The sequence below is a fragment of the Paenibacillus naphthalenovorans genome, assembly GCF_001465255.1.
Classification (GTDB): domain Bacteria; phylum Bacillota; class Bacilli; order Paenibacillales; family NBRC-103111; genus Paenibacillus_G; species Paenibacillus_G naphthalenovorans.
In genome coordinates, this window is sequence record NZ_CP013652.1 from 3,937,040 (window position 1) to 4,267,500 (window position 330,461).

A 330,461-nucleotide genomic window follows, 5' to 3' on the forward strand; every position below is an offset into this window, starting at 1 on the left:
CGGCTGCTCCTGCCGCCGCTTGAAAAATTCGATAAAATAAGCTCCGTATTTGAAAAATTTCGCTTCCCCGACACCCTTGATCTTCAGCATCGCCGCCGGGTTGGTAGGCTTCACCCCGCACATTTCGCGCAGCGTGCTGTCCGGGAACACAATATAAGGCGGAATCCCTTCCCGCTTTGCAATCTCCATACGCAGCTGCCGCAATTCGTCGAACAGCTCCGTCTCCACGTCCTTGACCGCCGGCGCCGCAGATTTTTTCCTCACCCGCTGCACAACCCGGTCCGCCCCCGCAAGTACGCCAGACGCTTTCGCCGTCAGCTTCAGCACCGGATACTTGCCCTCGGTCAGCTGCAGGTAGCCTTCTGCGATCAGCAGCTGGATCAGATCAATGATATCCTTCTCCGTCCGGCTTTTCATCAAGCCATACGTGCTCAGGCTATCGAATCCAAGCTCCAGCACCTTCTTGTTCCTCGATCCCTTCAGCACCGACGCGACCAGCGTCATGCCGAACCGTTCACGCATGCGCCGCACACAGGAAAAAATTTGCTGCGCCTCCAGCGTAATATCGGTCAGCTCCAGATCCGGGCTGACGCAGTTGCTGCATTGCCCGCAATCCTCCGCCGTGTCGCCGCCGAAATAGCGAACGATGTACCGCTGCAAACATTGCGGGGTATGGCAGTAGTCCGCCATCTGCTGAAGTTTGCGATATTCCTGGGACTGCCGCTCGGGATCGCCGACAGATTGCTCGATCAAAAACTTCTGGATATGAATATCCTGAGGGCTGAACAGCAGCAGACAATCGCTCGGCTCGCCGTCACGGCCCGCCCGACCGGCTTCCTGATAATAAGCCTCCATGTTTTTCGGCATGTTGAAGTGGATGACGTAGCGCACATTCGATTTGTCTATACCCATACCGAATGCGTTGCTGGCCACCATCACACGCACCTCGTCGTAAAGGAACTGCTCCTGGGCTTCCGCCCGCTCCTTGTCCGTCATACCGGCATGATATCTGCCTGCCGCCACGCCCTGACGGCGCAAAAATTCACACAGCTGGTCAACCTCCTTGCGCGTAGCTGCGTAGACAATGCCCGCTTCCTCGGCGTGTTCGCGGATATATCTCATCAGCACATCCCGCTTGTTCTCGCCCTTTACGACAGAAAACGACAAGTTTTCCCGCGCAAACCCGGTGACGAACACTTGCGGCTCCCGCAGCTTCAAGTGCCGGACGATATCCTCGCGAACCTGGTCGGTCGCCGTCGCCGTGAAAGCCCCAAGCAGCGGCCTCTCGGGCAAGTGCGCCACAAGCTGGTTAATCCGCATGTAGCTCGGCCGGAAATCGTGTCCCCACTGCGATACGCAGTGCGCTTCATCGACAGCCACCATCGGCACCACCAAGTTCGACAGCAGCTCAAGAAACCGTTCCGACTCCAGACGCTCCGGCGCTACGTAGAGCAGCTTGTATTCCCCCCGCTCGGCTTTACGTATGCGAAGCTCCACCTGCGCATAAGAAAGCGAGCTGTTGATGTACGCCGCCGGTACGCCAATGCTATCCAGACCGTCCACCTGATCCTTCATCAAAGAGATCAGCGGCGATATAACGATCGTCGTTCCGCTCATGAGCATCGCCGGTATCTGATAGCAGATCGATTTTCCTCCACCTGTCGGCATGATGCCCAGCGTATCGTTTCCATTCAGGATGCTGGCAATCACTTTTTTCTGACCCTCGCGAAAATCGGGATACCCATAGTACTTGCGCAGCAGTTCCCGCGCTTCCTCCATAGTGGCGGAAAACACAGGCTCCTTTCTGTCATTCATCCCCAGCATAAGTAGTTATGCCTCCTTTTGCCAGCCGACCCGCCTGGACACGATCGGCTTCCCGTCCCACAGTATTTCCGTAGCTGCCTTTCGCGCCTTCATCTCCGGCTCCTCCAACAGCAGAAAAAAGTTTTTGGTCGGCAGTTCTCCCAGTCCGTGCTTGGCCGACAGCTTGTCCAAAAACGGGCGCATATCCTCCAAATCCCCTGACATATTGCTGCCGCCGCTTTGTGCAAAAGCATACAACGCGCTGGCCACCGGCACCCTTTTGACCCGATAATGCTCCGCCGTCCGCAAATAAAAATCCCAATCCCAATAATGATACATCTCCGGATCGAATAAACCCAAACGGTCCTGCAGCGTTTTCCGATAGAGACAGCCGGACGAAAAGAAGGTCGAAAACCGGCGCATCCCGGCGGCATCATACTCATAGGCGAATACTAACCGGTTCGTCGGCCAGCGCACACCCGCTTCGTCCACCACGTAATCGAAAATTTCAACATCGGAATAAACCAAGTCGCTGTCTTCAAGCTCCTGGAGCATCCGTTCCACATGGCCCGGCAGCAGCAGGTCGTCGTCGTCGCACAGCATAATATACTCGCCGCGTACGAATTCGAGCCCTTTGTTGCGCGCATGCACATGCTTTTGATTGCTTTCCAAATGGACAACCGTAATATCCAGCTCCGGATACAGGTCTTTTACAAAATCAACGGATTCTCCGCAGTCATTGACAATAATAATCTGCAGCTGCCGGTATGTCTGCCGCCACAGCGACTCCATCAGCTCGCACAAAAAGTCCGGCCGGTTATAGGTCGGTATAATCACGGATATCAGCGGCTGCCGATCCATTTCCTGCTCGCCTCGCTCTCTCATTTCTTCCTACAGACACTATACCGAAAATTGAAGTCAAGGGAAACTCCAATATCAAAACATTGTTAAATATGCTTGTCGAAATGTTAAGTATACATTACAATATGTGATGTGAAATTAACAATGATATGAGGGATGACTCGAAAGGAAGAATGCTATGCTGCGAACCAGAGTCAAAGAGCTGCGGGCACGTTTCGATTGGTCCCAGGAGGATCTGGGGCGCAAGGTCGGGGCAACCCGTCAAACGATCGGTATGATCGAAAAGGGAGATTACGCCCCGTCTGTCGTGCTGGCGCTGAAAATTGCCGCCGCCTTTGGAATGCCCGTGGAAGAAGTGTTTTATTTGGAGGATAACGTGGTTAACGAACAGAAAGGGAGGGATCATCAATGAATGACACCGATGCTTTATTGGCGGGAGCTGCGCAAATGGCACAGAAAGTAATGAGTAAACCGCATTAGAAAGGATGATTAACTAAGGATGGATATGATGCAAAACGATTGGGGAGCGGCGTGGCAATATGTCGTCGTGTTTCTGATGGCCGCCGCACCATGGCTTGATGTATTTGTAGTCGTGCCGCTTGGGGTCGCCTGGGGCTTGAATCCGTTCGGAGTATCGATTGTCGCATTTGTCGGCAACTGGATCCCGCTTTTGCTGCTGGCCTTGTTTTTCCGTGAGTTTACGGCATGGAGAGCGCGCGTCAAAGCCCGTAAAGCATTAAAGCGGCAAATGGCCGCAGAAGCTTCGGGCGGCGGAAGCACTGCAATTGAAGAAGGCTCGGGCGAAGCCGCCTCGTCAGATCTGGCCGGCAGTCCGAAAAAGTACCGCCGCGCCAGACAAATATGGGAAAAATACGGGGTTCCCGGCCTCGCCTTGCTGGCCCCGGCTCTTGTCGGCACCGACATCGCCACCTTACTGGCGCTTTCTTTTGGCTCCTCGCGCCGCTGGGTGATGTCATGGATGACGGTCAGTCTGCTGGTGTGGACGGTACTCATGGCTGTCGGTTCCGTTTATGGTCTCGGCTTTATCGGTTGGTTTGATCAGTCTCGCGTATCTTAGGCTATATAATAGATTACTCCTGCCCTATGTTTATACGTCATACCTGTGTTACAATATAGAAATGCACCGCCTATTCTGAGTTGATCAAGGAGGTATTTGAAATGCCGCCACAAGAAAAGCAGCTCGAAGGCATGGTTACGACGGAAACGGCAGTGATGATGCAGGAAATACCCGCTTCAGACCGGAAGGGACTCTCCCCGACAAAGCGATCCCGCCGCAAAACGGCTGCTCCAGAAACGGAAGCGCCCAAGGCGGGCGAGACCAAGCCCGCCTTGGAGGTGAAAGAATCCGTCGCTAAGCTGCGCAAGCGCGCCAAATCGGCTGTTGCTAACGACGGCGAAGCGGAGCAAGAGCCAGGAATCGCCTCACCAGTCGTTATTACGGAGGACATTCCCGCTGCAAAACCGGCGGAATCGCCAATGGGGACCCGCAGCGCATTGCTTCAGGTGCTGGAAGGCACACTGAAGAAAAAGGAACGTAATGAAACCCACGAACAGTACCGCGTCTATATCCGCAAGGATCTGAAAAAACGATTGGACGCGCTCGCGGAGCATCAGAACAAGGGCTTCAAAACACTGCTTCTTAACTACGGTCTGGAAAAAACATTGGATGAACTGGAACTGGCCTTAAAGAACGATGAAGAATAATCTGCCTCATATGAAATAGCGGACTCGCCTCTGAGTCCGCTATTTCACGTTTAATCTTATTTAAATCGGCAGCAGCCGAACCGTCTCACGCTGCTTCAGCCGCTGCACCATCTCGTACCAGGCATCCGGCTTTTGAGGCAGGACGGCATAATATTTCTCCAGAAAACTGGATACCAGAGATGCCGGTACAGCCTCTATCTTTTCATCCGCGATCGGCATAAAACAAAGGTCGAGTCCGTGAACGGCTTCACCGTCATTGTGCCAGGAAGGGTGTATGTAGTCAAAATCCAGCTTCCGGTAACCGAGATGGGCAAGCACTTCGCGGCGCACGAACGGATTCATGGCTTTGACTCCTCCGAATTCCAGCCGGTCGGACAAATAAGGATTGTAAATTTCGGCGAACATCCCCAGAAGGGTTCCTCCGGATTCCGAAACCACTGCACGCAAATCCTCCATACGGCGGTTGGCCAAGAAAGGCCCGACGCCAAGCCCTTCCTTGCCGATGATGGTGAAATCCGTCATGGCCACTTGAAGATCCTTGTAATAGCGGTACTCCGTAGCGCCCACAACCTCTCCATCCTGAATGGCGACAAATACCCGGATACCGGGGTCGCGGAGCGGTTCTGCCCAAAGCTCATATTCGAGAACCTCTTCCGGCGGAAACACATTTTGCATCAGTTGATGCATTTGGCGGAAATAAGGATCTTCAATATCGGTTATTCGATAATATTGCATAGTGTCTACCTCCTGTTAGGAACGATCGCTTGCATAAGCGAGTTTTTTTTAATTATAGCAAACCGGGCCGCTTCTCACCAATGGACATGAACGCTTTACGGCTTTTCCTTCATGAGCTTATTATCCATGCGCTTCGGAAAACGGCCAATGCCTCTTATCCCCAATCTCTCTTGACCCTGATCTTTGTTTCCGCTACGCTGATACCTGATGGATTCTGCAGAAGGGGTGTTGGCAGTTGTACAAAAAACAGCCTGAAAACCATAACGTTTCTAACAGGAACAGGGAGGATCATGAACGGCCGATCATTCCCTTGCCTAAAGAAACTTTGGAGGACCGGGATGTGATTGCCGTCGCGCAAGCGGAAATACAGCGGAGAGTGGATGATGCTTACGAGGAATTCGTCCGCAGCGGAGGTCTTGAGCGTTTGCCGGGAATAGGCAAGCCGCTTGAGGTCCCTACGGGAGATATTCTGTCGTCGATCTTGCGGCAAGCTAACGTTCAGCCTCCTTGGCTTGTGCTGCTCAAGGAAATTCGCGCTAATATGGAAGCCGCAATGGAGCTGATGAAGAAAAGCCCCGGCGATCCTGAGATTGATGCTCTGCTTGCTGACACGAACAAACAGATTGCAGAACTGAACCATCAAGCTCCCAGCTTGACCCTGCACCGTAAGAAGGTCACTCGCGCCAACCTTAGGGAACAGTATGAATGCTGGTACAGTCCATAAAAAGAATAAGCCCCGCCTCCGCGGCAGCTTGCCTGGAAAGCGGGAGCCTTAAGTAGATGGAACGGATTGCTTAGAAGCTTTCCCGGATAACCAAACTATCGAGCGGCAGTCGCTCTGTAGGACGCGCCGGGCTGGCGGCTTTACCGATCGGAATCATCATCACGGGCACATAACGCTCCGGAATGTTAAACTCCTGAATCAGAGCCGCCTGGTTGTACCCACCCATGGGTACACTGTCATAACCTTTGGCTTTGGCGGCCAGCATCAGCTGCATGGCAGCCAGTGAAGCGTTGCGGATCGCTTCATCCCGTGCGACAACCGGATTATTGGCATAAGCCCCTTCAATTTGCTTCACCATCATCTCACGAATGTCCTGAGAAGCCTTCTCATATACGACAGGAGCAGCCAGATTAGCCTGGAGATCCCCAAGCACTATGACGACAACAGAAGCGTCCGAAACTTGCTGCTGCCCGAAGGCGATCGGAAGCAATCGGTCTTTATTCGCTTGCTCGCTAATCACAAGAAAACGCCAATGCTGCAAGTTCCAAGAGGACGGAGCGCTCGCTGCCGCCTGAAAAATTTCATTCAGCTCAGCCTCCGGAATGACGAAGCCTCTTTCATATTTACGAACGGAATGACGGGAAAACATCACTTGCAGCGCATCCTGTTTTTGTTCCAGTTGACTCATGATTCTCCACTCCTGCTATTTTTTTATATTGTATATATTACAGCGGCTTACTTACTTTTGTAAAGCATATGCATTGAAGCCCTGCCCGTCCGAGTTTATTTTTTCCGCTCAAGATGCGGAGCATTCGGTTCTGAAATAAATGTTAAAAAAATGCCTCGAAACGGCCGCCTCGGAATTTCAAATTCGATGCCCTTTTGCCCGGTTATTCAATGAAGTTGATAATGAAGAATTTGTGAACGCTAAAAAAGCGCTTACAATTCAAGTTCTTTTGCAGTATAGTAGAGGTATCATGAACGAAGGGAATGATTCGCATGCTGATGCGTTCAACCGAGTTTTATGAAAGTTTGCCTTTGAAATGCTGCGATACTTGCGGAGAGACGCTGGAAGAAATGGCCGACTGTTACAGCTGTATATGCCCTTCATGCAAGGGTGTTACATTCTACCCGCTTAGCCCCGTCACAGGAACGACAAATGAATAATCCACACGCATTAAACATAATTTAACGCCCCTGAAACAGGGGCGTTGTTTGTGTTATGTGCCGGCTTGCGCCTCCCTGACAGCAAGCGTCTGCCGAGTTTCTCTGTTCAGCTGATCTGCGGGCTGGAGCTTCATGATCGCATCCCATGCCTGTTCCGCCGGCCGGTTGCTTCGAAACTGCCTGGCCTTGGCTCTCATGGCCGATAAAGCTGCGCGGTTTTCCACCAGCTCCAGAAGCTGATCCCGGAGCTTCCGTTCCTTTGAAGCGATAACGGCGATCCCCGCCTTCTCCAGAACGGACGCATTGTCCTCCTCTTGTCCGGGAATGGGCTTGTACAACAGCATCGGCAATCCCGCGGTAGCCGCTTCCGATGTCGTTAAGCCCCCGGGCTTGGTTACCAGCAAGTCGGCCGCTGCCATCCACTCATGAATATTATCGACAAAACCGGTAATCCGGATGTTCGGCGTCGGATTCTTGTCCAGCTCCTTTTCCAGCCGAAAACGGGCCGCATCATTACTGCCGCAGATAAGGGTAAGCTGTACGTGCCGCCGCAAAACGGACGAACGAATCAATGCTCTGGTCTCCTCACTAAGCAAGCCGCAGCCGCCGCCCATAACCATGACCAGCGGAAGCTCCGGGTTTAACCCTAATCTCCGCTTCAAAGCCTCCCGGTCTGATTCTGAAGCCTCGGAAAAACACGAACGCACCGGAATGCCGGTCACACACAAGCTGGTTGCCGGGATGCCCCGCTGCCGCAAGGCTGCGGATACCGACTCTGAACCGACCAAATACAGGTCCGTGTGCGGATTCAGCCACAGGCTGTGATCGGTATGGTCCGTGATCACCGTAACCAGCGGCGTCCGTAGTCCGGTTCTCGACTTCAACAGCGATACGGCCGCTGCAGCCAAGGGAAAAGTACATATAATGACATCCGGCTGCTTTTCGTTCACCAATGCGGCCAGCCGCTGCAGCCCCATCCCCAGAAGGCATCGAAAAGGCAGCGACAGGCTTTGGCTCGCTCTCGTTTTCTTATATAAATATCCGTATACGCCCGGCGCCTTCTCCACTCCTTTGAGAAAGCCGTATCTTACAAACGGATGAAGGTTGGGATGAATCCGCCGCAAAAAATCGACCGTTTCCGCCTCCACCCAAGGTACAGTTCCCGCACTGCATGCTTCCGCCAAAGCGCGTGCGGCTTGACGATGGCCGTCCCCCAGATCTCCCGAAAGCACCAAAGCCCGGGCTCCCGTATTCCATTTGTTATTTACCGCCATGGTAAAGCCCCCCATATGAGGATTGGTTTTTTTCTCTGTCTATTTAGATCTAATAATAAACAAAAGTGATTGGAAATCCCTTATGTTGAGCTTAAAACTTTCTTAAAAATGGCAAGCGGCGGCCGCCCTCTATGGGGCTATAGCTTTAACCGCGTTTTGCATATCGTCATTTATTCGAGTCAGGTCAGGAAACGGGGCCTGTTCATCGCTTAGCCGGTACTTTTCCTTCAAGCGGAGAATACGGGCGACGCTTTGGTCAATCTGTTCCATTGTCAGTATACCATCACGAACCGCCTGCTGTACGGCATCATATACATGCTTGGCCTCGTCAAAACCGTGGCCTACGAGCAGCACGTCGCTTCCTGCGTCAACAGACCGTACGGCCGCCTGGCCGATATTGTATTGTTTAATAATCGCGCCCATCGTAAGATCATCGGTGATCACTACTCCTGTGAATCCGAGCTCCTTGCGCAGCAAATCCGTAACCACTGGCCTGGACAAGGAAGCCGGTGCCTCTTTGTCCAGCTTTGGCAGTAACATATGCCCTACCATGACTGCCTCGGCACCGCTGTGAACCGCCTCGGCAAAAGGCTTCAGCTCGAGCGCTCTCAGCCGGTCCATGTCATGATTCACCACCGGCAAGCCGATATGTGAATCTACCGTTGTATCCCCGTGGCCCGGAAAATGCTTTACAACCGGGATCACCTGACTTTTCTGCAAGCCCTTCATCACCTGAATCCCTATCGCAGCGACACGTTCGGGCCTGGAGTCATAAGACCTGTCCCCGATCACCGGGTTGTTCGGGTTGCTGTTTACGTCGAGCACCGGTGCGAAATTCATATTCATTCCGAGCGCGGTTAACCCCTTACCGAGCGTTTGTCCAATGTTTTGTGCCAGCTCCGGGTTGTCTGCTTTCCCGATCTTTTCCGCCGCGGGCACTTTCACAAGCTCCGGCGGCATCCTGGTTACACGACCGCCCTCCTCATCTACACTGAGCCAGAGCGGCGGTGCACCCGTTGCCGCATTGGCTGCTTTTAACGAATTGGTCAGCTCTATCAGTTGCCTGCTGTCCTTTATATTGTCCTTATAAAAAATAAATCCGCCCACATGGTACGTACCGATCATCGCTTTGGCTGTCTCGCTTATCTCGGAGCCGTCCAGTCCGACAATCATCATCTGTCCGATCTTCTCATCCTGCGTCATCCGTTCAATTCGTTCTTGAACCGGATCCTTGGTCGGCCGCTCTGTCTCACGCTCCTTCTCGGCAGACGGCTCGCTCTGCTGGTTGGAGGATATACAGCCTGTTATCGTCAAGAGCAGCATGACGCACCATACCGCAAGGACGAACACCCTGAAGCGGTTAGTTCCTGAATAGCGCACAGTCCTTCATCGCCTCTCTTTGCCCAGATGAACCCCATAACGTTATCATTACCCGAAAATAGAGGGAGGTAAACCATGTTCGGGATGTTCCATGGGTTTGCTATTTATTGACAGTCTGCGAAACCGCGGCGCGAGAACCGACGTCCCAGGCAACAAAAAAGGCCGCATCCTTCTGGGTGCGCTCCTTTTTTCATTGCCCGCACAACCTCTTCGCAACCGGAAAGAATCAGACGGCATAAATCCCTGTTCGGCAACCGATACGTGCGATAATGCATTCCGTATCGTCTATTGACGACACCATCGATATCTCCTCCGTGAAATCCCGGAAGGACGCCGCTTGCTGCAAATAGAAAAAATTCGGGTATGTCGCCTCATCCAGCAAGTAGGCCGACACTGTGCTTCCCGGCTTCCGATACCGATTCAATCTGGAGATGATTCCCTCCGCATTCATAATACCGATTCCGTGGCCAAAATAGAGGTCGCCGTTTAGCTTAACGGCGTTCTCCCCCTGCCAATGGATCATTTCCGGATCCACATCAGGGTTTTTGAAATACACGATATCCCCCGGAAATGCCAGCCGTTTTCCATACACCGTAATCAGCCGGAGATCACTGTCATGATGCCAAGAGTACAAATATAAATTGGCAAACAGCCGATCGAAAGCAGCGGTACCGATCGTTTCAAGCACTGCTTTATATAAAACGATGATTACCGCCGTTGCGCACTCAAAACCGTACAAATGACCGTTTACATAAATATCCCTTATCGCATCAGCAGGCCTCACAAACGGTCTTTGCTGAAATGCTCCGTTCTCGGTACGAATCCAATACGCTTCATTGCAAAATGATTTTTTGAACGATCTGAAAACGGCACCGCTCCTCTGCATAGCGACGGAAGAATCAACGATGGCCTCTCTCAGCTTAAGCTCGAAGCGCAGCGATTTCATGGATTCGTAATGGAACGGCGTCCCGCTCCTAATCTTTTGCTCCGCGATCTCCCGCTCCAGTGGAGTCATTCCATACAAGTCGACGGGGACGCTCCCCCCTGCTATGATAATCACGCCCGTTCCCCCTTTGGCCCTGTCTCGCGATTAGATCGCTCGATCCATTATATGCCTTGGAGGCCCTATGGCAGACCGACGAATCAGTCCATCTCGTATATCGAACCGGATTTGCTGGCGAACAGCTCGGCATACACCTTCTCGGCGTAAGCATCCGTCATCCCGGAGATGTAGTCGGCCACAAAACGCGGCCAAGACCATTGAGCCTTATGCTGCTCGTAACTGGCCACCCAATCGGCCGGGATGATGAGCCGACCGTGATCGGGTACCTTAAAGCTGTCCCACAGGCGCCGGATCATGATCTCGCTGCGCTTCTGCAGCCGCTGTACGCGAAAATCCTTAATCAATGTAACCCAGGCCAGCTTCTTCAAGATCTCCATCGTCCGCAGCAGCTCCAGATCCTGCTGTCCGTCCCGTACGAACGTGACCCGCTTCCAGCCCTTCTTAGGATCATCAATAATGCCGACGCGGCCCGCAAACGTGCTGACCCAGCGGGCTTTTATCTCTCTGCGGGTTCTGGAAGCTTCCTTACCGCATTCCGCATAAATCGTTTCCCACTGCTCCAGATAAGTATCCAGCACACGTCTGACCATCGCACCGATATCCACCTGCTCCCAACCGACCTCCAGATTGCCTTGGTCGTTGACGATCTCCTGAATGAGATGCTCCACAAGTCTGTCATCCTCAAAGAAGGTCCGATTCATCTGGATCTTCCCTGCACGAATGCCATCCTCAATGTCATGGGTGGAATACGCAATATCGTCGGACAAGTCCATAAGCTGGGCCTCTAAAGTCGAGCAGCCCTCGGGCATTTTCCACCGGTCCCGAAGTTCGGCGATTCTCCCGTCCCATTCCATCGAATATACGCCCTTATGCCGACCGGGGTCTTCCAAACGAAAAGGATATTTATTAATGGCCAGCAGTACGGCGGCGGTTAAATCGAGTCCGCTGTCGCTGCCCGCCCGCTTTTCAAGAAACATGAGGATACGGAAATTTTGCGCATTTCCTTCATATTCCAGACCGTATTCTTCATTGAGCAGCTGATTCAGCACTTCTTCGCCCTTGTGGCCGAACGGCGGATGCCCCAGATCATGCGCAAGCGAGGCGCATTCCACTACCGCCGGGTCCAGCATCAGCCCCGGATGTTCTTTACGGGCCAGAAAAGGGTACTGCTTGCCCATTCGGCGAGCTGTCTCACGGGCAATTTGCGATACTTCCAGAGAATGCGTGAGCCGCGTCCGATAGTAATCGCCCGAGCCCGCTCCGAACACCTGCGATTTGCCCTGCAATCGGCGAAAGGCCGGAGATTGTATTAACCTGGCATAATCCCGTTCATACTCGTCCCGTTCCTCGCTGAAAGTGCCGTGCGCCGGTTCGTCCAATCGAAGCTTTCGCAGATCCATATCCCTTCCTCCTCCTGATGTAATTTACTATGATCCGTTTCAACATCAGAAATGTGTCATCTTCAGGAAATTGTAGCATATTTGTTTTTCCAAAGAAAAGGTACAGGTGATCGCATAAAACACTCATCTCCGAGGTTCCCGGCCTCATAAGCGGCCGCAAAGAAACGCCGCTCATTGAGCGGCGTCGACTTCCTCTTCACTTGCAATATTCACATGGTCAAAGCCGTCAGGCTGTTCATCGCTGCGGGTAAACCCATTGGAATCCAAGTACTTGGCAAGATACTGCCCGCCGAACATTTCGTCATACTGCAGCTCGCGGTACTTCTCTACATCGCTTGCTACGGAAGACGGAGGCGAATTGTACAAAACTTGACCGGAATCGACCACCAAGCCGCGCAGCAGCCCCGGCACCTTCCGGGAAAGCTCGAAATTGTAAGCCCAGGCCGCCGGCTTCTCCATCTGCAGCCGGTCAAGGACATAAGCGTTCAAGAACGAATTGCTCAGAATCGGCACATGCTCCTTAGGCAGGTCCATATTGGACCACATCACAAACGGCACACTGTGAATCCGTTTCTGTTCTTCAAGCGACCACTGGTCGGACCTTCCCGTAGACACAAATCCGCTTTGAACATACACATCATAATCATAACCCAGCATCGGCAGATGGTCCCCGTAGAAGACGATGACCGTCGGCTCATCCGACTTCTCGAAATGATCGATCAGCATCTTCAGGCTGTGGTCCGCATTGTACACTCCCTGCGCGTACGTTTGAAGCGTGTTTCGCGCTTCTTCGGTCAGATTCCCTTCAACTTTAATGTCGGTCTCTCCGTAACGGTTATCATTGTAGGGCCCGTGATTCTCCATCGTTACGGCGTATATAAACGTCGGATTGTCGTTTGCTTCCACCTCGTCGATTATACTGCGCGACACTTCATCGTCGGAGATGAAGGCACCCCGATATTCCGGATTGTCAAAATCTTCTTTGCTTTTGAAATCATCGAAGCCCATATACTGATACACTTCTTCCCTATTCCAAAACCAGCCATCATAGGAATGAATCGCCACGCTCCGGTAGCCCTGGTTTTTAAAATAGCTGGCCAGGCTCGGAATCGGTTTTCTGATATACTGCTGGTATGGTATGGACCCCGCAGGCAGGTTGCTCATCGATTGCCCGGTCAACACCTCAAACTCCACGTTGCTGGTGCCTCCTCCGAATTGGGGAGACAAGAGGTACCCCGACGTCGTTTTCTTCTGCAGACGGTGAACCGTCGGGAGGGGGTCTTTATTGAATTTAACTCCCGGAAGCAGCGTCGGATCCCAAAACGCTTCATTCATAATGAAGATCACGTTCGGCTTTTTGTCATTCGATACGGAGGCCTTCGACGCGCCGACCAACTCATTTAAGCCTTCCGCCATATTGGCAATGGAGAGCTCGCTGTAGCCGGACGGTTTGGGAACGATCGAATTTTTCACATTCATGGTAAAAGCCAACGAAATCCCGTTTTCCCCGTAATTCTGCTGCTGGTTCCAAACGATTTCATTAACGCCCGCCTGAGCCATGACCTTCTCCGCCCAAGGCGCCCTCACACCGAAGGAATACAGCGCGAGAACAGCCATCAGGCCCAGTGTCATGCGAACCCACAGCTTCATCGGCCATCGCGGCAGCCAGATCCTGAGCAGGAAAATACCGGCCGAAATCCCGAAGACGAGGACCAAGCGAACCAATGCCTCTTTACTGGTGACCAGGGGAATAATATTCATGCTCTCTTTTTTCAGGAAAATGTCCCACGGAAAAAATGGTTCCCCGATCAGCTTCTGCTTAAAAAAACTGATGAGTGACATCAGCATCAGCAGCAGGGTGCTGAATCCCATGGCAAAAAAGAGCGATCCGATCAAACAATAGATTAGTAAAAACACGAAAAAGGCAAGCAAAGCATTCACAGCAAAAAGCTTCGGATTGGCGGTGAGCCAATCCCAGGTTTCCTGCACATTACCCCTCTGTATCAGTTCCATCCCAAACACAAGCAGAAATGGAACAATAAGCAATGACACTAGGATCACTTTGTTTTGGATCGCGCGGGCTTGCGCTAATCGTGATGACTTTGGCTGTCCTCTGGATGCCAAGGGACGCATCGTTTCTCACTCTCCTATCAGCCCGCTTCTTTATACAGCGGAAATCAATATTAAGATATTGTAAAGAACAAACATTAAATTAACATGAAAAAAACATGAAAGTCTTAAAATAGCGCTTTAGTCGCAGAAAAAACCTTAAAAACGACAAAAAAAGACTTAGGAGATCGCCAACATTTCTCCTTACTCCGAGTTACGGGCGAAACCTTCCGGATTCTTCTTCGTAGTACCCACCAAACCAAGGGAGGGATCCGGTATGTTCAAAAATTTGCTGAGAAAAATGGTTTATTCGTTTCGCAAGCCTAAACACGGCGGCTACCGCTATGGGAACAGCTCGGACAAATACCGTCATTCGCGCAAGTATTCCTCTTCGCCGTCCCGATCCGGCTACGGTCATTCCCCATACGGGCATAAATACTACAAAAATAAAAACCGCTCCAGTTCATAACGTCCGGAGCGCTTGCTTCAAGTCCCGTATAAGCGATGACGCATCTTCATACGGCGGTTCGATTTGCAGCAGCCGCCGTACTATTTTTCTGGTATGTGACGTAAGGGAGAGCTCCTCCTGCCAGTCTTTCTCTAACTGGCCGGGCCGCTCTTCATAAGACGAATACAGCATAAAAAGCAGGAAATGGCCGACGGCGTACAAGTCGCTCTTTACCTCCGGCGTTCTCCGTATTCCCGATTGTTCATTCATGTCCGTGTCCGATCCGTCCACATCCCCAATGCGTCTCGCCAAACCAAAATCGATCAAAACGGGCTCGCCGTTTCTGATCATCACATTCGGTATCCGGATATCCAGATGAACATAGCCTTGAGCATGGACAAACCGGACAATACTCATCAAACGAACGATACACTCCAGACTTTCCCTTTCGGAAAATCCGCGATTTTGTTCAAAGAGAAGGTCCTCCACCGTATGACCCTCCACCCAATCGACAGCCATACATAAGTGCTTGTTGTGCCAAAACGACCCGCGGCACCCCGGAATGTTCGGATGACGGAGCCGTTCCAGTATGGCCATCTCCCGTTCGAGCAGATGCCTGCTCCGCTTTCCTTTACTAGGCTTGGCCTGCTTTACGACAACCTTGTCGCCCCTGACCGTATCCTGACACAAATAAGTCAAGCCATAGCTTCCTTCTCCGAGAAATTCAATGATTTCGTACCTGTCCGCCAACAGCAGGCCTTCCTTCCACGGATAATCGATCCAAGCCTGGTATACCTGCTTGATGTAGCCCAGTCCCAGCATGGTGCGCTCCTTTCACGATTCCGGATGGGAATGTTCGGAATTCACGTCTTCTTCAGCCGCGGCTTTGCAGACGTAACAGTTGGAGCTAATTATAGCAGAATCTTCGAAGATTGGCTTGGAGGGGGTCTTTCACCGCTCTATACATCCGGCTGGCCGTCCATGTACAATGGATGGGAGATATCATGGAAACAAGGAGGAGCCATGGCCTCTAGAGAGATGCTGTACATAGGTTTGTTTCTTATAGGTTGGGCGTTTCTCGCGGCGGTCTTCGCTTTTGCCGATCTTGAGATTTCCCGGTCGCTTGCCGATCCGCGATCAGGCTGGGCTTATTTTTTCGAGGCGTTCGGCGAACACCCGGCACTGCTCATTCTATTTGCAGGGACGAATTTTTTATGCCGTACAGCGCGAACGTATTCTCCCGCGGTCCGGTTCGCAGTAACCGCCATCAGCGGGGCGGCCGCCATCCTGACAGGCTGTGTAATCGCTTATTTAACGGCTCATCGGTGGATGAACATAGAGCTTACCTTTCTCTCATCCTTGATGATCCTGCTCATTGCCGGCCTGGCGATGGCCGCCGTTCAACTGCTGCTCCATCGCATCCCGCAGCAAAAGCTGCTGGAGCATCGGAAAGCCGTCTGGATCACCCTTGCGCTCATCATCGGCGAGCTGCTGCTTGTCCATACGCTTAAGCTGTCTTGGGGAAGAATCCGGTTCCGGGATTTACTGCCCGATTATTCGAACTTCATGGCATGGTATGCTCCGCAAGGCGCCGAGGGACACCGGTCGTTTCCATCGGGGCATGCGGCTAATGGATGGGTGCCGTTATCCCTCATGTTCTTCGTCCCGCTGCACCGGAAGTTTTGGCGAACCGCGGCTCTGACCGTCGCTCTTGGATGGGGTTTCCTAACCGCCTACAGCCGGATCGTGATCGGGGCTCATTACGCTTCCGACGTTCTCTTTGGAAGCTGCTTAACCCTCAGCTTGTTTTATATTTTGTACCGGCGATCGTTCTCCCCGCTAAAGCACGACAAGCCGGCATGAGGCTCCCTGTGCCCGGACATGCTATGCATCGCATACGGCGATGACAAGTGAACGGCTCCGCTAACCGTTTGCAGCTTTACGCCGCGGCTTGCCGATGACGCCCACCAGGGACGGCAATCTTGTCTTGATATGTCGATGGGATTATAATCGTAACGAGCATGGCCTCCTCGTCAGTAGGATTCGGTGGCCCGTGCTTCAGTGATGGACAACATCTGGAAGAAGATTGCTTGGAGGGGTTTCTGTGTCCTTTGGCGCTCGAGTATTAAAAACGGGTATCGCCGTTACCCTGTCTTTATTTCTTAGCGGTTTATTTGACATTACGCCACCGGTGATTGCTGCGGTAGCGGCTATTTTTGCCATGCAGCCCTCCATCTACCGGTCATGGCGTCATTTATTGGAGCAGCTTCAAACCAATACGCTCGGGGCGGCGCTCGCCCTGCTGGCAGGCATGTTCTTCTCCAGCGAACCGATTGCCATCGGACTTGTCTGCATTGCGGTCATCATGATTTGCTTAAAAATGAAAATGGAAGAAAGCATCGGGCTGACCCTGGTTACCGTCGTTGCGGTCATGGAGGCTTCGGGACATTGGGACTTCGCGCTCAACCGGTTCCTGCTCATTTTAATTGGGATCGGCTCGGCGTCTCTGATCAATATCATCTTTTTCCCTCCCAAGCCCAGAGAGCAGTTCCTGAATCAAATGCAATCCGTATTTTCGAAAATGTCGCTTCTTTTAAGAACCGCGATCTCCGATGAAATCAAGGAGAATGTGTTCCGCGATGAGAAACAAGAGCTGGAAAAAGCCATGAAATCGCTGTCGGACAAGTACCAGCTTTTTGAGGAAGAACTGAAGAAGCTGCGGCGCGCAAAATACAGCCAAACACGCAATCTGGTCATTTACAAGCAGATGCTGTATACTCTGCATAAAGGGATGGAAGTTTTGGATGCGGTGGAAGAGCACTATTTCCCCGCTGCCCGGACGCCGGAGACCGATCAAGCCTTCGACCAGCACCTGGAACGTTTGATTAAATATCATGAGCACGTACTGCTGAAATTCGACGATAAATTGAAGCCCGAGAGTCTTGACGGCTCCCGGTTCGAAGAGGAAAACGACCGGTTCATGAACACGCTGTTGGAACGCGGCTCGGAGTATCGGGAAGGCAAGCTCCGATTGTCCGTTGTAGCGGGAGCCATGTACGATTACGGTTATCAGACGGGCAGGCTGGATAAGCTGCTGGAACAGTATAACCGGAGCAGCGACGATAAAGAACCGCTGGAGACGCTGACCTCCTGGATCAAGAAGTAGCTCTTTAGGCTTTTTGCTTCAGCGTTTACAATAAGACACGCCGGTCCGGCTTTCTTTCCATTTTTCGCATATAAAATGACTTTATATCTCATATTATAAATAAAGGCAACGGGGGACCGGGGACTATCCAGTAACTTCACATATGAAATCTCTGCACCGAACTCCCTCATTAAGAACTGTCCTGCAGGGCAGTTCTTTTCTGTTCAACTCTATGACGCTAAGGAGGAACCATCATGTATTTTTCCAAACGGGACATTGAGCCTCTGCAACAGGAGGAAACTGCGGTTTGGGCGTGCAGCAAAGAAGAGTGCAGTTGTTGGATGAGAGACGATTTCTCCTTTGAGGAGGAGCCTTCCTGCCCGATTTGCTCTTCCTTTATGATTCGCGGCACCAGGATGCTTCCGGTCCTCGTCAACATCTATAAAAGGTAAGAAAAAAGAACAGCTTTCCGGGACAATCGGAAGCTGTTCTTTTTGGTCCCGCGCCATTTTCCTACCCTTTTTCCAGCCGTTTCATGAAATCTTCTGCGGCGCTGTAGCCCTGCTGGCGAAGATACCAGTTATTGGCCGCCGCCTCCACCAGTCCCGCGACATCTCTTCCCGGCTGAAGCTGAATTTCGATATGCGGAATTCGAATGTCCATATACTCGGTGTACTTCGGCTCCAGCTCCAGTTCATTATTCAACGCATGCTCTTGCCACTTCGTCAATTCGATATCAAGTACAATGCGTGTCTCATCCTGGAACGCTTTTCTTCCGTAAAGACGGGAAACATTGATCAACCCGATACTGCGAAGGGCCAGAAGCTCCCGCGTTTTGCCGTCATGGGTGCCAAGGATCGTCTCCGGGCCAATTTTTTTCAAAACGACGATATCATCGGCTACCAGCCGGTGCCCGCGCCGAATCAGCGTATGAGCGGTTTCGCTTTTACCGACGCCGGATTTGCCGCGAAGCAATATACCGATTCCGGACACATTGACACAAACGCCATGGACGGCAATTTGCGGCGCCAGCGCTTTCGCCAGGTACGCATCCACCAGTTCAAGAAACCGGAATGTAGGCTCGTGCGTGCGAAGCAGCGGAATCCCCTCTTCTTCGCAATATTTCAGCAAATACTTCAGCCCTTCCTGATTTCGGGTCACTACAAAACAAGGCGGGTGATACTTCACGATGTTCCCGATGCGATGATTTCGTTCCTCTTCACTCAGCGTATGTAAATAATTGATTTCTTTTCTGCCCAACACTTGTACATGAGCATGAGAAAAGAAATCAAAATATCCGACAAATTCAAGCCCCGGGCGATATGCCCTCGGTTTGGGTATCGTTCGATGCATATGCGATTCCCCGACCAGCACTTCTAATGAGAAGCGGTCCACTAAATCTTTTACTGTGACAGACTTCATTTTTTAAATCTTCCTCTCGCACCTTCTTCAATCTTCTACAGGTCAACAGATGAACTCTTTTTTGTGTATGACCATGCCATATTAATTCTACACAACGCCCTGTTTCCCTTTTGCAGATACCGATATAGAAGTGACGAATCGGGTAAAAATGACTTGGATTAAATGACAGGAAATGGGTTACGGAACGCACTTTACAAGGTTTTGAAATGAATCTCTTATTGTATTCATTATTATCCAATTAAACATTTATGATCCTAAAAGATCTAACCGCAAAAAAAGCAGTCATCACAAAGGCGTCCTCCGTCTTCTGCGATTACCGCTTTCCATGGTTGAATGTATAATTAAGTACCCTTACAAGAGGATATCTTAACCAGTGTTCTGCCTTGGGCCTGGCCTTTGAGAATACTTTGAACGACGCCGGGAATTTGCTCCAAAGCGATTTCCGTGTACATGCTGTTCAACATAGCGGGCTTTAATTCCGAAGTCAACCGGTTCCAGATGCGGACCCGTTTTTCCATAGAAGCCATGACGGAATCGATTCCTATCAGCCGTATTCCGCGGAGAATAAAGGGAAATACGGTCGTTGCCAGCTCTGCGCCTCCCGTTAAACCGCTAATGGCTACCGTCCCGCCATATCGCGTGCTGCTTAAAATATACGACAGCGATTTCCCGCCGACACAATCGACGGCGCCGGCCCAGAGCTGTTTGTCCAACGCCCGGACTTTTTCAGGAACCAGTTCGTCCCGCGAGATGACCCGCGCGGCTCCCAATTTCATCAAATGCTCCTTCTGTTCTGCTTTCCCTGTGCTCGCCACGACTTCGTACCCCAGTTTGGCAAGCATAGCTACAGCCATACTCCCTACACCGCCTGTGGCTCCTGTCACCAGAATCGGACCTTGGTCAGCGTTCACGCCGCCATCTTGTAATTCCTGCACCGATAAAGCGGCCGTGAAGCCCGCGGTGCCGAATATCATCGCTTCTTTCATGGAAAGTCCCTCCGGCAATTTTACCGCCCATTGGGACGATACCCTGGCATATTCGCTAAAACCGCCATAATGGCTCACACCCAGCTCATATCCCGTAATCAGCACTTCGTCTCCCTCATGAAACCGACCATCTGTGCTTGACTTCACGATCCCTGCAAGATCGATACCGGGAATAAATGGATATGTTTTGACAACGTTTCCATTTGCGATGCAGGCCAATGCGTCCTTATAGTTGACACTGGAGTAGACGACTTGGATCAGCAGCTCGCCTGACGGCAAATCTTCTATCGTCATCTCCCGGATGCCGCTTGTTACATCGTTTCCCGATTGCTCCACAACCAATGCTTTGAACGCTTTGATAAGAATCACTCCTTAGACGACGGATGTTCCTTTATTATAAATCCTACGGCCCGCAAAGAAAAACTAAACTTTCAACCCGGCGAGGACGGCTAATGGCGTTTAAGACAGAACCCATCCGGAAAAGAGCTCATGTCCCTTTCTTCGCCGTGGCTTTCATTAGACGGATATGCAAAAAGCCGGCCTGACGGGGCCGGCTAATCCATTTATTTGGCTTGAGCCAAATCCTGTATTCCCGTGTTCGCTTTGACTAATATCTCGTCATACTTCACATCATCCTGCTTCGAGGACAGGAAGGTTCCGAGGAAAGCCCCCAGGAAGCCGAGCGGAATGGAAATGATCCCCGGGTTCGTAAGGGAGATGAGCGGGGTACCGACGAAGATCGCTTTCCCTGCTACCGGATCCCAAACGTTAGGACTGACCGCTACAAGAATGAGCGCGCTGAGAACGCCGACAATCATACCTGTAATTGCTCCTGCCGTATTAAACCTTTTCCAGAATACGGTGAACAAAAGAACAGGCAGGTTCGCGCTGGCGGCTACGGCAAAAGCCAGGGCTACAAGAAACGCAACATTCAGCTTCTGCGCAAACAGAGCAAGGATGATCGAGATGATCGCTACACCGACGGAAGCCAGTTTCGCCGCTTTAATCTGCTCTTTTTCATGAGCCTTCCCTCGCCGAATAATATGGGTATAGAAATCGTGGGCGAAGGCGGAAGCGGCGGAAAGCACAAGACCCGCAACAACAGCCAGAATGGTGGCAAAGGCTACAGCCGATACAAAGGCGAACAGGAATTCTCCGCCAAGGACTCTGGCAAGGAGAGGCGCAGCCATATTGCCAGCGGCGTTAGCGCTTACAATGGCATCATGGCCTACGAATGCCGCTGCACCGAAGCCGAGGAACACCGTCATGACGTAGAACAAGCCGATGATCCAAGTGGCTACAACGACCGATTTACGTGCCGTGGGGGCGTCTTTTACCGTGAAGAATCGGATCAGAATGTGCGGTAATCCGGCTGTGCCAAGAACAAGAGCAAGGTTAAGGGAAATCGTATCGAGTCCGTTCGAAAATTTGTTGCCAGGATTCAAGAACGCTTCCTTCAGCGGAGTTACAGACCGCATCTGCTCAAACATATGCCCGACGCTGAAATCGAATTTGGCAAAAACAATGAGCGAAATAATAAACGTACCGGCGATCAGCAGCACACATTTAATAATTTGCACCCAACTTGTCGCCGTCATGCCGCCGAAAACAACATACACGGTCATGAGAACGCCGACGATGAGCACGGAGGTCGTGTAATCAAGACTTGGGATAAGAAGGGCAATGAGTCCCCCGGCGCCAACCAGTTGGGCGATCATGTAGAAGATCGAAATCACGATCGAATTGATTGCCGCCACGCCGCGAATCTTCTTATGATCAAAACGGGCGGCGATCATATCCGCCATAGTATATTTGCCTAAATTTCGAAGCGGTTCCGCTACGAGATACAATACGACAAGATAGGCGACAAGGAACCCGATGCTGTAGAAAAATCCGTCAAAGCCGAACAATGCGACCATTCCTGCGATACCCAAAAACGATGCCGCCGACATATAGTCGCCCGCAATGGCCAGCCCGTTCTGCCAACCGGTCAATCCTCCGCCGGCGGTATAAAATTCGCTGGTCGTTTTTGTTTTTTTGGAAGCGTAATAGGTAATGACGAGGGTACCGAGCACGATCACAAGAAAAAGAAGGAAGGCCGTATTCATGGATTATCCCGCCTTTCTTTGTTCAGCATGCATTTGATCTTTGATTTCTTCGCAAATCGCGTCGAATGTTACGGATTTCTTGGAATACAGGGAACACAGAACCCATGTCATAATAAATTGAGCGAAAGCAAAGACCCACGCCCAAGTAATCGAGCCGACGGCAGGTGTATTCAACACATTGGAGAAAGCAGTAAGAAACGGAAGGGTAAAATAAAATGCACAAAAGAAGAGCGTCATCGGAATAATAAATCGTTTTTTCTTATCCATCAGCTTGCGGAAAAGCTCAGAATGGGCAATATCGCTGTAAGTCAACTGGTTCTTTTTCATACGCGAATCCCTCCATAATATGGGCTTCACCTGATGCATACAGGCACAGCCGGCTTAAAATGTAAGCGCTTTTATAATTATTATAGCGTCTCTTTTTTAATGCAGTTCGGTTTCGGTATGAAACGTCGAAATTCGTTCCTTAATTGCAGAAAAACAGTCCTCAACGGACTGTTCATTAGGATGATGCTTATTGCCCCTGCAAAAGCCGAATCAAATCTTTTGCCGCAATCCGGGAAACCGGCAGCTTCGTCCGTTTGGCATCCTTGAGAATGGCATTGTACGCACCGTTAAACCAAGGCTCGATCTCTTGAATATAATCCAGATTCACCAGATAGCTCCGGTGAGGCCGGAAGAACGTGGCGCCAAGCCTTTCCTCAAGCTCCTGCAGCGTCTGCTTCGTTGCATAGGAACGACCGTCGGCCATATGGATATGAGTTACCTTCTCCTCCTTGACCGCGTAGAGAAAAAGCTCCGCCTCGAGCACAACCATCCGGTCACCGTCATCGATCAAAAGCTTGTTTCTTTTGAAAGCGGGGGCTGTCGGCGCTTCCGTCTGCTTATGGGCTTCCGAACCGCCTCCGGCTTCCGTCTTTCTCGCGCGGATGCGATCCAACGTCCGCCTAAACCGCTCTTCATCATAGGGCTTGAGCAGATAATCCACCGCCTCGAGTTGAAACGCTTCCAACGCATACTGATCATAAGCCGTCGTGAAGACAATAAACGGCCGGGGATCCAGCTCATGCAGACGATAAGCCGCCTGAATGCCATTCATCTCAGGCATCTCGATGTCCAGAAAAACGGCGTCCGGTTTATGCTTTTGCGCAATCTCCAGGGCCTCAGCACCGCTTGCGGCCGATGGGAGCACTACGATGTCCGGCTCCTTCGACAGCAAATAGACGAGCTCTTCTCTTGCCAGCCGTTCATCTTCGGCGACCATGACACGAAGTTTCATTTGGGTGTCCCCCTTCATTCCCCATTCGTATAAGGTATGGCTAACGTTACTCGCGCCCCGCCCTCCGCCCGGTTCTCGAACGAAAGCGCAGAGTCGGGACCGAGCAAGCTGATTAAACGCTGATTTACATTGTGCACGCCAAGACCGGTGCTCCCGCTCCCGCTCATCGGAGTCGTGCCCAGCTTATCCAGAAAATCCTCCCGAATCCCCGATCCGTTGTCCTCGACAACAATCCGTACGATCTTGTCTTTGCGTTCCATGGCGATTCGCACCCAGCCGCCGTTCGTTCTCTTCTTCAGCCCGTGCTGGATGCTGTTTTCCACGAGCGGCTGCAGCGTCGACGGCGGAATCGGCACCATTTCCAGCCCCCGTTCCACTTTCCACTCCACTTTGAGCTGATCGGCGAACCGAACCCGAATGATCTCCAAATAAGCATTCACATGCTCCACTTCCTGATAAAGGGGAATGAGCAGCGATTGGGTGATCTTCAGGCTCATGCGCATGAATTGGCCCAACTGCACCGTCACATGGCGCGCCTGATCCGGATCGATCCGGATCAACGTCACGATGGAATTCAACGTGTTGAACAGAAAATGCGGATTGATCTGCGCCTGCAAAGCTTTGAGCTCGGCATCCTTCATCAGCGCTTCCAGCTTCTCCGCCAACGCGATCGTCAGTTGACTGGAGATCAGCTTGCTGAAGCCGTACGCAAACTCCACCTCCACTTTCCGAATCTGTTTCGGGCTGCGGAAATAAATCTTGGTCAATCCCGCCGTCCGGCCCGATTGGTTGAACGGTACGATCAGAGCCGCGCCCAAAGCTTCATGATGAGGCTGAATTTGATCGCGGTGCATGGCGATTTGAATTTTGCCGGTTCGGATCGCCTGTTTGGACAATTCCGTTAACAAGGGTTCCCCGGGAACGTGCCGGGAGGTGCCGACACCCACATGAGCAAGGATCCGCTGCGTATCCGTCACGGCAACCGCATCGGCTTGCAATTCACGCATCAGTATAGATGCGGTAGCCTCTGCTGTCGTGTAGGTCAATCCTTCCTTCAGATGGGGAAGCACCATTTCCGCAATCGTTAATGCCCGCTGCGTCTCATGCGCGGCCGCACGTTCTTCCTCTTTGAACGCAACCTGAATCATCGCGACGAAAATGGCGATCCCGATACTATTGGCGATCACCATCGGAACGCCGACACGATTGACCAGCTCAATGGCCGTTTCCGAGGAGGTCGTATACACCAACAGAATGCCCATTTGCAAAATAGGGGCGAATACTCCGATAAACATGGCCTTGATGGGAGCGATGATCCTCTCTTCATAAAAAAAACGGGCAATAAGCCCCGCCAGAAGCCCGATCAAAGGAGTGGAAACCGCATGCGAAGGACCTGCAAGACCCCCGAGCAGCAAGGAGTGCAGACCGGTCAAAAATCCCGCTCCCGCGCCCACGTAAGCGCCGCCAAGCAATCCTGCCAGCACTACCCCGATGAGCGCGGAATGGGCCATGATCTCATCCGGGCCGAGAGCGGACACCCAGAACGTCGAATCGATTCCCTCCGGGCTCACTATGGCACCCGAATACGTCCCTGCAATCCCGATCAAACCAAACAGCAGGGCAAATACCGTTCCCGTCCGGGCATCAACCTCCCGATCCAATATATTTCGAAACAGGGGGATACGTGTCAATGTAAACATCAGGATCAGAAGCATTCCCATTCGTTCGAACAATACCAGTAAGAGCTCTTTCAAAAGCATTCCTCCCGCCGTTCAGGCAGAAAGCCCCATAATTATAAATTGTTAACTATCGGTCTCTCACCTATTCAGAATAATCAATTGTTTTCATTCACGCAATCGGTTTTCCAATTTCAAGACATGCAGAACGGCCCGCAGAATATATCGGCTAAGCGTGAAATATGCCCTCTCATGGTCTTGAGCATATTTCCTATTCTCCAAATATAGTATATTATACAATGAATATCATCTACATATAGTGTGGGGTGGACCATATGAAATCAATCTGTGTTTTTGCCGGATCCAATGCGGGAGAGCATCGCGACTATCCAATGAAAGCGGCCGAGCTTGGACAGGTTATGGCTCAAAAAAAGATTCGATTAATTTACGGCGGATCCAGGATCGGCTTAATGGGTGAAATCGCCAACGCCGTTCTGAAGGGCGGAGGCGAAGTGATCGGGATCATGCCCAGAGGATTGTTTAACGGGGAAATGGTACACCGGGAGCTTACCCGGTTCATAGAAGTTGAAAATATGCATGAGCGCAAAGCTCAAATGGCGGAGCTTGCGGATGGATTTATTGCTCTGCCCGGCGGGTTCGGAACATATGAAGAGCTTTTCGAGGCCTTGTGCTGGTCACAAATCGGCATTCATCGAAAACCCGTCGGCATTCTCAATATCAGAAACTATTTTGATCCCTTCATGAATCTGATTCATCACAGCATCAGCGAAGGTTTCTCCAATACATCGCATCTCCGGCTGATTCTGAACTCCAGTGAACCTGCGGAGCTGATCCATCTCATGGAAAGCTATGTTCCTCCTATGCTTGAGCGAAAGTGGAAGCAGTTGGATTAGTTCCGAAAGGCTCTTTGATATAAATAAAAAGCATACGGCTGATCCCGGTTTCAGACCGGCCGCATGCTTTTTCCCAAACCCAATCTATTTCGTCAAACGCTTGATTTCCTGATGGTAACGCACGAATCCCCAAACATACATTCCTATAGACCAAGCCTGCAGGAAGCAGCCGTTGAGAGGCTCCGGCTTATTGGCGCGGTACAGCTCCGCCGCCATTCCCATCTCATCCAAAATCCGGGAAGCGATCATGCGCAAGAAGGCGACGCCTTGTTCCGCACGCCCGGCTTTGAATTCGGCCATGGCTGTCCAGCCCGTGGTCAAATTCCAGACCGCCCCTTCCTGATAGCTGGACGGATCGTACCCCTTCCCTTCATCCTTGCTGCTGCGGGTGCGAAGGCCAAAAGGCGTGGTCATCTCCTCGGATTCCAATCGTTCCAGGGAAGACTTCACCCTCTCAGCATCGGCCAGCGTAGAGAACATGAGATTGACGGCATAATTGGGACGCAGCGTCGGGTCCGGCGTTCCGTCTTCCAGCAGCCGGTCGTAATAATAACCACCGTCCTCAAACCAAAACTCCTCCTCATATTTACGCTCTACGATGTCCGCCTTCCTGCTCCATTCGCGGGCAAACTCCGGCTCCCCGACCAGCCCGGCTACATCGGCCGCCGCACGCAGCGCGTGCCAATACAATCCCTGCACATCGTTGCTGCTCTTTCTGCGGTCGATATGATCCATCCACTGCGTATCCGGAATGGTGAAGGCCTGCGACGTGGAGACATCACCGACAATACCGTGCTCCAGGAAGCCGTCTCCGTCACGGTCACACCGCTGCGCCCAAGCCATCGATTTTTGAATACTGGAAAAATGGGCTTTGGCGAATTCCGTATCCTGAGCGGCATAAACATACTCGCGGAATAATATCGTCTGGAGCAGCACCCCTTCTGCGGACCCTCCCCAGGAAGTCTGATGCATAAAGCCCGGTCCGCTGATGACCGTCGGCATATCCCCGGCGAATGCTCCCGGACGATCCTCTTCCAACTGTAGAGAAATGAAGTTCAGAAGCACTTCCTTGACGAATTCCATATCCCCGATCGCAAGATAGGCGAATGCCGTCCAAGCCGAATCCCTGCTCCAATAATTGGGAAACCGGGGGAAGCCGGCGCAAATGCCTGCACCGATCTCGGGGTGATTGAATTTAAGATTTTTCAGCGCCAGCTTGGCAAAGTCAAACGCCTGGTCCAGCTCCGCATCCCCTGTTCTAACGGCGATAGTGTTCTCCAGGTATTCACGATGAGAGGAAACCGCTAGAGCGAATTGTTCTTCGGCGTTTTGCAGCGACCGGGAAGCGATATGCACAGCCCGTTCTTTGCTTTCCGGATCCCCGGACAGCACAACCGTAACGGTCACGGAAGCATGAGGCTCGACTTTTACCGGAATCCGGAAATGAAAGCCGGGATCCGCGCCTTCATAGGAGGTGCCGAAAGAAGCTGTCATATCCGCGTCACAGGCGATGACACCGACATAAGGCAGCTGCGGGTTCTCCATCACAATGCTTCTTGGCGTTGCCCTGAACTTGAATTGCTTGGCTTTCACTCCAAGCAGGCCATACGGTACCAGCATCGCTTCCGTATTTCCGATCAGTTCAACCTCTCCCGCTTCGTCCCCGTCGTTAGATAAGATAAACCGGGTGAACACCGCAGCGTCATCCACCGACATAAATACTTTCCGCTGAACCGTCAATGAGCCGAAACGGCTGTATGCTTCCAGCCTTCCCGGCAGATGGTCCGCTCTATCCGTATAACGGACGAGAGGATACGACCCGGCTGCTCCCCTCTCCGCAAGTTCCCATTTCAGTTGCCGGATGTATCTTGCCGGCGGACTGTACAAGCCTCCGTTATCGGTGACCAGGCCCCACCAGTTCCAATCGGCGGACAAATCTCCGGCCCAGTTGATCACGGCGAACGATGCATCATTGGATAAGGCGAGCGGACGATGGAAAGGGCCGGTCGACATCAAGCACGGCTCCTGGATATCCGATACCTCGTCTTGAATCGTGAATCGGGAATAAATTTTGCCGAAGGCATACTGCTCCGTCACAATGACGATCGAATGCTCGCCCGGGGCCAAGCCTCCCGGCAGCAGAACGGTCCACTCCGTCGGAGCGCCGACTTCAAACGTATACGGTCTTGTCTCGGAGATGGTTCCCGCGTTCCGTCCCTGATATCCCTGCCGGATCCAAACCAGAGAAGGATCGACCTCGCTGCCGTCCAGCAGCAGTTTGAAGTCGATCGCCACACCGCCGAGCGCCAACGGCGGGTTGTCCAGATTAAAGCGGAAGCCGATCCGCTCGCCGCCTGAATAGGCATTGCGCAGGCTGCCCTTCACATAAGTCATTAAGTAGAAAATATCGCCCAATTGTTTGGCTTGAATTGTATTCAATGGTTTCTCCCCGCTTTTCATTGAACTTACCCCTTCACGGCCCCCGCCATAAGCCCTTTCACAAACTGCTTCTGCACGCTCAGGAACAAGATCAGCACCGGAATCAGCGAAAGCACATTCGCCGCCAGAATCCTTGACCACGGAATGGCGATATTCTCCTGAGCCAAGAGCGCGAGCCGGAGCGGAATCGTGAACTTGTCTTCGCTTTGCAGCAGGACAAGCGGCATCGTAAAGGAATTCCAGTTATGCACAAACTCGATAATGGTTAACGTCGTGATCGCCGGTTTAATGAGCGGAAGGACGATCTGGAAAAACAGGCGGAATTCCCCGCTGCCGTCGATCCTTGCCGCTTCGAGCATTTCCGTCGGAACATCGTCGATATACTGCTTGGTGAAGAAAATACCGAACACGGTGACCCCAAACGGCAGGATCAAGCTGGCCAGACTATCGTATAACCCTATTTTGGTGATGATAAAGTAAATCGGCAGCAGCAGCACGGTCGGCGGCACGGTCATCGTGGCGATCAGAAGAATAAACAGAGCGTTTTTGCCCATGAATTGCTTCTTGGAGAAGGCATAGCCCGCCATGCTGGAAAAAACCACTACCAAGGCGGTGCAGCTCACCGATACAATGATTGAATTTGTAAATGTAGTACTAAACTTTAGCGCTTCCCAAATTTTCGGGTAGTTGCTCCATTCCAGCGTATGCGGCCAAAAGGTTGGAGGAAACTGGGTGATTTCCAAATCGCTTTTCAAGCTGGAAGCAAAAAGCCAGTACAGCGGCAGGAAAAAGACCAAGCCTATGGCCCAAAGGATAATCGTTGGAATCCATTTTTTGTTCATCGTTTCCTCCCCCTATCCTAACCGTTTATCCACTAGTTTTTTCTGAATGATGGTAATAATGACGACTAAGAAGAATAAAATGTACGACATCGCAGCCGATGTTCCGATACGGTAATATTTGAACGCCTCATTAAAGATAAGGAACGGTACCGTCGTAGTGGAATCGGCAGGACCTCCGCCGGTCATAATATAAATTTCCTGGAATACGTTCAATGAATCAATGAGCAAGAGTATAAATACGACAAGCGAAATCCGGCCGAGCAGCGGCCATGTGATCAGCCTCAGCTTCTGAAAGGGAGTAACCCCATCCACATCGGCGGCTTCATACAAATCCTTGGGAATGTTCTGCAAACCCGCAAGATAAATGAGCATGAAATAGCCGACTTTCTTCCAAACAGTCATGATGGCAATGACCGGCATGGCCCACACGGAGCTCGCAAGCCAGTTGGGACCGGTAACACCAAACAAATTCAGGAGCGCATTGATCAAACCGCGATCGCCGTTGAACAAAAACATAAAGATCAAGCTTGCGCTTACAACGGATAAAATATAAGGAACAAAAAAGATCGTACGAACCAGGTTCACCCCTTTAAGCTTTTGATTCAGCAGAAGCGCAAGGCCTGCGGAAGCAAACATCGTAATGGGGATGAAAATGACGCCGAAATAAATCGTATTGAAGATGGCTTTCAGAAATAGTTCGTTTTGCAGCACTCTGGCGTATTGCTCCAGTCCGACGAATGCGCCCGGGATTTCGAATAAACCCGAATTTCTTAGCGCTATGGGCTTGATATCCTTAAAGCTGGCGACAAACGACCAGACGACCGGATAAACCAAGAAAAGTCCGAGTATGATGACCGAGGGCAAAATGAACACATAGCTGGTCCAATCACCGATCACGCTGCGGATTTTTTTCTTCATAATTTGCCTCCCAACAAGCAGAGCACCTGGGTTAGGTGCTCTGTTTTTTACCCGGATATTAGTTTTGCTTCAAAATGGCATTCCCTTTTTCTTCAAGTATTTTCAAGCCTTGCTCCGCAGACATGGAACCGGAAACCACTTGGTTCAGAACGCTTTGATAGACTTCGGCTTCCACTTGAGACCACTGCGGTACAGGAGTGGAGATACTTGGATACTCTAACCCTTTGATAAAGACGAGGAATTCCGGATGCTCCTTGAAGTATGGCATGTCTGCAAGGTCTTTACGAATAGGCACGCGGTACGGATAGAAGTTGCCGTCATCGGATTTTTCACCCTTCATGACCAATTCTTGTCCTTCCTTGGAGCCCAGGAATTTGATCAGCCTGATCGCAGCATTCAATTTGTCGCCTTCAACGCCGGATGGAATGCACAGCATGTTCGGTCCGATATCCGCCGCTTTGCCTGCAGGTCCGGCCGGCACTTCAGCCGCTGCCACTTCGAACTTGTTGGTCGCCTTCCAGGCATCCGACACTCCCCATGGCCCCTGGAACTGCATGGCTACCACTTGGTTGCGGAAATCCGCCATCACCGCGCCGCCGTCTTTGTTTACCGTATCCGGAGGCGTCACCTCTTTAACAAGCTTGGTGTAGAACTCCAGCGCCTGCTTGCCTTCCGGAGAGTTCAATCCAACCTGATAACCGCCTTTGCCGTCTTCTTTTACAATCTTGGCTCCAGCCTGGTTCATAAACATGTTGACCATCCAGGTGATATCGTACACTTGCTTGCCCACGAGACCAAGGCCGAATTGATCCGGCTTGCCGTCTCCATTGGTATCGATCGTCAATTTCTTGGCCGTTTCATACAGCTCTTCCCATGTGGTCGGCGGATGCTGGATGCCGGCCTTATCAAAGAGCGTTTTGTTATATACCAGCTGTACGGAATGTCCAAGCCATGGGTAGCCGTATAGCTTGCCATCCCATGTACCTAAGTCCCAGAGCTGCTCATAGTAATTGTCTTTTTCACTATTGAATTCTTCGGACAGGTCGACATAAGCTCCCTGCGGCGCCAGTCCGCGCACATCACGGTAAGGAATTTGCATCACTTCCGGCGCGTCCCCGCTGAGGATTTGCGTCAGCAGCTTCTGGCCGTTCTGGGCGCTTCCCAGCAATTCTACTTTGACATCCGGATTTTTCTTTTCGAATTCGTCCACAATCTCACGGATCGCTTTCCCCCGCGGGGAATCGCTCGCCCATGTGATTTGCATCCGGATGGAAGTCGTCTTGCCCGGCTCCGATGCCTTTTCCCCGGCGGACCCGTTATTTTCCTGCGCAGCTCCACAAGCGGTAAGAGATACCGCCATCATACCCGCGAACAATGCTCTTGGCCACTTTTTCATGTTAGGTAAGAACCTCCCTCAATCATTTCTTGATATAAAAATCCTACGTATGCATTATTGCTAACGTTGGCATTTTTAGCGAAAAAAATTAGATCGACTGCCTTTCACAAATCGTCGGCGAAATGAGTACCCGAGTTCCGGCTCTGGCACCCGTGTCCAATTGCTTGGTCAGCACCTGCAGCGCGGATTGGGCCATAGATGGAATCGACTGGTCAATCGTCGTAATCGGCGGGTGGTAATACTCGCCCATGTCGAGCTTATCAATACCCAATACCGCTACATCCTCCGGTATCCGAAGTCCACGCTCGTAAATCGCACGGTATACCCCGATCGCTCTTTCATCCCCTGAAATAAAAATAGCATCTGGCCACTGAGGCGACCCAAGAGCCTCCTTGGTACGGAGATAAGCCGATCCAATGTCGGATACGTCGTATAGAATGCTCCACCGGTCTGCGGACACATGACGGTCTGCGAAAAAGCGGCGGATCCCCTCCGATCGATCCTTGTTGACAATGTAGTTTGGATTGCCAAGCAGAAACAGCATGCGGCTGCGCTGCTTGGAATACAAGTACTGCGCCGCCAGGTACCCTGCGGCCACATTATCAAGATCCACATACGAGGTATCAAAATGATCAAGGTCTTTACCCAGAATAACAAACGGAATCTGCTTTTCCCGTAAATATTCAACGCGCCGGTCATTTTCGATCATATCGAACATCACCGCGCCGTCGGCCATTCCGTGCTTCAGCAAATAAAATCCGTCGTTCTCATTGTCCTCGTAGCTGTCGGCAGAAGAAGAGGAAATCACCATCCGATATCCCAGTCGGTGCGCTTCCTTCATCATTTCATGCAAAATTTTGTTATGAAATGCACCCCAAAAGCGGCCCCGGTGCTGATCTACAAAAGCAATCAAGGTGTTCGTTTTTTTCTCTCTAAGGCTTTTGGCCAGCAGATTTGCTTTAAACCCCGTCTCAGCCACCACTTTGAGAATCCTCTCTCGGGTCTCGGCTTTTACATTCGGATCATCGTTGATCACCCGGGAAACGGTTCGGATCGAAACTCCGGCCAACCTAGCTACATCTTTGATTGTTTGCGTTTTCATGTGCATTCCCTATTCCTTCAGACCGTTTCATTATTGCCATCGTTGGCATAATTATTGTATCCGTTTTCCGACAGGGTGTCAATACCAGGAGGTTGGATCGCGTTTAAAATAATGATGCCAGCATTTTTTTCAGAGCCTCGTAGGACAAATGTTCCTTTCCCAGTTCGAAGTTGTGCTCCATACAAGCGCTGCGGAACTCCCCATCCAGCAAATATCTAATGACTTCCTGACCAGCCTTTGCCATGAGTTCTCCGTCAATATGAACCAATCCCTCCGCGTCGACCCGATGCTCATTTCCAAGAGAAACGATATGGAAGCCGTAAGGTTTAATATCCGTGCCAAATACCGGGTATTCATATACGGCCATCGGTTTTTTGGCGTACAATCCTTCCAAAAACTGATTTCCCCAGCCTTCCAGCACACTCGGATAAGTGACGAAATCCGCATGGACATAGGCATCCCATAAGGAATATATTTTTTTGCCGTCTTTGGTGACACGAGTCGCTTCGATCCATTCATTGACGTAAAGCAGCTTGACGTTCTGCGCCGCAGCCCGCTGGTTCAACCCCTCGATGTATTTGGGGGAAGCCTCTTGAAGCCCCGCCAGCACCAGCACAATTTCACCGTCCTCACCCATGATTCGGCCGTCATATAACGGCCGCTCCTTGAGCCGCTTCAGGTTCTCAGGCTTACCGATTTCCGCCGCCAGATCAATGGCCAGCTCGATCGCCTTTCGTTCGGCAATACGCGTAGCCTGCAGCAAAAGAATGTCGTTCTCCTTCACGCCGATCACTTGGCGGAAATCGCCGTTATAATCGTCAATCGTCCAAGCCGGAGCCGAGAAGTCGAACACGTTCGGAACGACGGTTGATTGCTGCCCCGTCCGCCGAAGCAGCTCCTGCTGGGCAATTTTATTAATCACCACCTGCTTGACATTCGCGAGCTTCGGCGGGAAGTACTCCGTCAACCAGCCACTGACATAGCGGTTTGTAGGACGGCTGTATTTGATGCGTTCCCAATGAAAATCATGATTGTGCGCTACACAAGCGATGTTTTTTTTGCGCGCAACTTCCGCGAACGCGAGTCCCGCGGGCAACCCCCATCCCAACGACCAAATGTTATTGGGAACGATCACATCGAGCTCGTATTCATCGATGATCCTGCAAAGCGCTTCTTCAATCCTGGCAGCGAAGGCCAGTACATCATCCCGGAAAGCTTCGGCATCGGGATAATCCGTAAGCTGTTCGTAAGCGTTAGCCACGAATCGGTTATTCACCGGATGCTGATAGTGCAGTTCTTCGATCACGATCCCTTCTTCTTCCCCTAAACTACCTGCCAATAAATAGACACGATGTCCCAATTCCTCAAGGACCTTCTTCCATTTCTCCATTTCTAAGGAGACGCCATCGGTTTCTCCTGCGCGAAAATGGCATAATGCGATATTCATGGTGCTTCCTCCTAAACCCATTGAGTGGATACGCTACAAAATATTTTTGCCAACGTTGGCAAAAGCAAAGACATTATGATTCTAAAATAATTTCTTTTAAATTACAACTGATTTTTCAGGAGCTTCCGCTGCATCAGTTAAACGCCTTCACGTTCTTGAAAAAATCTTAATCTCTGGGCCAACTCCCGCATATAATGTTAAAGAATACGGTCGGGCAGGGGAGGGGGGCATTGTCTACGGTTATTAATATTTTCTCCATGAAAATCAACAGCATCTCCAACAATGGTTCCGTCAACATTGGAGAGTCGTTTCACAACAGCCATACCGCCAATTCCAAAACAACAGGCGAAAATTCCTCATACGGCGATCATGCACCGCCCACTGCAACCATGAAAAATATTTACGTGGATCCCGACGTCAATGATCAGAATGAAGTCGGGAACGTAGATAAGGTGAATGCCAAACAAATCTAGGAGGACTTGTGCATGCCTTTTCTCATAAATATCGCTAATATGAAAACAAACGGTGTAACGCAGAACGGCAATATTGATATTGGTGCAACTGTGCATAACAGCCATACTGCAAACACCAAAATGATCGGAGCCAACTTTGCTCTGGGCGATATCTCCCTGACGGTCTCGAACATGTTTAACGCTGTTATAGATCCGGATATCAGCGATCAGGATCAAATCGCTAACCCTTCGGCTCCGGTGACCAATCAGTTTTAAGTCCTTCCTTCGGGAGTGAGCGGAATGAATATGAAGAAAGTAAAAGAATGGATGGAATTGGCGAATCAATGCGCCACCGGTGACTTTTGGGGGACCATCATGGATTCCAATGATCAAGACGACCCCCTGTCCACAACCCCCGAGAGCTGGAGCCCGCCGGTGGACATCTTCAGTACGAGCGACGAAACCTTCATTCTTGTGGAGCTGCCCGGAATCCGTAAGGAAGAATTGGATCTAACGATGATTGGCGATTCGCTAATTATCAAAGGAATGAAAAATAACAGAATACCCATCGAGGATTCCATCCTGTCGGAGCGATATACGGGTACCTTCGAGCGCAGCATCCGCCTTCCTTACCCGGTACAATGGAATACGGTATCCGCCAAATTGGCAGAGGGGATGCTCGTCCTCAGATTCCCTCTCCCCTTGTACAGGGAAGCCAAAATATCGGTTGAATAAGCTCTCCGCCAAAACCATATCGCTCATCTCCAAAAAGAAGCTTTCCTTAGAGGGCTTTTGGCATAGTATAGTGCGATAACACGATCAAATGGTAAAGGAAGGAAACTCATGCTGAATTATGTTGTTCAACGAGGCGATACCCTTTATCTGATTGCCGGACGGTTTGGAGTCGCTATAGAGGCGCTCATGAAAGCAAACCACCTGACTGCACCCGGTTTGTACGTCGGACAAACGTTAACCATTCCGGTATCCGTGCCGTTTGAATATGTCGTGCAGCCCGGCGATTCGCTTTACTCGATTGCACTGAGATTTAATACGACGATAGAAGCGATCATGATGCTTAACAGGCTGACATCGGCCGCGCTCCGGCCGGGTCAGCGGCTGCGTATTCCCATCTACACGGAGGCCGTCGTCGATGCGGATACCGCCAATGTACGCGGCAGCGCGGGGACGGCTTTTCCGGTCATCGCCCGAATGGATCGCGGTGCCCGCCTTCCGCTGACCGGCATCGCCGGGGATTGGGTTCAGGTTCGCCTGTACAATGGACGGACGGGCTGGATTTTCCGCGATATCGTCAATCTGGTCCCTCACGACGGAGAACGGCCGATCCAGGAAATATTCGGTTATTATACGGAGGAAGAAGGTCCGACATTACCCAGCTCTTACAAGGTCTTCTCGGAAAATACAGACAGGCTGTCCAATATCGGCATGTTCCATTTCCGTATAGACAGGGAAAACCCGGAGCAAATCGAGAAGTTTCCTTTATTTGAGGATGCTTATATGCGGGAGGTCGTGGGGCTAGGCCACCTCCACAATATTAAAATGCTCGCTACCATCCATAATCTGCTGTATGAACGGGGAAAACAGGAGGTCAATAAAGAAGTGATCCGGCGGATGCTGACCAATCCCGACACCCGCAAAGCGTTTATTCAAAATATCATCGCGCTCCTGCAAAACTATAACTTTGACGGTGTAAATATCGATTTCGAAGATGTCCACTATGAAGACCGCGAGCTGCTTAACTCTTTCTACAGAGAATTAGGACGGGAATTAAAAAGCAGGGGGTATTATTATTCCGTCGCCACCCCGTCACGAACCTCGGACGCTCCTACAAATCCTTTTTCCGCTCCCTTCAATTATGCGGTCATCGGGGCGGCCGTCGACGAATTTGTCGTCATGCTGTACAACGAGCACGGTTGGCCCGGCAGCGGCCCCGGACCGGTGGTTTCCATCGGATGGATGGAGAACGTCGTCAAATATGCGTTAACCAAAATGCCGGGCAGAAAAATTACGGCGGCCGTTTCCGTATTCGGTTTTGATTTCAATTTAACGACCAACCGGAACACGTATGTGACTTACGACATGGCGATGGAACGTGCCAAAAAATATAATAAAACGGTCGTTTTCGATCAGAAAACGCAGACGCCCATGTTTGCATATACAGACGAAGCCGGAAATCAGCATGAGGTATGGTTTGAGAATGCTGCAAGCATTCGCGCCAAGCTGCAGCTGGCCCACCGTTTGGGTATCCGCGGGATTGCCCTTTGGCGTTTAGGGATGGAGGATCCCGAAATATGGACAATGCTCGCCGATGAATTTGTCATTGCCAAAAGTGTTACTTAACATCCGCTATTCCATGCTCAAGACTCCGCTATATGGACACCTTGCCCTATATACCGGAGTCTTTTGACGACTAGCGGATCTTTATGCGGAGTCCGTCATGGCTTGGCGGGAGACGAATCCCCATCCTCGACGATCTGCGCATCCACATCGATGATATCCGGATGTTGATCGGCATCTTCGCTAAAGAAATCCTTTAATTTATTTTTCGCCTTCAGCTTCACAGCTTCATCAATATTCATAGCGACGGTTCCAACAGCCAACATCAGCGCCCCTAAATCATCTACGTACCCAAGTACAGGGAGCAGATCAGGCACAATATCCAAAGGGAGTATGAAATAGCCCAACGCTCCATAGATTTGCACCTTGGTCTTTAAAGGGATGTTGGGACTCTCCAGCGCATAAAAAAGCAGCAAGCCGCAGTACACCACTTTCATTCCCGCATCCTTGGCATACCTGCCCAGCTTTGACCACAGTCCCGTCTCCGAGTAATGCTTTTCGTACTTGGAATTGCCCATATCTGAATCCCTCCTCTCCGTAACATATACAAATTTCGATAGATGATGTATATTTCCTTTAACCCCCACACAAAAAAGCCGGCCAAGCGGCCAGCTCGTCATACGCCTGTGAAGGCACTTTCTTTTCTTATCCTGTTTGCAGCATTTTGTGGAGCATGGTCCCGGTCTGCGCGAAATTCGTATGCCAGGAAAATGCCTTTTCCAGGACATGAGGGGTTTGCCCTCCCCTTGTCAGGGCTTCATTATAATATTCCTTCAGCTGCTCGCGGTACATCGGATGCGCACACCGTTCAATAATAAGCTCCGCACGCTCTCTCGGCGCCAATCCGCGCAAATCGGCATAGCCTTGCTCGGTGACCACCACATCCACATCGTGCTCCGTATGATCCACATGAGAAACAAACGGCACGATACTCGATATATTTCCGTCTTTGGCGGTGGATTTCGTTACAAAAATCGCCAGACGGGCGTTTCGGGCAAAATCCCCCGAGCCTCCAATACCATTCATCATGTTCGTTCCCATCACATGTGTCGAGTTCACGTTGCCGTAAATATCGAACTCTAACGCCGTGTTGATCGCGATGATTCCCATACGGCGAATCACTTCAGGGTGATTGGAGAGCTCCTGCGGCCTTAAAATGAGCCGATCGCGGTATTTATCCAAGTTAGGGAACACACGTTCCATGGCGGGGGCGGACAGCGTTATCGAGCAACAGGAAGCAAAGCTGACTTTACCCGCATCCATTAAATCGAAGACGGCATCCTGTAATACTTCGGAGTAAACTTCCAGATCCGTAAATTCTGATTTCAGAAAACCATGAAGGACCGCATTGGAGACCGATCCGATCCCGGACTGTAAAGGGGCAAGCCGCTTCGTTAAGCGACCCGCCTCAACTTCCTTACGCAGAAAGGAAATCAGGTGCTGAGCGATCGTATCCGTCTCCTTGTCCGGCACAGAGATGGTGGATGGAGAATCGGACTGGTTCGTGAAGACGATCCCCCGGATTTTACCCATGTCCACCGGTATTCCCACGGACCCGATCCGGTCATCCGGCTTCGTGATAGGGATAGGCAAACGTTCCCCTTGCCTGCCCGGCTCATATAAATCATGGAGCCCTTCCAGCGCCTGCGGCTGCGCCATGTTGATTTCAACGATAATGGACTTCGCATGCTGTGCGAAGACCATCGAATTGCCTACGGAAGTCGACGGAATAATCATCCCGTCCTCCGTGATTGCAATCGCTTCCACAATAGCGAAATCAATCGGCTCCAGTACTTGGCCGCGAACCATTTCAGACGTTTTCGATAAATGCTGATCTATAAAGTAAAATTCTCCCTGATTAATCTTTTTTCGCATCGTAGGGTCCGCTTGGAAAGGAAGACGTTTATGCAGCAAGCCGACTTCAGCGAATAATTTATCAATATCCGATCCCAGCGATGCGCCGGTGTACACATTCACTTTCAATCTTTCGGTTTTGGCGCGTTCCGCTAACGCCATGGGAACCGCTTTCGCATCTCCTGCACGTGTAAAGCCGCTCAGCCCCAGTGTCATACCGTCTTTAATCCAGGAAGCAGCTTCTTCCGCAGAAACAACTTTGTATTGCAGGTGTTGGTTTCTGATTCGATGATAAACGCTTTCCAAAAGGCTCTCCCCCAATCGACTAGTCTTTGCATTTATTTTAAACGATGGCCGTCAAGGGAGAGGATTTTTCGGATGAAATGGATTAAAATCGGGATAGAGCACAAAGATCGGCTGATGAAACAGAGATTTTTTTCAGAACGCGAGCAATTTCCTGAAATAACTGGTGTACGATTGACTGACCGTGATTTTGGTTTGGTTTTTCATGATGAGCACAAGCGTCGAATGAGTATCAGGATAAATTTCCTTGATGTGGTTTACATTTACGATATAGGAGCGATGGCAGCGCACAAAGTAATCCTTCGGCAAAAAGAAATCAAATTCGTTCAGCGTATATTTATGCGTACCGGACAGCTTCTCGGTCACCACATAGGTTTTGCGGTCGCTGGCCTCCAAATACATTACTTCCGGAAAAGGGATCGGAACCCATCCGTCGTGATATTTTACGGTCACTACCGATTTTCCGGTCGTCAAGGTCGGGAATATCGCAGAAACACACCCCGTTAAAACGCCTTCTTGAATGATAGGCACCGCCATGCCGTAATAAGGTACGCCAAATATATCCCGGTCAATAAACTCGGAGATTTTTTGCCGGGCGGTTAACGCTTTATGCGTAATGGTCCCCTCTTTAATCGGGTCGCCGGGCTTGATTTTAAGATTGATCCTTTTGCTTGGCCGGTAATACACATATTCCTCAGTGTTTGAAACGACAATAGAGGTTTCGTCCGAGAACAGCTCCCCTATCGCCTCAAAGATTGAATCCATTGTAAAATGTTCCATGTCACGCACCTTCTTCAACACGATCATACGATATCGAGAGGAACTTTTCTGGAAGGGCCGGGAAATGCTTCGTCCAGTTTCTTTATATCTTCTTCCGTTAATTCGATGCGTCCTGCCGCGGCATTGGCTGTAACATGTTCTTCTGTCGATGCCTTAGGTATGGCGATGACGTCACCGCTTCTTATGCACCATGCCAAAAGAAGCTGAAAAGGTGTAATCCCATGCCGTTCGGCAATCTCCCTGACGACCGGGTTTTCTACCAGCCCTCTTCTTAAAGAGCCTGCCTGCGCTATAGGACAGTAGGCCATAATCGGCATGCGGCGTTCTCTTTGCCAGGGAAGCAGGTCATACTCTATACCGCGGGACCCCAAATGATAAAGCACCTGATTGGTCACACAATGCGTTCCTTTATCCAGACGGACCAGTTCTTTCATATCGTCCGTATCCAGATTCGAAACGCCCCATCGCAAAATTTTCCCCGCTTTAACCAAGCGCTCCATGCCTTCGATCATTTCGCTTAAAGGAACGCTCCCTCTCCAATGCAGCAGATAAAGGTCAAGCCTGTCCGTCTTCAACCTCCTCAGGCTGTCCTCACAGCTTCGGGCTATACGGTTCAGTCCCGAGTTATGCGGGTACACCTTGGATACCAGAAAAACTTCATCTCTTATCCCTTCCAGCGCTTCCCCGACCAGAGACTCCGATCTTCCCTCGCCGTACATTTCGGCCGTGTCGATCAGAGACATTCCGAGCTCCACGCCGAGTCTCAAGGTTCGGATCTCCTCTTTTCTCTTCGCCGGGTCATCCCCGATATGCCAGGTTCCCTGACCCAGTCTAGGTACGAAAGTTCCGTCTGAAAGCCGGACTTTACGTTGATCATTAACCGCTTTGATCTGTTGAATTTGATCCTGGTTGAGTGCAGCCATATTCTCCCCCTCCTTCGATTTTTATCGGATGGTATTATTCCCTGATGAACCGGATTATAACATGATATGATCTTCATCGACAGCAGCGAAAAAGCTCTGCGAATCCTTTGGTTCAATAGACATCCCGTCCGGTAAACGCTGCAAAAGAAATCACCAGCGCCGCGGCGCCCCAGACCGAAAGCACCAGCAGCGAGGAGCCCAGCGACATGCCGGCGATCGGCGGAGCCGCATCTTCCAGGTAATCGATAAGCTGCAGATTGACCATAAACAGATATTTGGCCGATTCCCAGGAAGCGACCATCGCATTCAGAATCGTCCCGGCAATAAGACAAGCCAGCATGATCCCCATGACGGCGGCGGTGCTCCGAACCAGGACAGAGAGCATAAACGTAATCGTAGCGACCACCACCGAGACAAACCACGCCAGACCGAGCGCCATCAGGATAAACTGCCACTGGGGTACCATTCGCACACCCGAGGAATCCAGCTGCCCCCCGCTGACTGAGAATCCGGTAAGAACCGGCGCTGTCCAGCCCTGAAAGCCGAACACCAGCCCGGATATGACGGTCGACAGCAAGCCGAACAGCGTAATAATGAACGACACCGATAAAAGCAGCGCCAAATATTTGCTGAGCAAAATTCGCCATCTTCTTACAGGTCGCGTCAACAGCACCTTCATCGTTCCGGAGCTATGCTCCGAGGATACCAGATCCGCAGCAACCACCATCACCATTAAGGGCAGAAGGAGGTTGATGCTGTTCTCCACAAAGCCCCTTGCGAACGTCGGAGCTCCCGGCTCGGACGGATTAATGTCATGATCCAAATAATACCGCTGCTGCGCGATACGAATCTCCAAACTTTGGCGCGATTCCTCCGTCGTCCGGGGGTTGGTTAACCGGTTCTCCCAATTGGCGATGCGCTGTTCCAAAGCCGTACGCCAATCGATATCGCCGAATCGTTTGCGGTTTTCTTCCGCCTGCCGATACTGTGCATATGTAAACAGGGAGATCAGAATCCCGATAATCAGCGTAACGACCAGAAGTCTTCTTTTTCCGGTCAGCTTCACCATTTCATTGTAAATCAGGTTAATCAATGCTTTGCCCTCCCGTCAGTTCTATGAATAGATCCTCAAGAGAGGGAAGCTTGCGGCTCATCTCCGTCACGGTTACTCCCGCTTCCACCAGCGCTTGATTCCACCTGCCGACTTCCTGTTCGATATAGGGGGTAATCACAGCATCCCCCTCCATCTGTATCGAACCGGCCAGCCCCTGCAAAACCCGGATCCCCTTCGATATAGGAGCTAGCCGCCAGATGACCCGTTCCTGCCGAGCCAGAAGGCTGTGTACCGTGCCTACTTGAACGACCCGTCCTTTAGAAATAATCGCAACGCGGTCGCACATCATTTGAATTTCACTTAACAAATGACTGGACACCAGCACGCTTAAGCCTTCTTTTTCCGCCAGATAGCGTATGAACTCCCTCATCTCCCGAATGCCGGAGGGGTCGAGCCCATTGGTCGGTTCATCCAAAATCAGTACTTTCGGTCTCCCCAGCAAAGCCTGAGCGATGCCAAGCCTTTGGCGCATACCCAGCGAATAAGTCTTCACCTTATCGTGGATTCTTGCGCCGAGCCCGACCAACTGAACCACTTCCGAAATCCTTGTTTCGTCAATCCCATCCATCATTCGGGCAAAATACTGCAGATTACTCCATCCGCTCAAGTAGGAGTACAGCTCCGGATTTTCAACAATACAGCCCAGATTCTTCATCGCCTCGGGGAACTGCTTATCGATATCATAGCCGCATATGCGAATGAAACCCGCCGTAGGCTTAATCAGCCCTACCAGCATTCGAATGGTTGTCGTTTTCCCGGCGCCGTTCGGCCCCAAAAAACCAAACACCTCGCCGCGCTTTAACTCCAAGTCGAGGCCTTGAATGATTTCCCGCTTCCCAATGACCTTTCTCAGGCCCTGCACCGACAATGTAATATCGCTCATGCGCCCACCTCCTACCAAGTAATTAACGAAGCGACCCTTTCCCCGATTAAGCGGTACCCGTCTGCATTAGGGTGGAACAAGTCCCTCGCCAAATAATCCTGCACCTTCAATTGAAACAAGTCGAAGGTCGGAACCAGGACAGTTTGCGGATACCGGGACGCGACCTCGGCGGCTTTATAGTTCCAGTCTCTTACGATCCTGCTTGTGATTTCCGTTTCCTGCAGTTCAATGAACGGATTGTACAACCCGATCAGAAAAATGCGTGCGGCGGCGTTTTCCTCGCGAAGCTGCTTCAGAATTCCATCCAGTTCGCGCAAATAGGCAGACTCGATTTCCTGAATCTTCACCGGATCCAGGTGCCCCAGTGTTTCCCCGCCCCGGAACAAGTCATTCCCGCCTATACTGATGACAATGACGTCAGCGGCTTTCACTTGAGCCTGCAGTTCTCTTTCCCGAAGGAGCGAAGCCAATTGGCCGGAGGTTTGTCCGTTTACCCCGTAATTCTCAACCACAATCTCTTGCTCCGACTTCTCCTTGAGGCGATCCAGCATATAGCCGATATAGCCTTTTCCTTCCGGGTCTCCCGTCCCTCTGGTCAAAGAATCGCCAAGCGCAAGCACCCGGAAGCTCCCGTCCTCCACCACGGGTGTATACGGCTCGTCCTGGGCTGCAGGAGCCCTCTCTATAGGAGCGGGCGCTGCATCGCTGAAATAATGCTGCAGTGTCCACGCCAATCCTCCCATCCAGACCAGAAAAGATACGGCCGACACGGCCATAAGCCATTGAATCGATCTCTCTTTCATCTCGCTCCCTTCCCCCATCTCACTTTCCCTTTTTTTCCGAGCATAGCACACAAAGCTGAAAAGAAGCTGAAATAAGCTATGCGGTCTGCAACCGCTACGGCATCGTATACGGTTCGAACAAGTTCGCGTCTCCCTTTGCCAAAACCAAACCCCGAACCTATGCGTTCGGGGTAACCTATACGTTGGGGTTTATCATATATCCATCCCTGTGCGTTTCATCATGCTCCTCAGCCGATCGATATCCACTTCAATTCCCTGTGCCGCTCGGCTTACTTCTCTAACCTTGTTATATTCAAACAAGCTTTTCGACGGCTGCATTTTATTCCCGATGAAATAATAATAATCAAGTCCGGCATGGTTGCTCATGATCCAATAGATCGTATTGATGTAATATGGCGAAAAGATCTCAATGACTTTTGTCCCCCGTTTACAGAATACAAGATTGGTCAGGTTCGCGCCATGCGGGGCAATAATGATTTCTGCGGATGAGAAGATTCGGATCTGCTGCTCTACTGACAATTTGCTGAGGACGACCTTTTGAAAACGGTATTTGCCGAGCAGGTCCATCACTTGGTCTTCATTCGTGATTTTTCGGTAGTTCGCGTCCTCCCGGCTGATATAAAGCCTCTTGTATTCGTTGGCATCGCCCGCCCCGGAATACTTCGAGAACGCATCTCGAAGAAAATCGACGGCCCATCGGGGATAATTGGAATGATACCCGACCAACGACGACACTAGAAGCTTGGCCTGCAGATGGACATTAACCGTTCCGATCGTTAGTCTTGCGCCGGGGGGAATGCCGAGCATGTCTAAAGTTTCCGTGTGGAAGGAAGGGGGAGGATTGTAGTTGGTATTGAAGACAAATTTATCTATGGCTATACCGGTTTTTCTCAGCAATGCTATACGGGGCAGTACGTCCAGCATCCAGTGAAAATAGGAATCGCTCGCCGTATAAGTGAGAACGCCTAACGTTTCGGAGCAGTGTTCAACAGGCGGTAAGCCAGCTTGTTGAAAAACGGAGTGCTGCTCGGGAGAAGATCCCCAAAATTCCAGGGAGACATCCCACAGCAGTTTATTGTCCGGCGTGATGACCGCGCCTCTCGGTCCCCATAGCCTGCCGCCGGGGATAACGGCCACAAATGCGCTGTGATGAAGACGCTGGTGATATTCCCGGGGAGTGAACGCTTCATCCAGCCCTTTAGGTGTACTAAATTGACTGTCATGTTCAGAAAACAAATCCAGCTTGTTTCCTTCCGTCGGGTTGCCATTCGATTGACACGCCGAGAACCATTCCTCTACGGTCCGATAATAGCCTGCCGGAGGAAGAAGCCTCCCATCTGGTCTGGTCAATGGATTTCCCTCCGTTTCTTATTCTTTCCATAACGACTTTTGTTCATTTGCCGGGCCGTCTCATATGCCTCTGCCGTCCGATCAATCATGATTTGCGGATGCCAATATTTGCGTGCCCATTGTTTACCCATTTCTGCCAATCGAACCCGCAGAGACGGATCGTTCATCAGTTTTACTATCGCTTCATACAGCTCTTCCGGATTGCGCGGTTCAACCAGCAGCCCCGTATGGTCCGGAATAATTAATTCCGCATTTCCTCCCACACGCGTTGTGATCACGGGAAGACCTACAATCTGAGCCTCCATCACGGCCAATGAATGGTTCTCGATCAGGGTTGGCAGGACAAAGATATCCGCCTGTTTATACAAGTGAATCATATCCTGCTGGTTGCCTAAAAATTGCACGTGTTTTGTTAAACGGAATTGATCCGCCATAGGAACCAGCTCTTCCATTGCAGGACCGTCACCGGCAAATTGACAGATGAAATCATCCCTTTCGTGCAAAAGCTTGCCAAGCGCTTCGATTAAATATGACTGTCCCTTATAAGAAACTAATCTCGCCGGGCAAATGATTACCATTTTACCGTTCATCCGGTTTTCACGCGGATTCCCGTTCGCTTGGGCGACAATGGAAGCGGTATCCAGCCCATAAGGAATGACGGCAAGATGATTGCTTGAAACAAAAAACCGGTTCGTATATTCTCTCCGGAGCCATTCGCTGGAAAATATCGTGATATCTGCGGAGGATGCTCCCATATGTTCCTCAATAAAGCTGTATTGCCAGCTCGAAGACCCGGTATCCGCGATTTCCTTGGTCAAAAAAAACTCTTCATTCAGCAGCCCGTGAATGGTGGCGACATGGGCAGCTTGTACAGGTTTAACCCGGGAAATCGCTCTGGTGGAAATGACGTCATGCGTATGAATCAAATCATATTGATCCAGGCCGATCAAGGCCGATGCCATTTCAAACACATATCGCTCAATCTCCCGAAAGCGGGCCCAAGGCTCCAATTCCGGAAGCTCCTGGTCAAAATAGTCCATCATGATGTCGTGCACAGGAAACAAAATGGGATTTTTTTCTATCGTGGGCTGATCACTCAATCGATAAATTTTATTCATATCCGGATGATGGGCCAGTATGTCCACCTGATGTCCGAGTTTTTCCAAGCCTTGTTTCAGCACGTTTAAGTACGTATTGACTCCACCTATATGAGGAACAAACCAGTAGGTGACAAGCAAGATTTTCATAAATGAAACCTCCTTATCGGTACCCCAGCTGTCAAGAGCCTGTTTGTTATGAATGCGGCAGCATGGGAATATGGATTACCTTAGAAAAGCCATCCATATGAACCCTAATGATCTGATCACCATATCGACTGGATTGGCCTACCACTTGGTATGCTCCGGCCGGCAGCCCCTTACACTGATAGTACCCCTTCTTATTAATCCCTATTTTCCTGACCAGGATTTGGTCTTTGTTGAATATCTGAACCGTCCCCTCCGTTAAAAACCGTCCCGTAAATTTGTCATACACCATACCGCTTATAGAGGATAGGCTGTCAGACCTCTTGTCCCACCACAAACTGTTCTTAAATGGATGCAGCATTTCTTTATCGGGAATTTTATACGTATCGGCAAGAATGAAGGATAACCGGTCCCATAGGGGTTCGTCTGTGCAGTTAAAAATGTTTCTTGGCTTGAAATCGAGCAGATCATGATACGGTTCCATCGCATCAGGCAGTTCGGGAATGACGATATCATCAAGCAAAAAGGAGAGTTTCCTTGTATCTTCGCTGATCCCTTTATCCTTCGGTACAAAAACAGAGCTGGAGATAATCAGCAGCTTTCCCTGCATTACGGGTTTCATTTTCGTTTGCATGGTGAAATGGCCTTCTTGGATCTCTGCCTGATCCATCAGTTCACCATTGATATAAACGGAGATCGTGAGTTGTTCAGGCCATGGGTGTCTGCGTCCGGAAATGATTAAAGCTGTTGTTCTCCTGATAGGAGGCAATGGAATGACAAAATACTTGGAAAGCCATCCATCAGGATAACGGTCCGTAAATATAGCGCTCATCAACATCCCTCCGTTTTTTTGATTTTGTTGTTGCCACCCTTTGATGGACGAACAGATCGTGGTCAAACCCGGAAGGTGCGTAAGCTCCCCGGACTTTATATCAAAATATGTGATAGAAAAATATATTGAAACGGCAATAGACTACGTCTTTCATTTTTAAGATCGCCGGGGTCCGGGCGGCTCTATCTACTCGAATCTGTATGCATAGAAAAAAGACAGCCCGAATGAAAATATCATTCGGACTGCCCTTGTTAACCATCGGGTGGATCGGTCATCTCTCAAGCATGCTTCTTTCCACCCAGATACGCGTCTTTCACCCTATCATTGTGAAGTAAATCCTGCGCCTCGCCGCTCAGAACGATTTGTCCGGATTCGAGAACATAACCGTAATCGGCTATCTTGAGCACCTGCCGAACGTTCTGCTCCACGATCAGCACCGTCGTTCCTTCTTGATTGATCTGCCGGATGACCTTAAAGATATCGGAAACAATGATCGGAGCCAATCCCATAGAAGGCTCATCGAGCAGCAGCAGCTTCGGACGGGACATCAGCGCACGCGCGATGGCAAGCATTTGCTGCTGTCCGCCGGACATCGTTCCGGCAAGCTGGTCCACCCGCTCTTTCAGAATCGGAAACCAGGCGAACATCTTCTCGATATCCTGTTGAATACATTGGCGATCGTTGCGCTGGTAAGCGCCAAGCTCCAGGTTCTCGAGTACGGTCATCGGAGCCAGCACCTGACGGCCTTCCGGAACCAAAGCCAGCCCTTCCTTGACCAATTGGTGAGGCTTCATTCCCTGCACCTGCTTACCGTTAAGGGTGATGGAACCGCTCCGCGGCGTAAGCACACCAGCTACCGTCTTCATCAGCGTCGTCTTCCCGGCCCCGTTAGCACCGATCAGAGAAACGATTTTCCCTTCGGGCACTTCAAGCGAAATGCCCTTTAATGCGCGAATATTGCCATAGTACGTTTCGAGATTTTGGATCGCAAGCATCACTCATCCTCCTTCCCGAGGTAAGCCTCGATGACATCAGGATGGTTTTGGATTTCCTCAGGTGAGCCTTCGGCAATTTTCACGCCGAAATTGATGCACACCACTCTATCGCACAGGGTCATGACCAGCGGCATATCATGCTCGACGAGCAGGACCGTCGTACCGTTGTCCCGGATTTTACGGATCAGGTTCATGAGCTCATGCGTCTCGCTTTCGATCATTCCCGCCGCCGGTTCATCAAGCAAAAGCAGCTTCGGATTCGTCGCCAGCGCCCGGGCGATTTCGAGTCTGCGCTGCTGTCCATACGCCAGCGTATCGGATCGGATGTCTGCGACGTCCTTCAGGCCGACGAATTCAAGCAGCTTCATCGAACGCTCCTGTACATGGGCTTCTTCTTTCTTTTGGCCGGGCAGATGCAGCAGAGAAGCCCAATAACCGGATTTGGTTACCGTATGCATCCCGACCTTAATGTTTTCCAAAGCGCTCATATGGCCGAACAAACGGATGTTTTGAAAGGTACGGGCGATGCCAAGCTCCGTAATTTTGTGCGGAGGCAGCTGCAGCAGATTCGTTCCGTCAAAGACGATGCTTCCTATCGTCGGCGGAAAAATGCCCGTGATCATGTTGAAAATCGTCGTTTTTCCAGCCCCGTTCGGTCCGATCAAACCAAGGATCTGGCCTCTGTCCAGACTGAAATTCACATCCGACAGCGCCTTAATCCCGCCGAATGTTTTACCAATTTGCTTCAATTCGAGCAGCATGCTACAGCCCCCCTTTGCCGGAAGTTTTGCTTTTGCGTTGTTTCCATTTGGCAAATGTGCTGGCCGTGATCAAGCCATGCGGACGGAACGCCATAACGAGGATCAGCAAGGTGCCGTAGAAGATCATTTTGTATTCGGCCAGAACGCGCAAATACTCCGGCAATCCTGTTAACAACGCCGCCCCGAAGAGCGGACCGATAATGACTTCCGAACCGCCGACAACGGCAAACGATAATATTTCCACAGCCCGGTGATAATTGAAATCGTCCGGCGTGATGCTCGTCGTAATGTGGGCATAGAGGCCGCCGCCCAGCCCCGCGAGCATGGAACCGATCAAATAAGCCAGCATCTTGTAATACGTAATATTGATGCCCATGGCGCGGGCCGCTGTTTCATCCGCACGGATGGCGCTGAACGCCCGGCCGACCCGGGAACGGTCCAGACGAATTTGGCATAATAAAATAACGATAAATAAAAGCATCATCGCAATTAAGGTCGATAAGGCTTTCATTTGAGATACGGAAATCCCCAAAACGGATGCATCCAGTCCAATTAACTTCTCCAGCTCGTATAACCGCGTTCCGATCGATTGCAATCCGGTCAGACCCAGCGCACCGTTGGTGATTTCCAGGTTCAGCATAATGACCCGGACAACCTCGCCGAAACCAAGGGTAGCAATAGCCAGATACAGTCCATGAAGTCTTAATGTGGGATAACCGATAATTAAAGCCACAATCCCGGTAATGATCACTGCGAGAATTAACGCCACAATTAACGGCAAATCCGCCGATTTGGTAGCAATGGATGCGGTATACGCTCCAATACTCATAAACCCTGCATGTCCAAGCGAAAGCTGTCCCGTAGACAACGTAATATAAATACTGATAGCCAAAATCAAATTCAGGAACAAAAAGGTGAAAACCTGCAGCGTATAAGGATTTAAAAAGTCCATTTTCTTCTCATGATCCCCCTTTACGCCTTTTTCCCAAACAGACCTTGCGGCCGGATGAGGAGGATGACAATAATCATACCGAAGGCTACGGCATCCCTGTAAGAGGAATCACCATAAGCAACGGCCAATACTTCCGACATGCCGATCAGCACGCCGCACACCATGGCCCCGGGAATGCTGCCGACTCCGCCAAGGATAAGGGCAGCCAAGCCTTTGAAGCCCAGTGTCAGACCCATCGACGGGATTAATGCCGAATAAGCAATACCGATCAGCATGCCGGCGATGCCGCCCAGAGCCGAAGCAATCACCACGGTCATAATAATGACGGCGTTCGTATTGATGCCCAGAATCCCTGCGGTTTCCGTATTTTCCGCAGTTGCTCTGAGCGCCTTACCCATTTTGGTCTTTTGAATCCAATAATTCAGAATGACCATTAAACACAGTGAGATGCCGATGATGATCAGATCCGCCGCGCGCATCTGCACGGGTCCTATATGGAAAACGGCCGCTCCGACACTCGGCACCGACCGGGAATCCGCTCCAAAGAATATATGAGTCAATTCTTCGATCAGGATGGCGAAACCAATCGTGCTGATTAGAGGCGCCAGATGCGGTACGTTCTTTTTTCTTAGCGGCCGCAGCGCGGTGAATTCAAGCACAAGCCCCAAGATTCCCGATACGATGACCGCAACGGGAAATGCGACCATAAACGGCAATCCGGTATTAACCGTAAGACTCAATCCCACAAGCGAACCGAAAATAAAGATCTGACCATGTGCCATATTGATAATGCGCAGCACACCGAAAATAAGCGTATAGCCGATAGCGATCAATGAATAGGTACTTCCTACGGTCAATCCGTTGAAGAGCTGCTGCCAAATCACGCTGTCTCCTCCTTTTTTTCAAAATGGGCTTACGAAACAAGCAACCCGGGCAGCACCCGGGTAACTTGTTTGTTTCCCTAACTATTCAAACCTTCATTAACTTAAACAAAGGGGGCCTAAAGATGGAGTGGATTATTCGAACGTTACAAACTTGCCGGCTTTCACCGTAACGACGACAGGCACACCGATCGGATTACGTTTTTCATCAAAGGAGAGCTTGCCCGATACGCCATTGAAGTCCTTCAGCTGGGCCAATTCGTCACGCAATGCGTTACGGTCACCGCCTTTATTCGTTTTCAAAAGGGACTGGGCCATGATATACATCCCGTCATACGCCTGAGCCGCGAATTGATCCGGTTTCTTGCCGTATTTCTCTTCATATTTTTTCACGAAATTTTGTACATTTTCGTCTTTTTTGTCCGGGCTGAACGGCGTGGCTACGATAAGACCTTCCGCCGCGTGGCCGGCAATTTCCAACACTTGCGGATTGTTAAAGCCGTTGCCGCCGATAATCGGTACATTCAGACCGATTTCGCGTGCTTTTTTCACAACAAGAGAACCTTCCTTATATAATGCCGAAACGAACAATGCATCCGGATTGGCTGCTTTGATTTTGGTCAGCTGTGCGGCGAAGTCTACATCCCCATTCGAGAACGTTTCTTCACCCAGGTTGGTTAGTCCCATCTTTTCCGCCGTAGCCTTCATGGTTTTAAACCCGGATACGGAGAAATCGTCGTTCTTCGCATAAATGAAAGCCGCTGTCTTGATCCCGTGCTTCTTCACAGCCACATCCATAGCGGCAGGAATCGCTACGGACTCAGGCAGGGAATTGCGGAATACATATTCGCCGATGTCGTTAATGCCCTCGGCAGTATTGGAGATTCCGAGAATCGGAGTTTCCGCTTCACTGGCTACCGGTCCAATCGCAAACATTTCGCCGGACAAGGTCGGACCGATGATCCCGACGACTTTATCCTGGTTAATCAATTTATTGGCCGCATTGATAGCGCTTTCTTTCTTTCCTCCCGAATCTTCGGTGATGAGCTCGATTTTTAATTTTCCTTTGTTCGCTTCATTTAACTCGGTTAAAGCAAGCTCTAAACCTTGTTTTTGGGCTTCGCCATAGGCCGCCCCGCTTCCGGAAAGGAATCCGATGTAACCGATTTTAGCCACCTGTTCGCCATTTCCGGCTTCCGCCCCGGATCCGCCGTTGGTTGCCGCAGGCTGCGCACCGCAGCCAGCCAATAAGGCCAAGCTCAATACAGCGGAAAGAACTGTACCCATGCCTTTTCTCTGTCTCATGTCGCATCTCCCTTTGAATAAGTATTAATAACAAAAAATGTAACAAATTTATTAACAAAGTGTCAATAACAAATCTCTTACTATTTCGACACTTTTCCTGCACGTTTCCAATTAATAAATAAGCAAAAAGCACCGACCCGAAGGTCCGTGCTTTTTAGATCACATTGACTTGTCAATGATTACCTTTAGTATCCGTTTTTCATCCGTTTCCCCGCCTTAAAGACCACGCCGTTCCATTCCAGGACCGGTTTTTCGCCCAATTCGGGTATTCAGCCCAATTGGCCTATCAAAAACCCGCTTAACGTATCGTAGTCATCGGTCGGCAGTTCCATATCCAGCAATTTTTCCACATCGTCCAAACTGGTGTAGCCTTGTACCATAAATGTATTTTCACCGATGGCGATGACTTCCTTCTCTTCCTCATCATGCTCGTCGAAAATATTGCTGACGATTTCCTCAAGCAAATCCTCGATCGTCACAATACCCGCTGTTCCCCCATATTCATCAATGGCAACCGCCATATGGACCTTGTTCTTCTGCAGGTCCTTGAACAGTTCGTCGATCCGCTTGGCCGCCGGAACAAGATACGGTGCTCGTATGACATCCTTGATATCAAGAACATGCTCATGACGGCTTTCCAGACACAATATGATGTCCTTTACATGTAGAATTCCTACAATATTATCAATTCCCTTCTCAAAAACCGGGAATCTCGTATATTTCTCCATATGAATCAATTGCACGACTTCTTCGAGCGTCGCCGTGATCGGAATAGCCACGATATTCGTCCGGTGAGTCACAATATCGGAGACGACTTTATTGTCAAACTCAAAAATATTGTCGATCATCATTTTCTCGGTTTCCTGAATGGTTCCCCGCTCCTTGCCGACATCCACCATCATCCGGATTTCCTCTTCCGTCACCTGCTCGTCATTGGCATGGGGATCCACGCCGAATAGACGAACATCACATTGGTGGAGGCTGTCAGCAGTTTAACAAACGGAGACGCGATCACCGACAGCGCGGTCAAAGGCCGCACCACGATCATGGATATGGCTTCCGCTTTTTTCATGGCCAACCGCTTGGGCACCAATTCACCGAATACTAACGTGAAGTAGGACAGCACCAGCGTAATAAAGATCACGGATATCTTTTCCAATAAATTCTGCGAGATCGGCACTCCCATTTCATAAATGAAACGGGCCAAGCTCCCGGCAAAGCTATCTGCCGCAAAGGCACTCGCCAGAAATCCGGCCAGCGTGATTCCGATTTGTATCATAGCCAGAAACCGGCTCGGCTCCTTCAGCAGCTGATAAAGCAGGTTTGCTTTTTTGTTCCCTTCCTCAGCCATCAGCTTCACTTTGTTATCGTTCAGCGAGATCAAAGCGATTTCAGACGCGGCGAAAAAGGCGTTTAATGCTACGAGTATAATAAGAATGATAATCTCCACGCTTGTTCATCCTCCGTTAATGGTACTTGTCCATCATATAAAAGCAAAGGCATCCTTCAAATTCACAACGGAGGGATCAATTGCCTTGATTCGCGTCTATTTCAATGGCCTGCTGCCCGAAACGATGAACATGATCTCCGGAAAAGTCGGCCATGGACTTCCCATCCCCAATTTACATTTACTAATAAATAACTTACATATCAAGTTTCTCGGACCATCCCTTAACAGAATTTCCCAAACACCAAACGTTCATCCCGTTTTTTTTGAGAATATGATTGCCGCTGCGAGCCCAATCGATTTCTTTACCGCCGCAAGTCAAAAAAGACCCGACTGCAATCGAGCATTGCCATCAGGTCATTGATGATTCGTTTACTTCAGCCATTCATGAGCCGGATCAAAATACGGCACTAACGTCCTGCCATGGTCTCCGGCCATCACCCACAAATAATAGATGGGATACCCTCCCGCCGCGCTAAGCGGATGATATCCTCTATCCACTGCGAAGCTGTCTCCATGTCTTACTACGTAGGCTTGATCGATGCTTTGATCCTCCGTGTAATGCATTTGGATGCCATACCCCTGCTCAGGATTGAATTGATAATAAAAAAACGCTTCCAGATGCCGCTCATTTGAAGAAAATTTATGAGGGGGATAGCTTGACCAATGCCCGGGCTGGAGATAGGTCTCCCCCAGGATCATACGGTGGACGCGGCCTTCGCCATTGTCGCCGATAATATCATTGACTTCCCGCCGCCACGTTTCCTTGCCCCGGGGGTGGGCAACGACTTCGTTCGGCCTGACAACGAAAGGCGCATACTTGCTTTCCGCTTTAACCTTGCATACGGCGATTTGGACATCATTCGACTGCGCGGTCACTTGATAACCGGATTGGCATGGGATGTACACCGCAGTTGCTTTCCCTTTAAATACATTGTTCCTTTCTCCCAGGTCCGTCCACTTCTCATTCTCGCAAGCAACCGTCACCTTACCCGTCAAAAGGACTAAAGCCGTTTCATAACCGCCCGTCTGGCTGGAATAGTCTTCACCTTCAGTTAAGGATATTTTTCCGAACGCAACATATTTTAAATCGTGGTCTTCGGTGATGATATCCTGATACCCTGCCGCTTCCTTTGCTTTGAATAAATAAGCCAATGCTGCCACTCCTTTTTTATTTGGAAATCATTGTATACATTGTGTATTTTATAATGTTATGTGATAAGCGCTTACATAGCAATAGTTTTTTGCTTAGGAAAATAAAGAAGAAGCCCCTCCAAGTAAACGGTTGTGCTCTTCTTGCACACTTGTCTGCTTAAAGGGGATTCTTCGGATTGGAGAATCGCCAGGGCTTTTTATACGGATTCTCTTTTCATTAATCCTGAACCAGAGCGTATTTCTTGTCAATTTTGGCTACCAAAGAATAATAAGTGTCTACCATGTTGCCGACATGGAGCTTGCCGATTTGGGTTAGCGCCTGATAGGCCTCCCATTGATCCCAGCCGAGCTCTACCATCCAGTCAATTAATTCCGCGTAAGCGATGCGTGCCGCATCCTCCATCGGACGCGCGCTCCCTACGACCATAAGCTCCGTGGAACTTTCAATTCTGGGCCATTTAATGGCTTTCCCTTTGATTAATTCAAATTTCAGCGTGACCTTCGCCGTAATCTCCAAAGCCACACCGCATAATTCACCGTCGCCTTGACCTGCATGACAATCTCCTGTAAAGAAGTACGCTCCCGGCACCCGTACAGGCAAATAAACGGTGTTGCCCGGCTTCGTATCGGGTACGTCCATATTTCCCCCATGGTCTGCCGGGGTCAATGCGGATATCGCTTCAAGCTCCGGAGCCGTACCGATCGTACCTAAAAACGGACGCCAGGGAAATTTCAATCGCTTGTTGTAAGTTAACTCGTTATCCTCCAGTTTATAAATAAACACCTTCTCCGGAAGCGGTTCGTTCAAGGTGCGTGTGGTGTTCGTGGCCGTTAACCCGCCGAAGTTAGGCAGATGCGCGCTAACCGCCCAATCCCTGGTCGGCTCTATGTCCATAATGTGTACTGCCAGCGTATCGCCGGGCTCCGCCCCTTCGACAAAGATCGGCCCTGTTTGGGGATTTAAATAGTTGCCCAATATTTTTGACGGAATATCGGTATCCTTCGTAACCCGATCTTCAAAGGCGTCCCTCGTATAGATGGCTACGGTTTCCCCCGGATTCACTGTGGCTATAGGCTCCAGATAACGGCTGAATACGTAACTATGTGCTCCGGGTTGTCTGATTTCTTTCATTAGGTTCGACTCTCCTCATCCCATAAGATTTGATTTCATAACCGACGTTTTTCGGCTACACGGCCAAATAGCGTTTGATCTGATCGTAATCGGCCATCACTTCGGCCGTGAGTTCGCCTACAATACTCCCTTTATCCATCGCGTAGCAGCGGTCGGACATCTGTTGAATCAGTCCGATATGCTGCTCCACAAACAGGACGGTCAAGCCCCAGTCCCGATTAATCCGTTTGATGATATCGCTGATTTGCAAAATAATACTGGGCTGAATGCCTTCCGAAGGCTCATCCAATAAAAGCAGCTCCGGTTTGCCGACCAAAGCTCTGCTGATGGAGAGCATCGCCTGCTCGCCGCCGCTCAGCGTGCCCGCCTTCTGGGTTCGCCGCTCCCTTAATCTCGGAAAATAGTCATATAATATGCCGAAGTCGATATTGGCCTCCTTTTTATTAATTTGGCTACCCATTTTCAAATTTTCTTCCACCGTCAATTTCGGAAAAATCCCGTGTCCCTGGGGAACATAACCGATGCCAATCCGAGCTCTTTCATGCGATGCGCTGGATGAAATGTCCTGTCCTTTGAAATAAATCTTTCCTTCTTTGGCATGATTCAGGCCAATCAGCGTTTTCATAAAGGTGCTTTTACCTACACCGTTACGTCCGATGATCGACACGATTTCCCCTTGCCTTACGTGAATATTCACATCGCGAATGATCATGATCTTGCCGTATCCCGACACCAGCTTCTCTACCTTAATCATCCGGTTTCCCCCTTAAGCTCACAGTCTGCCCGAGCCGTCTGATGTCTTTAGCCGCAATGTTAAACCTTGCCCAAATAGATTCTGACGACTTCCTCATTCGCTTCAATTTCGCTCAACGTCCCTTCCGCAAAAGGCTTTCCGTAATGCAGTACCGTCACATTCTCGGCTATCCGCCGGACAAATTCCATATCGTGGTCAATAAACAAAATCGTGATGCCGGATTCATTCATCTTTTTCACCAATTGTGCGGTAAATTCCGTTTCCTCAGGCCCCATTCCGGCGGCCGGTTCGTCCAGCAGCAGGATGTCCGGTTTTGAAGCAAGCGCCATAGCGATTTCCAGCCATTGCTGCTGCCCATGAGACAAATTGCTGACCTGAGGGTTGCCTAATTGTTCAATGCCTACGAAAGAAAGCAGACGGTCAATCTCAGCTTCGACATCGCCCGGCTCGACGAAATTTTGAGTGGCGATCCGCATGTTATCCCGCAATGAAAGTTCTCCATATACACCGGGAACCTGCATTTTAATGCTGATTCCCATACGCGCCCTCTTCCAAGTATCGTATTTCGTAATGTCGTTTCCTTTGAACAGTATATGTCCCTGGGTTGGAGGATAGATCCCCATAATCAACTTAAACACGGTACTCTTGCCTGCACCGTTAGGACCAATCAGGCAGCGCAGCTCACCGCGCCTGACCGACATGTTGACGCCATCCACCGCCTTTAACCCGCCAAACTGCTTGACAACGTTCCGGAGTTCCAGCAGCGTTTCCTTCCGGGGGGGCTCCAAAACCGGCGAAATTTCAGATCGTAGATTTCCCATGGATACCCTCCTTCATCACTTGCATAGGATTCACGTCCTTTTTCCGGTTAAAAAATAGGCGGTCCAGTCCTTTGAAAAGCTCGACAATAATTCCTTCCGGAACGAACCTGACGACAAGCAGGAGCGAAACGCCGAGAATGACTAAGGCAAACTGATTTCCGCTTGAGGAAAGATATTGGGAAAACCAGGAATAAATCAGGGTGAAAACCATAGCCGCCGTTAAGTTCTTCCGTCCTCCGGCTGCCACAAGGACGACGGGCAGCGTCGCTGCAGCCAGACCCATGGTGGAGGGTGTCATATAGTTGCCCCATGCCGCATATAAAATGCCGCCTAATGAAGCTATCATGCCGCTTAACGTGAATACCATCGTCTGAATTTTGGGAACATTATACCCGAACATATGACTGCGTTCTCTGTTTTCCCGAATCGCGAGAAGCGCGTATCCCCACCTCGAAACGACCAGATAACGAAGCAGAAGGTATATGGCTATGAGCAAAAAGAGAACTAAATAGTAAAAGCTATTGCCGTTGAAAGTGAACAAGGCTTCCCCGAACCCGATGGAAACGGTAGGAATGCCGTTGATCCCGTTATAGCCTCCCAACAGCACGTCGCCGATTTTCCATTCAGAGCCCGCCGTCTGCGCCATGAAGGTTTCCAGAACGAGCGTAACGCACAACGTAATCAGCCCGACGAAAACGTCGTTCACTCCTCCGTAGAACATAAAATAACCGAGAATCCAGGCCACGACGCCTGCCGCCAATACGCCTGCGACAAGAGCAACGGGAGTAAAGGAAGGTTCGCCCACATTTAAATAAAGAATGCCGTAAACATAACCGCCGATACCGAAAAAGATCGTTTGACCGAAGCTGAAAATCCCGGTATAGCCCCAAATCAAAGCCAGACTTAATGACAGAAACACCGAAATCATGAAGTTAGCCACATTCAACACTTTATATGCGGATGCAAACAACGGAATCAAGATAAAGGCGGCAAAAAGCAAGACCGCAATGACATTCTCCGCATTCAACCGAAATTTCATTGCCCGTTACCTCCCCCGCATTAATTTTTTCTCGATCAGTCCTGAAAAACCAAGCGGGAATATTCGAATGAAAAGAATCGCTACGACCAAAAGACCCAATTTGCCGATCAGCGTGCCATAAAGCATGGACAGCACACTGTTCACTGCCGACAAGGCGCCTCCGGATAATAAAGTGCCCACCAGCGGATTCGCGCCGCCGACAATCACCGTAACAAAGCTCGGCATAATGAAGCTGGACCCGAACGTCGGCGAAATCGACATCGTCGGAGCATACAGGCCGCCTGTCAGCCCGGCGAATGCCGACCCCAGCATAAAGGTAATGGTATACATCCTGGAAGTATTGGTTCCCAAACTTTGCGCAACCGCGCGATTTTGCATCGTCGCTCTGGACCTTAGTCCAAACTCTGTATGCATAAACAACCAGTACATGAAAAACAGCAGAGCCAAAGCACAAACAAATAAAACCACCCTGTAGTAGGAATAGGATCCATCGCCTAAAGTAAAGGAACCGAGCGGAGTCGAGATGCCCTGTAAAGAAGGACCCATAAGAATAAGCATGCCCTGGCCCAAAATAAGACTGATCCCCCAGGTCGCTACTACCGAATCCAACGGACGGCCATACAGGTAACGAATAATTAAACGGTCAACAATGTAACCGAAGATCGCTACGAAAACTGTCGCCGCGACAACCGCCAACGGCAATGGAACACGGGAGTGCGCCAGCAATGTCGTAATATACGCTCCGAGCATGATAAACTCTCCATGAGCGAGATTGACGATGCCCATCATACCGAATATAATCGCCAAGCCTATCGCCGATATGATCAGGAAAGCAAAGCTGTCCATGAGCTGATAAGATACGTTGAAGATACTAAAGAGAAAATTCACCGGGCCGCCTCCTTTCCGAACTTCTACCCGATGCTTGCGAGGGCTGCCCTAAGCGATATCCGCACACCGGTATCCGCCAGGCCAAACCCAAAGCCGCATGTTGTATTTCTATTTATCCAAAGGTGTATATTGTTTGTTGTCCGCTTTCGTTGTCAAATCGACGCCCTTCTCTTTGGACAACCAGTCCGGCACCACATTCTCGAAGGTTTCGGGGAAGGTGATCTTATGATTCTCGTCCGCGTGCGCCAAATACACATTCTTAATCGCATGGTGCGTTTTTGGATCAATGGTTGTTTTTCCCGACGGGGAATCCACGCTAATCCCGCTTTCAAGCGCCTTGATTACCGCTTCCTTCTCTACGGTTCCCGCTTTTTTGACGGCCTCCGCCCATAAATAAACGCCTGTGTACTGGGCTTCCGCTTCCATCCCGATATACGGCTCATCCGGGAATTTCTCGCGCCATTTTTTCACAAAAGCCTTCGCCTCCGGCGTCTCCAACTCTTCCATAAAGGTTGCCGTGACATACATATTCGCCAAGGCCGGCGGTTTGAACCGCTTGTGCTCGTAGGCTTGAGCCATATTGACCGTCGTGGCCATCGGCAGACCCTTGATACCGGATTTGGACCACTGCTCATAGAAAGATGACTGGGGAACGCCTACCAGCAATGTCACCAGGACATCCGGTTTGGCCTGCTGAATCTTGCTGATGGTGCTGCTGAACTGAGATACGCTTAACGGGATGAATTCCTCGCCAATGATTTTGCCGCCGTTTTCTTCCGCCGTTTTCTTCACCCATTGAGCCGTAATTTGGCCGAAGTTGTAATCAGCCGCAATCGTGTAAATATTCGGTCCGTACTTCTTGATCATGGATTTGATCAGTGTCACGACTTGATGCTCCGGCACGGCGCCGGTAGCAAACGTATATTTGCTGGCAACGCCGCCTTCGTATTGATTGTTATAGAAGTAAAGCATTTTGTTTTGTTCCATAATCGGACGGATCGCCTCGCGGGATGCACTGGTATATCCGCCCATCACCACATCGACTTTGTCCTCGAGAATCAATTTGCGGGCCATTTCCTGATAACGCTGGTTGTCTGACTGCGTATCGGGAGCCACGATTTCAATTTGCCTGCCCAATAGCCCTCCGCTTTTATTGATTTCATCGACAGCCAGCTCGGCCGCATGATATTTTTGCATACCTACCAGAGCAAAATCGCCTGAGCGATCCTCTAATACTCCGAGCTTAATGGGAGAATTGCTTGCATCCGATCCGGAATCGGATGAGGACGGAGAAGAAGAACCGCAAGCGGCCAACATGGACATACACAAGACTAGAGCAGCGCTAATGAAGGTCTTAGGTTTTAACAATTTGCGATATGAATGGGTCATAAGATGTATGTACCTCCTGATCATTTTTTTAATTTCCGGCCTTACTTCATTCCTGATTGACCATCCCATTCTCTATGCCGAAATACGTGTCCCCCCCGTGTGATCATCTGAAGAAACTTGGTCAGACCAGAAGTGTGTAAAAAATTTTGTTATATTATATAACATTAAACTTGGTCTAACCAACTTCTTATGGGCTATTATAGCACTATACATTGTTTTTGAATAGTATTTATGTAATATTTATTTACACTAAATAAAAAAATAAAGGCCTTTAAATTTTATAGTTAACATAATAAGTAATATATTTGCTCTCGTTACCTTAAAAAATGGATACAAAAAAAGGCCTGCAGCAGGCCTTGGGTAGCTGAGCATGATATGTTCTTCATCCATCGTTGGGCGTAGGATCGAGGGACTTGATCAACTGAATGGTGTAATCGATATGCCTTTCCATTTCTTCAGCGGCACGACGACCGTCCTTGTCGATAATGGCCTGCAGTATGGCCTGGTGCTGACGGGTAAATTCAGCGTTGGCTCCGCTGATCATCTGCGTTTGAACACGAACGGTATACAAGTTCGGCGTGACCAGATCCGAAACCAAAATCAATATATCCGATAGCGTATTATTATAAGCGGCTTTCGCAAGAAACAAATGAAAATCGATGTCCGCCTGGATCATGTTTTCCAGATCAGCAGCTGCAACCATCCGCTCCATGACGCCTTGCATTAAACGGATGTCGGCGTCTTTTCTGCGTTTTGCCGCCAGTTTAGCAATACCGCCCTCAAGCACCTTCCGGGATTCCAATAATTCAACGGATGTTTCCGTAGGAATCGTGAAAAACGGGAGCATATTGGTCAATATTTTGGGAATATGAGGAGTTTTAAGAACGGTGCCTTCACCCGGTTTAGAGTGAATCACGTCGAACATCTCCAATATTCGCAGCGCTTCTCTTACCGAAGACCTGCTCACCTGTAAAAATGAGGCCAACTCGCGTTCGGTCATTAATTTATCACCGGCAACCAAATTGCAGGAAGTAATATACTCACGAATTTGATGCAATACTTGTTCAAACATCCGATGATTTTTTTGGACTGTCGTCATTCCAATCACTTCCCGTCCTTGCGGTTATTATTGGCTTTTTGCAGGGGTTCTCCAAATCCGCACTCATCGTCTTCCATTCTCAAAAAGCGGTCACGGCATAATGCCGAACAAAATGTATGATCTCTTTCAGGAAATCCCGCAACATGAATGACCGGCTCCCCGACGATGAGTTTGGAACAAATCTCACATTGATCTTTAGTCATCTTATCACCACCTGTCCACTTAATCCAGACCTTCCTCTACCCGTCAGGCGCTTTTCCTCTATAGTAGGAAGGAGGTATCCAATGGGTCTCCCGGTCATACGGAAACTCGGTAAAATAATAAAAGCCTCTCGTGGCTGCAGTCAAAATAATATGCAGTACAGCGCCGACGATCATGGATAAAAAGGATGCATAATATATCGGATATAGCCCCAGCATGCCGAAAACCCCGACAGATACGCCAAATCCCAGAGAAATCAATCCCGTCGGATTCCACCGGTATAAGAAAGGCCTGCGGTATTCGATAAAATCGGTTGGCCCCAGTCTAAGCAGCTTACGGCATACATAATGATCGGCGAGCATGATAAAGATCCATGTATTCGTCAAAATCCCGGTAATCGCCAGCCAGTTTTCGAGGTACTGCACAATATTAAAAGAATAAAACACGCATCCCAATACATAAACTATGATCATCCAAAACTGGCGCCCGGGCTTAAATCGGAAGGCCAGCGAAAACGTATTGGAAAGAGCCAATGAACCGGAATACAAATTCATGACATTCACCCGAAACTGGGTAACCAGAACAAACAGCACTCCCCAGATTCCTATCACCTTCGGGAAAACATAGCCGGAATCCGCAGCCAGCATCTTAGCATCGCCACCTGTAATCGTGGGCATTAACGTGTAAGCAAACAACGGCCCGATGAGGATTGTAACAAACATCGGGACAAGCATGCCGATCATGGCCAGGAATCCTCCCCGATATCCCGAATTTTCTTTTGCAAAACGCCCGTAATCGGCAGCCATAAGACCTTGAAACACCATTTGCCCATTCGCCATCATGAATGCAATCCACATCGAGTGTTCCGGAAGCCACGGCAGCACCCACCGATCCGGTCCCGCAACCTGATAATGATGGGTCAATTGATATAAACAAAGTCCGAGCAATAAGGCGTATATCACGACTCCCCAGGTTTGGAAAATTTGCAGTGCCTTCATTCCATACCATACAAACAACAGCTTGACCAAACCTAATGCCCCAAATATCAAGGTCCCTTCTACCGCATCAAACTCCACATGAAAATATAAGGAAATGGCATGCGTTACAATCGTACCTTCAAATAAAAAATAAAATACATAGTTCATTCCGTAAATGAAAGAGGTAACGGCAGAACCCATATAACCGAAGCCCATGCCGCGCGTCATCAAATCTATGGTCAGCCCTTCTTTGCTGGCTAAACGGATCATCATCATACCGATGATCGTCGAGCCGATAAAAAAATAGCTAAGCGGCCACAGCATATCAGGCCACCCTACGACATAACTCAACTGCGCCCCGAAGGTGAAAAAAAACATGGCCGTTGAGTTGCCGAGCAGAACGGCAATGATGGCCGGAATCGGCCAACGATAATACGAAGGAATCTTACGGATCGCATAATCTTCAATGTGTTCGGATCGAGTGGTTTGTGTCGGACCTTGGAACCATTTCATAGAAATACTCCCTCATAAACTTTCCAGCTTTCCAGCATATATTGAATTCCGGGTTTGTCGTGTGGTTTGGAGCAAAATAGGGAGCACCCTACGAAATAACTTCATGTAATATAATATAACATAAAATAAATGAATTGTGGCTTCCTTTATGAATATGATCTAAACGGTGTTAGAGGGTATCGCTTCTTTCATAACTAATATTTTCCTGAGTTTTTGGTAAAAAATTGGAGATCGAGGTGGTAAAAATTTTTTAATAAAAAAATGACACAAAATCATGCAAAATGTACAAAATAGGTGTACAATAAGAAAAGTGGCTCGGATGCGTGCAATTCTGTGATCCATTCAATGTGAAGATTTTCACAACGGAAAATATAGTAAATTATGTTTATTATATATAACATCCATATTTGCAGCGACGAGCAAGATACTATTTACACGAAATAAGGAGGAACGTAGCAAATGTTAGAAACAACCATTCAGAAATCGGAACAAGAAACTCCCGCGGTACAAGGGAAGCCGGATGTGCTGGATCAATTGTTAAAGCCTGAAGTGCAAGAATCCTTGACTGTGTTGGTGGATCAGCTTCCGAAGCTCACCGAAATGATGACGCTTCTAACGAAAACATATGATCTGGTGCAAAAAGTAGCTACAGACCGCGTGCTTATTCAAGATATGGTAGGCGGTATCCAGGAAGTGGTCAAACCGCTCGAGGAAAAGGCAAAAGCCATAGCGTCGGCCGCAATCGAAGCCAATGATCGTGCCGAGCAAAGCGATGCCACCATCGGCCTGTTCGGCATGCTGAAATTGCTTAAAGATCCGGAGCTGCAAAGAATGCTGCGTTTTGCGCAAGCGTATCTGGATATTATGAACGAAAGAAAACAAAAAGCCTAATTGATGGAACTGAACGGGGGACTGAACGTGAAAAAGCAAATTTTAATTTTGGGTGGCGGCTACGGCGGCTTGTTAAGCGCCCTTTCCGCTCGTGCAAATTTATCGATAGAAGAAGCTTCGATTACTGTAATCAATCGCTTTGGGACGCATCAAATCATTACGGAGCTGCACCGTCTTGCTGCAGGTAACGTGGCGGAAAAAGCTGTTGCGCTGCCATTGGAAAAATTGTTTAAAGGCAAAGACATCCAATTAAAGGTCGGAACAATTGAACATATCGATTTGGAAGCGCGTAAAGTCTTAGTGGCCGACGGCACAACCTACAACTACGACGCATTGGTTCTAGCTCTTGGCAGCGAAACCAACTTCTTCGGCATTCCAGGTCTTCAAGAAAACAGCTTTACACTGAAATCCGTAAACGATGCTAACCGCATTTACAAGCATGTGGAAGAACGGATTCGCGAATACAGCAAAACGAAAAATAAAGCGGACGCTACTTTCGTTATCGGCGGCGGCGGCCTCACAGGCGTCGAGCTGGTTGGAGAACTTGCGGACGAGCTGCCGGGCATTTGCCGCAAAAACGGCGTGAATTTTGAAGATGTATCGCTCTACCTGGTCGAAGCTATGCCAACCATTCTGCCGATTTTCTCTGCGGATTTGATCGAACGTGCGACAGCGAGCCTGGAAAAACGCGGTGTGCAGTTCTTGACAGGTTTGGCAATTACCGAAGTGAACGGCAACACCGTCAGCTTGAAAGACGGCAGAACCATCGAAACCAACACACTGGTTTGGACCGGCGGCGTACAAGGCAACTCGCTGGTAGCCAACTGCGGTATTGAAGTGAATCGCGGCCGCGCAACGGTGAATGAATTCCTGCAATCGGTATCCCACCCTGAAGTATTCCTCGCCGGCGACTGCGCGGTCGTCTTCGGTCCTGAAGGACGCCCGTACCCGCCAACAGCACAATTGGCATGGCAGATGGGTGAGCTTGTGGGCGCAAACATCGCGGCTTCCTTCAAGGGCGGCAAAATGGACGCGTTTGCTCCGGTCTTCTCCGGAACACTCGCCAGCCTGGGACGTAAAGACGCTATCGGTTCCATCGGCCAAAACGGCATCGAATTGAAAGGCGCACCGGCTTCCATCATGAAAAAAGCGAGCAACGCCCGCTACCTTTCCCACATCAACGGCTTGTTCGCACTTGCTTATTAAAAAAATAGTTTTCCTAAATAACAAGCCTTCGGGATTTCCCGAAGGCTTGTTTGTACAGATCTATGTCTGAACCTCCAAACCGATAGGAATGGCCGCTGAAGTCCCCTTCCCTAAGCCCTTTTTACTTGGCAGTACCCTGGCAAAGGTTAGACTACGCCCTGTTTTGATTTCGTGCATCTCAGTTTGTAGGTTCGCCCGTACCCTTTGGCATAGCGAATGATCCGGCGAATCATGCTCCTGTTTTTCAGTTTGGTAAACGGACAAGGATCGGGGTTCGTATTCACTTCGATAATCCACGGCTTAAGACGCCGGTCAAGGGCGATGTCCGCACCGATTTCCCGCATGCCCGGATAGGCGGCGCTTAGCTGCCTGGCGGCCTTAACCCCGATCTTCTTCATTTTTGACATCAAGGCCTTACGCTTCTCTTTACCGGTGTAAACTTTCAATAATACCTCAACCGGATAAATGGTTCCCCCCTGGCTCCCGTTTGTCACCACCTTGCGCGGATGCGCCACGCGGCCCACAATCCCTGTAGCCTTCCAGCGGCCCTTGGGATTTCGCTGCACCATGACACGGACATCGAACGGCCGGCCGGCGTGAACCAAAAGCCGGACCCCCTTTTGCACCAAATAGGGCCTTCCCCGGGTCTCTTTTAAGATGGCACGGTAAGCCTTTCTATAATTGGTAAATTGATGCACACGAACACCCGTCTGATAGCGGTATTTTATCCTCTTCTTCCGGTCTATGACGTCTATGCTGTCTTGGCTGTCATTGCCGCTGCTTTCGGGTATTCGTTCCACACGAATCACACCCTTCCCCTGAGAACCATTGCAAGGCTTGATGTACACCATGGTATACTTTTGCAGCATCGCATACAGCGCATCCCGGTCCATCCTTCTTGTTGCAAGAATGCGTCTTCGCAGCGACTTGTTTCCCCTCAGCACCCTCGTTTTCGTCAGCTTGTTGGAGACACGCCTTATTGCCCGTTTCATTCCGCTCTCCCCCCCCATAATGCCACTAAATTACATTACGGGAAAGGTGGGACATTTGTTCGGGCATCCGCCCAATGGCAGAACCAAAGGGGAATTTTTACATATGATTTACTATAGGGGTTTGTTTCAGAGCTACAGATTGCAGCGAACGGGGAGACAACCATGATACCGTTGGAGAAATTGCAGGATAAAGTGCGAAAAACAACCAGGATATTTCCCTGGTACAAAGAGCTGATTGGCGGCGATGGCGATATAGCGAGCGGAATCAACCGTATACAGGAATTGCCTCTCATGACGGCGGACATTTTCGAAACTTATTATTATCACCGCCCGTACGATCCTTCCCTGGCCGTATACCGGACGTCGGGAACCGGCTCGGGCCGTCGAAAAGCCATCCTCTACTCTGAGGAAGACGATACGAACTACATTCAGATCAAGACGAAGCTGTTCGGCGAACTTACCGCAGGAAGCGGCTGCATCAAGGCTTTGGCGGATATGGGTACCGGCCATGCGGCGAATACGGCCCTGGACATATTTGAAAGGCTGGGAATGGAAGGGCGCTCCATTGCCTTCGAACTGCCGATCGAGCGGCACATTGAAGAGCTGCAGACGTTTCAACCCGACCTGCTGTACACGATGCCTTCCATTCTGGACCATATCGTATATGCTACCGAGAACCCGCGTGCGTTCGGGATCCGCAAAATCATGCTGGTCGGGGAAATCGCTCCGCCGGAGTGGCAGCGGAATATGGCCCGCCTGTTCGGTCTTGATCCAAGCGACATCATCGACACCTACGGCTCGATTGAAATCGGCACGATCGCTTATTATTCCCACGATTTGGGCAGATATATTCTTGTCGACGGCCTATTTGCGGAAGGAATCGGGGCGCAGGAATTGGATGAGGGACTCGAGCCGCTTGGAGATAACGAGAAGATCCTCGTGCTCACTTCATTCGTCCGAACCATGCTGCCGGCCATCCGCTTTGTAACCTACGACGTCGTCAGGGACTTCAGGCCCGTGATGGTCGACGGCGTAATGAAGCAGAGCTTTCAGTCCATTGTCAAACGGGTGGGGCGAGAACTAAAGCATGGGGAAAAAATCAGCCTGTACGATATCGAGCAGGCCGTATACCGGCATGTCGAAGATGCGATCATCCGGGTCAAGGTGCGAAACAATGTGTTGGCCGTGCAAATTAAAAGCAAATCGGAAATGGACTCCGTCCTTCCGGCCATCCGGGAGGAAATCAGGGCGTGCATTCCGGAAATCGGCATGATGATTCGGAACCGTTTGCTTGATGACATCGAAGTCATTGCGGTGGGGGAAGACCAACCGCTGGAGAACGGGAGGGTCAAAAACAAAAAGATCTATTACTAGATCAGCAAAGGTTGGGTTGTCATGGACATCAATGGCGGTATTTTGTCGGTCATCGGAAATACGTCTCTGGTTAAGCTGAGCAGCCTGTTCCGGGACCACGATCTTGAAGTCTATGCGAAATTGGAGCTGATGAACCCCGGCGGAAGCGCGAAAGACCGCCCCGCCCTGCGGATGATCCGGGAAGCCTGGAAGGAAGGGAAGATTGGCCCGGGGACGGTTGTCGTCGAATCCAGTTCAGGTAATATGGCGATCAGCCTGGCAATGATTTGCAAATACCTGGGGATGCGCTTCATCAGCGTGATCGACCCGAAGACGACGGAGTATAACATCCGAATCCTGAAGGCTTCGGGCGCGGAAATCGACTATGTCGCCGATCCCGATCCGGAATCCGGAGAGTTTCTTCCTGCAAGGCTGAAACGCGTGCAGCGGCTTCTGGCGGAAATCCCGGGCAGCTTCTGGCCGAACCAATATGCGAATACGAACAATTACTTGGCTCACTACCATACGACCATGAAAGAAATCGTGGATCAACTCGGCCGGGTGGATTATTTGTTTTGCGGCGTCAGCACGTGTGGAACGCTTCGGGGCTGCGCGGAATATGTAAAGGATCACGGGTTGGCAACCCATATCGTGGCCGTAGACGTAGAGGGCAGCGCCATTTTTAGTGCGAATAAGAGCAGACGGCGGTTCCCCGGGCTGGGCGCCGGCATCGTGCCGCCCTTCTGCAAAACGGATATCATCGACCGGATCGTGCATGTCTCGGACTGGGATATCGTCACCGGCTGCCGGGCATTGGCGCAAAAGGAATCGATCATGGCCGGGGCGTCCTCCGGAGGTGTCATCGCCGCCGTCAGGCATATGGAGCAAGAGCTTGTCCCGGGAGCGAAATGTGCGGTCATCCTGCATGACCGGGGCGAACGCTATCTCGATACCGTATATTCGGACGCATGGATCGAGAACGAGTTCGGCCGGGGGCTTCCGGCAGGAGATGATTGATTGACGCTACCGATTACGAAGGGAGGAAGCGGCATGCTATATATCAACAACCGGGAAATCCGCGCGATCGGCATGGACTGGCAGGCTCTGGCCGAAATGGCGGATTCCACGGTACACATTGTCGATTCCGGGGATTTCGCGCAGCCGGTCAAGCCGTATTTGCGGTACAACAATCTCAAAAACCGGATCATTGCGATGCCCGCTTATGTCGGGGGAGACGTGAATGCCGCGGGAATCAAGTGGATTTCCAGCTTTCCGGATAATATCCGGATTGGCCTTCCCCGAGCGCATAGCGTCATCGTATTGAATGACCCCGACACGGGCCGCCCTTCCGCCATCCTGAACTCGCCGCTTCCCAGCATCGTGAGGACTGCGTCCGTCAGCGGGCTGATGATCCGGCATTTTCTGCAGGCGCGTTCACTCGAGCGGTTTCATCTCGGCATTATCGGTTGGGGGCCGGTTGGACAGTATCATGCCCAAATGGCCGAATCCTTATATGGGGACAAGATCGAACGCATCCGGGTGTATGATATCAGGGGAGTGGATTTGTCCGGAATCGCTTCTCCTTACCGGGACCGGATCACGGTCGAAAAGACGTGGGAGGACGTTTACCGGCCGTCCGATATTCTCATTACGTGTACCGTATCGGAGAACCGGTATATTGATAGTCCCCCTGGAAAAGGCAGCCTTTTGCTGAATGTTTCCCTGCGCGATTACAAGCCGGAAGCGTTAGCCTCGGTGAAAACCGTCATCGTCGACGATTGGGATGAAGTGTGCCGCGAGAACACCGATATCGAACGGCTCCATCTGGAACGGGGGCTGGCCCGCAGAGATGTCCAAACGCTTGCCGATGTCGTCTGCCGCGACAGCCTGGCGGAAATTGCCGACGACGAAACCGTCTTCTTCTGCCCGATGGGCATGTCCGTCTTCGATATCGCGACGGCAGTGTATTATATGAAGCTGGCGGAAGAAAGAGGGCTTGGGGTAGAATTGGACTGAGGCGGTGGGCATCCGGGGGCGGGTATAACCGATCCCGGACGCCGCTGAACGCCGAAGACTTTTGAACGGGTAAGCTCAGACAAACATCCGCTGTAAAAACGAGCGTAGCTCATCCTTTTCCACCCTGCTCCCGGCCGTTCCTTTTCCCCAGTGGCAACCGATTTTCCCGAATGCTTCAAGCCGGTAAAAGATCATTTTCTAAGGAACCATTTCTTTGACGTTCAAAGTCCCGGCCCGTTCTTTTTTGGAAGCCAAATAATCGTAAAGCTTCTGTTGTCCCGATACGATGCTGTCAAGGAAGGGAGCGGTGCCGTACGCTTTGCGCTCAAACGAGGAGAGCCACATCAAATGTTCAATGTCGGTATGCTCCGTTAAGATGTCGGCGGCATCGTGAATATTAGTCATCGTCCATTCCCCGTGACGCTGAATCATCTGCAATGCCGACTTGTAAATTTCCTCTCTTTGGGCATAACGGTCCGAGGCTGCGATGTAAATATCCCGAGTGCCTATTTTTCCGGTCGCATCGACAACAATACGTATCCCCTGAGGCTCCAATTGACTAATCAGGGGCTCCGAAATTACCCAAGCGTCAGCCTTGTGGCTGGAATAGGCATCCAGCAGCTCCTGGCCAAGCTCCGAGTTCGGTTTTATATCCTTCATGGACAACCCGGCCTCTTCCAACACCTGCAGCAATAATAAATGTTCATTCGTTTTAGGAGCGAACGCTACCTTCTTCCCTTTTAAGTCGCCGGCTTGGAAAATCGTTGAATCCAGCGGAACAATGACCGCATAAGCCGCCGGATTGCTTGGCTCCGCAGCCAGATAAACGATGGGTGTATCCGGGTCGTGAAGAAAAGCAGGAACCGCTTCTCCTACGGACCCAAGGTCCACTTGTCCTGCCTCAATGGCCTGAAACAAAGAAACATCGTCCTCATACAAAACCCATTCTAATCCGACATGATGTTTCTCCGTCAGTCTCGACTCCAAATCCCCTTTCTTCATGACAGCCAACAACATGCTGTTGGGGGTATAACCGATCCGAAACACATTTGGATCAACGGGAGGACGGGAAGAACCGCGAGGCGAGGAATTCTGAAAACAACCGGCCAGGAGCATGGCCATCATCAATAAAAGAAAAAAGGCCGGCCCATGTTTGCCGGCCTTGCGTACTGCATTACGCATTGACAGAGAGTCCTTTCTTCCATCTGGTGAAACGGGCCTCAATCACAGCGAGGATATAATTCAGTAATAATCCCAGAAATGCCAAAACAATAATGCCGGCATACATATCGGGAATTTGGAAAATTTCCTGCGAATTTAAAATGTAAAATCCAAGGCCTGCGGATGATCCGATCATCTCGGCAGCCACCAGCGCTGTAATACAATAGGCTCCGCCCAGGCGAATGCCGGTAAAGATGCTCGGCGCCGCAGCGGGAAGAATGACCCGGAAAAAGAGGAAGCTTTGCGAGCCACCCATGGATTTCGCAGAGTCAATCAATAGTTTGTCGACATATTTCACACCGCTTACGGTATTTAACAGGATCGGCCAGAAAGAAGCCCATAGAATAATCGCAGTTTTGGAAGTTTCCCCGATCCCGAGAAATAAAATAAATACGGGGAACAAGGCAAATGCCGATATTTGACGAAACAATTGAAGCAATGGATCGACAATCGCTTCGAATCGCTTAAACCAACCCAAAAATAATCCAAGCAGTGTGCCTGCTACGATGGCCAACAGCAGCCCCGACAACGAGCGTTGAAGACTGGCGAACACGTGAACCCATAAATTACCGGTCGAAAACAGCTTCGTAATGGAAACGACAACGCTGGACGGCGGGCTTAAGAAGGCTTTATTCACAATGCCGAGTGTCGGCAGCAATTCCCAAACCAGTAAGAAAAGAATGATGCCTAAACTTCGGTCGGCAGATGACCTGATGATCCTGATGAAACGTCCCATTTCATTCCCCCCTCAACTTTACTTTACGGTCACGGCGCTGGCGCTGGACGCTGCTTTCTCGGCAAACGGATTAAATTCGTTCGTGTAGACGTCTTTTACGCTTATCTTTCCTTTCGGAATCATGCCCTCGTTCTCAAGAATGTCGATATAATATTGAATCGGGGGCTCAGTAATGACGAGATCTTCCACATAAGCGAACCGATCAATGAATTCGACATCCATATCCAAACGCTTGGCGATAATTTTCCTGGCTTCTTCCGGATTTTCGTTAACCCAGTTCGCTGTTTTCGCAATGGTTGTTACGAAATCCTTCACCGCTTCGGGATGCTCTCTCATAAACTTCCCGTTGACGCTGTACGGAGCCATACCGCCGAGCCCCTTGTCAAGATCATAGTCGCTCCAAAGCTTCACAAGATCCTCGTTTTTCTCCGCTTTCCCCGACAGCGGAGCGTGCAGGATGGCCAAATCGATTCCGCCTTGAAGCAGCGTTTGTTCCATCTTTGTTTCCGGTACGACGAGGAAGTTGATCTTGCTTACATCCACGCCTTGTTCTCTAAACCATTTCTTCGACACGAATTCGGCGCAAGCTCCAAAGCTGTTAAATCCGATGGTCTTCCCTTCCAAATCCTTCGCTGTCGTAATCCCGCTGTCCTTCCGAACGAAATACTTCATATGAGGCGCTTCTTCCAGCGTTTTTCCTCCCGCGGAGATGACTTTAATATCCGCACCGCTGGAAATCGCGGAGATGACAAGAGGCACCATTCTTGTTCCAAAATCGATATCTCCTGTGCCCACCAGCGGGATAATTTGCGGAGAGGCAACGGCGCCGACATACTTCGGTCTCGTGCTGGTTCCTTCAAAATAACCGAGTTCATCCGCAAGATAGACCAAATCGAATCCCGGATTATCCGGATATTTAAACTCAACGATGGACTTTCCCGAAGAATCGACCGCCTGATTCGAACTGCCGCAGCCGGCCAGTACCCCCATCATGCCTATGATGACAGTAATAAACAACAGCTTTGCTTTCTTCATTTCACCTCTACCTCTTTTCGTCTGTTTTAGTAAGTGCTTTAAATGCATTCTCCAAGCGGGCCAGGTCCGTCTGACCGACAATCGTCTCCACCCGCCGGCCTTCCTGATTAAAAATCAGCGAAGACGGATAAGCGGTAATTCCATACTTTCTGGCCACCGTACCGGAATCGTCAAGAAGCACGGGCAGTAACAGCTGCTGCTCTTTAACAAACTCCGCAACGCGATCCAGGCTGAGCTCCGTAAACGTTAAGTTGGCCGTCAATACCTCGATATCGGGATGTGAAGACGCGAATTCAATAATCGCCGGCATCTCCTCCTTGCACGGCGGGCACCAACTGGCCCAGAAATTCAGCAGCACCGGCTTTCCCCGATAGTCCGATAGCCGAACCCACTCCCCCTCCAAAGACTCCAGAAAAAAATCTTCCGCAGCCGGTCGGTCCGGGGTTTCTTTCGTGTCTGCCCGAACATGATTAACTATCGCAACGATCACAAGGATGATGATCACAAGAAGGGCGAACCGGTTTCGAGTCCGGTCCCCCCGCTCCGCTTCATAATGCTTGTCTCTCAATGGCCATCGCGCTCCTTACGATCGAGTTTACAGCTTGGATGCTCTGCGGCGGGAAACGACTGCGATCGAAACGATGGCTAACACAAGCGCTAACCATGAGATTAACGCGGCAGAAGATTGCACCCAGTTGGATTGGGCTTGATGAGAAACGGCATGGTGGTCGCCTGCGTTATGCCCGCCGCCCGGGGCTACTTTGGTCACCGAAGCCGGTTGATCCGAACCCGCATCGCCGGTCCATTCCACAACGGAACCGTCGGAATAGGTCTGATAAGCCTTCCACACGATTTCTTTCGCATCGTCCGCCACTCGTCCCTGAATCCGAAACTCACCGAATTCTCCGTCTCGGAAGCCGTCCCCTTCAGCCGACCAGACAATTCCGGTGTTATCGCCCTCGGCATTTTTCGTGAATTCGTAAGACCAGCCTGCGAGCGGCTGCACCCTGCTGATCGATATTTGTTCCGGAAAATGCACCTCCACTCGAACCGTGCTGGCCTCCTTCTCATTAGGAACTCTCACCGTAAACACCTCGTGGGCACCTTGAAACGTTTCATTCGGATTCACGGTTACGTGCGCCTCCGCGATTTGTACAGCTAATAAAAGTACTGCAAACCAGATGATTGCAAAACGCCATGGCTTCATGGTCGCTGTTCTCCCCCTTTACGTTCATTGAAGAAATTTTTCGTTGTCACATACTCAACCTCGTTCATGTTCTGAAAGCGAACCTCCAAATTCCATTTCCCATCGAACGGCAAATAGGCTCCTTCTTTCGAAAAATGGTAATTGTACAGGCTTTGCGGACTTCCGTTCGTCGGAACTCTTTCCAGCGGAACCTCGATCGGGGCCATTTCCGGGTCGTCCAAATAGGTTAATCGAAGAGTCACTTTCTTGAAGCCTTCATCGTGACGTCCTGTACCGACGGAAACGTTGAACTGATTCGTTGCCCCCGGTTCATTCGGCGTAATAATCGCCGCAATATGTACCCCTTTTACGTTTTCGTGCCAAAAAACCGGACCCATCCCGGATGTTGGATTCATGTAGGTTAGCACGCCGGTGATTCCGGCGATCATCAAATAGAGAGCGATATCGGCGATCAGCCACGTACGAGAACGGAACGTTTGGCGTTTTCTAATTTTCGATCTAAGCAGCGCCCCGACTCCGACGACGAACAGAACCGATACGGTTTTGGCAATCAATAACTTCCCCCACAACGTGTCAATCCAATTTGTAAACCCGTTCGTATATAAAAGCGCCATGCAAAAACCGGTTCCGACAAGTGCAACTATCGCCGCCAACGCCCAATTTGAAAGGACATGGAAGTGTGGCGCCACTTTGTCATCGTTTCGGTACCGCCAATAAAGCGTTACGGCTAACACCGCTCCTACCCATGCACCGGCTGCAGCGGCATGCAGGACATCCAGCACAAACGTAATCCATGGAATGCGGTATCCCATCGCATGTCCGTTGAGACCCTTGGCGCCAATCACCGCCAGCAGCCATACGCCATCCGACCATGTCCGGCGCAGCAGTACAAAAAATCCGGATAAGATGGCAAGGGCCGAAATCAAGTAGGATATGCCTACGAAAGTGCCGAAGATCATTTCCACCCGTTCCTTTGCCTGATACCCCTCGCTAAGCTTGGACAGATCGTTCCATGCCAGCAATAAAAATCCGATCAGATGCAGGATCAGCAGGGTGAACGTGATACGTCGGAATCGATTCCGGTCGAAAACAGCAAGCGGATGAGCGATTAACCGTACACTGACCCATCCGGCCAATGCGAGGAGGCTTGAAAAATACACAAACCGGATCGCCCAATAAGCGGCGTTTTTACGGATATCGTGTTCCTCATGGAGCTTGGTGGCCGAAGAATATCCTATCTTTGCTTCGGTTTCGGTCCCTACAGTAAATACATAAGAGCCTCGAATCGGATGGCCATCCGCCGAAATGACACGGTACGTGACGGTATACCATCCGTTATTCAGCTGGGGGACGTCGAGTCGAATGGTTCTCCGATCCGCCTCCATCGTCGGCGGCTCGGTCGTGACAGGCAATCCTTTATCGTTATACACCCGGATACTGAACAGCTTTCTCTCGACTCGTTCATTAAACTCGAGTACGATTGCCTCCGGACTTTCGTGTAAACGGCTGTCTGGTGCCGGAAATACGCGTAGAATGGTAGCGTGGCCGGAAGCAACGCCGGCCGTAAAGAAACAGCCGACCACTCCCAGCAGGAACCAGACACATACACGGGCAAAGCAAAGCCTTCTCATCCGACCTGAACCGACAGCGATTTCTTATCATACTCCAAATATTGCGCTGCGTAGGTACGCACTGGATCGCCGGCGTAAAACCGCTCATATAATTCATGCCGCCCGGCCAACGGGCTTCCTACCAGGTCCCATGCCAGCTTAAGCAGCCTCACACGCTCCTGGGCGTTTCGGTCGGCTCCCCGATAATACGTTTGCAGCTTATCCCCTAAAGGTCCTTGGAGCTCCGCAATGGAAGAAGGAACCTGGAGCATACCGGCGCCGGACAATTGCTGCAATATTTCTATCGCTCTCGGATAATACCGATTTCCAAGATTTTTGGCCGTAATCAATGGCTGCAGCTGCGGAGCCCACACTCCGTCGGGGTACAGCTCGGCATGATGCTCTGCGGACAGCAGCAGCGCTTTAATCGACTCCAATTGGAAAAACAACTCCGCCAGCTTCTCCTGCACATGTGTAAATTTCTTAATGCCGATGGATTGAGCCAGTTCATTGCCTACGGCCGCTACGAATTCCAGCTTGCTGATCAGCCTTGCAATGTTTTCGTGAGCACTAATGGCGGAAACGTATCGGTCCGATCGTATGCTCCAGATCGCCTCCGGATCATCCTTGATAAAGACGCGCTCCCACGGAATAAGCGCATCGTCAAACACCAGGATCGCATCCATTTCGTCATAATGAGCGCTTAACGGATCATCCTCCTCCCGTTCGGAGGCAAACGAATCCCGGCAGATCAAATGCACTCCAGGGTGGCTGGCCGGAATGGCAAACATAACAGCGTAACGCTGTTCATCTTGCGTTTTCGGGCTGTGCGGCGATACCATAATTTCATCCATATAAGGACCGCCGGTGGCAATCATCTTTGCGCCCCGGACGATAATCCCATCTTCCGTTTCCTTCAGGATGCGTACCGCCGTATAGAGATCCCCCAATTCGGAGGCCAGCTTCGTCCGATCGATTTGCGGATCGTGGCCCGCAGCGGTCAAGAGCAAATCATTGTCCCGTAAATGCGTGTAATAATTTTTGATTTTGTCAGGATAATACGGTTGTTTCGAGCGTATCAATTCCCGCCTGATAAACCAGCCGGTAAGCTGAGCGCGATAAAATCCGGCCACTCTGCTCATCACCCCAAACGTGGCATCGGACCATAGCCGGAAGGAATCGCTCCGCTGAAAAATATGTTCTTTCGCGGTTGGAACCTGAAAGGCCCGGTTCGCTCTTCCGCCGCTCTCCGTTACAAAGGTCAGGCGCTCCTTGGTCTCCGGATGATCTTGCAGATCCAATATCCTGGCAACGGATGCAACCGTGCCCGCGAATGAAGGATGTGTTGCGATATCTTGTACGATCGAACCGCGAAACCATACGTTTCTGCCGTCATTTAACCGTTGAAGATAGCTCTGTCCCGAACTCATATATCGGTTTCTCCTCTCTTGTACTGCGCGTTACCTGTTGGAAACTTTCGCCTGTAACCCTTCACTCTCAGGCTGCTTCGCTGGAACCTGGATCGACTCCGTATTCAACTTGGAAGATGCGGCCGCCGGGATTTGTAAGCTTTGCGACTGTTCAACCTCGTCCTTCAAGATCAACCAGGCCCGTTGGCGAAGCTTCACAAAGGCCTCGGAATTACGAATGTCGGCAGATCTTGGGCGTTCTAAGGGGATGTCGATGATTTCTTTGATTTTTCCCGGCCTTGCAGTCATCACGGCGACCCGATCGGCCAAAAAAATAGCTTCATCCAAGCTATGCGTGATAAATATGATGGTCTTCTTTTGCGTATCCCAAATTCGCAGCAGCTCGGATTGGAGAATTTCCCGCGTTTGTGCATCCAATGCGGCAAATGGCTCATCCATCAGCAGCAGGTCGGGCTGATAGGCAAGTGAACGGGCGATCGCTACGCGCTGACGCATGCCGCCGGAAAGCTCGTGGGGATACCGATTTTCGAAGCCTTGAAGACCGACAAGCTGAATGTAGTAACGTGCGATTTCTTTTCGCTCCTTCTTATTCACGCCCCGAATCTGCAAACCGACTTCTACGTTTTCGATTACGGTTCTCCAGGGAAAGAGCGCATACCCTTGGAAAACTACGCCTTGCTTTAGATTAATGCCGTTTACGGGCTCACCGTCTACCTTGATGTCTCCCGCGGTTTGATGGGACAATCCGGCCAAAATGTTTAAAAATGTCGATTTGCCGCATCCACTCGGTCCGAGGATGGCCAGAAATTCGCCTTCTCTTACATCGATTGCAAAATCCTTGAGTACGGTAATCGTGTCCTTTTTCCCCGCTTCATTTCTAACCGTAAATTGCATCTCTACATTTTTGGCCTCTATTTTGGTCTTCATGATTAGACACCTCTTTCTCTCCAGAACGCTTCATAACGATTCCGGAGCTGTTCTTGTGGAAATAAACGAAATAGTTCCGTCGATAGCCGAATGGGGTCGCCGAACGCGAATTGTTCGTGCTGACTGCGGTTGACTGCCTCCTCGCTGCTTGCAAAGCTTCGCACCAGCTGCCGTAAGGGGTCATCTTCACTTGCTCCGATATCGATATGGTTTGTTCCGATGCGCAGCACCCCGTCAACAGCCTGCTTATAGAACGCCCCTCCTGCTTTTTTGGCCGCTTCCAGCGGGAGGGCGGCCGGCAGCAAGATACCCGCTGGACTGGGATACGCCTGGATTTCCGCCGCATGGATGAACGCCTTCAACGTATCCAGATTTTGAAGCAGTTCACCCAGCAGACCTTGAATATGCAGCTCCTTATGACGTCCGCCTCTCTCCGCAACGTCAATCGCAACCGCCGTAACAAGCTCCACCAAATTCGCCTGACGCGTTACCCATTGATAATCCGCAACGGACTTCAATGCCGGATGTCCCAACAGCGGGGCTGCTTCCGACGGGTTTTGGAGAACCAGCACCCGTTCTTTGGGAACGAACAGATCATCAAACGTCACCGTCGCTCCGGCATAAGCTTGCGTTTTAAGGGGTAAGCCCAAATTCGGATGGTCTGCAGGAACCAGCACTACGGTGGAAGGAGTAAGCTCATCCTGTTCACGAACGAATACAAGCAGCTCGTCTGCATCCACTACGTCGGAAGCAAAACGCTGTCTCCCGCTAAGCGTAATGCCCTCGGGTGTCAGTTGAACGGCCGTATTGTTTTTCGGATCCATCGGGGAAAAATCATAGAAGGTAGTCGTGATCAACTTGTTGTCCCGGCTGAGCGAGTTGTATAAATGACCAATTCTATAAGAAAATACCATATGGGCAAACGGTTCGATATGCCGGTGCGCATACCATGCGGAAATGAGCGCGCTGGCATACTCCGGGTACCCGGAGGAATGAACGGATTTTATCCGTTTAAGCCGCAATTCATTTACCTCCGTCGGCAGCGTGTATGCCTGCCGCCGTTCATTATGCTTATCGTCCCGCTCCTTCGTTTGAGCATCGTTAATTTTCATCTTCAACCTCCCGCAGGCAAATAACTAACGGCCCGTCAGCCCCTTCAACCTTCGTTAATAGAATTGAATAACCTTTGACACATGGATTGCACGGCTATCCGGCGTTAAGCCCCCATGATAACTTCACGTAAACCAGTCGGTAATAAAAAAGGAGACAATCCACCAATCCATGGCGGCTTGTCTCCGGTTGTCCGGTCGGGTATAAAGTTAAATCCATATAAATCCCATTTGTTTACTATGATTCAAATCATAATGTTTCATCAGGATGCTGTCAACCTATTTTTTAAATTTTTGTTGCAATTTTACTCATTTATCCTGCTTACCATATCAGTTTTTCACGGATTTTATTGTGCCGGATTAAGCTGTTTTGATCTGACCAAATTTACAATCACTTTTTAATATTTTTGTTTATTATTTATGTATTTATTTGTATTTATCATCACAAATAGGTTAGGATGATAAATTCGAAACTATCCATCCATTCCTCGATGGTAATGGGAGAATTGGAAGGCTCCTCATCCCTTTATATTTATTTAACAAGAAAACGATTGATTATCCTAACTTTTTTTTAAGTGAAGCATTGGAAAAGGATAAGCATAAATATTATCGATTTCTGAATGATACAAGATACAAGGGAGATTGGAATCAGTGGATCAAATTTTTTCTAGAGGCGGTCATACTTCAAGCTAACAAGAATATTCATTTAATTAATGATGTAAACCAACTGTATGAGCATGATCTGAATATAGCCCAATCGTTAATAAACAGTAGCAGTGTAAAAAAGTTGATTGATGCCATGTTCCAAAAACCAATATTCACCGTAAGCTCCATTTCTTCAACCGCCGAGCTATCAGAGGCAACATGCAGAAGGTACTTATCGATTCTGGAAGAACAGAGAATCATTTTTTCAGATGGTAAACAACGGTCTAAAACATACTACTATTACAACCTTCTCGATAAGTTACGTTAGCATACCCAATAGGAATCTATCATCCCGGATAGCAGTCAAGGTTGAGCTTTATTTGTGAGCTTGGCATAGCGTTTTTAACTGTACATGACCCTGCTGTGCCGTCGCCTTTCTCCTAGCGTCTCAGCACACGAAAAAAAATCACTGGCCGTCTGGACAGTGATTTTCGCATTTTATGGAGGGTACAGGTTCGAAAGTTTCTTCAATTCTCATTTTACCTTCAAGCGCAGGATGAAAAGACAGCCTCAAACTTGAGGCCCCTTCCCATTTATACCGATAAATACCGAATCAAACCGAGTACAGCAAAGCAAAATAAGACCGTGCCCGCTCCGATGCCCGCAATCGCGCTGTTCGCTACCTGCAGCTTTGGAGCAATAATTAATGAAAGAATCGAGACCGCAACGAGAAGCGCCGCCAGAAGAAATAAGCCGGGATCGTCAAAAACGCTTTTCAGACCGATAAAATGGATTCCGACGATAAAGGCAATCCAAGGGGCAACAACATTTTGACGGTTCAATTTATGCAGCACAAAAGCGCCGGCGCCAGCCAAAAAAATTTCGATATAGACCGTAAGCAAATAATTGCGGAAAGCCGTGCCGTCCGACAAAACGGAAGGCGCATCCCAATGCTTCACGCTCAGATAGATGCCAGTCAGGCAAACAAGAAGCGCCGCGGCGGACGCCAAACCAATATATACTCGCCAGCTTGCTCTCGGTTTTTCTTGTGCCCAGCCGAACCAGACAAAACTGAACATGCCGAAAATGGCAGCATACATCGTGTAATCCCGGACATACTCCATCAAATCCCTCCTTTTATGCTGGACGGCACCACCTTCATTTCCTTTACATTTTACCATGATTCTGGATAACAGATGAAATCAGCCTGATTGTCTTCTTCAGCACACCCCGGGCATATATATAGCAAACAAAAAGGGATTACTTTAAAATTGATATGGAATAATGAGAAAAAGTGTGGTGAATCCATTGTTTAAAATCATGTTAATTGAAGACGATGCTACCTTATTTGATGAAATCAGAGAAAGGTTATCCCAATGGTCTTATGATGTATATGGAATCAAGGATTTTGGCAATGTCATTCATGAATTTACAGCGGTTAAACCTGATTTAGTCATTATTGATATCCAATTGCCGAAATTTGATGGCTTCCATTGGTGTCTTATGATCCGCTCCCATTCGAACGTTCCGATTATCTTTTTATCATCGCGCGATCACCCAACGGATATGGTGATGTCGATGCAGCTTGGTGCAGATGACTTTATTCAAAAGCCATTTCATTTCGATGTACTCATTGCGAAAATACAAGCGATTCTCCGTCGCGTTTATAACTATAGTACCGATCGAATGGAGCTGAAAACATGGTGCGGGGCAACCGTAGATTATGAGAATAATACGGTTACAAATGATAAAGCAACGATTGAACTAACCAAGAATGAAATCTTTATATTAAAACATTTGCTTGAGAAGAAAAACAAAATCGTCAGCCGAACAGAATTAATTAAAAGCTTATGGGATGATGAGCGTTTTGTGAGTGATAATACATTAACGGTCAATGTCAATCGTTTGCGGAAAAAATTGGATGCACTTGGTTTAGGCGGCTTTATTGAAACGAAAATTGGGCAGGGTTACATGGCTAAGGAAGAGGCAATCAAATATGATTAAAAAATATTTAATCGAAAGAAAAAGCTGGATCCTTCTATTTTTATTCATGCAAATATTTATCATTTTTGTCGCTTATCTTGATTCTGCCATTTCATTAAAGCCAATCCTCTATATTGTCTTTCTATTGATGATTATTTTTATCATTTTTGTCATCATCCGTTACAATAAAGAAACGAAATTTTATAAAAGTTTGGAAGGATGGGAAAACGACCTCGATTTAACAAGGATCATGGATGCTGAAAGTCCTTTTGAAAAAATGATTGAACAAAAGATCATCAACCAAACCAACCAGCTGAAACAAGTGGCTTCGCAAGATCGGCTAGCTTTAGAGCAGGAAAAAGATGAAATATTATCTTGGATTCATGAAGTCAAAACACCGCTAACAGCGATGCATTTAATGATTGACCGGTTAAACGATGAAAGAATGAAAGCACAATTGACATATGAATGGTTACGCATCCATCTGTTACTTGACCAGCAGCTTCATCAGAAGCGAATACCATTCATGGAAAATGATTTATATATTGAACATATTGCTTTAGAACCATTAATTTTCAAGGAGATCAAAGCTTTACAATCATGGTGTATGAAAAAAGGGATCGGGTTCGAGGTTCAGTTAGAAGCTTCCGAAGTGCTAAGTGATGCGAAATGGCTCGCCTTTATCATCAGACAGCTATTAACAAATGCAGTAAAATACAGCGATTCATCCGATATCATCATAAAAAGTTATTTGCAAAATGATCAATCCATCATGGAAGTAAAAGATTTTGGCCGCGGCATTGACCCGAAGGATTTGCCGCGTATTTTTGAAAAAGGCTTCACATCAACGACAGTGCATCAGGACAATGCTGCAACAGGCATGGGATTATACTTAGCGAAAAAAGTGGCTGAATCATTGCTAATCGATATTTCGGTAGAGTCGAAACTCGGAGAAGGTACGACGTTTACCTTAACCTTTCCAAAGAATAATGAATTTGTCCGTATCACAAGCATGTGACAAAATTGTCACATGCTTTTCCTATTTGTTCGATGAATCGAAGGAAAAATACAGAAAAGACCCTTATGATAAAAATATCAAGGAGGAACGCGATATGTATATTTTAGAAGCAACTAAAATTCACAAAAGCTATGGCAATAAATTCAATAAACAAGAAGTGTTAAAGGGATTGGACATTCGTGTGCAAAAAGGAGAATTCGTCAGCATTATGGGAGCATCCGGCTCAGGAAAAACGACATTGCTCAATGTTCTTTCCTCCATTGATCAAGTTAGTCAAGGAACAATAAAAATTGAAGGAAAAGACATTGTAGGCATGAAAGGAAAACAACTGGCTGAATTCCGGAAAAAGCATTTAGGTTTTATTTTTCAAGAATACCATTTACTCGATACACTGACAGTGAAAGAAAACATCCTGCTGCCTTTATCGATTACAAAAACAGCAAAAAAAGATGCCGAGCACAAATTTAAAGTGCTGGCAACCGAACTGGGCATTTATGAGATCAAAGACAAATATCCGAATGAAATTTCCGGCGGCCAAAAACAGCGGACTTCAGCAGCCCGAGCATTTATTCATGAGCCGAGCATTATTTTCGCCGACGAACCAACAGGTGCACTTGATTCCAAATCCGCATCTGATCTGTTAAACAAACTGCAAGAATTAAATCAAAAACGAAAAGCTACCATTCTTATGGTCACCCACGATCCGGTCGCAGCAAGCTTCTCAAGCAGAGTCATTTTTATTAAAGACGGGCAGATGTATACACTATTAAATAAAGGTGAAGAATCAAGACAAACGTTCTTTCAAGATATTATGAAAACCCAAGGTGTATTGGGCGGGGTGCAGCATGAGCATTAAACAATTTATATTTCGTAATCTGAAAAAAAATCTAAAAAATTACTATCTTTATGTCTTTGCCTTAATTTTTACCGTTGCCCTTTATTTTGCCTTTGTCACATTGCAATATGACCCGTCAATGGAGGCAACAAAAGGCTCGATTAAAGGTGCCGCTGCCATTCGAACAGCATCCGTATTACTTGTTGCCATTGTGACCATCTTTCTCTTATATGCCAATAACATCTTCATTAAACGGCGCAGCAAAGAAATTGGCTTATTTCAATTATTCGGCATGACAAAAGGCAAAATATTCTCCATTCTTACTGCCGAAAACTTTATCCTTTATTTCTGTTCCTTATTCATTGGAATCTTTATCGGATTTGCCAGCTCCAAATTATTGATCATGGTTTTGTTTAAAATTACAGCTGTGGATGCCATTGCAGCACTTACCTTTTCATCACAAGCCTTTATACAAACAGTGATTGTTTTTATTGTGATCTATATCTGTATCATGCTCATGAATTATGTATTTATTAAAAAGCAGAACATTTTATCTTTATTTAGAGTTACTTCAACAACAGAAGTGAAAAAAATATCCCTGCTTGAAATGATGATCGGGATTTTCGGTATTCTATTCATCATTTCAGGCTATTATCTTTCGTCTAAATTATTTGATGGCGACTTTACATCTACGAAAGAGCTTTTCCTTGCCATGATCTTTATCCTAGGGTCTGTCATTATCGGCACATACTTATTTTATAAAGGGACGGTTAGTTTTATTTTTTATCTCATTAGAAAAAAGAAGGATGGTTATTTAAATATTCATGAGGTATTATCTTTGTCATCCATTATGTTTCGTATGAAGTCCAATGCCTTGTTATTAACCATCATTACAACCATATCTGCCCTGGCCATTGGTTTGTTATCTTTAAGTTATATTTCATACTATTCGGCTGAAAAATCTGCTGAACATAATGTCGCTGCCGATTTTTCGTTGACGAATACCGAAGATGCAGAGCAATTTAAAGAAGAATTAGATGCAAATCACATTCAATACAGCGAAAAAGTGATAGATGTCATCCAAATAAATGCCAATGTAGGGCAAATATTGGATGTAAATGTAGATGGATTAAACGTTGATCCAAATGTAATGACACTTCCGGTAATCAGTGATCAAGACGTTGAAACCATCGATCTGTCTCCAGATGAAACTCTTTTTACCGGTTATTATGATTTGCTGCAAAAATTTATGCCACTGAAAAGTTCCGGTCAAATCGAATTCAAAGGACAGCATGAAGTCATACCGCAGAAATATTTAGGTTTAAAGAAGGAATACCTCATTTCATATTATTTCACAAGTGGCGGCCTGCCTGTTGCCATTGTGGACGAATCCATATTTCAGCGATTATTGAAGGATCTCGACCCGGCGATTCAAAAAAAATCATCCATTTATATTGGCATTAATATTCAAGATGAAACAAAGATTGAAGAAGCGAATGAAATTTATCAAAAAATGACTTTTAATGGTAATCATGATTCACAGCTTGCCATGAGCAATCATCAGAAACAAACAATGGGGATTATCATGTTTACCGTTGGCTTTTTAGGCTTAACTTTCCTCATTACATCCGGTTGTATCCTTTATTTTAAACAAATGGATGAGAGCGAAAACGAAAAATCCAATTATACCATACTAAGAAAGCTTGGCTTCACACAGGGGGACTTGATCAAAGGAATTCAAGTAAAGCAAATCTTTAATTTCGGAATTCCTTTAGTCATGGGGCTGCTTCATAGCTATTTTGCAGTCCAATCGGGATGGTTTTTATTTGGCACAGAGGTTTGGACACCGATGATTATGGTTATGGTACTATATACCGCATTATATTCAATTTTTGGAGTACTGTCCGTCCTCTATTACAAAAAGGTCATTAAACAAGCACTTTAGTATAGTAGATAATAAGCTCCGGGCCAAAAGGCACTGGAGCTTTTTCTTCACCAAATCAGAATTAGTAATGGCTTTCTTCAGCAGCCATGGCCACTGCTTTGGTTTCATGAACTGTTCCAAAAGGATGGTGAGGCGGCGCGTAGATCGAGTAAAGCTTAAGCGGCCTGTTACCTATGTTCGTTACATTGTGCCATGTTCCAGCGGGAATCATGATCGCATAGCCATCGTAGACTCTTTCTTGAAAGTTCAATTCTTCTTTGCTTTTGCCCATCTGGACAAGACCCTGGCCTTCTTCAATTCGCAGAAATTGATCGACTGTCGGATGAATTTCTAAACCGATATCTTCCCCGACATTGAGACTCATCAAGGTAACTTGCAAATGCTTTCCTGTCCATAAAGCCGTACGGAAGGTGGTGTTTTGCTTAGCAGCCTCTTCAATATTAACGACAAACGGCTTAGTTCCATAATCTTTTAATTTAACGTTTCTATAGTACGGATTCCTGTGATTATTCCAATGATTATTACTCGAATTGTAGTAAGGATATCCGTTATAACTCCAGTAATACACTGGATTATACCATTGACCGTATGAATTGTGATACACGCTCATTCTCCTCTCATAATCCATTACTCTTTTTATCCTATGCTGTTGCCCATTTATAGGTAACTCATGTGCAAAAAGTGAGCTCAAGATCCTGTATCCGCACGAAGATTAGACCGAAAGCCATTTTGGGGCTAAATTTCGCCGTTAATTGGCCCAATAAAAAATCGGCGAACAATGACGATTAAGATTCGTCACCATCGCCGAAATGAGGGCTCTGCTCATGAAATAGCTATATATAGGGTCTTGCCCTTAATTATTTTTTCAATACCGGTATCCATATTTCGCTTTTAAAAGTAGGTGAAGTGATATCCTTACTCTCATTCCACAAAATTTCCGGTCCCTTTGCCAGCTCATAGCTTGCAGAAGGAAACCATTCGGAATAGATGCGTCCCCAGACATTCTGTAATGTATCGGGAAACGGTCCGACAGCTTCGAATACAGCCCAAGTTGAGGCGGGAACCTCCAGCTGAGCCAGGTGATCCGGACACTCCTTGGTTGTAGCCACGCCAATATAATGGTCAAGCTCCCCTTTTTCCTCCATCCGGCCCTCGGAAAAATTCGTGGATGCTTGTAACAGCCCCAAAGGCTCAACATTCGAAAGCTTCTTAAGCTGATCGATGGCTTCCTCATTTAAACTTTTAAACATCGATGTAATCTCCGGATTCACTCCGTTAAATATGATGGGAACCCTTTTCATGATGCCTACTATACGAAATGGTTCTTTCTCTACGATACGATAGTTCATGGCACTTCCTCCTTGAATGGATAATTGAAAGGTCATGCGCGGATAGGCTTTTAATAATGAGCCCTGATGTTTGGCCGCGGAAGGCGGAATACCATGCAAGCCCTGAAAGGCCCGGGTAAAAGCATCTGCCGAGTTGTACCCGTATTTTACCGCCGCATCAATCACTTTGATGTCACTGGTTTGAAGCTCGAATGCTGCAAGCGTAAGGCGTCTTCGGCGGATGTATTCCGACAGCGTTATGCCCGCAAGAAATGAAAACATTCTTGAAAAGTGGTATTCCGAGCAATAAGCCAGCCCTGCCGCTTCCTTTAGGTCTATTTCGCCAGTAAGGTTTTCTTCGATGTAGTTTAAGGCTCTATTCAAGTTTGCAAGCAAATCCATTCATATGACCTCCCTTTATGAACAGCATAACAGAAGCCGGATGAACCTATCCGATAATTCATGCACGGTTATGCAGGGTTTTCTCTTCAAAATGCTGTCAATAAACGATATATTTATCTAGCCGATGGGCTAAAAGAAACCCTCGTGCTCGGGTATTATCTGTAATTATCTTAGACCCAATTCTTCTTGTGCAAGCTAACGAAGGTAAAATGGGAGTACCCTGGCTTCCTCAGTCGGTTTCTCCGTTGTTTTAATGACTCCAGATGACGCAGGACCGAAGGAGGGTTAATATAAAAAAATCCGTATCAATTATGATACGGATCCGTAACGATTATAATAAGTTTTTTTCTTAACTGTCCTAATAGGAAGGAATCATCCATGGGAACACGTAGGCTTGCAGCATGACCAAAATCCCCATTAATGCGGCCAAAGCGATACTATGGAAAAAGACCGCCCGGAAAATAGGTCCTACAGCATTTGCCCCTTCCGTTCGATTTTCATAGCAAGCTGCAGTTGCCACGACAATGCTTTGGGCATCAATCATTTTCCCCATAACTCCGCCCGTTGAGTTAGATGCAGCAATAAGAACAGGATCAAGCCCTAGTTGTTTCGCGGTTATGGTCTGCATACTTCCGAATAATGCATTGGAAGAAGTATCGCTCCCCGTCAGAAATACTCCGAGCCATCCGATCATGGCTGCAAAGAATGGGTAAAAAACACCTGTTTTGGTAAAGGCTAACCCAAGAATCGCATCTAAACCTGAATATCGCGTCGTATAACCTAAACCTAATACCAATGCGATTGTAATTAAAGGCGTTTTCATCCGTTGCGCCGTCCTTACGACCGATTGTTTCCATTGGTCTTTGCTCAAGCGGAGGAAGAGGCCGCTGAGTACTGCCGCAAAGAACACCCCTGTTCCTGCTGCAGAAAGCCAGTTAAAGTTATAAATGGCGGCTTCAGGAACGGTTTCCGTTACAAGCGGCGGGCCGCGGAATACCAGTTTATCCAAAAAGGGCACCGGGATGGCATATAAGGATTTAATTCCAAAAAGATGGATTGAGTTTAATAAATTTTTCCATTGCGGAAGTCCCCACAAGAACACGAAAAGCGTAAGAATCGCCCAAGGAGCCCAAGCCTTTGCTACTTGTCCGGATGTATACAAAGATGTTTGCTTTTCTAACGATTGGATTTCTTCCTCTTCTCCAGGAAGATAAAATTTGTTTTTCGGCTGCCATACTTTAAGAAGCAGCACTAAGGCGATCAATGAGATAATCCCAGCAATGATATCGACCAGCATGGGACCGACATAGTTTGAAACGGCAAATTGGGTGATGGCGAAGCTGGCACCCGTTACCACAATGGCCGGCCAAATCTCCCAAACCTGTTTCCACTTCCCCTTATGCATGAAAACCATGGTAGCAATCAGCCAAAACGGGACAAGAATCGAGAAAAATGGAAGCTGTCGCCCAGCCATCGCAGATAAGGCCATTTCAGGCAGCCCGGTGACATTGGCCAGAGTAATGATGGGGGTACCCAAAGCTCCATAAGCGACGGGTGCCGTGTTAGCGATTAGACACAGGACAGCTGCCACCAAAGGGCGAAATCCAAGCCCGGCCATCAGGGCCCCTGCAATGGCTACGGGAGTGCCGAACCCTGCCGCTCCTTCAATAAATGCCCCGAAGGAGAATGCAATGAGGAGTGTTTGAATACGTCTGTCCGAAGAAAGTTGAACTACAGAAGATTTGACAATGTCGAATTGGCCGCCCACTAATGTAATCGTATACAAAAACATTGCCGCGACAACAATCCAGCCAATTGGCATCAATCCAAAGAACGATCCATAGCCAAAAGCGGCTATAGCGGATGACACCGGCATATCTACCAGCCAAATCGCCATGAAAACGGTTACAATTGCTGCTATCAAAGCTGCCTTGGGTGCTGAAATTCCATAATGCTTTTTGCCTAATTTATCTTTATGGGGATGCAGGGCCAACAGATACAATAAAGTTAAAATGGGTACGGCTGCTAGCAGAGTAGATAAAAAGGCATTACCTATCGGATCATAGTGCTGATGAAATTCCAAGAAATATCCCCTCCTAATTATTATAGTTTACATATATGAGACATCTTTTTTGTTTAGCACATGCAAAACCGTCAGAATATTAATTCTATTCATAGGGTCTCAAGTTACCCTTTGCTTTTAAATGAACATTAAAATAAGCCGTCCAATGACGGCTTAAGATTGGCTATGTTCCTTTGTTGTCTTCTTGCACGTTTTTTTGCAGGAGGATTATATCTAGTCATTCTAATGGTTTTACCGCAAAACATCTGATCCATTTACTTTGGGTCACTGCTCTGACTCTTGTGGGTGATCCAGTTGTTTCATTGCCGGAATGAACAGACAAAGCACCGCAAGCCCGATCATCATGATACCTGTTAGCATAAACCACCGATTCACACCGATCTGATCTGCAAAAACACCCGAAATGACCAAGCCAAGGGGCATGGCCAGAGCCATCACGCTCCCAAACAATCCAAACACTCTCCCCAAATATTCCGGCTTAATCTTTTCCTGGAATAATGCGATCTGCACACCATTATAAAATGGCCCGGAAAAACCCATCATGGCGCAGCATGCCATAAAAGCGATGAACCCGCTGGTGGGCAATAATCCTGCAATGGATAAGGCAGCCCCCATAACAAATATGGAGGTGATGATCGTAAGAACCCGCTTTTTGAAGCCTCCCCATGCGCCAAGCAGCAAACCGCCTACCAGCATGCCTACAGCAAAAATAATTTCCGCGGCGGATGCATGTTTGATCGTTCCCCCGAAATAATCCATTGTCATTAGAGGAAATAACGCATTGATAGGCATAAAAGCAAAAATGTATATCCCGCCAACCCAAAGAAGAGCCACCAAGCCTTTATGATGTTTCAACGCATCATATCCTGCTTTCAGTTCTTCTGCAAATCCGCTTTGTGCAGCGGACTCCTTGGCTTCCGGCTTCGGAATTGTAATCATCGCGACCGCAATGCAAGCGATCATCGCACCTAAAACATCGAGCAAAATAACAGCATTCAGATCCCACATCGAGTATAAAAACGCTGCTGCCGCCGGACTTATAATATAGCTGGCCGATTGCAAGGACTGACTGTATCCAGCGCATTTGGCCAATTGTTCCTCCGGTACGATCAAAGGCGTTGTCGCATTGAGTGCAGTGGAATGAAAAGCCGTACCTATACTGCGAATAAACAGTACCATCATGATCACCCAGACAGGCAGTTCCATATAGAAAGCAACGACGGCCAAAGCCGCAGCTGCCGCCGCAATGATCATATCAGCCACAATCATAACTTTTTTGCGACTCCAACGGTCGACCAAAACACCAATCATGGGTCCCCCAAGCGCTTGAGGTAAAAATCCAACCAGCGTTGCCATGGAGAGCACCATGGCCGAGCCCGTTTTTTCGGTCAGATACCAAATCATCGCCATTTGAAGAATAGCACTGGTAATCAGTGATACAGCTTGCCCCGTCCATATGGTGAAAAAACGACGTTTCCAGTTTGCTTTTTGATGATTCATATTTTATTTCTCCTCGCATTTTTATTGGTTGTTTATTGATTTTTAGGCAATAAAAATGCAGGCCTTAAGTCCACATGTACGGGCTTCGGTCTGCATACCAATGAAAAGGCATAGAGAAATAAAAGGCATAAGCTGATTAAAGCCGATCCTTCACCTATCCATGTTTGATCCCATTCATTAAAATAAGCACGACAAAAAAGCCCATAAAATATGGAAAAATCTGCTTTTTTATTGCCGTCTTATCTTAAGCGAACGGAATGCATGGATAAGCTAACCTCCCTTATAAAAATCGCTATTATCCTAACATGAGATATGGTTATTTGTCAATTCGCTATCCGTGGTCAGCTTGGGAGCGGGTTGTCTTCGCCGCAGCCGCAAACAAGTTAGAGCTTCATAATACTTTTAAATTCTTTTATTTTTCCTCTGCTTACTGGAACCTTTGTGCTGTTGGCGTCATTCATCTTTACTAAATACGTACTGTTAAACCAGGGAATGATTTCCGTTATGAATTTTAGGTTGATCATATAATTTCGGTGAGATCGAAAAAAATAACCCGTTTCATATAAAACCAATTCCAATTCATTGAGAGACATTTCGCACTTTTCTATGGAATCTTTAGTGGAAATGTATAATTCTTTGTCTTTGACAAACGCAAAAGTGATTTCACTTACTTGAATCGGTTTTATGATGTTGTTTTTCCGTATACAGATATGACCTTCGAGCACTGGCGGCGCTTTTTCCAATTTAATTTTTGTCTTGGCTTGAAGAGATTTCACTTTTTTGATGGCATCGTCCAATCTGGATTCCGATATAGGTTTTGTCAGATAAGCAATAGCGGGCGTATTAAAAGCTTCTAACGCATGTTCATAAAAAGCGGTTGAAAAAATAATGAACGGAGGATGAGTCATTTGATTTAACCTCTTGGCGAAATCCAAGCCATTCAACTCCGGCATTTGGATATCCAGAAAAAGCAGATCAGGCTCGTCGCTAATCACTTTGGAAAGGGCTTCAACGGGATTGTGATGGATCGAGACAATTTGAATATCGATATATTTTTGAAGCAGGAATGCCAACTCGGAACAAATAGCGGGTTCATCATCCACAATGATGGTTTTGATAAACAAGTTAGATCACATCCTCTTTTAGTCCGGTCATTGGAATTTCAAATGTTACGATCGTACCGGCTCCCGGTTCACTTTTAATATGAAGACCATACTCTTTCCCGTATATCGACTGTAATCTGCGGTGAATATTAGAAAAACCTATTCCCTTTGTTTGGTGATTTAAAATTTCCGCCAACCTGTTCTCGTGAATTCCGATTCCATTATCTTCGACACGGATTTGTACATGATTTCCTTTTTTACAAACGTTAATCGATAACAAGCAGTTATTCATTTTTGGAAATAAACCATGATGAATCGAGTTTTCAATAATAGGCTGCAATGTAAGAACCGGCAATTGGATATTCAATAAGGATTCGTCGATTTCCATAATCACCTGTAACCGGTTTGCGAATCTGACCTTTTCAATCTCTAAATACGATTTTATACCATCCAACTCTTCTTTCAAACTGTTAAAATTGTTCTTATTATTCAGATTTCTCCTGAAAATGTCGCTCAAGTTGCCCAGCAGATTTCTTGCAAGCTCGGGATTGGTTCTGCAGTAAGACATGATGGTGCTTAACGTGTTGAAAAGAAAATGCGGTTTAATTTGTGCCTGCAGCGCATTTAATTCCGCTTGCTGCCGCATTTTCGTTTGTTCTTCTATCTCCGCAAGTTCAATTTGTACCGAAAGCAGCTTGGCTAGTCCGTCAACAAGATTGAGGTAGGTTTGGGTTCCTTTAAATGAATTTTTATAGTAAATCTGCAAGGTTCCAACCGGTTTGCTGTTACGAACCAATTTTGCGCCTACGGCTGATTTGAAGGGGAAGCTACGATGGAAATGTGCCAGTTCTTTATCCAGAGAAAGGAGCCTTATATCATTTTGTTTGAGGACAGCTTCTGTGACCTGTGAATAAATTGCCTTTCCATCAAGACCACTGTCGTTTCTAACCCCTGCTATGCTTAATGTTTTATCACAATCCGTGATGACGACAGCATCCACATTGGCAATTTCATGAATGATCTCCGCTGTTTGCTTCGCGGACGTTTCATTGAGACCTGTTCTAAGATGGGGGAGGGTACGACTAGCGATACTAAGCGCAAGATTGGCCGCCATAGCCCCGGATTGATCCTGTAAAAGTTTAATGCTCCTAAAAATCCGGGTGAAAATCATCACTCCCAAGATCGTTATAATGGTCGTAGGTACAGCTATTTTCAATTCCAATGCCAGCGCTGCTGTAAATGGTTTGGCTATGAGCAGCACTAGGATCTTTTGAATCATTTCTGCTGTAAGCCCTAACATAACGATGTTCTGCCATTTCATTTTTAACATATCGTATTTGATGCCTGTTACCCCTCCCAATAAACCGCAAAATACGGTAGAAATGGCACAGGCCTCGGCGGTAAATCCACCGATCGTATATCTATGGATGCCTCCTATGATGCCGGAAATGACCCCAACCACAGGCCCTCCTACAAGCCCTCCTACGACAGCACCGACAATCCTCGTGTTGGCCAATGCATCATCGATCAGAACTCCATGTTCTGTTCCAAGAATGGATAAAAAACCGAATATGGCTGAAAGGATGACCGTTCGCTTCCAATCATCTCTCGCATAAATCAAGAGTCTAAAATAATTCAATTGACCAATGAATAGAGAGATGAGAGCCACTATGACTACATTCTCAAAGAGCCTTAGCAGGATGTTTAATTCCATTGGTCCTCCCCCTTCTTGCATTTCAGAATAAATAGACGGCAAATCAGCTGCTATTTTTGAATACTTGGAAACAATTAATGGATTAAATTATTAACGAAAGATACTATTTTGTAGTATAAAGAACACTTCTAATAACTTCAACTGGTAGGTGTAAGCGTTACACATATCGATTATTGATGCAAGCGAAGGCTCAAATAATAATCAACATTTGCACCTGTCGAAGAAACCGGTTACTTTTTGAAGGAGGAATGAATCATGTCTCAACCCGCTGGGGCGGCAAGGAAGGGAAGTATTGCAGGCAACATTTTTAAAGGTTCGGTTGGAAATCTGATCGAATGGTACGACTGGTACGTTTATGCTGCATTCTCAGTTTATTTTTCATCACAGTTCTTTCCTACGGGAGACCCGACAAGCCAGCTCCTCAACACAGCGGCGATCTTTGCCGTAGGCTTCTTAATGCGCCCGATCGGAAGCCTGTTGCTGGGCCGATACGCCGACCGTCATGGCCGCCGTGCTGCGCTGACGCTTTCCATCTCTGTCATGGCCGCCGGTTCCCTGATTATTGCCTGTACCCCTAGCTACAGCTCCATTGGCATCATGGCTCCCATTATTTTGGTTCTCGCCCGTTTACTTCAAGGGTTGTCGTTAGGCGGAGAGTATGGAACCTCGGCAACGTACTTGTCCGAGATGGCCAGCAGAGGCCGGCGCGGCTTCTACTCCAGCTTCCAATACGTCACACTGATTGGAGGCCAGTTGGTGGCGCTGGGCGTCCAAATCGTCCTCCAGCAACTACTCAACGAAGCCGAAATGCATGCCTGGGGCTGGCGTATTCCTTTCATCATTGGAGCGCTGGGAGCGCTGGCTGTCTTGTGGCTGCGCCGTTCGATGGACGAGTCAGAGCAGTTTTCCAAAATGGGTTCCGAAAGCAAAGCAAAAGCCGGGACCATACGAGCCTTGATGAAGCATCCTAAAGCGGTACTGACCGTGGTCGGATTAACACTCGGCGGAACCGTCGCCTTCTATACTTATACAACGTATTTACAAAAGTTCATGGTGAATTCGGTAGGCCTCCCCAAGGAGGTTGTCAGCTGGATCAACTTTATTGCCCTGCTGGTATTCGTCGTACTTCAGCCGCTCGCCGGCATGCTGTCCGACCGGATCGGACGGCGTCCGCTGTTGCTTTGTTTCGGTATCCTCGGTACTTTGCTGACAGCGCCACTGTTCTTTATCATGGAGAACATGAAGAATCCTATCGGTGCTTTCTTGCTCATGTTGGCGGGTCTCATCATTGTTACCGGGTACACTTCGATCAATGCCATCGTAAAAGCCGAGCTTTTCCCGACAGAAGTTCGCGCTCTTGGTGTAGGTTTCCCGTACGGACTTACCGTCGCGATATTCGGCGGGACCGCGGAATTCATCGCTTTGTGGTTCAAGAGCATTGGCATGGAGCCGCTCTTCTACTTTTATGTGGCTGCCTGCATTGCAGTGAGTTTCTTCGTCTACTGGCGTATGGACGAGTCTTCCAAATCGTCCCACATCGAAGCCGAGCTTGACCGCAAATATAGCGTATCTTAAGTAACTGATTTGGAAGAATTGACTTTCAATGGCAGCTAAAAAAGGCCTGCCACCTACTATAAACTGTGACCCACAAGAAGGAACTTTGCAAAAAGTGACCCTTTGTGGGTCATTTGTGTTTTAAGTAAGGATGGGGGCCAAGTCAAAAATGGGGAAGTAGAACCGGGTGCTTTTTAAGTCCAATCATTACTTAACGTTGAATTTCGAAACAACAAATATATAATTGTTATAACAGTTGAATATGATGATAAGGAGGGATTTCATTGAATAGGATGATTGGGATGGAACGAAAAGTGACAAAGTTCGGCAACAGCTTAGGCATAACCATGACTGATGCTCTAAAACAAATTGGACTGGATCAAGGAGATACGGTCAGTATCGATGTAAACCAGGCCACTGGAGAAATCATAATTAAGAAGTCAACCAAAGTATCGTTACCCGAGGGAATCAGTGAAGATTTTATGAGATCCCTGGCAGATGTTATAGAGGAATACGATCAAACCTTACGAGGTCTAAAAGATAGATGACGCATTATCGTTTCTTATCCGTCCAAGAAGTTATAGCTATTAATCTCGCTATGATTCAACGCTATAGTCCAGGTGAGCAAGTAGGAGTAAAAGAACCTGGGTTACTCGAATCCGCAGTTCTTCGGCCACAATCTTCTGCTTTTGGAAACGATGCTTACCCTAGCATTTTTGAAAAGGCGGCCGCTTTGTTTGAATCGCTCGGACAAAACCATCCATTTCACAATACAAATAAACGCACTGCTTTTACTACACTCGCCATTTTTTTACGCTACAACGGGCTGTACTTTAAGATGGATCCCAAAAAAGCCGAAGATCTCACGGTAGATATGGAAAACCATAAGTATGAATTTCAAGATTTGGCTTCTATTATTCAGGCACATTGCGTCACCATAACCGAATCGTAAGAAGATGGTGCTAGACTCAATATTGGACACGGAGAACCGAGAGTGCGAAAATAAAAGCATTCATAATCAAGGTGTCCGACATGACGAAAAAGTACGACAAAGAATTCAAACTACAAACCGTACGACTGATTCAAGAAGAAGGGAAGTCGGCGGCGCAGGTAGCCCGCGAAATGGGCTTGCATGAGAATACGCTTTACAGATGGATCGCCGAGTTTAAACAAGACGGCAGTCAAGCATTTCCCGGTAGTGGGCAACTGAAGCCGGAAGACAAGGCCATGCGTGATCTTCAGAAGCGGATTCGTGATCTGGAAGAGGAAAACGAAATCTTAAAAAAGGCGATGCACTACTTCGCAAAAGACCGGCGCTGATCTACAAATTCATCCTCGATCACCGCTTCAAGCTCCGTATCGCGAAGATGTGCGCCGTATTTGGAATCTCCCGAAGCTGCAGGCACAATCTAATGTTTATGAATCTTGGATCAATCGCTTACAATAACGGCTGGACAGCAACACGAACCTCCGGCTGAAAGTACCAGCCTGCATCTTCTAAATCTCGTACCACCTTGTGGTAGTCGATAAACCGCCAGAGAGCAACCGGAACTCGGCCATAATATCCCGACCGCATCAAGACATCCGCAACATCATAAAGGCTTTCTACGTCATAACACACATTGTATTGCCCACTATTCAGTATGCGAATCACTTGATCCGCGTTGTTCGTGCAACCGCAAAGAGCGAAAACAAGCCGGTGATCGTATTCAGCCATGATTGCGGCGATCTCATTGACCGCAAATACATCGTCCTTCTTCTCGATAATGAATGGAGCTTCAAAATCCCGAATCTCCCAAACTCCATCCCCGTCCGCAATTTTCTCCAAAGCCTGCTTTAGATCATCCTCGCTCATCGGCAGAGACAGCCAACGGCCAACCGTTTATGCTTCGCCAGTCACATAAATCTGAATCTTCATGACCAATCGCCTCCATATCATTTTTCAGACCACACGTTACAATACCGCTTGCACGTTACGGCCAATGCCTTTGGACGCTATCAATTTGCATTCGCCTACCGCACCTACAACCACACTCACAATATACAATTCGCCATATGCATCCCCCTCGCCATCGGGGAATCCTCTCACCTTCCATGTACTCGCTGTCATGCACCATGCCTGCAAAACAAAAAAGGACTGCCGTCCGCTGAATAACAGCAGAAAGCAGTCCATATGCAACCGGGTGCGGCATGAAACGGCAGGCCACCTCCTTGTTAAAAAAGCAGGGTGGTGCCTCCGGAAAATGTATGTAGTTTTTGCCTATATTGGGCCGCTATTATTTCTTGTTTTCAGTCTGATCTACCGTTTTCACGAAATCATTTGCAACGCGATGAATGAACTTCACTTCTTCAATGTTCCTGCCAACAAGCAAAGCCCGGATCGATTCAATTACCATCCGTTTTTCGATAACCTCGTTGTCCGTTGTTGCGTGGGTGAAGTTAAATATCTCTGCCGGAACAACATCTAATGCACCGATTATCTTCTCAAGTGTTTCGACAGAGATATTCCGCTCTCCACGCTCAATGTCGCTGATGTAGCTGTATTGAAAACTCCATTCGTTGGTCAAAGCCTCTTGCGTCATTCCTTTTTCTTTCCTGATATTGCGAATTTGTTCGCCAAAGAGCTTTATTAACTCAGACAACCGTATCACCTCTATTTACTAGAGTAGAGATGCAACTCATTAACGATTATCGTATTAAAACATAAAAAATGAATTAGAATTTACCGATAAAGTTAATGTGTTTGTTTTATATGTAAATGTTGGCATTTGTGTTTTTGGAAAAGAGGGTTTTATGAGGATTGCACATAACATTGCCGCACTCAACTCCATTAACAAGTTACAACGAACTAATAAGAATGCCTCATCTGCAATAGAAAAGTTGTCCTCTGGACTTCGAATCAATAAAGCCGCTGACGATGCCGCCGGAATGGCTATTACGGAAAAGATGAGGGCACAAATCAGAGGGCTGTCACAGGCACAAAGAAACATACAAGATGGCATATCTTTGGTTCAGGTGGCTGATGCAGGATTAGGTCAGATTCAAAATCCCTCATTGCAAAGAATGAGGGAACTTGTCATACAAGCGGCAAATGGTACGTTAACGGCGGAAGATCGTCAAGCCATTCAAAAAGAAATCGATCAAATTAAGCAGGGGATAAACGATATTGCCAATAACACAACGTTTAATGGCATTCACCTTTTGAATGTGCCGGATACTGAAACAAAAGTAACCCCGGTTTATGATTCATCCCCAACCTTTATTGAAGATTAACCCAAACGGCAGAAAGCATTACAATCTTCGAGGTTACGAATGGTCAACTAAATGAAGTTACCTTTTCAATAGCTGATCTGGCTAGAACGAGTCCAACGATGGGTGTTACGTGGAGCCCGCCAAATGATGCAACGAAGGTATATTACTTTAATGTTCACGGGCCTTCCGGTATATCATCAATCAGGGAGTTTAATTCTAATTCTCCAAGCAATGGTTCGTCAATAACGAACACAATAGCCGCCGTAAGATTAAACGGCGTAAAAGGATATGACCAGACCCAAGTTTGGGCCAATTATTTAACAAATAGTAATCCTAATGGTCTGGTGTATCCCGAAGAAAATGTTTTAGGTGATGATTTATCGGATTATACAGGATACGATCCTGACATTGCTTTAACATCATTCGGAGTAATGTTTAAGGCGAGAAAGCAAATCGGGGAAATCGTCGAAAGTTCTCCTACAAATAATGTAATTCTTCAGGTAGGCCCAAACAGTGGCGATACTTTCCCGATTAAACTTTCTGATGCACGTACATCAGCACTTGGCATTGAGGATATTGCTGTCGATCCGCCAGAAAAAGCGGTTGAAGCCATTGGAAAGCTTGATGCCGCCATAAACAAGGTATCGTCAGAACGCTCCAAATTTGGTTCCTATCAAAACGCCTTGGAGCACATCTACAATAATGTTTCAAACTATGAAGTGAATCTGACAGAGGCAGAATCTCGAATTGCTGATGCAGACATCGCAAAAGAAATCATGCAGATGACAAAAGAGCAGATACTATCTCAATCAACGCAGGCTATGCTTACACACGCAGTTCAAGCTCCAGAGGCGGTATTGTCGTTGCTAAAATAATTCCAAAAGAAGGTGTACTTTATGGCAACCTTAGCTTTACTCTTAAAAATTATCGGTGCTGTTTCGGAAGTTTCCGGCATTGTACATATCATTGCTTCGATTAGAAAGAAGAAGAGAACACAAGTTGGAATGGGCTTCATCATTTTGGTTGTCGGCGTAATTTTGCTTGTGATCGCGACTAACATCGAAGACAAGTTACGCGCTGGATACTAATAAACATTGAAAGGAAAGCGACCAGTGAGGCTGTTTATAAAGATCATGTTGTCCTTGCTCGCGTGTTGTATTGCCGCCGTAATGATCGTCAAGATCATACCGAAGGAACGGTTATTGTTATCCGCAGTCAACGACCAAGACATGAACATGGTGGACTGGATGTTGAAACTTGGGGTCGATCCGAATGTACATACCGATTCTGCGTACACACCCCTGAATCTTGCTGTTAGAAACGGCGACATAAACATGATGAGAAAACTTCTGGCCCATGGTGCCAGTCCGAATGAGCAGGCGAACTACGGAAGCGGGGAGAAGATACTCGTTGGCAATCTATCCCTCGCCGTTAATTACGTTGATGATCCGGTGCCAGTCATTCAATTATTGATTGAAGCGGGTATAAATGTTGCTGATGACCCTTATGCACTGAAAGATGCAATCGAGAGAGGAAAAAGAAAAGCAGTTGAGTTATTGATTCGGCACGGAGCCGATGTTAACGGCGGTCTTCAGTTCGCGATCATGTATGACAAACTCGACATTGTCAGATTGATGCTGGAGAGCGGTGCAGACCCAAACCAAGGAGTTATGCTGGCTAAAATGACGTATAACCAAGAGGCATTGCTCATGCTTGAAGAAGCTGGAGCAACAGTAACATCTCCGCCGCGAGAACAAACACATCCAGAGGACTATACAACCGTTAACGGTGCCAAGATTCGGCTTCATTAATGAGAAAAGTTACCTCAAAGATTACGGCCAAGGAGTTAGACATGAACTGCAGAAATTGCGGACATACACTGCAAGATAATCAAAATTTTTGCGGTCAATGCGGAAAGCCGATAGATTCGGAGAATGGATATCATCAACCGCAGATCGTTACCGCTACCGATATAAGCATATCCGAAGAGGAATTGTCTTTGTTTGTCGGAAAGAAAGCCGATTTATACTTGCAAAAATGGAGACACAATAGCCGTTGGAACTGGCCTGCCTTTCTATTTGATGCTTACTGGCTGATGTACCGAAAGATGTACCTTTACTGCGTCTTATATCTCATCATTTGGTTTGTTTGGAGCAACGTAATTGTTGCCTCGGTGTTCAGTGAATGGAACCCAGTAGAGAGCCCCGGCCTTCTCCCATTGGTGCTGTTTCTCTGTTGCATCCCCAAACCGGTGCTAGGCATCTTTGCAAACAAGCTGTATCTGCATCAAGCAAAAAGAAAAATAACCGCCATTGTCCAAGACCAGAATAAGCAAGAGTCACGGGAAACAGAGATTACAGCGGTAGGCGGAACGAATTTGGTATTACCTCTCACCGTGTTGACAATACCTTATTTACTGGCATTGCTTGCAGGGTTGCTTTTCTTTTCAAAAACCGTTCTTATGTTCAATGATGCACTTGAGAAGGCAAATGTAACGACCAATAAGACGGTGACAAATGAAAACGAAGCACCAGCAATTCAGCCAATTGCTCCGGAAAAGCGGGAGAACTCCGACCGGATTAACATTTTGTTATTGGGCGGCGATTCACGGAATAGCGAGATTCAATCTTCGGACAGCATCATGATCGTTTCTATCGACCCTGCAACGAAAAAAGTGAAATTGCTCTCCATTCTCCGTGATACTTATGTAAAGATTCCGGGTTATGGTGAAGATCGTATCAGCAAGGCAATTACAATGGGCGGTTCCAGTTTGGCAATGCGAACAGTCGAAGAATGGGCGGGTATCCCAATCCAATATTATGTGTACATGAATTTACCGGGCTTCATCAATTTGACTGATGTAATCGGTGGCGTTGACATAGAAGTAGAGAAAGATATGAACTATGTTGATTCCAATGACGATCCAACGTCAATGTATCAAATCCATTTGAAAAAGGGCTACCAGCACTTGGACGGAATAAAAGCATTGCAGTACGTTCGATTCCGCCATGATGCCTTGAGCGATTTCGCCCGTACGGAACGGCAACGAAAGTTTGTGAAGGCAGTCGCCAAAGAGTTGCTGACTACAACGACGGTTATGGAGCTTCCGAAACTAATAGAAGCTATCGAACCATTCATCGAAACGAACCTCAATGTCGATGATATGATAAAGCTGGGCAAACTTGGCTTTGATATAGACACGGAAAGCATTGACAGCATTCAATTGCCCCCGATGGAACTCATACGGGAAAAATCAGTAAACGGAAAAGCCGTACTTTATGTTGAAGAACCTGAGCAGATAAAGTCATACGTAGAAAGTATACTGAGCGATGATTCCAGGACTCAGAGCGATTGATAACAGTAGAGCAATATTGTTGCAATGCGTTGGGTATCGGCATCAAAACTATCTATGTCAACAGAATCGGTATGCGGCGGAGGGGGCGAACCTCTCCGCTTTATTAATGATGACCGAAAGGCTGGATTTGGTCTCGGATTATCTTACATATTACCTTCTTTGCTTCGTGCTTTATTGTTTAAGGGCTGTTTGCTATTGGCGAGTTTCATAAGGAACGTGTGGAATGCCAAAACAAAAGGACGGATAAAAATACTTTCCATCTTGCTATCAATGGTCTAACTCACAAACCGATTTAAATCGAATTAGGCTTCTTATGTGGAGGTTCGTTACAATTCATCAATGTTGGCGGATGGAGGCTTAGTCACCGCCGTAGGATGCTGTTGCCGTGTGCTAGCGAAATTGTTTTCGCATGGATATGTACCAGCGATAAATGCAACGCATGGCAACGTATCAAAACCTTTGAGGAATCGGAATTGCCATCGAAAGAATGCCCGTTGTGCAAAGCACCGATGAAAAAAGGAAGCAAAGAAGTAATCGTGACTGCTTGATCCACCGTTTCTATGAGGAATAGGGCAATTCACAACCGAAGCACTTCAATAATCGTGCTAATTATTATGAACATCAGCTAGCATGAGATCAAATCCGATTTTCCCGGAACTATAGCCAAAATCATTGATTTCATTAACAAATCTAAGCCACGATAAGAGTTGAACGAAACGAGATCTATCACGCGGATTAGGGGCTCGGCTTTAACGAGATACGCTGTGAAAGTACCACATGGGGATGACTGAAGAAGACAAAAGGATTACCAAGGAAACCGTTACGGAGAGTCTTTCGGGGGCATCAAAACTAATATGTAGTGCGGTACCGCCCCGTACAGTATCAGAAATATTTCGTATTCAGAGTCAGATAAGCCAGGAACCCAATAACCACGCGGTTTTTCCATCCGCATCGAATACTAAAATGCAAAAAAGAGACCTAACACGGTCTCTTTTCTGATGGTATTGGTGGAGACGAACCGTGGCTTGGCAAATCCACAATCCGCCGCCGCGTGATGTATCAAAAAATTCTTTAACGAATTATCAATTCCTTTTTATTATTGCCTACACAAGTATAATACTCTTCCTTCGAGGAAGTCGTCTTAGCTTTAAGATCAACGTCAATCCCCATCTTTTTGAAGTTCTCAATAATAAGTTGTCGCTTCTTTTCCTGTAAAGATTGCCTAAGGGTTTTCATTCGAACTTCCTCCTCCCCTTCGATTATTATTATACTCCAAATTTTTAAGTAATACCATTATTTCATTGTCAATTGAATCAATATTGGTCTCGTCAATATTGTCCTTTTGGACATCTTTATGAAAAGTAATTAGATAAACTTTATTCGATCCCCATAGTTCGAGATGCCTAGCAGTGTACACCCTACCTTGTTTTAATCCAATTGCGGTATGAAAAAACAAAAAATAATTATTCTGTAGCAGTATTGCTCGTAGGATACCCGTCCTTTTATGTTCTTCAAACATTTTGATTTGATCAGCAGTAAGAAAATTGTAAATACTGACTGGTACAACAAATGAATTTCTTAATAAATCTAATGCCAGGCTTACAAATGCATACTGTACAGATGTAATGTCATTTGGCTCACGTACCCTTGATAACCTTATAGCAAAACGCCTTATAAATTTCAACATTGGTGCTACTTGGTTTTTATCCAGAGATTTTTTGGCTTTAACAAATGCGATATACATTGATTTGTTGCAGTAGTAATAAGCCTGATCCATTGCATTTATTTCAAGACCATCTATAGTGTAACCCATATCATAATTAATTTTAATACGCATGTTGCCGTCAATAATCTTTAAATCATATGAGTAGATTTGAACGGACTGAACATATGAATGCTTTTGAACAAAGGTTTTGAAAATAGAATGTAGTTGATCTTGTCGATCATACGTTTCATATTTCTTATTAAGCAAAACCAGCTTATGAATCTCCTCTTTAATAATTGCTTCCTTTTCATCAACAATCTTTTTATGATAGGAATACCAACCTATACAAGTGTAATATATGGATAACACAGTTATAATTATCGGCATCCGATAATCTAGGTATTTGAAATATGTATCGAAGTAGTGTTTGGCTTGATCGGAATAGTTCTTCCAAAGGTCGATTGAAATGATAAGTATCGCTGCCAGAATAATTGGCACCACATATACAAGAATGATTTTAACAAATCTACCCAAAAAACATCACCCAGATTAAATTATAAAATATTTCATAATAAGTCAACATATCGAAATATATGCAAATAATTTACAGCTTCTTCTCTCGCAACTTATCTTTTAACAACTCAATAAGTTTTGGTCCTTTTGCCACTTTATCATTTCCACCAGCTACCTTATACAAGTCATAGACTAAAGCACTTGTAGTCTCTAACAATGTTACAGTTAATGAATCTTTACTCAAATTAGAAAGGGATTTGTTACTGGGATAAACATTTGAACATAATTGAGCGCATGAAGCATATAGAACATAAAATTTAATATCATTTATTTCGGAAGACGTATATCTTCCTGTTTCCTTTAAAAACAACTCAACGGTCCTACCTATATAAGCTAAGATAAAATAGGTATGTAAGTCGTTATTTTTATGGTACAAGTCATTATATGCCGAATCTTCTTCAAGAAGAGTTGATGGTCGAGCACGAGCAAAATCTGGCTTTTGCAGAATTACAGACATTAGACATTGAGCTAAAAATGAAACACTTATTATATCTTTAGGCTTTTTCCCTTCATTTTTATAAAAGTTTTTTCTTCGGTCATAATATAATCCTCTTGGTTTAAGGTAATCCTCTATTTGCCTATGGATTGAGTCAGTAGCTCTTAATGAAGACTTAGGAATAGGAGTTTGACTATTGGTTGCCCGAATAATTTTATCTCTTGCTTCCTCAGTCTCTGGAACAATCACACGAATCAGTATATTCCTTTTCTCTTCTACTCCCTTTCCAATTGTGCTAGTGAAATACTTATAAATTTCACTAGAGGTTTGCAATCCATTAACGACTTCAGGATTATGAATTATTAATTCTTTTCCACCTGGGGCTGAAGCTGCCGAGGCGACTATTGTAACACCATTATTTAACCACCAAAATTCTTCATTTCCCGGATTTTCAAGAGTCTCTTGAATTTCATTATTAACATTCGTTTTCCCCTGATAATCCCTAACATTTGATTCAAAAATATGTTTTATTAAATTACCATTTTCATCAGTTATAAAATTGTAGTAATCCATCAAATTTGCTAATGCGATAAAAACCTGACCCGATGAAGACATGGGATTTTCGGATAGTTTCAATCGATACACGTCATTTGTCCTGGCTTGAACAAGTTTTAGGAGAAGTTCTGCTCCAATAAAGTCGACCTCAACAGTAGCGTCTGAAAGCAGGGATTTAACATCATTCTTTAAGTCTTCAGCTTGCCGCAAAACATTTGGATGGACCTCAATTCCTTTAGATGCGTATATAAAACTAACCTTGAGTTTGGGCTTTTTAGTTATCAGAGAAATATAAGTATCTCTAAACCTTTCGAAAGATTCCAGTACTTTACTGTTATATCTTCCTTCAAACTCGTTTCTATCAAAATCTAATGGAAATAAGCCCCTGCTTAATCTTGATAACTTTAGTAACGGATCCTCGGAAAAAGAATTCGAATTCTTCGATTGGATAATAACAAATTCTATATCGACATTCTTCTTATACTTGCCCTTAATATCTGTTTCGTCCTCTTTAACTAGGTCCCCGTTGACAAACAAATAAATCCCATCTGCCCCGCCATCATGACTTTCTCCGGTAATTCCGGCTTCAATTTCATCATAACTAAGTTCGTAACTCTTCAAAACTTGCGCAATCGAAAAGAACTCGAAGAACTTGTCTAAATTTTGAGTTTCATCAAGGTCATCACGCTCTTGTCTAATTATTTCTTCTAATAAGATCTGGTTGTTTTTTGACATGGCTCTTATATATTCTCCCTTATAACCTAAAAAGCAGTCACCACATATGTGATAACTGCCTCTTAGGTGTTGGTTTTTGTTTTGTGGATTTACAATATGGAGACGAGGGGAGTCGAACCCCTGTCCGAAGATAACGCCACACAAGCTTCTACGGGTGTAGTCACAGTTTTGATGTCACCCTAGAGGCGCCCCGTAACCGGCTCCTCTTCAGGTCAGCCTGATTGTCTTCTTCAGCTAGCCGCAGGCGGAGACTAGACAGCGTATCCCACTAAGGTTGAGCCCCTATCCCGGCACATGGGCGATGCAGAGTAGGAGCACGCTAGCAGGTTATTAAGCTGCTAAAGCGTAAGATTGTTGTTGTTTGCCATTTAATTGGCTTTAGCGTTGATGAAGCGGACGCGTCCCCGCTACCCGCAACCCATGCTCGAACTATCCCCGTCGAATCCAAGAACGTCCCCGCATAGGCAGGCCCTGTAGACGGGCCCGGTAAGGTTATGAAATAAAACTTATCTACCATGACGACATTTCTGCTGGTCTTGCTGATGATGCTGTGCACTTCCCTGGTGCGCTTTTATTATACCACATTCATGAAGCAAAAAGAACCTTCGAACTCATGGAAGCATCGCCATATCCTTGACAGAATGGCGGTGTTTGCCGTATTATCTGGCAATTTTTTGCTTCTCGCGCAGCGCACGCTGGATGTCTCGCTGAGCATCGCGTTTGGCTGCAGTGTCACGTTTATCGTACTGCTTTTTCCCTTTACCGAGTCCGAGCAGCAGTTTGGCAAAACCGTTTCGAACGTAAACCTTCAACGGCACCAGCGTATACCCTTCCTGCTTGGCCAGACCGAACAGCTTGTTGATCTCGGCTTTCTTGAGGAGGAGCTTGCGGGCGCGTGTCGGGTCGCCAGGATTATGACGGTTACCTTGCTCGAACGGACTGATGTGCATGTTATGCACGAATGCTTCGCCGTTGCGGATCGTTGCAAACGCATCGCCGATATTGGCCCGGCCCTGGCGCAGCGATTTGATCTCCGTTCCCGTCAGGACCAAACCGCACTCATAGGTATCTTCAATAAAATAATCATGAGAAGCCTTCTTGTTTTGCGCCAGAACCTTGTTTTCGCTTTTCTTGCTCATATTCTCCGCTGCCGCTCCTTCCTGCATAATTTCCAAACAGAGGGATGGAGTCCATTGTACCAACTCCATCCCGGGAAATCAAGAGGTTACCGCTTAACGGTTTTTTTGCGCTTCTTTTTGGCTGTGCCCGTACCCGAGCCGCTTTTAACCGACTCCAGCGCACGGGTCTTCGCCGCACCCGGGCCTTTGCCCCGCGCGCTGCGGCTGCTGCCGCCAGAGCCTTGTTTACTGCGTCCGGTACGACTGCCGCTGGCGGCCGGCTTTCCGGCTTCCCGGCCCCCGCGGCCCTTCCGCTTGCCGTTCTTGCGGACGTTGTTCAGCACGTCCACCAGACTCACCTTCTGCGGCCGGGGCTTCATATCCACCATTTCAAAGTCGATGGTGTGCTCATCCTTGTTCACCCGCGCCACGCGTACCTTCACTTCATCGCCCAAGCGATAGATTCTCGAGGTCCGCTCTCCGATCAATGCGTGCTGCGCCTCATAATAATGGTAATAATCGTCCGTGAGATCAGACAGACGGATGAGTCCTTCCACCGTATTGTCCAGCTCCACGAACATGCCGAAGCTCGTCACGCTGCTGATGATGCCGTCGAATTCTTCACCGACCTTGTCGAGCATAAATTCGGCTTTCTTCAGCGCTTCGGTCTCCCGCTCCGCATCCACCGCCATTCTCTCCCGCTCCGACGATTGCTTCGCGATATCGTCCATTCGAGAGGCAAGATATTCGTGCCTGGCCGCGCTTAATGTGCCGTTCTCGAGCACTTCGCGAATCACGCGGTGAATGACCAAATCCGGATACCGGCGAATCGGCGAAGTGAAGTGCGTATAGAACTCCGCAGCCAATCCGTAGTGCCCCAAGCTCTGGGAATCATATTTTGCCTGCTTCATGGAACGCAGCATAACGGTACTAATGACCGTTTCTTCCTTAGTCCCTTTAATCTCTTCAAGCAGCGTCTGCAGCGCCCGGGGATGAACCGTATTACCCTTCCCCCGCACCACATATCCGAAGTTCGTAATAAACTCCATAAAATGCTGCAGCTTCTCCCCATCCGGGTCCTCGTGAATCCGGTACAAGAACGGCACCTTCAGCCAGTGAAAATGCTCTGCAACCGTTTCATTTGCCGCCAGCATAAACTCTTCTATGATCATTTCGGCGATGGTCCGGTCCCTTTTGACGATATCCGTCGGCTTTCCGTTCTCATCCACCAAAATTTTAGATTCCTGGAAGTCAAAATCGATGGCGCCCCGCTGCATCCGTTTGGAGCGCAGCTTCATGGCCAGCTCTTCCATTAAGCGGAAATCATCCATCAGATAACCGTATTTCTCCACAAGCTCGGCATCCGGCTCTTCCTCGGTCAACAGCTTGCGTACGTTTGTGTAGGTCATCCGCTCGCTGGTTCTAATCACACTTGTAAAAATATCGTGGCGCACCACATTGGCATTCGCATCAAATTCCATCTCACAGGACATCGTCAGACGATCCACCTGCGGGTTTAGCGAGCATATCCCGTTAGATAAACGGTGCGGCAGCATCGGAATCACCCGATCGACCAAATACACACTGCAGCCGCGGTTGTACGCTTCATGATCCAGTGCGGAGCCTTCTTTTACATAATAGCTGACATCGGCAATGTGAACACCCAATAAATAGTTACCGTTCGGCAGCCGTTCCACATTCACTGCATCGTCCAAATCCTTGGCATCCTCACCGTCGATCGTGACGATCCGTTTGCCTCGCAAATCCCGCCTGCCTTGCCCCTTCAGCTCTTCTTCAGAAATAACAGCCGGAGCTGCTGCAGCCTCCTCCATCACTTCATCGGGAAATGCCTCAGGCAAACCGTGCTTGCGGATAATGGATAAAATATCGACGCCAGGATCATTCTTATGACCCAAAATTTCAATGACTTCGCCTTGTGCAGCCGCGCGGCCTTCAGGGTAAGAGACGATCTTGACGACGACCTTATGGCCGTCCATCGCTCCGCCGAACGCTTCCTTCGGTATAAAGATATCGCGCACGACCCGCTTATCATCGGGAATGACAAAAGCATACTCTTCATGCGCTTGAAAAAGTCCCACGATTTGCGTATTGCCGCGGGTAACGACACGTACGACTTCTCCTTCCATCCTTCCGCCGTGAGAACTTTTGGAGTTGATACGCACGAGTACGATGTCTCCATTCATGGCCGTACCCATATCGTTTGCATGGATATATACATCCGGGTGATCGCGGTCATCCGGAATGAGAAAGCCAAACCCTTTGGCATGCGCTTGAAGTCTGCCCCGCAGCAAGTTCATCCGTTCCGGTACACCATAGCGGTCGTTGCGGGTACGAAGAATCAAGCCCTCATTCTCAAGCTGATTGAGCAGCTTCAGAAATTCTCTGAAATCCTGCGCGCTCTCGAGCGGAAAATGCTGCTCCAACTCGTTATACGTCATCGGTTTATAAGCCGTTTCCTTCATAAAATCAAGTAAATCTTCTTTGGTTATCATGATTCTCACCTGCCTTTTGTGTTCTTAACTTAATCTCTTTGTACAATAAACTATGTCAATTGACAGGTCTCCGTCTGTTTTCTTGTCCCCTCTCCCTCCGGCTTCATTAAAAACAACATCGTAGCCCGTCCGCGCGGCTGAATAGGCCCACTGAGCCGCCTAATCATACCGCCGCTTGACCAATTCAATTTTGTATATGTACAAGCTGTTTCTATAAATAAGCTTCATAGATTATACTCCTAGTATAGCCAAGTGCACTCCAATTCATAGCCCGCCCAAGGAAATGGCAGAAACACCCGGCAACCCGACGCATACTCCCTGCTTAAGAAACAAAAAACAGCAGGAGTAACTTTCCCCTGCTGCCATATATTTATTAGATTAGGCTCTTACGAAATAAGCCACAATCACAGACAAAACAAAGAACACTACTGCGAGCACCATCGTAAGACGGGATAAAAAAAGCTCCAAGCCGCGTGCCTTTTGCTTACCGAACAGGTGTTCCGCCCCCCCGGAGATGGCACCGGATAAACCCGCACTTTTGCCCGGCTGCAGCAGAACCGCCGCAATTAAGCCAAGCGAAGCAATTACCAGTATAATTTTCAATGCAACTTCCATGAAATTCCACCTCCTGCGGGATCACACCGATCTTGTCCGAAAAATAGACAGCAACCATATTATATCACATAAAAAAACCGCTGACAAATCGAAATGATTCATCAGCGGATTCTTAAGCCGCCGGTCATTCTTCATAACGCGGTTGAAATGCGCGGGTATGATCCCGGCTCTTCCTCGGTTTACGGCCGCCAAAGAATAAGCGGAGCGACCGGGACGCGCACCATAGAGAAAACACGGTAAAGAAAATAGCCCAACCGAGGGCCGGTATGAGGGTAGCCTGAGCCAAGTTCGTTGCATCCCCAGCAGCAGCCGGATCCTGCATGGCATACAGAACCAAAGAGAACGACCCGAATACGGCTTCCTCCAGCATCAGGAATGACAGGAGAAGATAATATCCGTCCCGCAGCAACCGGGGCACAAAAGCAAGCATGACGATATTCAGCAGCACGAAGCCGATCAGCCACATGATTCCATATTCATTGCGGACAAACAGGACCAGCGAAAGAATAGCCACCAATGTAATCGTCTGCAAGCCCAAACGCTCTTTGCCCTTCGCCCTGGCATAAAACATGAACCAGGCGAAAAGCGATGCAAAAGTGTACCCGGCCAATGAAATCGGAATCAGGCTCCAGCCGCTGGATATTTGCGAATAGGTGACTCCGCTATGATTAGCATACAGCTCAATGAACATCACATGGCCCGAAAGCGCAAGCGTCATGATCGCATGGGCGAATTCGTGAATCATCGTATTTAAGCTGCGGAAAAAATGATTGAAGGGAATCAAATGCGTAAGAAAAGCCGATGCCATCAAGAACAATACGGTCTTTATCAGATTACTCATTGGATCCCCTCCGGGTCTGCGTCAGGCTGAAGCTTTTTCGTTCCCGATGATCCATCGCGGGATAAGCCGGGAACGAAAAAGTTCAAAGCCGGTCTGGCAGCTATAATATGATTTAGAACAGATTACTTAAAGCTTTTCAGGTTGTAAAAGGCCGATTTGCCTGCGTATTGAGCTACATCGGACAGTTGATCCTCGATGCGGAGCAATTGATTATACTTCGCTACGCGGTCCGTACGGGAAGGCGCTCCCGTTTTGATTTGGCCGGCGTTGGTAGCTACCGCGATGTCCGCAATCGTGCTGTCTTCGCTCTCGCCGGAACGGTGAGAGATGACAGCTGTGTAGCCTGCACGCTTCGCCATTTCAATCGCATCGAACGTCTCGGTCAAGGAACCGATTTGGTTGACCTTGATCAGGATCGAGTTGCCGATGTTCTGCTCAATGCCTTGGGAAAGACGGTTCGTGTTTGTCACGAACAGGTCGTCGCCCACCAGCTGTACTTTGCTGCCCAGCTTATCGGTCAGCAGTTTCCAGCCTTCCCAGTCATCTTCGGAGCAGCCGTCTTCGATCGTAATGATCGGGTATTTCTCAACCCAAGAAGCAAGGAAATCTACGAATTCCGCAGAAGTGAACGATTTGCCTTCACCCTCGAGGTGGTATTTGCCGTCTTTGAAGAACTCCGTAGAAGCAACGTCCATGCCCAGGAACACATCCACGCCCGGCTTATAGCCCGCACGCTCAATCGCGGCAATGATCGTTTGAATCGCTTCTTCATTGGAGCCAAGGTTAGGAGCGAAGCCGCCTTCGTCGCCTACGGCAGTGTTCAGGCCCTTGTCCTTCAGGACCGCTTTGAGGCTGTGGAAAATTTCCGCACCCGTACGCAGCGCTTCTTTGAAGGACGGAGCGCCCACCGGCAAGATCATGAACTCCTGTACGTCCACGTTGTTATCCGCATGCGCACCGCCGTTGATGATGTTCATCATCGGAACCGGCAAGGTTTTGGCATTAAAGCCGCCAAGGTATACATACAGCGGAACGTCGAGCGCTTCCGCCGCTGCGCGGGCAACCGCCATGGAAACGGCGAGGATCGCATTCGCGCCGAGCTTGCTTTTATTCGGCGTACCGTCAAGCTCGATCATGCGCTTGTCGATACCCACTTGATCGAGTGCATTCATGCCGATGATTTCCGGTGCGATGATGTCGTTCACATTCTCCACGGCTTTGAGCACGCCTTTACCAAGGTAGCGGGATTTGTCCCCGTCACGAAGCTCTACCGCTTCATAAGCGCCTGTCGATGCACCGGATGGAACGATAGCGCGGCCGCGCGCTCCGGATTCCAGGAATACTTCCACCTCAACGGTCGGATTGCCGCGGGAATCAAGCACCTCACGGGCGTACACATTGGAGATTACAGTCATTGCTAGATACACTCCTTGTCTTTTTTAATCAAATGTCAGTTATGTTTAACACTTGCTGCCAAAAGCGACTTTCCGGTCATTTCCTCCGGCTGGGCTACACCGAGCAGGTCCAGCACCGTCGGGGCGATATCCGCCAAAATGCCATCGTTTCTTAGTGTAACACGACTGTCGGTAATAATGAAAGGTACAGGATTGGTCGTATGCGCGGTATTGCGCGATCCGTCCGGATTGGTCACGATATCCGCATTGCCGTGGTCAGCCGTTATCAAGGCAACGCCGCCTTTAGCCAGAACGGCTTCGACCACTTGACCCAGGCAATCATCGGTGGCTTCGACCGCCTTGATCGTAGGCTCAAGCAGACCGGAGTGGCCGACCATATCCGGATTTGCAAAGTTTAAGATAATGACATCTTGTCTTTCGGCTTCGATTTCCGCAACGGCCGCCGCCGCAACCTCATAAGCGCTCATCTCGGGCTTCAAGTCATACGTGGCTACTTTAGGCGAGTTGATCAAAATCCGTGTCTCGCCCGGCAGTTCGACATCCCGGCCGCCGCTGAAGAAGAACGTAACATGCGGATACTTCTCCGTCTCGGCGATGCGAAGCTGCTTCAGACCGTTTTGCACCAGCACTTCACCAAGCGTGTTATCCAAGTTCTTCGGCTTATAAGCCACATAACCGCCAACGGTTTCGCTGAATAAGGTCAAGCAGACATAATATAAATCCTTGGGAGCCTTCTCCCCCCGGTCAAAGCCGCGAAAATCGCTGTTGGTAAAGACCTGGGACAGCTGAATGGCACGGTCAGGCCGGAAATTGAAAAAGATGACCGAATCTTCCGATTCAACCAAACCGACAGGCGTACCGTCGGGCTTTACGATGACCGTCGGCATAACGAACTCATCGAACACCGAACGGTTATAAGAATCCTTGATCGCGGCCATCGGGTCCTCAAAAGTCGGCCCCTCGCCGTACACCATCGCACGGTAAGACTTCTCCGTACGCTCCCATCGCTTGTCGCGGTCCATCGCGTAGTACCGGCCCTGTACCGTAGCGATTCGTCCTACGCCGAGCTCGGCAATTTTGTTTTGCAGCTGTTCCATATACTTCACAGCGCTGTCCGGAGCTACGTCGCGGCCGTCCAGGAACGCATGAATGTATACGTCCTCGAATTTTTCCTTTTTGCATACTTCCAGCAGGGCAAACAGATGCTCGATATGGCTATGTACCCCGCCGTCGGACAACAGGCCGTACAGATGAAGCTTTTTCCCTTTGTTCCGTGCATGGTTGATCGCGCCAAGGATGGTTTCATTCTCGAAAAATTCGCCTTCCCGAATCGATTTGGAAATCCGGGTTAAATCCTGATACACAATCCGGCCGGCGCCGATGTTCAAATGGCCTACCTCGGAGTTGCCCATCTGGCCCTCCGGAAGACCTACGGCTTCCCCGCAAGCGGTAAGCGTCGTATGCGGAAACTGGTTCCAGTACCGGTCATAATTCGGTTTTTTGGCTTGAGCAACGGCATTTCCCTGGACTTCGCCGCGCAGTCCAAAGCCGTCCAGGATAATAAGGGCTACCGGTTTGGGTCTGGCCATCTTACTTAGCCCCCTCAACCAGCGCGATGTAAGATGCCGGCTCCAGGCTCGCACCGCCCACCAAGGCACCGTCGATGTTAGGCTGCTGCATGTATTCGGCAATGTTGTTCGGTTTCACGCTGCCGCCGTACTGAATCCGTACGGCTGCCGCCGTCTCTTGTCCGTATAAGCCGGAGATCAGCTCGCGGATATAGCCGATCACATCTTCCGCGTCGGCAGCGGTGGAAGACTTGCCCGTTCCAATCGCCCAGATCGGCTCATAAGCGACAACCACTTGCGCCGCTTGCTCAGCGCTAAGACCGGCGAAAGCCGCCTCTGTCTGCACTTTGCACACGGATTTGGTTTGACCCGCTTCCCTTTCCTCCAGCTTCTCGCCCACGCAGACGATCGGCGTCAAGCCGTGCTTGAACGCGGCATGCACTTTTTTGTTCACTGTTTCATCCGTCTCCGCAAAATAAGCACGGCGTTCGGAGTGACCGATGATGACGTAATCCACACCGAGATCCTTCAGCATGACGCCGCTGATTTCGCCTGTGTAAGCACCGCTGTCTTCAAAATGCAGGTTCTGGGCGCCCACCTTCAGCGAGGTTCCTTTTACCGCTTCCACCAATGCAGGCAGATTCGTAAAAGGCGCGCAAATGACGCTTTCAACCCCGTCGGCCTCAGCCTTGCCTTTGACATCATTTACAAAAGCTACAGCCTCCCGCACCGTTTTGAACATTTTCCAGTTGCCCGCAATAATCGGTTTACGCATGTTTGACTGCCTCCTTACTTATCATTCAAGGCGACCACGCCCGGAAGCGCCTTGCCTTCCATAAATTCCAAAGAAGCGCCGCCGCCCGTGGAGATGTGGTCCATCTTATCTCCGAGCTGGAACTTCTCTACCGCAGCCGCAGAGTCGCCGCCGCCAATAACCGTATAACCGGATGTCGCGGCGCAAGCCTCCGCCACGGCTTTGGTTCCGTTCTTGTAAGGCTCCAGTTCGAATACGCCCATCGGTCCGTTCCATACGATCAGCTTGGATTCGGCGATGGTCCGGGCATATAATTCGCGTGTTTTCGGTCCGATGTCGAAGGCTTCCCAATCTGCCGGGATCGCGTCAACCGGAACGACCTTGGTATTCGCATCCGCGCTGAATGCGTCTCCTACCACGACGTCCACAGGCAAAAGGAAGTTGACACCTTTCTCCTTTGCTTTACGCTCAAACTCCAGAACCAGCTCCAGACGGTCGTTATCCACAAGCGATTTGCCGATCTCATAGCCTTTGGCCTTGAAGAACGTATAGGACAAGCCTCCGCCGATGATAATGTTATCCGCGATTTCGATAAGCTTTTCAATAACGGCGATTTTGTCCTTCACCTTCGCTCCGCCCACAATCGCCGTGAAAGGACGATCCGGATGGTTGAGCGCTTTGCCGAGTACTTCCAGCTCTTTTTCCATCAGGAGGCCGGATACCGCCGGCAAATGGTGTGCAATCCCTTCCGTAGACGCATGCGCGCGGTGCGCGGCGCCAAAGGCATCGTTTACGTACAGATCGGCGAGCTCGGCAAAAGCTTTAGCCAGCTCCGGATCGTTCTTCTCTTCCCCGGGATAGAACCGCACGTTCTCCAGCAGGAGCACGTCACCGTCCTTCAGCTTTGCAACCTGCGCCTTCACCGCATCTCCGATCGCTTCATTCGCTTTGGCGACCGGCTTGCCGAGAAGCTCGGACAGACGCTCCGCCGCAGGGGTTAAACGCAGCTCTTCCACGACTTGGCCTTTCGGACGGCCCATGTGGCTGGCGAGGATTACCTTCGCTCCGCGTTCCGTCAAATACCGGATCGTCGGCAGCGTCTCACGGATCCGCGTGTCATCTGTAATTTTACCGTTTTCGAGCGGCACATTGAAATCAACCCGGACAAACACTCTTTTACCGCTTACTTCTACGTCTCGAATGCTTTTTTTACTCATCCTATTCATGCCCTCCAACCGGTTTTATCCTGCCCGCACATAAAAAATGTGGGAATGTCTCCTCATCTGTAAAGAACAGCCCGTCCCGTCATAGTCGGGAGTGCCGCAGAGCGTCAGCCTGCATCTTCGTTTCACGGATTCCTGCTGCCTTGCGGAAACGAATGTTTGGCTAACGCTGCGGGCACACCCTACAGCCCACGATGGCGAGTTTCTTTTAAAAAGATGATCAGAGCATTACCACAATTTTAACATTACAGACCTTTTTTCGCGATAAAGTTTGCCAAATCTACAACACGATTGGAGTAACCCCACTCGTTGTCATACCAGGATACGACTTTAACCATGTTGTCGCCGACCACCATCGTGGACAGAGCGTCGATCGTGGAGGAAGCAGGATCGCCGTTATAGTCGCTGGATACAAGCGGCTCTTCGGAGTAGTTCAGGATCCCTTTCAGCGGACCTTCGGCAGCCTCTCTCAACGCAGCGTTCACTTCGTCGACCGTTACGTTTTTGCTCAATTCAACCACCAGGTCCGTTACGGAAACGTTAGGTGTAGGCACGCGCATAGCCATACCGTTCAGCTTGCCTTTCAACTCCGGCAGAACCAGGGAAACGGCTTTCGCTGCACCCGTCGTGGACGGAATGATGTTCTCGGCAGCGGCACGTGCGCGGCGGAGGTCCTTATGCGGCAGGTCAAGCACTTGCTGGTCGTTTGTGTAGGAGTGAACGGTCGTCATCATCCCTTTTACGATACCGAACTTGTCATTGAGAACTTTCGCAAACGGAGCCAAACAGTTCGTTGTGCAGGATGCGTTGGAGATGATCGTATGGGCGGATGGATCATACTTGTCTTCGTTAACGCCCATAACGATGGTGATGTCTTCGTTGGTAGCCGGCGCAGAGATGATGACTTTCTTGGCGCCGCCTTTCAAGTGAAGCTCCGCTTTTTCTTTCGCGGTGAAGATCCCTGTGGATTCTACGACGATTTCCACGCCGTTAGCTCCCCAAGGCAGGTTCTCAGGATTACGCTCGGCAAACACTTTGATCGATTTGCCGTTGACGATCAATGCGCCTTCCGTAGATTCAACCGTAGCATCCAGTTTACCGTGCGTTGTATCATATTTAAGCAGGTGCGCCAATGTGTGTACGTCTGTCAGATCGTTGATCGCTACGATTTCAACCTCCGGATTGTTAAGAGCCGCACGAAATACGTTACGGCCGATACGTCCAAAACCGTTAATTCCTACTTTTACCATAGTAATTGCCTCCTAAAAATGGTTATGATGTGTCGTCTAACGGCCGCGGGCCGCTGCAACATATGTCAAGACAGGCCGGAGCCTATCAAGATGTCAGTCGTTGTACAATGTATTGCGCCGCCGCTTCATCGGTGATAAGCACATCTTCGTGCCCGTGCTTCAGCACCGAGACAATCGCTTCACCTTTGCTTTTGCCGCCGGCGATCCCGATCACCGTATCCATACGCTGAATATCTTCCATACGGAGCCCGATGGTCGGCATTTTGTGAAGGATGCGTCCTTCCCTGTCAAAATAATACCCGAACGCTTCGGCAAGCGCTCCGTCACGCTGCAGGCTCTCTGTCGTTTCACTATCCACCTTGCGGCGTCTGGCCATGACCATAGCGTCTCCTATGCCGTGCATGACCATCCGCGCCTTGCGGATAAATTGAACAATTTCGGAGATGTGATCATCCTGCATCAGCGATTGATAAGCTTCCTCGCCCAGATGATCAGGCACGTGCAGCAGCCGATAACGGGCTCCGGCCTTCTTGGCCATCGTGGAAGCAATCGTATTCGCCTGAAGCTCCACGCTTTCCCCTAATCCGCCCCGGGCAGGAACGAACCAGCATCCCTTCATTGGATTTGCAGCCGTCAAATGGTACGCGACTTCAGCCAGCGTGGACCCTCCGGTCACGGCAATGACTTCGTCCTCCCTGACCAGCTTGCGGAGTACAGAAGCGCCGGCGCGCCCCAGTTCCTTCTTCGTGTGAGGAGATACGTCCGAATCCCCCGGTACAATAACGACCTGCCTCAAGCCATAATGCGAGCGTATGCGTTCCTCCAAATCGGTAAGTCCGAACAAATCCTTCACCAGCGGTTCGATTTTCTCAAGCAGTTCTCTTCCGGCTGCACTGATGCGCATCCCGGAGGCCTCCACATCGATCAGCCCCTGCTCTTTGAGGAAATCCACTTCCCCGCGAAGCACCCGCTCCGTCATGTTCAATGACAGTGCCAGCGTCCTGCGGCCCACCATTCCGGAAACCAGGATATAGTGAAGTATGGTATACCGCTTCTTCAAGGTATCCACCAAATCAGGGAGAAGCTGCTGTTGAATAGAAAGGATCTCTCTCATGGATTCACTCCGCTCATATATGGACGTTTTTTGTCCCGGTACTGCATTTTTAGTCCCACATCTTCCAAAAAAAGAACTAAGCACTCTCACTTAGCTGAACTTATTATACTTCAATATGTTCCTTGCTTCAAGAGGCTCCCATTCGAATTTTTTCCCATTGGCCTGCAGCCTATTCATTCAAAACTTTTTGATTTATGGAGTTGCATTTATCAGCACGATAGATTATAATAACTTTTGCTGTCACCTTGAGACAACATCCTAATTGTATATGCGCCCGTGGTCCAATGGATATGACGTAGGCCTCCGGAGCCTGAGATCAAGGTTCGATTCCTTGCGGGCGCGTTGCTGTTTTTTGGTTTACAGAATAACGGCTGCCATAATGCTTTGGCATCTTTCGAAATACTCCATCAGGAGTTTTTTTATTTTCTTTGTTTGACCTTTCTTGACCTTTGTTTGATTTTCCGTTATGATGGTTATAGTTTAAATATAAGGAGGCTGCAGCTCATGAGTTTTATTCCTATGGTTGTCGAACCTGACGCAAGAGGGGAACGCGCCTACGATATTTACTCCCGTCTGCTTAAGGACCGCATTATTTTTCTCGGTAGTCCGATTAACGATGTTGTAGCCAATTCGATTATCGCCCAGCTGTTGTTCTTGACAGCAAGCGATCCGGACAAAGATATCCATCTGTATATTAACAGCCCGGGAGGCTCCATCACATCGGGAATGGCGATTTACGACACGATGCAGTTCATCAAGCCGGACGTATCTACGATTTGCGTAGGTTTGGCTGCATCGATGGGAGCATTCCTGCTCGCGGCAGGCGCCAAAGGCAAACGGTTCGCCCTGCCAAACAGCGAAGTCATGATTCACCAGCCGCTTGGCGGCGCCGAAGGGCAAGCCAGCGATATCGAGATCCGTGCAAGACGTATTCTGAAAATGCGCGACAAGCTGAATACCATTTTGGCAGAGCGTACCGGTCAATCCGTCGAGCGTATCGAAAAAGATACGGACCGCGATAACTTCATGTCGGCGGCGGAAGCGGTATCGTATGGCTTGATCGATAAAGTGATCGAGCGCGTGTAACACCGTCGCAATGAAAAAAGTCCTGAACGGCGAATAAGCCGAATCAGGGCTTTTTTATTGGCTTTCAGTCCTTTAAACCAGCTTTTGATTCTCAGCAAAAAAAGACCTTTCCCCACCGCTTTCTGAAAGCGGGAGAAAAAGGTCTTGTTGCGAACGATTATTGCGCCCGATCATCGAGCGGGTAGAAGATCAGGTCGAATGGAAGCGCAGACCCGGCCGGAGGGCTGAATTCAATATCCAACGACTCTTCCTTGCCCGTAGTTTTCGCCAAAATCTGCATACCGTCGAATGCGGTCATCACACCGGAGTAAGGAACCATACGGATTTCACCGTTGATTTTGATCGGCCCCTTAAACACCCCTCCTCTAGGAAGAATCATGACCGCCATCTTCCGCGGTTTATCCGCGTGAATTTTGTACACTACCCCATAGTTGCCGTCGTTGCGCACTTCTTGTCCACGCTGCGGATCATATCCGGGCTGGAACGGATCCGTCTTCCCATCCCCGATAACCAATCGTGACGGCGTAGTAAATGAGCTGGCATCAATGTTCCAGATCAGTTCGGAAACCGGGAATGTGCCGCGGACATGACCGTTATACGCAAGCTTCGGAAGCTGCAGTGCATTTTGTGTAATTTCCGGAGCGGTCACGAATGTAAACTGCACCTTTCCGCTTGTTTCCACATCGTAGAACAAATTCACCCCTTGATCGGGATAAAAATCCGGAAATTGCTTATATACAAATGTTTTTTGAGGCGGAATCGTCATCGTCTCGTTAATCGGATCGCCGATCAGGAAATCGACGGTTGCCTCGCTGCCGATCAAATTCGCATAAACGGAAGGCCATACCTCGCCTTTATTCGTCGTTTTGACCGTTACCGGTTTATCAGTCAGGTTGGTTGCCAGAATCGCCAGCGTCATTTTTTCTTTCGTTCCGTTAATATGATCCGCGTACAGACGTCCTTTGCCTTCAACATCATCCTGATACAAAATTCCTTGTTCGGTGAAGGTCTCCGGGCTGTCGCTGACAAGCAGCTTGCGGGAGCGGTCCTCCGTCACCTGCTTCGGCAGTTGGGGAAGTTCCCAGAAATTATTCCACAGTGTGCCCCAATCGGTCTTAATGTAACTGCCCACCGGCTTCGTATAGATCGGATATTCCACTTTGTTCAGATAGGTTTCATTCGTAATCACAAGGTTGCGGGTATAGGGCTCGCTCTTGTTGCCGTTACGATCCCATACCGTCAGCGTAATCGGATAAGTGCCGGGAGCGAAATAGGCCTCTTCCCTGCCCTGCCACTCGTACTTTGGAAGACCTTCCGCATCCGGGTCGTAACTCAGGTCCACAAATTTGACCGGTTCACCGATCTTGTAGGTCGGCTTGGCAAACGTAAACTTGGCAACGGGGTTTGAATTGCTTGTATCCGGATTGTAAATTCCCCGCGGAGGCTTCGTGTAAAGTACATCGACCCGTTTCAGCTCATCATTGTATGTATATCTCGCCCCCATGTAGTCGGCTAGCCAAGTCAGCTTGATCATCAGCTTACCGTTCACAATCGCAGCCACATCGTCAAAATGCTGCCAGTATCCGTTAATCCACACGGATTTGTTATCAATGTCGAGCATGATATTGTAACCCGGCGTATCCATTTCAATTTGCCGTTTGGATGCAATCCATTCCACTCTCATCCCGAAAGCATCGCCCAAAAACTTGGCGGGAACGAATGTCTTGTCCTTGATGATGGTCGCCGGAGCCTCCAGCGTAACCTGCTCCCCGTTCAGGAAAGCTTCCTTCTTGTTCAGGTAGAGTAATACATAAGTCGTCCCGGAAGATATCGGCGCTTCTTGTTCCGCAGCAGAAGCCATAGGGACCGCTACAAACGACAGCAGCATCGACATGATTAGCAACAAGGCCAATTCTTTCCTTATTCGTTTCATCCTTCTACTCCTCTTTGTGCAGCTCTTTTGGTGCCGTAAGAAAACCACTAACGAACTAGGTCGTCCCTTAATGAGCGACCGTGATTCAAGGGCAGGGTTTCTTGCAATAAAGAAAGTGTTTAACTACGCTGCAAATTTATACTTTCTTTATTATTCTTAAGAATTACTTCTCATCGAAGTCTTTTCTTAAAGCCGGAACGGCAGGGTGGCACAGCTCCCCGCTTCACAGGCGAGATGCTGTTTCCGAAACCGCCGGAAAGCCGAGCCCTCATAAGGCTTGTTTATGCGGATGTTTCCAGAAACAACAAAAAACCTTTTCCGGTTATAGCACGTCTATATAGACGCACGGCCCGAAAAAAGGTTGCGCTTTTTTCTGATGAATTTCTGCTTGTCCCTCCAGGTAAAATAAGGAAGCCCGCAAAAGAAAAAGCTTCCTTATCGGAAGCTTGCAGATCTTATTGGTTCTCCAATTCCTCTTTGCTCACTAATGCGACTAAAGCGTTTACAGCCTGTTCTGCGTCCGAACCTTCCGCACTTATGTGGACTTCGGTCCCCGTACTAATGGCAAGGCTCATAATGCCCATAATGCTCTTGGCATTGACTTTCTTCTCGTCTTTCTCCACAAAAATTTCCGAGGAAAACTTATTCGCTTCCTGCACGAAAAGTGCTGCCGGTCTGGCATGAAGGCCTGTTTTTAATTTGACGACTACTGGGCGTCTCGACATGCAACCAATACCCCCTACAATCTTAATTCCCAAAGGATGAAGGGCTGAACGCCCTAAGAGTAATTAAATTTCACCGTCCTATAAAGAAGGATGGTATCCCAAAACGATTCAGAGCGGAAACCTTGCCAAATCGGTAACCGTTCTGCATTCGTTAAAAAGCGATTTTTCAGTTATTATACCATTTTTCATTAGTTTACACTAGAATTATTGATAATTTACACAAAAAATCTACATTTAGACGAATTTCTCACGATTTCCTGAGCTTTTCCGCCAGTTCATCGATTTTTCTCAAACGGTGATTGACTCCGGATTTGCTGACTTGACCCTTCAGCAGATCCCCGACTTCCTTCAAATTCATATCCGGATGCTTCAAACGGATTTCCGCAACTTCCCGGAGCTTCTCCGGCAGATTATTAAGACCGACTTCTTTTTGCAGAAGGCGAATATTATCGATTTGGCGCACCGCCGCACCGATCGTTTTGTTCAAATTCGCCGTTTCGCAATTGACCAAACGGTTTACCGAGTTGCGCATGTCCTTCATGATCCGGACGTCTTCAAAACGGAGCAAAGCCTGGTGCGCACCGATTAAACTGAGAAACTCGATGATTTTCTCGCCTTCCTTGATGTAGAGGACAAATCCTTTTTTGCGTTCGATACAGCGGGCATTCAGGTCAAAATCATTGGCCAATTGGCACAAAGCCTGACAGTGCTCTTCGTACATCGAATAAATTTCCAAATGATAAGAAGAGCCCTCCGGGTTGTTGACCGAGCCTCCCGCCAGGAAAGCCCCTCGCAGATATGCCCTTTTGCAGCAGCTTTTCTTAATAATATCCGGCTCTATGCCCGGGGTGAACAGAAATCCCTCGGAAACAATCCGCAGCTCCTTTAAAATCTCCTGCACCTGATTGGGAACACGCACAATATATACGTTGTTCTTCTTCAGCCGCATTTTTTTGCGGACCAGAAGCTCCGTATGCACCTGAAACGTCTTTTTGAGAAGCGTATAAATCCGCCTTGCGATGGCGGCATTCTCCGTCGAGACATCCAATACAATCTTCTGACTGGAAACCTGGACGGCCCCATTCATACGAAGGAGGGCAGATAGCTCCGCTTTCTCGCAGCATTGCTCCGACTCCATCAAGGTAAGTTCTTTTTTCGTTTGGGCGGCGAAGGACATGGTAATCACCTCTTCTTGAACATCCAGCTCTCCACCAGTTGATAAATGTGCTGACTTAGCTTTTCCGCATCGTGACGTAAATAAGTTCGGAACAAGACGAGGCGGTCGGCAATGACCTTGTAGCCTTGCTTCGTCACTTCATCCAAATCCAGTTGAACGACCTTTGCGCCTTTTTCGGCATACCGGTTTTGAACCTTCTCGGGAATCTCTTCATTATTCACAATGACATAATCGAACAAATCCTGCCCGACATGATCTCGAATCGCTTTCAAATGGTCGCTCACTTTATAATCGTCGGTCTCTCCAGGCTGGGTCATTACGTTGCAAATAAACATTTTCAACGCTTGGGACGACACAATCGTCTCCGCGATCTCGGGTACCAGCAAGTTCGGCAAAATGCTGGTGTAAAGACTCCCCGGACCAACCAGTATAGCATCCGCCTGCCGCAAAGCCTCCAACGCTTCCGGCAGAGCACAAGCATCAGCCGGTTCGATCGATACGCGGCGGATGACACCGCCTGCCTGGGGAATCTTGGATTCCCCCTTCACAACGGTGCCGTCCTCCATCTCTGCGATAAGTACAATCGACTGATCCGAAGCCGGAAGCACGCGGCCGCGAACAGCCAGAACACGGCTCAGCTCCCGCACCCCGGTAACGAAATCACCGGTAATATCTCGCATCGCCGCTAACATTAGGTTACCCAAACTGTGTCCAGCCAAACCATTCCCTTTATCAAAACGATATTCGAGCAGTTGGCCCAGCAGCGGTTCCACATCCGACAACGCGGTTAATACGTTGCGGATATCGCCCGGCGGAATAATTTCAAGCTCGGAGCGTAAAATGCCTGAGCTCCCTCCGTCGTCGGCCACCGTGACGATAGCTGTAATATCCATGGGCTTCTGTTTAAGTCCGCGAAGCATGACCGACAGACCCGTTCCCCCTCCGATGACAACAATCCGCGGCCTGATTTTTCCCCTCTCATGGACAAGCGTCATTTCTTCACCTCAACCCGATCGCGTTCCGAATCCCGGTGAGTGACTCTGATCACTTCCGTTTCGCTATTGCCCATCATTTTACCGAGATATTCCGCAATCGCAACCGAGCGGTGCTTACCTCCGGTACAGCCGATACCGATGACGACTTGGCTCTTGCCTTCCTTCTTGTACTGGGGAATGAGGAAATGCAGCATATCGAGGAGCTTCGCCAAAAACTCCTGCGTCTCCGTCCATTTCATGACATAATCGTACACTTCCGTATCCTGCCCGGTGTTCGGACGTAAATGCTCCACATAATGCGGGTTGGGCAAAAAGCGAACGTCAAAAATCAAATCGGCATCAATCGGAATTCCGTATTTAAAGCCAAATGAGATTACATTTATAGATATGCCGCCTACCTCTAGGTTGGTGAAACGGGAAATGATCTTTTCTTTGAGCTGGGTTGGCTTCAAATTGCTGGTATCGATCACCTGAGTAGCCAGACCCTTTAGCTCCTCAAGCAGCTTCCTTTCCTGCTGAATGCCTTCCAGCGGCGCTCCTGTCGGAGCCAGAGGATGCTTGCGCCGGCTTTCCTTATAACGCTGCACCAGAACCGAATCCGTTGCATCGAGGAACAATATTTCATGAGTTAAAGTATAATTCTCGTTAATGAACCGAAGCGACTCCGACAGCGAAGTGAAAAACTCACGGCCGCGGAGATCGATCACAAGTGCTACTTTACCGATTCGACCTTTGGATTGCTCAATAAGCTCGGCAAATTTAGGAATCAAGACCGGAGGGAGGTTATCCACGCAGAAAAAACCCAGGTCCTCCAAGCTTTGCACCGCTATGGTTTTGCCGGCTCCGGACATCCCCGTAATGATCACCAGCTTGCCGAGAGTTTGCATTTCTTCCATGGGGTTCTTCTCCTTCCACTGCCCGGAGAAGCCGCAGGACGGCTCGATCCGGGTTTATCCCCGCAGATTAAGGCCGGCAGCGCCAACGACTCCGGCATCGTTGCCTAGAACAGCCGGGACGATGTCCACGCCTTCCTGCGCGGTTTCCTGAGTATGCTCTCTGTAGTGTTTACGGATCGCGTCAAACAGGATATCGCCCGCCTTGGATACGCCTCCGCCGACGATAAATCGCTGAGGATTTAAGATAACGGAAACGGTAGCCATCGATTTGCCGAGGTACAAGGCAGCGCGGTTGATAATACGAAGCGCCGTTTCGTCGCCGGTTTTGGCTGCGTCGAACACATCTTTAGCCATGATGTTTTCTACAAGTGCCAAAGAGGTACTCTCGCCGCGTTCCACCGCTTCCTTCGCCATTCGAATAATGCCCGTTGCGGATGAGACGGTTTCCAGACAGCCCTTTTTGCCGCAGCCGCAATCGATAGCCTCAAGGTCGGGAACAATCGCCATATGCCCCAGTTCGCCGGCCATACCGGAAAAGCCTTGGTAAATTCGGCCGCGGATAATGATCCCGCCACCGACACCGGTGCCAAGCGTATAGCAAACGATGTTCGGGATACCCGCGCCTGCACCCGCCCACGCTTCGCCAAGGGCCGCCACATTGGCGTCATTGTCGATTTTCACCGATTTTCCAAGCTTTTCTTCAAGAATTTTCTTCACCGGCACATTGCGCCAGCCCAGGTTGGGAGACAGCTTAACGAAGCCTTCGGAAATATCCATGAATCCGGCGATTCCCGCTCCGATCCCTGCAACCTGATCCCATGTATAATCGGACTCCGCCACCAGTTTGCGTACGTACTGCGCGATATTTTCCAACACCACGTCGGCGCCGTGCTCGGTACCGGTCGGCCCTTCGTCTGTGAGCAGCAGCTTGCCCTGCTCATTACATAAGCCCACCTTAATGGAGGTACCTCCCAAATCGACTCCGACGTATACTTGTTGTTCCATGCTTCTTAATCACCTCATAAAAATTGCCAATCTATGTTGTCCAAGACCTTTGAAGACCCGGCTCATATGCACTCTCTCTTGTTCCAACTATAAGCCAACGTCTACAAGAGGTCAAGCGAAGGCTAAAGAAAAAACGCGGAACGAAAGTTCCACGTTCAATCGATTAAAGAGACTGGCTCCAATCGTGTACCATATGCCCTTCAAGAAATTTTTCGCAATCCAGCGCAGCCATACAACCGCTGCCGGCAGCCGTAATCGCTTGGCGATACTTGCTATCCTGTACGTCGCCGCAGGCGAATACGCCTTCCACATTGGTCAAGGATGAACCCGGCTTCGTGATAATGTAGCCCAGCTCGTCGGTTTCGATTTGTCCGCCGAGGAAATCCGTATTCGGCTTATGGCCGATCGCTACGAAGATGCCGTCCGCTTCGATCAATTCTTCTTCGCCGGTTTCGTTGTTTTTCACTTTTAGACCGGTAACGCCTTTATCCCCGGATATAATCTCCAGCGGCGTACGGTTTAAGCTCCAAACAATCTTTTCATTCTCGCGCGCGCGATCCTGCATGATTTTGGAAGCCCTCAGCTCGTTTCTGCGGTGGACGATGCGTACTTCCGTTGCAAAACGTGTCAGGAAATTTGCTTCCTCCATCGCCGAGTCGCCGCCGCCGACCACGATAATCTTTTTGCCGCGGAAGAAAAAGCCGTCGCAGGTTGCACAGGTGCTGACGCCGCGGCCGATGCTTTCCTTCTCGTTCTTAATGCCGAGCAGCTTGGCCGATGCGCCTGTAGAGATGATCAGCGATTCCGCGACAATGTCTCCAAGACCTTCTACGTTGAGCTTGAACGGACGCTCGGAGAGATCCACCTTATTGACCCAGCCGGTTTTAAATTCAGCGCCGAAGCGTTCGGCTTGTTTACGCATATTCGACATCAATTCCGGCCCCATGATGCCTTCAGGAAACCCCGGAAAGTTTTCCACATCCGTTGTGGTGGTCAACTGGCCGCCCGGCTCCGGACCTTCGATAACAAGCGGGTTCAAGTTGGCGCGTGCCAAGTAGATAGCTGCCGTTAACCCGGCAGGTCCGGTTCCGATAACGATTGACTTGTACATATGGTTTCCTCCCAATCCACTGCAACTCTTAAAGCCGCTTCTTTACGGCCGGTTGTCAGCGTATTTTTTTCTATACCTTCATATTAAGGTTAAGACTCCAAGCTTGCAAATTTATCAAAGATGGCGTCCATCTTTTCTTTCAATCCGCAGGCTTCATCAATCAGCTTGGCATTCCTGCTGACGGTAGCTACCGATACGCCGTAGCGATCCGCGGTTTCCTGATAGCTGACAGGGCGTCGGTGCATCTTTGCCGTCAGGTATTCCAGGGCCGCTGCCCAGCCCTCCACTTTCGTGATTTTGGGCACGTTCGGAAATACTCTTGATAAGTATTCTACCCAAAGCGTTTGTAAATCGTACTGCTGCACCATATCGTAGCGGCGGAACATATACCGCATCGCCGTCTCCATCACCAGCTGCCATTTGGGATCCCATATCGGAAGCCCTGGAGCAAAAGGCGACGGGGCCACCGTTGTCTGATTCCCCTCCAGCACGGCCGTCAGCGGTTCTTTCACGCCGATACTGCGAAGAACGAAAATAGCCACCTTCTTCAGATAGTCATCCTCGCCCGGTTGTCCGATAAATTCAAGCAGCGCATCCTTCACCTCGTCATCGGCGATCAAGCCGAACGCTTGAATGACCTGCAGCTTCGTATGCGCGTCTCCATGCCGCAACGCCCAGAAAAAGGACGAACGCACCAACGGATCGCGCTTCAGGTGATCCGGCAAGCCGTTCTCCGTACGCTCGATTCCCCGAAACTGCTCCTCAAACGGCATATGATAATGATAGCTGACAGGCGGCTTCACCGCTTCGTCCCAATTCTTATTGAGCAAATTAAGATAGAACCTGGGAATTTCCGAACCGGGGTCGAACTTCGCCGCCTGCCGCCACCAGCGCTCAGCTTCCTCATAGCGGCCCGTATTGTATGCGGCTACGGCGGTATAGTGACACAAGCAAGGATCCGGACCCGTTTCGCCGGTTTTCAACAGACGCTTGAACAGCAAATAAGCCTTCTCATGCTCGTTCAAAATCCCCATAGTGGTCGCCAGCTTAAACGCATGATCCTGATGGAAAGGATACGTTTTGCGCAGCACTTCAAGCAGCCCGGCCAGACCCGCCTTATCACCGAAATGCTGGTAAAAAATCGCCAGATTGCACAACGCATGCAAATTGCCCGGCTCCAGCTCCAGCACTTGACGAATCATATCAACCGATTTTTCAAAGTGTCCCATGTAATAATAGGCCAACGCAAGGTTATTGCGCGCAGCTATGAAGTCGGGATGCTTGCGGATAATTTTCTCCAGCACCCGCACCGCTTCCGAAAAACGGCCCTCCTCCAGCATCGAACGCGCCCGGTCGTGCTCGAACAGCCCTTCCCGGCTCTTGATCGTCGTCAGCTTGGTGGGACGGTCGAGCTCGTAGCTGAGCAGCTCCATCATTTCTTCGGATTCTTCCAGAAACTGTCCGTTGGGGTCATTCTCCAGGTAATGGATAATCGCTTCTTCGGCCAGCTCGTAATTCTCCATATTGGCAAAATTGTTCGCCATATAAAAATAGCATTCCGTCATCGTAGGGTCGATCCGATCAAGCACATGCTGCAAAATGCGGTTGGATTCCTCATAATTTCCCATCTCGGACAGAAGCCCGGCCAGATTGCAATGATTCACCGGGTTTTCCGGTTCATATTCGGCCGCGCGACGAAAATACTTCAATGCCTTATCATAATGATAACGGTCCAAGGACTGAACGGCTTTTTCGAAAAAGAACGTGGCATCCATTTTCATCGGTACGATATTGCTGTGCTTGGGCGTCGCACGTTTTTTCTTCCCCATAGTAATAAGGCACCTCCGTAACCCGACCGGAATTCATGAGAAACCCTTCCTGAATATCCATTCGCAAAGTGCTCTCTAAATCGCCGGAGTAATATTGATTCTTAAGTATACCACAAGATGACCCCAAACTGTTAGTTCCTGTTTGTCGGGGTCATCCAATAAATGTATTATAAGTTATACACCGCCATATTTAAACAAAGAGCTAAGCGATCCGCCGGACATGATGATGTTGATGGCATCCGACAGCAAAGTGGCCACGGACAATACTTGGAACCGGGCCGAATGATCTTCCGGAATGGCGATGGAGTCCGTAATCACGCATTCCTTGATGTTCGGATGATCCAGACGCTGCAGCGCCGGTCCGGAGAACACCGGGTGTGTCGCACACACGTAGGCATCGTTCGCCCCGCGCTCCTTGAGGCCTTCGACAACGTTGACGATCGTCGTTCCCGTATCGATCAAATCCTCAATGATGATCGGGGTTCTTCCTTCAACTTCTCCGATGACATGCGTGATAACCGCTTCGTTGTGAGCGGGTCTTTTTTTGATCATCATAGCGAACGGCGCGTCAAGAATGTTGGCCATTTTCTCTGCAGTCGTCGCCCGTCCCGCATCCGGTGAAACGATGATCGGATTGGGAATGTTTTTCTTCTTAATGTAATCACTGATCAAATCCAGTGCCGTCAAATGGTCCACCGGAATGTTGAAAAAGCCTTGAATGGCCGGAGCATGCAGATCGATGGTGATGACGCGGTCCGCACCGGCTGTAGTCAGCAGGTCCGCCACCAGCTTCGCCGAGATCGGTTCCCGGGGCGCCGCTTTTCGCTCTTGGCGGGAATAACCATAGTAGGGAACGACAAGATTGATCGTTCTCGCCGATGCCCGTTTGGCGGCATCCATCATAACGAGAAGCTCCATGAAATTCTCATTGATCGGATGGGAAAAGGTCTGCACTAGGAACACGTCGCAATTCCGGATGCTTTCCTCATAGAGACAGTAGATTTCCCCGCTTTTGAAACGGGACAGCTTGATCTGGCCGAGCGGTACATCAAGCTCCTTGCAAATGCGCTCCGCCAATCTCGGGTTGGACGAACCCGAAAAAATCTTCATTTTGTCGCTGTACATGGTTACCTCCGCTTGTGCTTATGTTACGTGGGTCATCAAACGACGCCGCAAGTATTGCAAAAAATGGTATTTTACATCATTTTAATAAAGCTACTACCCTATTATACATCATATTAGGGGAATCCAATAGGCATCATTAGCCGTTTCCGGCCTTTAAATGTGGCTAATTCTTTAAAACCGACATCACGAAGCAGATCTACCGCCTGATCCAGATATTGTCCCAGCCGCTCCGGCTGGTGAGCGTCCGAGCCGATCGTGAGCGGAATACCCAGCTCCAGCGCATATTCCAGCATCCGGCGGCTTGGAAACATTTCGTTGACCGGCATACGCAGACCGCTGGCATTCAGCTCGATGGCCATGTCTTGTGCTTTTACCGCTTCCAAAACTTGGCGTTCGAGGTGCTCCACGCTTTGCTCCGGCTTGAAGCCGAACCTCTTGATCACGTCAATATGCCCGATATAATCATAAAAGCCTGTCCTGACGGCTTTACCTACTGCATCATAGTACTGTTCGTACACCTCGTAGGCGTCCCTCTGCTTCCAGCCGTCGGTTTGCCGGTAGTCGGTAATGTCCCATTCACCCAAAAAATGCACAGACCCGATAACGTAATCCCAGGGATATGCTTGAATGATCCGCTCGATGTCAGCCTCGTAGCCTTCGATATAGTCTCCTTCGAGCCCTACACGAATATCAATGCGGTCTTTATATTTCTCCCGCAGCATGAACGCTTCCTCAATATATTTCGGCAGTTCTTCCATCGGCATGGCCATGCCGGGATAATAGGCGGCCGGATCTACGTGCAGCAAGGGCATGTGATCGGACAGCCCGAGCTGGGTGAGTCCGATCTCAATGCCCTTCAGCACATAGTCCTCCAGTTCACCCGACGCATGGCCGCATCTTACATGGTGCGTATGATAATCAATGCGCATAGAGCGATTCTCCTTGCCCGGCCAGCGGTTCCATGTTCTTCCGCTGAATTGCCGTTAGGTTGTTCTTCCAATGAGCTTTGATCCCAAGCTTATTTACTTGTTGTGGCGGCGGTCCAGCTCTTTCATCAGCTCATCCAGCGGCAGCTTTCTCTCGCGGAGCAGCACCAGGAGATGGAAAATCAGATCGCTGGCTTCATAACGCAGCTCGTCGTTGTCCCGGTTTTTAGCTGCGATGATGACCTCCGCCGTTTCCTCGCCGACCTTTTTCAAAATCTTGTCGACGCCTTTCTCGAACAGATAGGTCGTATAGGCCCCTTCCGGACGCTCGGCATCGCGCTGTGCAATGACGGATTCCAATATGCCCAGCATCGCGAAGCGGTCCTTCACGACTTCTTCATCAGACCCTATCTTCTCCGCCTGCCCGGCCAAAACGCCGACGCGTACATCGTGCTGAAAACAGCTGTAGCGTCCCGTATGGCAAGCCGGACCGGTTTGGTCCACCTGCACCAGCAGCGTATCTCCGTCGCAGTCGTACTTCAGCGATTTTACCTTCTGGATATGCCCGCTTGTAGCGCCTTTATGCCACAGCTCCCCGCGCGAACGGCTCCAAAACCAGGTTTCACCCGACTCCAGCGTAGCTTTCAGCGAATCCTTGTTCATATAGGCCATCATCAGCACCTCTTTGCTGGCCGCATCCTGAACGATGGCCGGCACCAGGCCGCTTCCGTCCCATTTAATCGCCGCTAACAAGCTTTCCAAGTTATCCACCGACGTTTGTTGTCCACTCATCGGATCTCCACTCCTTTATTTCTAAGGTCGTCCTTAACCTCTTCAATCGTTATTTCTTTATAATGGAAAATCGTCGCAGCCAGCCCCGCATCCGCTTTGCCTTCTGTGAACACCTCATAAAAATGCTCCTTCCTGCCCGCTCCGCCCGAGGCGATGACAGGAATCGTCACCAGCTCCGACACCGCCTTCGTCAGCGGGAGGTCAAAGCCGTCCTTCGTACCGTCCGCATCCATGCTTGTGAGCAAAATTTCTCCAGCCCCGAGCTGTTCGATCCGCTTTACCCACTCCAGCGCCTTGATGCCCGTACCGTTCCGTCCGCCGTGTGTAAATACCTCCCACTCGCCCCATTCGGCATTGTATCGGGCGTCAACGGCCACCACGATGCACTGCGAGCCGAACCGGCGCGCACCGTCGGACACGAGCTGCGGATTTTTGACTGCAGCCGTATTGATGCCGATTTTGTCCGCGCCCGCTCTTAGCAGCCGCTTCATATCGTCCACACTGGAAATCCCGCCTCCTACCGTAAACGGAATCGTGATTTCACCGGCCGTTTTTTGCACCACTTCAACCATGGTGGCACGGCCTTCATGCGAAGCCGAAATATCGAGGAACACAAGCTCGTCAGCCCCCTCGCGGTCATAGATCGAAGCCAGCTCTACCGGATCACCAGCATCGCGCAAATTCACAAAGTTAACTCCCTTGACGACCCGGCCATCCTTGACGTCAAGGCAGGGAATAATCCGTTTGGCCAGCATACCCCGCACCCCTTTCTCTGCCGTAAAGCCGCCTCGCTCTCCGGCGGGCGGCAATCGTTGAATCAGCTTATACCAGGCTTTGCGCTTCCTCCAGCTTAATGCTGCCAGTATACAGCGCCTTCCCGACGATCGCGCCGCCGACTCCCTCAGACGCGTACTGTACAAGACGCTTCAAGTCGTCGTATTGGCTGACGCCTCCAGACGCAATCACCGTTTGTCCGGACACCTTGGCCAAGTGGACGATCGCTTCCACGTTCGGTCCGCTCATCATGCCGTCACGGGAAATATCCGTAAAAATAAACGTGCGGGCGCCTTCCCGCGCCAGCTCCACGGCAAGCTCATCCGCTTTCACCGCAGACGTTTCCAGCCAGCCGCGCGTCGCGACATAGCCGTCGCGCGCATCCAGACCAATGGCCACCTTATCACCGTGCTTGGCGAGTACGCGGTTCACAAAATCACGGTTTTCAATCGCCGCCGTACCGAGAATAACACGCGATACGCCTAGCGAAAGCACGTGATCCACGTCCTTCTCCGTGCGCAAGCCGCCGCCGAGCTGCACCGGCACCTGAACGGACTTTGCGATTTCACCGATCAGCTTGTCATTCACGGGATAGCCCGCCTTGGCTCCGTCAAGGTCGACCAAATGAATCCATTTCGCCCCTTGCGATTCCCAGGCTTTGGCCACTTCTAGCGGATTTTCATTGTATACCGTTTCCTGGTTATAGTCCCCTTGAATCAGACGAACACACTTGCCGCCGCGAATATCGATCGCGGGATAAATAACAACTGAAGACATGGACGTTCCTCCATCTCAGAGTCTTATAGGGTACAAGCCGCCATCAGACATTCGTGCTTCGCTGTATGGCAGCCTGATTGGCTACGTTGCAGCCTGTTTCTTGACGCACATATTCAGAAAGTTGCCGAGCAGCCGCATGCCGACAGCCCCGCTTTTCTCGGGGTGAAACTGCATGCCGTACACGTTGCCGCGGCCGACAATAGCCGTGACCTCCTGATGATAATCGGTCGTCGCAAGCAGGTCTTCCTTCCGCTCGGGAAGCACATGGTAGGAATGGACGAAATACACATGGCCTTCTTCCAAACCCTGAAGCAGCGGATTCGACTGTTTGAACGACAGCTTGTTCCAGCCCATGTGCGGAACCTTGCAGCTGCCCTGGAAGCGGACGACTTCGCCCGGCAGCAGGTTCAATCCTTCATGCACGCCGTATTCCTCGCTCCTGCTGAACAGCAGCTGCATGCCAAGGCAGATCCCCAGCAGAGGCTTTCCGCTTTGCGCGTAACGTTTCACCGCTTCATCCAGCCCGGCATTGCGCAGATGCTCCATCGCATCGCCGAACGCGCCTACACCGGGGAGGATGGCTCCTTCCGAATCCAGCAGCTCGCGCTCGTCCGTCGTCACCAAGGCGCTGTAGCCAAGACGCTCCACCGCCGAACGGACGCTGTGCAGATTGCCCATTCCGTAATCGATGATCGCGATCATGGCTTACAGTACCCCTTTCGTGGACGGAACGCCCTGCACGCGCGGGTCGATGCTGGTCGCTTCGTCCAGAGCACGGCCAAGTGCCTTAAAGACCGCTTCGATCATATGATGCGTATTGTGCCCGTAATGCACGATAACGTGCAGCGTAATCCGGGCCTCCAGCGCAAATTTCCACAGAAACTCATGTACCAGCTCCGTCGTGAAGCTGCCCACCGTTGCCGATGGATACTCGGCGCGATATTCCAGATGGGGACGGTTGCTGATATCGATCGCCACCTGAGCCAGCGCTTCATCCATCGGAACAAACACGCTTGCGTAGCGTTTAATTCCTTTTTTGTCGCCCAGCGCTTCACGCAGCGTCTGTCCGAGGCAGATGCCGATATCCTCTACCGTATGGTGATCGTCGATTTCCACATCGCCCCGGGCGTCCACCCTGAGGTCGAATTGGCCGTGCTTCGTAAACAAATCGAGCATATGGTTCAAAAACGGTACATCGGTCTCGATCTCGGATACGCCCGAACCGTCGACAGAGAAAGCCAGTTTAATGTCCGTCTCATTCGTTTTGCGCGCGATTTCAGCCCGGCGCCCCGCTGCCTGAAAGTCTTGTTCAGCCACGAGTATTCCCTTCTTTCTCCAAACGAATTTGAATTGCCCGCGCATGTGCATCCAGCCCCTCATGACGGGCGAGCGAAATAATTTGACCGCCGTCCCGCAGCAGCGCTTCCTTGCTGTAATAAATGACGCTCGACTTCTTTATGAAATCGTCCACGTTAAGCGGTGACGAGAACCGTGCCGTGCCATTGGTCGGCAGCACATGGTTCGGTCCGGCAAAATAATCGCCTACCGGCTCGGAGCTGTAAGGCCCAAGGAAGATCGCTCCCGCATTCTCGATCCGGCTTAAATATTGAAACGGTTCCCGCACGATAATCTCCAGATGCTCCGGCGCCAAGCGATTGACTGCATCAATCCCCTCTTCAAGGTCAGATACCGTAAGAATCGCGCCATAATCGCGAATCGATCTCGCGGCGATCTCACGCCGCGGCAGCTCGTTCAACTGGCGTTCCACCTCTGCGCGGACCGCTTCGGCCAACGGCTCCGAAGTCGTGATCAGAATGGCCGAGGCCATCTCGTCGTGTTCCGCCTGAGAGAGCAGATCCGCAGCTACGTAGGCCGGATCCGCACTATCATCGGCCAGCACGACAATTTCGCTCGGCCCGGCAATGCTGTCGATATCTACGGCGCCGAACACATACCGCTTGGCCAGAGCTACATAAATGTTGCCCGGCCCGACGATCTTGTCCGCGGCTCGGATCGACTCCGTCCCATAAGCGAGCGCAGCTACGGCCTGAGCTCCGCCCACGCGGTAGATTTCGCCGACGCCAGCTTCCGCCGCCGCTACCAGAATATGCGGGTTGATGCCCACAGCCCCTGCGGTGGCCGGCGGCGTCACCATCACGATCTCCGGCACTCCCGCGACCTGTGCAGGAATGGCATTCATCAGCACCGAAGAAGGATAAGCCGCCTTACCGCCCGGAACATACAAGCCGACCCGCCTCAGCGGACGGATCACTTGGCCAAGGATGGTGCCGTCGGCCTGCAAATCCATCCACGAGGAACGCATCTGCTTCTCATGGAATTTTCGAATATTCACTGCGGCCGCACGAATGGCCGACAAAAACTCCTCGTCCACCTCGTTGTAAGCGGCCTCGATCTCCTCTTTCGTCACGCGCAGCTCGTCCACGCGGACACCGTCAAACTGCTGCGCGAATCTCCGCAGCGCCGCATCCCCGTCGCGGCGCACCTCTTCGATGATCCGCCGGACGCTCTCGTTCTGCTCGGGGGAGCCGTACTCGACCTCCCGCTTCAGTGAAAATTTCGATGCAGGCATAATTCTCATGTTCCCTGCCTCCTTCTGACAATTCGTTGCGGATGATGGGATGGTTATCCCTTTGCCGTCACCGCGGCGATCACCGGCTGCAGCCGATCGCACAGCCCTTGAATAGCGGCATTTTTCATCCGGTAGCTTACCCGGTTCGCAATCAAGCGGCTTGTGATCTCAAAAATCTGCTCGTGCTCTGCCAGACCGTTTTCCCTTATCGTTCCGCCGGTTTCCACCATATCTACAATCCGGTCCGCCAATCCGATCAATGGAGCCAACTCAATGGAGCCGTTCAGCTTGATCACCTCGACCTGCTGTCCCCTTTCGCGGAAATACTGCGAAGCCACGTTCGGGTATTTCGTCGCTACCCGGGGATTCAGCACAGGCTTCCAGTCCGGCAGCCCGATCACGGACATGCGGCATCGCGCAATGCCGAGATCCAGCAGCTCATAGACATCCCGGTTTTCCTCCATCAGCACATCCTTGCCGACAACTCCGATATCTGCAACGCCGTACTCGACATAAGTAGGTACATCGACCGGCTTCGCCATAATGAATTCCATCCGCGCTTCCGGGACGGCGATAATCAGCTTGCGCGAGTCATCCGCATCCTCGGGAATCGCTAAGCCCGCTTCGCGGAACAGCTTGGAGGCCTGTTTATAGATACGCCCTTTGGGCATCGCTACTTTCAATAAATCCTGCATGCGTATCGCCCCTCCTTTACTTCACAAACTCAAAGACATCCTGATAGACCGTCCCCTGTACGCGGAAGGCTCCGTCATCCAGCGGCTGTTTGTCTTTTAGTCCGTCCTTATGATCCAGCAGTTTGGTCTCCACCATCAACCCTTCGCGTGAACGCAGCGCCAAGGCTTCCTTAAGCGCCGCTTCGCGATGCTCGGCGGTGTAAGCGACAAGCACTCTCCTGGCCGTTGCGCTTGATGCGCTTTTCCCGACTACCTCTAAAATGCGGTTCGTCTTCAGCGCGAATCCGGTGGCCGGCGCCGGACGTCCAAACTGCGACAGTAGATTGTCATAGCGGCCGCCGCTGCATACGGGAAAACCAAGATCTGCGGCATATCCTTCAAACGTCATGCCTGTATAATAGGAGAAATCTCCGATCATCGTCAGATCGATTAACACATGCTCACTTACATGATAAGCCTTCAGCACATCCCATATCTCACACAAATGAGCGATCGCACGTTCGGCTACAGGATCATGCGTCACTTGCTGCGCCAGACGGCAAATCTCCTGCCCGCCGCGCAGACGAAGAACGCCTTCCAGCTTCTTTTGCACCTCTGCCGGCAGCCCGAGCGCTTTAATCGTCTCCCGATAACCTACGTAATCGCGGCTCATGAGGCAGTCCTTCAACGCCCGCTGAGCATCCGGACGCCCTTCCAGCATCTCCTGGAACAATCCGTTCAAGAATCCCACATGGCCAAGGGCGATCTTGAACTCCTTCACGCTGGCAGCCTGCAGGCACGCCACCGCCAGCGCGATCACTTCCGCATCCGATTCGCTCGAATCGTCGCCTACCAGCTCTACACCGGTCTGGAAAAACTCCGCATCCCGTCCCGCTTCCGCTTCAATGGCCCGGAAAACATTGGCATGATACGACAGGCGCAGAGGAAACGGATGTTCCCTCAGCAGCGAGGATACCACACGGGCAATCGGCGCTGTCATGTCCGATCGCATGACCAGCGTTGTTCCGTTGCGGTCGAGCAGTTTAAACAGCTTTTTATCTTCCGTGGAGCTCGCGACTCCAACCGTATCGTAATATTCCAAAGTAGGCGTTATAATTTCTCTGTATCCCCAGCGCTCCATACACTGCAGCACTTTGAACTCAATGCCGCGCAGCGCCGCCGCCGCTTCGGGGAGATAGTCCTTTACGCCTGTCGGCTTTTCAAACACCTTCGGTTTGGACATCGGTCTTCACCCTTACTATTCATTAAATGATATTGGATTCGGTTCATCTTTGAGTCATCCATCTATTGCTTTAGTCCGCTAATGTGCTACCATACTACCAAGATAAAGAAGACACTCGCTAGTTTACCACGGAAGCCCCGATTCGTCAATGATCGGGAAACAGGTTCGGATGCCATCTGCTTATAATGAATGAAGGGAGCCAACGGCTTCCGGCTCCCAACTTCCCCTGACTGTTATCGATTGCCGGTTGAAGGAGCCGCATTGGGGAAACCGGCCCTTCTCCCGCAGAATGAAATTTATTCCATATTTAAGTAAACCGGCTCTTTCCGCACATCCTCACGGATCACCCGCAGCGGATTACCCGCTACGAAGCTGTACGGAGCCACATCTTTATGGACCACCGAACCCGCCCCAATAACGGCATGATCCCCTATCGTGACACCCGGTAAAATCGTCGTGTTGGCGCCGATCATTACATGGGAACCGATGCGCACACGCCCAAGCCGATACTCTTTGATTAAATATTCGTGTGTCAGGATGGTGGAGTTATAGCCGATAATGGTATTGTCGCCTACCTCAATCTTTTCGGGAAAAAAGACATCCACCATCACCATCAGCGCGAAAGAAGCCTGCTCCCCCACCTTCATCCCCAGCACCCGGCGGTAAATCCAGCGCTTCAGCGGCAGGGAAGGAGTATATCTGGATATTTGGATGAATATAAAATTGCGAACGGCCTTCCATCGGCTGATCGTGCTGTACATTTGCCACAGCGAGTTCGGCCCTTCTACCGGATACCTGTCCGTTTGTCTCACTGGCTACTTCCCCTCGACGCCGGCAAGCGGCAAAATTTCACGAATATCGTCAATGATATAGGTCGGCTCATACCGCTTTAAATAATCTATCCCCTTCAACGACCAGGAAACACCCACAGAACGAATGCCTGCCTGATGCGCCGCTTCGATATCATAGTGGCTGTCGCCGACCATTATCGCAACCGAGGCGTCCGCTTCAAGGTCACGCAGCGCCTTGCGGATGCCTTCCGGATCTGGCTTGGGCTTTGTCACATCATCTACGGTCACAATCGTACCGAACAAGTCGAACATGCCGGTCAGCCTAAGCCCCATTTCCGTCGTTCGGCGGATTTTGCTCGTGACCACGCCCAGCTTCACTCCCGCGGCATGCAGCCGCGCCAATGTCTCCCGCACATACGGGAATTCTTTAACCAGCTCGTCATGGCGGCTGATATTAAATTCCCGGTACTTGGCCACCAAATCTTCCACCTGTTCCCTTCCGGAGAAATACACCATCTGTTCGATCAACGGCCGTCCCATGTTCGGAACAATGCGTTCACGCGTCAGCGGTTCAGGCCCCACCCCTTCAAACGTATGTAGAAAGGATTGAATAATCAGTTCATTCGTATCGATAATGGTTCCATCCAAATCAAACAGTATGGTTCGAATCATTCTTCTGCTCCTTCGTCTTGCCGTCTTGACTATGACCACCGGCCGTCGTCTCGGCACCGCCTGCTTTCGTATCGTCAGAGACCGGCGCCCCGGATCGATCCGGTTCTTCCCCGATCCGATAAATCGGATCTGAGTAACGTGCCGCAGCGGCCCCGCTCCGGCGGCGGACCACGATCAGTGTAATGGCGGCGAGAACGATCAACAAGGCCAACAGCTGAGATATGCGCACGTTGCCGCCATAGGTCAAGTAGCCCTGCTCGAAGCCAAGCAGCTGCATCGGGGACCAAAGCCCGTTCATCAGCTCGGCCAACCATGCCGGTCCCGTGAAATCAAGGCTGTCGGTCCGCAGCGCCTCAATGAAAAAACGCCCAGTCGAATACCAGATGAAATAGCTTAAAAAGAGCTCTCCCGCCCGCATAAACGATTGTCTCCGCAGCACGAGCAGCAGAAGAAGCCCCACGATGTTCCATACCGATTCGTACAGAAAGGTAGGATGGTAATACCGTCCGTCGATCAGCATTTGATTCACGATCCAGTCCGGCAGATGCAGGTTTTCCCGCAGGAAGGCTTCCGTCACCGGCCCGCCGTGCGCTTCCTGATTCATGAAGTTTCCCCATCGGCCGATGGCTTGACCGACAATCAACCCCGGGGCGCAAATATCGGCGATTCGCCAGAATGAATACCCTTTACGCCGAACATAAAAAAACGCAGCAGCGATCGCCCCGATGAGTGCGCCGTAAATGGCAATGCCGCCCTCCCATATTTTGAACACATCCCACAAATTGTCCTTATAATCGTCCCATTGGAAGGCTACATAATAAATCCTTGCGCCAATGATAGCCGACGGCACTCCGATCAGGACCAAGTCCATAAAAAAATCGGGGGACATCTTGAACCTTTTCCCCTCTTGTATGGCAAGCACCAGCCCTATCAGAGCAGCCGTACCCAGAATAATACCGTACCAGCGAACGCTCAACGGACCGATGGAGAACGCAATCGGATTTATCGCAAGAAACATGCTTAAACTCCCTTCCACTTACCTTCCTAATGATGAGCAGTACAATTCTATTCCAAATCGTCCATATCTTCGTTCAGCGACTCTGTAAGCTTATTTGTAAACTGCAGCGCGGCATTATATCCCATTCGCTTCAGCCTGTAGTTCATAGCCGCCACTTCGATGATGACCGCCAGGTTACGTCCGGGTCGTACAGGGATCGTAACCAGCGGAATGTCGGTATCGATAATGCGCGTCGTCTCCTCGTCCAGACCCAGCCTGTCATACTGTTTATCCTGCTGCCAAATCTCCAGCTTGCAGACCACCGAAATTTTCTTTGCCGTCCTTACGGCGCCTGCCCCGAACAGCGTCATCACATTAATAATTCCGATCCCGCGGATCTCGAGCAGATGCCGAATCAGCTCAGGAGCGTTCCCGATCAGTTGATTGTCTGCCGTTTGCCGGATTTCCACCGCATCGTCGGCGATGAGCCTGTGACCGCGCTTGACCAATTCCAAAGCCGTCTCGCTTTTGCCAATGCCGCTGGAGCCGGAAATCAGCATACCAATCCCGTACACATCAACCAGTACCCCGTGGATTGTCGTCGAGGGCGCAAGCCGGTTCTCCAGAAATCCCGTCAGTCTGCTGGCCAGGATGGTCGTCGCCAGATTCGTCCGCATCACGGTAATATGATGTTCGTTTGCCGCCGCGAGCAGCTCAATCGGCGCCTCCATCCCGCGGCTGATAATGATACATGGCGTTTCTTCCGGCGAACAAAGCCTCTGCATCCGATCCATCCGTTCCTCGGAAGACAAGCGGTCAAAGAAGGTAAGCTCCGTCTTTCCCAGAATCTGGACCCGATCGTGCGGGTGAAATTCATAATAGCCGGCCATCTCCAAGCTCGGCCGGTATAAATCGGCTGTTGTAATCGGACGCTTTAGCCCTTCTTCGCCGCAAATGATTTCCAAATGGAACTCCTTCACCAAATCGGATACTTTCACTTTTTTCGGCATCGTGCTCTTTCTCCTTTTTATCCCAATATTCTCATCCTAACGAAATCCCGCGCATAAATCAACCGGAAGAAGCTGCCCTTTCGTTCACGAAGATTCAAAAAAAGGCCAGCCCATCAGGGCTGACCTTTTGAATCATTGCTGCGATTAGGAATGAAGCAGGATGGAAGCAGTCGTATCTTTATCGAAGAAATGAACCTTGTTCATATCGATAGCGAGTTTCACGTTCGAACCTTCTTTAAGGCCTGAACGTCCGTCTACACGGGCTACGACGCTTTGTGTACCGATACCGTTCAGGTACAGGAACATTTCATGACCCAGGTTCTCGGCCACCTCGATATAGGAGTTCACGATGCTGTTCGGTGAAGCTTCCATAAAGATGGCTTCTTCGTGAAAATCTTCCGGACGAACGCCCATTACGACTTCCTTGCCTACATAACCTTTTTCACGCAGGATTTTTGCTTTTCCTTCCGGCACCTCTACATCGATACCCGTAGTTTTGAAATGCAAGCTTCCGCCCTGATCTACAAATCCGCCGTTGATGAAGTTCATGGACGGGGAACCGATGAAGCCTGCTACGAACATATTCACCGGATGGTTATAGATTTCTTCCGGCGTAGCCGCTTGTTGAATAACGCCTTTATCCATAACGACGATCCGGTCGCCCATGGTCATGGCTTCCGTTTGGTCATGCGTTACGTAAATCACGGTCGTCTCAAGACGTTTGTGCAGTTTGCTGATCTCAGCACGCATCTGTACGCGCAGCTTGGCGTCCAGGTTGGAGAGCGGTTCGTCCATCAGGAACACTTGCGGCTCGCGGACAATCGCACGACCCAAGGCAACACGCTGACGCTGACCGCCGGAAAGAGCCTTCGGCTTGCGGTCCAGCAAATGCTCGATGTCGAGAATTTTGGCTGCCTCGCGTACACGGGCGTCGATGTCGGCTTTCTTGAATTTACGGAGCTTCAAACCGAATGCCATGTTTTGATACACGTTCATGTGAGGATACAACGCGTAGGATTGGAAAACCATCGCGATGTCACGGTCTTTCGGTGCTACGTCATTCACCAAACGGTCGCCGATATACAGTTCGCCTTCCGTAATTTCTTCCAGACCGGCGATCATGCGAAGCGTAGTTGACTTACCGCAGCCGGAAGCGCCTACGAGAACAAGAAATTCTTTGTCTTTAATATCAAGATGAAAGTCCTTCACCGTTGCTTCTTCAGCACCAGGATATCTTTTAACGACGTGGTTTAAACGTACACCTGCCATGATTAATTCCTCCTGCGAGTTAGTATCGTGATATGGTTAAATCATACCGTACCTGACCGCAGGCTGACTATGCACAATCTTCACAAAAAAATCACTTTCTTTTCGTGACTTTGTACAATAGCATAGCGATTTTGACCAGCACCGCATGATTGAAGGTCCGAACGTCCAATCCCGTTTCCTGCTTGAATCTGTCCAGCCGGTACAGCAGTGTGTTCCGGTGAATATACAGCTTTTTGGCCGTTTCGCTGACGTTGCAGTCGAGCTGAAAGAAATGCTCGAGCGTCGTTAGGGTCTCCGGATCGAATGCCAGGTCCAGACGTTGGGCGGCGCGTTCCAAAAAACCGGCCTTCTCCGCTTCGGGGATCAGATGCACCAACTTTTCAAGCTGAAGCTCCCATGGCAAATGCGTAGTGCTGCCAACATGATACGTCCGTCCCAGCATCATCGTCTCCCGCAGCTGCAATATAGCTGCATAAAGCTCTTTGGAAGGAAGAATCGGGTAATGGACAGCCAGGTGACACTCCCCCACCCATTCATTCTCCAGCATTTCATGCAATCCATAGCCCACCGCCGCAAGCAGATCCTCCTGCGTTTCTTCATCAGGGTCGCGATCCTCCTTGTCATCTATAGAAAGGATGTTTTCCGGCGCCAGCATGAGCCATTCTTTATCTGTCAAAGGAATCAATGTGATTTCGGCATCAAAAAACGACTCCAGCAGCTTCTTCAGCTCAAGATACTGCACGCGGCGGGCCGTCGTGTAATCGCCGTACAGCAGCAGCGGAATTTTGGTGGAATACAGCCCCAGCTGGGACACCAGCATATCCGGCATCTCCGCCTGGACCAATCCGAGCTCCTGCTGCTCCCGGAACCATTCGCGTACCAGTCCCGCCTTGCGCTCCAATTCACTCACGGTTACCGGGCTTTTTTTGTCCCGGACATTCCACGCTTCCAGCATTAGCTCGACAAGCCGGCGTTCCACCGGAGTGACCGCATCCTCCCGCACCGTAAAGAGCCGGGCGTCCTGCCCTTCCTTTTGCACGAAAAAGTACACTTCCCCACCCTTGGCCAAGCTCCCCGCTCCGCTTTCCTGCGCATCGCGCCGCCAGTCGTCCCATGACCATTTGACCGATTTTACCGGAACGTTCAACGTCTTCTCGAGCCGCTCCCTTAACAGTTCCCAATCCATGTCCTGGCTCCCAACCTTCTATAAATAATGATGAAGATTACTTCGTTCGCTGTTCTATATTGTAGCATAACTGCACTGCCGTAAAAATAAAAAGGGCGCAATGTCCGTACTTTGGCGCTCCATCATTCAGGATAATTTATTGCAATATGGAAATAATTTTTAAGAGTCTGCATTCGGACGCTATCCCGCCAATATCGAAGGAGGGCAAGGTCATTCCAAGCTTGCGTTACGGTACGAGAACTGTTTCTTTTGAAATCCCCCCGGCCTGTTCTTACGAGACGATTACTTACATGCAGGAGCAGCCATGCGCAGGGCGTGACCGCTCTTTACATCTGATCCGGGAAGCGCTTAAGGCACCGATCGACTCGCCCGGACTTCGGGAACTGGCGGCCGGATACAGCCGGGCGGTCATTCTGGTCAGCGACGGCACAAGGCTCTGTCCGACTCCGCTGCTGTTGGAACCTTTGCTTGAAGAGCTACGATCCGCGGGCATTCAAGACGACGGAATCGATATCATCGTGGCGCTCGGCGTTCATCGGAAGCATACCGAAGAGGAACTGCGGGAATTGGTGGGGGAGGCCGTATACCAAAGAATTAGGGTGTACAATCATTCCGCTCTGCCTGAGGATTGCGTGCATGTTGGAACGACCTCGCACGGCACGCCGGTGGAAATCAACCGGCGGGTGGTTGAAGCGCCGCTTCGCATCGCGACGGGCAACATCGAGCCTCATGCCCTGGTCGGCGTCTCCGGCGGGGTGAAAGCACTGATTCCCGGCGTCGCCTCGCAGTCCTGTATCGAGCACAATCACGGACTGTCTCTGCAGTACCGCGCGGCGATTGGGGATCCGGATAATCCGATTCACCGCGATCTCGAGGAAGCTCATGCCTTCGTTCCCATTCATTTTCTTCTCAACGTGATCGTCGATATGGACAGGCATGTTCTGGACGCGGTAGCCGGAAATGTACACTCGGCTCATCGAACCGGCGCAGCTCTTGCCTCCGCCCGCTTCTTGCATCCCGTTCGCAAACGGTACGATCTCGTCATTGTATCTCCCGGAGGGGATCCTAAAGACCGGCAGCTCTATCAAGCGGTAAAAGCTCTGCGCAATGCCGCTGCGTTTACCAAGCCGGGAGGGCCGATCCTGATGGCGGCGGAGCTTTCCGAGGGACTCGGCAACGGCATGTTTCAGTACTGGGTCGAAACGATATCGGACCGGCCGCGGATGACGGCCAAGCTGAAACAGCACTTTGTGCTCGGCGCCCATAAAATATTGCACGTAGACGAAGTGCTTAACAGCCATCCGGTGTATTTGCATTCTTCCCTCCCCCGTCACATGACGGAGCTTCTGGGCTTCCATCCGGCGGATCATCTGGAAACGGTTCTGAAAGATCTGTCGAAGACATCCCCGCTGGAACTGGCCGTCATGCCGTTCGGTTCCTTAACCTTTCCCGGGCAACCCCGGCCCCAAGCTTAATCTCACATGGAGGCGATTCCTATGAATTGGACCGGTTGGCCCTTGGAGCGCGTTGTATTTTTATTTGTCGGCTTGGCTTTTTTGGCCGTGTGGGTACAGGTCACGCTATCGCATTACCGCCAGAACTTCCATCACAAAGCGATGTGGTCTCCTGTCATTTCATCGCCAATTTACAGTCTGGCAGCGATATGGATTGCCATATCCCGCCCGGATTGGCTGCTTTCTGTCTTTGTTTTCCTGATGTGGTTCGGCGTTCTGACCGGCACCGCCGGCTTCTACTATCATTTTCACGGCGTAGGCTTGCGTGTAGGCGGCTACAGCATGCGCAATTTTCTGGTCGGCCCGCCTGTCCTCATGCCTATGATGTACATCGCGATCAGCGTGCTGGGCCTGATCGCTTACTATTGGAGGTAAGTCAGCCTATGAAACGTCTTACCCGCTACCCCTCTTACAATGTGATGAACGAACAGCATGAATGGGATGAACATACGCGAAAAATCGTTAACTCCCGGCTGCAAACCTTCGGGGGCCATACCTTCCTCACAACGGTGGAAGCGGAAATGCTGAGAGCATGGTGCAGTCTGTTAATGGATGACGCCCGTCCGGAGATCATACAATTCGTGCTCGGCCACATCGACCGGTCACTGGCCTCCGGAGAGGAGAGCCAGCGCAAGCCCGGGATTCCTCCAGTCCAAGAGCTGGTTCGCCAGGGTCTGCAGGCGCTGGAAGCGGCATGCCAGTCCATCCATACGAAGCTTTTCTTTCATCTGGAGGAGAAGCAGAAAAAACAGCTTATGGAAGAGGTCAGCCAGGGCGAGGCGGTTCCTCACGAAGTGTGGCGGGACGTACCCCAGCAGGTATTTTTCCAGAAGCTGCTTTCCTTGAGCATAGAAGCCTATTATTCCCATCCGGAGATATGGTCGGAAATCGGATTTGGCGGACCGGCTTACCCTCGCGGCTACGCTCGTATGGAACATCTCGATCCCTGGGAGGCGAAGGAGGAGAAGAAAAAAGAATGAAGCGGAAATACGAAAACGAAACGGTGGACGTCGTCATTGTGGGTGCCGGCGCGGCGGGAGGGGTTCTGGCCAAGGAGCTCAGTGAAGCCGGAATGCGAATCGTAGTGCTGGATGCAGGGCCGTTTCGCGACCCGCAGCACGACTTTGCCAGCGATGAGTTGGCCATGAAGCAGCTGGGCTGGCAGGATACGCGCATTGTAGATGGTGCAGACCCGCTCCAGATGGGGCACAACAATTCCGGCAAAGGGGTAGGCGGAGGCACGGTGCATTTTACCGGCGTCTTCTTGCGGTTTCACGAGACAGACTTCAAGTCTAGGACGCTTGACGGCGTAGGAGAAGACTGGCCGATCGGATACGCGGATCTGGCGCCCTACTACGATAAAGTGGAAAAAGAAATCGCCGTATCGGGTCCGAAGTATTTCCCTTGGGGATCATTCCACGGCCCCTATCCGTACCCGGAGCGTGATCCGATCAGCCCGAACGCCCAATTGTTCGCTAAAGGCTGCGAGAAGCTAGGCATTCGCTGGGTGGTCAGCCCGCTCGCCATCCTGTCAGCGCCCTTTGAGGGCCGACCGCCCTGCATTAACCGCGGCTTCTGCACGCAGGGCTGCATGCCGAACGCCAAATTCAGCACACTGATCGTGCACATTCCAAAAGCCATACGGGCCGGAGCGGAGGTTCTTCCCGACTGTATGGTCACACAGGTTAACGTCGGTAAAGACGGCAGGGCGACCGGCGTCACCTTCGTTCATAACGGCAAGACCTATGAACAGCGGGCTAAATTGGTCATTATCTCCGCGTATGTCGTGGAAACCCCGAGGCTTTTGTTAAACTCGGCCAATGCGCAGTTCCCCAACGGGCTTGCGAACAGCAGCGGATGGGTGGGCAAAGCGTTCATGACGCACAGCAGCAATGACGTCTACGCGCGGTTCGATCACGATGTGCGGCTGTACAAAGGAACGCCGGTACTTGCGACGACGCAGGATTTCTATCATCTAACCGGGGGTGTCACGCGCGGCTACACGCTGCACGCCCGCGGAGTCAGGCCGCTGAGCTTTGCCCAGGGCATCTCCAAGTCGGGCGGCAGCCGCCCGGTCTGGGGCACACGTCTGCGTGAAGCGGTGCTCGACTATAACGCCTATGCGCGCATTACCATGGTCGGCGAAGTGCTGCCCGACCCCGGCAACACCGTCACCCTGAGCGAATGCAAGGACTCGAACGGCATGCCGCTGGCCAAAGTCACCTTCAGCTACGGCGATAACGACAAGCGGCTTATTGATCATGCCGTAAGTACAATGAAAGACATTCTTAAAGCCGCCGGCGGAAGGCCGGAATTCGTCGTGCCCGATACCGCCCATCTGATGGGCGGCTGCCGCATGGGGTCGGACCCGGAGAGCTCCGTGGTCAACTCCTACGGTCAGACGCATGACATTCCAAATTTGTTCATCTGTGATGCCAGTATCTTTGTTACCTCGGGTGCCGGCAATCCGACGAATACGGTCATGGCGTTGGCTTCCCGTACAGCCGACTACATTAAAGAAAAAGCCAACCTCAGGGAATTATAGCCCGTTCTCATGCCTATTGCTTGAAAATGTAAGGGGGAAGCGAATCGTTTGAATCGTCAGCGAAGAGGGTCGTGAGTCGTTGCAGTAACTTTTACAAAATGCAAAAAAGAGACCTTCTAAAGGTCTCTCTACGGTTTCACCAAATGGTGAGCCATGTAGGACTCGAACCTACGACACCCTGATTAAAAGTCAGGTGCTCTACCAACTGAGCTAATGGCTCTTATGAACTGGTGGAGGCTGATGGATTCGAACCACCGAACTCGTCAGAGAACAGATTTACAGTCTGCTGCGTTTGGCCACTTCGCTAAGCCTCCGGATTAAAAGCCTATGGTGGCTCGGGACGGAATCGAACCGCCGACACGAGGATTTTCAGTCCTCTGCTCTACCGACTGAGCTACCGAGCCTTATGTACTATAGCTTGTCATCTATAGATCAGGTCTAATCTTTGTAAATCATGGCGGAGCCGACGGGATACTCTCGTTTCACTCGAGACTGCGATGCAGTGCTAACGAGGTTAAAGCTCCGACGAACCCTAATGGGTTCTCATCCCTTACAGGATGTATATCATGGCGGAGCCGACGGGATTCGAACCCGCGGTCTCCTGCGTGACAGGCAGGCATGTTAGGCCTCTACACCACGGCTCCGCATCAGGATACTGGTGCCGCCGAGAGGACTTGAACCCCCAACCTACTGATTACAAGTCAGTTGCTCTACCAATTGAGCTACAGCGGCATATGATGGTGGAGGCTGACGGGATCGAACCGCCGACCCTCTGCTTGTAAGGCAGATGCTCTCCCAGCTGAGCTAAGCCTCCATCATTCGATAAACGCATATCGAACCTTTATAAATCAATTAAAAAAATGGTAGCGGCAGAGGGGATCGAACCCCCGACCTTACGGGTATGAACCGTACGCTCTAGCCAGCTGAGCTACGCCGCCACAGTTAGCCAACGGAGAGAGAGGGATTCGAACCCTCGCACCACTTACGCAGTCTAACCCCTTAGCAGAGGGTCCCCTTGAGCCACTTGGGTATCTCTCCAAGCTTGAACAAAACTCAAGACTTGCGCCCTGAAAACTGGATCGAAACCAAGCCGCTGATCATCTTCATGTGTTTTTTGGATAAGCCCTCGACCGATTAGTATTCGTCAGCTCCACACGTTGCCGTGCTTCCACCCCGAACCTATCTACCTCGTCGTCTACAAGGGGTCTTACATACTGGGAAATCTCATCTTGAGGGGGGCTTCACGCTTAGATGCTTTCAGCGCTTATCCCTTCCGTACTTGGCTATCCAGCCGTGCCTCTGGCGAGACAACTGGTACACCAGCGGTACGTCCATCCCGGTCCTCTCGTACTAAGGACAGCTCCTCTCAAATTTCCTGCGCCCGCGACAGATAGGGACCGAACTGTCTCACGACGTTCTGAACCCAGCTCGCGTACCGCTTTAATGGGCGAACAGCCCAACCCTTGGGACCTACTTCAGCCCCAGGATGCGATGAGCCGACATCGAGGTGCCAAACCTCCCCGTCGATGTGGACTCTTGGGGGAGATAAGCCTGTTATCCCCAGGGTAGCTTTTATCCGTTGAGCGATGGCCCTTCCATTCGGTACCACCGGATCACTAAGCCCGACTTTCGTCCCTGCTCGACCTGTTTGTCTCGCAGTCAAGCTCCCTTTTGCCTTTGCACTCTGCGAATGATTTCCAACCATTCTGAGGGAACCTTGGGGCGCCTCCGTTACGCTTTAGGAGGCGACCGCCCCAGTCAAACTGCCCACCTGACACTGTCCCCATACCCGCTTAGGGCACCAGGTTAGAACTCCGATACGATCAGGGTGGTATCCCAACGTCGCCTCTACACAAGCTGGCGCTCATGCTTCCCAGGCTCCCACCTATCCTGTACAGATCGTACCAAAGTCCAATATCAAGCTGCAGTAAAGCTCCATGGGGTCTTTCCGTCTTGTCGCGGGTAACCTGCATCTTCACAGGTATTAAAATTTCACCGGATCTCTCGTCGAGACAGCGCCCAAGTCGTTACGCCATTCGTGCGGGTCAGAATTTACCTGACAAGGAATTTCGCTACCTTAGGACCGTTATAGTTACGGCCGCCGTTTACTGGGGCTTCGGTTCACAGCTTCGGGTTGCCCCTAACCGCTCCCCTTAACCTTCCAGCACCGGGCAGGCGTCAGCCCGTATACTTCGCCTTGCGGCTTCGCACAGACCTGTGTTTTTGCTAAACAGTCGCTTGGGCCTTTTCACTGCGGCCCCCTCGGGCTATTCACCCTACCGGGGCACCCCTTCTCCCGAAGTTACGGGGTCATTTTGCCGAGTTCCTTAACGAGAGTTCTTCCGCGCGCCTTAGCATCCTCTGCTCGCCTACCTGTGTCGGTTTGCGGTACGGGCACCTTCTCCCTGGCTAGAGGCTTTTCTTGGCAGCCTGAACTCATGACCTTCGGTACTCCAATTTTCCCTCCCCATCACAGCCCAGCCTTTCGATGTGCGGATTTGCCTACACACCAGCCTCACTGCTTGGACGAGCATCCATCAGCTCGCGTCACTATCCTTCTGCGTCACCCCATTGCTCATAACGGTTCACGGTGGTACAGGAATTTCAACCTGTTGTCCTTCGACTACGCCTTTCGGCCTCGCCTTAGGTCCCGACTTACCCTGAGCGGACGAACCTTCCTCAGGAACCCTTAGGCTTTCGGCGGATCAGATTCTCACTGATCTTTTCGTTACTCATACCGGCATTCTCACTTGTAACCGCTCCAGCTGTCCTCACGATCAACCTTCTACGCTGTTACAACGCTCCCCTACCCCAGATATATTCATATCTAGCCATAGCTTCGGTGGTGTGTTTAGCCCCGTTACATTTTCGGCGCAGAGTCACTCGACCAGTGAGCTATTACGCACTCTTTGAATGGTGGCTGCTTCTAAGCCAACATCCTGGTTGTCTGCGCAACTCCACATCCTTTCCCACTTAACACACACTTGGGGACCTTAGCTGATGATCTGGGCTGTTTCCCTCTTGACAATGGATCTTAGCACTCACTGTCTGACTCCCGGGATAACGTCTGTGGCATTCAGAGTTTGACTGGACTTGGTAACCCTTGGCGGGCCCCGCACCCAATCAGTGCTTTACCTCCACGACGCATCTCCCGAGGCTAGCCCTAAAGCTATTTCGGGGAGAACCAGCTATCTCCGAGTTCGATTGGAATTTCTCCGCTACCCCCACCTCATCCCCGAATTTTTCAACATTCGTGGGTTCGGGCCTCCAGTGCGTGTTACCGCACCTTCACCCTGGACAGGGGTAGATCACACGGTTTCGGGTCTACGCCTGCAAACTCATTCGCCCTGTTCAGACTCGCTTTCGCTGCGGCTACGGCTTCTCACCTTAACCTTGCTTGCAAACGTAACTCGCCGGTTCATTCTACAAAAGGCACGCCATCACCCTTTAACGGGCTCTGACTTCTTGTAAGCACACGGTTTCAGGTTCTCTTTCACTCCGCTCCCGCGGTTCTTTTCACCTTTCCCTCACGGTACTGCTTCACTATCGGTCGCCAGGGAGTATTTAGCCTTGGCAGATGGTCCTGCCGGATTCCCACGAGGTTTCACGTGTCTCGCGGTACTCGGGATCCGTCTAGGGCTTTCGCAGAATTTCGGCTACAGGGCTGTTACCTTCTCTGGCCGGCCTTTCCAGACCGCTTCACCTACTCTGCTCAACCCACGTTGACGTCCCACAACCCCAGGGGGCAAGCCCCCTGGTTTGGGCTAATCCGCTTTCGCTCGCCGCTACTGACGGAATCACTTTTGTTTTCTTTTCCTGAGGGTACTTAGATGTTTCAGTTCCCCTCGTCTGCCTCCAATGCAGCTATGTATTCACTGCATGGTACGTATCTATTACGATACGCAGGTTTCCCCATTCGGACATCCCCGGATCAAAGCCTGCTTACGGCTCCCCGAGGCATTTCGTCGTTCGCCACGTCCTTCATCGGCTCCTGGCGCCTAGGCATCCTCCGTGTGCTCTTATTAGCTTAACCAATTTGGTTATTCGGTACCGACACTTACGTATCGGCTGCTGACGATTTCCTCACGAAAATCGCAGCGGGATGATTCAGCATTTTGCTTTGTTTCGATATCCAGTTTTCAAGGAACAAATCTGCTGCCGTTTTTGGCGGCAACGAATGACATTCTACCATAATGATGGGCTTCTTTCAAGTGTCATTCTGGGAAGAATGGTGGAGCCAAGCGGGATCGAACCGCTGACCTCCTGCTTGCAAGGCAGGCGCTCTCCCAGCTGAGCTATGGCCCCTTACTTATGAAGGAAAACTCCATCAAAACTGAACAAATAAGGAACGAATGCTTCTTGCTTATTGTCCGTTACCCTGCAGGTAACATGGACTCCATAGAAAGGAGGTGATCCAGCCGCACCTTCCGATACGGCTACCTTGTTACGACTTCACCCCAATCATCTACCCCACCTTCGGCGGCTGGCTCCTTGCGGTTACCCCACCGACTTCGGGTGTTGTAAACTCTCGTGGTGTGACGGGCGGTGTGTACAAGACCCGGGAACGTATTCACCGCGGCATGCTGATCCGCGATTACTAGCAATTCCGACTTCATGCAGGCGAGTTGCAGCCTGCAATCCGAACTGAGACCGGCTTATAAGGATTTGCTCCGGATCGCTCCTTCGCTTCCCGTTGTACCGGCCATTGTAGTACGTGTGTAGCCCAGGTCATAAGGGGCATGATGATTTGACGTCATCCCCACCTTCCTCCGGTTTGTCACCGGCAGTCAACTTAGAGTGCCCAACTTAATGCTGGCAACTAAGCTCAAGGGTTGCGCTCGTTGCGGGACTTAACCCAACATCTCACGACACGAGCTGACGACAACCATGCACCACCTGTCTCCTCTGTCCCGAAGGAAAGGTACATCTCTGTACCGGTCAGAGGGATGTCAAGACCTGGTAAGGTTCTTCGCGTTGCTTCGAATTAAACCACATACTCCACTGCTTGTGCGGGTCCCCGTCAATTCCTTTGAGTTTCACTCTTGCGAGCGTACTCCCCAGGCGGAGTGCTTATTGTGTTGACTTCGGCACCAAGGGTATCGAAACCCCTAACACCTAGCACTCATCGTTTACGGCGTGGACTACCAGGGTATCTAATCCTGTTTGCTCCCCACGCTTTCGCGCCTCAGCGTCAGTTACAGTCCAGAAAGCCGCCTTCGCCACTGGTGTTCCTCCACATCTCTACGCATTTCACCGCTACACGTGGAATTCCGCTTTCCTCTCCTGCACTCAAGCCACCCAGTTTTCGGTGCGATCCGGGGTTGAGCCCCGGGCTTATACACCAAACTTAAGCGGCCGCCTGCGCGCGCTTTACGCCCAATAATTCCGGACAACGCTTGCCCCCTACGTATTACCGCGGCTGCTGGCACGTAGTTAGCCGGGGCTTTCTTCTCAAGTACCGTCACCCTCAGGGCAGTGACTCCCCAAGGCGTTCTTCCTTGGCAACAGAGCTTTACGATCCGAAAACCTTCTTCACTCACGCGGCGTTGCTCCGTCAGACTTGCGTCCATTGCGGAAGATTCCCTACTGCTGCCTCCCGTAGGAGTCTGGGCCGTGTCTCAGTCCCAGTGTGGCCGATCACCCTCTCAGGTCGGCTACGCATCGTCGCCTTGGTGAGCCGTTACCCCACCAACTAGCTAATGCGCCGCAGGCCCATCTGTAAGCCACAGCTTGCACCGTGTTTCTTGATCCCTCCATGCGGAAAAATCACCTATCCGGTCTTAGCTACCGTTTCCGGTAGTTATCCCGGTCTTACAGGCAGGTTGCCTACGTGTTACTCACCCGTCCGCCGCTCCAGAGGGGCTCCCCTAAGGGAGCACCCCTGGCGCTCGACTTGCATGTATTAGGCACGCCGCCAGCGTTCGTCCTGAGCCAGGATCAAACTCTCCAATAAAGGGCGACTTTCACCAGCCGGAGCCGGTCAAAGCGCTTGTTTATCGTACAGAGCTGATTTAGCTCAAATGTGTTATTGCACTAAGCATTCGTTCTTATTTGTTCAGTTTTCAAAGAGCTTTCGTCAATGTTGCAAATTTTGTCAGACAAGAATTAATCTTATCATTTTTCGTCAGGATTTGCAACAGATTTTTATTTCCATCGCCGTTAGGACTCACCGTTTGTTTCGGACAAGCTTTTCGGCGACAAGGGATAATGTATCATAAATCCAGGGGTAAATGCAATACCTTTTTTCTACAAATACATTAACTGTTCCACCGATCCATTCCAGCGCCATACCGGGCCTTTGCCATGAGCCTGATATCCTCCAAGCCACCGCTTTATCCCGTTGACATGCACACAATCCGCCCTGCCTTGAAGAAGCTCGCAACCTAATGAAGTGGGCCGGATACGGACATAGCGTAAAAAGTCGGAATCCAGATTGCCGCTATAATCGGGAAGACGCCCTCCTTCCAGCTCAATAACCGGATGCTCAGCGTGAACAAGCTCGTCAAGCTCCGCCCAAAATTGTACGACGCCCATCCCTAAATCATTGAACTGATTGCTGATTTGGGCAAATAAAAAAACAGGCTGAACTATACCGTTGGCAACCCCTTCAAGAATGGCCTCCTGTACGGCGTTCCTCACCGACGGGAACCTGCGCAAATGGCACAGGATAGCCCGATACAAATAAGGAAGAGCGGATATATCCCGCTTCAGCAAGAAAACCAAAGCTTCAGGGTTACTTCCCGCATAAGCCTCCCACGCTGCCGTGCAAGCTGAAATTGTTCAACCGTTACCTCTTTCCAGGAACCATACAAAGAAGCCGTCTCTTTGTGCTCGACTGACCCAAGCCTTTAAAAGGGTGCACACCCGGAAACGAATCTATGCAGACAAGATTTATGGATACCGCCCCCCGTTCTCGTGCGGCCAACCATTGGAGCAAGTAAATAAGCAGGGTCTGATCAAACAGATCGTGCTCGAACCAAAGAACAACCTCGTCATGCTCACGATACCGTTCCAGCACTGTCTCCTGCTCCTCCATGTACCTTCTAAATAATCCCTCCGGAACCCCTTTTTCAGTAAAATAGCGCTGGCCGCGCTTCACGTGTCGCGGGATCCGTAAAAGCAGCGGAAATGGGCCCCTCATACAGCGCCTCCCGCCAAACGAGAATATTCTCTCCCGACACAACCTCTCTCAACCGGTCGGCAAAGCAATCCCCATTCACAAGATGCAGCATAACCAATCCAACCTCCTCCAAAAAATAATACCGCCGGACAAATCTCATCCCGGCGGTCGATTAGATAATAGGCGCGGGCTATGCTTCTCCCAGCAGCCGCTTCAGCTCTTCTTCATCGTCGATAATACGGATACCCAGTTCCTGCGCCTTGGTCAGCTTACTTCCCGCGCTTTCACCGGCAATGACAATATCCGTTTTCTTGGAGACGCTCCCCATTACCTTCGCGCCCAGCTTCTCCAGCTTTTTGGCCGCCTCGTCACGGCTCATGGAAGACAGCGTTCCCGTGAGCACGACGGTTTTGCCGAAGAACGGGTTATCCTCGTCTACGACAGCGGGAGCTTCCTCACTGACCGGCTTTACGCCGGCTGCAAGCAGCCGTTCGATGCTGCGCCGCATGGTAGGATCCTGGAAAAAACCTACGATGCTATCGGCCACAATCCCTCCGATATCGGGCAAGGTGACAAGCTCTTCGGGAGTAGCCTGCATGAGCTTCTCAAGACTGCGGTAATGATCCGCCAATTCCTTGGTCGTCGTTTTCCCCGTGTTTGGAATGCCGAGGCCGTATAAAAAGGATGCCAGATCCGGCTGTTTGCTTTTCTCGATGGCAGCAATCAAATTCTCCGCCTTCTTCTGACCGAACCGTTCCAGCCCGATCAAATCCTCGAACGTCAAATAGTAAAGATCGGAAGGGTCCCGAACCCCTAATGTGTCATAGAGCTGCTCCGCCGTTTTCTCGCTGAAGGTTTCAATATCCATCGCGTCGCGGGACGCAAAATGGGTAATGCGGCCCACGAGCTGCGGGCGGCAGTCCAGACGATTCGTACAGAACAAATGCGGCCCCTTCTTCTCAAGCGCATGTCCGCAGGAAGGACAGGTATCGGGAGCAACAATCTCCTCCCCATCGGCCTCATCCGTTACTTTGCCGAGTATTTCGGGAATCACGTCATTGGAACGCCTAATATAAACGAGGCTTCCCAGCCCATATTTTAAATTTTTGCGTTCGATATCCTCTATATTATTGAGCGTACAGTTCTGGACCGTCACGCCTCCGATATCCACCGGCTCGACACGGGCCAGAGGGGTCACTTTGCCGGTTCGGCCTACGTTCCATGTAACGCCAAGCAGGGTGGTAACCGCTTCTTCCGCCTCGAATTTATAGGCAACCGCCCACCGGGGGAATTTATCCGTATAGCCCAGCACATCGCGAGTACGCATATCGTTAATTTTGACCACAAGCCCGTCAATCAGAAAATCAAACGTATCGCGCATCTCTGCAAGCTTCTCGAGCTCGTCTGCCACCGCATCGATGCTGTTCAGGAATTTCACCATCGGACTGACCTTAAATCGATTATCGCGCAAAAAGGCAACCATCTCTTGATGATCCCGGAACTTCAACGCATCGGAATAGCCTACATTGTAAAAATAAGCATTCAGCTTGCGCTCAGCCGTCACCTTCGGATTCAGGTTGCGAAGCGCTCCAGCCGCGGCATTGCGTGCGTTCTTGAGCGGCTCTGCAGCCGTCCGGTTATAGGCGTCAAGTACGGACAGGTTCATGATCCCCTCCCCCTGTACCTCTATCACGCCCTCTTTATACGGAATTTGCAGCGGAATGGACTTGATCGTCTTTACCTGAGGCAAAATGCCTTCACCCACCACTCCGTTGCCGCGGGTAGCCGCTTGAACAAGCTCGCCGCGGTCATATGTCAGGTTCAGGGTCAGGCCGTCAAATTTCAGCTCCACGACGAAAGATAAAGGCGGAAGCAGGTTCTCCGGATTCTGTGCATTGTATTGATCCACCAGTTTTTGAGCCCGTTGGTACCATGCCATCAAATCGTCGCGATTCTGTGCTTTGTCGAGGCTCCAAAGTCTGGAGAGGTGGCGGTGAGGCTCAAAGCCTTTGAGCAGCTCTCCCCCCACCCGCTGTGTCGGCGAATGCGGCAGTACCGTCCCGGTTTCCGCCTCCAGCTCGACCAGCTTCGCATAAAGCGCATCATACTCGGCATCGCTGATGGAAGGCTGGTCCAATGTATAGTACAGATAGTTATGCTTATTGATTTCTTCTATGAGGGTTTGCATGGTTTCCATAGCATCCGGCATGGTCAGTTCGTCCTCTCCTGGCTCTATTCATTTGCTTTGGTAATCGGGGCGAATTTGGCCAGCAGCCGCTTGACCCCGATGGGAGCCGGGAAAGCGATCTGCAGCTCGGTGTCTTCGCCCGAGCCTTTGATCGCAACGACAACGCCCGTGCCCCATTTGCCATGCGAAACTTTGTCGCCCATGGCATAGTCCACCGCCTTCGGCGTGGCTCCCCCCGGGGCAGGCGCACCGGCGCCGCGGAAGCTCACGGGCGCCCGGCCCGCAGCCGGCGTGCTGCCGAAGCGGCGTTCGCCGCCGCCCCACGCCGTTCCGGTGCCGCCGCGGCTGAACCCGCCTCCGGCGCGTACAGCCTCCACGAGCTCCTGCGGGATCTCGTTTATGAAACGCGACGGAGCGTTCGCCGACGTCCGCCCGAACAGCGTGCGCATCCGTGCACACGTCAGGTACAGCTCCTCTTCGGCACGCGTGATGCCGACATAAGCAAGCCGCCGCTCCTCCTCAAGCTCCTCATTATCCATCAGCGCACGGCTGTGCGGGAATACGCCCTCCTCCAGGCCGATAATGAACACGACCGGAAACTCCAATCCCTTAGCGCTGTGCATCGTCATCAGCACGACGCCCTGCTTGCCCGCTTCGGGGTCGTTATTCATCGAATCGATATCGGCGATCAGCGCGAGGTCCGTGAGAAACGAAACGAGCGATTTATCTTCGTTGCGTTTCTCAAATTCCATCGTGACCGACAGAAACTCGTCGATGTTCTCCAACCGGGCTTGCGATTCAAGCGTGTTTTCCCGCTTCAGCTCGTCACGGTAATGCGTCATCTCAAGCATCTTCTCGGTCAGCTCCGTCACGGACAAATAATCGACCATCCGATACAGGTTTTCGATCATTTCGCGAAAATCCGAGAGCGCATGGCGCGCTTTGGCGCCAATTTCCATACTGTCAACGTTTTCCAGCATGGCAAACATCGATACGCCGAATTGACCGGCTGCCGCAGCCAGCTTGTCTACCGTCGCATCTCCGATCCCCCGCTTAGGCACGTTAACCACGCGGGCAAAGCTGATATCGTCATCCGGATTGGAAATCAGCCGCAAATAGGCCAAAATATCTTTAATCTCTTTGCGGTCATAGAACTTGATTCCGCCTACAATCTGATAAGGAATATCCGACTTGATCAAAATTTCTTCGATGACCCGGGACTGCGCGTTGGTACGGTACAGAATGGCATGATCGCTGTATTTACGGCCCTGCTCAACCTGTTTGCGAATTTCGCTTGTAATATAGTAGCCTTCCTCATGCTCGGAATCGGCCTGGTACAGCCGGATTTTATTTCCTCCGCTTTTGTCGGTCCACAGATTCTTCCGCTTCCGTCCGAGGTTATTGGCAATGACTTTATTCGCCGCATTCAGAATCGTAGAGGTCGAACGGTAATTTTGCTCAAGCAGAATGGTCGTCGCATTCGGATAATCCTTCTCGAAATCGAGAATATTGCTGATGTCCGCTCCGCGCCAGCGATAAATCGACTGGTCGCTGTCGCCCACGACGCAGATGCGTTGATGCTTGCTCGCGAGCAAACGGCACAGCATATACTGCGCACGGTTCGTATCCTGGTATTCGTCGACGTGAATATACTGGAACTTGTTCTGATAAAAATCAAGCACCTCCGGCATTTGCTGGAACAGCTCGATCGTCTTTATGATCAAGTCGTCGAAATCAAGCGAATTGTTGCTTTTGAGCTTTTTCTGGTAGAGCGCATAGACCTTGGCAACGATTCCGTCAAAATAATCGCCGATCCTCTGCTCGAATTTCTCCGGCGTAATCAGCTCGTTCTTGGCGTTGCCGATAACCGCTTGCACGGCCTTCGGCTCGAATTTTTTGGAATCGATGTTCAGCTCCTTCATGCAGTTCTTGATCACGGAAAGCTGATCTCCCGAGTCGAGAATGGTGAAATTCGAAGTGAACCCGATTCTTGAAATATCCTTGCGCAAAATACGGACGCACATCGAGTGGAAGGTCGATACCCAAATATCCTGCCCCTGCGGCCCCACCAGCGCGCTGACGCGCTCCTGCATTTCCCTTGCGGCCTTATTCGTAAACGTGATGGCCAGGATGCTCCAAGGCGCCGCCTTGCGGGTTGCGATCAAATAAGCGATCCGGTGCGTCAATACGCGGGTTTTACCGCTTCCCGCGCCGGCCATGATCAGCAGAGGCCCCTCTACCGTCTCGACGGCTTGGCGCTGCTGCGGATTCAGTTTTTCAATCGCTTTAAAAATATCTGTCGTTTCATTTATCATTTGTTTTTATTCCCTTTCTGCAGCTTTTCCATAACGCACGGCGTCGACCGTGGCCAAAGCAAGCTCCAAATTCTCATACACGGCATTGCCTACTACAATCGTGTGTGCCGCTTCAGCCGCTTGCCGCGCTTTCTCGGGCCCATCAATGCCGCCGCCGTAAAACAGCCGTGCCTGGCTCAGGAGACTGCGTACTCTTCTGACCAACGCCATGTCGCCGAACGTGCCGCTGTACTCCAAATATACGATCGGACAGCGGAACAGCCGATCAGCCATACGCCCGTACGCTTCAACGTCTTTGACGCTTAGACGGGTGTCGGCTTCCGTCAGTTTGGCCGCGGTGGCGTCTCCGTTCAATATGATATAGCCTTCGGTCACGATCTGATCCCAATCGATAATAGCACCGTATTCCTTCAGCGCCTGATGGTGCCGGCCGACGATCCACTGGGTATCACCCGCGTTGAGCACAACAGGAATCATAAACAGGTCAAATCCGGGGACAATCGCCTCCTGATCGGATATCTCCAGCACGCAGGGCACCTCGTAGCGCCGGATACGCGCCAGCAGATCGACCGTGTTGTCGAACGTAACGCCCGTCGAACCGCCAACCATCACGGCGTCCGTTCCGGACAGGCATACGCGCTCCAGGGCATCGTCCGATATGTCCCGGTCCGGGTCCAGTTTAAAAATATGCTTCCATTGTTCCATTCGCAAATGCAAGGGGATGCCTCCTGTTCGTGTGAAAAGGGCCGAAACGCACCCCGGTCAAAGGGGTACGATATTCACTATCAGCTTGTCTAGAATAAAGTCTATGCTACCCCGGAGGAAGTGTCAAATGCCGGACTTATAAAGGAAATATCCTCTATTATATCATATTCGCCGAACGAAAAGAGAATGTATGTTCTCATAAAAACAAAAAAACAGAACACCTCCAAGGATGCTCTGTGTCTCAGTGTATGAAGCGTTACGGGTCTATGAGCGCGTCTGAAAATCCGTCACGATCAAACGGTCGCCCTGCACGCGGTAAGCCGACTCATGCTGCATAACCGACTCGCCGTAATCAAATCTCGTTCTTCCCGTCAAGGAAATCTTATACTGGCCCGGGGCCGGCTGCGATTTGTTCAGTTCATACTTGCTCCATTCGCTTCGCAAGCCCAGCATCGCTTTGGTGCTGTTCGCCTGATAGGTGCCTATCGTGTAGTCATGCCGGTAAAAATAATCGATCATCCGCTGCGCCATCTCGGGAGTATACACCTGCTCCAAATGCGTCCGCATCTCCTGCATCGCATACCTATCCATTTCACCCGTCGGCGGGGAAGAAAGTACTTTATGCGTCCAATCGTCCACCTGACGGATCCACGCGATGACCTGTTCGTCGGATTGGTTCATGATTTCCTTGTTCATCGGCGGCGGCATGATCCGGCTGAATGTCTGGAGCAGCTGTTCCCGGCCTACGGTTTTTTGCAGCGTCTTTATATTGGTAGAGTTGCGATCCCCTTGTGTCTGGCATCCGGCAAGCAGCCCGGTAATCAGAACCAATGTCAACCATAGTCTCATCGGACGAAGCCCCTCCTGCTGTGGCGTTTTTCTCGTATTATGGTTCAAAAACGAAAAAATATACCGCATTGGACGCCCAAGGAACTTCTTGAGACGTCGGACTGAGTCCATTGCGACGATCCATACCGGACTTCTTTAAATAAAAAACTCTGCTTCCCTTCATTTATAAATAAAGGTTCGCAAAGTCTTGTTCGGGTTACATCATACTTGCTGTTAAGAGAACTGTCGCCCCGATGGAGACGATGGCGTCTTGGTATGGTTTGTGGTCAATACCGACGTCTGAATGCCTGTGGAAGCATCCGAAGCGGAAGAGTGAACCCCAAAACTGTAACCTCCGCCGGAACGCGCCGCCGGAGAAGTTATTCCGGATACAGAATGGCTTTGATCCTGCCGTTCTCTGGAGTCGTTTGCTTCCTGTAATCCGCTGCTGAATTTATTGCTCGTATAGTCCTGTACCGATTTGGCTGTAAAGTTATCCTGGCTGTCCGTACCGGACACCGAGGACTTTGAGCCATAATGACTTTCCTGCGACTCGGCGGCAGAGGAGCCGAAGCTGTGGCCCGGGTGAACGCCTTGGCCGAAACCGGACGCTGGCGCCGAACCGAAACTTTGGTGCGGATAGGCTCCAAAGCTGCCGCCCGTGGTATAAGAGGAAGCTCCCGAAGAAGCGACGCCTTGGTTCCCGTAACCTGCCGCACCTGCTGTATGCCCTGATTGGAACGGCTGCTGGATTGCGGCCTGCTGGATCGGCTGCTGATAGGCGCTTCCGCTTTGAATCGCCTGCTGGACAACCGAATGCAGCTGCTCCGCTTTGCGGATGTGCTGCTGCAGCTCCTGCTGCACTTCCTGCTGGGTAGCCATGGAAATTGAGCCGTAGCCGTTGATTTGACTCAGTACATCAAACAATTCTGCTTGGTCCTGCAGCATTTTTTGCGTTAGGCCCGCGAATGTTTGACGGATCACCGGATGCGTCGCTTCAAGCGCAGCTGTGGTGTATTCACGAGCGGCGCGCTTCAGCTCCGATAGTACGAGATTGGCCGTATCCTGCTCATTCAAATGAAAATGATGGGCTTGTGCTTCGGCTTGCCGGGGGCTAATCGGGTTTTGTTGGTACATTATTGTACGCGCCTCCTATGTAGTTTTTAGTGGCTCATCTGCGTATGCTGCTGCAGCGTCCGGAGCAAATGATCCGTATTTTGAAGACGATCCTGAGCAATTTGCGCCAGCTTTTGTTTGAGTTGGGGGGTTTGGCTTTCCGCCACCCCCTGCGCGGCAATTTTGGCAAGCAGTTCTTCATTTTTCAAACAATCCGAAATGTAAGCCAGCTCTTTGGAACTGACCGTATTCATGTTCTGCTGCTGTTGCTGTTGCTGTCCTGTATACATGGCAGAATCCTCCTTTCATTATCGACAAAAGGTAGGTTGTCCGCATCGGTGGGAAAATATGTATGGCCAGATCTCAAGTTTGATTTGCATTTCAACGCAGAAAGACGAACGGCTCATTTGCCGCTCGGTTCTGCTATCAGCGGATCATCCGCATTGGCCTACCGAATTATTTCTTTTCCATACGGAAAAACTATTGAAAATTGCCTAATGTTAATGTATATTAATCCAATGGTATAACTAGGTTATTATAGTAGCTTTTTGGAAAGGAGGGATTGACGCTGATCGAGCTGCACCAAGTGAGCAAGACATACCGGACTCACGGGGCTGTGACCGAGGCGCTGTTTAATGTCGGACTGAAGGTTGACAAAGGCGATATTTTCGGCGTAATCGGCCACTCCGGCGCCGGGAAGAGCACGCTGCTGCGCTGCGTCAATCTGCTCGAACGTCCGACGTCGGGTCGAGTCATTGTGAACGGAAAAGAACTGACAGCGCTGCGGGAGAAAGAGCTGCAGCAGGAGCGGCGGCGGATCGGCATGATTTTCCAGCATTTTAATTTGTTGACGACTGCTACGGTCACGGAGAACATCGCATTCCCGCTGAAGCTAGCCAAGTGGTCTTCCTCCCGTATACGGGCGCGGGTAGACGAACTGCTGGAGCTGGTAGGACTAAGAGACCATGCGGGCAAATATCCGGCCCAACTGTCGGGTGGGCAGAAGCAGCGGATCGGCATCGCCCGGGCGCTCGCGACGAACCCCGACGTGCTGCTGTGCGACGAGGCGACGTCCGCGCTCGATCCGCAGACGACCCAATCGATTCTGCAGTTGCTGCTGGATATTAACGCCAAGCTGGGCATCACGATACTACTCATTACACACGAGATGCACGTCATTCGTTCGATCTGCAACCGCGTAGCGGTGATGGACGGCGGCCGCATTGTCGAGGAGGGCGACGTGCTTGACGTATTTCTCAAGCCGAAGCATGCCATTACCCGCGAATTCGTCGGGCAGGTGTCGGAGTGGCCGGACGATCAATTCGCTTACGCGCATCGGGGAGGACGGCTCTTGCGCATTCATTTTGTCGGTGAATCGACCTACGAACCGGTGCTGTATGAGGTGGTCCGCGAAACGGCCGCAACATTCGCCATTTTGCAGGGAACGGTGTCGCGGATGAAAAACACTCCCTACGGGCAGCTGCTCATCGAGCTTCGCGGAGAAACGGCCGATATGGACCGTATCGTTGATCGGCTGCGGGATCGCGGCGTCGATGTGGAGGTGGTGTCGTAATGTTCAACAATATTCGTTGGAACGAAGTATGGAAAGCGTCCCAAGATACGCTGATCATGCTCGGCTTTTCGCTAGTATTCACCGTGCTGCTCGGGATGGTTCTGGGCGTACTGCTGTTCGTGACGGGACGGGGCCAGATCCTGGAGAACGGCGTCGTTCACCGGACGCTGTCTGTCATCGTCAACATTACCCGTTCGGTGCCGTTCGTTATTTTGATGATATCCATTTTTCCGTTGACCAAATGGATTGTCGGCACTTCCATCGGCGTCAAAGGGTCGATACCGCCGCTAGTCATCGCCGCTGCGCCGTTCTTCGCTCGGCTTGTGGAGGCCGCGCTGCGCGAAGTGGATCGCGGCGTCATTGAAGCGGCGCAGGCAATGGGTGCTTCGAAGTGGACGATCGTATGGCGGGTGCTGCTTCGGGAAGCACGTACAGGCATTATCGCGGCGGTTACGGTGACGGCCGTCACGCTCGTCTCCTATACGGCGATGTCCGGCGTCGTAGGCGGAGGCGGGCTGGGCGATCTGGCGATCCGCTACGGGTACCAGCGTTTTCAGCCCGATGTCATGATTGTGACCGTTGTGCTGCTTGTTGTGCTCGTCCAACTGCTGCAATCGGTCGGCGACCTGCTCGTACGGAAGTATATCCGCCGTTAAGAGGATGTTGTACCCGCACGAGTCTCGCATAAAAACTGGTTTAGGAAGGAAAGGGGAGTTATCGAAAATGAAAAAAGTTTGGTTATCGTTGGTCGCGCTTGTGCTGATGGCGGCATTGGTCGCTTGCGGCACTAAGCAGAACACGCCTGGTCAGGCAAGCGGCGGAGAGAGCAGCCCTCCCTCCGAAACGCAGCAGGAAGTAACGCTGAAGGTCGGAGCTACGCCCGTGCCGCACGCGGAAATATTGAATGCGGTAAAGGACGCGCTGGCCAAAGAGGGCGTCAAGCTGGAAATCCTCGAGTTTAACGACTATGTTCAGCCGAACGTCCAGGTATACGAGAAGCAGCTGGATGCGAACTTTTTCCAGCACACGGCCTATCTTGAGCAGTTCAACAAGGAACGTTCCTATGATCTGGTGAAAGTGACGGGGGTTCACATCGAACCGATCGGCGTCTACTCCAAGAAGGTGAAAGGCTTGGATGAGCTGAAGGAAGGGGCCAAGATCGCAATTCCGAACGACCCGACCAATGGAGGCCGCACGCTCAGCCTGCTTGCCAAACACGGGTTGATCAAGCTGAAGGAAGGCGTGGACGTCGACGCGACAGTCGGAGATATCGAGCAGAACAACAAAAAACTGGAGTTCGTCGAGCTGGAGGCGGCCACGCTGCCGCGCGCGCTTGACGAGGTGGATGCCGCGGCCATTAATACGAACTATGCACTGACGGTCGGACTGGTACCGAACGAAGATGCGCTGATCATTGAAGATAAAGATTCGCCTTATGCGGATAGGCTGGTCAACATTCTGGCCGCACGTCCGGACAACAAGGACAGCGATGCGATCCAGAAGCTGGCCAAAGCGCTTAATTCGCCGGAAGTCAAGAAGTTTGTGGAAGAGAAGTACAAAGGCGCAGTCGTACCTACGTTCTAATTAAAACGAAGCAAAAAGGCCGTTTCGGCGTCGCGATGACACCAAAGCGGCCTTCTTGCATATCTTTAACCCCGAAAGCTTAAAAAAGATTTCATCCATTCCTGATATAATGCGAACACCATTCCTGAAATACCAAACATTACAAGTAATTTGACGGTACAGGAACGGCTCCTTTCTCACCTTTTAAAAGCCGGTATTCTCGGGGAGAAATGCCCTCGGTTTTCTTGAACATTTTCGAAAAAGTGAACACATCCGGACACCCGATCGTTTGCGCGATAATAGATAAATTATGATCGGTCTGCTCCAACAGCCGCTTGGCTTCTTTAATCTTCAACAGCTGCAAGTATTTTGCCGGGGGAACACCGAATTCCTGATGAAACCTCCGGGAGAAGTGAGCCCGGGTGACGTGAACATAATCGGCAACCTGCTCCACGCTCAAGTGGTCCGAATAATGCCTTTCCATGTATTCCTTGCCCTGCTGCAGCCAATAATCCGGACAGACAAGTTGACGAGAAGTATCCGACGTACGGTGGGAGATCACTTCGAAAATTCGGTAAAATGTGATCAACCGGGATAAGTCACTATCGCTCTGGTCTGCATCATTGGCAAGTTCAAACAAGCTTCGGATGTGATTCAGCACACCGTCATGCAAGACATTCGCCGCATAGGGCGAGCAGGACTTAATTCCTATTCGTTCCAGCAGCCGCAGCGACTGGGGGCCTTCGAAGGCGATCCACACCTTCCGCAGAGGCTCGTCCTTGCCGGTACGGTATTCGTAAACGACTTGCGGAAACAGGCAGAACATGTCGGACTTATGAAGCACATACTTTTTCTGCTTGTAAATCAATTCCCCCTGTCCCTCCAGGACAAATATCATATAGAAATAAGGAACCATTTTCGGCCCGATTCGGTGATTTATCTCCAATTCATCCACTCCGATGCTCACCGGCCATACGGCGCTGGATTTTTCCAATTCCGTTACATTGAAATAGTGATTCTTACAAACATCAAATGGTTCCGTCTTGTTCAACAACGCTCCTCCCTTCCCTTATAAGACCCTCCCCCGTTCATGCTGCAAATAAGAACGTCCGGCCTCATGGTATTATCACATTTTGACATGTAAAGATCGGTAATGAGTACTTGCTTATGCAGTGATTTTATTTTGTTGTATTCTACAGTAAGCAGGTCGGAATTTCAATATTGAATTAAACTCTTCCATCCTAAGGTCGCTGCTCCTATGAAGAACTGTTCAAATACAATGATCACATCATGACATGGACTATCTAAAATCAAACTTGATAGAATTAAAGCCAAGTATTTTGATTGATTTAATATAATTGATGAAGACAGAGACTGGATTACAAAAAGGAGGGAGCATCGGTTTGCCAACACTGGAACAGTGGTTTGCCACAACAAAAGCACAAGCGGATAAACTTGAAACCATAGGTGCCATTGCCGATCGTCACATCGGTGGAGCGCAAAAAGCGGATGAAACCAACGAACTAAATCTTGAATTGATTCAGGAGCTGAAGAAAGCGGGTTATCATACGTATGCGGTTCCGAAGGAGTTTGGGGGAGAAGGCGCCTCGCTTTACGACATCCTGCTTTGCCAGGAACGGCTTGCCCAGGCGGATGCGTCCACCGCTTTGGCCATAGGCTGGCACCATATCACTTTATTTCATTTGACTCACAATCGGCTGTGGGAAAGCGAGACTTTCGAAAGATTATGCCGGGCCGTAGTCGAGCAGGGAGCGCTTATTAATCGCGCAGATTCCGAAGCTGCAACAGGCAGCCCCTCTCGGGGCGGCAAGCCGCAAACCACTGCGGAATGGACCGGCAGCGGGTTTGTGCTGAACGGAAGAAAGGCGTTTACTTCTCTCTCGACGGCACTCGGCTATGTGATTGTTTCGGCCCGGGATGATCTGGCCGGGGGAATATCCGATTTTCTGATCCCGATCGATACGGAAGGTTTGCGTATTGACCCCACCTGGAATATGGTCGGCATGCGGGGAACCGCCAGCCATGACCTGGTGCTTGACCGGGTCAAACTTCCCGAAAGCGCGCGAGTATATACCAAAACACCCGGTGAATCCAATGGAAGACTCAACTTCGCGATGCTCAATATTCCCGCCTGTTATTTGGGCATTGCTATAGCAGCGAGCAAGGAAGCCATTACCTTCGCCTCCCGCTATCAGCCGAACAGTCTGGACAACCCGATTATCCAACTCCCGCATATCCGGCAAAAAATCGGTCAAATGGAGCTGGAGTTAACAGCGGCCAGACATTTTCTATACGGCGTAGCGGGGCGATGGAGTCAGGAAGCGGAGCTTCGTGCCGAGGAGCACCGTTTTGTATCTCCCGATATCGCTGCGGTTAAACAGTTCGCCATCCAGAGCGCACTATCTATTGTAGATAAAGCGATGCGTGTTGTCGGTATACACGGCCTGTCGCAGACCCATCTTTTGCAGCGCTTGTACCGGGATGTCCGGTTCGGTCTGCATAATCCGCCAATGGAGGATTATACGCTGGAGATGCTTGCCCATCGAGCCATTGATGAAGCGGCAGGAAAATCCAACCAAATATAAGACAAAAGGAGATTTCCACGATGAAAAACAAGAAGAAAAAGAGCCTGCTCACTGCCGTACTGTTTGCCCCCTTAATTGCATCTATTGCGTTAGGAGGCTGCGCAAGCCAAGCTGTGGAAACCCAAACTGGAACCAATGCAGAAGTGAATGCGAAGATCGGTACGGCGGAAGCAAAAAAAATCAAGGTCGCTTTTGCGCAAACCGGAAAACCGATCACCTATGTGGATGAGAACGGCAAGGCCACAGGCTATGATGTAGAGGTGTTGAAGCTTGTCGATGAATTGCTGCCGCAATACGAATTTGAGTTCGTCCCTACGACAGACGACGATTTGTTAATCGGGGTGGAAAGCGGTAAGTATGATGTAGGTCTGAAGAATGCCTTCTATACCGAGGCAAGAGCTGCAAAGTATATTTATCCGAAAGAGTATCTGGGAGCCAGTGCTTCGGGCCTGCTGATCCGCAAAGAGGATGAGGGCACCATTCACGATTTGTCGGATATCGCAAAACTCGACAAAAAACTTCTTCCTATCGCGCCCCAGGATGCCCAATACTCTCTTGTCCAAACCTATAACAATGAACATCCGGAGGATCCGATCCCGATTGAAGCATCCGAGTCCTTTACCGTGCAGGATGGCATATTGCTGATAGCCGAAGGAAAATACGACGCGTGGCTGGTGATCAAATCCAATTATGATATCAATGTGGTTGCCAAAGACGGCGCCTACCACAACTTGGCGGATGAGCTCGCATGGAGCACTTTTGCCGCTACCAAAACATGGCCTTTGTTCAATAAAAAGCAGCAGGCTTTGGCCGATGCCTATGATGGAGCCATCAAGCAATTGAAAGAACAAGGTAAAACAAAAGAATTGCTGGTTCAATTTTTGGGAGAGGATACAGCAAGCTACCTGAAATGATGAACCGGGCGGGAAGGTGTACATGTGAAGGAGTTTGACGCAAGTTTTATTTTTCGGTACTGGCCTCAAATATTACCGTATTTGGGGGCTACATTTTCGGTCGTTATCGCTTCGGTAATATTCGGTCTCATATTCGGATTTTTGCTTGCCGCCGCCAAATTGGGGAAAAACAAGCCCGCAAGAGCGTTGGCCTACGGCTATACGACAATTCTGAGGTGTACACCTTCTGTTGTATTGTTATTTGTTGTCTACTATGGGTTACCTGAACTGCTGATGGAATGGTTTGGTGTCGATATCAACGATATTCATAAAGGCATCTTTGTCATTGTAACTCTTTCTCTCCTGTTTGCGGCAACCATGTCGGAGGTCATGCGATCGGCCTACGAGTCGATTGATAAAGGCCAATACGAGGCGGCGGTTTGTGTAGGATTGACGCCTGTGCAAGCCTTCAGAAGGATTGTTCTTCCCCAATGTTTCTATGTGGCGCTTCCCAATTTCGGCAACTCAGTCATTGCCCTCACCAAAGAAGGAGCGCTGGCTTTTACCATCGGCTTCATCGATATTACCGGGAAAGCGAATCTGATCGTATCGTTGAATATGGGTGCGCATTCACGTGAAATTTATCTTGGCCTTGCCATTATGTATTGGTTGATTTCATTTACTCTGGAAAGTATTCTCAAAAAAATGGAAAAATGGGTTGGAAAAGGCCGGAGAGCGGTCAATTCTTACTAATCTCCGGGTGGAGGAAATGTCATCATGACATTCGATGTGGATTTTTTTATCAAAACCTTCTTTGTCTGCCTGAAAGCCGTTCCAGTCGCTTTGGAAATAACAGCCGTTACCCTGATGATCTCTTTGCCTGTTGGCTTCTGCTTTGCCTTCTTACGAATAAAAAGCGGCTTCGCCATTAACGGACTCATTACAGCCTACATCTCGCTTGTTCGCGGAACGCCGATCGTTGTCCAAATATTGGTGCTTTACAGCATGCTGCCCAGCATTTTGGCTTCATTGTTAAAAGGCATCAACAGCCCGATCAATGTGTATGATGTGGATCCAATTTATTATGCGTACGTGATATTTTCATTGAACACTACCGCCATTTTGTCGGAGGTCTTCCGATCGGCGCTGTCAACCGTACCCAAAGGACAGTTGGAAGCGGCCGAATCCGCCGGGCTTACGACCTTTCAGGCGTACCGGAGAATTATTATCCCGCAGGCGATGGTTACGGCAGTCCCCAATATATGTACGGCAACCATTAATCTGATCAAAGCCACTTCCCTGGCATTTCTGATGACGGTAAAGGAAATTACCGCAGTAGCCAAGATCGAGGCGGCCTACGGCTACAACTATATTGAAGCTTATCTGGATATATGGATTATTTATTTTTTGGTTTGCATTATCGTGGAACGGATGTTCAAAATGCTGGAAACGCGCCTCAAAATATATAAATCCGCAGCATAAGGAGACTCACCATGATCGAAATAAAGGATGTATATAAATCTTTTGGATCAAATGAAATATTAAAAGGAGTCAGCTTGAGTGTGGCAAAGGGGGATGTCGTCGTCATTGTGGGACCGAGCGGTTCGGGCAAAACCACCCTGCTGAGATGCATCAATTTCTTGGAACGGGCGGACAAGGGACAGCTGATATTCGATGGCATAACCTATCCGCTGAATAAAGCGACAAAGAAAGAAGTGCTGGGGATTCGCAGAAAAACCGCTTTTGTTTTTCAAAATTACAATCTGTTCAACAACAAGACGGCTTTGGAAAATGTAACGGAAGGCTTGATCATCGGCAGAAAAATTCCGAAACAAGAGGCGTTGGAAATAGGCAAAAAAGCGCTGGATAAGGTCGGCCTGTCAGAGAAATATAACGCTTATCCAGCTCAATTGTCGGGCGGACAACAGCAGCGTGTCGGCATAGCACGGGCCATTGCCGTTAATCCCGAGGTCATTTTATTTGATGAGCCCACCTCTGCCCTGGACCCGGAATTGGTCGGTGAAGTATTGCAGGTCATGAAAAAGCTGGCCCAAGAAGGAACCACTATGGTGGTTGTCACACATGAAATGGCTTTTGCGGAAGACGTGGCGACCAAGGTCATCTTTATGGACAACGGCGTTGTGGTTGAAGAAGGAACCGCCAAGGATATTTTCGGCAACCCGAAAGAACAAAGAACGAAACAGTTTTTAAGCAGAGTTTTAAAAAATATGGATTATTCGATCTGATTCGACTTTAGGCCGTTCGCCAATCCCGAAGGGAACGGATGTTCAAGGAAATGCAGCGGGTTAAGCCGTCGCCTTGCACCCGGGTGACTGTGGGGGGGTAAGGCGATAAAACGGCCTTAACGGATTTGTTCAATTCCGATAATGAATCTGTTGGCCCTAAAAATCTTCACTTTATAGCGGCGTCCTTCTTGCAGATCGACATACCCTTCCGCCATCTCATAAGTGTGTCCGTCGCTGGTTCGCACTTGATCGCCGCCCCTCCTGGGATCCCATCTTTCCGTGATGACGACCTCCTTTGTTACGGGGCCCTTCACAATATCCGTTACGAAGCACCCGAACATGAAGATCAAGTACAACAATCCCAAATATAAAATAGCAACAAACAGGTAGCCAAACTTATATCTCACACGATTTTTCAGCCGGGTTTTGAAAAAATAGGACAGGAAATACGTGTAAAAGATCACGCCCGCAGTGCTGCTGAAAATACCGATTAACAAAATCCGTCGTTCCAACGACGTGTAGTTCATGAAGACGAACAAGACGCAAACGAGACATAACAGCACTACACCGACACGGAAGACGTTTCTCTTTTTTCTATGCCACTTTCGTGTGTCTACGGCAGGAGTCAACAAGGGATGCTTTCACTCGCTTTCCTCTCAGCTTACTTTGTCTCAATCAGCACGGTTTGGGTCAGTTGATCCCACTCCACCTTCGCCCCGAGCGCTTCGCTGATAAACCGGATCGGTACCATCGTTGAAGAACCGACAAGCTTGGCCGGCGCGTCCAACGTTTTCGGGCTTCCGTTGATCAAGGCATCTTTACTGCCGAGCTTAAGGTCGATCGTTGTACCGCCCTTCTTGGCCTGGACCGCCCTCTGTTCCTGGTTCCACAATACCGTGGCGCCCAGCGCCTCGAATATCGCTCTCATGGGGACAAGTACATTCCCGGAATCATTCACCGGCGGCTGTTCAAAGGTTTGCAGTTCGCCGTCAATCATCACCTTGATTTCTGCGAAACTTACCGTTAGCGGCTTAACGGCGATTGGCGCTTCATCGAATATCCGCTGCCGGTAATTCATAACGTCGGTAATCAGCTTTTGCCGGTCTTCCAATATTTCCTGTACGGCTCTGTTTCTTTCCTCCAAAATTTGTTTGTATGTGTTCTCCCGTGTTTGCCGAATGCTCTCGAGCTCCTTCTCGCGCACATCGTCGTCCGCTTTGTTAGCGGCATATCGTTTCATCGCTCCGCCGGTCCGGGAGTCGGGCTTGAGCTCATCCTTGTAATCGTCTATCAAACTTTTAGGGTATGCACCGCTCTTGACGTCATTCGAGTATCGGTCGCGTATCCGTTTATAGGATTCGTAATAGCGTCCGAAGCTGCCTAAAGTGTTGCCCGGGTCAATCGAGCGTTGGTATTGGTTATGGATCAGTCCGTTTGCAGGGCCGGGAGGGTATTTCTTCTTCAATTCTTGATAGTCGTTATTCAGCAGCTCAGCCAACGATTCCATATCGGCTGTGACTTGTGCCACCAAAGCGTCCTTATCGGCATTGGCCACCTTGTAAACCACATCGTAATATTTTTCCGCTTCGGCTTTGTCGGCTTCGTAACGCTGCTCATAGTCCGACGCTTGCGCCGCGGCTCCGCTAGTACCGAGGCTCCCCGCAACCAGCGCCGCAGTTAAACCCAAAATAGCTAGTAAACGTTGTCGTTTCATTGATATCCCTTCCTTTTCCATATATTTTAGGCAAACATTTCCACATTTACGTTGAGATTATACGTCTTTTTTTCCAATTTGTTTCATGACAAGGCTTCTTTAAGGAAAAATAAGAGGTTGGAACCACCGGCTTGGTTCTATCCGCTTCTTAAGACTCGGTACATAAGGCCTATAAGCAAAAAAGCATAATTGTTAACACTGTTCAGTCGTGGATCTCAAACGCTTATGCTGTATTTGGGATCGATTGAAAAGGAGTGTGGTGCTGAAAATGACACAAAGCATATGGAGTGACTTTAAGATGTAGCCGAGTTGTAAAACATTTCTTCTCCCCCCAAGCTAACAGCATAGCAATCCCTTTTCATCAAGCAGTTTCCTCAGAGCATCATTTACGATTCAAGACTTTGCACTCCGGCCACCCTTTTTACCGAGATTGTCCAATATATGATCCAAGTCAGGCTGCAGATAAATACCGGTTAAAACAAGTTCGTCGCTTTTCTTCTTTTTCCCTTCCTCCGGAAGCTTATCGAGGAAATCCTGATCACCACCGGAAGCGGAAGTCTGCTCATGCTTTATTAACATTAAAGTTATCCTTATTTGTTTGCAGGTTGATCCACAGATTCTTCCTGATTACCTGAAGCAAAAGGTTTTAGAAACTCAGATGCCGCGCTTCTATATTTAATTTTTCGGTAAGCGATAGCGTTACCCGAAAACGGTATCGACGCGACCCTCAAGCTCACCTGCAAAAACTTGAGAACTTATGGGACGAGAGTATTGTTTGTTAAACATGCCGTCGCAGAAAAAAACACCGCGCAGCCATGGCCGAATCATACGGTCCTTCTGCACGGTGTTCGGTTTATTTCTGCTCCGCCGGCGCTTCCTTATCTTTGTCCGCCAGCTCCTGAATCGCCGAGGCGGGAACGGCGAATGCCCATTCTCCGCCCTGCTTGGCGATCCACACGTTGTCGTTCTCCACTTTGCCCACATATACTGTTGAGGTTTCTTTTCCGTCCTCACCCGCCGTCTGAATCTCGATCCGCAGCTCCGGCTGGGCAAGACCCTTCACCTCGGACGCGGGCTTGGCCAGCTGCTCGGTGGAGAGGAAGGCCGTTTTATCGAGGTATCCGCTGGCATCCACGCCTTTGACTTCTTTATCTCCGAGCTTCCAGTTCGCCTCATACGACTTTTTGTCCGGCTCCGATTTGGTTAGCGTCCACTTATGGCCCTTCCAATCGACACTTAAAGCACGGACCTGCTCATAGTTCAGCTGAATCGGTCTTTTTTCCATAAAATCGATTTGCTGCTTTGCCAAAGACGTTAGGGTCGATTCGCTGATCTGGAATACTTCTGGCGAGCCGCCGAACTTGGCATAGTAATAGCCCTGCACCGCTACCGGGCTGCCGACGGACAGGGTGTGTGTCGTTCCGTTCGTCAGCTTTATGCTGAATTCCTGGGCCGGAGGATTCAGACCGAATTGGGTCAGGTCGGACGGATTCTCGTCGACGATCTTATCCTTCTTCACGGCGTTGAATGAATCGATCCATCCTGCCGGCTGAACCGCATTCAGCGGAATCGCAGAAGGGCGGATCATCGTCCACCCTCCGTCTTTTTGCTGCAGCTCAATAACCGTATCGCCTTTTTTGATCGTGTACCCTGCCACTTCTTCTTTCTTCACGTTCACCAGAGCCGGGGCTTCCGGCGGTTTTTCCTTAAAGAAGTCTTTGCTAGACGCAAACCAGAAGCCCCCGATGCACAAGATAACCAGGATCATCGTAGGGATCAGCCGCTTCATCCTTTTCTCCTCCTCCACCAGATCGTCCCGCCAAAGATCAGGAAGAGCAGCGGGAAGACCAGCACCGTTCCATAGAAAATCATGTTCGCCTGGCCAGCAGTCACCAGCGCGGTTTGAATAGCATCGCCCTGCCGCGGGCGTATCGTTACCTGATTCGTCTGCTCCTGCAGCCAAGCCACGCTGTTGAGAGCGAAGTCACGATTGCCCTGCTGCGAAATGACCCGGTCCACGAACAACGTCGAACCGCCTAGAACGACCGCTTTCGGCTTCTGGTCCTTGTTTTCCACGACGTAGCCCAAATTCAGCGGCCCCTGGATATCGGTCTGATCCTTGCTGCTTTGGCTGCTCTGCGCAAGCCGCTTCAGATCGGTTTCGCCATAGGCCGCACTGGTCGTTTTAAGGATGGGAGTCACCGTATAATTCTCATTTGGCTGATCCGCATTCAGCGATACGGCCAGCGTCATCATGGTCAGCAGGTTGTACTGCTGAAGCTTCTCGGTAATTTTATGCGGCCCGTATTCCGGAATAATCGTCAACGGATCATAGAGCACGCTTTGCTTCGGCTCGATCGCCACGGCATGCTGGTCTTTAATGCCGTAAGCCGACATAAGGCCGTCGATATTTTTCCATCCGGTTGTCATATCCTGATTAAACCCTAGCGCCAGGTACAGCTTGCCCTTACCGTCCAAATACGATTTGATCAGTTGGGCTTCCTGATCGCTGATATCTTGCTCGGGCCCGATAATGAACAGCATTTCAGCATCCTCCGGGATTTTGCCCTCGCGCAGCAGGTTCAGGTCCGCCACTTCGTAGTTCTCTCCTTCGAGTCCGCTGCGCCATGTATTCATTTGATTCAGGGGAATCTCGTTATGTCCGGAAAGAAAATACACTTTGCGTTTTTCCTTGCTGTTCAGGTTCACGAGCGCCTGGGTCAGCTTTTCCTCGCCGCTGAACTGATACTCCCCTTGCTGCTGGCCAGGAAGGAACATATCGTAGTAGTTGATCGTGTTTTTCTGCGTACCGCTCTCCACCACCAGCGTTCCTGAAGGATTTACGTCATATTGCTTGGCGATGGCCGGTTGTTTCACGATATCGTACTCGTCGAAAGTGATTTTCCCGCTGCGTTTCTTATATTCCTGCACCAGCTCGACCACCTGGCGTTTAATATACGGATCGGTCTGGTCGCTCGTCAGCGAGACGATACGCACGTCCTGTTCCAGCGCAGCGAGCGTTTGCGTCGTTTGTTCCGACAGCGAAAATTTCTTATTTAATGTAAGATCAAGCTGCAGCCCTTTCATCGAGTTCAAAAATATCGTCAGCACGATGAAAATGCCGATCACGGCGAGCGACAGCACGACCGCATTCGTTCCGCGTATCCACTTGTTCACTTTGGCTTTCTCCCTTCTGCTTGGCGCGTAGTCCGCACTTCAAGCGATTATCGATTATCTCCAGCGTTTGCGTTCCAGCACTTGAATACTGAGCAGCACGAACACCGCAATCAGCGTAATATAGAAAAGCACGTCGGCAAAATCGAGCACGCCCTTCTGCAGGTCGAGCGTACGGCCTACAATGGAGAACATACCGAGAAAATCTTTGATTTTCCCGCCTACTGTATCCCCGAGCCATTCGATCGTCCAAAAAACGAGCAGAATCGCAAACGCGGCGATACCCGACACCATTTGGTGCGCCGTTAGTGAAGAAGCGAACAAACCGATCGCCATCATCGCCGCGCCCAGCAAAAACATGGAAAGATAGGACAGCCACAGCACCGGCAGTTCGAACGTCCCGTAAGCGCTCAAAATCAGCGGATAAATCAAGCTGCCGATGACAAGCAGCAGCTGAACGATAGCGGCCGCGGTATATTTGCCGAGTACGATTTCCGTAATACTGGCGGGAGATGTCAGCAGCAGCTCGTCCGTCCCTTGCCGCAGCTCCTCGGAAATGAGCCGCATCGTCAGCAAAGGAACGATAAACAGAAACACGAACGTGATATTTCCCACCACCGGCCGAATATCGACTACATATGGCGGATACAGGAAATTCGCGCTGAAAAAATAGCCCGTTATGAGGAAAAAGAACGCGAAAGCCGCATACGCCGTCGGCGAGTAAAAATACATCTGCAGCTCTTTTTTAGCAATCGCCCAGGTTCTACGCATCCGGGGTCACCTCCTCCGAAGCGGTTTCGCCGCCAGCCGCTCCTTCCAGCGCTTCGCTTGTTGTCAGCTTCAAGAAAATGTCCTCCAAGCTGAGGCTCTCCTTTTTCATAGATAGAATCGGATACCTGCGCTCGGCCATTCTGTAGAACAGCGCCTCGCGGATGTCCTCTTCAGCCGCTGCGGTTACGAGCACCTTCACCGTCGCATCCGGACTGTCCGCCACGGAAGACTCCGCGGCCGAATCCGCAGCATTCGATTCCGGTTTCGGCGCTTCGCCGTCCAGCTCCCTTACGCCGGCTACGCCGGGCACGCCGCGCAGTTCCTCAAGCACGGCCTCGCGCGGGCCCTTCACTTCAAGCGATACCTCGAAGGCTTCGCCCATCGTATGCGCCAGCCGTTCGGGCTGTCCATCCAGGACGATGCGGCCTTGATTGATGATTAATACACGATTGCACAGCGTATTGATTTCGGGCAATATATGCGTGCTGAGCAGCACGGTATGATTCTCGCCCAGCTCCCGGATGAGCTGGCGGATTTCGATGATTTGTTTGGGATCCAGCCCTGAAGTCGGTTCGTCCAGCACCAACAGGTCCGGTTGATGTAGGATGGCCTGCGCCAGACCGACACGCTGCTTGTACCCTTTGGACAAGCTCCGGATGACCTGCCGTTCGCGTCCCTGCAAACCGAGCCGCTCTACTACCTCGCCGATGCGGCTTTTCTGCTCCTTTGCCGGAATGCCACGCAAATCGGCGATAAACTGCAAATAAGCCCCGACCGTAAGCTCCGGATACAGCGGCGGCGTCTCAGGCAAATATCCGATCTTCTGCCGCGCTTTCTTCGGATGATCCGCCATCGACAAGCCGTCAATCGTAATCGTGCCCTGCGTCGGATTCAAATAGCCAGTGATCATCCGCATGGTTGTCGTTTTACCGGCGCCGTTGGGCCCGAGGAACCCGACGATCTCTCCGCGGCTCATAGAGAAATCGATGCTTTGGACCCCTCTTTGATTTTCGTATACTTTGCTGACCTGTTTCACCTCGAGCATACCACAACCTCCCGTTATACCCACTTTTTCCACATTACAGCCATTCCCATCTTTTATACGGCTTAACCACAAACAATATACAAGCCCATGTATAATAAAACCTTAATCGAACCTGAAATCTGGATTAAAATTTTGCGTCCATGACCAGACAAAAAAACTTCAGACCCAAAAGTCCGAAGGCTTTCCTCTACAGCACCGCTCTCGTTTGCCCATTTACAATGGTTTCCCCCGAATCGTACAGCTTGGCCCCTTTGAGCCGTCCTTGAAGCCCGGTTTTGGCTTTAATGGAGGGTTCCCCTTGCTCTCCGGCTGCTTCTTGGAGTTCGGAAACAAATCCTTGATCCCCTCGCCGTCAATCGGGCCCGAATAATTCACGCCGATATTCAGCTTCCCTTCCAGCTCTTTAATCCCCAGGGCACCGAAATTGTTACTGTGATCCCATTTTTCCACGATAAGCTTCTCGATCGCAATATGCTCGATAACGACCGTCGGCTTCGCTTCTGCCGGCTTCGGATCTTCCGGCTTGGCTTGAGCCTGCTCCTGCAGCTTGCGTTCCAATTCGGCGATTCTCCTTTCCAAATGGGCATAAGGTTTGTCCTTGGGTAAAAACCCGCGATTTGATCGGGAGAATGGCCACATGAAATCACCCCGTTTCACATAGAATGGACTATAGCATGGACTAAGGTACGGTCCTATTCGCCGGTACATGTCGTTAACGGAGGATGTCCCCCGTGTTTTATCTATCAGAAACCAATTTCAGATTCGTCAAAGTGAATAAGATAGGACTAGTCAAATATGTCCGTTCAAAAGCGTTTCCGGTAAAATTTTTGGCGATTTCCAGCCATTCGAGAGATGGGACATTCCACAGTAATTATATAGTATTTTCATTTTAAAAATTAATTCCATCGAAAATGCCTCGGCGGTGAATGTAGGACAAAATTTTTTAGCGGAATGGACGAATTCGGACAAACGTTTGCAGGGCTATGGACAAAATTACGGCGATGAGGCGAGCTTCGCGGGCAACCGGCATTTCGTCGACGGCAGGGATCAGGTGGATTCACCTGCTTTGCAGCGCTCCGCACTCCTTGCGCCCGGGGAGGGATACCGATGATTTTCAAACCGATGATGGTGAATTTATTAGGTTTTAAAGCCAACGTGCTGGATCGGGGGAGCAATCTCAGCTTCGGGCCCGTTCAACAAGTCGATCTGTTCTTATCCACCAAACAGAATATGGGCTTTGGCGAGGAAAACGGCGATTGGTCGCCGGCCTATGTACCGTTTAACTTAGTCTTCGATCAGGATGTGGTTGATAGCCCTTCGATTAAAAACAGCTTGGTATAAAAGGAAAAACCGCGGCACCGGCTTTATGCAAAGCCGAGGCGGCGGTTTCTATAAACAGTAAGGCTATTTCACCAGCTGCCCGCGCGTGACGCCGAGCTGGTTGGTCGATTTCAATGTTTTCCACACCTGTGTGCCGCTGATCTGGCCGCGCAGAGCGCGCTCGTACAATCCGAGCACCTCCTGCACCTTTTCGGGCGATTCCTCCAAAAACTCCACACGGTATGAAGGCACCCCCAGCTCCATGAAGTTCGCAAGGTATTCCGCACCGGATTGGTCGATCGCATTGTACACGGTGTTCCGGCAGCCTTCGTCGACGCGGACCGGATGCGAGAAGCCGACGCGGTCCTTCAGGGACGCGCGGTGCTCCTCGCACGGCCGGCCGCAGTTCGTGTAGTCCGTACCCGGACTCAAGAACGTGCAGTAGACGCAGTGCTCCGTATGGAACATCGGCAAATGCTGATGGATGACGATCTCCAGGCGCGAAGTATCCGTACGGCGCAGCAGATCGACCATCTGCTGAATGTTCAGGTCGTAGGACGGGGTCACGCGGCTGAGCCCGGCATCCAGAAACAACGCGGCCGTCTTATGGTTGGCGACATTCAGCGAGAAGTCGCCGATCAGTTCCGGACGGGCTTCCGATGGATGCTCGGCGAAATAGCGCATAAACCAGTAGACCGCTCCCGTATTGCGAACCAATACCGCATCGGGTTTCAGGTTCAGGATGTTCTTGAAATAGCCCGTTTCACCAGGCATATGAATGCGCGGCGTCGCAAGCGCGATGCGCTTGCCCGCGGCGCGGGCGGCCTCCACGGCGGCAGGAAACTGCTTGATAAACTCGAAATCGGCATAGATTAGCTCGACGTTCATCGCGCAGGCCGCCTGCACCTGGTCGAGGCTGCGGCAGAGCGCCGTCAGCCGCGCCCGGGCCTGTCCGCCGACAGGCGTGGCGGGAGCAGCCGGCTGCACAGGCGTATCGCCGTATACATCCACGCTGCGCTTGATGTAAGCCCGAGGGCGCTCACGCCACTCCTGCAGCAGCTCCACTGCCCGGCGGCGCATCTGGTTCAGCTCGCGCATCGGTACGATCAAATCCCCGCCAAGATGAACCTCAAGCCCGTCGAGCTTGTAAATCGTTCCGCCCAGCCGTCCGAACTGCTCGCGGAACAGTTCGACCGTCATCGGCCTCTTCTCGGCGGGAGCCAGCGGCAGCTCCGACTCTACGACTACGGTATGATTGGCCGTCACGTCCGTCCATACGCTCTTCAGCGGCTGACCTGCGGCTCCGATCACCTTCACGTTAACCGGGAACACACGGTAAGGCTTGTCCGTCTCGAACGACTGGCGCATTCTTTTGTCCAGATGCGGGTCGTTGGTCTTCCAAATCCGGTCGCCGACATGCACGCGGCTCAGATCGACGTCGCTGCGGCCCGGCACGATTTCAACAAGACCGCCCTGCGCTTCGCCCTCCAGCTTTACGCCCTTTCGGCGCAGGTCGTATACGCGGCCGCCCTCTTCCTTCTTGGTCGGATCCCCCGCGTCAAAGCAAATGCCGTCGCCCCGCTTCAGCGGCGCCTCCAGCTCGCACAGCACACCGTCCCGCAGCACCTGCTTCACGCGTCCCAGGTAAACGCCGCGGCTTTTGGGGTATGTGCCCTCCACCAGCTGCTTGTTGTTCGTTCCTTTCAGGAAGCCGTGCGTAAACCCGCGCGAGAAGCTTTGCTCAAGCTCCCTAAGCTCTTCTTTGGTCGGCTTCGGGTTCTCTCCGTCGAAGTAACGGTCAATCGCCTTGCGGTATTTCGAAACCACATTGGCCACGTACTCCGGGCTTTTCAACCGCCCTTCGATTTTAAAAGAGGTTACGCCCGCTTCAATCAGCTCCGGCACCAGCTCGATCGCCGCCAAATCCTTCGGGGATAACAGATAGGCCACATCCCCCATCGGCTTATGCTCCCCGTCCACCATCAGATCGTACGGAAGCCGGCAGGCTTGGGCACATTCGCCGCGGTTGGCCGAACGGCCGCCCCACATCTCCGAGGTCAGGCATTGTCCCGAATAAGACACGCAGAGAGCCCCGTGCACAAATACTTCCATCGGAAGCTTGGCCTGCTCGCCGATCTGCCTGATCTGCTTCAGGTTGTTTTCACGCCCCAGCACTACCCGTTCGATATCAAACGGCTTCGTGAATTCCACCGCCTCCGGCGAGGTAATCGTCATCTGCGTCGAGCCGTGAATCGGGAAGTCCGGCGACAGCTCGCGAATCATCCGCACAAGACCCAAGTCCTGTACGATCACCGCATCTACGCCGGCATCGATACAGGCTTCGATCAGCGACTTGGCATCCTCCAGTTCCTCTTCAAATACCAGGATATTGAACGTCAAAAAGCCCTTAACCCCGTAACGGTGCAAAAAGGACATAATGTCCGGCAGCTCGTCCGTATGAAAATTATTCGCCCGGGCCCGGGCATTGAATTTTTCTACGCCGAAAAAGACGGCGTCGGCCCCGTTCGCCACCGCCGCTCGCATACAGTCCCAATCCCCCGCGGGAGCAAGCAGCTCTATATCTGATTTGCGTATTTCGCTCATGGAAATAGTAACCTCCGAATAAAAAATACCTTAACTGTTCTAGTGTAACAGAAACCGACCCAAGGATAAACGGTACCTCCATCCAGTCCAGGCCAAAGCCCCTTTGCGTTCAACCCACCTTGAAAGGCTTTTCGGGCGACGCTTCATCTTATAAGGGCGGCCGACCCCGGTTCCGGCCCGGTTGCCGTTATGATCGCGGGAGCCCCGCAGACTCGGCCGGAAGCCGGACCGGACCGGAGGTCAAAAGTTAACAAAGCCCGCCATCCATGCTATAATGTCAGGGTAATGCAACCCAAAGGTAATTGAGGGATGACTTTGAATCGAATCCACCGGCGCAGCGCCGTTGTCGCCTTGCTCGGATTACTGGCGGTGATATTGGCGCTCGTTCTGTTCATGCCCGACAAGGAGCTCAAGGTACGCATGCTGTACGCCACGCAAGGCGACGCTTACGATACCGCCGCTTACGGGCATTTGCGGCAAACGCTAGTCGTTGGCCTGGAGCTGGACCGCTTGTCTTTGGACAAGCTGAGCACACGACAGCTCCAATCGTACGATACGATAATGTTAGACCCGGCCCTGCACGGAACGTTAACCGATCCGCAGCGCAAGCTGCTGGTCGATTATGTCGAGGCGGGCGGACATTTGTTCCTTGAAAATCCATTTGCCGACGATTTTGAGCCCGCTTTCCTGGGGGCCAAGGAAATTGTGGATGTGAAGGTGCCTGAGCGCAGTGCGCTTCCTGTCAGCGCCGGCGCATCACTTTGGTCATACCCGGACACGGACACTAACCTGCAGGGCGTTCAGCAGCTGCTGCGGTCGTTTGCGGATACCTTCTTCCGGCATGATACGGAAGGCAGTTTGAGCCGGTTCTCATGGGGCAAAGGCATTATTCCTTCCACCGCGGAAACGCTGGTCTCGATGAACGGGGCTTCCTTATACACGGTGAACCGGTACGGACGGGGCACCGTCTTTTTTTGCGGTACTTTGCTGCCGAACCGCTATTATATCACGGGCTATGATCTGACCGGCGGCATGGATCCCAAGCTGGGCTTTGAGCAGCTCGCCGCGGAGACGAACGCGGCTAAGAAAGAACGTCCCGGCGCGTTGTATTTTGACCGGAGCCAGCTGCCGCTCGAGCCGTATTTTCACTTCACGTTCGCGGCCGGAAGCCATCTGCTGCGCAGCGAATATGCCGCCTTCATCTCTAAAGTGAAGCTCGGCTACAGCGTAAAGAAGACGCTGGGCCCTTACGGAAGACCGGCCATGGCGTATCAAAATCATTTTGAGGCGATGGAAGCGATTCGTGACGGCGAGGGCATCCAGTGGGCTGAACTGCTGCGCAAGTACAACCAGATTCCTTCCTTCTCGCTCGTCCGCTCCGCGTTCACTTGGGGGCGGTGGCAGGAATCCGTGGTCGTCCACCTGAACACGGGCACGAATGAGAAGCCTGCGTTCGCCGGGGAGACGCCGAATTCGTTTTACTCCAGCGGCAACCGGCTTATGGGCGAGGAAGGCCCGATCCGATTGGCCGCTTATCCGGAGTACCGTTCGCTGGGGGACCCGATTACGCTGCCTTACCGCGCGGTTCCGGCGCTGGCCGATGTGGACGGCGACGGTAACGTCGATCTCGTTGTCGGCTCGGCCGACGGCAGCGTATACGTGTACCCGGGAACAGGGGCTGCAGGCGACGCCTATGCCGGCCAGCAGCTGCCGGAGGGCATGAAAGCGCCCGCGGCCTTCGGGAAGCGGGCGCCCGTGCGGCTCGAGAACGGAGAGCCGCTGAAGGTCGGGTCGTACGCCAGTGTCGCGGCGGCCGACCTGAATGCCGACGGCCGGCCGGATCTGCTGATCGGCCGGCCGGACGGCACGCTCGCCGCCGCCTACGGCAGAGCCGGCGGCGTGTTCACGGCGCCTGCCGCGCTGCTGGCAGGCGGGCAGCCTGTGCGTGCCGCCGCGCCGCTGGCGGCGGCTGTGGGCGACGTCACCGGAGACGGCGCCCCCGACCTTGTGGTCGGGGACGGCGACGGCCGGGTGACGCTGTACCGCGGCGAGCGGGGCGCCGGCGGCGCGCTCGCCTTTGCTGCGGGCGCGGTGCAGTTCAAGCTGCCCGCGCCGTTTGCGGCGCCGTCCATCCGCGACATGGACGGGGACGGCAGGGCCGACCTCGTCGTCGGCGGTCTGGAAGGCGACCTGCGCGTATACTTGCAGCGGGGATCGGAGCCGGGCGCTATCACCTGGCTCGATCACGGCGTTATAGAGGCCGCCTCGACGAACCAGCTCGGCAGCCGCGCCCTGGTCGGAGGACACAGCTCCGTTCCATTCTGGTATGACTTGAACGCCGACGGACGGGACGATCTCATTGTCGGACAATTGGAATTCGGCATGCCGTCGACGATTGACGACCCGAAATTTCCTTACGCCGACCAGCTAAACGAATTTATTCAATACAGCAAGAAGCATCATTTGGAATTGTATCCTCACATTTTCGTGCACAACTTTACAAGCGACGCTCAGGAGAAGCAGGAGATCGCCCTGCACCGGCAGGCGTTCGACAAGCTGGGCATTCCTTGGGGGCTGACGGGCACAAATCAGCATACCTGGCGCATAAATCATCCCGACCGCACACAGACGCTGCGCAACGAACGGGAAGCGGGGATTTGGTTTAACTTTGGCTTCAAGCCCTCCTACGCGAAGAATGACCCGAGGCTGGGCGTCGAGTATAACTGGGGATTGCCGTTTTTGATGACGAACGCGGCGGGCGAACCGGAGCTGAAGCAGCCGATGATGCTGTACACCCCGGCGCCGGTGCTGCGCACCGACCCGCAGTACTCGACGAAGGATTTGTTCGAAGCCTATGCGGCCATGGATTTGCCGATCGATTATTTCGAGCATATCGAGTACCATTTTCCGGTGCGTGTTCCGGAGCTCTTGGAATTTGTCCGCTACCTGGACAGGCTGCGCAATGATTACAGCTATAACTTTATGACTGAAACGCAGATGGCCCGGTCCTTCCTTAACGCCATGACGACCCGCGTTAAGCTTGAGCGGCCATGGCGCGAGGTCATCGCGGACCGGCTGAAGAAGATGCTCGGCATGCAGGTCGAGCCCGGCTTCCGTGTGAAGCCGGACACCGGCGAAGTACCGGAGCATGCGGCCGAATATACCGGCACGCTCGGCCTTGCGGTCGAGCTTGGGCAGCCTTACGCAGACAAGCAAGCGGTCACCGATGCCGATGTGCACGACACACGGGAAGGCAAGCTCTATTTCGGAGCGCCCCAAACGACCAATGTCCGCTTTGTGACGAAGGAGCGCGCAAGCGCCCTTGAAGCCGAGCTTCACCTGCTTCGTTCGAACGTCCCGTATGAGCTGGAAACATCCGGCGAACGCCGGATGTTGAAGCTGAACGCGCCGGGTATGCAGCAGATTCGCCTGCGCAGCACTCAGCCGTTGACCATCTCGGGTCCAGAGCTGAAAGTAGACCGGGATGAAACAGGCATGATCTATACCGTCACCCATTTTGGCGACCCGGTTGCCATTGAAATCTCTTACGGGCGCTAGGCGCCCGTTCCACGTTATTCCATATCAATCAAGGAGGCTTTATCCATGCAGGATGTGTTAGAGCAGTTAGAAGCGCACATAAGGAGCCGCTATGAAATTGAAGACGACGACGAGGACTTCACGGTGGACGTCCACCTGTTCGATTATGGTTATATCGACTCCTTCGGAGCTACCGCTTTGATCGCGCATATCGAGCAAACGTATGGGATTCAGGTAACCAACCAGGATTTGATGATGTACCCGCTGAATACCGTTCGCGAAATCGCTGCATTTATCCAGAACAAGAAGGGGAATTAAGAACAATGGAGTGTATAGTATCTCTGGAGCATCTTGCCCCCAGCCAGCATGGACAATTAAAATACGCAGCCGCCTTCATCGACGAAACGATCAGCGACATCCGGATTGAATCGGGCCGGATTCATATCGTTCACGAATCGCCCAAAGGTAATTCAGCCATCGAAGAACGGGTGCATAAGCTCATCGACCGGTTCTCCCAAGGCGACTTCGGCTTTAAGGAGAATATCCTGTTCGAGCACAAAGCCGACACCCCTTACGAGGGAGATATTATCGCCGAGCTTGTCGATCGAAAAATCATCAAGGTGCTGGAGCCGGGGCTGTTCATTTTCCGCGAGCCGTTCTCCAGCCTGATGCGTTTTTTCGATTACAGCTTTATGACCAAAGTGGCCGGCCGCTTCGACGGTGTAAAGGAAGAGCATTACCCAGCCGTCATTCACAGTGAGACGCTGAACAAAACGAACCATTTCACCTCGTTTCCGGAACACATTCATTTTCTCACGCATCTGCGCGAGGATTTGGATATCATCGAATCGTTCTCGCAGTCGATCCGCGACGCAGGCGGCTGGAAGCAGGACCAAAAGCTCGATTTGAACGCCACGATGCCGACGCCAAAGTTTACAATGAATCCGTCCACCTGCTATCACTGCTATGAAGGATTGCAGAACGAAACGCTGGAAGGCGACGGTTTGATCGTGGCGGCCATCTCGAAATGCCACCGCTTCGAATCGCGCAACCACAGCGATTTCGGACGGCTGCTCGACTTCAGCATGCGCGAGATCATCTTTGTAGGAAAGCCTGATTTCGTGAAGGAAAACCGCCTTCGCGCGATCGAATACCTCAAGGAGCTGGCCGTGGAGTGGAACGTGGACAGCGTGCTGGAGATCGCCAATGATCCGTTCTTCACGAACGATTTCCAGGTAAAGGCTTCCTTCCAACGCAATCAGGAGATGAAATACGAGCTTCGCCTGACGATACCGAATCTTAAAAAATCGATTGCCTGCAGCTCGGTGAATTTCCACAGCAATACATTCGGCAACGCCTTTAACATCAAGTTCGGCAAGCGCAACGCCGTAACCGGCTGCGTCGGATTCGGCATCGAGCGCTGGACCTTTGCGTTTCTGGCACAGTACGGACTGGACGAAGCCAAGTGGCCTGCCTCGTTCCGCGAGCAGTATCACGCCTGGCAGCAGAAATCGCTATAATCCAGCGCCGGTCGATTCCATACCGGAACAACGGCTATGGCCTTACCGGCCTGCCTCATTCTTTTACAAAGTGTGGTTTAAGCCATATGATCGCTTTTATCCGTAAAAACAGCTTTGTGCTGCTTCTCTTGGCCGCTTTCGTGCTGTCGGACGCTCTCATCAGCTGGTGGGACCCGATGGCATCGTCGCGGCGTTTTTATAAAAACGATTTTACAAAGACGCTTTATCATCATGACTGGGTAAACCACGGTCCTGTATTCTACGGCAATTCGGCGGTGACGGGGGCTTATATCGAATCCGAATCGAAATCCGGGCTGGTCGAGATGGGGCTCTCCTACGGAAAACTGACGGATCTGAAGGCGATTCTGGAGCGGCAGCTTTACCATGTGGAAGATCAGCTCGTCATCGGTATTGATGTCCATACGATGATCGACAGCCTCGAAACCGATCCTACTTACCAGTGGTTTAAGCCGTGGTACCAGCCTTACGTCTACGCGTACCGCGATTATTTTCGCGATTCCGGCACGGAGTTCGTCCGCCAGCTGTACAAAGGCACGGTCGAGCTGAACCGCTCCGAGCTGTTCGCCTACCAGCCGCGCTGGATTGACAAACAGCTTTACTTCGGTCGACTGTCCGATGAAGAACTCCGTACAAAGTGGAACGACTATGAACGCCGATTCGGCTGGATGTCCCGGCATGATTATAAAGACAACCTGCAGGCGCTGGATTGGATCATCGATTACTGTAAAGAAAATCGGCTGCCGCTTCGGGTCGTTTGGATGCCGTGGAATCCGGATTATCCGCTTCCCGCCTATATGCACGGACTGCAGGAAGAGGTGAATGCCCGTCTGAATGCTGCGGGCGTACCTGTCCTTGATGCGCTGCTGACATACGATCCAAAATATTTTCATGATCTCGTTCATTTGAGCCGCCAGGAGGGGGCTCCCGTGTTTACGAAGGAGGTGGACGCATGGCTCGATTCGCTCGCAAACTCCTCGAAGTGATCGTGTATCTCGCCATGCTCATCACGGTGCTCATTTATTTTACCGGCAAAGGGCTGTTCATTTACGAAGGGTTCTGATTTTGGAGGCGTCAGGTTATGTGGTATTTGAATATGAACGCGGTCATGGCCTTGACCGGCATGGTACTTGTGCTCGTTCTTACCCGCCGCTGGCCGAGCAATAAGCGCTATCTGCTGCTCGCGTTCAATTTGTGCTTTTTGCTGCTGTTCAGTGAAAAGCTGTTCTTCTTCTATTTGGCCTATACATCGCTGAATTACATGGCCTTCCTGTTTCTGTGCCAAACCCGACACTTCCGCAAGGGCTGGTTTATTACGCTGATCGGTGCCAATGTGGCGGCGGTGTCCACACTGCGGCTGTTCGGCATGGAGGTGTTCACGAACCCGCTTTTTGACGCGGTCATGCTGCTCGGCTTGATTTACAATGTCCTGAAGGTCATCGACGCGCTCTATTTCGCCTATTTCTTCGGAAAAGACGCCCGTACGCCGGTTTTGGACTATTTTAACTATATTTTATTTATTCCTACCTTTACGTCCGGCCCGATTCTAAAATTCCGCGACTTTATGGCCGACACGAAACAGCCATACCAATTGAACGCTGCGCAGACCGAACAGGCCATCAAACGGATCATTCTGGGCATGTTCAAAAAGATCGTGCTCGTCACCTGGATGACGGACGTGTTCAATCAGGTTTCCCAGCAGCCGGATCTGCATACCCACCAGTCGCTCTTTCTGATGGTCTGGTTTTACGTGCTGATCTTCTTTGATTTCTCCGGCTATTCGGATATTGCGGTCGGTTTCGGGCGGCTCATGGGCTACAACATCCCGGAAAACTTCAAGAAGCCGTTCTCTTCTCCTACTTTGACGCAGTATTGGCGCAACTGGCACGCCACGCTCGGCGATTGGTTCCGCGACCATATCTTTATCTTCTTCTCCCGGCAGGTACCCACCAAATGGACCGCAGCGGGCTTATCCGTCCTGATCATGGTGCTGATCGGCTTATGGCACGGATTCAGCTGGCTGTATCTGCTTTGGGGCATGTATCACGGTGTGCTGCTTGCACTGGAGAATCTGCTTGGAAAATCTACGGTCAACAAGAAAAAGGTATCCCGCACTTACTTCTACGCCCGCTGCGCTTTGACGCAATTGTTCGTTACAGCGGCCGTTATCGTATACAGCGGTCACGAAGAAACCGTGCTACACATTTATCGCGGCCTCATGAATTGGCCCTTCTGAATGTGATAAAGCAGCGTCCCGATCCTACGGGCGCTGCTTCTTTGTTTAAGCTCATTCGTTTTCAGCTGGCATCCGATTGCTGCAAAGATCTGTCCTCTTCCGGATTCTGCGCCGAAACGGCCGAGCATTGCAACTGATTCCCCGTCGAAGAGATAAAGACATCGCCTATGTACTGGTACACATGGTTTCCGTCTTTTTTGTACACATTCACGCTACCGTTTTTCACATTAATGTTCAATGAAATCTGATCGGGCAGTTCTACCAGACAGTGAGACTTTTTGAAGCTGTTTGGAAAGCGAAGCCATGTCCCGGCGACCGTTTCAACGATTTGGGTGTCTTTGTTCATCTCTCAGATCAGCCCTTTCATTCCAGTTATCCAAACCACTGTTTTTCATGAAACAATATTTATATTAAACTACGCCGGGTGCAAAAAAACAGGAACGCTGTAAATTTTTTTGTCGAATTGCATTTTATTCCACATATGATGTCCATTGTGAATCTTTTTACGCTAACCGATAAACTTTTACTTCCTAAACTAAAAAAGTTTGCGTTGCCTGGATTCAATGATATAATTTGGATGGAACGTTATGTTGTACACGCGTTCATTTCCAATATTTTTCGGAGGTGTCCCATGAAATTAGGCGTTTTTACGGTATTGTTCCAACAAAAGCCTCTGGAAGAGGCTCTGGATTACATCGCAGCCCAAGGCCTTGAGGCTGTAGAGCTCGGTACGGGAGGCTATCCCGGTAACGCTCACTGCAATCCTGACGTGCTGCTGAATGACGAAAGCAAGTTAAAGGAATTCAAAAAAGCGGTGGAATCCCGCGGACTCATCATTAGCGCTTTAAGCTGCCATGCGAATCCTTTACATCCGCAAAAAGCGATTTCCAAGGCCGACCATGAAGCGATCCTCAAGACCGTCGATCTCGCGCAAAAACTGGAGGTTCCCGTTGTCAATACATTTTCCGGGTGCCCTGGAGATTCCGAGGACGCCAAGTATCCGAATTGGCCTGTTGCTCCATGGCCGCCGGATTATCAAGAAATTTTGGACTGGCAGTGGACCAATAAGGTCATTCCGTACTGGACCGAAACCGGTAAGTACGCAGCCGACCGCGGCGTCAAGTTCGGTCTGGAGCTTCACGGCGGATTCTCCGTTCATACCCCGGCAACCCTGCTTCGTCTCCGCGAAGCGGCAGGGGAGGTCATCGGCGCGAACCTTGACCCGAGCCATATGTGGTGGCAAGGCATCGATCCCGTGCAAGCGGTTCAAATTCTCGGACGTGCCGGTGCCATTCACCATTTCCATGCCAAGGACACAACCATTGACCCGATCAACGTCAACCGCTACGGTGTAACCGATATGCAGCCATACACAAATATGCTGGACCGTGCTTGGCAGTTCCGTACCGTTGGTTACGGACACGACATCAAGACTTGGGCGGATATCATCAGCGCGCTGCGTCTCACGGGCTACGATTACGTGGTCAGCATTGAGCACGAAGACGGACTCATGTCGATCGAAGAAGGCTTCACCAAAGCCGTTCAAAATCTGCAGCAAGTGCTGATTAAAGAGCCGCTCGGCGAGATGTGGTGGGTATAACATAGGCTAAAATCACTAAGAGGTGCGGCTTGGCCTGCAGCAGGCGGAGACCGCATCTTATTTTTTGATGTACGGAAAGTTTCGAACAACAAAAAAAACAGTGCCTGAGCACTGCCTTTGATACGTCTCTATTTATGTTTGTGAAACGTATACTTACAATTTACCCAACCAACCCATCACCATGACAACGTCCAAAGTTAAAAAAACCAACAAGCTTACGATCGTAAAACCAATGGCAAAAGGATTCTTCTTAGGTGCAGCCAGCAGACGTACCAAGCCAATGGCGATAATAATCGTAAACAAAATTACGAATGGATCGAATCCGGTAAATTTGCTTGCTGTAGCTGCTGCCTCTTCAGCCAAAAACATGGAGAGACCTCCTTCAATATACAAAAATGCTTAGTTTCTATCTTATCTTGACTCGTCCGGATGTGCAAGCGATTTTATCCGCAGAGCGTTTTGCAAAAGGCATAAAACCTCAAATGTAACAAGATTGTCAACTTTTCACCGGTAAATTCCAACTCCAATTTCGTTAAAACCATCTGTTCACCGGTTGTATGCCGGAGACATTGACGTGCCGCCCCAAAAGGGTCAAATGCGGCCGTGATTTCTTGAACCTTCCACGTAAATATAAAATGTCCATTTCTTCTAATATTTATAACGTTCGGATATGCCGAAATTCAATGTTAGGCATTTAGTCCCGCAGCGAAAGGGGATCGACGGGGAAAAAGTTATCAACGTCCAGTCGAACATCACGAAAAAGGGGTAACCCGATAAGTGAGCATTTCACTTAAGGGGTCAGCCCTTCCTGTCATCTGCCTTCAATAAATGGCTTCCGAAGGCATCGTTACACCACTGCGTCTTCCATCTCTTTCAACCGCTGACGGTAATCCTCCGAACGGGCGGTGTCCCGTTCAAGAATCGGTTTTAAATACTTGCCCGTATAGGAGGCTTCGACGTTTACGATATCTTCCGGTTTACCGGTAGCTACAATCGTTCCTCCGCGATTTCCGCCCTCCGGTCCGAGGTCGATGATATAATCGGCCGTCTTGATCACATCAAGATTATGTTCGATGACAAGTACGGAATCGCCGTTCTCCACTAAACGGTGCAGCACTTTAAGCAGACGGTCGATATCGTGGATATGCAGGCCTGTAGTCGGTTCATCGAGAATATAGATCGTCTTGCCGGTACTGCGCCGGTAGAGCTCTGCAGCCAGCTTCACACGCTGCGCTTCGCCGCCCGAAAGTGTCGTAGCAGGCTGTCCAAGGTTCATATATCCGAGCCCGACATCCAGCAATGTCTGAAGCTTCCTGTGGATACGAGGAATGTTTTTAAAGAACTCGCAGGCGTCCTCGATGGTCATCTCCAGTACATCCGAAATACTTTTCCCCTTGTATTTGACCTCCAGTGTTTCCCGGTTGTACCGCTTGCCCTTGCACACCTCGCACGGAACATAGACATCCGGCAGAAAATGCATTTCTATTTTGATAATCCCGTCGCCGCGGCAAGCCTCGCAGCGTCCGCCCTTCACATTGAAGCTGAACCGGCCTTTCTTGTAGCCCCGTACCTTCGCTTCGTTCGTCGCCGAGAAAAGATCACGAATATCGTCGAACACGCCCGTATAGGTAGCCGGGTTGGAACGGGGCGTCCGCCCGATCGGAGACTGGTCGATGTCAATGACTTTATCGATATGCTCCAGCCCTTTAAACTCCTTATATTCACCTGGACGCACCTTGGCCCCGTTTAGCTCTTTGGCCAGTGTTTTGTACAAAATCTCATTGATCAGCGTACTCTTGCCCGAGCCCGAAACGCCAGTCACGCAGGTGAACACGCCCAGTGGAATCTTGACATTCACACCCCGCAGATTATTTTCTTTGGCGCCCCGGATTTCCAGCCACTTGCCGTTAGGCTTACGGCGCTCCGCCGCAATCGGGATAAACTTGCGGCCGCTCAGATATTGCCCCGTCAGGGAGTTGGGATCCTCCATGACCTCTTTCGGCGTGCCTTGAGAGATCACCCTGCCACCGTGAATGCCCGCCCCCGGTCCGATGTCAATGATATAATCCGCAGCCAGCATCGTATCCTCGTCATGCTCTACCACAATCAGCGTATTGCCGAGGTCACGCATGTGCTCCAATGTCTTGATCAACCGGTCATTGTCCCTCTGATGCAGACCGATGCTCGGTTCGTCCAGAATATACAGCACGCCCATTAAGCTGGAGCCAATTTGCGTAGCCAACCTGATCCGCTGCGCTTCCCCGCCGGATAAGGTGCCTGCTGCGCGATGCAGCGTTAAATAATCCAGCCCTACATTCACCAGGAAACCGAGTCTTGCTTTGATTTCTTTAAGGATCAGGTGTGCGATCTGCAGCTCCCGGTCGGTCAGGGTGAGCGATTCAAACCACTCCTGTGCCTCGCCGATGGACAGCGACGTTACATCGGAAATGTTTTTCGAATTAATGAAGACTGCGAGCGACTCAGGCTTTAGACGGTGTCCTTTACATTTGCCGCAAGCCTTCGCGCTCATATACGTTTCGATGTGCTCACGAATGCCGTCGGAGAACGTCTCCCGGTAACGGCGCTCCAGGTTGTGCACAATTCCCTCAAAGGCGACCATAGCTTCTTTTTTATGGCCAAAATCATTCTCGTAACGGAAGCGCACCTTTTCCCCGCCCGTTCCGTAAAGCAGCTTCTGCATATGGTCCTTGCTGAGCTCGGCAACCGGCTTATCCTGCGGGATTCCGTAATGTTCGCACACGGCCGCCAAAAACTGCGGGTAATAGTTGGAGGTGCTGCCGGCCCATGCTTCAAAAGCCCCTTCGCGGATCGTCAGCTTCGGGTTTGGCACGAGCATCTCGGGGTCAACCACCATCTTCTGTCCGAGACCGTCACACTCGGGGCAAGCACCAAACGGACTATTAAACGAAAACATCCTCGGCGCCAGCTCCTCGATGCTAAAGCCGCATTCCGGACAGGCCAAATTTTGGCTGAACAAGAGCTCCTCCTGTTCCATCACATCGACGATAACGCGGCCTTCCGCCAGCTTCAGCGCGGTCTCCAATGAGTCTGCCAAGCGGGTCTCGATATCTGCTTTCACCACAATACGGTCGACAACGACTTCAATATTGTGTTTTTTGTTTTTCTCCAGCGTAATCGATTCCGATAACTCCCGGATTTCACCGTTGACCCGCACCCGTACAAAGCCCTGCTTTTGAATCTCCGCTAGCAGCTTCGTATGCTCGCCTTTGCGTCCGGAGACGATCGGCGCCAAAATTTGCAGCTTTGTCCGCTCCGGATACTCCATGATCCGGTCGACCATTTGTTCAACCGTTTGCGAAGTAATTTCGATGTGGTGCACCGGACAATGCGGGCGTCCAATACGTGCAAACAGCAGGCGCAGATAATCATAGATTTCGGTTACCGTTCCGACCGTGGAACGCGGATTTCGGCTTGTCGTTTTCTGGTCGATCGAAATGGCGGGTGACAATCCGTCGATCGAGTCGACATCCGGCTTATCCATCTGACCCAGGAACTGCCGTGCATAGGCGGACAGAGACTCTACGTACCGTCTCTGTCCTTCGGCATAAATCGTATCGAATGCTAGCGAAGATTTGCCAGAGCCGCTAAGCCCCGTAAGTACGACGAACTTATCCCGCGGTATGGTGACGTCGATATTTTTTAGATTGTGCGCTCTCGCGCCTTTAATTACGATATTGTCTCTGGCCACGCGCCTGTCCACCCTTCCCTTCGTTACAGCTCCGCCTTCAGCTCAAGCACAGCATCGCGCAGCTCTGCCGCGCGTTCGAACTGCAGGTTTTTGGCTGCTTCCTTCATTTCCTTCTCCAACCGTTCGATCAACGACATCCGGTCCTTCTTGGACATCTTGGTCTGCTTGATATCCGCCAAATATTCCGTCTTCTGCTCGGCGACTTTCGTCGCTTCAATCACATCGCGCACTTTCTTTTGTATCGTTTGCGGCGTTATGCCGTGCTTTTCGTTATATGCCATCTGAATGCGGCGGCGGCGTTCGGTTTCTTGAATCGCTTTGGCCATGGAGTCTGTGATCTTATCGCCGTACATGATGACACGACCGTTCGCGTTCCGTGCAGCGCGGCCAATCGTCTGAATAAGCGATCGTTCGGCGCGAAGAAAGCCTTCCTTATCCGCATCGAGTATGGCCACCAGCGACACCTCCGGAAGGTCAAGTCCTTCCCGTAATAGGTTGATCCCTACCAGCACGTGGAATACGCCAAGCCGCAGTTCCCGTAAAATTTGCATGCGCTCCAGCGTCTTGATATCCGAATGCAGGTAGCGCACCTTGATGCCGATTTCTTTGAGATAATCGGTTAAATCTTCCGCCATTTTCTTAGTCAGCGTCGTCACCAGCACGCGTTCATCCTTCTTGATGCGGTCCTGAATTTCCCCGACCAGATCGTCGATTTGGCCCTTCGTGGGTCTGACGTCGATCTCCGGATCCACCAGTCCGGTGGGCCGGATGATTTGCTCGACCATTTCTGGACAGTGCTCGATTTCATACGGTCCCGGCGTAGCCGATATATATAAGATCTGATTGATCTTTTGTTCGAATTCTTCGAATCGGAGAGGCCGGTTATCCAGCGCCGACGGAAGCCGGAAGCCGTGCTCCACCAATACTTCCTTGCGCGCCCGGTCGCCGTTGTACATGCCCCGAATCTGCGGAAGCGTGACATGGGATTCATCAACGATGATCAGCATATCGTCCGGAAAATAATCCAGCAGCGTGTATGGTGTGGCTCCGCGTTCGCGGAATGTCAGCGGACCGGAATAGTTCTCAATGCCCGAGCAAAAGCCCATTTCCTGCATCATCTCAATGTCATAGCGTGTACGCTGCTCCAGCCGCTGGGCTTCCAGCAGCTTACCCTGTCCTCTCAGCTCGGCCAGCCGTTCCTCCAGCTCCCGTTCAATATTGACGAGCGCCCGCTTCATATTATCCTCGTGGGTTACGAAGTGCGATGCCGGAAAAATGGCGATGTGATCCCGTTGGCCGATAATTTCTCCCGTTAGCACGTCGATCTCCGTAATCCGTTCGATCTCGTCTCCGAATAACTCGATGCGAACCGCCTGTTCCCCCCGTGAAGCCGGGAATATTTCAATGACATCACCGCGGACACGGAATGTGCCGCGGACAAAGTTAAAATCATTTCTCTGATATTGAATATCGATCAACCGATGCAAAATTTCATTGCGGGAGCGTTCCATCCCCACCCGCAGCGACAAAACCAAATTGCGATACTCCATTGGCGAACCGAGACCGAAAATACAGGACACGCTGGCCACGATGATCACATCTCTGCGTTCAAACAAGGAACTCGTAGCGGAGTGCCTCAGCTTATCAATTTCTTCGTTGATGCTGGAATCCTTCTCGATGTAAGTGTCTGTCGACGGGATATACGCCTCGGGCTGATAATAGTCATAGTAGCTTACAAAATACGATACTGCATTATTCGGGAAAAACTCCTGCAGCTCGCTGCATAACTGCGCAGCGAGCGTCTTATTGTGAGCAATCAGCAGCGTAGGCCGGTTCAACTGGGCAATGACATGAGCCGCCGTAAACGTTTTGCCTGTGCCCGTCGCTCCTAGCAGTGTTTGGTGTTTCTGTCCCGAACGAATGCTTTCCACCAGACGCCTGATCGCTTCCGGCTGGTCTCCCTGAGGCTCGAATTCCGATACCAGCTGAAACTTCTTATCGCTTACCACTACCTCGTTCATCTCATCACCCGCTTCATGGAAAAGAGTTCTCTATATAAACTTTTATTTGACTGTTTCCGATTAAATATATAGGCACCAAACGCACAGATTCGATGCTGTCCGACAATTTTTGCTATAGGAATATTTGTTCCCATATATTATACCTTTTTTCCCTCTTTGTTGCAAATGGCTTCCATTTCCTCTTTTTCCAATGAGGAACGTTTACACCGCTAAACCAATCAACCGCGATATGGCTATTATACAAGAAAATCTAGGGGTGGAACCAATCATGGATATCACTGCAGTTCTTGGAATTCTTATCGGTTTAGGAGCTTTGATCGGAGGGTACATCTGGGACGGAGGGCATGTAGAGGCGCTATTCGTCCCCAGCGCGGCATTAATTGTCATCGGGGGCACGATCGGTGCGGTCATTGTCAGCTTTCCGATGTCCCAGTTAAAACAAATCGGCAAGGCCCTGAATATGGCCTTCAAAGAATCCAAAACCGATTCTTCGTTGATCATAGAAGAGCTTGTCGACATGGCTACCTCCGCGAGAAGAGAAGGCGTTCTCTCTCTGGAGCAGCGGGCGTTGGAGCACCCGAACGAATTTCTGCGGGAGGGTCTGGTCATGGTCGTTGACGGAACCGATCCCGAATTAACACGGCAGATTCTCGAGCTGGAAATGGACGCGCTGGAACACCGGCACGAAGGCTGGGCCAAAATGTTCGAAGCGGCGGGAGGCTTCGCGCCGACCATGGGAATTATCGGAACCGTGATGGGTCTTATCCATGTTCTCGGGAACCTGTCCGATCCCGGTTCTCTGGGTCCTGCGATCGCCATTGCCTTCTCCGCTACGTTATATGGCGTTGCTACAGCCAATGTGATTTACCTGCCGATTGCCAACAAAATCAAAACCCGCAGCAAAGAAACCATCGCTGTAATGGAATTAATGCTTGAGGGTATTTTGGCGCTCCAAGCCGGAGAAAATCCCCAGCTGATCAAGAAAAAACTGAATTCCTTCCTTCATCGGGAGAACAAAACCGTTGAAGGCGCAAGTGCAGGTGACAGCGATGGCGAGGAGAAATAGGCGCAAACACCAGCAGCAGGAGAATCATGAACGCTGGCTGATCACATATGCCGATTTGATTACACTGCTGCTGATTTTCTTTGTCGTAATGTACGCCATGAGTAAAATAGATGCCAAGAAATATGATGTATTGTCGCAGGCGCTGAAATCGGAATTTCTCAAAGCCGATTCGATCATGCAGCAGGGGGAAGGTGTCATGGGTGCAGCCAACCCGGCCAAAGGCGGATCGGACGAAACGAAGCGCGAGCAGCAGGAAAAAGAGCATGAAGAAAAGCAGCTTGAGAATTTGCTGGAGCAAATTCAAGCCTATATCGATGAACACCAGCTTCAGACCCAAATTTCAGCGGCTGACACTCCTCGGGGGGTCGCCATTACGTTAAACGACCTGTTCCTGTTCGATCTGGGCAACGCCGAGCTGAAGCCCGCCGCTTTCCCGATCCTGAATCAGCTGGCAAGTCTGTTCCCTTCGCTGGATGCGACCATTAGTATCGAAGGACATACGGACAATCTGCCGCTGGCGACCGGTTCGGTCTTTCGGGATAATTGGGGATTATCCCAAGCCCGTTCATTATCGGTTCTGCGCTATTTCGTCAATCATGCAAAACTTGACGAAAAAAAGTTTATTTCGACCTCGTATGCGGATACCCGGCCGGTGGCGGATAACAACACGCCGGAGAACCGCGCCAAAAACCGTCGCGTAGAAATCGTCGTGCTGAGGGAAAAATCGACCCCTTGAAGGCATGAACACCGAAAGGCGTTTCCAGCCCCTGCTGCAGCAGGAGATTAGGAACGCCTTTCTTACGTTTCTTTTTCTTACATCGACTCTGAATTTCGCTTATTGTTATTCAAGCCTGCAGGTTTACGCCTAAAGTAGGCCCAAATCGAGGTCTGCTTCTCCTCCGCGTAGTATAACGCGTCCTGATCCGGAGCCAGAATGATTCCCAGTTGATGATGATCCCCGGAGAACACCGCCCGTTTCAAAAATTTGCTCTCTCCCACCAAATTCAATACCTCCAGCTTACAGAAGGCCGAATTTTGCTGCATGGCCAGATGAAGCTCTTGTTTGGTTCGTACAGGCACACCGTTCACTTTATGAACGATTTCCCCCACGACAAGCCCCATTTCCTCAGCCGGACTACCAGGCAAAATCCCCAATATTTTAAGGCCCTTGCTGCTGTGTACGAACAATGGTGCTCTCTTTGCTTCATCCCAGCGGCTGTAGGCGATCAACGCTTCGTGCATGGCAATGCACAGCAAGCAGGCGGCAGCCGTGAGCGCAGGCCACAGCGCTGTCATTCCCGCAAGCAGCAGCAGCGCTGCGGAATACAACACAAGCCAATTCGAGCTGACCTTGACCTTTTCCTTCGGAAGCCTTGACATGGTCATCTCCGTAAAACCGATCATAACGGGAAAGCCGATGACGGTCCAGCCGCTATTCCATAAATCTCCCCCAAGCAGCGGTGTCCACGGAAGCGGGCCAACTCCGCCGTTCTGCACGGGTACCAGCAAAAACAGCGCCACCGGCCAAAATCCTTGAAGCTGGTATCCGCCGACGATTTTACCCCGCTTGCTCTCGAAAAACATCGGCGTACCGAATCGCGCTCCCTGACGGCGTATAAGCATCGCCTCGACCAAATGGAGTATGGCAATAAGCGCCAGCATGGACGGCATATTCACTGCAAGCAATGGTGCCGTGAACCAAGCCCAGGACGCACTGCTGTCCTGCAAGGCCGGAACCGCCAATACAATCGCCTGAAGCACGCCGATGACGCCGATAGCGTAAGCCCAGCACAAAAACCGCACGCGTATCAAAATCAGCAGCAAAGAGATCAACCAGATCAGAATTACCGCGTCAGGGTCGATCGTTGCTCCCACTCCCGCCATGACAACAGAAGCGGCGATGCCGCCGATCCATCCCCACAGTACGGTTCGCCAGGTCTCCGAAAGAAGCGAGTGAAGCTTAGTGGAGAAAAGCTTGCGTTCAAACGCAATTTGCCTGCGGTATTGTAAGAGGATAAACAATATTCCTGCATAATAAAATGGGTGCATGAACAATTGCAACAGAGCATGAAGCCCTTGAACGCCCAATTCCATAACCCAATTCATGGCCTGCTCCTTCGCCAAATAAGGATAAACGGCTCCGGTGTTCTTTGAAGAACTCGAGCGTTTGTCATCTTGATGTCTTGTACCATGCCGACATCTTTTCTGAAACATAAAGACAAGAAGGCCGGGCTTCATTCCTCAAGCCCGCCTTCTTATACCATTTCGACGCCGATTTCGCTTTTCCTGCCATCGACCGGAATTTGCCGACATCGAAAACCGCCGAATGCCTATTTGATGACCGAATGCATATGCTCCACGGCTGCCTTCAGCTGCAGATCGTTCTTGGTATCGCGGATCGCTTCCAAAATTGCTTTCTCCAGCTTTCCGGCCGTGGCCGTATCTACTTCCCCGGTCACCGGAAGGTTGTTCATCCGCTGGAACGCTTTGACTGCGAGAGCCGTTTTGTCGCTAAAGTACCCGTCCGTACGGTCGGGATTCAGGCCCAACCCCTGCAGCATGATCTGCAGATTTTTGATGTCCTCGTTGTTCATATCCGGCTTCAGCGTCTCTTTTTTACTGAGCGGTGCAACCTTGAAATAGGCTGGCTGTTCTACGGCAATATTGGGTTCGATTCCTTTCTTATGAATCCATGTCCCGTTTGGCGTCAGCCATTTATAGACGGTCATCTTGATATTGCTGCCGTCACCCATTTCCTTCTCGAAGTTCACTTGTACCGTACCTTTGCCGAAGGTGTTTTCGCCGATCAGCTTGCTTCCTGCCGAATCGTGAAGTGCTCCGGCCAATATTTCCGATGCGCTGGCGCTGCCTTTATTAATCAGCACCGAAACCGGATAAGGTTTTCCTGTCCCCTTGGACTTCGTTTCTTCACGTTCTCCCTTTCGGTTTTCGATTTGAACGATCGTCTTGCCTTTAGGGATGAAAGGCTCTACGATTTCCACCACCGCCGAGAGCAAGCCCCCCGGATCGTTTCTTACATCAATAATCAGGCCTTTCATGCCTTGATCTTCCAATTTTTTCAATTCATCTTTAAAATGTTCGGCCGTATTGGTTGCAAATTGACGAATTTCGATTTTCCCGATCTGTCCCGGAAGCATCTCCGCATAGACCGTCTCCACATCAATGTCGTCACGTACGACGATGACAGGTATCGGTTCGGGCGACCCGCTTCTCAAAATCTCGAGCTTGGCCTGCGTCCCCTTCGGACCGCGAATTTTCATAATCGCCTGGTTCAGGGACAGTCCCTCGAGCTTCTCACCGTTCACCGAAACGATGACGTCATTGGCATGCAATCCCGCCCTTTCCGCGGGAGACCCTTTAATCGGGGCGACAATGACCACTTTTCCGTCCTCAGAGGTCACTTCCGCGCCAATTCCCTGGAACGATGAGGTGATATTCTCATCAAACTGCTCCGCTTCCTTTTGATCCATGTACACCGTAAACGGATCCTCCAGTGTGGACAGCATGCCGTTAATGGCCCCGTTCACGACCTTCTCGCGATCAACCTCCGTTAAAAACTTGCTCTCAATCAACTGGTACGTTTTTGCGATCTTGGAGATATCCTTGCCCGTCAGCCCCGATTGAACATCCGTCTGCAGTCCCGCTTCCTTCCCGACCGAAGCAAAAATGGACGGATGCACTATCGTAAGCGTCATAATGCTGCCGGCAAACATCGACAACAAAACGAATACCAGTACCGTTCGCCCTTTGAAATTCATTTCCGTTTCCACACCGCCTTTGCTGTTCCCTGCTTCTTACAAAACTTGTCTTTTTAGTGTATGACAAGCTCTGCCTATTTATGAACAGCTGGATTAGCGCAAATACGGCTTTGGATCGACAGTCGATTCATTAACCCGCACTTCAAAATGCAGATGGTTTCCCGTAGACCGGCCCGTAGAGCCGACCTCGGCAATCTTCTGCCCGCGTTTGACGGAATCGCCTTTCTTGACAACAATACCATCGTTACGGATGTGTCCATACAATGTCCAGACACCTTTGCCATGATCGATAATGACCGTATTTCCGTAGCCGCTCCACCAACCAGCCAAAATGACTACACCATCTTCTGCAGCCAGAATACTCGTGCCGGCCGGGGCAGGAAGATCAATTCCGCTGTGCGTTGTTTTGCGTCCCGTGAACGGGTCGGTACGCGTTCCGAAATCGGATGACATCCGGACGACATTCGGCAGCGGATAGGCAAACTTACCTCCGCTGTAGGTGTATGCCGGAGCGTATTTTTGACCCTGCTTGGACGCTGATGCCGCTCTTTGCTGCTCCAGCTCCCTTGCCCTTGCCTGCTGGTACGACCGCTGCTTCGCCGCTTCCTCCCTGGCTAACTTCAGCATTTGCTGCTCTTCTTCCTGGCTGATATCTTCAAGTATTCGCTCCTGATCGGACAAGCTCGCGATTTTGACTTGCTTCTCCTTTTCTTTGACTTCAAGCTCCGCTTTGATCGCCGTCGATTGGGCGATTAAATTGGCAATCTCAGCAAACTGCTTTTCAATGACTTTGCGCTTTTCCGCAACGAGATCGCGATCGCGCTTGTTCGCTTCCAATATTTCCTTATCCTGATTTACGATGGACTTCAGCGCATACAGCCTGTCGAGAAAATCGGTAAAATTGGTCGAGCTGAGCAATACATCGACATAAGAGACAACGCCGTTCATATACATAAGCCGCAATCGCGATTTGAGCATTTGGTCTCGGGAAGTAATGCGCGCTTCGGCTTCATCCAGCTGGGCGGCATTTTCCTCAAGCGAAGCGGTGACCTTGTCCTCCTGGTCCTGCAGCTCATTCAGCTTTTTGTTCGTTGAATCGATTTGCTGCAAAATGGTATTGAGATCATTTGCGGTCTGCTGCTTCTCCTGCTGTACTTGTGCAATTTGCTTTTCCGTTTGCGCAGCTTTTTGCTGGATAGCCGATTTTGTTTTTTTCAACTGATTGAGTTCCTGCTGAATCCGCTGCGATTCCGATAGAGCAAAACCGGACTGCGGTACAAGCAAGGTGCCCAATAAACCGGCAGCTGCGACAAGTGGCAGTAGAGACTTCTTCAATACAGCTCCTCCTCCGACTCTTCATCATCTCAGTCAAGTCTTGGTGGTTTTAACCGTTATACCTTCAAAAATTTCCGAACGGAAATCGTACTGCCCCATATGCCAATCAAAACACCTATGCTGATCAAGAGACCCGCGGTTTCCCAACGGATGCTTTCAAAAGGAAGCAATTCGATGAGCATCAGGTTCAAATCGAGTTGAATCGACTGCATCATCTGCCAATAACCGTAGAGCAGAATGACTACAGGGATTACCGAACCGATCATACCGAGCAGCGCCCCTTCAATAAAGAACGGCCACCGGATAAAAGCATTGGTAGCCCCAACCAGCTTCATAATCGATATCTCGCGCCGGCGGGCCACAATCGTCAGTTTGATGGTATTGGCGATAAGGAACATGGCGGTCAGAGCCAGCCCGACGACAATAACAAGCCCTATGTTGCGGACAATGGACGTGATTTTGAACATCGTTTCCACTGTTCCTTGGCCATAGCTGACGCGCTGAATCGGTTTTTCCGGCTTGCCGTTATTGAGACTGCTGATTTGCTGTGCCACAGCGGCCACTTGTCTGGGCTCCGATACCTCGACGGTAAACGAGTCGTTCAGCGGGTTGTTATCCCCGTCAAAGCCTTCAAGCAGTTGGCGGCCGCTCTCGCCAAGCTTTTCCCGAAGAAAGACAAGTCCTTCTTCTTTGGATACGAAAGTGACTTTATTGACTTGCGGAATAGCCGCAATTTGGCTCTGAAGCAGATTGATTTCATGGTCGGGCGTGTTCACTTCCATGTAAACGCGAATTTCCACCTGCTGTTCGATTTGCTGGGCCAGGAAATTAACATTCAGCGTTAACAGCAAAAAAACTCCTAAAATAAACAAAGAAATGGCAATCGAACTGATCGAAGCGAACGACATCCAACCGTTGCGGATGACATTCTTTCCGCCCTCCCGCAGATGCCTTACGGCCGTGCTAATCTTCATAGCCGTATTCACCCCTCGCTTGATCACGCACGATCCTGCCGGACTCGATAGCCAGTACCCGCTTGCGTATCGTATTGACGATTTCTCTGTTGTGTGTTGCCATCACAATCGTGGTTCCACGAAAGTTAATCTCCTCCATCAGTTTCATGATTTCCCACGATGTGTCAGGGTCGAGGTTTCCTGTCGGTTCATCGGCAATAATGACTGATGGCTTGTTGACTATTGCCCGGGCAATAGCCACGCGCTGCTGTTCCCCTCCAGACAGTTGTGTCGGAAGCGAGTTTGCTTTATCTTTCAGGCGGACCAGCTCGAGCACCTCGAGCGTACGCTTCTTGATGACTTTCTTGGGCGCCTCAATAACCTCCATCGCAAAAGCCACGTTCTCAAATACCGTAAGTTTGGGCAGCAGACGAAAATCCTGGAAAATGACGCCAATATTTCGTCTGACATACGGGATTTTGCGCTGTTTCAGCTTTTCCAAATTGAAGCCATTCACGAAAATTGTTCCTTTGGTAGGCCTTTCTTCCCTATAAATCATTTTCATGAAAGTCGATTTGCCGGCACCGGACGGGCCAACGACATAAACAAATTCGCTTTGGTCTACCTTGACGCTGATGCCTTGTAAGGCGTGACTTCCGTCTGGATATGTCTTCCAAACGTCTTGCATTTCGATCACGGTATCACATCCTGAATTTTGCGAGTTTTACCCCATTCAACGGGCAAGCTTGAGCTAGGAAGAAGGACAGATTTCTACCAGACTTAATAAGTTCGACATAGAAACGCAAAATCCTTTATACAGTTTTGATTTTCTACAGATTGTCACATTCATCAAAAAAATTGTTGTATCGTCCGTTATTTATGAGCAGGCCGATCGCCAATTCGACGATTCCGGGCATAACCCGTCATCTTCCGACGCCGCGGCTCTAAGCCAGGCCCGTGATGTTTGAGGCAAGTTTTTGGGCTTGGCCGCATAATTTATGAAGGGAAACGGTTGAGCTTTCAAAAAAGGAGATTTGGGGATGGCCTTTACAAATTCACGTCTGGTCTGGCTGTGGATTAGTGTCCTGACACTATCCTTATCCGCCTTCCTGACCGTTGCCGTTTATGGCTCACTGCAGCGCATTCCAAGCGATGTGAGGGTCGGAGATTGGGTCATCGGCGGTCTGACCCTGCCCGAATTCGAAAAGCAGTTGGAGGAAAAAAAGAAAAGCCTTTCGGCATTCAAAATTCGGTTGCATGTCGAAGGTGGACGCCTGTCCGCTGAACGTACGCTGCAGCAGCTCGGACTGGAAATGAACACGCAGGAGGTGCTTGCCCGGCTCGAGCCGCTAACCTACGGATCGCCTTTTCAGCGGGCGGTTTATCGCTGGCGCCTTCGTCATGAGGTGTTGACGCTGATTCCCCGCTTCCCGGAAGAGAAAGTGCAAGGAGCCTTGAAGGAGGCCTTCCGCGAGGTATATGCCCGTCAGCCGATCAATGCCCGGCGGGTGATTGGACCGGATGACACGATTCGTCACATCCCGGAAATCCGGGTACAGCACATCGACGAAGAGAAATTGAAGGAGCAACTGGAAAAGTTACTCTCTTCCTGGGAGACGCTGTGCGGATCGGAGAATCAGCCGCTTTCCTTAGACGTTCCCATGCGGACCGTAGATCCCCAAATTACGCTGCGTACGCTGCAGGAGCAGGGAATCATTCGAAAAATCAGTGAATTTACAACGAATTTCCCCAATACCCAGTCACCCGCCGTCAGCAGTGAAGGCCGGGTTCACAACGTCCGGTCTACGGCAGCTTCGCTTCAGGATGTCCTGCTAAAGCCAGGTGAAGTGTTCGACTATGCTCCTTATATCGAGCAAACGGAAAAACGGTTCGGCTTCAAGGAAGCGCCGGTCATTGTCAATGGCAAGCTCGTCCCCGGCATCGGCGGCGGCATATGCCAAGTATCGTCCACGCTGTACAACGCCGTACTGAGAGCCGGGCTTACCGTCGTGGAACGGCGAAACCACTCCCTGCCGGTCAGCTATGTACCGCTGGGTCAGGATGCTACCTTTGCAAGCGGACATATCAATTTCAAGTTCCGCAACAGCACAGAGCATGCAGTGCTTATCCGAACAGCAACGGACCGTCACAGCCTGACAGTGAAGTTATTCGGCCAAACACCGCCGGACATCACGTATGAGGTCAAATCGGAAACGGTGGCGACGCTTGCTCCTCCAGTCAAATACGTGCTGAATCCTTCCCTGAAAATCGGTGTACAGGAGACAATATCCAAAGGTAAGCCCGGTTATATCGTCGAAACCTATCGCTACAAGAAACAAAACGGCAGATTGGTTTCCAAAGAGAAGCTTTCGCGCGACACCTATACCGCTCAGCCCACGATCATCGCCTCCAATAGCGGAACGGGCGCAAGCGGCCGTTCTTCGCTAGGGGCCGACAAGCCCAAGCTTTTGATCGAGGATGGCGTCCAGGGTCCCCATTTCCGGTAAAAGATCGGGCTCTAATGACTTGATAGCATTACACCGGCCGAGGCGCTTGGCTGACCTTTATGCCCCCCTGCTCCGTGATCCGGCAAGCAGCCGCGGTACACGCCTGGAACGACCTTTGCCGGCACATTGATGGGGCGCCCATCGGCCAATGATCTGGCCGGAGCGCCCCTGTTAAACGATTTCCGCTATTATCTGCTTTTCTCGTAATACTCTTCAAACCATGCGTTCGATCCGGCCAGAGCGGCTTCCGCACGCTCGATCGCCCCGGCCACCTGAGCCTCCGCCGTTCCGCCGTATACGTTCCGCGCGTTCACGACGCTCTCCGGCTGCAGTACGGTGTAAATATCCTGATCGAACAGCTTGGAGAATTGATGAAACTCCTCCAGCTTCAGGTCAAGCAGGTACTTTTGATTTTGAATGCAATAGAGCACCGTTTTGCCGATCACTTCATGCGCTTGACGGAACGGCATGCCCTTGTTCACCAAATAATCGGCGATATCGGTCGCATTGGAGAAGTCCTGGTTCACCGCTTGCCGCATCCGATCCTTGTTCACCTTCATCGTGGCAATCATCGGAGCGTACAGCTGCAAAGCGCCCTGCAGGGTGCGAACCGTGTCGAACATGCCCTCCTTGTCTTCCTGCATGTCCTTGTTGTAGGCCAGCGGGAGCGACTTGAGTACCGTCAGGAGACCAAACAGATTGCCGTACACACGGCCCGTTTTGCCGCGCACAAGCTCGGCCACGTCCGGATTTTTCTTCTGCGGCATAATGCTGCTTCCGGTACAGAAAGCGTCGTCCAGCTCGATGAAACGGAACTCGGTACTGGACCACAGCACGAATTCCTCGCTCAGCCGCGACAAATGCATCATAATCATCGAAGCGTTCGACAAAAACTCAAGAATAAAGTCACGATCGCTAACCGCATCAAGCGAATTTTCGTATACCCCGTCGAAACCGAGCTTTTGCGCAACAAAATGGCGGTCGATCGGGAATGTCGTCCCGGCCAGAGCCCCGGCCCCAAGCGGCAGCATGTTGACGCGCTTGTAACTTTCCTGCAGACGCTCGATATCCCGCTGGAACATCGAAACATACGCCATCAGATGATGAGCGAACAAGATCGGCTGCGCCCGCTGCAAATGTGTGTAGCCCGGCACAATCGTATCCAGGTTTTGTTTGGCCTGCTCGATAAGCGCCTCCTGCACTTTGTTCAAAAGCCCGACAAATTCGACGACGCGCTTGCGCAGCCACAGGTGCATATCCGTCGCTACCTGGTCATTCCGGCTGCGCCCGGTATGAAGCTTACCGCCGACGGAACCGACCTCATCGATCAATGCCTTCTCAATGTTCATATGGATATCCTCATCGCTGATCGAGAACTCCAGTTCACCGCGGCGAATCATGCCCTGTACCTTCAGCAGACCGTCTTTGATTTTGTCTACGTCCTCCTCCGGAAGAATCCCGCATTTACCCAGCATCGTCACGTGCGCAAGGCTGCCTTGAATGTCCTCCTCAGCGAGTTCCTTATCGAACAGGATTGAAGCCGTATATTCTTCCACCAGTTGATCTGTTTTTTTCGTAAAACGTCCACCCCAAAGCTTAGACACAACATTGCCCCTCCTCATATATATAGGCTTAGGGCTTTCCAAAGGCGGAAAACCCTAAGCTCTTAACCGCATTGCAATTTATTTTCCTGCTTTCTGCTGCTCTACGCCGGAAGCGACGCGCAAGCGCAGCGCATTCAGGCGGATAAAGCCGGTAGCGTCGCCTTGATTGTAAGCCTGCGTCGGATCGGCTTCCATCGTCGCAATGTTCGGATTGTACAAGCTCACCGGACTCTTCACGCCGGCAGCAATGACATTGCCCTTGTACAGCTTGAGACGAACCGTACCGCTTACGTTCTTCTGGCTTTCGGTCACGAGCGCCTGCAAAGCCAGACGCTCCGGCGCGAACCAGAAGCCGTTGTACACGAGCGATGCGTAACGCGAAATCAGCGAGTCACGCAAATGCATGACTTCGCGGTCCATCGTGAGCGACTCCATTTTGCGGTGCGCGGTAAACAAGATTGCACCGCCCGGTGTTTCATACACGCCGCGGCTCTTCATGCCGACAAAGCGGTTTTCCACCATATCCACGCGGCCTATGCCATGCTTGCCCCCAAGCTCGTTAAGCTTTTCCATCACATGAAGAGGAATCATCCGTTCGCCGTTTACGGCTACACAGTTGCCCTGTTCGAATTCCAGCTCGACATACTCGGCTTGGTCCGGAGCATCCTCCGGATCCACGCTGAGCAGGTACATGTCTTTATTCGAAGGTGCGCTGGCATCAAACCACGGATCCTCCAATACGCCGCTCTCATAGCTGATATGAAGCAGATTGCGGTCCATCGAATAGGGTTTGGAAGCCGATGCCGTAACCGGAATGCCGTGCTTTTCCGCATAAGCAATCATTTCTGCGCGTCCCGGGAACTGCTCGCGGAACTGCTCCAAGCGCCAAGGCGCAATGACTTCGATGTCCGGAGTCAATGCAGCAGCCGCCAGCTCGAAACGAACCTGGTCGTTCCCTTTGCCTGTAGCGCCGTGCGCAATCGCTGTAGCGCCTTCCGCACGGGCGATCTCAACCATCCGCTTCGCGATCAATGGACGCGCAATGCTTGTGCCGAGCAGGTATTGACCTTCATACAGCGCACCCGCCTGAAACATGGGATAAATAAAGTCGCGGGCAAATTCTTCGCGCAGGTCATCGATGTACACCTTGGAGGCGCCTGTGTTCAGCGCTTTTTCCTCCAGCCCGTCAAGCTCTTCCTTCTGCCCGATATCGGCTGTAAAAGCGATAATTTCCGCATCGTACGTTTCCTTCAACCATTTCAAAATGATCGACGTATCCAAACCGCCTGAATACGCCAAAACAATTTTTTGCTTTGCCATTCGTTTCCGCTCCCTTAAGCTAATTCTACATAATTGCAGCCATGACCGCTTTTTGCGCGTGCAGACGGTTTTCTGCCTGATCGAAAATGACCGAATTCGGCCCGTCAATGACACTCTCGGAAACTTCTTCCCCGCGATGCGCCGGCAGGCAGTGCATGAACAGATAATCCTTTTTCGCGTATTTCACGAGCTCATCGTTCACTTGATAATGCTTGAACGCGATCTCCCGCTCCTTCTGCTCCGCCTCGAAGCCCATGCTCGCCCAAACATCCGTATATACGACATCGGCATCCGCAATCGCTTCCTTGGGATCTGTGCCTACGTAGATGCTGGCGCCCATCTTTGAGGCCATATCACGGGACATCTCAAGCACTTCCTTGTCCGGCTCATAACCTTCCGGCGTCGCCACCGCAAAATTCACGCCGAGCTTAGCCGCACCCATTAACAGAGAGTGTACCATATTATTACCGTCGCCGATATAAGCTACTTTGAGCCCTTGCAAACGGCCTTTTTTCTCAAAGATCGTCTGGTAATCCGCCAGGGCCTGGCAAGGATGCGACAGATCCGTCAAGCCGTTAATCACAGGGACGGTAGCCCCCCGGGCCAGCTCGATCACCGTGCGGTGGGCGTACGTACGTATCATAATGCCGTCGAGATACCGAGACATCGTCTGCGCCGTATCGTGAATCGTCTCCCCGCGGCCGATCTGCAGATCGTTCTTGCTGAGGAACAGGGCGTGACCGCCCAGCTGATACATCCCGACTTCAAAAGAAACCCGGGTCCGAGTGGAAGACTTCTCGAAAATCATCCCGAGCGTCTTTCCTTTGAGCGGCTGGTACACCTCTCCTGCTTTTTGCTTCTTTTTCAATTCAATCGCCAAATGGATTAAATATTCAATCTCCTCTGGCGCATAATCCACCAACCCGATGAAATCGCGTCCTTTAAGCTGAACCGCCATATCCTGTTCAGTTGCTCCCGGCATGGATACATCCCCTTTCTGTTTATCCGTGATACCAGCTGATATTAAACCGCAGCCCCGGCCTTTTTCGCTAAAATGCCGCAGATCGCCTGGATGCCGCGATCCAGATCTTCTTTTGAGATCAAGAGGCTTGGAGCCAACCTGATCACGTTCGGTCCTGCCGATACGACGAGTATGCCCTCCGCATGCAGCTCGCTAATCAGCTCCGCCGCCGGCCGGTTAAGCCCGATACCGATCAGCAGTCCCAATCCGCGAATCTGCTGTACAAGCGGATTGCCCGCCAGCTTTTGCTCCAGCTCGCCGATAACGTATTGGCCAAGCTCCGCCGCCCGCTCCGGCAGCTTCTCCTCGAGTATCGTCTCCACCGTAGCAACCCCTGCCGCAGTGGACAAATAATTGCCACCGAACGTGGAGCCGTGGCTCCCCGCGGAAAACGCTTCGCGCAGCTTCTCTTTACCGAGCATCGCGCCGATCGGCATGCCGCTGCCAAGGCCTTTGGCCAGTGTGAACACATCGGGCTCGATGCCGTAATGCTCATAGGCGAACAGCTTGCCTGTACGGCCCATACCGGTCTGAATTTCGTCAACGATCAGCAGCAATCCGTGCTGCTCGCACAGCTCCGCGACCCGTTTGACGAATGCCGGATCCGCCGGATTCACGCCGCCTTCCCCCTGCACCATTTCCAGCATAATCGCACATGTCCTGTCGCCGATCAGCTTTTCCAAAGCTTCCGCATCGTTAAAAGGCGCATACACGAAGCCTTCCGGAAGCGGAGCGAAGCCTTCCTTCACTTTGTCTTGACCAGTCGCCGTCAGCGTAGCCAGCGTCCGTCCATGGAACGACATGTGGAAGGTGATGATCTCGAAACGTTCCGGCTTACCGATGACCTTCTGGAAGTAACGCCGCGCCAGCTTGATCGCCGCCTCGTTCGCCTCCGCTCCGCTGTTGCAGAAAAACGCCGCATCCGCACAGCTGTTAGCGACCAGCAGCTCCGCCAGCTTCTGCTGATCCGGGATGTGAAACAGGTTGCTCGTATGCCAGAGCGTATCGACTTGATTTTTCAGGCGTTCCTTCACCTGCTTCGGAGCATGGCCCAGGTTGGTCACCGCCAGCCCGCACATCAGGTCCAAATATTCTTTGCCGTTCTCATCCCACAGCCTGCTGCCTTCCCCCTTCACAAATGTGAGCGGGTAACGTCCGTAGTTCGGAAACAATGCGCTTTGAGACTCTCCCATGTCGTTCACTCCTTCATCCTTCAAAAAGGTTCTTTATTGCCTGACGATGCGCGTTCCGATGCCGCCGCCCTTGAGCGCTTTGCTCAGCACTTGCGGCTCAGCTCCGTTGACGATCACAACCTCGCGCACCTTTCCTTGAATACATTGCACCGCCGCGCGCACTTTCGGGATCATTCCGCCGTAAATTTCGCCGCTTGCGATCATTTCATCGATTTCCTGCACCGTCACGGAGGGCAGCACCCTTTTCTCTCCGTCTACGGTCTTCATAATGCCCGGAACGTCCGTTACCACAATCATCCGCTCCACGCCGATATGAGACGCTACCGCCCCTGCCGCCGTGTCCGCATTGATATTGTAGCGCTGGCCGCCGTCGGTTCCAATACCTACAGGCGCGATGACAGGTATATAACCCATGTCCACGATACCCTGTACGAGCTCAGCGTTCACATGCGTTACATCGCCGACAAGCCCGACCTCATCAGCGTTGGCCACTGGCGCCGCTTGAATCAGGTGGCCGTCGACTCCGGAGAGGCCGAGCGCTTTGGCTCCGGAGCGCTGGATTTTGCGGACAATCTCTTTGTTAATTTGTCCCGCAAGCACCATTTCGACTACATCCAGCACGGCTTCGTTCGTCCGGCGCAGGCCGTTCACGAACTCGGTCTCAATGCCGAGCTTTCCCAGCGTGTCCGATATGGCCGGACCTCCGCCATGGACGATGACCGGAATCAGGCCTTCCTCCTGCAGCCTTTTCAAATCCTCAAAAAAAACATCCGGCAGCGCCGCCAGCGTACTGCCGCCGCATTTCATTACAAAACAATTGCTCATCCGAACCGTTTCCCCTTTTTGATCGGCCGTGCCCTTTCCCGTTCCAGTCCAGGCCGCAAAAATACTCTTTTATTTGTATATGTACGCACTATGTCCTATAAGCTGCGTTGATCCTTACATAATCATACGTCAAATCGCAGCCCCAGCCGGTGGCGGTATGGTTACCCATGTTCAGATTCACATGGATTTGCACGAACTCGCCCTTCAGATATTCGGCCGCCCGTTCCTCATCGAATTTCACCGGACGCGACTGCGTCAGCACGACAATGTCGCCAAGGCGGATGTCTACCGTCTCCGTTTGCACCGGATGCCCCGCACGGCCGACGGCCGCAATAATGCGTCCCCAGTTCGCATCGGCGCCGAAGCAGGCGGATTTCACCAAACTCGAGCCGATCACGGTTTTGACGATGGCGCGCGCCGCTTCCCGGGATGCCGCGCCGCTCACCGTTACCTCGATCAGCTTGGTCGCGCCTTCGCCGTCGCGAGCGATCGCTTTGGCCAAATATTCACCGACATAGTGGAAGGCTGCCGCAAACGCCGGCCAGTCTTTATGCTCCGGTGTCAGGCTCTCTCCGCCCGCAAGGCCGCTTGCCATGACAACGACCATATCGTTCGTGCTCGTATCGCCGTCCACTGTAATCATATTGAAAGTGGAATCCGTAACCTCGTTCAGCAGCTTTTGCAGGTGTGCGCTATCGATGTTCGCATCCGTCGTCATGAACCCGAGCATCGTTGCCATATTCGGATGAATCATGCCCGAGCCCTTCGCCGCGCCGGCGATATGGACCGTACGGCCGTCCACGGTCAGGCTGACACAAATCTCCTTTTTCACCAGATCCGTCGTAAGAATCGCCTGGCAGAAATCGTCCCCGCCGTCAGCCTTCACCTCGCCCGGCAGCCTCTCGATCCCACTTAGCACCTTGGGCATCGGCAGCAGCTCGCCGATCACGCCTGTAGACGTGACGCCGACCAGATGCTCGGCGACGCCGAACGCCTTGGCGCCCGCCGTTCGCATGGCACGGGCATCGTCTTCTCCCTGCTGACCGGTGCATGCGTTCGCGTTCCCGCTGTTCACGAGCATCACCTGCAGGGTACCTCCTTGCGCAATGCTCTCTTGAGTCACGCGCAGCGGCGCCGCCTGAAATTGGTTCAGCGTATACACGCCTGCAGCCTGCGCCGGCACCTCGCACACGATGGCGCCAAGATCGTGGCGCTCCGTCTTTTTCAGACCGCAGTGCAGTCCGCCTGCCCGAAATCCTTTCGGTGTCGTTACGGACCCTTCCGATAAGATCACGAACGAATCCTTGCCTAACATAGCCATCCTTCTCCTCACCGTTCCTTAGCGCGTTATGGATACACCGGGGTGAATGCAAGACCCGTCGCTTCATCCCAGCCCATCATCAAATTCAAGTTTTGGACCGCCTGCCCGGCCGCGCCCTTTACAACATTATCTATAACGGATATAATCGTCAAACGACCCGTCCGCGGATCAAGGGACAAGCCGATATCGCAATAATTGGAGCCCCATACTTCTTTCGTGGCCGGATACTTGCCTTTGTCACGAATACGGACGAATCTGCGTCCCTCGTAGTATTTGCGGTAAAGATCGAATATCTCGTCCTCGCTGCGGCGTTCTTTCAGGTTTACATAAATGGTCGACAGGATTCCCCTTGTCATCGGAACAAGGTGAGTCGTAAATGTCATGACGATCTCTTCACCGGCCAGACGGCTCAGCGTCTGCTCAATCTCCGGCGTATGCTGATGCTTATTTACTTTGTAGGCAAGAAAATTCTCATTAATTTCCGAATAATGAACCGTCAGACTGAGCCCGCGGCCCGCTCCCGACACGCCCGATTTCGCGTCCGCAATGACGGATTTCGGATCCATCCAACCGCTCGCTGCAATCGGAGCCAGCCCCAGCAGCGTGGCGGTCGGGTAACAGCCGGGGTTCGAAATAAACTCAGCCCCCCGTATCTCATCGGCGAAGACCTCGGCCAATCCGTAAACCGCCCTTGCGATATAAGCGGGATCCGCAGCCTTGTGTTTGTACCAGGCTTCGTAATCCCTGCCGGATTTCAGACGAAAATCACCGGAGATATCGATCACTTTCAACCCCGCATCGACAAGCTTCGGCGACAGCTCCGTACTTACGCCATGCGGCGTCGCCAGAAAGACAACATCCGCCTTCTCACGGATCAAATCGACATCCACGGCATCCAGCTTATCGGTCAGGATTTGATTCAAATGCGGATATCCGTCCGCGATCGACGCCCCGGCGTTGGAAGACGAGATCACTGAAGTGATGGCCACATGCGGATGCGCCAGCAAAAGCCGGATGAGCTCTACCCCCCCGTAGCCCGTCGAACCGACGATGGCCGCTCTTAATTTCGTAGACATGGTTCCGTTCCCTCCACATAAAAACTATGTATTATTATACATTCGAAAGTATAATAATTCAATGCGTTTCCTCTTATATATATGGCCTGTTCATGATGATTTCCGCACCAAATCCAGCCATTCGGGCAACTGACGTTATTCCCCCTTCTCATCGTAACCCACCCAGGCGGCTCAATCAAGAGCAACGTCTCCGTTTGAGTCGAAATGGCCTTTTTTATCTTGAAACAGCTATCCGTGCATGCTAAAATAGATTTGGAGAAAACGTTGCCACAAAACGGAGCTGTTCGGAATGAATAAAACAGAAGCCGAATTCAGTAATTTGGTGAGGGCGTTTCGTAAACGCCATATAGGAAAGGGACCTCGTGAGATTCGCACCACTTTCTGCAAAAACTGGGCGATCTGCGAAATGGAAGGGCATCTGTCCCCCGTAGAGAAATTTATTGCTTCCGCAAGCGACGGCAAGCATGCGCTTCGTACAGCCCGGACCGAAATGATCAAGGAAATGTACCGGACCAACCGTCCTGTCGAAATGGAAGAGCTTCTTGGGGCACAGTTCCTCGATTTGTTTCTGGATATTGATTTGGATAAAGATGTAGGCATGAGCATTTTTGTATTCGATCAGGATATTCAAAAGAAATTTAGCTCCTCATAAGAATATGCACACTAAAATACATGTGCCGTTGGCACTTGGCAGCGAACCTGCTCAAGACTAACCGCCGCAACAGATTCAATCCTTTATTCCGACTAACGGACTTGAGGAAACCGAATCTTTGCGGCTTTTTTCATTCCATCAAATTTCCCAAAAATAAAATTATACAAGGTGGTCATTATTCATGGGTAAAACAAAACATTCAGGGCGCATCAGCCTCCCCAGTCGTCCGGACCCGAAGCTGTGGGTCAGCAAAATGCCGTTCGGTCTCAATCGGATCAAACCCCGGCATATTCGTGACACATTAAAAGTCGTTTGGGATAATCGCGACCAGCTTCCATACGCTTACCGTATTCTGACTCAGGGCGTTTGCGACGGCTGCGCGCTGGGAGTGTCCGGTTTGAGAGATCAGACGCTGGAAGGACCTCATTTGTGTACGACGCGTTTGAACGTGCTCCGGCTCAACACCATGCCGGCCATTCCCGAAAAAATTCTGCATTCGGATATCGAAGAGCTCCGTAAGCTGAACAGCACGGAACTTCGTAAATTGGGCCGTATTCCCTATCCTTTAATCCGCCGCTCCGGGGAGAGCCGTTTCAGCCGTTTGTCATGGGATGAAGCACTCGACACGATTGCCGGCAAAATCCGCAGCATCGATCCCAAGCAGCTGGCTTTTTACTTGACGGCCCGCGGAATTACCAATGAATCCTATTATGTCGCTGCGAAAGTGGCCCGGTTCTTAGGGACGAATCATATCGACAACGCCTCCCGGATCTGCCACTCGCCGTCCAAAACCGCTCTGAAGCGTTCGGTCGGTATCGGGGCGTCCAGCTGCAACTACAAAGATTGGATCGGTACGGATGTGCTGGTGTTCTGGGGCAGCGTAGCCGCAAACAACCAGCCGGTATCCACCAAGTATATGTATGCCGCCAAACGGAAAGGGACCAAGATCATTGCGATCAACCCTTACCATGAGCCTTCTATGGATCAATATTGGATTCCGTCTGTTGCCGAATCCGCGCTATTCGGTACGAAAATTACGGACGATTTCTATCAGGTGAACATCGGCGGGGACATTGCCTTCATGAACGGCGTAATGAAGCATTGGTTCGAAATGGAAGAAGCTGCTCCCGGATCGGCCGTAAACCTGGATTTCGTCCGTGAGCACACGAACGGCTATGAAGAGCTGCGTGCCCATGTCATGAAACAGGATTGGGCGCTGCTCGAACAATCGTCCGGACTCTCGCGCGAAAGAATGCGTGAATTCGCCGTATTGCTCGCTCAAGCGAAGTCGGCTGTCTTCGTCTGGAGCATGGGGCTGACTCAGCACCGCTTCGGTACGGACAACATCTCGCAAGTGGCTAATCTCGCGCTGCTTAGGGGGTTCCTCGGCCGCGAACACTGCGGACTCATGCCCATCCGCGGACACAGCGGCGTACAGGGCTCCGGCGAGATGGGAGCAGACCCGTTCAGCTTGCCCGGCGGAGAGTTTAAAGGCGCCGACATTGCAAGAATCGAAAAGGTATGGGGCTTTAAGCTGCCCGAGTGGCAGGGGGACATCGTTGGAGTCACGCTCGAGAACGCGCTGCTCCCCGATGATCACGAACGGAAGCTGAAAACATTCTACACTTCCGGCGGCAACTTCCTGGAGACGATGCCTGACCCTGACTTCGTGGAACGCTGTTTGCAAAACGTAGAGCTGCGGGTACACCAAGATATTATGCTGAACACGTCTACACTGGTGGATGCCAAAGAAACGGTCATCGTCCTGCCTGCTATGACCCGCTATGAGCAGCCGGGCGGCGGAACGTCCACGTCAACTGAACGCATGGTGTACTTTTCGCCTGAAATTGACGGGCCCCGTATGCCGGAAGCCCGTTCGGAATGGGAGATTTATGTCGACTTGGCTTCGCGTGTAAAGCCTGAGCAGGCGCATTTGATCCAGTTTAAAGACGCTGCTGCCGTCCGTGCGGAAATTGCAAAGGCTGCGCCAAATTACGACGGCATTCAGCACCTGAGCAAACGTGGTGACGTGTTCCAATGGGGTGGAGCATGGCTTTGTGAAGACGGAATCTGCCCTACGCCGGACGGACGGGGGAATCTGATCCCTATTGAGCTTCCTGAGCTGCGCAAGCCGGAAGGCCACTATTTTGCTACGACCAGACGAGGCAAGCAGTTCAACTCTATGGTGTACAGTGAAACCGACCCGTTCAACGGGGCGGACCGTTACGACGTCCTGATGAATGCGGAGGACGGCAAAGCACAGCAGCTGCAAGAGGGCGACGCCATTGTCGTTTATAATAAATATGGCGTATTCCATGGCCGGGCCAAATGGGCTGAGGTCAAATCCGGCAATATCGAGGTTCATTGGCCGGAAGGAAATGTCATCATTCCCAAAGGAGTCTATGAACCGCACGCGGGGATTCCGGAATACAACACCACTGTTATCGTGGAAAAGGCTGAAACGTACCATGCCCATAAAGATACAAAATATGTGGAACGCAGAATCGACGAATTGGAGCTGGTAAGCGAATGACCGCCGTGGATGTCTCGGTTTCGACCCGAACGGTATGGCGTTATGACGGGCAGCTGCTTAGCGAGCAAGAAGATCCTATTGCCAAGGAAACGCCGTTAACCATCCGGTTGGATGGCGAAGAATTCGCCACCATCGTATGCACCCCTTCGGATATAGAGGACATGGTTTTCGGATTTTTAGCCTCCGAAGGAGTGATCCGGGAAGCGAACGAGGTTACCCGCCTGCAGCTCAATACGAGCCGGGGATTCGCCGATGTTACACTGCTCTATCCCGAGCGCGGGAAAGTGATGGATCATTCCAAGCGCGTGATCGGATCATGCTGCGGCAAAAGCCGCCAGTTCTACCTGCGCAGTGATGTGCGGACGGCCAAAACGGTGATGACCCGTTCGCGCATTACACCCGACGAATGCCTCAAGCTGATTCGCCAATTGCAAGAAGGCTCCGATGTTTTCCGTCAAACGGGCGGGGTGCACAATGCGGCGCTCTGCTCCAGAGAGAAGCTGCTCGTTACCCGGACCGATATCGGCCGCCACAATGCGCTTGACAAGGTGTACGGGCACTGCCTGAGGGAGCGTGTGTCCATGAAGGATACCGCCGTCGCCTTCAGCGGCCGGGTAAGCTCGGAAGTGCTGCTCAAGACAGCCAAGATGGGCGTTGGCATTCTGCTTTCCAAATCGGCGCCCACCGATCTGGCGCTGGAGCTTGCCGACGACCTGGGCATTACCGTTATAGGGTTTATAAGAGGAAATACATTTAATGTATATTCGCATCCGGAGCGTTTGGAATAAGAAAACCGCTATCGGCCTATTCGTTGATGAGCGAGGTATTCAGTTTTGAACATTTAAACTTCTTTATCAAAAAACAGGAGGAACCGGTCCTTTTATGGGCTGGTTCCTCCTGTTCCGTTTAGCTTAAACCCTTCCCCGAACACTTCGTTCGTATCGCTCAGAATAACGAAAGCGCCGGGGTCAATCCTGCGCACCAACTCTTTGAGCCGGCTCACTTCCGTCTGCCCTACGACAACCATCAATACCGTCTTTTCCTCTCCTGTATAGCCGCCGGTAGCTTGCAGCTTCGTAAGTCCCCTGTCGAGCTCATAGAGAATAGCCTTCTGCAGCGCTTGCTCCGACTTCGAGATAATAAAAGCCACTTTAGAGTAGCTTAAACCTACCTGCACCACATTGATGGTCTTGCTCGTCACAAAAAGTCCGATCAGCGCATACATGGCCTTCTCCGGTGAAATCAGCAGACCCGCTGTTCCAATCACCAGCCCATCCAGCAGCGCAATGCATAAGCCCAGACCAATACCTGTATATTTATGCAAAATTTGTGCCGCCAGATCCAAACCGCCGGTCGATCCCCTGCCCCGGAAAACCAGCCCGAGTCCAATCCCGATGAGTATCCCGCCATAAATACTGGCGAGCAGCATATTGTCGGTCAGCGGCGGCAGATTACGTGTAAGGAAAACGAGCAGCGGCAGCAAAACCGAACCGAGGGCCGTTTTCACGCCGAATTGCTTCCCCAGCAGCACTGTACCGGCCAGAAACAAAGGAATATTCAGCGCCCATTGTGTAATCGCCGGCTCGATCCCGAACATGCTGTTGACAATAATGCTGATGCCCGATACCCCGCCAGACGCCACCTGATTCGGATTCAAAAATACATTAAAGCTGACCGCTATGATCACCGATCCGAGCAAAAGCAGCGCATATTCCATTAAACGGTGGCTCCATGTGCTTTGTGAACGTCTGCTGCCCCCCCGCCGGCGGCGGGAGCCGTATTTACTCATTCTAGTCAATGCAGTCTCACTCTGATTTGTCATGGCATCCTGCACCCGTCATACCCCCTGCCCTATGCAAAAAAATCCTACACTTCACCCGCGGCCTCCCCTGATAGCTCACCGGCTCCATATAGAGGCCGAGGGCAACCGGGAGGATTTGTGCGTTTCTAGTGTAGGATGAGCTTGGACACTCCGCTTTATGTTTCTCAGCTTTCTTTTTCCGGCTTCGTAATCTGCTGGCGCAGGTAAGCGTCTATAAACATATCGAGCTCACCATCCATCACGGCATTCACGTTCCCGGTTTCCGCCTGCGTCCTGTGGTCCTTCACCATGCTGTACGGATGGAATACGTACGAACGGATCTGGCTCCCCCAGGCGATATCGGATACCTCTCCGCGGATTTCCGCCAGTTGCTTCTGCTGCTCTTCAATTTTCTTCTCGTACAGCTTCGACCGGAGCATCTTCATCGCGCGCTCCCGGTTCTTGATTTGCGAGCGCTCCGTTTGACAGCTAACCACGACGCCAGTCGGAATGTGCGTAATCCGCACAGCCGAGTCGGTCGTATTGATGTGCTGTCCGCCTGCGCCGCTGGAACGGTACGTGTCCACCTTAAGATCCTCGGTTCGGATCTCGACCTCCACGTCATCATCGATTTCGGGCATAACATCGCAAGAAACGAACGACGTGTGCCTGCGTCCGGATGCATCGAACGGCGAGATGCGTACCAGCCGGTGAACGCCTTTTTCCGCCTTCAAATAACCGTAGGCGTTATAACCCTTAATCAGCAGCGTTACACTCTTCACACCGGCCTCGTCGCCCGGCAAATAGTCGAGCACCTCGACTTTGAAGTCTCTCTTCTCCGCCCAGCGGCGGTACATGCGAAGCAGCATCTCGGCCCAATCCTGCGACTCCGTGCCGCCCGCACCCGGATGCAGCTCCAGAATGGCATTCAGCCGGTCATACGGCTGGCTTAGGAGCAGCTGCAGCTCAAAGTCCTCGAGCTTCTTAACGAGAGCGGCAATCCCCTTTTCAATGTCCCCGGCCATGCTCTCATCTTTCTCTTCCTGCATCAGCTCCACCAGCACTTCGAGATCCTCGTACTCCGAAGCCAACGCTTGAAACTGATCCACCACGCTTTTAACTCCGTTCGCTTCGGCAATCAACTTCTGCGCACGCTCGTTGTCGTCCCAGAAATCGGGCGCCGACATTTTTTCCTCGTAATCCGCCACTTGCTCCAGCTTGAGATCTAAGTCAAAGAGACCCCCTAAGCTCAGCCAATCGCTTGGCCGTTTCTTGTAAATCACGCTTCACATCTGCTTCTAACATGTCAAAACACCTCTGTCCGTAGTTTTAGCAGAAAAAGAGACCGGAGCGATTCCCCCGACCTCCTTTTCCGACGTCTTGTTCTCTTTATTTTTAAACTCCGTGGCACTGCTTGTATTTTTTGCCGCTGCCGCATGGGCACAAATCATTACGGCCAATCTTGTCTTCGTTCACGACAGGCTTCTTCGGCGCGGGCGCTCCATCGCTGCTATTGGTGGCGATCTCATGTTCCTCGGCCACGGCTTCACGCACGAGATTGGTCTCTACATGGGCCTTCATAATGTAAGTAGCCACTTCTTCCTGGATGCTCTGGATCATCTCCTGGAACATCTCATAGCCCTCGAATTGATATTCACGTAAAGGATCCGTACCGCCGTACGCACGAAGATGAATCCCTTGGCGAAGCTGGTCCATCGCATCAATATGATCCATCCACTTGCTGTCGACCGCACGAAGCACTACAACCTTCTCAAATTCACGAATGAATTCTTCGCCGATCTGCTTCTCGCGCTCTTCATACAGTCTTCTCAAGAGATCCTTCATGTACTCGATGATCTCTTCTTTTTCTTTACCCCACAGCTCTTCGGCCGTCAGCTGACCTTCATGCAGGAACGTTCCGTTGGCGTAATCGACAATCGCCTGCAGGTCCCAATCCTCCGGTACCTGATCATCGGAGCAGTGGGCTTCAACGATGCGGTCGATGACTGGCATCATCATCCCGAGCACGATATCACGGATATTTTCGGATTCGATCACTTCGCGGCGCTGCTTGTAAATGATTTCCCGCTGCTGGTTCATCACGTCGTCGTACTGAAGAACGATCTTCCGTACATCGAAGTTGTTGCCTTCCACACGCTTCTGTGCGGATTCGATGGCTTTGGTAATCAGCTTGCTTTCAATCGGTTGGTCTTCCTCAAAGCCCAGGCGATCCATCATGCCCATAATGTTCTCCGCACCGAAACGGCGCATCAGGTCATCTTCCAGCGACAAGTAAAACTGGGAAGACCCCGGATCCCCCTGGCGTCCGGCACGTCCGCGCAGCTGGTTATCGATCCGTCGGCTTTCGTGGCGCTCCGTACCTATAATATGCAGGCCTCCGATTTCGGCTACACCTTCTCCCAGCATAATGTCGGTTCCGCGGCCCGCCATGTTGGTGGCGATCGTTACCGCGCCAGGCTGGCCCGCACGGGAGACAATTTCCGCCTCCTCGGCATGGTATTTTGCATTCAGAACCTGATGCTTCACGCCTTTTTTCTTCAGCATTTCGGACAGCCGCTCGGAGTTCTCAATCGATACCGTACCGACCAGCACCGGCTGGTTCTTCTTATGGCGCTCTACGATCTCATTCACTACGGCACGAAACTTGCTGCCTATCGACTTATATACAACGTCCGGCAAATCTTGACGGATCATCGGTTTGTTGGTCGGAACGACAATAACGTCCAGCCCGTATATTTTCTTCAGCTCTTCTTCCTCTGTCTTGGCCGTACCCGTCATCCCCGACAGCTTGCGGTACATCCGGAAGTAGTTCTGCAGCGTAATGGTCGCCAGCGTCATCGACTCGTTCTGTACTTGCAGTTTCTCCTTCGCTTCAATCGCCTGGTGAAGCCCTTCGCTGTAGCGGCGGCCCGTCATCAACCGTCCGGTAAATTCATCGACAATGACGATCTCGCCGTCATTCACGACGTAATCTACGTCGCGGCGCATAATTGCGTGTGCTTTCAATGCCTGTTGGATATGATGGTTGAGCGTCACATGCTCATGATCGAATAAGTTCTCAATGCCGAACGCTTTTTCCGCTTTCTCCACCCCGGCCTCCGTCAACGTAACCGAGCGCAGCTTCACATCAATCACATAGTCTTCTTCTTCCTTCAGACCCCTTACAAAATTATCCGCTGTCAAATACATGGCGGTCGATTTGGCAGCTTGTCCGGAAATAATCAGCGGTGTACGGGCCTCATCGACCAAAATAGAATCGACCTCGTCGATGACCGCATAATAAAGCGGTCTTTGCACCATCTGTTCTTTATATACGACCATGTTGTCGCGCAAATAGTCGAATCCGAACTCGTTGTTCGTACCGTACGTAATATCGCAAGCATAGGCTTGCTGTTTCTCCGCATGCCCCAGATTCGCCAGGTTTACGCCGACGGTCATGCCCAAAAATTCATATATTTTGCCCATCTCGGCGCTGTCGCGCTGAGCCAAATAATCATTGACCGTGACCACATGAACGCCTTTGCCCAAGAGCGCATTCAAATATACCGGAAGCGTACCGACCAGTGTCTTTCCTTCACCTGTCCGCATTTCTGCGATCCGGCCTTCATGCAGTACCATACCGCCGATAAGCTGTACGTCATAATGACGCTTGCCAAGCACACGTTTGGAGGCTTCCCTTACAACCGCAAAAGCTTCCGGCAGCAGATCGTCCAGATCCTCGCCATTCTCCAAACGGTTGCGGAATTCGTTCGTTCTATTACGCAAATCTTGATCGGTTAGCGTCTGAATGGATTCTTCCAACGAGTTGATATATTCAACCGTCTTCCACATCCTCTTCAGTTCGCGATCATTCGAATCGCCAAATATTTTTTTCACGAGTCCTAGCATGCAGCTAATCCCCTTTCTCCTCTTCGAACAATATCATATAATCTAAATTGTAGCAGTTTGCTCTTCTCGCCGCAACAAACCGCTGTATTTCCTTATATTACTGAAAAGAGCCTGCCATCATGCGCCGCAGGCATCTTACGATGTTCCATCGGCGTTTCAGGCAAGCTCAGATCTTTCAAATGATCAGATTACCGGGCCGGCTCAATTAAACCGTATCTCCCGTCGTCGCGTTTATACACCACGTTGACCTGTTCCGTATCGGAGTTAGCAAAAACAAAGAAATTGTGGCCTACCATATTCATTTGCAGAATGGCTTCTTCCACATCCATCGGCTTCAGCGTAAACCGCTTCGTCCGTACCAATTCGTATTCGTCGTCTTCTTCAAGAGCAGAGGAAGCGCCTGGTTCCGATTCTACCCGGAATAAATCTTTAAGACCGCCTTCTTGGCGGATTTTGCGGTTAGCCTTCGTCTTGGCCTTCCGAATCTGCCGCTCCAGCTTGTCTACCACCAGATCGACCGAGGCATACATATCGGCATGCTTTTCTTCCGCCCTCAACAACAAGCCTGTAAGCGGGATCGTCACCTCAATGGCATGCATGCCCTTCACGACACTCAATGTTACGTTAACTTCAGATGTAGGGGGAGCTTCAAAGTACCTTTCCAGCTTACTCAGCTTTTTTTCAACATGATCTCTCAACGCTTCTGTCACTTCGATGTTTTCACCACGTATGTTGAATTTCATGTAGTACTCCTCCTTTCATACCTACATTATACCATATTCTCCTGCCGCATTAAAAATCCTTTAACATTCCTTTCACAAGAAATACACATACCATTTTCCAGCCGATTGGAAGGTATGCGCATACAAAAAAACACCCTGGAATTGCTCCCAGGGTGTCAGCCATCTTCAAACATAACCATCTATAAATGCGGCCGAATCCCGACCGGATGATTACAACTTGATGACGTTAGCCGCTTGAGGACCGCGTGCGCCCTCTACGATATCAAACTCAACGGATTGACCTTCTTCCAGCGTCTTGAAGCCATCGGCTTGAATAGCGGAGAAATGCACGAATACGTCGCCCCCGTCTTCGCGTTCGATGAAACCGTAGCCTTTTTCTGCATTAAACCATTTAACTTTACCTTGCATGCAAAAACATTCCCTTCGTTATCAAATAACTGCAAGCTGTAGCCTACATTTCGAATATATCACTCCAAACTTACCCATGTCAATGCGACATCAGCGTGTTATAAAAATATTTTGAAAATTCTCGTATTAACATTCTCTTGATAATCTATTCACAGCCAAAAAGCCCGTTATGTCGCGGTTTTTCGACATTTCCCGCAAAGTTATCAACAGAGTTATGCACATTGTCCACAGGCAAAATAATACTCACAGCATGTCTGTGAGTATTATTACTTACTTATTCATTGAAGTATAGTCCGCAGCGTTGGGTTAGCATGAGCCAACATCAACCTGGACGTTTGACTTACCTTATTCTTTTAACAAACTTCATCTCCCGGTTCCTTTCCATACGCCGAAAACCCGGGTAATCAAAAAAGACCGCAGCCACCTCGCTTTTGAAGCCAGGAGCAAAACGATCTTTCACTGAACCTCTGCGGGAATAATCATCCAGAGTCATCTCATCTATTTCTTCCGATCAAAGAACACACTATCCAGAACAAATTCTGTTTCATACGCCGTTTTTTGCAATCGACCCCGGTTGATTTTACTTGTCCCTTGCAAGCCCTCATCTCTAAGCTCATTCATTTTGGCAAGGATTAGCGCATCATGCTGAAGCAAGCGCTGTACCCGGGCCGTATACTTGTTTCGTTCCATTGGGGATAAAGAGTGGCTCTTCATCCTTTCAATGATTTGTTCTCTACTGTCAACATATGCTGATATCTCCTCATAGGTCATGTTCGACAGAGACTGCATCCAATCTCCCATGAGTTGTTCCAATTCTTGAATGAGCTCATCCATGGGTTACTCCGGCAGCACTACCCTGATGAACTAGCTTTGAGGCTTGAAACCATGTTTCCTTCAGCTCAATTAAATATCCCAGTACTTCTTCAGCGGGTTCAATATTTTTCTTTGTATTTGCTTGAATCAACCTGTAATTAAAATATTCATAAAGCTTCATCAGATTATCCGAAATAGGCGATTGGGGGTCTAAGGTAATCATAAATTCGCTGATAATATCTTGAGCCCTGCAAAGATTGGAATTCGCTTCATCATATTTATTTTGCTTAATGGCTTCAATCGCCGCTCTGCAAAAACGTATAGCCCCGTCACATAACAAGATCAACAACTGCGCTGGGGTTGCCGTATGAACGGAGGCCTCCAAATATTTGTTTCTTTGTACTGATTGTATCATTTTCCATCCTCCTGCTATTAAGCTCCGCCGAATGCGTTAGCTAAGTATAAGGATTGAGAATTGTATCTGCTAATAGCACTCTCCATGGCAGTAAATTGTCTGTAATATCGATTTTCAATTTCGTTTAACCGTACATTCCATTTATCAATCTCTTTATCCATTTCATATAATCTTTTCCCAAGAACGCTATTATCTGAAAGAGATACGGCTGTTCCCGCTCTGCTCGTCAGACCGTCTAATGTTATTTTCAATTGATCATAAATCCGTTCTGCAATTCCCACATCAGATTGGTCCGCATCGCCATTTCCATTAGCCGTAAACATCGCGATGACAGCATCAGGATTTTCCTCGATGGCTTTTCTCAGCTTGTTTTCGTCAGTAAGATAAAGCTTCCCGTTTTCAACATATTGACCGGTCTCTATACCGATGGAGCTTAACGTTTTATAATCCTTGCTCCCTGTTTCCACTTGAGCCATGATCGCCATTCTCATGCCGCTGACCGCTTGGCTAAGATAGGAGTCGTTCCTCAAAAGACCGCTTCGTGCCCTTTTGGTCCAAAGCTCAATGTCGCTATCCTTCATTTCTTTTTTCTGCTCGTCACTCAGCGGTGGATAGCCTTGAAATCGGCTTTCGTTGATTTTGTCCTGCATCGTTTTTAAGATTTCGTTGTAATCATTAATGAAGCCCTTTATGCTCTCAACCATCTTGTCCGTATCTGTTTTTACTGTGACTGTAGTTGAAGAACCTGCCGGGGTCAGTGGATTTAACGTAAGCTCCACCCCATTAATGGTAAAGGTATTGCTCTTCTTCGTTATCCCGGTTACCCCGTTGATGTCTACAGATGCATCCGTTGCTGCTGTACCTGCACCCGTTATCTTTAATATGTCCGTAGTAAAGTTCCCTTTTACGTTTTCGAAGGTGATGTTGGCTGAATCCTTATTGGCGCCATTCACTTTTCCCGTCTGCTTCGAAGTAAACGAGACCAATCCTCCCGTACTCCCCACTTCATAAAAAGACGTAACATTCGTATTTGCATTGATACGGGCAATCACATCATTAAGCGAATCTACATTTGGATCGATCGTAATCACATTACTGCCATTGATCTTAATTTCATAAGTCTCATATGTAGGAGGGTTCGTCGCCGGAGTAACCTGTGTTAGCGTGCCTGCCAAATTAGCCGCTTGACTCGCTAATGTTTTTGTCGGGTCAAATGACGAATTCGCTCGTATATCGCTTGCACTTCTATTTGTGGCGGCTGTAGCTACATTGTTTACTTTAATATTCAATTGGCCGATCTGCGCATCGCCTGTCGCTTTCGCTGTAATAATATCCGCGTTAGCGGAAGTGGCCGTTCTGGAACTTAAATTACCTTCCAACTTAAAGTTAAACAATTTGTTGTTGCGATAATCCCACAGCTTCGTATTCATATCGCGATAATCTTCACGCTGCCATTCTATTAACTGCTTTTTTTGTTTAAGGACGTCCAATGGTTTTCTATGGGCCATCATTAGGCCTTTAACAATGGAATCGATATCCATGCCGCTAGCCAATCCACTAAAGCGATTAATGGGCGTAACCATCATTTATCAACTCCTGCTTCAATAAATTATCTTTTTTCATCTATGATGATTCCAGCCATCTCCCATATCTTAGCAATTAAATCGAGGTTCTTCTCTGGCGGTATTTCTCTAATCAGCTCTCCGGTTTCCTTGTTCAGTACCTTGACAAGGATTTGCTTCGTTTCTTTATGTACAGAAAATTCCAAGAAGGTTGACGCCCCTTCAATGGACTTAATAGCCCGTTCGATTGCTTTGATGAACTGTTCCTCACTAACAGGAATGTTCTCTCCCCTAAGTTCCGCTTCTTTTAAGTCCTTTACTGAATGCAGGTTAGCCGCAGATGTAACACGCCATTCGCTACCCCCAGACTCGCTTCTTGTCGATGGGTATCTATTCTTCTCAGAAGCTCCGGTCGGTACATTTATATCCACCTCAAACACCTCCATGACTGGGTTCATATGATAGTAATATCGGACAATCATATGCATTGTGTTAGAGGAATTGCGGAAATCAACTATATTTTTAATAATGATTCCAGCGCTTTTACTACAGTCTTCTGGGTCTCGGTCTCCATCTGCGGCCAGATCGGCAAACTAATGACCTCCGACGAGGCCTGCTCGGCAATAGGCAATGAAATGGAGTCGTCTTGAAAAACCGGCAATCGATGGACCGGGATAGGATAGTAAATCATTGTATCTATACCTTGGTCTGCAAGGTTTTTTTGCAAACGATCTCTCTTCCCATCTAATATACGAATAGTGTATTGATGGAAAACGTGAGATGATCTGTGGAAGTCAGCTGACTCTGGAAGAACAATCCCAGGTATACCCGCAAGCCATTCATTGTAATTATTAGCAATCTGAATGCGTTGGTTATTCCATTGGTCAATATAAGGCAGCTTTACACGAAGAATGGCGGCCTGTAATTCATCCAGTCTTGAATTATAACCAAATGTTTCGTTATGGTATTTCTTTTTGGATCCATGAATTCTAAGCATCCTTGAATACTCAGCAATCTCTTCATCATCTGTCGCTATTAGTCCCCCGTCTCCGTATGCTCCTAAGTTTTTCGTAGGGAAAAATGAGAAGCATCCTGCAGCTCCCAGCGTCCCTGCCTTTTTACCTTTGTATTCAGCACCGAATGCTTGGGCTACATCTTCAATCACCTTGAGTCGATAGCTTCTGGCCATCGCCAAAATTTCATCCATCTCTGCCGTTCTCCCGAATATATGAACAGGTAAAATGGCTTTAGTTCGCGGTGTGATAGCTTGCTCAATCAAAGACGGATTCATATTAAACGTCCGAGGATCAATATCGACAAATACGGCCTTCGCTCCAACCTGATGAATAGCTTCCGCTGTCGCAAAGAAAGTAAACGGTGTCGTGATAACTTCATCACCCTCGCCAATTCCGACTGCCTTTAAAGCAATAATCAACGCATCCGTACCGGAATTTAGAGCAACAGCATACTTTACACCTAAATAGGCGGAAACTTCCTCTTCGAATGCTCTTACGTTCTCTCCCATAATAAAATGGCCGGATAAAAGGACATTTTCAATGGAATCCATTAATTTGCTTTTCAGGCTTTCAATTTCACTTTGTAAACTGAATACCGGAATTTTGCCCATGGCATCATCCAACCTTCCTATAACTTCTTTAAACGCCGGTGACCTCCATCATCCTGAAGGAGATACTGTTGTCCACACGAGGTGCATGTTAGGGGTTGGCGTTCTTCGTTTAAAGTTGTTCCGCATTCGCAAACCCACCCGATTGGCCGCGCCGGAACCCCTGCAACTAAAGCATATTCCGGTACATCTTTTGTGACGACCGCCCCAGCCGCAACAAAGCCCCATTGACCGATAGTAACGCCGCATACAACTGTTGCATTCGCTCCGATCGAAGCCCCGCGGCATACCCTGGTCACCGCATAATCATCGCTTGTATTTCTCGGAAAAGCCGATCTGGGTGTCTTTACGTTGGTGAAAACCATGCTCGGCCCACAAAAAACATCATCTTCCAAAATAACGCCTTCATATATGGATACATTATTTTGTATTTTTACATTATTTCCAATTTCCACTTTGTTTGCTATAAACACATTTTGTCCAATATTACATCTTTCACCGATCTTTGCACCGCCCATAACATGAGAGAAATGCCATAGCTTTGTCCCTTTACCGATCACCGCACCTTCATCTACATAGGAGGACTCATGTACAAAAAATTCACTCATGTGCTCTTAGCTCCTTTTGCAGCAGATTTGAGCATTGTTCCAATATTTTGATGACTTCCAGCCCATTCTTTCCATCCGATAACGGCTGCGCACGCTCTTCCAGACATGCTAAAAAATGCCTGCATTCCAGGGTTAACGGTTGTACCTCGCCATGATAAACAATCTCGCTGCCTTCATCGCGGTTGGACAAATCCCCTTGAATACCTTTCTTATGAAGTGTTACGATTTGCTGTTCTTCATCGTAAACAAGCATGCCCTCGGAACCTATCGCAACCAGTCTGCGCCGAATTTCCGGCCACGCCCAGGAAGTATGCAAATGGGCATGGACCCCGCTGGCAAAAGATAAATGCACATATACATCGTCTTCTATGGCAGGCTGAATCATCCTTTGTCCGTTCACAGAGATCCTGGCAGGCGACTCCTCAATAAGATACATAAAAACGGCTAAGTCATGAACCCCAAAGCTCCACAATACATTTTCAATGGATCGAACCCGCCCCAGCTTTAATCTTTCCTGATGAACAGCCTGCAGGTTACCTATCATGCCCGCCTTTAGGCACGCTTTTATTTTTTGAATGGCCGGTTGATAAAGCAGCAAATGCCCAACCATGAGAATTAAATTGTTATTGTTCGCTATCTCAACAAGCTCTTCCGCATCCCGAACGGATAAAGTCATCGGTTTTTCTATAAAGACGTCTTTGCCCTTTTCAAGAGCTTGTTTAGCAAGAGCGAAATGGGTAGACGCAGGTGTCGCAATAACGATAGCCGTATTGATAGTCTCTAAAGCCTGCTCATAATTGGATAAAACAGGAATGTCAGGATATTGATCCAATAATGCTGCTCGCAAGCGGGGATCCGTCTCCACAATTGCAGATAGAGCATGCAGTTCATAAAAGGTGCGGACCAGATTTTTTCCCCACTGCCCCGCGCCTATTACAATTACTTTCGTCATAAAAACTACCTACTTTCGGAGAAAAAGCATATCATCCAATTTATAGGCGATACAGCTTTCCAACGGTTTTCACAGATTTTATTGCATTTCTTGTATCAAAAATAATCTTTGCCGTATTTCCAAGAAACTCATAGTCAAAATCAGAATGATCCGTAGTGACAACCGTGATATCTGCTTTTTGGATATTTTCTTTACTTAATTCAACACCCTCGTAGTTCTTTCCTTTGTAGGTGAAGGCAGGAATTCTCGTATCACTATATACAACGTTAGCTCCACGTATTTCGAGTAATTCCATAATTTTAATTACAGGCGATTCTCTAAAATCATCAATATCCTTTTTATATGCAATACCAAGTAAATGGATTGTTGACCCATTAATAGGTTTTCTCTCTTCATTTAATATATGTCCTATTCTCTCTACAACAAATTCCGGCATACTGTTATTGATCTCGCCGGCTACCTCAATCAATCGTGTATGGTAGTTGTACTCACGAGCCTTCCAAGTCAAGTACCACGGATCAATCGGAATACAATGACCTCCAAGTCCGGGTCCTGGATAAAACGCCATAAATCCATAGGGCTTCGTCTTAGCTGCATCGATAACTTCCCATATATCTATCCCCATCCGGTTACAAAGGATAGCCATCTCGTTAGCTAAAGCAATGTTTATATTTCGAAATGTATTCTCATATATTTTCTCCATCTCGGCAACTGCAGGGCTGGATACGCGGTGAACCGTACTTTCAAGTACTTGCTCGTAAAGTGTAGCAGCGACCTCCGTACACCCTGCCGTGACACCGCCGACTACTTTCGGGGTATTCTTTGTATTATACAATTTATTTCCCGGATCAACTCTTTCCGGCGAGTAAGCCAAGAAGAAATCTTTTCCGCATATTAGACCTGTGCTTTCCAAAATAGGCTTAACTACTTCTTCTGTCGTTCCGGGATAGGTTGTACTTTCAAGCACAACCAATATCCCCGGACGCAAATATCGGGCTACCTCTCCCGCGGAAGCTCTGACATAGCTTAAATCAGGTTGTTGGTAACTATCCAATGGCGTCGGCACGCAAATGGCTACGACGTCCAATTTATTAATCTCAGAGTAATCCGTCGTTGCTTTGATCGAGCCTTGTTTGATTAATTCCTTCAATTCATCCTCGATAACATCGCCGATGTAGTTAATACCCTGATTAACCATATCGACCCGCTTTTGTTGAATATCAAAGCCGATTACCTTATACCCGGCCTTTGCTTTCTCAACTGCGAGCGGAAGCCCGACATAGCCAAGTCCTATGACGCCAAGTACAGCGGTTTTGTCCCGAATTCTATCCATTAATTGAGATACGTTATTAGTAAATGAAGTCAAGGCAGGCACTGTATCACCTTCTTGTATTATTTCGATAACAGCCTATCCCAAGCCTTCTTATAGTTCTGGGTGGTTATCACATACTCATTGTATTCGTTATCGATAAATATTTTATAAGCGTTAAAAAACTTGATGGATAAGTGGTTATCTCTGCAAAGATCATTCATCTCTTGATACATAATACTGTTGTCAATAATCTGCAGTTTATCAGGCATGATTTTTCTAATAAAATCCAAGTATTCAGGATCCGGAATCGTAATAAATACAATGCCGTCTTCCTTCAAATGGTTACGGATAACCCTGAACAAATTAGGGTACCTATCTCTTGGCACATGCTCCATGACATCGCAAAGTGAGATCACGTCATACTGTTCGTTCAGATCCAGCGTTGTAATGTCATGCGCGATAAATTCAACATGAGCCACCGTGCTTTTGGCATACTCAATCAATTTGGGTGAGAGGTCAACCCCAATGACCTTTTCGACGCCCAACGAATGGATAAATTCCGTAGTTATCCCTATACCGCAGCCTAAATCCAGTACTTTATGCCCAGGTCGGACAATTTGTTGTAAACGCTGTTTGATATATAGATGCCTTGGATTATCCCTTTGTCGATCCTGCTGCAAATAGCCCAGGAAATTATCATAAAACTGAGTAACCTCTTGTACTGAGACTTCTCCGGAAATGCCGGGATTTACGGTTGCAGCAATTTCCTGTGAGGCTTCAACATGCCTAAACGGTTGCAGTACACCATGGATTTGATTTATTTGTTTATCTAAGGAATAGCGTTCTTCAATATATTTCCGATATTCCCTAGGGGCATACTCTTCCGACATCAGCATATCGATAAGCTCATCCATCGTACTCCATACAAATTTGCCGAACTGATATTTGGCACCGACAAAATTATGAATCAACGGCTTAATTCCCCGAGCCATAGCTTCCATAACTCCGACCGGATTGCCTTCGAGTACACTGGTGGAAATGATAAAGTGCTTATCCTCCAGCCATTGGTTGATATCATCCTGCCAGCCTTCATAAATGACATGTTTCTGCAATCCAAACTCCGCGATCATCTGTCTAAAATAAAGCATATCCCTCGGATCTTGGAATTGGCCGGCAATATGCAATGTATATCTGGGATCCCGATCAAATATAGCTTTAAAGGATTGCAGAAGAAGCATAGGTCCTTTTTTATAATTAATGTAGCCTACATAAGCAATACGGAATCCTTTTTCTCTTTCTTTAAACGCAAATTTATTGATATCGATCCCATTGGGTATAACAACCGCTTGATCTTCGCTAAGGCCTTTAATTTGTTCCAAAACGAATTTTTTAATATGCTCAGCTACAAAGATCACGTGATCTACACTTGTCCAATTCACTTGCTTCGGGTAGTTCGTGAAAGCTTCATAACTGTGCAGCCTGCATATGATTTTCTTATCCTGGGCCATCTGAAGCTTGCTTCCGTAAATGATAAGCTCATCACACCATTCAAACCAGCATATATCGGCCCACTTCATGCCATCGTCAATTTGCGGATAATGCGTCACAACAATCTTCTTCGTCCGATACTCGGCGGATAATTGATGTATAATATCATTAATAAAATTATCCATCTTTTCCTTGACAAAAAAAACAAGCTTTTTCTTATCTCGTATGTTCGGGTCAAGCTCCTTCAATTGAGTCATTTTACTTCTAATCTCTTGTTCTTGACCGGCAGGAAGCAGCTGATTTAAATCGCAATAGATATCATATGCGGATTGATAATCCTGCTGCTGTTCATACCAATAGGCTTGATTATAAAGTAAATCCGTATGATAAGGATCTATATCCAGTCCTTTCATTAATACCGTTTTTGCGTCAGTCCATTTACCCTCCACCATCAGCACAATCGCTTTCATTGAAAGCAATTCGGCATCCTCCGGCACTAATTCCTCACATTTATCGATGGCTTGGCTGGCCGTTTCAAGCTCCCCAAGATGAATAAGCTCTTCTATTTTTGATTTCATCAACTTAACTTTTTCGAGTAACTCTTTGCTATTATCGCTCATTTATGTCCCCTCTTTACTCTATAACAGTCAAAATCCTTTGTTCCATAAATGGCTTTAGCATTTCTGCAACGTAAGGGTATGCCTCAGCAGCTTCTTTATAGTAATGTGACGCGTATTTTATACTGCCTTTTGCTTTAGCCTCTTCGGCAAGGTGCATCAAAATAAAAAACTTATCTTCAGCGCTGTCTATCGTTTTATATACTAAACGGATTGGCGTCAGTTGATATAAATAAGTAATATATTGAATCCCGCGTTCGGTATATAAGTTAAATATGTCGTGATATTCTCTGTCTATTACGGATTTTTCTTTCTTAGAGCGCTCGATTGCCGTTAATAAGATGACGTTGGCAACGGCGCAATACACCCGATTGCTTTGATAATCATTAGGCCTGATTTTTTCACCTTTTAAATACTGCATAAAATAATCTTGGGCTTCGTCAAACTTATCCAGCAGCATCTTAACATACAACTTTATATATCCGTTCTCCAATGACTTAAAATAAGAAATCACAGGCAAGCCGCGCTTTATGGCATACCGATAAATTTCAAAGTACGGAAAAACAGGCAGTTTACTCATCATATTGCTGACAAGAAAATCTTTAATTAAACGGGGATCATCCGTTAGCCTAATTTGGTTTAGTTGGCCATAGGGCCCTTCCTCTTTAGAAAATACGCTTGCTATTAATAATTTCTCTTCGGCATCCTTTAAAGCCGCTGCAGCAATCTCCAACTGGTGTATAAAATACGCTGCCACTGAGTTATTCTCAATGGATTTATAGAACTGGTATAACTCCTCATATCTTTGAAGCTTTAACATGACGTTAATAACAAGATCAACTTTATGGGTACTTTCTTCTATTAAATCTATATATTCAACTGCTTCCGCATCATTTTCGTTTTCCATTAAAGCTCTGGCTAATTTATAGGCAGCAACGGATTTCGACGTTTCATCTACCGTATACAGCTCGAGAATAGACAGTTTGGATAATCCTTTTTGGTTATATTCTTGATGAAGCTTCAAAAATGTTTTGAATGTCTCAATCGCTTGGTCTATTTCCTGCTGCGCGAGCAGCGCATCGGCCAAGTAGAAATATAAATCTATGTATTGAGGCGTTAGCGAAATACCTTCTTTCGCTATTCTTACCGTTTCATCAAATATTTTGCAAACATAACTCATTCGGGCATGTTCGCCGATAACATAATAATTGCGGGCTACGATCTCTTTACCGTGTTTCTTTAGCAGAGCATAGCTTTTCCTTATTTGCAATAATGCTTCCCTATAATCTTTATGCATAAAATAAGTTCTGGCTAATTGAAACCGGTAATAAATATGATCCGGATCTTTCTCCAATTCTTTCAGCAGTAAGGAACTTGTTCTCTTGAATTTCTTTTCCATCAATTCCGGATCATCATTATTATAGCCGTAATGCCTAATATAAATATCGGCGTGCATGGCTGGATTCTCATACTTCGGTTGATTATGAATGGAGCCCTCGTACCGAAATTTCCCTGTATTTCTAAACAACCGTTCCGATATGTGCACAACGTATTTATCACGAGCTTCAGTCAGAAAGTTTTTTCCCAATACCCGTATCGTGTTATACTCGTTAACGGTCTCGGACTGCAGTAATGCCACAAGCTTCTCCGGGTCCTCTAATTCCTCATCAGCGTCCAGAATAAAAATCCATTCACCTGTAGCGTAGGCGATCGATTTATTTCTCATGTCGGAGAAATGATGATTCCATTCATGATAATATACTTTGCTGGTATATGCTTGGGCAATTTCAACCGTCTTATCGGTAGATCCCGTATCTACGATAATCAATTCAGCAGACAAGGCTTCGAGCAAAGGAACAACGCTGTCAAGACATCGTTTTAGATTGTTCTCTTCGTTTTTGACGATCATGCAGATGCTTAGAGTTGGCTTTTTAGTCATTAGTTAAGTTTTCACTCCAGTATTCGAATAATGGGTGCAATTCAAATGTTAACAAATCGGCTGTCAACAGATAATCTTTTGCCTGGTACGCCTGAAACAGCATATTCAATTTTTCGTTGCACTCCTCTATATTCACTGCACTCACGTTTGTTTTGAGCAGATCCGCAGCTTCAACCAATACCGCGATATCCTCCATTAAATATACCATCTTTTCATTGGCCCGCTCGTCGTTCCCGCTTTGGTAACATTCCGCAACGGTTTGCATGCGGGCACAAATATTTTTTATCAGCTCGTTTGCTGTAGCCTTCAATTCGTTGATTTGCGCTATCACTCATTATCCCCTCTTAATTTAGGAAAAGCCGACTATACAGTCGGCTTTTCTCACATTTTTTATACCATTTGATTTACCGGTTATTATCTCAAAAGCTGCAATACGCCTTGAGGAGTTTGGTTAGCTTGCGCAAGCATTGCTTGAGCAGCTTGAGTCAAGATGTTGTTCTTCGTGAAGTCCATCATTTCCTTCGCCATATCTACGTCGCGGATACGGGATTCTGCAGCAGTAAGGTTCTCGGAAGATGCACCCAGGTTGTTGATGGAATGTTCCAGGCGGTTTTGGAACGCACCCAGCTTGGAACGTTGAGAAGATACATCGTCCAGCGCTTTTTGAATCGCAGAGATTGAAGCTTCGGCCGCACCCTTGGTATCGATTTTAATACCGTTAACGTTCAGTGCAGCTGCGCCCATGTCCTCGATAGAAACGTTCATCGTTTGCGAGGAGTTCGCACCGATTTGGAAGGTCAACGAGGTATCCGTGTTGTCAACAATAGCCGCTCTTTGTGTAAAGGTAGCTTCGTCTCCAATGTTGGCTGTTGACAATCCGCCGATGGTTACGCTAGCTTGTCCGATCGTTACCGTACCGCCAGCAGCACCGATTTGCAAGCTGCTTGCATTACCTTGATGATCTGTAAAGGTAACAGTAAAGGTAGTAGCGGAAGTGTTTGCGGATCCGATTCTAATGTTGTAAGACAGGTCGTTTGTGATCGTACCAGCGTTCGTGATTCCTGTAAATACTGCAGAGTTCGAGACCTCATCGAATTTAGCAACTTGTGCTGCATTATTCGTACCGCTCAGGTTACCGTTCAACAGCTTCTGCGTATTGAACTCCGTCGTGTTAGCGATACGATCAAGCTCTTTAACCAGCTGATCCACTTCTTTTTGCAGTTCCTTACGGTCTGCATCCGTGTTCGTATCGTTGGACGATTGAACGGCAAGCTCACGCATACGCTGCAGGATGCTGTGAGTTTCATTCAAAGCACCTTCAGCCGTTTGAATCAAAGAAATACCATCTTGAGCGTTACGCTGTGCTTGGTCCAAACCGCGGATTTGTCCGCGCATTTTTTCGGAGATGGCCAAACCAGCCGCGTCGTCGCCGGCACGGTTGATGCGAAGACCGGAGGACAATTTTTCTAAAGATTTACCAACTGCACTGTTGTTTCCAGACAATTGACGGTGTGTATTTAATGCTGCAATGTTGTGATTAATTCTCATTTTTTTCTTCCTCCCTGAAGGTTCGTTTTCCCACATCCATGTGGTTTTCAACTATTCGTAGGTCGGCCGCCCTATGAATCGTTCTTATTATTATTATCGTAATTCATCGATACGTACTGTAGGTGTAATTTCGATCAATTAGATGCGTATTGGCCATTTTCAGGGATAAAACCGGCCTTTTTTCTCAAAATATCGCTATATTTCTTTAATTTACGACGAATTTCTATTTTTATTTCGCTTCTCCTTAATCAAAGCGTTTAAATCCTTGAGATTCACAGCTATATTGGACGCTTCACGGTTGGATTCCTGTATCGACAAATAAACCTCTTTTCTGTATACCTCGACATTTTGGGGAGCTTTAATGCCTATTTTAACCGTTTCCCCTTCTACTCCCAGTACAACCAACTCCACCTGATCCCCGATCATAATCGATTCGCCCTTCTTGCGGGTAAGTACTAGCATGACGGCTCACCATCCATTTGTGACGGAACGGTATTCGCCGCCGAGTCTACAAGCCTGTGCTTTGTTTTATAGGGGGTATTGTGAAGGATCACTTGTTTGCCGATTTTTGTCGCCATGTTAATAATGACAGGGGCAAGAAGATTTATCGTTATATTTTCAATATCGCTGGAGACGGTAATAATGGACCAAATCATCAGATCTTTGGCATCCTTGATTCCCAGCTCTTCTTCCACGCTTTCCGGCAGCTGAAATTCGTAGCTTGGATAGAACAAGAATGGATTCGTAATGACAAACGATAAATTATGATTGTCTACGGACTGCATAAATGAAAAAGGCTCATCCGCCTCGGATTGCAAAATCACATATTGCCGATATTCTTCAAAACCGGGCAAGCCTTGAGGAAAGGTGATGATATGATCTTCCTCCACGACAATTTGCCCGAATTGCAAAGTACTTACCATCATCTATTGATCACCCCTTTATGGAAATAAGAAAAGCTCCTGCCGGAGCTTTGCGAAAAATATATCAAAAACTACAGACTTTTTAACCTGTAGTTTCTTGCCTATATTTTCAGATCAATTTGCGGAGGTGTAATTTCTACCTTTGGATATTGCAGCATGTAGATGTCCAGCTTTCCTCGAGAAACGTTCAGCTCCGGCCGGTTCACCTGTACATTAACTTCTACAAGGCCATCAGTCACTTCGATCCTCGGTTTGTTTGCAGTATAGTGAATATCCACATTATCATACGCCGCCGGCCCCACAAAATTAAACTCAAAACGTTCGAAAAAAAGCTGCTGCGCATTATCGGCTATAGGATTCCCACCTGCTGCGATGTTGCCGAGACGGTTGCCTTGCTCTACGATTCTCGCGATCCCTTGCAGCGCTACATTCTTGGCCTCCGAATAAATCCGGTTCATCGTCTCAAGATGGCCTCCTCTGTTCAGCGCATCCCATGCCTTGCTCTGGTCGATTTGCAGATCTCCGCGCGGAGATTCGATTTGCAGCTTCGGCGGTACCCGCTTCATCTCGTAGGTCGCCTTCGGCTGCTTTTGTTCGAGCGTTGCGTGGTCAGCATCAATACCCAGCTGCGCAAACTGTTGATGAATGGAGATGGAGGGGAAAGAGACCATCTTCTATACCGACCTCCTAGCGTAAAAAGTCGACTAAGCTAGGTTGAATAATTTTGGCTCCCGCCGAAAGAGCAGCCTGATATACATTCTCACCCATTTTTAAGTTTGTAATCACCTCAGCCATATCCGCATCCTCTGTTTTGGACTGCAGGCTTTGTAAATTGGTGCTCATATCGACCAATCTTCCTTGAATGAGTTCAATCCGGTTCATTCTGGCTCCGACCTCTGAACGCATCTCAAGAATCTTGTTCATTCTTGTATCAATTTTGTCAATAGCATTACTAACCCCGGCGTGATTATTATTGGCAAGATCGGTGATCATATCGTTCAAAATGAGGAACACATTATCGGGATCCGTAGGTAGACCAAAAGCATCAGCCCCGGTAATATTAACAGGCAGCTTAATGCCAGGTCCCATTTCAAATTGCAAAAGCCCGTAATCCGTCGTTTCTGTCGCTGCCCCTGCTTCGGTATAGGGCTTAATATCAGTGAGTTGACCATTAAACACATATTTCCCCTTAAACTTGCTGTTCCCGATATCGACCATCTGCTTATACATTTCTTCGATTTCGGTTTTCATGGCTTCCATAGCTGTATCCGGATTGGTAGCATTGGCGCCTTTAACAGCCAATTCCCTTACACGCTGCAGCACATCTCCGGCTTGTCCCAGCATCGTGTCCGTAAAATCCAGGGTCGAAGCGCCTGCGTCCACATTTCTTTGAAATTGATCGGTTGCCGAAAGCTCACTCCGATATCTTAATGAAAATGTGATTCCCACGGGGTCATCGGATGGAGCATTGATCTTGCGAGCGGTGGACAACTGATTCTCCAAATGACTCAATCGGCCCAGATTCGTAGAAACGTTCCTCAGCAATTGCGAACTGATCATGCCTTGCGTTACTCTTAACGGCATTATTCCCCCTCCTTTTCATCTATTATCTGCCAACGACACCCATGCCGTTAATTACTTTGTCTAACGTTTCATCAAAAGTGGTCATCGCTCTGGCCGCGGCGTTGTATGCATGCTGAAACTTAATCATGTTGGACATTTCTTCATCCAACGATACGCCGCTCACCGATTGTCTTCTGGATTCCACTTGATCTACAAGAATTTTCTGGTTGGTCGCTTGACGTTGGGCCTCTTTGGTTTGTACGCCAACCTGACCGACAACCGAACGAAAATAATCGTCTACTGTTGCCATAGATGCATTGGCTCCTGTTCCAAAACTAAACTTGGCATCCCTCACCTGAGACAACAAAAGAGCCGCCGTATTGTTTCCGATCACGACTTTTTCATTCGCTCCCGTGCCTATTGTACGCATAGAAGTGGCAATAAGATTGGGGTTATCGACGATCGCCGAATTCACCTTAAATGTCGCAGCCGTTACCGGTTGTCCGGAGTTTTCATCAAAGAAAGGCACCCCGAAAGATGGATTTCCCAGATTATATCCGAGCTTGTGCAAACCGTTAAAGCCGTTCACTTCGACGGTCAGATCGCTGGTCAATGTCCTGTTACTGCCTGAATAGGTGACCCCGTTCAACACGGTCCCCTCGGGCAAAACCGAGTCCTTAGGAATCGTTACGGTGATTTTCCCATTCACCAAAGTATTCGCAATCGTATCCAGCTCCGATATATAGCTTGCCACATATTGATCTCTCGAAACAATCATGCCATATACTTCACCGCCGTTAAGGTCACCGGAGGCAAACGCCTGATTTAAGATATCGCTTGTCATCACAGACGGGGTACCGCCTGCAACAATGGCTGTATTTCCCATCGTGATGGTGTAACCTTGATCCGTATCCACTACTTGGATATTCACAATTTTAGACAACTCATCGGTCAACAAATCCCTTTGGTCTCTAAGATCGTTAGCGTTATCACCTATTCCCTCTACGCGCTGAATTTCTTTATTCAGGTTAGATATAGTAGAAGCAATCGTGTTAATTTGGCTTACTTTTACATTAATGTTCTCTGTCAGATCAGCGCTCAAGTCGTTTAATTGCTTGCTTGTGGCATTAAAGGCATCCGCAAGAGCCAATGCATTCTCGCGGACAATCTTTCGTCCATCCGTGTTTTCCGGATCTTTGCTGAGATCGGACCACGCTTTCCAAAAGTTATCAATCACTGTTCGAATACCGGTATCCGAAGGTTCGTTAATGATTTTTTCAAGCTTCTCTAATGTATCTTGTCGGACGGACCAACTGCCAAAGGATTTATTTTCATTTCTGAATTGATTGTCCAAAAAATTTTCACGAATTCTCGTAATGGACCCGAATTCAACCCCTGTGCCTAATTGACCGGGAACATTCGATCGGGTCATGCCTACGGCTTCAATTGGTCTTGATGCATTCATATTCACAACCTGCCTAGAGTAACCTGCAGTGTTGGCATTGGCTATGTTGTGTCCTGTCGTCTGTAAAGCAGCCTGCTGCGTAAACAATGAGCGTTTCGCAGTCTCCAGTCCATGGAAAGTTGATCTCATAGGAATACACTCCCGTTCTATGCCTTCGTATCAAACAACCGATTCGGCTTCATACTTGAACTCAATTGCTGGTGCGGGTTATGATAAATCACTTCATCATCAGATGAACCGGCAAGCAGGTCAAGAGAGTAATTAATATATTTTAAAGAATGCTCGGTAAGCTGTTGATTGAATTGATTCAGCTCCCGCAGCTTGCGGATGGTTGCCAAGAGCTGCTTTTGCTCATCCATCAGCTGCTTTTTTTCGTCCATATTAAAAATAATCTTCGTCAAGTCGCTGACGGTCACCCGGGGATTAGGCTTATACCCTTTCTCCATGAGAAAGGCTCCGGTTGCTTCCAGACGCTGCTGGTCCAATTCCCCGATCCGCTTCAACAGCTTGTTTTCTTTGTTCACAATTTGCATCAATTGTTCCACTTCGTTATGGATAATTACATGCTTCTTCCGCTCTGCAAGATCCAACAAGGTGTTATGAACATCATTCAGCTCCGCCATCGTTTGCAACAGGGCTTCCAAAGACATGGCTCTCCACTCCAACTAGAATTTCAAAAAAGGAAATATTTTTTCAGCCAGCGTACGGGCATCGACATGATACGAACCCGCTTTCACCGACTTTTTCAATTCGTCAAGTCTTTCCCGATCTGCCGGTTTCGCCCCGGAACTTTCAAGCAGCTCCTTGGCTTCGGTAGAAATTTCCACATGATCTTTCATCTTGCTCTTTTTCCCGGATGCCGCCGCTTGTATATGTTCCTGGTTCTTCTTGTATTGGTTCACCGGACTAACCTGATTCGTTCCATTAATTTTCATCTTGTTCACCTCGACTGACAGCAATAGTAAGCCCACCGATTCCTGTATTACTACTTTTATCGGTGGGCTGTTTTTAAAAGTTTAGATGGAATTCATTTATTTTGTCGATCTTCAAGCCTGTCCCTAATTTTAAATGCAGCATTCCTTTGCTGCTGCTCCTCCCGAATTTTCTTTCGTTCCTCATCTTCGTGAAGGTGATCAAAGTCCTTCACCAAGCGTGTTCGGCAGTTATCACATATATTGTTGCTGCGAATCGGCGCTCCGCAAATATCGCAGTCATAGGTCATATTGGGATTGTTTTTGATGGAAATACGGCCTTCACGGATAAACTTGACGATCTGTTTGATGTCTACGCCCGTTGCGTCACTAAGCTCTTGAATCGTGCATGTCCGGTTCTCCCGAAGGAACTGTAAACATTTTTCATATTCCGCTTCCAGACTCTTAATGCAGTTTGGACACATGCCGTAGTTATTCTTGACATAAACTTTACCACACCTACTGCAGTTTGCCACATTGAGACTCATGTTACCCCCCCGCTCCTTTCGGCCCATATCTACGTTTAGTTTATCTCAAAGAATACGACAATGCACTCCTTTTTTTGACAAATGTGAGAATTTTCATGCCATTTTTACCTTGCCCAACTGACCCCATACACGTGAACCGGTAAAATAGTCCTGATCGTTCGGGCGCATTCGTTGAAGGTACTTCCGGTCGTATACACATCGTCCACAAGGTAAAGACGTACTCGCCCCTTCCGGCATGCCGAGGCAATAGGAGCGATTTGAGAAAGATCAGGTACAAACACCCCCGCCATATCGTCAAGCCGATCGGCTCTGGCTTTGAAGCTTTGCTTGTCGGTGTGGCGGGCTCTGGTCAGCAGAGAAATGACCGGTATACCGGTCAATCTCCCAAGCTCCCTGGCCATTTGCTCTGCTTGATTAAATCCCCGTTCGGCGTATCTTTGTGCGCTCAAAGGAACGTAAGTGATCCATTCGGCCGCATCGGACCGGGCTTTGCCCTTGTGATGCAAATGATAAGCGTGCAGCAGCATGGGGCCGAGTACCCTCGCAAGCGATTCTTTCCCCCGATACTTATAAAGGGCCAGCCATTCCTTCATATGTTCGTCATAACGAACAACACTGCGGTTTTGGGTAAAGTATGTAGATTTGCGCCGCGGACAATCCGGGCATTCCACGTGCCGGCCGCACCGGTCACATCGTACGGCATGTATCCAGGGTATAAGTTCATAGCAGCGCCGGCAGACAGGCAGGCGTATTGTCCCGCTCGCTCTTCTTCCTCCACACACCAGGCAGGACGATGATCTGGGCGCAAGCAGCGTCTCCGTCCGGCTGATAATGCGGATGAGCCACTCGGTCACCTCACCGATCTTTAACAACCGCAGTCCCTCCTTAAGCATCAATATACCCTTTTTTGAGGGCAAGAACGTTCATATCCACGATTTGCTTCACAGCCTGGGATTGTGAGCGTGTCTTTTCTTTTGCGGCGAATACGACCAGCCCCTTGGGGTCTTGAGCGGACCTGCCTGCCCTTCCGGCCATTTGGACGAGCGCAGCAGCATCAAAAACAGGCGAGTCCGCATCCAAAATAAACACATCCGACTTTGGTATCGTAACCCCCCGTTCCAAAATCGTCGTCGTTACCAGCATGCGAATCTTCGCGGCTCGAAAATCCGTTACTTTGCCTGTGCGGTCAGCATCCTTGGAGGACGTGCCCTGTATGTTCACATCAAGGAAAGCCCGGCGCAGCAGCTCCGTAAACGGCTCGACCATCGCAATGTTCGGCACGAATACGAAAATTTGAGCGCCACGATCGAGCGAAGCCTGCAGTTTTTGCTTTAGTTTTCCAGGCAGTATGCCCTGCCGAAGCGTTTGCCTCAAGCCCGGGCATCCCATTAGGAAAGGAACCGGAAGAGGATGCCGATGATACCTTGCGGCTACGCGGGCATGCGGCAGCGTGCCCTTCTTAACCGCCCGCTGCAGCTCTGCCGGCGGTGTCGCCGACAGCAGGATATACGCACCGCCCGGTGCGCAGACCTGCTCCGCGGCATACTGCAGCTGCGGGTTATTGTGGTAGGGGAATGCATCCAGTTCATCCACGATCACCAGCTCGAAGGCACGGTGAAACCGCATCAATTGGTGCGTCGTCGCCAACGTCAGCTCCCCCTGCTCCCACCGCTGCTCGCTCCCCCCGTAAAGCGTAACCACCTTGACCGACGGAAAAGCTTTCTCCAGCCGCGGCTTCAGCTCCAGTACCACGTCACGTCTTGGAGTTGCGACCACTACTTTTCCGCCGCATGCCAGCGTATATTGGATCATCGGAAAAATCATTTCCGTCTTCCCCGCTCCCGTAACCGCCCAAATTAAAAATTTTTTTGTCGGTCCTTCATTCTTATTTTTCCTTGAAAGGGGTTTATTTGCTTTCAAAAAATCCAACGCCAAGCCCGATGCTTCCTTCTGAACCTCGCTTAATCCCCAACGACTCAATATAGCCTGCCTATCCGGTTCCTGTGCCCACTCTTCCTTCTCTTGCGATTCATTCAAAGTCTCTGTGCGAATCAAAGGCGTACAGTATCGTACTCGCCCCATCGTCAAGCACGTTTCACAGTATGGGCAAGGGCCTTGGCAATACGGGCAATCCGTCCATACGATCGAAACCGGCACTTCTCCGTCGGCCCTTGGTCCGGGTCCCTTTCTCTTCGGATACCGCCGAGCCCCCTCGCTTCCGCATCGCCTGCACCGCCATTTTGATGAACTATCCAGCAAGAACTTCAGCACCCCGCCGGATTTTCGCTTCTCCACACCGGATTCGAGCACAATTCGTCCCTGAAGCCAAGCGCTCTGCAGCAAGTAACCGACTGCTTCTGCCCATTGCGGTTCGCCCTGGTTCTGCATCAATGCCTTGAACTCCTCCAAAAGCAAAAAACGTCCCTTCAGCAAAAACGACATCGTTGCGAGCACCCGCTCCATCTCGGTATTACCGTCAATAGAAGAACGCTCAAACATGGAAGGCTTCCATTCCCGCAGCCGCCACTCCCGCAGCTTTTCCCTTGCCATTCCGATCTCTCTGCCGCCGCTGCGCAATGTCTCCATCAGCTTTCCCTCTGCCGAACTCAGCGAAATATGATGTACCAGCTCCATAGCTTGTCCAAACGATAAGGCCGGCTCCAGCACACGAAGCTTGAATCGGCTGCCGTACAATCGGAACCAATGGTCTCGGTCGGCCCGAATATCCAAAGAAACGTGCCAAGAACAGCCTTTGGGAGAAAGCAAAACGTAGACCAAAGCTATCATGAATCGTTCAATCCCCATTTCCATCCCTTATAAATACCTGTAAGCGTTTCCTAAACGATCATTGTGGTTAAGCCGGACAACAATCATCTGCTCATCCCGATGCTTCAGAACCCATTCATCCCAGTCCATTTCCGCTATCGTCCAGATGTTCAAATGATGCTCCAATCTTAACCGCTCGGCGATAGCCAATGTATCATCAGTCGATCCTTCATCAACAATGGTGACGGCGATGGTTCTGCCTTTGATCCAAGAGAAAAAGTGCAGCGAACGAAGATACCATTCCATCTGAAGCTGATTATTATATGTTCTCAGAACATAATGCGCAACCGGTTCAGTCCCGCGCCGTTTCCAGTGCCAATGCAGCAAGTGGACGAGTAAGATCCCCCCAGCATAACAACCCATAATCCAAACCAAGCCTAACATCATAACGGCTTCCCTCCCTTAAGAGCATTATATGCTGCCCAAGAGAAGTTGGTTCCTTGCCCGAACCAAAGGCTGTGATGAGCCCGGTGCGACGATTATAACGTAACCCAGCCGTTCTTTATGGCGACGATGACAGCCTGAGTACGGTCGTCAACCTCCATTTTTTGCAAAATGCTGCTGACATGGTTTTTTACGGTCTTTTCACTGATGTAGAGGAACTCCCCAATCATCTTGTTGCTCTTGCCTTCAGCCATCAATCGCAGCACTTCGGCTTCCCTGCGCGTCAATGGGCTGTTATCCATATGTACATACTTCACATCGGCTTCTTTGGTTGAACCGGAAGCGGCAACCCCCTGCTCGTCCAGATATGTCATGCGGCGCAGTTGATTAATCAGCTTGCCGGTTACCTTCGGATGAATGTAAGCATGTCCCGCAACGACCGAACGAATGGCATTAATTAACGATTCAGCCTCCATGTCCTTCAGCAAATAGCCGGATGCTCCTTTGCGCAGTGTTTCAAATACATAGCTCTCATCGTCATGAATGGATAAAATTATCACCTTGATGTCTGGAAAAATATCTTTAAGCTTCTCCGTGGCCATCACGCCGTTCTCGACCGGCATATTGATATCCATCAACACGATATCCGGATGGAGTGTGTTGCACAGTTCAAGCACCTGAATACCGTCACCGCATTCGCCGACGACCTCCAGATCGTTCTCCATGTTCAAAATGCGTTTTACGCCTTCGCGAAATAATTGATGGTCGTCCGCGAGAACGAGCTTTATGGGGCGTTTGCCGCTGGCCATAATGTCCATTTGGTTAATCCTCCTTGGAATCAGACTTGATCGGTATGACCATGGATATTTTCGTTCCCACTCCAACGGTAGAATGGATGTCCAATCTTCCTTCGAGCAGTTCCACGCGTTCCCGCATACCCATCAATCCGTAATGACTTCCGTCTGTGATTTTCTTTTCGATATTATCTGTAATAAACCCGACCCCGTTATCGGTGATCGTGAGCTTGATCATTTGCTGCTGGAACGTCAGCTCCAGCGAGACGAATGAAGCTGCAGCGTGCTTATGCACATTGGAGAACGCTTCTTGAACCAAACGGTATACCGCAACCTCCATCCCTGAAGGCAGGCGGACTTCTTTGCCGATCAGTTCAAATTTCGTTCGGATTTTCGATTTTTCTTCATAATCTTGGACAAATTTCCTTAATGTCGGCACTAAACCAAGATCGTCGAGCGCCATGGGACGGAGATTGAAGATGATCTTACGGACCTCTTCGATCCCGCTCCTGACACTAACTTTCAAATCGTCTAATTCATTCTTAACGGCATTATAGGCCTGTTTGGCCAGCATTCGTTGGGTAATCTCCGTCCGAAGTACCATATTCGCCAAATTCTGTGCCAGACCGTCATGGATTTCCCGCGCAATACGCTTACGTTCCTCTTCCTGGGCCAAAATGATTTTAAGGCCCAGGAGCTGCCGATTTTTGGCAGACTCCAAGAGCCGCGTAACTTGATTCAAATCCCCGGTCAAATATTCCAGCACGACACCGAATTGGGAAACAAGCGCTTCCGCGCGTTCAAGCTGCTTATCCAAGTTCTTCAGACGTTTCTGCAGATCGTCCCTCCGCAGTTTCAAATGCAGCTCTTTTTCCCTATGGATGGCCAATTGCGCTTGAAGCTGTGTAGCCGCTTCATAGGCCATACGGATGTCTTCTTCATTGAAACGCTTGAAATCCCGGCTCACTTCAGTCAAACGCACACGAGAACGACGGTATTCCACTTCGAAGCGGTCTACCGTATCGATCGTTCTCGCGGTTTCTTCGAATACGATTTGCAGCTCTTTATTCAGCGCTTCGCGTTCTGCCCGGACGCTTTCACAGATCTCGTAAATTTGGTATTTGCTGTTCTCCATGACATCAATGGCATTCTTGATGACACGGTCAAAAACATCGACAGACATCCGGACAAAGCTCCTTCGCCATTTTTCTCAATAGCATTAGCAATATAGTACCATAATTTTGAAATATTGTGAGAGCTATTAGTACTAATTATTGCAGGGTCACTTGTCGGGTCTGCGGATCCCATGTCACTTTCCAGCCCAAATTCTCCGATAAGATGCGCAGCGGCACCATCGTCAAATTGTTCATGATGACCGGCGGCACTTCTGCCGTAACTCTTTGGCCATTCACGATCAGGTCTGGATTATCGATCCACAGATCAATCATTTTGCCGCCGCGAATGACGGTGACCTTGCGCTCCGTATCGTCCCACCGTACGGTTCCGCCAAGAGCGTCCGTCACAAAACGAATTGGGATCAAGGTATTGCCTTTTTCAATGACTGGGGCTTGCTCCAGCATCATTCTTTTCCCGTTAACGGTCACATCTTTTTTATTGATCGTCAGGCTAATCGAATTGAACGATGGTTTCGCCAAACCGCCTCTGTACGTAAACGTGATATCATCAATCCCGATGGCGCTTTTGGCAAGGCGCTCATCCTGACCGATCTCCTCATTGACGACATAAATGCTCTTCACCCGGATAGGGTAGCTTATTGGGTATTCCGACAGATCGGCAGTCACCTGCTTCCATCCCTTCCAGTTGATGCTGCGTGCCAAATCGACCAAATGAACCTTACCTGCATTATCCAGTATCTCCGCACGCAACCAGTTCAGGCTTTCGTCACCATTGACTTTTACCTTCATATATTGAGGCTGCCCCTCGATCACAATACCGGTATTCATGGCTGCATAAGCCCATTTATTGCCTGTGCCTTGCGTAAAATCGTAATTCAACTCCAGATACTTGTTTCCCGTTTCACTCAGCTTGATGGATACTCCAGCCTTAACCTCCTGAGGCTTCACTTCAGACGTCGTCATGACTGCAAAATTATCCAGATCATACCAAACTTTATCAACCCCTGCAGGGATGACAGTCATAGTGCTGTAGCCATCATACTTCGCTATGAGCTGGGCACCGGTGCTTCCGGCCAGGCTGTTCACTTTTAATGTTCCGTTGGCCAGCTCCCCTTGTATACCGAGCACTTCCCATTGGATCAGCTGCGGCGGGATTTCTCTGCTTTTTCCAGTTAAGGTTGTCGCAATAACCGGAGGCAGTTTAACGGACTCTCCCTCGGTTAGTGTCATGTTATCGGCCTTAATGCTCATGCTCTTCAATTGGTTTCTTCCTACGACTTCAATATTAGCCGTCGATTGCCCTTTACCGCTTACGGCCGTCACTTTGGCCACTCCCGGTTTTGTTGCGGTGAATACATTTTCTTTGAATGTACCGCTATTGTCCGCGACACTCCATTGAGCCGGCAGTTTGGAGGTTTCTACAGGATTATAATAGATATCATAGGCCTTATAGCCTAACGCTGCCTGCTCGCCCACGAACATGAAGCTCGGGGCTTGAATGAAGATCTCTTTCACCTCACCTTGCGGAGCGGTAGAGTACACCCCTACGCCGTTGACAACGCGCCGCTGGGCGCCGGTTTCCGTTTTATTCACGAGGACAGGTTCAAATTCCCCTAGCGGGCGTGCAGCCATCTGTGTCGACCCGCCGCCGTCCAGATTTAGTCCTTTCCATACCCCCACCTTAATCATAAACTGCTGCAGCTCCTGCATGCTTAGCCCTTTGCTGTCGCCGTAATTATCGACGGTAATCAGATAGGCCGTTTTCATATCCTGCGAATATCCGATCGCCGTACGCGAACGATTGCAGCAAAGACTTGCGACTTCACGCGAGAAGGCCGCCGGCTTCCCCTCGTCCACCATAATCGTGTGGCCGCCAATCATCATTTTAAACGTACTCACATCATAATTTTTGTTCGGATCCTGTGCCAGCACTTGATAATCGGCTTTCAACGGATCTCCTTCTTTGAGGTGCGTAACGACAAAATCGGCCGCTTTGCCCGAGGCACGCAGAATATAACCATCCTCAGGAGCAATCATCCGGATAATGCCGTTAACGGCGATTTGTTTAATGATGCCATTCTGGACCAAGACCTCCGTCGGTACGGTTACTCCATCATTAGAGCGGTCTATCTGCCCCCATGCATTGGTATACATAAACATGCCGTCGATATGACTGTGTTCCTTGCTCGGCTCGAACCAATAGTATGTTTTATTGATGCCCCCGAGCGGATAGGAAGCTCCGTCTTTGGCAATAATCGATCCTTTAAAAGTAAATAGGTCCACAATCGGTTTGTTGTTCTTGTCCAAGGCAAAAGAATAAAATCCCGGCAGGTAAGGCGGAGTAGCCATCAGCTGCCCATTGGAAATCTGAGGGCCCATGGGCACGCCTTCAGCCTGTGTATTATAAAAGTCACCATTGATCCCGGCGACCGCCTTCGTTTCCTTTGTCATTCCCAGTACCGTTTGTTTCTTCGTAAACTGATTTCCCGTACCCGTCATCACATCTAATTTCACGTTCGGATTCGTCAAATCAACTTCTATCACATTTCCATTGACTTGAACTTCTTTATTGTTCCGCATAGATTTCCATACATATTTCTTCAACACAGCACCGGACGTCAAAATTTCCTGGCTCAGCATCGTCACGGTCGGTTCATTCGCCGCATAAGCCGCATTCCCGCCTGTTCCCGGCCAAGACGACAGCAGCAGCGACGCTGCAAGGACAACACACGACAACTTTCGCCATTTCTTTTGCAAACTCACTCTTTTGTTCTCCTCTCTCGTTTCCACTCTCCTTTATCTTAGACTCTATTACTATCTAAAAAGTTACGATATTCTTCTTGAAAAATAGTGATAAAAAATCAAAAAGACGACCCGGGATACGGATCGTCTTGCTTAGACAGATCATGGGTTAAAACATTTAGTTCAGAGCATCCGCCTTAAGCAGCTCCGCTTTGTCCGTACGCTCCCACGGCAAATCCACATCCGTACGTCCAAAATGACCGTAAGCTGCCGTTTGCTTGTAAATCGGGCGGCGCAGGTCAAGCATTTTAATGATGCCTGCCGGACGCAAGTCAAAGTTTTTGCGAACAATCTCTACCAGCTTCTGCTCGCTTACTTTGCCTGTACCGAATGTATCGACGGAAATCGATACCGGCTTGGCAACGCCAATAGCATAGGCCAGTTGAACTTCACACTTGTCTGCGAGGCCTGCGGCAACAATATTTTTCGCTACATAACGAGCGGCATATGCACCGGAACGGTCAACCTTAGTAGGATCCTTGCCGGAGAATGCACCGCCGCCGTGGCGTGCATAGCCGCCGTAGGTGTCAACGATGATTTTACGTCCTGTCAAACCGGCATCCCCTTGGGGCCCACCGATAACAAAACGGCCTGTCGGATTGATGAAATATTTGGTGTTTGCATCGATCAGATGATCTGGCACGATCGGTTTAATTACATGCTCTTTAATATCGGCCTGGATTTGCTCCAATGTCACATCTTCCCCGTGCTGCGTAGAAACAACAATGGTGTCTACACGAACTGGGGTAGGACCGTCATACTCAACAGTAACTTGTGTCTTTCCGTCAGGACGAAGGTAGGGAAGCTTGCCGTTCTTACGAACTTCTGTCAAACGGCGGGCAAGCTGATGCGAAAGCGAGATCGGCAGCGGCATCAATTCCGGCGTCTCGTTAACCGCAAACCCGAACATCATTCCTTGGTCACCTGCGCCAATGGCTTCAATCTCATCATCGGACATTAGTCCCTCACGTGCTTCAAGCGCTTTATTCACGCCCTGTGCGATGTCTGGAGACTGCTCGTTCAAGGAAACCAATACCGCGCAAGTTTGGGAGTCAAATCCGAATTTGGCGCGCGTATAACCGATATCTTTGATGGTTTGACGCGCAATCGCCTGGATATCGACATACTCCGAGCGGCTGCTGATTTCGCCAATGACAAGCACAAGACCTGTAGCAACCGAAACCTCGCATGCTACGCGGGCATTCGGATCATTAGCCAAAAATGCATCCAATACGGAGTCTGAAATTTGATCACAAATTTTATCCGGATGACCTTCTGTAACAGACTCGGATGTAAATAAGCGGCGACCCACTGGATTAGACATAAGAATAACCTCCTAAGGCTAGTATTCATAAATACACGCATAAGTACACATACAAAAAATCAACCTTTTCCGCTTGGAAAAGGTTTCTTTGGCTGTTACCTTCTTTATAGTATGTTACTGGATTTGTCTAAGTGTGTCAATAAATTATGATAATTTCCAACAATAATTAACACAGGTGTCACGATTACAGGTTGAGCATCATTTCCTCGGCTTTTTTAATCAAACGTGCTGTAATCGTGCCTCCAACCGCACCGGCATCCCTCGATGCAATATGTCCCCAGTAATCTTCCTTTATGGAATGCGATGGAAGCAATCCTAATTCCGTAGCAAATTCCACGTTCATATTGGCCGCCTGCTTACCAACCGGGAGTCCAAGCTCCGCAGCGATCTCATATTTTAATACATCCAATGCCTTTCCGCTTTCCGGTACCACTTTCTTGTTGTTATTCTTAGCCACTACGAGTACCTCCTTTTTCGGAATGTAGTCATAGTGTTTCCTCTATGTAGACAAGCAAACGTATGAATGACTGGAGAAATGGGTAAAATTATGGAGTAACCTTGGAACCGTCGGCATTGGTTAACAAATAATTCCCGCGAACCATGACATAGATGTCTTGATTGGATTTCGGATCAGGCTTAATCCCGCGTCCCTCACGAGGAACAATGAGCAAATGGTTAAGTTCAACGCTTGTTCCTGCAGTAATATCTTTACCGGCCGTTACATCGGCAATTCCGTCTGCTGTAGAGCTAAAGGCAACTGCCTTTCCTGTTCGAACGATAATCTCGGCGCCTGCGCCGCCAAAAAGTAATTGGCCTTGCTCCAGCTTAATAACGGTAAGTCCAGAATTGGATACGGCAGGTTGGGTAGAATCACCTGTTCCGGAAGATGGAGCCGATCCGGTTTTGGCTAACTCCGAAGCGATGATCTGTCTGATTTTTTCTTCATTGAAGGTTTGTTTAGCGAGTTCATCAGCAATTTTATTTGCAATATTTTGGTCGAAATAGCTCTTCGTGATGACCGGGTCATCTACCGAGCCGGGAACAGTACCGCCTTGGGGTGCATCGGCGTGGGCAAGGAGGATACCATTGATTCCAAAAATCAATACTGAGGCCGCAATCAGCTTTTTAATATTCAACACAAACCAACCCTCTCTCTTTTAAAGTAAAAAAGAAGACCCGAAGGTCTTCTTTCTTAAAGCTGGGGTTCAATAATATTAATTATGAACCAGAACGATCGATTTGTACTTCAGTAGAAGCAGACTTACCGCTAGGTGCAGTCAATACCAAGTCAAATTGAGCAACGTTGCTACCAAATGTAACTGTACCATCTTCACTAATTTCTACCTTGTTGGCATTAGCATCAGTTATATTTGAATTTACAAGCGAAATGTTTTGAGCTGTAAAGATCACACCATAGATGTTTTTGTAATTGATCAAATTGAGACCATCAACTTTAACACCATAGTTATCGACGATTTCAAAGTCGCCCAAACCGCCTTTAGGGTTAGCAGTGAACTCATCAACCACTTTTACATTACCGCTGGCGCTAGCTGCAACTTTAACCTTTTTGTTGTTAGCCACTACACTTTCAATGCTAACAGGATCATTCTTAGTAGTTACAGTAGCAGATACAGTCTTAGACTCACCTTTTAAGTTGGTATAGTTTACAGTAATTGTAGATGTACCTGTTTTGTAACCAAGCACATACCATTTACCTGCAGCGTTTTTACCAACTACAGCAGAGTTCGGATTGGAGGAAGTTACATTCTTAATGAAGTCATCAGGAATAGCAACTTTATCTCCAGCCGCATTCGTTACTGTAAGGTTAATGCGTTTTTTCAGCGGGCTCTTGGATGGGTCACCGACATTTGCTTTGTAAACATCATTAGTAACAGATTCAGCAAGCTTACTATCTTTGGTGTTGTAAATATCACCAAGAGAATTCAAGCTATAAGTCAGATCTTCATTGACTTTAGTACCTTGAATTTGTTTCGTTGTAGTTGTTAATACAACGTCTTTTCCATCTTCATTCTTAACAATTTGAATTTTCAGTGTTGCTTGTTTTCCTTCGGCACCTGGCTTAGCCCAAATTCTCAGACCTTCGTTAAGTTGTTTGAAGGAATTATTAGCCCACTCGTCTTTGTTGCTGAAAACAAAGGATTTAGTAGCATCAACCAATACATTTTCAGGTTTAGTTCCATCTTGATTGGATTGGCTGTCGTCATCCTTAGTTATATAGAAGAAGTTCTCACCTGCTGGTGCTTCAAGAGCTACATATACACTGTAGTTTACAGTAGTCCCAACATTTTTGTTTTTATCTGTACCCAAGTTGTAATCCATTTGTTTTCCATACTGATCTTGGATCACGTATTTGAAGCTGCTATATGCATTTGGAATGATAGCTTTCGCAACTGGCGTAACTTCTCTGATTCTGTCAGGTGTACGAACATCAGAAATCGTGTAAGTTTTTGTAGCCGTGCTTTGTGCATTGGCTGTAGCAATATACGCCGTAACGGTAACCGAACCCTTCGAAGTACCATTGATGTTTTTCAGACGAATAGAGCCTTTGTGAGCACCAGTTTCCTCGATTTTTACATTGCCACTGTTTTCAACACCGGAAATATTGAATTTAATTCTCTCACGGTTGGTGTCATCAGTCAGGTCGTCTACGCTCAGTTGATTTCCTTGCTCATCATAAGCGATGATCGGGATATAAACATCATAGTCGCCAGCAGCAATTACATCATTGGAGTCGCCGATTTCTACTTTGGTTGCAACTTTAGCAGATTTAATGGAAACCTTGCCTGTTGCTGTAGCTGCCTGGCTAGTAACTGTGAACGTGTAATCGCCAGACTTATCGATGTTATCGTTCAAGGAAATCTTCAATCTCGGGACATTGCTGCCGTTATCTTCGATATCCTTGTCAACGATAGTGCCACCGCTCTTGTTTTGTCCAACATAATCATTCCAGATTACGTTAACTTCATTTTCCTTGAAGTCAGGGGAATCGTAAGCGATGTTGCTGCCATATTGATCATACAGGTTCAGATCAAATGTTGCATAATCACCTTTGCCAGTGATTGCTTTCGCTTCCTTATTGGAATATGTTGCTTCACCCAACTCTAATTTTTGAAGAATCGGTTGCGTACCCAGCTTAAAGTTTTTGGAAACTGTAATATGCTGATCGTTATTCACAACCGTTACAGGGATAACGGAAACCCCTTGTTGAGCATCACCATTAGACTTAGTATCCAAAGTCAAAGCAAGGATACCATCATCTTGACGGCTGATTTTCTTGTAAGTAGCAAGGGAAGTATATACAGTATAAGAGCCGCCGGAGAAGGAAGCATTCTCGCCGTATTGGTTTTTCGCAGCAAGCTTGATAACTACGCTGGAAGAATAAGCGATCGTATCGCTAGTTGTCAGGAAGTCGATGCTCTTCAGCTGCTCGTCTTCAGCAGTGAATTTGGCAACCGTTTTGTCAACTGCAGCTGCATCCAAGCCGCCCAATGTTACAGTGTACTCGCCAGCACGAACCTTGGAATCAGTCAAAGTCAGAACAGCAGATTGTTTGTCTTCAGCCCACTCAACAGTAACTGGAACGTCAGCAGACCCTCTAGAAAGCTTAAGTGTAGCCTTCTCAGTATCAACGTCTCTGTCCAATTTTACTTCAACTTTCTGAACGCCGATTGCTTTTGCGGAAGCAATAGATGCTTTTTCAGGTTTGTTGAGGTTTTTGAATTGTTCTTGAGCTGCATAAGATGCAAGCACCAACAGATCGCGAGTTGCAGCGGAAGTACCACCGAAAGTACCGTCAGGACCGCTAGTCAGGATTTGTCTCTCGATTGCGAGCGCAACATATCCTTTAGCCCAGTCGGATACAGTATGGTCGCTTACGCCTGGAGTTGCTTTAGCTTGAGCGTCAAGGCCAAGACCGCGCAGCAAGAAAGCAGCAAGCTCTTGTTTTGTTACTTCGCCAGCAGGGTTATATTGACCAGGCGCATAGCCGTCAGTCAAACCTGCAGCTTTCAAAGCTTCGATGTAAGGAAGAGCGTAGCCGTTAGCCGGATCGTCAGCTTTCACATCGGAGAAACTGGAAGTTGTCAGGGAAGTGTCAACATCCAATTTGAAGATCAAAGCGGCGACTTTCGCAAATTGAGCGCGGTTCATTTTGTCGTTAAGACCAAATACGCCCTCGCTTACGCCATCAAAGATACCAGCAGAAATCAATGCATCAAATTTAGCTCTAGTAGCTTCATCCAGATCTTTCAGATCGCTGAAGCTGGAAGAATCTTTTGCAGCTTCTGCACCCAGCGCTACGGAAGAAAACATCGAGAATGCCATAGCCAGGGATAAAATAGCAGATAAACTTTTCTTCATAACCTTTTTTTCTCCTCCTCGAATATCTTTCGGTTGTTGAGAGTTCTGTGTAGATAAACTATAGCTCGATTCCCTCATTAGCCGATTCACCCCCTTCCCAGAGTTGAGCGAAATGATTTTTATTAGTTATGTCTGCAATGTATAAAATTGCAGAAACTAGTAAACAATAATAGAGAGTCGCATGCCATTTAACATTATACACCGACACGCTACCAAGGTAAAGAGTTAATTTTGAGAAAATTATCCAAAGGGTTAACTCTTGGCTTGTGATTGTTTTGTTTCATTGTATTAAACGCACTGTTTTCGAAAAAGTTGCGCTTTCTGAAAAAACTTTTATAAGATTTTTCGCAGCTACACAGTATGTATTCTGAGTATATCAACTTATCTATCAACATGTTGTATCGTACGTTTAACAAGGATAGTATACAACTATATCATACACTTAGTCATTACGAATAATTTTCCATAATTGTCACTCAAAAGCCGCCAACTCATGTTTCTAGATCCATGCTGTTGGCGGCTTCATCACTTATTTAGGAAGCTTCTTCTGCTGTTTCAGCACGCGCTCCAATACAGCTGCCGCCTGCACCCGCGTAAAGTTTTGCCGCGGATCGAAACGGTAGGTTGCTTTCTTTTGTCCTGTAAGAAGCACGTTCTCAATTCCTTGGATCAGGCCGGCCTTAGTGACGGCTTCCACCGATGGCGAGGCATAAAAATCAATTTCAGAGCCATCGGTAAATTGTTTTTGCAATGCTGCGATCGACTTTGCCGTATCGGAAGATAGCTTAAGTTCCGCTGCCCTTGCAATCATCACAGCCGCATCCTGACGCGTGATCGCACTTCCGGGGTTAAACAAGCCTCCGGCGTTTCCTCTAACGATTCCGGCTCTGGCTGCGGTCTCGATGTATTTATAATCATATAAAGGATTAGTACTGCCGGTAGCCGGAACATCTCTAAACGTTTGAGTACCGCTATAGTTCAAAGGCAGATCAAAAGCTTTGACCAGCACCGTTGCAAATTCCCCGCGAGTAATGGGCTCGTTAGGGACAAACAAAGCGGGTGATTTGTTATACATGTATCCTTTGGAGTACAGCGTATCTAAAGTATCTCTTCCCCACTCATGGCTGGTAATATCATTGAAGCTGTCGTACATGTACATGACCTGGAAATAGCCGAAGTGATCGATAGGCACCGTAATCGTGTTTTTCTTCGGATCGACGACACCGCCGATATTTTTCCACGCCAACGTGGTCATGCCCCGGTAATCTTCAAAGATATCTAATTGATACACCGTTACATACTTCCAGGAATCTTCGCGAATGCTGTTATCGTATTTCAGTGTCAACTCTCCGCGCTTGGTAGGCACAACCATATCCTTTAAATCGTTTACGGTTCTTTTTTGATAGAAGCGCACATTGCTGGAGCTGCCATCCACATTGTACGGATCTTGTCCGGTACCTGTCAACGCTTCCTTCAGCTTATCCGTATCCATATAATCGTTCTCTTTAATATAACCGGCATTGATCCAGTACAGCTGGCTGATCGGTCTAAACTTCCGAGTCGGCTCCTCTAAGAAAAAGCTGGCGCTTGCATCGCTGAGATAGTCTTTGCTAACTCTTCCATCCTTCGTATTGGCTATCCCAAAGAAAATCTTGCGATCGCCCGTCAAATATTGCTGCTGCGCTGTAGGGTCATTGCGCATCAGCTTCGTATCTTTGGGGAACGTAAGCTCCAGATCGCCTTCAAACAGCTTATATTTGTTTTGAAGCGGCATCAGCATTTGGGCGCCCTCGATCGAGGTGTTAACGTTATTCACGACGAAGCTGCCTTTTGTCTGCTCCGTACCGCGAATTACGGTAAAATTGATTGTGTTGTTTCCGGACTTCAAATTTTGATAACGGTAATAAAAATAAGGCTTGTTATCGGCCGGATCAATCTTGCTCCGGACAACATCATTTTTACCGAATATAACGCTGTCCGCATTCTCGGCCTCTAATTTAATATCCACAAAATTCCCATTGACCTTTGCCTGCTGCTGGTTGCCGACTTGGATCAATTGAGGCAGAATGACCCGATACGGAACCGGTTCGCGGGATATCGTAATCGTTCGGATTTCGGTGATACCTGTATTATTCGAGATAAGGAATTCAAAAACCACATCCCCGTTAAACGGCAGCGAAACGGGATTGGTTGTGAACCCGCCAGTAGAGGTATTGATATTTAAATATTGGACCTGTCCGCTGGCGGGAGAAGCGGGATAGCCCCAGCCTGGACCGGAACGAGCATCAAAAGTCAGAACAGGGTTCCCCTGAGTATCCGTCTTGCGCACATTTAATCGGATCGTGTCCGCATTCGTGAACATTCCGGTAAAAGATACTTCGGATGCATTAGTAACATATTTGTCCGGAGTCTGCGCTTTAGTAAACTTCTCCAACGGAGTAGGCAATATATCCCCTGCAAAAGCAGGAGTAGGCAGTGTGAATTTGAAAATTTCATACTGTGCCGTTGTTACGACCGTTCCGTTCAGGCGCAAACTGAATTTGATCGTATTTCTTCCTTCAACAATTAAAGATTCACCTGCCGGCAAAGCCGGAGACCAGGTGCGAGCCGCCCCTAAATCAAGCATCATCGTAGAATCATTGTTAGGGAAATCACCGGCAGTCAAATTGGTCGTTCTGCCATTCACAGCTACCTCTATATTCGGGTATTCAGTAGATGGCAGATTCATAATGCGTGCTTGCAAACAAACGGCACCCGGCGTTCCCCCCACGGTACATGCCGGTGTGTCCAGCGCCACGTTCTTAATCATCATATTGTTATGGAAGTTGATTGGAATGACATAAGGCGTGCTGGTGATCGTGACAGGGAAATCCAACCGTCCGTTGCTATCTCCGTTTGGCACAACGGATAATGTTGTATTGCCATCCCGAATTCCGCTCAATTGAAATTTCCATTTTTCCTCAGTGCCGACCGTACCGACATGCGTTGCAGTGAAATTGGTAGGCGTACCAGCAACATTCGCTACCACCGTGCCTGTTGCGGGATTAACATTCGTCGTATAAACGAAGAATTCCGAAGGAAGCTCATTGATTTCATTTCCGCCGTTCTCATTCAGCGCTACTTCAATAGGCACTCCCAAAGCGTCATTACCTAGATTTTTAGTAACCTTGGTGACATAAGGGGCTGTCGGATCGTAATAATTGAAATGAAAAACTTGCTGCGGCACCTGACCGATCAAACCCGTACCGGTAAAGAATGTGATAATAATCGTTTGCTTCCGGTTTGTCGGCAGAGCAAGCGGAACGGATCCCAAATCAAATATTTTATAGTGTGATGTAGTCTGGAGAACAGGCAGCGCCGATGGTCCTGTAAAATCAACGCGAGTCGTGGGCCCGTTCACTACTTGAATATCAGCGTACACATATTTGGTCACCGTGGTTGATCCCGTTTCAAAATCAACCTTAAGCTTCCCTGTAAGAATGGCCGATGTTTGATCCAGTTGAGGCAATGGGTCGTTCACCAGCTTTTGAGGGGTCGACCCTGGAGCCGCGGATTGGATGGCTCCATCGTACAAAAACGGACCGCCGTCATTAAAAACAAATTTGCGTGTCAGCGTATACGAATTCGTACTGTTGCTCGCAACAATTTTAAAAATATTGTCCCCCGCCTGCATATTGAATTCACCATTGCGGCTTGGGATAAAGGTGAAGTCTCCATTGCTGCTGCGGTATGCGGTGATCGGATTGGATTGCCCTAACAAATACCCTTGTATAGTCGTCGCATTAGGCGATTTCCCCGTAATGGTATAGGCTGTTTGGGTAGGATCCTGCGGATACATAAGATTGTCGTCCAAAGGAACCTGGTTAAATCTTAAATCCGTAATGTTCGTCGTAGGCGTAAATGTAATATAAGCAGGTTGTGAAGCCAGCCGGGTCACATCTCCCGTGAAGAACGTAATTTTATTAGTACCTTCCGTTAATTGGACATTATTAAAAGTAATCTCATAAGCAGAGCTGCGATTCCCTTTGTTTGTTCTGTTTTCTACCGGTGCCCCGGGATTTGTGCTCAAATTCTCAATCTCATAATAAATGCCTGCAATCTCCGAATCGTCAATGTTGTCAACTTCGACGGTTATATCCACATATTCGCTGGTTACCGGCGTTGGGCTGCTTTCATTGATGCTGAAACCCTTAACCTTTAAGGTGGTTGCAGCAAAAGCTGTTGTCAGCGGAACCATCATCGAAACCAGCATAGCCATGATGACAAAGATACTGACGAATCGCTTCTTCATTTGTTTCAATGGTCTTTTCCTCCTTATGTATAAAAAATGCATTATCAACGGGAAAGAATGCTATGTTCTCTTGGATTACCTCCTTTTTTTGCAAGATCATGCATGAGTATTAACCATTTCCCAAAAAGCTGCGTGTACATTTGTTATCGGCTGGGAAGAACAAAAATGTTATAGATTGGGTACAAAAAAACGGAAGTCACAAAAAATCCCAGACCTTAAAGGTCTGGGATTCGGTATTGGTATTATTGTTATTTTGACACTCTTGAACGGTCGCTCAACTGCATCGTTTTCATACGGATTTTGTTTAAAAATTTGAGTACAGGCTTCCTCGTCTTGCTGATAATGCCGATCGCCTCTGCCCCGAGAACCAGAATGCACAACAGCACGACCACGAGAATGACCGCTCCCCAAAGCGTTTGCTGCTCCGACATATAGGACAGCAGGACGGCTGAGGAGCCGAACAGCAGTGCAATGCCATAAATAATCAATACCGTTGTACGATGGCTGAAACCAAGCTGCAGCAGGCAATGATGCAGATGGCTTTTGTCCGCGACCGAGATCGGCAGATTGTTAACCCAACGTCGCAAGATGGCGAAGAAGGTATCGGACAGCGGCACCCCGAGAATCATAACCGGCACAAGCAGAGATACCACCGTCGCTTGCTTAAAACCAAGCACGGATAAAGTAGCCAAGCAAAAACCAAGGAACAATGCACCGGAATCGCCCATGAAAATTTTTGCCGGATGGAAGTTGTAGAACAGAAAGCCTGCAATGCTGCCCAGCAAAACCACACATAGCAAAACAACCGTTGTATTGCCCATCATTAAAGCGAGCACAAGTATGGTGGTGGTCGCAATGCCCGAAACCCCGGCAGATAGACCGTCAAGACCATCGATCAGATTGATGGCATTGGTAACGCCCACGATCCAGAAGATCGTCAACGGTACGGAGAGCCATGATAACGAAATTGTTCCGTCTCCGAACGGCACATTGACAAGTTCAATGGCCACTCCTGAATAAACAACGACGCAGGCGGCCAATATTTGACCCAGCAGCTTGATTTTGGGCGATAAATCATAGCGGTCATCGAACGCGCCGATCAGAACAACGATCGCCCCCCCGACCAGAAGCCCGAATACTACATCGTTCTTTAGCGAATCGATAGCCGGGGAAATAACAAAATAAGCTCCAATAAATGCAATAAATATGGCAAGTCCGCCCAACCTCGGCATAATGCGGTTATGTACCTTGCGGTGATTCGGCGCGTCAACGGCCCCGACCCAAAAAGCAAAGCGTTTCACTAGCGGCGTCATAAGCAAAGCGATAAGTAATGCAGTGACAAAGCCGATTCCGTATAACAAATTCATGTGTATGTTCACAGCCCCTTTTTCTATGAAAACCCCAAACACTCCAAATTATACTCTGATGGTTTTGGAAATACCAATACCAATTTTGTGCGGTTTTAGCGGTTTTCAGGTTGTTTTCACAGTTTCAGTCAAGGTTTCTGCACATTTTCTTTTTCACGGATGACTTTCAAAGCGAATTTCGGCAGCACGAGCATTCTTTTATACCGCCAAGGCTCCTGCAACAACCGATAGAACCATTCGAGCCTCAACTTTTGGAACAACACTGGCGCGCGCTTTAACTTCCCCGACAATACGTCAAAGCTGCCCCCGACTCCCATCATTACAGGTACACCCAGCTGATTCTTGTACTTTGCAATCCACGGCTCTTGTTTGTCCGCCGACCGACCGACCAGCAGAATATCAGGTGCTGCGGCACGAATAGCTTCAATAACACCAGCTTCCTCTTTTTCACCAAAAAAACCATCCCTGAAACCGACAAGCTTGATTCCCGGATACAGCTCCTGCAGCCGGGTCGCCGCTGCCTCAATGACATCGGGGGCTGCGCCGACAAGGTATACTTTCCAGCCCTGCCGTTCGCCTGCCTTCATTAATTCTTGAATCAGATCAAACCCCGTTACACGTTCCGCGACAGGATTGCCGACATAGCCGGAAGCCCACACGACACCTGCCCCATCGGGAACAACAAGCTCGGCTTCTTTCATCATTTGCATATAATCCGGATGTTCAAGCGCGGTCATGACCATAATCGGATTGGCCGTAATGACCTGATGCGGCTCACGCCGAGCAATCACTTGGCTCAAATAAGCAACCGTATCTTTCATGCTCATTTTCGAAATCGGTACACCAAAAATGGATACTTTGGGAAAACTCACTGCATCCCCCGTCCTTTAGCAAAAAATGATGCGATACGCTCAGCCGGACGCCCTGCTTCAATCTTCAACTGTTCGATCGCCTGCCTCTTGTCCCGCTTCCATGAAGCACCGTCTGCCAGCATTCCCAATGTCTCTTGAGCCAGATCTTCCGATCGGGGCTGTTTGGTAGTGCCGGCCGATTTCATGCCTAGCCGGTTCAAAAACTGATCAATTTTCGGATCATAAGAGAGCCCGACCATGGGGACGTATTGGCTTGCCGCATAGATTAAGGAGTGTAGGCGCATGCCTAGAAGCACCTGACAGGCTGCCACCTCCGCCAGCATATCCTGAGGATGAGTTACCTCCCGCGCTAATGAAAGCCGCTCTTTGTAGATTTCCCCCATCTGTTCCATCACATACAAAGATGCCTTCTCGTCCGACGGCAGATGGAACGGGAGAAATCGAATAACCGCATCCGATTTTTCCAGAACGACCTGAAGAGATTCAGCCACCGCCCTGAGTTCAGAACGGTCCTCGTTCCAAAAACGGACGGAAACCCCAATTACAGGTTTCGTTTCACCGCTCGGAGTTTGTGTCGGTTGTCCGCGCATAGGCAATCCCATTACCGGGTCCGGCACCACTTCCACCTCCGATGGTGATATCCCCATCTTCCCTAGCAAGGCTTTGGATTCCTCATCCCTTACCGTTATAAATGAACTGCGTTGAAAAGCAGACCGAATCCATCCGAAAAATAACCTGCGATGTACCGGACCGATGCCCTGGGAGTAAATAAATACAGGCTTTCCCATCCACTGCGCCAAACGGATGACAGCAATATAATAAGGGATCGTCTTTGGACTCGTTTCATCCTGCAGCAAGCTTCCGCCGCCGCTGATCAGTCCGTCGGCATTCCGTAAAGCCTGCCATACCTCCATGGGCTTCATTCTGTGGACGGCTTCCACTCCATAAGTCCGTGCCGTTTCCGCCGGGTTCACGGACAGAACGACAGGGACGAATGTTACGCCCTGTCGTTCTCCTTGTTCCTGTAGAGCCAGCAGAATGGATTGAAGAACTGCCTCGTCACCGCTATTGTTGAAACCGTAATAACCTGATATCGCTATGCGTTTAACCGAGGTGCCCATCGCCGCCAACTCCTTACTACAATTTCCCATACTGCAATGAAACCAATTCCGATCAAGGTTCCGAAAGCAAGCCCGTAGACGACGCGAATGGATGAAATCATCAGCGGCGTATGCAGGTGAGCGAACGTATCGACCACGGAAGCTTGACCGATTACCCCGGCAAGAATCAACAGCAGCGCACTCCGGTATTTATAGCTGAGGTAAGCCCCGAGTATGAAAATCGGGTGTGAAATCAGGAATTCCTTTGTCCGCGGGCGAACCCCGAGTGTATTTTCCAAGAAGGATCGGAAATATCTCTCCAGCGAGGAGGCCTGTCCTTCATTCCCCGTCCGGGACAAATAATAGAAGCCTGCTGCCGCGATAATCACGGCAGCAATAACCCACAGCACGCTGATATTGGAAGTAAGGATCTGACGCCCGCGAAGGACACGCTCTTTGTATGTCATTCTCTCGCTAAACAGCAGCCAATATAGGCCTGCCAAAGCGATCGGAGCCAAATGCAGCACGCTGACACCACGGAATTGCTGCAGCACCAGCATATAGGTGATTTGATTCAGCAAGCTTACAATAAAGAGAATGCCGATGGCCGACACCAATGTGGTTCGGAGCAGCAGCAGCAGGGCGAATCCGATTCTGGACCCTTCCGGTCGGTCCCATTTTTCCCGGCAGGTACGAATGGCCATCATAATCGCCAGTGTCGGAGCGCAGGTACCCGCGCCCAGCGCCAAAGCTTGCGCGAACAGGCTGGTGTTGAGCACGAGCAATCCCGCAGAGCCCAACATACCGAGCAGAAACAACGCCAAGGCCAGCTCAGGCACGAAATAAGCGATCGTGAGCGCAATCAACGCAACAGCACCGGCCCATACCAGAACCTTTGCGATATTTTGCCAGCTGGAGTATACATACTGGAAGGCTTCCGCCTGTCCCATCGAGTAGCCTGAGGCTTGGATGCGCGGAATTGCGCCATCCGGACCATCCAAAGCGGCATAAATCGCATCAAGCGGATGCAGAATTTGCCCTTTATCGAGGTTTTTGACTGCTCGGGCATTCAGGAACACCATCCGAATGTTGCGGTCTTTCACCGCCAGAACAAAACGGTCCGATACGCCCTGTATACGTCCCTTCAGCTCCTCTTCAGACAAATTCTCCGTCAGCTTCTGGGCATCGGTCTCCGTAAAGGAATGGAGCCTTACCACATTATGATGGATTCGTTTGGCCAAGCCGGCAAAGCCCTTTTGCTCCGTCTTTTGCAGCTCGATAACCGCAAGGCCTATACGATGCTTGCGCATCAGCTCGCCCATTTTGTCCAGATTGGTCGTATCCTTCTCGCTAACGAATCCAGGCACGGTTTCCCCATCCACGATGAATCTCTTGACGCCGAGCTTTCTCAGCTGTGCAAGCAATGCGTCCATCTGGTTCGTATTAAACGGGCGGCGGTTCGACATGCGGACGACAATCGAGAAACCCTCATCCTTCAACATTTGAAGCGTGATAGGATCGGGATCCATCGTTTTGAGCATCGCCTCGTCCATCGCCATTTCAATGATCATGCCAGGCTGATGATTAAAGCTCCAAGATCTGGTTCTAACACCCAAATCATGGAATGTCCGCTCGATGAGCGGCTGAAGTTGAGGCTGCGAATCGGTCTCCGTGAACAAAACATACGTGAAGTTCTCGCCCGGGGAGAACGGAACTTGCATAAGCACAGACGCGTCGCGGGACGAAAACACCTCGATACGGCGACTGAGCTTCAGCTCATTTAATGTCGCCTCGTATACAGCCATACTGCCCACGCCATGCTGCTTCAGCTTGACAAGCTGGTCACTCACGAATTTACGCGGATTCGTCTGCATATCCGAAATTTCGAGCAAATCGCGATAATCCATGACAAACTCGACCTTACGCCCGGACTGCTGCTCAGTTTGGTAACGTTCATACGCTATGGGAATGGAGGCCAGCACTCCGAGAATGACCAGCCACCACAATCCTTTGCGCGCTAATTGATTCCACTTCATGTACCTTGCCTTCAATGCTGTCAGCTCCCAATGTTAGTGATGGTCAACGCGGGACATGACAGTCTGAACAAGCTTGTCGATCGCATCCGATGCGGCCTGTGCAGAGCTGCCGCGAACAGCGAAGTAAACCTTGATCTTAGGCTCCGTGCCCGAAGGGCGCAAGCAGAACCACGAGTCGTCCTCCAAGGTGAATTTGAGTACATTCTCTACCGGAAGTCCATATAAACCCTGAAAGAAATCCTCCACCTTAGTCACTTGAAGCCCATTTAATTCAACAGGCGGCTGTCTCCGCCAATCTTCCATGATCCCCTGAATCTTCTCGACGCCGTCCTTGCCCTTGAGCGTACGCGATTCCAGCCTTTCCAAAAAATAACCATGCCGCTCGTACAATTCCTGAAGCACATCGTAGAGCGTCTTGCCTTTGCTCTTGTAATATGCCGCAGCTTCACAGATTAGCATAGATGCGACAACGGCGTCCTTATCGCGAGCGTAGGTGCCTGCCAAATAGCCGTAGCTCTCCTCATAGCCAAACAAAAACTCGGCCTCTCCGCTTTGTTCGAACTGCGTTATTTTTTCCCCGATATATTTAAAGCCGGTCAGCGTATTAAGTACCTTCGCTCCGTAATGCTCCGCAATGACTGCGCCCATCTCGCTTGTAACAATGGTTTTGACAACCACGCCATTGGCCGGCAGCTCACCCCGCTCCTGCAAACGGCCCAACAAGTAATCAATCATAATCGCACCCGATTGGTTACCGCTAAGAACGAAATATTCTCCATTCGCATCCTTCACCACTGCACCCATCCGATCGCAGTCCGGGTCTGTCCCGATCAGAATGTCAGCGTCAATCTTCTTTCCTTCGGCGATCGCCAGTGCGAAGGCCTCCCGTTCCTCCGGGTTCGGCGACTTCACAGTAGAAAAATTCGCGTCCGGCTTTTCTTGCTCCGCCACCACATGGACTTGTTCGAATCCTATCGCACCAAGTGCGGCGCGTACAGCCAAATTCCCGGCACCATGCAGCGGTGTATAGACGATACGGAAATCATCGCTCATCTCACGCACCAGCTCGGAATTAAGACTCACAGCGGTAACGGCACGAATGTATTCTTCATCCACCGCTTCCCCAATCCATTCCAGCAGCCCGGCTTTCTCCGCATCCGCCCGCGAGCTTCTCTTGACATCGGCAAACGACTCTACACTGCGAATTTCGGCTATGACCTGTTTCGCCTGATCCGGAACAAGCTGCCCTCCATCGCTTCCATACACTTTATATCCGTTATATTCAGGCGGATTATGACTGGCCGTAATGACTACCCCCGCATCGGCATTCAAATAACGTACGGCAAACGAGAGCTCCGGCGTAGTACGAAGTGACTCGAACAGGTAGGCCTTGATTCCGTTCCCGGCAAGCACCTTAGCCGTTTCAAGCGCGAATTCGGGAGATTGATTCCGTGAATCGTAGGCAATGACGACGGATGGCGTTTTTTTACCGGATTTCAGCAGAAACCGGGCCAGCCCTTGTGTGGCCCTTGCCACCGTATAAACGTTCATACGGTTGGTTCCGGCTCCGATTACCCCCCGCAGTCCGCCGGTACCGAATTCCAGGTCACGGTAAAACCGGTCTTCCACTTCTTTAGGGTCTCCCGAAATCGAACGAAGTTCTTCTTTCGTCGCTGCGTCGATAGCTTCATCCTTTAACCAAAGTTCATATTGCTCTTGCACTCGCGTTTGAGAATTCATTATTCCGTCTCCTCCACCCTAATTTTTATGTATGAATGTGAAATATGATCGGTCTTATTCTCTATCCTTCAGAGCAAACATCAATTCTCCTTCGGCCACCACCTTATCCCCGACTTTGGCTGTTGCCTGTCCCTTGCCGATGCTTCCTTTCAAGCGGGTAATTTCCACTTCCAAGGTTAACGTATCGCCGGGAACCACCTGACCGCGGAACCGGAAATTATCAATTCCCGCAAAAAAGCCAAGCTTTCCGCGATTGGACTCCACCATCAGCATGGCGACGCAGCCAACCTGAGCCAAGGCCTCCACAATCAACACTCCCGGCATAACGGGATACCCTGGAAAATGTCCCTGAAAAAAGGGTTCGTTCATCGTTACGTTTTTGATGCCCGTGGCTTTTACGCCGGCTTCCACTTCCAAAATTCGGTCCACCAGGAAGAACGGATACCGGTGAGGAATGATTTCTTGAATTTGTACAGCATCTAACAAGGTTGTTGCTCCTTTCACATGGTATAAGTTCGATCTTATTAACTGATACTAACAATGTCCCTTCATGATCTGCAGTAATGAAGGTTGATATAAGGGAGCTTATGTGCAGGATTGCCGCAGACGGCAGGCCTTGACATAAGCTCTTTTTTTAAAAGTTAATCGGCATTCAGACTTCGTTGATTCAGCACATAAAACTGTAGAATATAAATAACCGTTGTCACGAAAGAAACGATAATCACAAACCATAGGTAAGCATGGGCGTAGGGGAGCTGGAAAACGATAAATAAAATGGCTACGTAATATAACACAGTGGTCAGCTTGCCTAAAACATTGGCAGGGACCGTCTTTTTTCCCCGAAAATGGAAGAATGCCGAACCAATAATCATCCCCGCATCTCTTAAAAACATGGCCATCGCGGCCTGCCATGAAATCATTTGGGAAAACACCAATGACAAAAAGACGGTGATCATCATCAATTTATCCGCAAGCGGGTCCAACATGCTGCCCAACGGCGTAACAAGCTTGCGCTTACGCGCAATATAACCATCCAGCACGTCGGTCAGTCCGGCAAGCAAAAGTACAAAAAAGGCTAACTTTATGTAACCAGCCCCAAACACAATCAAGTAAACCGGAATCAGTACAAACCGGCATAGCGTTAGGATATTGGGCAAGTTCCACAACAACTGGTTTTCCCCCTCCAGATCGTCAGGCCAGGCCGGCACTGTTCGTTATCCATTCTTTCTACATCCGTTCCCATCCTTACATTATACCGTTATGAGAATAAAAATAAAACTCCCTCTTAGGGGAGTTCAGGAATCGGAATATATAAGATCGAATATGTGACGCCAAGTATGGACGTCGAACATTTCATAGAAGCTCTGCTTGCCGACATATACATATCCAATCGTAAGGCCTATAAAAAGCGCTGCCGCGCATGCAAGAGGGAACCACGTCCACCTGATCATCCGACGGAACGCTTTATTCCGCTGTTTCGATCCTTCAGACGCCTCTTTCCGGGGTTTGCTCAAGTTACCAACCTCACTTTACACATTGCCGCTAGCCACGCAAACTGTTAGCCAAATTCATCATTTGATCGGATGAGCTGATTGCCCGGGAATTCAATTGAAACGCTCTCTGTATCGAGATCAGTTCCGTCATCTCATCGGATAAATTGACGTTGGATTGTTCCAGGAAGCCTTGGCGAACCGTAATCGGATCAACCTCATTATTCGCAGCGGTAACGGTTTGAAGAATCTCCTCTTGCTGAGCCGGCGTTATATTCCCCGGCAGACTGTAAAGATTATCTCCCAGCTGCTGCAATAGTTGGGGACGAACGGCACGCACCAATTTGATCTGTCCAACCTCGATCGGAGCTGCTCCTGGTTCCGTCTCGTTATAAGCCATGATCACTCCGTCAGGACTGATTTGGATTCGATGGTTGATCGGTATGCGTATCGGATTATCATCGGTTCCCATCACATAATGGCCGTCTTTCGTAGTCAAGAGCATGTTATCCGGGTCCAGCGGATCCGCCGAAGGAGACAACTGAAAGGATCCATTGCGGGTCCACCTTGTGGCTTGCACCGGATTATTATCGGCATCCAAAACAACGGTGGATATCTCGAACAATCCGCTGCCTTCAATAGCCATATCCAATGGACTATCCGTAGCCTGGAGTGAGCCCTGAGCAAGGTTCAGTTGTGCCGCAAACAGCTTGGCGCCCCAGCCTTGATTGTATCCAAGCGGTGTAAGCCGCCCTTCCCTTTGGAAGCCTTGCGGCTGCTGCTTTACGCTGGTAAGCACGTCTTGAAAGGAGGCTTCACGCCGTTTGTATCCGGTCGTATTCACGTTAGCGATATTGTTGGCTGCCAAATCAAGCTTCTGCTGCAGCGCGTGCATCGATACCGACGATGTAATCATGGAGTTGTTCATGTCCTACCTCCTAAACTCGTCCAACTTCGTTGACGGCCTTTTCCATGCTTTTATCGTAAAACTGAATCATCTTCTGATTCGCTTCATAGGCCCGCAGAGCAGCCATCATATCGACCATGGATTGGCCTGCATCGACATTGGAGCGCTCGATGTAGCCTTGACGCACTTCCACCTGATCATCTGCATTAATCGGACGAAAAGCCCCCTGATCCAATGCATTCAAACGGTATAAACCGTTCCCTTCGCGAATCAGCTGATTCGGGTCCTCCACCCGGGTAATCATCAGAGCCATCGGCTCGCCGTTTGCGCCAAGCAATGGCTGACCCTCCGCATTGATAAACTGTCCGGTCCGCGTAATGCGGAAATTCGTAATCGGAGCTCCCGTTCCCGGTTCTACCAGAACGATAGGTTGTCCATCACGCCCCAGCACTTGATGGCCGTCGCCATCGATCAATTGGCCATTCGCATCCAAAGAAAACTTGCCGTTCAAAGTATAGCGTTCCTCGCCTGCAGCATTCAAAATAGTAAAAAACGCCTGCGGCTGAATGACACGCTGGCCGTTCGCGTCCACATATTTGCCTGAGCTGTCAAAAACGGCGCCGGGCACCTGAATGTTCGAAACTAAAGCAAAGTCAAAAGGATTGTTCGTTTCTTGAAGGTCGCCTTGTGCGTGAAGAGACACATTCTCCTCCGCGAGAACGCCGGTATTTAGCCGCCCCAAGGAAACCGAACCGGGCTCGTCCTTGCCATTTCGCACCCGTGAGATCAAAATTTCAGGAAATGAACGGTTAATCCCGTTGCCTCCCTTGAAGCCCGGCGTATTGATATTGGCGATGTTATTAGTAACAATATCGTGTTTACGCTGCTGGGCAATCATGCCGGATGCGGCGGTGTACAAGCCTCTTAACATGGATCCTTTGCCTCCTGTATGATCTGAATTACTTAAATTTTCTTTTAGATACCTTATCCAGGTTGTCCAACATAATGCCGGTACCCTTGACCACGCAATGCATCGGATCTTCAGCAATCAAGACAGGCACTTTAAGCTCCTCGGCCAGCAGTTGATCGATTCCGTGCAGCATCGCGCCGCCGCCCGTCAGAATGACGCCGCGATCGATAATATCCGCCGAAAGTTCCGGAGGCGTTCGTTCCAGCACGCTCTTGGCCGCCGCTACAATGGAAGATACCGGCTCCCAAAGCGCTTCTTGAATTTCTTGCGAGTTGATCGTAATCGTCTGCGGCAATCCGCTCACCATATCTCTGCCGCGGATATCCATCGTTTCTTTCTGTCCGTCGGGATGTACCGTTCCAATACGGATCTTGATGTCCTCGCTTGTCCGTTCACCGATTAAAAGCTTATATTTGCTCTTGATATACTTCATAATGGAGGAGTCAAACTTGTCCCCGGCAATTTTAATGGAAGAGGAGGTGACGACGTCACCCATCGACAAAACAGCTACGTCTGTCGTCCCTCCGCCGATATCCACCACCATGTTTCCGCTCGGCTGAAATATATCCATACCGGCACCGATCGCTGCTGCCTTGGGTTCCTCTTCCAAGAACACTTCCCGCGCTCCGCTTCTTTCGGCTGCTTCCCGAATCGCCTTTTGCTCCACGGAGGTAATGTTGGTCGGAGCACAAATCAGGATGCGGGGATGACTGTACCATTTCCTGCCTCCAACTTTATTTATGAAATATTTGAGCATCATTTCAGTAATTTCAAAGTCGGCGATAACGCCTTCTCTAAGCGGGCGAATGGCAATGATATTGCCGGGTGTCCTTCCTACCATGCGGCGTGCTTCCTCACCCACGGCCAGCACCCGCTTCGTTTCGCTTTCGATGGCAACGACGGACGGCTCATCCAGGACTACGCCCCGCCCTTTCACATGAATCAGGACGTTCGCAGTCCCTAGATCTATGCCGATATCCTTGCTTAACATCCAATAATCCTCCCTAGCCAACCGTCCATCTCATTGAAGAAGCGGCACTCCTATAATATACGTTACTTAGGTAATTTCGCCATGAATTTGAAAATTCCTCTTTTTGTCCGTGATTTTTCGACAATAATCGCTTCATTTTACGGTGACCAGCTTCTCTTGCGCCTTCGGGCTGCGGGTTTTGCGGTACTTGATCTTGGTCGCTTCCCCACCGCGCAGGTGACGAATCGATTTGTGGTACTCCAATATGTGCTTCACCTGGTTGGCCAGCTCTGGATTGATCTCCGGCAAGCGCTCCGTTAAGTCCTTGTGCACCGTACTCTTGGAAACGCCGAATTCTTTAGCAATGGTGCGAACCGTATGCTTGGTTTCTACAAGGCAGCGGCCAATCTTTATGGTTCGCTCTTTGATGTAATCGTGCACTCCCCTCGCCTCCCTACTCGAGTTAGTTTGGTACATTATATGAGGGGTGTGCACTTATATTCTTTGTTTCACAGGCCTGACAAGCCCGGAGAACACATTTATTTTCAAGGACAAGTCCTTGTTTTAAAATGGACAAGCGGCAGTTGAGCCGCAAAAAAGGCAGGAGAGATCATTTCCCCCTGCCTTAGAGCGACTTAAGCGAACTCTTATTGCTCTGTAATATAGTTTTCCGGATTAACGGCCGGGCCTCCCTGGCCTTGGCGCAATTCAAAATGAAGGTGTACGCCTTGTTCTTTCTCCAGCTCATTGCGGCCCGCTTTAGCGATCACATCGCCCTTTTTCACTTCCGCGTCCTTGGCCACATTCACTTCGGACAAGCTTTGGTAGACGGAAACGAGACCGTTGCTGTGCGAGATTTCAATGAGATGGCCTACAATTGGATCCTTCTGTACGGTGGTAACCTTGCCGCTCATAACAGCCATAACGTCAAACGTTTGATTGTCCGGTCTGGCAAAATCCATTCCGATGTGCGGCGTGAACGTATCGCCATACTCTACCATGGCCGCTTGCCTTACATCGTTCGCAGCCTTGTTGTCAAAGAAATGGAGGACGACGTCCAACTCGTTCTTGTCTTTAAACGGCCATTGCATCGTTTCCTGATTGGCATTGGTGGCTACGGCGTCCTGGCCTGTAACGCTGTCTGTGACGGTACCGGACTGGGTAGTGTCGGGGCCGGTTTTGTCAGACGTCAACGTCCCCGCTCCTTGGTACACCCACATGACGGTTAGAATGATTGCCGCTGCTGCCATGTACATTGCCGGAAATACCCACTTTTTGGCGAGCAATCTTTTCCAGGATGAAGATGTGCTTTTTTGCGCTCCTTCGATAGATTTAGGAGCATCTTCTTGTTTTGGCAAATCTCTTTTATGTTCACTCATATGTATATCACCTCGCTAACCATTCTTGCCAGATTCGCGAGATTTATACGCAGGAAAACCTATTTTATTAGAAACTTTTTCCTTTCAGTAGATTCGAAGCTTTCCCAAGCTCTATGCCCGTATAATAATACTTAACGATTTCCTCCGCTTTCCGTGATTCCTTGGCCATGCCGTTGGCCCCCCACTGACTCATCCCGACTCCGTGCCCATAACCGAAAGTGGTAATCTCCCACTTGCCGTTCGTATATTTCCATTGGAATTGGCTGGAATTCAACCCGAGCTTCTCCCGGACCTCCCGGCCCGTAAACAGCTTTCCATTGATAGAAAGCTTCTTGATCCGGTTCCCGGCGCTTCGCTCGATCACCTTTATCGAGGATGTATTGCCCGACGTAACCGGTATAGCCGAAGAAAGTCCCAGCATGCGCTGAAATTCTTTTCCCGTTAGGGTAATCGTCTCTTTATACCTGGGGGACAGCTTGGCATCCCACGGACTGGCTACGCTTCGCAAATAAGGAAGCGCTACGTTCCAATAGTCTTCCGAATTTTCCGTATATCCGTTGCTGGTAGAGAAAAAACTGGCTTCAATCGGTTGTCCCTGATAAGTTAAAATGATATCTTTCGTTTCCGTTACGGCACGATTCAGCTTTTCCATATAAGAGACATAGTTTTCCTCGCCCCATCGCTGCTTTAGTTCCTGATCCGTCACATAAACCTGGTGTGCGGTCGTATCCGTGACCATAGCTTCGGGAACCGGTACGCTGCTCTGATCGCCGTCCAAGAGTCGACGCAGGATATAGGTACGCGCCGCCATGGCCTGAGCCTTGAGCGCCTCGAGCTCAAACTCCATCGGCATTTCGGCGGCGACCACGCCCCGTACATATTGCTCCAGGCTCACCAGCTCTGTTCTTTTTTCCTTGGCTAAGTAAACGGGGATCCAGGGCGGTTCTCCCTGACGGGAGACCTCCATACTGTCTTTTATATTCACTGCATCCGGCACCGGCGCGCTTCCGGGAACGGTTCTAACGAGCAGCGCAGGCATCAGCACAACGACTGCCGTGAAGCTCGCCAACCATACGGCGAACCAGCGAATCCACGATTTCTGTGGCCGATTAGGCTGCTTGTACTTCATGCTGCTCCTCCATCTTTCTGTCCTCCGCATCCGAATCTCGCTAATTGCGGCTGCAGGTAACATCATCTTATGAAAACAAAAGATAGAATAGAACAAAAAGAAAGAGAACCGATTTTCCTTCACGATTCCGGAAGAGTCGGTTCTCTTGCATTCCTTATGCCATGCTTGGTTGTACAGCGAAGAGTGGAATTGATTCCCCCACAGCTTCGGTTTCTACGACCTCGATGGGCACCCGCTTGATATCGGCCCCAAGACGGCTGAGCTTCTCGGCAATGTCCACATAGCCTCGATCGATATGGTGAAGACCGGTTATTTCGGTCTCTCCCTCTGCGACTAATGCAGTCAAGATCAGCGCGGCACCCGCACGGAGATCCGTTGCGCATACCTTCGCCCCTTTAAGGCGGGCGCCTCCGCTGATCACAGCGGTTCGTCCTTCTACCTTGATTTGCGCATTCATGCGCACCATTTCTTCTACATGCATGAACCGGTTCTCAAATATGGTTTCGGTCACCAAACTGGTTCCGTCCGCCGTCAGCAGCAGCGCCATCATTTGAGACTGCATGTCGGTAGGGAAGCCCGGGTACGGCAAGGTTTTGACGTCAACCGCACGGAGCGGACGGTCGGTATACACCCGGATGCCGTTCTCGTCCTCCATGATTTGTACACCCATCTCCTGCATTTTGGAAATGACCGGACGCAAATGGTCGCCGATCGCTCCCTCAATATACAGGTCACTATTGGTGATCGCTGCGGCAATCATATATGTACCTGCTTCAATGCGGTCCGGAATCACGGTATGAACGGCTCCCTTCAGCCGATCCACACCGTCGACGCGAATGATTCCAGTCCCTGCGCCGCGAATTTTCGCGCCCATCGCGTTCAAATAGTTGGCTAAATCCACAATCTCCGGTTCCTTGGCGGCATTCTCTATCAGCGTCGTGCCATCGGCAAGCGTAGCAGCCATCATAATATTCTCCGTAGCGCCTACGCTAGCTACGTCCAAATACACCTTCGCGCCCTTCAGCCTGCCGCTCACCCGAGCTTCAATGTAGCCTTGGCCCAGCTCGATTTCGGCTCCCATAGCTTCAAAGCCTTTTAAATGCTGATCGATCGGCCTTGTACCGATCGCGCAGCCGCCCGGTAGCGATATACGGGCCTGCCCCATCCGGGTCAGCAAAGGTCCCATGACGAGAAAAGATGCCCGCATTTTGCGGACCAGTTCGTAGGAGGCTTCACATGTATTAATGCGGCTGGCATTGACGCGAATCGTTTCATTTGTATACTCAACTTCAATTCCCAGACTTTCAAGAACTTTGTTGATGACATGGACGTCGTCCAAGGGAGGCGCGTCGTGAATAACGCTCTCTCCTTCCGAACCCAGTATAGAGGCTGCGATAATCGGCAGTACGGCATTTTTGGCGCCGTGTAGTTTAACTCTGCCAGATAGCCTCTTGCCGCCGCGGACGATAATTTTGTTCATCATGATCCCCCTCCGCGTGTTTCTCTTTGTTCATTGTCGTTGATTCCGCCAATCAAAATAGTATTCGTGGCGTTGTTCGAATTTACAGCGGTTGTACTATCCATTGTTGACAAGATTCTCCTTGGTTATTCGGAAAAAAAGTGATTTCAGAACATCCCCGAAAACCAAGTCGACCATTCCAAGTAGTCGATAATGAACCGGGCAATTTGATATCCAAGAGCGACAGAGAGCAGGATTTGCAGCAGTTTGGCCTGCGCGGTTTTCGGCCGTTTAAAGATGCTCTCCAGCTTCAATTCCTGCAACGCCCACCAGGAAACCGCGATGAATACCAGGACTACCACGATATTCAGCAAGCCCTTCAACCCCATAGTAGCGTTCATTTGATTTAAATAGTCCATAACTGAAGCTGCTCCTTATTTCCGACGAAGCTTTCATGTGCTTGAACCGTTAAAGATTCGGCACAGGAGGCCCGTCATGCATTTTTACCCACGTTTTTGCATCGTTAATCGATCTTTTTATCCAAAACTGACTTAGCTTGGTGTTATCTATTCAATACATCGTATAAAAGCTGAATAAACTCGGCTCGCGTCGCCTGCTGATCCGGCCTGAAAGTCCCGTCAGCATACCCGCTGATCAATCCTTCCGCTTTCATCTGTTTAAGAATCCCGTTGCCCCAATAGCGCTCATCCACATCAACAAACGGCGACAACCCCCTAAACTTCCCGATCATATTCATACTGCGGGCCAGCATAGCCGTCATTTCCATCCGGGTCACGGGCTGGTCAGGTGCAAAAGTTCGGTCCGGATACCCGTCGATCATCCCTGCCTCATACGCTTTTGCAATATACGAGTAGGCCCAGTGCGTCGCCGGCAAATCAGAGAACACACTCGTTCCCTCCCTGGCTAATTGGAAAGCGCGCGCCAGTACGGCCGTTACTTCCGCCCTGGTAATCGCACGATTGGGCTGGAACGTATAATCGCCATAACCGTCAACGACCTGCTTTGCAGTTAAGCCTGTGATCGCGTTTTGCGCCCAATGGCCCCGAATATCCACATAACCGCCGGTAAGCGGTTTGGCATTCACCTGAAGCTGGTACATCTGATTCGTAAACGTCTTGTTGGATTTGAGCTTCAGGTAATACGATCCGGGTACAAAGCGTCCTGAGAGCTCCTGTATTGACGTTGAAGCGTTATTCATGGAGCCCGCCATCATTTTCATCGATCCGTCATACAATTCCATATATATGGTCACAGATGCAGGAATGTCACTAAGCCTGATCTGCACCAAGCTTTCTTCCGCAATGCGGAATTGGAACCAATCGATGTCATCGGGCTTGTCGAGCAGGCCGGTATATGGCGTTTCCAGCGATACCGTCGTCGCTTGGTAAGAACGATTGTTCGGCTCGTTAGGATCGTTCAGTTTCGCATCGTATTCGATGGAAAGAGTGTACTCCCCTACTACAGGGTTGACGTATTCTTTTACATTGGATATCCGGATGTAATAGCTGCCGGGAAACACTTCGGGCAGATAGTAAACTTCCGTCCCGCCGTCATCCGCCTTATCGATCGTGATCGATTTCTCTCCCTGCTTCTGAACTAACAGCACGGGGTCCATTCGGGCCGTATCTGTTGACAATTGGATGCGCAGCGAGCCGGAATGCGGAACAGGAAATTCAAACCAATCGACATCTTCGTTTTGATGAAGCGTTCCTTTGATCGTTAAACTGCGCGAAGGCAGTACGTAAGCTTTATACTGAAGATCGTTGTCCTCATAAGGATCACGGTAAATATCAAACGAAGTCGTCAATTGATAAGGGATCTCCTCTGTAAGGTTACGATCGCTCAACTGCAGTCGGTAAAATCCCCGTCCTTTTGAAACCGGGAAGGAAACCGTCTGGCCTCCTCGCACCGATTTGCTGGCGAGCACTCCGGTAACGTCCGTATGCTGCACACTCACCCCGTACCTGCTGTCCATGTCAAAGGTCAGATTCACGGTTCCGTCATAAGGGGCCTCGATATAGAACCAGTCGGAATCCGTCCCGCCGGTGAAGGAAGCCGACACTTTCTTGCTGATCGATAATGCCGCCGCTTGGTCCTTCCGGTCATTGGGCTCGTACATATCGCTCCTATAAGGTTCGGTCAGTAGCCGGTCCACTCGAAGCAGTCCGTATCCCGCAGCCGGATCCCACCCCTTCGGCCCCAAATCCTGGGCGGTTTGCCGAATCCACTGGCGGATCTGATAAGGCTTCATCTCCGGATGCTGCGACCAGACCAGTGCCGCCGCCGCGGCCACCTGCGGCGCAGCCATGGAGGTGCCGTCCTTCGGTTCATATGTACCCCCAAGTCCCGTCGTAAACACGTCCCAAGGCGCTACTACATCGACCTCGGGGCCGGTGTTGGATTTCCGGTCAACTTCTCCATTAGGCGAAACGCCGCCTACAGCAAGAACCGTCGGGTAGGCAGCCGGATATTTAACCCGGTTTCCTTCGTTGCCTGTAGCTGCAACCAGCAGCACATTCCGCTCTTCGGCATAACGAACGATATCGCTCATGTAAGCCGAATATTTATTCAATCCAAGCGAAAGCACCACGATTTTGGCTCCGTGATCAACGGCATAACGTATCCCTTCGCCGAGCTTTGTCTCGCCGCCGGACCCGTCCGCTTCCAGCGCCTTGATGGGCATAATGCGGGCATTCCAAAGCATCCCTGCAATCCCGCGGTCATTGTTGCCGACAGCAGCAATAATTCCGGCAACATTCGTACCGTGTCCGTTGTCATCCATCGGAGGCTCCTTTGGGTTGATCAGATTGATCCCGGGAACCAGATTCGGTTTTAAATCGGGATGCTCCAAGTCAACTCCCGTATCCACAATCGCTATGGTCAGGCCGCTGTTCCCCTTCGCCGCTTCCCACGCTTGATTCATTCCGATTTGCTGCAAGTACGTCTGCCGTACATAAAACGGATCATCCACTTGCGCAGCATATGTAGTCCCCGAGCATGCCAGAACAAAAGCAAGGCCGAGGCATGTTACAAAAAATATATGTTTATAAGTCATATGATTCATCCGCATTTAAAATCCTTCTTTTGATTTCGTATGCCGTACTCCATTATTTCATTCTAAGCTTTAAGCGCATTCCCTGCAACTGAAATTCAAATCCTGTTTGGAACATTCACGAATCAGACAAACCACAAAAAGCTCGGTCCTCCCATAAAGGAAGAACCGAGCTTTGACGAAGAACAAAACTTCAATTAATAAAACATAAACAGATCCTGTGTTAGCGAGAAAATGCGTTCAATATAGCCTATAACCCATTGAGGGAACAGACCGATCAGAACGCTTACCCCGGCACACAGCCACATCGTGATGCCCAGCGGCAGCGACACATGAACTTCCCGGGCTTCATAATCGCTGCGCATGAACATCTGCCGGATGAATCCGAAATAGAAGTAATACGCTACGATGCTCGTTCCGATCATCACCGCAGCCAGCCAATAATGCTGCGTCCAAATGGTTGCAAGCAGAATATACAGCTTCCCGAAGAAACCCCCGGTCACGGGTAAGCCCGCCAAGGACAGTACCAGAAGCACCGCGGCAACCGCCGTACCCGGAGCCCTGTAGTATAATCCCGCGAGACCTTTCAGGGCTTCATCGCCCGTAGAGCGCTCGATGATCATCAGCACCGCGAAAATACCGATGTTCATGAACAAGTACGCAATCAAGTAATACGTAAACTGGGCAAAGTTCGAATACTGCATCATCGAGAACTGAATCGCAATGGGAACCAGCAAATAACCCGCATTGGCAATTCCGGAGTAAGCCATGAGCCGTTTCATATGCGTCTGCCTCAAAGCGACGAAGTTACCGACAACCATCGCCGTCGCAGCAACCGCCATTAAAGTTGTCATGATATCCTGATGAATCGGCAAGCTCATCAAGTCCCCGACCATATAGATGTTGTACATCAAACGAAACAGGATGGCAAATGCCGCCGCTTTGGACACGACCGCAAGAAACGCGGTAACTGGTGTAGATGCGCCTTGATATACATCCGGCGACCACATATGAAACGGAGCCGCCGCTACCTTGAAGCCAAAGCCCGCCACAAGAAGGAAGAAGCTCAAGTAAATCAGGGGGAGCATTCCCTGTGTGCTCTGTCCCAGGGCAGCGTTGATTTCACTTACTGTCGTGGATCCCGACATCCCGTAAAGAAACGACATCCCGTACAGGATGACGGCCGAAGAGATGCTTCCGAGCACAAGGTACTTAAAAGCTCCTTCGTTGGACTGCACATTCTTTTTGTTCATGGCCACCAAAATGTAGGAGGTAATGCTAAGCAGCTCCAGACCGACGAATAGCGTAATCAGATCGCCGGAAGAGGCCATAATCATCCCGCCGAGCGTGGCAGGCAGCAGCAGGTAATAAAACTCCCCGATGTGAGGAATGTTTTCTTCCTTCACCGAGCCGATGCTCATGAAGGTGATGAGCCCCGCGCCCGTTAGCAGCACCAGCTTGATGATATTTGCAAAATCGTCGATCCGGTAGCTGAACTGCAGCAGCTGCTTTGGCTCTGCCGGGTTCAGGTAAGAAACGACAAAGACAGCGGATATCACGATGCTGGCAAGCGACAGCCAACCGAGCCACGTGCGGCTCGCTTTGTTCGGAAGAAACAAATCGATAAGCGACAGTACGACAGCAGCGATGACTAGCGTGAGCTCCGGGGCCAGCAGGATCAAATCGCTGGCTTGAAGACGTATCTGTTCCACCGGTCTAACCCCCCATCTTCGCTACGCTGTGAATGAATTGATTGAAACTGCTGACGGTTTGATGCAGCGGATCGCTTAATATGCTTGGATAGATCCCGAGCACTACGATGAAGGCAACCAGCGTAATCATCGGTATCGCCTCAATCAGCCGCGCATCCCGCATCTGAGGCAGTTCGCTTCCAAACGGTCCGTAAGTGATGGCAAGCACCCCTCGCAGTACATAGACTGCCGTCAGAATAATGCCAAGAGCTCCAATCGCCGTCATGATTTTTTGCGTTTCGAACAGCCCCAAGAACGCCAGAAACTCGCTGATAAATCCGGACAAGCCTGGCAATCCCAAAGACGCCATCCCGGCTACAAGCAGTATGCCCGAAATGAATGGCACGGATTTGGCCAAGCCCCCAAGCTCATCAAGCCGGGTGGTGTGTGTCCGCTCGTAAATGCTGCCCACGATCAGGAACATCAGTGCGGAAATCAAACCGTGGGAGATGAGTTGGAAAACCGCGCCCTGCAGGCCGATCGTATTGAACGCCGCAATCCCCAAAAGTACAATTCCCATGTGGCTTATACTGGAATAGGCGAGAACCAATCTGAACTCCCGCTGTACAAAAGCAAGAACCGCCCCGTACAAAATGTTGATGACACCCAACATGGCAAGCACGGTGGCCCACTGCATCGCTTGCTGGGGAAACAGCAGAACGCCAAAGCGGATCAAGCCGTATGCGCCCATTTTCAACAGGATGCCGGAGTGGATCATAACCACGGCGGGCGGCGCTTCGGTGTGCACCTTAAGCATCCAAGTATGGAACGGGAATACAGGCAGCTTAATGCCGAAGGCAACAAGCAGCATGAGGAACAGCGACCATTTCATCGTTTCGCTCAAGAAGAACGGATTGCCTTCCAGATCCCCTTGGTTCACGTACGCATCCGCGTTCTGGAACAAGTTCTCCATAATGACGTTCAAACTGCCGGAGTAATGGATCGATACACCGTTATCGTGAACGGTCTGACTGAAGCCTGCCGTGCTGACCAGGATCAAGAAAGCAATCAGCATAATCGCCGAGCCGATTCCGTTATAAATCAGGAATTTGTTCGCCGCGCGCTCCCGATCCTTGAACCCCCAGATGCCCACCAGAAAGAACATCGGAATCAGCGTCAGCTCAAAGAATACAAAGAACAAAAACAGATCTTGGGACATAAACACGCCCAGCATACCGGTTTCCAGCAATAAGAACAAGATGAAATACGATTTCCACCGTTTCTTAATGTTGACCGAAGCGAGTGCAGCCATGGTGGCTACCAGCGCCGTTAGGAACACCAGTGGGAGCGAAATGCCATCCACCGCCATCGCATAGTTGAACTCGAAGAAGAACGAGGTCAATTGGCTGAGCCCCTGCGTTTCCTTATTCAAGGGCACATGAATCCAGGGGAGCTCTTCTTTAAACTGCATGCCCTCCAGACCCGGATTAAATAGAGAGTACAGCCAACCGGACAGCAGCAGCGGAATGAGTGTAACCACAATCGCTGTCGTCTTGATCCATCCGCCCTGCGTTTTGGGCAGGAACATCAGAATCAGCACACCGATAAGCGGTGAAAAAGCTATGAATGATAGGATCGGAAAGTTATCCGGCATCGAGGAACCTCCTTCCGGCTATGGCCAGCATGATGATGATCAACCCGATCAGCGTAACCAAACCGTAGGACTGTACCTGTCCGTTCTGCATACGGGAACCGAGACGTCCGAGCCCGTTCACTGCATAGCTGGACAAACGAACCGCACCGTCAACCACATAAATGTCGAACAAATGCAACAGTTGACCGAGGCCTTGCAAAGGACGAACGACAACGGCTTGATACAGCTCGTCGATGTAGAACTTCCGGTTCAAAAGAGCGTACAGCCAAGGAGCCCTGGATGAAACCGCATCTGCCGGGATGGTGCGTTTCATGTAAACCAGATATCCAAGACCGATGCCGAGCAGCCCAACCACATTCGACATGAGGATGACGAACACGGAAACATGCTCTTCCGGCCCATGTCCCGTCAACCAGCCGCCGAGCCATGGATTGAACGGTGTAAACACAAACCCGGCCGCCACAGCAAGCACTGCCAACACCCATAAGGGGAACGTCATGGATGCAGGTGATTCATGCACGCCGTGCTGGTCCTGACGAGGCTTGCCCATGAACACCAGGAAGAATAAACGCGACATATAAAATGCGGTGAAAAACGCCGCGATCAGCCCCACCGTAAGCAGACCGTAATGCCCGGTAAGATAGGCTTCCGTGAGAATGGCATCCTTCGACCAGAAGCCGGAGAGCGGGGCGATTCCGCTTAAGGCCAAGGCGCCGATAGCAAATGTCCACGCGGTGACTTTCATTTTGCGGCCGACGCCGCCCATTTCATGAATATTTTGCGTATGGACCGCATGGATGACGCTGCCGGCTCCAAGGAACAGCAAAGCCTTGAAGAACGCATGGGTAAACAAATGAAAAATCCCTGCCGTATAAGCCGCGGCCGTACCGATGCCGAGCGCCATCATCATATAACCGAGCTGGCTTACCGTCGAGTAGGCCAGAATACGCTTGATATCGTTTTGTGCCGTACCGATCGTGGCGGCAAAGATTGCCGTAAAGGCTCCAACGGCTGCAACCACGGTTAACGCCGTTGCCGAAGCCGTAAAAATATCAAATGTCCGCGCCACAAGATAAACACCGGCGGCTACCATCGTAGCGGCATGAATCAAAGCACTGATCGGCGTCGGGCCTTCCATGGCATCCGGAAGCCATGTGTGCAGCGGAAATTGACCGGATTTCCCAATCGCCCCGATGAAGATCAAAATCGCTACCCATGTTGCGATATGATCCGGAATTTGGCCGCTCTCAAAAGCGTTGCTAATGGAAGTGAAATCGAGCGCGTTGTTCGGCATGAACCAAAACAGCAGAAGGATCCCGATAAACAGTCCCACATCGCCGATCCGGGTAACGATAAACGCCTTCTTCGCGGCAGCTCTCGCTTCCGGTTTGAAGTACCAGAAACCGACGAGCAGGAATGAACAGACGCCGACCAGCTCCCAAAAGATGTAGAGCTGCACCAAATTCTCAGAAATGACCAGTCCGAGCATGGAGAAAGTAAACAGCGCTATGTATGCAAAAAACACATTGATCCGTTCGTCGTCATGCATATAGCCTTTGGAGTAAATGTTGACGAGCAGGCTCACCAATGTGACGATCACCAGCATCAGGGCATTCAGGTTGGTCACCTCAAAGCCCATCTTCAGCGACACGTCGCCGAGTTTGACCCACTCCCAATTGTTCCACGTGAAATTTTCTACCTGTCCGCCGATGCGCTCCCAAAAAACGAGAACCGCTAAAACAAACGATGCGAACCCGGCTACAATACTGATATAAGCGCCTGCATCCCGCAAGGAGCGTCCTGCCGCCGTTAAAATCAGAAACGACAGCAAGGGAAACAACGGGATCAGCCAGGCGTATTGCGAGTATGCCGATACCATGAGCTTAAGTCCTCCTCTAAGCGTTCGCTTCGGCCGCGAGGCTGCCGCAAGTACGGCAAACAACTGCGGCTCAAGCCATCTTATCGCTTCATCGAATCCATCTCGCCGACATCCGTTGTCCCTTTGTTACGATACCACGCAATAAGAATCGCAATACCGACAGCCACTTCCGCTGCAGCAACCGTGATGTTGAACAGAGAGAATATTTGCCCCGTCAAGCCGGGCTTCACACCGAGCTTTGAAAAAGCAACAAGATTCAAATTGACCGCATTAAGCATCAGTTCTACGGAAAGCAGCACAATGACCGCATTCTTTTTCGACAGCGCGCCATATAGCCCGATACAGAACAAAATCGCCGCTAACGTCAAATAAGGCGTTGCCAAACCGCTTGCTCCCATGCCATCAATCCTCCTCTCTCTTAGCAATAATGATGGCGCCGATGAAAGCGACGGTGAGCAGCACCGACATCAGCTCGAACGGGATCACATGCGATGTAAACAATAGCTTCCCGATCTCCATCGTATTGTCTTGTACGGAAGAAAACTCGCCGATGGGAATCTGCGACTGCTGTATCGCATAAAATATGATGCCGAACAGCCCGGCCGCACCCACCAGAAGCAGCCCATTGTGCCACGGCCGCTTCGGTTCTTCCTCGTCTTCCCTATGCTTGGTCATCATGATGCCAAAGATCATCAGTATCGAAATGGCACCGGCATAAATCAAGATTTGCACCACACCGACAAACTCCGCTTCGAGTACGAAGTAAAGTCCCGCGAGGCTGAGGAAGGTCAGCGCCATCGACAACACCATATGCACCACTTTAGTGAAGCTGAGCATGAAGATGGCGCCGCCGATGGCAAACAGTGCGCATATAAAGAACGCAATGTTCTCTCCGCTGGATAAAAAATTCGCTATGTTTCCGAACATTTTACTTCGCCCCGCCTTTCGGAAGCGCCGAATTGTTCTCTTTACGCACGTTGGTGTTATTTTCGTTCAGCCACTCCAAATTTTTGAACAAATCGTCCCGGCTGTAGGTACTCAGCTCGAAGTTGTTCGTCATCACGATAGCTTCTGTCGGGCATACCTCGGTACACAAATCGCACAAGATACAAATTTCAAAATTGATGTCGTACGTATCAATGACCTTTCCCTTTTTCTCAGGGTCCGGGTTCGGCTTGCCTACCAAATTAATGCATTCGGTGGGACAAATGCGTGCGCATTGATTGCATACGATACACTTCTCCGGGTCAAAATGCTGGATTCCTCTAAACCGGTCCGGCATTTCCAGCGGAACGTCGGGGTAAGCATAAGTTACTTTTTTGGAGGTCATGCCTTTTAACGTCACGCCGAGCCCTTTTATGATGCCCTTCATCTCGATTCACCCTTTCGTATTCAGCATCCGGCAGCAGGCAGCAATTACATGGCGACGGCCATATAAATGGCCGTTACAAAAATGTTCACTAACGCGAGCGGCAGCAGCACCTTCCAGCCAAGGCCCATCAATTGATCTACACGAACCCGCGGCAGCGTAGCCCGGAGCCAAAACAGCACGAAAACGATGAACGAAAACTTAAGCAGGAACCAAACGATACCCGGGATAAAATCCAAAAACGGGAGCGGAGCTTGCCATCCTCCCAGAAAAAGCGCTGTCGTCAGCCCGGCAATGGCAAATACATATACATATTCGGCAAGCATGAAGAACGCAAACCGAAAGCCGCTGTATTCCACGTGATACCCTGCAACCAGCTCGGATTCCGCCTCAGGCAAGTCGAAAGGCGTCCGGTTGAGCTCGGAGATCGCCGCGACGACAAATACGGCAAACCCTATGATTTGGGGCAGGAAGTTCCACTGCCAGAACCCGCCTGCTTGGCCCTCGACGATCCGGTTCAGATTCATGCTGCCGGTCATCATGACGACGCCTACAATAGAGATGACCAGCGGAATTTCGTAGCTGATCATTTGCGCCGCAGAGCGCATGCCACCAAGCAGCGCATATTTATTGTTCGATGCCCAGCCTCCCAGCACGATGCCGATGGTGGAAATTCCCGATAAAGCGACATAAAAAAGCACGCCTACATTTATATCCGTACTGATCCATCGTTCGGTAAACGGTATAACCGCAACAACCATAAACGCAGGAATAAACGTGATGACCGGAGCGAGAATAAAGAGTTCGCGCTCGGCTTTTTTAGGAATGGTATCCTCTTTCAGGAGCAGCTTCAGCACGTCGGCTACACTCTGCAGCAAGCCAAGAGGGCCTGTGCGGTTCGGGCCGATCCGCAGCTGCATCCAGCCGATAACCTTCCGTTCAAAATATATCGCATAAGTGACAAACCCCAGGACGACCATTAGGATGACGACGGCCCAAGCGAACATGATCGCTGCATTCGCCCAAGTCAACTGCTGCTGTAATAATTCGGGCATCAGCAGTCCACCTCCCCGACAACAATATCGATGCCTCCAAGAATCGTAATCAAGTTCGTCATGGTTTCGCCAACCAACAGCTTAGGCAAAATTTGCAGATTGACAAATGATGGCCTGCGGAATTTCAACCGGTAAGGCTTATCCTTGCCTTTGGATATAATATGGCACCCGATTTCGCCGCGCGGCGATTCGATAGCGGCATAAATCTCACCTTCTGGAGGACGTATGACCCGCGGCACCTTACCCATAATTTCTCCTTCGGCCGGAAACTGTTCTACGGCCTGCTCCAGAATACGCAAAGATTGACGAACTTCTTCCAACCGCAGCAAGTACCGGTCGTAGCAATCCCCGTTATGGCTCACCGGAACGTCAAATTCAAAACGGTTGTACAAGCTGTAAGGCTGAGCCTTCCTCAGATCCCAGTCAACCCCTGTACAACGCAGGTTTGCTCCGCTCAAACCGTAAGCGATAGCTGTTTCGGCATCATACTTTCCGATACCTTTGATCCTGGCCAGAAAGATTTCATTACCGCTGACCAGCTCATGATATTCATCAAGCTTTTCTCTCATATAGGGAACAAAATCGCGAACCTTCTCGATCCAGCCCTCGGGTGCGTCCCACTTCACACCGCCGACCCGCATGTAATTGTAGGTCAGGCGCGCTCCGCACAGCTCGTTGAACAGATTGATAATGATTTCACGGTCGCGGAACGCATACAAAAACGGACTCATGGCTCCAATATCAAGTAAATACGTGCCCCACCACACCATATGGCTGGCAATCCTTTGAAGCTCCATGACGATCAAACGCAAAAATTCGGCGCGTTCCGGAATTTCCAGCTGCATCAGCTGCTCTACGGCATGGACAAGCACATAATTGTTCGTCATCGCCGATACATAGTCCATTCGGTCCGTGTACGGAATGATCTGAGTATACGTCAGGTTCTCAGCCAGCTTCTCCGTACCCCGGTGAAGGTATCCCATGACCGGTATGGCCTCCGTAATGATTTCTCCGTCCAACTTGACGATAATCCGAAATACTCCATGTGTACTCGGGTGCTGCGGTCCTACATTCAATAGCAGCTCTTCCGTTCTAATGGCCAAGCTTCATCACACCTCCGGGTCGAGCGGTTCATAATCTTTGCGAAGCGGATGGCCTACCCAATCGTCAGCCATCATAATTCTGCGCAGGTCGGGATGTCCCGGAAAATCGATGCCGAATAAGTCGTATATTTCTCTTTCATTCCAGTTCGCCGTAGGCCATACCGATGTGACAGAAGGAATGGACGGAGCCTCCCGGTCGGTCTTGATTTTGACGCAATATTCCCGTTTGGTCTCAAGAGAGATCAGATGGTACGCCACTTCCAGGTGCGTTTCCATATCGATACCGGACACATTGCGCAAATAATTCAGCTTGAGCTCCGGATGAGTTTTCAGCTGCTCTGCAACGGCCGGCCATTCGTCACCTTTGATGATAAGATAAGGGATGTGTCCGCCCTTTTCATTAATATACGCTTCCTGCACCAGATCTTCCCCGAACCCTTTCAGGATGGCGACGATCCGGTCCAACTGCGGCTGATTCGGCGACGGCTCCTTCGGTGCTTCGGTCCCCGCCTCTTCCTTCTTCGCGGCACGCGCATTAGCCCGGGCTGCTCTTGCCTCAGCGGCGGCCTTTGCCTTTGCCTCTTTCTCAGCATCGCTGGGAGCAGCTTTCTCCGCCGCCGGAGCGTCTCCCGGCTCCCCCTTAGCGGTCTGAGGCTCCACAGGCTCAGATGCAGCGGCGGATGCTTTCGGTTCCTTCGGCTTCGGCGCATCGGCGGAGGCATAACCGCCTGGAGGTTCTCCGGCGCCCCCCGTTTTTGTGACTTCGGCGCCGTCAACAGCGGCAGGCTCGCCGCTCATCGGTGCGGACGCTTCACCTTCTGCCTTAGGCTTTTGCATGTCAGCTTCAGGGCTGCCCGATTGATCTCGCTTTTGCTCCTCGCTCATCGATTGGTCACCTGCTTACCCGTTTTGGCTTCGTAGCGGATTTTTTCCTGCAGCTTGTTAATTCCGTATATCAAAGCGGCCGGATTCGGCGGACAGCCAGGGATATATACATCCACCGGCACGATCTGATCGACGCCCTTCACTACCGCATACGATTTTACATAAGGGCCGCCCGCCGTAGCACAGGAGCCCATGGCGATCACCCATTTGGGTTCCGGCATTTGGTCATACAAGCGCCGCAGCAGCGGAGCCATTTTCTTCGTTACCGTCCCGGCAACGATCATCACATCGGACTGCCTTGGAGAAGTTCGGAAAATCACCCCGAAACGGTCCAAGTCATAGTGCGATGCACCTGTTCCCATCATCTCTATAGCACAGCAAGCAAGTCCAAATGTCAGCGGCCACAAAGAATTGCTTCGTGCCCAAGCTTTAATCTGCTCCAATGTCGTCATGAATACATTACGTTCGAGTTCCTGCCGTTCCTCCGGTGTAATATTTGCTAAATTGAAGTCCATTGCAGCACCTTCTTCTTCCAGGCGTAAAGCAAGCCAATGATCAACAATCCAACAAAAATACACATTTCCACAAGCGCAAACAAGCCCAATTGCTTGTAGGCAACGGCCCATGGGTACAAGAACACGGTTTCAACATCAAAAATAACAAACATCAACGCAAATAGGTAGTACCGGATATTGAAGCGAATTTGCCCCTCGCCTATAGGTACGTTACCGCTTTCATAAGTCGTATACTTCGCTTCGACAGGCTTATTTGGCCGGAGCAAACGCCCGATACCAAGCGCAGCGATAGGGAGTAACACGCCCAACAAGAGAAAAAACGTTACGACCACATAGTTGTTCATATACATCGTGAACGAACCGCCTCCCTGTATATCTTTTCGTATCCGGCACGCAACTTGCTGCGAACCGTCTACTACTTTAGTCCTACAAACGATTTGAAAACACAACCTAACATAAGGGTACCTTACGCAGCCCCATTGTTCAAGTTTTCTTATCGCTTGTATAACTACTGTTAATATATGCCTTCCCAATTATAACAAATGCCTTTTGGGGTGTCTAACATTTTCAGACAATTCTAATGTAAAAAAGCGAAGGAAGCATATTCCCTCGCTTTTGTCAATCATTACTATTATTTTTTACCGTATACCTCGATTCTATTCATCGCCCGCTGTAAAGCAAGCTCGGCACGCTTGAAATCGATTTGGTCCTGCTTGGCTGCGGACAAACGCTGCTGCGCGCGTTCTTTGGCCGCCTGCGCCCGCTCGAGATTGATTTGATCCGGCAGCTCGGCGCTTTCCGCCAGAATAACCACTTTATCCTTTCGCACTTCCATAAAACCGCCGTTTACCGCGATGTATTCGTCCTTAGCGCCTTGCTTTTTCACGGTAACCGGCGCAACTTTTAAAGGAGTGACCAGCGGAATGTGATTAGGCAGAATTCCAAGCTCCCCTTCAACACCCTTCACAACGATCATGTTCGCCTCTTCGGCATACACTTTACGCTCCGGGGTTACAATTTCCAACAGGAATGTGCTCACTTGGATTCCCCTCCTAAGAGTTTGCTCTTGAGCAAACCGCATCGTAAGCATTGACTAAGTTTGTCCAAGGACAAACGGCTTCGTAAGCTTATGCTGCGTTTTTACAGCGTCTTCGCTTTTTCGATAGCGTCTTCGATCGTTCCCACGTTGTGGAACGCCGGTTCCGGAAGATCGTCATGTTTGCCTTCAAGAATTTCCTTGAAGCTGCGTACGGTTTCTTTAACCGGTACGTAAACGCCAGGAATACCGTTGAACGGTTCGGCAACGTGCAGCGGTTGGGACAAGAACAACTCAATACGGCGTGCACGGTGCACGACCAGCTTATCCTCATCGGACAACTCATCCATGCCCAAGATGGCGATAATATCGAGAAGCTCTTTGTAGCGCTGAAGAATTTTCTTCACGCCTTGAGCCACCTGGTAGTGCTCTTCACCGAGAATTTCCGGCGTCAGAATCCGGGAAGACGAAGCCAATGGGTCAACAGCCGGGAAAATACCTTTGGAGGCGATGCTGCGCTCCAAGTTCGTCGTTGCATCCAAGTGCGCGAACGCCGTTGCCGGAGCAGGGTCCGTATAGTCATCCGCAGGAACATAGATCGCCTGAATGGACGTAACGGAACCTTTCTTTGTCGAAGTAATCCGCTCTTGCAGCTGACCCATCTCCGTAGCCAGCGTCGGCTGATAACCAACCGCAGAAGGCATACGGCCGAGAAGCGCGGATACCTCGGAACCCGCTTGGGTAAAGCGGAAAATATTGTCGATAAATAACAGAACGTCGCGGCCCTCTTCGTCACGGAAATATTCCGCCATCGTCAGACCCGTCAAAGCGACACGAAGACGCGCGCCCGGCGGCTCATTCATCTGGCCGAACACCATTGCCGTTTTCGAAATAACGCCCGAATCTTTCATCTCATGGTACAAATCGTTACCTTCACGCGTTCTCTCGCCTACACCAGCGAATACGGAAATACCGCCGTGTTCTTGCGCGATGTTATGGATAAGCTCCTGCATGGTAACGGTTTTACCTACGCCTGCGCCTCCGAACAGACCAATCTTACCGCCTTTGGCGTATGGCGCCATCAAGTCGATAACTTTAATACCTGTTTCGAGAATTTCAGCTTGTGTAGACAAGTTCTCAAAAGCCGGTGCGGCTTTATGAATCGGGCTAGTCAGCGTGCGGTCCACGTTCGGATTGTTGTCAATCGGCTCCCCAAGAACGTTAAACACGCGGCCGAGTGTGGCTGCGCCTACCGGAACGGAAATCGCTGCGCCGGTATCGACGGCTTCCATACCGCGAACCAAACCGTCAGTGGTAGACATCGCAATACAACGTACCATGTTGTCGCCAAGATGAACAGCCGCTTCAACCGTCAGGCTGATATCGCGTTCGCTGTCATTTTGCGCTTTTCTTTCAATCTTGATCGCATTCAAAATCTCAGGGAGGTGTCCACGTTCGAACTCAATGTCAACGACCGGCCCTGTTATATTCACAACGCGCCCCTTGTTCATGTTTTCCCTCCTATGTGTTTCCGTATCTTAAACGAAATTGCCTTCGCCGTCCATTCCTTAACTTTGTGCGTTCGCTCCGGCGACGATCTCCGATATTTCCTGGGTAATCGAAGCCTGACGGGCACGGTTGTACTGAAGGGTCAGCGTAGCGATCATCTTCGTCGCATTCTTCGTAGCGTTGTTCATCGCCGTCATCCGGGCTCCGAACTCGCTCGCTTTACCGTCAAGAACCGCGCTGTAAATGAGCGTTTCCGCATATTTCGGCAGGAGTACTTCCAACACACCCTCGGCAGACGGCTCATATTCGTAGTTCGCCACCGAATCGCTGTTGACTTCCTCAAGCGGCAACAGACGCTTCACCTGCGGGATTTGGGTAATGGCATTCTTAAATTCATTGTATACCAGGTACAATTCATCGTAGGCGCCATTCTCAAAATTCGCCACAGCGGAAGCCGCAACCGACTTAATGTCCGAGAATTGGGGTGAATCCGGCAGCCCCGTCACTTCCTCGACAATTGGGATGTTGCGTCTCTGGAAGAAATCCCGGCCTTTTCGTCCAATGACGAAAATGGCATACTCGCTTGTAGATTTATGCTTTTCTTTAATGACAGCCATCACTTTACGAAGCACGTTGGCATTGTAACCGCCGGCCAGACCGCGGTCGGAGGTGATGACAAGATAACCGGTCCTCTTGATCTCGCGGGTTTGCAGCATCGGATGCGTCACACCCTTCGTACCTGCGGCAATACTCGCGATCACTTCCTTCATCTTATCAGCGTACGGACGTGCTGACTCGGCAGCCTCCTGAGCACGTCTCAGCTTTGCCGCCGCGACCATCTCCATCGCCCTCGTGATTTGCTTCGTACTTTGTTTTGACTTGATAGAGCGCTTAATTTCGCGCATACCTTTTGCCATGCCTGCTCACCTCTCTCTCGAAGCCCTCCGGAAGGAGCGCCATCTTTGGATAAGCCCATTATCGTTGCTTAAAAAGGAATACCGAGCTTCTCTTGCGAGAAGCTCAGTTACCGTTCATTTATGCGGAAGGAGCGAATCCTTTTTTGAATTGCCCAATGGCTTCCGTCAGAGCCTTCTCATTATCCGATGTCAAATCTTTCGTATCGCGGATATTTTGAAGAATTTCCGGACGGTTGGAGTCCAAGTACGCCAGGAACTCAGCTTCGAAGCGGCGTACATCCTGTACCGGCAGCTCATCGATATGGCCTTTCGTTACCACATAGATGGCAACGACTTGCTTCTCAACCGGCATCGGCTGGTTTACCCCTTGCTTCAGCAGCTCGAGGGTACGAATACCGCGATTCAAACGAGTCTGCGTAGCACGGTCAAGGTCGGACCCGAACTGTGCAAAAGCAGCCAATTCACGGTATTGCGCAAGATCCAGACGGAGGGTACCGGCAACCTTCTTCATCGCTTTGATTTGCGCGGAGCCCCCTACACGGGATACGGAAATACCGACGTTAACCGCCGGACGCTGGCCGGAGTAGAACAGGTCGGACTCAAGGAAGATCTGTCCGTCTGTGATCGAAATAACGTTTGTTGGAATATAAGCCGATACGTCGCCTGCTTGGGTCTCAATGAACGGAAGAGCCGTTAACGACCCGCCGCCCAGCTCGTCGCTAAGCTTCGCAGCGCGTTCGAGCAAGCGGGAGTGCAGATAGAAAACGTCACCCGGATAAGCTTCACGGCCCGGAGGACGGCGAAGCAGCAGGGACAGCTCACGGTATGCGGCAGCTTGCTTGGACAAGTCATCATAGATAATGAGCACGTGCTCGCCTTTGTACATAAAGTATTCGCCCATTGCGCAGCCGGCGTAAGGAGCCAACCAAAGCATAGGGGCCGGCTCGGAAGCCGAAGCCGTGACAACGATCGTGTAATCCAGAGCGCCGTTACGGCGGAGCGTTTCCACCACATTAACGACAGTGGATTGCTTTTGACCGATGGCAACATAGATACATTTCACACCGTTGCCCTTTTGGTTAATGATGGTATCGATCGCAATGGATGTTTTACCGGTTTGACGGTCACCGATAATGAGCTCACGCTGTCCGCGGCCGATCGGGATCATTGCGTCAATGGCTTTAATCCCGGTTTGCATCGGCTCATGAACCGATTTACGGTCCATGACGCCAGGTGCCGGAGATTCAACCGGACGGAAGTGCGTTGTGTTGATCGGACCTTTGCCGTCAACCGGTTGACCGAGCGCATTAACGACGCGGCCGAGAAGCTCTTCGCCAACCGGAACCTCCATGATCCGGCCGGTGCGTTTCACCTGATCGCCCTCGCGGATGTCGGTGTAAGGTCCCAAAATAACGATACCTACGTTGCTTTCCTCAAGGTTGAACGCATAGCCCAAAACCCCGTTGGGAAACTCGAGCAGCTCGCCTGCCATAACGTTTTCCAAGCCGTGCACACGGGCAATACCGTCACCGACCTGAATGACCGTACCTACGTCAACGACTTGAATTTCCGAATTATATTTCTCAATCTGTTGTTTGATTAATGTGCTGATTTCTTCAGGTTTGATACTCAACGAACCTCACCCCTATCTACAGTGCTTGAGATTGATTCAATGTTCTTTCCAGACGCTTCAGCTTGCCGGACAGGCTGCCGTCGTACAAACGGTCGCCGATGCGGACTTGAATACCGCCGAGCAAGCTTTTATCTATAACCGATTCCACGCGGATTTGTTTACCGGTCAATTTGCCGAACGTGGCGGCAATATCGTTCAACTCTGCTTCGGACAGCTTCACTGGCGTATATACCGTAGCGTTCGCTTGTCCGAGCGCATCGTTTGCGATCTTTACATAAGCTTTTACAAAGGCTTCCAGCGCCTCTTCGCGTCTTCTCTCAATCAGCAGCTGCAGCGTATTCAATACAGCCTCGGATACGGAGGATTCGAAGATTTGCTTGATCAGCCCAATTTTTACAGCAGCCTCGATGCCCGGGTGTTTAATCAGCTTCGATAAATCCGCATTTTCTTTCAATACCGAAGCGACCGATACAAGCTCTTGCTCTATTTGAGCTACTTGACCTTTTTCCCGTGCGACTTCAAACAAGGCTTTTGCATATCTTTTGGCTGCGATCATGTCCTGGCTCATTGGTTGCCCCCTACTTCTTTCAGGTAGTGCTCAACCAGCTGTTCCTGAGACTTCTCATCGATTTGCTTCTCGATGATTTTGGAAGCGATCATTACGGACATCGCGCTGACTTGGCTGCGGAGAGCCGCAACGGCCAGGTTTTTCTCGGTTTCGATATCGCGAAGCGCTTCTTCTTTAATTCTTGCCGCCTCTTCTTTCGCTTGGCGGATGATATCTTCAGCCTGTTTCCCGCTGGTTACACGGGCCTGCTCGATAATGGCTTTCGCTTCGCTGCGAACTTGCTCAAGAGCGGCCTTCTGTTCGGCGAGGAGCGCATCGGCTTGTTTGCGGTCCTGCTCTGCGCTTTGCAATTGATCAAGAACGAGCTTTCTACGTTGTTCCATCACGCCCATTAACGGTCCGAAAGCATATTTGCTGATCAGCAGCATCAGGATCCCGAACGAAATGATGGCGATGATAAAAGAACTGAATGTGAAATGCATCTATACGTCACTCCCTTCAGAGGGGTAATGGCTGAATCATAATCCGAATGAGTACATTCGGACAAAAGGAAGGCGTGGAGGCTATAGGCTTCCCCGCCCAAGGTTCAAGCATCTTAACCTGCGAATACGAACGTGAAGAGCAATGCAAATACGACCGCGATGATCGGAATCGCCTCGACAAGACCTACACCGATAAACATGACCGTTTGAAGCGTACCTTTAAGCTCTGGTTGACGAGCGATACCGTCAACTGTTTTGCTGACGATCAAACCGTTACCGATACCTGCGCCAAGCGCACCCAAACCGATTGCAATAGCAGCTGCAAGAAATTCCATTGTAAAATATCCTCCTTAAAATTGTTCAATTTTGGTTTTGTTATGTTTAATAAAGCGGATAAGGATCTGAATGCCAGCATAAATACCCGTCCGCATATTACTCTTTGTGTTCAATGGCTTGAGACAAGTAAACCATGGTCAGCGTCGTAAAGACGAACGCCTGAATGGCGCCTACGAACACACTGAAGCCCTGCCAGATGATCAGCGGGAGTATCCCTCCGATACCAGCCATGAGAATAACGGCGATTAAGACTTCACCGGCGTAGATGTTACCAAATAGACGCATGCCGAGCGTCAAGAGTTTGGAGATCTCCTTGACGATATTCAACGGAAACATCACCGCGAACGGTTCGACATAGTGGTGCAAGTAGTGCTTGGTGTTACGTGTAAGTCCCAGATAATGAGTCATGACAATGACCATGAGGGCCAGTCCCATCGTAACAGACAAGTCAGCTGTCGGTGATTTCCACCAACCGATCCCGATGTGTTTGCCGGCTTGATGCGCCGCATCGATCTCCGCTTGCGTTATGCCGAGCCATGGAATCGGCTGCGTTACTTCGGTCACGATGACAAGCGGCAGGCCAAGCATATTGCCGACAAAGATGAACATGATCAGTGTAATCCCAAGCATAATGAAAGCTTTACCCTTCTTCATGTCCATAGTGCCTGCAATGATATTGTGAACAAACTCAACTAACCACTCCAAGAAATTTTGCATTTTGCCGGGATTGTGTACGGAAAGATTGCGGGTTCCGGCAATCGCAATGAGCAGTACGATCAAACATGTAACTGCTATGGTAATGATGGTGGAAAGGTCCCAATCGATTCCTAACCAATTCACTATCGGTAACTCATGCATTCTACTAGTTTCACCCCTTTCCAAGGCATGATGGAATAATTATTTTTTAATTGAAATAATACCCAATAGGAGTGTTGCCAACTGTACGAAAATTAATCCTATGATGGTAGTCCATACAGCAATATGTTCCGGTACTTCGTAAGCCCCCCACACGGCAAGCAAGGAAATCGCGGCTCTTGTGCCGAAGCCGATACCGCCTCTGCGCCTTCTTCCTTCAAGCACCGAATCCGTGAGCTGCCTGATTTTCCACGCCAGATAATGGGCATTGACAAGACTGACGATTGTTCCCAGAATCAATCCGGCAAAGTGCGGGCGATATCCAGGCAACAGCGCCCAAGCCATGAAACAGAAAGACAAAAAAAATATGATAATACGCTGAACCGTTTTCAGGCGGGTCGAAAGTTCATTCATTGCCGTCCCCCCGCATGTAGCTTCGGATGATCAGAAAAGCGCCGGCGGCTCCCGCAAAGAAACCCGCCAACATTCCACCCACAATCCAGAACGGTTCCCCGCCCTGACGTTCGCTCATCCAATTGCCCAGCCAATAACCGGCCAACATGCAAACGCCCAAATCAATGCCAATGCTGCCCAATAGAGCAACGGCTCGCCACGGATTATCATTGGAATTTTGTCGTTTCATAAGCCTTCCTTATCAATCCTAGTTTATTTTAGCGGAGTAAAGTCACATTTGTCAATTACGAAGTCTGGTAACCCTTCTGTGATAAAAACGCAAAAAACCTTGATATATCAACCTTTTTTTGCATTCCAAACCAAACAGTAGAGATGTATGGTGTAACGTTTGTCATCAGATTGTCACGGTTGGAACGGCTCGGGTCTATCCGACCTATGGTTGAAATGGAAAAGGATAGCTTGCACGATTCGTTCGGACGCCTTGCCGTCGCCGTAAGGATTGGCCGACCGGCTCATTCTTTCGTACATAGCCGTGTCGCTCAGCAGTGCTTTAGCCCGCTCATATACCCTCTGTTCGTCGGTGCCGACCAGCTCCAACGTTCCCGCGTCGATTCCTTCCGGCCGCTCGGTCGTCTCCCTCAGCACCAGCACCGGTACGCCGAATGACGGCGCTTCTTCCTGAAGCCCTCCGGAGTCGGTCAGAATGAGATGCGCATGGGGATAAAAATTGTGGAACTCAAACACATCGAGCGGATCGATAAGTTTGATCCGGTCATGGCCGCTAAGCAGTTCATAAGCCGGTTCCTTTACAGCCGGGCTCGGATGCACCGGATATACGATCGCGATATCTTCGAATTCATCGGCCAGACGGCGTACCGCACGGAAAATTTGGCGGTGCGGCTCCCCCTGCGACTCCCGGCGATGTGCGGTCATCAATACCAGGCGTTTGCCTTGTGCCCATTCAAGCACCGGGTGGGAGAACGACGGACGAACCGTGTATTGAAACACGTCGGTCACGGTATTCCCCGTAACGAAGATGGAATCTTCCCGCTTGTTTTCTTTGCGCAGGTTTCCTGCAGACCAGTTCGTCGGAGCAAAGTGGAGATCAGACAGAACTCCGGTCAGCTGGCGGTTCATTTCCTCAGGATAAGGAGACAGCTTGTTCCACGTCCGAAGACCCGCTTCCACATGACCCACTTGGATTTGCTGCATAAACGCGGCGTAGCTCGCCAAAAATGTCGTTAACGTGTCCCCGTGAACAAGAATCAGATCCGGTTTTTCTTCTTTGAATACCGGATCCAGTCCTTGAAGTACACGGATCGATATTTCATTCAAGGTCTGACGTTCTTTCATGACGTCCAAATCGTAGTCCGGCTTGATGGAGAATATATCCAGTACCTGATCGAGCATTTGGCGATGCTGTGCCGTAACGCAAACAAGCGACTCGATTTGCCCGGGATACTTTTCCAACTCCTTCACCAACGGAGCCATTTTGATGGCTTCCGGTCTGGTGCCGAAGATGGTGATTACTTTCGTTTTTTTCATCGCTCTCGGCTTCCCTTCCCTCTTCCGAATTCAGCAGCTTACTTTGTTCCGAACAGCCGATCGCCCGCATCGCCGAGCCCCGGAACTATGTATCCGTGGTCGTTCAAATGGTCGTCGATAGCCGCTACATAAAGATCAACGTCAGGATGCGCCTTTTGCACAGCCTGCACACCTTCCGGCGCAGCAATCAGGCACATCAGCTTAATCTGCGTGCAGCCCCTTTTCTTCAGCGCTTCGATCGCCGCATTAGCCGAACCGCCCGTGGCGAGCATCGGATCAATTACGATCAGCTCCCGTTCCTGCACATCCGTCGGAAGCTTGGCATAGTATTCCACCGGCTCCAGCGTATCCGGGTCCCGGTACAACCCGATATGCCCCACTTTGGCGGCAGGGACCAGCTTCAGAATCCCGTCTACCATACCGAGGCCGGCGCGCAGAATCGGAATAAGACCCAGCATACGGCCGGAGATCACTCTGCACTCGGCGGTCGTAACAGGTGTGCGCACCTGCACCTTTTCGAGCGGAATGTCTCTTGTTATTTCGTAAGCCATCAATGTGGCCACTTCATCCACCAGCTCGCGGAAATCTTTCGTGGTGGTATTCTCATCCCGAATGTAGGTCAGCTTATGCTGAATCAACGGATGGTCGCAAACAAACACTTTACCCATGCAAGGTCCTCCTATAACGCTATAAAGCCCAAAATCTTGTCTATTATACCACAACTACCGATACTTATCCCAATCGGGAAAAAAACGCCAACCAACGCAAATGAATCCAAATCAACGTTACGCATTCTACAGACCGCGTTCCCTGGCTGAGGAGCGGTCTATTGCTATTTGGACACGCCAAGCCTGCCAAAAACGAACTCGCCTGCCGAGATCATAAAAGAAAGCGTCTGGAAAATTCCATGGACGCCAAAAAAATGATAGTTTATTTCACTTCACTGGCTATCAACCGTTCATCCCTTGTCTTATAAACCGAATGTACTGCCCCATTTATTATAGCACAATGTCCCCCGTTCTTCTTCTGCAATGATCCACGTGAAACATAAATATGCCGGCTCCTCATATAAAGAGCCGGCCTTTGTTGGTTTTAGCGATCATTAATACTGAAGTCCGGGATACAGCGGGAATTGTGCCGTCAAATCTTTCACCATACCGCGCACCTTCTCATGCACAGCCTGATCGGACGGATTCTTAAGCGTAAGCGAAATAATCTTGGCGATGGTTTTCATAGCTTCCTGATTCATACCGCGGGCTGTGGCCGCAGGAGTACCGATCCGGATACCGCTGGTCACAAACGGGCTGGTCGGATCGAACGGAATGGCGTTCTTGTTTACCGTCACGCCCACTTCATCGAGCAGATGCTCCGCTTCTTTACCCGTCAGGTTCAAGCTGCGAAGATCGATCAGCATCAGGTGGTTGTCCGTTCCCCCGGAAACGAGGTTGATTCCTTCCGCCATCAAACCATCTGCCAATGTTTTCGCATTGTTTACAACATTCTGAGCGTATGATTTGAACTCCGGCTGCAGCGCCTCTCCCAAGGCCACCGCTTTGGCCGCGATGATATGCATCAGCGGACCGCCTTGCGAGCCTGGGAACACCGCTTTGTCAATCGCGGCAGCCCATGGTTTGCGGCACAGGATCATACCGCCGCGAGGCCCGCGAAGCGTCTTATGCGTTGTCGTTGTTACAAAATGAGCGTGCGGCACCGGATTTGGATGCAGGCCTGCAGCCACAAGACCGGCAATATGAGCCATGTCCACCATAAACAGCGCGCCGACGTCATTTGCAATTTGCGCCAAGGCTTCGAAGTCGATGATGCGCGGGTATGCGCTGGCACCGGCTACAATCAAGCGCGGCTTGTGCTTGAACGCCGCTTTGCGGACTTCGTCATAATCGATGCGGGAATCTTTCTCACTTACGCCATAGGCTGCGAAGTTATACAAAATTCCGGATGCATTGACCGGACTGCCGTGCGTCAGATGACCGCCGTGCGCCAGGTTCATCCCCAGGATCGTCTCCCCCGGTTGTACCGCAGCAAGGTAAACGGCCATGTTCGCCTGGGCGCCGGAGTGCGGCTGAACGTTCGCATGCTCAGCGCCAAACAATTCTTTCGCGCGGTCGCGTGCGATATCCTCGACGATGTCGACGTATTCGCAGCCGCCATAGTAACGCTTATTCGGGTAACCTTCCGCATATTTGTTGGTCAATACGGTACCCATCGCCTCAAGCACCGCTTGGCTGACGAAATTTTCGGACGCGATCAGCTCGATTTTGTCGCGTTGACGACCGAGCTCAAGATTCATTGCTTCCACGATTTTCGGGTCTTGTTTGCGAAGAAATTCCATGTAAGTTATCCTCCTTGAATATTACGAGATCTATTTTGAATACGAATAGGCGAGTCCATCTCAATCACAAGTTCTGTCGGACGCCTGTGTATCGATCGTATAGACTGCCCGAGCACCCCCGATCAGCTTCGGCCGGGTATAAGCCATCTGCACGTGCGCCCCGCCGATCTGCCGGATCGACGGCAGCAGCGGCACCGCTACACGCTTCAAATGCATACCGATGAGCGTTCCCCCGATATCCAGTCCCGCATGCGCCTGAACGGTCTCCACAACAACAGCCTCCTTCAGATGCCTGAAGGCATAGGAAGCCATTGAGCCCCCGGCTTTGGGCACCGGTATGACGCTCACTTGTTCCAGTCCATACCGCAGCATCGCTTCCTTCTCCACAACGAGCGCCCGGTTCAAATGTTCACAGCACTGGTAAACGGGAAAAAAGCCGATCTTCTCCCGCACCGCTTCTACTCCGGCATAAATTTCCCGGGCCGCCTCTTCGCTTCCCGCTGTGCCGATATGTTTACCGAGCACCTCGCTGGTGCTTGTCCCTATGACCAGAAGATGTCCCGCTTCTACCCCGCCTGCCTTGACCAGCTCACGGACGATGATTTCTACTTGAGAACGTATCGTAGTCAGGTTTATGTTCATGACTGCTTTACCTCGAATTAAGGATGCAGCGCATATTTGTCTTCCAACGCTTTCACTTTGGCAACGCGGTTTTTGTGCCGCTCCCCGTTTGAAAATTCGGTCTCCAGCCAAATTTTGACGATTTCCTGAGCTACACCGGGTCCGATGACGCGCTCGCCCATCGCCAGCACATTGGAATCGTTATGCTCGCGGGTCGCCTTGGCCGAGAACAAATCGTGTACCAGCGCACAGCGGATGCCCGGCACTTTATTGGCCGCAATCGTCATCCCGATCCCCGTTCCGCAAATCAGGATTCCCCTGTCCGCTTCCCCGGCAACGATTTTCTCGCACACGGCGAGCGCATAGTCCGAGTAATCCACGGAATCGGAGCAGTCACAGCCGCAATTCAGCACTTGATGCCCCATCGACTCAAGAAACGGAATTAATTCATCCTTTAACCGATATCCTGCATGATCCGCACCCATTGCTATTTTCATCACGTTTGCCTCCTCACTTAGTCATTTCATTATAACCTAAACAAGCGGTAAACACGAAAAAAGAGCATGACACATGCGCTCTCCGCGCATCGTGTTGCTCTTTCGCCCAGGCGACCGGCCGTATGTCCCGATGCTCCACTGTGGTTTATTCCACTCGTCGCCAGTTACACCGGGCACTGATGATTGATAAGTTTATCATATCCCATTAAGCGTTTGCTGTAAAGCCCAACTTCCCGTATCGGGACCCTCCGTCGGCTCCTGATGTTAACGGTCTTTTTTCAGCTTCGCCGCCAGCTTGATCAAGCACTCCTCGATCTCCCAGGCGCATTTTTCATACTCCCTGTAGGATCCTCCGAACGGATCTGCGATGTCCGGCAGCGGCAATTCTTTTTGCAGGGTGAGTACACGCTCTCTCTCTTCCTCAGTAATTTGCCCGGACAGCGCTTGTTTCAGCTCCAGCTCGGTGATCAGACTTTCCATCTCCGATATTTTATCCGCTAACTGCGGGTCATCCTGCACATATTCCTTCAGTGTATACACCTTGTCCACAGCCTCGGGATACAGTTGAATCGTATGCCTCTTATGACTGGAAGTCATCGTCAGCACCAAATCCGCCCAATCGATCAGGATCTGTGACAGAAATGTTGAAGCCGACGGTCCGACACAGCCTTTGTTCTTCAACACGGAAGCCGCGTGGTCAGATAACTGCGTTCCCTCGTACGCCGCTACGCCGGCCGAACGCACCTCAATGTCCGTTAGTCCTTCTTCAGAAAGAATTTTACGCATTATTCCTTCCGCCATCGGACTGCGGCAAGTATTGCCCGTACAAACGAACAAGATTCGGTTCATCGCGTTCTCCCCGCCTTTCCGTAGTTCATATTTTGGTTTCTCATAATCATATTGTACCCCAAAAGCAAGCAAATATGGAACTTCACCTTTAAAGCAAAAACTTGATGCCGAAAGCCAGCAGGATCACTCCCCCGAGCGCTTCGCCATATTCTCCGATCCATTGTCCGACTCGCCGTCCAAGCAGCAGACCGATGACCGACATCAAGCCTCCCGCCACGCCAAACATCAGCACCGTAAGCAGGACATCGCCTGCAAACATCCCCAGTGAAACGCCCACAGAGAAAGAATCGATGCTTACACTCAGAGAGAACAGCGTCAAGCCCAAAAAGGAACGATAATCGTAAGACTTGGACTCCTCTGTCCGCAGAGAGCTATATACCATATGCAATCCCAGCAGAAGTAGAAGAATACCGCCGCACATCGTAGCCACTTTACCGAGCAGCATGCTGATATATCCGCCCATCCGCATGCCGGCCAACGGCATAATCATATGAAATAAGGCGGTGGTTACGCTAATTTTTAAAATATCGAGCTTACGGATACCCTTCATTCCGATCCCCAGCCCCAGTGACAGCGCATCCAGACCGAGGGCAACCGCCATGAGTCCGATGGATATGATTTGGGCCCACACCAGCGGTGACGCCAAGTCCATTTCTACCCTACCCCCTGTCCTATTCTAAATCAACATATGCGGACAAGGGCAGAAAGATGACTTGAGGCGGATGTGCTGCTGCAGGGATGGACAGGGAAAGCTCGCTAGAGCGTCACGATTCGCCCGCCGGCGGCTTTGCGCAGGCGGTTCATGATCGCGGCCCCGATCCCCTCTTCGGGGCACGCTTGGGCTGTGATGAAGCCGACACCGGCTTCATCGAATTCGCGGAGCGCGGCGTAGAGTCCTTGGGCGACCGTTTCGAGGTCGTCCAGACGGCCGCACGCGACGACGCAGTCCGCGCGGAACGCGCCGGCGTACTCGCCGTAGGTGAGGACGCCAGTGCGCTCGCCGCGCGCGCGGGCCTCATCGAGCTCGCGCTGCATGCGAGCGAGAATCTGTTCGGGCGCCGTGCCCTGGCGGCCTTGAACAAGCAGCAGCGCGCCGCGGGGCGCATAATGGGCATATTTCATGCCCGGGGCGCGCGGAGCGGACGGCTCCTGGTGCTCGGGGCTTGCCTCGAGCACTGGGATATGAGGCGGCAGCGCCTGGCGCAGCTGCTCAAGCGTAATCCCCCCGGGACGCAGGATGTGTAGCGCGCCTCCGGCGTACTCCACAACCGTCGACTCGACGCCGACGCCGGTCTCCCCGCCGTCAACGATGCCGCCAATGCGTCCCTCCAAATCTTCCAGCACGTGCGCTGCCTGCGTCGGGCTCGGGCGTCCCGATCGGTTCGCGCTGGGCGCCGCGACCGGGCATCCCGCCGCGGCAATCAGTTGCAGCGCAACAGGGTGGTCCGGCATGCGCAGCCCGACCGTGGACAACCCTGCGGTCACAAGCGGGGATAATACCCCGGGACGAACGGGCAACACAACGGTCAGCGGCCCCGGCCAAAACGCATCCAGCAAACGCGAAACGGCCTCATCCGGCGGAGCCGCCAGCTCCTCCAGTTGAGACCTGTCTGCAATATGCACAATCAGAGGGTTATCCGACGGCCGGCCTTTGGCCGAGAAGATGCCGGCCACCGCTTCTGAACTGCAGGCATCGGCCCCAAGACCATACACCGTCTCCGTCGGAAACGCCACTGTCCGTCCTTGCCGGAGAAGCTGCGCCGCCTCCTGCAGCTTCGCCGGATCGGGATGCTGCCCGTCTACCTCCCATACCATCGTCTCTATCGTCATCGGGATTACCTCTTCCTTTCCCTGCATCCAATGGCTTCATATGGCTAAAGCGCTCAAACGAACCAGGAACCGATTTTTTTGAGCATATCCCAAAGGAAAAACCGAACCTCCGGCTGGGCGGCCGCAGCAGCATTCTTTTCGGAATCGGTGTTTTCCTTGGATGTCTTTATTTCCTTAGCCTGTGTTTTGTCTTTCGGTACGTTGTCCCGGTCTTCCTTGGCCGCCCCGGTTTCTTTATCCTCTTTACTTGCCTCCCCGGCCGGCTCGGATTCCTTCGGCTCAGCAGCATACGCTGTGTTCCTTTTGACCACCATCTCCGAATCTACAAAACAGAGCGGCGGAAACAGCACGCACCACCAATTTTGTCCTTCCGCCGCCCCGATGGAAACACGCAGCGCCTCATAATCACCGGCAGGATACACTTGATTCCCGTACATTTTCGTCGGAAACGGAACGACGCCCAGTTCTACATTATAGCTATAGTCAAAACCGTTCTTCCGCAGCGTCTCACCCACCAGCTCGTTCAACTCCGGCAAATGCTCCCGGACCACTTCGCGGGCTTCTTGGATGCCTTGCGGAGCCGTAACCCAACCGTTCATTTGTTCCACAATGGCGTCGCGCACCTCGCGCTTGAGCCATTGATCAAGGGCCGCATCGGAATGAGCCAGGATGCGCAGACGAATCGATTCCTGCGGTATGACGGCGCTTTGCACTTCCCCGCTCCCGGCGGGCGATGCAAACAAGACGGCATTCGATCGCTGGGATTCCCAGCAAGCAAGCAGCACCATAAAAGCAAAAGCCAAATACGCATACCGTTTCCACGCAAACCGTTTGACCATTCCGGACAGCCCCTCTCCAATCTCGAACTCTAGCTCTTCTAGTTGCTAGTATGTCCGGATTAAGAGAGTTTAAACGCAGGCGGATCAAAACAACGAATGCTGCCTTCTCCGTAAAGCGATCACGTGCCGGTCAATGCCGGCCAAATCGGGAATGGTTCGAATCTCGTCCCAATCCGCCGCGCGTTCCAGCAGCTGCCTGACCTCTTGAGCTTGCCCCATCCCGACCTCAAAGCCGACCAAAGCCGGCATTGCAGGCAGCTCGGCAAGCTGCGCCGTCAACCGGCGGTACGGCACCAGCCCGTCCGCGCCGCCATACAGTGCCGTCCGCGGCTCGAACAGCCTCACCTCCGGCTGAAGCCCCTCCTCATCCGCCTCCGGAATGTACGGCGGATTCGATATGACCAGATCGAGCCGCTCGCCGCGCTCGATCCACGGAGCCAGCAGGTCTCCTTCGAAGAAGGCGATTCGCTCGGCTACCCCGTGGCGCACCGCATTGGCTTTGGCCACCTCCAGCGCGTCCGGCGAGATGTCCGAGGCCATCACCCGCCACCGCGGGCACTGTACGGCAAGGCTCACCGCGATGGCCCCGCTGCCGGTGCCGATGTCCGCCACTGCCGGGCTCTCGCCATCTTTCCACAATTGCCGTCCGATTAGCACGGCCTGCTCAACCAGCAGCTCCGTCTCCGGCCGCGGGATGAGCACCGCCGGCGTTACCGTATAGGAAAGCCCGTAGAACTCCTGCTCTCCTATGATATACTGCACCGGTTCACCACTCGCCTTGCGGGCAAGCAGCCGCTTCCAGTCCGCCTCCCGCTCCGGCGGGAAGGGCTCGGGCCAGCGGAGGAGCAGTCCGCTGCGGCTCTCGCCCAGCAGATACTCGAGCAGCCGTCCGGCATTCGCCTCCGGCTCCCGCACACCGCTGCGCCGCAAAAAAGAAGAAGCCTCTGCATAGGCTTCACGTATCGTCATCGGCCGATCTTCACGCACCGGCGTATTCTCCTTTTTCGATCTGCTCGGTTTGCGAAGCAATGGTCAGCGCGGAGATGATTTCATCCATCTCGCCATTGAGCACGGCGTCAAGGCGATGCAGCGTCAGGCCGATCCGGTGGTCCGTCACCCGGCTTTGCGGGAAGTTATAGGTACGGATCCGCTCCGAACGGTCTCCCGTCCCGATCTTGCTCTTGCGCTCGGCGCCATACTTCTCCATCTCTTCCTGCTGCATTTTATCGTAGATCCGGGCCCGCAGCACCTGCAGCGCCTTCTCTTTGTTCGAGTTTTGCGATTTGCCGTCCTGGCAGGTGGCTACGATTCCGGTCGGGATGTGTGTTACGCGTACCGCCGACTTTGTCGTATTGACCGATTGCCCGCCCGCTCCACTGGAACAGAACGTATCGACACGGATATCCGAATCCAGGATTTCGATATCGAATTCTTCCATCTCCGGCATCACGGATACCGTCGAAGTGGACGTATGAATACGTCCCCCCGATTCGGTCGCCGGGATACGCTGTACGCGATGTGCGCCGCTCTCAAACTTCAGCTTGCTGTAAGCCCCTTTGCCGCTCACCAAAAAAATAATCTCTTTAAATCCGCCGAGATCATTCATATTCACATCCAGCACTTCCGTCCGCCAGCCCTGTGAATCGGCATACTTCGTATACATCCGGTACAGGTCGGCGGCAAACAATGCCGCTTCGTCCCCGCCAGCGGCACCGCGGATTTCCACAATCACGTTCTTATCGTCATTCGGATCCTTCGGCATCATCAGCACCTTGATGCGCTCTTCCAGCTTGGCTTTACGCTCCGACAGTTCTTCGAGCTCCAGCTTCACCAATTCCTTCATTTCGTCATCCAGCTTTTCATTCTGCATGACCCGCGCCGCTTCGTACTGCTCCGACACGCTCTTGTATTCCATATACGCGTCGTAGGCCTCCTGAAGATCGGATTGCTCCTTGGAATATTCCCGCAGCTTTTTGGAATCACTCGTCACGTTCGGGTCACAGAGCAGTTCGCTTAATTTCTCATATCGGTCAGCCAATGCTTGCAACCGATCCAGCATCTGATTTCACCCTTTCTTTTTTTGAGTATATGCATCAAGCCAAAATTCCTTATACATTGAAACGGAAATGCATGACGTCTCCGTCTTTGACGACATATTCCTTGCCCTCGAGGCGCAGCAGCCCTTTTTCCTTGGCTCCGTTCATTGAACCCGATGCGATCAGATCGTCGTACCCAACGACCTCCGCCCGAATAAAGCCGCGCTCAAAATCGGTGTGGATGACTCCGGCCGCTTGAGGCGCCTTCGTACCCTTGCGGATCGTCCAAGCGCGGACCTCCTGCACTCCCGCCGTAAAATACGTATACAGCCCAAGCAAGCGGTACGCCGCTTGAATCAACCGGTTCAAGCCGGAATCCTGAAGCCCCAGCTCCTCGAGAAACATCTGCTTGTCCTCGCCTTCGAGCTCGGCGATTTCCGATTCCACCTTTGCGCTGATCGGCACCACTTCTGCGCCTTCCTTAGCAGCATACTCACGTACCTTTTGGACGTAAGGGTTATCTTCCGCGTTGGCCACCTCCGCCTCGCTGACATTTGCCGCATACAGCACCGGCTTCATCGTAAGCAAGTGCAAGTCGCGAATCAGCAGCTTTTCCTCGTCGCTAAGCTCCACACTGCGGGCCGGCTTATCGTTATACAGCGCTTCTTTCACCCGTTCGAGGCATTCGACCTCCTGCGCGTATTTTTTGTCCCCGCTCTTCATATTTTTACGCGACCGCTCAATTCGTTTATCTACCGAGTCCACATCCGCTAGAATCAGCTCGAGATTAATGGTCTCGATATCGCTGATCGGATCCACAACTCCTGATACATGGGTAATATTCTCGTCCTGGAAGCAGCGAACCACGTGTACGATCGCATCCACCTCGCGGATATGAGCCAGAAACTTATTGCCAAGCCCTTCGCCTTTGCTTGCGCCTTTCACAAGGCCCGCAATATCGACGAATTCAAATGCTGTCGGCACAATACGGTTCGGGTTCACGATCTCGGCCAGCCGGAGCAAACGCTCATCCGGAACCTCTACTACACCAACGTTAGGATCTATGGTACAAAAAGGGTAGTTCGCCGACTCCGCCCCGGCTTGCGTAATTGCATTAAACAACGTTGACTTGCCGACGTTCGGCAGTCCGACGATCCCTGCTTTCAATGCCATGTCAAGGACAACTCCTTAAAAGTTCAACTAGTAAATTCCTAACATAAGATTATACTACAAATACAGCCCCCATGTCATCTGACCGGTTGAGGAAAATCCTGCTCCGCCTGAAAACAAAAAACCGGCCCGCTTCCCGCCAGACCGGTTTGGATCCTTCCTTTATTGTGCCGGCTGCCCCGAAATCCTGCGCAGCTCATTGGCCAGACGATGAAACTCCGCTTGAGCCGATGCATCATTTACAGCAAAGTAGGATGCCGACAAAAAGCGGATCATCTTGTTTGCATCCTCCGCAGAGATGAGTATCTGCGGCTCCGGTATGACGCTTGCCCGGTACTCTTCTTCTACATCCCTCACGAAATCGGAAAACGTTTTGCCGAGCTGCCGAAGCGGCTGCTGCGGGTCGCTGCGGCGCGCCGGATCCAGCATATAATGGCCTGCAATATCGGTAGATGGATTTAGACCGTAACGGTAGCAGGCATAAGCCATCACCCATACATAACGCTTATACGATTCCGTCAGACGGATACGCCCTCCGTGGCACAGCTCCACCGCCCCCGCCGCATCGTTCGCATCGGCTCCATATCTGGCATTGTCCGTTGTAACATTATAAACGACATGATATGCTTTCTCCGCAGGCCCGGTCAAAAAGGGAATGCACTCCAGGATTTCGTTATCATCAACAAAAATATGAGCCGAGGATGACATATCGTTGCTCGTTCGTTGAAAATACGAGACGTTAGCTGAGGCCGTCGCCCCCGGATTGCCCGTGTCATGCGCAACCATAAAACGGCACCGAGCAAGCGGCAGCATCGGCCGCCGTTTGCTTGGGCCAGGCAAATAGCGCGGAATAATCTCATACTTCATTTGAAACGGCACGTTTGCTCACCACCTTTAAGCATGATTGCTTGAATCAACTTATGCTAAAAGGCGCGCTTGATCCGCGGCACTTGCCCGAGTTATTTGAAATTACGATTCTGCATCTCTTCTTTTTTCAGCGTATAGTGTGATTCTACTTGCATTTTTAATATAAATGCCCGCAGGGAATTCGCTTTGTCCGGCGTCAGATCCACGTATCTCGCCCCGTAATAATAGCCTTCAGGGGTCGTTTCCGATCTTATGATTTCTGCAGCACATTGCAAGGTAAAGCCTAAATCGAGAGCCACGTTAACCGTCGAATTCGTGTCCAGACCGATGTTTTCCAGTACCGTAAAGCCTAATCCGCTGATACTTAAATTATGAACCGTGAGTTCAACTTTATTTTGCAGCAGCCGCTCGATCCCCTTCGTTTCCTTGATGGAAACGATCACTCCGCTTTGATTTACCTTCACCCGGGGATGCTCGCGTTTTTCCGCGAAACGGCTCTGATTACTGGGAGGATTGATGACCATGAGCGCACCATGATCCTTGGCGACAACCGTAGACTCAAACACATATACACCACCCGGAGAATAAACCGTCAGCTTGACCTTATCCCCGAGTTCGAATGCCTTATATTCCGAGATTTCGATCTCGATAATATCTCCTTCCGCATAAGTAAGGATACCCGTGGAGACAAAATCCTTTTTCTCTACCATAATCCGGCTTTGCAGCAAAATACCGTTTTGGCTTCTATTCTTGATCCTTTCTACCTCGAACGATTTGCCTTGCGAAGGCGAACTCATTGAAAGCAAACCACCTTTCACACCAAATGAAACCCGCTTATTTTTTAGCGGATCGTGACTACCACGCCGAAAACTAAGACCTTATAACTATATTCCAACTCGAATATTAGGTAAATTTACCCATTTCATATGTTACTTCATTATATCGCTTGCTTGAAAGCCGTTCAACTGATTTTTCATCTTTATCTCTTCTCACTGCTCGCTCAATATCGATTATTCACATATTCGATATCCTGTGAATAACTGGATTGCCGGGAAATGAACTTGCTCTGAAGGCACGATTTTTCTACAATGGAATAGACAAACCAAATGACTTATCCACAATGTTATCCACAGTGTGTTAACAACGAATGTTTGTTCGAACTTGTGGTCACAAAGCTAAATGAGGTGTACGTATTGTCTTTATGGGAGGAACATCTGCCTTATATGAGAGCCGCCATCGATGAAGCCCGCAAAGCGGAGTCGATTTTAGAGGTCCCCATCGGCGCAGTCATCGTACGCGGTAATGAAATTATCGGCCGCGGCCACAATGTCCGCGAAACGACACGGGATCCGCTCGCCCATGCCGAATTGATCGCGATCAAACAGGCCAGCCGGCATTTGGATGCCTGGCGTCTATTGGATTGCAGACTTTATGTTACGCTCGAGCCATGTCCTATGTGTGCCGGTGCCATCGTACAATCCCGCATCCCTCAGGTTATTTATGGCACTCCCGATCCGAAAGCCGGATGTGCCGGAACACTGATGAACCTGCTTCAAGAGGATCGGTTTAATCATCGTGTGGACGTTATCAGCGGTGTGCTTCAAGAAGAGTGCGCGGTCATGCTGACCCAATTCTTCCGCAAATTACGGGGAAAGGCGTAGTGGGAAAACCGCTTGAATATGAAATCGCTTATGCCGGACGCGGCCGAATACGATTCACGCAGAACATTCTCAGCGCTGCGTACCGGCAGAGCATACGACTCTCTTTACTTTTTTTCTTGCCCATGATAAAATAATAGAGCCTTTAAGTGCTTTGCAAAAACATCGAGACGTGGCTCAGCTTGGTAGAGCGCTTGGTTCGGGACCAAGAGGTCGCAGGTTCAAATCCTGTCGTCTCGATTTTCTCTTTTAAGAAGAAAAAGCCTTGATTTTCAAGGCTTTTTTTGATGATAAGCAAAACAGGCTGATGCAGGTTAACCCAACCGGCATCAGCTTGTTCCAGGTATATTTGACTTCATAACCCTGCAGGAAGATCCTGCAGGGATTTTTTGCTGTTGTCACATCTTCACCGGCTGGTGGTTATCCCTGTTCCCGCAGTTCTGCCGGTATATCCTGAGGCAGCACCACTGTTACATTCATGTAAGGATAGTAAGAGTCAAAGCCTTGACGAATCGGCGGCTGCTTAACCTGAACATACATCGTATCCCCGATGGTACGAACGGTATACACGTTCTTTTCGGAAACCTCCGGGAATTGGTCCTCCTGTGTTCTTTCCCTGTAACTGCCGAACAAATGGACAGCCCGCTCCGCGGTTTGATCGACTTTGACCTGTGGACCGTTTGTCTGCACAATAATCCGCTTCACCCTCTCATCTACCGCTTCCCGCATCTCCGGAAGGTCTACGGTCCGTTCAACTGTACCCACCATCCGCCTGACCTCCCCGAGAACGCCGATGCTGGTCAAAAAGGTTAGTCCAAAAGAGCTGATAAACAGCAGACCCACGAAAAACACACTCATCAAATCATATCGAACCATGCTGTTTTCCTTCCGCATCCATATCAGATAGACAAGGATTTCAAGCCCCAGCAGCACGAACAGGATCGGCCACCAGGCAAAGAACGTATCGAAAGCGTTCAAGCCCTGCAGTTGAGATAAAAACAAGGTCACACCCAGGAAAATAAGCGACAAGCCCATGGATAAGGTTCCTACACGCCACGTTCTCACGAGGTCTTTTCCCCCTTTTCCCGCTTGCTGCCGAACAAGAGCCGAAGCCCGCCGCCGATCAGCAGTACGCATACAATGAACGTATGGAAGTATTGGTGGTACCAATACATAATTTCTCTGCTCAATTGCTCGTCGACCCATCGTTCCAATCCGTTCATCATGACGTTATCGACCAAATAATACAAGCCCAAAGCGAGCAATCCGATGCCGACCCACCTCTGATGGTTGATCAGCCAATCCACGACAGGCACATCTCTGATCTCCTCTCGCCCGTACCTTGAAATATACTGCAGTGCATCGAAGAAGCTGAAAAACCATAGAATCGGAATCAGAAACAGAAACAGCGACAGCCGAAGCACGTCTATGATGTAGATGCTGAACAGGAAAGCCGCCATGAGCTGCAAACCGCGCTTTTGCAGACCGAGATACATATGTCCCGCTCCAGGGAAGATGGAAAGCAGCATGCCAAGCGTTTTGTTCTTTTTTCCGGCTTCCCTCATTTCCTGATAATCTTCGAATATGGAACGGTCGATCAGTTCCTCTCCCCGCTGTTTGCGGTTTAGGTGCTGTACACAGTCAAACATGCAGTAGAGCCAGATGATCGGCAGCACGCCCAGAAAGACCATAAACTCCCCTCTATTCGTCAGCGCCGTTACGAAGATAATCATGATCGTAAGCCCGAAGAACGTCAGCAGGAACGCCAACCCCCGCTGCATCAACCCAAGCTGAAAGTGGCCGAGTCCGGGAACGAACGACAGCAGCATGGTAACAAAACGGTCGTCTGCCTGCGAAGCTGATGCCGGTGACGGTCCCCACACGGAGGAGGTATTCCCTGTCTGCGTACTGCCATGCGGGTCTGATCCTCCCCCTCCCCAGCTTTCCGGCAGCGGCGGCTGCGGCCTGCCCAGCAGCGTACGAATCATATCAATCATATTGACCGCCCAAATGACAAACGCCACAAACAGCATAAAAAAGTACGGAATTTCATTGTACCCGAACAGACGGTGAATACGTACCGCAACCATCACGACCAACAGCAGCAGCGAGCCGAAAAATCCGCCGCCATACAGCAGCGCTTTAATCAGCCGGCCCAAGTACAAGTGGCCGAGTCCAGGAATGAACGATAGTATAAAAGCAACCATCGGGTTTTTATTTGGATTCATGGGTATCCCCTCTTTCATATCTCGGTTGAATGGAATCGAGCATGCCGATTGTTTTGTTCATGAGCTTCTCGGAAACGGAAACGTGCAGAATCCGTGTTTCCGCTGTTCTTTTCTCTGAGGCTGTGTCAAACCGGGAAATGTGCTGCGTAAGGGTCTGGAAGACACCGGTGCTCATAAGAATCATCGTAATGGCTGCAGCTACCGTATAATGAAAGAATGGATGTTGAATCCACGGTATGCGTAATTTACGTTTGGTTTGCTCCGGCACCATCTCTACCGGCCTCGTGTAAGGCATTTCTTGTTCCAGACGCATCATCACCGCAGCGGAGAAAGCTTCCTGGTCCTCAAGCTGCGGCAGAACATCGCCAGCCTGTTCCAAACACTGCATATACAGCTCAAAACATGCATCGCAGCTGTCCAGATGCGATTCACAGATTGCCCTCTCTTCATTCGTCAGCTCATCTTTCACATATTGAAGCCAGGTTTCCATTCTCCTATGATTCATTCCCATTCCTCCTCCTTCCATACCTTTCGCATGTACTGTTTGGCCCGGTACAGCTTTGATTCCACTGTTTTCAGCGCCATCTGCTGCTCTTCGGCGATTTGTTGATAGCTCTTCTCTTCAATGTAGAATGCAACTACGACGTCACGGTAACTTTCGGGAAGCTGGTCGAGATAATGGCGAATCTGATCGCTACGTTCCCGGTTAATTACCGTATCCTCTACCGGACGTTCCCTCAGCATGGGCCGCGCGCCCAGTCCCTCCCACTCATCCGTCAGCTCTTCTTTCTTTCGGTCTTTAGCCCGTTTGAAATCAATCGCTTTGTGGACGGCTATACGTGTCATCCAGGTTTTCAAACCTTGAAACCGGTATTGGGGGAGAGACGCGTATATCTTCAGCAGCGCTTCCTGAGTCACATCCTCGGCGTCCTTTGTCGACCGGAGCACAGAATATACCGCCTTGAACAAATGGTTCCCGTACTGATCCACCAGCTCACGAAACGCTTCCCGGTCGCCATCTATGATTCGTGCAATCCATGCTTCTTCCGTAATCGTCTCCCCCTCCTCTCTGGATAATAGACGCCGATGGCCGACGACATCACTGCATCTTTTTCAAATATTTTTACGGACTTTCTTCCCGGCCCTTCGTATGATATAATAACTATGGTTTTATGTCCCCGTAGCTCAACAGGATAGAGCAGTCCTCTCCTAAAGGACAGATAGTGGTTCGAGTCCTCTCGGGGACGCCATACATACCCTTTGAAAGCACACAAGGCCTGATTCACAGGTCTTTCATTATTTTCGCGCATAAAATATCACCCCTGCCGCCACAATAGCGAAGAGGTGATTTTTTATGGAAAAACATATTGATCCAACCGAAGAAATATATATTTATAACAACGAAGACATCAATGACGTGAAGGAAGACGCCACCGGCGAGGAAGGCTTGTCCGCCGGGAAGGCCGGGGAGCCCATACCGAGTCCCTCTGCCAGGAACGGAGACCGACCTTAAATAAGGCAACCGTCCGTAGTCGTACGGACGGTGCTTTTTCTTTTTGAAGACCGCTGATCAAAATATGCCATCGGTGATCACCAGCGGTCCGTCTTTGGTGATGGCAACGGTATGCTCAAACTGAGCCGACAGGCTGCCGTCGTAAGTTCGGGCGGTCCAGCCGTCCAATTCGATAAACATTTCGTGCTTGCCCGCATTGATCATCGGCTCAATGGTAAAAACCATACCTTCCTGAAGACGAACGCCGCGGCCCGGCTTGCCTACATGAGGAAATGTCGGCTCCTCGTGCATGCTTCGCCCGATTCCGTGCCCGACCAGATCGCGTACCACAGAGAAGCCGGCTCCTTCTGCATGTTTCTGCACGACATGCATGACATCGCCCATCCGGTTTCCCGCTACGGCCTTCTCGATGCCCAGCAACAGGCACTCCTTGGTCACTTGGATCAGACGCTCCGCCTCTGGAGAGATCGTTCCGACAGGATATGTACGGCAGGAATCCGCACACCACCCATTGTACCGGCATACAATGTCTACTTTGACGATATCTCCATTTTGCAGCGGTTCTTCGTTCGGAAATCCATGGGCGATCACGTCGTTAACAGAAGTACAAGTAGCAAACGGGTAACCTTTAAACCCTTTGACTACTTGTTCAGCCCCCTGCTCTTGAATAAACCGTTCAGCAAAATCATTGATAACCATTGTGGTAAGCCCCGGCTTGATCATCTTGGCAATTTCCTGATGACACTTGGCGAGAATCTCACCGGCTTTGCGCATCAGTTGAATTTCTTCCGGTGTTTTGATGATAATCATAACGAACCTCCTGAATTTCCAAATATCATATCACTTAGATCTATTGTACGCAATTGCTCGTAAAAGTTCCCCTGTGGTAAGATGTCCGAACAAGATTTCATATTATAGAAGAAGGAGGCTGACCTTCCTTGACACAGGATGCCGCTTGGTGGGAAGAGCAGCATAGGCTGAAGCTTGTGCTGAATGAAGTGCGAAAGCTGATCGAGCGCTCGGAGGAATTATCCGAACAGCGAAAATCGACGGTAACCGAAGCACGCAAAGATTTCTGGGACGACATTACGGTCAATCTAGCGAATCCCGACGACATCATGGAAACTTACACCAGCATTACGCAGCAGTCCATGATGCTCGCCGGTCAAGAACGAAGCCTGCAGCATGCCGAAAATACGCGATACCGATTGCTGAGAATGTACAACTCACCGTATTTTGGCAGGATCGATTTTACGGAAAAAGGCTCTTCCGGTACTGAGAAAATATACATCGGAATCGCTTCAGTTCTGGATGAGCAGACACAGACATACTGGGTTTACGATTGGCGTGCGCCCGTTTCGAGCTTGTTTTACGATTATTCGCCGGGCCCGGCCAATTACGAGACGCCTATGGGGACGATTTCCGGCACCTTGGATTTAAAACGCCAATTCATGATTCGCGGCGGCGAAATCAAAGCGATGTTCAATACAGGAATAACCATCGGCGACGAAGTGCTTCAGCACATTCTCGGGCAGCGTACCGATGACCATATGAAATCCATTGTGGCCACGATACAGAAAGAGCAGAATCAGATCATCCGGGATGACCGCCACAGGGTACTGATCGTTCAAGGAGCGGCAGGCAGCGGGAAAACATCCGTCGCTTTGCAACGGGTCGCCTATCTCCTCTACAAGCATCGCCAAACGCTTAACAGCGATAATATGGTGCTGTTCAGTCCTAACGCCCTGTTTAACAGCTATATCTCAAGCGTCCTTCCTGAGCTTGGCGAAGCCAATATGCAGCAAACGACCTATCAGGACTATCTGCAGCTGCGCCTTGGCTCGCAATTTCAAGTGGAAGATGCGTACGAGCAAATGGAAGCGATGCTTCATACCTATGGTGATCCTGGAGATGAAATACGCAGGAGCAGCATCCGCTTTAAATCATCCAAAGCCTTTGTCGACATCATAGAGAAATATGCCCGGGGGTTGGAGTCCCAAGGCATGCGGTTTAATGACCTGGTCTTTCGAGGAAGGGTACTGATCGGCAAGCAGCAAATGGCAAACTATTTTTATAGCCTGGACGGGTCTATAAAGCTGAGCATCAAAATACACTTAGTGAAGGAATGGCTTCTGAAAGAGCTTAAACGGCTGGCCAAAGAGGAAAGAATGAAGCCGTGGGTGAAAGAGGAAATCGAGCTGCTGGATAAGGAAGTCTATCAGCAAGCTTACAACGCGCTTCGGAAGCAAAAAGGCGACCGGGAGACAGCATTTGATGACGCGAAGCAGGAAGCGCTGCTGCTCAGTAAATACGTTGTACACGAAAAATTTAAGCCGCTCCGGGAGAAGATCAAACAGCTGCGATTTATTTCGGCTGCGGCACTATACAGACAGCTGATATCCGATGTCTCCCGGTTTGCCCTAACCGCCGGGGACAAAGAACTTGAGCTCCCTCCGGAATGGGAGGAAATCGGTCGGCTGACCCTTGAGCAAATGGACCGCGGCCGGCTGACTTACGAAGATGCGACTCCGTTTCTGTACTTGACCGGATTAATCGAGGGCTTTCCATCGTATAATACGGTCCGTCATGTCATTATCGATGAGGCACAGGACTACTCGCCCTTTCAACTGGTATTCCTGAACCGCTTGTTCCCCTGGGCCAAAATGACGCTGCTGGGTGATTTCAATCAGGCCATTTCTGCGCATCATACAGCAGAAGCCGATCATGGCATGGCCGGCTACGAAGTAATTTACGATTTATATGGTCCGGAACAAGTGGAGTTCATACGACTGGTTCGAAGCTACCGGTCAACCAAAGAAATCGCCGAATTCACCAAGGCGATTTTGCCTTTCGGGGAGCCTGTAGAGCCGTTCAGCCGCAGCGGGGAGCCTCCCAAACTGATAGCCGTGTCTGATCATGCCATGCTGACGGACGTCTTGCTTGGGGAAGTGAAGAGGCTCCAAACGTCTGGAATCGGCACGATCGCCATCATATGCAAAACAGCCCGGGAAACCCGCGATGCGTACGATAAGCTCTCAAGCCAATTGCCTCAGCTTCAATGGATTACTAAAGAGACCCGATTGTTTCACGCCGGCGTAGTACTCATTCCCGTTTATTTGGCCAAAGGACTCGAATTTGACGCTGTGCTTATTTATAACGCCTCAGCCGAACATTACTATCGGGAAGTTGAGCGAAAGCTGCTGTATACCGCCTGCACCCGGGCTATGCACAAGCTTACGATTTTCCATACGGGGCAGCCTAGTCCCTTTCTGTCTCACCATCATGAAAAATCAAAGAGAACCCTCTAAACTCGGTTCTCATTTCGATGGGATCATGGTAAAATGAGGAATCAATTTCATAATCGAGGTGGAAAAGAATCATGTCCGCAGATCACTTGTTTTACATCATTTATGACGAGTTTTCCATTTCCATCTGTACTCAATTTGATGAAGTGATTGATGCGGTAACCGGCGGTGCTTTCATATACGGATATACCGATGATGAAGCCATGGCTTACGAAATGATGAAAGATTGCTTCAACAAAGTAGAGCTGGAGAATAATAATTAGGGTTTCGATTGTGAACAAAGGGATCCCTTGATTTTTAATCTGGACCGATAAACAAACCGGATTTGCTTTCCGACGCAAAACAGGGACTGCCGATCGTGCCGGCAGCCCCATGCTAATCGGGATTCCTTGATATTTCAGCTTATTTCAAGGTAAGCGTCGGGTTAAATAACCCAAACCCATTACCTACGTCCCGTAGATGTTCTTTCTTTGTTAGTTTTAACGTGAGTTTATTCACACCTTTTACGCTAACGGACACGTCCTGCGGGAATTCCCCAGGGCCAAAATCATGGGAATAAAGCTCTTTTCCGTCACCTTCTATAACGAAAGTGACAATGTTCGGCGAGTCTTGATTCTCCTTCAATATACCCGCTTTGGCTTTGAAAGAAGTATACTGGCCATTTAACGGATATTCTTGATACATGGACTCCCCTGTATCCAATGTCCAAGCGGCATAAAAAGCAACGTAGTTCTCATACTCATTCGATAAATTATCCTGAATCTTTTTGCCGTGATTAATTAACGAGATACCATTCCAGTTACTAATTTTTTGCGTATTCATTGGTTGGACTCGTTCTCCAAGAAATTCTTCATTCGGTTCGTTTGTTTCTCCAATGAACACCGTTCCGGTTTCACCATCCCACCCTACTTTTTGTCCGAGATTTTCGGCAACAAATCGAAGCGGGACATAGGTGGATCCATTATAAATAAACGGCTTATCCTCGGCAGGCATTTTAGAAACATTATTAATTTTAATATCTTTCACCTCGTAAAAAACTTCAAGCATGGTGCTCCCGCTTGCTGCATATGCAGCTGTTCCCGCAAATAGCGCACTTACAATGATTCCCGCGGTAAAACCCTTTAATTTGTCCTTTAACATATACCGATACCTCCACGGTATTATTTGATTATGTAGTTCAGTAGTAAATTCCAACGAAAAATTTACCTCGTTTTGATTCCTCCCCCATTCGCTAACGTTCGTACTCCGTTTTGATAATTGTACTAAAATTGCTCCTGTAAATAATTTATCGGAGGTTTGCGTTCCATCTATTAGACTATATTTTAAAATACCCGGCCCCTTTCCAAGATCATCTATAACTTAATTATTGCAACGAATTAGTAAAATCAGCTTACTCAATATTAAACTTCGATATTCACACAGAAGAGATTACTGGGGCGACGTCTCCATGGAATTGTTCTTCGATCACATGAAACAGTGGACATTAAAAAAGATGACCCCCGACGAATTCAGAGGTCATTACTGGCTAGCTAAATCGATGGCTATTTGATATAAACTGTCCACAAACCGGGTCTTAGTTCAAGGTAAGAGGCTGTTGATTATTGTTAACCTTCGCCGTTATTATGGCGGCTGTGATTTTGATTTTTCACTTTCTTCGAGCCGGATAACGGTTCATTCGGGTGGCGGTGCTCGTCTTGGTTTTGACGGCCGCTCGGCGGGTTTACCGGTTGAGGAATATTTTTAGGCATGTGATTCCCGTCTCCCTTCGCTGGGTTACTCTTTATCCATCAGCATCGATGTATGAGGTGTTTCATCATGATTTAACGCATCCTGATGCCGGTGATCGTTGGTTTGCTGCTGCACCTGCTGTGCCTGATGGCCGGTAACCACCGTTTTGTCCAAATCTTTAACGACATTTTGCAGATTTTTATCTACGCTGCTTTTATTTTTTGTCATGTTGGCCGTTGCCTCCGTTTAGCTGTGCGTAAAAGAATGAAGCTGTTGTGCACACTCATGGATATGCCTTACATAATCATCAACTAACGTCTGAATGACGTCCGTTCGCTCATCGACATTGTCCCCGTCTCGTTCCACATCAACAAGGTCGACCTTCACTTCTCTGGAATCGACATAAGTACATTTGAAATCAAAGCCGTAGTTATTCCGACCCGCCGTAGCAATATGAACGCGCAGCACATTCGCTTCCGCCTCATCAGCCTGGACTTCTGCTCTGTCCGAGGTATTCAGCACGGTAGGCAGCGTTCTCGCCCATGCCTCGGCCAGTTGCTGTTGGTCCACTTGCAGGCTATCCTTTTTGCTCATGAGTAACACCTCCACATTACTAACATGCGGAGATGCCATCCTCCTTATACCAAGCGCACCTAAGTAAAAAAAGCCATAGGTTCCGTTACACAATAAGAAAAACCTCGCCTCCGGCGAGGTCCTTTATCGTGCAAACCCATGTTGGATAAGGAAGGAAGGGGTGTGGGGTTCCACCCGCTGCTTTCTTATCTGTCAAAAAAAACGACCCTTATCAGGTCGCTGTTTTTTTGTTTTATGGACCATTTATTATTATAAATGGCGGAGAGGGTGGGATTCGAACCCACGGTGGCCTCACGACCACGGCGGTTTTCAAGACCGCTGCCTTAAACCACTCGACCACCTCTCCGGGTGACAACAAGCATTGTATCACAAAAACTAAAGCATGATCAAGCTCTAATTTTTACTGATTTTCGTTACATTCCCCATATACGGCTGAAGCACTTCCGGAATCAAAACGCTGCCGTCTTCCTGCTGGTAGTTCTCCAGAATGGCGGCGACGGTTCGGCCAATAGCCAACCCTGATCCGTTGAGCGTATGCACGAATTCGGGTTTCGCCTTGGTATCGCGGCGGAAACGAATGTTAGCTCGGCGTGCTTGGAAATCCTCAAAGTTACTGCAAGACGAAATCTCGCGGTACGTATTGCTGCTTGGAAGCCATACCTCAAGATCGTACGTTTTCGCCGACGAGAAGCCCAAATCGCCCGTACAAAGCGACAGCACACGGTAAGGCAGCTTGAGCAGCTGCAGCACCTTCTCCGCATCCATCGTCAGTTTCTCGAGCTCCTCATTGGATTGCTCCGGTGCGGTCAGCTTCACCAGTTCAATTTTGTTAAATTGATGCTGTCTGATCAGACCCCGGGTATCACGTCCGGCAGAACCGGCTTCCGAACGGAAGCAAGCGCTGAACGCCACAAAATACTTAGGCAAATCCTCCAAGGATAAAATGTCATCCCGATGATAGTTGGTCACCGGAACCTCAGCCGTAGGAATCAAGAAATAATCTGTTTCATCGATTTTAAAAACATCTTCTGCAAATTTCGGCAGCTGTCCCGTTCCCGTCAAACTATCCCGGTTTACGATATACGGCGGAAGTATCTCCTGATACCCGTGCTGGTCCGCATGCAAATCCATCATAAAATTCATTAAAGCCCGCTCCAGGCGAGCACCAAGCCCTTTATAAAACACAAAGCGCGAGCCAGTCACCTTCGCCGCAGACTCAAAATCCAATATATTCAGCTGCTGCGCCACTTCCCAATGCGGCTTCGGCTCGAACGAAAAGCTCGGTACTTCGCCCACACGGCGAATTTCCACATTGTCTTCCTCGGATGCACCTACCGGCACCCCGTCTTGAGGAATATTGGGAATAGCCAGCACGATAGCATCGAGGTCAGACTCCAGAACACGAATTTCTTCATCCAATGTTTTAATGCGGTCTCCGACAACCTTCATTTCTTCAATCAGATGATTCGCATCTTCCTTAGCCTTCTTCAGCCGAGCCACTTCCTGTGAAACCACGTTACGGCGGTTTTTCAGCTGCTCCACTTCTTGTAAAAGCTCTCTGCGTTTAAGATCCAGGCTAGTAAAACGATCCAGCTCCTCGAGGTTATTTCCTCCCCGATTTTTCATGGCCTGTTTTACTTTATCCATATCGCTGCGCAGTAATTTTACATCCAACAAGGAGATCCCTCCTACCTCGTCTCACGTACCATGTCTATAAAATAAGCGTGCATCCGCTCATCATCGGTCAATTCCGGATGAAACGAGGCTGCCAACAAATGCCCTTGTCTAGCGGCCACGATCTGGTCACGATAGGTAGACAGCACGTCCACATTGTCGCCCACCTTGACAATCAAAGGAGCGCGAATAAACACAGCTCGAACATTGTTATCGATGCCTTTGATATCCAAGTCGGTTTCAAAGCTTTCACGCTGCCGCCCAAAAGCGTTTCGCTCCACTTCGATATCCATCAGCTCCAGATGCGCCTCTTCCTGCCCGACAATGCTTTTTGCAAGAACAATTAAGCCTGCACAGGTGCCGAAAATCGGCTTGCCCTGCCGTGAAAATTCACGTAGGGCATCCACAAAATGATAAGTCCTCATCAGTTTCCCGATCGTAGTGCTTTCGCCTCCGGGAATAATGATTCCGTCGATTTCTTGCAGCTGCTCCACTTTTTTTACGACAACGCCCTGCGCCCCGGCCTTTTCTATCATTTTAATATGTTCAGCCACGGCACCCTGCAGCGCTAAAACTCCGATTTTCATCTCACACTACCTTCTTCCCGAACGAAAAAAATGGATTACCAACCGCGCTCTTGCATCCGCTCGGAGACATGCAGTTTGGAAATTTCAATTCCCTTCATTGGCGTACCGAGGTTTTTCGAAATATTTGCAATCAGTTCGTAATCTGTATAGTGGGTAGTCGCCTCAACAATCGCTTTAGCAAATTTTTCAGGGTTGTCCGATTTGAAAATACCGGACCCGACAAATACGCCGTCCGAACCCAAATGCATCATCAGCGCTGCATCTGCCGGTGTAGCCACACCGCCTGCAGCAAAGTTTACAACAGGAAGACGTCCTGTTTCATGTACTTGAAGCAGCAGCTCATAAGGAGCCCCCAAGTTTTTCGCTTCAGCCATCAGCTCGTCCTTGGACAAGGACTGGATCTTCCGGATTTGTCCGGTAATCATCCGCATATGACGAACCGCTTCAACGATATTTCCCGTTCCCGGCTCACCCTTTGTACGAATCATCGATGCGCCTTCCCCGATTCTGCGGAGCGCTTCGCCAAGATCTCTTGCACCGCAAACGAACGGTACGGTGAATTCATGTTTATTAATATGGAACACTTCATCCGCCGGAGTGAGCACTTCGCTTTCATCGATATAGTCTACGCCCATCGATTCCAGCACTTTCGCCTCAACATAATGGCCGATCCGTGCTTTAGCCATAACAGGAATGGATACAGCTTTCATAACCTCTTCTACAATCGTAGGGTCGGCCATACGAGCTACTCCTCCGGCCGCACGAATATCGGAAGGCACTCTTTCAAGCGCCATAACGGCGGAGGCGCCTGCCGCTTCAGCAATGCGAGCCTGCTCTGCACTCATGACGTCCATAATGACGCCGCCTTTTTGCATTTCTGCCATACCTTTTTTAACGCGCGATGTACCAGTTTCCATTTCCGATTCCTCCCACAACATATCGATATATTTCGACGATCGGCCTTAATAGGACAAACTAACTAAACAAATATTTTACATCAATAGGAGCAAATAAACAACCCGTTTTATCGGATTTCATCAGCTTGTGACACCTTTGACCGTATCTACAAAAAAGTCCTTGATCGCTCTGAAGAACAGCCGGATCCAGCTTCCTTGCTCTACATCCTCGGCTGCCACCAAATTAGCTGTTTGTTCATTTCCGTTATAGGAAACCTTGACCGTCCCAAGCACCTGACCCTGTGTAATCGGGGCGATAAGCTTACTTTCATCTGCCGGTGCCGCTGTAATCGTAAATTGATCGGCCGCGGCGCCTTTTTTGGCAACGATGGAAACTGCAGTTTCCGTGACGACCGGCACTTGTGTTTTCACACCTTTTTTAATATTCACTGTTTTCATGGAATCTATTTCAGCTTTCGCACCCAGGACCTGTTTCAGTTCAAAGTTCGTGAAACCGTAGTCAAGCACTTTGCGGGTCTCTTCAAACCGGCTTGGCTCCGTCTCCGTTCCCATCACGACACTGATCAGCCTCATTCCATTACGTTCCGCTGTTCCGGTAAAGCAATAGCCGGCTTCATTCGTGCTTCCTGTTTTTAAACCGTCGAGGCCTTCATAAGCATATCGCTTAAAATTGGTCGTGTTCCGGTTGTCCCAAAGCATCCAGTTCCAGTTAATCATAGGTGTCGTGTCTCTCTCACGGAATTTCTTGGCCGGGATTTTCGTATATTCCAGTACTTCCTTATGATCCTTTAAGATATTATAGGCGATGATAGCTGCATCTCTTGCAGAAAGGAGCGTTTCCCCCTGCAAATTCTGGGGAGCATACTTACCAAGGTCGGCCCGTCCCAATCCCGTCGCATTAATAAAATGAGCTTGTTCCGACAATCCGAATTCTTTTGCTTTTTCATTCATCATTTTGGCGAAATTTTCTTCTGTCCCGCCTATATGTTCAGCTAGCGCTACTGCAGCATCGTTTGCCGAGTAAATCGACAATGCGGAGAACATATCATCTACCGTAGCTTGCTCTCCCTCAGCTAACAGAATTTGCGAACCTATCACTTCCGACGCGTATTTACTGGTGGTAACCATCGTTGTTTTATCGATTTTGCCAGACTTAATTGCCTCCATTACTAAATATTCCGTCATCATCTTAGCCATACTTGCGGGAGGTAGTGCCTCATCTGCGTTATATTCATATAAAATCTGGCCTGTGCTCGCTTCCATCAATATAGCGGATTTGGCATTCAGTTTTAAATCCACAGGGGTATCCGCAGCTTGAACCGGTGTTGGCTGAACCAGGGTAAGTGACGCGTTTAATAAGAGGGTGACAGCTACGACAGAACAAATTTTTTTAACATAACGAAACAACCATCTCACTCCCAGTATTAGAATTTCATCTTATGGCATAGACAAGCCTGTTTTATTGTACCACATGCCTGGGAAGCTGTACAAAAACAAGGAACGGAAGCCATAGCTTCCGTTCCGCATTTTAGGTTTTGATTTCTTTTTATAAGGAGTAATTCGGCGCTTCTTTTGTAATCTGAATGTCGTGCGGATGACTTTCCCGTAGACCTGCACCGGTGATCCGAATGAATGTTGTTTCATTGATCAGCGCATCAATGTTTTTCGCTCCGCAGTAACCCATACCCGAACGAAGTCCGCCGACCAACTGATAAAGCGTGTCCGCCAGAGGTCCTTTGTACGGTACCCGTCCTTCAATGCCCTCCGGAACCAGCTTGCTTTCGTTCTCCTGGAAATAGCGATCCTTACTGCCATCCTTCATCGCTCCAAGAGAGCCCATACCACGATACACTTTAAAACGGCGGCCTTGGAAAATTTCCGATTCGCCGGGGCTTTCCTCGGTGCCTGCAAAAAGACTGCCGATCATTACCGCGCTGGCCCCTGCCGCTATAGCTTTGACAACGTCTCCTGAGTATTTAATACCGCCGTCTGCAATAATCGGCACTTGATATTGTCTCGCAACTGAAGCGCAATCGTAAATGGCTGTAATCTGCGGTACACCGATTCCTGCGATGACCCTCGTTGTACAAATGGATCCAGGTCCAATCCCCACTTTAACAATGCTCGCCCCGGCTTCAATCAAGTCTCTTGTGCCTTCTCCTGTAGCGACGTTACCTGCGCAAATCGGCAAATCCGGATATTGTTCACGAATTTTTTTCACGGTATTGAGAATATTGATGTGATGCCCATGAGCGGAATCTACAACAATCAAATCGATACCGGCTTCGACCAAAGCGGCCGTACGTTCCATTACATCTTTGGATACGCCGACAGCTGCACCTACAAGCAGCCTGCCTTGCTTATCTTTAGCCGAATTCGGGAATTGAATCGCTTTTTCAATATCCTTAATGGTGATAAGGCCTTTTAAAATCATGTTTTCATCCACTAAAGGCAGCTTCTCGATTTTGTGTTTCTGGAGAAGGACTTCAGCCTCCTGAAGCGTAGTTCCTACAGGAGCAGTTACGAGTTTTTCTCTCGTCATCACTTCTTTAATTTTGATCGAGTAATCATGGACAAAACGAAGATCACGATTCGTCAAAATGCCGACCAATTTGTTATTTTCATCACAAATCGGTACTCCGGAGATCCGGTATTTGGCCATTAATTCTTCCGCATCATAAACATGGTGCTCCGGCGTAAGGGAGAACGGATTCGTAATAACGCCACTCTCGGAGCGCTTCACCCGGTCAACTTCCTCCGCTTGTTGGGCAATCGTCATGTTTTTATGAATGATACCAATACCGCCTTCCCGGGCTATAGCAATCGCCAAAGCAGATTCCGTAACGGTATCCATTGCTGAGCTGAGAAACGGAATGTTAAGCTTGATTTGGTTGGTCAATTGGGTTGAAACATCAATTTCTTTACCGAAAACGTCCGATTTACGCGGAACAAGCAATACATCGTCAAATGTCAGTCCTTCTTTTGCAAACTTAGTTTCCCACACAAAAAGATCCTCCCTTATTTACATCCCGAAAGATATTATTGCAATCTTATCAAAAGCCCAATTTTGGTGTCAAGCACAAAGTCATGACGATTTTCAACGTTTTTCATAAATAGTATGCCAAATTAGATAAAAAAGAGCCTCTTCGGATTATAATCCGAAGAGGCTCTTTCATTGCTTGGCGACGTTCTACTCTCCCAGGACCCTGCGGTCCAAGTACCATCGACGCTGGAAGGCTTAACGGTCGTGTTCGGTATGGGTACGCGTGGTTCCCTTCCGCCATCATCACCAAACGTATTCATTTCTCAAGGCTTGCGCCCTGAAAACTGGATCGAAACCAAGCCGCTGATCATCTTCATGTGTTTTTTGGATAAGCCCTCGACCGATTAGTATTCGTCAGCTCCACACGTTGCCGTGCTTCCACCCCGAACCTATCTACCTCGTCGTCTACAAGGGGTCTTACATACTGGGAAATCTCATCTTGAGGGGGGCTTCACGCTTAGATGCTTTCAGCGCTTATCCCTTCCGTACTTGGCTATCCAGCCGTGCCTCTGGCGAGACAACTGGTACACCAGCGGTACGTCCATCCCGGTCCTCTCGTACTAAGGACAGCTCCTCTCAAATTTCCTGCGCCCGCGACAGATAGGGACCGAACTGTCTCACGACGTTCTGAACCCAGCTCGCGTACCGCTTTAATGGGCGAACAGCCCAACCCTTGGGACCTACTTCAGCCCCAGGATGCGATGAGCCGACATCGAGGTGCCAAACCTCCCCGTCGATGTGGACTCTTGGGGGAGATAAGCCTGTTATCCCCAGGGTAGCTTTTATCCGTTGAGCGATGGCCCTTCCATTCGGTACCACCGGATCACTAAGCCCGACTTTCGTCCCTGCTCGACCTGTTTGTCTCGCAGTCAAGCTCCCTTTTGCCTTTGCACTCTGCGAATGATTTCCAACCATTCTGAGGGAACCTTGGGGCGCCTCCGTTACGCTTTAGGAGGCGACCGCCCCAGTCAAACTGCCCACCTGACACTGTCCCCATACCCGCTTAGGGCACCAGGTTAGAACTCCGATACGATCAGGGTGGTATCCCAACGTCGCCTCCACACAAGCTGGCGCTCATGCTTCCCAGGCTCCCACCTATCCTGTACAGATCGTACCAAAGTCCAATATCAAGCTGCAGTAAAGCTCCATGGGGTCTTTCCGTCTTGTCGCGGGTAACCTGCATCTTCACAGGTATTAAAATTTCACCGGATCTCTCGTCGAGACAGCGCCCAAGTCGTTACGCCATTCGTGCGGGTCAGAATTTACCTGACAAGGAATTTCGCTACCTTAGGACCGTTATAGTTACGGCCGCCGTTTACTGGGGCTTCGGTTCACAGCTTCGGTCTTACCCTAACCGCTCCCCTTAACCTTCCAGCACCGGGCAGGCGTCAGCCCGTATACTTCGCCTTGCGGCTTCGCACAGACCTGTGTTTTTGCTAAACAGTCGCTTGGGCCTTTTCACTGCGGCCCCCTCGGGCTATTCACCCTACCGGGGCACCCCTTCTCCCGAAGTTACGGGGTCATTTTGCCGAGTTCCTTAACGAGAGTTCTTCCGCGCGCCTTAGCATTCTCTGCTCGCCTACCTGTGTCGGTTTGCGGTACGGGCACCTTCTCCCTGGCTAGAGGCTTTTCTTGGCAGCCTGAACTCATGACCTTCGGTACTCCAATTTTCCCTCCCCATCACAGCCCAGCCTTTCGATGTGCGGATTTGCCTGCACACCAGCCTCACTGCTTGGACGAGCATCCATCAGCTCGCGTCACTATCCTTCTGCGTCACCCCATTGCTCATAACGGTTCACGGTGGTACAGGAATTTCAACCTGTTGTCCTTCGACTACGCCTTTCGGCCTCGCCTTAGGTCCCGACTTACCCTGAGCGGACGAACCTTCCTCAGGAACCCTTAGGCTTTCGGCGGATCAGATTCTCACTGATCTTTTCGTTACTCATACCGGCATTCTCACTTGTAACCGCTCCAGCTGTCCTCACGATCAACCTTCAACGCTGTTACAACGCTCCCCTACCCCAGATATATTCATATCTAGCCATAGCTTCGGTGGTGTGTTTAGCCCCGTTACATTTTCGGCGCAGAGTCACTCGACCAGTGAGCTATTACGCACTCTTTGAATGGTGGCTGCTTCTAAGCCAACATCCTGGTTGTCTGCGCAACTCCACATCCTTTCCCACTTAACACACACTTGGGGACCTTAGCTGATGATCTGGGCTGTTTCCCTCTTGACAATGGATCTTAGCACTCACTGTCTGACTCCCGGGTTAACGTCTGTGGCATTCAGAGTTTGACTGGACTTGGTAACCCTTGGCGGGCCCCGCACCCAATCAGTGCTTTACCTCCACGACGCATCTCCCGAGGCTAGCCCTAAAGCTATTTCGGGGAGAACCAGCTATCTCCGAGTTCGATTGGAATTTCTCCGCTACCCCCACCTCATCCCCGAATTTTTCAACATTCGTGGGTTCGGGCCTCCAGTGCGTGTTACCGCACCTTCACCCTGGACAGGGGTAGATCACACGGTTTCGGGTCTACGCCTGCAAACTCATTCGCCCTGTTCAGACTCGCTTTCGCTGCGGCTTCGGCTTCTCACCTTAACCTCGCTTGCAAACGTAACTCGCCGGTTCATTCTACAAAAGGCACGCCATCACCCTTTAACGAGCTCTGACTTCTTGTAAGCACACGGTTTCAGGTTCTCTTTCACTCCGCTCCCGCGGTTCTTTTCACCTTTCCCTCACGGTACTGCTTCACTATCGGTCGCCAGGGAGTATTTAGCCTTGGCAGATGGTCCTGCCGGATTCCCACGAGGTTTCACGTGTCTCGCGGTACTCGGGATCCGTCTAGGGTTTTCGCAGAATTTCGGCTACAGGGCTGTTACCTTCTCTGGCCGGCCTTTCCAGACCGCTTCACCTACTCTGCTCAACCCACGTTGACGTCCCACAACCCCAGGGGGCAAGCCCCCTGGTTTGGGCTAATCCGCTTTCGCTCGCCGCTACTGACGGAATCACTTTTGTTTTCTTTTCCTGAGGGTACTTAGATGTTTCAGTTCCCCTCGTCTGCCTCCAATGCAGCTATGTATTCACTGCATGGTACGTATCTATTACGATACGCAGGTTTCCCCATTCGGACATCCCCGGATCAAAGCCTGCTTACGGCTCCCCGAGGCATTTCGTCGTTCGCCACGTCCTTCATCGGCTCCTGGCGCCTAGGCATCCTCCGTGTGCTCTTATTAGCTTAACCAATTTGGTTATTCGGTACCGACACTTACGTATCGGCTGCTGACGATTTCCTCACGAAAATCGCAGCGGGATGATTCAGCATTTTGCTTCGTTTCGATATCCAGTTTTCAAGGAACAAACAGTCACAGCTTTTCAGCAATGACGAATAACATCATATCATACCCACCTAAGTATTTCAAGGGGTAGATT

Annotated in this window: 305 protein-coding genes, 13 tRNA genes, 4 rRNA genes, 1 other RNA gene, 2 pseudogenes and 1 riboswitch (1 of these 326 cut by a window edge); of the genes and pseudogenes, 69 read left to right on the forward strand and 256 right to left on the reverse strand. The window is 50.0% G+C overall.

Annotated features, from left to right (window positions below; all coding sequences use genetic code 11):
* Both recQ and IJ22_RS19305 read right to left on the reverse strand, forming a co-directional pair.
* Positions 1–1,824: the 5' portion of a DNA helicase RecQ gene (gene recQ / locus IJ22_RS19300; protein ID WP_235594173.1), read on the reverse strand. 6 nt of this gene lie to the left of the window's left edge; the window shows 1,824 of its 1,830 coding nt (coding positions 1–1,824); the start codon lies at positions 1,822–1,824; its stop codon lies beyond the left edge, outside the window.
* A 6-nt stretch (positions 1,825–1,830) separates the two neighbouring features.
* Positions 1,831–2,688, reverse strand: coding sequence for a glycosyltransferase family 2 protein (locus IJ22_RS19305; protein ID WP_062409980.1), 858 nt, complete (start codon positions 2,686–2,688; stop codon positions 1,831–1,833).
* Between the two features lie 154 nt (positions 2,689–2,842).
* Here IJ22_RS19305 and IJ22_RS19310 point away from each other — a divergent pair, with 154 nt between their 5' ends.
* From IJ22_RS19310 to IJ22_RS19320, 3 genes are all read left to right on the forward strand, one after another.
* Positions 2,843–3,076 carry a helix-turn-helix transcriptional regulator gene (locus tag IJ22_RS19310; protein ID WP_054820347.1) on the forward strand — a complete coding sequence of 78 codons (234 nt, stop codon included), beginning with the start codon at positions 2,843–2,845 and terminating at the stop codon, positions 3,074–3,076.
* A gap of 87 nt (positions 3,077–3,163) precedes the next feature.
* Entirely contained in the window at positions 3,164–3,742 is a 579-nt protein-coding gene (locus IJ22_RS19315) for a small multi-drug export protein (protein ID WP_062409981.1), read from the forward strand.
* Between the two features lie 101 nt (positions 3,743–3,843).
* Positions 3,844–4,389, forward strand: coding sequence for a hypothetical protein (locus IJ22_RS19320; RefSeq protein ID WP_062409982.1), 546 nt, complete (start codon positions 3,844–3,846; stop codon positions 4,387–4,389).
* A gap of 60 nt (positions 4,390–4,449) precedes the next feature.
* On the opposite strand, the gene IJ22_RS19325 is transcribed toward IJ22_RS19320, so the two are convergent.
* Positions 4,450–5,124 carry a hypothetical protein gene (locus IJ22_RS19325; RefSeq protein ID WP_062409983.1) on the reverse strand — a complete coding sequence of 225 codons (675 nt, stop codon included), beginning with the start codon at positions 5,122–5,124 and terminating at the stop codon, positions 4,450–4,452.
* 235 nt (positions 5,125–5,359) lie between these two features.
* Here IJ22_RS19325 and IJ22_RS19330 point away from each other — a divergent pair, with 235 nt between their 5' ends.
* The gene (locus IJ22_RS19330; RefSeq protein ID WP_062409984.1) at positions 5,360–5,848 is read left to right on the forward strand and encodes a DnaJ family domain-containing protein; all 489 of its coding nucleotides are present in this window, start codon (positions 5,360–5,362) and stop codon (positions 5,846–5,848) included.
* Positions 5,849–5,918: 70 nt separating this feature from the next.
* Here IJ22_RS19330 and IJ22_RS19335 read toward each other — a convergent pair whose 3' ends face one another.
* Entirely contained in the window at positions 5,919–6,536 is a 618-nt protein-coding gene (locus IJ22_RS19335) for a nitroreductase family protein (RefSeq protein ID WP_062409985.1), read from the reverse strand.
* A gap of 317 nt (positions 6,537–6,853) precedes the next feature.
* Between IJ22_RS19335 and yhfH the strand changes: the two genes are divergently transcribed.
* Positions 6,854–7,015 (forward strand): protein YhfH, encoded by a 162-nt coding sequence (yhfH, locus tag IJ22_RS25840; RefSeq protein ID WP_235594366.1) that lies wholly within the window; start codon positions 6,854–6,856, stop codon positions 7,013–7,015.
* 53 nt (positions 7,016–7,068) lie between these two features.
* On the opposite strand, the gene IJ22_RS19345 is transcribed toward yhfH, so the two are convergent.
* The 5 genes from IJ22_RS19345 to IJ22_RS19365 all read right to left on the reverse strand — a co-directional run bounded on the left by IJ22_RS19345 (position 7,069) and on the right by IJ22_RS19365 (position 14,121).
* Positions 7,069–8,289, reverse strand: a complete 1,221-nt coding sequence (locus IJ22_RS19345; RefSeq protein WP_062409987.1) for an MGDG synthase family glycosyltransferase — start codon at positions 8,287–8,289, stop codon at positions 7,069–7,071.
* 129 nt (positions 8,290–8,418) lie between these two features.
* Positions 8,419–9,669, reverse strand: coding sequence for a beta-N-acetylhexosaminidase (gene nagZ / locus IJ22_RS19350; RefSeq protein ID WP_235594174.1), 1,251 nt, complete (start codon positions 9,667–9,669; stop codon positions 8,419–8,421).
* Positions 9,670–9,895: 226 nt separating this feature from the next.
* Positions 9,896–10,729, reverse strand: coding sequence for a protein-glutamine gamma-glutamyltransferase (locus tag IJ22_RS19355; RefSeq protein WP_062409988.1), 834 nt, complete (start codon positions 10,727–10,729; stop codon positions 9,896–9,898).
* A gap of 83 nt (positions 10,730–10,812) precedes the next feature.
* Complete coding sequence (locus IJ22_RS19360; protein WP_062409989.1) at positions 10,813–12,132, reverse strand: deoxyguanosinetriphosphate triphosphohydrolase family protein; 1,320 nt, start codon at positions 12,130–12,132, stop codon at positions 10,813–10,815.
* Between the two features lie 171 nt (positions 12,133–12,303).
* Positions 12,304–14,121: an LTA synthase family protein gene (locus IJ22_RS19365; protein ID WP_235594175.1), complete on the reverse strand. Its 1,818-nt coding sequence runs from the start codon at positions 14,119–14,121 to the stop codon at positions 12,304–12,306.
* Positions 14,122–14,518: 397 nt separating this feature from the next.
* Here IJ22_RS19365 and IJ22_RS19370 point away from each other — a divergent pair, with 397 nt between their 5' ends.
* Positions 14,519–14,710, forward strand: coding sequence for a hypothetical protein (locus tag IJ22_RS19370; protein ID WP_062409990.1), 192 nt, complete (start codon positions 14,519–14,521; stop codon positions 14,708–14,710).
* Here IJ22_RS19370 and IJ22_RS19375 read toward each other — a convergent pair.
* Positions 14,705–15,511 (reverse strand): serine/threonine protein kinase, encoded by an 807-nt coding sequence (locus tag IJ22_RS19375; RefSeq protein ID WP_062409991.1) that lies wholly within the window; start codon positions 15,509–15,511, stop codon positions 14,705–14,707. The two genes, IJ22_RS19370 and IJ22_RS19375, sit on opposite strands and share 6 nt — an antisense overlap.
* A 201-nt stretch (positions 15,512–15,712) precedes the next feature.
* Here IJ22_RS19375 and IJ22_RS19380 point away from each other — a divergent pair, with 201 nt between their 5' ends.
* The 3 genes from IJ22_RS19380 (at position 15,713) to IJ22_RS19390 (ending at position 18,286) form a co-directional block, all read left to right on the forward strand.
* Positions 15,713–16,552, forward strand: coding sequence for a phosphatase PAP2 family protein (locus IJ22_RS19380; RefSeq protein WP_160327396.1), 840 nt, complete (start codon positions 15,713–15,715; stop codon positions 16,550–16,552).
* 241 nt (positions 16,553–16,793) lie between these two features.
* Positions 16,794–17,855 (forward strand): FUSC family protein, encoded by a 1,062-nt coding sequence (locus IJ22_RS19385; RefSeq protein ID WP_054818322.1) that lies wholly within the window; start codon positions 16,794–16,796, stop codon positions 17,853–17,855.
* Positions 17,856–18,088: 233 nt separating this feature from the next.
* Positions 18,089–18,286: a cold-shock protein gene (locus tag IJ22_RS19390; protein ID WP_062409993.1), complete on the forward strand. Its 198-nt coding sequence runs from the start codon at positions 18,089–18,091 to the stop codon at positions 18,284–18,286.
* Positions 18,287–18,347: 61 nt separating this feature from the next.
* Here the strand turns inward: IJ22_RS19390 and hprK (IJ22_RS19395) are convergent, their stop codons facing one another.
* The 6 genes from hprK (IJ22_RS19395) to IJ22_RS19420 all read right to left on the reverse strand — a co-directional run bounded on the left by hprK (IJ22_RS19395) (position 18,348) and on the right by IJ22_RS19420 (position 25,389).
* Positions 18,348–19,256: an HPr(Ser) kinase/phosphatase gene (gene hprK / locus IJ22_RS19395; protein ID WP_062409994.1), complete on the reverse strand. Its 909-nt coding sequence runs from the start codon at positions 19,254–19,256 to the stop codon at positions 18,348–18,350.
* Positions 19,257–19,597: 341 nt separating this feature from the next.
* On the reverse strand, positions 19,598–20,602 hold the full coding sequence (locus IJ22_RS19400) for an acrylyl-CoA reductase family protein (RefSeq protein WP_062411068.1): 1,005 nt from the start codon (positions 20,600–20,602) through the stop codon (positions 19,598–19,600).
* A 203-nt stretch (positions 20,603–20,805) separates the two neighbouring features.
* On the reverse strand, positions 20,806–22,350 hold the full coding sequence (locus IJ22_RS19405; RefSeq protein ID WP_062409995.1) for a solute symporter family protein: 1,545 nt from the start codon (positions 22,348–22,350) through the stop codon (positions 20,806–20,808).
* Between the two features lie 3 nt (positions 22,351–22,353).
* Positions 22,354–22,677, reverse strand: coding sequence for a DUF485 domain-containing protein (locus IJ22_RS19410; protein ID WP_054818324.1), 324 nt, complete (start codon positions 22,675–22,677; stop codon positions 22,354–22,356).
* 187 nt (positions 22,678–22,864) lie between these two features.
* The gene (locus tag IJ22_RS19415) at positions 22,865–23,629 is read right to left on the reverse strand and encodes a LytR/AlgR family response regulator transcription factor (RefSeq protein ID WP_062409996.1); all 765 of its coding nucleotides are present in this window, start codon (positions 23,627–23,629) and stop codon (positions 22,865–22,867) included.
* Positions 23,630–23,643: 14 nt separating this feature from the next.
* A complete protein-coding gene (locus IJ22_RS19420) occupies positions 23,644–25,389 on the reverse strand; it encodes a LytS/YhcK type 5TM receptor domain-containing protein (protein ID WP_082660890.1) in 1,746 nt (581 codons plus the stop codon).
* 251 nt (positions 25,390–25,640) lie between these two features.
* Here IJ22_RS19420 and IJ22_RS19425 point away from each other — a divergent pair, with 251 nt between their 5' ends.
* Positions 25,641–26,219, forward strand: coding sequence for an LOG family protein (locus IJ22_RS19425; protein WP_062409998.1), 579 nt, complete (start codon positions 25,641–25,643; stop codon positions 26,217–26,219).
* Positions 26,220–26,303: 84 nt separating this feature from the next.
* Here IJ22_RS19425 and IJ22_RS19430 read toward each other — a convergent pair whose 3' ends face one another.
* The 6 genes from IJ22_RS19430 to IJ22_RS19455 form a co-directional block, all read right to left on the reverse strand.
* On the reverse strand, positions 26,304–28,658 hold the full coding sequence (locus tag IJ22_RS19430; RefSeq protein ID WP_160327397.1) for an amylo-alpha-1,6-glucosidase: 2,355 nt from the start codon (positions 28,656–28,658) through the stop codon (positions 26,304–26,306).
* 26 nt (positions 28,659–28,684) lie between these two features.
* Positions 28,685–29,500, reverse strand: coding sequence for a carbohydrate ABC transporter permease (locus IJ22_RS19435; RefSeq protein WP_054818326.1), 816 nt, complete (start codon positions 29,498–29,500; stop codon positions 28,685–28,687).
* A 12-nt stretch (positions 29,501–29,512) separates the two neighbouring features.
* Positions 29,513–30,418: a carbohydrate ABC transporter permease gene (locus IJ22_RS19440; protein WP_062410000.1), complete on the reverse strand. Its 906-nt coding sequence runs from the start codon at positions 30,416–30,418 to the stop codon at positions 29,513–29,515.
* 58 nt (positions 30,419–30,476) lie between these two features.
* Complete coding sequence (locus IJ22_RS19445) at positions 30,477–31,814, reverse strand: ABC transporter substrate-binding protein (protein ID WP_062410001.1); 1,338 nt, start codon at positions 31,812–31,814, stop codon at positions 30,477–30,479.
* A gap of 88 nt (positions 31,815–31,902) precedes the next feature.
* A complete protein-coding gene (locus IJ22_RS19450; RefSeq protein WP_160327398.1) occupies positions 31,903–32,916 on the reverse strand; it encodes a LacI family DNA-binding transcriptional regulator in 1,014 nt (337 codons plus the stop codon).
* 103 nt (positions 32,917–33,019) lie between these two features.
* The gene (locus tag IJ22_RS19455; RefSeq protein ID WP_062410003.1) at positions 33,020–34,363 is read right to left on the reverse strand and encodes a glycosyltransferase family 4 protein; all 1,344 of its coding nucleotides are present in this window, start codon (positions 34,361–34,363) and stop codon (positions 33,020–33,022) included.
* A gap of 194 nt (positions 34,364–34,557) precedes the next feature.
* Here IJ22_RS19455 and IJ22_RS19460 point away from each other — a divergent pair, with 194 nt between their 5' ends.
* From IJ22_RS19460 to IJ22_RS19475, 4 genes are all read left to right on the forward strand, one after another.
* Positions 34,558–34,836, forward strand: a complete 279-nt coding sequence (locus IJ22_RS19460) for a spore germination protein (RefSeq protein WP_054818334.1) — start codon at positions 34,558–34,560, stop codon at positions 34,834–34,836.
* Positions 34,837–34,848: 12 nt separating this feature from the next.
* Positions 34,849–35,091 carry a spore germination protein gene (locus IJ22_RS19465; RefSeq protein WP_054818335.1) on the forward strand — a complete coding sequence of 81 codons (243 nt, stop codon included), beginning with the start codon at positions 34,849–34,851 and terminating at the stop codon, positions 35,089–35,091.
* Positions 35,092–35,115: 24 nt separating this feature from the next.
* Positions 35,116–35,550 carry an Hsp20/alpha crystallin family protein gene (locus IJ22_RS19470; RefSeq protein ID WP_054818336.1) on the forward strand — a complete coding sequence of 145 codons (435 nt, stop codon included), beginning with the start codon at positions 35,116–35,118 and terminating at the stop codon, positions 35,548–35,550.
* A 108-nt stretch (positions 35,551–35,658) separates the two neighbouring features.
* A complete protein-coding gene (locus tag IJ22_RS19475; protein WP_145862551.1) occupies positions 35,659–37,173 on the forward strand; it encodes a LysM peptidoglycan-binding domain-containing protein in 1,515 nt (504 codons plus the stop codon).
* A 95-nt stretch (positions 37,174–37,268) separates the two neighbouring features.
* Here the strand turns inward: IJ22_RS19475 and IJ22_RS19480 are convergent, their stop codons facing one another.
* The 17 genes from IJ22_RS19480 to IJ22_RS27080 all read right to left on the reverse strand — a co-directional run bounded on the left by IJ22_RS19480 (position 37,269) and on the right by IJ22_RS27080 (position 53,600).
* Positions 37,269–37,688, reverse strand: coding sequence for a YkvA family protein (locus IJ22_RS19480; RefSeq protein ID WP_062410004.1), 420 nt, complete (start codon positions 37,686–37,688; stop codon positions 37,269–37,271).
* 127 nt (positions 37,689–37,815) lie between these two features.
* Entirely contained in the window at positions 37,816–39,330 is a 1,515-nt protein-coding gene (locus IJ22_RS19485) for a succinyl-CoA:acetate CoA-transferase ScpC (protein ID WP_062410005.1), read from the reverse strand.
* A gap of 132 nt (positions 39,331–39,462) precedes the next feature.
* The gene (locus tag IJ22_RS19490) at positions 39,463–40,107 is read right to left on the reverse strand and encodes a LytTR family DNA-binding domain-containing protein (protein WP_054818338.1); all 645 of its coding nucleotides are present in this window, start codon (positions 40,105–40,107) and stop codon (positions 39,463–39,465) included.
* A gap of 23 nt (positions 40,108–40,130) precedes the next feature.
* Complete coding sequence (locus tag IJ22_RS19495) at positions 40,131–41,030, reverse strand: aldo/keto reductase (RefSeq protein ID WP_054818339.1); 900 nt, start codon at positions 41,028–41,030, stop codon at positions 40,131–40,133.
* 112 nt (positions 41,031–41,142) lie between these two features.
* On the reverse strand, positions 41,143–42,123 hold the full coding sequence (locus IJ22_RS19500; RefSeq protein ID WP_062410006.1) for an ABC transporter permease: 981 nt from the start codon (positions 42,121–42,123) through the stop codon (positions 41,143–41,145).
* Positions 42,116–43,027, reverse strand: coding sequence for an ABC transporter ATP-binding protein (locus tag IJ22_RS19505; protein WP_062410007.1), 912 nt, complete (start codon positions 43,025–43,027; stop codon positions 42,116–42,118). Before IJ22_RS19505 ends, IJ22_RS19500 begins: the two co-directional genes overlap by 8 nt.
* Positions 43,028–43,038: 11 nt before the next feature.
* Entirely contained in the window at positions 43,039–43,830 is a 792-nt protein-coding gene (locus IJ22_RS19510; RefSeq protein WP_062410008.1) for a GDSL-type esterase/lipase family protein, read from the reverse strand.
* A 192-nt stretch (positions 43,831–44,022) separates the two neighbouring features.
* Positions 44,023–45,180 carry a glycosyltransferase family 61 protein gene (locus tag IJ22_RS19515; protein ID WP_054818340.1) on the reverse strand — a complete coding sequence of 386 codons (1,158 nt, stop codon included), beginning with the start codon at positions 45,178–45,180 and terminating at the stop codon, positions 44,023–44,025.
* A complete protein-coding gene (locus IJ22_RS19520; RefSeq protein ID WP_062410009.1) occupies positions 45,177–46,427 on the reverse strand; it encodes a glycosyltransferase family 4 protein in 1,251 nt (416 codons plus the stop codon). Before IJ22_RS19520 ends, IJ22_RS19515 begins: the two co-directional genes overlap by 4 nt.
* A 46-nt stretch (positions 46,428–46,473) precedes the next feature.
* Complete coding sequence (locus IJ22_RS19525) at positions 46,474–47,256, reverse strand: carboxypeptidase-like regulatory domain-containing protein (protein WP_054818344.1); 783 nt, start codon at positions 47,254–47,256, stop codon at positions 46,474–46,476.
* Between the two features lie 278 nt (positions 47,257–47,534).
* Complete coding sequence (locus tag IJ22_RS19530; RefSeq protein ID WP_062410010.1) at positions 47,535–48,251, reverse strand: ABC transporter ATP-binding protein; 717 nt, start codon at positions 48,249–48,251, stop codon at positions 47,535–47,537.
* Positions 48,251–49,012 (reverse strand): ABC transporter ATP-binding protein, encoded by a 762-nt coding sequence (locus tag IJ22_RS19535; RefSeq protein ID WP_054818346.1) that lies wholly within the window; start codon positions 49,010–49,012, stop codon positions 48,251–48,253. The genes IJ22_RS19530 and IJ22_RS19535 overlap by 1 nt, the downstream gene beginning before the upstream one ends.
* Before the next feature lies 1 nt (position 49,013).
* Positions 49,014–49,964: a branched-chain amino acid ABC transporter permease gene (locus IJ22_RS19540; protein ID WP_062410011.1), complete on the reverse strand. Its 951-nt coding sequence runs from the start codon at positions 49,962–49,964 to the stop codon at positions 49,014–49,016.
* Between the two features lie 20 nt (positions 49,965–49,984).
* The gene (locus tag IJ22_RS19545; RefSeq protein ID WP_062410012.1) at positions 49,985–50,848 is read right to left on the reverse strand and encodes a branched-chain amino acid ABC transporter permease; all 864 of its coding nucleotides are present in this window, start codon (positions 50,846–50,848) and stop codon (positions 49,985–49,987) included.
* 132 nt (positions 50,849–50,980) lie between these two features.
* Entirely contained in the window at positions 50,981–52,150 is a 1,170-nt protein-coding gene (locus IJ22_RS19550; RefSeq protein WP_062410013.1) for an ABC transporter substrate-binding protein, read from the reverse strand.
* 269 nt (positions 52,151–52,419) lie between these two features.
* Complete coding sequence (locus tag IJ22_RS27075; protein ID WP_335338476.1) at positions 52,420–53,052, reverse strand: hemolysin family protein; 633 nt, start codon at positions 53,050–53,052, stop codon at positions 52,420–52,422.
* Positions 53,053–53,069: 17 nt separating this feature from the next.
* Entirely contained in the window at positions 53,070–53,600 is a 531-nt protein-coding gene (locus tag IJ22_RS27080; protein ID WP_335338477.1) for a CNNM domain-containing protein, read from the reverse strand.
* Between the two features lie 85 nt (positions 53,601–53,685).
* Here IJ22_RS27080 and IJ22_RS19560 point away from each other — a divergent pair, with 85 nt between their 5' ends.
* On the forward strand, positions 53,686–53,961 hold the full coding sequence (locus IJ22_RS19560; RefSeq protein ID WP_145862552.1) for a hypothetical protein: 276 nt from the start codon (positions 53,686–53,688) through the stop codon (positions 53,959–53,961).
* 8 nt (positions 53,962–53,969) lie between these two features.
* Here IJ22_RS19560 and iolB read toward each other — a convergent pair whose 3' ends face one another.
* The 10 genes from iolB to IJ22_RS19610 form a co-directional block, all read right to left on the reverse strand.
* A complete protein-coding gene (gene iolB, locus IJ22_RS19565) occupies positions 53,970–54,752 on the reverse strand; it encodes a 5-deoxy-glucuronate isomerase (protein ID WP_062410015.1) in 783 nt (260 codons plus the stop codon).
* Positions 54,753–54,969: 217 nt separating this feature from the next.
* Positions 54,970–55,884 carry an acetamidase/formamidase family protein gene (locus IJ22_RS19570; protein WP_062410016.1) on the reverse strand — a complete coding sequence of 305 codons (915 nt, stop codon included), beginning with the start codon at positions 55,882–55,884 and terminating at the stop codon, positions 54,970–54,972.
* 55 nt (positions 55,885–55,939) lie between these two features.
* Positions 55,940–56,638 (reverse strand): ABC transporter ATP-binding protein, encoded by a 699-nt coding sequence (locus IJ22_RS19575; RefSeq protein ID WP_062410017.1) that lies wholly within the window; start codon positions 56,636–56,638, stop codon positions 55,940–55,942.
* Positions 56,639–56,697: 59 nt separating this feature from the next.
* On the reverse strand, positions 56,698–57,459 hold the full coding sequence (locus IJ22_RS19580) for an ABC transporter ATP-binding protein (protein WP_054818349.1): 762 nt from the start codon (positions 57,457–57,459) through the stop codon (positions 56,698–56,700).
* On the reverse strand, positions 57,440–58,498 hold the full coding sequence (locus IJ22_RS19585; RefSeq protein ID WP_062410018.1) for an ABC transporter permease subunit: 1,059 nt from the start codon (positions 58,496–58,498) through the stop codon (positions 57,440–57,442). The genes IJ22_RS19580 and IJ22_RS19585 overlap by 20 nt, the downstream gene beginning before the upstream one ends.
* Positions 58,499–58,504: 6 nt before the next feature.
* Positions 58,505–59,386, reverse strand: a complete 882-nt coding sequence (locus IJ22_RS19590; protein ID WP_235594176.1) for an ABC transporter permease subunit — start codon at positions 59,384–59,386, stop codon at positions 58,505–58,507.
* Positions 59,387–59,494: 108 nt separating this feature from the next.
* Positions 59,495–60,775, reverse strand: coding sequence for an urea ABC transporter substrate-binding protein (locus tag IJ22_RS19595; protein ID WP_201023568.1), 1,281 nt, complete (start codon positions 60,773–60,775; stop codon positions 59,495–59,497).
* A 382-nt stretch (positions 60,776–61,157) separates the two neighbouring features.
* A complete protein-coding gene (locus IJ22_RS19600) occupies positions 61,158–61,874 on the reverse strand; it encodes a FadR/GntR family transcriptional regulator (RefSeq protein WP_062410019.1) in 717 nt (238 codons plus the stop codon).
* A gap of 5 nt (positions 61,875–61,879) precedes the next feature.
* Entirely contained in the window at positions 61,880–62,077 is a 198-nt protein-coding gene (locus tag IJ22_RS19605) for a hypothetical protein (RefSeq protein ID WP_054818353.1), read from the reverse strand.
* Between the two features lie 36 nt (positions 62,078–62,113).
* Entirely contained in the window at positions 62,114–63,565 is a 1,452-nt protein-coding gene (locus IJ22_RS19610; RefSeq protein WP_062410020.1) for a purine-cytosine permease family protein, read from the reverse strand.
* 459 nt (positions 63,566–64,024) lie between these two features.
* Between IJ22_RS19610 and IJ22_RS19615 the strand changes: the two genes are divergently transcribed.
* Positions 64,025–64,456 carry a DUF1641 domain-containing protein gene (locus IJ22_RS19615; RefSeq protein ID WP_062410021.1) on the forward strand — a complete coding sequence of 144 codons (432 nt, stop codon included), beginning with the start codon at positions 64,025–64,027 and terminating at the stop codon, positions 64,454–64,456.
* Between the two features lie 27 nt (positions 64,457–64,483).
* Positions 64,484–65,662: an NAD(P)/FAD-dependent oxidoreductase gene (locus tag IJ22_RS19620; protein ID WP_062411072.1), complete on the forward strand. Its 1,179-nt coding sequence runs from the start codon at positions 64,484–64,486 to the stop codon at positions 65,660–65,662.
* A gap of 146 nt (positions 65,663–65,808) precedes the next feature.
* On the opposite strand, the gene IJ22_RS19625 is transcribed toward IJ22_RS19620, so the two are convergent.
* A complete protein-coding gene (locus tag IJ22_RS19625; RefSeq protein WP_062410022.1) occupies positions 65,809–66,654 on the reverse strand; it encodes a YheC/YheD family protein in 846 nt (281 codons plus the stop codon).
* A gap of 162 nt (positions 66,655–66,816) precedes the next feature.
* On the opposite strand from IJ22_RS19625, the gene IJ22_RS19630 reads away from it, so the two are divergent.
* From IJ22_RS19630 to IJ22_RS19640, 3 genes are read left to right on the forward strand one after another with little or no spacing between them, the layout of a single operon-like run.
* A complete protein-coding gene (locus tag IJ22_RS19630; RefSeq protein ID WP_082660892.1) occupies positions 66,817–68,028 on the forward strand; it encodes a phenylacetate--CoA ligase family protein in 1,212 nt (403 codons plus the stop codon).
* A 21-nt stretch (positions 68,029–68,049) separates the two neighbouring features.
* A complete protein-coding gene (sbnA, locus tag IJ22_RS19635) occupies positions 68,050–69,024 on the forward strand; it encodes a 2,3-diaminopropionate biosynthesis protein SbnA (RefSeq protein WP_062410023.1) in 975 nt (324 codons plus the stop codon).
* A 33-nt stretch (positions 69,025–69,057) separates the two neighbouring features.
* Complete coding sequence (locus IJ22_RS19640) at positions 69,058–70,023, forward strand: 2,3-diaminopropionate biosynthesis protein SbnB (protein ID WP_062411074.1); 966 nt, start codon at positions 69,058–69,060, stop codon at positions 70,021–70,023.
* 198 nt (positions 70,024–70,221) lie between these two features.
* On the opposite strand, the gene IJ22_RS19645 is transcribed toward IJ22_RS19640, so the two are convergent.
* The 9 genes from IJ22_RS19645 to IJ22_RS19685 are packed head-to-tail and all read right to left on the reverse strand — an operon-like array spanning position 70,222 to position 79,301.
* Positions 70,222–71,205 (reverse strand): ABC transporter substrate-binding protein, encoded by a 984-nt coding sequence (locus IJ22_RS19645; RefSeq protein ID WP_062410024.1) that lies wholly within the window; start codon positions 71,203–71,205, stop codon positions 70,222–70,224.
* Positions 71,198–71,980 carry an ABC transporter permease gene (locus IJ22_RS19650; protein ID WP_062410025.1) on the reverse strand — a complete coding sequence of 261 codons (783 nt, stop codon included), beginning with the start codon at positions 71,978–71,980 and terminating at the stop codon, positions 71,198–71,200. Before IJ22_RS19650 ends, IJ22_RS19645 begins: the two co-directional genes overlap by 8 nt.
* 18 nt (positions 71,981–71,998) lie before the next feature.
* Positions 71,999–73,015, reverse strand: coding sequence for an ABC transporter substrate-binding protein (locus IJ22_RS19655; RefSeq protein ID WP_062410026.1), 1,017 nt, complete (start codon positions 73,013–73,015; stop codon positions 71,999–72,001).
* Between the two features lie 7 nt (positions 73,016–73,022).
* Positions 73,023–73,583: a TlpA family protein disulfide reductase gene (locus IJ22_RS19660; RefSeq protein ID WP_062410027.1), complete on the reverse strand. Its 561-nt coding sequence runs from the start codon at positions 73,581–73,583 to the stop codon at positions 73,023–73,025.
* Between the two features lie 27 nt (positions 73,584–73,610).
* On the reverse strand, positions 73,611–74,222 hold the full coding sequence (locus tag IJ22_RS19665) for a YcnI family copper-binding membrane protein (RefSeq protein ID WP_062410028.1): 612 nt from the start codon (positions 74,220–74,222) through the stop codon (positions 73,611–73,613).
* Positions 74,219–75,853 (reverse strand): copper resistance protein CopC, encoded by a 1,635-nt coding sequence (locus tag IJ22_RS19670; protein WP_062410029.1) that lies wholly within the window; start codon positions 75,851–75,853, stop codon positions 74,219–74,221. The genes IJ22_RS19665 and IJ22_RS19670 overlap by 4 nt, the downstream gene beginning before the upstream one ends.
* Positions 75,850–77,262: a 4-hydroxyphenylacetate 3-hydroxylase family protein gene (locus tag IJ22_RS19675; protein WP_062410030.1), complete on the reverse strand. Its 1,413-nt coding sequence runs from the start codon at positions 77,260–77,262 to the stop codon at positions 75,850–75,852. The genes IJ22_RS19670 and IJ22_RS19675 overlap by 4 nt, the downstream gene beginning before the upstream one ends.
* A gap of 30 nt (positions 77,263–77,292) precedes the next feature.
* Positions 77,293–78,189 carry an ABC transporter ATP-binding protein gene (locus tag IJ22_RS19680; protein WP_062410031.1) on the reverse strand — a complete coding sequence of 299 codons (897 nt, stop codon included), beginning with the start codon at positions 78,187–78,189 and terminating at the stop codon, positions 77,293–77,295.
* Positions 78,190–78,191: 2 nt separating this feature from the next.
* Positions 78,192–79,301, reverse strand: coding sequence for a 4-hydroxyphenylacetate 3-hydroxylase C-terminal domain-containing protein (locus IJ22_RS19685; RefSeq protein ID WP_062410032.1), 1,110 nt, complete (start codon positions 79,299–79,301; stop codon positions 78,192–78,194).
* 469 nt (positions 79,302–79,770) lie between these two features.
* On the opposite strand from IJ22_RS19685, the pseudogene IJ22_RS19690 reads away from it, so the two are divergent.
* Positions 79,771–80,271 (forward strand): annotated as a pseudogene (locus tag IJ22_RS19690) (Fic family protein); the annotation flags it as partial.
* A gap of 265 nt (positions 80,272–80,536) precedes the next feature.
* On the opposite strand, the gene IJ22_RS19695 reads toward IJ22_RS19690, so the two are convergent.
* The gene (locus IJ22_RS19695; protein ID WP_062410033.1) at positions 80,537–81,067 is read right to left on the reverse strand and encodes a hypothetical protein; all 531 of its coding nucleotides are present in this window, start codon (positions 81,065–81,067) and stop codon (positions 80,537–80,539) included.
* A gap of 184 nt (positions 81,068–81,251) precedes the next feature.
* Here IJ22_RS19695 and IJ22_RS19700 point away from each other — a divergent pair, with 184 nt between their 5' ends.
* The 4 genes from IJ22_RS19700 (at position 81,252) to IJ22_RS19715 (ending at position 85,724) form a co-directional block, all read left to right on the forward strand.
* A complete protein-coding gene (locus IJ22_RS19700; RefSeq protein ID WP_062411075.1) occupies positions 81,252–81,947 on the forward strand; it encodes a response regulator transcription factor in 696 nt (231 codons plus the stop codon).
* Positions 81,940–82,944, forward strand: coding sequence for a sensor histidine kinase (locus tag IJ22_RS19705; RefSeq protein ID WP_062410034.1), 1,005 nt, complete (start codon positions 81,940–81,942; stop codon positions 82,942–82,944). The genes IJ22_RS19700 and IJ22_RS19705 overlap by 8 nt, the downstream gene beginning before the upstream one ends.
* A 94-nt stretch (positions 82,945–83,038) precedes the next feature.
* Positions 83,039–83,800 (forward strand): ABC transporter ATP-binding protein, encoded by a 762-nt coding sequence (locus IJ22_RS19710; protein ID WP_062411076.1) that lies wholly within the window; start codon positions 83,039–83,041, stop codon positions 83,798–83,800.
* A complete protein-coding gene (locus IJ22_RS19715; RefSeq protein ID WP_062410035.1) occupies positions 83,790–85,724 on the forward strand; it encodes an ABC transporter permease in 1,935 nt (644 codons plus the stop codon). Before IJ22_RS19710 ends, IJ22_RS19715 begins: the two co-directional genes overlap by 11 nt.
* Positions 85,725–85,785: 61 nt before the next feature.
* On the opposite strand, the gene IJ22_RS19720 is transcribed toward IJ22_RS19715, so the two are convergent.
* The 6 genes from IJ22_RS19720 to IJ22_RS19745 all read right to left on the reverse strand — a co-directional run bounded on the left by IJ22_RS19720 (position 85,786) and on the right by IJ22_RS19745 (position 93,854).
* Positions 85,786–86,334, reverse strand: coding sequence for a cupin domain-containing protein (locus IJ22_RS19720; protein WP_054819939.1), 549 nt, complete (start codon positions 86,332–86,334; stop codon positions 85,786–85,788).
* Between the two features lie 247 nt (positions 86,335–86,581).
* Positions 86,582–87,454 carry an AraC family transcriptional regulator gene (locus tag IJ22_RS19725; RefSeq protein ID WP_062410036.1) on the reverse strand — a complete coding sequence of 291 codons (873 nt, stop codon included), beginning with the start codon at positions 87,452–87,454 and terminating at the stop codon, positions 86,582–86,584.
* Positions 87,455–87,812: 358 nt separating this feature from the next.
* Positions 87,813–89,537 (reverse strand): L-lactate permease, encoded by a 1,725-nt coding sequence (locus tag IJ22_RS19730; protein ID WP_062410037.1) that lies wholly within the window; start codon positions 89,535–89,537, stop codon positions 87,813–87,815.
* Positions 89,538–89,801: 264 nt separating this feature from the next.
* On the reverse strand, positions 89,802–91,037 hold the full coding sequence (locus IJ22_RS19735; RefSeq protein ID WP_062410038.1) for an MFS transporter: 1,236 nt from the start codon (positions 91,035–91,037) through the stop codon (positions 89,802–89,804).
* Between the two features lie 383 nt (positions 91,038–91,420).
* Positions 91,421–92,161: a LytR/AlgR family response regulator transcription factor gene (locus tag IJ22_RS19740; RefSeq protein ID WP_062410039.1), complete on the reverse strand. Its 741-nt coding sequence runs from the start codon at positions 92,159–92,161 to the stop codon at positions 91,421–91,423.
* A 1-nt stretch (position 92,162) separates the two neighbouring features.
* Complete coding sequence (locus IJ22_RS19745) at positions 92,163–93,854, reverse strand: LytS/YhcK type 5TM receptor domain-containing protein (protein WP_062410040.1); 1,692 nt, start codon at positions 93,852–93,854, stop codon at positions 92,163–92,165.
* 255 nt (positions 93,855–94,109) lie between these two features.
* Between IJ22_RS19745 and IJ22_RS19750 the strand changes: the two genes are divergently transcribed.
* The 4 genes and pseudogenes from IJ22_RS19750 to IJ22_RS19765 form a co-directional block, all read left to right on the forward strand.
* Positions 94,110–95,429: an MFS transporter gene (locus IJ22_RS19750; protein WP_062410041.1), complete on the forward strand. Its 1,320-nt coding sequence runs from the start codon at positions 94,110–94,112 to the stop codon at positions 95,427–95,429.
* Between the two features lie 272 nt (positions 95,430–95,701).
* Positions 95,702–95,956, forward strand: coding sequence for an AbrB/MazE/SpoVT family DNA-binding domain-containing protein (locus IJ22_RS19755; RefSeq protein WP_235594368.1), 255 nt, complete (start codon positions 95,702–95,704; stop codon positions 95,954–95,956).
* Positions 95,953–96,360, forward strand: coding sequence for a type II toxin-antitoxin system death-on-curing family toxin (locus IJ22_RS19760; RefSeq protein WP_062410042.1), 408 nt, complete (start codon positions 95,953–95,955; stop codon positions 96,358–96,360). Before IJ22_RS19755 ends, IJ22_RS19760 begins: the two co-directional genes overlap by 4 nt.
* Positions 96,361–96,440: 80 nt before the next feature.
* Positions 96,441–96,805, forward strand: a pseudogene (locus IJ22_RS19765) (transposase); the annotation flags it as partial.
* Positions 96,806–96,846: 41 nt separating this feature from the next.
* Here IJ22_RS19765 and IJ22_RS19770 read toward each other — a convergent pair.
* The 3 genes from IJ22_RS19770 to IJ22_RS19780 form a co-directional block, all read right to left on the reverse strand.
* Positions 96,847–97,275 (reverse strand): antirestriction protein ArdA, encoded by a 429-nt coding sequence (locus IJ22_RS19770; protein ID WP_256380604.1) that lies wholly within the window; start codon positions 97,273–97,275, stop codon positions 96,847–96,849.
* A gap of 87 nt (positions 97,276–97,362) precedes the next feature.
* Positions 97,363–97,518 (reverse strand): hypothetical protein, encoded by a 156-nt coding sequence (locus IJ22_RS26390; RefSeq protein ID WP_160327399.1) that lies wholly within the window; start codon positions 97,516–97,518, stop codon positions 97,363–97,365.
* 166 nt (positions 97,519–97,684) lie between these two features.
* Positions 97,685–98,050, reverse strand: coding sequence for a helix-turn-helix domain-containing protein (locus tag IJ22_RS19780; RefSeq protein ID WP_062410046.1), 366 nt, complete (start codon positions 98,048–98,050; stop codon positions 97,685–97,687).
* 151 nt (positions 98,051–98,201) lie between these two features.
* Between IJ22_RS19780 and IJ22_RS19785 the strand changes: the two genes are divergently transcribed.
* From IJ22_RS19785 to IJ22_RS25845, 6 genes are all read left to right on the forward strand, one after another.
* Complete coding sequence (locus IJ22_RS19785) at positions 98,202–98,681, forward strand: flagellin (protein ID WP_062410047.1); 480 nt, start codon at positions 98,202–98,204, stop codon at positions 98,679–98,681.
* Between the two features lie 98 nt (positions 98,682–98,779).
* A complete protein-coding gene (locus tag IJ22_RS19790; RefSeq protein WP_062410048.1) occupies positions 98,780–99,535 on the forward strand; it encodes a flagellin in 756 nt (251 codons plus the stop codon).
* Positions 99,536–99,556: 21 nt separating this feature from the next.
* Complete coding sequence (locus IJ22_RS19795) at positions 99,557–99,748, forward strand: hypothetical protein (protein ID WP_062410049.1); 192 nt, start codon at positions 99,557–99,559, stop codon at positions 99,746–99,748.
* 24 nt (positions 99,749–99,772) lie between these two features.
* Entirely contained in the window at positions 99,773–100,471 is a 699-nt protein-coding gene (locus IJ22_RS19800) for an ankyrin repeat domain-containing protein (protein ID WP_062410050.1), read from the forward strand.
* A 41-nt stretch (positions 100,472–100,512) separates the two neighbouring features.
* On the forward strand, positions 100,513–102,015 hold the full coding sequence (locus IJ22_RS19805; RefSeq protein ID WP_062410051.1) for an LCP family glycopolymer transferase: 1,503 nt from the start codon (positions 100,513–100,515) through the stop codon (positions 102,013–102,015).
* 374 nt (positions 102,016–102,389) lie between these two features.
* Entirely contained in the window at positions 102,390–102,563 is a 174-nt protein-coding gene (locus tag IJ22_RS25845; protein ID WP_235594177.1) for a cold-inducible protein YdjO-related protein, read from the forward strand.
* A gap of 674 nt (positions 102,564–103,237) precedes the next feature.
* Here the strand turns inward: IJ22_RS25845 and IJ22_RS19810 are convergent.
* From IJ22_RS19810 to IJ22_RS19870, 13 genes are all read right to left on the reverse strand, one after another.
* Positions 103,238–104,254, reverse strand: coding sequence for a hypothetical protein (locus IJ22_RS19810; RefSeq protein ID WP_062410052.1), 1,017 nt, complete (start codon positions 104,252–104,254; stop codon positions 103,238–103,240).
* 70 nt (positions 104,255–104,324) lie between these two features.
* Complete coding sequence (locus IJ22_RS19815; RefSeq protein ID WP_062410053.1) at positions 104,325–106,019, reverse strand: AIPR family protein; 1,695 nt, start codon at positions 106,017–106,019, stop codon at positions 104,325–104,327.
* Positions 106,020–106,113: 94 nt separating this feature from the next.
* Positions 106,114–106,477: a transfer-messenger RNA gene (gene ssrA / locus IJ22_RS19820) on the reverse strand.
* A 201-nt stretch (positions 106,478–106,678) separates the two neighbouring features.
* Positions 106,679–107,158, reverse strand: a complete 480-nt coding sequence (smpB, locus tag IJ22_RS19825) for an SsrA-binding protein SmpB (protein WP_054819995.1) — start codon at positions 107,156–107,158, stop codon at positions 106,679–106,681.
* An 86-nt stretch (positions 107,159–107,244) separates the two neighbouring features.
* Positions 107,245–109,650, reverse strand: a complete 2,406-nt coding sequence (gene rnr / locus IJ22_RS19830; RefSeq protein WP_062410054.1) for a ribonuclease R — start codon at positions 109,648–109,650, stop codon at positions 107,245–107,247.
* A 378-nt stretch (positions 109,651–110,028) separates the two neighbouring features.
* Positions 110,029–110,265, reverse strand: a complete 237-nt coding sequence (gene secG / locus IJ22_RS19835) for a preprotein translocase subunit SecG (protein ID WP_054819205.1) — start codon at positions 110,263–110,265, stop codon at positions 110,029–110,031.
* A 124-nt stretch (positions 110,266–110,389) separates the two neighbouring features.
* Positions 110,390–111,106, reverse strand: coding sequence for a M50 family metallopeptidase (locus IJ22_RS19840; protein WP_054819204.1), 717 nt, complete (start codon positions 111,104–111,106; stop codon positions 110,390–110,392).
* Positions 111,107–111,228: 122 nt separating this feature from the next.
* A complete protein-coding gene (gene eno / locus IJ22_RS19845) occupies positions 111,229–112,521 on the reverse strand; it encodes a phosphopyruvate hydratase (RefSeq protein ID WP_062410055.1) in 1,293 nt (430 codons plus the stop codon).
* Positions 112,522–112,556: 35 nt separating this feature from the next.
* The gene (gene gpmI / locus IJ22_RS19850) at positions 112,557–114,110 is read right to left on the reverse strand and encodes a 2,3-bisphosphoglycerate-independent phosphoglycerate mutase (protein WP_062410056.1); all 1,554 of its coding nucleotides are present in this window, start codon (positions 114,108–114,110) and stop codon (positions 112,557–112,559) included.
* 1 nt (position 114,111) lies between these two features.
* Positions 114,112–114,864, reverse strand: coding sequence for a triose-phosphate isomerase (gene tpiA, locus IJ22_RS19855; protein WP_062410057.1), 753 nt, complete (start codon positions 114,862–114,864; stop codon positions 114,112–114,114).
* A 14-nt stretch (positions 114,865–114,878) separates the two neighbouring features.
* Positions 114,879–116,060, reverse strand: a complete 1,182-nt coding sequence (locus IJ22_RS19860; RefSeq protein ID WP_062410058.1) for a phosphoglycerate kinase — start codon at positions 116,058–116,060, stop codon at positions 114,879–114,881.
* A gap of 251 nt (positions 116,061–116,311) precedes the next feature.
* Entirely contained in the window at positions 116,312–117,316 is a 1,005-nt protein-coding gene (gene gap / locus IJ22_RS19865) for a type I glyceraldehyde-3-phosphate dehydrogenase (protein WP_062410059.1), read from the reverse strand.
* Between the two features lie 85 nt (positions 117,317–117,401).
* A complete protein-coding gene (locus IJ22_RS19870) occupies positions 117,402–118,430 on the reverse strand; it encodes a sugar-binding transcriptional regulator (RefSeq protein WP_054819206.1) in 1,029 nt (342 codons plus the stop codon).
* A 270-nt stretch (positions 118,431–118,700) separates the two neighbouring features.
* Between IJ22_RS19870 and IJ22_RS19875 the strand changes: the two genes are divergently transcribed.
* Positions 118,701–118,772: transfer RNA gene (locus tag IJ22_RS19875), tRNA-Arg, on the forward strand.
* Between the two features lie 162 nt (positions 118,773–118,934).
* Positions 118,935–119,516 (forward strand): ATP-dependent Clp endopeptidase proteolytic subunit ClpP, encoded by a 582-nt coding sequence (gene clpP / locus IJ22_RS19880; protein ID WP_062410060.1) that lies wholly within the window; start codon positions 118,935–118,937, stop codon positions 119,514–119,516.
* Positions 119,517–119,673: 157 nt separating this feature from the next.
* Here the strand turns inward: clpP and IJ22_RS19885 are convergent, their stop codons facing one another.
* The 24 genes from IJ22_RS19885 to IJ22_RS20000 form a co-directional block, all read right to left on the reverse strand.
* The gene (locus IJ22_RS19885; protein WP_062410061.1) at positions 119,674–121,449 is read right to left on the reverse strand and encodes a stalk domain-containing protein; all 1,776 of its coding nucleotides are present in this window, start codon (positions 121,447–121,449) and stop codon (positions 119,674–119,676) included.
* 455 nt (positions 121,450–121,904) lie between these two features.
* Complete coding sequence (locus IJ22_RS19890) at positions 121,905–122,174, reverse strand: HPr family phosphocarrier protein (protein WP_054819201.1); 270 nt, start codon at positions 122,172–122,174, stop codon at positions 121,905–121,907.
* A gap of 247 nt (positions 122,175–122,421) precedes the next feature.
* Complete coding sequence (gene whiA / locus IJ22_RS19895; protein WP_062410062.1) at positions 122,422–123,351, reverse strand: DNA-binding protein WhiA; 930 nt, start codon at positions 123,349–123,351, stop codon at positions 122,422–122,424.
* A 5-nt stretch (positions 123,352–123,356) separates the two neighbouring features.
* The gene (locus IJ22_RS19900) at positions 123,357–124,346 is read right to left on the reverse strand and encodes a gluconeogenesis factor YvcK family protein (RefSeq protein WP_062410063.1); all 990 of its coding nucleotides are present in this window, start codon (positions 124,344–124,346) and stop codon (positions 123,357–123,359) included.
* Positions 124,343–125,242, reverse strand: coding sequence for an RNase adapter RapZ (rapZ, locus tag IJ22_RS19905; protein ID WP_062410064.1), 900 nt, complete (start codon positions 125,240–125,242; stop codon positions 124,343–124,345). Before rapZ ends, IJ22_RS19900 begins: the two co-directional genes overlap by 4 nt.
* A 54-nt stretch (positions 125,243–125,296) precedes the next feature.
* Complete coding sequence (locus IJ22_RS19910) at positions 125,297–126,247, reverse strand: ROK family glucokinase (protein ID WP_062410065.1); 951 nt, start codon at positions 126,245–126,247, stop codon at positions 125,297–125,299.
* Positions 126,248–126,410: 163 nt separating this feature from the next.
* On the reverse strand, positions 126,411–127,358 hold the full coding sequence (gene trxB, locus IJ22_RS19915; RefSeq protein WP_054819198.1) for a thioredoxin-disulfide reductase: 948 nt from the start codon (positions 127,356–127,358) through the stop codon (positions 126,411–126,413).
* 89 nt (positions 127,359–127,447) lie between these two features.
* The gene (locus tag IJ22_RS19920; RefSeq protein ID WP_062410066.1) at positions 127,448–129,187 is read right to left on the reverse strand and encodes a tetratricopeptide repeat protein; all 1,740 of its coding nucleotides are present in this window, start codon (positions 129,185–129,187) and stop codon (positions 127,448–127,450) included.
* 174 nt (positions 129,188–129,361) lie between these two features.
* Complete coding sequence (locus tag IJ22_RS19925) at positions 129,362–130,312, reverse strand: ribose-phosphate diphosphokinase (RefSeq protein ID WP_062410067.1); 951 nt, start codon at positions 130,310–130,312, stop codon at positions 129,362–129,364.
* A 113-nt stretch (positions 130,313–130,425) separates the two neighbouring features.
* A complete protein-coding gene (hisJ, locus tag IJ22_RS19930) occupies positions 130,426–131,241 on the reverse strand; it encodes a histidinol-phosphatase HisJ (protein WP_062410068.1) in 816 nt (271 codons plus the stop codon).
* Between the two features lie 93 nt (positions 131,242–131,334).
* The gene (hisIE, locus tag IJ22_RS19935) at positions 131,335–132,030 is read right to left on the reverse strand and encodes a bifunctional phosphoribosyl-AMP cyclohydrolase/phosphoribosyl-ATP diphosphatase HisIE (RefSeq protein WP_062410069.1); all 696 of its coding nucleotides are present in this window, start codon (positions 132,028–132,030) and stop codon (positions 131,335–131,337) included.
* Complete coding sequence (gene hisF / locus IJ22_RS19940; RefSeq protein ID WP_062411077.1) at positions 132,027–132,785, reverse strand: imidazole glycerol phosphate synthase subunit HisF; 759 nt, start codon at positions 132,783–132,785, stop codon at positions 132,027–132,029. Before hisF ends, hisIE begins: the two co-directional genes overlap by 4 nt.
* A gap of 67 nt (positions 132,786–132,852) precedes the next feature.
* A complete protein-coding gene (gene hisA / locus IJ22_RS19945; protein ID WP_062410070.1) occupies positions 132,853–133,581 on the reverse strand; it encodes a 1-(5-phosphoribosyl)-5-[(5-phosphoribosylamino)methylideneamino]imidazole-4-carboxamide isomerase in 729 nt (242 codons plus the stop codon).
* A gap of 81 nt (positions 133,582–133,662) precedes the next feature.
* Complete coding sequence (gene hisH, locus IJ22_RS19950) at positions 133,663–134,283, reverse strand: imidazole glycerol phosphate synthase subunit HisH (protein ID WP_062410071.1); 621 nt, start codon at positions 134,281–134,283, stop codon at positions 133,663–133,665.
* 3 nt (positions 134,284–134,286) lie between these two features.
* Positions 134,287–134,898, reverse strand: a complete 612-nt coding sequence (gene hisB, locus IJ22_RS19955) for an imidazoleglycerol-phosphate dehydratase HisB (protein WP_062410072.1) — start codon at positions 134,896–134,898, stop codon at positions 134,287–134,289.
* Positions 134,891–136,180, reverse strand: a complete 1,290-nt coding sequence (hisD, locus tag IJ22_RS19960) for a histidinol dehydrogenase (RefSeq protein WP_062410073.1) — start codon at positions 136,178–136,180, stop codon at positions 134,891–134,893. The genes hisB and hisD overlap by 8 nt, the downstream gene beginning before the upstream one ends.
* Positions 136,181–136,224: 44 nt before the next feature.
* Positions 136,225–136,866: an ATP phosphoribosyltransferase gene (hisG, locus tag IJ22_RS19965; protein ID WP_062410074.1), complete on the reverse strand. Its 642-nt coding sequence runs from the start codon at positions 136,864–136,866 to the stop codon at positions 136,225–136,227.
* Positions 136,867–136,882: 16 nt separating this feature from the next.
* Positions 136,883–138,088 carry an ATP phosphoribosyltransferase regulatory subunit gene (locus IJ22_RS19970; protein WP_062410075.1) on the reverse strand — a complete coding sequence of 402 codons (1,206 nt, stop codon included), beginning with the start codon at positions 138,086–138,088 and terminating at the stop codon, positions 136,883–136,885.
* A 296-nt stretch (positions 138,089–138,384) separates the two neighbouring features.
* A complete protein-coding gene (locus IJ22_RS19975) occupies positions 138,385–138,900 on the reverse strand; it encodes an acyltransferase (protein ID WP_062410076.1) in 516 nt (171 codons plus the stop codon).
* A gap of 3 nt (positions 138,901–138,903) precedes the next feature.
* The gene (gene ppaX, locus IJ22_RS19980; RefSeq protein ID WP_062410077.1) at positions 138,904–139,551 is read right to left on the reverse strand and encodes a pyrophosphatase PpaX; all 648 of its coding nucleotides are present in this window, start codon (positions 139,549–139,551) and stop codon (positions 138,904–138,906) included.
* Positions 139,529–140,569, reverse strand: coding sequence for a prolipoprotein diacylglyceryl transferase (gene lgt, locus IJ22_RS19985; protein ID WP_062410078.1), 1,041 nt, complete (start codon positions 140,567–140,569; stop codon positions 139,529–139,531). The genes ppaX and lgt overlap by 23 nt, the downstream gene beginning before the upstream one ends.
* A 47-nt stretch (positions 140,570–140,616) precedes the next feature.
* On the reverse strand, positions 140,617–141,558 hold the full coding sequence (hprK, locus tag IJ22_RS19990) for an HPr(Ser) kinase/phosphatase (protein ID WP_062410079.1): 942 nt from the start codon (positions 141,556–141,558) through the stop codon (positions 140,617–140,619).
* Positions 141,559–141,702: 144 nt separating this feature from the next.
* Positions 141,703–142,827 (reverse strand): ABC transporter ATP-binding protein, encoded by a 1,125-nt coding sequence (locus IJ22_RS19995; protein WP_062410080.1) that lies wholly within the window; start codon positions 142,825–142,827, stop codon positions 141,703–141,705.
* Between the two features lie 91 nt (positions 142,828–142,918).
* On the reverse strand, positions 142,919–144,013 hold the full coding sequence (locus tag IJ22_RS20000) for a PucR family transcriptional regulator (protein ID WP_062410081.1): 1,095 nt from the start codon (positions 144,011–144,013) through the stop codon (positions 142,919–142,921).
* A gap of 146 nt (positions 144,014–144,159) precedes the next feature.
* On the opposite strand from IJ22_RS20000, the gene IJ22_RS20005 reads away from it, so the two are divergent.
* From IJ22_RS20005 to IJ22_RS20020, 4 genes are read left to right on the forward strand one after another with little or no spacing between them, the layout of a single operon-like run.
* Positions 144,160–145,488, forward strand: a complete 1,329-nt coding sequence (locus IJ22_RS20005) for a nickel-dependent lactate racemase family protein (protein WP_171006041.1) — start codon at positions 144,160–144,162, stop codon at positions 145,486–145,488.
* A 21-nt stretch (positions 145,489–145,509) separates the two neighbouring features.
* Positions 145,510–145,902: a hypothetical protein gene (locus IJ22_RS20010; RefSeq protein WP_062410082.1), complete on the forward strand. Its 393-nt coding sequence runs from the start codon at positions 145,510–145,512 to the stop codon at positions 145,900–145,902.
* Between the two features lie 8 nt (positions 145,903–145,910).
* On the forward strand, positions 145,911–146,507 hold the full coding sequence (locus IJ22_RS20015) for a gluconate 2-dehydrogenase subunit 3 family protein (RefSeq protein ID WP_062410083.1): 597 nt from the start codon (positions 145,911–145,913) through the stop codon (positions 146,505–146,507).
* The gene (locus tag IJ22_RS20020) at positions 146,504–148,072 is read left to right on the forward strand and encodes a GMC family oxidoreductase (RefSeq protein ID WP_062410084.1); all 1,569 of its coding nucleotides are present in this window, start codon (positions 146,504–146,506) and stop codon (positions 148,070–148,072) included. The genes IJ22_RS20015 and IJ22_RS20020 overlap by 4 nt, the downstream gene beginning before the upstream one ends.
* Positions 148,073–148,216: 144 nt before the next feature.
* On the opposite strand, the gene IJ22_RS20025 is transcribed toward IJ22_RS20020, so the two are convergent.
* From IJ22_RS20025 to IJ22_RS20115, 19 genes are all read right to left on the reverse strand, one after another.
* Positions 148,217–148,292, reverse strand: a tRNA-Lys gene (locus IJ22_RS20025).
* 8 nt (positions 148,293–148,300) lie between these two features.
* Positions 148,301–148,386: transfer RNA gene (locus IJ22_RS20030), tRNA-Tyr, on the reverse strand.
* Between the two features lie 14 nt (positions 148,387–148,400).
* Positions 148,401–148,476, reverse strand: a tRNA-Phe gene (locus IJ22_RS20035).
* A 163-nt stretch (positions 148,477–148,639) separates the two neighbouring features.
* Positions 148,640–148,716 (reverse strand) — tRNA-Asp (locus tag IJ22_RS20040).
* Between the two features lie 12 nt (positions 148,717–148,728).
* Positions 148,729–148,804, reverse strand: a tRNA-Thr gene (locus tag IJ22_RS20045).
* Positions 148,805–148,810: 6 nt separating this feature from the next.
* Positions 148,811–148,886, reverse strand: a tRNA-Val gene (locus IJ22_RS20050).
* Between the two features lie 47 nt (positions 148,887–148,933).
* Positions 148,934–149,010, reverse strand: a tRNA-Met gene (locus IJ22_RS20055).
* 12 nt (positions 149,011–149,022) lie between these two features.
* Positions 149,023–149,110: transfer RNA gene (locus IJ22_RS20060), tRNA-Ser, on the reverse strand.
* 76 nt (positions 149,111–149,186) lie between these two features.
* A 23S ribosomal RNA gene (locus tag IJ22_RS20065) occupies positions 149,187–152,105 on the reverse strand.
* 196 nt (positions 152,106–152,301) lie between these two features.
* Positions 152,302–152,377: transfer RNA gene (locus IJ22_RS20070), tRNA-Ala, on the reverse strand.
* Positions 152,378–152,474: 97 nt separating this feature from the next.
* Positions 152,475–154,025 (reverse strand): 16S ribosomal RNA (locus IJ22_RS20075).
* Together the 16S and 23S rRNA genes with 9 tRNA genes alongside form the textbook arrangement of a ribosomal RNA operon.
* 293 nt (positions 154,026–154,318) lie before the next feature.
* Entirely contained in the window at positions 154,319–154,786 is a 468-nt protein-coding gene (locus IJ22_RS26830) for a hypothetical protein (protein WP_235594178.1), read from the reverse strand.
* A gap of 356 nt (positions 154,787–155,142) precedes the next feature.
* Entirely contained in the window at positions 155,143–155,304 is a 162-nt protein-coding gene (locus IJ22_RS26835) for a hypothetical protein (RefSeq protein ID WP_235594179.1), read from the reverse strand.
* Between the two features lie 78 nt (positions 155,305–155,382).
* A complete protein-coding gene (ligA, locus tag IJ22_RS20090) occupies positions 155,383–157,401 on the reverse strand; it encodes an NAD-dependent DNA ligase LigA (protein WP_062410087.1) in 2,019 nt (672 codons plus the stop codon).
* A gap of 23 nt (positions 157,402–157,424) precedes the next feature.
* The gene (gene pcrA / locus IJ22_RS20095; RefSeq protein WP_062410088.1) at positions 157,425–159,695 is read right to left on the reverse strand and encodes a DNA helicase PcrA; all 2,271 of its coding nucleotides are present in this window, start codon (positions 159,693–159,695) and stop codon (positions 157,425–157,427) included.
* Positions 159,696–159,701: 6 nt separating this feature from the next.
* On the reverse strand, positions 159,702–160,400 hold the full coding sequence (gene pcrB, locus IJ22_RS20100) for a heptaprenylglyceryl phosphate synthase (protein ID WP_062411079.1): 699 nt from the start codon (positions 160,398–160,400) through the stop codon (positions 159,702–159,704).
* A 264-nt stretch (positions 160,401–160,664) separates the two neighbouring features.
* Positions 160,665–161,249 carry a hypothetical protein gene (locus IJ22_RS20105; protein WP_062410089.1) on the reverse strand — a complete coding sequence of 195 codons (585 nt, stop codon included), beginning with the start codon at positions 161,247–161,249 and terminating at the stop codon, positions 160,665–160,667.
* A gap of 213 nt (positions 161,250–161,462) precedes the next feature.
* A complete protein-coding gene (locus IJ22_RS20110) occupies positions 161,463–162,365 on the reverse strand; it encodes a spore coat protein (protein WP_062410090.1) in 903 nt (300 codons plus the stop codon).
* Positions 162,366–162,391: 26 nt separating this feature from the next.
* Positions 162,392–162,634 carry a hypothetical protein gene (locus IJ22_RS20115; RefSeq protein WP_054819894.1) on the reverse strand — a complete coding sequence of 81 codons (243 nt, stop codon included), beginning with the start codon at positions 162,632–162,634 and terminating at the stop codon, positions 162,392–162,394.
* A 278-nt stretch (positions 162,635–162,912) separates the two neighbouring features.
* Here IJ22_RS20115 and IJ22_RS20120 point away from each other — a divergent pair, with 278 nt between their 5' ends.
* The 3 genes from IJ22_RS20120 (at position 162,913) to IJ22_RS20130 (ending at position 165,501) form a co-directional block, all read left to right on the forward strand.
* Entirely contained in the window at positions 162,913–163,917 is a 1,005-nt protein-coding gene (locus IJ22_RS20120; protein ID WP_062411080.1) for a methionine ABC transporter ATP-binding protein, read from the forward strand.
* Positions 163,917–164,573 (forward strand): methionine ABC transporter permease, encoded by a 657-nt coding sequence (locus IJ22_RS20125; protein WP_062410091.1) that lies wholly within the window; start codon positions 163,917–163,919, stop codon positions 164,571–164,573. Before IJ22_RS20120 ends, IJ22_RS20125 begins: the two co-directional genes overlap by 1 nt.
* Positions 164,574–164,640: 67 nt before the next feature.
* Positions 164,641–165,501, forward strand: a complete 861-nt coding sequence (locus IJ22_RS20130) for a MetQ/NlpA family ABC transporter substrate-binding protein (protein ID WP_062410092.1) — start codon at positions 164,641–164,643, stop codon at positions 165,499–165,501.
* 139 nt (positions 165,502–165,640) lie between these two features.
* Here IJ22_RS20130 and IJ22_RS20135 read toward each other — a convergent pair whose 3' ends face one another.
* Positions 165,641–166,531, reverse strand: coding sequence for a helix-turn-helix domain-containing protein (locus IJ22_RS20135; RefSeq protein ID WP_235594180.1), 891 nt, complete (start codon positions 166,529–166,531; stop codon positions 165,641–165,643).
* A gap of 352 nt (positions 166,532–166,883) precedes the next feature.
* Here IJ22_RS20135 and IJ22_RS20140 point away from each other — a divergent pair, with 352 nt between their 5' ends.
* The 5 genes from IJ22_RS20140 to IJ22_RS20160 are packed head-to-tail and all read left to right on the forward strand — an operon-like array spanning position 166,884 to position 171,225.
* Positions 166,884–168,086 (forward strand): acyl-CoA dehydrogenase family protein, encoded by a 1,203-nt coding sequence (locus IJ22_RS20140; protein ID WP_062410094.1) that lies wholly within the window; start codon positions 166,884–166,886, stop codon positions 168,084–168,086.
* A 20-nt stretch (positions 168,087–168,106) separates the two neighbouring features.
* Positions 168,107–169,000 (forward strand): transporter substrate-binding domain-containing protein, encoded by an 894-nt coding sequence (locus IJ22_RS20145; protein WP_054819891.1) that lies wholly within the window; start codon positions 168,107–168,109, stop codon positions 168,998–169,000.
* Positions 169,001–169,024: 24 nt separating this feature from the next.
* Complete coding sequence (locus tag IJ22_RS20150; protein ID WP_062410095.1) at positions 169,025–169,732, forward strand: amino acid ABC transporter permease; 708 nt, start codon at positions 169,025–169,027, stop codon at positions 169,730–169,732.
* Between the two features lie 24 nt (positions 169,733–169,756).
* On the forward strand, positions 169,757–170,461 hold the full coding sequence (locus tag IJ22_RS20155; RefSeq protein WP_054819890.1) for an amino acid ABC transporter permease: 705 nt from the start codon (positions 169,757–169,759) through the stop codon (positions 170,459–170,461).
* A gap of 11 nt (positions 170,462–170,472) precedes the next feature.
* Complete coding sequence (locus IJ22_RS20160) at positions 170,473–171,225, forward strand: amino acid ABC transporter ATP-binding protein (protein ID WP_062410096.1); 753 nt, start codon at positions 170,473–170,475, stop codon at positions 171,223–171,225.
* A gap of 116 nt (positions 171,226–171,341) precedes the next feature.
* Here IJ22_RS20160 and IJ22_RS20165 read toward each other — a convergent pair whose 3' ends face one another.
* From IJ22_RS20165 to IJ22_RS20200, 8 genes are all read right to left on the reverse strand, one after another.
* Positions 171,342–171,737 (reverse strand): hypothetical protein, encoded by a 396-nt coding sequence (locus IJ22_RS20165; RefSeq protein WP_137670911.1) that lies wholly within the window; start codon positions 171,735–171,737, stop codon positions 171,342–171,344.
* Positions 171,738–171,886: 149 nt separating this feature from the next.
* Complete coding sequence (locus tag IJ22_RS20170; protein ID WP_062410098.1) at positions 171,887–172,939, reverse strand: copper amine oxidase N-terminal domain-containing protein; 1,053 nt, start codon at positions 172,937–172,939, stop codon at positions 171,887–171,889.
* Positions 172,940–173,332: 393 nt separating this feature from the next.
* Entirely contained in the window at positions 173,333–173,518 is a 186-nt protein-coding gene (locus IJ22_RS20175; RefSeq protein ID WP_062410099.1) for a hypothetical protein, read from the reverse strand.
* A 274-nt stretch (positions 173,519–173,792) separates the two neighbouring features.
* Positions 173,793–174,728, reverse strand: a complete 936-nt coding sequence (locus IJ22_RS20180; RefSeq protein ID WP_062410100.1) for a DUF4340 domain-containing protein — start codon at positions 174,726–174,728, stop codon at positions 173,793–173,795.
* Positions 174,725–176,116, reverse strand: a complete 1,392-nt coding sequence (locus IJ22_RS20185; RefSeq protein ID WP_054819885.1) for a GldG family protein — start codon at positions 176,114–176,116, stop codon at positions 174,725–174,727. Before IJ22_RS20185 ends, IJ22_RS20180 begins: the two co-directional genes overlap by 4 nt.
* Positions 176,117–176,170: 54 nt before the next feature.
* Complete coding sequence (locus IJ22_RS20190; RefSeq protein ID WP_054819884.1) at positions 176,171–176,884, reverse strand: ABC transporter permease subunit; 714 nt, start codon at positions 176,882–176,884, stop codon at positions 176,171–176,173.
* The gene (locus IJ22_RS20195) at positions 176,877–177,929 is read right to left on the reverse strand and encodes an ABC transporter ATP-binding protein (RefSeq protein ID WP_062410101.1); all 1,053 of its coding nucleotides are present in this window, start codon (positions 177,927–177,929) and stop codon (positions 176,877–176,879) included. The genes IJ22_RS20190 and IJ22_RS20195 overlap by 8 nt, the downstream gene beginning before the upstream one ends.
* A 213-nt stretch (positions 177,930–178,142) precedes the next feature.
* The gene (locus IJ22_RS20200) at positions 178,143–178,487 is read right to left on the reverse strand and encodes a hypothetical protein (protein WP_054819883.1); all 345 of its coding nucleotides are present in this window, start codon (positions 178,485–178,487) and stop codon (positions 178,143–178,145) included.
* Between the two features lie 328 nt (positions 178,488–178,815).
* Here IJ22_RS20200 and IJ22_RS20205 point away from each other — a divergent pair, with 328 nt between their 5' ends.
* Entirely contained in the window at positions 178,816–179,040 is a 225-nt protein-coding gene (locus IJ22_RS20205; RefSeq protein WP_062410102.1) for a hypothetical protein, read from the forward strand.
* Entirely contained in the window at positions 179,037–179,270 is a 234-nt protein-coding gene (locus IJ22_RS20210; protein WP_054819881.1) for a hypothetical protein, read from the forward strand. The genes IJ22_RS20205 and IJ22_RS20210 overlap by 4 nt, the downstream gene beginning before the upstream one ends.
* A 63-nt stretch (positions 179,271–179,333) precedes the next feature.
* Here the strand turns inward: IJ22_RS20210 and IJ22_RS20215 are convergent, their stop codons facing one another.
* On the reverse strand, positions 179,334–181,853 hold the full coding sequence (locus IJ22_RS20215) for a U32 family peptidase (RefSeq protein WP_062410103.1): 2,520 nt from the start codon (positions 181,851–181,853) through the stop codon (positions 179,334–179,336).
* Positions 181,854–182,162: 309 nt separating this feature from the next.
* Here IJ22_RS20215 and IJ22_RS20220 point away from each other — a divergent pair, with 309 nt between their 5' ends.
* The 5 genes from IJ22_RS20220 to IJ22_RS20240 all read left to right on the forward strand — a co-directional run bounded on the left by IJ22_RS20220 (position 182,163) and on the right by IJ22_RS20240 (position 189,164).
* Positions 182,163–185,411 (forward strand): FG-GAP repeat domain-containing protein, encoded by a 3,249-nt coding sequence (locus IJ22_RS20220; protein ID WP_062410104.1) that lies wholly within the window; start codon positions 182,163–182,165, stop codon positions 185,409–185,411.
* A gap of 45 nt (positions 185,412–185,456) precedes the next feature.
* Positions 185,457–185,708: an acyl carrier protein gene (locus IJ22_RS20225; protein WP_054820280.1), complete on the forward strand. Its 252-nt coding sequence runs from the start codon at positions 185,457–185,459 to the stop codon at positions 185,706–185,708.
* Between the two features lie 5 nt (positions 185,709–185,713).
* Entirely contained in the window at positions 185,714–186,910 is a 1,197-nt protein-coding gene (locus IJ22_RS20230) for a class-II aminoacyl-tRNA synthetase family protein (protein ID WP_062410105.1), read from the forward strand.
* Positions 186,911–186,996: 86 nt separating this feature from the next.
* Positions 186,997–187,914, forward strand: coding sequence for a hypothetical protein (locus IJ22_RS20235; protein WP_062410106.1), 918 nt, complete (start codon positions 186,997–186,999; stop codon positions 187,912–187,914).
* Positions 187,915–188,009: 95 nt separating this feature from the next.
* A complete protein-coding gene (locus IJ22_RS20240) occupies positions 188,010–189,164 on the forward strand; it encodes an MBOAT family O-acyltransferase (RefSeq protein ID WP_062410107.1) in 1,155 nt (384 codons plus the stop codon).
* A gap of 61 nt (positions 189,165–189,225) precedes the next feature.
* Here the strand turns inward: IJ22_RS20240 and IJ22_RS20245 are convergent, their stop codons facing one another.
* Positions 189,226–189,510 carry a hypothetical protein gene (locus IJ22_RS20245; protein WP_054820281.1) on the reverse strand — a complete coding sequence of 95 codons (285 nt, stop codon included), beginning with the start codon at positions 189,508–189,510 and terminating at the stop codon, positions 189,226–189,228.
* A 285-nt stretch (positions 189,511–189,795) separates the two neighbouring features.
* Here IJ22_RS20245 and IJ22_RS20250 point away from each other — a divergent pair, with 285 nt between their 5' ends.
* A complete protein-coding gene (locus tag IJ22_RS20250) occupies positions 189,796–190,764 on the forward strand; it encodes a sugar phosphate isomerase/epimerase family protein (RefSeq protein WP_062410108.1) in 969 nt (322 codons plus the stop codon).
* A 153-nt stretch (positions 190,765–190,917) separates the two neighbouring features.
* Here IJ22_RS20250 and IJ22_RS20255 read toward each other — a convergent pair whose 3' ends face one another.
* The 3 genes from IJ22_RS20255 to uvrB form a co-directional block, all read right to left on the reverse strand.
* Positions 190,918–191,133 carry a hypothetical protein gene (locus tag IJ22_RS20255; RefSeq protein ID WP_062410109.1) on the reverse strand — a complete coding sequence of 72 codons (216 nt, stop codon included), beginning with the start codon at positions 191,131–191,133 and terminating at the stop codon, positions 190,918–190,920.
* A 478-nt stretch (positions 191,134–191,611) separates the two neighbouring features.
* Entirely contained in the window at positions 191,612–194,494 is a 2,883-nt protein-coding gene (uvrA, locus tag IJ22_RS20260) for an excinuclease ABC subunit UvrA (RefSeq protein WP_062410110.1), read from the reverse strand.
* Between the two features lie 23 nt (positions 194,495–194,517).
* Positions 194,518–196,515 carry an excinuclease ABC subunit UvrB gene (gene uvrB, locus IJ22_RS20265; protein WP_054817652.1) on the reverse strand — a complete coding sequence of 666 codons (1,998 nt, stop codon included), beginning with the start codon at positions 196,513–196,515 and terminating at the stop codon, positions 194,518–194,520.
* A gap of 268 nt (positions 196,516–196,783) precedes the next feature.
* Here uvrB and IJ22_RS20270 point away from each other — a divergent pair, with 268 nt between their 5' ends.
* Complete coding sequence (locus IJ22_RS20270; protein ID WP_062410111.1) at positions 196,784–197,581, forward strand: flagellar motor protein; 798 nt, start codon at positions 196,784–196,786, stop codon at positions 197,579–197,581.
* Positions 197,565–198,317 (forward strand): flagellar motor protein MotB, encoded by a 753-nt coding sequence (locus IJ22_RS20275; protein ID WP_062410112.1) that lies wholly within the window; start codon positions 197,565–197,567, stop codon positions 198,315–198,317. Before IJ22_RS20270 ends, IJ22_RS20275 begins: the two co-directional genes overlap by 17 nt.
* Positions 198,318–198,394: 77 nt before the next feature.
* Here IJ22_RS20275 and IJ22_RS20280 read toward each other — a convergent pair whose 3' ends face one another.
* From IJ22_RS20280 to ftsE, 5 genes are all read right to left on the reverse strand, one after another.
* Positions 198,395–199,687, reverse strand: coding sequence for a PDZ domain-containing protein (locus IJ22_RS20280; protein WP_062411081.1), 1,293 nt, complete (start codon positions 199,685–199,687; stop codon positions 198,395–198,397).
* Between the two features lie 224 nt (positions 199,688–199,911).
* Complete coding sequence (locus IJ22_RS20285; RefSeq protein WP_062410113.1) at positions 199,912–201,360, reverse strand: S41 family peptidase; 1,449 nt, start codon at positions 201,358–201,360, stop codon at positions 199,912–199,914.
* A 93-nt stretch (positions 201,361–201,453) separates the two neighbouring features.
* Positions 201,454–202,695, reverse strand: coding sequence for a murein hydrolase activator EnvC family protein (locus IJ22_RS20290; RefSeq protein ID WP_062410114.1), 1,242 nt, complete (start codon positions 202,693–202,695; stop codon positions 201,454–201,456).
* Positions 202,696–202,751: 56 nt separating this feature from the next.
* Complete coding sequence (gene ftsX / locus IJ22_RS20295) at positions 202,752–203,669, reverse strand: permease-like cell division protein FtsX (RefSeq protein WP_062410115.1); 918 nt, start codon at positions 203,667–203,669, stop codon at positions 202,752–202,754.
* Entirely contained in the window at positions 203,659–204,345 is a 687-nt protein-coding gene (ftsE, locus tag IJ22_RS20300; RefSeq protein ID WP_054817654.1) for a cell division ATP-binding protein FtsE, read from the reverse strand. Before ftsE ends, ftsX begins: the two co-directional genes overlap by 11 nt.
* A 343-nt stretch (positions 204,346–204,688) precedes the next feature.
* Between ftsE and IJ22_RS20305 the strand changes: the two genes are divergently transcribed.
* Entirely contained in the window at positions 204,689–206,155 is a 1,467-nt protein-coding gene (locus IJ22_RS20305; RefSeq protein WP_062410116.1) for a VanW family protein, read from the forward strand.
* A 188-nt stretch (positions 206,156–206,343) separates the two neighbouring features.
* On the opposite strand, the gene argH is transcribed toward IJ22_RS20305, so the two are convergent.
* The 7 genes from argH to argC form a co-directional block, all read right to left on the reverse strand.
* On the reverse strand, positions 206,344–207,759 hold the full coding sequence (argH, locus tag IJ22_RS20310) for an argininosuccinate lyase (protein ID WP_062410117.1): 1,416 nt from the start codon (positions 207,757–207,759) through the stop codon (positions 206,344–206,346).
* Positions 207,760–207,837: 78 nt separating this feature from the next.
* Complete coding sequence (locus tag IJ22_RS20315; protein WP_062410118.1) at positions 207,838–209,079, reverse strand: argininosuccinate synthase; 1,242 nt, start codon at positions 209,077–209,079, stop codon at positions 207,838–207,840.
* 25 nt (positions 209,080–209,104) lie between these two features.
* A complete protein-coding gene (gene argF / locus IJ22_RS20320) occupies positions 209,105–210,061 on the reverse strand; it encodes an ornithine carbamoyltransferase (protein ID WP_062410119.1) in 957 nt (318 codons plus the stop codon).
* Between the two features lie 41 nt (positions 210,062–210,102).
* Positions 210,103–211,293, reverse strand: coding sequence for an acetylornithine transaminase (locus IJ22_RS20325; protein ID WP_062410120.1), 1,191 nt, complete (start codon positions 211,291–211,293; stop codon positions 210,103–210,105).
* 33 nt (positions 211,294–211,326) lie between these two features.
* A complete protein-coding gene (argB, locus tag IJ22_RS20330; protein ID WP_062410121.1) occupies positions 211,327–212,118 on the reverse strand; it encodes an acetylglutamate kinase in 792 nt (263 codons plus the stop codon).
* 88 nt (positions 212,119–212,206) lie between these two features.
* On the reverse strand, positions 212,207–213,439 hold the full coding sequence (argJ, locus tag IJ22_RS20335; RefSeq protein ID WP_054817656.1) for a bifunctional glutamate N-acetyltransferase/amino-acid acetyltransferase ArgJ: 1,233 nt from the start codon (positions 213,437–213,439) through the stop codon (positions 212,207–212,209).
* 26 nt (positions 213,440–213,465) lie between these two features.
* Positions 213,466–214,515: an N-acetyl-gamma-glutamyl-phosphate reductase gene (gene argC / locus IJ22_RS20340; RefSeq protein WP_062410122.1), complete on the reverse strand. Its 1,050-nt coding sequence runs from the start codon at positions 214,513–214,515 to the stop codon at positions 213,466–213,468.
* Between the two features lie 289 nt (positions 214,516–214,804).
* Here argC and IJ22_RS20345 point away from each other — a divergent pair, with 289 nt between their 5' ends.
* The 3 genes from IJ22_RS20345 (at position 214,805) to fdhD (ending at position 218,488) form a co-directional block, all read left to right on the forward strand.
* Positions 214,805–215,167, forward strand: a complete 363-nt coding sequence (locus IJ22_RS20345; RefSeq protein ID WP_062410123.1) for a Na-translocating system protein MpsC family protein — start codon at positions 214,805–214,807, stop codon at positions 215,165–215,167.
* Between the two features lie 181 nt (positions 215,168–215,348).
* Positions 215,349–217,700 (forward strand): FdhF/YdeP family oxidoreductase, encoded by a 2,352-nt coding sequence (locus IJ22_RS20350; protein WP_062410124.1) that lies wholly within the window; start codon positions 215,349–215,351, stop codon positions 217,698–217,700.
* The gene (fdhD, locus tag IJ22_RS20355; RefSeq protein WP_062410125.1) at positions 217,697–218,488 is read left to right on the forward strand and encodes a formate dehydrogenase accessory sulfurtransferase FdhD; all 792 of its coding nucleotides are present in this window, start codon (positions 217,697–217,699) and stop codon (positions 218,486–218,488) included. The genes IJ22_RS20350 and fdhD overlap by 4 nt, the downstream gene beginning before the upstream one ends.
* Before the next feature lie 92 nt (positions 218,489–218,580).
* Here the strand turns inward: fdhD and IJ22_RS20360 are convergent, their stop codons facing one another.
* From IJ22_RS20360 to IJ22_RS20795, 88 genes are all read right to left on the reverse strand, one after another.
* Positions 218,581–219,522: a YitT family protein gene (locus tag IJ22_RS20360; RefSeq protein ID WP_137670920.1), complete on the reverse strand. Its 942-nt coding sequence runs from the start codon at positions 219,520–219,522 to the stop codon at positions 218,581–218,583.
* A gap of 164 nt (positions 219,523–219,686) precedes the next feature.
* Positions 219,687–220,806 (reverse strand): peptide chain release factor 2 gene (gene prfB / locus IJ22_RS20365; protein ID WP_145862553.1). Its coding sequence is split into 2 segments (ribosomal slippage): positions 219,687–220,733 and positions 220,735–220,806, totalling 1,119 coding nucleotides; the frame shifts between segments, so codons are not numbered across the junction.
* A 90-nt stretch (positions 220,807–220,896) separates the two neighbouring features.
* Entirely contained in the window at positions 220,897–223,410 is a 2,514-nt protein-coding gene (secA, locus tag IJ22_RS20370) for a preprotein translocase subunit SecA (protein ID WP_062410126.1), read from the reverse strand.
* Positions 223,411–223,598: 188 nt separating this feature from the next.
* Positions 223,599–224,153: a ribosome hibernation-promoting factor, HPF/YfiA family gene (gene hpf, locus IJ22_RS20375; RefSeq protein ID WP_062410127.1), complete on the reverse strand. Its 555-nt coding sequence runs from the start codon at positions 224,151–224,153 to the stop codon at positions 223,599–223,601.
* A gap of 210 nt (positions 224,154–224,363) precedes the next feature.
* The gene (locus IJ22_RS20380) at positions 224,364–224,561 is read right to left on the reverse strand and encodes a cold shock domain-containing protein (RefSeq protein ID WP_062410128.1); all 198 of its coding nucleotides are present in this window, start codon (positions 224,559–224,561) and stop codon (positions 224,364–224,366) included.
* 498 nt (positions 224,562–225,059) lie between these two features.
* A complete protein-coding gene (fliT, locus tag IJ22_RS20385) occupies positions 225,060–225,395 on the reverse strand; it encodes a flagellar protein FliT (protein WP_062410129.1) in 336 nt (111 codons plus the stop codon).
* Entirely contained in the window at positions 225,388–225,789 is a 402-nt protein-coding gene (gene fliS, locus IJ22_RS20390) for a flagellar export chaperone FliS (RefSeq protein WP_062410130.1), read from the reverse strand. Before fliS ends, fliT begins: the two co-directional genes overlap by 8 nt.
* A 17-nt stretch (positions 225,790–225,806) precedes the next feature.
* The gene (gene fliD / locus IJ22_RS20395; RefSeq protein WP_062410131.1) at positions 225,807–227,375 is read right to left on the reverse strand and encodes a flagellar filament capping protein FliD; all 1,569 of its coding nucleotides are present in this window, start codon (positions 227,373–227,375) and stop codon (positions 225,807–225,809) included.
* Positions 227,376–227,398: 23 nt separating this feature from the next.
* Positions 227,399–227,782, reverse strand: a complete 384-nt coding sequence (locus IJ22_RS20400; RefSeq protein ID WP_235594181.1) for a flagellar protein FlaG — start codon at positions 227,780–227,782, stop codon at positions 227,399–227,401.
* Positions 227,783–227,865: 83 nt separating this feature from the next.
* A complete protein-coding gene (locus IJ22_RS20405; RefSeq protein WP_062410132.1) occupies positions 227,866–228,978 on the reverse strand; it encodes a DegT/DnrJ/EryC1/StrS family aminotransferase in 1,113 nt (370 codons plus the stop codon).
* Positions 228,979–228,995: 17 nt separating this feature from the next.
* A complete protein-coding gene (locus IJ22_RS20410; protein WP_062410133.1) occupies positions 228,996–229,583 on the reverse strand; it encodes an acyltransferase in 588 nt (195 codons plus the stop codon).
* Positions 229,576–230,535, reverse strand: a complete 960-nt coding sequence (locus tag IJ22_RS20415) for a Gfo/Idh/MocA family protein (RefSeq protein ID WP_062410134.1) — start codon at positions 230,533–230,535, stop codon at positions 229,576–229,578. The genes IJ22_RS20410 and IJ22_RS20415 overlap by 8 nt, the downstream gene beginning before the upstream one ends.
* Before the next feature lie 40 nt (positions 230,536–230,575).
* Complete coding sequence (locus IJ22_RS20420; RefSeq protein ID WP_062411085.1) at positions 230,576–231,868, reverse strand: nucleotide sugar dehydrogenase; 1,293 nt, start codon at positions 231,866–231,868, stop codon at positions 230,576–230,578.
* A 59-nt stretch (positions 231,869–231,927) separates the two neighbouring features.
* Positions 231,928–233,955, reverse strand: a complete 2,028-nt coding sequence (locus IJ22_RS20425) for a methyltransferase domain-containing protein (protein WP_062410135.1) — start codon at positions 233,953–233,955, stop codon at positions 231,928–231,930.
* Positions 233,956–233,968: 13 nt separating this feature from the next.
* On the reverse strand, positions 233,969–235,891 hold the full coding sequence (locus IJ22_RS20430; protein WP_062410136.1) for a tetratricopeptide repeat-containing glycosyltransferase family 2 protein: 1,923 nt from the start codon (positions 235,889–235,891) through the stop codon (positions 233,969–233,971).
* Positions 235,884–236,222, reverse strand: a complete 339-nt coding sequence (locus IJ22_RS20435; RefSeq protein WP_062410137.1) for a DUF8042 domain-containing protein — start codon at positions 236,220–236,222, stop codon at positions 235,884–235,886. The genes IJ22_RS20430 and IJ22_RS20435 overlap by 8 nt, the downstream gene beginning before the upstream one ends.
* An 83-nt stretch (positions 236,223–236,305) precedes the next feature.
* On the reverse strand, positions 236,306–237,439 hold the full coding sequence (locus IJ22_RS20440; RefSeq protein WP_062410138.1) for a flagellin N-terminal helical domain-containing protein: 1,134 nt from the start codon (positions 237,437–237,439) through the stop codon (positions 236,306–236,308).
* Positions 237,440–237,649: 210 nt separating this feature from the next.
* Positions 237,650–237,901 (reverse strand): carbon storage regulator CsrA, encoded by a 252-nt coding sequence (csrA, locus tag IJ22_RS20445; protein WP_062410139.1) that lies wholly within the window; start codon positions 237,899–237,901, stop codon positions 237,650–237,652.
* Positions 237,895–238,365, reverse strand: coding sequence for a flagellar assembly protein FliW (gene fliW / locus IJ22_RS20450; RefSeq protein ID WP_062410140.1), 471 nt, complete (start codon positions 238,363–238,365; stop codon positions 237,895–237,897). The genes csrA and fliW overlap by 7 nt, the downstream gene beginning before the upstream one ends.
* A gap of 98 nt (positions 238,366–238,463) precedes the next feature.
* Positions 238,464–239,033 carry a DUF6470 family protein gene (locus tag IJ22_RS20455; RefSeq protein ID WP_054817673.1) on the reverse strand — a complete coding sequence of 190 codons (570 nt, stop codon included), beginning with the start codon at positions 239,031–239,033 and terminating at the stop codon, positions 238,464–238,466.
* 16 nt (positions 239,034–239,049) lie between these two features.
* Positions 239,050–239,946 carry a flagellar hook-associated protein FlgL gene (flgL, locus tag IJ22_RS20460; protein WP_062410141.1) on the reverse strand — a complete coding sequence of 299 codons (897 nt, stop codon included), beginning with the start codon at positions 239,944–239,946 and terminating at the stop codon, positions 239,050–239,052.
* A 22-nt stretch (positions 239,947–239,968) separates the two neighbouring features.
* Complete coding sequence (gene flgK / locus IJ22_RS20465) at positions 239,969–241,519, reverse strand: flagellar hook-associated protein FlgK (RefSeq protein ID WP_054817674.1); 1,551 nt, start codon at positions 241,517–241,519, stop codon at positions 239,969–239,971.
* A 17-nt stretch (positions 241,520–241,536) separates the two neighbouring features.
* Positions 241,537–242,040: a flagellar protein FlgN gene (locus IJ22_RS20470; RefSeq protein WP_062410142.1), complete on the reverse strand. Its 504-nt coding sequence runs from the start codon at positions 242,038–242,040 to the stop codon at positions 241,537–241,539.
* 15 nt (positions 242,041–242,055) lie between these two features.
* Positions 242,056–242,325: a flagellar biosynthesis anti-sigma factor FlgM gene (gene flgM / locus IJ22_RS20475; protein WP_062411086.1), complete on the reverse strand. Its 270-nt coding sequence runs from the start codon at positions 242,323–242,325 to the stop codon at positions 242,056–242,058.
* Between the two features lie 92 nt (positions 242,326–242,417).
* Positions 242,418–242,849 (reverse strand): hypothetical protein, encoded by a 432-nt coding sequence (locus tag IJ22_RS20480; RefSeq protein ID WP_054817675.1) that lies wholly within the window; start codon positions 242,847–242,849, stop codon positions 242,418–242,420.
* Positions 242,850–242,953: 104 nt separating this feature from the next.
* Complete coding sequence (locus tag IJ22_RS20485; RefSeq protein WP_235594182.1) at positions 242,954–243,721, reverse strand: ComFC family protein; 768 nt, start codon at positions 243,719–243,721, stop codon at positions 242,954–242,956.
* A 13-nt stretch (positions 243,722–243,734) separates the two neighbouring features.
* Entirely contained in the window at positions 243,735–245,636 is a 1,902-nt protein-coding gene (locus tag IJ22_RS20490) for an ATP-dependent helicase ComFA (protein ID WP_062411087.1), read from the reverse strand.
* Positions 245,637–245,663: 27 nt separating this feature from the next.
* Complete coding sequence (locus IJ22_RS20495) at positions 245,664–246,062, reverse strand: hypothetical protein (RefSeq protein ID WP_062410144.1); 399 nt, start codon at positions 246,060–246,062, stop codon at positions 245,664–245,666.
* Positions 246,063–246,154: 92 nt separating this feature from the next.
* On the reverse strand, positions 246,155–246,877 hold the full coding sequence (locus IJ22_RS20500) for a response regulator (RefSeq protein ID WP_062410145.1): 723 nt from the start codon (positions 246,875–246,877) through the stop codon (positions 246,155–246,157).
* 4 nt (positions 246,878–246,881) lie between these two features.
* Positions 246,882–248,036: a sensor histidine kinase gene (locus IJ22_RS20505; protein WP_062410146.1), complete on the reverse strand. Its 1,155-nt coding sequence runs from the start codon at positions 248,034–248,036 to the stop codon at positions 246,882–246,884.
* 88 nt (positions 248,037–248,124) lie between these two features.
* Positions 248,125–250,752 (reverse strand): stalk domain-containing protein, encoded by a 2,628-nt coding sequence (locus tag IJ22_RS20510; protein ID WP_062410147.1) that lies wholly within the window; start codon positions 250,750–250,752, stop codon positions 248,125–248,127.
* A gap of 157 nt (positions 250,753–250,909) precedes the next feature.
* Complete coding sequence (gene metK / locus IJ22_RS20515) at positions 250,910–252,115, reverse strand: methionine adenosyltransferase (protein ID WP_137670886.1); 1,206 nt, start codon at positions 252,113–252,115, stop codon at positions 250,910–250,912.
* Between the two features lie 184 nt (positions 252,116–252,299).
* Positions 252,300–252,572 carry an alpha/beta-type small acid-soluble spore protein gene (locus IJ22_RS20520; RefSeq protein WP_062410149.1) on the reverse strand — a complete coding sequence of 91 codons (273 nt, stop codon included), beginning with the start codon at positions 252,570–252,572 and terminating at the stop codon, positions 252,300–252,302.
* Between the two features lie 88 nt (positions 252,573–252,660).
* Entirely contained in the window at positions 252,661–253,254 is a 594-nt protein-coding gene (locus IJ22_RS20525) for a hypothetical protein (protein ID WP_235594183.1), read from the reverse strand.
* Positions 253,255–253,333: 79 nt separating this feature from the next.
* Positions 253,334–256,495 carry an S-layer homology domain-containing protein gene (locus IJ22_RS20530; protein WP_082661029.1) on the reverse strand — a complete coding sequence of 1,054 codons (3,162 nt, stop codon included), beginning with the start codon at positions 256,493–256,495 and terminating at the stop codon, positions 253,334–253,336.
* A 529-nt stretch (positions 256,496–257,024) separates the two neighbouring features.
* Complete coding sequence (locus IJ22_RS20535; protein WP_235594370.1) at positions 257,025–260,786, reverse strand: S-layer homology domain-containing protein; 3,762 nt, start codon at positions 260,784–260,786, stop codon at positions 257,025–257,027.
* A gap of 248 nt (positions 260,787–261,034) precedes the next feature.
* On the reverse strand, positions 261,035–262,153 hold the full coding sequence (locus IJ22_RS20540) for a glycosyltransferase family 4 protein (RefSeq protein WP_062410152.1): 1,119 nt from the start codon (positions 262,151–262,153) through the stop codon (positions 261,035–261,037).
* Positions 262,154–262,281: 128 nt separating this feature from the next.
* A complete protein-coding gene (locus IJ22_RS20545; protein ID WP_082661030.1) occupies positions 262,282–262,980 on the reverse strand; it encodes a WecB/TagA/CpsF family glycosyltransferase in 699 nt (232 codons plus the stop codon).
* 41 nt (positions 262,981–263,021) lie between these two features.
* Complete coding sequence (gene csaB / locus IJ22_RS20550) at positions 263,022–264,146, reverse strand: polysaccharide pyruvyl transferase CsaB (RefSeq protein WP_062410153.1); 1,125 nt, start codon at positions 264,144–264,146, stop codon at positions 263,022–263,024.
* Complete coding sequence (locus tag IJ22_RS20555; protein ID WP_235594184.1) at positions 264,122–266,161, reverse strand: DUF5693 family protein; 2,040 nt, start codon at positions 266,159–266,161, stop codon at positions 264,122–264,124. Before IJ22_RS20555 ends, csaB begins: the two co-directional genes overlap by 25 nt.
* A gap of 33 nt (positions 266,162–266,194) precedes the next feature.
* Positions 266,195–267,901, reverse strand: coding sequence for a phospho-sugar mutase (locus IJ22_RS20560; protein ID WP_062410155.1), 1,707 nt, complete (start codon positions 267,899–267,901; stop codon positions 266,195–266,197).
* 54 nt (positions 267,902–267,955) lie between these two features.
* Positions 267,956–268,387 (reverse strand): 3-hydroxyacyl-ACP dehydratase FabZ, encoded by a 432-nt coding sequence (gene fabZ, locus IJ22_RS20565; RefSeq protein ID WP_062410156.1) that lies wholly within the window; start codon positions 268,385–268,387, stop codon positions 267,956–267,958.
* Between the two features lie 155 nt (positions 268,388–268,542).
* Positions 268,543–269,067 carry a CDP-alcohol phosphatidyltransferase family protein gene (locus IJ22_RS20570; protein ID WP_062411089.1) on the reverse strand — a complete coding sequence of 175 codons (525 nt, stop codon included), beginning with the start codon at positions 269,065–269,067 and terminating at the stop codon, positions 268,543–268,545.
* 129 nt (positions 269,068–269,196) lie between these two features.
* Positions 269,197–269,352, reverse strand: coding sequence for a DNA-directed RNA polymerase subunit beta (locus IJ22_RS27245; protein WP_367888801.1), 156 nt, complete (start codon positions 269,350–269,352; stop codon positions 269,197–269,199).
* A 91-nt stretch (positions 269,353–269,443) separates the two neighbouring features.
* Positions 269,444–270,319, reverse strand: coding sequence for a flagellar hook-basal body protein (locus tag IJ22_RS20580; RefSeq protein ID WP_062410157.1), 876 nt, complete (start codon positions 270,317–270,319; stop codon positions 269,444–269,446).
* A 10-nt stretch (positions 270,320–270,329) separates the two neighbouring features.
* On the reverse strand, positions 270,330–271,229 hold the full coding sequence (locus tag IJ22_RS20585; RefSeq protein ID WP_062410158.1) for a flagellar hook-basal body protein: 900 nt from the start codon (positions 271,227–271,229) through the stop codon (positions 270,330–270,332).
* 28 nt (positions 271,230–271,257) lie between these two features.
* The gene (mreB, locus tag IJ22_RS20590) at positions 271,258–272,259 is read right to left on the reverse strand and encodes a rod shape-determining protein (protein WP_054817689.1); all 1,002 of its coding nucleotides are present in this window, start codon (positions 272,257–272,259) and stop codon (positions 271,258–271,260) included.
* A 132-nt stretch (positions 272,260–272,391) separates the two neighbouring features.
* Entirely contained in the window at positions 272,392–272,679 is a 288-nt protein-coding gene (gene spoIIID / locus IJ22_RS20595) for a sporulation transcriptional regulator SpoIIID (RefSeq protein WP_036682840.1), read from the reverse strand.
* A gap of 206 nt (positions 272,680–272,885) precedes the next feature.
* Entirely contained in the window at positions 272,886–273,617 is a 732-nt protein-coding gene (locus IJ22_RS20600; RefSeq protein WP_054817691.1) for a M23 family metallopeptidase, read from the reverse strand.
* A gap of 67 nt (positions 273,618–273,684) precedes the next feature.
* Complete coding sequence (gene spoIID, locus IJ22_RS20605; protein WP_062410159.1) at positions 273,685–274,746, reverse strand: stage II sporulation protein D; 1,062 nt, start codon at positions 274,744–274,746, stop codon at positions 273,685–273,687.
* A 154-nt stretch (positions 274,747–274,900) separates the two neighbouring features.
* A complete protein-coding gene (murA, locus tag IJ22_RS20610; protein WP_062411090.1) occupies positions 274,901–276,226 on the reverse strand; it encodes a UDP-N-acetylglucosamine 1-carboxyvinyltransferase in 1,326 nt (441 codons plus the stop codon).
* 146 nt (positions 276,227–276,372) lie between these two features.
* Positions 276,373–276,624 carry a DUF1146 family protein gene (locus tag IJ22_RS20615; protein ID WP_062410160.1) on the reverse strand — a complete coding sequence of 84 codons (252 nt, stop codon included), beginning with the start codon at positions 276,622–276,624 and terminating at the stop codon, positions 276,373–276,375.
* A 143-nt stretch (positions 276,625–276,767) separates the two neighbouring features.
* Positions 276,768–279,296, reverse strand: coding sequence for a S8 family serine peptidase (locus tag IJ22_RS20620; RefSeq protein WP_235594185.1), 2,529 nt, complete (start codon positions 279,294–279,296; stop codon positions 276,768–276,770).
* Positions 279,297–279,475: 179 nt separating this feature from the next.
* The gene (locus IJ22_RS20625; protein WP_062410161.1) at positions 279,476–280,990 is read right to left on the reverse strand and encodes an NADH-quinone oxidoreductase subunit N; all 1,515 of its coding nucleotides are present in this window, start codon (positions 280,988–280,990) and stop codon (positions 279,476–279,478) included.
* A 4-nt stretch (positions 280,991–280,994) separates the two neighbouring features.
* The gene (locus tag IJ22_RS20630; protein WP_062410162.1) at positions 280,995–282,623 is read right to left on the reverse strand and encodes a complex I subunit 4 family protein; all 1,629 of its coding nucleotides are present in this window, start codon (positions 282,621–282,623) and stop codon (positions 280,995–280,997) included.
* Positions 282,613–284,502 carry an NADH-quinone oxidoreductase subunit L gene (gene nuoL, locus IJ22_RS20635; protein WP_062410163.1) on the reverse strand — a complete coding sequence of 630 codons (1,890 nt, stop codon included), beginning with the start codon at positions 284,500–284,502 and terminating at the stop codon, positions 282,613–282,615. The genes IJ22_RS20630 and nuoL overlap by 11 nt, the downstream gene beginning before the upstream one ends.
* An 80-nt stretch (positions 284,503–284,582) precedes the next feature.
* On the reverse strand, positions 284,583–284,900 hold the full coding sequence (nuoK, locus tag IJ22_RS20640) for an NADH-quinone oxidoreductase subunit NuoK (protein WP_054817693.1): 318 nt from the start codon (positions 284,898–284,900) through the stop codon (positions 284,583–284,585).
* A 4-nt stretch (positions 284,901–284,904) separates the two neighbouring features.
* Positions 284,905–285,429 (reverse strand): NADH-quinone oxidoreductase subunit J, encoded by a 525-nt coding sequence (locus IJ22_RS20645; protein ID WP_062410164.1) that lies wholly within the window; start codon positions 285,427–285,429, stop codon positions 284,905–284,907.
* Between the two features lies 1 nt (position 285,430).
* Positions 285,431–285,874 carry an NADH-quinone oxidoreductase subunit NuoI gene (nuoI, locus tag IJ22_RS20650; RefSeq protein ID WP_062410165.1) on the reverse strand — a complete coding sequence of 148 codons (444 nt, stop codon included), beginning with the start codon at positions 285,872–285,874 and terminating at the stop codon, positions 285,431–285,433.
* Positions 285,875–285,918: 44 nt separating this feature from the next.
* Positions 285,919–286,926 (reverse strand): NADH-quinone oxidoreductase subunit NuoH, encoded by a 1,008-nt coding sequence (nuoH, locus tag IJ22_RS20655; RefSeq protein WP_062410166.1) that lies wholly within the window; start codon positions 286,924–286,926, stop codon positions 285,919–285,921.
* Positions 286,926–288,029: an NADH-quinone oxidoreductase subunit D gene (locus tag IJ22_RS20660; protein ID WP_062410167.1), complete on the reverse strand. Its 1,104-nt coding sequence runs from the start codon at positions 288,027–288,029 to the stop codon at positions 286,926–286,928. The genes nuoH and IJ22_RS20660 overlap by 1 nt, the downstream gene beginning before the upstream one ends.
* A gap of 6 nt (positions 288,030–288,035) precedes the next feature.
* Positions 288,036–288,914: an NADH-quinone oxidoreductase subunit C gene (locus IJ22_RS20665; protein ID WP_074728981.1), complete on the reverse strand. Its 879-nt coding sequence runs from the start codon at positions 288,912–288,914 to the stop codon at positions 288,036–288,038.
* On the reverse strand, positions 288,911–289,429 hold the full coding sequence (locus tag IJ22_RS20670) for a NuoB/complex I 20 kDa subunit family protein (protein WP_062410168.1): 519 nt from the start codon (positions 289,427–289,429) through the stop codon (positions 288,911–288,913). Before IJ22_RS20670 ends, IJ22_RS20665 begins: the two co-directional genes overlap by 4 nt.
* The gene (locus IJ22_RS20675) at positions 289,414–289,779 is read right to left on the reverse strand and encodes an NADH-quinone oxidoreductase subunit A (RefSeq protein WP_054817698.1); all 366 of its coding nucleotides are present in this window, start codon (positions 289,777–289,779) and stop codon (positions 289,414–289,416) included. The genes IJ22_RS20670 and IJ22_RS20675 overlap by 16 nt, the downstream gene beginning before the upstream one ends.
* A 281-nt stretch (positions 289,780–290,060) precedes the next feature.
* A complete protein-coding gene (locus tag IJ22_RS20680; RefSeq protein ID WP_054817699.1) occupies positions 290,061–290,468 on the reverse strand; it encodes a F0F1 ATP synthase subunit epsilon in 408 nt (135 codons plus the stop codon).
* 101 nt (positions 290,469–290,569) lie between these two features.
* Complete coding sequence (atpD, locus tag IJ22_RS20685; RefSeq protein WP_062410169.1) at positions 290,570–291,976, reverse strand: F0F1 ATP synthase subunit beta; 1,407 nt, start codon at positions 291,974–291,976, stop codon at positions 290,570–290,572.
* Between the two features lie 57 nt (positions 291,977–292,033).
* Complete coding sequence (atpG, locus tag IJ22_RS20690; RefSeq protein WP_054817700.1) at positions 292,034–292,891, reverse strand: ATP synthase F1 subunit gamma; 858 nt, start codon at positions 292,889–292,891, stop codon at positions 292,034–292,036.
* A 118-nt stretch (positions 292,892–293,009) separates the two neighbouring features.
* Entirely contained in the window at positions 293,010–294,524 is a 1,515-nt protein-coding gene (gene atpA, locus IJ22_RS20695) for a F0F1 ATP synthase subunit alpha (RefSeq protein ID WP_062410170.1), read from the reverse strand.
* Positions 294,525–294,540: 16 nt separating this feature from the next.
* Positions 294,541–295,092 carry a F0F1 ATP synthase subunit delta gene (locus tag IJ22_RS20700; protein WP_054817701.1) on the reverse strand — a complete coding sequence of 184 codons (552 nt, stop codon included), beginning with the start codon at positions 295,090–295,092 and terminating at the stop codon, positions 294,541–294,543.
* Positions 295,089–295,574: a F0F1 ATP synthase subunit B gene (gene atpF / locus IJ22_RS20705; RefSeq protein ID WP_054817702.1), complete on the reverse strand. Its 486-nt coding sequence runs from the start codon at positions 295,572–295,574 to the stop codon at positions 295,089–295,091. The genes IJ22_RS20700 and atpF overlap by 4 nt, the downstream gene beginning before the upstream one ends.
* 113 nt (positions 295,575–295,687) lie before the next feature.
* On the reverse strand, positions 295,688–295,909 hold the full coding sequence (gene atpE, locus IJ22_RS20710) for a F0F1 ATP synthase subunit C (protein WP_054817703.1): 222 nt from the start codon (positions 295,907–295,909) through the stop codon (positions 295,688–295,690).
* 97 nt (positions 295,910–296,006) lie between these two features.
* Complete coding sequence (gene atpB / locus IJ22_RS20715) at positions 296,007–296,768, reverse strand: F0F1 ATP synthase subunit A (RefSeq protein ID WP_054817704.1); 762 nt, start codon at positions 296,766–296,768, stop codon at positions 296,007–296,009.
* A gap of 39 nt (positions 296,769–296,807) precedes the next feature.
* Positions 296,808–297,179, reverse strand: a complete 372-nt coding sequence (locus tag IJ22_RS20720; protein ID WP_054817705.1) for an ATP synthase subunit I — start codon at positions 297,177–297,179, stop codon at positions 296,808–296,810.
* Complete coding sequence (locus IJ22_RS20725) at positions 297,172–297,408, reverse strand: AtpZ/AtpI family protein (protein WP_054817706.1); 237 nt, start codon at positions 297,406–297,408, stop codon at positions 297,172–297,174. The genes IJ22_RS20720 and IJ22_RS20725 overlap by 8 nt, the downstream gene beginning before the upstream one ends.
* Positions 297,409–297,581: 173 nt before the next feature.
* Entirely contained in the window at positions 297,582–298,724 is a 1,143-nt protein-coding gene (gene wecB, locus IJ22_RS20730; protein ID WP_062410171.1) for a non-hydrolyzing UDP-N-acetylglucosamine 2-epimerase, read from the reverse strand.
* Between the two features lie 38 nt (positions 298,725–298,762).
* Complete coding sequence (gene upp, locus IJ22_RS20735; protein ID WP_054817707.1) at positions 298,763–299,392, reverse strand: uracil phosphoribosyltransferase; 630 nt, start codon at positions 299,390–299,392, stop codon at positions 298,763–298,765.
* Between the two features lie 434 nt (positions 299,393–299,826).
* Positions 299,827–301,074, reverse strand: a complete 1,248-nt coding sequence (locus tag IJ22_RS20740) for a serine hydroxymethyltransferase (RefSeq protein ID WP_062410172.1) — start codon at positions 301,072–301,074, stop codon at positions 299,827–299,829.
* A 60-nt stretch (positions 301,075–301,134) separates the two neighbouring features.
* A complete protein-coding gene (locus IJ22_RS20745) occupies positions 301,135–301,716 on the reverse strand; it encodes a TIGR01440 family protein (protein ID WP_062410173.1) in 582 nt (193 codons plus the stop codon).
* Between the two features lie 17 nt (positions 301,717–301,733).
* Positions 301,734–302,192: a ribose 5-phosphate isomerase B gene (gene rpiB / locus IJ22_RS20750; protein WP_062410174.1), complete on the reverse strand. Its 459-nt coding sequence runs from the start codon at positions 302,190–302,192 to the stop codon at positions 301,734–301,736.
* Positions 302,193–302,289: 97 nt separating this feature from the next.
* Positions 302,290–302,370: riboswitch (ZMP/ZTP riboswitch) on the reverse strand.
* A gap of 86 nt (positions 302,371–302,456) precedes the next feature.
* Entirely contained in the window at positions 302,457–303,041 is a 585-nt protein-coding gene (locus IJ22_RS20755) for a low molecular weight protein arginine phosphatase (RefSeq protein ID WP_062411093.1), read from the reverse strand.
* A gap of 88 nt (positions 303,042–303,129) precedes the next feature.
* Positions 303,130–303,693: a manganese efflux pump MntP gene (locus IJ22_RS20760; protein ID WP_054817710.1), complete on the reverse strand. Its 564-nt coding sequence runs from the start codon at positions 303,691–303,693 to the stop codon at positions 303,130–303,132.
* Positions 303,694–303,797: 104 nt separating this feature from the next.
* Positions 303,798–304,871, reverse strand: coding sequence for an L-threonylcarbamoyladenylate synthase (locus IJ22_RS20765; protein ID WP_062410175.1), 1,074 nt, complete (start codon positions 304,869–304,871; stop codon positions 303,798–303,800).
* 53 nt (positions 304,872–304,924) lie between these two features.
* A complete protein-coding gene (spoIIR, locus tag IJ22_RS20770) occupies positions 304,925–305,710 on the reverse strand; it encodes a stage II sporulation protein R (protein WP_062410176.1) in 786 nt (261 codons plus the stop codon).
* A gap of 84 nt (positions 305,711–305,794) precedes the next feature.
* The gene (gene prmC, locus IJ22_RS20775; RefSeq protein WP_201023644.1) at positions 305,795–306,679 is read right to left on the reverse strand and encodes a peptide chain release factor N(5)-glutamine methyltransferase; all 885 of its coding nucleotides are present in this window, start codon (positions 306,677–306,679) and stop codon (positions 305,795–305,797) included.
* Between the two features lie 10 nt (positions 306,680–306,689).
* Positions 306,690–307,769: a peptide chain release factor 1 gene (prfA, locus tag IJ22_RS20780; protein ID WP_062410178.1), complete on the reverse strand. Its 1,080-nt coding sequence runs from the start codon at positions 307,767–307,769 to the stop codon at positions 306,690–306,692.
* Between the two features lie 49 nt (positions 307,770–307,818).
* Positions 307,819–308,919: a redox-regulated ATPase YchF gene (gene ychF, locus IJ22_RS20785; protein ID WP_062410179.1), complete on the reverse strand. Its 1,101-nt coding sequence runs from the start codon at positions 308,917–308,919 to the stop codon at positions 307,819–307,821.
* 159 nt (positions 308,920–309,078) lie between these two features.
* On the reverse strand, positions 309,079–309,795 hold the full coding sequence (locus IJ22_RS20790; RefSeq protein WP_062410180.1) for a peptidoglycan recognition protein family protein: 717 nt from the start codon (positions 309,793–309,795) through the stop codon (positions 309,079–309,081).
* 80 nt (positions 309,796–309,875) lie between these two features.
* Positions 309,876–310,580 carry a flagellar brake protein gene (locus tag IJ22_RS20795; protein ID WP_054819858.1) on the reverse strand — a complete coding sequence of 235 codons (705 nt, stop codon included), beginning with the start codon at positions 310,578–310,580 and terminating at the stop codon, positions 309,876–309,878.
* A 396-nt stretch (positions 310,581–310,976) separates the two neighbouring features.
* Between IJ22_RS20795 and tadA the strand changes: the two genes are divergently transcribed.
* Positions 310,977–311,444 (forward strand): tRNA adenosine(34) deaminase TadA, encoded by a 468-nt coding sequence (gene tadA / locus IJ22_RS20800; RefSeq protein ID WP_256380571.1) that lies wholly within the window; start codon positions 310,977–310,979, stop codon positions 311,442–311,444.
* A 163-nt stretch (positions 311,445–311,607) separates the two neighbouring features.
* Positions 311,608–311,681: transfer RNA gene (locus IJ22_RS20805), tRNA-Pro, on the forward strand.
* A 180-nt stretch (positions 311,682–311,861) separates the two neighbouring features.
* Here IJ22_RS20805 and IJ22_RS20810 read toward each other — a convergent pair.
* The 4 genes from IJ22_RS20810 to IJ22_RS20825 are packed head-to-tail and all read right to left on the reverse strand — an operon-like array spanning position 311,862 to position 314,722.
* Entirely contained in the window at positions 311,862–312,506 is a 645-nt protein-coding gene (locus IJ22_RS20810; RefSeq protein WP_054819857.1) for a LiaF transmembrane domain-containing protein, read from the reverse strand.
* Positions 312,503–313,669: a hypothetical protein gene (locus tag IJ22_RS20815; RefSeq protein ID WP_062410181.1), complete on the reverse strand. Its 1,167-nt coding sequence runs from the start codon at positions 313,667–313,669 to the stop codon at positions 312,503–312,505. The genes IJ22_RS20810 and IJ22_RS20815 overlap by 4 nt, the downstream gene beginning before the upstream one ends.
* Positions 313,656–314,174, reverse strand: coding sequence for an anti-sigma factor family protein (locus tag IJ22_RS20820; RefSeq protein WP_054819856.1), 519 nt, complete (start codon positions 314,172–314,174; stop codon positions 313,656–313,658). Before IJ22_RS20820 ends, IJ22_RS20815 begins: the two co-directional genes overlap by 14 nt.
* A complete protein-coding gene (locus tag IJ22_RS20825) occupies positions 314,171–314,722 on the reverse strand; it encodes an RNA polymerase sigma factor (protein WP_418007126.1) in 552 nt (183 codons plus the stop codon). The genes IJ22_RS20820 and IJ22_RS20825 overlap by 4 nt, the downstream gene beginning before the upstream one ends.
* Positions 314,723–314,843: 121 nt before the next feature.
* Here IJ22_RS20825 and IJ22_RS20830 point away from each other — a divergent pair.
* Positions 314,844–314,919 (forward strand) — tRNA-Arg (locus IJ22_RS20830).
* A 104-nt stretch (positions 314,920–315,023) separates the two neighbouring features.
* Positions 315,024–315,182, forward strand: coding sequence for a hypothetical protein (locus tag IJ22_RS26395; RefSeq protein WP_160327400.1), 159 nt, complete (start codon positions 315,024–315,026; stop codon positions 315,180–315,182).
* Positions 315,183–315,239: 57 nt separating this feature from the next.
* Here IJ22_RS26395 and map read toward each other — a convergent pair whose 3' ends face one another.
* Entirely contained in the window at positions 315,240–315,992 is a 753-nt protein-coding gene (gene map, locus IJ22_RS20835) for a type I methionyl aminopeptidase (RefSeq protein WP_062410183.1), read from the reverse strand.
* 128 nt (positions 315,993–316,120) lie between these two features.
* Between map and helD the strand changes: the two genes are divergently transcribed.
* Together helD and IJ22_RS20845 are read left to right on the forward strand one after the other, a co-directional pair.
* Positions 316,121–318,490: an RNA polymerase recycling motor HelD gene (gene helD, locus IJ22_RS20840; protein WP_062410184.1), complete on the forward strand. Its 2,370-nt coding sequence runs from the start codon at positions 316,121–316,123 to the stop codon at positions 318,488–318,490.
* Positions 318,491–318,561: 71 nt separating this feature from the next.
* Positions 318,562–318,750, forward strand: a complete 189-nt coding sequence (locus tag IJ22_RS20845) for a hypothetical protein (protein ID WP_054819855.1) — start codon at positions 318,562–318,564, stop codon at positions 318,748–318,750.
* A gap of 139 nt (positions 318,751–318,889) precedes the next feature.
* Here IJ22_RS20845 and IJ22_RS20850 read toward each other — a convergent pair whose 3' ends face one another.
* The 12 genes from IJ22_RS20850 to IJ22_RS20905 all read right to left on the reverse strand — a co-directional run bounded on the left by IJ22_RS20850 (position 318,890) and on the right by IJ22_RS20905 (position 330,273).
* Positions 318,890–319,627: a stalk domain-containing protein gene (locus tag IJ22_RS20850; protein ID WP_062410185.1), complete on the reverse strand. Its 738-nt coding sequence runs from the start codon at positions 319,625–319,627 to the stop codon at positions 318,890–318,892.
* Positions 319,628–320,091: 464 nt separating this feature from the next.
* A complete protein-coding gene (locus IJ22_RS20855) occupies positions 320,092–320,235 on the reverse strand; it encodes a small acid-soluble spore protein P (RefSeq protein ID WP_054819852.1) in 144 nt (47 codons plus the stop codon).
* 25 nt (positions 320,236–320,260) lie between these two features.
* Entirely contained in the window at positions 320,261–320,443 is a 183-nt protein-coding gene (locus IJ22_RS20860) for a hypothetical protein (RefSeq protein WP_054819851.1), read from the reverse strand.
* Between the two features lie 18 nt (positions 320,444–320,461).
* On the reverse strand, positions 320,462–320,809 hold the full coding sequence (locus IJ22_RS20865; protein WP_054819850.1) for a hypothetical protein: 348 nt from the start codon (positions 320,807–320,809) through the stop codon (positions 320,462–320,464).
* Positions 320,810–321,065: 256 nt separating this feature from the next.
* Positions 321,066–321,155 (reverse strand) — tRNA-Ser (locus IJ22_RS20870).
* 47 nt (positions 321,156–321,202) lie between these two features.
* A complete protein-coding gene (gene serS / locus IJ22_RS20875; RefSeq protein ID WP_054819849.1) occupies positions 321,203–322,486 on the reverse strand; it encodes a serine--tRNA ligase in 1,284 nt (427 codons plus the stop codon).
* Positions 322,487–322,497: 11 nt separating this feature from the next.
* Positions 322,498–323,070, reverse strand: a complete 573-nt coding sequence (gene pdxT, locus IJ22_RS20880; protein WP_062410186.1) for a pyridoxal 5'-phosphate synthase glutaminase subunit PdxT — start codon at positions 323,068–323,070, stop codon at positions 322,498–322,500.
* 35 nt (positions 323,071–323,105) lie between these two features.
* Complete coding sequence (gene pdxS, locus IJ22_RS20885; protein WP_062410187.1) at positions 323,106–323,987, reverse strand: pyridoxal 5'-phosphate synthase lyase subunit PdxS; 882 nt, start codon at positions 323,985–323,987, stop codon at positions 323,106–323,108.
* Positions 323,988–324,107: 120 nt separating this feature from the next.
* On the reverse strand, positions 324,108–325,403 hold the full coding sequence (locus tag IJ22_RS20890) for a D-alanyl-D-alanine carboxypeptidase family protein (protein ID WP_235594187.1): 1,296 nt from the start codon (positions 325,401–325,403) through the stop codon (positions 324,108–324,110).
* A gap of 130 nt (positions 325,404–325,533) precedes the next feature.
* On the reverse strand, positions 325,534–326,991 hold the full coding sequence (gene guaB / locus IJ22_RS20895) for an IMP dehydrogenase (RefSeq protein WP_062410189.1): 1,458 nt from the start codon (positions 326,989–326,991) through the stop codon (positions 325,534–325,536).
* 173 nt (positions 326,992–327,164) lie between these two features.
* Positions 327,165–327,281 (reverse strand): 5S ribosomal RNA (gene rrf / locus IJ22_RS20900).
* A 73-nt stretch (positions 327,282–327,354) separates the two neighbouring features.
* Positions 327,355–330,273: ribosomal RNA gene (locus tag IJ22_RS20905) — 23S ribosomal RNA — on the reverse strand.
* Between the last annotated feature and the right edge of the window lie 188 nt (positions 330,274–330,461).

Bases quoted from the DNA above. Each gene is read 5' to 3' on its own strand.
- IJ22_RS19520 (WP_062410009.1), bottom strand. From the start codon at position 46,427: ATGAAAATCTTGCTTGTCACCTACTGGTTTGTTCCTCATATAGGTGGA.
- IJ22_RS20535 (WP_235594370.1), bottom strand. From the start codon at position 260,786: ATGAAGAAGCGATTCGTCAGTATCTTTGTCATCATGGCTATGCTGGTT.
- IJ22_RS20855 (WP_054819852.1), bottom strand. From the start codon at position 320,235: ATGCCTAAAAATATTCCTCAACCGGTAAACCCGCCGAGCGGCCGTCAA.
- IJ22_RS19470 (WP_054818336.1), top strand. From the start codon at position 35,116: ATGAATATGAAGAAAGTAAAAGAATGGATGGAATTGGCGAATCAATGC.
- hisIE (WP_062410069.1), bottom strand. From the start codon at position 132,030: ATGAGTGGACAACAAACGTCGGTGGATAACTTGGAAAGCTTGTTAGCG.
- IJ22_RS19610 (WP_062410020.1), bottom strand. From the start codon at position 63,565: ATGAAATGGTTCCAAGGTCCGACACAAACCACTCGATCCGAACACATT.
- fliT (WP_062410129.1), bottom strand. From the start codon at position 225,395: ATGGATGAGCTCATTCAAGAATTGGAACAACTCATGGGAGATTGGATG.
- nuoI (WP_062410165.1), bottom strand. From the start codon at position 285,874: ATGAAGGGCATCATAAAAGGGCTCGGCGTGACGTTAAAAGGCATGACC.
- IJ22_RS19680 (WP_062410031.1), bottom strand. From the start codon at position 78,189: ATGAAGACCAAAATAGAGGCCAAAAATGTAGAGATGCAATTTACGGTT.
- yhfH (WP_235594366.1), top strand. From the start codon at position 6,854: ATGCGTTCAACCGAGTTTTATGAAAGTTTGCCTTTGAAATGCTGCGAT.
- IJ22_RS20490 (WP_062411087.1), bottom strand. From the start codon at position 245,636: ATGATAGCTTTGGTCTACGTTTTGCTTTCTCCCAAAGGCTGTTCTTGG.
- IJ22_RS27245 (WP_367888801.1), bottom strand. From the start codon at position 269,352: ATGATCAGGTGGACGTGGTTCCCTCTTGCATGCGCGGCAGCGCTTTTT.
- IJ22_RS20270 (WP_062410111.1), top strand. From the start codon at position 196,784: ATGGATATCACTGCAGTTCTTGGAATTCTTATCGGTTTAGGAGCTTTG.
- IJ22_RS19445 (WP_062410001.1), bottom strand. From the start codon at position 31,814: ATGAAAAAGTGGCCAAGAGCATTGTTCGCGGGTATGATGGCGGTATCT.
- IJ22_RS20480 (WP_054817675.1), bottom strand. From the start codon at position 242,849: ATGAGTCTCAATGTGGCAAACTGCAGTAGGTGTGGTAAAGTTTATGTC.
- IJ22_RS19870 (WP_054819206.1), bottom strand. From the start codon at position 118,430: ATGAGAGAGATCCTTTCTATTCAACAGCAGCTTCTCCCTGATTTGGTG.
- IJ22_RS20255 (WP_062410109.1), bottom strand. From the start codon at position 191,133: ATGTTTTTGGCTGAAGAGGCAGCAGCTACAGCAAGCAAATTTACCGGA.
- IJ22_RS19640 (WP_062411074.1), top strand. From the start codon at position 69,058: ATGCTATATATCAACAACCGGGAAATCCGCGCGATCGGCATGGACTGG.
- eno (WP_062410055.1), bottom strand. From the start codon at position 112,521: ATGACTGTAATCTCCAATGTGTACGCCCGTGAGGTGCTTGATTCCCGC.
- IJ22_RS20240 (WP_062410107.1), top strand. From the start codon at position 188,010: ATGTGGTATTTGAATATGAACGCGGTCATGGCCTTGACCGGCATGGTA.
- IJ22_RS20415 (WP_062410134.1), bottom strand. From the start codon at position 230,535: ATGACGAAAGTAATTGTAATAGGCGCGGGGCAGTGGGGAAAAAATCTG.
- argB (WP_062410121.1), bottom strand. From the start codon at position 212,118: ATGAGCAATTGTTTTGTAATGAAATGCGGCGGCAGTACGCTGGCGGCG.
- IJ22_RS19805 (WP_062410051.1), top strand. From the start codon at position 100,513: ATGAACTGCAGAAATTGCGGACATACACTGCAAGATAATCAAAATTTT.
- atpD (WP_062410169.1), bottom strand. From the start codon at position 291,976: ATGAACAAGGGGCGCGTTGTGAATATAACAGGGCCGGTCGTTGACATT.
- IJ22_RS19885 (WP_062410061.1), bottom strand. From the start codon at position 121,449: ATGAAACGAATAAGGAAAGAATTGGCCTTGTTGCTAATCATGTCGATG.
- IJ22_RS20700 (WP_054817701.1), bottom strand. From the start codon at position 295,092: ATGAGCCAGGACATGATCGCAGCCAAAAGATATGCAAAAGCCTTGTTT.
- hisG (WP_062410074.1), bottom strand. From the start codon at position 136,866: ATGCAGGATTTATTGAAAGTAGCGATGCCCAAAGGGCGTATCTATAAA.
- IJ22_RS20860 (WP_054819851.1), bottom strand. From the start codon at position 320,443: ATGACAAAAAATAAAAGCAGCGTAGATAAAAATCTGCAAAATGTCGTT.
- IJ22_RS20620 (WP_235594185.1), bottom strand. From the start codon at position 279,296: ATGCGGATGAATCATATGACTTATAAACATATATTTTTTGTAACATGC.
- IJ22_RS20280 (WP_062411081.1), bottom strand. From the start codon at position 199,687: ATGAATTGGGTTATGGAATTGGGCGTTCAAGGGCTTCATGCTCTGTTG.
- IJ22_RS19995 (WP_062410080.1), bottom strand. From the start codon at position 142,827: ATGGCAGGTGTACGTTTAAACCACGTCGTTAAAAGATATCCTGGTGCT.
- IJ22_RS19460 (WP_054818334.1), top strand. From the start codon at position 34,558: ATGTTAAAGAATACGGTCGGGCAGGGGAGGGGGGCATTGTCTACGGTT.
- IJ22_RS19685 (WP_062410032.1), bottom strand. From the start codon at position 79,301: ATGAAAATTAACGATGCTCAAACGAAGGAGCGGGACGATAAGCATAAT.
- hisF (WP_062411077.1), bottom strand. From the start codon at position 132,785: ATGCTGGCCAAACGGATTATTCCCTGCCTTGACGTCAAGGATGGCCGG.
- IJ22_RS19860 (WP_062410058.1), bottom strand. From the start codon at position 116,060: ATGAGTAAAAAAAGCATTCGAGACGTAGAAGTAAGCGGTAAAAGAGTG.
- IJ22_RS19900 (WP_062410063.1), bottom strand. From the start codon at position 124,346: ATGACGCTTGTCCATGAGAGGGGAAAAATCAGGCCGCGGATTGTTGTC.
- IJ22_RS20600 (WP_054817691.1), bottom strand. From the start codon at position 273,617: ATGAGTGAACATAAAAGAGATTTGCCAAAACAAGAAGATGCTCCTAAA.
- IJ22_RS20360 (WP_137670920.1), bottom strand. From the start codon at position 219,522: ATGACAAATCAGAGTGAGACTGCATTGACTAGAATGAGTAAATACGGC.
- trxB (WP_054819198.1), bottom strand. From the start codon at position 127,358: ATGTACAAGTCAATCGTTATCGGAACCGGACCTGCCGGGTTAACGGCA.
- IJ22_RS19630 (WP_082660892.1), top strand. From the start codon at position 66,817: ATGATACCGTTGGAGAAATTGCAGGATAAAGTGCGAAAAACAACCAGG.
- argF (WP_062410119.1), bottom strand. From the start codon at position 210,061: ATGCCGGGAGCAACTGAACAGGATATGGCGGTTCAGCTTAAAGGACGC.
- rnr (WP_062410054.1), bottom strand. From the start codon at position 109,650: ATGATAACCAAAGAAGATTTACTTGATTTTATGAAGGAAACGGCTTAT.
- IJ22_RS20765 (WP_062410175.1), bottom strand. From the start codon at position 304,871: ATGACGATAGAGACGATGGTATGGGAGGTAGACGGGCAGCATCCCGAT.
- atpG (WP_054817700.1), bottom strand. From the start codon at position 292,891: ATGGCAAAAGGTATGCGCGAAATTAAGCGCTCTATCAAGTCAAAACAA.
- hprK (WP_062409994.1), bottom strand. From the start codon at position 19,256: ATGAAGTCTGTCACAGTAAAAGATTTAGTGGACCGCTTCTCATTAGAA.
- IJ22_RS20170 (WP_062410098.1), bottom strand. From the start codon at position 172,939: ATGAAACGACAACGTTTACTAGCTATTTTGGGTTTAACTGCGGCGCTG.
- IJ22_RS19790 (WP_062410048.1), top strand. From the start codon at position 98,780: ATGGGTGTTACGTGGAGCCCGCCAAATGATGCAACGAAGGTATATTAC.
- IJ22_RS19665 (WP_062410028.1), bottom strand. From the start codon at position 74,222: ATGAAGCCATGGCGTTTTGCAATCATCTGGTTTGCAGTACTTTTATTA.
- prmC (WP_201023644.1), bottom strand. From the start codon at position 306,679: ATGACGATACGTGAAGCCTATGCAGAGGCTTCTTCTTTTTTGCGGCGC.
- IJ22_RS20190 (WP_054819884.1), bottom strand. From the start codon at position 176,884: ATGCGTAGAACCTGGGCGATTGCTAAAAAAGAGCTGCAGATGTATTTT.
- IJ22_RS20275 (WP_062410112.1), top strand. From the start codon at position 197,565: ATGGCGAGGAGAAATAGGCGCAAACACCAGCAGCAGGAGAATCATGAA.
- IJ22_RS19595 (WP_201023568.1), bottom strand. From the start codon at position 60,775: ATGACCCATTCATATCGCAAATTGTTAAAACCTAAGACCTTCATTAGC.
- IJ22_RS20580 (WP_062410157.1), bottom strand. From the start codon at position 270,319: ATGAACAACTCCATGATTACATCGTCGGTATCGATGCACGCGCTGCAG.
- IJ22_RS19435 (WP_054818326.1), bottom strand. From the start codon at position 29,500: ATGAACAAAAAATGGATTCCAACGATTATCCTTTGGGCCATAGGCTTG.
- IJ22_RS20245 (WP_054820281.1), bottom strand. From the start codon at position 189,510: ATGAACAAAGACACCCAAATCGTTGAAACGGTCGCCGGGACATGGCTT.
- IJ22_RS20020 (WP_062410084.1), top strand. From the start codon at position 146,504: ATGAAGCGGAAATACGAAAACGAAACGGTGGACGTCGTCATTGTGGGT.
- IJ22_RS19360 (WP_062409989.1), bottom strand. From the start codon at position 12,132: ATGGATCTGCGAAAGCTTCGATTGGACGAACCGGCGCACGGCACTTTC.
- IJ22_RS20815 (WP_062410181.1), bottom strand. From the start codon at position 313,669: ATGAATCCAAATAAAAACCCGATGGTTGCTTTTATACTATCGTTCATT.
- IJ22_RS20555 (WP_235594184.1), bottom strand. From the start codon at position 266,161: ATGAAGTGGAATCAATTAGCGCGCAAAGGATTGTGGTGGCTGGTCATT.
- IJ22_RS20665 (WP_074728981.1), bottom strand. From the start codon at position 288,914: ATGAGCGAGGAGCAAAAGCGAGATCAATCGGGCAGCCCTGAAGCTGAC.
- IJ22_RS20130 (WP_062410092.1), top strand. From the start codon at position 164,641: ATGAAAAAAGTTTGGTTATCGTTGGTCGCGCTTGTGCTGATGGCGGCA.
- IJ22_RS19425 (WP_062409998.1), top strand. From the start codon at position 25,641: ATGAAATCAATCTGTGTTTTTGCCGGATCCAATGCGGGAGAGCATCGC.
- IJ22_RS20155 (WP_054819890.1), top strand. From the start codon at position 169,757: ATGACATTCGATGTGGATTTTTTTATCAAAACCTTCTTTGTCTGCCTG.
- IJ22_RS20210 (WP_054819881.1), top strand. From the start codon at position 179,037: ATGATTTTCAAACCGATGATGGTGAATTTATTAGGTTTTAAAGCCAAC.
- IJ22_RS19625 (WP_062410022.1), bottom strand. From the start codon at position 66,654: ATGAAACGGGCAATAAGGCGTGTCTCCAACAAGCTGACGAAAACGAGG.
- IJ22_RS27075 (WP_335338476.1), bottom strand. From the start codon at position 53,052: ATGATGGTGGATGTCGGCAAGGAGCGGGGAACCATTCAGGAAACCGAG.
- IJ22_RS19815 (WP_062410053.1), bottom strand. From the start codon at position 106,019: ATGTCAAAAAACAACCAGATCTTATTAGAAGAAATAATTAGACAAGAG.
- IJ22_RS20115 (WP_054819894.1), bottom strand. From the start codon at position 162,634: ATGTATACAGGACAGCAACAGCAACAGCAGCAGAACATGAATACGGTC.
- ftsX (WP_062410115.1), bottom strand. From the start codon at position 203,669: ATGAAGATTAGCACGGCCGTAAGGCATCTGCGGGAGGGCGGAAAGAAT.
- IJ22_RS20015 (WP_062410083.1), top strand. From the start codon at position 145,911: ATGAAACGTCTTACCCGCTACCCCTCTTACAATGTGATGAACGAACAG.
- smpB (WP_054819995.1), bottom strand. From the start codon at position 107,158: ATGAGCAAGAAAAGCGAAAACAAGGTTCTGGCGCAAAACAAGAAGGCT.
- IJ22_RS20820 (WP_054819856.1), bottom strand. From the start codon at position 314,174: ATGAATCATAGGAGAATGGAAACCTGGCTTCAATATGTGAAAGATGAG.
- IJ22_RS19505 (WP_062410007.1), bottom strand. From the start codon at position 43,027: ATGAGCGATATTACATTGTCGGTGCAGGGCCTGAGAAAGGTCATTGGG.
- IJ22_RS19655 (WP_062410026.1), bottom strand. From the start codon at position 73,015: ATGAAGAAAGCAAAGCTGTTGTTTATTACTGTCATCATAGGCATGATG.
- pcrB (WP_062411079.1), bottom strand. From the start codon at position 160,400: ATGGAACAATGGAAGCATATTTTTAAACTGGACCCGGACCGGGACATA.
- IJ22_RS19600 (WP_062410019.1), bottom strand. From the start codon at position 61,874: ATGACGACAGTCCAAAAAAATCATCGGATGTTTGAACAAGTATTGCAT.
- IJ22_RS19375 (WP_062409991.1), bottom strand. From the start codon at position 15,511: ATGCTGGGACTGGGCTACATCAAGCAGGTATACCAGGCTTGGATCGAT.
- IJ22_RS20795 (WP_054819858.1), bottom strand. From the start codon at position 310,580: ATGAGTTCGCCTTCGCAAGGCAAATCGTTCGAGGTAGAAAGGATCAAG.
- IJ22_RS20315 (WP_062410118.1), bottom strand. From the start codon at position 209,079: ATGGCAAAGCAAAAAATTGTTTTGGCGTATTCAGGCGGTTTGGATACG.
- IJ22_RS26395 (WP_160327400.1), top strand. From the start codon at position 315,024: ATGGAAAAACATATTGATCCAACCGAAGAAATATATATTTATAACAAC.
- IJ22_RS19615 (WP_062410021.1), top strand. From the start codon at position 64,025: ATGTTAGAAACAACCATTCAGAAATCGGAACAAGAAACTCCCGCGGTA.
- csaB (WP_062410153.1), bottom strand. From the start codon at position 264,146: ATGGGCACCTCGGTTAAACGCATAGCGATATCAGGTTATTACGGTTTC.
- IJ22_RS20420 (WP_062411085.1), bottom strand. From the start codon at position 231,868: ATGGATAGAATTCGGGACAAAACCGCTGTACTTGGCGTCATAGGACTT.
- IJ22_RS19750 (WP_062410041.1), top strand. From the start codon at position 94,110: ATGTCTCAACCCGCTGGGGCGGCAAGGAAGGGAAGTATTGCAGGCAAC.
- argJ (WP_054817656.1), bottom strand. From the start codon at position 213,439: ATGGCTATGTTAGGCAAGGATTCGTTCGTGATCTTATCGGAAGGGTCC.
- IJ22_RS19310 (WP_054820347.1), top strand. From the start codon at position 2,843: ATGCTGCGAACCAGAGTCAAAGAGCTGCGGGCACGTTTCGATTGGTCC.
- IJ22_RS20545 (WP_082661030.1), bottom strand. From the start codon at position 262,980: ATGAGCATGAAAGATACGGTTGCTTATTTGAGCCAAGTGATTGCTCGG.
- sbnA (WP_062410023.1), top strand. From the start codon at position 68,050: ATGGACATCAATGGCGGTATTTTGTCGGTCATCGGAAATACGTCTCTG.
- IJ22_RS19455 (WP_062410003.1), bottom strand. From the start codon at position 34,363: ATGAATATCGCATTATGCCATTTTCGCGCAGGAGAAACCGATGGCGTC.
- IJ22_RS19675 (WP_062410030.1), bottom strand. From the start codon at position 77,262: ATGAGTTCGGGACAGAGCTATCTTCAACGGTTAAATGACGGCAGAAAC.
- flgL (WP_062410141.1), bottom strand. From the start codon at position 239,946: ATGCCGTTAAGAGTAACGCAAGGCATGATCAGTTCGCAATTGCTGAGG.
- spoIIR (WP_062410176.1), bottom strand. From the start codon at position 305,710: ATGGTCAAACGGTTTGCGTGGAAACGGTATGCGTATTTGGCTTTTGCT.
- spoIID (WP_062410159.1), bottom strand. From the start codon at position 274,746: ATGAAGTACAAGCAGCCTAATCGGCCACAGAAATCGTGGATTCGCTGG.
- IJ22_RS20110 (WP_062410090.1), bottom strand. From the start codon at position 162,365: ATGTACCAACAAAACCCGATTAGCCCCCGGCAAGCCGAAGCACAAGCC.
- secA (WP_062410126.1), bottom strand. From the start codon at position 223,410: ATGCTAGGACTCGTGAAAAAAATATTTGGCGATTCGAATGATCGCGAA.
- IJ22_RS19525 (WP_054818344.1), bottom strand. From the start codon at position 47,256: ATGAGCGCTATATTTACGGACCGTTATCCTGATGGATGGCTTTCCAAG.
- upp (WP_054817707.1), bottom strand. From the start codon at position 299,392: ATGGGTAAAGTGTTTGTTTGCGACCATCCGTTGATTCAGCATAAGCTG.
- IJ22_RS20720 (WP_054817705.1), bottom strand. From the start codon at position 297,179: ATGAATGAACTTTCGACCCGCCTGAAAACGGTTCAGCGTATTATCATA.
- IJ22_RS19710 (WP_062411076.1), top strand. From the start codon at position 83,039: ATGTATATTTTAGAAGCAACTAAAATTCACAAAAGCTATGGCAATAAA.
- IJ22_RS20675 (WP_054817698.1), bottom strand. From the start codon at position 289,779: ATGTATATGAACAACTATGTGGTCGTAACGTTTTTTCTCTTGTTGGGC.
- IJ22_RS20220 (WP_062410104.1), top strand. From the start codon at position 182,163: ATGACTTTGAATCGAATCCACCGGCGCAGCGCCGTTGTCGCCTTGCTC.
- nuoL (WP_062410163.1), bottom strand. From the start codon at position 284,502: ATGGTATCGGCATACTCGCAATACGCCTGGCTGATCCCGTTGTTTCCC.
- nuoK (WP_054817693.1), bottom strand. From the start codon at position 284,900: ATGGGAGCAAGCGGTTTGGCAACGCCTTATTTGACGTTAGCGGCGATT.
- IJ22_RS19415 (WP_062409996.1), bottom strand. From the start codon at position 23,629: ATGAAACTTCGTGTCATGGTCGCCGAAGATGAACGGCTGGCAAGAGAA.
- IJ22_RS20145 (WP_054819891.1), top strand. From the start codon at position 168,107: ATGAAAAACAAGAAGAAAAAGAGCCTGCTCACTGCCGTACTGTTTGCC.
- IJ22_RS19370 (WP_062409990.1), top strand. From the start codon at position 14,519: ATGTTCAAAAATTTGCTGAGAAAAATGGTTTATTCGTTTCGCAAGCCT.
- mreB (WP_054817689.1), bottom strand. From the start codon at position 272,259: ATGTTAAGCAAGGATATCGGCATAGATCTAGGGACTGCGAACGTCCTG.
- IJ22_RS19320 (WP_062409982.1), top strand. From the start codon at position 3,844: ATGCCGCCACAAGAAAAGCAGCTCGAAGGCATGGTTACGACGGAAACG.
- IJ22_RS19420 (WP_082660890.1), bottom strand. From the start codon at position 25,389: ATGCTTTTGAAAGAGCTCTTACTGGTATTGTTCGAACGAATGGGAATG.
- IJ22_RS19580 (WP_054818349.1), bottom strand. From the start codon at position 57,459: ATGGGAAATCTACGATCTGAAATTTCGCCGGTTTTGGAGCCCCCCCGG.
- flgM (WP_062411086.1), bottom strand. From the start codon at position 242,325: ATGAAAATTAATGGAACGAATCAGGTTAGTCCGGTGAACCAATACAAG.
- IJ22_RS20235 (WP_062410106.1), top strand. From the start codon at position 186,997: ATGATCGCTTTTATCCGTAAAAACAGCTTTGTGCTGCTTCTCTTGGCC.
- secG (WP_054819205.1), bottom strand. From the start codon at position 110,265: ATGGAAGTTGCATTGAAAATTATACTGGTAATTGCTTCGCTTGGCTTA.
- IJ22_RS19910 (WP_062410065.1), bottom strand. From the start codon at position 126,247: ATGGAACAACAAGTATACGTCGGAGTCGATTTGGGAGGTACCTCCATT.
- pdxS (WP_062410187.1), bottom strand. From the start codon at position 323,987: ATGGAAACTGGTACATCGCGCGTTAAAAAAGGTATGGCAGAAATGCAA.
- IJ22_RS20160 (WP_062410096.1), top strand. From the start codon at position 170,473: ATGATCGAAATAAAGGATGTATATAAATCTTTTGGATCAAATGAAATA.
- IJ22_RS19305 (WP_062409980.1), bottom strand. From the start codon at position 2,688: ATGAGAGAGCGAGGCGAGCAGGAAATGGATCGGCAGCCGCTGATATCC.
- IJ22_RS19785 (WP_062410047.1), top strand. From the start codon at position 98,202: ATGAGGATTGCACATAACATTGCCGCACTCAACTCCATTAACAAGTTA.
- IJ22_RS20455 (WP_054817673.1), bottom strand. From the start codon at position 239,033: ATGGTCTCTTTCCCCTCCATCTCCATTCATCAACAGTTTGCGCAGCTG.
- gpmI (WP_062410056.1), bottom strand. From the start codon at position 114,110: ATGGCCAGACCCAAACCGGTAGCCCTTATTATCCTGGACGGCTTTGGA.
- IJ22_RS20755 (WP_062411093.1), bottom strand. From the start codon at position 303,041: ATGAACCGAATCTTGTTCGTTTGTACGGGCAATACTTGCCGCAGTCCG.
- IJ22_RS19670 (WP_062410029.1), bottom strand. From the start codon at position 75,853: ATGAGAAGGCTTTGCTTTGCCCGTGTATGTGTCTGGTTCCTGCTGGGA.
- IJ22_RS19715 (WP_062410035.1), top strand. From the start codon at position 83,790: ATGAGCATTAAACAATTTATATTTCGTAATCTGAAAAAAAATCTAAAA.
- IJ22_RS20845 (WP_054819855.1), top strand. From the start codon at position 318,562: ATGTCCGCAGATCACTTGTTTTACATCATTTATGACGAGTTTTCCATT.
- IJ22_RS19735 (WP_062410038.1), bottom strand. From the start codon at position 91,037: ATGAATCATCAAAAAGCAAACTGGAAACGTCGTTTTTTCACCATATGG.
- IJ22_RS19465 (WP_054818335.1), top strand. From the start codon at position 34,849: ATGCCTTTTCTCATAAATATCGCTAATATGAAAACAAACGGTGTAACG.
- IJ22_RS20850 (WP_062410185.1), bottom strand. From the start codon at position 319,627: ATGTTAAAGGACAAATTAAAGGGTTTTACCGCGGGAATCATTGTAAGT.
- IJ22_RS20560 (WP_062410155.1), bottom strand. From the start codon at position 267,901: ATGAATTCTCAAACGCGAGTGCAAGAGCAATATGAACTTTGGTTAAAG.
- IJ22_RS19380 (WP_160327396.1), top strand. From the start codon at position 15,713: ATGGCCTCTAGAGAGATGCTGTACATAGGTTTGTTTCTTATAGGTTGG.
- flgK (WP_054817674.1), bottom strand. From the start codon at position 241,519: ATGAGATCAACTTTCCATGGACTGGAGACTGCGAAACGCTCATTGTTT.
- IJ22_RS19450 (WP_160327398.1), bottom strand. From the start codon at position 32,916: ATGAAAACGCAAACAATCAAAGATGTAGCTAGGTTGGCCGGAGTTTCG.
- fliS (WP_062410130.1), bottom strand. From the start codon at position 225,789: ATGATACAATCAGTACAAAGAAACAAATATTTGGAGGCCTCCGTTCAT.
- IJ22_RS19795 (WP_062410049.1), top strand. From the start codon at position 99,557: ATGGCAACCTTAGCTTTACTCTTAAAAATTATCGGTGCTGTTTCGGAA.
- IJ22_RS26390 (WP_160327399.1), bottom strand. From the start codon at position 97,518: ATGACAGCGAGTACATGGAAGGTGAGAGGATTCCCCGATGGCGAGGGG.
- IJ22_RS20430 (WP_062410136.1), bottom strand. From the start codon at position 235,891: ATGACTAAAAAGCCAACTCTAAGCATCTGCATGATCGTCAAAAACGAA.
- IJ22_RS20325 (WP_062410120.1), bottom strand. From the start codon at position 211,293: ATGGGAGAGTCTCAAAGCGCATTGTTTCCGAACTACGGACGTTACCCG.
- hisD (WP_062410073.1), bottom strand. From the start codon at position 136,180: ATGAGAATTATGCCTGCATCGAAATTTTCACTGAAGCGGGAGGTCGAG.
- IJ22_RS20540 (WP_062410152.1), bottom strand. From the start codon at position 262,153: ATGAATTTGTTATACGGAATCGGCTTTGTCACTGCATTACTTATCGCT.
- IJ22_RS20105 (WP_062410089.1), bottom strand. From the start codon at position 161,249: ATGAGACTATGGTTGACATTGGTTCTGATTACCGGGCTGCTTGCCGGA.
- prfA (WP_062410178.1), bottom strand. From the start codon at position 307,769: ATGCTGGATCGGTTGCAAGCATTGGCTGACCGATATGAGAAATTAAGC.
- hisJ (WP_062410068.1), bottom strand. From the start codon at position 131,241: ATGCGCATTGATTATCATACGCACCATGTAAGATGCGGCCATGCGTCG.
- IJ22_RS20005 (WP_171006041.1), top strand. From the start codon at position 144,160: ATGGAAATAATTTTTAAGAGTCTGCATTCGGACGCTATCCCGCCAATA.
- IJ22_RS20175 (WP_062410099.1), bottom strand. From the start codon at position 173,518: ATGTTAATAAAGCATGAGCAGACTTCCGCTTCCGGTGGTGATCAGGAT.
- IJ22_RS19745 (WP_062410040.1), bottom strand. From the start codon at position 93,854: ATGGAATTAAACATCCTGCTAAGGCTCTTTGAGAATGTAGTCATAGTG.
- gap (WP_062410059.1), bottom strand. From the start codon at position 117,316: ATGGTAAAAGTAGGAATTAACGGTTTTGGACGTATCGGCCGTAACGTA.
- IJ22_RS19725 (WP_062410036.1), bottom strand. From the start codon at position 87,454: ATGGATTTGCTTGCAAACTTGAATAGAGCCTTAAACTACATCGAAGAA.
- IJ22_RS20195 (WP_062410101.1), bottom strand. From the start codon at position 177,929: ATGCTCGAGGTGAAACAGGTCAGCAAAGTATACGAAAATCAAAGAGGG.
- IJ22_RS20180 (WP_062410100.1), bottom strand. From the start codon at position 174,728: ATGAAGCGGCTGATCCCTACGATGATCCTGGTTATCTTGTGCATCGGG.
- map (WP_062410183.1), bottom strand. From the start codon at position 315,992: ATGATTATCATCAAAACACCGGAAGAAATTCAACTGATGCGCAAAGCC.
- IJ22_RS19920 (WP_062410066.1), bottom strand. From the start codon at position 129,187: ATGGGGAAGAAAAAACGTGCGACGCCCAAGCACAGCAATATCGTACCG.
- fdhD (WP_062410125.1), top strand. From the start codon at position 217,697: ATGACCGCCGTGGATGTCTCGGTTTCGACCCGAACGGTATGGCGTTAT.
- hisA (WP_062410070.1), bottom strand. From the start codon at position 133,581: ATGTCTTCAGTTGTTATTTATCCCGCGATCGATATTCGCGGCGGCAAG.
- IJ22_RS19585 (WP_062410018.1), bottom strand. From the start codon at position 58,498: ATGAAATTTCGGTTGAATGCGGAGAATGTCATTGCGGTCTTGCTTTTT.
- IJ22_RS19410 (WP_054818324.1), bottom strand. From the start codon at position 22,677: ATGAAAAAGAACCAGTTGACTTACAGCGATATTGCCCATTCTGAGCTT.
- IJ22_RS19490 (WP_054818338.1), bottom strand. From the start codon at position 40,107: ATGGAACATTTTACAATGGATTCAATCTTTGAGGCGATAGGGGAGCTG.
- IJ22_RS19650 (WP_062410025.1), bottom strand. From the start codon at position 71,980: ATGGGACGTTTCATCAGGATCATCAGGTCATCTGCCGACCGAAGTTTA.
- IJ22_RS20345 (WP_062410123.1), top strand. From the start codon at position 214,805: ATGAATAAAACAGAAGCCGAATTCAGTAATTTGGTGAGGGCGTTTCGT.
- ychF (WP_062410179.1), bottom strand. From the start codon at position 308,919: ATGGCATTGAAAGCAGGGATCGTCGGACTGCCGAACGTCGGCAAGTCA.
- IJ22_RS19755 (WP_235594368.1), top strand. From the start codon at position 95,702: ATGATTGGGATGGAACGAAAAGTGACAAAGTTCGGCAACAGCTTAGGC.
- IJ22_RS20000 (WP_062410081.1), bottom strand. From the start codon at position 144,013: ATGGATTGGGAACTGTTAAGGGAGCGGCTCGAGAAGACGTTGAACGTT.
- IJ22_RS20725 (WP_054817706.1), bottom strand. From the start codon at position 297,408: ATGAAACGACAAAATTCCAATGATAATCCGTGGCGAGCCGTTGCTCTA.
- IJ22_RS20630 (WP_062410162.1), bottom strand. From the start codon at position 282,623: ATGCCGGATAACTTTCCGATCCTATCATTCATAGCTTTTTCACCGCTT.
- IJ22_RS19535 (WP_054818346.1), bottom strand. From the start codon at position 49,012: ATGCTGCTCGAATTGAAGCAAATTGGTAAAACATTCGGCGGGATTAAG.
- IJ22_RS20285 (WP_062410113.1), bottom strand. From the start codon at position 201,360: ATGAATTTCAAAGGGCGAACGGTACTGGTATTCGTTTTGTTGTCGATG.
- IJ22_RS20305 (WP_062410116.1), top strand. From the start codon at position 204,689: ATGGCCTTTACAAATTCACGTCTGGTCTGGCTGTGGATTAGTGTCCTG.
- tpiA (WP_062410057.1), bottom strand. From the start codon at position 114,864: ATGCGTAAACCGATTATTGCGGGCAACTGGAAAATGTTCAAAACGGTG.
- rapZ (WP_062410064.1), bottom strand. From the start codon at position 125,242: ATGGAAGAAATGCAAACTCTCGGCAAGCTGGTGATCATTACGGGGATG.
- IJ22_RS20250 (WP_062410108.1), top strand. From the start codon at position 189,796: ATGAAATTAGGCGTTTTTACGGTATTGTTCCAACAAAAGCCTCTGGAA.
- IJ22_RS20760 (WP_054817710.1), bottom strand. From the start codon at position 303,693: ATGGACTTGGCGTCACCGCTGGTGTGGGCCCAAATCATATCCATCGGA.
- IJ22_RS19605 (WP_054818353.1), bottom strand. From the start codon at position 62,077: ATGACTAAAGATCAATGTGAGATTTGTTCCAAACTCATCGTCGGGGAG.
- IJ22_RS20500 (WP_062410145.1), bottom strand. From the start codon at position 246,877: ATGGACATTATGGCCAGCGGCAAACGCCCCATAAAGCTCGTTCTCGCG.
- pdxT (WP_062410186.1), bottom strand. From the start codon at position 323,070: ATGAAAATCGGAGTTTTAGCGCTGCAGGGTGCCGTGGCTGAACATATT.
- IJ22_RS19440 (WP_062410000.1), bottom strand. From the start codon at position 30,418: ATGAAGAAAAAAATCCGCAGCGTGATCGGTGATTGGACCAGCTATGTG.
- IJ22_RS19705 (WP_062410034.1), top strand. From the start codon at position 81,940: ATGATTAAAAAATATTTAATCGAAAGAAAAAGCTGGATCCTTCTATTT.
- IJ22_RS19495 (WP_054818339.1), bottom strand. From the start codon at position 41,030: ATGGCTGCACTCAACCAGGATCAAATTCAACAGATCAAAGCGGTTAAT.
- IJ22_RS20425 (WP_062410135.1), bottom strand. From the start codon at position 233,955: ATGAGCGATAATAGCAAAGAGTTACTCGAAAAAGTTAAGTTGATGAAA.
- IJ22_RS19840 (WP_054819204.1), bottom strand. From the start codon at position 111,106: ATGAGTAATCTGATAAAGACCGTATTGTTCTTGATGGCATCGGCTTTT.
- fliD (WP_062410131.1), bottom strand. From the start codon at position 227,375: ATGATGGTTACGCCCATTAATCGCTTTAGTGGATTGGCTAGCGGCATG.
- ligA (WP_062410087.1), bottom strand. From the start codon at position 157,401: ATGCCGGATGCTATGGAAACCATGCAAACCCTCATAGAAGAAATCAAT.
- atpE (WP_054817703.1), bottom strand. From the start codon at position 295,909: ATGGAATTTCTTGCAGCTGCTATTGCAATCGGTTTGGGTGCGCTTGGC.
- IJ22_RS19760 (WP_062410042.1), top strand. From the start codon at position 95,953: ATGACGCATTATCGTTTCTTATCCGTCCAAGAAGTTATAGCTATTAAT.
- nuoH (WP_062410166.1), bottom strand. From the start codon at position 286,926: ATGCCCGAATTATTACAGCAGCAGTTGACTTGGGCGAATGCAGCGATC.
- IJ22_RS26835 (WP_235594179.1), bottom strand. From the start codon at position 155,304: ATGCTGCATCTTGTGAATGGGGATTGCTTTGCCGACCGGTTGAGAGAG.
- IJ22_RS20530 (WP_082661029.1), bottom strand. From the start codon at position 256,495: ATGAAGAAAAGTTTATCTGCTATTTTATCCCTGGCTATGGCATTCTCG.
- IJ22_RS19345 (WP_062409987.1), bottom strand. From the start codon at position 8,289: ATGGCGGTAAATAACAAATGGAATACGGGAGCCCGGGCTTTGGTGCTT.
- IJ22_RS20225 (WP_054820280.1), top strand. From the start codon at position 185,457: ATGCAGGATGTGTTAGAGCAGTTAGAAGCGCACATAAGGAGCCGCTAT.
- IJ22_RS19510 (WP_062410008.1), bottom strand. From the start codon at position 43,830: ATGAAAGAGAGATCGATTCAATGGCTTATGGCCGTGTCGGCCGTATCT.
- IJ22_RS20440 (WP_062410138.1), bottom strand. From the start codon at position 237,439: ATGAGAATTAATCACAACATTGCAGCATTAAATACACACCGTCAATTG.
- csrA (WP_062410139.1), bottom strand. From the start codon at position 237,901: ATGCTAGTACTTACCCGCAAGAAGGGCGAATCGATTATGATCGGGGAT.
- pcrA (WP_062410088.1), bottom strand. From the start codon at position 159,695: ATGATAAATGAAACGACAGATATTTTTAAAGCGATTGAAAAACTGAAT.
- IJ22_RS19970 (WP_062410075.1), bottom strand. From the start codon at position 138,088: ATGTCCAAACCGAAGGTGTTTGAAAAGCCGACAGGCGTAAAGGACTAT.
- IJ22_RS20405 (WP_062410132.1), bottom strand. From the start codon at position 228,978: ATGGGCAAAATTCCGGTATTCAGTTTACAAAGTGAAATTGAAAGCCTG.
- uvrB (WP_054817652.1), bottom strand. From the start codon at position 196,515: ATGAACGAGGTAGTGGTAAGCGATAAGAAGTTTCAGCTGGTATCGGAA.
- IJ22_RS20740 (WP_062410172.1), bottom strand. From the start codon at position 301,074: ATGGAATTTCTTCGCAAACAAGACCCGAAAATCGTGGAAGCAATGAAT.
- IJ22_RS19550 (WP_062410013.1), bottom strand. From the start codon at position 52,150: ATGAGACAGAGAAAAGGCATGGGTACAGTTCTTTCCGCTGTATTGAGC.
- atpF (WP_054817702.1), bottom strand. From the start codon at position 295,574: ATGCATTTCACATTCAGTTCTTTTATCATCGCCATCATTTCGTTCGGG.
- rpiB (WP_062410174.1), bottom strand. From the start codon at position 302,192: ATGAAAATAGCAATGGGTGCGGATCATGCAGGATATCGGTTAAAGGAT.
- wecB (WP_062410171.1), bottom strand. From the start codon at position 298,724: ATGAAAAAAACGAAAGTAATCACCATCTTCGGCACCAGACCGGAAGCC.
- IJ22_RS19325 (WP_062409983.1), bottom strand. From the start codon at position 5,124: ATGCAATATTATCGAATAACCGATATTGAAGATCCTTATTTCCGCCAA.
- IJ22_RS20585 (WP_062410158.1), bottom strand. From the start codon at position 271,229: ATGTTAAGAGGCTTGTACACCGCCGCATCCGGCATGATTGCCCAGCAG.
- IJ22_RS19405 (WP_062409995.1), bottom strand. From the start codon at position 22,350: ATGAATACGGCCTTCCTTCTTTTTCTTGTGATCGTGCTCGGTACCCTC.
- IJ22_RS20670 (WP_062410168.1), bottom strand. From the start codon at position 289,429: ATGGACTTCAATTTAGCAAATATTACACCGGAGGAACGGCAGGAACTC.
- murA (WP_062411090.1), bottom strand. From the start codon at position 276,226: ATGAACAAAATTATCGTCCGCGGCGGCAAGAGGCTATCTGGCAGAGTT.
- IJ22_RS19570 (WP_062410016.1), bottom strand. From the start codon at position 55,884: ATGAAAGAAATCAGACAACCCGGAGCACATAGTTACGTATTCAGCCGT.
- IJ22_RS19475 (WP_145862551.1), top strand. From the start codon at position 35,659: ATGCTGAATTATGTTGTTCAACGAGGCGATACCCTTTATCTGATTGCC.
- IJ22_RS25845 (WP_235594177.1), top strand. From the start codon at position 102,390: ATGCTGTTGCCGTGTGCTAGCGAAATTGTTTTCGCATGGATATGTACC.
- IJ22_RS19890 (WP_054819201.1), bottom strand. From the start codon at position 122,174: ATGTCGAGACGCCCAGTAGTCGTCAAATTAAAAACAGGCCTTCATGCC.
- whiA (WP_062410062.1), bottom strand. From the start codon at position 123,351: ATGTCCTTCGCCGCCCAAACGAAAAAAGAACTTACCTTGATGGAGTCG.
- IJ22_RS20215 (WP_062410103.1), bottom strand. From the start codon at position 181,853: ATGAGCGAAATACGCAAATCAGATATAGAGCTGCTTGCTCCCGCGGGG.
- atpB (WP_054817704.1), bottom strand. From the start codon at position 296,768: ATGCATGAGTTACCGATAGTGAATTGGTTAGGAATCGATTGGGACCTT.
- IJ22_RS19390 (WP_062409993.1), top strand. From the start codon at position 18,089: ATGTATTTTTCCAAACGGGACATTGAGCCTCTGCAACAGGAGGAAACT.
- IJ22_RS19695 (WP_062410033.1), bottom strand. From the start codon at position 81,067: ATGGAGTATGTCCGGGATTACACGATGTATGCTGCCATTTTCGGCATG.
- IJ22_RS19925 (WP_062410067.1), bottom strand. From the start codon at position 130,312: ATGTACAGCGACAAAATGAAGATTTTTTCGGGTTCGTCCAACCCGAGA.
- IJ22_RS19530 (WP_062410010.1), bottom strand. From the start codon at position 48,251: ATGCTTGCGATCCAAAATCTCGAAACGTACTATGGCAATATTCGCGCA.
- clpP (WP_062410060.1), top strand. From the start codon at position 118,935: ATGAGTTTTATTCCTATGGTTGTCGAACCTGACGCAAGAGGGGAACGC.
- IJ22_RS19540 (WP_062410011.1), bottom strand. From the start codon at position 49,964: ATGGACTTTTTAAATCCTTATACGCTGCAGGTTTTCACCTTTTTGTTC.
- IJ22_RS20410 (WP_062410133.1), bottom strand. From the start codon at position 229,583: ATGAGTGAATTTTTTGTACATGAGTCCTCCTATGTAGATGAAGGTGCG.
- ppaX (WP_062410077.1), bottom strand. From the start codon at position 139,551: ATGATTCGAACCATACTGTTTGATTTGGATGGAACCATTATCGATACG.
- IJ22_RS19645 (WP_062410024.1), bottom strand. From the start codon at position 71,205: ATGCGTAATGCAGTACGCAAGGCCGGCAAACATGGGCCGGCCTTTTTT.
- IJ22_RS20645 (WP_062410164.1), bottom strand. From the start codon at position 285,429: ATGTTCGGAAACATAGCGAATTTTTTATCCAGCGGAGAGAACATTGCG.
- hpf (WP_062410127.1), bottom strand. From the start codon at position 224,153: ATGAAATTCAACATACGTGGTGAAAACATCGAAGTGACAGAAGCGTTG.
- hprK (WP_062410079.1), bottom strand. From the start codon at position 141,558: ATGCCGAAAAAAGTGAAAGTATCCGATTTGGTGAAGGAGTTCCATTTG.
- IJ22_RS19315 (WP_062409981.1), top strand. From the start codon at position 3,164: ATGGATATGATGCAAAACGATTGGGGAGCGGCGTGGCAATATGTCGTC.
- argC (WP_062410122.1), bottom strand. From the start codon at position 214,515: ATGTCTACGAAATTAAGAGCGGCCATCGTCGGTTCGACGGGCTACGGG.
- fliW (WP_062410140.1), bottom strand. From the start codon at position 238,365: ATGATGGTAAGTACTTTGCAATTCGGGCAAATTGTCGTGGAGGAAGAT.
- hisH (WP_062410071.1), bottom strand. From the start codon at position 134,283: ATGATCGCGATCATCGATTACGGAATGGGCAATCTGCACAGCGTCCGT.
- IJ22_RS20615 (WP_062410160.1), bottom strand. From the start codon at position 276,624: ATGGACTATTTAAATCAAATGAACGCTACTATGGGGTTGAAGGGCTTG.
- IJ22_RS20470 (WP_062410142.1), bottom strand. From the start codon at position 242,040: ATGTCTTTGGAAGCCCTGTTGCAAACGATGGCGGAGCTGAATGATGTT.
- IJ22_RS19720 (WP_054819939.1), bottom strand. From the start codon at position 86,334: ATGAGCGTGTATCACAATTCATACGGTCAATGGTATAATCCAGTGTAT.
- IJ22_RS19480 (WP_062410004.1), bottom strand. From the start codon at position 37,688: ATGGGCAATTCCAAGTACGAAAAGCATTACTCGGAGACGGGACTGTGG.
- IJ22_RS20505 (WP_062410146.1), bottom strand. From the start codon at position 248,036: ATGTCTGTCGATGTTTTTGACCGTGTCATCAAGAATGCCATTGATGTC.
- IJ22_RS19335 (WP_062409985.1), bottom strand. From the start codon at position 6,536: ATGAGTCAACTGGAACAAAAACAGGATGCGCTGCAAGTGATGTTTTCC.
- IJ22_RS20745 (WP_062410173.1), bottom strand. From the start codon at position 301,716: ATGAACATAAACCTGACTACGATACGTTCTCAAGTAGAAATCATCGTC.
- IJ22_RS20495 (WP_062410144.1), bottom strand. From the start codon at position 246,062: ATGATGTTAGGCTTGGTTTGGATTATGGGTTGTTATGCTGGGGGGATC.
- IJ22_RS19575 (WP_062410017.1), bottom strand. From the start codon at position 56,638: ATGATTAAGGTAGAGAAGCTGGTGTCGGGATACGGCAAGATCATGATC.
- IJ22_RS20380 (WP_062410128.1), bottom strand. From the start codon at position 224,561: ATGCAAGGTAAAGTTAAATGGTTTAATGCAGAAAAAGGCTACGGTTTC.
- lgt (WP_062410078.1), bottom strand. From the start codon at position 140,569: ATGTTTCTTGCGATAAATCCGATTGCGTTCTCCATCGGTCCGTTGAGC.
- IJ22_RS20010 (WP_062410082.1), top strand. From the start codon at position 145,510: ATGAATTGGACCGGTTGGCCCTTGGAGCGCGTTGTATTTTTATTTGTC.
- IJ22_RS20125 (WP_062410091.1), top strand. From the start codon at position 163,917: ATGTTCAACAATATTCGTTGGAACGAAGTATGGAAAGCGTCCCAAGAT.
- IJ22_RS20350 (WP_062410124.1), top strand. From the start codon at position 215,349: ATGGGTAAAACAAAACATTCAGGGCGCATCAGCCTCCCCAGTCGTCCG.
- metK (WP_137670886.1), bottom strand. From the start codon at position 252,115: ATGTCTAATCCAGTGGGTCGCCGCTTATTTACATCCGAGTCTGTTACA.
- IJ22_RS20865 (WP_054819850.1), bottom strand. From the start codon at position 320,809: ATGAGCAAAAAGGATAGCCTGCAAGTGGACCAACAGCAACTGGCCGAG.
- IJ22_RS20230 (WP_062410105.1), top strand. From the start codon at position 185,714: ATGGAGTGTATAGTATCTCTGGAGCATCTTGCCCCCAGCCAGCATGGA.